Source organism: Paenibacillus crassostreae, assembly GCF_001857945.1.
Taxonomy (GTDB): Bacteria; Bacillota; Bacilli; order Paenibacillales; family Paenibacillaceae; genus Paenibacillus_AQ; species Paenibacillus_AQ crassostreae.
The window spans coordinates 3633308-4094680 of record NZ_CP017770.1; the positions used below are offsets into that span (position 1 = coordinate 3633308).

Annotated in this window: 420 protein-coding genes, 9 tRNA genes, 3 rRNA genes, 1 other RNA gene, 4 pseudogenes, 2 riboswitches and 1 other annotated feature (2 of these 440 only partly in view); of the genes and pseudogenes, 311 read left to right on the forward strand and 126 right to left on the reverse strand. The window is 39.5% G+C overall.

Features of this window, described 5'->3' with window-relative positions; all coding sequences use genetic code 11:
• The 11 genes from LPB68_RS16770 to LPB68_RS16820 form a co-directional block, all read left to right on the forward strand.
• On the forward strand, positions 1-339 hold the 3' portion of the coding sequence (locus LPB68_RS16770) for a DinB family protein (RefSeq protein WP_068661125.1). 165 nt of this gene lie to the left of the window's left edge; the window shows 339 of its 504 coding nt (coding positions 166-504); its start codon lies off the left edge, out of view; its stop codon occupies positions 337-339.
• A 135-nt stretch (positions 340-474) separates the two neighbouring features.
• Complete coding sequence (locus tag LPB68_RS16775; protein ID WP_068661126.1) at positions 475-1572, forward strand: PRK06851 family protein; 1098 nt, start codon at positions 475-477, stop codon at positions 1570-1572.
• Between the two features lie 198 nt (positions 1573-1770).
• Positions 1771-3009, forward strand: coding sequence for a cation:proton antiporter (locus LPB68_RS16780; RefSeq protein ID WP_068661127.1), 1239 nt, complete (start codon positions 1771-1773; stop codon positions 3007-3009).
• Positions 3006-3494 carry a cation:proton antiporter regulatory subunit gene (locus LPB68_RS16785; protein ID WP_068661128.1) on the forward strand — a complete coding sequence of 163 codons (489 nt, stop codon included), beginning with the start codon at positions 3006-3008 and terminating at the stop codon, positions 3492-3494. The genes LPB68_RS16780 and LPB68_RS16785 overlap by 4 nt, the downstream gene beginning before the upstream one ends.
• 156 nt (positions 3495-3650) lie before the next feature.
• The gene (locus LPB68_RS16790) at positions 3651-4664 is read left to right on the forward strand and encodes a substrate-binding domain-containing protein (RefSeq protein WP_068661129.1); all 1014 of its coding nucleotides are present in this window, start codon (positions 3651-3653) and stop codon (positions 4662-4664) included.
• Positions 4639-6489, forward strand: coding sequence for a cache domain-containing sensor histidine kinase (locus LPB68_RS16795; RefSeq protein ID WP_232510314.1), 1851 nt, complete (start codon positions 4639-4641; stop codon positions 6487-6489). The genes LPB68_RS16790 and LPB68_RS16795 overlap by 26 nt, the downstream gene beginning before the upstream one ends.
• Positions 6490-6535: 46 nt before the next feature.
• On the forward strand, positions 6536-7753 hold the full coding sequence (locus tag LPB68_RS16800; RefSeq protein WP_068661131.1) for a response regulator transcription factor: 1218 nt from the start codon (positions 6536-6538) through the stop codon (positions 7751-7753).
• Positions 7754-7969: 216 nt separating this feature from the next.
• Positions 7970-9058 (forward strand): multiple monosaccharide ABC transporter substrate-binding protein, encoded by a 1089-nt coding sequence (chvE, locus tag LPB68_RS16805; RefSeq protein WP_068661132.1) that lies wholly within the window; start codon positions 7970-7972, stop codon positions 9056-9058.
• Between the two features lie 131 nt (positions 9059-9189).
• Positions 9190-10719, forward strand: a complete 1530-nt coding sequence (mmsA, locus tag LPB68_RS16810) for a multiple monosaccharide ABC transporter ATP-binding protein (protein WP_198402184.1) — start codon at positions 9190-9192, stop codon at positions 10717-10719.
• 6 nt (positions 10720-10725) lie between these two features.
• Entirely contained in the window at positions 10726-11889 is a 1164-nt protein-coding gene (gene mmsB / locus LPB68_RS16815) for a multiple monosaccharide ABC transporter permease (protein WP_068661133.1), read from the forward strand.
• A gap of 509 nt (positions 11890-12398) precedes the next feature.
• A complete protein-coding gene (locus tag LPB68_RS16820; protein ID WP_068661134.1) occupies positions 12399-15038 on the forward strand; it encodes a cation-translocating P-type ATPase in 2640 nt (879 codons plus the stop codon).
• Positions 15039-15142: 104 nt separating this feature from the next.
• On the opposite strand, the gene LPB68_RS16825 is transcribed toward LPB68_RS16820, so the two are convergent.
• From LPB68_RS16825 to LPB68_RS16835, 3 genes are all read right to left on the reverse strand, one after another.
• Positions 15143-16837: a type 2 periplasmic-binding domain-containing protein gene (locus LPB68_RS16825; protein WP_068661135.1), complete on the reverse strand. Its 1695-nt coding sequence runs from the start codon at positions 16835-16837 to the stop codon at positions 15143-15145.
• Between the two features lie 107 nt (positions 16838-16944).
• Positions 16945-18552 (reverse strand): response regulator transcription factor, encoded by a 1608-nt coding sequence (locus LPB68_RS16830; protein ID WP_068661136.1) that lies wholly within the window; start codon positions 18550-18552, stop codon positions 16945-16947.
• The gene (locus tag LPB68_RS16835) at positions 18527-20368 is read right to left on the reverse strand and encodes a sensor histidine kinase (protein ID WP_068661137.1); all 1842 of its coding nucleotides are present in this window, start codon (positions 20366-20368) and stop codon (positions 18527-18529) included. The genes LPB68_RS16830 and LPB68_RS16835 overlap by 26 nt, the downstream gene beginning before the upstream one ends.
• 141 nt (positions 20369-20509) lie before the next feature.
• On the opposite strand from LPB68_RS16835, the gene LPB68_RS16840 reads away from it, so the two are divergent.
• From LPB68_RS16840 to LPB68_RS16855, 4 genes are read left to right on the forward strand one after another with little or no spacing between them, the layout of a single operon-like run.
• Complete coding sequence (locus LPB68_RS16840; RefSeq protein ID WP_068661138.1) at positions 20510-21460, forward strand: ABC transporter permease; 951 nt, start codon at positions 20510-20512, stop codon at positions 21458-21460.
• Positions 21461-21476: 16 nt separating this feature from the next.
• Positions 21477-22349: a carbohydrate ABC transporter permease gene (locus tag LPB68_RS16845; RefSeq protein ID WP_068661139.1), complete on the forward strand. Its 873-nt coding sequence runs from the start codon at positions 21477-21479 to the stop codon at positions 22347-22349.
• 49 nt (positions 22350-22398) lie between these two features.
• Positions 22399-24543 carry a beta-glucosidase BglX gene (bglX, locus tag LPB68_RS16850; RefSeq protein ID WP_068661140.1) on the forward strand — a complete coding sequence of 715 codons (2145 nt, stop codon included), beginning with the start codon at positions 22399-22401 and terminating at the stop codon, positions 24541-24543.
• A gap of 53 nt (positions 24544-24596) precedes the next feature.
• Entirely contained in the window at positions 24597-27944 is a 3348-nt protein-coding gene (locus tag LPB68_RS16855; RefSeq protein ID WP_068661141.1) for a GH36-type glycosyl hydrolase domain-containing protein, read from the forward strand.
• A gap of 46 nt (positions 27945-27990) precedes the next feature.
• Here the strand turns inward: LPB68_RS16855 and LPB68_RS16860 are convergent, their stop codons facing one another.
• Both LPB68_RS16860 and LPB68_RS16865 read right to left on the reverse strand, forming a co-directional pair.
• Positions 27991-28314, reverse strand: coding sequence for a hypothetical protein (locus tag LPB68_RS16860; protein WP_068661142.1), 324 nt, complete (start codon positions 28312-28314; stop codon positions 27991-27993).
• Between the two features lie 315 nt (positions 28315-28629).
• The gene (locus LPB68_RS16865; RefSeq protein WP_068661143.1) at positions 28630-29067 is read right to left on the reverse strand and encodes a universal stress protein; all 438 of its coding nucleotides are present in this window, start codon (positions 29065-29067) and stop codon (positions 28630-28632) included.
• 247 nt (positions 29068-29314) lie between these two features.
• Here LPB68_RS16865 and LPB68_RS16870 point away from each other — a divergent pair, with 247 nt between their 5' ends.
• The 12 genes from LPB68_RS16870 to LPB68_RS16925 all read left to right on the forward strand — a co-directional run bounded on the left by LPB68_RS16870 (position 29315) and on the right by LPB68_RS16925 (position 46172).
• On the forward strand, positions 29315-29731 hold the full coding sequence (locus LPB68_RS16870; protein ID WP_068661144.1) for a peptidase inhibitor family I36 protein: 417 nt from the start codon (positions 29315-29317) through the stop codon (positions 29729-29731).
• Positions 29732-29890: 159 nt separating this feature from the next.
• Entirely contained in the window at positions 29891-31048 is a 1158-nt protein-coding gene (locus tag LPB68_RS16875; protein ID WP_068661145.1) for a hypothetical protein, read from the forward strand.
• A gap of 115 nt (positions 31049-31163) precedes the next feature.
• The gene (locus LPB68_RS16880; protein ID WP_068661146.1) at positions 31164-32267 is read left to right on the forward strand and encodes an FAD:protein FMN transferase; all 1104 of its coding nucleotides are present in this window, start codon (positions 31164-31166) and stop codon (positions 32265-32267) included.
• Positions 32268-32441: 174 nt separating this feature from the next.
• On the forward strand, positions 32442-32879 hold the full coding sequence (locus LPB68_RS16885; protein WP_082865843.1) for a HEAT repeat domain-containing protein: 438 nt from the start codon (positions 32442-32444) through the stop codon (positions 32877-32879).
• 148 nt (positions 32880-33027) lie between these two features.
• Positions 33028-34908, forward strand: coding sequence for a molecular chaperone HtpG (gene htpG / locus LPB68_RS16890; RefSeq protein WP_068661147.1), 1881 nt, complete (start codon positions 33028-33030; stop codon positions 34906-34908).
• 123 nt (positions 34909-35031) lie between these two features.
• The gene (locus tag LPB68_RS16895) at positions 35032-35730 is read left to right on the forward strand and encodes a pseudouridine synthase (protein ID WP_068661148.1); all 699 of its coding nucleotides are present in this window, start codon (positions 35032-35034) and stop codon (positions 35728-35730) included.
• A gap of 230 nt (positions 35731-35960) precedes the next feature.
• Positions 35961-43058, forward strand: coding sequence for a pullulanase (locus LPB68_RS22395; RefSeq protein ID WP_082865840.1), 7098 nt, complete (start codon positions 35961-35963; stop codon positions 43056-43058).
• Positions 43059-43175: 117 nt separating this feature from the next.
• The gene (locus LPB68_RS16905; RefSeq protein WP_082865841.1) at positions 43176-43445 is read left to right on the forward strand and encodes a NifU N-terminal domain-containing protein; all 270 of its coding nucleotides are present in this window, start codon (positions 43176-43178) and stop codon (positions 43443-43445) included.
• A 181-nt stretch (positions 43446-43626) separates the two neighbouring features.
• Complete coding sequence (locus tag LPB68_RS23465) at positions 43627-43830, forward strand: DUF3934 family protein (protein WP_232510315.1); 204 nt, start codon at positions 43627-43629, stop codon at positions 43828-43830.
• A gap of 333 nt (positions 43831-44163) precedes the next feature.
• Complete coding sequence (locus LPB68_RS16915; RefSeq protein ID WP_082865850.1) at positions 44164-44994, forward strand: FUSC family protein; 831 nt, start codon at positions 44164-44166, stop codon at positions 44992-44994.
• A gap of 71 nt (positions 44995-45065) precedes the next feature.
• The gene (locus LPB68_RS16920) at positions 45066-45728 is read left to right on the forward strand and encodes a spore coat protein (protein ID WP_232510316.1); all 663 of its coding nucleotides are present in this window, start codon (positions 45066-45068) and stop codon (positions 45726-45728) included.
• Positions 45729-45791: 63 nt separating this feature from the next.
• Positions 45792-46172 (forward strand): hypothetical protein, encoded by a 381-nt coding sequence (locus LPB68_RS16925; RefSeq protein ID WP_068661154.1) that lies wholly within the window; start codon positions 45792-45794, stop codon positions 46170-46172.
• A gap of 101 nt (positions 46173-46273) precedes the next feature.
• On the opposite strand, the gene LPB68_RS16930 is transcribed toward LPB68_RS16925, so the two are convergent.
• The 6 genes from LPB68_RS16930 to LPB68_RS16955 are packed head-to-tail and all read right to left on the reverse strand — an operon-like array spanning position 46274 to position 52582.
• Positions 46274-47056, reverse strand: coding sequence for a Cof-type HAD-IIB family hydrolase (locus LPB68_RS16930; protein WP_068661155.1), 783 nt, complete (start codon positions 47054-47056; stop codon positions 46274-46276).
• Positions 47057-47074: 18 nt separating this feature from the next.
• Positions 47075-48127 (reverse strand): ABC transporter ATP-binding protein, encoded by a 1053-nt coding sequence (locus LPB68_RS16935; RefSeq protein WP_068661156.1) that lies wholly within the window; start codon positions 48125-48127, stop codon positions 47075-47077.
• A complete protein-coding gene (locus LPB68_RS16940) occupies positions 48117-49874 on the reverse strand; it encodes an ABC transporter permease (RefSeq protein ID WP_082865844.1) in 1758 nt (585 codons plus the stop codon). Before LPB68_RS16940 ends, LPB68_RS16935 begins: the two co-directional genes overlap by 11 nt.
• An 18-nt stretch (positions 49875-49892) precedes the next feature.
• Positions 49893-50939 carry an ABC transporter substrate-binding protein gene (locus tag LPB68_RS16945; protein WP_068661157.1) on the reverse strand — a complete coding sequence of 349 codons (1047 nt, stop codon included), beginning with the start codon at positions 50937-50939 and terminating at the stop codon, positions 49893-49895.
• Positions 50940-50961: 22 nt separating this feature from the next.
• On the reverse strand, positions 50962-51822 hold the full coding sequence (locus LPB68_RS16950; RefSeq protein ID WP_068661158.1) for a Cof-type HAD-IIB family hydrolase: 861 nt from the start codon (positions 51820-51822) through the stop codon (positions 50962-50964).
• 25 nt (positions 51823-51847) lie between these two features.
• Positions 51848-52582 carry an MBL fold metallo-hydrolase gene (locus LPB68_RS16955; RefSeq protein ID WP_068661159.1) on the reverse strand — a complete coding sequence of 245 codons (735 nt, stop codon included), beginning with the start codon at positions 52580-52582 and terminating at the stop codon, positions 51848-51850.
• Positions 52583-52811: 229 nt separating this feature from the next.
• On the opposite strand from LPB68_RS16955, the gene LPB68_RS16960 reads away from it, so the two are divergent.
• The 3 genes from LPB68_RS16960 (at position 52812) to LPB68_RS16970 (ending at position 55401) form a co-directional block, all read left to right on the forward strand.
• A complete protein-coding gene (locus LPB68_RS16960) occupies positions 52812-53759 on the forward strand; it encodes a sugar-binding transcriptional regulator (protein WP_068661160.1) in 948 nt (315 codons plus the stop codon).
• Positions 53760-53871: 112 nt separating this feature from the next.
• Positions 53872-54384 carry a hypothetical protein gene (locus LPB68_RS16965; RefSeq protein WP_068661161.1) on the forward strand — a complete coding sequence of 171 codons (513 nt, stop codon included), beginning with the start codon at positions 53872-53874 and terminating at the stop codon, positions 54382-54384.
• 96 nt (positions 54385-54480) lie between these two features.
• The gene (locus LPB68_RS16970; RefSeq protein ID WP_068661162.1) at positions 54481-55401 is read left to right on the forward strand and encodes an aldo/keto reductase; all 921 of its coding nucleotides are present in this window, start codon (positions 54481-54483) and stop codon (positions 55399-55401) included.
• Positions 55402-55504: 103 nt separating this feature from the next.
• On the opposite strand, the gene LPB68_RS16975 is transcribed toward LPB68_RS16970, so the two are convergent.
• Positions 55505-56770, reverse strand: coding sequence for an MFS transporter (locus LPB68_RS16975; protein WP_068661163.1), 1266 nt, complete (start codon positions 56768-56770; stop codon positions 55505-55507).
• Positions 56771-57094: 324 nt separating this feature from the next.
• On the opposite strand from LPB68_RS16975, the gene thrC reads away from it, so the two are divergent.
• The gene (thrC, locus tag LPB68_RS16980) at positions 57095-58489 is read left to right on the forward strand and encodes a threonine synthase (RefSeq protein WP_068661164.1); all 1395 of its coding nucleotides are present in this window, start codon (positions 57095-57097) and stop codon (positions 58487-58489) included.
• Between the two features lie 84 nt (positions 58490-58573).
• On the opposite strand, the gene LPB68_RS16985 is transcribed toward thrC, so the two are convergent.
• The gene (locus LPB68_RS16985) at positions 58574-59392 is read right to left on the reverse strand and encodes a class I SAM-dependent methyltransferase (protein ID WP_068661165.1); all 819 of its coding nucleotides are present in this window, start codon (positions 59390-59392) and stop codon (positions 58574-58576) included.
• Positions 59393-59714: 322 nt separating this feature from the next.
• On the opposite strand from LPB68_RS16985, the gene LPB68_RS16990 reads away from it, so the two are divergent.
• From LPB68_RS16990 to LPB68_RS17010, 5 genes are all read left to right on the forward strand, one after another.
• Positions 59715-59942 carry a heavy-metal-associated domain-containing protein gene (locus LPB68_RS16990; protein ID WP_068661166.1) on the forward strand — a complete coding sequence of 76 codons (228 nt, stop codon included), beginning with the start codon at positions 59715-59717 and terminating at the stop codon, positions 59940-59942.
• Positions 59943-60097: 155 nt separating this feature from the next.
• Positions 60098-61996 carry a heavy metal translocating P-type ATPase gene (locus tag LPB68_RS16995; RefSeq protein ID WP_068661167.1) on the forward strand — a complete coding sequence of 633 codons (1899 nt, stop codon included), beginning with the start codon at positions 60098-60100 and terminating at the stop codon, positions 61994-61996.
• 96 nt (positions 61997-62092) lie between these two features.
• Positions 62093-62944 carry an AraC family transcriptional regulator gene (locus tag LPB68_RS17000; protein WP_068661168.1) on the forward strand — a complete coding sequence of 284 codons (852 nt, stop codon included), beginning with the start codon at positions 62093-62095 and terminating at the stop codon, positions 62942-62944.
• A gap of 109 nt (positions 62945-63053) precedes the next feature.
• Complete coding sequence (locus LPB68_RS17005) at positions 63054-64010, forward strand: aldo/keto reductase (RefSeq protein WP_418303842.1); 957 nt, start codon at positions 63054-63056, stop codon at positions 64008-64010.
• A 138-nt stretch (positions 64011-64148) separates the two neighbouring features.
• The gene (locus LPB68_RS17010; RefSeq protein ID WP_068661170.1) at positions 64149-65162 is read left to right on the forward strand and encodes an asparaginase; all 1014 of its coding nucleotides are present in this window, start codon (positions 64149-64151) and stop codon (positions 65160-65162) included.
• 108 nt (positions 65163-65270) lie between these two features.
• Here the strand turns inward: LPB68_RS17010 and LPB68_RS17015 are convergent, their stop codons facing one another.
• Positions 65271-66104 carry an AraC family transcriptional regulator gene (locus LPB68_RS17015; protein WP_068661171.1) on the reverse strand — a complete coding sequence of 278 codons (834 nt, stop codon included), beginning with the start codon at positions 66102-66104 and terminating at the stop codon, positions 65271-65273.
• A gap of 158 nt (positions 66105-66262) precedes the next feature.
• On the opposite strand from LPB68_RS17015, the gene LPB68_RS17020 reads away from it, so the two are divergent.
• The 4 genes from LPB68_RS17020 to LPB68_RS17035 are packed head-to-tail and all read left to right on the forward strand — an operon-like array spanning position 66263 to position 70366.
• Positions 66263-67426, forward strand: a complete 1164-nt coding sequence (locus LPB68_RS17020; RefSeq protein ID WP_082865846.1) for a Gfo/Idh/MocA family protein — start codon at positions 66263-66265, stop codon at positions 67424-67426.
• 24 nt (positions 67427-67450) lie between these two features.
• Positions 67451-68212, forward strand: coding sequence for a sugar phosphate isomerase/epimerase family protein (locus tag LPB68_RS17025; RefSeq protein WP_068661172.1), 762 nt, complete (start codon positions 67451-67453; stop codon positions 68210-68212).
• Positions 68213-68233: 21 nt separating this feature from the next.
• Positions 68234-69325, forward strand: coding sequence for a Gfo/Idh/MocA family protein (locus LPB68_RS17030; RefSeq protein WP_068661173.1), 1092 nt, complete (start codon positions 68234-68236; stop codon positions 69323-69325).
• 27 nt (positions 69326-69352) lie between these two features.
• Positions 69353-70366, forward strand: a complete 1014-nt coding sequence (locus LPB68_RS17035; RefSeq protein ID WP_068661174.1) for a Gfo/Idh/MocA family protein — start codon at positions 69353-69355, stop codon at positions 70364-70366.
• A 235-nt stretch (positions 70367-70601) separates the two neighbouring features.
• On the opposite strand, the gene LPB68_RS17040 is transcribed toward LPB68_RS17035, so the two are convergent.
• Both LPB68_RS17040 and LPB68_RS17045 read right to left on the reverse strand, forming a co-directional pair.
• Positions 70602-71069 (reverse strand): hypothetical protein, encoded by a 468-nt coding sequence (locus LPB68_RS17040; RefSeq protein WP_068661175.1) that lies wholly within the window; start codon positions 71067-71069, stop codon positions 70602-70604.
• Positions 71070-71112: 43 nt separating this feature from the next.
• A complete protein-coding gene (locus tag LPB68_RS17045) occupies positions 71113-71871 on the reverse strand; it encodes an SGNH/GDSL hydrolase family protein (protein WP_068661176.1) in 759 nt (252 codons plus the stop codon).
• A 111-nt stretch (positions 71872-71982) separates the two neighbouring features.
• Between LPB68_RS17045 and LPB68_RS22880 the strand changes: the two genes are divergently transcribed.
• The 7 genes from LPB68_RS22880 (at position 71983) to LPB68_RS17075 (ending at position 78416) form a co-directional block, all read left to right on the forward strand.
• Positions 71983-72153: a hypothetical protein gene (locus tag LPB68_RS22880; protein ID WP_162274317.1), complete on the forward strand. Its 171-nt coding sequence runs from the start codon at positions 71983-71985 to the stop codon at positions 72151-72153.
• 445 nt (positions 72154-72598) lie between these two features.
• The gene (locus tag LPB68_RS17050; protein WP_068661177.1) at positions 72599-73375 is read left to right on the forward strand and encodes a C40 family peptidase; all 777 of its coding nucleotides are present in this window, start codon (positions 72599-72601) and stop codon (positions 73373-73375) included.
• 360 nt (positions 73376-73735) lie between these two features.
• Complete coding sequence (desA, locus tag LPB68_RS17055; protein WP_068661178.1) at positions 73736-74791, forward strand: Delta(5) desaturase DesA; 1056 nt, start codon at positions 73736-73738, stop codon at positions 74789-74791.
• Positions 74792-74864: 73 nt separating this feature from the next.
• Positions 74865-76007: a sensor histidine kinase gene (locus LPB68_RS17060; RefSeq protein WP_068661179.1), complete on the forward strand. Its 1143-nt coding sequence runs from the start codon at positions 74865-74867 to the stop codon at positions 76005-76007.
• Entirely contained in the window at positions 76004-76609 is a 606-nt protein-coding gene (locus tag LPB68_RS17065; protein ID WP_068661180.1) for a response regulator transcription factor, read from the forward strand. The genes LPB68_RS17060 and LPB68_RS17065 overlap by 4 nt, the downstream gene beginning before the upstream one ends.
• 293 nt (positions 76610-76902) lie before the next feature.
• Entirely contained in the window at positions 76903-77889 is a 987-nt protein-coding gene (locus LPB68_RS17070) for a Gfo/Idh/MocA family protein (RefSeq protein ID WP_068661181.1), read from the forward strand.
• Entirely contained in the window at positions 77889-78416 is a 528-nt protein-coding gene (locus LPB68_RS17075) for a hypothetical protein (protein ID WP_332455215.1), read from the forward strand. Before LPB68_RS17070 ends, LPB68_RS17075 begins: the two co-directional genes overlap by 1 nt.
• A gap of 80 nt (positions 78417-78496) precedes the next feature.
• Here LPB68_RS17075 and LPB68_RS17080 read toward each other — a convergent pair whose 3' ends face one another.
• Together LPB68_RS17080 and mscL are read right to left on the reverse strand one after the other, a co-directional pair.
• Entirely contained in the window at positions 78497-78880 is a 384-nt protein-coding gene (locus LPB68_RS17080; RefSeq protein ID WP_068661182.1) for a hypothetical protein, read from the reverse strand.
• Positions 78881-79013: 133 nt separating this feature from the next.
• Positions 79014-79409 carry a large conductance mechanosensitive channel protein MscL gene (mscL, locus tag LPB68_RS17085; RefSeq protein WP_068661183.1) on the reverse strand — a complete coding sequence of 132 codons (396 nt, stop codon included), beginning with the start codon at positions 79407-79409 and terminating at the stop codon, positions 79014-79016.
• A 204-nt stretch (positions 79410-79613) separates the two neighbouring features.
• Between mscL and LPB68_RS17090 the strand changes: the two genes are divergently transcribed.
• The 4 genes from LPB68_RS17090 (at position 79614) to LPB68_RS17105 (ending at position 83029) form a co-directional block, all read left to right on the forward strand.
• On the forward strand, positions 79614-80654 hold the full coding sequence (locus LPB68_RS17090; RefSeq protein WP_068661184.1) for an NAD(P)/FAD-dependent oxidoreductase: 1041 nt from the start codon (positions 79614-79616) through the stop codon (positions 80652-80654).
• 51 nt (positions 80655-80705) lie between these two features.
• Complete coding sequence (locus LPB68_RS17095; protein WP_068661185.1) at positions 80706-81467, forward strand: methionine ABC transporter ATP-binding protein; 762 nt, start codon at positions 80706-80708, stop codon at positions 81465-81467.
• Positions 81460-82122 (forward strand): methionine ABC transporter permease, encoded by a 663-nt coding sequence (locus tag LPB68_RS17100; RefSeq protein WP_068661186.1) that lies wholly within the window; start codon positions 81460-81462, stop codon positions 82120-82122. Before LPB68_RS17095 ends, LPB68_RS17100 begins: the two co-directional genes overlap by 8 nt.
• A 70-nt stretch (positions 82123-82192) precedes the next feature.
• Positions 82193-83029: a MetQ/NlpA family ABC transporter substrate-binding protein gene (locus LPB68_RS17105; protein WP_068661187.1), complete on the forward strand. Its 837-nt coding sequence runs from the start codon at positions 82193-82195 to the stop codon at positions 83027-83029.
• A gap of 110 nt (positions 83030-83139) precedes the next feature.
• Here the strand turns inward: LPB68_RS17105 and katA are convergent, their stop codons facing one another.
• Both katA and LPB68_RS17115 read right to left on the reverse strand, forming a co-directional pair.
• Positions 83140-84594 carry a catalase KatA gene (gene katA / locus LPB68_RS17110; RefSeq protein ID WP_068661188.1) on the reverse strand — a complete coding sequence of 485 codons (1455 nt, stop codon included), beginning with the start codon at positions 84592-84594 and terminating at the stop codon, positions 83140-83142.
• Between the two features lie 341 nt (positions 84595-84935).
• Positions 84936-85793 carry a helix-turn-helix transcriptional regulator gene (locus tag LPB68_RS17115; RefSeq protein ID WP_068661189.1) on the reverse strand — a complete coding sequence of 286 codons (858 nt, stop codon included), beginning with the start codon at positions 85791-85793 and terminating at the stop codon, positions 84936-84938.
• A gap of 126 nt (positions 85794-85919) precedes the next feature.
• On the opposite strand from LPB68_RS17115, the gene LPB68_RS17120 reads away from it, so the two are divergent.
• From LPB68_RS17120 to LPB68_RS17175, 12 genes are all read left to right on the forward strand, one after another.
• Positions 85920-87209, forward strand: a complete 1290-nt coding sequence (locus tag LPB68_RS17120; RefSeq protein WP_068661190.1) for a Gfo/Idh/MocA family oxidoreductase — start codon at positions 85920-85922, stop codon at positions 87207-87209.
• Positions 87210-87534: 325 nt separating this feature from the next.
• On the forward strand, positions 87535-88686 hold the full coding sequence (gene tnpB / locus LPB68_RS17125; protein ID WP_068661191.1) for an IS200/IS605 family element RNA-guided endonuclease TnpB: 1152 nt from the start codon (positions 87535-87537) through the stop codon (positions 88684-88686).
• 136 nt (positions 88687-88822) lie between these two features.
• Positions 88823-89821, forward strand: a complete 999-nt coding sequence (locus LPB68_RS17130; RefSeq protein WP_068661192.1) for a Gfo/Idh/MocA family protein — start codon at positions 88823-88825, stop codon at positions 89819-89821.
• 238 nt (positions 89822-90059) lie between these two features.
• The gene (locus LPB68_RS17135; protein WP_068661193.1) at positions 90060-90737 is read left to right on the forward strand and encodes a helix-turn-helix transcriptional regulator; all 678 of its coding nucleotides are present in this window, start codon (positions 90060-90062) and stop codon (positions 90735-90737) included.
• Between the two features lie 15 nt (positions 90738-90752).
• On the forward strand, positions 90753-91925 hold the full coding sequence (locus LPB68_RS17140; RefSeq protein WP_068661194.1) for a MalY/PatB family protein: 1173 nt from the start codon (positions 90753-90755) through the stop codon (positions 91923-91925).
• 45 nt (positions 91926-91970) lie between these two features.
• Entirely contained in the window at positions 91971-93485 is a 1515-nt protein-coding gene (gene nhaC, locus LPB68_RS17145; protein ID WP_068661195.1) for a Na+/H+ antiporter NhaC, read from the forward strand.
• A gap of 51 nt (positions 93486-93536) precedes the next feature.
• On the forward strand, positions 93537-93923 hold the full coding sequence (locus LPB68_RS17150; protein ID WP_068661196.1) for a RidA family protein: 387 nt from the start codon (positions 93537-93539) through the stop codon (positions 93921-93923).
• A gap of 325 nt (positions 93924-94248) precedes the next feature.
• Positions 94249-96030, forward strand: coding sequence for a cache domain-containing sensor histidine kinase (locus LPB68_RS17155; protein ID WP_068661197.1), 1782 nt, complete (start codon positions 94249-94251; stop codon positions 96028-96030).
• Complete coding sequence (locus LPB68_RS17160; RefSeq protein WP_068661198.1) at positions 95999-96796, forward strand: response regulator transcription factor; 798 nt, start codon at positions 95999-96001, stop codon at positions 96794-96796. The genes LPB68_RS17155 and LPB68_RS17160 overlap by 32 nt, the downstream gene beginning before the upstream one ends.
• A 121-nt stretch (positions 96797-96917) precedes the next feature.
• Positions 96918-98273, forward strand: coding sequence for an extracellular solute-binding protein (locus LPB68_RS17165; protein ID WP_068661199.1), 1356 nt, complete (start codon positions 96918-96920; stop codon positions 98271-98273).
• A gap of 50 nt (positions 98274-98323) precedes the next feature.
• Positions 98324-99205, forward strand: coding sequence for a carbohydrate ABC transporter permease (locus tag LPB68_RS17170; protein WP_068661200.1), 882 nt, complete (start codon positions 98324-98326; stop codon positions 99203-99205).
• 16 nt (positions 99206-99221) lie between these two features.
• Positions 99222-100106 carry a carbohydrate ABC transporter permease gene (locus tag LPB68_RS17175; protein WP_082865847.1) on the forward strand — a complete coding sequence of 295 codons (885 nt, stop codon included), beginning with the start codon at positions 99222-99224 and terminating at the stop codon, positions 100104-100106.
• Between the two features lie 87 nt (positions 100107-100193).
• Here the strand turns inward: LPB68_RS17175 and LPB68_RS17180 are convergent, their stop codons facing one another.
• On the reverse strand, positions 100194-100889 hold the full coding sequence (locus LPB68_RS17180; RefSeq protein WP_068661201.1) for a hypothetical protein: 696 nt from the start codon (positions 100887-100889) through the stop codon (positions 100194-100196).
• Positions 100890-101123: 234 nt separating this feature from the next.
• Positions 101124-101345: a binding site (T-box leader), on the forward strand.
• A gap of 106 nt (positions 101346-101451) precedes the next feature.
• On the opposite strand from LPB68_RS17180, the gene tyrS reads away from it, so the two are divergent.
• From tyrS to LPB68_RS17215, 7 genes are all read left to right on the forward strand, one after another.
• Positions 101452-102714 carry a tyrosine--tRNA ligase gene (tyrS, locus tag LPB68_RS17185; protein WP_068661246.1) on the forward strand — a complete coding sequence of 421 codons (1263 nt, stop codon included), beginning with the start codon at positions 101452-101454 and terminating at the stop codon, positions 102712-102714.
• A 317-nt stretch (positions 102715-103031) separates the two neighbouring features.
• A complete protein-coding gene (locus LPB68_RS23180) occupies positions 103032-103244 on the forward strand; it encodes a hypothetical protein (RefSeq protein WP_068661202.1) in 213 nt (70 codons plus the stop codon).
• A gap of 328 nt (positions 103245-103572) precedes the next feature.
• Positions 103573-103986 carry a hypothetical protein gene (locus LPB68_RS17195; protein ID WP_232510317.1) on the forward strand — a complete coding sequence of 138 codons (414 nt, stop codon included), beginning with the start codon at positions 103573-103575 and terminating at the stop codon, positions 103984-103986.
• Complete coding sequence (locus LPB68_RS17200; protein WP_068661204.1) at positions 103979-104197, forward strand: type II toxin-antitoxin system HicA family toxin; 219 nt, start codon at positions 103979-103981, stop codon at positions 104195-104197. The genes LPB68_RS17195 and LPB68_RS17200 overlap by 8 nt, the downstream gene beginning before the upstream one ends.
• Before the next feature lie 83 nt (positions 104198-104280).
• Positions 104281-104877, forward strand: a complete 597-nt coding sequence (locus LPB68_RS17205) for a TetR/AcrR family transcriptional regulator (RefSeq protein ID WP_068661205.1) — start codon at positions 104281-104283, stop codon at positions 104875-104877.
• A 57-nt stretch (positions 104878-104934) separates the two neighbouring features.
• On the forward strand, positions 104935-105819 hold the full coding sequence (locus tag LPB68_RS17210; protein WP_068661206.1) for an alpha/beta fold hydrolase: 885 nt from the start codon (positions 104935-104937) through the stop codon (positions 105817-105819).
• 323 nt (positions 105820-106142) lie between these two features.
• A complete protein-coding gene (locus LPB68_RS17215; RefSeq protein WP_068661207.1) occupies positions 106143-107024 on the forward strand; it encodes an Abi family protein in 882 nt (293 codons plus the stop codon).
• Positions 107025-107140: 116 nt separating this feature from the next.
• Here LPB68_RS17215 and LPB68_RS17220 read toward each other — a convergent pair whose 3' ends face one another.
• A complete protein-coding gene (locus LPB68_RS17220; protein ID WP_068661208.1) occupies positions 107141-107815 on the reverse strand; it encodes a YukJ family protein in 675 nt (224 codons plus the stop codon).
• A 176-nt stretch (positions 107816-107991) separates the two neighbouring features.
• Between LPB68_RS17220 and LPB68_RS17225 the strand changes: the two genes are divergently transcribed.
• Positions 107992-109005, forward strand: a complete 1014-nt coding sequence (locus tag LPB68_RS17225) for a S66 family peptidase (protein ID WP_068661209.1) — start codon at positions 107992-107994, stop codon at positions 109003-109005.
• A gap of 398 nt (positions 109006-109403) precedes the next feature.
• On the opposite strand, the gene LPB68_RS17230 is transcribed toward LPB68_RS17225, so the two are convergent.
• Together LPB68_RS17230 and LPB68_RS17235 are read right to left on the reverse strand one after the other, a co-directional pair.
• Positions 109404-109697, reverse strand: coding sequence for a hypothetical protein (locus LPB68_RS17230; RefSeq protein ID WP_068661210.1), 294 nt, complete (start codon positions 109695-109697; stop codon positions 109404-109406).
• Between the two features lie 62 nt (positions 109698-109759).
• Entirely contained in the window at positions 109760-109942 is a 183-nt protein-coding gene (locus tag LPB68_RS17235) for a hypothetical protein (protein WP_068661211.1), read from the reverse strand.
• Positions 109943-111415: 1473 nt separating this feature from the next.
• Here LPB68_RS17235 and LPB68_RS17240 point away from each other — a divergent pair.
• The 4 genes and pseudogenes from LPB68_RS17240 (at position 111416) to LPB68_RS17255 (ending at position 116588) form a co-directional block, all read left to right on the forward strand.
• On the forward strand, positions 111416-112525 hold the full coding sequence (locus tag LPB68_RS17240; RefSeq protein ID WP_068661212.1) for a DNA cytosine methyltransferase: 1110 nt from the start codon (positions 111416-111418) through the stop codon (positions 112523-112525).
• 10 nt (positions 112526-112535) lie between these two features.
• A complete protein-coding gene (locus LPB68_RS17245) occupies positions 112536-113588 on the forward strand; it encodes a restriction endonuclease PLD domain-containing protein (RefSeq protein WP_068661213.1) in 1053 nt (350 codons plus the stop codon).
• On the forward strand, positions 113588-115471 hold the full coding sequence (locus LPB68_RS17250; protein ID WP_068661214.1) for a Z1 domain-containing protein: 1884 nt from the start codon (positions 113588-113590) through the stop codon (positions 115469-115471). Before LPB68_RS17245 ends, LPB68_RS17250 begins: the two co-directional genes overlap by 1 nt.
• Positions 115472-115862: 391 nt before the next feature.
• A pseudogene (locus LPB68_RS17255) lies at positions 115863-116588 on the forward strand (response regulator transcription factor).
• Positions 116589-117052: 464 nt separating this feature from the next.
• Here the strand turns inward: LPB68_RS17255 and istB are convergent.
• Positions 117053-117736 (reverse strand): annotated as a pseudogene (gene istB, locus LPB68_RS17260) (IS21-like element helper ATPase IstB).
• A gap of 509 nt (positions 117737-118245) precedes the next feature.
• On the opposite strand from istB, the gene LPB68_RS22405 reads away from it, so the two are divergent.
• From LPB68_RS22405 to LPB68_RS17290, 6 genes are all read left to right on the forward strand, one after another.
• A complete protein-coding gene (locus LPB68_RS22405) occupies positions 118246-119424 on the forward strand; it encodes a GmrSD restriction endonuclease domain-containing protein (RefSeq protein WP_082865848.1) in 1179 nt (392 codons plus the stop codon).
• A gap of 211 nt (positions 119425-119635) precedes the next feature.
• Positions 119636-119923: a hypothetical protein gene (locus LPB68_RS17270; protein WP_068661215.1), complete on the forward strand. Its 288-nt coding sequence runs from the start codon at positions 119636-119638 to the stop codon at positions 119921-119923.
• Between the two features lie 322 nt (positions 119924-120245).
• Entirely contained in the window at positions 120246-121988 is a 1743-nt protein-coding gene (locus tag LPB68_RS17275) for an ABC-F family ATP-binding cassette domain-containing protein (RefSeq protein ID WP_068661216.1), read from the forward strand.
• A gap of 296 nt (positions 121989-122284) precedes the next feature.
• Entirely contained in the window at positions 122285-123304 is a 1020-nt protein-coding gene (locus LPB68_RS17280; protein WP_068661217.1) for a virulence RhuM family protein, read from the forward strand.
• A gap of 132 nt (positions 123305-123436) precedes the next feature.
• The gene (locus LPB68_RS17285) at positions 123437-123769 is read left to right on the forward strand and encodes a nucleoside triphosphate pyrophosphohydrolase (RefSeq protein WP_068661218.1); all 333 of its coding nucleotides are present in this window, start codon (positions 123437-123439) and stop codon (positions 123767-123769) included.
• Positions 123766-124371, forward strand: coding sequence for a YdcF family protein (locus LPB68_RS17290; RefSeq protein ID WP_068661219.1), 606 nt, complete (start codon positions 123766-123768; stop codon positions 124369-124371). The genes LPB68_RS17285 and LPB68_RS17290 overlap by 4 nt, the downstream gene beginning before the upstream one ends.
• 197 nt (positions 124372-124568) lie before the next feature.
• On the opposite strand, the gene LPB68_RS17295 is transcribed toward LPB68_RS17290, so the two are convergent.
• The 3 genes from LPB68_RS17295 to LPB68_RS17305 all read right to left on the reverse strand — a co-directional run bounded on the left by LPB68_RS17295 (position 124569) and on the right by LPB68_RS17305 (position 126594).
• Positions 124569-125054, reverse strand: coding sequence for a spore coat protein (locus LPB68_RS17295; RefSeq protein WP_068661248.1), 486 nt, complete (start codon positions 125052-125054; stop codon positions 124569-124571).
• Positions 125055-125165: 111 nt separating this feature from the next.
• Complete coding sequence (locus LPB68_RS17300; RefSeq protein ID WP_068661220.1) at positions 125166-126020, reverse strand: manganese catalase family protein; 855 nt, start codon at positions 126018-126020, stop codon at positions 125166-125168.
• A gap of 67 nt (positions 126021-126087) precedes the next feature.
• Positions 126088-126594: a DUF3231 family protein gene (locus LPB68_RS17305; protein WP_068661221.1), complete on the reverse strand. Its 507-nt coding sequence runs from the start codon at positions 126592-126594 to the stop codon at positions 126088-126090.
• A 152-nt stretch (positions 126595-126746) separates the two neighbouring features.
• Between LPB68_RS17305 and LPB68_RS17310 the strand changes: the two genes are divergently transcribed.
• The 10 genes from LPB68_RS17310 (at position 126747) to LPB68_RS17355 (ending at position 140608) form a co-directional block, all read left to right on the forward strand.
• Entirely contained in the window at positions 126747-127442 is a 696-nt protein-coding gene (locus tag LPB68_RS17310) for a response regulator transcription factor (RefSeq protein ID WP_068661222.1), read from the forward strand.
• A complete protein-coding gene (locus tag LPB68_RS17315; RefSeq protein ID WP_068661223.1) occupies positions 127439-128824 on the forward strand; it encodes a sensor histidine kinase in 1386 nt (461 codons plus the stop codon). The genes LPB68_RS17310 and LPB68_RS17315 overlap by 4 nt, the downstream gene beginning before the upstream one ends.
• A 40-nt stretch (positions 128825-128864) precedes the next feature.
• Positions 128865-129647, forward strand: coding sequence for a PepSY domain-containing protein (locus LPB68_RS17320; protein WP_068661224.1), 783 nt, complete (start codon positions 128865-128867; stop codon positions 129645-129647).
• Between the two features lie 132 nt (positions 129648-129779).
• A complete protein-coding gene (locus LPB68_RS17325; protein ID WP_068661225.1) occupies positions 129780-130391 on the forward strand; it encodes a PepSY domain-containing protein in 612 nt (203 codons plus the stop codon).
• Between the two features lie 254 nt (positions 130392-130645).
• Positions 130646-131929, forward strand: coding sequence for a DEAD/DEAH box helicase (locus LPB68_RS17330; RefSeq protein WP_068661226.1), 1284 nt, complete (start codon positions 130646-130648; stop codon positions 131927-131929).
• A 279-nt stretch (positions 131930-132208) separates the two neighbouring features.
• The gene (locus tag LPB68_RS17335) at positions 132209-133609 is read left to right on the forward strand and encodes an ABC transporter substrate-binding protein (RefSeq protein WP_068661227.1); all 1401 of its coding nucleotides are present in this window, start codon (positions 132209-132211) and stop codon (positions 133607-133609) included.
• A 161-nt stretch (positions 133610-133770) separates the two neighbouring features.
• The gene (locus tag LPB68_RS17340) at positions 133771-134613 is read left to right on the forward strand and encodes a carbohydrate ABC transporter permease (RefSeq protein ID WP_068661249.1); all 843 of its coding nucleotides are present in this window, start codon (positions 133771-133773) and stop codon (positions 134611-134613) included.
• Positions 134613-135452 carry a carbohydrate ABC transporter permease gene (locus LPB68_RS17345; RefSeq protein ID WP_068661228.1) on the forward strand — a complete coding sequence of 280 codons (840 nt, stop codon included), beginning with the start codon at positions 134613-134615 and terminating at the stop codon, positions 135450-135452. The genes LPB68_RS17340 and LPB68_RS17345 overlap by 1 nt, the downstream gene beginning before the upstream one ends.
• A gap of 180 nt (positions 135453-135632) precedes the next feature.
• A complete protein-coding gene (locus tag LPB68_RS17350; protein WP_068661229.1) occupies positions 135633-136661 on the forward strand; it encodes a LacI family DNA-binding transcriptional regulator in 1029 nt (342 codons plus the stop codon).
• 191 nt (positions 136662-136852) lie between these two features.
• Complete coding sequence (locus tag LPB68_RS17355; RefSeq protein WP_068661230.1) at positions 136853-140608, forward strand: alpha-L-arabinofuranosidase C-terminal domain-containing protein; 3756 nt, start codon at positions 136853-136855, stop codon at positions 140606-140608.
• Between the two features lie 56 nt (positions 140609-140664).
• Here the strand turns inward: LPB68_RS17355 and LPB68_RS17360 are convergent, their stop codons facing one another.
• From LPB68_RS17360 to LPB68_RS17370, 3 genes are read right to left on the reverse strand one after another with little or no spacing between them, the layout of a single operon-like run.
• On the reverse strand, positions 140665-141660 hold the full coding sequence (locus tag LPB68_RS17360; RefSeq protein WP_068661231.1) for a sugar ABC transporter substrate-binding protein: 996 nt from the start codon (positions 141658-141660) through the stop codon (positions 140665-140667).
• Position 141661: 1 nt separating this feature from the next.
• Positions 141662-143284 (reverse strand): response regulator, encoded by a 1623-nt coding sequence (locus LPB68_RS17365; RefSeq protein WP_068661232.1) that lies wholly within the window; start codon positions 143282-143284, stop codon positions 141662-141664.
• A complete protein-coding gene (locus LPB68_RS17370) occupies positions 143281-145107 on the reverse strand; it encodes a cache domain-containing sensor histidine kinase (protein WP_232510318.1) in 1827 nt (608 codons plus the stop codon). The genes LPB68_RS17365 and LPB68_RS17370 overlap by 4 nt, the downstream gene beginning before the upstream one ends.
• A gap of 264 nt (positions 145108-145371) precedes the next feature.
• Between LPB68_RS17370 and LPB68_RS17375 the strand changes: the two genes are divergently transcribed.
• The 7 genes from LPB68_RS17375 to hflX all read left to right on the forward strand — a co-directional run bounded on the left by LPB68_RS17375 (position 145372) and on the right by hflX (position 153506).
• Positions 145372-146412: an ABC transporter substrate-binding protein gene (locus tag LPB68_RS17375; protein WP_068661233.1), complete on the forward strand. Its 1041-nt coding sequence runs from the start codon at positions 145372-145374 to the stop codon at positions 146410-146412.
• Positions 146413-146506: 94 nt separating this feature from the next.
• Entirely contained in the window at positions 146507-148033 is a 1527-nt protein-coding gene (locus LPB68_RS17380) for a sugar ABC transporter ATP-binding protein (protein ID WP_068661234.1), read from the forward strand.
• On the forward strand, positions 148026-149063 hold the full coding sequence (locus LPB68_RS17385) for an ABC transporter permease (protein WP_068661235.1): 1038 nt from the start codon (positions 148026-148028) through the stop codon (positions 149061-149063). Before LPB68_RS17380 ends, LPB68_RS17385 begins: the two co-directional genes overlap by 8 nt.
• Positions 149056-150021, forward strand: coding sequence for a galactofuranose ABC transporter, permease protein YjfF (gene yjfF / locus LPB68_RS17390; RefSeq protein WP_068661236.1), 966 nt, complete (start codon positions 149056-149058; stop codon positions 150019-150021). Before LPB68_RS17385 ends, yjfF begins: the two co-directional genes overlap by 8 nt.
• 78 nt (positions 150022-150099) lie before the next feature.
• A complete protein-coding gene (locus LPB68_RS17395; protein ID WP_232510319.1) occupies positions 150100-151179 on the forward strand; it encodes an ABC transporter substrate-binding protein in 1080 nt (359 codons plus the stop codon).
• Positions 151180-151313: 134 nt separating this feature from the next.
• Positions 151314-151796, forward strand: coding sequence for a hypothetical protein (locus LPB68_RS17400; protein WP_162274318.1), 483 nt, complete (start codon positions 151314-151316; stop codon positions 151794-151796).
• 450 nt (positions 151797-152246) lie between these two features.
• Complete coding sequence (gene hflX, locus LPB68_RS17405; protein WP_068661238.1) at positions 152247-153506, forward strand: GTPase HflX; 1260 nt, start codon at positions 152247-152249, stop codon at positions 153504-153506.
• Between the two features lie 88 nt (positions 153507-153594).
• Here the strand turns inward: hflX and LPB68_RS17410 are convergent, their stop codons facing one another.
• Positions 153595-154590 (reverse strand): S-layer homology domain-containing protein, encoded by a 996-nt coding sequence (locus LPB68_RS17410; protein WP_068661239.1) that lies wholly within the window; start codon positions 154588-154590, stop codon positions 153595-153597.
• A gap of 676 nt (positions 154591-155266) precedes the next feature.
• Here LPB68_RS17410 and LPB68_RS17415 point away from each other — a divergent pair.
• From LPB68_RS17415 to LPB68_RS17470, 12 genes are all read left to right on the forward strand, one after another.
• Positions 155267-156822: ribosomal RNA gene (locus LPB68_RS17415) — 16S ribosomal RNA — on the forward strand.
• 461 nt (positions 156823-157283) lie between these two features.
• Positions 157284-160212 (forward strand): 23S ribosomal RNA (locus LPB68_RS17420).
• 255 nt (positions 160213-160467) lie between these two features.
• Positions 160468-160584 (forward strand): 5S ribosomal RNA (gene rrf / locus LPB68_RS17425).
• Together the 16S, 23S and 5S rRNA genes with 8 tRNA genes alongside form the textbook arrangement of a ribosomal RNA operon.
• Before the next feature lie 65 nt (positions 160585-160649).
• Positions 160650-160725: transfer RNA gene (locus LPB68_RS17430), tRNA-Asn, on the forward strand.
• A gap of 4 nt (positions 160726-160729) precedes the next feature.
• Positions 160730-160804, forward strand: a tRNA-Glu gene (locus tag LPB68_RS17435).
• Positions 160805-160822: 18 nt separating this feature from the next.
• Positions 160823-160899 (forward strand) — tRNA-Met (locus tag LPB68_RS17440).
• Positions 160900-160912: 13 nt separating this feature from the next.
• Positions 160913-160990 (forward strand) — tRNA-Asp (locus tag LPB68_RS17445).
• A gap of 14 nt (positions 160991-161004) precedes the next feature.
• A tRNA-Lys gene (locus LPB68_RS17450) sits at positions 161005-161080 on the forward strand.
• A gap of 14 nt (positions 161081-161094) precedes the next feature.
• Positions 161095-161179, forward strand: a tRNA-Leu gene (locus LPB68_RS17455).
• A gap of 39 nt (positions 161180-161218) precedes the next feature.
• Positions 161219-161292 (forward strand) — tRNA-Pro (locus tag LPB68_RS17460).
• A 14-nt stretch (positions 161293-161306) separates the two neighbouring features.
• Positions 161307-161377: transfer RNA gene (locus LPB68_RS17465), tRNA-Gly, on the forward strand.
• A gap of 207 nt (positions 161378-161584) precedes the next feature.
• Positions 161585-162577, forward strand: coding sequence for a Gfo/Idh/MocA family protein (locus LPB68_RS17470; protein ID WP_082865644.1), 993 nt, complete (start codon positions 161585-161587; stop codon positions 162575-162577).
• A gap of 24 nt (positions 162578-162601) precedes the next feature.
• On the opposite strand, the gene thiE is transcribed toward LPB68_RS17470, so the two are convergent.
• The 11 genes from thiE to qoxA all read right to left on the reverse strand — a co-directional run bounded on the left by thiE (position 162602) and on the right by qoxA (position 172083).
• On the reverse strand, positions 162602-163279 hold the full coding sequence (gene thiE / locus LPB68_RS17475; RefSeq protein ID WP_068656571.1) for a thiamine phosphate synthase: 678 nt from the start codon (positions 163277-163279) through the stop codon (positions 162602-162604).
• Complete coding sequence (thiD, locus tag LPB68_RS17480) at positions 163257-164093, reverse strand: bifunctional hydroxymethylpyrimidine kinase/phosphomethylpyrimidine kinase (protein ID WP_068656570.1); 837 nt, start codon at positions 164091-164093, stop codon at positions 163257-163259. Before thiD (LPB68_RS17480) ends, thiE begins: the two co-directional genes overlap by 23 nt.
• 58 nt (positions 164094-164151) lie before the next feature.
• The gene (thiM, locus tag LPB68_RS17485; protein ID WP_068656568.1) at positions 164152-164943 is read right to left on the reverse strand and encodes a hydroxyethylthiazole kinase; all 792 of its coding nucleotides are present in this window, start codon (positions 164941-164943) and stop codon (positions 164152-164154) included.
• A gap of 24 nt (positions 164944-164967) precedes the next feature.
• The gene (locus LPB68_RS17490) at positions 164968-165993 is read right to left on the reverse strand and encodes an ABC transporter substrate-binding protein (RefSeq protein WP_232510178.1); all 1026 of its coding nucleotides are present in this window, start codon (positions 165991-165993) and stop codon (positions 164968-164970) included.
• Positions 165990-166766: an ABC transporter permease gene (locus LPB68_RS17495; protein ID WP_068656565.1), complete on the reverse strand. Its 777-nt coding sequence runs from the start codon at positions 166764-166766 to the stop codon at positions 165990-165992. Before LPB68_RS17495 ends, LPB68_RS17490 begins: the two co-directional genes overlap by 4 nt.
• On the reverse strand, positions 166747-167592 hold the full coding sequence (locus LPB68_RS17500) for an ABC transporter ATP-binding protein (RefSeq protein ID WP_232510177.1): 846 nt from the start codon (positions 167590-167592) through the stop codon (positions 166747-166749). Before LPB68_RS17500 ends, LPB68_RS17495 begins: the two co-directional genes overlap by 20 nt.
• Positions 167593-167615: 23 nt before the next feature.
• Positions 167616-167719: riboswitch (TPP riboswitch) on the reverse strand.
• A gap of 79 nt (positions 167720-167798) precedes the next feature.
• The gene (locus tag LPB68_RS17505) at positions 167799-168035 is read right to left on the reverse strand and encodes a DUF6953 family protein (protein WP_068656564.1); all 237 of its coding nucleotides are present in this window, start codon (positions 168033-168035) and stop codon (positions 167799-167801) included.
• Positions 168036-168149: 114 nt separating this feature from the next.
• Positions 168150-168440: a cytochrome aa3 quinol oxidase subunit IV gene (gene qoxD / locus LPB68_RS17510; RefSeq protein ID WP_068656562.1), complete on the reverse strand. Its 291-nt coding sequence runs from the start codon at positions 168438-168440 to the stop codon at positions 168150-168152.
• A 1-nt stretch (position 168441) separates the two neighbouring features.
• Positions 168442-169038, reverse strand: coding sequence for a cytochrome aa3 quinol oxidase subunit III (gene qoxC / locus LPB68_RS17515; RefSeq protein ID WP_068656560.1), 597 nt, complete (start codon positions 169036-169038; stop codon positions 168442-168444).
• Positions 169035-170978, reverse strand: coding sequence for a cytochrome aa3 quinol oxidase subunit I (qoxB, locus tag LPB68_RS17520; protein ID WP_068656558.1), 1944 nt, complete (start codon positions 170976-170978; stop codon positions 169035-169037). The genes qoxC and qoxB overlap by 4 nt, the downstream gene beginning before the upstream one ends.
• 67 nt (positions 170979-171045) lie before the next feature.
• Positions 171046-172083: a cytochrome aa3 quinol oxidase subunit II gene (gene qoxA / locus LPB68_RS17525; RefSeq protein WP_068656556.1), complete on the reverse strand. Its 1038-nt coding sequence runs from the start codon at positions 172081-172083 to the stop codon at positions 171046-171048.
• A 399-nt stretch (positions 172084-172482) separates the two neighbouring features.
• On the opposite strand from qoxA, the gene LPB68_RS17530 reads away from it, so the two are divergent.
• The 8 genes from LPB68_RS17530 to LPB68_RS17560 all read left to right on the forward strand — a co-directional run bounded on the left by LPB68_RS17530 (position 172483) and on the right by LPB68_RS17560 (position 181796).
• Positions 172483-174225 carry an ABC transporter ATP-binding protein gene (locus LPB68_RS17530; RefSeq protein ID WP_068656554.1) on the forward strand — a complete coding sequence of 581 codons (1743 nt, stop codon included), beginning with the start codon at positions 172483-172485 and terminating at the stop codon, positions 174223-174225.
• Positions 174206-176029, forward strand: a complete 1824-nt coding sequence (locus tag LPB68_RS17535) for an ABC transporter ATP-binding protein (RefSeq protein ID WP_068656552.1) — start codon at positions 174206-174208, stop codon at positions 176027-176029. The genes LPB68_RS17530 and LPB68_RS17535 overlap by 20 nt, the downstream gene beginning before the upstream one ends.
• 141 nt (positions 176030-176170) lie before the next feature.
• Positions 176171-176338 (forward strand): sporulation histidine kinase inhibitor Sda, encoded by a 168-nt coding sequence (gene sda, locus LPB68_RS22410; protein ID WP_082865627.1) that lies wholly within the window; start codon positions 176171-176173, stop codon positions 176336-176338.
• A 204-nt stretch (positions 176339-176542) separates the two neighbouring features.
• Positions 176543-177316 carry an amino acid ABC transporter substrate-binding protein gene (locus LPB68_RS17540; RefSeq protein ID WP_068656550.1) on the forward strand — a complete coding sequence of 258 codons (774 nt, stop codon included), beginning with the start codon at positions 176543-176545 and terminating at the stop codon, positions 177314-177316.
• 93 nt (positions 177317-177409) lie between these two features.
• Entirely contained in the window at positions 177410-178069 is a 660-nt protein-coding gene (locus tag LPB68_RS17545; protein WP_068656548.1) for an amino acid ABC transporter permease, read from the forward strand.
• Positions 178070-178084: 15 nt separating this feature from the next.
• Positions 178085-178840, forward strand: coding sequence for an amino acid ABC transporter ATP-binding protein (locus tag LPB68_RS17550; protein ID WP_068656546.1), 756 nt, complete (start codon positions 178085-178087; stop codon positions 178838-178840).
• Between the two features lie 137 nt (positions 178841-178977).
• Entirely contained in the window at positions 178978-181080 is a 2103-nt protein-coding gene (locus LPB68_RS17555; protein ID WP_332455167.1) for a glycoside hydrolase family 36 protein, read from the forward strand.
• Positions 181081-181115: 35 nt separating this feature from the next.
• Positions 181116-181796 (forward strand): HAD family hydrolase, encoded by a 681-nt coding sequence (locus LPB68_RS17560; RefSeq protein WP_068656544.1) that lies wholly within the window; start codon positions 181116-181118, stop codon positions 181794-181796.
• Positions 181797-181867: 71 nt separating this feature from the next.
• Here LPB68_RS17560 and LPB68_RS17565 read toward each other — a convergent pair whose 3' ends face one another.
• From LPB68_RS17565 to LPB68_RS17575, 3 genes are read right to left on the reverse strand one after another with little or no spacing between them, the layout of a single operon-like run.
• A complete protein-coding gene (locus LPB68_RS17565) occupies positions 181868-183604 on the reverse strand; it encodes a CotH kinase family protein (protein ID WP_068656542.1) in 1737 nt (578 codons plus the stop codon).
• 21 nt (positions 183605-183625) lie between these two features.
• A complete protein-coding gene (locus tag LPB68_RS17570) occupies positions 183626-184327 on the reverse strand; it encodes a DUF4956 domain-containing protein (RefSeq protein ID WP_068656540.1) in 702 nt (233 codons plus the stop codon).
• 2 nt (positions 184328-184329) lie between these two features.
• A complete protein-coding gene (locus LPB68_RS17575) occupies positions 184330-185037 on the reverse strand; it encodes a polyphosphate polymerase domain-containing protein (RefSeq protein ID WP_068656538.1) in 708 nt (235 codons plus the stop codon).
• A 224-nt stretch (positions 185038-185261) separates the two neighbouring features.
• Here LPB68_RS17575 and LPB68_RS17580 point away from each other — a divergent pair, with 224 nt between their 5' ends.
• From LPB68_RS17580 to LPB68_RS17605, 6 genes are all read left to right on the forward strand, one after another.
• Complete coding sequence (locus tag LPB68_RS17580; RefSeq protein WP_068656536.1) at positions 185262-186494, forward strand: purple acid phosphatase family protein; 1233 nt, start codon at positions 185262-185264, stop codon at positions 186492-186494.
• Between the two features lie 52 nt (positions 186495-186546).
• Positions 186547-187626: a Gfo/Idh/MocA family protein gene (locus tag LPB68_RS17585; RefSeq protein WP_068656534.1), complete on the forward strand. Its 1080-nt coding sequence runs from the start codon at positions 186547-186549 to the stop codon at positions 187624-187626.
• 170 nt (positions 187627-187796) lie between these two features.
• On the forward strand, positions 187797-188399 hold the full coding sequence (locus LPB68_RS17590; RefSeq protein WP_068656532.1) for a DUF2087 domain-containing protein: 603 nt from the start codon (positions 187797-187799) through the stop codon (positions 188397-188399).
• Positions 188400-188447: 48 nt separating this feature from the next.
• Complete coding sequence (locus LPB68_RS17595; RefSeq protein WP_068656529.1) at positions 188448-188906, forward strand: cupin domain-containing protein; 459 nt, start codon at positions 188448-188450, stop codon at positions 188904-188906.
• A gap of 197 nt (positions 188907-189103) precedes the next feature.
• Entirely contained in the window at positions 189104-189589 is a 486-nt protein-coding gene (locus LPB68_RS17600; RefSeq protein WP_068656527.1) for a hypothetical protein, read from the forward strand.
• A 65-nt stretch (positions 189590-189654) separates the two neighbouring features.
• The gene (locus tag LPB68_RS17605; protein WP_232510176.1) at positions 189655-190380 is read left to right on the forward strand and encodes an HAD family hydrolase; all 726 of its coding nucleotides are present in this window, start codon (positions 189655-189657) and stop codon (positions 190378-190380) included.
• Here the strand turns inward: LPB68_RS17605 and LPB68_RS17610 are convergent.
• Complete coding sequence (locus LPB68_RS17610; protein ID WP_068656525.1) at positions 190347-190580, reverse strand: hypothetical protein; 234 nt, start codon at positions 190578-190580, stop codon at positions 190347-190349. The genes LPB68_RS17605 and LPB68_RS17610 overlap by 34 nt on opposite strands.
• 155 nt (positions 190581-190735) lie before the next feature.
• Here LPB68_RS17610 and LPB68_RS17615 point away from each other — a divergent pair, with 155 nt between their 5' ends.
• Both LPB68_RS17615 and LPB68_RS17620 read left to right on the forward strand, forming a co-directional pair.
• Positions 190736-191800, forward strand: a complete 1065-nt coding sequence (locus tag LPB68_RS17615; RefSeq protein WP_068656523.1) for a FecCD family ABC transporter permease — start codon at positions 190736-190738, stop codon at positions 191798-191800.
• The gene (locus LPB68_RS17620; RefSeq protein ID WP_068656522.1) at positions 191797-192831 is read left to right on the forward strand and encodes a FecCD family ABC transporter permease; all 1035 of its coding nucleotides are present in this window, start codon (positions 191797-191799) and stop codon (positions 192829-192831) included. The genes LPB68_RS17615 and LPB68_RS17620 overlap by 4 nt, the downstream gene beginning before the upstream one ends.
• A 199-nt stretch (positions 192832-193030) precedes the next feature.
• Here the strand turns inward: LPB68_RS17620 and LPB68_RS17625 are convergent, their stop codons facing one another.
• From LPB68_RS17625 to LPB68_RS17635, 3 genes are all read right to left on the reverse strand, one after another.
• Positions 193031-194047 (reverse strand): ABC transporter substrate-binding protein, encoded by a 1017-nt coding sequence (locus LPB68_RS17625; RefSeq protein ID WP_068656520.1) that lies wholly within the window; start codon positions 194045-194047, stop codon positions 193031-193033.
• A gap of 109 nt (positions 194048-194156) precedes the next feature.
• On the reverse strand, positions 194157-194582 hold the full coding sequence (locus LPB68_RS17630) for a threonine/serine exporter family protein (protein WP_068656518.1): 426 nt from the start codon (positions 194580-194582) through the stop codon (positions 194157-194159).
• Positions 194583-194603: 21 nt separating this feature from the next.
• Positions 194604-195362: a threonine/serine exporter family protein gene (locus LPB68_RS17635; RefSeq protein ID WP_257786616.1), complete on the reverse strand. Its 759-nt coding sequence runs from the start codon at positions 195360-195362 to the stop codon at positions 194604-194606.
• Between the two features lie 198 nt (positions 195363-195560).
• Here LPB68_RS17635 and LPB68_RS17645 point away from each other — a divergent pair, with 198 nt between their 5' ends.
• From LPB68_RS17645 to LPB68_RS17655, 3 genes are read left to right on the forward strand one after another with little or no spacing between them, the layout of a single operon-like run.
• Positions 195561-195974, forward strand: a complete 414-nt coding sequence (locus LPB68_RS17645; RefSeq protein ID WP_068656514.1) for a GntR family transcriptional regulator — start codon at positions 195561-195563, stop codon at positions 195972-195974.
• Entirely contained in the window at positions 195967-196665 is a 699-nt protein-coding gene (locus tag LPB68_RS17650; protein WP_068656512.1) for an ABC transporter ATP-binding protein, read from the forward strand. The genes LPB68_RS17645 and LPB68_RS17650 overlap by 8 nt, the downstream gene beginning before the upstream one ends.
• On the forward strand, positions 196662-197381 hold the full coding sequence (locus tag LPB68_RS17655) for a hypothetical protein (RefSeq protein WP_068656510.1): 720 nt from the start codon (positions 196662-196664) through the stop codon (positions 197379-197381). The genes LPB68_RS17650 and LPB68_RS17655 overlap by 4 nt, the downstream gene beginning before the upstream one ends.
• A gap of 78 nt (positions 197382-197459) precedes the next feature.
• Here LPB68_RS17655 and LPB68_RS17660 read toward each other — a convergent pair whose 3' ends face one another.
• On the reverse strand, positions 197460-199247 hold the full coding sequence (locus tag LPB68_RS17660) for a methyl-accepting chemotaxis protein (protein WP_068656506.1): 1788 nt from the start codon (positions 199245-199247) through the stop codon (positions 197460-197462).
• 158 nt (positions 199248-199405) lie between these two features.
• Between LPB68_RS17660 and LPB68_RS17665 the strand changes: the two genes are divergently transcribed.
• The 4 genes from LPB68_RS17665 to LPB68_RS17680 all read left to right on the forward strand — a co-directional run bounded on the left by LPB68_RS17665 (position 199406) and on the right by LPB68_RS17680 (position 203622).
• Complete coding sequence (locus tag LPB68_RS17665; RefSeq protein ID WP_068656504.1) at positions 199406-200575, forward strand: glucose-1-phosphate adenylyltransferase; 1170 nt, start codon at positions 199406-199408, stop codon at positions 200573-200575.
• A complete protein-coding gene (glgD, locus tag LPB68_RS17670) occupies positions 200572-201675 on the forward strand; it encodes a glucose-1-phosphate adenylyltransferase subunit GlgD (RefSeq protein WP_068656502.1) in 1104 nt (367 codons plus the stop codon). The genes LPB68_RS17665 and glgD overlap by 4 nt, the downstream gene beginning before the upstream one ends.
• Before the next feature lie 123 nt (positions 201676-201798).
• Positions 201799-202776, forward strand: a complete 978-nt coding sequence (locus tag LPB68_RS17675) for an aldo/keto reductase (RefSeq protein ID WP_068656719.1) — start codon at positions 201799-201801, stop codon at positions 202774-202776.
• Positions 202777-202971: 195 nt separating this feature from the next.
• The gene (locus LPB68_RS17680) at positions 202972-203622 is read left to right on the forward strand and encodes a nitroreductase family protein (protein WP_068656500.1); all 651 of its coding nucleotides are present in this window, start codon (positions 202972-202974) and stop codon (positions 203620-203622) included.
• 81 nt (positions 203623-203703) lie between these two features.
• Here LPB68_RS17680 and yhbH read toward each other — a convergent pair whose 3' ends face one another.
• The 3 genes from yhbH to LPB68_RS17695 all read right to left on the reverse strand — a co-directional run bounded on the left by yhbH (position 203704) and on the right by LPB68_RS17695 (position 206370).
• Positions 203704-204858 carry a sporulation protein YhbH gene (gene yhbH, locus LPB68_RS17685; RefSeq protein WP_068656498.1) on the reverse strand — a complete coding sequence of 385 codons (1155 nt, stop codon included), beginning with the start codon at positions 204856-204858 and terminating at the stop codon, positions 203704-203706.
• A 203-nt stretch (positions 204859-205061) separates the two neighbouring features.
• Positions 205062-205910 (reverse strand): DegV family protein, encoded by an 849-nt coding sequence (locus LPB68_RS17690; protein ID WP_068656496.1) that lies wholly within the window; start codon positions 205908-205910, stop codon positions 205062-205064.
• A 25-nt stretch (positions 205911-205935) separates the two neighbouring features.
• Complete coding sequence (locus LPB68_RS17695; protein WP_198402125.1) at positions 205936-206370, reverse strand: hypothetical protein; 435 nt, start codon at positions 206368-206370, stop codon at positions 205936-205938.
• 174 nt (positions 206371-206544) lie between these two features.
• Between LPB68_RS17695 and LPB68_RS17700 the strand changes: the two genes are divergently transcribed.
• Complete coding sequence (locus tag LPB68_RS17700) at positions 206545-206931, forward strand: DUF423 domain-containing protein (RefSeq protein ID WP_068656494.1); 387 nt, start codon at positions 206545-206547, stop codon at positions 206929-206931.
• Positions 206932-206994: 63 nt separating this feature from the next.
• Here LPB68_RS17700 and LPB68_RS17705 read toward each other — a convergent pair whose 3' ends face one another.
• Positions 206995-207555: a hypothetical protein gene (locus LPB68_RS17705; protein WP_068656492.1), complete on the reverse strand. Its 561-nt coding sequence runs from the start codon at positions 207553-207555 to the stop codon at positions 206995-206997.
• Positions 207556-207755: 200 nt separating this feature from the next.
• On the opposite strand from LPB68_RS17705, the gene LPB68_RS17710 reads away from it, so the two are divergent.
• The 7 genes from LPB68_RS17710 to sufB all read left to right on the forward strand — a co-directional run bounded on the left by LPB68_RS17710 (position 207756) and on the right by sufB (position 214292).
• Positions 207756-208058 carry a YunC family protein gene (locus tag LPB68_RS17710; protein WP_068656490.1) on the forward strand — a complete coding sequence of 101 codons (303 nt, stop codon included), beginning with the start codon at positions 207756-207758 and terminating at the stop codon, positions 208056-208058.
• Between the two features lie 279 nt (positions 208059-208337).
• Positions 208338-208802 (forward strand): Dps family protein, encoded by a 465-nt coding sequence (locus LPB68_RS17715; RefSeq protein WP_068656488.1) that lies wholly within the window; start codon positions 208338-208340, stop codon positions 208800-208802.
• A gap of 319 nt (positions 208803-209121) precedes the next feature.
• The gene (sufC, locus tag LPB68_RS17720; RefSeq protein ID WP_068656486.1) at positions 209122-209904 is read left to right on the forward strand and encodes a Fe-S cluster assembly ATPase SufC; all 783 of its coding nucleotides are present in this window, start codon (positions 209122-209124) and stop codon (positions 209902-209904) included.
• Between the two features lie 24 nt (positions 209905-209928).
• Positions 209929-211236, forward strand: a complete 1308-nt coding sequence (gene sufD, locus LPB68_RS17725; RefSeq protein WP_068656484.1) for a Fe-S cluster assembly protein SufD — start codon at positions 209929-209931, stop codon at positions 211234-211236.
• The gene (locus LPB68_RS17730; RefSeq protein WP_068656482.1) at positions 211233-212453 is read left to right on the forward strand and encodes a cysteine desulfurase; all 1221 of its coding nucleotides are present in this window, start codon (positions 211233-211235) and stop codon (positions 212451-212453) included. Before sufD ends, LPB68_RS17730 begins: the two co-directional genes overlap by 4 nt.
• A complete protein-coding gene (gene sufU, locus LPB68_RS17735; protein WP_068656480.1) occupies positions 212443-212877 on the forward strand; it encodes a Fe-S cluster assembly sulfur transfer protein SufU in 435 nt (144 codons plus the stop codon). Before LPB68_RS17730 ends, sufU begins: the two co-directional genes overlap by 11 nt.
• 17 nt (positions 212878-212894) lie before the next feature.
• A complete protein-coding gene (gene sufB, locus LPB68_RS17740; RefSeq protein WP_068656479.1) occupies positions 212895-214292 on the forward strand; it encodes a Fe-S cluster assembly protein SufB in 1398 nt (465 codons plus the stop codon).
• Positions 214293-214935: 643 nt separating this feature from the next.
• On the opposite strand, the gene LPB68_RS17745 is transcribed toward sufB, so the two are convergent.
• Both LPB68_RS17745 and LPB68_RS17750 read right to left on the reverse strand, forming a co-directional pair.
• The gene (locus tag LPB68_RS17745) at positions 214936-215481 is read right to left on the reverse strand and encodes a DUF7010 family protein (RefSeq protein WP_068656477.1); all 546 of its coding nucleotides are present in this window, start codon (positions 215479-215481) and stop codon (positions 214936-214938) included.
• Positions 215482-216058: 577 nt separating this feature from the next.
• Positions 216059-217093: an HD-GYP domain-containing protein gene (locus LPB68_RS17750; protein WP_068656475.1), complete on the reverse strand. Its 1035-nt coding sequence runs from the start codon at positions 217091-217093 to the stop codon at positions 216059-216061.
• 174 nt (positions 217094-217267) lie between these two features.
• Between LPB68_RS17750 and LPB68_RS17755 the strand changes: the two genes are divergently transcribed.
• The 8 genes from LPB68_RS17755 to LPB68_RS17790 all read left to right on the forward strand — a co-directional run bounded on the left by LPB68_RS17755 (position 217268) and on the right by LPB68_RS17790 (position 224698).
• The gene (locus LPB68_RS17755) at positions 217268-218707 is read left to right on the forward strand and encodes a bifunctional metallophosphatase/5'-nucleotidase (protein ID WP_068656473.1); all 1440 of its coding nucleotides are present in this window, start codon (positions 217268-217270) and stop codon (positions 218705-218707) included.
• 54 nt (positions 218708-218761) lie between these two features.
• Positions 218762-219595, forward strand: coding sequence for an undecaprenyl-diphosphate phosphatase (locus tag LPB68_RS17760; RefSeq protein WP_068656471.1), 834 nt, complete (start codon positions 218762-218764; stop codon positions 219593-219595).
• Positions 219596-219683: 88 nt separating this feature from the next.
• Positions 219684-220799 (forward strand): HD-GYP domain-containing protein, encoded by a 1116-nt coding sequence (locus LPB68_RS17765; RefSeq protein ID WP_068656469.1) that lies wholly within the window; start codon positions 219684-219686, stop codon positions 220797-220799.
• A gap of 190 nt (positions 220800-220989) precedes the next feature.
• Complete coding sequence (yfkAB, locus tag LPB68_RS17770; protein ID WP_068656467.1) at positions 220990-222126, forward strand: radical SAM/CxCxxxxC motif protein YfkAB; 1137 nt, start codon at positions 220990-220992, stop codon at positions 222124-222126.
• Between the two features lie 16 nt (positions 222127-222142).
• Positions 222143-223468, forward strand: a complete 1326-nt coding sequence (locus LPB68_RS17775; RefSeq protein WP_068656465.1) for a hemolysin family protein — start codon at positions 222143-222145, stop codon at positions 223466-223468.
• Between the two features lie 147 nt (positions 223469-223615).
• Positions 223616-223837, forward strand: a complete 222-nt coding sequence (locus LPB68_RS17780; protein ID WP_068656463.1) for a spore coat associated protein CotJA — start codon at positions 223616-223618, stop codon at positions 223835-223837.
• Entirely contained in the window at positions 223837-224103 is a 267-nt protein-coding gene (locus LPB68_RS17785) for a spore coat protein CotJB (protein WP_068656461.1), read from the forward strand. The genes LPB68_RS17780 and LPB68_RS17785 overlap by 1 nt, the downstream gene beginning before the upstream one ends.
• Positions 224104-224128: 25 nt before the next feature.
• Entirely contained in the window at positions 224129-224698 is a 570-nt protein-coding gene (locus tag LPB68_RS17790) for a manganese catalase family protein (protein ID WP_068656459.1), read from the forward strand.
• Between the two features lie 241 nt (positions 224699-224939).
• Here LPB68_RS17790 and LPB68_RS17795 read toward each other — a convergent pair whose 3' ends face one another.
• From LPB68_RS17795 to LPB68_RS17815, 5 genes are read right to left on the reverse strand one after another with little or no spacing between them, the layout of a single operon-like run.
• Complete coding sequence (locus LPB68_RS17795) at positions 224940-226070, reverse strand: YheC/YheD family endospore coat-associated protein (RefSeq protein WP_068656457.1); 1131 nt, start codon at positions 226068-226070, stop codon at positions 224940-224942.
• Positions 226071-226084: 14 nt separating this feature from the next.
• Positions 226085-227155, reverse strand: coding sequence for a YheC/YheD family endospore coat-associated protein (locus tag LPB68_RS17800; RefSeq protein WP_198402131.1), 1071 nt, complete (start codon positions 227153-227155; stop codon positions 226085-226087).
• A gap of 47 nt (positions 227156-227202) precedes the next feature.
• Complete coding sequence (locus tag LPB68_RS17805) at positions 227203-228579, reverse strand: YheC/YheD family endospore coat-associated protein (protein WP_068656453.1); 1377 nt, start codon at positions 228577-228579, stop codon at positions 227203-227205.
• Positions 228576-229691, reverse strand: a complete 1116-nt coding sequence (locus LPB68_RS17810) for a YheC/YheD family endospore coat-associated protein (RefSeq protein ID WP_068656451.1) — start codon at positions 229689-229691, stop codon at positions 228576-228578. The genes LPB68_RS17805 and LPB68_RS17810 overlap by 4 nt, the downstream gene beginning before the upstream one ends.
• A gap of 13 nt (positions 229692-229704) precedes the next feature.
• Positions 229705-231072, reverse strand: a complete 1368-nt coding sequence (locus LPB68_RS17815; RefSeq protein WP_068656449.1) for a YheC/YheD family endospore coat-associated protein — start codon at positions 231070-231072, stop codon at positions 229705-229707.
• Positions 231073-231218: 146 nt separating this feature from the next.
• Here LPB68_RS17815 and LPB68_RS17820 point away from each other — a divergent pair, with 146 nt between their 5' ends.
• From LPB68_RS17820 to LPB68_RS17830, 3 genes are all read left to right on the forward strand, one after another.
• Complete coding sequence (locus LPB68_RS17820) at positions 231219-231566, forward strand: YlbF family regulator (RefSeq protein ID WP_068656447.1); 348 nt, start codon at positions 231219-231221, stop codon at positions 231564-231566.
• A 100-nt stretch (positions 231567-231666) separates the two neighbouring features.
• Positions 231667-231951, forward strand: coding sequence for a hypothetical protein (locus LPB68_RS17825; protein ID WP_068656445.1), 285 nt, complete (start codon positions 231667-231669; stop codon positions 231949-231951).
• 195 nt (positions 231952-232146) lie between these two features.
• Positions 232147-233481 (forward strand): DRTGG domain-containing protein, encoded by a 1335-nt coding sequence (locus tag LPB68_RS17830; RefSeq protein ID WP_068656443.1) that lies wholly within the window; start codon positions 232147-232149, stop codon positions 233479-233481.
• 1 nt (position 233482) lies between these two features.
• Here the strand turns inward: LPB68_RS17830 and LPB68_RS17835 are convergent, their stop codons facing one another.
• Genes LPB68_RS17835 through LPB68_RS17845 form a run of 3 tightly spaced genes read right to left on the reverse strand, consistent with a single transcriptional unit; the run spans position 233483 to position 234654 of the window.
• Positions 233483-233785, reverse strand: a complete 303-nt coding sequence (locus tag LPB68_RS17835) for a YtpI family protein (protein ID WP_068656441.1) — start codon at positions 233783-233785, stop codon at positions 233483-233485.
• 60 nt (positions 233786-233845) lie between these two features.
• On the reverse strand, positions 233846-234325 hold the full coding sequence (locus LPB68_RS17840; protein WP_068656439.1) for a sporulation membrane protein YtrI: 480 nt from the start codon (positions 234323-234325) through the stop codon (positions 233846-233848).
• 2 nt (positions 234326-234327) lie between these two features.
• Positions 234328-234654, reverse strand: a complete 327-nt coding sequence (locus tag LPB68_RS17845; RefSeq protein ID WP_068656437.1) for a YtrH family sporulation protein — start codon at positions 234652-234654, stop codon at positions 234328-234330.
• 170 nt (positions 234655-234824) lie between these two features.
• Between LPB68_RS17845 and LPB68_RS17850 the strand changes: the two genes are divergently transcribed.
• The 21 genes from LPB68_RS17850 to LPB68_RS17950 all read left to right on the forward strand — a co-directional run bounded on the left by LPB68_RS17850 (position 234825) and on the right by LPB68_RS17950 (position 259509).
• Positions 234825-238445, forward strand: coding sequence for a DNA polymerase III subunit alpha (locus LPB68_RS17850; RefSeq protein WP_068656435.1), 3621 nt, complete (start codon positions 234825-234827; stop codon positions 238443-238445).
• Between the two features lie 108 nt (positions 238446-238553).
• A complete protein-coding gene (locus tag LPB68_RS17855; RefSeq protein WP_068656433.1) occupies positions 238554-238742 on the forward strand; it encodes a glutamate decarboxylase in 189 nt (62 codons plus the stop codon).
• 82 nt (positions 238743-238824) lie between these two features.
• Positions 238825-239715, forward strand: a complete 891-nt coding sequence (gene accD, locus LPB68_RS17860; protein WP_068656431.1) for an acetyl-CoA carboxylase, carboxyltransferase subunit beta — start codon at positions 238825-238827, stop codon at positions 239713-239715.
• Positions 239716-240720: an acetyl-CoA carboxylase carboxyltransferase subunit alpha gene (locus LPB68_RS17865; RefSeq protein ID WP_068656428.1), complete on the forward strand. Its 1005-nt coding sequence runs from the start codon at positions 239716-239718 to the stop codon at positions 240718-240720.
• Positions 240721-240815: 95 nt separating this feature from the next.
• Entirely contained in the window at positions 240816-242240 is a 1425-nt protein-coding gene (gene pyk / locus LPB68_RS17870; protein WP_068656426.1) for a pyruvate kinase, read from the forward strand.
• 173 nt (positions 242241-242413) lie between these two features.
• Positions 242414-242806 carry an FxsA family protein gene (locus LPB68_RS17875; protein WP_068656422.1) on the forward strand — a complete coding sequence of 131 codons (393 nt, stop codon included), beginning with the start codon at positions 242414-242416 and terminating at the stop codon, positions 242804-242806.
• Positions 242807-243083: 277 nt separating this feature from the next.
• Entirely contained in the window at positions 243084-244199 is a 1116-nt protein-coding gene (locus LPB68_RS17880) for a citrate/2-methylcitrate synthase (protein WP_068656420.1), read from the forward strand.
• Positions 244200-244457: 258 nt separating this feature from the next.
• A complete protein-coding gene (gene icd, locus LPB68_RS17885; RefSeq protein WP_068656418.1) occupies positions 244458-245753 on the forward strand; it encodes an NADP-dependent isocitrate dehydrogenase in 1296 nt (431 codons plus the stop codon).
• A 21-nt stretch (positions 245754-245774) separates the two neighbouring features.
• Positions 245775-246716 (forward strand): malate dehydrogenase, encoded by a 942-nt coding sequence (gene mdh, locus LPB68_RS17890; protein ID WP_068656416.1) that lies wholly within the window; start codon positions 245775-245777, stop codon positions 246714-246716.
• A 170-nt stretch (positions 246717-246886) separates the two neighbouring features.
• Entirely contained in the window at positions 246887-247306 is a 420-nt protein-coding gene (locus LPB68_RS17895) for a hypothetical protein (RefSeq protein WP_068656715.1), read from the forward strand.
• Between the two features lie 149 nt (positions 247307-247455).
• Positions 247456-248325 (forward strand): SDR family oxidoreductase, encoded by an 870-nt coding sequence (locus LPB68_RS17900; protein ID WP_068656414.1) that lies wholly within the window; start codon positions 247456-247458, stop codon positions 248323-248325.
• Positions 248326-248575: 250 nt separating this feature from the next.
• Positions 248576-249580 (forward strand): bile acid:sodium symporter family protein, encoded by a 1005-nt coding sequence (locus LPB68_RS17905; RefSeq protein ID WP_068656412.1) that lies wholly within the window; start codon positions 248576-248578, stop codon positions 249578-249580.
• Positions 249581-249612: 32 nt separating this feature from the next.
• Positions 249613-251409: a two-component system histidine kinase PnpS gene (gene pnpS / locus LPB68_RS17910; RefSeq protein ID WP_068656410.1), complete on the forward strand. Its 1797-nt coding sequence runs from the start codon at positions 249613-249615 to the stop codon at positions 251407-251409.
• Positions 251410-251503: 94 nt separating this feature from the next.
• Positions 251504-252238 carry a response regulator transcription factor gene (locus LPB68_RS17915; RefSeq protein ID WP_068656409.1) on the forward strand — a complete coding sequence of 245 codons (735 nt, stop codon included), beginning with the start codon at positions 251504-251506 and terminating at the stop codon, positions 252236-252238.
• Positions 252239-252448: 210 nt separating this feature from the next.
• Positions 252449-253204, forward strand: a complete 756-nt coding sequence (gene pstB, locus LPB68_RS17920) for a phosphate ABC transporter ATP-binding protein PstB (protein ID WP_068656407.1) — start codon at positions 252449-252451, stop codon at positions 253202-253204.
• 33 nt (positions 253205-253237) lie between these two features.
• On the forward strand, positions 253238-253897 hold the full coding sequence (gene phoU / locus LPB68_RS17925; RefSeq protein ID WP_068656405.1) for a phosphate signaling complex protein PhoU: 660 nt from the start codon (positions 253238-253240) through the stop codon (positions 253895-253897).
• Between the two features lie 103 nt (positions 253898-254000).
• Entirely contained in the window at positions 254001-256661 is a 2661-nt protein-coding gene (gene polA, locus LPB68_RS17930; RefSeq protein WP_068656403.1) for a DNA polymerase I, read from the forward strand.
• A gap of 50 nt (positions 256662-256711) precedes the next feature.
• Entirely contained in the window at positions 256712-257539 is an 828-nt protein-coding gene (gene mutM, locus LPB68_RS17935) for a DNA-formamidopyrimidine glycosylase (protein ID WP_068656401.1), read from the forward strand.
• A gap of 121 nt (positions 257540-257660) precedes the next feature.
• Positions 257661-258344: a sporulation membrane protein YtaF gene (gene ytaF, locus LPB68_RS17940; protein WP_198402124.1), complete on the forward strand. Its 684-nt coding sequence runs from the start codon at positions 257661-257663 to the stop codon at positions 258342-258344.
• Positions 258345-258352: 8 nt separating this feature from the next.
• Positions 258353-258949, forward strand: a complete 597-nt coding sequence (coaE, locus tag LPB68_RS17945) for a dephospho-CoA kinase (protein WP_068656399.1) — start codon at positions 258353-258355, stop codon at positions 258947-258949.
• On the forward strand, positions 258946-259509 hold the full coding sequence (locus tag LPB68_RS17950) for a lytic transglycosylase domain-containing protein (protein WP_068656397.1): 564 nt from the start codon (positions 258946-258948) through the stop codon (positions 259507-259509). The genes coaE and LPB68_RS17950 overlap by 4 nt, the downstream gene beginning before the upstream one ends.
• Before the next feature lie 72 nt (positions 259510-259581).
• Here the strand turns inward: LPB68_RS17950 and LPB68_RS17955 are convergent, their stop codons facing one another.
• The gene (locus LPB68_RS17955) at positions 259582-259797 is read right to left on the reverse strand and encodes an alpha/beta-type small acid-soluble spore protein (protein ID WP_068656395.1); all 216 of its coding nucleotides are present in this window, start codon (positions 259795-259797) and stop codon (positions 259582-259584) included.
• 137 nt (positions 259798-259934) lie between these two features.
• On the opposite strand from LPB68_RS17955, the gene nrdR reads away from it, so the two are divergent.
• From nrdR to LPB68_RS17990, 7 genes are all read left to right on the forward strand, one after another.
• On the forward strand, positions 259935-260402 hold the full coding sequence (gene nrdR, locus LPB68_RS17960; protein WP_068656392.1) for a transcriptional regulator NrdR: 468 nt from the start codon (positions 259935-259937) through the stop codon (positions 260400-260402).
• Positions 260403-260466: 64 nt separating this feature from the next.
• Positions 260467-260542, forward strand: a tRNA-Ala gene (locus LPB68_RS17965).
• 296 nt (positions 260543-260838) lie between these two features.
• Positions 260839-263637 (forward strand): winged helix-turn-helix domain-containing protein, encoded by a 2799-nt coding sequence (locus LPB68_RS17970; RefSeq protein ID WP_068656390.1) that lies wholly within the window; start codon positions 260839-260841, stop codon positions 263635-263637.
• A gap of 178 nt (positions 263638-263815) precedes the next feature.
• Positions 263816-263944: a hypothetical protein gene (locus LPB68_RS23680; protein WP_257786617.1), complete on the forward strand. Its 129-nt coding sequence runs from the start codon at positions 263816-263818 to the stop codon at positions 263942-263944.
• A 365-nt stretch (positions 263945-264309) separates the two neighbouring features.
• On the forward strand, positions 264310-265140 hold the full coding sequence (locus LPB68_RS17980) for an SDR family oxidoreductase (protein WP_068656710.1): 831 nt from the start codon (positions 264310-264312) through the stop codon (positions 265138-265140).
• 238 nt (positions 265141-265378) lie between these two features.
• On the forward strand, positions 265379-265573 hold the full coding sequence (locus tag LPB68_RS17985) for a hypothetical protein (protein ID WP_068656386.1): 195 nt from the start codon (positions 265379-265381) through the stop codon (positions 265571-265573).
• A gap of 62 nt (positions 265574-265635) precedes the next feature.
• Complete coding sequence (locus LPB68_RS17990) at positions 265636-266562, forward strand: NAD(P)-dependent alcohol dehydrogenase (RefSeq protein ID WP_068656384.1); 927 nt, start codon at positions 265636-265638, stop codon at positions 266560-266562.
• 369 nt (positions 266563-266931) lie between these two features.
• On the opposite strand, the gene LPB68_RS17995 is transcribed toward LPB68_RS17990, so the two are convergent.
• A complete protein-coding gene (locus tag LPB68_RS17995) occupies positions 266932-267333 on the reverse strand; it encodes a VOC family protein (protein ID WP_068656382.1) in 402 nt (133 codons plus the stop codon).
• A 104-nt stretch (positions 267334-267437) separates the two neighbouring features.
• Positions 267438-268232, reverse strand: coding sequence for an AraC family transcriptional regulator (locus tag LPB68_RS18000; RefSeq protein WP_068656380.1), 795 nt, complete (start codon positions 268230-268232; stop codon positions 267438-267440).
• A gap of 115 nt (positions 268233-268347) precedes the next feature.
• Here LPB68_RS18000 and LPB68_RS18005 point away from each other — a divergent pair, with 115 nt between their 5' ends.
• The 6 genes and pseudogenes from LPB68_RS18005 (at position 268348) to tnpC (ending at position 272739) form a co-directional block, all read left to right on the forward strand.
• A complete protein-coding gene (locus tag LPB68_RS18005) occupies positions 268348-268800 on the forward strand; it encodes an SRPBCC domain-containing protein (protein WP_068656378.1) in 453 nt (150 codons plus the stop codon).
• Positions 268801-268974: 174 nt separating this feature from the next.
• A pseudogene (locus LPB68_RS23950) lies at positions 268975-269157 on the forward strand (AraC family transcriptional regulator); the annotation flags it as partial.
• Between the two features lie 81 nt (positions 269158-269238).
• A complete protein-coding gene (locus LPB68_RS18010) occupies positions 269239-270363 on the forward strand; it encodes a phosphatidylglycerol lysyltransferase domain-containing protein (RefSeq protein WP_068656376.1) in 1125 nt (374 codons plus the stop codon).
• A gap of 88 nt (positions 270364-270451) precedes the next feature.
• Entirely contained in the window at positions 270452-270784 is a 333-nt protein-coding gene (gene tnpA / locus LPB68_RS18015) for an IS66 family insertion sequence element accessory protein TnpA (protein WP_068656373.1), read from the forward strand.
• Entirely contained in the window at positions 270778-271131 is a 354-nt protein-coding gene (tnpB, locus tag LPB68_RS18020) for an IS66 family insertion sequence element accessory protein TnpB (protein ID WP_071193213.1), read from the forward strand. The genes tnpA and tnpB (LPB68_RS18020) overlap by 7 nt, the downstream gene beginning before the upstream one ends.
• A 48-nt stretch (positions 271132-271179) precedes the next feature.
• Positions 271180-272739, forward strand: a complete 1560-nt coding sequence (tnpC, locus tag LPB68_RS18025) for an IS66 family transposase (RefSeq protein WP_068656371.1) — start codon at positions 271180-271182, stop codon at positions 272737-272739.
• A gap of 291 nt (positions 272740-273030) precedes the next feature.
• On the opposite strand, the gene LPB68_RS18030 is transcribed toward tnpC, so the two are convergent.
• Positions 273031-273294 (reverse strand): hypothetical protein, encoded by a 264-nt coding sequence (locus LPB68_RS18030; RefSeq protein ID WP_068656369.1) that lies wholly within the window; start codon positions 273292-273294, stop codon positions 273031-273033.
• Between the two features lie 31 nt (positions 273295-273325).
• Entirely contained in the window at positions 273326-274063 is a 738-nt protein-coding gene (locus LPB68_RS18035; protein ID WP_068656367.1) for a helix-turn-helix domain-containing protein, read from the reverse strand.
• Positions 274064-274148: 85 nt separating this feature from the next.
• On the opposite strand from LPB68_RS18035, the gene LPB68_RS23685 reads away from it, so the two are divergent.
• The 3 genes from LPB68_RS23685 (at position 274149) to LPB68_RS23905 (ending at position 275565) form a co-directional block, all read left to right on the forward strand.
• The gene (locus LPB68_RS23685) at positions 274149-274283 is read left to right on the forward strand and encodes a hypothetical protein (RefSeq protein ID WP_257786618.1); all 135 of its coding nucleotides are present in this window, start codon (positions 274149-274151) and stop codon (positions 274281-274283) included.
• A gap of 228 nt (positions 274284-274511) precedes the next feature.
• The gene (locus tag LPB68_RS18040) at positions 274512-274940 is read left to right on the forward strand and encodes a VOC family protein (protein ID WP_068656365.1); all 429 of its coding nucleotides are present in this window, start codon (positions 274512-274514) and stop codon (positions 274938-274940) included.
• A 235-nt stretch (positions 274941-275175) separates the two neighbouring features.
• Positions 275176-275565, forward strand: a complete 390-nt coding sequence (locus tag LPB68_RS23905; RefSeq protein WP_068656363.1) for a GtrA family protein — start codon at positions 275176-275178, stop codon at positions 275563-275565.
• A 10-nt stretch (positions 275566-275575) separates the two neighbouring features.
• On the opposite strand, the gene LPB68_RS18050 is transcribed toward LPB68_RS23905, so the two are convergent.
• The 3 genes from LPB68_RS18050 to LPB68_RS18060 all read right to left on the reverse strand — a co-directional run bounded on the left by LPB68_RS18050 (position 275576) and on the right by LPB68_RS18060 (position 277440).
• Positions 275576-276151: a dihydrofolate reductase family protein gene (locus LPB68_RS18050; protein WP_068656361.1), complete on the reverse strand. Its 576-nt coding sequence runs from the start codon at positions 276149-276151 to the stop codon at positions 275576-275578.
• A gap of 96 nt (positions 276152-276247) precedes the next feature.
• Positions 276248-276664: a VOC family protein gene (locus tag LPB68_RS18055; protein ID WP_068656359.1), complete on the reverse strand. Its 417-nt coding sequence runs from the start codon at positions 276662-276664 to the stop codon at positions 276248-276250.
• A 173-nt stretch (positions 276665-276837) separates the two neighbouring features.
• Positions 276838-277440, reverse strand: coding sequence for a TetR/AcrR family transcriptional regulator (locus tag LPB68_RS18060; RefSeq protein WP_068656357.1), 603 nt, complete (start codon positions 277438-277440; stop codon positions 276838-276840).
• 358 nt (positions 277441-277798) lie between these two features.
• Between LPB68_RS18060 and LPB68_RS18065 the strand changes: the two genes are divergently transcribed.
• The 12 genes from LPB68_RS18065 (at position 277799) to LPB68_RS23185 (ending at position 288139) form a co-directional block, all read left to right on the forward strand.
• On the forward strand, positions 277799-278449 hold the full coding sequence (locus LPB68_RS18065; protein WP_068656355.1) for a FusB/FusC family EF-G-binding protein: 651 nt from the start codon (positions 277799-277801) through the stop codon (positions 278447-278449).
• A gap of 259 nt (positions 278450-278708) precedes the next feature.
• Positions 278709-279368 (forward strand): YitT family protein, encoded by a 660-nt coding sequence (locus LPB68_RS18070; protein ID WP_232510175.1) that lies wholly within the window; start codon positions 278709-278711, stop codon positions 279366-279368.
• 182 nt (positions 279369-279550) lie between these two features.
• Positions 279551-280849: an MFS transporter gene (locus tag LPB68_RS18075; RefSeq protein WP_068656353.1), complete on the forward strand. Its 1299-nt coding sequence runs from the start codon at positions 279551-279553 to the stop codon at positions 280847-280849.
• Between the two features lie 116 nt (positions 280850-280965).
• Positions 280966-281832: a phosphosulfolactate synthase gene (gene comA, locus LPB68_RS18080; RefSeq protein ID WP_068656351.1), complete on the forward strand. Its 867-nt coding sequence runs from the start codon at positions 280966-280968 to the stop codon at positions 281830-281832.
• A 43-nt stretch (positions 281833-281875) separates the two neighbouring features.
• Complete coding sequence (locus LPB68_RS18085) at positions 281876-282463, forward strand: histidine phosphatase family protein (RefSeq protein ID WP_068656349.1); 588 nt, start codon at positions 281876-281878, stop codon at positions 282461-282463.
• Positions 282464-282767: 304 nt separating this feature from the next.
• Positions 282768-283883, forward strand: coding sequence for a glucosaminidase domain-containing protein (locus LPB68_RS18090; protein WP_157756163.1), 1116 nt, complete (start codon positions 282768-282770; stop codon positions 283881-283883).
• Positions 283884-284017: 134 nt separating this feature from the next.
• Entirely contained in the window at positions 284018-285052 is a 1035-nt protein-coding gene (locus LPB68_RS18095; RefSeq protein ID WP_068656344.1) for a FecCD family ABC transporter permease, read from the forward strand.
• Between the two features lie 31 nt (positions 285053-285083).
• Positions 285084-286100, forward strand: a complete 1017-nt coding sequence (locus LPB68_RS18100; RefSeq protein ID WP_082865621.1) for an ABC transporter substrate-binding protein — start codon at positions 285084-285086, stop codon at positions 286098-286100.
• A 33-nt stretch (positions 286101-286133) separates the two neighbouring features.
• Positions 286134-286934 (forward strand): ABC transporter ATP-binding protein, encoded by an 801-nt coding sequence (locus tag LPB68_RS18105; RefSeq protein WP_068656342.1) that lies wholly within the window; start codon positions 286134-286136, stop codon positions 286932-286934.
• 554 nt (positions 286935-287488) lie between these two features.
• Entirely contained in the window at positions 287489-287638 is a 150-nt protein-coding gene (locus tag LPB68_RS23910) for an alpha/beta hydrolase-fold protein (RefSeq protein ID WP_418303843.1), read from the forward strand.
• An 86-nt stretch (positions 287639-287724) separates the two neighbouring features.
• Positions 287725-287883: a hypothetical protein gene (locus LPB68_RS22890; RefSeq protein WP_157756162.1), complete on the forward strand. Its 159-nt coding sequence runs from the start codon at positions 287725-287727 to the stop codon at positions 287881-287883.
• Between the two features lie 109 nt (positions 287884-287992).
• Positions 287993-288139, forward strand: coding sequence for a hypothetical protein (locus tag LPB68_RS23185; protein WP_198402123.1), 147 nt, complete (start codon positions 287993-287995; stop codon positions 288137-288139).
• A gap of 154 nt (positions 288140-288293) precedes the next feature.
• Here LPB68_RS23185 and LPB68_RS18115 read toward each other — a convergent pair whose 3' ends face one another.
• Both LPB68_RS18115 and LPB68_RS18120 read right to left on the reverse strand, forming a co-directional pair.
• Entirely contained in the window at positions 288294-288851 is a 558-nt protein-coding gene (locus LPB68_RS18115; RefSeq protein ID WP_068656338.1) for a PadR family transcriptional regulator, read from the reverse strand.
• A gap of 23 nt (positions 288852-288874) precedes the next feature.
• Entirely contained in the window at positions 288875-289795 is a 921-nt protein-coding gene (locus LPB68_RS18120; protein ID WP_068656336.1) for an NAD-dependent epimerase/dehydratase family protein, read from the reverse strand.
• A gap of 101 nt (positions 289796-289896) precedes the next feature.
• Here LPB68_RS18120 and LPB68_RS23915 point away from each other — a divergent pair, with 101 nt between their 5' ends.
• From LPB68_RS23915 to LPB68_RS18135, 4 genes are all read left to right on the forward strand, one after another.
• Positions 289897-290028, forward strand: coding sequence for a 2TM domain-containing protein (locus tag LPB68_RS23915; RefSeq protein WP_269766260.1), 132 nt, complete (start codon positions 289897-289899; stop codon positions 290026-290028).
• Between the two features lie 165 nt (positions 290029-290193).
• Positions 290194-291201 (forward strand): LLM class flavin-dependent oxidoreductase, encoded by a 1008-nt coding sequence (locus LPB68_RS18125; RefSeq protein WP_068656334.1) that lies wholly within the window; start codon positions 290194-290196, stop codon positions 291199-291201.
• Between the two features lie 27 nt (positions 291202-291228).
• Positions 291229-292134, forward strand: a complete 906-nt coding sequence (locus tag LPB68_RS18130) for a LysR family transcriptional regulator (RefSeq protein WP_068656332.1) — start codon at positions 291229-291231, stop codon at positions 292132-292134.
• Positions 292135-292323: 189 nt separating this feature from the next.
• Positions 292324-295128, forward strand: a complete 2805-nt coding sequence (locus tag LPB68_RS18135; protein WP_068656704.1) for a glycoside hydrolase family 2 protein — start codon at positions 292324-292326, stop codon at positions 295126-295128.
• Positions 295129-295293: 165 nt separating this feature from the next.
• Here LPB68_RS18135 and LPB68_RS18140 read toward each other — a convergent pair whose 3' ends face one another.
• The 3 genes from LPB68_RS18140 to LPB68_RS18150 are packed head-to-tail and all read right to left on the reverse strand — an operon-like array spanning position 295294 to position 297914.
• Positions 295294-296199, reverse strand: coding sequence for a GDP-mannose 4,6-dehydratase (locus tag LPB68_RS18140; protein WP_068656330.1), 906 nt, complete (start codon positions 296197-296199; stop codon positions 295294-295296).
• Positions 296196-296693 (reverse strand): hypothetical protein, encoded by a 498-nt coding sequence (locus LPB68_RS18145; protein WP_068656328.1) that lies wholly within the window; start codon positions 296691-296693, stop codon positions 296196-296198. Before LPB68_RS18145 ends, LPB68_RS18140 begins: the two co-directional genes overlap by 4 nt.
• Positions 296694-296699: 6 nt before the next feature.
• Positions 296700-297914, reverse strand: coding sequence for a glycosyltransferase family 4 protein (locus LPB68_RS18150; protein ID WP_068656326.1), 1215 nt, complete (start codon positions 297912-297914; stop codon positions 296700-296702).
• A gap of 258 nt (positions 297915-298172) precedes the next feature.
• On the opposite strand from LPB68_RS18150, the gene LPB68_RS18155 reads away from it, so the two are divergent.
• The 3 genes from LPB68_RS18155 (at position 298173) to LPB68_RS18165 (ending at position 302229) form a co-directional block, all read left to right on the forward strand.
• Positions 298173-298796, forward strand: coding sequence for a DUF1796 family putative cysteine peptidase (locus LPB68_RS18155; RefSeq protein WP_068656325.1), 624 nt, complete (start codon positions 298173-298175; stop codon positions 298794-298796).
• A gap of 22 nt (positions 298797-298818) precedes the next feature.
• The gene (locus tag LPB68_RS18160; RefSeq protein ID WP_068656323.1) at positions 298819-299805 is read left to right on the forward strand and encodes an SDR family NAD(P)-dependent oxidoreductase; all 987 of its coding nucleotides are present in this window, start codon (positions 298819-298821) and stop codon (positions 299803-299805) included.
• Between the two features lie 186 nt (positions 299806-299991).
• The gene (locus LPB68_RS18165; RefSeq protein WP_068656322.1) at positions 299992-302229 is read left to right on the forward strand and encodes an AraC family transcriptional regulator; all 2238 of its coding nucleotides are present in this window, start codon (positions 299992-299994) and stop codon (positions 302227-302229) included.
• 95 nt (positions 302230-302324) lie between these two features.
• Here LPB68_RS18165 and LPB68_RS18170 read toward each other — a convergent pair whose 3' ends face one another.
• Positions 302325-303209 carry a carbohydrate ABC transporter permease gene (locus tag LPB68_RS18170; protein WP_068656320.1) on the reverse strand — a complete coding sequence of 295 codons (885 nt, stop codon included), beginning with the start codon at positions 303207-303209 and terminating at the stop codon, positions 302325-302327.
• A gap of 293 nt (positions 303210-303502) precedes the next feature.
• On the opposite strand from LPB68_RS18170, the gene LPB68_RS18175 reads away from it, so the two are divergent.
• From LPB68_RS18175 to LPB68_RS18205, 7 genes are all read left to right on the forward strand, one after another.
• Positions 303503-304471, forward strand: a complete 969-nt coding sequence (locus LPB68_RS18175; protein WP_068656318.1) for an ABC transporter permease — start codon at positions 303503-303505, stop codon at positions 304469-304471.
• Between the two features lie 110 nt (positions 304472-304581).
• Positions 304582-306138: an extracellular solute-binding protein gene (locus LPB68_RS18180; protein ID WP_068656317.1), complete on the forward strand. Its 1557-nt coding sequence runs from the start codon at positions 304582-304584 to the stop codon at positions 306136-306138.
• Positions 306139-306235: 97 nt separating this feature from the next.
• Entirely contained in the window at positions 306236-307372 is a 1137-nt protein-coding gene (locus LPB68_RS18185) for a glycoside hydrolase family 88/105 protein (protein WP_068656315.1), read from the forward strand.
• Between the two features lie 7 nt (positions 307373-307379).
• The gene (locus LPB68_RS18190; protein ID WP_068656313.1) at positions 307380-308753 is read left to right on the forward strand and encodes a glycoside hydrolase family 28 protein; all 1374 of its coding nucleotides are present in this window, start codon (positions 307380-307382) and stop codon (positions 308751-308753) included.
• Positions 308750-309649: a dienelactone hydrolase family protein gene (locus tag LPB68_RS18195; RefSeq protein WP_082865619.1), complete on the forward strand. Its 900-nt coding sequence runs from the start codon at positions 308750-308752 to the stop codon at positions 309647-309649. The genes LPB68_RS18190 and LPB68_RS18195 overlap by 4 nt, the downstream gene beginning before the upstream one ends.
• 24 nt (positions 309650-309673) lie before the next feature.
• Positions 309674-310654 carry a pectinesterase family protein gene (locus LPB68_RS18200; protein WP_068656311.1) on the forward strand — a complete coding sequence of 327 codons (981 nt, stop codon included), beginning with the start codon at positions 309674-309676 and terminating at the stop codon, positions 310652-310654.
• A 2-nt stretch (positions 310655-310656) separates the two neighbouring features.
• The gene (locus LPB68_RS18205; protein ID WP_068656702.1) at positions 310657-312219 is read left to right on the forward strand and encodes a glycoside hydrolase family 43 protein; all 1563 of its coding nucleotides are present in this window, start codon (positions 310657-310659) and stop codon (positions 312217-312219) included.
• 73 nt (positions 312220-312292) lie between these two features.
• On the opposite strand, the gene LPB68_RS18210 is transcribed toward LPB68_RS18205, so the two are convergent.
• The 3 genes from LPB68_RS18210 to LPB68_RS18220 form a co-directional block, all read right to left on the reverse strand.
• Positions 312293-313240, reverse strand: a complete 948-nt coding sequence (locus tag LPB68_RS18210) for a cation diffusion facilitator family transporter (RefSeq protein ID WP_068656310.1) — start codon at positions 313238-313240, stop codon at positions 312293-312295.
• A 2-nt stretch (positions 313241-313242) separates the two neighbouring features.
• Positions 313243-313557, reverse strand: a complete 315-nt coding sequence (locus tag LPB68_RS18215) for an ArsR/SmtB family transcription factor (protein ID WP_068656308.1) — start codon at positions 313555-313557, stop codon at positions 313243-313245.
• 877 nt (positions 313558-314434) lie between these two features.
• The gene (locus LPB68_RS18220; RefSeq protein WP_068656307.1) at positions 314435-315013 is read right to left on the reverse strand and encodes an LURP-one-related family protein; all 579 of its coding nucleotides are present in this window, start codon (positions 315011-315013) and stop codon (positions 314435-314437) included.
• 179 nt (positions 315014-315192) lie between these two features.
• On the opposite strand from LPB68_RS18220, the gene LPB68_RS18225 reads away from it, so the two are divergent.
• The 3 genes from LPB68_RS18225 (at position 315193) to cysI (ending at position 320815) form a co-directional block, all read left to right on the forward strand.
• Positions 315193-316986, forward strand: coding sequence for a methyl-accepting chemotaxis protein (locus LPB68_RS18225; RefSeq protein ID WP_068656306.1), 1794 nt, complete (start codon positions 315193-315195; stop codon positions 316984-316986).
• Between the two features lie 220 nt (positions 316987-317206).
• The gene (locus LPB68_RS18230) at positions 317207-319054 is read left to right on the forward strand and encodes an assimilatory sulfite reductase (NADPH) flavoprotein subunit (protein WP_068656305.1); all 1848 of its coding nucleotides are present in this window, start codon (positions 317207-317209) and stop codon (positions 319052-319054) included.
• Between the two features lie 36 nt (positions 319055-319090).
• A complete protein-coding gene (gene cysI / locus LPB68_RS18235) occupies positions 319091-320815 on the forward strand; it encodes an assimilatory sulfite reductase (NADPH) hemoprotein subunit (RefSeq protein ID WP_068656303.1) in 1725 nt (574 codons plus the stop codon).
• 161 nt (positions 320816-320976) lie between these two features.
• Here the strand turns inward: cysI and LPB68_RS18240 are convergent, their stop codons facing one another.
• Positions 320977-321813: a patatin-like phospholipase family protein gene (locus LPB68_RS18240; protein WP_068656302.1), complete on the reverse strand. Its 837-nt coding sequence runs from the start codon at positions 321811-321813 to the stop codon at positions 320977-320979.
• A gap of 351 nt (positions 321814-322164) precedes the next feature.
• Here LPB68_RS18240 and LPB68_RS18245 point away from each other — a divergent pair, with 351 nt between their 5' ends.
• Positions 322165-323364, forward strand: a complete 1200-nt coding sequence (locus LPB68_RS18245; protein WP_068656301.1) for a saccharopine dehydrogenase family protein — start codon at positions 322165-322167, stop codon at positions 323362-323364.
• Between the two features lie 16 nt (positions 323365-323380).
• Positions 323381-324520 carry a carboxynorspermidine decarboxylase gene (gene nspC / locus LPB68_RS18250; RefSeq protein ID WP_068656700.1) on the forward strand — a complete coding sequence of 380 codons (1140 nt, stop codon included), beginning with the start codon at positions 323381-323383 and terminating at the stop codon, positions 324518-324520.
• Between the two features lie 105 nt (positions 324521-324625).
• On the opposite strand, the gene LPB68_RS18255 is transcribed toward nspC, so the two are convergent.
• Positions 324626-325507 carry a LysR family transcriptional regulator gene (locus LPB68_RS18255; RefSeq protein WP_068656300.1) on the reverse strand — a complete coding sequence of 294 codons (882 nt, stop codon included), beginning with the start codon at positions 325505-325507 and terminating at the stop codon, positions 324626-324628.
• 218 nt (positions 325508-325725) lie between these two features.
• On the opposite strand from LPB68_RS18255, the gene LPB68_RS18260 reads away from it, so the two are divergent.
• The 7 genes from LPB68_RS18260 to LPB68_RS18290 all read left to right on the forward strand — a co-directional run bounded on the left by LPB68_RS18260 (position 325726) and on the right by LPB68_RS18290 (position 333190).
• On the forward strand, positions 325726-326682 hold the full coding sequence (locus tag LPB68_RS18260) for a phosphate ABC transporter substrate-binding protein (RefSeq protein ID WP_068656298.1): 957 nt from the start codon (positions 325726-325728) through the stop codon (positions 326680-326682).
• Between the two features lie 85 nt (positions 326683-326767).
• A complete protein-coding gene (gene pstC / locus LPB68_RS18265; protein ID WP_068656297.1) occupies positions 326768-327673 on the forward strand; it encodes a phosphate ABC transporter permease subunit PstC in 906 nt (301 codons plus the stop codon).
• A complete protein-coding gene (pstA, locus tag LPB68_RS18270) occupies positions 327670-328566 on the forward strand; it encodes a phosphate ABC transporter permease PstA (protein WP_068656296.1) in 897 nt (298 codons plus the stop codon). Before pstC ends, pstA begins: the two co-directional genes overlap by 4 nt.
• Before the next feature lie 12 nt (positions 328567-328578).
• On the forward strand, positions 328579-329334 hold the full coding sequence (pstB, locus tag LPB68_RS18275) for a phosphate ABC transporter ATP-binding protein PstB (RefSeq protein WP_068656294.1): 756 nt from the start codon (positions 328579-328581) through the stop codon (positions 329332-329334).
• A gap of 172 nt (positions 329335-329506) precedes the next feature.
• On the forward strand, positions 329507-330598 hold the full coding sequence (locus LPB68_RS18280) for a GntR family transcriptional regulator (protein ID WP_068656293.1): 1092 nt from the start codon (positions 329507-329509) through the stop codon (positions 330596-330598).
• A 215-nt stretch (positions 330599-330813) separates the two neighbouring features.
• Entirely contained in the window at positions 330814-331515 is a 702-nt protein-coding gene (gene araD / locus LPB68_RS18285) for an L-ribulose-5-phosphate 4-epimerase (protein WP_068656292.1), read from the forward strand.
• 1 nt (position 331516) lies between these two features.
• Positions 331517-333190: a ribulokinase gene (locus LPB68_RS18290; RefSeq protein ID WP_068656291.1), complete on the forward strand. Its 1674-nt coding sequence runs from the start codon at positions 331517-331519 to the stop codon at positions 333188-333190.
• Between the two features lie 93 nt (positions 333191-333283).
• On the opposite strand, the gene LPB68_RS18295 is transcribed toward LPB68_RS18290, so the two are convergent.
• Positions 333284-333892 carry a helix-turn-helix domain-containing protein gene (locus tag LPB68_RS18295; RefSeq protein ID WP_068656289.1) on the reverse strand — a complete coding sequence of 203 codons (609 nt, stop codon included), beginning with the start codon at positions 333890-333892 and terminating at the stop codon, positions 333284-333286.
• Between the two features lie 227 nt (positions 333893-334119).
• On the opposite strand from LPB68_RS18295, the gene LPB68_RS18300 reads away from it, so the two are divergent.
• The 11 genes from LPB68_RS18300 (at position 334120) to LPB68_RS18350 (ending at position 340677) form a co-directional block, all read left to right on the forward strand.
• A complete protein-coding gene (locus LPB68_RS18300; RefSeq protein WP_068656288.1) occupies positions 334120-334548 on the forward strand; it encodes a phage holin family protein in 429 nt (142 codons plus the stop codon).
• An 81-nt stretch (positions 334549-334629) separates the two neighbouring features.
• The gene (locus LPB68_RS18305; RefSeq protein WP_068656287.1) at positions 334630-334917 is read left to right on the forward strand and encodes a Dabb family protein; all 288 of its coding nucleotides are present in this window, start codon (positions 334630-334632) and stop codon (positions 334915-334917) included.
• A gap of 39 nt (positions 334918-334956) precedes the next feature.
• The gene (locus tag LPB68_RS18310; RefSeq protein ID WP_068656285.1) at positions 334957-335385 is read left to right on the forward strand and encodes a DUF86 domain-containing protein; all 429 of its coding nucleotides are present in this window, start codon (positions 334957-334959) and stop codon (positions 335383-335385) included.
• A gap of 21 nt (positions 335386-335406) precedes the next feature.
• On the forward strand, positions 335407-336339 hold the full coding sequence (locus tag LPB68_RS18315) for a DUF4261 domain-containing protein (protein WP_068656284.1): 933 nt from the start codon (positions 335407-335409) through the stop codon (positions 336337-336339).
• Positions 336340-336492: 153 nt separating this feature from the next.
• Positions 336493-336846: a YtxH domain-containing protein gene (locus tag LPB68_RS18320; RefSeq protein ID WP_232510173.1), complete on the forward strand. Its 354-nt coding sequence runs from the start codon at positions 336493-336495 to the stop codon at positions 336844-336846.
• A gap of 238 nt (positions 336847-337084) precedes the next feature.
• On the forward strand, positions 337085-337897 hold the full coding sequence (racE, locus tag LPB68_RS18325; RefSeq protein WP_068656698.1) for a glutamate racemase: 813 nt from the start codon (positions 337085-337087) through the stop codon (positions 337895-337897).
• 105 nt (positions 337898-338002) lie between these two features.
• On the forward strand, positions 338003-339199 hold the full coding sequence (locus LPB68_RS18330; protein ID WP_068656281.1) for a M14 family metallopeptidase: 1197 nt from the start codon (positions 338003-338005) through the stop codon (positions 339197-339199).
• Between the two features lie 150 nt (positions 339200-339349).
• A complete protein-coding gene (locus LPB68_RS18335) occupies positions 339350-339592 on the forward strand; it encodes a hypothetical protein (RefSeq protein ID WP_068656280.1) in 243 nt (80 codons plus the stop codon).
• A 154-nt stretch (positions 339593-339746) separates the two neighbouring features.
• The gene (locus LPB68_RS18340) at positions 339747-340049 is read left to right on the forward strand and encodes a HesB/IscA family protein (RefSeq protein ID WP_068656279.1); all 303 of its coding nucleotides are present in this window, start codon (positions 339747-339749) and stop codon (positions 340047-340049) included.
• A 31-nt stretch (positions 340050-340080) separates the two neighbouring features.
• Positions 340081-340302, forward strand: a complete 222-nt coding sequence (locus LPB68_RS18345) for a YuzB family protein (protein WP_068656278.1) — start codon at positions 340081-340083, stop codon at positions 340300-340302.
• 108 nt (positions 340303-340410) lie between these two features.
• Positions 340411-340677, forward strand: a complete 267-nt coding sequence (locus LPB68_RS18350) for a hypothetical protein (RefSeq protein ID WP_068656276.1) — start codon at positions 340411-340413, stop codon at positions 340675-340677.
• A gap of 70 nt (positions 340678-340747) precedes the next feature.
• Here LPB68_RS18350 and LPB68_RS18355 read toward each other — a convergent pair whose 3' ends face one another.
• The gene (locus LPB68_RS18355) at positions 340748-342631 is read right to left on the reverse strand and encodes an LTA synthase family protein (protein ID WP_082865642.1); all 1884 of its coding nucleotides are present in this window, start codon (positions 342629-342631) and stop codon (positions 340748-340750) included.
• A 205-nt stretch (positions 342632-342836) separates the two neighbouring features.
• Complete coding sequence (locus LPB68_RS18360) at positions 342837-343994, reverse strand: THUMP domain-containing class I SAM-dependent RNA methyltransferase (protein WP_068656273.1); 1158 nt, start codon at positions 343992-343994, stop codon at positions 342837-342839.
• Positions 343995-344190: 196 nt separating this feature from the next.
• Between LPB68_RS18360 and LPB68_RS18365 the strand changes: the two genes are divergently transcribed.
• Positions 344191-344823: an O-methyltransferase gene (locus LPB68_RS18365; RefSeq protein WP_068656271.1), complete on the forward strand. Its 633-nt coding sequence runs from the start codon at positions 344191-344193 to the stop codon at positions 344821-344823.
• 9 nt (positions 344824-344832) lie between these two features.
• Here LPB68_RS18365 and LPB68_RS18370 read toward each other — a convergent pair whose 3' ends face one another.
• The gene (locus LPB68_RS18370) at positions 344833-346038 is read right to left on the reverse strand and encodes an MFS transporter (protein WP_068656270.1); all 1206 of its coding nucleotides are present in this window, start codon (positions 346036-346038) and stop codon (positions 344833-344835) included.
• Between the two features lie 204 nt (positions 346039-346242).
• Between LPB68_RS18370 and hemE the strand changes: the two genes are divergently transcribed.
• The 7 genes from hemE to LPB68_RS18405 all read left to right on the forward strand — a co-directional run bounded on the left by hemE (position 346243) and on the right by LPB68_RS18405 (position 354036).
• A complete protein-coding gene (gene hemE, locus LPB68_RS18375; RefSeq protein ID WP_068656269.1) occupies positions 346243-347283 on the forward strand; it encodes a uroporphyrinogen decarboxylase in 1041 nt (346 codons plus the stop codon).
• A gap of 44 nt (positions 347284-347327) precedes the next feature.
• Positions 347328-348272, forward strand: coding sequence for a ferrochelatase (gene hemH / locus LPB68_RS18380; RefSeq protein ID WP_068656268.1), 945 nt, complete (start codon positions 347328-347330; stop codon positions 348270-348272).
• Positions 348273-348454: 182 nt separating this feature from the next.
• Positions 348455-349765: a CapA family protein gene (locus tag LPB68_RS18385; RefSeq protein WP_068656266.1), complete on the forward strand. Its 1311-nt coding sequence runs from the start codon at positions 348455-348457 to the stop codon at positions 349763-349765.
• A gap of 30 nt (positions 349766-349795) precedes the next feature.
• Positions 349796-350566, forward strand: coding sequence for a glycerophosphodiester phosphodiesterase (locus LPB68_RS18390; RefSeq protein WP_068656265.1), 771 nt, complete (start codon positions 349796-349798; stop codon positions 350564-350566).
• Positions 350567-350573: 7 nt separating this feature from the next.
• A complete protein-coding gene (locus tag LPB68_RS18395; protein WP_068656264.1) occupies positions 350574-351197 on the forward strand; it encodes a fumarylacetoacetate hydrolase family protein in 624 nt (207 codons plus the stop codon).
• 3 nt (positions 351198-351200) lie between these two features.
• Positions 351201-352016 (forward strand): DUF92 domain-containing protein, encoded by an 816-nt coding sequence (locus LPB68_RS18400; RefSeq protein WP_068656262.1) that lies wholly within the window; start codon positions 351201-351203, stop codon positions 352014-352016.
• Between the two features lie 73 nt (positions 352017-352089).
• Entirely contained in the window at positions 352090-354036 is a 1947-nt protein-coding gene (locus LPB68_RS18405) for an ABC-F family ATP-binding cassette domain-containing protein (protein ID WP_068656261.1), read from the forward strand.
• Between the two features lie 69 nt (positions 354037-354105).
• Here LPB68_RS18405 and LPB68_RS18410 read toward each other — a convergent pair whose 3' ends face one another.
• The 5 genes from LPB68_RS18410 to LPB68_RS18430 all read right to left on the reverse strand — a co-directional run bounded on the left by LPB68_RS18410 (position 354106) and on the right by LPB68_RS18430 (position 357970).
• Complete coding sequence (locus tag LPB68_RS18410; RefSeq protein ID WP_068656696.1) at positions 354106-355140, reverse strand: M42 family metallopeptidase; 1035 nt, start codon at positions 355138-355140, stop codon at positions 354106-354108.
• The gene (locus LPB68_RS18415; protein ID WP_082865618.1) at positions 355121-355465 is read right to left on the reverse strand and encodes a LapA family protein; all 345 of its coding nucleotides are present in this window, start codon (positions 355463-355465) and stop codon (positions 355121-355123) included. The genes LPB68_RS18410 and LPB68_RS18415 overlap by 20 nt, the downstream gene beginning before the upstream one ends.
• An 86-nt stretch (positions 355466-355551) precedes the next feature.
• Positions 355552-357342, reverse strand: a complete 1791-nt coding sequence (gene pepF / locus LPB68_RS18420; RefSeq protein ID WP_068656260.1) for an oligoendopeptidase F — start codon at positions 357340-357342, stop codon at positions 355552-355554.
• 202 nt (positions 357343-357544) lie between these two features.
• Positions 357545-357730, reverse strand: coding sequence for a hypothetical protein (locus LPB68_RS18425; protein WP_068656258.1), 186 nt, complete (start codon positions 357728-357730; stop codon positions 357545-357547).
• Between the two features lie 6 nt (positions 357731-357736).
• The gene (locus tag LPB68_RS18430) at positions 357737-357970 is read right to left on the reverse strand and encodes a hypothetical protein (protein WP_068656257.1); all 234 of its coding nucleotides are present in this window, start codon (positions 357968-357970) and stop codon (positions 357737-357739) included.
• 291 nt (positions 357971-358261) lie between these two features.
• On the opposite strand from LPB68_RS18430, the gene LPB68_RS18435 reads away from it, so the two are divergent.
• Positions 358262-358462: a cold-shock protein gene (locus tag LPB68_RS18435; RefSeq protein WP_068656256.1), complete on the forward strand. Its 201-nt coding sequence runs from the start codon at positions 358262-358264 to the stop codon at positions 358460-358462.
• 175 nt (positions 358463-358637) lie between these two features.
• Complete coding sequence (locus tag LPB68_RS18440) at positions 358638-359381, forward strand: YebC/PmpR family DNA-binding transcriptional regulator (RefSeq protein ID WP_068656254.1); 744 nt, start codon at positions 358638-358640, stop codon at positions 359379-359381.
• A gap of 87 nt (positions 359382-359468) precedes the next feature.
• Here the strand turns inward: LPB68_RS18440 and LPB68_RS18445 are convergent, their stop codons facing one another.
• Positions 359469-360788 (reverse strand): multi antimicrobial extrusion protein MatE, encoded by a 1320-nt coding sequence (locus LPB68_RS18445; protein ID WP_068656253.1) that lies wholly within the window; start codon positions 360786-360788, stop codon positions 359469-359471.
• Positions 360789-361009: 221 nt separating this feature from the next.
• On the opposite strand from LPB68_RS18445, the gene LPB68_RS18450 reads away from it, so the two are divergent.
• Together LPB68_RS18450 and pfkA are read left to right on the forward strand one after the other, a co-directional pair.
• On the forward strand, positions 361010-362095 hold the full coding sequence (locus tag LPB68_RS18450; protein WP_418303808.1) for a tetraprenyl-beta-curcumene synthase family protein: 1086 nt from the start codon (positions 361010-361012) through the stop codon (positions 362093-362095).
• 135 nt (positions 362096-362230) lie between these two features.
• A complete protein-coding gene (gene pfkA, locus LPB68_RS18455) occupies positions 362231-363202 on the forward strand; it encodes a 6-phosphofructokinase (RefSeq protein ID WP_068656248.1) in 972 nt (323 codons plus the stop codon).
• 589 nt (positions 363203-363791) lie between these two features.
• Here the strand turns inward: pfkA and LPB68_RS22425 are convergent.
• From LPB68_RS22425 to LPB68_RS18485, 7 genes are all read right to left on the reverse strand, one after another.
• On the reverse strand, positions 363792-364277 hold the full coding sequence (locus tag LPB68_RS22425; protein WP_082865615.1) for a DUF5643 domain-containing protein: 486 nt from the start codon (positions 364275-364277) through the stop codon (positions 363792-363794).
• Between the two features lie 7 nt (positions 364278-364284).
• Positions 364285-364932, reverse strand: coding sequence for a DUF4179 domain-containing protein (locus LPB68_RS22430; RefSeq protein ID WP_082865614.1), 648 nt, complete (start codon positions 364930-364932; stop codon positions 364285-364287).
• Positions 364904-365473: an RNA polymerase sigma factor gene (locus LPB68_RS18465; RefSeq protein WP_068656246.1), complete on the reverse strand. Its 570-nt coding sequence runs from the start codon at positions 365471-365473 to the stop codon at positions 364904-364906. The genes LPB68_RS22430 and LPB68_RS18465 overlap by 29 nt, the downstream gene beginning before the upstream one ends.
• Before the next feature lie 174 nt (positions 365474-365647).
• Positions 365648-367006, reverse strand: coding sequence for an MATE family efflux transporter (locus tag LPB68_RS18470; RefSeq protein ID WP_068656244.1), 1359 nt, complete (start codon positions 367004-367006; stop codon positions 365648-365650).
• Positions 367003-368196, reverse strand: coding sequence for a putative glycoside hydrolase (locus LPB68_RS18475; RefSeq protein ID WP_068656242.1), 1194 nt, complete (start codon positions 368194-368196; stop codon positions 367003-367005). Before LPB68_RS18475 ends, LPB68_RS18470 begins: the two co-directional genes overlap by 4 nt.
• A 218-nt stretch (positions 368197-368414) precedes the next feature.
• A complete protein-coding gene (locus tag LPB68_RS18480; RefSeq protein WP_068656240.1) occupies positions 368415-368609 on the reverse strand; it encodes a hypothetical protein in 195 nt (64 codons plus the stop codon).
• 176 nt (positions 368610-368785) lie between these two features.
• Positions 368786-369607 carry a YitT family protein gene (locus LPB68_RS18485; RefSeq protein WP_068656238.1) on the reverse strand — a complete coding sequence of 274 codons (822 nt, stop codon included), beginning with the start codon at positions 369605-369607 and terminating at the stop codon, positions 368786-368788.
• A 344-nt stretch (positions 369608-369951) separates the two neighbouring features.
• On the opposite strand from LPB68_RS18485, the gene cshA reads away from it, so the two are divergent.
• Entirely contained in the window at positions 369952-371559 is a 1608-nt protein-coding gene (gene cshA, locus LPB68_RS18490; RefSeq protein ID WP_068656236.1) for a degradosome RNA helicase CshA, read from the forward strand.
• Positions 371560-371655: 96 nt separating this feature from the next.
• Here the strand turns inward: cshA and LPB68_RS23475 are convergent, their stop codons facing one another.
• Positions 371656-371754 (reverse strand): YjcZ family sporulation protein, encoded by a 99-nt coding sequence (locus LPB68_RS23475; protein WP_232510170.1) that lies wholly within the window; start codon positions 371752-371754, stop codon positions 371656-371658.
• Between the two features lie 168 nt (positions 371755-371922).
• Between LPB68_RS23475 and LPB68_RS18495 the strand changes: the two genes are divergently transcribed.
• The 3 genes from LPB68_RS18495 to LPB68_RS18505 all read left to right on the forward strand — a co-directional run bounded on the left by LPB68_RS18495 (position 371923) and on the right by LPB68_RS18505 (position 373603).
• Positions 371923-372681 (forward strand): YesL family protein, encoded by a 759-nt coding sequence (locus tag LPB68_RS18495; RefSeq protein WP_068656234.1) that lies wholly within the window; start codon positions 371923-371925, stop codon positions 372679-372681.
• Positions 372682-372732: 51 nt separating this feature from the next.
• A non-coding RNA gene (gene ssrS / locus LPB68_RS18500) (6S RNA) lies at positions 372733-372923 on the forward strand.
• A gap of 287 nt (positions 372924-373210) precedes the next feature.
• A complete protein-coding gene (locus tag LPB68_RS18505) occupies positions 373211-373603 on the forward strand; it encodes a DUF1499 domain-containing protein (RefSeq protein WP_068656232.1) in 393 nt (130 codons plus the stop codon).
• A gap of 112 nt (positions 373604-373715) precedes the next feature.
• Here the strand turns inward: LPB68_RS18505 and tpx are convergent, their stop codons facing one another.
• The gene (gene tpx / locus LPB68_RS18510) at positions 373716-374234 is read right to left on the reverse strand and encodes a thiol peroxidase (protein ID WP_068656230.1); all 519 of its coding nucleotides are present in this window, start codon (positions 374232-374234) and stop codon (positions 373716-373718) included.
• A 118-nt stretch (positions 374235-374352) separates the two neighbouring features.
• Between tpx and LPB68_RS18515 the strand changes: the two genes are divergently transcribed.
• Together LPB68_RS18515 and LPB68_RS18520 are read left to right on the forward strand one after the other, a co-directional pair.
• On the forward strand, positions 374353-374958 hold the full coding sequence (locus LPB68_RS18515) for a rhomboid family intramembrane serine protease (RefSeq protein WP_068656228.1): 606 nt from the start codon (positions 374353-374355) through the stop codon (positions 374956-374958).
• Between the two features lie 42 nt (positions 374959-375000).
• Positions 375001-375906: a glutamate biosynthesis transcriptional regulator GltC gene (locus LPB68_RS18520; protein ID WP_068656226.1), complete on the forward strand. Its 906-nt coding sequence runs from the start codon at positions 375001-375003 to the stop codon at positions 375904-375906.
• Positions 375907-375999: 93 nt separating this feature from the next.
• Here the strand turns inward: LPB68_RS18520 and LPB68_RS18525 are convergent, their stop codons facing one another.
• Both LPB68_RS18525 and LPB68_RS18530 read right to left on the reverse strand, forming a co-directional pair.
• Positions 376000-376680: a zinc metallopeptidase gene (locus tag LPB68_RS18525; RefSeq protein WP_068656224.1), complete on the reverse strand. Its 681-nt coding sequence runs from the start codon at positions 376678-376680 to the stop codon at positions 376000-376002.
• A 49-nt stretch (positions 376681-376729) separates the two neighbouring features.
• Complete coding sequence (locus LPB68_RS18530; RefSeq protein WP_068656694.1) at positions 376730-377161, reverse strand: MerR family transcriptional regulator; 432 nt, start codon at positions 377159-377161, stop codon at positions 376730-376732.
• A gap of 237 nt (positions 377162-377398) precedes the next feature.
• Here LPB68_RS18530 and LPB68_RS18535 point away from each other — a divergent pair, with 237 nt between their 5' ends.
• The 4 genes from LPB68_RS18535 to LPB68_RS18550 all read left to right on the forward strand — a co-directional run bounded on the left by LPB68_RS18535 (position 377399) and on the right by LPB68_RS18550 (position 381573).
• The gene (locus LPB68_RS18535; RefSeq protein ID WP_068656222.1) at positions 377399-378805 is read left to right on the forward strand and encodes an ammonium transporter; all 1407 of its coding nucleotides are present in this window, start codon (positions 377399-377401) and stop codon (positions 378803-378805) included.
• Positions 378806-378868: 63 nt separating this feature from the next.
• Positions 378869-379948: a DUF294 nucleotidyltransferase-like domain-containing protein gene (locus tag LPB68_RS18540; RefSeq protein WP_068656221.1), complete on the forward strand. Its 1080-nt coding sequence runs from the start codon at positions 378869-378871 to the stop codon at positions 379946-379948.
• Positions 379945-380682 (forward strand): exonuclease domain-containing protein, encoded by a 738-nt coding sequence (locus tag LPB68_RS18545; protein WP_068656219.1) that lies wholly within the window; start codon positions 379945-379947, stop codon positions 380680-380682. The genes LPB68_RS18540 and LPB68_RS18545 overlap by 4 nt, the downstream gene beginning before the upstream one ends.
• Positions 380683-381021: 339 nt before the next feature.
• Positions 381022-381573 carry a TlpA family protein disulfide reductase gene (locus LPB68_RS18550; RefSeq protein WP_068656217.1) on the forward strand — a complete coding sequence of 184 codons (552 nt, stop codon included), beginning with the start codon at positions 381022-381024 and terminating at the stop codon, positions 381571-381573.
• A 58-nt stretch (positions 381574-381631) separates the two neighbouring features.
• Here LPB68_RS18550 and cimA read toward each other — a convergent pair whose 3' ends face one another.
• Positions 381632-383251 (reverse strand): citramalate synthase, encoded by a 1620-nt coding sequence (cimA, locus tag LPB68_RS18555; protein ID WP_068656215.1) that lies wholly within the window; start codon positions 383249-383251, stop codon positions 381632-381634.
• A 167-nt stretch (positions 383252-383418) separates the two neighbouring features.
• Between cimA and LPB68_RS18560 the strand changes: the two genes are divergently transcribed.
• The 3 genes from LPB68_RS18560 (at position 383419) to LPB68_RS18570 (ending at position 386634) form a co-directional block, all read left to right on the forward strand.
• The gene (locus tag LPB68_RS18560; RefSeq protein WP_068656213.1) at positions 383419-384699 is read left to right on the forward strand and encodes a DNA polymerase IV; all 1281 of its coding nucleotides are present in this window, start codon (positions 383419-383421) and stop codon (positions 384697-384699) included.
• Positions 384700-384835: 136 nt separating this feature from the next.
• Positions 384836-385078, forward strand: a complete 243-nt coding sequence (locus tag LPB68_RS18565; protein WP_068656212.1) for a ferredoxin — start codon at positions 384836-384838, stop codon at positions 385076-385078.
• Between the two features lie 128 nt (positions 385079-385206).
• Entirely contained in the window at positions 385207-386634 is a 1428-nt protein-coding gene (locus LPB68_RS18570; RefSeq protein ID WP_232510169.1) for a L,D-transpeptidase, read from the forward strand.
• On the opposite strand, the gene LPB68_RS23690 is transcribed toward LPB68_RS18570, so the two are convergent.
• On the reverse strand, positions 386631-386765 hold the full coding sequence (locus tag LPB68_RS23690) for a hypothetical protein (protein ID WP_257786619.1): 135 nt from the start codon (positions 386763-386765) through the stop codon (positions 386631-386633). The two genes, LPB68_RS18570 and LPB68_RS23690, sit on opposite strands and share 4 nt — an antisense overlap.
• Before the next feature lie 188 nt (positions 386766-386953).
• On the opposite strand from LPB68_RS23690, the gene LPB68_RS18575 reads away from it, so the two are divergent.
• From LPB68_RS18575 to LPB68_RS18595, 5 genes are all read left to right on the forward strand, one after another.
• A complete protein-coding gene (locus tag LPB68_RS18575; RefSeq protein ID WP_068656692.1) occupies positions 386954-388048 on the forward strand; it encodes a quinone-dependent dihydroorotate dehydrogenase in 1095 nt (364 codons plus the stop codon).
• Between the two features lie 34 nt (positions 388049-388082).
• Positions 388083-388895 carry a GTP diphosphokinase gene (yjbM, locus tag LPB68_RS18580; protein ID WP_068656690.1) on the forward strand — a complete coding sequence of 271 codons (813 nt, stop codon included), beginning with the start codon at positions 388083-388085 and terminating at the stop codon, positions 388893-388895.
• Positions 388885-389346, forward strand: coding sequence for a DUF309 domain-containing protein (locus tag LPB68_RS18585; RefSeq protein ID WP_068656208.1), 462 nt, complete (start codon positions 388885-388887; stop codon positions 389344-389346). Before yjbM ends, LPB68_RS18585 begins: the two co-directional genes overlap by 11 nt.
• A gap of 117 nt (positions 389347-389463) precedes the next feature.
• Positions 389464-390216 carry a pseudouridine synthase gene (locus LPB68_RS18590; RefSeq protein ID WP_068656206.1) on the forward strand — a complete coding sequence of 251 codons (753 nt, stop codon included), beginning with the start codon at positions 389464-389466 and terminating at the stop codon, positions 390214-390216.
• 32 nt (positions 390217-390248) lie between these two features.
• Positions 390249-391049, forward strand: a complete 801-nt coding sequence (locus LPB68_RS18595) for a Cof-type HAD-IIB family hydrolase (RefSeq protein ID WP_068656204.1) — start codon at positions 390249-390251, stop codon at positions 391047-391049.
• A gap of 34 nt (positions 391050-391083) precedes the next feature.
• Here the strand turns inward: LPB68_RS18595 and LPB68_RS18600 are convergent, their stop codons facing one another.
• Positions 391084-392247 (reverse strand): sensor domain-containing diguanylate cyclase, encoded by a 1164-nt coding sequence (locus LPB68_RS18600; protein WP_068656203.1) that lies wholly within the window; start codon positions 392245-392247, stop codon positions 391084-391086.
• A 119-nt stretch (positions 392248-392366) separates the two neighbouring features.
• Here LPB68_RS18600 and LPB68_RS18605 point away from each other — a divergent pair, with 119 nt between their 5' ends.
• From LPB68_RS18605 to LPB68_RS18615, 3 genes are read left to right on the forward strand one after another with little or no spacing between them, the layout of a single operon-like run.
• Positions 392367-393509, forward strand: coding sequence for a glycosyltransferase family 4 protein (locus LPB68_RS18605; RefSeq protein ID WP_068656201.1), 1143 nt, complete (start codon positions 392367-392369; stop codon positions 393507-393509).
• Positions 393506-394813, forward strand: coding sequence for a metallophosphoesterase family protein (locus LPB68_RS18610; protein ID WP_068656199.1), 1308 nt, complete (start codon positions 393506-393508; stop codon positions 394811-394813). The genes LPB68_RS18605 and LPB68_RS18610 overlap by 4 nt, the downstream gene beginning before the upstream one ends.
• Positions 394810-398001, forward strand: a complete 3192-nt coding sequence (locus LPB68_RS18615) for an AAA family ATPase (protein ID WP_068656197.1) — start codon at positions 394810-394812, stop codon at positions 397999-398001. Before LPB68_RS18610 ends, LPB68_RS18615 begins: the two co-directional genes overlap by 4 nt.
• On the opposite strand, the gene LPB68_RS18620 is transcribed toward LPB68_RS18615, so the two are convergent.
• Positions 397976-399004: a YkvI family membrane protein gene (locus tag LPB68_RS18620; protein WP_068656195.1), complete on the reverse strand. Its 1029-nt coding sequence runs from the start codon at positions 399002-399004 to the stop codon at positions 397976-397978. The two genes, LPB68_RS18615 and LPB68_RS18620, sit on opposite strands and share 26 nt — an antisense overlap.
• 147 nt (positions 399005-399151) lie before the next feature.
• Here LPB68_RS18620 and LPB68_RS18625 point away from each other — a divergent pair, with 147 nt between their 5' ends.
• The 8 genes from LPB68_RS18625 (at position 399152) to LPB68_RS18660 (ending at position 406677) form a co-directional block, all read left to right on the forward strand.
• Positions 399152-399724, forward strand: a complete 573-nt coding sequence (locus tag LPB68_RS18625) for a xanthine phosphoribosyltransferase (RefSeq protein ID WP_068656193.1) — start codon at positions 399152-399154, stop codon at positions 399722-399724.
• 93 nt (positions 399725-399817) lie between these two features.
• Positions 399818-400135, forward strand: coding sequence for a hypothetical protein (locus LPB68_RS18630; protein WP_068656191.1), 318 nt, complete (start codon positions 399818-399820; stop codon positions 400133-400135).
• Positions 400136-400247: 112 nt separating this feature from the next.
• Positions 400248-400463 carry a hypothetical protein gene (locus tag LPB68_RS18635; RefSeq protein ID WP_068656189.1) on the forward strand — a complete coding sequence of 72 codons (216 nt, stop codon included), beginning with the start codon at positions 400248-400250 and terminating at the stop codon, positions 400461-400463.
• 286 nt (positions 400464-400749) lie between these two features.
• On the forward strand, positions 400750-400986 hold the full coding sequence (locus LPB68_RS18640) for a hypothetical protein (protein WP_068656187.1): 237 nt from the start codon (positions 400750-400752) through the stop codon (positions 400984-400986).
• A 221-nt stretch (positions 400987-401207) separates the two neighbouring features.
• A complete protein-coding gene (locus tag LPB68_RS18645; RefSeq protein ID WP_068656185.1) occupies positions 401208-401921 on the forward strand; it encodes a response regulator transcription factor in 714 nt (237 codons plus the stop codon).
• Between the two features lie 38 nt (positions 401922-401959).
• A complete protein-coding gene (locus LPB68_RS18650) occupies positions 401960-403384 on the forward strand; it encodes a sensor histidine kinase (RefSeq protein ID WP_162274320.1) in 1425 nt (474 codons plus the stop codon).
• 74 nt (positions 403385-403458) lie between these two features.
• On the forward strand, positions 403459-404247 hold the full coding sequence (locus LPB68_RS18655; protein WP_068656688.1) for an ABC transporter ATP-binding protein: 789 nt from the start codon (positions 403459-403461) through the stop codon (positions 404245-404247).
• A 6-nt stretch (positions 404248-404253) separates the two neighbouring features.
• Complete coding sequence (locus LPB68_RS18660) at positions 404254-406677, forward strand: ABC transporter permease (protein ID WP_068656181.1); 2424 nt, start codon at positions 404254-404256, stop codon at positions 406675-406677.
• Between the two features lie 21 nt (positions 406678-406698).
• On the opposite strand, the gene LPB68_RS18665 is transcribed toward LPB68_RS18660, so the two are convergent.
• On the reverse strand, positions 406699-407406 hold the full coding sequence (locus LPB68_RS18665) for an N-acetylmuramoyl-L-alanine amidase (RefSeq protein WP_068656179.1): 708 nt from the start codon (positions 407404-407406) through the stop codon (positions 406699-406701).
• Positions 407407-407618: 212 nt separating this feature from the next.
• Between LPB68_RS18665 and hflK the strand changes: the two genes are divergently transcribed.
• From hflK to LPB68_RS18680, 3 genes are all read left to right on the forward strand, one after another.
• A complete protein-coding gene (hflK, locus tag LPB68_RS18670; protein WP_082865641.1) occupies positions 407619-408668 on the forward strand; it encodes an FtsH protease activity modulator HflK in 1050 nt (349 codons plus the stop codon).
• A complete protein-coding gene (hflC, locus tag LPB68_RS18675; RefSeq protein ID WP_068656177.1) occupies positions 408665-409531 on the forward strand; it encodes a protease modulator HflC in 867 nt (288 codons plus the stop codon). The genes hflK and hflC overlap by 4 nt, the downstream gene beginning before the upstream one ends.
• Before the next feature lie 123 nt (positions 409532-409654).
• A complete protein-coding gene (locus LPB68_RS18680; RefSeq protein WP_068656175.1) occupies positions 409655-409873 on the forward strand; it encodes a YqzE family protein in 219 nt (72 codons plus the stop codon).
• Positions 409874-409955: 82 nt separating this feature from the next.
• Here the strand turns inward: LPB68_RS18680 and LPB68_RS18685 are convergent, their stop codons facing one another.
• The 3 genes from LPB68_RS18685 to LPB68_RS18695 all read right to left on the reverse strand — a co-directional run bounded on the left by LPB68_RS18685 (position 409956) and on the right by LPB68_RS18695 (position 413950).
• A complete protein-coding gene (locus LPB68_RS18685) occupies positions 409956-410987 on the reverse strand; it encodes a hypothetical protein (protein ID WP_068656173.1) in 1032 nt (343 codons plus the stop codon).
• A gap of 271 nt (positions 410988-411258) precedes the next feature.
• Entirely contained in the window at positions 411259-412200 is a 942-nt protein-coding gene (locus LPB68_RS18690; RefSeq protein WP_068656171.1) for a YqhG family protein, read from the reverse strand.
• A gap of 1 nt (position 412201) precedes the next feature.
• A complete protein-coding gene (locus LPB68_RS18695; protein WP_068656169.1) occupies positions 412202-413950 on the reverse strand; it encodes a DEAD/DEAH box helicase in 1749 nt (582 codons plus the stop codon).
• A gap of 376 nt (positions 413951-414326) precedes the next feature.
• Between LPB68_RS18695 and LPB68_RS18700 the strand changes: the two genes are divergently transcribed.
• The 5 genes from LPB68_RS18700 (at position 414327) to LPB68_RS18720 (ending at position 419204) form a co-directional block, all read left to right on the forward strand.
• Positions 414327-416966, forward strand: a complete 2640-nt coding sequence (locus LPB68_RS18700) for an adenosylcobalamin-dependent ribonucleoside-diphosphate reductase (protein WP_068656167.1) — start codon at positions 414327-414329, stop codon at positions 416964-416966.
• Positions 416967-417172: 206 nt separating this feature from the next.
• Positions 417173-417625, forward strand: a complete 453-nt coding sequence (locus LPB68_RS18705) for a MarR family winged helix-turn-helix transcriptional regulator (RefSeq protein ID WP_068656165.1) — start codon at positions 417173-417175, stop codon at positions 417623-417625.
• A 24-nt stretch (positions 417626-417649) separates the two neighbouring features.
• Positions 417650-418168 carry a spermidine/spermine N(1)-acetyltransferase gene (gene paiA, locus LPB68_RS18710; RefSeq protein ID WP_068656163.1) on the forward strand — a complete coding sequence of 173 codons (519 nt, stop codon included), beginning with the start codon at positions 417650-417652 and terminating at the stop codon, positions 418166-418168.
• 182 nt (positions 418169-418350) lie between these two features.
• Positions 418351-418450, forward strand: a riboswitch (guanidine-I (ykkC/yxkD leader).
• 100 nt (positions 418451-418550) lie between these two features.
• Positions 418551-418886 (forward strand): DMT family transporter, encoded by a 336-nt coding sequence (locus tag LPB68_RS18715; RefSeq protein WP_068656161.1) that lies wholly within the window; start codon positions 418551-418553, stop codon positions 418884-418886.
• Positions 418887-418889: 3 nt separating this feature from the next.
• Complete coding sequence (locus LPB68_RS18720; RefSeq protein WP_068656159.1) at positions 418890-419204, forward strand: DMT family transporter; 315 nt, start codon at positions 418890-418892, stop codon at positions 419202-419204.
• A gap of 197 nt (positions 419205-419401) precedes the next feature.
• On the opposite strand, the gene LPB68_RS18725 is transcribed toward LPB68_RS18720, so the two are convergent.
• Together LPB68_RS18725 and LPB68_RS18730 are read right to left on the reverse strand one after the other, a co-directional pair.
• Entirely contained in the window at positions 419402-420682 is a 1281-nt protein-coding gene (locus tag LPB68_RS18725) for a glycoside hydrolase family 27 protein (protein ID WP_068656157.1), read from the reverse strand.
• A 108-nt stretch (positions 420683-420790) separates the two neighbouring features.
• Complete coding sequence (locus tag LPB68_RS18730; protein WP_068656155.1) at positions 420791-421672, reverse strand: helix-turn-helix domain-containing protein; 882 nt, start codon at positions 421670-421672, stop codon at positions 420791-420793.
• Between the two features lie 156 nt (positions 421673-421828).
• On the opposite strand from LPB68_RS18730, the gene LPB68_RS18735 reads away from it, so the two are divergent.
• From LPB68_RS18735 to LPB68_RS18745, 3 genes are all read left to right on the forward strand, one after another.
• Complete coding sequence (locus LPB68_RS18735; RefSeq protein ID WP_068656153.1) at positions 421829-422899, forward strand: SGNH/GDSL hydrolase family protein; 1071 nt, start codon at positions 421829-421831, stop codon at positions 422897-422899.
• Between the two features lie 385 nt (positions 422900-423284).
• Positions 423285-424853, forward strand: coding sequence for a class I adenylate-forming enzyme family protein (locus tag LPB68_RS18740; RefSeq protein ID WP_068656151.1), 1569 nt, complete (start codon positions 423285-423287; stop codon positions 424851-424853).
• A gap of 508 nt (positions 424854-425361) precedes the next feature.
• Positions 425362-426213, forward strand: coding sequence for a phosphotransferase enzyme family protein (locus LPB68_RS18745; protein WP_082865613.1), 852 nt, complete (start codon positions 425362-425364; stop codon positions 426211-426213).
• Between the two features lie 319 nt (positions 426214-426532).
• Here the strand turns inward: LPB68_RS18745 and LPB68_RS18750 are convergent, their stop codons facing one another.
• Positions 426533-426979, reverse strand: coding sequence for a transposase (locus LPB68_RS18750; protein ID WP_082865612.1), 447 nt, complete (start codon positions 426977-426979; stop codon positions 426533-426535).
• 652 nt (positions 426980-427631) lie between these two features.
• Here LPB68_RS18750 and LPB68_RS18760 point away from each other — a divergent pair.
• From LPB68_RS18760 to LPB68_RS18785, 6 genes are all read left to right on the forward strand, one after another.
• Positions 427632-429059, forward strand: coding sequence for a family 43 glycosylhydrolase (locus tag LPB68_RS18760; RefSeq protein ID WP_198402119.1), 1428 nt, complete (start codon positions 427632-427634; stop codon positions 429057-429059).
• Positions 429060-429113: 54 nt separating this feature from the next.
• Positions 429114-431366: a glycoside hydrolase family 95 protein gene (locus tag LPB68_RS18765; RefSeq protein WP_068656145.1), complete on the forward strand. Its 2253-nt coding sequence runs from the start codon at positions 429114-429116 to the stop codon at positions 431364-431366.
• A gap of 81 nt (positions 431367-431447) precedes the next feature.
• The gene (locus LPB68_RS18770) at positions 431448-432872 is read left to right on the forward strand and encodes a glycoside hydrolase family 43 protein (RefSeq protein WP_068656143.1); all 1425 of its coding nucleotides are present in this window, start codon (positions 431448-431450) and stop codon (positions 432870-432872) included.
• Between the two features lie 27 nt (positions 432873-432899).
• Positions 432900-434414, forward strand: coding sequence for a glycoside hydrolase family 43 protein (locus LPB68_RS18775; RefSeq protein WP_068656141.1), 1515 nt, complete (start codon positions 432900-432902; stop codon positions 434412-434414).
• Between the two features lie 494 nt (positions 434415-434908).
• A complete protein-coding gene (locus LPB68_RS18780; RefSeq protein WP_068656139.1) occupies positions 434909-436441 on the forward strand; it encodes a carboxylesterase/lipase family protein in 1533 nt (510 codons plus the stop codon).
• Positions 436442-436458: 17 nt separating this feature from the next.
• A complete protein-coding gene (locus LPB68_RS18785) occupies positions 436459-436992 on the forward strand; it encodes an alpha/beta hydrolase (RefSeq protein ID WP_237087897.1) in 534 nt (177 codons plus the stop codon).
• A 396-nt stretch (positions 436993-437388) separates the two neighbouring features.
• Here LPB68_RS18785 and LPB68_RS18790 read toward each other — a convergent pair whose 3' ends face one another.
• The 3 genes from LPB68_RS18790 to LPB68_RS18800 all read right to left on the reverse strand — a co-directional run bounded on the left by LPB68_RS18790 (position 437389) and on the right by LPB68_RS18800 (position 441076).
• Positions 437389-439122: an extracellular solute-binding protein gene (locus tag LPB68_RS18790; protein WP_157756161.1), complete on the reverse strand. Its 1734-nt coding sequence runs from the start codon at positions 439120-439122 to the stop codon at positions 437389-437391.
• Between the two features lie 74 nt (positions 439123-439196).
• Positions 439197-440165: a carbohydrate ABC transporter permease gene (locus LPB68_RS18795; RefSeq protein ID WP_068656135.1), complete on the reverse strand. Its 969-nt coding sequence runs from the start codon at positions 440163-440165 to the stop codon at positions 439197-439199.
• Positions 440162-441076: an ABC transporter permease subunit gene (locus LPB68_RS18800; protein ID WP_068656133.1), complete on the reverse strand. Its 915-nt coding sequence runs from the start codon at positions 441074-441076 to the stop codon at positions 440162-440164. The genes LPB68_RS18795 and LPB68_RS18800 overlap by 4 nt, the downstream gene beginning before the upstream one ends.
• A 466-nt stretch (positions 441077-441542) precedes the next feature.
• On the opposite strand from LPB68_RS18800, the gene LPB68_RS18805 reads away from it, so the two are divergent.
• Positions 441543-442715 (forward strand): glycoside hydrolase family 27 protein, encoded by a 1173-nt coding sequence (locus tag LPB68_RS18805; protein ID WP_082865611.1) that lies wholly within the window; start codon positions 441543-441545, stop codon positions 442713-442715.
• Between the two features lie 200 nt (positions 442716-442915).
• On the opposite strand, the gene LPB68_RS18815 is transcribed toward LPB68_RS18805, so the two are convergent.
• Complete coding sequence (locus tag LPB68_RS18815) at positions 442916-443722, reverse strand: helix-turn-helix domain-containing protein (RefSeq protein WP_068656127.1); 807 nt, start codon at positions 443720-443722, stop codon at positions 442916-442918.
• 93 nt (positions 443723-443815) lie between these two features.
• On the reverse strand, positions 443816-444580 hold the full coding sequence (locus LPB68_RS18820; protein WP_068656125.1) for a helix-turn-helix transcriptional regulator: 765 nt from the start codon (positions 444578-444580) through the stop codon (positions 443816-443818).
• 221 nt (positions 444581-444801) lie between these two features.
• Between LPB68_RS18820 and LPB68_RS18825 the strand changes: the two genes are divergently transcribed.
• The 5 genes from LPB68_RS18825 to LPB68_RS18845 all read left to right on the forward strand — a co-directional run bounded on the left by LPB68_RS18825 (position 444802) and on the right by LPB68_RS18845 (position 448874).
• Entirely contained in the window at positions 444802-445941 is a 1140-nt protein-coding gene (locus LPB68_RS18825) for a 5-methyltetrahydropteroyltriglutamate--homocysteine S-methyltransferase (protein ID WP_068656123.1), read from the forward strand.
• A 380-nt stretch (positions 445942-446321) separates the two neighbouring features.
• On the forward strand, positions 446322-447050 hold the full coding sequence (locus LPB68_RS18830) for a hypothetical protein (protein ID WP_157756160.1): 729 nt from the start codon (positions 446322-446324) through the stop codon (positions 447048-447050).
• A gap of 2 nt (positions 447051-447052) precedes the next feature.
• Entirely contained in the window at positions 447053-447430 is a 378-nt protein-coding gene (locus tag LPB68_RS18835; protein ID WP_068656119.1) for a GntR family transcriptional regulator, read from the forward strand.
• A gap of 1 nt (position 447431) precedes the next feature.
• Positions 447432-448121 (forward strand): ABC transporter ATP-binding protein, encoded by a 690-nt coding sequence (locus LPB68_RS18840; RefSeq protein ID WP_068656117.1) that lies wholly within the window; start codon positions 447432-447434, stop codon positions 448119-448121.
• Positions 448122-448169: 48 nt separating this feature from the next.
• Positions 448170-448874 carry a DUF4386 domain-containing protein gene (locus tag LPB68_RS18845; RefSeq protein WP_068656115.1) on the forward strand — a complete coding sequence of 235 codons (705 nt, stop codon included), beginning with the start codon at positions 448170-448172 and terminating at the stop codon, positions 448872-448874.
• A gap of 631 nt (positions 448875-449505) precedes the next feature.
• Here the strand turns inward: LPB68_RS18845 and LPB68_RS18855 are convergent.
• Both LPB68_RS18855 and LPB68_RS18860 read right to left on the reverse strand, forming a co-directional pair.
• Positions 449506-449952 carry a signal peptidase II gene (locus LPB68_RS18855; protein ID WP_068656111.1) on the reverse strand — a complete coding sequence of 149 codons (447 nt, stop codon included), beginning with the start codon at positions 449950-449952 and terminating at the stop codon, positions 449506-449508.
• A gap of 42 nt (positions 449953-449994) precedes the next feature.
• Positions 449995-450750: a GTP cyclohydrolase II gene (locus tag LPB68_RS18860; RefSeq protein WP_068656108.1), complete on the reverse strand. Its 756-nt coding sequence runs from the start codon at positions 450748-450750 to the stop codon at positions 449995-449997.
• Positions 450751-450953: 203 nt separating this feature from the next.
• On the opposite strand from LPB68_RS18860, the gene LPB68_RS18865 reads away from it, so the two are divergent.
• On the forward strand, positions 450954-451664 hold the full coding sequence (locus tag LPB68_RS18865; RefSeq protein ID WP_068656107.1) for a hypothetical protein: 711 nt from the start codon (positions 450954-450956) through the stop codon (positions 451662-451664).
• Between the two features lie 70 nt (positions 451665-451734).
• Here the strand turns inward: LPB68_RS18865 and thiD (LPB68_RS18870) are convergent, their stop codons facing one another.
• Complete coding sequence (gene thiD, locus LPB68_RS18870; protein ID WP_068656105.1) at positions 451735-452547, reverse strand: bifunctional hydroxymethylpyrimidine kinase/phosphomethylpyrimidine kinase; 813 nt, start codon at positions 452545-452547, stop codon at positions 451735-451737.
• A gap of 179 nt (positions 452548-452726) precedes the next feature.
• Between thiD (LPB68_RS18870) and LPB68_RS18875 the strand changes: the two genes are divergently transcribed.
• The 6 genes from LPB68_RS18875 (at position 452727) to LPB68_RS18900 (ending at position 457904) form a co-directional block, all read left to right on the forward strand.
• A complete protein-coding gene (locus LPB68_RS18875; protein ID WP_068656103.1) occupies positions 452727-453131 on the forward strand; it encodes a CidA/LrgA family protein in 405 nt (134 codons plus the stop codon).
• The gene (locus tag LPB68_RS18880; protein ID WP_068656101.1) at positions 453131-453820 is read left to right on the forward strand and encodes an LrgB family protein; all 690 of its coding nucleotides are present in this window, start codon (positions 453131-453133) and stop codon (positions 453818-453820) included. Before LPB68_RS18875 ends, LPB68_RS18880 begins: the two co-directional genes overlap by 1 nt.
• A 31-nt stretch (positions 453821-453851) precedes the next feature.
• Positions 453852-454646: a Nif3-like dinuclear metal center hexameric protein gene (locus LPB68_RS18885; protein ID WP_068656099.1), complete on the forward strand. Its 795-nt coding sequence runs from the start codon at positions 453852-453854 to the stop codon at positions 454644-454646.
• Positions 454647-454839: 193 nt separating this feature from the next.
• Entirely contained in the window at positions 454840-456438 is a 1599-nt protein-coding gene (locus tag LPB68_RS18890; RefSeq protein ID WP_068656682.1) for a catalase, read from the forward strand.
• Positions 456439-456612: 174 nt separating this feature from the next.
• Positions 456613-457644: a TIR domain-containing protein gene (locus tag LPB68_RS18895; RefSeq protein WP_068656097.1), complete on the forward strand. Its 1032-nt coding sequence runs from the start codon at positions 456613-456615 to the stop codon at positions 457642-457644.
• Positions 457641-457904 carry a hypothetical protein gene (locus LPB68_RS18900; protein WP_068656095.1) on the forward strand — a complete coding sequence of 88 codons (264 nt, stop codon included), beginning with the start codon at positions 457641-457643 and terminating at the stop codon, positions 457902-457904. Before LPB68_RS18895 ends, LPB68_RS18900 begins: the two co-directional genes overlap by 4 nt.
• Positions 457905-457991: 87 nt before the next feature.
• Here the strand turns inward: LPB68_RS18900 and LPB68_RS18905 are convergent, their stop codons facing one another.
• On the reverse strand, positions 457992-458885 hold the full coding sequence (locus LPB68_RS18905; RefSeq protein WP_068656093.1) for an ATP-dependent DNA ligase: 894 nt from the start codon (positions 458883-458885) through the stop codon (positions 457992-457994).
• Positions 458882-459675, reverse strand: a pseudogene (locus tag LPB68_RS22435) (Ku protein). Before LPB68_RS22435 ends, LPB68_RS18905 begins: the two are co-directional and overlap by 4 nt.
• 222 nt (positions 459676-459897) lie before the next feature.
• Between LPB68_RS22435 and LPB68_RS18920 the strand changes: the two are divergent.
• Together LPB68_RS18920 and LPB68_RS18925 are read left to right on the forward strand one after the other, a co-directional pair.
• Positions 459898-461151, forward strand: a complete 1254-nt coding sequence (locus LPB68_RS18920; protein WP_068656087.1) for a DEAD/DEAH box helicase — start codon at positions 459898-459900, stop codon at positions 461149-461151.
• A 95-nt stretch (positions 461152-461246) separates the two neighbouring features.
• Positions 461247-461373, forward strand: the 5' end (the start) of a protein-coding gene (locus tag LPB68_RS18925) for an SGNH/GDSL hydrolase family protein (protein ID WP_068656085.1). Its footprint extends 500 nt past the window's final position; the window shows 127 of its 627 coding nt (coding positions 1-127); its start codon is at positions 461247-461249; the stop codon falls past the right edge of the window.

A 461373-nucleotide genomic window follows, 5' to 3' on the forward strand; every position in this document is an offset into this window, starting at 1 on the left:
ATGATAGGACGAACAGGACTTAAGTTTGAGGCTATTGCCGAGGAAGCACAAGTTCCGCAAGTAGCTCGTGAAATGGCAGAAGCATATCGTACTTCTAGTGCTGCGATCGTAGCGGCAATCCGTGCTCAGTGGACCGATGCAACACTTAATGAAGAGGTAGATATGTATGGTGAGATGTGGACCATTGCAAACACCCTTGATATTGTGATCAAGCATCAGACACACCACCGTGGACAAATGACGGTACTTATGCGCCAAGCTGGGCTAACGGTTCCGGGTGTATATGGTCCTTCGAGAGATGATTGGGCTACATATGGTGAACAACCTCCAGAATTATAAAGTGCAAAGATTCAGAACAAAGAGAACGGATGAATAAGCAGGATGTCTGCTGTTCATCTTTTTTTTGAATGCACATTCTGGGCTAGTAAATAATACGATGTAAGAGAGGTATTAGCTGAGAAGGGCGTGGTGACGATGGTTGGGACGATCAAAGATTTCTATGCTGGTGGTAATACGGCACATGGTTTCGTGAGTTTGATGGAATCATCATTACAAGGTTTAGATCGTATTTATATCCTGTTAGGGCCTTCAGATACGGTAAAGTCTGATTTGATTCAGAGTATGGCTAAGGTTATGACATCGTTCGGATATGAGTGTTGGCGTATTCATAGTGCTGCGGATAATGAGTCTCTGGATAGCGTAGTTATTCCTCTTTTGAAAATCGGGATGATCGTGGGGAAAGATGATTACATCAATAATCTGGTACTGACAGAAGGCACCTTGCAGTATATCGATTTGGGAGATGCTTGTGACCTAACTTTCTTAAATCAACAACAGGAAACAATAACAAGATTGAATGATCAGATGGAACAAATCTATCAACAAGCATATGCTGGATTCGCAGAAGCACTTCGTATTCATGATGAATGGGAAGCACTATATATCGCACATATGAATTTTCAAGAAGCTAATGAGTTGACGAATGAATATGTGGATACACTTTATGGTGATAGAAGACTCCAGAAGGAAAGCCGAGTAGATCATCGCTTCTTGGGTGCTGCCACTCACACAGGTGCAGTGGATTATGTGCCTAACCTGACCCAAGGATTGAAGAGGTATCTCATGAAAGGGCGACCAGGATCTGGTAAATCTACGATGCTCAAGAAGATAGCTGCTGCAGGGATTGAGAGAGGTTTCGATATTGAAATCTATCATTGTGGTTTCGATTCCAACAGTCTGGATATGGTCATCGCAAGGGATTTAGGTTTTGCCATATTCGATAGTACAGCACCACATGAATACTTCCCGGATCGGGCCACCGATGTAGTCGTGGATATGTATACACGTTGTATAGATCCTGGAACGGATGAAGTCCATGCGGAAGTTATTGGTGTAATCAAGGAGAGATATAGCACTCAAATGCAACAATCGATTCAATATCTAACCCAAGCCAAAGCGATTCAAGATGAATTAGAAGAAATCTATACACATTCTTTAGACTGTTCTATCATTGATCGTATAAAGGATGAGATTCAACATGAGATCACTGATATAGCAGCATTGGCGAAATGAGGAGAAATACGATACGAACAAACTCAAAGTAGGTGTCAGCAATATGACATTCTGAAATAAGTCACCTTACTAAAGGGACTAATTATCGGATTGTCTTTTTTTGGTTCAGTATTTCCATTAATAAACTTGGTTACCAATGCTCGATCATGTATAATGTAAGATTAGTTTCAACATAAATAGGGAGGGAGAACACATTGTATGGATCATATGATTTTTGAGGTTGGAACCGCTTTATTATTAATAGCAATTGCTTCTTTATTGGCTGGAAAATTAAAGATATCCATTATACCATTTTTAATTATACTTGGAATGGTAGTCGGACCACATGCGCCATCAATTGGTATACTCGATTTCACATTTATTGAGAGTGAGGAGATTATTTCATTCCTAGGACGTATAGGAGTTTTGTTTCTTCTATTCTACATAGGATTGGAATTCTCCGTTTCGAAACTGGTCAAGTCCGGCCGTAATATTGTATTTGGAGGAACAATATACGTTGTATTGAATTTCGTGATTGGATTAGTCTATGGTTTATTGGTAGACTTCCCGTTGTATGAAACCCTGATCATTGCAGGTATGCTATCTGTGTCGTCAACTGCAATTGTAGCGAAAGTATTGGTTGATCTTAGACGCACAGGTAATTCAGAAACAGAGTTAATATTAGGAATGGTTTTATTCGATGATCTTTTTCTTGCTGTGTTCCTATCAGTTATGTCAGGGCTACTTCTTGGAGGAGCAACATCCATTGGAGGAATTCTCCTATCTGTTGGGATCTCTATGGGCTATATGCTCTTGTTCTTTATTATTGCAAAAGTAGGGACTCCTCTATTAAATAAGCTGTTAAATATTACTTCAAATGAAATCTTTATTATCGTCGTATTTTCTTTGTTGTTCTTCATTGCAGGTTTTTCAGAAAAGCTGCATGTAGCGGAAGCAATTGGCGCGTTATTATTCGGCCTTGCTTTATCTGAAACGAAACATAGTAAAAGAATAGAGCAACTTGTTATTCCATTTCGGGATTTCTTCGGAGCTGTTTTCTTTTTCAGTTTTGGATTGAGTATTGATCCATTAACCTTAGGTGATGCTGCATGGATGGCTATCGGTGCCGTTGTACTGACCATCATAGCTAACGTGGTATCAGGAATGATAGCAGGCCGGAAGGCGGGATTGTCCCATAAGGCTTCTACGAATATCGGGCTTACCGTTATGGCACGTGGGGAGTTTACCATTATTGTTGCTAATTTAGGTATAACAGCTGGACTAATGCCGTTATTGAAGCCGTTTTCTGCACTTTATGTACTAATCTTGGCTATTCTAGGGCCACTGTTGGCAAAAGAATCTAAGCATATTTATAGTGGTTTAAATAAAATTTTCAAATGGAGCAAACCAAAAGAAAAGGCAAAAAAACTAGGATATACGGAGGATGTTGAAAAATGAGTATTATTAAAGAAACGGATCTACCGGGAATCGGCAGGAAATTTCAGGTTGAAACGAGTTCAGGTGATAAAATTGTGATTGTTATTCATGATGATGGTAGAAGAGAATTATATCACTTCGAAGATAATGATCCGGAGGAAAGCATCTCACAAGTAACCTTAGAAGATGAGGAAGCAAGACAGATTGCGGCTATTATTGGTGGAATGAGCTATAAGCCAAAAGCTTTAGAAACGGTTGAAATATCCCTTGAAGAGTTAATTATTGAATGGTGCAAAGTGGAACCACACTTCAAGTGTGTAAATAAAACTATCGCTGAAATGGGAGTGCGTCAAAGGTCAGGTGCTACGATCCTTGCCACGGTTCAGAAGAATAAACAAAGTGTCAACCCAGGACCGAATGATGTATTACTTGCTGATATGACCCTTGTCATGGCTGGAGAAAGAAAGCATATTAAGTTACTTAAAGAGCTCTTGTTAAATGGATAGTATAATCTTAAAGGCAGGAGAGGCTTTACGGAGGAGACTTCTGTGAAGCCTCTTTGTTCCTATTTTCCACTAAGAAGATGTTTATTTTGTAAAAGTAAAAGGGTATGATGAGCATGGGTTTAGTTCATCTTATTCATGATTGAAAGGGGTTACATGATGAAAAAACTGTGGCTTGTGTATGTCCTGCTAATCGGAATCTTCATCGTATATGTGTTGAATTATAAGCTACAGGCCCAATCAACTGAACCGTGGGATACGACAGGACTGCGTGGAAATATAGAGGATACCTATGTTATGGTGACATTCCAGAGTGGCATTGACTATTGGAAAAGTGTACTTAAAGGCTTCGAGGACGGGGCGGAAGAATTGAATGTATCGGTGGAATATCATGGCTCTACCCAGCATGATGCCAATGAACAAATGACGGTACTTGAACAGGTGATCGCCAAGAAGCCGGCGGGAATTGCCATCTCAGCGGTGAACTCCAAGCTGCTTACCGCTACGATCAACAAGGCTGTTGAAAGCGGTATACCGGTTGTGTTATTTGATTCAGGTGCCCCTGACAGCAAAGCCTATTCCTTCCTTGGAACGGATAATTACAATGCTGGAATAGAGGCGGCGCGTACCATGGCTGAGCTTACGGATGCCAAGGGAGCTGTCGCGATTGTGACAACACTCGATCAGCATAATCATCAGGAGCGCACAGATGGCTTCCGTGACACGATTACAAGTGAATATCCTCAGATGACTGTCGTTGCTCTTGAGGATGGACGAGGAGATCAAGTGTACTCTAGACAGGCAGCAGAATGGGTATTATCTCAATACCCTGATCTCGCAGGTATCTTCGCTACTGAATCGAATGGGGGAATTGGGGTCGCTGAAGCGGTAGAAGCATATAAGGGAAAGGGTTCATCACCGCGTATCATCAGTTTTGATACGGATAAGGGTACTCTTGATCTGGTGAAAGAAGGAACGATCTCTGCTACCATGGCTCAAGGCACTTGGAATATGGGATATTGGTCGCTGATGGAATTGTTTCAACTACATCGTGGTCTTGCCGATGAACCTTCAGCCTATTCCCATAACGAACTCTTGCCAGTCCCGGATAAGGTAGATACCGGCATCGATGTGGTTACCAGGGCTAATGTGGATCAATATTATGCTCAATAATCTACCGATTCGTTATAAGCTTATTGTGCACTTTCTACTCATTAGCATCCTGCCATCCATCGGATTAGGTCTCTTAATCGGTTGGAGTGTAGATCGAATTGTCGAGAAACAGAGTAACGAGAATACCATGCAACTGATCGGTAAAGTCAATGTGGCTCTGGAGAATGAATTTGAGAATTTACAGAAGACTTCGTACCTCATTTCGTTTGATCCAGGTGTGCAGAGATTCTTGGATGGTCATAAGAAGCAAGAGCGTTCAGGGGATAATGAGATAAATAATGGTGAATCTGCCGAATATAATATCAGCAAGTTTCTTCAGGGCTTTACGACGCTAAGCTCTGAAATTGCAGGGATTATGATTGTGAATAGCGAAGGGGATTTCATCAGTAACGAGATGTATACCCGTGCAGGCACTAGCCTAACTGATGAAGCATGGTATAAGGAAGCGGTTATGAATAAGGGGATTTTCAAAATCATTGGTTCACCATATGCGCGAACCGTGTTATCACATGCGGATTACAGGGAGAATGAAGTGGTGTCTGCTGTAAGGGCCATCATTGATCCTGAGACTCAAGTCGTACAAGGTGTCGTGCTCGTGGATTTGAAACTTCGTGTAATTGCGGAGACAGCCAGAGATGTTACGCTTGGTAAAACAGGTTATCTGACGGTCGTGGATGATCGTGGGAATATTATTTATGCACCGTCACATCCGTTAATAAATAATATTCCGATGGAGCTGTTCCAGGATACTTCAGGTATGATCTCTGAGATAGTAGATGATCGGGAATTACAACTGATTTATAGGACATCGCCATTTACTGGGTGGACTACAATGGGTGTCTTTCCAATGGATGAATCCGCATATGGTATCAGGGAAATAACGTTTAATGTGGTTACCTTTGTATTTGTGGTCTGTATGTTGGGGATGACAGCCTCCTTTTATTTAGCATATTCGATATCCCGTCCGATTGGTCAACTCGCGTCTTTTATGAGCAAGGCGGAATCCGGCGATTTAACGATCCGCTATTGGGGGGAGCGTTCTGATGAAATAGGGATGCTAGGACGAAGCTTTAATAAGATGCTGGCACAAATTGCTCGCTTACTCTCTTTGACAGAATTGCAGGAACGACAGAAGAGGGAAGCGGAACTAAGAAGTTTACAAGCTCATATTAAACCGCATTTTCTGTATAATACCTTGGATACGATACATTGGATGGCTCGTAGCAAAGGAGCTGAGGATATAGCGGAGGTTGTACAGTCACTTTCTAGGTTATTCCGTCTGGGGCTTAGCAAGGGAAGTGATATTGTTCCGTTGGCTGATGAGTTGGAGCATATTATTAGTTACTTGAAAATCCAGCAGGTTCGATATAGTAGTAAGCTTGCCTATAGCATTGATGCAGACCCACAGTTGCAAGAACTGTTTGTATTGAAGTTACTGCTACAGCCGATTGTGGAGAATGCGATTTACCACGGGATTAAGGAGCGTAGAGGCCCAGGTCATATTACTATTGAAGTCGCAGAACGAACAGGCAATCTATACTTAATCGTAAAGGACAACGGAGCGGGTATCCCACCGGAAAGACTCTCCATGATAAGACGTAAATTAGAGAGTGTGGGGGGAGAATCTGATGCTAGTATAACTGAACATCACTTACTTGGTGGTGAAGGTAGTGGGTATGGGATTCTGAATGTCCAGGCACGAATTCGACTTACTTATGGCCAAGAATATGGTCTTCAAGTGGATAGTGAATTAGGAGTAGGAACGACGGTCACTGTACGACACCCTATTGTTCGCGATAGTTATAACACGCGTAAGAGAACATAATGTTATGGTTGTGCAATAAGAGTCATGTACTTGGAGGTCACACGATATGGGATTCTGGAAGGTTATGATTGCAGATGATGAAGCTATTATCCGTGAAGGCATTAAGCGATCCGTAGACTGGGGAGAATTAGGGCTAACGGTCGTGACAGAAGCGGAGGATGGGGAAGAAGCGCTTGAGAATGCGATACAGCACGGTATCCATATTGCTCTCGTAGATCTGAATATGCCGATTATGCATGGGATCGAGTTGATGAAGAGACTTAGAGAGCAGTTGCCTGACTGTAAAATTGTAGTCGTTACGGGCCACGATGAATTTACGTATGCACAGGAATCGATCAGACTGCAGGTGAATGATTATATTCTGAAGCCTGCTGATCCGTTGCAGTTAACGCAGATTATGCGGGGGCTACGGGATGAACTTGAGGAAGAACGCCAGAAGAGTCTACATCTGAAGCAAGCCTCTAAGCAAATTCTGAAGAACTTCCCGTTACTACGCGAACGTTTCTGTCAGGAATGGCTAGATGGGAACCTGAGTCAACAGGAGATTATGGAACAGCTGCCTTTTTTACAATTACCTCAAGTGCGTCCTGAACTGTTAGGAATTATTCGCTGGAGAACGGAAGTACAGAATTCAGGGATGAAGGAGAATGAACGGCAGTTGTTCTTGTTCGCCATTGAGAATATTACACTGGAGTTATTAAGCGATTATCCCAAGGCTATGTTCCGTGATTCAACGGGTCTAATTGTAATTCTGCTATGGGACGGAGCTTCAGAAGCGATGTTGGCACGGGTGGAGCAGGAGGTGCGTACACACCTGAAAATTGCTATTGAAGTCGGTATTGAAGCTGTAGATGGGGGGATTACGGAATTATCCACCATTTACCGTAGATGCAGAGTTAACTTGTCCAGAGAGGCACCTCTATCACCGATCGTTCGCAGAGCCAAACAATATATGTTAGAGCATTATGGTGAGTACGGTTTGAATCTTGAGTCCATGGCAGGGATGTTGAAGACGTCCTCAGTCTATCTCAGCAGGCTATTCAAACAAGAGGTAGGATCATCCTTTGGTACTTATCTGACACAGATCCGAATTCGCAAAGCAGCTCAACTGCTGAATTCTACGGATATGAGCATTAATGAGGTTGCAGAGCGTTCTGGTTATGAGACTCAGCATTATTTCAGTACTGCTTTTAAAAAGCAAACGGGAGTATCACCGCTCCAATTCCGCAAAGGAGTGCTTCCAGAGGAAGATTCATCTATTTAGATAGAAAGAACTATAGCAACATGTCTATAGTTCTTTCTATCGGATAGAATCTTCTTTTTTTTGCCCTTTTTGAAAGCGTTAACAAAGGTTTGTTTTTTATAAAAATAGTAGTTTTAGTGTAAATACGATATCCTTCTTATCTTGCTATACTCAACTTGTCAGATGGAGCAAATGCTTCGTAAAGACAACAATATAGTTGTAGGGGGTAATGCAGGAATGAAGAAATATTCGTGGATGATGTTACTGATGGCATTCGTACTCATTATATCTGCTTGTGGTAATGGAAATGGTTCAAGTGGTAGTACCAATGGTGCTAACGGAAAAGTTGGGATTGCCATGCCGACCAAATCTTCGGAGCGTTGGGTAAATGATGGCAACAACATGGTGAAAGAGTTCGAAGCTCTGGGGTACGGTACGGACTTGCAGTACGCTGAGGATGTTATTGAGAATCAGGTAGCACAAATTGAGAACATGATCACCAAAGGTGTGAATGCTATTGTAATCGCTTCCATCGATGGCGAATCATTAACGGATGTGTTACAAAAAGCGCATGATGCGAACGTGAAAATTATCGCCTATGACCGTTTAATCAAAAAAAGTGAACATGTAGATTACTATGCAACTTTTGATAACTTCAAGGTAGGAGTACTTCAGGGCTCATACATTGAGGAAAAGCTTGGACTGAAGGATGGCAAAGGGCCCTTCAACATTGAACTATTCGGTGGTTCCCCAGATGATAACAATGCTTATTTCTTCTTCGATGGAGCTATGTCTATACTGCAGCCATACATCGAATCTGGCAAGCTTGTGGTACGTAGTAATCAGACTACAATGGCTCAAGTAGCTACCCTTCGTTGGGATGGAGCGGCAGCGCAAGCACGTATGGATAACCTACTGAGTGCGAATTACGCATCCGATAATTTAGACGCAGTTCTTTCTCCATACGACGGAATTAGTATCGGAGTACTTTCCTCACTGAAAGGAATTGGTTACGGTTCAGGAGATAAGAAGCTTCCTATAGTAACTGGACAAGATGCTGAGTTGGCTTCCGTGAAATCTATCCTTGCCGGAGAACAGACACAGACAGTATTTAAAGATACACGGGAATTGGCTAAAAAAGCAGTACAAATGACCGAGAGTGTGCTTAAGGGTACAGAAGCGGAAGTAAATGATACGACAACTTATGATAATGGTGTGAAAATCGTCCCTGCCTACCTATTGGAGCCAGTTACGGTTGATGCAGCAAATGTAGAAAAGGTACTCGTAGAAGGCGGTTACTATACGAATGAGCAACTAGCTGAGTAATTGGCCAAAAGCAATGATCTGGTAGATTACAATTCATCAGATTGATAAAAAGATGTGAATGGGGTAGCGGCTTGTAAAGGCCGCTTGCCGATTCCGTTATTACAGTCACAAGGAAAGCTGGGTGAGAAGCATTGACGGACTATATTTTGGAGATGAAGGGAATAACCAAAACGTTTCCCGGCGTCAAAGCGCTCGGAGATGTTAACTTAAAGATAAAAGAAGGCGAAATTCACGCTCTATGTGGTGAGAACGGCGCTGGGAAGTCTACGCTGATGAAAGTCCTCAGTGGGGTGTATCCATATGGAACCTATGAAGGGGAGATTTCATATAAAGGTCAGGTCTGTCAGTTCAAGGATATTAAAGATAGTGAAGACCTTGGGATCGTTATCATTCACCAGGAACTTGCACTGATTCCGTATTTGTCGATTTCGGAGAACATCTTCCTGGGCAACGAGCAAGCCAAGCGCGGTGTCATCAACTGGAACGAAACGACGGTCAAGACAGTAAAGCTATTACAAACCGTTGGCCTTAAGGAATCGCCGTTTACTCAGGTATCGACGATAGGTGTTGGTAAGCAGCAATTGGTAGAGATCGCGAAGGCACTCTCCAAAGAAGTGAAGCTACTTATCCTTGATGAACCGACTGCGGCGCTTAATGAGGATGATAGTGAGAACCTACTGGATCTTATTGTAGAGCTCAAGAAACAAGGGATCTCGTCCATTATCATTTCGCATAAATTGAACGAAATCGAGAAGATAGCGGATTCAGTAACTATACTACGTGATGGTCTGACGATACAGACATTGGATATGAAACAGGACAAGGTTACGGAGGATGTCATTATCAAGGGGATGGTTGGTCGGGATCTAACTCATCGTTACCCAGTGCGTACTCCACAGATCGGCGAGACCATCTTTGAAGTCCGTAACTGGGAAGTGTACCACCCGACGCAGCAGGACCGCAAAATGCTTGATAATATACATTTGCATATTCGACGGGGTGAAGTAGTCGGTATTGCTGGTCTGATGGGTGCAGGCCGAACAGAACTTGCCATGAGTGTATTTGGCAGATCATATGGTAAACGTATTAGTGGTCAGACATTTATGCACGGCAAAGAAGTTCATTTAACGGATATTAACAAGGCGATGGAGAACGGTTTAGCTTATGTTACAGAGGATCGGAAGCATTATGGACTCATTCTGATTGATGATATTAAACGCAACATTTCTTTGAGTAATTTGCAGAAGATTTCTAAATTTGGAGTTATTAACGAGAACGAAGAGGTGCTGGTCGCTGAGGAATACCGTAAGAAATTGAACATCAAGAGTCCAAGTATTCTGCAAAAAACAGTTAATCTCAGCGGTGGTAATCAACAGAAGGTAGTACTAAGTAAATGGATTTATACGCAACCGGATATTCTTATTCTAGATGAACCTACGCGCGGTATTGATGTAGGGGCTAAATATGAAATTTACTCTATCATCAATCAATTGGCGGCTGAAGGTAAGGGCGTACTGGTGATCTCCTCCGAACTACCGGAAATTATCGGAATGTGTGATCGGATATACATTATGAATGAAGGCCGTATTAGTGGAGAAGTGGAACGGCAAGACGCGACGCAGGAGACATTAATGAAATACATGACACGAAGCAGGGGGTAATACCATATGGGAGCCATAAGTGAATTGTTTAAAAAGAATATCCGCCAATACGGCATGATTATTGCACTTATCTTAATATCTATCTTATTTCAGATTCTTACAGATGGCATCTTACTTAAACCACTAAACGTAACGAACCTGATTCTCCAGAATAGCTACATTCTGGTACTTGCCATCGGGATGGTATTAGTTATTATAACGGGACATATTGATCTATCTGTCGGATCCGTGGCTGCCTTTATCGGTGCATTGTCAGCGATTATGATGGTCAATTGGGAGATGAATCCAGTCCTTGCAGTTATCCTATCTTTGTTGATGGGTGCGCTTGTTGGTGCTTGGCAGGGCTTCTGGGTAGCCTATATCAAAATACCTGCTTTTATCGTAACACTGGCCGGAATGTTGTTATTCCGTGGCTTGACGATGATTGTGCTGAATGGGCAGTCAATTGCCCCTTTTCCGAAATCATTTCAAAAAATAAGCTCTGGGTTTATTCCTGATTTGTTCAGTGGAAGTTCGCTACACATTCTTACGATGGTTGTTGGAGTTATCTTATCTGCACTTCTCGTATATCAGGAGTTCAGAATCCGTAAAACACAAGCAAAATACGGTTTTGAGCAAACTTCCCTCGGTGTATCTGTTGCGAAGACAGCAGCACTTGTTATTGTGATTAACTTATTCACCTTCGTGCTTGCTCAATATAGTGGAATACCAAACATCCTTATTATTCTGCTAGTATTGATCGCGATTTATTCTTTCGTCATGAAGCGGATGACCATGGGGCGCCATATTTATGCCATAGGTGGTAATGAGAAGGCAGCCAGCCTGTCCGGTGTAAAAACGAAGCGTGTTACGTTCTGGGTGTTCGTTAATATGGGTGTAATGGCAGCATTATCTGGACTATTATTCGCTGCCAGATTGAATTCCGCAACACCAAGAGCGGGGTTGAACTTTGAGCTGGATGCGATCGCTGCCTGCTTTATCGGTGGAGCTTCAGCAACAGGAGGTATCGGTACCGTCATCGGTGCGATCATCGGCGGTCTTGTTATGGGTGTTATGAATAATGGGATGTCTCTGATTGGATTAGGTGTGGACTGGCAACAAGGGATTAAAGGCCTCGTTCTATTGCTCGCAGTAGGATTGGATATTTACAATAAATCAAAAACATCATAATTGAATTTAGGTAAGAGTTGAAATGAACATATATGAATGAAAATTGACTTGGCCTGTGAATCTGTATGTTCCATAATGGAACTGCAGGTCACAGGCCGGGACTTTTTTGATTCTGTACGAACATCAAGGGACTATTGGAGCTAAACGATTGGTCAAGCTGGTGGTTCTTCATGCTATGAACAATTGGTGATACCTAGATTAGTTTGTTAATGGCTTTGAATACAATTCATTGTATTCGGGGCTTTTTTTTCAAATATAAGAAAGTATAAGTTTCACTTCATACTCTATATCTTATATTTCGGCAGAGACGGTTAGGCGTCCTTTAAAAGGACGGCCTAGCCGTTTCAGCTTGTGAAGTGATGAGTATGGATTTCGTGGATAAAGTGTCAAGCATTGGAGAGAATATTATCGTTTAATGTTTATTGATATGGGGTATGTGGTAATTAACATGAATATCCATATTGAGTATGATCTTGAAATGTAAAAAATAAATATAAGAGGTGTTAATCATGTGGTTCTCAAAGTCACAAGCAGAAGTATTACAAGAACTTCAAGTCAATGCTACTAATGGATTAACGACAGAGGAAGCTAAAGCTAGACTTGAACAATATGGAGCTAATCGACTAAAGGGAAAACCTAAGAAGAGTACGATCGCTCTTTTCTTTGCACAATTAAAGGATATGCTTATCTATGTTCTTCTGGGTGCTGGCGTAGTGACGCTTATCATTGGGGAATACGTGGATGCTATCATCATATTTGCCGTCGTTGTACTAAATGCGGTCATCGGTGTTATTCAAGAAAATAAGGCAGAGAAAGCGATTGAAGCATTACAGAAGATGACGACACCGAGGGCCCTTGTTAGACGTGATGGCGAAGTAAAGGAGATTCAATCTGAACTGATTGTACCCGGGGATATCGTGATCCTTGATGCAGGTAGATTTATCTCCGCTGATTTACGTTTATTAGAGAGCGCCAACCTGCAAATTGAGGAATCTGCATTAACAGGTGAATCAGTTCCTACAGACAAACAAGCTGACGATATTCATCCTGACCCCCAAACGCCAATTGGAGACAAATCTAACATGGCATTTATGTCCACGCTGGTTACCTATGGTAGAGGTGAAGGTGTTGCAGTAGCAACAGCTATGGAAACGGAAATGGGCAAAATAGCCAAAATTCTTGATGATGATAATAAAGAGTTAACTCCATTACAGAAGAAATTAGAGGAACTCGGGAAGACTCTAGGATTCATTGCAATTGGAATCTGTGTGCTTATCTTTATTATTGCTCTAATTCAAAAGAGAGATCTATTCGAAATGTTCTTAACTGCAATAAGTTTAGCGGTTGCGGCTATTCCAGAAGGACTACCAGCGATTGTAGCGATTGTGTTGGCGTTGGGTGTGACCAGAATGTCGAAGATCAATGCCATTGTTAAGAAGCTACCGGCCGTCGAAACGCTAGGCTCTGTCAATATTATATGTTCAGATAAAACAGGTACACTTACACAGAATAAAATGACTGTGGTAAAACATTTCACAGAACCTAATGAAAGCTTAGATAAGGATAAAGCTCCTGTTGAACTTATTAAGGCGCTTGTCTTATGCTCAGACGCCACTTTTGAAAACGGTGAAGGGACTGGCGATCCTACAGAAGTTGCATTAGTTGCATTTGGTGATAAGAATAATTTGAATAAACGATCACTAGATATGGAGTTCAAAAGAGTTGCTGAGAAACCATTTGATTCCGATCGAAAATTAATGTCAACATTAAACAAAATGGAAAATGGATATCGAGTACACACGAAGGGGGCATTAGACCAACTATTACAAATTTCAACCTTGGCCTATGTGGATGGAAAGGTAGTTCCTTTAACAGAGGAAATGAAGTTACAGTATCTTAAGGCTGCCGAAAATATGTCGGATGAGGCTTTAAGAGTACTTGGTGCCGCTTATAAAGATACGGATCATATTATTAGTGCTGATGAGATGGAACGTGATCTTACGGTAATTGGATTTGTTGGGATGATTGACCCACCAAGACTTGAAGTGAAAGACTCTATACGAGAAGCTAAGTTAGCTGGAATTACTTCAGTGATGATTACGGGCGACCACAAGAACACAGCAGTAGCCATCGCGAAGCAGCTAGGAATTGCAGAATCCATCGAGCAAAGTATGACAGGAACAGAAATTGATCAATTATCAGATGAAGAATTCTCACGAAGAATTAGCAACTATAGAGTTTTTGCCCGTGTCTCGCCTGAGCACAAGGTGAAAATCATTAAAGCTTTTAAGGCGAAAGGAAATATTGTCTCGATGACGGGTGATGGTGTGAATGATGCTCCATCTTTGAAATTCGCAGATATCGGTGTGGCTATGGGGATTACCGGGACAGATGTATCTAAGGGTGCAAGTGACATGATCTTAACAGATGATAATTTCTCAACCATCGTCCATGCGATTAGAGAAGGTCGAAACATCTATTTGAACATTAGTAAATCTGTTATTTTCCTATTATCTTGTAATCTCGGGGAGGTTGTTGCGATATTGGCATCCATACTCTTCTTTTGGCCGATACCACTTCTACCAACCCAGATTCTGTGGATTAACCTGGTGACAGATACTTTACCAGCTATTGCACTTGGTGTTGATCCAGGTGATAAAGATGTCATGAAGAAGAAGCCTCGTGATCCTAAAGAAAGTTTCTTCGCAAAAGGTGCGGGGCTCCGTGCTGTAATCGGTGGATTATTGATCGGGATCTTAACTTTAGTAGCGTTTTATTTGGGATTACATGAATTTGGTTATAGCTTAAATTCAGAGAATATCCCTGAAGATGCAATGATGAATGCACGGACGATGGCGTTCGTTGTATTGGCTTCGTCACAGTTGTTCTACTCATTATCGATGAGAAGTGCAACGAAGTCTATATTTCAAGTGGGATTTTTTACAAACAAATATTTAATTGGTTCTATAGTGACAGGATTAGTTCTACAGTTTGTTGTGATCACAATACCATTCCTAGCTTCAGCATTTAAAGTGCACAATCTCTCACTTGTGGATTGGGGATTGGTTATCGTATTAGGATTAATTCCCCTAATCATCAATGAGATTATTAAAATATTCATTCGAAGCACTAAAACTGGTGATGCTTGAATGCAGGACATTTAGATGATCAGAAAGAGGGACACTTTGCAAAAGTGTCCCTCTTTCAAATTCATCATAGGCTAAGATGAATCTATTAGTTCTTGAAGCTGTTTCTATTGTGATACAGATTTGAACCAATCATTAACTTCCTGCGTGATTTGCTCACCGCCATTGGACTTCCAGTTGGCTACAAATTCGTCAAATGAATCAACCGGCAGTTGCCCGTAAATGATTTTATTAAATGTTTCCATTTCGGATTGACGCAATAAGTTCCATTTCGATATCATCGTAGGTGTCGCCGCACCCGTGAAATAGTTTTGCTTGCGGATGTCTAATTGCGACATAACGACTTTGGCAGAATACCAGTTTTCAGGTTTCCGGAACTCAGCTTGTAGCTTTTCGTAAGGCGTTTCCGGTGCTATACCGTCTGCAAGTTTAACCAGTGTTTCCATATAAAGACTAGGTATTCGAGCTGGACCGGTTAAGAAAGGGAACTCATTGGAGAATTCTTTGATTTTGTCTTTATTGCTGGTCGGTTGTCCATCCACGATATCCCAATCGTACCCTTTGGCAAAGCCATACTCGTATTCACTGCCAACAGCTGGATTCGCCAGATTGTCTAACAGATAATTATAGTATAGGAATATTGCTTCTGGATGTTCGGCATCTTTATTAATCATCATACTACTGTTAACGCCAGAATTTTGCCATTTTGTTCCTATATCTCCATCTGGACCTGCGGGTATTGGATAGGCTTTATATTTCGATCCTGGAACGTTTTTCAATAAATCTGAAGCTGGCCAATCCGGTACCCAGTTTGCTCCTGGTAGAACACCAGCTTCTCCACGTGTCCAGATTTCAGCTGCCTTGCCTTCGTCCCACAATGCAGAGTCTGCATGAATGTATCCTTTTTCCATCCATTCACTCAGTTTCGCTAATGCTAATTTAGCACCTGGATTAGTGGAACCGTATTCAAGATTGCCATCAGCATCCTTGTTCCATTGCTCCTGAATCGTGCCGTATGCTCCGAACAACCAATCGAGAGATCCCATCCATGTGTTCGTTGCACCTTTCAATGAGATTGCAAGCGGATAAACTTTGTCAGGTGCTAATCCATCTGGGTTCTCATTTTTAAATTTATCCATGACGATTTCTAATTCGGCTATCGTTGTAGGTGCTTGAAGATTCAACTTTTCCATCCAATCTTCTCGTAACCATAGGACAGGATCGTCATTGTCTGTATACTCGAGGATCGGCATGTTGTATTTCTTACCGTCTCTCGTGAAGGGGTACCACAATTCTGGGTTCTTTGCTGCATGGTCTTTGAGTGTTTGGTTGGCATACTTTTCAAATAGCTCATCGATGGCTAAAAACTGGCCCGAATCGATCAATTGATTGGTCATTACAGGGTCAGTTGATACAGGTACGAAATCAGGTAGCTTCTCACCAGATGTAATAGCGAGTTGAAGATTCTGATTTTTTTGACTATCACTAGCCGGGTACCAGGTATCTTTATGTTTCATACCTAAGGTTTCCAACATCCAACGATCATGAACATTATCTTCTTTGGTATCGCCTTGAACGTATTTCTTCGGCATTAATATCGTGCTGAACTCAATTGGTGGATCATATTTACCTGTTTCGAACGCGATCTCACCAGCACTTTTTTCAGTAGTACTAACTGTATTGTTGTTGGTTGAAACGGCATTATTTGCTGTTTCATTCTGACCAGAGTTTCCACCACAAGCCGTGATCACCATAAGTGCTATAATCGTGAGCAGCAACCATGGTTTTTTGAATTTACCCATTTTTGATCTCCCCTTAATAATAAAATCTCTACATGAGTTACTTTACCAATGAACTAGGGAGTGGATCTATATGATTTTTTTAGTTTACATAGGATTTTGTCATGTTATTAATTGCTATCTCTATACTCTTGAGGCGTTACGGCAAACTGACGTTTAAATACTTTGATAAAGTAAGCTGAATCCAAATATCCGATTTCTTTGCCAACTTCATATATCCTTTTGTCTGTTGTTTTTAGTAAATGACAGGCGCGCTCCATTCTAAGACGGAACACGTAGTCGCTTATTCCTTCACCAGTTTCAATTTTGTAAATTTTGGATAAATGCGTCGGATGCAGATTAGCATGGGTAGCCAGTGCTCTTAACGAAACATCATCATGCAGGTTTTTCTCAGCAAACTCTTGAGTCTTCTTCACATATAGAGAACGTATGTCTTTAACATCATTCGATGTCTCTTCTTTCAGCTTACTAAGCACCTCCAAGGACCACTTTCGAAGCTTACTGATAGAAGAGAAGGTCTCTCCGTTTTGCAGATGTTCCATATCCGATCCCAGTAACTTGGCAAGCGCGTGTCCGTTTCGATGTGCTAGATGTGTGAAAGAAGAAGCAATTACAAATCCAGCCTCCATACAATGCTCCCAAGAATCATCCCATTTTCCATCCAGTTCCGCACATACTGTCAATATCTTATCTTCCACTGCATCCCAGCGGGCAGCCTCTAACAAGCTACTTAAGGAAGGCGGCATATAAAGAGAGTCCAAAGGTCCTGGTGAATTATTCTCTTCTAAGGCGCCAACCCGCATAATGAATTCTCGCTCGTCACCTACAATTTGCCGGAAATAGGCTGAAGCCTGCCGGTAACGATCTGGTAGCTGCTCTGGAAACTGAAACCACTCTGTTATTACAATGGACAGAGACCCTTTTAGAAACTGTTTCACTTTATACTGCAGTTGCAAGGAGAGTTTTTCCAAAATAGTTTCTTTGCCTATGTCAGCAACATGTTCTTTTAACTGAAGCATGAACACAAGATACCCATGCTCCTCTTTGACACCCCAGACTTCCGTGAATTCACCAATAATCTCTTCGGCCATATTGATGATTGCATATTCCATCAACAGCTGCCCATTGTTATTATATTGTCCGAATTCTTCCTCCATTCGGACGAGTAGCAAAGCACAATCCCCTTTAACGAAAGGTAATCCATAATTGTCGAGTTTGCGGATCCATTCCTTAGCTGGCATTTGATGGCCTCTCAATGCGTCAAGGAGTAATTGGCCACGCAAAAGCGGTAGGTTTTCCCGAAGAGTATATTGGGTTCGCTCAAGTGAACTAATAGTTTCCCATTCTGTATTTATTTGATGTATCGCTGCTTTAACCGCCCCAAACAATTCGTCATCCGTCGGTGGCTTAAGTAGATAGTCAACTGCATGATGTTGAATCGCTTTTTTGGCGAACTCGAAATCGGAATGACCGGATAAAAGAATGCATTTGATTTTTTTATCGCGTATCCGTATACGCTCAATCAGTTCCATCCCTGTCATCTGAGGCATAAGAATATCTGAGATTACAATATCGATAGGATATGTATCTATGATTTGTAGCGCTTCTTCTGCGGAATAAGCTTTGTGTACATATTGAATGCCGAGCGTGTGCCAAGGTTTGTGTGTGGATAGGTTGTCTACCCAGTGAGCTTCATCGTCTACTATGATCATCTGCATGTTGTGTGTCTCCTTTGTTGGTTGGATAATAGTGTTGTTCTTCTTCAGATGATACCTCCCAAATGATCTCTGTCCGAAATCCCCCGAGTGGCGATTTCTTGAAGTTTAGATAAGAGTTATTTCCGAATTGGTGAATGATCCGTTGACTCGTATTCCAGAGGCCACAACCCATTTCTTCCTGTAATGGGTCTCTCATTTTCCTTGTCAGTACCTCATACTCCTCTGGATTCAACCCGGGTCCGTCGTCATCAATATATACCCTACAGAAGCCATTGGACATTTCACCGCTAATCCGAATTTCACCCGCTGTGTAAGATTTTCCTATACCATGAATGACTGCATTTTCCACAATGGGCTGTAGCATCAAGCGTGGTATAGGCAGGGTCAGCATTTTCTCGGAAATATCGATGTGATAATCGATTCTGCCGTTACGAAGTTTTTGGATATCCAAATAGTTGATGAGTAATCGAATTTCCTCGTCTATTGTAGCCGTTTCTCGTTCCATTCGAGTCGTATAACGATAGTATGAGCTTAAATTATATGCCATTGAAACGACCGCTTCCTCATCCTTCATCTGGGCCATATTAATAATATACCCAAGGCAGTTATAGAGAAAATGCGGATTGATCTGAGCCTGCAACTGCTTCAGCGTTGCTTCACGGGCACGAATCTTTTCATTAAGTACGTTCTCAATTAAGTCTTGAATTTGGCGTGACATATTATTAAAGCGATGAAACAGAAACGAAAACTCACTACGTTCATTTGAATGGAGCCGTACTGAATAGTCTCCTCGCTGTACGCGCCGTAGACCGTTAACCAGCTCTCGGATGGGGCGTTGAACGTTTCGGTATAGCAAAACCGATGCAGAAATTCCAACAACAAAAAGTAAGAACATACATAAGTAGAATAAATTACGAGTAAATGATATCGGCCCCAATAATTCATCGAGCGGAACAACATCAACTAGATGCCAACCCAAATGAGGGGATTTAATAGAATTCACTAAATAATCCTTCCCCTCCAATTCAACTACCTGTTGCGTCGTATCCTTCAGTGATTGTCCATCCAAATAAGTTATCAATTCACTCGATAGCTGCTTGTCCGCGCTTCGATTCAGGATCGGTGTATTCCCATTATGGTAAAAAAGCGGATCTCCTTGTCCACCGGCCTTATATGTATCTAGCATATTTTGAATATTCTTATAACTGAAGCTGGCTTCAATCACTAGGTTACTCCCTGTAAGCATACCTTGCTGAGTTACAGAATCGGAGTAGAACCAATAAAAGGATTCTAGTTCTTCAGGGTAATCGCTTTCGCCATTACCGTATGTCCATTTTCCACTCATATTTCTATTTAGATAATCCTCATCATAGGTTTTGGGTGTGTCGTAATTAGAAATGATATCTTTGTTTTGTTGAGAATGTACAGCGTATCCAGCCGGCCATATATCAATTACTCCCGATTGAAGTACCATCTTTTCCTGAATCACAAATCTTGTCTGCATCCGACTATAATTATCATCCCAAATGTTTAATCCGTTGAATTTCTGAACATTGGGATCTTTCGAGAAGGTGATGGTAAAATCCATCATTTGATTAATCCGTGAATCAATTTGACTGGATAAAAAAGCAATTTGTTTTGTGCTAGATGTCTTTAGCTCTTTACTCACAACATTGAACGAAACGTCGTTTGAAAACGTATACACAATAATGATTGGAATAAACAATATTATGATCAAGATATTCATTTTCGAGAAAAGACTAAATTTAGTATGAACCTTATCTTTAACAAATGTAATAACTTTTCCAAATCCCATATTGTCTCCTCCAGACGAATCCCCTAATAAAACCATATCAATCCTAACATTGTTATATAGTCAGCTCTTTGAATTACTTGATACTATATATATCAGAGATTCTGATTACACACAAAATATTTTTTTGAACGGGAGAGAGCTATGGAAGTAAATACTGTACAGCAGGTAAATCTGAAATCTACCAAGCATATAAAAAGAAAACGCAGCTATAAGCAACCATGGATACTACATTTCATGGTGTTACCAGCGGCTATTTTGGTTTTTATTTTCTCTTATATTCCAATGTCTGGAATTATTATGGCGTTTCAAGATTATAAGCCTGCCTTGGGAATAAGCGATTCACCGTGGGTCGGTCTGAAACATTTTCGATACATGTTGGAGAATGAGTATTTCTTGCAAATTACGTGGAATACGCTTTTCTTTGCTTGTTCCAAGATGGTAATGAACTTAATCATTCCGTTTCTTTTCGCATTATTATTGAATGAGGTAAGGAACATGGGGCTTAAAAGATCCATCCAAACGCTCGTTTATCTACCCCATTTTCTTTCATGGGTCACTCTATCAGGAATCTTGATTGATATTCTCGCCCAGACGGGTCTCATCAACCAATTCCTTACAAGTACTTTCGGTATTAAGCCAATTTTCTTTTTAGGCGATGGTTTTTGGTTCCGATTTACCATCATCTTTAGTGATGTTTGGAAGGAATTTGGATTTAATACGATCATCTTCTTAGCGGCACTCTCGGGTATTAATCCATCGTTATACGAAGCTGCAGAGGTAGATGGAGCTAACCGTTGGAAACAAACGATGCATATTACCATACCTTCAATTATCCCAATCGCTATCGTTATAGCAACTTTAGCATTAGGTAATGTATTGAACGCGAACTTTGATCAGGTGTTTAACTTATATAGTCCCTTGATTTATCAACAAGGAGATATTATTGATACATTCGTGTACAGAGAAGGTCTTCTTAGTGGACAATTCAGCTTTGCTACGGCAGTCAATCTATTCAAATCTGTGATTGGCTTAATCTTAATCGTTGTATCTTATCGTCTTGCCTATAAATTTGCTGGCTATCGGATCTTCTAGAAAGGATGACAACCTAATGTACCATAAAACAATACCTTATCGAATATTCAGCATTTTCAACAATATGTTCTTGGCTGCTGTTGCCATTCTCTGCTTGTTACCCCTATATCACTTATTGATGGTGTCCTTGAGTGCATCCGCTCCTGCCAATGCTGGATTGGTTACATTTTGGCCGATTGGCTTTACATTGGAAGCTTATACAAAGACGTTTAGTAACGTCAATTTCTTGTCATCCTTATGGGTATCTGTACAACGAACAATTATCGGGACAGCACTTGCTCTGATTGTTAACACCCTCGCTGCATATGCTCTTTCCAAAGAAACCCGTGTCTTTCGTGCACGCAATATCTATCTTTGGTATTTCGTTGTTACCATGCTATTCAGTGGTGGCCTGATTCCAGGTTATATCCTTATTCTAAAGCTTGGACTTATGAATTCCTTATGGGCGCTTATCCTACCCGGAATGGTTGCGGTCTTTAACATCATACTGCTTCTGAATTTCTTCCGTACTGTCCCTAAAGATCTCGAGGAAGCTGCCTTTATCGATGGCGCTGGCCAATTTCGAACGTTCTTTAGTATTTATTTACCAGTCTCATTGCCGGTCATTGCTACGATCTCCTTATTCATGATGGTCGGACATTGGAACTCGTATTTTGACGGTATGATTTATATTAGAGATGCTGAAAGGCTCCCACTTGCGACTTTCATGCAAACGATTATCGTTCAGGCAGATATGACAAAATTGGATCCACAAGCAGTAGCAAACCTATCTCAACGTACGATTCGAGCTTCACAGATTTTTATAAGTGCCTTACCTATACTGCTGGTCTATCCTTTTCTACAACGTTTTTTTGTGACTGGGATTGTTGTTGGCGCTGTAAAAGAATGATATTCAAAAGTAAACATGCCAATCTAAGTCTTACAGGAGGAAATGCATAATGGATAACCAACATTTGTCAGCATTATTAGAACAGATGACACTGGAAGAAAAAATAGCACAAATGCTGCAATTGGTCGTGTCTTATTTCGTAGGATCGGAAGAAGATGGACGGATTACAGGACCGATGGAGTCGCTCGGGATTACAGAGGAAACAGTGAATCAAGTCGGTTCTATATTGGGGCTTGGCGGAGCGGCAAAAGTGATTCAAGTGCAACAAACACATCTGAAGAATGACAGATTAGGTATTCCCATGATCTTCATGGCGGATATCATACATGGCTATAAAACCATTTTCCCCATACCCCTAGCTATAGGCTGCTCCTGGGACCAGGAACTAGCAGAACAAAGTGCTGCTATTGCTGCCAAGGAATCCGCAGTATCTGGGTTACATGTAACGTTTGCACCTATGGTTGATCTTGTACGAGATGCACGTTGGGGACGTGTGATGGAATCAACGGGGGAAGACCCGTATTTGAATAGTTTATTTGCTCGAGCATTTGTTCGGGGATTTCAAGGGGAAGATTTAACGAATGATGTCAGCCGAGTGGCAGCTTGTGTGAAGCATTTTGCAGCTTACGGTGCTGGTGAAGGTGGACGTGAGTATAATACGGTCGATCTTTCGGAGCGACAGTTGAGAGAATATTACTTACCAGCCTATAAGGCTGCCTTGGATGAGGGCTGTGAGTTAGTAATGACATCATTTAATACAGTTCATGGCTCTCCAGCTACAGGAAATCGGGCTCTGATGCGGGATTTATTGCGAACAGAATGGGGGTTCGACGGGGTACTTATCTCTGACTGGGGAGCCGTGATTGAGCTCATTGCTCATGGGGTTGCAGAAGATGAAGCGGAAGCAGCCTACTTAGCCGTCCAAGCAGGCGTTGATATTGAGATGATGACCTCGTGTTATGTTAAGCATCTACCGGAACTCGTAAGAAAAGGTAAGATAAATGAATCTTTGATTGATGAAGCTGTACTTCGTATATTGAATTTAAAGAACAATTTGGGGCTATTCGAGAATCCGTTTCGTGGAGCCGATCCAGAAGCAGAACGAGAGATCGTATACTGTGATGAACATAGAGCTGTTTCACGTGAACTTGCCTCCAATTCATGTGTTCTTCCACTTCAACCAGAGCAACGTATTGCTTTAATTGGTCCATTCGCGCACAGCAAAGATATCCTCGGCCCATGGTCTTGGATGGGAGCTGAAGAAGATATTACGCCTCTGGATACGGCAATTCAAGCTATAATTCCGCCTGCCAATATGCTAATTGCTGAGGGTTCAGATATTGATACGATCACTGAGAAACAATGGCAAGAAGCAATAGAGATCGCTCGTAAATCGGATGTGATTGTTCTTGCTCTGGGTGAGAGCTCACACATGAGCGGTGAAGGAGGAAGTCGTGCGGACATTGCTTTGCCAGAAGCACAACTTCAATTGATTACTCACTTGCGCACTTTGGATAAGCCTATGGTAGCTATTCTTTTTAACGGACGTCCGCTAGATCTTCATGGTGTCCATGATCAAGTAGATGCTGTTCTGGAAGCTTGGTTTCCGGGAAGTGAGGGAGCTTGCGCCATTACAGATATTCTATATGGTGAAGTCAACCCATCCGGACGGCTATCCATGTCGTTCCCATATGCTGTAGGACAGGTACCCGTATATTATAACCATTACAATACAGGTCGTCCGAAAAAAGAGTCCGAACCAGATAATCGCTATGCATCCAAATATCTAGATATTCCGAATGAACCTCTATTCCCATTTGGGTATGGCTTAAGCTACACGGAATTTAAATACGGTGAAATGATGCTCTCAGAGGAGGTAATCACGTCAGATTGCTCACTACAGATCACAACGACTATTACGAATACTGGGAAAAGAGAAGGGGAAGAAGTCGTACAACTTTATATTCGTGACATCTCAGGAGAGGTAGTTAGACCTATGAAAGAGTTAAAATCTTTCTCAAAAGTCCTTTTACAGCCTGGAGAGTCTAAGAAAGTTAGCTTTACAGTGACTGAAGAGCAACTTAGGTATCATCATTCCGATTTGAGTTACAGTAGTGATGCTGGTGAATTTGCCGTGTTTATAGGATCGAATAGTCGAGATGTGGTCGAGCGTAGATTTCGTCTTTTAAAGTAATGAAAAACAGCATGTGATTAATGAACCTCATAATGAGTAGGAGTGAGAAGACAATGGTATCCAAGAATGACGACTTGCTTACTTTGGAAGTGGGAAGTCTAACGTTTAGATTTCTATCGAGTGGAGATTTGTATCAAGCTACATATGGCGGATTGATGATTAATCAATGGCTGTCCAATTCAATCGATGGATCACTTAATAATATATATTTACGACTACATGATGATGAGTTGGGAATTCAAGCCTATCCCTTGCTCGGAGTCAACTCTCAGAGTCGTGTTCGTAAGTTAGATGATCGACTTGTATTTGAAGGTGAAGTAGCAGAGATTCGTTATCAAGTGATGTTCACACCGACGGATAAGGGCATATGGTTCTGGGATGTTAAAATCGAGGGGAATCATAACCAAATAGATTTGATATATGGACAAGATATCGGAATCGCTAATGAAGGGGCTGTCCGCAGTAACGAGGCATATTTATCGCAATATATCGATCATACAGTATTTGATGACGAGCGTAATGGATACGTTGTATGTTGCAGACAGAATCAGCCGCAAAGTGGAGTATTCCCCTATATCCAGCAGGGGTCTTTAACTAGAGCTACCTCCTTTTCAACAGACGGATTTCAATTCTACGGATTGTCATATAAAGAAACGAATGTACCCGAATGTTTAACACAAGATACACTGGCAAATGAAATCTATCAGTATGAATTTGCGTATACAGCATTACAATCGGAATGCATTCAGCTAGATGGAGAAGCTAGATTCGTATTCTACGGAATATGTAAGGAAGACCATCCTACCGCGATATCGACGCTAGAGTATAGCGAAGAAGTAGCACAGGCTCGAAAGGCCGTTGAGAAATTAAATTTTGATGGAGGAGAACTCCTGAATCTGGTATCTCTTCTACCTTCTATAGGAGTTCCATTGCATACGGAAGTGTTGAATGAAGCGGAATTAAATCGTTTATTCCCTAACCGTCATCAAGAGGAAGTGGAAGGAAATGACTTACTTGCTTTTTTCACAGATGGTTATGAACATGTTGTACTAAAGGAAAAAGAGCTAAGAGTGGAACGTCCTCACGGACATATTCTAATGAGTGGTGACAATGTAAGTCTGAAGAATCCTGTGATGACGACAACCTCTTATATGTACGGTATTTTTAATTCACAAGTTGTGGTAGGTAATACCAATTTCAATAAGATGACGACAAATGCAAGAAATGCGCTTAATGTGCCCAAAACATCGGGTCAGCGGATCTATGTAGAGATCGATGAAGCTTATCGACTATTAACGATGCCATCCGTATTCGAAATGGGTTTCAATTACGTACGTTGGTATTATAAAACGAAAGATGATCTACTCATCATCACCAACTTTACGACAGTAGATACCCCAGAGGTGCGTTTGAATGTACGTTCAGAACAGGGTAAATCATATCGTTTCTTAGTGAGTAACCAAATTACGATGAATGTGAATGAATATGAAGTTCCTTATCACATACGTGATCATGGTGAATATCTATCCTTTCATGCAGACCCTGCATCGCTAAGTGCTGACATCTATCCAGCACTAGAGTATCGCATTCATTTGACAGGAAGTAGCATGAAGGTTTCTGATGAGCGTAAGTTTGTAAGTCATATCGCCCGAGGTGATGCTTCATTAACTGTGTTGGAGCTAGATGTGAGTAGCGAGTGGACAATGACTTTTCAAGGACTACTGAATGGTGGAGAAATGCCTTTAGTCGAGCGTAAAGCTGAAGAAGAAATAGAGCGTTATCGGGAATTTTTCCGTTCTGTGATGAATGGATTTCATTTATCAACAGGGACTGGCGATGAAAATGAACTATTTAAGGTGAATGGATTGGCTTGGTGGTACACACATAATATGCTTGTCCATTACTCCGTACCGCATGGTCTAGAACAATACGGTGGAGCAGCATGGGGAACACGGGATGTCTGCCAAGGACCTGTTGAATATTTCATGGCGACTCATAAATATGATCAAGTGCGTGCCACGTTATTAACTATTTTTTCTCATCAGTACGAAGATGATGGTAACTGGCCACAATGGTTTATGTTCGACAAATATACGAAGGTTCAACAGGAAGAGAGCCATGGCGACATCATTGTATGGCCGCTTAAGGTACTAGGTGATTATCTGAATGTTACTCGTGATTACAGCATATTGGAAGAACATGTTCCCTATACAAGCAAACATAGCTTTGATATCACAACGGAGACAGCGACAATATTAGAACATGCTTACAAGGAAATCGATTATATCAAGAATCATTTCCTACATGGTACGCACTTATCTTCGTATGGAGATGGTGATTGGGACGATACTCTTCAACCCGCTAATGCTCAATTGAAGCAGTATATGGTCAGTAGTTGGACTGTAGCTCTTACCTATCAGACGTTGAATCAATTTGCTCAAGTGATGGAGGTTGTTGATCCAGTTTCAGCGGTAAGCTTACAAGGGCTGGCTGATGGAATCCAAAAGGATTTCAACCACTACATGCTGCAAACAGAAGTTATTCCCGGTTTCTTGTATATGGAGAGTCCTGAGCAGGTGAAATTGATGGTCCATCCAAGTGATACGGAGACGGGTATTCAATATCGATTGTTACCGATGACACGCAGTATGATCAGTGAACTATTGTCACCTGAGCAAGCGGCAACACATTATGATATCATTCGTGAACAATTCGTTTGCCCCGATGGTGTGCGATTAATGAACCGTCCTGCACAATATGTTGGGGGAGTAAGCACACACTTTAAACGTGCTGAGCAAGCTGCAAACTTCGGACGTGAGATTGGACTGCAATATGTACATGCTCATATTCGTTATGTGGAGGCTATGGCTAAACTCGGCAAAGAAGATGATGTGTGGAGTGGGCTTGCGCGAATCAACCCTATTGGTATTAAAGATGTTATTCCCAATGCAGAATTACGTCAAAGTAACGCGTACTTCAGTAGCTCTGACGGCAAATTCAATACTCGTTATGAAGCACAAGAGAGATTTGATGAATTGCGTAGTGGCAAAGTGCCGGTGAAAGGTGGATGGAAAATATATTCTAGTGGACCGGGAATCTATATGAACCAATTGATCTCAAATGCATTAGGTATCCGCCAAGAGGCAGGCGACTTGATTATTGATCCGGTGTTACCGCAAACGTTGGACGGTCTACGTTTCGATTTCGAGTATGCGGGAGCACAAGTGAAATTTGTGTATCATTTAATTAGTGGTGACGTTCATCGTGTCAGCGTAAATGGTCAAGATATTACGACGGAGACCACAATGAATCGTTACCGAGTTGGTGGATTACGGATCGCGCGGAAAGAGTTCGATCGTGTACGTTCAGAAAAATTGAACATTGTGGAAATCTTCATGTAAAGAGGGGAAGGAATCCCCTTTTACTTACATCCTAAGTGAGCTTATTTCAATCGTATTCATTATTCTCGACTTCCGACTGTTGATCTTTGGGAAGTTGTTGAATGAGCTTAGCCTTTTTATTAGCCAACTGTGTTGATAAAACAGTTTGTAAGGATTGGATTTGTTTGATATCTTCGTTCAATTTATTTATTCGACTCATTTTACTGCTTAAATCGTGGGCGGATGTACTCAATTTCATATCTCTTTGTAATTGATTTATTTTTGAAAGTGCTTTTTCTTCTTTTTTCTTTTCATTAATGATTGTGTTGTGGACTTCAGCTATTTCTTTATTTAAGTTACTTACAACAGTTTTAGTGAAACTAATTGGCATCTGGATAGCTCCTAATAGTAGTATTGATTATCATTATTCTACTATAAATAAATGTGATTCACCAATTCCTAATGATCTCCCCTTATGGCAGCGAATGTTCTAGTTCATTTATTATGAACTTAGACATGGATGAATGGGGTGAATGAGAAATTTATATATCAAATTATCATGCAAGGGATAAATTAATAGATTAGAAGAAATTGAAATGCACCCCTAGAATGATCCAGGGAGTGCATTTTTTTGAAATATTTTAAAGTGTAAGTTTCACTTGATACTCTATTTCTTATATTTCTCTGCTTGTGGTTTTATTTATATTTAGTTAGCTTGGCTAGGAACAACCATCACGGGACAATTCGCCCGATAAAGGACACCTTGACTTACACTTCCGAGCACACTTCCAACGAAGACACTATGTCCACGTGAGCCCATGACGATACAACGGATATTACGCGTGTTAGCTTCTTTACAAATTTCATCTCGTGCATACCCGATGAGTAATACTGATTCGTAAGGAACGTTAGAATCAGTAAGAATCCGTTCACCTGATTCGACTGCTTCTTTATATTGTATATACTGATATTCTTTCATATCTGATTCATTGAAGAAGAGTGTGGTATGTGGGGATGTGAAGCTAGGTTGCACATTGATTAATATAATCGATTCCTTATATTTATCTGCCATGTCAATTGCAACCCGTAAAGCTTCTTGTGCACCTTCAGAGCCATCAAATGGAACAATAATATTCTGTCTCATATCCATTACCTCCCTGATTCGTTGTTGAAAGATATATGATTTATTGTTCTTTATATGTCTAGTATATCATTTTTGGCAATAAATATAAAGCGCTTACAATAATGTGCTATGGTAGCTTCGAATAATAAAGTGAAATCTCTTAATTTTATTTTATAAGTTTTTTTTTTGATATGAACCCATAAATAGATAGAAACACAATCACTCCTTGAAGATTTTCATATGATGATCTCATAAAGGAGGTGGTAATATGAAAAAAGTGATACCCACTCAGTCGTCACGCTTACCGTTCCTAACCATATGGAGTGATGCAGATTTTTCTGGAAGAAGACTACGCTTTAGACGTAATTTAGGTGTTCGTAGTTTAGACGTTTTTAATTTTAATGATGTCTTATCTAGTTTTAGGTTTGAGGGTAGAAGTAGTAGCACATTGGTATTATTTGAAGATATTAATTATCAAGGGAACCGTCGTATCTTTAGAGGAACTATCGATGTGAGCTTTATCAGTAACTTTAATGACACTACTTCTTCTTTTATTATTTCTCGTAGTCGTTTATCTACTAGTGATATCAATCGAATTCAACGTCGCGGTAGTGCCCCCAATGACTTCGCAGAAGTTCTTGGCAACGGTACAACAAGAGTACGTAAACCAGTAGTTAAGAAGTAAGAAATAAATTCATTACCGAAGAGACGGTTGCCGCCCATTGAACATGGATGGTAGCCGGATCTTTTTTTAATTTTATTTTGTGACTATTTTCACATAGTATTCAGGAAAAATGTGTAATAATACAGACTTACAGAACATTATTAATCAGGGGGATTTAATATGAAGAAAATGTTTATTAGCCTATTAGCAGCAGGAATGGTTATTTCGATGTTTGCGGGATGCTCCTCAAACAATTCGGATAATGAAGCAACGAATACTACAACTCCGGAAGCAACTCCAACAGAGGCTGTAGCTACGGATAATGAAGCAACTGACACTGCAACAGCAGAAATAGGAATTACTAAAATGGGTCTAGGTCATATAACTTCTATTGCGAGCTCAAGTGATATGAGCAAAGATGCGGATGGTAAAATGGTTCCAGCAAAAGGTCAAGTAGATACTGTTATGGTAGCAGCAGCATTTGATAAAGATGGAAAAGTTGTAAAAGTAACCATTGATAATGCACAAGTGAAAGTCAACTTTAAGGAAGATCTGCAAGTTGATGGTGATTTAACCGCTGAGAATAAGACAAAGGTTGAACTCGCAGATGAATACGGCATGATTAAAGCTTCTTCCATTCAGAAGGAATGGTACCAACAAGCGGATGCACTAGGACAATGGATGGTTGGTAAATCAATCGATGAAATTAAAGGAATGAAAACCAAAAAAGTAGATGAATCTCACCCTTCAGTACCAGATATTGCTGAACTTACATCTTCTGTAACAATCACTGTACAAGATTATGTTGGTGCTCTAGAAGAAGCATACAACAATGCCATTGAAGTTGCAGCAGGTGCTGAGAAACTTGGTCTTGGACATAACATCTCCATTGCTAGTTCCAAGGGGTTAGGAACAAAGGATGGTGCTGAAGTACTTCCAGTGGCACAAGTGGATACAGTTATGATTGCAACAACGTTTGACAAAGATGGTAAAGTAGTTGGAACGGTAATTGATAATGCTCAGACGAAAGTGAACTTTGACAACACAGGTAAAGTTACCTCTGATTTAAATGAACAACCAAAAACGAAGGTTGAACTTGGTGATGAGTATGGTATGATCAAGGCTTCATCGATTCAAAAAGAATGGTATCAACAAGCAGAAGCATTAGCGGAATGGATGGCAGGTAAGTCAGTAGATGAGATCAAAGGTATGAAGACTAAAGCTGTGAATGAGTCGCATCCTTCAGTTCCAGATGTTGCTGAATTAACAGCTTCCGTAACCATTACAGTACAAGATTATATCGCTGCATTGGAAGAATCTTCTGTTAACGCGAAATAATATATATTAATGTATTTGAATAGTAACAATCGAACTCTCCCTTTATAAAGGGAGAGTTTTGTCACAATAGGGTATTATTTAATTAGTTAAGTTTTTATGGAATGAAGGGGATCACATGTATAGATGGAGTAAGGTTGTAGCAATCGTAGTAACGTTGTCTCTTCTCTTGTTAGGTTGTCAATCTGGAGGGAATAATACTGCTATCCATTATGAAAAGTATAGTGGCAGTTTCTATGATAGTTTTAATACGCTAACGCAGTTCGTTGCTTATACTAAGAGCGAAGAAGAATTTCAACAATACTATGATCAAGCGCATGAACGTTTCATAGAGTTGCACCAATTCTATGATATTTATAATGATTATGAGGGTATAAATAATATAAAGACAATTAATGATCATGCAGGAATTGAACCTGTCAAAGTAGATAGAGCCATTATTGATCTAATTCTGTTCTCGAAGAAATGGGCTGAGCAAATTGGTTCAGATACGAATATCGCTATGGGTTCCGTTCTTCAGATTTGGCATGATTATCGTGAAGCGGGTATCGATGATCCAATGAATGCGATGTTACCTCCGATAGAAAAACTCATGATGGCGGCAGAACATATAGATCTTGATCAAGTCATCGTAGATACTGATAATAATACTGTGTATTTGGCTGATCAACAGATGAGTCTTAATGTTGGAGCCGTTGCCAAGGGATATGCTACAGAAATTGTAGCCAATGAATTAATGGCTGAGGGATTATTATCTGGGATGATCAGTGCTGGCGGTAATGTTCGTGCTATCCACAAACCTCTTGATAATGTCCGTGAGCGATGGGGAGTAGGATTACAGAATCCGGATAAGTTTATCGCAGTGGAAGAAGATAATCTATTGGATACCATTTTTGTTGATAATGCTTCTGTCGTTAGTAGTGGGGATTATCAAAGATATTACGTTGTGGATGGGGAGACTGTCCATCATTTGATCGACCCCAAGACGTTGATGCCCGGACAATATTATCGCGCTGTAACGATTGTGACGGAAGATTCAGGCGTAGCAGATTTCTTGTCGACAGCTACATTTCTCTTGCCATTTGAGGAGAGTAAGGCACTCATAGAAAGTCTAGAAGATGTAGAAGCGGTCTGGGTGATGCCAGACGGAACAGTTAAAGCGACCGATGGAATGGAAAAGATAATGAAAAGTCATGGTGCCACAGGAGCTAAATCAGAATAAATGATGGATGGATTTGTTTAGAGTATAAAGTATAGCGCAATAATAGCAACAGATGAGGTATAATGGAGAGTAGTGGAAATTGTTGATTGGAATATATCTTCGAATACCAACAAGATTGAGAATAGAAGGGAATTGGATCGTTTGAATAATGAAGAATTGAATAATGAAGAGGTAATGGAGTTAGGCCCCAATATGGAGCAATTAAAGAAAGCTGTCCATCGTACATCTGATTGGAGAGAACGTTTAAATGCCGTTGAAGAATTAGGTAAGTTGGGTGACAAACAATCCATCGATATCCTTACACGTGTTATGGCTAACGATTCTGTGTATAAAGTACAAGAAGCTGCTTTCCATAAACTCAAGGAATTGGGTGAAGACGTACAATTACCAGCCAAGGATTCTGGTGAATTGTATAGGGGTATAACAAAGGTTTTATTAAGAATTAAGAAGAGTCTACCGGAAGGTCATACTTATGAAGACTTCAAAGAGAAGTTGAAAAAGATGAGAGTTGATTTGTACGACACATTTGAAGGTGACAAAGGTGCAGAGTTTGATTCGTGGCTAGAAAATACATGGGCATCCCTATCCGTTAGAACATCTCCAAAAAAATAATAGATGTTTTCTGATCGACGTCTAGCATTAACAACTTGACAACAAATTTTACTATATGTAAAAATAGGAATTAGCACTCTAGTCGCTCAAGTGCTAATTTTTTTATTTAACGACTATATCATTTTTTGAATTGAAGGGAGAACTAATCGTGATCAAAAAAGAGTTTAGAGCAGAATCTAAAAGAATGATGGAAATGATGATTAACTCCATCTATACGCACAAAGAGATTTTTCTAAGAGAACTTATTTCAAACGCTAGTGATGCCATTGATAAAATATACTACAAAGCACTAACTGATAATGACATGGTATTTAACCAAGAGGACTATTACATCAAGGTTACAACAGATATGGCGAACCGGACATTAACTATTACCGATACAGGGATTGGTATGTCGAAAGAGGAGCTAGAGAATAACTTGGGAGTGATTGCTAAGAGTGGATCATTAGCTTTCAAGAAAGAGAACGAAGCGAAAGATGGACACAATATCATTGGTCAATTCGGAGTTGGCTTCTATGCTGCATTCATGGTGGCGGATGTTGTAACTGTCATCAGTAAAGCTCTAGGGAGCAATGAGGCGTTCAAATGGGAATCTCATGGTGCCGATGGGTATACAATTGAGTCATGTGATAAGAATTCTGTAGGAACTGAGATTATTCTGAAAATCAAAGAGAATACAGAAGATGATCAATATGATGAATACTTAGAAGAATACCGCTTAAGAGGGATTATTAAGAAATATTCTGATTTCATTCGCTTCCCGATCAAGATGGATGTGAAAGAGCAACGTCCAAAAGAAGGCGTAGAGAATGAATTCGAGGAAGTTCTTGAAGAACAGACCGTTAATAGCATGGTTCCAATCTGGCGTAAGAATAAGAACGAATTGTCTACAGAAGATTACAATAACTTCTATGCTGAGAAACGTTATGGCTTTGATAAACCACTTAAACATATCCATATTAGTGCCGATGGCGCTGTAGTCTATAATGCGATTCTATTCATTCCTGAGAATACACCATTTGATTATTACACCAAAGAATATGAAAAGGGCTTAGAGCTTTATTCTAATGGTGTATTGATTATGGAGAAATGTTCTGATCTACTCCCTGATTACTTTGGCTTTGTCAAAGGAATGGTCGATTCTGAGGATTTATCGTTGAACATCTCAAGAGAGCTATTACAACATGATCGTCAATTAACATTGATTGCGAAAAATATTAAGAATAAAATCAAAAGTCAATTGTTGAGCCTATTGAAGGATGAAAGAGAGAATTACGAGCAATTCTTTACAGCATTTGGTAGACAGTTGAAATTTGGAGTCTATAATGATTACGGAATGAATAAAGATACTTTGCAGGATTTGCTCATGTTCACTTCCTCCAAAGAGAAGAAACTAGTTACCTTGGATGAATATGTATCAAGAATGCCTGAAGATCAGAAGTTTATTTATTATGCTTCAGGTGAATCTATTGATCGAATTGAGAAGTTACCGCAAATCGAGTTAGTATCAGATAAAGGATATGAGGTTCTATACTTTACTGACGATATCGATGAATTTGCGATTAAGATGATCATGAGCTATAAAGAGAAAGAATTTAAATCCGTATCAAGTGGTGATTTAGGAATTGAGACGGATGCTGAAGACAAACCAACCGAAGAGGAAGAGAGCGATAACAAGGAACTCTTTGAAGCTATGGCGGGTATTCTAAATAATAAAGTAAAGAATGTTAAAGCATCGAAGAGATTGAAGACCCACCCTGTGTGTCTATCTACTGAGGGCGAATTAACGATTGAAATGGAAAAGATATTGAAAGCAATGCCTAATGGACAAGATGTGAAGGCAGATAAAGTTCTAGAAATCAACGTCAATCATGAAGTGTATCAATCATTAAAAGATGCTTATGCTAATGACAAAGATAAATTGAGCTTGTATACGAACCTATTGTACAATCAAGCTTTGCTAATTGAAGGATTAACAATTACAGATCCTGTTGAATTTACCAATGATATTTGCAAAATAATGATTTAAGACAATTCATAGTTGATTAAGACTGAATAACCCGTGTCTGGTATAATCCAGTACGGGTTATTTATGTCTTATGTTTCTGCTAGAATTAAGATAATAATCATTGTATACGAAAGTGAGAGTTATATGAGAATTAATAAATTTATAAGCGAGACGGGTTACTGTTCAAGACGTGCGACCAATCGTTTAATTACAGACGGAAGGATTACAATCAATGGTGTTATTTGTGAACCAGGAGACGAGGTTGCTCCAGGGGATACCGTACTTATCGATGGAGAGTCCATCCCTAGTAAGGAAGATCCTGTCTATATTGTGCTCAATAAGCCAGTAGGGATCACTTGTACTGCAGCATCACATGTATCCGGAAATATCATTGAATTCGTAAATCATCCTTCGCGCATTTTCGCTATAGGTAGATTGGATAAAGCATCAGAGGGATTAATTATACTCACGAACGATGGGGATATTGTCAATAAAATGATGCGTTCTGAGAATGGTCATGAGAAGGAATATGTGGTAACTGTAGATAAGATTATAGCAGAGGAGTTCTTACATCAAATGTCTAATGGTGTAGATATACTTGGTGTGACAACAAAACGATGTGCAATGCTTAAGCTCAATGACTATGAGTTTCGCATTATCCTAACCCAAGGCCTCAATTTACAAATTCGCAGAATGTGTAAAGCTCTTGGCTATAGAGTCCTAAAGCTTGAACGAATTAGAATTATGAACATTACGATAGATGGTCTAGAACAAGGGCAGTGGAGAGATCTTACAGATGAGGAACTTCGACTATTATACATCCAATTAAACGTAATAAAGTAAATAATTATAAATAAATGAATTGACGCTTAGATGAAAGCATTATACTATATACATGCAAACGTTTCCACAAGTGTGTATGGTTACCATTTTCGAGAATTACAAAAAATCTGCACCAAGTACGGACTATCATAAATGTAGTGCTTTCATTAACATAAGAATAAAAGGGGGGAATCTGTCTTTTTGTGCAATCGTTTGCAGAATTGTGAATAATAATAGGGAGTGTTGCTCAAATGAAGTTATTGATTACATGGAAGAAAATGTTGTCCATCTTCATGATTCTTGTTCTTGTTATTTCAAGTATCGGATTAATACCTTCACAAGCTATTGCATCTACTCCAAGTGAAGTTGTCATAGTTAGTGATTTACAGACCGACATTGGCGATGCTGACAATGGGTCTCCTGCTGACGCAAGTGCCATGTACGAGGACGATTATGACAATGTGAATTCAGTTACCAAGGTTGTTTATGCGGTTGACAATGTTGATGTTGTACCAGCTGGACATCTTAGAGTCCATTACAACAAAGTCGACGGGAATTATACAGATCTTGGATTATGGTTATGGGGAGATGTCGCTTTAGAATCGAGTGGCTGGTCATCCGGAGCAACACCATTCCCTTCTGGTCAGTTAGATAGCTATGGTGCTTATGTTGATGTTGAATTAAAAAGCCTAGCAAAAAGTATTGGTGCGATCGTGGTTAATCGGATAGATGGGACAAAAGATGGTGGCGATAAGAATATAACGATTACGACACCAGAGATGAATGAAATATGGCTCAAAGAAGGATCAGATCAAGTGACTCCTTATGAACCGGTTAATATTCCTGTCAATACAGTGCGGATACATTATCAAAGAGCAGACAATAACTACAGTTCTTATGGTATTTGGAATTGGGAAGATGTAGCTACACCTTCGGATGGTTGGTCAACAGGTGCTACTCCATTTCCAGCTGGGCAGATAGATAAATTTGGTGCATATGTTGATATCCCACTTACAGATCATGCGAAGAAAATTGGTTTCTTTGTAGTGAATCGCACCTTAGGTGATGATAAAGAGGCGGACAGAAGTTTTAATCTATTGGATAAATACAATCAGTTGTGGATCAAGCAAGGAGATAGTAACGTATACGTTTCTCCATTTGGAGAAGTACCTGTCGGATTGTTATCCGCAGAAATACTATCGGATAGTAAAATACAAATTGGATTTACAATGACCGAAGGTTTAGACGAGGCTACATTAAAGAATGGGTTAAGCATTACAGACAAGAATGGTGACAACGTAACGGTCAATAGTGTTCAAATCACGAGTCCAACAGCGGTTGAAGTCATTACAACACCATTTCTATTGGAGAATGCTCCATTAAGTATCACCTACATGGGGAGAACTGTAAGCGCTAACACAGGCTGGAGAATGATCGATGAGATGTATCATTATGAAGGTGATGATCTTGGAGCAACTTATGAAGCTGGAAGTGCTATATTGAAGCTCTGGGCTCCCAAGGCAAGTTCTGTAGTTGCGAACGTATATGATAAAGATGATTCTACGAAACGCTTAGGTAATATTCAATTAACCCAAGAAGACAAGGGTGTGTGGTCTACAGTCATTGACCCAGTTGATCTGGTGGGTACCAGTGTGACCGATCTGAAAGGATACTTTTATCAATATGAAGTAACCAATAACGGTGTGACCAAACAAGTGCTTGATCCTTACGCCAAATCTATGGCCGCCTTCAAAGCGAATACGAAGGGTGAAGTAGGTCCTGATGGAGATGCTGTAGGCAAAGCTGCGATTGTAGACTTGAATGGATCAGACCCTGAAGGTTTTGATTTTGCTAATATTGATGGCTATGAACAAAGAGAAGATGCAATCATATGGGAAATCCATGTTAGAGACTTCACATCGGATCCCTCTATTGAGGAAGATTTGAATAGCGCAACATGGGGGTCTTTTGATGCCTTCAAAAGTAAGCTTGACTACATTCAATCCCTAGGTGTTACTCATGTTCAATTACTTCCAGTCATGGCTTGGTATTACGGTGATGAGACAGTGATGGACTTAAGAGAACTTGAATATTCAGCTCAATATAATGAATACAACTGGGGTTATGACCCACATAACTATTTCTCGCCAGATGGCGCATACTCTGAGAATCCCGCAGATCCTGAGCTTAGAATTAAAGAATTAAAAGCGATGATTGATGCCATTCATGATGCCGGAATGGGTGTCGTCCTTGATGTTGTATACACACATATGGCTAAAGCCGATTTCCTGGATGATATCGTTCCTGACTACTATGCGTTCCAAGATGCGAATGGAAATAACATTGGTGGGTTCGGGAACAATCTAGCCACTAGTCATAAGATGTCTGAGAAACTAATGGTAGATTCCGTAAAATACTGGTTTGATGAATATAAAATAGATGGTATGCGTTGGGATATGATGGGTGACGCAACCTATGATGCCGTTCAGAATGCCTATGATGCAGCGTCGACAATTAACCCCAATGCTTTGTTTATTGGTGAAGGCTGGAGAACATTCGGAGGTGCAGCATCAGATCCCTCATTAGCAGGTAAAGGTGCAGATCAGGATTGGATGGATAAAACAGATAGCGTCGGAGTATTCTCTGATGAGATTCGGAATGAATTGAAATCTGGCTATGGTTCCGAAGGTGAACCAAGATTTATCACCGGTGGGGCACGAGATATTAATAGTATCTTCAGTAACATCAAGGCACAGCCAAGCAATACTGCTCAAGATGACCCGGGCGATATAGTTCAATATATTGAGGCACATGATAACCTTCCATTATATGATGTCATAGCGCAATCCATTAAGAAGGACCCTTCCATTTCAAAGAACGATTTGGAAATTCATAAGCGAATAAGACTTGGAAATATGTTGGTCCTTACATCCCAAGGTACGGCCTTCCTCCATGCAGGTCAGGAATATGGTCGAACCAAACAATGGCAGGGAGCAGGATTACCAGAGCAGAAATTTCATGAACTAGAAGACGAGACTGGTCAGTCGTTCGGATACTTTATCCATGATTCCTATGATTCCTCCGATGCGATCAATATGTTTGATTGGGAGAAAGCAACAGATGCAATTCAATATCCCGAGAATCATGTAACGAAAGAGTATACTGCGGGATTAATTGAGCTAAGAAAATATACAGATGCATTTAGATTAGGTGAAAAGTCATTAGTAGACTCGAATATTACTTTAATCTCAGCACCTGAGATCAAATCTAGCGATCTTGTAATTGCTTATAAGAATAAGGCAACGGATGGAAGCGGTCATTATTATGTCTTTGTGAATGCAGATCACACGGCAAGAACGCTCACGCTCTCAGAAGATTTATCAGCAGGAATGGTTGTGGTAGATGATGATGAAGCAGGAATAGTTGAGGTTCAAACGAGATCAGGATTTTCACTAACGAGTAACTCGATCACGTTAGAACCTTTATCAGCAGTCATTATCAAAAAAGATGCTACAGCAGCGCAGTTTGAATCCCTCGAAGTGGATCAAGCGAACTATTCTTTAGCGGTTGGGACTACACATCAGACAGCGATATATGCGAAGTATGATGATGGTAGCCAAAGAACGGTAACGAATCAGACTACTTACGTTTCAAGTGATAATCAGGTGGCTACTGTAACTGCGAGAGGTCTCGTGAAAGGAGTAGCGCCAGGTACTGCAACGATTACAGCGACTTATGGTGGTATTACGGTCAGCATAACTGTTACCGTGACAACGGAATCTGTTAACGACAAGCGTTATGTTCAATTCAATTATATTCGCCCAGATCAGGATTACAGTGATTGGAACCTTTGGGTATGGAACACTGGTGTTAAGAATGATCAGATCGATTTCGAGAAAATAGAGAATGGTGTAGCAACGGTGATGATTGAAGTCGCGCCGCAAACTACGAGTGTTGGGTTTGTTCTCCGCAAAGGAACAGACTGGAACACCGCTAAACAGGATATTCCAGATGATCGCATTATTTCCGTATCACCTGGAGAATCATTCACCAAAGTAAAAGTCATCAGCATGGTTAAAGAACTTGATGTCCTACCTAGCATTACAGGACCAATTCTATATGACGGTAATATTACGTTTATGTATAGAGACGATATTCTTTTCAAGAATGGTCAGCTGGATGCCATTACTGATGTGAAGGTTAAAGTTAATGGAGCTGAATATCCAATGACTTATGATCCAGCTAAGGAATGGTTCACTTATACGTTGACCAATGTGGACAGTGGTTCTTATGAGTATACGTTCTTGATAACGAAGGATGGAACAACGACCGAGATCACGGATCCACATCATACTACAAATGGGAAATCGACTGTGGAGTATTCTATCCCTGTGGTGACGATTCAATCATCGGTTAAACCTTTAGTGATTGTTTCTAATAAGAATGCAGTACTGACACTTCAAGTCTCATCAGAACAATCGATAATTTACAAGGAAGCCTATATGGATCTTACGTCATTGGGTGGCCCTGCGAAAGTTAAGTTTGATACGGAACTCATGGCTCAGACGATTGCAGTAAATGATTCAATTGCGCCAGGATCTAAAAATATTCCGCTCACACTGGTGGATCAATTCGGTAATAAACATACACATATTGCGATTGTAGAAGTTACGAAGAGAACGGATCCAATAGGTGAACTTGATTTCGATTGGGACGAAGCACGCATTTATTTTGTGCTGACGGATCGTTTCCAAGATGGTGATACAACAAATAATGTCGATGTTGATACAAATCACCTTGAAGCTTACCACGGAGGTGACTTTAGAGGTCTGATCGACAAGCTTGATTACTTGGAGCAATTGGGGATCAACACACTGTGGATTACGCCAATCGTTGACAATATAGATTTCAATAAGGGTGTAGATTTTAACAGTAAACAATATGGTTATCATGGTTATTGGGCTAAAGATTTCACAAAAATTGATGAACATCTGGGAGATCTAGAGACCTTCAAAGAATTAATCGATACAGCTCATGATAAGGGCATTAAGATCATGGTTGACGTTGTTCTAAATCATACTGGATACGGGTTAAAAGCCGATGACACCAGACCTGGAATTACTCAGGAAGACAAAGACCGATTCAGTAATATGTTGAGAACAGATGGAATCTCTGCAGATGAAGATCCGATTAAAGGGGAATTAGCCCAACTTCCAGATTTAATGACAGAGGATGCAGCTGTTCGCCAACAAGTGATTGATTGGCAAGTAGGTTGGTTGGATCGTACTAGAACGAAACGTGGGGATACGATTGATTATTTCCGTGTAGATACAGTGAAACATGTTGAAGACACGACATGGAAAGCGTTCAGAAATGCGTTGACTACGATTGACCCGGATTTCAAATTAATTGGTGAATACTTCGGTGCGACTGTTGATAGTGATGGAGGTTCGCTCCAAAGCGGTCAAATGGACAGTCTTCTTGATTTCAGTTTCAATGATCGAGCTAGAGAATTCGTGAATGGAAATATCGAATCAGTTGAAGCATATCTAGCTGCTCGTGATGCACAACTGGATAACACAAAAACGATGGGGCAATTTCTAAGTAGTCATGATGAAGATGGATTTCTATCCGATTTTGTGGGTGGGGATAAAGGCAAGCTGCAAATCGCAGCAACGCTACAGATTACATCCAAAGGACAGCCCGTTATTTATTATGGAGAAGAATTGGGACGCTCAGGAAAGAATGCAAGAGATATGAGTAAAGGAGAATTTAGCGAGAATCGTGCCGATATGCCATGGGATCAGTTGGAAACGGAAAAAGCTCTGCATGACCATTATAAGAAATTGTTGAATATCCGTGCGAAGTATTCCAAACTATACTCCAAAGGAACACGGTCGTCTCTTGTAGCTTCGGATGAAGAGGGATATATGGCATTCAACAAAAATGTGGTTAATGAAAATATCGTTACAGTCATTAATACGAAGGTAGATAAGAAGAGTGTTACCATTAGCGTTCCGTTCAAGGCTAAGAGTCAAGTGAAGGACGAGTACAGTGGTACGGTATATACTGTAACGAATGATAATATGGTGAGTTTTAATCTTCCTGGTATAAATGAGGGAGGAACTGTTATTCTTGCGGCTATTTCATTGGTTGATCCTCCCGTAAATCCACCGGTAGATCCTAACACATCGGTAGGTACTTCGATAAATAATGGAGATGTAACTAGTAATACAATCACTCAGAGAATCGTTAATGAAGAATCGCTGAAGAATGGTAAAGAGAAAGTAATCATTGACCTTGGAGTAAAGGAAAATGGTGTTCTACTTCCGATAAAAGCAGCAGATATGATGGGATTCAAGTCGATTGAAATCAAAAAAGGAGATATTGTAATTGTGCTTCCTTCATTGTTACTAAAAGCATTACAGCAATCGATCCCTTCCGAGAAATCTGAGGGTGCTCTCATATCCTTTACGATGGATGAGATGCTACAAGCTTCTGCGGAAGCCCTTTTACAGAAATCGGGTAACTCAACCAATACGAAGCTAAAATTGGCAAGTAAAGTGTATGAATTCAAGTTGTCAGTTAAAACAAAGGATGGAAAAGAAGTTAAGATAGACAAATTCCTAACACCAATAAAGATAGGATTTAATGTTAATCATTCTGTTGATGAGAAACTGTTGGGTGCATATTTTATTACGGAGAATGGAGAATTGGAATACGTTGGTGGCAATTTAGAAAACGGCAAGTTCCAAGCGGATATCTATCATTTCAGCAAGTATGCCGTATTAGAATTCAACAAATCATTTATTGATTTGGAAGGGCATTGGGCTCAAAATGCAGTTAAAGAATTAGCGGCAAAGCATGTCATAGAAGGGATAACCGATAGTGAGTTTGATCCTGAGCAGAGATTAACTCGTGCCCAGTTCGCGACTATGCTTGTGCGCGCTTTGAATTTAGAGTCTGAAGGTGATGCAACGACCTTTAAGGATATCGATAGTAACGCTTGGTATGCTACTGAGGTAGCCATTGCGTACCAACATGGTCTGGTAAAGGGGAAGAATGATCTTACCTTCGCACCTCAAGAACGTATCACACGAGAAGAGATGGCTGTAATGATACTTCGAGCCTATTCATTGAGTAAAGGGACTATTAATCTTCAGGAGGATTCAACCTCTGAGTTTATCGATGAACAACAGATTAGTTCATGGGCTATTGGAGAAGTTAAAGCAGCTACTTCATTAGGATTAATGCAGGGACAAAGCAAGAACATGTTTATGCCTACAATAGATTCAAGCCGAGCAGAAAGTGCACAAGTCATTGTAAATCTACTTAATATCATTCGGTAAAATATGATCAAGAACTTTCCTATTTTCCTTTTGAGATGGGAAGGTTCTTGAATTATTTAGAGAGGGTTAGTAAGGTTAGTCACAACATGATACAATGTCATATAAAGGAGTGATAACATGGCAATTCAAATTCATATTCAAGATACACCCAATCCGAATTCAATTAAGATCAACACAAACGAGACGATCTTTGAAGGTCCTAGAAGTACATCTTTGAAAAAGGGTGATGTAACAGATCATCCCTTGGCTAGCGCATTACTGGCAATTGAAGGCATAGACAATATATTTGGTATTAAAGATTTTGTAACCGTTAGTAAGCTACCGGATGCAGAATGGGAAGACATCCGCCCTCAAGTGGAAGAAGCATTTAAAGTTGTATATGGTTGAAACTAATCTTCATGCGAGAAGGTAAAATTGGACCCGTCTACACATCAGTGTAGGAAACGGGTCTTTCTCGATTTATATATCAAAATGTGCATTTAAATGAAATTGCCGTGAGATTAAAAAGATAATTTCAGGTAGAAGATGGTATAATACTTCAGAGTAACAGAGACATTGGAGTGATGATATGGCTAAAGCTAAGGGTGGTACTGGTAGAGGAACAGGAAGTAAGGGCTGGACTCGCTGGAACAAGACTGATAAAACAAAAATAGTGAAGAAGAACTACGGAGCTATCCGTGCTGCAGCGAAAGAAGCGGAAAACGCCAAATTGAATAATCGTAAAAAGGTCGATAACGAAGCTGAAAAGGTGAATAAAAAAGACCTTTCTTAAAATTACTAATGTTTAAGGTGAAAAGCCCCTTGAGGAATTAATTTTCCTCAAGGGGCTTTTTTAAAATATAAGAAAGTATAAGTTTTACGCTATACTTTATATCTTATATTTCTCGCTTAAACACTTACCGTCCTTATAAGGACGGTAAGTGTTTATACTTGTCTGGGGTATGTGCTCGAAATAATCACGGAAGATATGAGCCCAGTCAACTACTGGGAAGATAAGAGATGATCGAGAGATACATATGTACTTGTGAATCAATTGGCTAAGAAGTATAATGGCATCTCTTCTAGAATGAAAATGTGAGGTGATTATGTGCTGCAAGGGATAGGAATGCGAAATATAAAAACAGCTATAGCCATACTGGTGTGTTTAATTATTGCAAATTTATTAAAATTAGAATATCCATTTTATGTAACGATAGCTACGGTGATCTCCATGGAAAATTCAGTTACCAATTCGTTCACAGCAGGTAAGAATAGAATTATGGGTACATTACTAGGTGCAGGAATCGGTTTGTTCTTCGCCACACTTGACCCTGAGAATGTGTTGTTGTGTGCGCTTGGTATTATACTCGTGATTTACGGATGTAATCTACTGAAATGGAATAAATCCATTTCGATTGCTAGCATTGTATTTCTTGCTATTATGTTAAATTTAGATGGAGACACTCCATTATATTATAGTCTAAATCGTATCATCGACACATTGATTGGAGTAGGTGTTGCCATTGTGGTTAATTACTTTGTGTTTCCACCTAAACATGAAGTAAATATCCATCATGCACGGAAATTATTATCCAAGGAGACTGTCAGTATCATGGAGAGATTAGTCTCTAATGAGGACTTGGATCTGAAGAAATTAAAGGCTTATTTGAAGAAATTAGAGAAATATCTAGATATATCGAAAGAGGAATTTCACTTGGGAAATGATGGTGATGATTCAGAAGAAAAGATCACGGAGGAGTACCAATCCTATAAGCTGATCTATGAGCATTTAAAAATGATTAGAAGATTAGATGAAGAGCTCATACATAATTCGGATGATTCTCAATTTATTATTTATAATTATCATATTAATCGGATTCAGAATGAATTGGAGAAGCTAGGATTAACTCTTCCATATGGAATGGATATGAAAATGAAGATCGGATTATTTCCATGAATAAAAATGCCTCGAAACACTCAACATAAGTTAGGTTGCGCAGTATCTAAATCAATTGAGGAGGTTTTTTAATGCAAAATCAGAATCTAGGTCAACAGAATCAAATGGGGAATCAACCGATAGGTATGCAAAATCAGCAAATGAATCAAAACCAAAATCAGAATATGAATCGGGGAGGCCATGAACTTCTAGATATGCACGAATTATTATCATGTACAATCGGCATTCTAGACCAAATGGTGATGTTTAAACCTATGGTTCAAGATCAAGAGTTCCTATCTATCATGGATCGTCAATACAACTTCATCAGTTCTCAGTACAACCTAACGGTAGAATGCTTTACAACTGGCAGTAAACCTAGTCAGGACACCTCTAAATATATGATGAAAGAATCAGCGAACCAAATCAAATATGGTCTTACATCAAGTCAGCCTGATAAACCGATTCAATCTAGTAACCAAATGAAGGAAGCACAGATTAGCGGACTTTTAGTAGGTGCCCTTAAATCTGCTGCTACTCATATGACAATGACAGCGAATGAAGTGACCAATCCTGTACTACGTCGAGTAGTGGCTTCACAAGTTGAGAATTACATCGAAATGGCTTATGAAGTGTTCTTGTATCAGAACAAGCATGGTTATTATCAGGTTGCACAATTGGATAATAGTGATGGACAACAGATGTTGCATGCTTATGCTCCAACTACAGGACAACCGCAAATACCTATTCAATAAGAAGCATATTTTCACATGATGATTAGTGGGTAATTTTATAGTGATTCAATGAACAAGTAGACCTTGGAGATAACCACGGGTCTACTTGTTCTATTTGGTATAACTGTGGGGAAAAAAATTAAAGTTATTCTATCCCTAACAATTAAGGTGAAAATGGAATATAGTGGGGATGTTGAAGCAGAAGCAACCGAATATCTTAACCAGATGGGTTCGCTATCCCCTATTGAAATGAGTTGTGGAAAATTGTTATCCCTGAATAATGAAGACATCTTTAAATTACATCTTCGTGATTTGCAAAATGAAGCAGAACGATTTAGAATCGCACAACAAATGATGACTAGCCAAAGAAAGGTTTCGAGATTAAATCGTAACTCTCAACAATCTATTAGAGAAAAAGGATCAATCTTCAAACAAATTTTCAATGTTGGGAGACGAATGTTCTAACGGTGAAAATTCTAGTTCCGATAACAGCGAGAACTAAATAGAAGGCATCTCTTCACATGCGAAGGTATGCCTTATTTCTGTTTAATAATGATATGTTTAATCTAGAGAATCAGTCCCATCATCCTTAGACCATTAGCAATTCCATCTTGATCCACATCGGTTGTCACAAATTGGGCTAGCCGCTTTAATGATACTGGTGAATTACCCATGGCAACACTATTACCAACATATCGAAACATTTCTATATCGTTTAGATTATCTCCAAAAGCGTATACTTCATCAGGTGAAAAGCCCAATTTGGCAATTAATTGTGCAATACCAATTGCTTTTGAACCTCCTGCAGGAAGAACATCCATAGCGTATGGATGCCAACGAACAAATTCAAGACCTTTAAAATGATTGCGGTAGTTTAACTCTTCGTCTTCTGTACAAAATAGCATGGCTTGATAGATCTTACGATTGATATGGAACTGCGGATCATATTTAGGATGTTCATGTTGTAATACAGCGATACATGTCTCGATACGTGAATGATAAAGAATGTTACTGCGCATTGATTCTTGATTCAGATAAACTAAAGGATGATGGTTGCCTATTGCAAATTGTGAAAAAGAACTGAGTAATTCGCTCTCAATTGGATTATGATATATTAATTCTCCCTTTAATATGACGTATTGACCATTAAATCCAACGTATGAATCAATTTGAAGCTCTTCCGCCAGATCATCAATCATAAAAGGGGAGCGCCCTGAAGCTATCGCAATCTCGTGTCCATCTCGTTGTAAAGCTTTAATTGCATTTTTGGTGGATGAGGGAAGTCTCTGGTGTTGATCTAATAGAGTTCCATCAACATCGAAGAAGATCATACGCCGTGTATTTATCATGAATGGACCCTCAAATTCTTAAGCATAATGATAGTTCGGAACTGGCATATTAATAGAAACTTTATCATTTAACTTAAAAGGTAAAGGAGAGATAACTTCCCACTGCTGTCCGGTAGATAGAACATCATAATAGAATTCCTTACCTTGAAACTGCACATTCACGATTTCACCGGAGAGACCATTAACTTGTGCAGGTGAGAGTTGGAATTGATCAGGTCTAACTGGGTAAAGCCCATTGGATTTGAAATAACCTGCTACTTCATTTCCCGGCCATTGTAGAACCGATTCTGCACCATCGGGGATGAAATGCTCATGGTCCCAGCGCCCTTGAATAAGATTAGCTTTGGACACAAATTTTGCAACAAATTCTGTTTGTGGATTCAAGTAGATTTCTTGGGGAGTTCCTACTTGTTCGATCTGACCGTCATTCATCACTACAATTCGATCAGCCATAGCTAAGGCCTCACCTTGATCATGCGTGACATATACGATTGCAGAGCCCGTCTGCCGATGAACGGATTGGATTTCACGCCGCATATCCATGCGTAGCATTGCATCGAGACTGCTTAGAGGTTCATCCATTAGTAGGAGGGAAGGTTCCGATGCAATTGCACGAGCGATCGCAACACGTTGTTTCTGTCCCCCAGATAATTCATGAGGCATCCGTTGAGAAAGGTGGGCTAAGCCTACTAGTTCAAGAACTTCTAAGATCCTTGACTCTTCGTTCTCACGGATCGATTGAGGAGTCTCTTTGTGATTGCGGATTGGAAAGCTCACATGCTCGGAAACATTCATATGCGGCCAGAGTGCGAAGCTTTGGAATACCATTCCAATGCGTCTCTTTTCAGGAGGAATGCTGGATTTAGATGTTGCAACAATAGAACCATTCATAACAATCTCTCCAGAGGAAGGGTGCTCGAATCCTGCGAGCATGCGAAGTAAAGTGGTTTTTCCACATCCAGACGGCCCTAAGATAGCTATGAATTCTCCATCTGCGATACTTAGATTAATCGATTTCAACGCCGAATAATTTCCGAATGTCTTACTGATATCTTTTAATTCAATACTCATGATTTACTCCTTTGCGTGATAATAATTTTTGTATAAGTTGCAATAGACCTGTCCCAACAACGATAAGAAACACAATTAAACTAGATAATGCAGTCGAATAAAGAGTATCTCCAGCTTGTTCAAAGCTGAATATGGTAACACCAATGGTCTGTGAGCGTGAAGAGTATAACAGAGCGGAAACTGTTAACTCAGTCAGAGCTGTTAGAAAAACAAGAATCGCTCCACTTAGGAGTCCTGGTAGTAGTAAGGGTAATAGAATAGAAACCCATTTTCGCCATGGACTGGCCCCAGAGATTCTAGCCGCTTCATCCATGGAAGTATCGACCTGCATAAATGCTGTAACACCAGCCCTAATCTGTAAGATTAGGAAGCGGCAGACGTAAGCTATGAATAACATGCTAGTCGTTCCATAGATACCGGGATTCCATCCTGGTATAGGTTCCATCCAGACTAGAATCATGGACAATGCAAATACGATACCCGGAAGTGTGTAAGGTATTGAAATAGCTAGCTCCGCAAATTGAATCAGTTTTGATGGTTTGCGTACACGAATATACGCGAACAATGAACCAACAATCAAACAGATGATAAGTGTACTCAATGCAAGCATGAGGCTATTTTGAATGGATTGCCAAATCTTTGGATTGTTGAAAAGGATATATTTATAGTTCTCCAAGGTCACATTATTCATGCTTAAAGGTCGGCCATAGGCTTTTTTTAATGAGAGTGAAATCATTGAGAATAAAGGAACGATCGTAATGAATATAAGGCTGGACCACAGGAGCGGATTTATCCATAACCGATGTTTCCCTAAATCATAACGCGGCTGACTATCCAGCCGTGCCGTATCATCTGTCTTACTTTTTCGGACAGAGAGCCATTGAAGCATTGTCCCTGCGACGGCGATCAGGCCTAATAGGACAGAGAGGGAGGCACCACGTGCAAAAGCAGAGGGACCAAAACCAATAATTTCCTCATAAATGAGCGTACTGAGCACACTAATATTTACAGGGGTGCCCAAGAAAGCGGGAATACCAAAGTTATCAAGTGATGCCAGGAACACGAGCAATCCTCCTGCTGTAATTCCTGGTAGTGCAAGTGGAAGAATAATTTGTGTAAAGTTTTTGATCCGACCAGCACCACTAGCTTTCGCTGCCCATTCTAAGTCTCGAGGGATTCTTTTTAGTACATTGACCGTAAATAAATAGACAAGTGGAAAATGGTGAATACCCATGACGAAAATGATTCCGCCCATACTATACATACTCCATGGCTTAGCCTCCGAATGGAAGAGTTGTAGAAATGAAGCTATGAGTCCTTGAGTACCCATAAAGGAAGACCAAGATAAGGTAAGTACATAAGATGGAAGTACAAAAGATAATAGGATAAGTAGATGTAGCAGTTTTTTATGCTTGATATTCGTATATGCCATAATCCAAGCTGCTATAATGCCCATGATTAAAGACAATACCGTTGATGCGATAACGATGATAAATGTATTCTCTAAGGTCTTCCAAAAGCGAACCTGCTGTAATAATTCTATATAGTGACTAAAACTAAAACCTGTCTCCACTTTAATGCTCAAATAGAGCAGTTTACCAATAGGGAGAACGAAGAAAAAAAGTATAAGGATAATACCAAGAAGCTTAGCTGTTTTTCTGGTTAAAAAAGAAAAAGGAAGGAGGCTAGATTTTAGTCTACCCTTATCCAATGTTTGTTGTTTATCATCTGTAGTTATGACATCCATAAGTAATCGCTCCGCTCATTAGTTTCCAAATAACTCAGTAAATTGTTTTTTGTCGGCTTCGCGTTCGTTCGTTAATATGGCAATATCTCCAGACAATAGGGTGAGGTCAGATATACCTTTCAATCCTTCAGGTGGTGCAACTCCTTCACGGACCGGAGTGTATCCAATTTCAGCGGCAAGCTTCTGTCCATCTTCTGATAGGACGAAATCAACAAATGCTTTTGCAGCATCGATGTTATCCGTGTTCTCAATAATACCGATAGGTTCCGTGATAATTGGAACGCCTTCTTCAGGATAGCTTAGATCAATAGGTGATCCTTTCGCTTTCTCACGTGCAACCATATAATCGACCACGATGCCATAGTTCTTCTCACCACTAGCTACAGATTTGAGTACTGCACCATTTCCTTTGATGACTGACATGTTGTTTACTTTTAATTTCTCTATGAACTCCCAACCGAAACCATCAGTGCGTGAGAATACACCGATGTTATAGGCTGCTGCACCAGAATAAAGCGGGCTTGGCATGATTGCAGCATCTTTAGCTTCTTCTGTGGTCAAGATTTGCCAAGAAGTTGGTAATGTAGATACTTTATCTGTATTCGCTGCGATAATAGTGGCAATGACCTTTGTTCCTGTATACATTCCATCGGAATCCATTAGTTCATCAGCTATTTGCTCTCTCTCTGGAGATTTGTAGGCAGCCAGAAGATTTTGGCTCTTCAGACTTTCGAATGTAACGGCATCAGCGAGTAGAAGTACATCTGCTTGAACTTGCCCCGCTTGTTTCTCTGCTTGAAGTTTTGCTGTTACCTCTTCAGTACCGGATCTGAAAGTCTCAACAGATACATCTGGATATTTCTTATTAAAGGCTTGTACTAATTTAGTAGCATCTTCTTCAGGTTGAGAAGTATAGAAGGAAAGTTGGCCAGATATAGAAGTCGATGATGAATTCACAGCCTCTTCGACTTTATCCGTCTGCTTAGATGCTTGATTCCCTGAGCTACAACCAGTAAAGATCAACATAGATACCAATACAGCAAGAACTGAATTTTTCCTCAACATATTCGATTGCTCCTCTAATAAATTAATTTGGATTTATTAACTTAAGTACTGCTTCTGCTACACCATCATCTTGATTACTACTCGTAATACGGTTTGAAATTTGCTTCACATGTTCTTCAGCGTTACCCATGGCTATTCCCAGTCCAGCCCATTTCAACATTTCAACATCATTATCATAATCGCCGATCGCAGCAACTTTAACGCTGGGGATCTGATGCTTAAGGCATAAATGCTCTAGTGCTGATCGTTTGCTAACACCGAAGGCATTCACGTCAAAGCGATGGCTCCCCGTTCTTGTTATCATAAACAGATTCCATGACTGAAGTTCTGCAATCAGCATGTCAAGAAGATCGGTATGATCGCATAAGATCGTTGCTTTATAAATAGGCTCTGTACGTTTTTGCAGAAATTCTCTCAAGTCATCAACAGGTTCTACTTGAATGTAGTTGATCTGATCTTGATAATTCTCAACTGTCAGAGGCTTGTCAGGAATAACTACAACATTAGCTAACGGCCATTTCGAGTTGACATGGTTCAATTCACTGACATAGAGAACGTTATAGCCATACAGTTGTATGTAAGCACCATGGCTTTCTATAAGCTCAGTTAATGAAATGGTATGTTGTGCTGATAGAGGTGTACTTGATATTAGTTCACCTGTATCTTCATTGACAATAACAGAGCCATTAAGTGCAATTAGTGGAAAATTCATTTCAGTTGCCCTAGCATGTAGCCATACTGAGGCAGGAAAACGACCTGATGCAATGGTTAGTCGTCTACCGCTATTTCTCCATGCGGTTAAGGCGTGATGGACATTGGGAGTTATCCGTTTGTCTGAATTAAGCAATGTACCATCCATGTCTAGCGCTAATAATTCGTACATTAATTGTTCTTCCCTCTCCATTCGATTATAAAGTATACATTTGGGCCGTATTGGGAAGTTCAACGGGACCCCCGAATGCAATACTTGCTGATCTCTGCATAAATTCTAAATCACCATCCCCTGGTAAATGGACCAAGATCAACTTTTTAACATTAGCTTTGCTAGCAATACTTCCAGCTTGACTCGCATTCATATGTCCTATGCCGGTCGTATGCATGCTTCCTTCACAGATTGTCGCTTCACATAGAAAGATATCTGCATCTTTAGCTAAATCTACTAGTGATTCGCAATAGGATGTATCTCCAGAATAGACGAGTACCTTTCCTTTATATGTTATCCTGATCGCATAACATGGAATGGTGTGTAATACAGGGACAAACTCAACTTGTGCACCAGCGATCAGGACCGTTAGATTAGGCTCTATAACGGTAATAGTTGAATGATCTCCGTATAACATATCAAGCATATTGGCTGGCTCTGCTGGTGCGTACAAGGGGAGAGTTTTATTCATTCTTCCGGTACGAATTGCGCCTGTTACAGCGTACTGGAGAATGCCCATATCTGCTGTATGATCATGATGTAGATGAGAGAGAATCACAGCATCAAGCTTTTCAACATGGGTATGTAGGACTAACTTACTCATGACACCACTGCCACAATCGAGAAGTATTTGCCCCTCACCCGTGTCTACTAAATATCCTGCAGTTGCTCCGCCTGCTGAAGGATAACCTCCCCAGTAACCTAAAATTTTGACTTCCATGGTTTCACCTCTAACATGCGTTGTTTCTTTCGTTTACAATTGTTCCGGTACAAAACAATTGTAAACGGGTTTTGTTTTTCTACGATTAAGTTAGTGTTAGATTTATGTAAATTATTGTTTCGAAGCTTCTGACAACTTGACGATTGTGTTTGAGAAAAATTATAGTAAGGTTCATGTTAGAGTAAATGAGTTGAGTTTTTTCAAAAAATGAACAAGAAGGCGGACCGATATGCTAAATACTGATGATAAAAAAATGATCATCAAGATATGTAAACTTTATTACTATGAATCATGGACACAGGAAAAGATTGCAGAGAAATTTAATGTGTCGCGTCCTTTTATTTCTAAAATGATTCAGAAAGCACGCGAGGTAGGTATTGTTGAGATTCTCGTTCACGATGACTCCCACCAAACATATGAACTTGAGAAAGGTATTGAACAGATGTTTAACCTGAAACAGGTATTAGTTGTACCTACGAGGGATTTAAATAATGAATTGGTGACAAGTGCTGTAGGTAAAGCAGCAGCACAATTTGTTCAGAAGTTAATTAAGGACGGCGATCGAATCGGAGTGTCATGGGGTAATACACTATATCATATGGTTAGAGAGTTCCCGCTAGAGAAAAAAGGAAATGTAAAGGTAGTTCCGCTTGTGGGGGGAACAGGTAATGAACGTACCGAAATACATTCCAATCAAATTGCATATGAAATGGCCAAGAAACTTGGTGGGAAATGTGAATCTCTATATGCACCATCCATTGTAGAAACGGAACAGCTAAAAGAGCAAATTGTACGTCTTCCTAATATAGCATCCGTTCTAGCAGAAGGAGAAAAGGTTGATCTAGCAATTGTGGGGATTGGGAATCCGTATTCGATGTCCACGATGGAGCGATTTGGATATTTGACCGAAGAGGTATTGGATGAGTTGAAAGAATTGGATGTAGTAGCAGATATCAATTCTCGCTTTATTAATAGGGAAGGACATATGGTTAGTCATTCTATTAATAATAAAGTTATCGGTATTGGACTAGAAAGTCTAAAACAAACCAATAATGTTGTTGGTCTTGCTTTTGGATTGCATAAAATTGATTGTATAAAGGCTACTCTAAAAGGTGGATATATCCAAATGCTTGTTACAGATGAGGCAACAGCGAATAAAGTAATTAACGATCGTTAAGATCATTGTTAGGATGAAATAATCTGCTTGTGTAGGGTATGATATAATCACATCACGAGAAAATTCCATTTACATTTGAAATACATAACCTATAAAAGGACGCGGAGGACACATGTTATCATTTGAACAGAAACTGCAGATATTAGAATCTTTTCCTGAATTACAACGAAAGAATGTATCGCTAGGACGTGTGAATTTTCTTTACGAAGAGAGCCAAAGTGAGAAAAAAACAATTGCTCTTCATTTTCATCCTAACGGTAATGGGTTCATCTATACAGGTCTTACACTGGATTATGATATGGATGAGAAAGGGTTCGTGAATATTCGTGAATTTACAGCTGAGCAATTAAAGTTAATCGTGGAGGACTCCATTCGTACACTATCAACCAACGATGAGAGGAACCCATCTACTGTAAATAGTGATAGCGTGAATCCTAGCAACGGCGATTATTACTTCCATGAGGCTGAAGAGTGGAAGAATGATGACGAGGAGATTCTCTCTCTCAAACGGGACGATGATCTGTGGTACATCTTCACTGGAATGAATATTGAAATGGTGTTTGGAACGCAACAAGAGGCAGAGGCGTACTTGCGTGATGAGGGGTTCACCTGTGCAATGGATTAACATGTCAATGACTATTGGAGTTTACTAATGTATATTGCTCCTAATCATATGTAGGAGTAGTATGAAGGTTATACCAATAATATACGAGGTGACAACATGAAATATAGACGTTTAGGAAAAACTGATTTAAGAGTTTCGGTAGTAGGTATAGGAACATGGCAGTTTGGTGGAGATTGGGGTAAAGACTTCACGCAATCTGAAGTGGATGACATTCTGAATTGTGGTAAAGACGTAGGTATTAACTTGATTGATACAGCGGAGTGTTATGGACCTCATCATATGTCAGAGACTTTTATAGGTGATTATTTATCGCGGCATTCACGTCAAGAATGGGTCATCGCATCGAAATTTGGACATCATTGGGAAGATCAATGGGAGAACGCATGGAATGTAGATCAAGTTCGACGACAATTGGATGAGTCATTGAAAGCGCTACAGACGGATTATTTGGATTTGTATCAATTCCATTCTGGTTCGGATGAAGTATTCAATAATGATGATCTATGGACATTGCTAGATAAACAAGTACAAGCCGGAAAAATCCGTAATCTAGGTATTTCTATTGGAAGTAATGACAACATATATCAAACAGCAAAAGCGACAGAGTTGAACGCTAAAGCGATTCAAGTCGTATACAATCGGTTGGATCAGAAGCCGGAGGAGCAAGTGTTTCCTTCGTGTCTAGAACATGACCTTGGTGTACTTGCCAGAGTCCCACTTGCCAGTGGATATTTGAGTGGAAAGTATAAGCCCGGTGCCGTATTTGACGATAATGTTAGACAAGGGCATCAACGTGGCGAGATTGATGCGAAGTTGCGTCTTGTTCAAGAGATTGCACAGACTGAAGTTCCCGAAGGTGTTGATATGGCAAGTTGGGCATTAGCATGGTGCTTGAAGCATCCGGCTGTCAGTTGTGTTATTCCAGGCTGTAAGAGTGTGGAACAGGTGAAAGCTAACGCACATGCTGCATCACTTGAGATGGTACAAGAGAATCATCGGAGTGCTTGGAGGAACTAAGGATAAGGGTAAACCATGATTTATTAGTTAGAATTACATTTGTAATATAGAAAGAAGCCAATTCCTTCTTAGGAATTGGCTTCTTCAATTGCTTTAATTGTGATTATATTGTGTGGCTCTCTGTGTCTAAGGATGGCTTAGCTTTAAGTTTAAAGATTGGTACTAAGATTAAGGCACCTACCAGCATGACGATGCCTGATACACTGTATATTTCAATGAGTGAAAAATGTGCCTTGAGATATCCAGCCAAGGACATCATGATGACCATCATTCCCATAAACATGGGACTAAGCACACCATTTACACGACCAACATAGGATTGCTCTGTCCACTGTAGGATTAAGGTATTGATACCGATTTGAATACATGGCATGGTCAGTCCATTCAGGAACTGTAGTGCTAGAGTCAAAGGGATACTTGTAGACAATCCCATGCCAGCGATACATAAGGCACTAATACTCATACCAAATGCCAGCAGAACTTGTGGAGGAACTTTTTTGGCAAGAGTCATAATGACAGCACCACCGATTAGCATAGCAGCACCATTAACCATAAGGAGAAACTGTAGAAATTCCTTTGGTTGACCTAGTCGCTCTGTGACCACGAACAGACCCAAAGTCTGGATAATTCCTACGGAAAATCCGGCTATGGCAAATGCTAAAGCGAGTACCTTTAATACTGGGCTTTTCCATACATAGCGAAAACCATCGGCTAGTTCTTTTCTTAAATTTAATTTAATCTCTTCGTGGATCTTAGCCTTCTCTTCATCGGGAGGAAGACGAAAGAGAACGACAGCGGATAATAGGAAAGCAACCCCCATAACCGCTATGGAAATATGAATACCAAATTGATGGTATGAGAATATGCCCAGTGCGGGTCCCATGATCATAAATATGGCTACAAGGGATTGGAACAAGGCCATTCCTTGCTGAAGTTGATCTGGATGGACATGCTGCTTAAATAGCTTCATGACAGATGGCTGAGAGAACTGTGACAAGATAGCTGAGATGAATGTAGCAAAGTAGACGGTTTCCCACGAACCATATAGCAATGTTAAGAGGACAAAAAGCACCGACACAGAGGAGAGGAAATCACACCATATCATTGTTCTTTTAGGGCGCCACCGATCTGCAAAAGCTCCCCCTATAAAGGAAAAGACAAAGATAGGTGCGAATTCAACTACCGAAATAAGTGAAATAGCCATGGGATCATTATTCGTTTGATCAGTGACAAACATGAGAATGGCAAAATTTCTAACCCATATTCCGATTTGCAGAAATAAATTTGAGACAAGTATCGTTTGGTAGAATCGATTCTTGAATAAATTACTACCCATAGGTGATACTTGTGTCGCCTGTACATTTGACATTAATACACACTCCTAATTCTTTGTTTATGTATTATCTTTATCATTCACTATAATACAACAAATAATATGCTCGATGGATATTAATTGGTAAAAAATAAATATTGCATCCATAAATTAGGTATGTCTAATCGTCCAATTTGTGGCGAAGGTTGTTTTGTGAAGATGACATAGAGTCCCTCCGGTAATTAATTTATGTTATATTTACTGATGATTGTTATTTATCAAAATAAAGGATTGGCTAGATCTGCAAGTGAAGGTATTATAGATATAACTAAAGTAGAGGTATAGCCTTTAACTATTCTATATTATTAACGGAGGATTTGTATGAAATATATAAGTACAAGAGGTCAGGTCGAAGCTCAAGGTTTTATTGATACCGTGCTCATGGGGTTGGCAGACGATGGAGGATTAATGATTCCAGCAGAGATTCCTCATATCACACCAGAGACTTTGAAAGAATGGAGCAAACTAAGCTATAAAGAGTTATTCCTGCAAATCTTTGCTCTCTACACGAATCAAGAAATTCCTGATGAAGATCTTAAGAACATGGTGGATAAGAGTTATGCAAGCTTCCGTGATTCTGAAATAACACCTGTTAATAAAATAGATGATTCACTTTATATTCTTGAGCTATTCCACGGACCAACATTTGCTTTTAAAGATGTAGCTCTACAATTCATGGGTGAATTCTACTCATATGTATCTAAGAAACAGAATAAAATTATTCATATTCTTGGAGCGACATCGGGAGATACGGGTGCTGCAGCAATCCAAGGTGTTCGTGGTAAAGAAGGAATCAAAATTTGTATTCTGCATCCTCATAATAAGGTGAGTAAGGTGCAAGAATTGCAAATGACAACGGTTGACGATCAGAATGTATTGAATCTTTCCGTCAAAGGAAATTTCGATGATTGTCAGAAAATCATTAAAGATCAATTCGCGGATTTGGAGTTTAAAAGTAAACATAATCTTCGTGCGATAAACTCAATCAATTTCCTACGGATCTTGGCACAGACCGTGTATTATTTCTACGCGTATTTCCAAATCGAGCAAGGAGATCAACCGAAGAAAGTTAATATTAGTGTTCCCTCAGGTAACTTTGGTAACATATTCTCAGGTTTCTTAGCGAAGAAGATGGGCTTACCCATTCACAAACTTATTATTGCAACGAATGAGAATAATATTTTGGAGCGGTTTGTAAAGACAGGTGAATATAAGCCTGGTGACTTCAAGAGTACACATAGTCCATCGATGGACATTCAAGTCGCGAGCAACTTTGAGAGATATCTTTATTATTTCTTGGATCAGGATGCGGCGAAAGTGTCAGCTATCATGAAGAAGTTCCAGGATGATGGCAAGATTGTATTCAACGCTGAGGATTTAGTACGCGTACAAGCTGATTTCGTAGCATATGGTGCGAGTAACGAACAATGCTTAGAATTAATTAGTAAGTATAAGGATAATTCAGACTATTTATTGGATCCACATACGGCTTGTGGTATTGCTGCGTATGAAGCATATAACGGTGAAGAAGAGATTTGTATTTCGTTCGCAACGGCACATCCTGCTAAGTTCAATGAAGCGATTGAGCAATGTGACATTAAGCAGGAATTCCCTGCTGAGATCAAGAATTTATTCTCCAAATCACAGCATCAATTAGTTATTGATCATAATAAAGAAGACATTGTTCGTGAGCTTGAAGCATTTTACGAGAAATAAGTGTGACCAAAGAATAGTATACAAAGAAAGGCAGATCGAGGTAGTTAACCTTGATCTGCTTTTTTTTCGCGATAAATTAGAAGGTTACACAATCCCAATTCTCATGCGATAACTGAATAAAATGTTACGAGATTCCCCGGCAAAGGTCAGTGATACATCGTCTCGAAACTGTGCTATTTCGCTATGGAGCTCAACTGCACCTAATTTAAGAGCTGTTTGTAGCCCACCCTGACTTAGTGCAAGATTCACATAACGTTCCGCATTGAGAGACTCCCAATGGTGAAAGACAATTTCTTTAGCGAAGCGAAATAAACCGGAATCTTGGATGTTCTGTAAATGTCTATCTTTGTTCCATTTATGTGGTTGTTGTTCGCGTGGTGCAAGTTGTGATGCTAATGCATCCGCAGAGGAAATGAGCTGTTGATATCTTTCTTCAATAGTCCAGTCGAAGGCAGGTGGCCAATCACAATCATAAGCAGCGAAGATACCTCCGGGACGTAGGACACGGGCGAATTCACATAATGTACTATGCGGCTCCATCCAGTGAAAGGATTGGGAACAGGTTAAGATGTCTACACTATGTGCTGGTAATCCCAGATCATGAGATAATCGATTCTCGAATTGTAGAATAGATGGTTTACCAATGACCTCCCATTTAGACAATGCCACCTGACGCATATCATCACTAGGTTCGAATCCAATAATCCGGTTGGCGTGATTAAGCCAAATAAATGAGGACAGACCTGTTCCACATCCAACATCTACAACAGTATGAGGAACGCTGCGTAAATAGGTTGTGAGAATATCAACAATCTCTGGAGGTGCACTAGGACGATTCTGGTCGTACAGTGTACCGAAGCCAGCGAAACGCGCTACATTGTTATTACGTATCTCTTCAATCAATGAATTTCACGCTCCTAAATTAATGAATAGTTGGATGTTAATAAACTCTGATGATGTGCTTTATCCAGTATAACGTATCTTGTTTTAAAAGAATGATCTTCATCAAGGTTTTAGAAAAACCATCTTGCTGCTAATTACACGCTCTTAATTTATGACTGGGATAGCTTACTTACTTTACTCCGATAGGAGTATTAGCGTAGGAATCCTGCGAATTTATTCGTGGGAGGTTCAAGAATATAATTTTCAGAAATTGATAAATATCAATTATTTATTAAGCACTACTATATATACTAAAGATACCAACAATAAGGGGGAAAAAATAATGAGTAAAGCCGTATATCAATTGGAACCATTAACATGTCCATCTTGCATCAAAAAAATAGAAACAACCTTAGATAAAATAGCAGGTATTGAAACGGCTAAGGTCATGTTTAATTCCAGTAAAGTAAAGGCAGAATTTGATGATTCTAAAATAGAAGCTAGCATGATAGAAGCAACCATAAAAAACTTAGGTTACCCTGTCTTATCTACTAAAGTATCTTCAGACTAATCAAATCAGCAAAATCAAAAGATTTTAGCATAAGGTTGCTAAAGTCTTTTTTTTTATAAAATAATAATCTATCAAAACTTGATCTTTATCAAGTTGTTATCACAATGAAAAGAATATAGTTATTTATAAGGAAAAACAAATTGAGGTGGATAGAAATGATTGCATACATCAGAAAACATAAAAATCACATTACTGCTTTATCAGGAATTTTAATCGCTATCGGCTTTATCTTTGGCTTAGCAGAAAAAGGGACTCTGAAAGATGTTGTCTTAATTATCGCAACGATTATTGCTAGCATCCCTATTTTTATTAAAGCAATACAAGCTTTACGAATGAAGGCTTTCAGTATCGAATTGCTAGTAAGTATAGCTGTTCTTGGGGCATTGTTCATTGGAGAGTATACTGAATCATCAATCGTAACATTCTTATTCTTATTCGGAGATTATTTGGAAGTAAGAACTTTGGAAAAAACGCGTTCTTCTTTAAGAGATTTAGTTGATATGGCTCCTCAAGAGGCAATAATTCTACGAGCAAATGGTAATACAGAAACGATGCCTGTTGAGGAAGTAGAAGAAGGGGATCGTATTATTATTCATCCCGGCGGAAAGATTCCAGTCGATGGTGAAATTGTCTTAGGCAAAGCATCTATTAATGAAGCAGCCATCACCGGTGAATCAGTACCTGCTGCAAAATCCGTGAGAGATAAAGTCTTCAGTGGAACCATTCTGGATAATGGATATATCGAGATCATTGCGGAAAGAGTAGGAGATGATACCACTTTTGCAAAAATAATTGAACTCGTGGAAGAAGCACAAGAGTCTAAGTCGAAAGCTGAGAAATTTTTAGACAAATTTGCCAATATCTATACTCCTGCCGTTGTGATTTTATCCATTATCGTGTATGTAGTAACAAGAGAATTACATTTGGCTATTACGTTTTTGGTTATCGCTTGTCCTGGTGCTTTGGTTATTGGAGCTCCTGTATCAAACGTTGCCGGAATCGGGAATGGAGCAAAGAACGGAGTATTAATCAAAGGCGGAGAAATTATGGATAAATTCTCTAAAGTTGATACACTAGTCTTTGATAAAACCGGAACATTGACAAAAGGGAAACCCGAAGTAACGGATATCCATATCTTTAAGAATATCGATTCACAAGTACTATTAGAACTTGTTGCTAAAGCAGAAACTATTTCAGAACACCATTTGGGCCAAACCATAGTCAAAGAAGCAGAAAACAGTGGAATCAATTTATCAATGCTGGAAATTAGAGACGGTGAAGCTATTAAAGGCCATGGTATAAAAGCTGTTGTGAATAATCAAAAGATTGTTGCAGGGAACCGTAAATTAATGCTTGTAGAAAAGATTGTACTTCCAGAGAGTGTTACCAATTATGCAATTAGTCGTGAAAAAGCTGGAAATTCGGCTATCTTTATTGCCGTGGATGATGAGATTAAGGGCATCATTTCTATCGCCGATCAAATACGAGACGATGCTAAAATAGCATTAGCTCAAATGAGGAAAAATGGTATTAAGAAAATAGTGATGTTGACTGGAGATAATAAATATACTGCTGAAGCTGTAGCAACTGAATTAGGATTGGATGAATTTCACGCTGAATTATTACCAGAAAACAAAGTGGAACATGTGAAAAGATTGAAGGGATTAGGCCATACGGTTGCGATGGCAGGTGATGGAATCAATGATGCACCAGCGATTGCGACTGCTGATATTGGATTGGCGATGGGTAAAGGTGGAACAGATATATCGATGGAAACTGCTGATGTTGTCTTGATGGCAGATAAACTAATGCAATTCTCTCATGCTTATTCATTATCTAAGGTAACAACCAGAAATATGAAACAAAATATTTATATCGCAGTTGCTGTGGTGGCTTTTCTCTTAATTGGCGTGTTAATGGGCAATGTGCATTTAGCTTCAGGAATGTTTATTCATGAAGCAAGTGTGTTGATTGTTATCCTAAATGCTATGCGCTTGATTCGATTCAACCACAAAAACATGAATTCTAGCAATATCGAAGAATTGAATCAGTAATTCGAACATGGTAGACTTCTTGAAGACAATACCTCAGATTGCATAGTAATAAATGGATATCTATTAGTAATATGAGAAGAGGGGAAATAATAAATTATGGCGATATTTCAATATAATCCATTTCGCCCACGGGAATCTTCTCCACTACTTCATCTTTTGTTCTGGGGAAAAGAAGATTGTGTTCCGGGACATGCTGTTGGGCCGGGAGTGCGAGATGTATACAAAATACATTTTATCCACAAGGGGCAAGGAATAGTCCGTGTCGCTGACCAAACGTTTAAGCTTGTTGCAGGTCAAGGGTTCTTAATCTGCCCGGATGTGGTGTATTTCTATGAGGCGGATCAAGAAGATCCTTGGACTTATTCATGGATTGGATTTCAAGGAACTGAGGTTCCTGAGCTTCTTGGCCGAACTTTTCTTGCACCGAATAATCCTGTATTTGCGATGGACTCAAAAATTATGCCTGTTATGTACGATCATTTATCGAGTGCAGCTACGATTGCAAGTGGAGCTCTAGATTTGCGATTAAAGGCAATCTTTTTTGAATTTCTTGCTGCTTGGGTCGAGTCGAATAGAATTAATTCACTACCAGTTATGATTTCTAGTAGACAAGAAGAGTATGTTCATCAAATGCTAGATTTTCTACATAATCACTATAGTGAGGATATATCTCTTGAACATCATGCAGAGAATTTAGGCTTGGACCGTAAATATTTAAGTGTAATTTTCAAAAAGGCACTTGATGTGCCACCAAGACAATACTTGCTTCATTTCCGAATGAACAAGGCGTGTGAATTTCTTCAAACAGGTAAATTTACAGTCGGTGAGGTAGCTAGATCAGTTGGATATCAAGATCCATTACTATTCTCAAGAATGTTCAAGCGGGTTATTGGAATGTCTCCAAAACAATATCAAAGGAACAATCACAAATCAGACATTAGTCCATAATTATCATCCTTCTTGCAATGGGTTAATCTCGAATTAATGCATATAATAAATTGATAATGTAGAAGGAGTGATTCATTTGGTATATAGTGCTGATGATAAGAGATATGAAATGATGACATATCGAAGAAGTGGGAAGAGTGGACTTAAACTTCCAGCGATTTCGCTTGGATTATGGCATAATTTCGGTGGAATAGATAAGTATGAGAATGGAAGAGCCATGGTGCGCAGAGCATTCGACTTAGGAATAACACATTTCGACCTGGCTAATAATTATGGTCCACCCGCTGGATCTGCAGAGGAGACTTTCGGTAGAATCTTAAGAGATGATTTCAGAACTTATCGTGATGAGATGATCATCTCGACCAAAGCTGGTTATTACATGTGGCCTGGTCCTTATGGTGAATGGGGATCGAAGAAAAGCCTTGTTGCAAGCCTTGATCAGAGCTTAACCAGATTAGGGCTCGACTACGTCGACATCTATTACCATCATAGACCAGATCAAGATACCCCTCTTGAAGAGACCATGTCTGCGCTAGATTTAATTGTTCGTCAAGGTAAGGCACTCTATGTGGGGCTATCGAATTATTCACCAGAGATGACATTAGAAGCTTCACGTATTCTGAAGGATCTTGGAACACCTTGTTTGATTCATCAACCACAATATTCTATGTTTGCTCGTGGACCAGAACATGGTTTACTTGATGTATTGGAAGAGGAAGGAATCGGGTCTATAGCTTTCTCACCGTTAAATAAAGGGATTCTTACTGACCGTTATTTAAATGGAATTGCACCTGATTCAAGAGCTGCTGGACCAAGTGTATTCATGAATCCGAGTGAATTGACAGATGAAGTATTGAATAAAGTGGCCAAGTTAAACGAAATGGCGAAAGAACGTGGTCAGAAGTTATCCCAGATGGCATTAGCATGGACACTTCGCGGTGGCAAGGTGACTTCTGCGCTAATTGGAGCAAGTAAGGTTAGCCAAATTGAGGATGCCGTGGGAACTATTAATAATTTGTCCTTCACGGATGAAGAGTTAGCACGAATCGAAAGCATATTGGCATAATAACAATGGAGTTTGAGGAACACCGCTAAGTAAGAGACAAGCGGTGTTCCTTTTTCTATGTATATGCTTATGATAAAATAAGTGGATGGTTCAGAATAAGAGAGAAACGCATAAGAAGTATAAAAGGAGCAGATAGATATGTCCGAAGCAATTCAAGTTATTAGAGGTCATTATGTTGAGAGTACCCATCATATTCATATAGCCGTTGTAGATTATACAGGGAAATTATTGTATTCATATGGAGATCCAACGAGATTAACCTTTGCCCGTTCGGCAATGAAACCATTTCAAGCGGTGCCGATCATAGAGACGGGAACAGCGAGAGCATTTGAATACAATGCATCTGAGATTGCACTTAGTTGCGCTTCACATAGTGGGGAACCGATTCATAGAGAAACGGTATTAAACATACTGAGTCGAGCTAAATTAGATGAAAGTGATTTACAATGTGGCACTCATGTTCCTAAGGATAAAGCTAGCTATATAGAGCTACTTAAAGCGGGTAAAGAGCTGACTCCAGTCTATAGTAATTGCTCCGGTAAACATTCAAGCATGTTAGCAACAGCAGTACATCTGCATGAAGATATTCATACGTATCCGGATATTAATCATCCCGTTCAACAACGCATTCTCGATGTCATCGCGGAAGTATGCAATGTACCTAGAGAACAAATTGGACTTAGTGTAGATGGTTGTGGTCTGCCGGTACATCAAATTCCACTCTACAATGTAGCACTAGGATTCGCTCGTTTAGCTCATCCAGAGGGAACCGTTTCGGCCGCAAGAGAAGAAGCACTAGAAACTATACGCGATGCTATGATGGCACATCCTGTGATGGTAAGTGGACACAAACGCTTCGACACGGATGTTATGAGTGCTTATAAAGGGAATATTGTATCCAAAATGGGTGCTGAAGGTGTGCAATGTATAGGGATTATCGATCGCGGTATCGGTATTGCTATCAAGACTGAAGATGGAACTGATCGAGCATCAGGTGTTGCAGCTATGGATGTGTTAAGACAGCTTGGAGTTACTGATGAATCAAGTACTGAATTATTGAAAGATTATATTCAAGCACCCGTCTTGAATGCAAGGAAAGTAAAGATTGGTGTTGTGCAGGCTAATTTTGTATTGAATCCGGCTACGAAGTAGTATCTATATCATCAGAACCCACCCTGGAAGTTGTAATCAAGGGTGGGTTTTTTCATGGGGTATTGGAGGGTATTGAAATATAATTACGATTTGAGTAAGAAAGCATTGTTACTTCGTGCTATTACGATATGCAGAAGGGGAGAGTCCCATAGTCTTCTTAAAACTTTTTGAGAAATGGGCTAATTCCATACCTACTTGCTCCGCAATCTCTGAAATGCCGAAATCCGAGTAAGATAACTGTCTCTTAGCGTGCTCCATACGTTTCAACTGCACATAATGCATAGGAGTCACCCCCATGAATTTCTTGAAATATGGAATGAAATAATTGGGATGCAAGTGGGCAAGCTCAGCTAATTCTTCAATTTCCATGGGCTTACTCAGCCATTGATCGATATAATGGAGTACTTTGGTTAACTTCCCTTGATCCCTGGTATGTATAAAATCATTCATGAAGTCTGAATTGCTATTCTCGCTGGATTCAAGACAAATAGCAATTAGATTGAGCAAGATGGCCTGATTGCGCATGATTGATAAGATATCATCCTTTTGAAAATGATCAATCATTTGTGTAAATATATCCCGTACTGAATCAGGGTTGGGCACATTGCAGATGTACAATTGGTTAGCAGAATGGAATAAAGGCCACTCCCCAATATCGGCATCAAAATGGCAGAAATAGCGTGTATATGGATCATTTATTGACGTTTCTGTAGTTTGTATACTTCCAGCAGGCATGATCATTAACTGACCTGGCTTCGGAAAATAAGCAACACCATTTATGATAACTTTACCCTCACCCTTGTCTATAAAATACAACCGATTAAATGTCGGAGTCTCCAGCATGCGATTCCATCCGGAATATCCTTTCTTAAGTTGGGCATGGGTTACCTTTATAGTAAGGTTATGTAACAATCTACCGGTAAGGTTGCCTGGATTGTTCATGATCTACTCCTTCCCGATCTTCGTATATTTATTATAACGCTTTCATTTACCGAAAACATCTTATTTATATACAAAAACATCTTAGTTTCTTTCATGTTCAATTCTTTAATTCTAGTATATCCTCTTAACATAACCTTAGGATTGGGAAGTGATTAGAGTTGAGTATAGTTCGTTATGGAATTATTGGAATAGGAAATATGGGTAGTGAACATGCTTTAAGCCTACTGAATCATATTAAGGGTGCTGAGCTTACAGCAGTATGTGATACAAATGCAGAACGAATGAAATGGGCTGAACAACATTTGCCGGAAAGTGTAAAGTATTATGATACGGCAATAGAATTATTTGAGTCACGCTCAATAGATGCGGTACTAATCTGTACCCCGCATTATGATCACCCTACACTTGCAATTAAAGCCTTTGAATATGGTTATCACGTGCTGGTGGAGAAGCCTGCTGGTGCATATACCAAGTCTGTTCAACAGATGAATGATGCCGCTATGAAGAGTGATCGCAAATTCGGAATTATGTATAATCAACGAACGAATCCGTTATATCAGAAACTGAAAGATCTGATTCAATCAGGTGAGCTTGGGGAGATTCGTCGCACGAATTGGATTATTACCAACTGGTACCGATCGCAGAGTTACTACAACTCCGGTGGCTGGCGTGCTACTTGGGCAGGTGAAGGCGGTGGGGTACTGCTTAATCAAGATCCTCATCAACTGGATTTATGGCAATGGACAACGGGGATGATGCCTAAGCGGATTAGAGCATTTTGTCATTTCGGTAAATATCGGAATATTGAGGTAGAGGATGATGTAACCGCTTATGTGGAATATGAGAACGGTGCTACCGGGCTTTTTATCACCACAACAGGTGAAGCACCGGGAACCAATCGCTTTGAAATCAATGGCGATCAAGGGAAAATCGTAGTGGAAGACGGCAAGCTAACCTTTTGGCGTTTGCGAACACCTGAGCCTCAATTCAATGCAGAGTATAAGGGGGGATTTGGCAGTCCGGAGTGCTGGAAGTGCGAGATTCCGGTTGCAGAAGGGCAAGGGGAACAGCACCAGGGAATCTTGCGGAACTTTACGAATGCCATTCTACATGATGAGGAATTGCTTGCTCCGGGTGAGGAAGGCATTCATGGACTAACTCTTTCTAATGCGATGTATTTGTCCGCTTGGACCGACAATTGGGTGGAGCTCCCGATGGATTCCGATTTGTTCTATAAGAAGCTTATGGAAAAAGTCGAGAACTCAACCTTTCTAAAAGAAACGACAGCATCCAAAACATTTGATGTTAAGGGAACTTATTAAAAACATCCTGAAAGGAATGATCCTATGAAGCGATCAACGATTGCAGCTCAAATGTACACACTTCGTGAATTTACCCAAACTGCGGAGGATTTGAGATCGACTTTTCAAAAAGTATCCACTATGGGATATGAGGCCATTCAGATATCAGCAATCGGACCGATTGATCCGAAGCTTGTCAAAGAATATGCAGATGAAGCAGGGCTGACAATTTGTGCGACTCACGTGTCCTGGGATAGGTTAGTAAATGATCTGGAAGCATTGGCCGCGGAGCATAAACTGTGGAACTGCAAGTACATTGGCCTTGGAGGATTACCAGAGGAATTCCGCACCGGGCAAGAAAGCTACCGTAAGTTCGCAAAGCTGATATCTGGAATCGCGCTAACGTTAAAAAATCAACATGGACTGCAATTTGTTTATCATAATCACGATTTTGAATTTGAACGCTATGACGGAGTTTCAGGGATGGAAGTGCTACTCGCAGAGACCGATCCAGCCGTTGGCTTTGAACTGGACTTATATTGGGTTCAAGCAGGTGGTGCCAGTCCAGTGGATTGGATTCGCAAGGTTGAAGGCAGAATGCAGGTTGTGCATCTAAAGGATATGGTAGTTGTGGATAGGAAACAGGTTTTCGCTGAAATTGGAGAAGGAAACATGAATTATGGCAAGATCATTAATACCTGTAGGGACACGGATGTTGAATGGTATGTAGTCGAACAAGATGTGTGTCGTCGTGATCCTTTTGAAAGCTTGGAGATAAGTCTCAACTATCTGCTCAAGAGATTATAGAAATAAATTAGGAGGATTCTGATGAATCGAAAAAATGGCATGACCTATGCGCCGACTCATGAAGCTAAACCAGTAGTGATGCCGGGCGATTTCATTTTTGCTGCAATAGCACTTGATCACGGTCATATCTATGGGATGTGTAATGGACTGGTTGAAGCTGGTGCAGAGCTCAAGTGGGTATACGATCCGGATGAACAGAAGGTTAGAAATTTTAAAGACAAATATCCGGGAGTCAGAGTAGCTAAATCCATAGATGAAGTGCTAGAAGACCCTGAGGTTCGATTAGTTGCAGCAGCAGCGGTTCCCTCTGAAAGAGGTCCCATAGGAATTAAAGTAATGACTCATGGAAAAGATTATTTTACGGATAAAGCGCCTTTTACAACACTAGAACAGCTTGAAGCTGCTAGAGCTGTGGTAGCAGCGACCCATCAAAAGTACATGGTTTATTACAGTGAGAGACTACATGTTGAGAGCGCTATATATGCTGGACAGTTGATCCAACAAGGGGTTATTGGTCGGGTGCTTCAGGTTATTGGATTAGGACCACATCGATTGAATGCTACTAGTCGACCGGAATGGTTTTTCCAGAGAGAGAACTATGGTGGCATACTATGCGACATCGGCAGCCATCAGATTGAGCAGTTCCTGTATTATGCAGGTTGTCAGGATGCATCCGTTGTTCATAGTAAGGTAGCTAATTATAATCACCCGACTTATCCCGAATTAGAAGACTTTGGTGATGCATCTCTTGTGGGAGATAATGGGGCTACCCAATATTTCAGAGTAGATTGGTTTACGCCTGCTGGGCTGGGAACCTGGGGTGATGGTCGTACGATGATTATGGGAACTGAAGGGTACATTGAACTGCGCAAATACAGTGATATTGGACGATCGAATACACCGGATCACGTGTACTGGGTGAACGGGGAAGGGGAGCATTACGAACACGTGGCTGGGAAGATTGGATTTCCTTTCTTTGGTGAGCTGATCCTCGATTGTTTGAATCGAACAGAATTAGCAATGACGCAAGCCCATGTCTTCAAAGCTGCAGAGCTATGCCTGAAGGCTCAAGCTCAAGCTACCCATCTAACCCAAGAGACACACAGATCGTAAAAAAATGATGAAAGGAGAGAAGAATCGATGAATGAACTTGGAGTGGCCATTATTGGCTGCGGAGCCATTTCCCCTCTCCATGCTAAAACAATAACAGGTATAAAAGGTGTTAGTCTGCTCACGGTTGTGGACATAGATTCTGATAAAGCTTCACATGCGGGAAAAGAGTTTGACTGCCACGCCATCAATGATTATAGAGAAATTCTAAATGATGACCGAATTGATGTTGTGCATCTCTGTACACCCCATGATCTTCATGCAGAAATGGCTATTGAATTATTACGTGCAGGGAAACATGTTCTAACTGAGAAGCCTATTGCTGTGGATCTTCCTTCAGCCAAGCGAATGCATGAAGCTGCGCAGGATAGTAAGAGACAGCTTGGTGTAGTGTTCCAGAACCGTTATAACGAAGCTTCCATTCAGATCAAAAAGATCATAGATTCAGGGATGTTTGGGAAGTTGCTCTGCATGAAGGGAATCGTAACCTGGTATCGGAGTGAAGACTACTATAGAGATAGTACTTGGAGAGGGCGCTGGTCTACGGAGGGTGGCGGTCTTCTGATTAACCAGACTATCCATACCTTAGACCTGCTTCAATGGTTTGGTGGAGAAATCGCCTCAGTGAAAGGTAATATTACCACAGATGTGCTAGATGGAGTCATTGAGGTGGAGGATACCGCTCATGCGAATATCCAATTCGCTAATCATGTTACTGGGCTTTTTTATGGAACGAATACTTATCTTCATAATTCTCCGGTGGAAATGGAGCTAGTATTCGATGAGGGAACACTCAACCTCCGCAGAGATCGTTTGTATCTTTGGAAGGATGGGAAGGAAACCCTGCTATGCGAGCCACAATTCAGCGCTTCGGAAGGCAAATCTTATTGGGGCACCGGTCATAAGAGGCTTATTGAGGACTTCTATGAGCATGTTCTTAGTGGACACAAGTTTTGGTTGGATGGTGCTGAAGGGATAAAGGCGCTGGAGCTGGTGGCAGAGATTTATAGTTCATCGCGGAGATCTCACGTATTGCATCTATGACAAGTATGATCGTGGCACCACTCCCACTGTTAAATATATTCCTGATTGGAGTGTTTTTTGCGGAGGGAAGTATTCTTACTACATTCATTATTTTGATTCTTTGCTTTGTTGCCATAAGAAGGAATAAGTCTGAAACTGTTAGTATGAGGTTCTAATTACAAAAAGATTCCCAAGCCAACCTTCCGACTTGGGAATCTTTCAATATATTTTGTAATCTATAGACCTGTTTCATGAATTATTCATGCGACGATTGTCGTATTACACGACCTCTTGTCGGGATCGTTGATGGAAGCTTCTGCTTATGCGAATCCAGTACAGGTACATCGAAGTCAACTCCGTACTCAGATTCAATCCTTCGCTTCAGGTCGGACTCATCACGATGTGAAGACAGTTGACGGGCTTCTAATCGAAGTAGAAATTCTTTTCTAACCTTGAATGCATGTAGAATACATATGATCCAACCAAAGATAAAAATGGAAAATCCAACATTAGATTGCCAGCTATTTTGCTCGAAAGAGGTTAAACCGATCACTCCCCCAAAACAAGCTACTGTATATACTAAGCCCCAAAGTGCAAAAGGTTTACTCTTCACTCTCATGGCAATATAGAAAAAGGCGGACCAGTTTAAAAAGATAATTAAAGTAAGCAGGATCCACCAGGATTGAACTAATTTCCACAAGTTACTTTTGCGATCTGGTACCATTACTATGTAACCTCCGTTTAGATATTCGTTGAACGAACATTTTTTATCCTTGGTAACCTATTTCAATGTCATCTCGCAGTAAATGGAAGTCATTATTTCTGATGAATTCTAATACTTTATCTGAGATGATACGATGTCCTTCTTTGTTCGGATGGATACCATCTATGCATATGAATTTAGTGAAATCAGGATATTCAAGAAAGGCACCTCTTACATCAATTATTCGTGTTTTGGTACTCTCTGCTACCTTAACGATCGTTGAGTTATAGCGTTCTTGCCACCAATAGATTTTGGTGACACTACCTAACCATTTCAGAATATTAGATGCTGCCACTGGATTGTTCTGACTAACCCATTTGAAATAATTATCTGCATTTAATGGTGGGAGGTTCATCAAGATTGGTGTAATTTGTTGGCTTTTAAGATAGTAGATTGATTCTCTAAGCATGCTTTCAAATACATTGAAATCCGTCTTCGGACTGTGTTCAGCATCCGGATTCTGAGCTATTTCATTCCAATTGAAGTCACAATCATTTCCACCATACTCGATCAGTACAAAATCAGGTTTGTCCTTTTGAATGTCTTTTGTTAGATTTCCAAGTCCTTTAATAAGTGTATTTCCAAATCTAGCTGTATTTCGAACAACGCCTTTTAATTTCCCTTGCATGAGGGAAACATAATTGTCTTCTAGAAGAACATATTTACTACGCGATTCATCATATATGACACCCTTCGAAATAGAGTCTCCTGTAATCATATATTTAGTAGATGGTATAGATAAGTTATCATTTTCCTTATTCATGGGTTCACCTCAACAATTCCAAAGGGTTTCAATTCCTTTTTTTAAGTTTAATATAAGAAATAAGTAAATGCAAAGGGCTTATTACGAACGAATTATGAATGGAATTTATATTTGTATAAACCTAAGATGACAGTAAAAAGTGAAAATGCAAAAATTCAAGGCGGAACTTTTGTAGGCGATGTTTATGTTGAAGGAAATGTATATTTTGCTAGTGAAGAATATAAATCCACATTTGATGTATCTAATGAAGATGTAGTAACTGGAGTTACGGAAGTTAAATAAATCTTAAATACTCGAATAGAGAAAAGGTCTTAGGGATGAAGTGCTTCCCTAAGGCCTTTTTTGAATATAAAAAATAAAAGTTTGAGAGGATCGTTCATGAGAATAGCCCTAAATCATCAATAGTAATTAATGGAAAATGTGAGCAAAGTTGATTTTATTATTCAGGCCTAAATACCTACTCTAAATAAAGTCTGATTTGTCTATCACAAATCAGTGATATGAGCTATAAAACGTAAGGTTACAATGTTGTAACCTTATTGTTACAATAATATCACTATATTAGTAATTGCCATTTTTACCCTGAAATAAGAAAATGCGCTAGGACATAGTGCCTGGTCTATGAAAAATAAATTATGACTATGGACCGATTATCGGGCAAGAGAAAGAAATTTACAATAAAGGACAAGCATACAGAAACAAACACATCTTAGGAGGTAATTACAACATGAAGATTCGCAAAAAAGTATTAACTGCATCACTTACCGCAGTCATGCTACTTGGTAGCTTGTCTACAACTGCTTTAATTAAACAAGTTGAAGCGGCTACATCTACATCGGAAATCATTTGGGGCGTAAATATGAGAAAGGCACCATCTACTTCTTCAAGCGTGATCCGTATGCTCAAAAAAGGTGAGGATATTGTTGTTCTTGGCCAATCTGGATCCTATTGGCTTAAGGTTAAGGATACTAACGGTAAAATTGGATATGTTTCATCTTCGTCTAAATATACTAAAGCAATTTCGAACAATAACTCGGGAGATTCCAGTAACAATAATTCAACAAGTAGTAATGTTGAAAAAGTCATAGCTGCTGGTATGGATTATTTAGGAACCCCTTACGAGTACGGTTCAAGTCGTTCTAACACCAAAACGTTTGATTGTTCTGATTTCATACGTCAAATTTTTAAAGATGCTTTTGGAATAACTTTACCGGCGGATTCACGAGCTCAAGGAGAATATGTGAAGGATAAGGGAAATGCGAAGAAGGATTGGACGCAACTGAAACGTGGCGATCTTATGTATTTCATGTCCTATAAAGGAACTAAGGCATCTGCCTATTCTAATGTAAATAAATCAAAGGCTAAAATCACACATACCGGAATCTATTTAGGTAATGGCAAAATACTCCACACGTATTCTAAGGAATCAGGTGGTGTGACTACTAGTAAAATTGATGGTACACATTGGGAGAAAAGATTTTTATACGGTGGAAGTGCACTATAACAAAATACCAATCAGAAGATTTCAAGTGGGTAGACCAAGGCAATTCATGGTCTACCCTTTTTTTCTAAATATATAAGAAACTATAAACTCCTTGAAAAAGAACGGTATAGCCGTTTCTGCTTGATAGAATTCATATACATCAATCAATTAAAGAATGAATTAAACGTTACCGTTGGGAGAATATTAGGATGTAGTCAAATAATAATGTGGAATAAATTTACTGGAGTATGACAAATGTCATACTCCAGACTTGACGTTTATGCCTACAACGATGATGTTGAATCCCATATACTAAGGGAGTAAAGTACGCTGATGTTAATATTGAATGTGATCAGCGACAAATTTGAGGAGGAACTTGCAATGTCTGAAGCCAAACAAGTTAGTTTGAGGAAAAAAGTCGCCCCCTATGAAAAAACTGAAATGAAGTCGAGTGTAAGACAACTTATAAATACATTAGGACCACTAGTAGTAATGTGGTATGCAGCATATCTGAGTCTTTCCGTTTCTTATTGGCTGACCATCATATTGGCGATTGTCACTTCTGGATTTGTGATTAGGACCTTTATTATTTTCCATGATTGTACGCATCAATCATTCTTCAAAAATAAATTAGCCAATAAAATCGTTGGAACGATTACGGGAATCGTCGCGTTGGTTCCTTACGAACAGTGGAAATACAGTCATTCCATGCATCATGCAACGAGTAGTAATCTAGATAAACGTGGTACAGGAGATATGTGGCTACTTACCGTTGATGAATATGCAGAAGCTTCTAAGTTGAACCGCTTGGCTTATCGTTTCTATCGCAACCCGTTAGTTATGTTTGGGATTGGTCCGATAGCTGTATTCTTGTTCCAATATCGATTTAACCGCAAAGGAGCAAAACGTAAGGAGCGTATTAATACCTATGTTGTGAATATTTCTATTGTATCCATCTATGCATTGTTGATATGGGCTATAGGATGGCAAGCATTTGTTTTGGTGCAAGGTCCAGTATTCTTTGTATCAGGATGTCTTGGAATATGGTTGTTCTATGTACAGCATCAGTTTGAGGATTCCTACTTTGAGAATGAAGATGAGTGGGATTATGTAAAAGCAGCGGTAGATGGAAGTTCGTATTATAAACTTCCTAAGGTACTTCAATGGTTCACAGGTAATATTGGTTTCCACCATGTTCACCATTTGAATCCTAAAGTGCCGAACTACCATTTAGAAGAAGCTCACAATGCAACACCCCCTTTACAGAAGGCTACAACAATTACAATTAAAGCGAGTCTTAAATCGTTAAGTTTCCGTCTGTGGGATGAGGAGAATAAAGTATTTATCAGCTTCAGTGATATGAAGCGTCGTCTTCGTGAAGCTAACTCTAAAAGTAACAATACAAAAGCGATCCGACCTAGTGTACAAGAAAAATAATTATATTTGCTAACTAAAATTATGATAGAATACAATCAAATTCAAGTGGAATAGAAGAAGAGGGTGGACGACCATGCAGAAATGGTACCATAGTTTTCATAAGAGTACTGGACTAAGTCCTTATGTATGGGTCGTCTTATGTATCCTCCCTTTTTATTTCATATTTCGTTCCTCTTCACCAATCCAGATCACATCTGGTATTATTATGACCTTTGTTTTTTTAGGATGTTATGTGCTGTCTTTTGTTACAAAGGGTTGGCCAATCTATATATGGACGAGTCTTCAAATTATCATATCATTAAGCATGACCTTACTTTTTGGTTATGTTTATTTTGCTATTTTTTTAGCGCTATTCATTGGTAATATTCAGAGTAAGGCGGGATTTATTACGTTATATTGCATTCATCTAGTGACTACTTTTGTTAGCGTCAATTACGGATTTGTCTCCCAAGGATCCCTATTTATTTCACAATTCCCTTTTATACTTATGAGTCTGATAGGTGTCATTCTGCTTCCTGTGAACACGTATAATAGGAATAAGAATGATAAGTTGCAAGGTCAACTAGAGGATGCAAATAAGAAGATTTCTGAACTTGTTAAGTTGGAAGAACGGCAAAGAATTGCTCGCGATTTACATGATACTTTGGGGCAGAAGTTATCTCTTATTGGATTGAAGAGTGATCTTGCAAGTAAATTAATGTCCAAGGACATCTCAAAAGCCCAAGCAGAAATAAACGATGTTCGTCAAACAGCAAGAAGTGCATTAAAGGAAGTACGAGAAATGGTAACGGAAATGCGAGGAACAAGAGTAGAAGATGAGATATTCAGAGTGAGTCAAATACTAAAAGCGGCAGATATTGAATGTGTAGTCGAAGGCGATCCTTTATTAAAAAACACTTCTCTACTTATAGAAAATGTACTTAGTATGTGTCTTAAGGAAGCTGTTACGAATGTGATTAAACATAGTGAAGCGACTACTTGTACAATTTCTATAGAATCCACACGAACTGGATTAGTAATCAAGGTGAAAGATAATGGAATTGGTATGGACAATGAGAATAGTCGAGTGAGAGGTAATGGACTCCGTGGTATGATGGAAAGATTAGAATTCGTGAATGGATCACTAGAAATCGTATCGAAGGCGAAGGAGGGAACTTTGCTCATTATTACCGTTCCGAATGTGGTCAAGAACCCTAAAGAGGAGGGTAGTATATGATTCGAATAGTTATTGCTGAGGATCAAAGAATGTTGTTGGGAGCTCTTGCTGCTCTACTTGATTTGGAAGATGATATGACTGTTGTCGGAAGAGCTAGTAATGGTGAGGAAGCGATTGAGTTGGTACATCTTCATAAACCAGATATTTGTATCATGGATATAGAGATGCCTGCGAAGAGTGGTCTTGATGCAGCCGAGGAGCTGAAGAATCTCAACTGTAAAGTCATGATATTAACAACATTCGCCCGTCCGGGATACTTCGAACGTGCATTAAAAGCTGGTGTTCGTAGTTATATGTTAAAAGATAGTCCAAGCGAGGAGCTAGCTAGTTGTATTCGCAGTGTCATGGCTGGTCGTCGAATCTATGCGCCAGAGCTAGTAGATGACGCGTATAGTCAACAGAGCCAGAGCCAACTTACAGAACGGGAAAAGGAAGTTCTCCAACTGATCTCAGATGGTAAGAACACAAAGGAAATTGCAGGACAATTGTTTATAACTACGGGAACAGTACGAAATTATATTTCAGGTATACTTGAAAAACTTGGTGTTAGCAACCGCGTTGAAGCAGTTACTCGATTTAAGGAAAAGGGCTGGTTTAAATAAATACTCTGTACAAGCAATTCGGGCTATGACCGCATAGTATATAATGAATAGTAGTACAAAAAGGAACCCACAGCTACGGGCTGTGGGTTCGAAATTTATATATATATACTAAAAGGGGTAACTTCATTGTACCTTGGTTACATTAATGCCAGATGAAAATTAGATTGCAGTATGATTACAAATGATCGAAAGTTATGTTACCAGATAAAAAGGCTTAAAAATGTGGACATGAATTAATGAGAATGAGAGAATGATATTAATTAAATCACATCGAATAGAAATGAGGTCACTTTATGATACGATTCGGTATAGTCGGTACCAACTGGATTACAGAACGTTTCATTCAAGCAGCGATTGAGACGGAGCAATTTGTACTAACAGCGGTGTACTCCCGAACAGAAGAAAAGGGAAATAACTTCGCTAAAAAATTTAATCAACCTAAAGTATTTACTGATTTAGAGGATATGGTATCGAGTAATCAGTGTGATGCTGTGTACATAGCGAGTCCGAACTCTTTTCATGCGGAGCAAGCAATCATATGTATGGATCATGGGATCCATGTTCTATGTGAGAAACCCTTAGCTTCTAATACGACTGAATTGAAGGAAATGATTGCTGCAGCGAAGAAGAACAATGTTATTTTAATGGAAGCATTAAAGTCAACATTGATGCCGAACTTCAGTATAATGAAAGATAATTTATATAAAATAGGTCGGATACGGCGATACTTTGCGAGTTACTGTCAATATTCTTCACGCTTTGATGCTTTTAAACAAGGCAATGTTCTGAATGCATTCAACCCACAATTCTCTAATGGATCATTAATGGATTTAGGGATCTATTGTCTTTATCCTTTGGTGACATTGTTTGGGAAGCCAGATTCTGTAAAGGCCGTAGGCGTTCTTTTATCTTCAGGAATTGATGGTGAAGGAAGTATGGTTATGAATTACAAAGATATGGATGCTATTGTTATGCATTCTAAAATCACGGATTCTTATTTGCCTGCTGAAATTCAGGGAGAGAATGGAACGATGATTATTGATAAGATTAGTGCACCTTATGATGTGAAAATTCATTATAGAGATGGTACCATTGAGGATCTCACCAGACCGCAGGTTCATGAACCTATGTTCTATGAAATTCAAGAGTTTATTGGGTTGATTCAGAATGGGCAGCGTGAAAGTTCCATTAATTCAATAGACATTTCTCTAGCTGTCGCAGAAGTCATGGAAGAAGCTAGACGTCAGATCGGTCTGAAGTTTCCAGCGGATATCGTCTAATGATTTCCGATCCTACAGTTTACGAGAACTTAAAAGTAGCAATCGAGAATCACTTATATGACTTAGATAATCTTGAGGGCACAATTCTGATAACTCATCGAAGAGATCGTATGGAAATGTCTGTAATGGGTAGGGAGTTTGCACTTCAATGTGTTCTTCCGGAGCATCGAGATATCACGGCAGAAATTTCATTAGAAGCATTACTTCAAGATCTAGCCGCAGAGATTCTAGAATTACCAGGTGAAAAACCAGCATGCACTTTGCGGTTAAGATTCTATATGCAAATCCAGAATGTGGAGATAGAATGTAGAGCGATTAATGAGATTCTCAAGCAAATATGGAAATCTGAGATCGAAGCGTCGCAAACCTTAAGTTATAAATATGGTCAAGAACAACCCTTTCATATGAACATCATTGAAGTCATTTTCGGGAGGAAGATAAATGAAGAACAAATGGAAGATATCCCTGAGTTAATTGATCATATGATTCAGACGCTTCAAGAACTTAAACAACTTCAATTAGCCTAGTGTTGCTACTAGCAAGTTATAAATCTGGAATCGCGTTTATGCGATTCCAGATTTCCCGTAGCTACATTGGATAGAATCGGTTAGTTCTTGATAACAAGAATATCGCTAGGTGGAGTACATGTACGTTGGATTTGACGGATTTGTTGATCGGATAGTCTACAACGAACTAAAATAAAGGATGAGGCGACATTGTTGAAGTTATGATTTGCTAAGTTGCCAATATTCTGATTCCCACGAAATACGCGCATGTTACCTTGGAAGTTATTGCGAGAGAATAAGACCAACGTAACTTCATGTGGATTTACGATATTTCTAAGCCTGAAGCTAGTAAGCTCATTATTGAATTGAAATGCTCCTAGATTTCGAACAGCTACTTCTCCATGTCTAAATTGGATTCGTCTCCCTGTATAATTAGCTCCAGAGAACAGAGTGAGTCTAAGAGGGTTTCTAGAATAGGTACGCATTGCTATCACTCCTTTTATGAGATGATAACAATATATGAGAGTCTATCTAGATTGGCGTAGACTATTGTGACTAGATATTACAAAGAGAGATCCTATAATAGGATCCCCACTTTGATGATTTATAATAAATTATTTATTTGTCTAAGCCCCGTTGTTGTTTCAACAAGTCACGGATCTCCGTAAGTAAAATTTCCTCTTTTGTTGGTTCTGGGACGACAGTAGGTTGGATTTCCTCTTTGCGTTTAAATTTGCTTAATAATCTAATGAACATAAAAATAGAGAAGGCAATAATAACGAAGTCGATGACTGTTTGAATGAAAACGCCATATTTCAGAACGGCGTCACCTAAAGTATATTGCAATCCTGAAAAATTCAACCCTCCAAGGAGTAACCCGATCAAAGGCATGAGTAGATCATTAACCAAAGATGTGACGATTTTTCCAAAAGCAGCTCCGATGATAACTGCAATGGCTAGATCCATTACATTTCCTTTCAGTGCGAATGCTTTAAATTCTTTTAGCACAATCATGTCACTTCCTTCATTGTTATAATTTTCATGATGAATTATATCAGAAAGATGAGAAGTGAAGCAATGCAACGATACGGTCACACGAGAAATCATATTTGTCCATTGCCAAATGGTAGATAATTCATTTACAATATAATAATGATAATGAGAATCAATGTCACATGAATGAAATACATAAAATTAGGATTTATGTGGAGGTTAATGGTGAGTAATCAACTTGAATTATACGATGTGACGATTATTGGTGGAGGTCCCGCAGGTATGTACACAGCTTTTTATAGTGGTATGAGGGATTTGAAGACGAAGTTGATCGAGGCAAAGGATGAACTTGGTGGTAGAATGCTCATATATCCTGAGAAAATGATCTGGGATGTAGGGGGAGTTCCTCCGACCCGATGTCATAATCTGGTGGGCCAGCTCAAAGAGCAAGCCCAGACATTTGATCCAACGATTGTACTTGGACAACAAATTACGAATCAAGAACGTCAAGAAGATGGAACGTACATTCTGACATCAGCAACCGGAGAGAAACATTGGACACGTACGGTTATTCTGGCGATAGGCTATGGTATACTGCAAATGGCGAAGCTTGAAATTGAAGGTGCAGATCGGTATGAGATAACAAATCTTCATTATACTGTTCAAGAATTAGAACCTTTTCGAGGCAAGAATGTGTTAATATCAGGGGGTGGCGATTCTGCAGTAGATTGGGCTAATGAATTAGAGACAGTCGCAGCTAGTGTAACTATCGTTCACCGCCGAGATAAATTTGGTGGTCATGAGAATAATATTAGACGTATGAAGGCTTCATCTGTTGTTGTGCGCGTGCCGTACGTTGTCGATCAACTGCATAGTATCAATGGAGATACGATTGATCAGGTTACCATAAGCAATATGGAAACAGGTGCAACGGAGTTAATTGAGGTTGATGCTCTGATCGTTAATCATGGATTGAAGAGTGATTTCGGTCCCCTTAGAGATTGGGGGCTAGAAATGGGCGAGTGGTGGACGAATGTGTCTGAGAAGTTAGAAACTAACCTTCCAGGTATATTTGGTGCTGGTGACTTTGTAGATTATAAGAGTAAGGTTCGATTGATTGCTGGAACATTCACTGATGCGGTTCTTGCGCTAAATAGCGCTAAGCTGTTTATTGATCCAACTGCTGAGAAAGTCGCTTATGTATCATCCCATAATGATAGGTTTAAGGAAAAGAATAAGGCTTTAGGCGTAAGTGAGGATCATTAGATTACATAATCTGATTAGCGGAATAGTTCCCTACAGAAGGAGGGGATCTTAATGATTTCATTACATCAAGTGAGCAAGACCTTTATTAATGCCAATCGGAAATTCCAAGCGGTCGATTCCGTATCACTACATATTGAATCTGGGGATATCTATGGTATTATCGGTAGCAGTGGGGCAGGGAAATCTTCACTCTTAAGGATGATCAATTTATTAGAAAGACCAGATGCAGGAACCGTCGTTGTGAACGATAAAGATCTAATGTTATTGACAGATCGGCAACTTAGAGAAGAAAGAAGAACGATGGGAATGATATTCCAGTCTTTCAATCTAGTACATAACCGTACGGTTAGTGGTAACGTTGCTATGCCACTCGAGATGATTGGAATACCAAGGAAAGAAAGGGCGGAAAGAGTCTCGGAATATTTAGATTTTGTTGGATTACTGGATAAGTCGGATCAATATCCTTCGATGTTAAGTGGAGGACAACAACAACGCGTGGCAATTGCTAGAGCTCTAGTGAATAGCCCCAAGGTACTATTATGCGACGAACCAACATCTTCATTAGATCCACACACAACATCAGATATCCTAAGTATTCTGAAGCATATCAACCAGAGTTTTGGGGTTACCATCGTGATCGTCACACATGAGATGGATGTTATTACAACTCTATGCAACAAGGTATCGATGATGTCAGAGGGGAAATTGCTCCAGACATTACAGACAGAGCAAGGAAATACAATTTCGTCCGATGAAATTTCTAGAGTGAATAATGGTCAGACATGGGGCAAGTTGGGGGTTAATCATGATTGATTACATCATGCAGTATCAATCTGAAATATGGCAAGCGATCGGTGAGACATTCGTCATGGTTGCCATATCTATCGTTGCAGCAATTCTTGTGGGACTTCCTGTAGGGACTGTATTGTTCTTGTGTAGAAAGGGACAGCTGTATGAGAATCGCGTCGTATTTGGTACGTTGAATATAGTTGTCAACGTTGTCAGATCCTTTCCTTTTCTACTACTAGTTGTATTCTTGATTCCATTTACTCGCTTCGTAGTTGGAACAGCTCTCGGTACACTTGCGGCATCCATTCCCTTAGCTGTCATGGCGATTGCTTATTATTCGAGATTGGTTGAACAATCCCTGTTAGAGGTTCCAAGAGGTGTGATTGAAGCAGCTACATCGATGGGAGCATCAACCATTCAATTGATCACTAAATTTCTATATGTGGAAGCACGCTCAGGCCTTATGTTAGGGATGACTACGTCTACCATCAGTTTTATTTCCTACTCGACAGTGATGGGCATCGTAGGTGGCGGTGGGATTGGAGATTTCGCAATTCGTTACGGATACCAAAGATTTGAGACAGAACTTATGGTTGTTACGATTATAATTATGATCATTCTGGTGCAGACCATTCAATATACAGGTAGCTTAATTTCGCGTATGTTGGATAAAAGGTAGCGGACCACGAATGAAATCTAAATTATAATTTGAAAATGATAATAAAGAGAGAGTTATGGAGGGTTTTATGATGAAGAGAAATAGAAAGATAATGTTATTAGGGATAGTTATATTTATGCTGGTTGTAGCTGGATGTGGCAATAATAGTACGAACCAGGCTGAAGGAAATGATAGTATACAAGAAGAGGTTACATTAAAAGTAGCAACGTTGATTCCTCCAATGACAGAGGTATTGGAACTTGTGAAGCCGCAATTGAAGGAAGATGGGATTAATCTCGAGATCGTCGTACTATCAGATAATGTTCAACCGAACAATGCCTTGGCTAACAAGGAAGTTGATGCTAACTTCTTTCAACATGTTCCCTATATGGAGGAATACAACAAGAGTAATGGCACAGAATTGGTAGAAGTGCAGCCGATCTATAACGCCATTTATGGAGCTTATTCCAAGACATATAAGAATATTGAAGATGTTCCTGAGGGTGCAACTATATCCATTGCCAATGATCCTACGAATATTGGTCGTTCACTAGTTATGTTAGAGAAACATGGTTTGATCAAGTTAAAAGAAGGGGTAGGTATTCAGGCAACACAAGCTGATATCATCGAGAATGAGAAGAATTTCAAATTCGAAGAAGTAGACCTATTGATGCTGGCTCGTACACTTGATGATGTAGATCTAGTTCTTATGACTCCTGCCTATGCTAAGCCACTAGGGTTGACACCTAAGAAGGATGCCTTGATTACGGAAGATGGTGATTCCGACTTCGTGATTACTTTAGTAGCTCGTAAAGACAATGCAGATTCAGAACCTATCAAGAAGTTAGCCGAGAGAATGGCAAGTTCAGAAGTGAAACAATTTTTCAAAGATAACTATGGTGAAATTGCAGTACCTGCATTTGAATAATCATTGTAACGGTCATCATAGTAGATGATAATTCAATAAAATAAAGTGGCAGTTCATTCGTAGTGAAATCTACGTTTGAACTGCCGCTTTTGCTTATATGATGAAACATATTATGCCTGTGTTACAGATAATCCGAGTCCATCAGCAATCTGTTGTCCGAATTCAGGATCAGCTTTATAGAAATGGCCGATTTGACGAAGTTTAATCTCTTCCTTATCAACAGGAGTCATAGCACCGACGATATTACTTACAAGACGTGTACGTTCTTCTGCACTCAATAGACGGTATAAATCACCTGCTTGAGTATAATGATCATCACTATCATAAGTTACACTATCAGCCATACCAGATACTTCGAATTGCACGGGTTTGTCTTGAGGCGATTCCGTAGCTCCACCATAGCTATTAGGCTCATAGTATACGGAACTTCCACCATTATTAGTAGGTTGCATCTGACCGTCACGTTGATGAGTGTTTACTTTAGCGTGTGGGCAGTTGATAGGCAACGCATTATGGTTTGCTCCCACACGATAGCGATGAGCATCTCCGTATCCGAATAGACGCCCTTGAAGCATTTTGTCTGGAGAAGCTTCAATACCAGGTACAAATGAACCAGGAGAGAATGTAACTTGCTCAACTTCAGCGAAGTAGTTCTCTGGGTTTCGATCTAGCACCATATTACCAACTTCGATCAGTGGATAATCCTTCTGAGACCATACTTTGGTAACATCGAATGGATCGAACCGATAAGTATCAGCATCTTCTATTGGCATAATCTGAACGAAAAGCTTCCATACGGGGAAATCACCTTTATCAATAGCGTTGAATAGATCCTCTGTATGATAATCAGGATTCTCACCTGCAAGCTTGGCAGCAAGATCTACATCAAGGTTTTTAATTCCTTGCTGTGTTTTGAAGTGATATTTCACCCAAACAGCTTGACCTTCAGCGTTAACCCATTTAAATGTATGACTACCAAATCCGTGCATATGTCTTAGTGTTGCTGGAATACCACGATCTGACATCAGAATAGTCACTTGATGCAATGATTCAGGTGATAATGACCAGAAATCCCATACTGCATTAGGATTTTTCAAATGTGTTTGTGGATGACGTTTCTGTGTATGAATGAAATCAGGAAATTTAATTGCATCACGAATGAAGAATACAGGCGTGTTGTTACCAACCATGTCATAGTTGCCTTCTTCTGTATAGAACTTCAGAGCAAATCCACGAGGGTCACGCACAGTGTCAGCAGATCCAAGTTCACCAGCAACAGTAGAGAAACGAGTAAACATAGGTGTACGTTTACCTACTTCACTTAAGAAAGAAGCTTTAGTATATTGTGATACGTCATTAGTAACTTCGAAATAACCGTGTGCACCCGCACCTTTAGCATGTACTACGCGTTCTGGAACACGTTCACGATTGAAATGGGCCAATTTCTCTAAAAGATGGACATCTTGAATTAATACAGGTCCACGTGGTCCTGCTGTCATTGAGTTCTGGTTGTCTCCAACAGGAGCACCCCAGCTTGTTGTTAGTTTGTTGTTTTCATTAGTCATATAAAGTACCACCTCTTAAGAAATTTGATTATATCCTTATAATATCAGTTATCAGAATATAATCAATACTTTTTTATAATAATTCTAATTAGTATCTAAAATAAGGTATATTTCGGCAGAGACGGATACCGTCCTTTAAAGGACGGCGTAACCGTTTCAGCTTATGACAACAACTTGTTGCTCCTACATTTATCTATATGGCAACTTACTCAAACTATTCTAGTTAAAGGATCAGGGATCTTATTTCAAAATATAAGAAAGTATAAGTTTCACTTCTTACTTTATATCCTTATATTTCGGCAGAGACGGATACCGCCCTTTAAAAGGACGGTGTAGCCGTTTCAGCTTGACCGATGCTGTTTGCGATAATCTCGTGGAGACATGTGAGATGTTTTTTTAAATGTTTTGCCGAAATGGGAGAAATTCTCGAATCCGGATTGCCAAGCAATCTCAGAGATCGAGAGTTGTGACTCTCTTAAGAGTCTTTGAGCTTCTTTAATTCGAGTCAGACTTAAATAACTACTAAATGTAAATCCAGTTGATTCTTTGAAAAGATGACTTAAATAAAATGGACTAATATAGAAGTGGTTAGCAACGTCTGTTAATGTGATTGAATCCGCTAGGTGATCATTGAGATAACGAGTGATTTCCGCTATTTTGCGATGAATAGGTGTAGATTCTTCATGTGAATGAAGCATGTTATGTTGTTGTTGACGATGAGCGTGCAGTAGTAACTCAACAATTCGATGACGAAAGAGGAGCGAGCTACTTGGTTGCAGCGTTAACAACTCATTCTTGATTGAATTCATTGATTCCGTTAAGTAGATACTCTCATGTGGTGGAAGGCGAAGGATTGGAACATCCCATGTAAAGGGTTCTTCAAGTAAAGATAACCATTCAGGATAGAATTGTTCAAGCAAGTTTTTGCCTAAATAGATTACGATTCGCTCATGATCTGGAATGCCTACATCAGATGTTTTATGCACGGCATTACAGTCGATAAACACAAGGTCACCAGCTACAATATGATAGCTTCGATCTTTAATGAAATAGGAGCGTTCACCAGAACATAAGTAATATATTTCATAATGATTATGGATATGATCATGGTGCATATTGAAATGTCCAATTCTGCGATCATATTCAAGATCAATCCGGTGAAAGGGATCATGATACTGTAAATGGTAAGGTTGATTCATAAGGTTCACCTCTGAATTTGAATTATAGCAAGAAATGCGTGATTTAAATAGTAATAGACATATTATGCGGTGAATATAGTTGTTATTTGCGGTATTCTTGTTGTAATAAGCAGAGGAGGAGTTTATATGAGTCAGAAGAAACGGTATGTACTAGTAGGCACAGGCGGAAGAGCTGAATTTTTCTATGGTGCATTAACAGAGAAGTATCGAGATACCTCGGAGTTGGTGGCTTTTTGTGATATGAATCAGACTCGAATGAACTATGCGAACCAACTATTGCGAGAAAAGTATAACTATCCAGAGATTAGCACATATACAGCAGATCAATTTGATCTGATGATTCAGACGGAGAAACCAGATGTCGTAATCGTAACAAGTATAGATCGGACACATCATACTTATATTATTCGTGCTATGGAGCTTGGTTGCGATGTTGTGACGGAGAAGCCGATGACTGTGGATGAAGAGAAGTGTCAAGAAATTCTAGATACCGTTAAAGGGACGGGTAGGAATGTACGTGTTACTTTCAATTATCGCTATGCTCCACATCATACCAAGTTACGTGAGCTGATTATGGATGATGTCATTGGGCAAGTGAATTCTGTACACTTCGAATGGTTATTAAATACGGAACATGGTGCAGATTATTTCCGCCGCTGGCATCGAGACAAGCGCAATAGCGGGGGATTGCTAGTTCATAAATCAACACATCATTTTGATCTTGTGAATTTTTGGATAGGTTCTCAACCTGAGATCGTGTTTGCGTTTGGAGATTTGATGTTCTACGGTAAAGAGAATGCTGAGAAACGCGGAGTAACGGAGTTCTATGAACGAGCTACCGGAAATACGATTGCGAAGGAAGATCCGTTTGCTCTACATCTAGACGACAATGAACATCTAAAAGCCATGTATTTAGATGCCGAGCATGAGGATGGTTATCGCCGAGATCAGAGTGTGTTTGGTGATGGAATTAACATTGAAGATACAATGGGCGTAATGGTCAGATATAAGAGTAAAGCGATTCTAACTTATTCGCTTGTAGCTTATCAGCCTTGGGAAGGCTATCGAATTGTCTTTAATGGTAGCAAAGGACGAATAGAAGCGAATGTCGTGGAACAGTCGTATGTTAACTCTGGCGGGGATAAAGCGATGGAAGGTGCGTTAAAAGGAAAGTCTATTCAAGTATTTCCAATGTTTGACGAGCCATATGAAGTTCAAGTTGATGAAGCAGAAGGCGGACATGGAGGTGGAGATCCTGTATTGTTGAATGACATATTCGGTCATCCACAAGAAGATAAATATAATCGTGCTGCGAATCATATCGACGGAGCAAGATCGATATTAACTGGGATCGCAGCGAATCAAGCGATACGTACGGGGCTCCCGGTTCGAGTAGATAGCTTAGTTCAATTTTAGATATTATCGTAGCGATATCTTACACTAATATTTTTGGGTTTTTCAGAGACTTCCTGCGATGGAGGTCTCTTTTTCATACATGACTTCATTAGCCGACACATGTTATGTCGAATATATAGGCGAATTAGCCATTCAAAGCGATTAGTATATGGTAATAATTTAACATATGTTACAATATACGTGTTCAAATTGAACCTACGAGGTGTCATATGTCTGAGATAGAACATGGACGAGGGTATGTGTTCAAGGAGTTTCCGCAGTTCAAAAGTAAGCTTTGGGACGGTCATTGATGGAATACAATAAAATCAGAAAGTGAGGTGAAGCTATGTTAGTCAAAAAAGCCTACAAGTTCCGAATCTATCCTACCAAAGCACAAGAAATGATGATCGCTAAAACGATAGGATGCTCCAGATTTGTATTTAACTACTTCCTAAATAAGTGGAATGAATTATATAAAGAAACAGGTAAAGGTATGACATATGCTTCATGCTCCTCTGAACTCACGAGTCTAAAAAAAGAGATAGATTGGCTAAAGGAACCAGATAAGTTCTCTTTGCAAAATGCTTTAAGAAACTTAGATGATTCTTACAAGCGATTCTTTAAGAAGCAGAATGATGCTCCACGCTTTAAAAGCAAAAAGAATCCAATTCAATCCTATCAAACGAATTTTACTAACGGAAATATAACGGTTGTAGAGAATAAAATCAAGCTACCAAAACTGGGACTTGTGAAATTTTCCAAATCGAGAGAAGTTGTAGGACGCATTCTAAATGCAACGATTAGACGCCATCCTTCTGGCAAATTCTTTGTATCTATTCTAGTAGAAACAAATGTAGATCTACTTCCAAAGACAAACAAAAGGGTAGGAATAGATGTTGGGCTTAAGGACTTTGCTATTCTGTCTGATTGGAAAGTATTTGGTAATCCAAAATTCTTTCGTACACTAGAATATAAGATGGTAAAGGAACAGCGTATTCTTTCTAGAAGACAACAGCTGGCATTGAAACAAAAGCGTCCTCTGGTTGAAGCAAAGAACTACCAAAAACAAAAGTTGAAAGTTGCTCGGATTCACGAAAAAATAGCTAATGCTAGAGCAGACTACTTACATAAGATCTCTACTGAAATCATCAAAAACCACGATGTGATCGGTATTGAAAATTTGTCAATAAGTAATATGCTTAAAAACGGTAATCTTGCCAAGGCAATCAGCGAAGTGTCATGGTCACAATTCAGAAGCATGCTTGAATACAAAGCAAAATGGTACGAAAAACAGGTTGTAGTTGTGGGTAAGAACTTTGCTAGTAGTCTGCTATGTTCAAGTTGCGGATATAAAAACAAAGACGTTAAGAGTCTTGCATTACGTGAATGGGATTGTCCGGAATGCGGAAGCCATCATGACAGAGATATTAACGCAAGCTTAAATCTTAGAAATGAAGCGATAAGACTTCTAACCGTAGGAATTACGGGGATAGCCTAATCAATTAGAAGCCATTAGGTATCTGTACTTAGGAATCTCGTCACTTTTGTGATGAGTAGTTCAAAGAATGTATTCGTTACAGTTCGATTCATACTTTTATTACATATATACGTCATTACACTACAGGAGGTATACAATGGTACAAGCGAATGATAGAAAGATTAAATGGGGTATTCTAGGCACAGGATGGATTGCAGGGCAGTTCGCCAAAGATTTGGTTCATGCTAAGAATGGTGAAATTTACGCAGTAGGATCACGCTCGAATGAGAATGCTCAACGTTTCGCGGATCAACATCATATTCCACAGGTGTATGGAAGTTATGAAGCCTTGGTGAATGATCCCGATGTAGATGCAATCTATGTGGCAACACCACATCCTTTTCATAAAGATAATGTACTGACTTGTTTACAAGCAGGTAAAGCTGTCTTATGTGAGAAACCTTTTACGGTGAATAGCAATGAATTAGAAGAAATCGTAAGTTATGCGAAGGAACATAAATTGTTCTTAATGGAGGGGATGTGGACTCGCTTCCTACCACCCATTATTAAGGTTAAAGAGTGGTTGGAGGCAGGGCGGATTGGTGATGTGCGCCAGGTGAAGGCAGACTTTGGATTCCGTATGGGTTGGGAGCCTGAAAGTAGACTTCTTAATCCAAGCCTTGGTGGGGGAGCATTGCTAGATGTAGGGATTTATCCGATTTCATTTGCTTCTATGATATTCGGATCTCAGCCTAAGGCTATCTCTAGTGTAGCGCATATTGGTGAGACCGGAGTAGATGAAGAATTCACAATTGTACTATCCTATGAATCTGACCAGACTGCGGTATTGAGTGGGGCAATCCGACTTGAACTCAATAACGAAGCATATATTCGCGGGACGGAAGGTTATATTCATATTCCCTCGTTCTTTAATGCTCAAACAGTCTCGCTCCACGTAGGTGGGGAAGAAGTGGAGAAGTTCACGGATGATCGCCAATGTGAAGGATATACATTTGAAGCTGAAGAAGTAGGCAGATGTCTACTAGAAGGGCTAACAGAAAGTCCGGTTATGACATTGGATGAATCTATTAACATTATGAAGATTCTTGATCAAGTTCGGGGACAATGGGGATTAAGATATCCATTTGAAGGGTGATTTTTAGCAAATAGAGCTTGCTGTGCTTGTGATTCATTTACGAGTGCTAGCAGGCTTTTTTACTATATAAGAAATTAGTGAATAAGTGATAATGCTTTATCGAAATAATAATTTATTATAATTAATACTTGCGAACGCTTTCTTATGATGATAATATGTTATTAAGATAATAAATTATCATAAATATTATAAAATAACAGATAATACTTAGTTAAGAATCTGGAGGTGTAGCGAGGAAATGAGTGAATTACAACTTTTGGAAAAATATTATCCAATAGCTTCTTTTATTGCATCGATTGTCGGGCCTAAATGTGAAGTTGTTATACATGATATTAGTAATCCAGAACGATCTATAGTTCATATTGAGAACGGTCATATAAGTGGAAGGAAAGTAGGAGATGGCGCGACGGATCTAGTGTTAAAGATTCTTAAGGGCGGGGCACACCATGAGCAACAGTTCATAGCAAATTACAAAGGTAAAGGTGCACTTGGTCAGACATTTCGCTCATCTACTTATTTCATCAAAGATGAAAGCGGTATTTTGGTAGGTATGATGTGTTTGAATATCGATGTCACTCATCTAGATACTGCTGCACAATGGATTCAGGATTTACTAGAAGGTGGAGGGGCATTTCCTTCAGTTCCGAAAGCGTCATCTGAACCGGCTGATGAGAAGCCAGTATCTGAATACTTGCAAGGCAATATGGATGATTTATTGGAGCATATGATTGAGAAAGTGATATCTCGATCTACAGTTTCACCTGATCGATTATCTGCTCAAGAGAAGATGGAATTGATTAAAGAATTCAATGATGAAGGAGTCTTTTTATTAAAAGGCGGTGTGGTTCAGGTCGCGAAGGCGTGTAATATGTCCGAACCAACGGTCTATCGATATTTGCAAAAGGTTAAAGACTAGCAGGGAGGAACAATCATGAACACTAATTTTGATGAAGTCATCAATCGATTCGGAACTAATTGTGCTAAATGGGATGGATTAGTTTCAGAGTATGGGCAAGAGGTCATACCGTTGTCCGTAGCAGATATGGATCTACGTGCTCCACAAGCCATCGTTAATGAGACTGTTCGAATGGCTCAACATGGCATATACGGATACACAGAGTTATATCCTCCATATTATGAAGCTGTACAGAGATGGATGAAGCGTGCATATAAGTGGGATATTCCTCAAGATTGGATCGTATTTAGTCCACGCATAGTGCAAGCGGTTTCTATTATTCTGCAAAAGTTCACGGAGATCGGTGATCTAGTGCTTATGCATTCACCAGCTTATCAACCGATTGCTAAGTCCATTACGGAGAATGGTCGTGAACTTGTTGAGAGCCCATTGATCTATCGCAATGGTCGCTATGAAATGAATTTCGAAGATATGGAGCTTTCCATGCAAAAGGGTGTGAAGATTCTCCTGTTAGTCTCGCCACATAATCCAACAGGACGTGTATGGACGGGTACTGATTTAACACGAATCGCTGAATTATGTATGAAATATGATGTTCTGATTGTATCGGATGACGTACATGCTGATTTCATCCGACCTGGTCATGAGCATACTGTGATAGCGAAGCTCTCGGAAGAAATCGCACAACGGAGCATTATATGTACCTCTCCGAGTAAGACATTTAACCTGGCTAGCTTGGAAATCTCTAATATTATTATTCCCAATGAGAAACTGCGTGCGATATTTAAGAATGGTCTAATCGAAGCGGGAATACACAATCCGACATTCTTTGCCGTTCCCATCTGTGAAACCGCTTATACAGAATGCGATGGATGGTTGGAAGAACTGAAATTGTATATTGAAGAGAATATTGATTACGTTAAAGAATTCTTTACGGAGCACTTCCCAGATCTGAAGATTGTAGAATCAGAAGGAACCTACTTACTGTGGGTGGATTGTACATCATTTGATCAAAAAGATGAGAGATTGAAACGATGGTTACTAGATGAATCTAAAGTTAGTGTTAGCATGGGTACATCTTTTGGTCAGCAAGGTGAAGGATTTATTCGCTTAAATGTTGCGACATCGCGAGTAACTTTAGAAGAAGCATTACAACGTATGGCAGCAACGTATCATAGTGTTAAATAAAGAAGCAGCATTGCGTCCAGACAATACTATACCGAGGTGAACATTATGGGAAAGCAACAGGACAAGCAACAGGACAAGCAACTGAAACAATTTAAGGAGAAGGTTATTAAAGCACCAACGCTATTTCAAGCATTATTACCCGTAATTGCAATGATCGTATTTCTAAGCTTAGGATATGTATTGTTCGAACTTCCTCCAGAACCGTTGATCATTCTTTCTGCTATTGTCGCAGGGATTATCGCGATTATGTTAGGACACTCCTATAATGATATTATGGGATCAATTTCAGACAAGATTGCAAAAACAATGCCCGCAATTCTCATCTTGATCACAGTCGGATTTATGATTGGAGCTTGGATGGTTGGGGGTACAATCCCAATGATGATTTATTATGGATTACAAATTATTAACCCTCAGTTTCTTATTATAACAGCGTTTTTAGTTACTGCGATTGTGTCGATCTGTACAGGTACGTCATGGGGATCTGCCGGAACGATTGGTGTTGCATTCATGGGTGTTGCAGCAGGTATGGATGCTAATATGGCTGCTGTAGCCGGTGCAGTTGTTGCAGGTGCTTATTTTGGAGATAAACTATCCCCGTTGTCAGATACAACGAATATTGCCTCTTTAGCAACAGGTGTTAATTTGTATGAACACATCGGTCATTTGCTATATACGACTATTCCATCCTTTATTGTTGCAGGTATTGTATATGTTATAACTGGATTAAATAGTAGTAGTGCTGGTGAAATACCGGAAAAAGTGGGTACGATTCTGAGTACATTAGATTCAGTCTTTAGTTGGAATTGGTTGCTGATTCTACCAGTCTTAATCGTATTGTACGGCTCTCTAACGAAGAAGCCTACAGTTCCTGTAATGTTAATTTCATCTTTTGTGGCTATGGCCAATGGACTTATTTTTCAAGATTTCACGCTTAATAACGTAGTTACGGCAACTGTAAGTGGGTTTAATCTTTCAATGGTGAATGCGGCTGGATTTGATCTCGCTACTATTATTCCAGATATTCCCCGTTTGCTAGAACGTGGGGGTATGAATTCCATGATGGGAACATTATTGATCTGTTTCAGTGCAATTACGTTTGCAGGAACGATTTCTGTAACGAAATCATTAGATCTCATTATTAATAAGTTGATGAGATTGGTTCATTCTACAGGTTCGATGATCTTAACTACGATTGTCATTGGATTATCTATGATTGGTATTACAAGTAATGGTCAGATCTCCATTCTTATGCCTGGTGAAATGTTACGTGAAGCATATATTCGTAGAGGTCTACATCCAAAGAATCTATCGAGAACTATCGAAGACTCTGCAACTATTATTGAGCCGATCTTACCTTGGACAGCAGCCGGAGCTTACATGGCTGGAACACTAGGTGTGGCAACACTAGATTACTTACCTTGGGCAGTTCTTTGTTGGACAGGTATTATATTCGCAACGATTTGGGGCTTCACTGGATTCGGGATTGCTAAGCTAACACCAGAACAACAACAAGAAATGTTGAAAGAGTTCGATACTGAACCGAAACCTGCACAATAATCAACATCTAAATTAAGATTAGATAATATATATCATATGGAGGGTACTACTATGAGTACAAAGAAAGAAGTTATTCAGACCAATGAAGCACCGCAGGCAATTGGACCTTATTCACAAGCTGTAAAAGTCGGGGATTTACTCTTTACTTCAGGACAATTAGGGATCGATCCTAGTACGGGATTATTTCCAGCAAGTGTTGAGGATCAAACCAAGCAATCACTAAATAATGTGAAAGCAATCATCGAAGCAGCAGGTGGAAACATGAATCAAGTGGTAAAGTCGACTGTTTTCCTACAAGATATGAACGATTTTCAAGTCGTAAATGAAATATATAGTGGATACTTCGCTGAGCCTTATCCGGCGCGTAGTGCCGTACAAGTGGCTCGTTTACCGAAAGATGGGTTGGTAGAAATAGAAGTAATCGTTCAGTTGGCATAACATATTAATGTTTTTGAAAAGGTAAGGACAATCCGTTATCGTTATAGTAGCGCTCGTTGTCTTCCTGTGACTACTCGAAGTGAATTTTATTAAAGGAATGGATGTCATTAGAGATCCAGGTTTTATATATAATCATGGAATAATTTTTTTGTTTACCTCCCATTCATGAATTTGAATGAGGAGGTATTTTTATTCAATATTAAAGTTGGAATGGAATAATAGAATGACAATCAACCTATGGCGGTGGTATTGTAATGTAGTGAAATAGTAAGCGGTAACATTTTGTGGAAAGATAGTAATAATGTAGACTTTGGGGATGAGAAGGATGATGAGGCTAAGAGAATTATATACACTTCGGAATCAGATATTTATAGGTTTCTTTGTGGTTATGCTCATTATTATTAGTGTAGCAGGTGTATTTATTTACGATAGAGTATCTACTCTCCTTAAAAATAATACAGAGAAGCATATCCAACAAACAGCTGTTCAAGCTACAGGAAGATTGGATGCAATCATCTCACAAATTGATAGTATGACTCTGCAAGTAGCAACCAATACAAACGTTCAGCAACTGTTGATGAAAGAATTAGATGGACAACCTGGAACCTTTAATGAACGCCAATCCTTATTGGAAATTGCGGGAAGTTATCAGGCTTATACTAACAATGTAGAGTCATTGGAATTATACACTTCAGATAACAAGCTATTGTTCCCTATGGGTGACAGTACGCTCACTAGTCGTGTGGATAAATGCTATATTGAGGAGGCCAATCGGCAGAAGGGAAGACTTGTCTGGATTGGAATTGATACTAATGATCCTAATTATATTCTAGCGATAAGGCAAATAAGCATGTTAGACAGGTGGTTCATGCGTGGTGGATATATTCTTGTACGAATCCAGCGAAGTTCTTTTGAACTAAATGAATCAACGGTAAACAATGAAGCAGGGGAATCCATTCTGTTGGTGGATGAGCATGGGAGATTGGTAAATTCAATTGAACGATCAGATACGGTTCTAGAACCTTTCTTAGATAGCGAGAATCAGACAGTCACGTTTGAGGGACAAGATTACGTAATGGTCAAGCAACATTCGGACAAGACCAATTGGACTCTAATTATTCTAACACCCGTCCAATATATCACTAAGGGTATTTCTGTACTACGGACTGCTCTTTATGCATCGGGTGGTATTGGGGCGTTATTATTCCTGATCATGTCTTTTTCCTTATCTACACTAATTACTCGCCCTATTATCCAACTGATCAAAGCGATGCGGAAATCTCGATTTGGTGTATTAACACCAAACCTTGAAACGGTACATACGATCGAACTAAGCGAGTTGAACAATACGTACAATCAGATGGTTAATCATATGAATCAGTTAATCCGTGTCGTGTATGAGAAAGAAATGTTGCAGAGTCGTACGGAATTAAAAGCACTACAAGCGCAGATAAATCCACATTTTCTATTCAATACACTTGAGGCATTTAATTGGTCGCTTGAGGAGAAAGGGGAGGAAGAATTAGCTAGTCTAGTTGTAGCTATGTCCAAATTGTTTCGTTATACCATCAGTAGCCCCAATCAAGACGAATGGGTAACCATTGGTGTTGAATTGGAGCAGGTTAAACGTTATTTACAACTTATGCAGATGAGACTTGGTGAGCGCTTAAGTTGGAGTATAGATATTTCGCCGAGTTGCAACTCTGTCGCAATTCCCAAATTATTGATTCAGCCTCTAGTAGAGAACGCAATCCTTCATGGCGTAGAGAGCAAGATTAAACCAGGGAAAATTATTGTAAGTGTATTACCATCTGATAGAGAGGGTTGGACAACGGTAACTGTGAGCGATGATGGTCCGGGTATGAACGAAGAACTGCTACGGCAATTATCTAAAGCCTTAGAAGCTGGATCATCTATCTCTTCGAAAGGATCAGGTATCGGACTTGTCAATGTGCAACAACGCCTGAAGCTTTATTATGGAAGCGAAATTGAAAAGGTAGAAGGGTTACGCTTAAGTAGTCGTATATCAGCGGGAACGATTGTTGAATTTGAAATACCCAATGAACTAGGGGGACATGATAGTGACAAAATCAATTCTGATTGTTGACGATGAACCTCGAACACGTAAGGGAATTAAGAATACTTTAGAGAATTGCTCTATCGAGCATCCTTATCATGTGGAGACGGCAAGTAATGGTATTGAGGCTATGGAATGGCTTCAGCATCATGTAGTTCATTTACTAATAACAGATGTACAGATGCCAGAATTCAGTGGCCTGGATCTTATTCAATCATTGTATGATAAGCCAAATAAACCTATGATTATCGTGATTTCTGGTCATGCAGAATTTAAATACGCACAGAAGGCACTTCAACTCGGGGCTATCAATTATTTGCTGAAGCCAATAGATAAAGAGGAACTTCTTAATGTTGTACAGCATGCATTACAAATGGAAGAGGATATTAGGCGACAAGAGAATATTGCGAAGCTCGTTGACAAGAAGCTGTGGCAGTTAAGTGATTCGAATGAACAGCAAAGTACACCAGTCCGTGAGGTTGTGGCGTATGTAGAAGGACATCTACACGAATCGATTACGCTTAGTGGGCTTGCATTGATGTTTCATTTGAATGCTAGCTATTTGAGCGTGCTCTTTAAGGAGCAGGTAGGGATGACATTTAGTGAATATCTATCACGAAGCAGGATTCAACGTGCTAAGGTTCTACTGGCACAGACCCGAATGCCAATTGGTGAAATAGCTGAGAAGGTAGGGTACCAGACCGATAAGTATTTCATTAAGGTATTTAAGTCATTGGAATTCATTAGTCCTAGTAAATATAGACAACAGATAGTGGATAAAGATGAGATAGAATAGAACCAATAATAGTGGAGTTTTTCCTAATGAGTGTGATCTTATAGATACTCAATACCCGTGCTAGAATACATATGAGAGCGGTTACAATGATCGTTCGACAACTTTAAAAGGGGTTGAAGTGATGTCTAGAAAGAAAGTTACTTCTGGTTTAATGCTTGTGTTTACTTTATTGCTTATATTGTCGGGATGTGGCGGAGCAACAGGTAATAATAATGCTAATGCTAAGACAGACAATGGATCCAAGGATGTTGCTGAAGTTACTGAAGTTGAAGAAAAAGTTACTTTGAATCTAATGCACTTATGGCCTGAGGGAAGTTCCGCACAACAGAATAAGCTAGTCAATGAGATTGTAGAACAATATCAGGCTGAGCATACGAATGTAACCATCAAACAAGAAATTCTGGAGAATGAGCAATATAAGAACAAGTTAAAAGTGCTATCAGCATCTAATGAACTACCTGATGTTGGAATAACATGGGCTGCAGGATTTATGGAACCTTATGTAAAAGGAGGATTATTCGCTGAACTAGATGATATTCTTTCTGGAGATCTACTTAAGGATAAATTTGTGGCAGGGACTACGGAAGCCTTTTCAGTAGATAACAAGACATATGCATTACCTATTGAATTAAATATCTCACCGATTTACTATAACAAAGCCATTTTTGCTGAATATAGTTTAGAAGTTCCAACAACATACGATGAATTTAAACAAGTCGTGAAAACACTATCAGATAATGGTGTAGCTCCGATTGCATTAGGGAACAAGGATCGCTGGACAGGATCATTATGGTATATGTATTTGGCAGATCGTATCGCCGGAAATGAGACCCTTAAGAAAGCTATTGATGGTTCAGGTTCCTTCGATGACCCAGGCCTAATTCAAGCAGCTACTGAAGTTCAATCTTTAGTAGATTTGAACGCATTTAATAAAGGTTTTAATGGACTTTCCAATGAAGAAGGAAAATCTGAGTTCATGAATAGCAATGCAGCAATGTATCTTATGGGAACATGGGAACTTCCGAACTATACAACCAATCCTGATATCCCACAAGAATTTAAAGATAACATCGGATTCTTTAAGTTCCCAACGGTTGAAGCTGGTAAGGGAAATATCAATAGCTGGGTAGGTGGCCCTGGTGTAGGTCTATTCGTAGCCGAACAATCTAAAGTGAAAGAAGAAGCAAAAGCATTTGTTGAATACTTTGTATCGAAATGGGGAGAACAGGCTGTGACTGCTGCAGGAGTTATTCCGGCAACAAAGGTGGACACAACACAAGGATCTCTACCACAGTTATATACCGAGTTACTTAATGAATTGAATAGTGCAAGTAGCATTACATTGTTTGCTGATGTTCAAATGAAACCGAATGCTGCACAAGAGCATTTAAATATGATTCAAGCTCTATTCGGAAAAGTTGTTAATGCTGAAGAATTTACTAAGAAACATATAGAAGCCATCGAAAAAGGAAACTAGTATAGATAACCATACATCGAGATAAACAGGGAGGGAGAGGAGACAACCGGATGGAAAAGGTTATGTCTAACAAAGGAATTATTGCACTATACATCCTACCTTCATTGCTACTAATATTAGGACTCATATATATTCCAATCATATTAACGGGATATTATGGGCTGAACCAGTGGGATGGCATAGGGGCAATGACTTTTATCGGTCTAGAAAACTATACTGCTCTTCTGAAAGATTCAACTTTTTGGCAGAGTGCTTATCATTCATTACTACTTGCAGTATTTTCAGTCATTAGTTTATTGGTTTATCTACTTATTGCTATTGTATTATCTGGGAAAATAAAAGGTGCAAATCTACTACGGAAGATATATTTAATTCCTATGTTACTATCTTCCGTAGCCATTGCTCAATTGTGGTTAAAAATATACCATCCGACAAATGGTGTACTGAATACTTTTCTAATGTCGCTAGGAATCGAGGATCCACCTTTATGGTTGGCTGATCCTAAGATCGTAATGGTAGCCCTTTTTGTACCCATTTTGTGGCAGTATGCTGGATTCTATATTCTCATCTATTATGCGGCATTAAAGAATATTCCTGAATCATTAGTGGAAGCTGCGAGAATTGATGGAGCTAATGCTTGGCAAATAGCCTATCTAATTAAACTACCTTTAATTACAGAAGTCATAAAAGTAACAATTGTCTTAGCTGTTGTTGGATCTTTGAAATATTTTGATCTAATATACGTGATGACAGATGGTGGTCCTAACGGATCAAGTGAAGTAATGGCATCTTATATGTATCATAAAGCCTTCCGAAGCTTCGACTTTGGTTATGGCAGTGCGATAGGATTCTTCCTATTACTCATTTGCCTGGTTGTGACGTACCTGATTCGTAAGGCAACTGCCTCTAAAGACACGATTCAATACTCATAAGAGAGGAGGACCCTTGATGAAGACGAACACGATGACATCTCCCCAAGTGCCCGTCACTGGACTGGGACGGAAGACATTGAGTAAAGCGGGTTATAGCGTATTGTATGTTTTTCTTATTATGGTAGCCATTCTGCAGATACTTCCATTAATCTGGCTATTTATATTCTCGTTAAAGAATAACCAAGAAGTTTTTAATATGGCTCCATTCGCGATACCTGCACATCCGCATTGGGAGAATTATGTGAATGCATGGACTAAAGGAAATATCGGTAGCTACTTCCTTAATAGTGTGTGGGTAACAGCTGTTGCCCTAGCATTTACGGTTGTGCTAGCTAGCATGGTTACATTCGCTATGACTCGTATGAAATGGAAAGCGAGCTCATTCGTTCTAGGCCTGTTCATGGTCGGAATGATGATTCCTGTCCATTCTACCTTGATTCCCTTGTTTAGTATTTTTCAAAAAGTAAATTTAATTGATAATCCTATATCCATAATTCTAGCGTATGTTGCGTTTAATATGCCGATCACGATCATGATTCTACTCGGCTTTTACTATGCACTACCTAAAGAGGTAGAGGAAGCAGCGGTGATGGACGGAGCTACAGTGAATCGAATATTCTTCCGAATCATATTGCCTATGACTTCGTCCGTTATTGCCACTACAGGGATTATTAACATGATTTACAACTGGAATGAATTTATATTCGTTAATACATTTATTAGTTCGGAGAAATATAAGACGCTGACCGTCGGTGTGCAGAACTTCATCGGACAATATTCAACGAATTGGGGGGCTATTGGTGCAACTCTAGTCATTAGTATCCTACCTATTCTGTTAGCCTTCCTCCTTATGAGTGATCGCATTGTCGAGGGAATTGCCGCTGGATCAGTGAAAGGTTAAATGGTTTGTTGATTACAGCTAAATAAATGTTAAGGGGCAGTCTCAGAAGTCATGTGAATGACTTTGGACTGCCCCTTTGTTTATACATTATGCTTTGTAATCGGGATTATGCTGTGTGTATCCACCGTCAGGATCATCTACTAGTGTATTCCCATCACCGTCTCTGAAATAACCGTCAACGTAAGTCCCATCGGCACGCTCATAACCCTCTACGTAATGTGCTTCTACATCATGCATATTAGGATTCTCGATAGTGGCAGATTCAGTAGAGTCAATCGTCTCCGTTGAGTCTATCGTATGGACTTCGGTGTTGGCATCGGCAACCTCTCCACTATCTATACCGTCTGCACCATCTATGACATCCAGTACACCTACAGCCAAGGTAGCTACTGCCGCTACTTTTATTAACCCTTTGGCACCGTCTTTAACTTTTTCATAATCCTCTTGTTTGAAACCCTCTACCAGTTCCTTACCATTGGCATAGGTATATTTTACAGAACTCACAATCCCCTTGGCAGTTGTAGAAACAGCACCACCAATATCTTTCATTCCATTGCTAGACTGTTCTTCGTTACTTGTAATCAGACCTGCTGCTGTATCATATACGCCACCAGCCAAGTCACCTGCAGTTGTTCCAGCAATAATGGTAGCTTTCTCCACACTATCGCCTACCTCTTTGATGAATGGACTACCGGTAATCTCTCCAACCACACGTACACTACCACCAATCACTTTACCTGTAACTTCACCTGCGAATTGACCAAGTCCTTTTAGAAAACTCATATGTACAACTCCTTCCGGATGTATAGTTCGAATGTACTAGATTAGATTTATTGTACGATAAGATCAATGAGAATGACAACAAAATAGTAACTTTCATTTAGGAATCAATTTCATAATCGCCTATGCAGCTTTAATAAGGAGTATATACTGATCGGCTTGGTACATGATATACCAAGTCATATTGTGAATTGACATCTGACTTTTCATTCTCTATACTGGGTTTAATCTAATATACGGTATACGTTGAAGGAATTAGTAGCAGGCTGTCACTGTTCATCAGAAAGCTGGGGGTTGATGTGACCTAGCACAAACAGTTTTGTGAATTACACTCTGGAGTATCTTAGGTAACACTAAGCGGACTAGCCAACGATAATCTGGCTATGAGTGGTATGAATAGTTGCTCTAACACTATTTATGCAATTTGGGTGGTAACACGGTTAATCAATCGTCCCTATGTCTAATGTAGACATAGGGACGATTTTTGCATATATGGCGTTATTGTACGTATGAGAGATGAATTAAGTTGTAATATATAAAAGGAGCTGAATGAAGGATGAGTATTATGAATATTATTGATGAATTGGAATGGCGCGGTGCGATTAATCAACAGACGGATGCAGAGGGATTACTTGAATTAGTTAGTGAGAAGAAAATTTCTCTGTACTGTGGTGTAGATCCAACCGGTGACAGTATGCATATTGGACACCTAATTCCATTCATGATATTGAAGCGATTCCAAGAATTCGGCCATTTTCCGGTTATCTTAATTGGTGGGGCGACAGGAACGATTGGTGATCCAAGTGGACGTTCATCGGAACGTCAATTACAGACATTAGAGCAAGTACAACATAATGTGGACGCGTTAACAGCGCAAATGAAGAAGCTATTTGTTACCGATGGTGATGCTCAACTGAAAATGGTGAACAATTATGATTGGACGCATACGATCAATATTATCGACTTCTTACGTGACTACGGGAAGAATTTCAGTATCAATGCCATGTTGTCAAAAGATGTTGTATCTAGCCGTCTAGATAGTGGGATTTCCTTTACTGAATTCACATATCAAATTTTGCAGTCCATCGATTACCTTCATCTATATAAAGAAGAAGGAGTGCAATTACAGATTGGTGGATCGGATCAATGGGGGAATATCACTAGTGGTCTTGACTTGATTCGTAAAAAAGAAGGTTCTGACGCGAAGGCCTTCGGATTAACGATTCCATTAATGTTGAAGTCTGATGGTACGAAATTTGGTAAATCTGCAGGTGGGGCAATCTGGTTAGATCCAGCCCAAACTTCTCCTTATGAGTTCTACCAATTCTGGCTGAATTCAGATGATCGGGACGTAATTAAATACTTGAAATACTTCACATTCTTATCGAAAGAAGAGATTCAAGAACTTGAGAATAAAGTGGAGACAGATCCTGGTAAACGTGAAGCACAACGGGTTCTTGCTGAAGAGATGACCAAATTCGTCCATGACGAAGAAGCATTAGTTCAAGCCATTAAAATCTCACAAGCGTTATTTAGTGGGGATATCAAATCATTAACAGCGAATGAGATTGAGCAAGGATTCAAAGAAATGCCTACGTTCGAAGCAACCAAAGAATCTAAGAACATTGTGGACTGGCTAGTAGATCTAGGAATCGAACCATCTAAGCGCCAAGCCCGAGAAGATATCAATAATGGAGCGATTTCCATGAATGGTGAAAAAGTAGAGGACGTCAACACGGAAGTAACCGTAGACAAATCATTTGATGGCCGATTTATTATTATTCGTAAAGGGAAGAAGAAATACAGCCTGATTAGATTAGTGGATTAAGCAGACTTTCGTTATAACACATAACAGATTGAGAATGATCTTGTTTGAGAGCATACTATAAATAATGTTGAGAAATAAACCGAATGATTTGTAAGTGGAATCCTCGGTTTATTTTGTGTTGTATGATTTTTCGTGGCATTCATCAAGAATTTTCAAAGATATCATTGGAAGAACACCTTTTGATTATATACGTGCTTTTTCAAAAAAGTTTGGCTTATCGCCAAAAAAATATAGTCAAAACACGCCGCCCATTCAACTTTTTATGCCTGAAAGAGTTTTCGATACCTACCGAGCTTTTCATAAGGGAGAGATGAAAGTTGCCCCCATGTAAGATGATGATTTTCCAAGGTGAACCGTATAACGACGATGACTTTAAGGATGAAATCGGAGAAGTTTGGAGGCACATTGAGAAATTCGATCCTACGATTTATGGATATCACTGGGCACCTGAAGTAGCACCGAGATTTCAACTTGCTCCGATGGGGTATCGAGGATACATTGAAGCGCGGTCTGTTGTTGGAGTGAATTAACTCGTGTGATGTAAGTATTCTACGTGTAAGTGAAAACTTGTTATTTTAACGATAGTGGAAAATGTGATATATCAGTTAGCTAGACATCAATATGAATACTCATGGGTTGAATAACCCGAGGATCCGTGACAGTTACATGGGAGTCTCGGGTTTTTATGTATAGTAAGCTGGCTTCCTCGGTTTTATGTAATAACTTATGAATTTCGTATGGTAATGAATAGTCATCTATTTCATGGGTAAGAATATAATATTAAATAAAAGTACGTTATGTGCACTATGTACATTATGTGCATTTGGTGCTAGGATTGGAGGTGAGGAGGGAATGCTTATGCAATCGGTTTTGAATGCAACAGAAGTTCGAGCTAATTTTGGTGGTTTTATTGATAATGTGGTTCGAGAGAAGCCTCAATTTGTGAAACGCAACCGTGATGTTATAACTAGTTTTTCGCTGCAACAAATGAAACTATTAATGGAAGTCTACGAGATTACTTTTGAATTTGAAGAACAGAATGGGATTTTTACAGGTTCCATTGAACAAGTTGAAGATATTGTTAGTGAGGCATCATCACTCGAAGAACTTCGTAATGATTTAGCTAAGCAACTCGTAGATTACGCAGGAGAATTTTATGATTCTTATCGTGAGTATATTGCTGCCCCCAACCGCAAAGCTCATGCCCCGTATATTCTTCGGGTACTGCTTTATAATGATGTGAGTGAGGTCGCGGAGTTACTACATGGCTAGTTGGAAGGATCTTAGAAGATACTTAAAGAATGATGGCTGGACATTTGTTCGTAGTGGCGTTGATGATATCTACACGAAGACACTACCGAACGGTGATATTTTGCGCAGTAGATGCTCGAAGGGGACGGGCGAGATTTCACCAGCGTTATTCAGTAGAATATTAAAACAACAATTGAGGACGGATAAGGAAACCTTCAATTCAAAAATCTAATGGATTCATTGACAAATGCATACACTAGTTTTAAAATAACATTGTTACATAACAATGTTATTTTATATTTTAAGGAGAAAACAATGGCACCCAAAGAGAAAATATCAAAAGTGCAAATTATTGAAGTTGCTTTTCTGATGACAAGAGAAATAGGGTTTGAGCAGATCACAACAAGGAAATTGGCTGAAAGGTTAGGATGTTCTACCCAACCGATCTTTCGGGTGTATGCGAACATGGAAGAGTTGAAGAAGGATGTCCATGTAGCGACAATTCAGTTTTTTGAGTCTTATTTGAAAGATCACATGCGGGAGAATACGCCGATATTTTTAAATATGGGCTTGGCCTATGTGGGATTAGCACAGCATGAGAAGAATCTTTTTAAAATGCTTACGATGTCAGATAACTTTGAGACTAGTAGTTTATTGAATCTATTCTCCAATGAGAATCAGATGTATGTGATTGAAGGTGTTGCAGAAGAACAGAAACGAAGTAAAGATAACGTTGCCAAGGTACATAACTTGAGTGAAGACAAAGTACAGGAAATCTTGATGATGACATGGATGTTTACACACGGCATTGCATCGATGGTAGCGAGTAATCAAGTGTCGTACTCAGAAGAAGAGTTAAGGAAGATCATTATAAAGGCATATAAGTCATTTGCCTCTTATGATGAGGAATAGCGAGGATATCCAAAAAGATGCAGACGTACTGTCCGCGTACAAGGGAGGTCTTGAGAAATGAAAGTATTTAAGAGTGAGAAGGCAAAAACGAAGGTACTGGAAACATATGATAAGCTGTTAGAGATGTGGGACGTCGAAGTACATGAAAGAGATATTGAAACTACCTATGGAAGTACACATATCATAGAATGCGGAAGTACGCATAAGCCACCCTTGGTGTTATTTCATGGCGTTGGTGACAATTCTGCACTTATGTGGTTATATAATGCCAAAGCACTTGCACAGCAATTTCACATCTATGCGGTAGATACGATGGGTGGTCCAGGGAAAAGTTGCCCTAATACAAACTATAATAAGACATTCAATCAAACACAATGGATCGATGAATTGTTAGATGCTTTAGATCTATCCAAAGTCTATATAGCAGGGGTATCGAATGGGGGATATTTGGTACAACGCTTTTGCATGGAAAGGCCAGAGCGGGTCATCAAAGCAATCTGTATGGCCAGTTCCATCTTTGATGCTACGAGTGGAAATCCGCTGAAAACCATGATGAAGGTGTTCATCCCTGAAGCCATCTTTCCAACGGAGAAGAATGTACACAAGCTTATATTAAAACTTACTGGAAAGAATAGTGCCGTATTTACAGAGGTAAATCTGGTGATGGAGCATTACATGTGGCTTCTGAAAGGGTTCAGCCCTAGGTCAATGGCGTATCATAAGATTGAATCTTTTAGCGATGATCAAATTGGAATACTCAGAGGGAAATGTCTCTTTATCTGTGGGGAAGCAGATCCTATGGGTGATGTGAAACAAACGAAGGAGAAATTCGAAAAATACGGTGTTGAGTACCGCATGTTCGTCGATGTAGGTCATGGAATTAACCATGAAATTTCATCAGAAATTAACCAGGTCATGTTGGATTATATGAGGAATGAATAATAGAAGAGCAGACATGGAGTCACTGCAGAGAAAATCGAAGCTGTTATATGTTTCGGATAATTACTATGATGATGGTAGACATGAATTTGCATAAAAAATTACTCTAGACTTGCTGTGTTTGCGTGTGATCACAGAATTTTGTAGGATGGCCATGTTCATCTGTACACCAGATAAGAAGGCCAAGAATACAGCACTTCCCATGAAACCAGGCTGAAATGTTTGACGGAATAATACATGTTGAGTACAATGAGAGTAACAGATCCCACCACGCCTCTTCACAATGCGTACCAAGGTGGGCCTTTTTTTTATTTAGGGGGAATTAAATGGATCACCAGACTTCTCCAGTAACAAAAGCGCCTGCTACATTCCAAGAGCAACTACAAATTATGAAAAATCGGGGTCTCATTATTGAAGATGAGGATTTCGCAATTCGAACGTTACAACGAATTAATTATTACCGTTTAAGTGCCTATGGATTAAGTCTTAAGAGAAATGATCAGTTTTTTCAAGGTGTAACCTTTTCGGAAATTCATGCATTATATGAGTTTGATCATCAGTTTCGCTACTTAATTATGGATATGACCGAACAGGTGGAGATTGCATTTCGTACTCATATTTCATACCATATTGCGCATACATACGGTATGTTGGGGCATTTAGAACCAGTGAATTTTGATAACGAAGTGTATCATTCGCATTTTGTTGTTGAATTAGACAAGGAAATTAGACGGTCACAGGAGATTTTCATCAAACATCATTTTGAAAAGTATGGTGGACAAATACCTATTTGGGTAGCCATTGAAGTTCTTTCATTCGGGGCACTTTCGAAGTTGTTTTCAAATATGAAAAGTGAAGATAAAAATCACATTGCTAAAACAAATTACCAGGCCCCATCAGTCTACCTTGAAAGCTGGCTTAAATGTTTGTCATATATACGCAATATATGTGCTCACTATGGCAGAATATATAATCGACCACTCACAAGTAGGCCAAGATTAAATCATCAATCTAAGAAGCTTGGTATTCAACAAAACAAGATATTTGCTGATATCTACGTTCTCAGACAACTGATCCCTGACAAGGATAAATGGAATAGTTTTGTGATACGATTGGAAGCATTGATAGCTCAATACATAGAAGTCATAGAACTAGAACGAATTGGCTTTCCTGAAGCTTGGGAAGCTATTTTAATGAAGCGGAACTAATGAGTGCATCCTCTGATGGGGGAGGCTTTTTCATGCGTATAAATATTGGCTGACAATTTTCGGATTGCGAATGCTGGAAAGCAGAAAGTATCTGATGCACATATTTCTCGATATGATTAGACTTGCCGCATTTGCGTATGACCACAGAATTCTGTAGGATGGCCCTTCTCATCTGTACACCATGATTGTGATAAGAATGCTAAGAAAATACCAACCCAATGGTCTTTGAATTGGATAAGCAATCCACCGTCTTGATAAGATGCGTTATCCCCCTTCCAACGGCCTTTATTCCCTTGGTTCATATGAACGTTGTGCAACCCATTTCCTGGTTGGAACCGAAATATGTGATCGCGATTCTTCTCAGGACCCCATCTTGAACCGTATACATATAGAAGGGCATCTTCATTAATCGCTTTCTGAATATAATGTTCCATAAGATCATTAAGGTCATTATTCGGCCCAGTAATATGATGTGATAATGGTTTCATGCTCGAAGGATCGAACAATGAGCTGCGGATATAATCCAATGCAATGTCGCGATTGTTGTGATTAATAGGTGTAAACCCTAATTTAATATTAGGTAATATTGAAATAGCAGATGCATTGAAATCTTCATCGACTAAATACAGCACTTCAGATTGTTCTGATCTCGACATGACGTTCACTGAAATTCTGTAGTGTGTGCCCTGATCGTCAACAACTTCAATTTGGAAGTGGGGATCACGATCATCACGTTCCTCTTTGTAAGCCGTAACCTTACATTTCAATACACCAAATCTTTGAACTGGCATGCTTACAGCACCTCTCCTAATTAGTATATCTGGTATTTCTATTATAAACAGTTATCGTCATTAGAAAAAAGATTAAACATAAAGTAAGCTTGATAAGCGAAGAATATGCGAATTTATTCTCACATAGAGATCACTATGAATAGAGGAACATGATAAGGATTGGGAGGACGACTTATATGATTAGATATCCGTTCTTAGAAGAAGGAGCTACAATAGGTGTAACAGCACCCTCGTCAGGAGTACAAGAGGAATTACATGATTGGCTTAAACTTTCATGTAGTCGTATGAAGATGAAGGGATTCAATGTTATTTGTGGAGAAACGGTGTGGACTCAAGTTAAAGCAAAGTCAGCGCAAGCCCAATTACGTGCTACTGAATTGAATGACATGATTCGTGATGATAACATCGATCTGATCATTCCTCCTTGGGGTGGAGAATTATTAATTGAGATTCTTGAATACATTGATTTTGAAAATTTAAAGTGTAAGTGGATATTGGGTTATTCAGATATAAGTGTATTGTTGTTAGCGATCACCCTAAAAACAGGGATAGCAACTGCGCATGGAACGAACTTGCTTGATTTAAGAGGAGAATATACAGATGAGACCACAGCTATGTGGCAAACTGTCTTGTCAACGAACAGCGGTGAATCAATCCTCCAGCATTCCTCGCTAAACTATCAAAAGGAATGGAACGCTGCCCCTTCACCATCTGTCTTTCATTTAACAGAACAAACATGTTGGAAAGTGATAACAAATACAAATGTGAAAATACAAGGCCGTTTACTTGGTGGATGTATTGATGTGATAAGACATTTGATTGGTACCCCGTTTGGTGATTTGCAATATTTTCAACATCATTATATAAATAATGAACCTATCTTGTGGTATTTAGAGAATTGTGAGCTCAACACAGCAGATTTACGCAGGTCATTAGTTCAATTGAAATTAGCAGGATGGTTTGATCATTGTACAGGTCTTATGTTTGGTAGAAGCGATGCGAATCGACCTATCGATAACTATACAGTAGAGGATGTTTATAAAGAACTTTCTGAGGAATTACAGATCCCGATAATCTTCGATATTGATTGTGGTCATGTTCCACCTCAAATGACCTTCATAAATGGGGCGTATGCTGAAGTAGAAGTAGAAGACGGCAAAGGGACTGTGAAGCAGTATTTTAAACCATAACTACTTTATTCTCTACCTGACAAGGAGTAGTACCGATATGATTATCAGCAGGTTGAGATAATTCTAGTTAGATAACCTTATCAAAAAACATTACTTGAATAGACCGAGGACTCATTACAGTTACGCGGGGTCTCGGTTTTTCTTTGATGACGAAATAACCATTGAATCTCCCGTGTATATGTAAGGAAAGACACTTGAAATCAAAGAGTGTAAATTTAGGGAATATGTCAATCGACTAGCATTTAGGGATGAATTATCTAGGGTGTAAAGACTAAAGGTGGAGTTACCCAGATGATGGTGGTGATGGTTAATTGAGACTTTTCGCAGAAGGGGAAGTGTGACGTAAAGACCACTCATGAATAAGGTCATGAGTGGTCTTTACGTCAATTATGAATTTTCTATGTATAGTAAGCTCGATGCCTGGGAGAAGTATAATAAATATTATGAATCTTCTCGAGTTGTGATTCCATGGATTTAATATTATTAACAAGCTTTTGATCAATAGTCATAAAGCTAATGCCGTACAAATGTGCTAATGATATATTTGCCACATCAGCAGCTCCTAATTTGTTTGTTATTTCTAATTGTTTTAAAACACTATCTTTATCCCCATCTAAAATATTCAGTGTTCCCTGACTAACGAGATAGTGTATCTGTGTCGTAAAACGCATCATACTTATTGTAATAGGCATAAAGTACGCCTGTATCAATCAAGATACTTTCTGTATTTTCGAACCCATTGAAATTAGAATGATTAAAGGCAACGGTTCTCATACTTCCACCATTCCTTAACTTTATTCATATCGATTTTGGAAGTGGCGCTTCCCATATGATCTTTTAGTAAGGCTTTTTTTTCTTTTGTTAAGCCTGAATATTTTGATAAGTCTAGTTTCTTTATGGCTGCTTGCACATCTTTCTCCTCCTCATTCTTAGACATTTTACATGCACCTCCAAGTAATAGTTATGCCCATTACGTTGTGTTTAAAACTAATGAACTAGCTCCAAGATCACGGTTAGGGTGCGACTACGTTATTGTTATAATATAACATGTGATGAATGAGAAAAGGTGACCTTTTATATTTTGAAACTTTGTTCATAAAGGTTAACCACTCCATCTGTCGAATCATGAATAATAGACCTATCACCCTACTCCATCGCGAAAGAGGTAACGTCATGAAACAAGGACTATGAGCAAATCATTAATAATATAACGTCGCAGCAGTTATCTGCTCTTGACCCCGAAATATATGAGATTGGCAGAGAATCGCTAGATGCGGAAGAAGCAGAATGAGTTGGTGTTTTATGTGAATGAAATGCTAGGATAACTTGGCAGTATATTTTGAATCAAATTCAGATACCTATATATTCCTTATAATGTAGTGAAGTTAAGAGTGGCTTAGTCTATTCAACGTATAAGCACCAGATTGAAGTATTCCTAGTTCGCCATCCTTATCAAATATATTGGCTTGAATAAACCGAGTGAATCGCTTCAGTTGCATAGGTTCTTTGGTTTTTCAATGAAGTCATTATTTAGGCACTTCATCTATGGCATTAGTGATATTTGGACGATATGTAGATCTGGTATGTTGAGCATTTTCTTGATATACTATATCTACATGTGCTCATTCCTTTGTGTGATGATTCGTAGGACTCACAACACTACAGGGTTAGCATTTTTTTTGTTTCACCATACAGGTTGCTCGTATTTAGAATTACAGCTTACCCTTAAACGGGCATCTTCTTTATAACTCTTACAATGGAATTGCACTGTATTTGTTAAATATGAGGATAAACATGTGGATGATCGACTAAGTAGACTTATTCTAAGGAGAATAAAGTTTAATCTATAATCTTGATCGTATAAGTATATCAAGCTAGTATTAATAAAACATAGTTTTGATTTAGAGGTAAACTTAGCTCAAAGTGAAGCGTATCTAAAGAATATTGCCAGTATAGAGTGATACTCTAATGGAATACAAACAATTGTTCTTATAAGATACAAGTGCTATCATGAATGCAGCTAGATATCACTTAGGTTTCAAGGTATTTAGAAGGTATTGAATTTGTGTTAGTAGTAAAGGGTGAGTCCCCTCAGTATAAGAATCTTTGCTTGATACTTTCGGACAAGGTAACATAGTATTAGTTAACATGTGAGAGTTTGCTAAGTGAGTTGAATATCAAATAATAGAATAAAGAATCAATAATTTAAATGTACCTAAATTTAATTGCGTTATTTCGATTTCGAATGTATTACGATATTTTGTATTAAATTATATATTCAGATGAACTTTGCGAACCATTTGATTGTAAACTAAATAAGACATTAAATCATGGTGAATTTTAATATCGTCTGAATATAGGCTATTAAAGTTTGTGCAATTATTCATGATATTTGAAAGAGGTAGACAGAATGAATAAGGATATTAGTAAGGACTACATTCCAAAGGTAGTATCTATATTTTCAGGGTGTGGTGGTTTAGATTTAGGTTTTCATTTAGAGGGTTATGAGACAGTGTGGGCTAATGATTTTTCGGAATGGGCAGTTAAATCATTTCGTGAAAAGTTTGGTGACGTTATTGTTCATGGCGATATTACTCAAATTAATCCCTATACAGATAAATCAATTCCTGATCCCGATTTAATTTTAGGTGGCTTTCCATGTCAAGATTTTTCGGTGATATGGAAACAACCTGGCTTAAACGGTAAAAGAGGTGGACTTTATAGGCACTTCTTAGAGTTTGTGGACTCGAAAAAGCCAAAGGCATTCATAGCAGAAAACGTAAAGGGATTATTAACTGCAAATAAAAAACAGGCAATAGAAACAATAATGAAAGACTTTGAAAGTATTGCTCCGGGTTATGTTGTGAAAGTACACTTGTACAATTTTGCAGAATACGGTGTTCCACAATTTAGGGAACGAGTTCTCATTGTAGGAGTTAGAGTAGACACAGGATATAACTTTATTCATCCGAAACCTACACATGGTCCAAACACTCAAAAGCCCTATGTAACAGCAGGTGAGGCCCTAAAAGGTGTTGAAGAGGTTCCGTTAAACAATGAGCATATAAATAGTGCGGAAAAAACACGAAGAATGTTGGATCTTATTTCAGAGGGTGGAAATTTCACGGATATTCCTAAAGATCACCCGTTGTATGTAAAGGGAATGATAAGTCATGTATATAGAAGAATTAAACTTGATGAGCCTGCTAAAACAATAATCGCTGCGGGTGGTGGAGGAACATGGGGTTATCATTATCCTGAGCCAAGAGCACTTACAAATCGTGAACGTGCAAGGCTTCAATCTTTCCCTGATAACTTTGAATTTATAGGAAGTGTTGCAGAAGCCCGTAGACAAATAGGAAATGCAGTTCCTCCAGAAGGAGTTAGATCTGTCGCAAGAAGATTAAAACCGCTTTTCACAGGAGAATATGAAAGAATAGATCTGTATGCAACATTAGATCAATTGTCTAAAATGACAATAAAAGAAAGGCTCGATTTAGCCACTGAAGAAATGATATAGGAGTGAATATATGGAACTTTTACTTTCTAATTTCCCCCCATTAAGAACTAAGGCAGCTACATTTAGCGAGATGTTTTATTCGTTGCTACCTAAAACTACTAGATTAGATATAGCGGTAGGGTATATAACGGCAGATTCACTAATTGAACTTAAGAAAGCTATTGAGTTTAATAATATTAGTCAAATGAACCTGACTATTGGTATGCATTATTTGGAGAAATTCACTGAATTAGAATATCAATCTGCAATAGATTTAAATGACTATTTAATCTCAAATAAGTTGGGTCAGGTAAGATTAGTAACATCGTTTAGATATCATGGCAAGCTTTACTCTTATCAAGACGATGCAGGTGCTTTCGTCGGAATTATTGGATCAAACAATTTGAGTGGTATTATCGAAAATAATGTAAGGGTCTATGAAGCATCAGTTTTAATTGATGATAGAACATATGCTTCTCAAATACAGGATTTTATACAAGAACTAAATAGAACATCTACGGTATGCATTGAGGAATTAGATATACAGGAATTTAATGTACAGAATACATTGCTTGAAAATCATGAATATGTTGAACAATTAAATGGACTTAAGTTAGAGAAACACTTATCGGAACTTACTGATATTTCGTTTGATATACCTATAAAAAGTGATGAAGCTCCTCAAAGCAATTTGAACGTGTTTTTTGGAAAGGGAAGAGAAGGGAAAAATGGATTAGTTAAACCACGCCATTGGTATGAAGTAGAACTTATTGTTCCTAAAATGGTAACTTCTCAACCCTTTTATCCCCAGAGTAAAACAGATGAAGCAATATTTGATGTAATTACTGACGATGGATGGAAGTTTAAATGTAAAGTTAGTGGAGATTACAGTAAAAATTTACGTTCAGAAAACGATTTGAAAATTATGGGGAAATGGTTGAAGGGTCGCCTTGAAAATAAGGGTGTATTACGTGTAGGTCAATTAGTCACAAAAGACACTCTTAAAAAATACGGGAGAGATACATTTACATTAACAAAAACCCAGACGCCCAATTTGTGGTTTTTAGATTTTGGGGTGAAATAATGAGTTATTTAGAGGATTACTTAGAGAAGATAGTTGAGAAAGGCAATCCTGGTCTTGCTGGGTCAGTTAAAAAGACGACTGATGATGTAATACCTCAATATATTAGAAATTTTTCATATAAAGAGCATGTTGTCAGCTTATTAATGGGGAATGTACAAAGTGGAAAAACGAGCCACATGTTTGGGCTAATTAACGCAGCTGCAGATGAGGGATTTGGTATTTTTGTGTTACTTACAACAGACAATATTTTGTTACAACAGCAAACGTTATCTCGTGCAGAAAAGGACTTTTCTGATTTTTGCATATGTGGAGAAAATGATTATCTGAGGTTCGCAGATAATGCTATGCGCAAGCCTGTTTTGATTATTCTAAAGAAAAATTGGCGTATACTTAAACAATGGAAAAATAATTTTTCTTCTACAAACTTTTGTAAAGGTAATCCTTTATTTATTGTTGATGATGAGGCAGATGCTGCCAGTTTAAACACAATGGTTAATAAAGATAAAAAAAGTACAATAAATAAAATCTTGGAGGAAATTAAAAATACATCTTCAAGTAGCATATATATGCAGGTTACGGGGACTCCCCAGTCCATATTTCTTCAAACTGTACAAAGTGGATGGAATCCTTATTTTATCTATTATTTTGATCCGGGGCAAGGTTATTTAGGGGGAGATTTCTTTTTTAATCAAGAAGACTCACCATACATAAAATTCACTGATAATAATGAAGCGCAGGAAATATTGGTTGATGATGAGTTTCCTGAAAATGGACTGAAGACAGCGCTTATTATTCATTTAATTACATCAGCACATATATTTATAAGTGCTGGTAAAGTAAGTAACTTCATGATACATCCAAGTGTTAAAACATCACAGCATGGGAAATTTGCAGAAAAAGTAGGGGAATATCTAAATGAGATTATGCTATCTATTGATGAAGATTGTATGCTTGACGTTATTCGTAAAGCATACAACAATATCAAAGAAAGCAAACCTACAATAGCTCCCTTTGAAGATATATACGTTTTTATTAGAGATTCATTAGAAAATGATGATATTAATGTGTTAGTAATTAATTCTGTTTCATCATATGAAGATAATGTACAATATGAGTCTGGAATTAATGTTATTATCGGCGGAAATAGTTTGGGGAGAGGAGTTACATTCCCACAATTACAAACAATTTACTATTGTCGCGTAGCAAAAAATCCGCAAGCAGATACTATGTGGCAACATTCAAGAATGTTTGGGTATGATAGAGATGTTGATTTGATGCGTGTGTTTATGCCTCCTAAATTATATAAACTATTTTCTGATATTAACACGACTAATAATTCTCTTATTGCTCAAATCAAAAGATTCGATGAAACTAAAGATATTAAAGTATGCTATCCGAAAGGTGTCCAGCCAACACGGAAAAATGTACTTGATAATAGGGCAATTAGTATTTTAAGTGGTGGTGTTAATTACTTTCCATATTATCCAACTAACACAAATATAGTGGCTCTGGATGAAATGCTGGCTCCATTCAAGGATGAATGCTACACAGTGAACCTGAAATTTATTGTGAATTTATTGAAATTAATTGGATCTGAAGCAGATGATTGGGATACTAATAATTTCATTGGTTTTGTCAATACGTTTATATTAGAGAACTCTTTAGAACAAGGTAAATTAATTGTACGTCGCGAAAGAGATATTACTAAAGGAACAGGAACACTTTTATCACCAAATGACAGGAGATTAGGTGCAGAATTTAGCGATAAGGTAGTTATAACCATGTATAAAGTAACTGGCACAAAAGGTTGGAATAACGAAAAACTATGGATTCCAAATATCAAGTTGCCTGAAGATATTGTATACTATAATGTAAATTCTTAAAAATGTTGTTAAGGGGATCGTGCTGGGATAACATCAACTTCAAGAACTACATACGGAGAGGCTTACGTATGCTGTATTAGTTGTATTAGGATGCTTGTCCTATCGTTTTCATGCGGAAATAGGACTGATTATCACTTGTTCCACACTTTGTTAAAGTATCTCCTTTGATCTGTATCTTACGCAGAATGAAGGAGATACTTTTTTTAAATAAGTATTAATAATTGACTCTATCTATCAATAAGATGAAGATTAAATTTATTTGTTATGAATAGAGACCAGGAAATAATAGTTGATTATAAATGTGCAATTCTGTATGTTCCATTGTCTTCACCAAGCCATCTTGTAGTAGGTATTAATCTAGCAATAGATTTGGAAAGGGGGAAGCAGTTATATAGATGCTCCAATTAGAATTTTGATAGTTGAAGATGAAGAAAGAATAAGGCATTTATTAAGAATGTACTTAGAAAAGGAAGAGTATGTAATTGATGAAGCTTCGGATGGACAATCAGCATTAGAGATCGCTTTAGAAAATGAGTATGGGCTAATTCTACTTGATATTATGCTTCCTAAAATTGATGGATTAGAGGTCTGTAATCAAATTAGAAAGTTTAATCTGACACCAATTATTTTGCTGACCGCAAAAGGAGAAGAAGTAAATCGTCTAAATGGATTTGAATCAGGTGCGGATGATTATGTAGTTAAACCATTTAGTCCTAGAGAGGTAATACAATGCGTTTAGGTTATATTAAAACGGTCTTCTGTTATAGAATATTTGAATAAGGGAAATGAGGTTAATAATAAATTAGTCTTTTCATACTTAACTATAAATGATGATGCTCATAACGTTACTGCGAATAAGCAAGAAGTTGTACTTACCCCCAAAGAATATGAATTACTTAAATTCTTAGCCCAATCTCAAGATAAGGTGTTTTCTAGGGAAACTCTACTCAAGGACGTTTGGCACTATGAGTTCTTTGGAGATGTTTGTACTGTAGACACACACGTAAAAAGACTGCGGGAAAAACTAAGTTTTGCTTCAGCAGAATCCTCCTCAATGATAATCACTATTGGTGTAGGTTATAAATTTGAAGATAAATTTATAAGCGACAACATTTAAAATTCAAGTACGAAAAGACTCCTTAAATATAGGAGTCTTTTCGTATAATTATTCAACATCATATGGGGTTCCGAAGGTAGAAGACATCTAACGGAATTATGGAATGGTAGGGTTCTTGTCATTTTTGTAGTTGATTGTCATAGGATTGTGTGACGTCACTTTAATGAAATGAAAAAAATCAAGTACGTAGTGACCTTCTAAAGGATATGAAGAGATGGGTGACTAACCTCGGACTAGCCACCCACCTTTTCAAATTTATTACATTCCGAACGTTCTGTCATCCTTGCGTTTTTTCAACAAGAGTATTTCGTGTCAACAAAAACTTAATAATCCCCAAAGTAGCAGTTAAAATTTCCCTAGATAAAGTTGTTTTATGATTCTTTACTTTTCAATAATTCAGGCTTGAAGAATTCTGCCTTTTTTCTTTTCTTTTATCCCGTAGCTCTCTCCCTTGATGATTATGGTTACGGAATGATGGAGAGACGGTCTAAGGTCGCGGTAGCAAGTACTGCATCACCAAATATTTCACCCCAAGAGCCAAAAAAGTTATTTGAGGTGACAATAATGGAGCTTTTCTCATATCGCAGAAATAATTGAAAGGAAAAATGAGCAGCAGCATCGTCCATCTTTCGGTAACCAATCTCATCATTGATGAGCAGATCTACTTTGAGAAACATACGCACTTTTTGATTCATCCTATTCGGTTAATGTGCCTGCTGCAAGGTCTGAACGAGATCATGGGCTGTAATGAAGTATAACGAATACCGCAGGGCAATCGCTTCTAATGCTAGAGCGACGACGAGGTGAGTTTTACCTACGCCTGGTAGACCAAGAAAGACGAGATTTTCTTGGTGCTCGACAAACCTCATTGTAGCTAAATTCTTAATACGTTGTTCATCAATTGATGGATGAAATGAGAAGTCGAACTCGGCCAATGTCTTTTGGTACGTTAGCCTTGCTAGCTTGGTTCTCGTCTGCAAATTGCAATAGTGCTTAGCTTCTAATTCCTCTTGCAATAGCTTGTCTAAAAACGCGAGATAGGATATATTTTCTTTACCTGTCTCTTCTGCATGCTGATGGAGAATTTTAGTTATTCTTCCCCATCCAAGCTGCTGAAAAGCTTCATGAAGACGTTCGGTGAGGATCATTGTACGGTCACTACCTCATCCATTAATGCTTCATAAACAGCTAATGAACGAAGCATCCTAGTCGTTGGTCCAGAGAAACATGTGATTGGAATCTGAAGGGAAAGTTATGGCTCAATCCCGAGAAAACAGTGGTTAACGAAACTAATAAGAAAGAAACCAACTAACTACATAAGTTCTATGGAATCGCGACAACTATCTTGACAACTACCGAAGCTTGGAGAACCTACAATTGAGTAGGTTCTCCAAGCTTATTTTATTTCAATACCATTATTGAGTGATTTTTACCAGTAATTTAATTATGATGCATTAATTATTATAGAAAATATATGAATAACGATAGAGTTTATAATATGTAAAAATCCGAAAACATGTAGCAGCCACTTGATAATATCGTTATTTCATGTGTTTTTTCATAAATTATATGTAGCAGCTTCAAAAAGCAGCTTGATTATTTAACTACAATGGTATATATTTCTATCAACAACAATAAACGAATAAGAGGAGATAATATGAAAATAAGTGGGAAAATCGAAAAAGCTACTAGTTTTAATCCAACAAAGAAAACACATCAAATGGATATTGCAACAATGTGTGATAAAATTAGAGGAATCAAAATCACTTTACCATTGTATCAAAGAGATTTAAGTTGGACTCTACAAAAGGCAATTGATTTATTCAATTTTCAGTTGTTTGGAAAAGCACCTGTAGCTCCTATTTCGATTAATGAAATTAGTAATTCTTCAGAAGAAGATGTTCCACAGATTTCTTTTCTAACTAGAGAACTTATTGCATATTCTGAAATAAAAGGAGATCATCAATCTGTTGTAGATGGACAACAACGTTTGACAACAAATTTTAAGGCATATATTAATCATGATAGTTTTAGAAACATTGTATTAGACTTTTCGCGAGGAACATTTAGACTTGTTGAAGGTGGGCTCTTGAAATCTCAAATACCAGTTGGTATTTTATTAAACGAAAAAGAAGAAGTTTTGATGGACTATCTTAAACAAAAAGGCTCATTAGCTGATTTGTTCGCTATTGCACTTCGTGTTCGAACAAAAATTCGTAGTTATAACTACACAATAAATATTGCAGAAAATTTAAAAGAGGATGAGCAAATAGAATGGTTTGAGGTATTAAACAATGCAGGGAGTAGAGTTACTATACTCCAAATGAGTTTTTCGAAATTAAAAATTCATAATTTAGATATTTATTTAGACTACACAGAACCTTTTAAACAAAAGGTAAATGAATATGGATATGACGAACTATTTTCTCCATTTACTACAAATGTATCCTACCCAATAGCTGCACTAAATCCAGCATATGAAGTTATCGAAAAACATGGAATACACAATACCAACTATGCGCCCATTCCTTCTGATACAAAAGAAGTTGTACTGACAAAGATAGATGTTAAAGACTTCAAAAAAATAATAGATTTAACCTTGGATTCATTAGAGAGAGCGTTAAATTTTGTTGATAAGAACGAATTGCGAGAATATATTACTCGAATGGACTATATTCTATATCTAACAGGATTCTTCTCATTTCAACAAGCTCATGAAACTACGAATGAATTAGAAGTGTTACTAGTATCTTGGGTGAAAACTGTAAATTTTACAAATCAATCAAATAGTTCTCGTCGTGAGGTTTTCTCAAGCCTATTAGATTTGACTAGTTAAGATACATTAATGGTAGCAGTGGATTAATATTCTGCTACAATAATTTCTTTTAATATATAGAAGATTGATTTCCTAAGGGGTTTTCTTCTCTTATGAGTAGAAGTTTTATAATTTATAGCTTCGCTCATATTATCTGCAATTTCGAAATTTACATTAGGATATAAATGAGAATAAGTAATTTAGTGTAGTTTTTATAACGAAGATCTACAAAATGATCGTATTGCTCTATATGTTGGAACGTGGTAAGACACATTGGACAGAACCGGTGACACCTAATGAGATGGCTAGATTCTTCCATACCTATCTTATGGAGAAAGAATATCGCAGATTGATAGATTTCGCTGAAAAGGATCACAGAAAGCTGTGGGACTGGAACGATGTGGCCGAAGCTAAAATTATACAGCTTTTTGACAATATGCCCATGACGAAATGGAGCTGGACGAAGGGGAGTATGACATATTTTAAAGAGGGGGATATTCTCGCTGGACTTAGATATTGAGGATGCGGAAGAGCGGACAGTGTTGCACCGCTGGAGTAGAGAGATTTGTCTGTATCGGTTGTATTTACATTTTGAGAGAAGAGAAAAGATATAAATTGGTTGAAGTCACAGTAATTGAGACTAAGAATTAATTATAATGGGGAGATTAAAGGCAAGCTTCTTCATTTGTGCGATCACCCCCCAACTTTTATCATATTGTTCTAAGTTGTATTTTTCCATGTCACGAACAACTTTAATCTGAAATGATTGTAGTTAGATGTAAACAGTGTTATTCTACAACTTCAGTACATCTAATAATTTAGTTAGAAAGAAAGGTAACACTATGATAACAGTTGATAACTTATCCTTCTCATTTCCGCAAAAAGAACTATATAGAAACATTACATTTACGCTTGAAGAGGCACAACATTGTGCGTTTATAGGAACAAGTGGCAGTGGGAAAAGTACACTGATCGATATATTGATGGATCCAGAAAGATATCTGTACGAAGGTAAGTTAGAGATAGACCCAACGTGCAGAATCGGGTATGTAAGTCAGTTCTTAGAACTAGATAGAAGTAAAGAAACAACCGTATTCGAATATATCGGTGAAGAATTTATTAAGATACAGAATGAAATAAATGTGATATTAACGGAGATGGAGACATCAACGGATATTGAAGCATTATTAGAAAAGTATCAACTCGCTTTAGATGCATTTGATGCAATGGATGGGAATGATTTTGAGAGCAACATTCATAAGCAACTAAACCTAGCCAACCTCATGAAGCTAAGAGACGTTAGGGTATCCGACCTGAGTGGCGGGGAATTCAAGCTGATTCAAGTCATCAAGGAAATGCTGAATAGTCCAGACTTAATGATCATGGATGAACCCGATGTATTTTTAGATTTCGAGAACCTCAATGCGTTGAAGAATCTGATTAATGCTCACAAAGGAATGCTACTCGTTGTTACGCACAACAGATATTTATTGAATCATTGTTTCAACAAAATTCTACACCTTGAGAACATGGAGCTCCAAGAGTTTGACGGGCGATATATTGAGTATAACTTCTCATTACTTGAGACGAAGATTGAGTTACAAGAACTCACCATCGCTGAGGCTGAAGAAATTGAGCGCAACGAGATCATCATCGATAATCTTAGAACGGTCGCAACCTATAATTCAGAAGCATCTAGAGGGAGAGCGCTCAAAGCTAGAGTTAGATTTCAAGAAAGATTGGAAGCACGTAGACTTAAAGCGCCATTCGTAGATATTAAGCAACCGAATATTAGCCTAGATATGGATCATGAACTGGAAGAAGACACCACGGTTATCAATGTCAGTAATTATGGTGTTGCCTTTGATGAGTTGCTGTTAGAAAATGTGAACTTTGAGATCAAATCTACGGATAAAGTAGCTCTGATCGGTCCAAACGGTACCGGGAAAACGACGTTACTCCGAGATATCTTTAAGAATAATCATGAATCCATTGAAATACATGCTGATGCGAAAGTATCTTATTTATCTCAGCTGCAAGGCGAAGTTCTAAAGGATTCGAATACCATCCTAGAAGAATTCATCGATGCTGGGTTCGAAACGTATGATGAGGCTAGATCCTATCTTGCACACTATGGTTTTGAAGGCGAAATCGTTAATCAGAAGATTGAATCTTTGTCTGGTGGAGAAAAAAATATCCTTCAATTAGCTAAAGTTTCTGCTAGTAAAGCCAATGTATTACTTCTGGATGAACCGACAAGTCATTTAGACACCTACACCCAAATCGCACTAGAGAAAGCCATTCAAGAATACAAAGGCACGATTCTCATGATTTCGCATGACTTCTATTCTGTTGTCAATGGGATGGATTATGTTCTAATCATTGACGATAAGACGATTAGAAAAATGACTATAAAAAAATTCAAAAAGATGATTTATGCGCATCATTTTGACAGAGACTATCTAGAAACGGAACAAAACAAAAAAGCAATTGAAACGAAAATAGAATTGGCTTTAAAAGATAATAATTTTGAACTTGCAAAAGGTTTGCTTGATGAGCTAGAAGGGCTGATTAAGTTGCTGTAAATCATAACCCTCTGATTTAAATGATTATAAGAATCAATTTATAATACTGAAAATTAGGACTATTCCAAACTCGTCTGTTGCCAGATGGGTATTTTTTTATCTTTACAGATTGATCACTGGGGAGATATAACAGGGGATATAAGGAAGGTGAGTATGACACACATACTTTTGGAGTACATTGTTTATGATGTAGAATTATTTAATCTTTATAAGAATAATTGTTTCGTTCACTAGTAATAGTTGTTATAATAGTTTAAGAACGTATGTTTGTCTTTCTGTGAGAAGGAGGAAGAATTTTGAGTAAAGATATTGAATTTTTAAAAATAAGAAATAGTACTGCAGAGTTTTTGATGTTTACAGCAGATGAAGGTTCTGACTCCATTGAAGTTATGGTTGAAGATGGGAATGTATGGTTGACGCATGATATGATTGCAACACTCTATGATAAAGGCCGCTCTACTGTTGCTGAACACTTGAAAAATATATTTTCCGATGGTGAATTAGATGAAAAATCAACTTGTCGGAAATTCCGACAAGTTGCAAACAATGAAAAAGTATATAATACAAAATTCTATAATTTAGAGGCAGTTATTGCTGTTGGATTTAGAACCAATTCGGAAAGAGCCATTGTATTTAGAGGTTGGGCAAGTTCTATTTTGAAAAACTTTTCTATTCGTGGGTACGTTTTAGACAAAGAAAGGTTAAAAAATGGGACTTTTTTAAATGAAGAATATTTTGACCACTTACTTGAAGATATAAGAGAAATTAGGGCTAGTGAGAGAAAGTTTTACCAGAAAATCACCGATATTTATGCTACTGCGATGGATTATTCAGTTGAGGTGGCGACAACAAAGTTATTTTTTAAAACTGTGCAAAATAAGCTACACTTTGCTATCCATGGAAAAACTGCAGCAAAATTAATTATGGATAGAGCAAATGCTGAGAAAGAACATATGGGGCTTACTACATGGAAAAATGCTCCGCAGGGGAAAATCAATAGAAGTGATGTATCTATTGCTAAAAACTATCTGACATTAGATGAATTTGATGGTCTTAATCGAATTGTCTCCATGTATCTTGACTATGCTGAAAACCAAGCCAAGCGTAAAATTCCAATGACAATGAAGGATTGGGCGGATAGACTAAATGCTTTTTTGCAGTTTAACGAATATGAACTGCTAAATGATGCAGGTAAGGTTACTGCTGAGATAGCTAAAACCTTTGCTGAAAGTGAGTTTGAGAAATACCGCATTGTGCAGGATAGATTATTTCAGTCAGATTTCGATAAATTTGCTAAAGGATTCTTAGGAGAATGAGCATAACCCCATATACAACTAAATCCAACTGAGTAGATTGTAAAATCAAATCAGTTGGATTTTAATAATGGTTTGGACAAGCGCTCATCTACCTAAACCTTATTAGTCATAAATTTGGAAAGGAATGTTTCCATGCCTACATACAATAAATTAGTAAGAGATCGTATTCCATTCATTATTAGCTCCCAAGGAAAAGAGTGCAGAACTCGCATTCTGGATACTGAAGAATATACAGAAGAATTGAAAGTGAAGCTTAACGAAGAAGTTGAGGAGTATACCAAGGCGGATAATGATCAAGAAGCTTTGGAAGAGCTAGCAGATATGCAAGAAGTAATAAGGGCATTGGCTGAAGCTCATGGATCTAACTGGGTACAACTTGAGAATATTCGCGTAGATAAGGCGGAAGCACGGGGCGGGTTCAAGGAAAGAGTCTATCTAATCGATGTCGATGATGATCTAGAATGACAAAAAAAGTGTTAGGTAAATTAGCTTTAGTTATGATCTTCCTTATTCTTGTTCTTATAAGTTACTCAGCATATCGTATTTGGTCTTTCGGTGATAAAGTTGAATTCGTTAAGTCTGATGCGGCCATTGTACTCGGTGCGGCGGCTTGGGATGGTGAACCATCTCCTGTTTTAAGTGAAAGGATAAATCACGCGATTTCTCTTTATGAGAATGGCTATGTAGATACAATCATATTTACAGGTGGCAAAGGCGATAACGATCAAGTTGCTGAATCAGAGGTAGCGCGAGATTATGCTATTAGTAATCAAGTGGATGCAGAAGATATACTTATTGAAACTCAATCAACAATCACAGAAGAGAATCTCAAATACGCTTATGAGATAGCCTCCAAACATAACTTGAAGACATTCACGATAGTAAGTGACCCATTGCATATGAAGCGTGCAACTTTAATGGCAAACAATATGGGGATGAAGACATACTCATCACCGACACAAAGTTCAGCATATCAGACATTGAACAGTAAAATCCCTTTTTTACTTCGGGAGGTATTCCTTTATATTGGTTATATTGGTTATATTGTTAGTTTGCCATTTCGGTAGACTTTTGTTGTAACATGACCGGGGGAGTAATCATGAAGCTGGAATTCTATTATTCCTGACGATCCTTCTCAATTGCCTTCAATGGCCAGACATGTACATCGATTCTTTTGCAATAATGCACATACACTGGTTCTGATACTTAAATAACTAAGCCCCCGATCCACAACCATGATCGAGGGCTTAGTTTAAGTACTTTTTTACAAAGAAATCGCCTTATTGGCCATAGCAACATCGTTGGATAACAGCTTAGGGAGATCATAAGATGGGTATAACCCACGTTCAAGCATGAAGTAATAGATCTTTCCGTGTAGCTGGATGGCAGCGTTTAATTGCTTTTGGAACGTATCTCTAAGTGCTGGTGTTGCAGTTTCTGTAATGGCTATGGCATAGCTGCGAACGGAGGTCTTCGCGAATCCTAACAGCTGTCCAGCATAGAATGCGGTCAAATCTACACCTGTGGTACCACCACGTGTTCCTTGGGGAGCCATCGGAAAGTATTGCAGCAGTTCTTTTAAATTCTTCTCAACACCCTTAATGGCTTCCATGTAGAGTGCGTGAAGCTGAGGATCTTTGATGTCGTTTACTACCATTTTAAAATGTATCAGCTGATTACTCTGGTAGGCTGTCAATTCGTGCATTTCTAGTGTTTCGTGCCATGCCAGATGTTGTTGCTGAGATTTCATATCTTTACTATTCAATCCTAATCCCTCCTAAACGGTATACGTTAGCCTATGCGGGTAGATGCCTAGGGGTGTTGGATTATTAAAAGATCATCTGGTTGTTCTATGCACGGGTTACGCGTTAAGATCATACAAACCAGGACTATGCTCATTTGGTAGTTCTGGCATAGTTGGTACTGGGAATCCCTCAGGTGGGGGAGTAACCTCCAAGGTTCCCTTGTTACGACTCGGAGATTCTCCTTGGACGATTTCACCGATTCTCGTATCATCTAATCTAAAGTTGAATTGCGCGTTATGATAACCCAGATCAACAAACTTCCGACACTCCGGATATTTATTAATATCATAGTTGGGAATAGGGAATATTTTGCCCCAATTCACGCCCAGTGTTTCTAATGCCTTGGCAAATACATTCTGATGAGCGTTATCACGAACGATTAGAAAAGCTAATGTTTCGCGAAACGTTTGATTGGAACTCATTTCGTAAATCCGTGTCTTTTGCAATACGCCAGTAGATTCAAGTACGACATTATCTAGCAGGTCACTGATTAGATTACCATGATTATAGACATAGTTACCCATCCAAGGATTACCAGCAGCATCTACAGGTAAAGAAGACTGTGCCCCCACAATATAATGATGCGGATTGGCATGCTTAACCGCTTCGTCCAAGGGTGCACCGTCAACACCAGCATTCCCGGCTTGATCATAACCTGAGTCATTAAGTAATTGATTGATCGTATGCTGCACAAGTTCAACATGGGCAATCTCTTCCAAGAATACGCCTCGCAGCAAATCGCGGAATTGTGTTTCCTTCCCTCGAAAATTATTACTTTGGAAAAAATATTGCATCATCGTACGCATTTCACCGAAATGCCCGCCAAGTATCTCTTGTAACACTTTAGCTGCTGCAGGATCTGGTTTATCCACAGTAATAAGATTTATTAAACTTTCTTTATAGAAATACATCGAAAGCCTCCTCTAAATATTAGAATCATCAAGCCCACTCGATGAGCGGGCTTTATTGGAGATGGAGTTATTCTGGTTTCTTCACGAGTAGTGGAGGAGGAATAAGCCATCCTTTTTCTTTGTTCATTTGAAGTATTCTAGCTCCTAATGCGGCTTTCGTGAGATGGTATTTGGCGAATAAAGCACCAACATCCACTCGAATACACTGTCCCATCGCTTGGCTACATGCAACTAGTCCGATAGAAGTATCCGCTGCAATTTTAGCCGCTATTTCTGGATCAGCGAACCTTGCTCCTACAGGAATATCTTCGAGTTTCACTTGAGGGCGATCAGGCATAATTGGGGCGGATGCAATACCATTATCTGTGAGCAATTTATCCAATTCTTTGATCTCCTGCTTGGCTTGATCCATAAGATCTTTTAATATTTCCTTTAAATCTTTGTCTCCTGCATGATAGACATAAGCTTGGTAACAAGATATAGCACCTTTTGCAGCTGTAGAAGCAGACCATATGCTAAATATCTCACCGTAATGCAAGGGCTCATCTTTTGGATTACCATTCAAAATTCCCATTTATACACGTCCTTTTTCCTGATTTTCATTATTATCTGCTATATTATGTATAAGGATAAAGAGGAATATGCATCTCACACCAAATTCAAACTTGGTTGATAGGGGATTCATATTTTTTTAATAATAAATAGATTAGATCGGAGGACGTAACATTGAGCGAATACATATTAATCGTGGAAGATGAAGACAAAATCGCTAGAGTCCTGGAAATAGAGTTGGAATCGGAAGGATATCGCGTAGCGAAGGCGGGAAATGGGTTAGATGCGTTGGAAATCTATCGAGCAGGTGGGATTGATCTGATTCTGCTAGATGTGATGCTTCCCGGGATGAGTGGAATTGAATTATTAAGAAAAATAAGAATGAACGATTCTCAAATCTCTATTTTATTGCTAACAGCGCGAGGTTCGATTGAAGATAAAGTCTCAGGTCTGGATCTAGGGGCTAACGATTATATAACGAAACCATTTGTGATTGAAGAACTACTCGCTCGTGTACGAGCTGCCTTGAGATTACGAACTCACCAGATGGAGCTAGTGGCTACAGATGAGTGGTTGAGTGTGGGTAATTTACAGTTGAACGAGAGTACGAGGGAAGTCCTACGAGGGGATGATACGATTGATCTTACTCGACGTGAATTCGATCTGTTAATGTACTTAATGAAGAACAAGCGCCAGGTGTTGGATCGGGAACAGATATTGTCAGCAGTATGGGGTTATGATTATTTCGGGGATACGAATGTGATAGATGTCTATATACGTTATGTGCGCAAAAAAATTCATCATCCGAACGAGCCAGAGTTTATTCATACGGTGCGTGGTGTCGGTTATGTTCTGAAGGAAAGTCCATGAGATTACGTAGCAAAATCCATTTATATTCGTCTGTGTTATTTGCCGTATTATTAATTCTTATGAATCTAGCCACGTATTATACGTTCAGTCAATTGTCTATGAATAACCAGTTGCATCGAGCAGAAGCACAGACACTACAAATTGCCAACGCGATGAGGCAGGTAGCGGGAGAGATTCCAACACAAGATTTATTGCGTGGTTATGTCCCGATTAATGGGATGATTCAGATGTTAGGACCTGATGGGACGAGTCTCGCTCCTGTTACTTCGGTGTCCCAACAACATCTTAGTCAACTGCCGGGTGTATACGACACGAATAAGAAGGTGCAAGTGTTTGATGATCTAGACCAAAGATATGTGATGGTATCCATACCTGTCATTTGGTCGGATGGTGTCGTGATGAATATCCAAGTGACGGAAAGTATCCAATCGACGATGGACACCCTTCGTGTTCTACGCTTGGTTCTGATCGTCGTGACATGTGTTGCTCTCATTCCTGTGTTAGTCTCCATTCGTCTATTAAGCGCTGTTATTATGAAGCCGATTAGTGCCATGACGTTAACTATGAAGGAAATCCGCCGTAGCGGGCGGTTCAATCGCTTGCAGCTTCAGGGACAATCCAAAGACGAGTTGATGGAAATGAGTATGACTTTTAACGATATGATCGAACTGCTTGAGAATAATTATAAGAAACAAGAACAATTTGTAGCTAATGCCTCGCATGAACTTAAGACACCGTTGACGATTATTGAAAGTTATGCCAATCTTTTGCGAAGAAGAGGGTTAGATCGTCCAGAGATATTCACTGAATCCATTGAAGCCATTCATTCCGAAGCTATGAGAATGAAGGATATGACAGAACAGCTCTTATTGCTTGCAAAGCATAAGGAACAATGGAATATTAGGTTGGATAATGTGAACCTGACAGAATTAACGATAGGCTCTGCTAAAGCATTTCGCAACGCTTATGGTAAAGAGATTCGCGTGAATGGGCAGCCGGAAGTGTTTGGATATAGTGATGAGAGTAAATTGAAGCAATTGTTGTTTATTTTTCTAGATAATGCTCAGAAGTATAGTGATGACGATATTGTAGTTGAGGTTGGCGCATTATCGGATGACCGCTTTATCCGAATTATAGACCGTGGTATAGGGATAGCGAAAGATAAGTTACCGTATGTGTTTGATCGATTCTATCGTGTGGATGAGGCGAGAACGAGACAAGCTGGAGGTGCAGGGCTTGGGCTATCACTTGCCGTTGAGATCGCAGAAGCGATCGGAGTACGTATTGAACTCGATAGTGTAGAAGGTGAAGGTACGACCGCTGAGCTATGGATCCCGGAGGGAAATGTTATTATGCGAGATTCTCACCGTATTCTAATTTAGAGGATATATATTTAAGACAAATAACTGGAGGTGATTCGGTATGAACAACAAGATCGTACGTCTATCGATCATAGTACTTATTATTCTGGGAATTACAACAGTTGGAATAGTGTGGAAATCATGGGCTAGCTCAGCAGTTCTGCTGTCCGAAGAGGAAGCCATCCAAATTGTTTTAGCCCAGTATCCAGGTGAGGTTATCCATAGTTCACTTAAGAATGATGAGTATGTCATCCAGAATCGATTAGTGAAAGGCCTTTACGAGTTGAGATTAAATGCATCTGAAGGGACCATCACATCGATTGTAAGATTGGAAGCTGTTGTTCCTGATGTATTAACACCAGAGAAACAAGATTCCGAAGATCAAGATCAGGTCTCACCAGATAAGATATTGCCAGATCATGAGTCTTCAGTTGAGACGCCCGTTCAAGAGCCTGATGCTGATATAACTGTACCAACTAAAAAACCTACCTCGGACGTCGGTGAAAAGTCTACAGCGTTAGTAAGCCGTGATCAAGCCGCTGTTCTTGCACTAAAGCATGTGTCTGGCACTGTTCAGAGCATTGAAATAAGAGGTACGGATAGTAATAGTTATTATCTTGTGAAGATGAATACTAAGAATCATCGTGAAGCAGTGGTCCAGGTGAATGGCATCTCAGGAGCGATTATGTCTGTGACTTGGGATGATAAAGACGATAGAAAAGGTAAAAATGATAGAGATTCTATTAATGATACACATAATCAAGATCATAGAAAAGTGGATGTTCAGGATAATAGAGGCGGTAAGAATGTGAATGATCAGAAGGAAGTTATTGATAAAAAATAGTATTGCATGATGTTGCTTGTTGCTCCGCTCAATGTTTTCTCATCAAATTCTAATCTAGTTATCTCTTTCCTCTCATTTGGTGCATGTATATTGAGAATATCAAATCAAGCAACTTATGAGGAGGAACATGAAATGAAGATGAAACAAAAATTAGGTATAAGTGCATTAGTAGTTGCTCTATCCGTAGGAGGAGTGTTTGGCGTGGGGAGTGTTCAAGCTTCGAACTTAAAACCAAGTAACACCACTCAGAAAGTTAGCAAGGTCAATGAAATTAATAGATTAGCGAATGCTAAGGTGCATGTTGACGCTAAGAAGGTAAAGAAAGAAGCGAAAGTAGTTACTATCGGAGCTCGTAAGGCAAGTGTTATCGCAGCGACATACCTTAATGGTAAAGCGACCGAGGTTAGACTTGATAGCGATGACGAAACACTTCTCTATGAAGTAAATGTGAAGACAACTAATGGAATATATATTGTTAAGGTTGATGCGTTGACTGGGAAGGTTCTATCTGTCGAGAAAGATTTGAAGATTGGAGCTGAAAGAGCAAGTGTTATCGCAGCGACATACCTTAATGGTGAAGTGATGAAGGTTAAACTTGATCGTGAAAATGATGTACTTGTCTATGAAGTGAAGGTAAAGATAGATAAAGGCGTATCTTGGGTTAAGGTTGATGCGTTGACTGGTAAAGTTCTATCTGTTGTGAAAGATCAAGGTAATCATAAAGGTCATCATGCTCACAATTAATAAAAATAATTAATTCAAATATTGTAATCACGGTTTATGTAGTCACAATAACTAATCTCAAGAACCAGTACTCATGATATTGAGTGCTGGTTCTTTTGTTAACCTTATATTTATGTTATGCTAATGGTTTATGACGTGAAGGAACGGATTGTGGAGACGTTACAATAATCGTTACAAGCACATAATGTGTGCATGATGTAGTTATAATAATGTATGTATTTATCATTATAAATATTGAACAAATAGGAGAACCAATGACATTTAATGAATTGAATATTATTCCAGATATACTGAAAGCTTTGAATAAAGCGAATTATACGGCACCAACACCAATCCAAGAAGCAGCGATCCCAGCAGTATTAGAAGGTAGGGATTTCCTAGGTTGTGCACAGACGGGAACAGGAAAGACAGCTGCCTTCTCAGTACCGATGATCCAATTATTAAGCGAAGAAAAGAGTAATCCCAATGCGAGGCGACGTATTCGTTCATTAATTCTAACTCCAACAAGAGAACTGGCTTTACAGATTTCAGATAATATCAAGACCTATAGCCAGTTTACAGATGTGAGTTGTACAGCCATTGTGGGTGGCGTATCTCAGAAAGTTCAGGAGCGGGCGCTAAATAGTGGTACAGATATTATTATTGCTACTCCAGGTAGACTCATTGATCTTATTGATCAAAAGCGCATTAATTTACAGCATGTTAAAATTCTAGTGTTAGATGAAGCTGACAGAATGTTGGATATGGGCTTTATACATGATGTGAAGCGAATTCTTGCCAAGATGCCTAGCAAAAAACAGACATTATTCTTCTCGGCAACAATGCCACCAGAAATATCCAAAATGGTTAAATCGCTACTTGTTAATCCGGTAAAAGTGGAAATTACACCGGTATCTTCAACTGTGGATCGAATTAAACAGTCTGTGTATTTATTAGCTACAGGAAATAAACAAAAGCAACTAAACCATCTGTTAGAAGATAAATCGATTGTGACAGCATTGGTATTCACCCGTACCAAACGAGGTGCTGATCGCGTTGTACGTGATTTGACGAAAGTGAATATTTCGGCAGAAGCAATACATGGTAATAAGTCTCAGGTAGACCGACAGAAGGCATTACGCAATTTCAAGAATGGTGTGACCCGAGTGTTAGTGGCGACAGATATTGCAGCAAGAGGTATTGATATTGAAGAACTGTCACATGTGATCAACTTCAATCTTCCGAATATTCCAGAGACCTATGTGCATCGAATTGGCCGTACTGGTAGGGCAGGATTGAGTGGGACAGCTATTTCCTTCTGTGAAGTGGATGAATTGCCGTATCTGAAGGATATTGAAAAATTAATCGGGAAGAGTGTTCCCGAAGTGAAAGATCATGCCTATCCAATGGCGAAGGGTCAACGCCTTGATAAAATGGATAATACCTCCAAAGGATCGACAGCTGTACAACCGAAAGCTGTGAAATCCAAGACAAATCCACCGCGTAAGCCTAAGACGGAATGGTTTAAGAAAGAAAGAAGAAGTACAACAAGTAGATAAATTTATTCATGCAGGCAGCTCATCCTTTATCAGGACAAGCTGTCTTTTTTGTGATTATGAATAGAGAGGTTTGGAATATGGAATAATGGTTAATAAATTCTAGAAAATATATTGCAAAGATTTAGCCTATATGATAATCTATAAACATCAATTGGAAACGTTACCGATAACGCTACCGATGGAAATGAAGAAAGCGTTACCAAGAAATTTTCTGAAAATACTTTGGGGCGTATCGTATTAAAGAGTAGTGAAAATTTACAGAAAAGAAGGGGAATAACAATGAGTAAATTTAAGAAAATATTGGGACTTGTCCTAGTAGCAACAATGGCTATCAGTCTTCTAGCTGCTTGTGGTAATAACGCAGCCAACGATACTGGAGCAAATAATAATGCAGATACAACCAAAACTGCAACAGGCGATGGTGGAGAAATTTATTTCTTGAACTTCAAACCAGAAATTGCAGAAACATATGAGAAAATTGCTAAGGACTACGAAGCAGAAACAGGCGTTAAGGTTAAAGTTGTAACTGCTGCTGCAGGTACTTATGAAACAACTTTGAAATCTGAAATCGCTAAGTCAGATGCTCCAACGATTTTCCAAATGAACGGACCTGTAGGTTATGAGTCTTGGAAAGACTACACATTGGATTTGAAAGATACTAAACTTTACAGCTACTTGACAGATCCAAGTCTAGCAGTAACTAGTGGTGAAGGCGTATACGGTATTCCTTATGTTGTAGAAGGTTTTGGTATCATCTATAATGACGCAATTATGCAGAAATACTTCGCATTAGCAGATAAAGCAGTATCGATTTCTTCAGTAGCTGAAATTAATAATTTTGCTACATTACAATCCGTAGTAGAAGATATGACTGCTAAGGCAGATCAACTAGGTATTAAAGGTGTATTCTCATCTACTTCTTTAGCTGCTGGTGAGCAATGGAGATGGCAAACACATTTAGCTAACATTCCATTCTTCTATGAGTTCCAAGAAAATACTGCATTTGATAACACAATCCTAGCTGGATTAGCTACTGATGAGTTGTCATTCAAATACGCAGATAACTTTAAAAACATCTTTGATCTTTACATCAATAATTCGGTAACTAAAGGAACTCTCCTAGGTAGTAAAACAGTAACAGATTCTATGGCTGAATTTGCACTTGGTCAATCAGCTATGGTTCAGAATGGTAACTGGGCTTGGGGACAAATTAGTGATGTTGATGGTAACGTAGTAGAAGCTGATAACATTAAATTCTTACCAATCTATGCCGGTATTGCTGGTGAAGAGAAACAAGGATTGGCTGTAGGTACAGAGAATTACTTCGCAATCAACAGTAAAGTATCTGCTGAGAAGCAACAAGCTTCAATCGCTTTCTTAGAATGGTTATTCTCAAGTGAAAAGGGTAAAGCTTATGTAACGAACGATCTAGGATTTATTGCTCCATTCAACACATTTACTGATGCTGAGAAACCAGCTGATCCACTAGCTAAAGAAGTATTAGCTTGGATGGAAAAAGATGGAGTACAATCTATGGCTTGGACATTCGCAGCATTCCCAAGTGAAGAATTCAAGAATTACTTCGGTGATGCATTACTTGAATATGCACAAGGTAAGAAAACATGGGATGAAGTATCAACGATTGTTGTAGATTCTTGGAAATCCGAAAAAACTAAATAATATATAAATAAATATGATTGATGAATGTGTTACAACATCAATCATTATGGATCAAAAGTTATGCCACTGTGTATCTTGAGATGCACAGTGGCATAATCTCATAGGAGAGATTTTTGGGTATGATCACGATTACAATACTCAGAAAAGGAGAGGAAGACTATATGGAAAAGTCGATGAAAAAATATTTTGGACTGTTTGCTTTACCTACGCTATTGGCTTTCGGTTTAGCATTTGTTATCCCATTTCTGCTAGGTATATATTTGTCTTTAACAGAATTTACGACAGTAACGGATGCCAAATGGGTTGGTCTAAGTAACTATGTTAAGGCATTCTCTAATCAAGAATTTCTAAATGCACTTGGATTTACAGTAGCTTTCACAGTCGTATCCGTAATTACGATTAACGTGTTTGCCTTCATCATTGCCATGTTATTAACTCGAGGAAAGAAAGGTACAAATCTTTTTAGAACTGTATTCTTCATGCCTAACTTAATTGGTGGTATCGTACTAGGTTATATTTGGCAGCTTATTCTTAATGGTATATTGATTAATTTTGACGTGACATTAACTTTTAGTGCAGAGTATGGCTTTTGGGGTTTAATTATTCTTATGAACTGGCAACTCATAGGGTATATGATGATTATCTATATTGCAGGTATTCAGAATGTTCCTAAAGATGTTGTCGAAGCTGCGAAAATTGATGGAGCGAGTCGCTTTCAAGTACTACGTAACGTGACGATTCCATTAGTTATGCCTTCAATAACGATATGTTTGTTCTTAACTTTATCTAACTCGTTCAAGCTATTTGATCAGAACTTAGCTTTAACAGCGGGTGCTCCATCCAAAGAAACTGCAATGATGGCATTAGATATTTATAATACTTTCTATAGTAAAACGGGTATGGAAGGTGTAGGTCAAGCTAAAGCGGTTGTATTCTTTGTTCTAGTCGCTTTGATCGCATTAATCCAACTTGTCCTTACTAGAAGAAAGGAGGTTGAGAATTAATGGAAACCCAAACTTCGAAATTTAAGGATAATATTATTTTTATTATTTTGATAATATTAGCCGTTGCCTTTTTAGCACCAATACTTGTCGTAATTATGAACTCCTTCAAAGGGAAATTCTATATTAGTGATACTCCATTTCTCTTCCCTAATAATACTACTTTCGTGGGATTGGAAAACTATATTAGTGGCTTAGATAAGACGGGATTCATTAATGCTTTCGGTATGTCATTATTTATTACGGTAGGTTCAGTTGCTGTTATTGTCTTATTTACTTCGATGACAGCATGGTATATCACCAGAGTGAAGTCGAAATTCACTAATTCTTTGTACTATGTATTTACCTTTTCTATGATCGTACCCTTTCAAATGGTTATGTTCACACTGACAAAGGTCGCAAATGTTACGCATTTGGATAATCCATTAGGAATTATCTTGATCTACCTTGGTTTTGGATCAGGGCTATCTGTGTTCTTGTTTAGTGGATTTGTTAAATCAATACCTCTAGAGGTAGAAGAAGCAGTCATGATGGATGGAGGTAGTCCAGTACAGACGTTCTTCCGAGTGGTATTGCCAATCCTTAAACCAACCGCAATTACAGTATCGATCCTAAATGTGATGTGGGTATGGAACGACTATTTGTTACCATACTTAATTATTGGTACGGAGTATAAAACCATTCCAATTGCTATCCAGTATCTAAAAGGTGGATACGGATCAATTGATATGGGGGCCATGATGGCAATGTTAGTATTGGCTATCATTCCTATAATAATATTCTACTTATCCTGTCAGAAATATATTATTGAAGGTGTAGTAGCAGGAGCTGTGAAGGGTTAATCTTTTTACAGATAGCATTTATTATCAAAATGAGTGGGGATTGTTTCTTGGTGACTTCGACATCCTGAGAAATACCTCACTCTTCTTTTTTAAATAGGTTCATTGTTTTAAGTCGCTTTAATTGATATATTAATGATATTATAGGCCATTAGTAAAATTATGGTGTGAGGAAGAGCGGATATGAAGAGGATTACAATTACCGATGTTGCAAAGATGTGTGGTGTAGGTGTAACCACTGTATCAAGAGCCATAAATAATCATCCTGATATTAATGAAGAGACGAAGTCAATGATTATGCAAGTCATCAAGGACAATCATTATATACCGAACAATAGTGCAAGAAATCTTAAACGTGCCGATTCAAAGACAATCGCTGTATTGATAAAAGGGATCACTAACCCTTTCTTTAATCAAATGATCAAAGTTTTTGAAGAAGAAATTCAACGAAAGAAATATTCATTTTTCTTACAACGTGTAGATGAGAATCAAGATGAAATTGATGTCGCAATTGAACTTGAGAAAGAGAAGCGATTAAAGGGGATAGTATTTCTTGGAGGATATTTCTCACATTCTAAAGAAAAATTAACTCAATTATCTGTACCTTTCGTATTGAGTACAATTGGAATGGCAACAGAATTCACACCAAGTGATTATTCTTCTGTGTCCGTGGATGACCTCAAAGAAAGCTATAAAATAGTAGATTACCTATGTAATCAAGGTCATAAGAAGATCGCGATCATTGCGGCACCCATGGATGATGTGAGTATTGGGAAATTAAGATATGATGGATACAAGAAAGCACTAGAAGATCATGGGATTGATTTGGATCTACAATTGGTACGTATCATGAAGGATGATATTGAAAGTTATACAATGGAGAATGGATATGTGGTTACCAAAGAATTACTAGCATCGAAAGAAGATTGTACTGCAATTTACGCGATTTCTGATAGTCTAGCTATTGGTGCCTGTAAAGCTATATTTGAGACAGGAAAAAAAGTGCCGGAGGACTATTCAGTAGCTGGCTTTGATGGACTCGATATAGGATTCTATTATAATCCTTCGATAACTACGATGAGACAGCCCGTGAAGGAAATTGCTGAAGAGACAATTAAGGTTCTCTTCGATCTTATCAACAAAAAGATATCACATACACATAAAATTTTCCCAGCAGAATTGGTCGTTAGAGATTCAACGAAATCATTATAATAATTTTAACAAACACTAATCCACGATACGATATTAACGTGGATTTTTTTGTTGTAAAAGAAGGATTGATCCATAAGATTATATTGTTAACTAATATACTAATATATTAGTATATATATTAATTTAATATTAAATATGGTATTATGTTCGTGACAAAAGATAATCAAAATAAAGATGACAGGTGATCCTATATGAAACGTGACAACACTTATAAGTTGAATGACAGTTTAATTGCACATTATAAGTTTGATAACTCTGAGCAAGTCGGACAAGACTATTCAGGGAAAGGAAAGGACGGAATTGCATCGGGGACAACGTTGCCTTCTATTCAAATCGTGGATGGTAGATCAGCTGTCACTCTTTCGGGTGGTAGAAATGGTAGTTCTTATGTGAAGCTACCGCCAGATCTTATGAAAGATGTTGGTGATCATACGGGGCTAACGATTTCAACGTGGGTTTATTTGGGTAAAGGCTCAAATGTGTGGGAGAGAATCTTTGATTTCGGTAAAGGATCAATAGGGCCTTATTTGTTCATGACACGGAATATGCGTGGTACTTGCTTTGCAGGAGAAGATTTAACCGTTGACCCAGGGAAGTCTTTTGCCGTGGGTGAGTGGATGCATGTTGCAATGTCTGTTATTGGCACAGAAGGTGGTACCTTAAGCAGTGCCGGATCCATGGTGTATGTGAACGGAGAAGTGGTTGCTGATGGAATGATCAGTCAGACATCTAGCGGTAACTATGCTAAATTACGGTCATGGTTTGCTACGTTTGTAGACAACTCCAATTACAATAATAATTTCATCGGTATGTCTCAGCATACAGCGGATGATGATTTCTGCGGTTCCCTTTCAGATTTCCGCATCTATGGAGCAGGATTATCACAGGATGAAGTCATCGAGGTGATGTGCGAATCGCTGACGGACGAAGAAATTGTAAACCTAGCGAAAGATAAATACTTAAATTTCCCAACTTCGATTATTACCGAAGATATTGAACTGCCTTCCTCTCTCATGAGCGGGAAAGTAAACGTATCTTGGAAATCAAGTGATATCACAGCGATTTCGAATGATGGAGTCGTTAACCCCCATATTCAAGCAGCTAAGGCTGGAACGATTACATCCATTTTATCGAAAGGTGCAAGTACGATCGAGAAAAGCTTTGCTGTATCTGTGCTTCCTAAGGAATTGCCACCATATACGTTAACGATTGATGGAAGTAAGAAAGTACTGGATGTAAGTGAAATATTATATGGCTTATTCTATGAGGACATCAACAATGCTGCTGATGGTGGGATTTACGCAGAGTTAGTACAGAATCGTTCTTTTGAATCTTTTGCATTCGACAGTTATTCGCATGTATGCGGTGAGCACGGGTTATCAACAGGAAGAAATCACATCCCATTACATGCTTGGTCAGGTGATACGGATCAAATGACCGTGAAAGACTCGGGAGGGTTAAATGATTTCTTCGGTATCGAAGATAAAGATGTAAATTCTCATTATGTGACAGTTGCGGACAAGGCTACTATTACGAATAAAGGCTTTGCAGATACCAATCAGAATTGTGCCATGTTCATTCAAGAAGGCGCTAAATATGACTTCACGATTTGGGCGAAGGCAGAAACAGCTGGAATCATTACTTTGCAATTGTTGAATTCAGAAGGTAAGACAATCAGTGACAAGGCAATTATTGAAGTTGACGGAGGAAATACATGGAAGAAATATGGTGTTGATTCGAAGATTACTTTGACAGGATTAACAACCGTAATGGGACAGCTTGCTTTAACTTTTGATGGGGAAATTTCGATCGATATGGTCTCGTTAATGCCCGAGGATGTCTGGGGTGCTGGTAAAGAAGATCAATCTGAAACAGCTCATTCTAATTTCATAAGTAATCCAAACTATAGATTGAGAAAAGATCTAGTGAAATCACTAGTTGATCTACATCCGACTTTCTTGCGTTTCCCAGGAGGATGTATTTCGGAGGGTTCACATATTTGGGAGAATGTTTATGATTGGAAAGAGTCTGTTGGAGATATCGAACTACGCAAAGAGAACTTCAACGTATGGGGCTATATGATGACGATGGGTCTTGGTTATATGGAATACTTCCAATTAGCCGAAGATCTGAACGCAACACCACTTCCTGTCATGGCATGTGGCGTGCTGTGTCAGGCTCGTTCCGATTACGCTAATCCAGCCGGTGGTGCGTTAAGAGATTACTATGTTAAGAACTTTACTGATCTCATTGATTTTGCAATCAGTATTGATTTCGAGAATAATGAGTGGGCGCGTTTACGGAAATTGATGGGTCATGAAAAACCGTTTGATTTGCATTACTTAGGAGTCGGTAACGAGAACTGGGGTACAGAGTTTTTCGCCAACTTTGAGTATTTCAAAGCTGTCATTGATGAATATATGGATAACCATTATCCAGGTTATGAATTGCACATTATTTCAACCGTAGGTGCGCAAGCGGATGATGATGCCTATCAACAGGGATGGAAGTTCTTGAGCGGTAATTTAGAAGGATCTGCTTCTGTGAGCTTTACGGATGGTCATTCACGGATCGAAGAAACAATTACTTGGTACAATAAGCAGAAGAATTATATGGATACCATTGCTGATGAGCATTATTACAGATCTAACGAGTATTTATTAAGTAATGTGGATCGATATAACTACTATTATAGAGCTTATGATCAAGACGGTAACTTGAACGAAGCAGAGACTTCGAAGGTATTTGTCGGTGAATATGCTTCAACCGATAAGAATACGTTGGCAGGGGCAATCGCTGAGGCTGCGATCATGACCGGATTTGAGAATAATACGGATGTGGTTCGATTGGTTGCAACAGCACCATTGTTCAATAAAGTATTAACGGATGGCACATATCGCTGGACACCAGATTGTATATGGTTCGATGACGAGACAGTATGGTTTACACCGAACTATTACGTCCAACAGCTCTATGCACAGTATCTCGGAACTCAAGTATTAGGAACATCTTTTACAACATATCGAAACGGTGAACCTACAAAGCTTATTCCACATGGAGGAATAGAAATTGCTACGGGGAACGCAGATATTATAGTGAAACGTGTGAAAGTAACGTCTAATACAGATGGTAGTGTACTTTTTGACCAAAATTTCAAGGAAGAGATTAGTTCTGCTTGGAAGGTTATCCCAGGGTCGAATGGCTATTCAATAGATCGGGAGAATGGTCTTTCATTAATGGCGCAAAGTAGTGGCTTGAATGGGCTATATTTGTTGAATGATGAGTGGACCAACTACAAGGTTGAGGTTGTAGCTCAAAGAATATCTGGTGTAGATGGTTTCTATGTAGGTGCGGGGTTGACGGATATTTCCTCGGTGAATAAAGATATTATCGAATATGCTATTGGTTACAACGGTAATGCGACGGGTGTAAAGGTGTATAAGCAGGGAATCGAAGCCTATACATTAGGTGATTATTCTTCGAGTACAGCCGCAGGTAATTTACGAGCTAGCTGTTATGAGGAGCTTGCCGATCACACTGATTATACGATTACCGTTAATTATGGAGGTGCCAAGGGGAATCAACTGATCTGCTCTTATACGAACGGTATAGTCACAAGTAAGATCCTGGATTATAAGCTAGAAGCTTATAACCAAGATATATATAACTCAGTTACAAGAGATGATCAACATGTGTATGTGAAGCTTGTTAATGCGGATAGCGTTGATAAGGTAACGAAGATTGATCTTGAAGGTCTTCAAGTTGCTAGCACAGGTAAAAAGATTGTATTAACCGCTGATTCTTCACTTGTTCACATTCCAAATGTAAATAAAAAGAATGATGAGCAAGTCAAACCAGTGGAGACAGAAATTCAAGTGGAAATTGATAGTACAACGGTAACCTTAGCTGCTCACTCCGTGAATATCCTTGTTCTAGACATTACTTGATCCTATATAGAATAGTATCTCTCTAACCAAGGACGCCGTAAGGCGTCCTTCTTGTGCTACATTTTATCGATCTGCAACTCGTCGCGATTGATTTCTGTTATACCTGTGTTATCGAATACTGGAATAGACTCTCCTACAGATGCCTGTAACAGGCGTTCTACAATGAGCTTGCCCCATTCCTGTTCATTTTGGGACAGAGAGGATGTAATCTGCCCATTGTGAATGGCTTCTTGAATGCTTGTTGACTTGCCAAAAGTGAAGGCGTATCGATCCAGACCTTTGGCTTTCCAGACGAAGACGGAAGAGGAAGCGGAGATGAAATCTAAGCCAACAAAAGCATCGAAATGAGGATGTTCATCAATCATGAATTCCAAATCAGATGTTGCGCGAGCAGAGTTGCCCTCGTTGTAGCGAACATCCAGCACTTGAATGTCTGTATATTTATTAATGTAATGGAGTAATCCCTCTAATCGTTCGCTTAAGCTGTTCATTTCAGGCATTCCCGTTTCAACCAAGATCATTCCTTTGTTTTTCAAAAGAGAGCCGATCATCATCCCCATCTTCTCACCAGAATGATAGTTATCCGAACCGATGAATGCTAGCCGTTTACTTTCAGGTGAATCGGATTCGAAGCAGATGACAGGAATTCCTGATTCTACGGCTTTATTAATCATAGGAATTAAGGCAATGGAATCGATGGGATCAAGCGCAATCCCATCTACCTGTTGGCGGATCAGCGTATCCATCATCCGGATTTGTTGCTCTAGACTGGTCTCGTCTGGTGCTTTAACAATTAAACGAACGCCATTGGCATTCGCAGTCTTTTCTGCAATCTGTGTAATCATACCGTAATACGAATGAGCCATAGGATATATGATGCCGAATTGTTTAGTAGTTATCATCGTATTCGTGGTTGGATTCTCAAGATTCGTTGCTACTGATGATGGACTATTCGGATCGGTAGATCTTTCTTTTGAATTAATCACAAATAGAAGTGAGCATAACACTAAAAAGCATAAGATCGTTGTAATTATAGTCGTTGTTTTTAGCATATTATGCTCCTTCAGTTCCAGAAGATTGGATCGAGATTGAATCACTTCGTCGGAATTCCTTGGTTGTCATTCCCGTTGATTTCTTGAATAGATTAGAGAAGTAATGAGCGTCATTATAACCTACCTGATAAGCAATTTCATAGGACTTGGCATGTGTGGATTTCAAGAGTTCCATTGCTCTACGAATTCGAATATGTGTTACATACTCAATAAATGTCTGACCCGTCTCTTGGCTAAATACCTTACTTAAATGACTTGGGCTAACGCTGACATATTCAGCTGCATCTATAAGGGATAATTGATTGTTATGATAATGGCAACGAATATACTCTTTCACTTGTTCTAACATCTCGGTATACTTATCAGTTGATTCTTTACGCTTCAACCAGTATTGTTGTGCAAGATTGATTAAGAAAGCGAAGGCTTTCCCCCAGGAATCGACGGTTTCAATTTGCTTCTGTAATTTTCCTAGGGTTGCGGCTGCTTCCTCTGAATTCTGAAATGTCTCCTTAGTACTTTGGAATACTTTAAAGATGAGATCATTCAGAATATAATAACCATATAAAGGTACATGCCAATTCAGTCTCTTCAAATCTGAAGCAAACTGTTCGACAAATGGTGTAACATGGGTTGAAGAACCGAATTTAAGATAGGAAATGAATTCATTATGATCTAAAGAGATTGTCTGATCTAGAGATTCCCCAATCATGGGATACAGACCATTCTGCCCCTGTTTGGTCAGAAGTCGACGCCAATGTTTGTCTTCTTCCGCTTCCAGGTAGGAGTCATGAATGCCAAGTAATCGATGTTGAATCGTTCCGATTCCGATGGAAAGTTCGATTGGAATGGCTAGATTGTCTTGATCCTCATGTTGTTCTTGTAAGCTATCGATCGCAAGCTGAAGCTGTTCCGTTGTGTTTCCTTTCAGAATCCAAATCTTTTCCGTACGTTTTTGCTTAAAGGTAAGTAATTCAACTTGCTTCTGTAAGCTAAATTCTAACTCGGTCTCTTTCTGTAAGATGTGTGATGTATCTATGGATAGGTCATTATCGTGACAGCGAAATTCAGTAATGATGACGCAATAATATTTAGCTACGAGTGTAAGAGATAGTAAGTTAGCAGAATGAATAGCTTCGGAGGTTGTCATATAACCATTACATAGGTCGGCCAGAAGCATTTCTTGCGTACGTATCTTCTGAGTGGCAAGCATTTGAGTTAAGTTCTTAATCCTTTCCTTCTCCTCACGTTCGGCATCAATCTTCTGACTGATTCGATGTAGCTGTTGTATAATATCAGCGGCACTAACAGGCTTAATACAATATTCATCGACACCAATGCGGAGCGCAGATTGTGCATATTGAAATTCATCATGCCCACTTAGAATCATAATTTTTATGTCGGGCATCCGTTTACGAATGATCGAGCTAAGCTCTAAACCATTCATGAATGGCATTTTAATATCCGTGATCAGGATGTCAGGCATCCACTGCTCAATAAGGGGGAGTGCAACTTCCCCATCCGAAGCATCTCCACAGTATTCGAAGCCTTCTTGCTCCCAATGGATACAATCTCGTATATTTTCTCTGAACAAAATCTCATCATCTACTAGCATAACTCTCTTCATGTGCTATCCCTCCGTTCGATCGGAATGCGTAATGATACGCGCGTCCCTTGAAGCTCCACACTTTCGATGGTTACTCCGTAGTGCTGTCCATAATATAATCGAACCCTCTGATGTACATTATAGAGACCGAACCCTATGGTTATGTCATCTTCGATGAGTTCCTGAGATGATGAAACATCTAATCTTGTTTGAATCTGTTTCATACGCTCAGAAGTGATCCCAATTCCATCATCTTCAACAATCAACGTAAAGATCCCTTTCTGTTCTTCACGTGCACTGATTCGGATAAGTCCTTTTCTTCTTTTATTCTTAATTCCGTGATAGAGTGCATTCTCCACAATAGGTTGAAGTGACATCTTGAGAATAGGTATATCTAGTAAAGCGGGTTCAACCTGAATATCGTATTGGAGAATATCTCGATAGCGCATTTGTTGAATAATCAAATAACTTTGGACATGCTCTAGCTCGTCTCTTAAAGGAATCCAATCACGACCCTTGCTTAGACTGATGCGAAAAAAACGTGACAATGCTTGAACCAACTGTATAACTTGAGCATTCTTGTTGGCTTCAGCCATCCAGACGATGGAATCGAGCGTATTGTATAGGAAGTGGGGATTAATCTGAGCTTGCAACGTTCGTAGCTCGGCTTTTTGGATTTGATCTTGTTCTTGAATGCTCTTCTCTAGTAACATCTTGATTTGTTCAAGCATGGTATTGAAGCTTTTACCTAGATCAGCAATTTCATCTTGGCCAGTAGTCTTCACCTTGGCTTCAAGGAATCCGGAGGCAGCTTGGCGCATTTGTTTCTTCAACAATTGAACAGGCCGAATCAACCATCTAGTCATAAAGAAATATAAAGTAATTGTAAAAAGAATACTTAACGCAACGCTGACGATGATTACTTGTCTGATCTCATTCGCTTCCTGAACAATCTCCTGTAACGGTGCAGAGCCAACGATAATCCATCCCGTCTCTGCTGAAGTTGTATATGCAATGAATTGTGGTTTCCCTTTAGAAGACTCTACAAAGCTTCCCCGCTTTTGAATGAACTGATGTTGCAGGTCTAGCGGTTGCCCTTGAATGGCTTGAGACGCATCATTGATCTGTGAGGGAACGAAGATAGCTTTACCTCGCTCATCGATGACGTGGAAGAATCCAGTTTGTCCAATCGTGGTATGGTCGACAAATTGTTCGACGATCGAATCATCCAGATCAATGACAATGAACCCGATAACTTCATGAGTAATCTGCTGTTTGACTGCTGCCATAATGGAAATGACATTAGGCTGTTGGTATTGAAATCCATCCAATCTGTCAAGAGGCTCAGCATCGGACGGAGTGATGTTAAGCACCTGATCAGGGTGGTTAAGTAACTCTGTGAAATGTGGGTTGCGAAGTGGATTAACATCAAGTTGGAATACACCAATCTTTTCACTAATACCTTTCCCGTATAAATTAACCATGGATATGTTCAGAACACTCTCGTATTTATAGGTCTCCCTGTAGAGGTCGAAGGTAGTTAATATTTCCTTGGCATCCTCATAGGTCTCGGTTTGCGAATAGAGGAAATGGTGAACGGTTGGATTATTACTTAATTCTAACAACTCTCTTACATCTTGAAATAGAATGTCGATATCTCGACCAAGTTGATCAGCGATCATTAATGTTGCTGTTTTACTGTGGCTACTGACGGTATTGAACGATTTCTGGTATGATACGGAGCCAACTGCTATCAAGGGAATGGATGTTAGAATGACGAATAAGGTCAGCAGTTTCGCACGTAGACTTGAAGTAATCCATTGTAATAGTCTCATAGGGGCCATGTAACCCTTCTATACATAATGTAAACGATTTCAACATTCAAAAACCATCATATCAAATAAATGACTCATTTTCTATGGATATCCAATACTGATCAAAAAAGCACAACTTTTAAATAAAATATTACACAAATGAAAAGGAGAGATAGGAAAATAAACAAAAAAACAAAGAGAATGCCTAAGGATCTCCGTATATTGAATGCATGGAAGCGCTTTATAATAAACACACGCCAATCATTGGTGATGACAAGGGGAGGTATGAATGTAATGAGAAAAGCGTATAAATCAGGGGCGTTTACCGTATTGATGTCATTGATGTTGTTGGTAGCTGCTTGTGGTGGTAATAACGGGGCTGCAACAAACGATAAAGCAAATGAACCGGCTAAGACAACAACAACAACTACGACGGATAGCGGAACAACGACAGACAAGAAGATTGTATTTGGTTTCTCACAAGTAGGTGCTGAAAGTGGGTGGCGTACAGCGAATACGACCTCCATTCAAGAATCAGCTAAAGAAGCGGGATTTGATCTGAAGTTCTCCGATGCACAGCAAAAACAAGAGAATCAAATCAAAGCAATTCGCTCATTTATTCAACAAAAAGTAGATGTGATTGGTTTCTCACCAGTGGTTGAGTCCGGTTGGGATACTGTATTAAAAGAAGCCAAAGATGCAGGGATTCCCGTTATTCTAACAGATCGATCTGTCGATTCTACGGATACTTCACTTTATGTGACATTCTTAGGATCTGATTTCGTGCTCGAAGGTGAGAAGGCGGGTGAATGGCTTGTAGATCAATACAAAGATACTACGGAACAAGTGAATATTGTTGAGTTGCAAGGGACAACGGGTTCAGCACCGGCAATTGATCGCAAAGAAGGCTTTGAGAAGATAATCAAAGATCACGATAATCTGAAGATCATCGCTTCTCAGACTGGCGACTTTACTCGGGCTAAAGGGAAAGAAGTCATGCAAGCATTCTTGAAATCGAATAAAGATATTGACGTACTCTATGCTCATAACGATGACATGGCTCTTGGGGCAATCCAAGCCATTGAAGCTGCCGGTCTGAAACCAGGTGAAGATATTAAAATTATTACGGTCGACGGAATTAAAGATGGATTTCAAGCAGCAAGTGAAGGCAAAATTAATTTCATCGTAGAATGTAACCCCTTGTTCGGTCCGCAGTTAATGGACACGATTAAAGATGTTCTTGCTGGCAAAGAGGTTCCAAAACGGACAGTAACGGAAGAGGGCACATTTACGATAGAACAAGCAAAAGAGGCACTTCCTAACCGTAAATACTAATGATTATAAATAGTTAACTGGGTTGGCCACTTCGTCTAATCAAAGATCTCATCGGACGAAGTGGTCTTATACAGCGTGGAAAGGAGATAAGGACATGGATCAGCAACAACCTATCTTACAAATGACGGATATCCACAAACAATTTCCTGGTGTTAAGGCATTATCTAGCATAGACTTTCGCTTATTCTCTGGAGAAATTCATGCCTTAATGGGGGAGAATGGAGCGGGAAAGTCAACTCTAATTAAGGTATTAACTGGAGTATATGCTCATGACCAAGGCACAGTGGATTTAGAGGGGAAGTCGATTGCAATTCAAAGCCCACATCATGCAGTGGAAATCGGAATCAGTACCGTATATCAAGAAGTTAATTTATGTCCGAATTTATCTGTTGCAGAGAATATCTTTATCGGACGAGAGCCTCGACGCTACGGTCGAATCCTATGGAAAGAGATTAATCGAAGAGCTTCTCAATTACTCCAAGAACGATTACAGCTTCACATTGATGTAAGCAAGCCATTGCATAGTTTTTCTGTAGCCATCCAACAGCTAGTTGCGATCGCACGAGCCTTGGATGTATCTGCTAAGGTTCTTATTCTAGATGAGCCGACATCAAGCTTAGATCAGAGCGAAGTGAAACAACTATTCCAAATCATGAAGCAATTAAAGAACGAAGGGTTGGCCATCTTATTCGTTACTCATTTCTTAGATCAGGTATATGAAATGTCAGATCGCATAACCATTCTCCGTAACGGAGAGTTTGTTGGGGAATATTTAGCACAAGATCTCCCCCGAATAGAATTAGTGTCGAAGATGATTGGGAAGGAATTGCATATGCTTGATGACCTACCAAAGACGACAGAAGGAAGAGAAGGAATGGAAGAAGTGTTGATTGAGGCATCTGGACTTGGAAGAAAAGGGGCGATTGAGCCTTTCACTTTACGAATCGGTAAGGGGGAAGTTGTTGGCCTTGCAGGACTTCTGGGTTCAGGAAGAACAGAACTTGCACGTCTCTTGTTCGGTGCTGATCGTGCTGATCAAGGTGTACTTAAGTTTAGTGATAGCGGAGAATCTGTCCATTCACCTAAACAAGCTATAGATCTAGGAATCGCCTTTTGTTCTGAGAATCGAAAGGCGGAAGGAATCATTGAGAATTTAACCATTCGAGAGAATATTATTCTTGCTCTCCAAGCCAATCGTGGGCTGTTCCATACGATTCCTCGTAAGAGGCAAGAAGAGATAGCAGACCAATATATCCAGATATTGAACATCAATCCATCCAATCCTGAGCATCTAGTCAAGAACTTAAGTGGGGGTAATCAACAAAAGGTTATTCTGGCACGTTGGTTATTAATGCAGCCTAAGTTACTTATTCTAGATGAACCAACGCGAGGAATTGATGTGGGAACAAAAGCTGAAATACAGAAATTGGTCATCTCCTTATCACGCGAGCAAAAGATGTCTTTCTTATTCATTTCCTCTGAATTAGAAGAAGTTGTTCGCGTCAGTGATTGCATCGCAATTCTTCGTGATCACCAAATGGTACAAGAAATGAAAGGCGATGAAATAAGCCAACAGCTTATTTTACAGGCTATCGCGGGAGGTCAATCAACGAATGGCTAAGTTAACGAAGCATCACTTATTTTGGCCAGTCACTATGCTAGTGGCACTCTTATTGTTCAATTTGTGTTATTCGCCTGATTTCTTCTCTATTCAGATCCGCAATGGCCATCTCTATGGAAGCTTGATTGATATATTAAACTTTGGAGCACCCTTGATTGTAGTAGCTATTGGTATGACTCTGGTGATTGCCACCAAGGGAGTAGATCTCTCTGTCGGTTCCGTTGTGGCGATTACCGGAGCATTAGCTTGTCTGACACTCAATAAGAGCAGTGACCAGAATGGATATACTGTGGTACTGCTAGCTATCATTATGTCACTAGTATTGGCATTGATTCTGGGGTTATGGAATGGATTATTGGTATCACTCGGAGGAATTCAACCGATTATTGCAACGCTAATTCTAATGGTAGCTGGACGAGGTATAGCCCAACTTATCACAAGTGGTCAGATCATAACCGTTACAAGTCCACGTTTCAACTATGTTGGCGCTGGGTCTCTCGCGGGATTGCCCTTCTCTGTCTTTATTGTGATGGCAATCTTTATCATTGCGGTAATCTTAACTCGTAAATCAGCACTTGGGCTATTTATTGAGTCTGTCGGTACTAACTCCGAAGCAAGCCGTCTTGCTGGAATTAGATCGAAGACGATTCTGATCTCGGTATATGCATTCTGTGGACTATGTGCAGGGGTTGCAGGTCTAATTCTAAGTTCCAATGTTTCTAGTGCTGATGGTAACAATGCTGGATTATGGATTGAACTTGATGCGATTCTAGCTGTTGTTATTGGAGGAACCTCGATGAATGGCGGTCGATTTTATTTATCTGGAACGTTGGTGGGTGCTCTTATTATTCAGACATTAACAACGACGATTTATATGATTGGGGTTCCTCCGGAAATTACATTAGTCGTCAAGGCCTTTGTTGTCTTAATCGTATGTTTGATCCAATCTGAATCATTCCGGAAATCCCTATTCGAACGACGGAAATCCCATAAGAACTTGGGGAAGACGGAGGTATCACGACATGTTTAAAAAACAGTATCTTCCTATCATGGTCACGATCGCTTTATTTATGTTGATGTTTGCTGCAGGGGCTTTCCGTTATACTGGATTCTTTTCACTACAGGTCCTCTTGAATTTGTTAATCGATAACGCTTTTCTCTTGATTGTAGCCATTGGTATGACCTTCGTCATCATATCTGGTGGCATCGATCTATCTGTTGGCTCCATGATAGCTCTTACTACGATGATTTCTGCAAGTCTTGTGCAGAATTTAGGTTGGTCACCCTTTATTGTGATTCCGCTCGTATTGATGATAGGGGCAACATTTGGTTGCGCGATGGGGGCGATTATTCATTATTTCGATATTCAGCCATTTATTGTAACGTTAGCAGGCATGTTCTTAGCACGGGGTCTCTGTTACGTGATCAGTATTAATACAATTACGATTAACAATGCTTTCTATACTAGCATGGCGCAGACGAAGATTCATCTGCCTGGAGGGAACTTCATCTCTATCAGTGTAGTGATTGCACTGATTGCCATTGTACTCGCAATTTATATAGCGCATTATACTCGATTTGGACGTAATGTGTACGCTATGGGTGGAAGTGAACAATCTGCTATATTGATGGGTCTCTCAGTAGCGCGCACCAAAATTCTTGTCTATACACTAAGTGGGTTCTGTTCGGCATTGTCCGGGGTTGTATTTACATTCTATATGCTATCTGGTTATGGGTTACATGCGAATGGTCTCGAATTAGATGCCATCGCAGCGGTCGTAATTGGCGGAACCTTACTTACTGGGGGTGTTGGTTATCTAGTAGGAACGTTCTTTGGTGTCATGACCCAAGGGGTGATACAAACGATTATTAGCTTCGAAGGAACTTTAAGTTCTTGGTGGACCAAGATAGTGATTGGACTCCTCCTGTTCAGCTTCATTGTATTTCAAAGACTTCTTACTTCAAGACGCACTTCAGGTCGCGGATAGGTTATTTCTGTGGTGAGCACTTCCAATTTAGAGCGGGATATGGCAGACTCTCAGGTAGGAGGGAGGGAATACAATACAATGATGAAACGAATGTTATTCATGATTGGGTTGGTTGTATTAGTAAGTTGTATGATCATCGGTTGTGAGCCAATTCCTCTAATGAATTCATCCAGTAGCTCAAGTAACTCACCACAACCAGAAACCACAGGGATGTACCTTCAAGGTGAAGAACCCGTTGGTATCGTTGATTCCAATATTGAATCAATTCAATCCACTAGGCAGATTACCTTAGGTTATTCTCAATTAGGTTCGGAAAGTGATTGGCGTAGAGCCAATACGGCGTCTGTGATTGAATCAGCGAAGGAAGCTGGGATTACATTACTATTCGAGAATGCGGAACAATCGCAGGAGAAGCAATTTGAAGCGATACGTTCTTTTATCCAACAAAAAGTGGATGTTATAGCGATCTCGCCAGTTGTACAATCCGGATGGGAGCCTATCCTCCTTGAAGTGAAACAAGCAGGAATACCTGTGATCATCTCTGACCGATCGGTTAATGTGAGTGATTCATCATTGTACGTGACATTTATTGGTTCTGATTTCTACGATGAAGGACGCAAGGCGGGTAAGTATTTGTTGGACAAAATGAAAGATAAACCCGGACCCATCGGCATTGTGGAACTTCAGGGTACCATAGATTCATCACCGACGGTTGATCGAAAGAATGGTTTTCGAGAGATCATTGCTTCTCGCTCTGATTTGAAGATACTGAAGAGTAGACCTGCTAACTTTACTCTCGAGGAAGGCAAGCGTGTCATGGAATCATTCCTAGAAGAACAAAATAATGATATCGATGTCTTATTCTCACATAATGATGATATGGCATTAGGTGCCATTGAAGCTATTGAGCAAGTAGGATTACGTCCTGGTATAGATATCGTTATTATATCGGTAGATGGTACACGTAAATCTTTTGAAATGATGGTCGAAGGCAAAATCAATGCTGTTGTTGAATGTAATCCACTCTTAGGAATGAATCTAATGCAAGCTGTGAAAGAAATTATGGGTGGTAAAAACTTACCGAAGCGAATCGTCCTACCTGAGAGTATCTATACACAAGCGGTTGCGGAACGAGAAGTGAATAATAGGAAATATTAGTTAACGAATCCTCGGCCCATATTTGGGACTGGAGGATTTTTTTAGGTGTTTAAAACTCAATCTGCAACTTAAACTATTTACATAACGTATAAACATCATAAAAAAAAGAGAAAAGAGTGGAAGGGGTAGATGGTTTGAGGAAAGTGGCTCTTGCAAGCATGATTATTTGGTTGTTGTTGTTGGTTCTAGTTGGTTGTAGTAATAATCTGGAGGAGTATTCAGGGAAAGTGGAAGCGGAAGAAACACTACGTACATATACGAATGCCATTGCTAATCAAGATGCTGCGGTGATATATGAATTATATGGTGGTAGCTACGAGTGGCTGGAGAGTTTCTTGAGAGGGTTCCTACCTGAAATAGATCTCGAAGATAATAAGGAAATTATTGATAATTATATTAAGCAAGGAATTATGCCTAGAATATCTCTTAACGAAATTTTAGAACAAAAAGAAGTAAATGAAGATGAATATGTTTTTGTAGTTAATTTTATAAATGAAGATGGAACACCTTTTATAACGAGAGAAGCTGATACGATAAAAGATAAAGAATTTACCTACACCATTAAAAGAATTGACGGAAAGTTTAAAGTTATGGAGCTTCCTCCGTATCAACCCTAGCATAATGATTTTAAACTGCGCATATTGTTGATTTGTTATAACTATAGGTTTGTGAGCGATGTATTTTTGTGTTATTATGGAAGTAACTTTAATGATCGGAGGGTTCTCGAAGAGATGAATGATAAATTCCGTTTTCTATCTTTGTGCCACTAATTGAATAGTGCAAAGACTCTGCCTCTTGTGCAGGGTGAACGGGATTAGTCTGTTTATTTCTAGAGAACTCCATTTATTGCGAATACTCGCATGCATAATGAAGGAGGGCGACCCGCCCTCTTTTTGTTTGTCTTTATAGTATTAATGAAGGTTAAGTGGACCCAACAATTTATGGTTTGACTTGTATCCTAATGTAAATGGATGTTTTTTGGCAAAGATAGTTATATCCCACGTTCGCTTAAACCACAAGAGATGAGTCTGAGGTTTTTCATCATGAACATTAATGGAGGTATACCTATGGAAGAATTACAACAAAAAGCGATTATCGTTGGGGTTAATGTGAATCACCAGGAGGATTTTGAATACTCTATGGAAGAATTGGGTAATTTGGCTGTGGCTTGTCACGTTGAGGTCGTGGGACAGATCACTCAGAATTTAGAGAAAGTGAATAAATCTCATTATATTGGAAAAGGGAAAGTGCAGGACGTCCTGGCTATATATGAAGAATTAGAGGCGAACGTGGTTATTTTTAACGATGAATTGTCTCCTTCTCAAATACGTAATCTCGAAGCAGACTTACAATGTAAGGTGATCGATCGAACTATTCTAATCCTTGATATATTTGAGAAGCGGGCAAAGACTAGAGAAGCTCAACTTCAAGTAGAAGTGGCCCAGTTGCAATACATGCTCCCTAGATTAATTGGTTTACGTGAATCATTGGGTCGGCAAGGTGGCGGGGTTGGTACAAAGAATAAAGGTGTTGGGGAAACTAAGCTTGAACTTGATCGTCGTAGAATTGAAGATAAAATCAGTGCTTTAAATAAAGAATTGGAAACACTAGTATCACATCGCCAAACTCAGCGTAAGCAACGTCAACGAAATGAACTACCGGTCGTATCGCTTGTTGGTTATACGAATGCAGGGAAGTCAACGATAATGAACGCTTTGGTAGAGTTATTCAATTCTTCCGGCAATAAGATGGTATTTGAAAAAGATATGCTATTCGCGACGCTTGAAACCTCTGTGCGAAATATACAACTTGAAGATAAAAAGTCTTTCTTATTAACTGACACGGTTGGTTTTGTAAGTAAACTTCCTCATCATCTCATCAAAGCATTTCGTTCAACGCTAGAAGAAGTGGCTGAAGCAGACCTACTTATTCATGTGGTTGATTATTCAAATGCTAACTATGAGAAGTTGAAACGTATTACAGAAACAACATTGCAAGAAATCGGAATAACAAACATTGATACCATCTATGCATACAATAAATGTGATATGGTTGATTGTGAAATTCCAGTAATAAAAGATGATAGTATTTACCTTGCAGCGAAGCCTAGAATAGGGATAGAGGAATTGATTGCTCTGATTCGTGCACATGTGTTCAAGGATTATATCAACTGTGTGATGTCGATTCCGTTTGAGCAAGGCCAAGTCGTATCTTATTTAAATAAGTGTGCTCATGTGATTTCTACTGAATACGATGAGGTTGGAACGAGATTGACGCTTGAATGTAGAGCAATGGATGCTGAGAAGTATCAAGAATTTATAATTTAAGACGAGTACAGAATAAGTTTAAAAAGTTCTAAACAAACAAAGCTCCCAAGAATTCACTTGGAAGCTTTGTTTTATATTGAGCATAGACTTATTTCGCGATGAGATCCCCAGGATTTTCTACAGGAAGCATTAGAGAGAAAGGATCATCCGATTCAACTGAAGAAGCTTCGTATTTAGCAACAGCTTTATAGTTTGATGGTAAATAAGTTACAACTGTAGATTTAGATATGACTTGTATATTGATTTGGTCAGGATCAGGACTATTCACGGTAAAATATACAGTTGCTGTTAATCCTGGCCCGAATTCAATCCGTTTGATGGAAGCGGAATACCCTGGGTTCGGAAGACCAGCGACGGTGAGTGATACCTTATTAACATCCTCAGCTATCTTTTCGGTGGAAATACTAGTTTCGTAAGATGCTTGGGGAATATCCATTTCTAACTGTGGGATGATTTTTTTCGCGAATTCCAAAGCATCATATATAAGAATAGCGGCTTCGGAGCGGGTAATATCGTCATTCGGTCGGAATTTACCGTTCTCAGGCAGAGTGAGAATTCTCGTATTCAGGAGCGTCTGTAAGCTATTGGAAACATCCTGAGGAAGTTTTTCTGCATCAGTGATCGTGAAGTACATCTTGGTTACCGGAAAATTCCCTTTTGTAAAAAGAGATTGCGTTACTAAATGGGCAAATTGTGCACGTGTGATTGGTTCATTAGGGTTCACTGTCTTATCTACGGAAAGACCATTGTGATGAGCAATCAGGAAGGCTTTGGTATACCAAGTTCCATCAACTACGTTGTCGAAGTATTCACTTGCTTTCGCTGATGTATTGTCCATGGTTAAGTCAAAGGCATTAACTAAGAACTGAAGTCCTTGGGCATATGTTACTTTAGACTTAGGAGCAAATAGATCATCACTAATACCACTAATTACGTTTGAAGATTTAAGCGCGTTGATCTTGACCTCTGCTGGATCTCCTGACAGATCCGAGAAAGCTAACGCAGAAGAACCAAATGATAGCGATGCGACTAACACACTACATAGGATAGCTGTTTTTGTAACATTGATTTTTTGTTTGTTCATTCTTATTCACCTCTGCATATATAGATGGATAAATTGTGTAAAATGTTGCAGTGGCATAATAATCTTTACGCGAATCAATTTCATAATCACCTATGCAGTTTAAATGAGGACTATATATTTACATTTAAATAGATTTGCGTAATTATGAAATTGATTCTCTGGTGAACTATAATGCAAGAGTGGATAAATTCTATGTCAGAGTGTTATTTTAGTATGTACAATTATTTGTGGGTATATGGTGTCGATAATAAGAAGATGTATAATATATCAATATCCCAAATTGGAAAAATTTATATCTTGCATAGATAGAGAATTGCGTGGTATATTATACATCCAGTCGACGAGGTTATGAATATGTTTGATAAAAACGTAAAATAAAAAACCTTGCATTATCGAATGGGACATGATATTATATAGAAGTTGTCGCCGAGAGTAACTGACGACAAACGACGAAAGAAATTGATCTTTGAAAACTGAACAACGAGTGAGTGGTTTTCACGAAAGTGAGAACAAAACAAATGAGAAATCATTTGATAGAGAAAGAAATTTCTCGTCAGTTTGTTTCAAAATGAGCGAATCGCTCTTTTCATAGTTCGTTCCAAATCGCTGCAAAGCTAATTTGAAACGAACTCCTGATGAATTTCAAATCACTGCAAAGTTGATCTGGAATTTATCCTATATGGAGAGTTTGATCCTGGCTCAGGACGAACGCTGGCGGCGTGCCTAATACATGCAAGTCGAGCGGAGTGATTTGAAAGCTTGCTTTCAAATCACTTAGCGGCGGACGGGTGAGTAACACGTAGGTAACCTGCCTGTAAGACTGGGATAACTACCGGAAACGGTAGCTAATACCGGATAACTTGTTTCCTCTCCTGGGGAGACACTGAAAGGCGGAGCAATCTGCCACTTACAGATGGGCCTGCGGCGCATTAGCTAGTTGGTGAGGTAACGGCTCACCAAGGCGACGATGCGTAGCCGACCTGAGAGGGTGAACGGCCACACTGGGACTGAGACACGGCCCAGACTCCTACGGGAGGCAGCAGTAGGGAATCTTCCGCAATGGACGAAAGTCTGACGGAGCAACGCCGCGTGAGTGATGAAGGTTTTCGGATCGTAAAGCTCTGTTGCCAGGGAAGAACGCTTGGGAGAGTAACTGCTCTCAAGGTGACGGTACCTGAGAAGAAAGCCCCGGCTAACTACGTGCCAGCAGCCGCGGTAATACGTAGGGGGCAAGCGTTGTCCGGAATTATTGGGCGTAAAGCGCGCGCAGGCGGTCATTTAAGTTTGGTGTTTAATTCCAGGGCTCAACCCTGGGTCGCACTGAAAACTGGGTGACTTGAGTACAGAAGAGGAGAGTGGAATTCCACGTGTAGCGGTGAAATGCGTAGATATGTGGAGGAACACCAGTGGCGAAGGCGACTCTCTGGGCTGTAACTGACGCTGAGGCGCGAAAGCGTGGGGAGCAAACAGGATTAGATACCCTGGTAGTCCACGCCGTAAACGATGAGTGCTAGGTGTTAGGGGTTTCGATACCCTTGGTGCCGAAGTTAACACATTAAGCACTCCGCCTGGGGAGTACGGTCGCAAGACTGAAACTCAAAGGAATTGACGGGGACCCGCACAAGCAGTGGAGTATGTGGTTTAATTCGAAGCAACGCGAAGAACCTTACCAGGTCTTGACATCCCTCTGAATCCACTAGAGATAGTGGCGGCCTTCGGGACAGAGGAGACAGGTGGTGCATGGTTGTCGTCAGCTCGTGTCGTGAGATGTTGGGTTAAGTCCCGCAACGAGCGCAACCCTTATGCTTAGTTGCCAGCACATTATGGTGGGCACTCTAAGCAGACTGCCGGTGACAAACCGGAGGAAGGTGGGGATGACGTCAAATCATCATGCCCCTTATGACCTGGGCTACACACGTACTACAATGGCCAGTACAACGGGCTGCGAAACCGCGAGGTGGAGCCAATCCCAACAAAGCTGGTCTCAGTTCGGATTGTAGGCTGCAACCCGCCTACATGAAGTCGGAATTGCTAGTAATCGCGGATCAGCATGCCGCGGTGAATACGTTCCCGGGTCTTGTACACACCGCCCGTCACACCACGAGAGTTTACAACACCCGAAGTCGGTGGGGTAACCCGCAAGGGAGCCAGCCGCCGAAGGTGGGGTAGATGATTGGGGTGAAGTCGTAACAAGGTAGCCGTATCGGAAGGTGCGGCTGGATCACCTCCTTTCTATGGAGAATCGTTTCCTGCAATGGAAACATTCAAAGCGTCCGATGTAAGTCGGCGTATATAGACTTTGTAATACAAAGTCGACACTCACTCGTGTTCAGTTTTGAAAGAGCAATCTTTCAAAGTAATATCTTTTCCAATACTTACTGGGTGACTGGTGAGGAAAGAAATGATATGATATTCTTCCGCTGAACAAGCGGTAGGAACTTGATCCTTGAAAACTAGATAACGAACGAATTTGCAAGTTGAAACATTCTTTTATATTTACGTTTTGTTACTTGTTAACAAAACAAAGTGTAAAAGTAGCAGCGAAGTATTCGATTTATCGAGTACCAGCTAAGTTGATATGCGAGTGATTTGAGGCTGGAGATCCTTTGGGAGCTTATTTCTACTAATGAATGGTTTATCCAATCAGGAAATAAGTGTACAAGAGAGCACCAGACGCAAAACAGGAGCATAATGGTTAAGCTACTAAGAGCACACGGAGGATGCCTAGGCGCTAGGAGTCGATGAAGGACGTGGCGAACAACGAAACTGCCTCGGGGAGCTGTAAGCAAGCTTTGATCCGGGGGTGTCCGAATGGGGAAACCCGGCTGTGGTAATACGCAGTCACTCCCACCTGAATACATAGGGTGGGTAGAGACAGACCAGGGGAACTGAAACATCTAAGTACCCTGAGGAAGAGAAAACAATAGTGATTCCGTCAGTAGCGGCGAGCGAACGCGGATTAGCCCAAACCAAGGAGCTTGCTCCTTGGGGTTGTGGGACGTCTCACATGGAGTTACAAAGGAATATATTAAGCGAAGAGGTCTGGAAAGGCCCGGCATAGAAGGTAAAAGCCCTGTAGCTGAAAATGTGTTCTCTCCGAGACGTATCCCGAGTAGTGCGGGGCACGTGAAACCCCGTATGAATCCAGCAGGACCATCTGCTAAGGCTAAATACTCCCTAGCGACCGATAGTGAAACAGTACCGTGAGGGAAAGGTGAAAAGCACCCCGGAAGGGGAGTGAAATAGAACCTGAAACCGTGTGCTTACAAAAAGTCAGAGCCCGATCTATGGGTGATGGCGTGCCTTTTGTAGAATGAACCGGCGAGTTACGTTCCCGTGCAAGGTTAAGGTGAGAAGCCGGAGCCGCAGCGAAAGCGAGTCTGAATAGGGCGAATTATAGTACGTGGACGTAGACCCGAAACCGAGTGATCTACCCCTGTCCAGGGTGAAGGTGCGGTAACACGCACTGGAGGCCCGAACCCACGCATGTTGAAAAATGCGGGGATGAGGTGGGGGTAGCGGAGAAATTCCAATCGAACTCGGAGATAGCTGGTTCTCCCCGAAATAGCTTTAGGGCTAGCCTCGGATGAAGAGTCGTGGAGGTAGAGCACTGATTGGGTGCGGGGCCCGCAAGGGTTACCAAGCTCAGTCAAACTCCGAATGCCATGTACTTATATCCGGGAGTCAGACAGTGAGTGCTAAGATCCATTGTCGAAAGGGAAACAGCCCAGACCATCAGCTAAGGTCCCCAAGTGTGTGTTGAGTGGAAAAGGATGTGGAGTTGCACAGACAACCAGGATGTTGGCTTAGAAGCAGCCACCATTGAAAGAGTGCGTAATAGCTCACTGGTCGAGTGACTCTGCGCCGAAAATGTAACGGGGCTAAACACACCACCGAAGCTATGGCTAGATGCAATGCATCTGGGGTAGGGGAGCGTTGTATAGGGGTTGAAGGTGTACCGTGAGGAGCGCTGGACACTATACAAGTGAGAATGCCGGTATAAGTAACGAAAAGATCAGTGAGAATCTGATCCGCCGAAAGCCCAAGGTTTCCTGAGGAAGGCTCGTCCTCTCAGGGTAAGTCGGGACCTAACGCGAGGCCGAAAGGCGTAGTGGATGGACAACAGGTTGAAATTCCTGTACCACCGTAATCCGTTATGAGTAATGGGGTGACGCAGCAGGGTAGTGACGCGGACTGATGGAATAGTCCGTCTAAGCAGTGAGGCTTGTGTGTAGGCAAATCCGCACACTAATAGGCTGGGCTGTGATGGGGAGCGAAAATTATAGTAGCGAAGGTCATGATCTCACACTGCCAAGAAAAGCCTCTAACCAGGAGAAGGTGCCCGTACCGCAAACCGACACAGGTAGGCGAGAAGAGAATTCTAAGGCGCGCGGAAGAACTCTCGTTAAGGAACTCGGCAAAATGACCCCGTAACTTCGGGAGAAGGGGTGCCCCGGTAGTGTGAATAGCACGAGGGGGCCGCAGTGAAAAGGCCCAAGCGACTGTTTAGCAAAAACACAGGTCTGTGCGAAGCCGTAAGGCGAAGTATACGGGCTGACGCCTGCCCGGTGCTGGAAGGTTAAGGGGAGTGGTTAGGGGAAACCCGAAGCTATGAACCGAAGCCCCAGTAAACGGCGGCCGTAACTATAACGGTCCTAAGGTAGCGAAATTCCTTGTCAGGTAAATTCTGACCCGCACGAATGGCGTAACGATTTGGGCGCTGTCTCAACGAGAGATCCGGTGAAATTTTAATACCTGTGAAGATGCAGGTTACCCGCGACAAGACGGAAAGACCCCATGGAGCTTTACTGCAGCTTGATATTGAATTTGGGTACGATTTGTACAGGATAGGTGGGAGCCTGAGAAATAGGAGCGCAAGCTTCTATGGAGGCGCCGTTGGGATACCACCCTGATCGTATCTAGGTTCTAACCTAGGACCGTAAACCGGTTCGGGGACAGTGTCAGGTGGGCAGTTTGACTGGGGCGGTCGCCTCCTAAAGAGTAACGGAGGCGCCCCAAGGTTCCCTCAGAATGGTTGGAAATCATTCGAAGAGTGCAAAGGCAGAAGGGAGCTTGACTGCGAGACCTACAAGTCGAGCAGGGACGAAAGTCGGGCTTAGTGATCCGGTGGTACCGCATGGAAGGGCCATCGCTCAACGGATAAAAGCTACCCTGGGGATAACAGGCTTATCTCCCCCAAGAGTCCACATCGACGGGGAGGTTTGGCACCTCGATGTCGGCTCATCGCATCCTGGGGCTGAAGTAGGTCCCAAGGGTTGGGCTGTTCGCCCATTAAAGCGGTACGCGAGCTGGGTTCAGAACGTCGTGAGACAGTTCGGTCCCTATCTGTCGTGGGCGCAGGAAATTTGAGAGGAGCTGTCCTTAGTACGAGAGGACCGGGATGGACGCACCTCTGGTGTACCAGTTGTTCCGCCAGGAGCATAGCTGGGTAGCTACGTGCGGACGGGATAAGCGCTGAAAGCATCTAAGCGTGAAGCCCCCCTCAAGATGAGATTTCCCAATTAGTAAGACCCCTTGAAGACTACGAGGTAGATAGGTTGGAGGTGGAAGTGCAGTAATGCACGGAGCTGACCAATACTAATCGGTCGAGGGCTTATCCTAAAAGTTTTCCGTAGGAAAACTAACTTCGGAAGCGTTACGCTTTGCATCGAAGGAAGAACTACGGAGACAAGTGTTTCAATGCAGATTCGTTCGTATCTAGTTTTCAGGTGATCAAACATCTGATAGCTGCAGGTCCTTTCTAAGGGCTGATATTTTCTCGCAGCGAAGAACTGATTTTAAGTTGCATGCCCTTTATAAGGGTGGATATTTTGCTGAAGTGAATTCACTGAAGTAAATGGCAACGCATAAATCCTGTTTGGTGGCGATAGCGGAGGGGTTCCACACGTACCCATCCCGAACACGACCGTTAAGCCCTCCAGCGCCGATGGTACTTGGACCGCAGGGTCCTGGGAGAGTAGGACGTCGCCAAGCAATAATGTTGTAAGACATAATTTACGTACATAGTCATGTGAAGAATGTTGAACAAACCATTATATTCCCTGATAGCTCAGTTGGTAGAGCACTCGACTGTTAATCGAGTTGTCACAGGTTCGAGTCCTGTTCGGGGAGCCATAACGGCCCGTTGGTCAAGTGGTTAAGACACCTCCCTTTCACGGAGGTAACAGGGGTTCGAGTCCCCTACGGGTCACCATTTTATACTTTTTAATGACGCGGGGTGGAGCAGCCCGGTAGCTCGTCGGGCTCATAACCCGAAGGCCGCAGGTTCAAATCCTGCCCCCGCAACCAATTATATCTATGAGGAACCGTGGTGTAGTTGGCCTAACATGCCTGCCTGTCACGCAGGAGATCGCGGGTTCGAATCCCGTCGGTTCCGCCATTATTACTTCTTATGGGACATTAGCTCAGCTGGTAGAGCACCTGACTCTTAATCAGGGTGTCGAAGGTTCGAACCCTTCATGTCCCACCATATTTATTAATTGTGCGCGTGTGGCGGAATTGGCAGACGCACTAGACTTAGGATCTAGCGTTTCACGACGTGGGGGTTCAAGTCCCTCCACGCGCACCATAGTTTTTATTGAAATAGCTTGACACTATTTCACTACATCGGGACGTAGCTCAGCTTGGTAGAGTACCTGGTTTGGGACCAGGGGGTCGCATGTTCAAATCGTGTCGTCCCGATATTTTATTGTTTTGCGGGTGTAGTTCAATGGTAGAACTTCAGCCTTCCAAGCTGATAGCGTGGGTTCGATTCCCATCACCCGCTTAAGGGTAATTAGATAATAAACAAAAAGAGCTACGGATTTCCGTAGCTCTTTTTGTTTAACTAAATAATCACTTGATCATTTATTCAGTATCTTATCTTTCAATTAAATATTTATTTCTTCAATTTTGAATAAAAAGGTTGTACATTATTATGAACATGTCATTATATATAGTGATGGACTGAATTGAAAGGTATGTGATGCCCGTGATTAGATTTGGTATTATCGGAACCAACTGGATAACAGAACGTTTCATTCAAGCTGGAATGGAATCAGATCAATTTGAAATTGGTGCAGTTTATTCGCGAACCGAAGAGCAAGGGAGAACGTTTGCTTCTAAATTTGACATACCATTGGTGTTCACCGATTTAGAGGAAATGGTCGCGAATGATCTGCTGGATGCGGTGTATATTGCAAGTCCTAATTCATTACATGCTCAACAAGCCATTTGTTGTATGAACTATGGGAAACATGTCTTATGTGAGAAGCCCATATCTTCTAATGTTAGGGAATTACGTATGATGATTGAGACAGCGCAGACTAAAGATGTTCTTTTGATGGAAGCAATGAAATCTACATTAATGCCAAGTTTTACAATTATGAAGAATAACTTATACAAAATAGGTCGAGTCCGTCGTTACTTCGCAAGTTTTTGTCGTTATTCTTCAAGCTATGATGAATTACAGCAGGGAGCAATCCCCAATACCTTTAATCCTACATACTCTAGTGGTTCCCTAATGGATCTTGGTGTCTACTGTATCTATCCACTCGTGAGTTTATTTGGCAAGCCGAATACCATTGAATCTATAAGTGTATTGTTATCTTCGGGTACGGATGGGGAAGGTAGTATGGTATTGGGATATAACAAAATGGATGCTATAATTTCACATTCGAAAATCACCGATTCTTACTTGCCTGCCGAGATTCAAGGAGAGAATGGAACGATGATTATTGATAGGATCAGTTCGCCACAAAATGTTAAAATCCACTACAGAGATGGAACGATAGAGGATCTGACAATTCCACCCGTTCATAACCCAATGTATTATGAAATTCAAGAATTTATAGACTTATTGGAATGTGGCAAACGTAAGAGTTCAATTAATTCATTCACAAATTCGTTAATGGTAGCAGAAATTATGGATGAAGCTAGACGACAGGGTGGAATACATTATCCAGCAGATATGATAAAAAAGTGTTGAGGCTAAGTTATTCCTACTCGTTGATCAATCAATAACATTGAGTTGATTCATCTCAATTTCACGAATGAATTGGGTTGTTACATCACGTACTGAATCTGCCTGAGCAATGGCTGATATGACAGATACCCCATCTACGCCTGCGTGGAGTATGCAGGCAGCCTTATCCAATGTGATTCCACCAATACCTACTAGAGGAATCAAAATTCCTTGTGCACGGAGCTGCTCTATGAGACGTGTTCCCTGAGATTCCTTCGCATCATCTTTGGACTTTGTTGGGTATATAGGGCCTACACCCAGATAGTTGGCTCCATCCTGTATTGCTTGTTGAGCTTCTTCTAACGTGTGAGCAGACACACCAATGATCGCGTGAGGTCCTAATCTTTTACGGAGGGAACTTACCGGTTCATCGTCTTGGCCGACATGGATCCCGTCTGCACCTATAGCAATAGCTAGGTCAATATCGTCGTTCACGATAAAGGGGATTCTGTGAGCTTGGCATAACGTTTGAAGTTGTTTAGCTAACTCAAACTTAGCTTGACCTATTAAAGCGGTAGGACCCTTCTCACGGAATTGAAATATGGTGATTCCTCCTGCAATCGCTTCTGATAATACGTGCAATGGATTCGCCTTACAGTTGATACTCCCCATGATGAAATATAGTTTGAGAGCATGACGGATGTTATCTGAATGAATGGCTGGCATGAACTTCACCTCGCTGTCTTCTCTGATAGGCAAAATGATTCGTAGGACCGTGTCCCGCCCCGATACCTAATTGATCTTCAATAGCTGCTTGGATGAAATGTTTGGCAGTTTGTACAGCTTCAAGCACTGAGGTTCCTTTTGCTAATTCTGCTGTAATAGCTGCTGAGTAGGTACAACCTGTGCCATGGGTATGTTTTGTCTTAATTCTTGTATTCTCCATATATACGTAACTCTGTCCATCATACAAGAGATCTACCACTTGATCTGTAGTGTCATCATGTCCACCTTTAACAACGACATAACGACTACCCATTTGATGGATGATTTTCGCTGCTTCTTCCCGATTACCTAAGGTAAGAATAGACATACCCGTTAAAATCTCAGCTTCGGGTAAATTGGGTGTAGTTATTAGAGCTAAAGGAAGCAAATATCGAATGACGGATTGGATAGCTTCTTGTTGCAAAAGAGGTGATCCTCCCTTAGCAATCATGACAGGATCGATGATTAAGTTGTGCCATTGATGTTGCTCTACTTTTTCTGCTACGATTTGAATAATCTCCGTACTAAATAACATTCCTGTCTTTACTGCGTCCGGCTCTAAATCACTGCCGATCGATTCTAATTGCTTCATGAGAGCTTCAGAACTCATTGGGAAAACAGCTTGAACTCCTAATGTATTCTGTGCTGTCACTGCTGTAATTGCAGACATTCCATACACATTCAGTTCTTGAAATGTTTTTAGATCAGCTTGAATTCCAGCGCCACCACCACTATCTGAACCAGCTATTGTCAATGCTTTATATATGCTGACCATAGGTATCCTCCATGTAGTTCAATTTGTAGTTCCCTCTATAAGTCAGGTAAGAGGTCTATTATAGTTTTTGGATAAGAGTTCTTTGCTGGTAAAGCTCCGGTGTCACCAATGCCAATTGATTTAAGAATTCAATTTGAAAGCTACCAGGACCTTTGGCTTCTACCATCTCGTTAGCTATTTCTGCAACCACGCCATAAAAGGACACAGCTTCGGTTACAGCTTCTATCGAATGTTGTTCGCTAACAGCTAGAAAGGCAGCAATCACAGAACCAAGCAAACATCCTGAACCTGTTATTGTGGTCAAAATAGGGTGACCATTACTAGCGAGATAAGTGGTCTGACCGTCCGTGATAACATCATCAGCTCCCGTTACCACAACGATGCACCCTAGTTGATGAGCTGCCTTTTGTGCTAGTTGTACGATGTTCCCTTCACCAGATCCGGCATCTACACCTTTAATGGACCAGCTTTCACCAATAACATGAGCTACTTCCGCAACATTCCCACGCAGTACAGTAAGCTTTATCTTTTTAGCGACTTTCTGTGCTATAGCTGTACGATAGGATGTGGCACCAGCACCGACAGGATCAAAAACAATAGGTACGTTATGCTTATTGGCCGATGTACCCGCCATAAGAATAGAGTCTACGATATTGTTATTGAGAGTTCCCATGTTAAGCAAGAGAGCATTAGCGAGTTTGGCTACATCGGAAACTTCCTCGTGTGCATCTGCCATAAACGGTGAGGCACCTAAAGCGAGTAGCCCATTGGCTGTATAGTTGGTAACGACATTATTAGTAATATTGTGTATAAGTGGATTGGTTTCACGAACTTTTTGTAGAAATGACATGTGTAAATTCCTCCTTAATATGAATCATAAATTGATAAAGGCATCTTTCGCTTTTACAGTGTCAGGTAATAACTTGTTCTTAATGAGCCACTGATTAACCGTCTCCCATGATTCTGGTGCTTGATATCCGAAAGTCTGTTCCTCAGCATCCATCAGTGGTAATAGAATCTGTAGACTCTTAGTTTCAATGTCTTTGTCTAAGGGAGATGTCTGGTCTTCATGTTCAAAAAGAATAGTTAAAGCTTCTTCAGGATGTTGTTGAACGAATTGTTGTCCATCTGCTATGGCTGTTATAAACTTAGCGAGCAATTCTTTTTTATCTCTTAGGTTCTGATCGCTAGTAACGAGTACGAGTTCATAATAATCTGGTACACCATAATCTGTAGGGTCCAGTGCGATCACAGGATGATCTTGTTTCGTGAGTATTAATTGTTCATGATTAATGAATCCACCCATAATGGCATCTACATTAGAAGTTGCTATAGCTGGAATGAGATCATAACCGACATCAACCATTTTTACATTATCAGGATCACCGCCATCATGCTTAATCATGGTATGTACCATAGCTTCATACAATGGGATGGAAGAATAGCCTACGGTTAGACCCGTTAGGTCTTTAGGTGATTGGATTGTTCCATGAGCAGGTACCATGAGATGATTTAATGGATGTCTAACTATCGCAGCTATTGATGTAACCGGAATTCCCTCACCGCGAGCCATAAGTATTTGTGGTTGATAGCTAAGGGCTAGATCGACTTTTTCAGCAGCTACTAACTTCAAAGAGTCATTGGTCTCAGCAGGCATTTGTATGTCGACTTCTAATCCTTGTTCCGCGAAATATCCATTTTCCTGCGCTACGTAGATTAAAGAATGAACAGCATTCGGATACCAATCGAGCATGATGCTGATCTTTTTAAGAGTGCTTTCTGGTGATGTAGCGGGCTGTTCAGTTGCTTGATTAGAGTTAGATATATTACTACAACCAGACAGTGTTAACAGGACCAATACTAGTAATGTGGGAATGATCTTTTTCATATGCAATGTCATTTGGGAAGACCTCTTTTCTTTAGAAACTTGTTCTCTATGATTACAATCATCAAAAATAAGATTATGCCTAGTAAAGAGAGTATGATTATGGACGCGAACATTTCATCAGTATGCAAGTTGCTTGACATTCTTCGGCTATAGTAACCTAAGCCCTTCGTGCCCCCTAGCCATTCTCCAATCGTAGCTCCAACGACACAATATACGATGGATAATTTCAATCCGGAGAAGAAGGAAGGTAAGGCAATAGGTATTTCAATTGTACGGAAAATATCCCAACGATTCGCATTCATCGTCATCAGTAACTCTGTATACTCAACATCCCCCTTCTTGAGACCGTCATAAGTACTCACGACTATGGGGAAGAATGCTGTTAGAAATACTACAGCTACCTTACTCCAAAGGGTATAACCAAACCACATAATGAAGATTGGAGAGAGTGCAATTAAAGGAACGGTTTGGCTAATAATCATGAAAGGATAGAGTATTTTCTCAAGTGGACGTGAAATATGCATCCCTGCAGCAAGTAGAACTCCGAGACTAACGGATAGCATAAAACCTACGGCAATTTCCTCTAAAGTAGCGATTAAATGTCTTCCAATTAAGAGATATCTGTTCTCATATAACGCAAGTGCAATGGATGTGGGGGCAGGAATAATGAAGGAATGTACCCAATCAAGACGAACTACTGATTCCCAAGTAATGATGAGCAGTAGTACAAGTAGTAGAAACCATCCATAATCGTGTACCCAGCGTTTAGAAAGTGGTCTTCTCATGTAATTGTCGCTCCAAATCCCGTCTCAATTGTATAAATTGAGGGTTATAGTTCATTTCATAATGTCTAGGTCTAGGCAAATCGACAATGATCTCTTCTACACCCTGAGTACTATCTTTGGCCATAATATAGATTCGATCACTTAATAGAATGGCTTCTTCTAGATCATGCGTGATGAAGAGAACTGTTTTTTTCAGATCCTCCCATATCTCCAATAGCCAGCGATGCATCTCTCTCTTTGTCATGGCGTCAAGTGAGCCAAAGGGTTCATCCAATAACAACAGGTCTTGCCCTGTTAGAAGTGTTCTTAGAAGAGCAACACGTTGTCGCATGCCACCAGATAATTCATTGGGATAGGATTGTTCATGATTATCAAGTCCAAACTGTTTTAAAGCTACTTGGATTTTTGTAATAAAGTCCTTTTTATCACCACGGTTAGGTTGCTGATTAAGTTCCCAAGGTAGTAGGCAATTGTCTAGAACGGTTCTCCAGGGTAACAGTAGATCCTTTTGAGGCATGTAGGCTGCTTTTCCTAACCGATATTGTACCTTTTCACCATGTATTCGTATGTCTCCGCTAAGAGGCGCCAGGAGTCCGGCAATAAGCTTGAGGAGAGTACTCTTACCCGAACCGCTAATTCCAATTAGTGATACGAACTCCCCTGCACGTACATCCATAGATAATCCTTGAATCAAAGGTGTACTACATGTTTGAGTAAAAGAGAAATTTAAATCATGTAATGAGAAAATCGCTATCAACTCCTCACTTTCTGTAAACAAATAAGACCCAACCATTCCGTAAGGGAATAATTGGGCCGAAAATTCCATTCAAGCAATAACTGCGTGAGCGAAAGGATTCCGTTCCACTTCCCTCCGCTGGTATAATCCAGATCAGGTTCCAAGGGTCCGGAACTTCAAGTTCCATCTCAGTCGTTAGACTCCCCTAGTGAAATACAAAGGTCTTATTAAATTTATAATGCATCTAATATAACATAACTTACAAAAATATGTATAATATTTTTTTATTCGAAGGGTTAAGTCCAATACCAGTAGAAGCTGTCTCGATCCCAAGCAGCTCTTCCACCATGTAATTTCTTAAAAGCCTTTTTAACATCCTTTGCAATGGATGAATTACCATGTTCATTAACGTATATATACTGTTCACCGAAATGTTCTGAAATATGAGTAACTGCTTCGGTTTGTAGTAATTTGCCAGAGGACTTTACTTCGTTATACATCCACTCGGCAATTTGATCTGCTGACCATTCCATGTTGATCACTCCTTGTACATTGATATTACCTCAGTAGATAAGCGAGTACAATAAAAAATGCAGCTTAGCCTAAAAAGTAGGTTAGCTGCATTTTTTATTATTGTAACATTCTTATTAACTATACCAGCCCCAGATGAAGATGAATAAGGAACCGAAAATGGTGACTAGACCCACGAATAATGCATAGGCAATATTAATGTAAAGTTCCTTCTTGGTACTAGCTAATTCATTAATATGCATAAATACAAATAGCTGTAGTGAGGCCTGAATAATGGCCGTTACCGTTAGAATTCCAATTTTAGAAGCAATGGGAATGTCGAGCAGGACGGTTAAGGCAACAGCAGAAAGGACGAGGGATGAAAGATAGCCGATTACATGGCGAATTGGAAATAACTGTCTTATCATGTCACATCAGTCCTTTCAAGTAAACGAAGCTAAAGATAAAGATCCAAACGACGTCTAGGAAATGCCAGTAAAGAGAGAATATAAAGGACTTGTTAGTAGTAGCTAACGTTAAGCCCTGTCTCTTGACTTGAATTAATATTGCTATTCCCCACAACAGACCAAATCCTACGTGAGCACCATGCGTTCCTAATAACACGAATAATGCGGATACGAATGCGCTAGTCGATAAAGTGGCACCTTCATGTACATAGGTAAAGAATTCTGAAATTTCTATACCTAGGAAACCTAGACCCATGATTAATGTCAGAATCATAAAGACCATCATCGGTTTCTTCAAACCAAGTCGCATACTGTGTATCGCAAGACCTATGGTAAAGCTACTTGTAAGGAGCAAGAACGTCTCGACCAATACGCCTGAGAGTTCGAATATTTCAGGACCACTGGGACCTGCTGCAAATCGATTAACCAATACTAAATAGACAGTAAATAGGGTGGCGAATAGAGCAATTTCAGCACCTAAAAATATCCAAAATCCGAATATTTTGTTGCTGTTTTCTTCTGATCCGTACTCAAGCGGTTTAGTAGCATCTATGTTCATAGTGTTTCACCCCGCAATTTCTTTTCTGTCTCCATAATTTCTTTAACGGAAACGGTTATCCCATGATCGCGATCGAAGGACATCGTTGCCATAACGATAATGATTCCAATTCCTGCTATGATGGCTGGAATAAACCAACTAAACACCATTGCGAATCCAAAGGCGAAGAAAATTGCCCCAAGAATAATAGGTTTCCCAGTATTACTTGGTAGATGGATCGGTTTGATTTCTTCATCAAAAATGGAAATATTGTCATGCTTAGCAGCCCATAATGCATCTCTCGTTTTCACATTCGGAGTGACAGCGAAATTGTATGCAGGAATCGGACTGCTTGTTGCCCATTCCAACGTACGTGCATCCCATGGATCTCCATTCGTTTCACGAGGGCTGTAACGAATACTATAATAAATATTATATACAAGGATAGCGAATCCAATGGCAAGCCCTAAAGCACCAACAAATGATAACATGTTGAGCGGACCGAAGCCTGTTTCTTCCGAGTACGTGTACATCCGGCGAGTCATCCCTTTTAGACCAAGGAAGAACAGTGGGAAGAATGTCACGTTGAAGGAAATAGCGATCCACCAGAATGCGTGTTTTCCAAGACGATCGTTCAGCTTGAAGCCGAATACTTTCGGGAACCAATAATGGAAGCCCGCAATAACGGCAAAGACTGTACCTGGTATTAGAACGTAGTGGAAATGGGCTACCAAGAACATTGTATTATGGTATTGGTAATCGGCACTGGCCATTGCTAGCATGACACCAGTCACACCACCGATGGTAAAGATCGGAATAAATGCTAATGAATATAGCATTGGTGTTGTAAAGCTGATCTTTCCTTTTCGCATGGTGAATAACCAGTTAAAGATTTTGACTCCTGTAGGAACTGATATTGCCATAGTTGTTATGGAGAAGAATCCATTAACCATAGCTCCTTGACCCATCGTATAGAAGTGATGCGCCCATACTAAGAAGGACAAGAGTGAGATAATGACCATACTCCATACCATGGATGAATATCCGTATAAGTTCTTCTTCGAGAATGTTGAGATAATCTCACTGTATATCCCGAATGCAGGAAGAATAACGATATATACTTCAGGATGTCCCCATACCCAGAAAAGGTTGGCCCATAACATATCCATCCCACCATTGGCCATGGTGAAGAATTGGGAGCCAAATATTCGGTCAAACATCATCAGAGCAAGTGCTATCGTTAATACGGGGAAAGCAAAAGTAATAATGACGCTAGTAATGAGAGAAGACCATGTAAACATCGGCATACGCATAAGCTTCATACCAGGTGCACGCATCTTCAGGATCGTAACAATAAAGTTAATCCCTGTTAATAATGTACCGATACCAGAAATCTGTAATGCAAGAGAATAATAGTTATTCCCTACCGTAGGGCTAAATTCTATACTGGCTAATGGGAAATAAGCTGTCCAACCTGCGTCGGGTGAACCTCCGATAACAAACGAAAGGTTCAATAACATAGCCCCAAAGAAGAATAACCAGAAGCTAATGGCATTCAAACGGGGGAATGCTACATCTCTTGCACCAATCTGTAGTGGAACAACGACGTTCATTATACCAATGATAAAAGGCATAGCCATAAATAAAATCATGACCAAACCATGAGTCGTAAAGACTTCATTGTAGTGCTGTGAGTCTAGAAAAGTATTTTCTGGAACAGCGGTCTGAAACCGCATCATGATGGCATCTACACCACCACGGAACAACATGATCAGAGCGGATAAAATGTACATGACTCCGATGCGCTTGTGGTCAACGGTAGTTAGCCATTCACGCCAAAGGTAACCCCACTTCTTGAAGTAGGTTAGTCCAACGATAATCGCAATGGTAGCGAGAACTATGCTTGCCATCGCGCCATAAATCATCGGTTCACCTGTTACGAAAAATTCGTCCCATTTCATTAGGATTTGACTCCTTTCAGTGTGTGTTTATAACATATTTGTTGGACTTTAGTTGTAGATTATCTGTCTAATGTCCTTCATGGTTGGTATGATCTGTGTGTTCGATATCACCGCTACTGTCCTCAGCTGGAGATTGAGGTAATGGTTCATTTGGATCAACATTGGGTACGGAATCGAACTCAGTTTCTTCGGGACTAGTAGGAGGTGTTGGATGCTCTTCCTTGTTCTCCTGATGTTCAACATTTCCATTCTCCATGTCGGTGTGATACATATGATCCGCATGATCTCCAGGGGCAGGGCTAAATGATAAATGGTTTGTAGAGAAAGATTCGCGTCCTACGTGAGCTGTAGCTAAAAGACTTGTGAATTTTTCCTCATCTAATGCTGGAGCAGTTGTTTTGACTTCATCAACCCATTCAGTAAATTGTTCTGAAGACATAGCTAGTGTTTCGAATTCCATGTGTGCAGAACCCTCACCACTGAAATTCGTATTTCTACCTAAGTAAGAGCCTGGTACATCTGCAACCAAATTCAACTTATTAATCATGTCACTCATCGCATATTTTTGACCAGCTAACTGAGGAACCCAGAAGCTTGTAATAGGCCCAAATGAGTACAAGCGTAATTCGATAGGTCGATGAGTTGGGATGTTTAGGTAATTGACCGTTTCAATCCCCTCTTCAGGATAGCTGAAATGCCATTTCCAATTGGAGGATGCTGCATAGATAACTAATGGTTTTTGATTTTCATAACCTTTTGGAACATTCTCGACGGATATTGTTGATTTCACGGTTACTACCGAGAGTACAGTTACAATGATAATCGGAATAGTGATCCATATTACTTCAAGCCATTTATTACCTTCCTCATGTGGTGGTATATAGTCATCTTTCGAATTCTTAGCTCTATATTTCGACAGAATCACAATAAATAGGACATAGACAACGAGCAATATCCCAATCATTACTGCAATAGAGAAAAGAATCGTACTGGATAACGTTCTGGCAGCAGGTCCCTTTGGATCAAATACCGCTATTGAACTACAACCAGACAAAAGTAAGACAAGGCTCGAGAATAGTACAAATAATAACCCTCTTTTTTTCATGATAAACTCCTTCCTTATGAGCTACTAATCACTAATTTTCTTAATGCGCTAAAGACTATTGTAGAAATACTAACATTATATTGCAAAAGGAATATAGTCCTTTAATTGCCAGTTTATTGCTTAATAATGTCTAAATATCATACAAATTGTGATTAAATTGTTACAACACAACAATGATATGACTTTAATCACTGTCATTACGCCATTTGTGTAGAGTTCATATAATGTTCATTTGTTGCGAAAGTTACTCAATTCGTCACAATTTTGTAGGCTCGTCGGATACGAGGGTATAGCGAATAGAATTCCCAAACAGTGCTGTAGATATTTGTTATAATTAGAGCCAATCTAGATCAGACTTTTCTTCACTAAAAGTTGGATCCATAAGTTGGAGGTACAATAATGCTTACGTGTATTTCTTTTTTGAAAAAATATAAAGTTGCGACTTATGCTTCTATCGTCATGATGTTAATTGAACTTATGGTTGAATTGATGCAACCTTTCATCATATCCAAAATGATCGATGATGGAATTAGACAAGGAGAACTCCGGGTTGTATTGATGTGGGGAGGAATCTTAGTTGTAATGGCGTTATTAGCTTTAACCAGCGGATTGTTAAGTTCTTTTTTCGCTTCCCACGTAAGTCAAAGCTTTGCATTTGATCTGAGGGAAAAGGTATATGCACAGATACAATCTTATAGTCTAGCAGTATTTGATCGATTTGCTTCATCTTCTTTGATTACAAGATTGACCAATGATGTGACACAGCTTCAAAATACCATATTTATGGGTCTTAGAATTATGATGCGTGCCCCATTACTTGTTGTTGGAAGTGTTATCATGGCATTCGTTGTATATCCAAAGCTAGCGGTGCTGTTAATTTTGACTGTTCCAATATTGCTGATTTTCTTATTCTGGGTAATGAAAAAAGCAGGTAGGCTATTTAGGAATGTCCAAATGAGCCTTGATGCTGTAAATAGTGTTATTCAAGAAAATTTGATTGGTATGAGATTGATTAGAGTATTTGGACGAATGAGACATGAAGTTATTCGCTTTTCAAACACAAGCAAAGAATTAATGGAGCGCACCATTTCGGTTTTGCGATTAACGGAACTTACAATGCCTTTTATTTTACTAATTATGAATGCTGGAATAATAGCGGTTTTGTGGTTTGGACAGATCGAGATTGATACGGGAGATGCAACAATTGGAGAGGTCGTTGCTGTGGTAAATTATTCGATGCGTACAACAGGGGCTTTATCTGTGTTCTCAATGATTGTTGTTAATTTTTCAAGAGCGCGAGCATCAGCTCAACGGATTGCCGAGGTTATTGAAACAAAGAGTGATCTCTTGGATGTAGTTGATGGTAAAGACAATAAGCATGCCTTATTGGGGAATATTAAGTTTGATTCAGTATCGTTTCGGTATCCTGGGTCAAAATCTCCTATACTTCAGAACATTTCGTTTGAGGCAAACGAGGGAAATACGATTGCAATCATGGGGATGACAGGATCCGGAAAATCATCATTGCTAGGACTTATACTTAGACTTTATGAACAGGACGAAGGAAGGATTATAATCGATGGTAAGGACTTACATACAATTGAAATAGAACATCTACGGGGCGAAATTGGTTATGTTCCACAAGAAGTGATGCTCTTCGCAGGTACAATACATGACAATATAGCTTGGGGGAAATTAAATGCCTCTCGTGAAGAAATTAGAGACGCAGCAAAATTAGCTCAGATACATGATAGCATCATAGAACTTCCATTGGGGTACGATACGATGTTAGGGCAGAAAGGGATAAATCTATCAGGAGGACAGAAACAGCGTCTGACCATTGCACGGGCTTTGGTTAGACAACCAAAGATATTATTGCTTGATGATAGTACTAGTGCATTAGATGTTCGAACAGAGGCTGCACTTCTGGAAGATTTGAAGAAGGTGTCGTGTACAACATTTATCATTACTCAGAAGGTAAGAGCTGCTATTGGAGCGGATCTTATACTCTTGTTAGATGATGGGCATTTAATTGCACAAGGAAGTCACGACGAATTACTTACAGTCAGTGATCTTTATCAGGATATCTATGCATCACAAATTGGAGAGGAGGGCATATCTCATGTGGAAAGAGTTAAGTGAACCCTTTGGTTATCCTCGACCACTGACAGATCGAACACTCCTTGGGGATAAACATCTTCATTCAAAAAAACGAAATATACCGAAAGCAAAAGATATCTCTGGTACGCTAAAGAGATTATGGAATTACCTTTCTCAGCGTAAAACAAGGATTATCATGGTTCTTGCTATGGTATTCATTAGTTCTACTCTAACTTTATTGGGACCTTATATGATTGGTGTCGCCATCGATACATTTATTGAGAGTCCTGTAGACCGAACATGGGTGTATTTTCTTATCGCATTGGGTGTAGTCTATTTGCTACACTCAACAACGCTCTGGTTACAAAATATTTGGATGATAAAAATTGCCCAGGAAACCGTATTTCGTATGAGAGTGGATTTATTTCAACATTTACATAGGCTATCTATTCCATTCTTTGGGAAACGCCAACAGGGCGAATTGATGAGTAGATTAACAAATGATATTGATAATGTTAGCTCAACGCTGAATAGTTCTGTTATTCAAATTTTCTCGAGTGTATTAACATTAGTTGGAACAGTGGTAATTATGTTATCTCTTAGCCCATTATTGACATTGCTTACTTTCATCGTTGTTCCATTAATGGTGTTAGGGATGCGTGCGATTACTCGGCGAACGGGTCCCTTATTCAGAGAACAGCAGCGTAACTTAGGTGAATTGAATGGATTTATTGAAGAGACGCTTTCTGGTCAACGTATCATTAAGTCCTTCTCTCAAGAACAAAGAGTTATGAATCAATTGAGGGTACACAATGAGAAGATAAGACAATCTGGGTTCTGGTCACAGAGTATATCTGGATTTATTCCGAAACTGATGAATACACTGAATAATTTAAGCTTCGCCCTAATTGCTGGAGTGGGTGGAATTCTTGTGATTCGAGGGGAAATCTCGATTGGTGTGATTATCATATTCATTGAGTATGCTAGACAATTCACTAGACCACTCAATGATTTGGCCAATCAATGGAATACGATGTTGTCAGCCATAGCAGGGGCAGAGCGTGTATTTGAGATTCTTGATGAGGAAGAAGAAACAAATGATGAGACTAATTCAACCACATTAGAACAGGTAAAAGGTGATGTTCAATTCACTAACGTTTCCTTTGCATATGACCAAGGGAATGAAACATTAAAAAATGTGAGTTTCTCTGCGCAGCAAGGAGAGATGATCGCGTTGGTTGGACCGACGGGAGCGGGGAAAACATCATTAATCCAGTTACTTGCGAGATTCTATGATCCCAACCATGGGGAAATCACCATTGATGGACATGATATTAGTACAATTCGACGAGAGAGTTTACGATCTCACATGGCATTTGTATTACAGGATTCTTTTCTATTTGAAGGGACTATTCGCGATAATATTCGTTATGGAAAGCTTACTGCAAGTGATAATGAGGTTGTAGAAGCGGCAAAGCTTGCTAATGCACACTACTTTATTGAACGTATGGATGGTGGTTATGATAAGATTCTTATGCCTGAAGGGGCAGGAATTAGTCAGGGGCAGAAACAACTCATATCTATTGCTCGAGCTATCCTCGCAGATCCTTCGATTCTAGTCTTAGATGAGGCAACTAGTAGTATTGATACAGTAACAGAGATAAAGATACAAGAAGGACTTCATCGATTGATGGAAGGGCGAACAAGCTTTGTCATTGCACATCGATTAAACACCATTCGTAAAGCGGATCAGATATTAGTATTAAAGAATGGACGATTAATAGAATGGGGAACGCATGAAACGTTGATCGAGACGGGTGGATTTTACAAAAGTCTCAATATATAAAAACAAAAAAAACATACACATTATGCTAGTAATGTAAAGATAAATTCAACAGAGGAATAACGGGAGACATTTTGATTCGAACATGGTAACCTTTCACAAGTCTATTAAATATTCATTACAACAAATCCTGTGGAGGGTAGCATGAGTCATATCTTCTCGTCATCACATCCGTCAGTTATAGAAATGATTAATGATGAAGAATTATTAAACATATATCAACTAGCGAAAGAAGCAAGTACTTCAGATGATTTCATTGAAATTCTTGAGGAAGTTATGGAAAAAAGGAATCTAATCCATTTCTATAAATGAGGTCACAGTACACCTCTTAATAGTTCCATACAAATAACCACCTACATAAGGTGGTTATTTAGCGTTATAACTCTTCACATATCCGTTACAAATTTATAATGTTTTCTCTCGAAATAGGGACTTTATTATGGTATTATAATAGTCTGATAACGTATTAATGAACTAAAGCGAAAAGACAGAGGCTATTATTACGGGGGGAAACACATGAAGAAGATATCAATAGTTGCCATCTTACTAGGAATGGTTATGATGGTTGTGGCTGGGTGTTCGGGTTCGAATAATAAAGATGGCAATACAGTGGTCATTGGGATTGATGATAAGTTTGCACCAATGGGCTTCAGAGATGATAATAATGAGCTTGTTGGGTTCGATATCGATTATGCTAAGGCAACGATTGAGAAGATGGGTAAAGAGGTTTCATTTCAACCTATTGATTGGTCTTCAAAAGAATCCGAGCTTAACAGTGGTCGAATTGACCTGATTTGGAATGGTTATACAATTACAGATGAACGAAAAGGAAAAGTGCTGTTCAGTAAGCCATACCTAGAGAATAGTCAGGTAGCGGTTGTCCTAGCAACGTCTGAATATAGTGTGCTTAATGATTTAGCTGATAAGAATCTTGGACTTCAATCTCTCTCATCAGCAGCTGATGCATTAAATGCCAATCCTGTGAAAGATATTATTAAAGGTGTAACTGAATACTCAGATAATGTTATGGCACTTAGTGACCTGAAATCAGGTCGTACAGATGCGGTAATCATTGATGAGGTAGTAGCAAATTATTACATGGCTTTGGAAGAAGGAAGCTTCAAATTGTTAAATGAATCCCTCGCACCTGAACAATACGGAATTGGTGTCAAACAAGGGAATGAGGAATTATTGAATGATTTGCAAGCTGCATTAGATGAATTGAACATAGACGGAACGGCTTCAGAGATTTCAGTTAAGTGGTTTGGAGAAGATAAGGTACTGAAATAAGTGACCTATTAAACCATAGGATTAACAATAATATGTAGAAAACCGGAGAGTAATAATGATTCCGGTTTTCTTTACTTAGGAGACGACTATGAAATGAGCTTGGATTATTTAATAAGTATTACGAAACCCATGCTGGAAGGAGCTCAGACAACCCTTGTTCTCTTCGTGCTATCCATCATTCTGTCTATACCCCTAGGATTTATGATTACACTAATGGCTAGGAGCCGTTTAATACCGATCGTATGGATAGCGAATACTTATGTATATGTCGTGAGGGGCACTCCCTTACTGTTACAATTGCTATTCTTTTGTTTTGGCCTTCCCACCCTTCCTATCATTGGGGAATATCTAGTATTCGATCGATTCGTAGCAGCCAGCCTTGCATTTGTATTGAATTATGCGGCTTATTTCGCAGAAATATTTAGAGGTGGACTTCTCTCAATTGATAAGGGACAGCATGAGGCTGCACAAGTACTCGGCTTAAGTAAATGGCAGACCATGAGAAAAGTGATTATACCTCAGATGATTCGTGTAGCGCTACCAGCTATAGCGAATGAATCTATTACCTTAGTGAAAGATACAGCGCTCCTATATGCTGTTGCAGTACCAGAATTACTACATTACGCGAAGACTGCAGTGAATAGAGATTTTACCATCATGCCTTTTTTTGTAGCGGGTGTGATCTATCTAATCATGACATTAGTGCTAACACTCTTCTTTAAGGCGATAGAGAAACGATATAAATTTGAATAAAAGGAATGTCGAGATATGACAAGTATGATAGAAGTATTGAATTTGAAAAAGTCATTTGGTAGCCTGGATGTCCTAGAAAAGGTTAGCTTTTCAGTTAATCTAGGAGAAGTAGTAGCTGTTATTGGCCCATCTGGATCAGGGAAGAGTACGATGTTACGAAGTTTAGTCCATCTTGAAGAGATTACTGGTGGTAGTATCCGTATAGAAGGTGAGTCACTTGTTGAGGACGGGGAATATCCAAGTGCTGCGAGAATCAGAGTTATCACATCAGGTATGGGGATGGTATTCCAGAATTTTAATCTATTTCCTCATTTAACTGTTCAGGATAATCTAGAACTAGCTCCAAAAGCTCTAAAAAAGATTAATCTTGCTGAAATTCGTCTTAGGAGTACGGAATTATTGAAGAAGGTAGGCCTTTCTGACAAGGCTGATGTCTATCCGGCCAATCTTTCGGGAGGTCAAAAGCAAAGGGTGGCCATAGCCAGAGCTTTGATGATGAATCCTAAGATCCTTTTGTTTGATGAACCGACATCAGCATTAGACCCAGAACTAACGGGTGAGGTGTTACGTGTTATTCAACAACTTGCAGAAGAAAAAATGACGATGATTATTGTGACTCATGAAATGAATTTCGCCAGAGATGTGGCAGATCGGGTGATCTTTATGGATAAAGGTGAGATCGCTGAAATGGGTACGCCTGAACAAATTTTTGAGAATCCTCAACTAGAGCGCACCAAGTCATTTCTTAATCATATTAGTAGTAATAATTAGGATAGTGTACTACTATCAAATGATATAAATAGGGAAAGCCATTTTCTGAATGGCTTTCCCTATTTTGCTTGGAAGGTTGCTTGAAGGTATGATATGTTCAGATAAGAATAAGAATATATCCATCAAGAGGAGTGTGTATGATGACTCAGTATATTGAGATTACAGAGAATGGATTACATCTTGTTGTTTCTATCGAAGATGATTTGGATGTGTTATTACTACATCTTGGAGTAAAGCCATTTCAATTGGAAAGTGTGCAAGAACACCAAAGAAAAGGATTCAGACTTCTAGAAATTCAATGTTCTGGAGAGGATCGTGATGAATACCATGGAAGAAGTCATCGTGCATCATATCCTGGATTGAGAATGAAGTACAAGACACATCAGGACTATCGGAATGGGCTGGGTAGAAAGATTGAAATTACTCTGATTGATCATATGACTCAACTTGTAGCTATTTCACATATGCAGTTCTACAATGAAATATCCCTTATTCGTAGCTGGACTGTTCTCGAGAATCAAGGGGACAAGGAATTAAATGTTGAATATGTGTCATCTTTCACATTAACAGGGCTAGCGAAGGAAGGACAAATGGATCGTGATGAAAAGATCGAATGTTGGATTCCGCATAATGGATGGCAAAGCGAATTACAATGGCGTAAATATACATTGCCGGAACTGGGATTATCACATGTAACAGATCGTTCTTCCAAGCGGATCTCATGTAGTAATACAGGTTCGTGGTCGGCCAGTGAACATATACCGATGGGGTATTTGGAGAATAAAGAAGAGAAGACTAACTACTTCTGGCAAATAGAACATAATGGTTCATGGCATTGGGAGATTATTGATCAGTATGATCACTTAAGTATTCTAATTAGTGGGCCAACAGAGCATGATAATCACTGGATGAAGACATTGCACCCGAATGAACAGTTCCAATCTGTCCCTATAGCTTTTGGATCATCTTCAGGGGGATTCGAGAAGGCGATTGGGCAATTAACGGCATATCGTAGAGTTATACGTCGCCCTAATACGGATAATCGTGAATTGAAGGTTATTTTTAACGATTACATGAACTGCCTTTGGGGAAATCCAACGACGGAGAAACTGATACCTTTGATTGATGCGGCAGCTGAAGTAGGATGTGAATATTTCTGTATCGATTGTGGTTGGTATTCGGAAGGGCAATGGTGGGATGGAGTAGGGGAGTGGCTACCTTCATCCGTACGATTCCCAGAAGGAATTAAATTTGTACTCGACTATATACGAAGCAAGGGTATGACCCCAGGATTGTGGTTAGAGATTGAGGTAATAGGGATTAATAGTCCCAAGCTTAAGGATACAAATGATGACTGGTTCTTTATGCGACATGGGAAACTTGTGAAGGATCGCAGTCGGTATCATCTTGATTTCCGAAATGACCAAGTTATATCGCATGCAAATGAAGTGATTGATAGATTAGTGGAAGAGTACGGGGTAGGTTATATTAAGATGGATTATAATATCAATGCAGGCATAGGGACGGAAAAAAATGCAGATAGCTTTGGTGATGGGTTACTTCAGCATAATCGTGCTTATCTTCGTTGGCTTGATGAAATATTTAATAAATATCCTGAACTTGTGATTGAAAACTGCTCCAGTGGGGGTATGCGAATAGATTATGCGATGCTTAGTCGCCATAGTATACAATCTACAAGTGATCAGGAGAACTATGTGAAGTATGCAGCAATAGCGGCAAGTTCGCCGTCCGCATTGACACCTGAGCAATCTGCAATCTGGTCCTACCCTTTGACTGAAGGTGATGACGAAGAAGTTATCTTTAATATGGTCAATGCGATGCTGCTTCGTGTGCATCAAAGTGGACATCTTGCTGAGTTGAGTGCTAATCGCAAACAACTGGTGAAAGAAGCGCTTGATTATTATAAATCAATGAGACACGACATTGCCAATGGACTCCCTTTCTGGCCATTAGGATTACCGACTCAACAGGATCCGTGGATAAGTTATGGTATACACCATGAAGAAAGGCATTATTTAGCTGTTTGGAGACTCGAGAATTCGAATGAGACTCAATTGATTCCACTACCTGTATTAGCTGGCAAAGAAGTGTCGGTTAAATGTGTCTACCCACAGCAGAATCAACCTACATGGACATGGGATCAGGAATCGGGTGAATTAACAGTTGGATTTTCTAATCCTGTAACCGCGCGGTTGTTTGAAATTATAGAAAAAATCTAAATTTATTATAAAATTATTTATACTGGAGGAATACAATGATAAAGGCGTTGATTTTTGATCTGGATGGAACGATTATTGATACAGAAACAGCTTGGTTTGTTTCCTTTCGTCAGGCATACGAAAAATATGGAGTCAATTTGACTTTAGATTTGTACTCCCAATGTATCGGAACAAATCTAAATAACTTTGATCCTTATGAATATTTAATCACAGAGATGAAGCTTCCAATTGATCGGAAACAATTCCGACAATCGATAAAGTTACGATACTCTCAGTTAATGGAGAAAGAGAAAGTCCGTCTTGGTATCTTAGAATATCTTGAAGCTGCTAGAACTTCCGGAATTAAAATAGGTCTCGCTTCAAGTTCTTCGCGAGAATGGGTGGATAAATATTTAGATCAATTAGGAATTCGCCATTATTTCGAGTGTATTCGAACATCGGATGATGTGGAGAATGTGAAACCTGATCCTGAGTTGTATTTGCAGACATTGGAATGTCTGGGTGTTAAGGCTGAAGAGGCAATTGCAATTGAAGATTCACCGAACGGATCCCTTGCGGCAGCGGCTGCTGGGATGCATTGTATTGTCACACCGAATGAAATAACGAAATCACTTGAATTTGACCCAGCTTTTTATAGAGTGGATAACCTTATTGATATTGATTTTGGGATATTAATAAGCGAGTTGTTTACTAAGAAAACAGATTTGAAAGCTTAATATTAAGTTCAATTATAGTGATTGAGATAGCAATAATAATCCCTTCCGAAATCGGAAGGGATTATTTACTATTAGAGTTTTTTACGTTTATAGAAGGTAATGAACATACCGGATAAGAGCATGATAACTAGTGCAATTCCCGCAGTGATCGCCTCTTTTACACTTCCTTGCGGTTGATTGCTCCGCTCGCCAAATCCCCCAAATCCGCCACCCATTCCTTCTGGACGCTCACCGCCCATACCGCCTCCAGGGAATCCACCAGCTTCGAAATAAGCTGGCATATCTTCGGGAATATCGGCTGGGAAGCCTTGTTCACCTTGAGAAGGCGTGTTTCCATCGGCAGGAGCAGAAGGAGCACCTTGAGTAGGTATACTAGATGCGCCCTGAGTATCTAGTGCTGTCGGTGAGGTCTGTTCATTAACGCCAGCCATAGCTGGTATATCAAATTCACCTCGACCCTCACCCATCCCTCGATTCCTGCCACCACCCATGCCCATTCCGCCACCGCTACCTGACCCGTCACCGGAGGATGCTATGGTTCCAGCAAGTTGTTGATCAATAGAACTCACTTGGGTGTCGTTAATAGTTACGAGTTCCGTTACAGAGTTCTGATACTCATCGAATGTATTGAAGGCAGTTGGGTCTTTCTCAACGTAGGTCGAAATCATGGTGGAAAGTTCTTCAACTCGTTCGCTAAATGTGGAGGATAATAGATATCCTTCAGTCGCTTGTTGAAGAATGTCGTGATACATTTCTTTGTACTCATCTACAGCAAGAAGTTTGGCAACTAGAGGTCGATCTACTAAGTTACCTTGAGTGGGTTCATCGATCAGAAGACTCGAAGATCCCATAGATCCCATTCCGCCAAATGCCATATTATAGTCCCAAGGGAGAATGGAGAAAACACCATCATCTTCATATAAATAGTAGTTATGCTTATTTCCTCCGAGATAGCTATCGCTGTTATTCGTTAAGACATTCAGCGCAATGAATTTCAGTGCTTCTTCAACATCTAAGTATTTTTCATAGTCACTTCCGTTATTCAACTCATTTATCATATCAACAAGAATATCATCGTTAGATAATTCGGATTTCTGAAGAAGTCCGGAATAGGATTCAATATTATCATCAATCCAGGCGAGGTCATTCCCTGAGCCACTCATGTCGGCTTTGTATAATGCTCCATAAGAATTTCCGAAGTTTGATTGAAGATACTGATCATCAATTTGTTGAACAGCTAAGTAGAATCCCCATAGTTCATCATTAATATAAATGTTTACAAATGAATATCCCGGCGTGGGAAGTCCCATTTCTTCTGCAAGCTCATAAGCTAGATATTCTCGCATATAGCTCGCATCACTATAACTGTTGTTAAGATTTATTTTACTGATTCCAAAGAACGTCTGGGAAGATATATATTCATCAAAAGATAGCTTAAAGCTATATCGTTCCGAATCTTCCATGCTAACTACACTTCGTAAACTGAGATTCCCCTTCGTGCGTATACCGACATTATCTAGCTGCACCCCATTATAATTCACAGATGCAGTCATCATTTCTTCTGCTGATGCATTGTCTAACATACTTTGAAAGTCTTCTTCATCAATGGTTATCTTGACGTCAATGACTTCATCTTTAGGAAATACGTTGGTAGCTATATTTTCATCATCCGCTGAGGTCTTAGTGGTACTCGCGACCTCGGAATCTTCTATGCCTTTTGTAGACTCATTCGCTGTACATCCTACCAAAGCTATAATGGTGAAGATGGAACAGGTGCATAGAAGAAGCTTCAATGATTTTGCTTTCATCTTATTAACACCATCCCATCCTTATGATACATAGTCGCCGCTATAGCTTATAAGTATGGCATTTTTAACTCCAGTTATGCCATTTAGTTTGTTAACAAAGCTTCCTTCTTTGTCGTCTAAGCGAATTTCTAATGTTAATTCAATGTTGCCGTTTGTTACTGTTTTTTGTTTCACGTTAAACCGTTTAACAGTTGAATTGAGTTCTTTATGAATCGCAAGTTCACTGGTATCATCATCACAGTTCACGACAAGTAAATAAGGGGTTTCAATGGATGATCTTTTGATAAATAGGAACATGATCAAACCGACAATAACTGAACCGATCACTGCGAGAGTGAAAAATCCTGCACCACATATGATACCAACAGCCGCAGACCAGAACAAGAAGATCAGATCAGTAGGATCTTTAATAGGTGTTCTAAAGCGAACAATGGAGAGTGCTCCGACCATACCGAGAGATAGTACTAAATTAGAATTAATTGCGATAATGATCATTGAAGTAACCATGGTCATCCCGATGAGGGATACATTAAAGCTTTTAGAATATAGAACTCCACTAAATACACGCTTGTACAGAAGAAAGATGAAGAATCCGATTATAAATGAAACAACCATCGTGATCAATATTTTGGAGAGACTGATATCAGATACAAAATTATCAATCACCGTATTCTTTATTATATCTGTAAAATTAGTTGTTTCATTAGCAGTTGTTGCACTCATAATTAATAATCCTCCCAGGAATTGGTCTTTAGATATTTACGACATATAACATATTTTGAAGCAGATTGTTTGTTTAGACCTTCAATTTGTAAGGCGATTCTAATATATTCCGGAATGTACTCATCATATTTAACTTCTAGAATAATAAGATTGTTGTCGATAGCACTTACACAATGCAGGTTCTTATCGAACATGTTCACAGAATGAAGACCGGTTCGAAGTTCTTTATCAAAGGTAATTCTGACATTCCCATTAGCGCATACATAGGGTTCTCGAACATAATCGACAATGACCCTTGGACGTAGTAAATTAACTTTCATTTCATTACATAATTCCTTTAGTAAAGGCTTGTCTGAGTCACATAACACTTCGTAATTACCGGCTATTAGTTCATCGGCAACTTCTCTAGTTAGGGGTTCTTTATCTTTAGCGATATAATCTCTGAATTTAATCTTTTTCTCGAAATGAATGATCTTATCGTCTTTATTATAAATTCGGATTCGGTACTTGGAACGGTCACGAACTCCCCCTAATTTCTCATGCAGAGCTTTATTGTTAATATCATCGAAGTACAGGCTTCGAATAGAATATTCTCCATTAGATCCAACATGCTCATCTTGCTGTACGAGGTTTTTTAATCTTTGACGGATAATATGGTATTGATGCTGATTAATGAAATATTTAAGTTCATTACGGTACTTTAGATTCATTTATAAATCACACCTCTTTTCTTCGTTGCCATGAAAAAAAGTATAATGCATAAACCTGATTTTTCTCTGAGTGTAAACTGAATGTTAACTGAATATTTTACATAGAATTTACAAATAGGGATGAATGATTTCGTTGTAATTGACTTTGTTAGTCTTGGAACGGTATCGTAATAAACAACAAGGGAATCAATATATGAATAATTTCAGGTATTGGGAGGCGTGAGATGAGATTGCAAAAAGAAGTAATCTGGCTACTCTTAATAGGTCTATTAATATTAACTATTGTTATTGGTCTGGAATGGATGAAGGCGGATCAAAGGAAAAAGCCAAAGTCACTGGTGATGACGTTCATAGACGATGCTAAGACAAGTCGAGCATTTACGTGGTATACGGATAACTCTAATGTTTCATCTGTACTACAGATAGTTAAAGGATCTGAATTGAAATTTGATAAAGAGCTTGTTACAACAATTACTGGAATTACATCTACTATAGCAAGCAGTCAGCAGGTTCAAGGGGTTCATAAAGCGAAAGTCAGTAATCTTGAGCCAGGAACAACATATTCCTATCGCGTTGGTAGCGGGGGGGATAAAGATTGGAGCAAGCCTGCAATATTTACGACGGAAGCTAGATCATTGAATGAATTTACATTCATTAATGTTACGGATTCACAGGGCATTACAGAAGAGGATTTTATACTTTGGGGCAAAACGTTGAATAAAGCATTTGAGATTTTTCCAACAGCTCAATTTATCATACATAATGGTGATATGACTGAAGAATCTGATGATGATAAAGCGTGGGATCATTTCTTTAGTGAAGCTGAGCCATGGGTATCGCAAGTGCCATTAATGCCTGTTACGGGGAATCATGATGAGGTAGATGGCGTAGCAGATCATTTCACTTCTCATTTCAATTTACCGAATAATGGTGCAGAGAACTCAATCGAAGGAACATCCTACTCTTTTGACTATGGATCAGCACATTTTGTTATCTTAAATACCGAATCAAATATTAAAGAACAGACAACGTGGTTAGAAGAGGATCTAGCAGCTACGGAGTTACCGTGGAAGATTGTAGCCATGCATAGAGGAGCATACGGAGGTAATATGAACAAAAAAGTAGGTGATTGGGTATCCATATTCGATCAATATAAGGTGGATCTTGTGTTACAAGGTCATAATCATGAGTATTCACGTTCATATCCTTTGCGAGATGGAGAAATTGTAGGTGATGGTGATAACATGATTAACGATCATGAAGGAACGGTGTATGTCGTTACGAATACTGCAGGACAAAAGTTCAACGAGCAGAAGGGTAATCAATTTTATCATCAGGTCCATTTTCAGAATGAAAAGCAAATGTTTGCAGGAGTTCAAATTAAAGGCGACTCCTTAACTTTTCAGGCATATGATAAGGATGGAGAAAAGTTGGACGAGTTTGTAATACATCATTGAATGCATAAAGATATCTTTATCTATTCCTATGATTGGTGAAGGAGGCAAACAAATGGATAAAATTGTGTTCGGAATCATTGGCGGGGGTTGGAGAGCGGAGTTCTATCTCCGTATTGCAAAGGAACTACCAGAACAATTTGAAGTGAGTCGTATTTTTGTTCGTGATGAGAAGAAGGCGCGAGCTATGGAACGACAATGGAATGTGCGCACAGTTAGTCATTTAGATGAATTTGTGAATCAGATGGACTATGCATTTGTAGTGTTGTCGGTGATATGGGAAGCTAATCCAGAATTGATCATTCAATTGAGCAACCTTGATATACCCATTTTAGCTGAAACACCACCTGCCCCAGATGTTGATGGTTTAATTCGGCTATATAAGTCTGTCCCGAGAAATGCAAAGATTGAAATTGCGGAGCAATATTTATTCCAACCGATGCATGCTGCTCGGATAGCTTTGTCACGATCGGGTAAGCTTGGTGATATTTCGCAGGTACAAATCTCTGCTGCACACGGATATCATGGAATAAGTCTGATTCGAAATTACCTTGGAATCGGATATGAAGATGCAAGGATCACGGGTCAAAAGTTTGTATCACCCATCATCCAAGGTCCTGATCGTCAGGGAATACCCCGTTATGAAGAACGGAAGGATTCAATTCAGCAACTCCTGACATTACAATTCGCTGATAAACTTGCTGTATTCGATTTCACAGGAGATCAGTATTTTTCTTGGATTCGGAAGAACCGCGTATTAGTTAGAGGTGATCGAGGAGAGATTATGAATCAGGAAGTAAGCTACTTAGAGGATTATAAGACTCCAGTATTTCATGAACTTCGCAGAGTGGACACAGGACATAATGGGAATCTAGAAGGTTACTATCATAGAGGAATTCAGTTAGGTGGAGAATGGCTCTATCAGAATCAGTTTATTCCAGGTAGATTATCTGATGATGAAATTGCTATTGCAACCTGTCTTTATAAAATGGGTCTATATGTAGCTGATAAAGGGAACTCATTTTATAGTTTAGCTGAAGCATCACAAGATCAGTATCTATCGATATTAATGAAGGAAGCTGTAGAGACAGGGCAGATAGTAAACTCTGTTGGCCAGCCGTGGTCTTCGGGGTAATGAGTACGTTTGGTAATATGGATGAATTTAAAAGATAGATTGAAATAGCCGGAAGATTATTATTCTTCAGGCTATTTGGCTTGACAAGTATGAAGAAGTTGAATAGTATCTAATTTAATAACAATCTAATTAGATAATTGTTAAATCAGATAAGGGAGAGGTATTCAACCATGCAACTTGATAAGTTAGTCAACTATCATAAAGCTTTGGCAGATCCAACAAGAATAAAGATTCTGATCATACTCGCTGAAGGTGAATGTAATGGCCAAATATTAGCTGAGAAGCTATGTGTTACACCTGCCACCATAACTCATCATGCTAATAAATTGCGTGAAGCTAGTCTAATTAATGAGCGAAGAGACAAGAATACGATTTATTTCACTTTAAATGAATATTTTATTCACAATAATGCAACGGCAATTCTTGATGTAATCTATCGTAATGTAGCGAAAGAAGGAGCGTGGGACGATATGGATGATACTCATAAGAAACTACAAGACTCTGTTGTAAGAAACTTTATAACACCTGAAGGGAAATTGAAGCAGATACCAGCTCAATTGAAGAAGAAGCTGATTATTCTGGAGCATTTAGTTAGTCAGCTAGAGAGCGGTAGGAAGTACACGGAGCAGGAAATCAATCAGTTCATCAAACTATTTCACGAGGATTTCGCCACTATTCGTAGAGAATTTATTATGCATCAATTCATGTATAGGGAAAATGAGATTTACGAGTTGAATCCTCGGGAGTTATGGGCAAGATGGGATATCTTGTAGTAAGATGTAGAGAATGAACTAGATAAATAACAAAGGAGAGAATTCTAAATGACAAAACATCTATCACCATTGGTAAAGTTATTGAATCTAGAACCACATATTGAAGGTGGCTGGTTCAAAGAAATATGGAAGGCTTCATATGAAATTCCGAAGACTGTATTAGGTCCACAATATTCGGGTGCCCGGGCGGCAGCAAGTTCTACTTACTTCCTACTCCATCCAGGTGAAGTATCTGCTTGGCATGTCGTGTTGTCTGATGAATTATGGTTATATCATTCTGGTGGTCCTATTGAACTGTCTTTGGGTGGTACAGGTGAGCATCCAGAAGATGGTGAGAAGATTATTCTAGGTATGGATATTGAGAATGGACAAGTACCACAAGCATTAGTTCCAGCTAATGTGTGGCAAACATCGAAAACTGTGAGTGACGAGCCTACATTTGTTACTTGTGTTGTTGCACCCGCTTTTCATTATGATGATTTCAAACTTGTTGATTCTTCTAAATAATCATTACCTGCGATTTCTGTTTAATTAGTAGAGCCCGCAGATATTTCGAGCGGGTTTTTGCTTATTCAACATTTATCATTCTATTTCCCAGGCAATCTTGTATATAGTAAGTAACATAGTCTACCATTAAATGATTGTGTTAGAATACGGTGAGATATCCAATAGGAACTCCATATCAGTTAAGGGAGAGATTGTGATTGGAATTATATTTTAAAGATAACTTCTTCAGTTCAGGTGAATCAGATATTATGAATACCGCAGGAGAAGTGATAGGTAGAATTGATTTGAAATCGGCGTTTAGTTCTTCCCTTGATGTATATGTTTCTTCTGGACAACTCGCATGTACAGGGAAGTTTCGGATGTTATTAAATAAATGGGTTATTGCTGATCGAAGAGATATACAGTTAGGTGTATTAAGTAGACGAATGAGTTTCCTTAAAAAAAAGTATGAGTACGAAACGGATAACCGGGGAATCTTTGAAATCACATCACCTGCATTTTCAAAAGAATATATAATTCAAAAAAGTAATGGTGAGAACGTTGCTTCTTTCTCTAGAATAAACAATTGGTTACAATCAGGTGCCTTTCGTTTGTGTAATGACGCCAAGGAATTAGATAGTTATGAATTAGTTGCCGTAGTGATGGGAGTACACGAAATTCAGAAGAGAGACAAACATAATTAATCTAGAATGAAGATGAATTATTATTAATGCAACTGTTGGGTAAGAAAGCAGGGAGGGACGTTATTTTGGGACAAGTTAATTCAACGATTGGTGTATTCTTTGATGTAGATGACACACTCTATGATCATTTAGATCCACTTCGATTTGCACTACAGCATGTACTTCTTCTAGCGGAAGAGTTCCCTTATGAATCAGCTTATCACAGGGTTAGATATTACAGTGATCTGTTAACGGAACAGAATAGAAATGTAAATGCTGTGGATGGCGTGGCAATTCTGGAGGAGATGCGAAGTAAGCGGTATATTCTCGCTCTTGAAGAATTTGGTATAAGCCTTACTAAGGAACAAGCAGTGGAAGTTCAGTCACAATATCTAGCGAGACAGTTTAAGATTAAGCCCTATGATGGAGCAATTGTATTACTTAAACAGTTACAAGTTCAGGGTGTTACAGTCGGGCTAATTACGAACGGTCCACTAGAACATCAAATGAGAAAGATTAAGTCATTATGTCTGGATGATGTGATTCTTGATAATCATATATTCGTTTCGGGTGGGGTTGGTTTAGACAAGCCTGATCCACGATTATTTGCTTATGTAAATGAGATGACAGAAACGACGGCAGAACATAGTTATTATATCGGAGATACATGGCGTAATGATGTTGTAGGAGCAATGAATGCAGGATGGAACATGTTGTGGTTCAATCCTAGGAATGCTCAACCAGAATCTAATCATACACCTCATTATATTGTTAAGAATTACGAAGAAATCAGCAGGATTTTATTAAAGTGAGTATATAAAAAGGAATCGTTGCTGTCTAAGCCCGGATTCCTTTTGTGCTTCTTATGAAGATGTGAGACTTTCTGTTTCAGTGTGGGCATTGTTCGAACAATCGGATTAACACCCATCCAAGAACCTCGCATGAGTTCAGGATTCAATTTACCTTGCTTTTCTAGCTTTTGCCGGATCTTTTTAGCTTTACTTGTAGACATGGATATGTCCCTCCTTAGAAATAGCTTCACTGCTATCATACGTTATATTCATTGATATTTAAAGATAGACACTCATTTAAGCAACTGATAAACTAGTTAATGATAATTGTTATCAGTTATAAGTACATTAGGAAATAAATAGAAGAGGGTAGCTCATGTTGAAAAAATTAAAAAGTGAGAAAGAAAGTGAAACGGAGAGATTGATTAGTCAGCCTATTTACAGACGTCCTAGAATGGCAATATTCGTGCTCATTATAGGAATGCTGGTATTAATTGTAGGATTGATGTTGTCTATATCAGTAGGCGCGGTTAACATTCCGCTACGTACGGTATGGGATGCAATCTTTCATTACAATTCAAACATAACAGAACATGGGATCATTCAAGAAATACGTGTGCCAAGAGCATTAGCGGATATCTTAGTTGGAGCAGGATTTGCAGTGGCAGGTGCTATTATGCAAGGCATGACCAGAAATCCAATGGCTGATTCTGGAATTCTAGGCATTAATGCAGGGGCGATATTTATGGTAGCCATCTCTTTTGCCTTCTTTCCAGGGTTATCATATAACTGGATGATGCTATTATCTTTTATTGGAGCAGCAATAAGTTTGATTTTAGTCTATGGTATCGGAGCACTTTCACGTAAAGGTATGACTCCTATTCGACTTGTACTTGCAGGATCTGCGATCAGTGCCTTATTCACAGCTCTTAGTGAAGGGGTAGCCATTTATACAAATTTGAGTCAGGATATTGCTTTTTGGTTCGCTGGTGGAACAGCAGGAGCGAAATGGAACCAATTAGAAATAATAACACCATGGATCTTACTTGGGTTGATCTGCGCACTACTTTTGTCGCGCTCCATCACGATTCTTAGTCTTGGAGATGAAATAGCCAAAGGATTAGGTCAACGAATGACTATAGTGAGGGTGCTTGGAGCACTGATAGTTCTGATTCTAGCTGGCGTCTCAGTTTCGATTGCGGGACCCATTTCCTTTGTAGGTCTTGTTATTCCACATATCGCAAGGCTTCTTGTAGGCGTGGATTACCGTTGGATCATACCTTGTTCAGCCATACTAGGAGGAATTCTTCTAACCGTTGCTGATATTGGTGCTAGAATGATTAATGCGCCCTTTGAGTCACCTATTGGGGCGTTGATCGCGATACTCGGTGTTCCATTCTTTCTTTATGTGGCGCGTAAAGAGGGGAGGAATCTTTCATGAAGTTGAACAAGTTGAACCGACCGGAGAAAGTAAAAAAGAAGAGCTACAAAATTACATTAATATTGATATTCGCATTTCTAATCTTCATTACATTTATTATTAGTATGAACACTGGCGTATCTACTCTAACACCTATGGAAGTGCTTAATACAATTTTAGGCCAAGGAACAGATTTCCAAAATCTTATATTGTTTGAATTCAGACTTCCACGAATTATTATCTCCATTCTAGTAGGTGCGGGGCTTGCTGTGTCAGGCTGTATCCTACAAGGGGTAACTCGTAATCCATTAGCTGATCCAGGTTTGCTAGGAATTACAATTGGTGCTGGATTAGCAGTAGTACTGTTTGTTTCATTCTTCCCAAGTAATACGCCTGCACCGACGTTATTGTTGCCATTTCTGGCGTTACTAGGAGCTAGTCTCACAGGTATGGTTATATATTTATTAGCTTATAGTAAACAAGATGGTCTCATCCCAATTCGACTCATTCTTGTTGGAATTGCCGTATCTGCTGGTTTGGGTGCGATATTAACGGTGCTTTCGCTTCGTCTGAATCATAATGATTATGATATGATTGCAGTATGGCTAGTAGGAAGGATATGGGGAAGTAGCTGGGATTTCGTTCTAGCTTTGATTCCATGGTTAGTCATACTGCTTCCATATGCATTCTATAAGGCACGTATCTTAGATGCATTTGGATTTGGTGATAAAGTTGCTACAGGTTTTGGAATATCAGTAGAGAAAGAACGTATGAAGCTTCTAGGAATAGCCATCGCATTAGCAGCGTCTTGTGTTTCTGTTAGTGGGGGGATTGCCTTCGTAGGATTGATAGGCCCTCATTTAGCGCGAAGATTGATAGGTCCACAACATAAGTATTTATTACCTGCCTCAGCATTGATAGGTGCTCTAATGCTCATTCTAGCGGATACTTTAGGGAGAGCTATATTGCAGCCTACAGAGATACCAGCTGGTATTGTAGTGGCTTTGATAGGTGCACCTTATTTTCTTTATATGTTAGCAAGAGAAGTATAACGAAGTTAGAATAGATTAGAAAAGGGAGTGTCCCAAGCCGTATTCATGGCTTGAGGACACTCCCTAATTTATTATTATATTTGAATCAATTTCATAATCGCTTATGCAGCTTAAATAAGGACTATAGATTGATCAGAATGACTCATTCTGTCAATCTATAGTTACATTTTAATAAGTTTGCGTAATTATGAAATTGATTCTATTTAACAAGATTAGCGATTACATCGTCCATTACTTGTACACCAGCGATATATCCAGTATATAACCAGCTACTTGTCGATTCTAGTTCATATACATTGCCTGCTTTGACAGCAGCTAGATTACTCCAAATAGTACTCTTAGTCGTATCATCATCTTGACCCTTATCACTGTTAAGAATAAATATATGATCAGCATCTAGTGTTGCTAATTTCTCAAGTGAGATAGGATTCCATGTTGCTTTGGCATCTTGAGGAATCTCAGCAACTAAGTTCGGAGGAGTCATACCAAGGTCGCTATATAGTACAGCGCCACTAGATAATGTCTCATCAACTAGGTAGAATTGTTTACCTGTTAACCATAGAATGGCTGCTGATTGTTCTTGAATGGCTTCCGTAAGTTTTACTTTTGTATCAGCAACTTTTTGATCATAATCTTGAAGTGCTTTCTCAGCAACATCAGATTTACCTACGATTTCAGCAATGGTAGTCAGTGCCGTTCTCCAATCCGAATTGACTTCAGAACCTAATACATAAGTAGGTGCAATTTTGGAATATTGTTCATAAAGGCCGTTCTCTACTTGAGATTCTGCTCCAATGATAATGAGATCAGGAGTGAAGCTTGCAACTGCTTCGGGCGGTAGATCATAACTGATTGTAGGGATATCCTTCAGACCAGTGGAAAGGTAATCTTGTATACCATTGGCAACTGACCATTGTGCTACTGGAGCTATTCCAAGCGTTACAAGATAGTCTTCCAGATATGAACCGATAATTCGTTCAGGATTGGCCGGGATAACAACGGAATGTCCCATGCTATCGATTACGGTTTTCTCTGCGGGTGCCGCTACTTCAGTACTAGTTGTTGAATTGTCTGCTGTTGGAGTTTCTGTAGTTTTGTTTGCATTGTTCACAGCCGCATTGTTGTTACCACAACCACTTAGTAATAACGCAACAACCATGATACTGACCAATATAAATCCCAATTTTTTCTTAACCAATAGATTTCTTGTATACATATCGTTCCCCCATCATCATTTGTTGGCAAATTGCCGTATCTAGTATCTGTATAAATATTCATCCATTCAATTATGATAATGATTCTCATTGTCAAAGTCAATAGAAATCTTAGTTATTATTTTTATTACGAAGAGTCTGGTTCAATACTTCAGATAATACAAGACCTAGAGCAATGGCTCCGGATAGTAAAAGAGCTTGCACACCTAAATGGATGGCTGTGTTGTAATCATTCTGAGCAAATCTACGCATGGAATCATAAGCGAGACCACCAGGAACTAACGGAATAATTCCCGCTACACTAAAAATAATAACCGGCATTTTATAAAGTTTGGCAAAAAACTGGCTAATCACACCGATTAACAGGGTAGCAAGTAATGTAGCAACTATGTTGTTAACATGTTCTAACAACATAACATAGGTAATCCATCCTAGCATGCCAACAAGACCACATTGGACCAACGCACGACGAGGAGAGTTGAAGAGAATGGCAAAGCCAGCTGTAGCTATAAAACTCGTAATTAATTGTGCAATCATGATATGTTGTCCTCTTTCAATTTATAAAATGATGAAAACAATTGCAACACCTGCCCCAATCGCAAAAGCTGTCAGAAACGCCTCAACGCCTCGTGATACCCCTGATACAAGATGTCCGGCCATCAAATCACGAACTGCGTTTGTGATCAGTAGACCTGGAACTAATGGCATGACGGAACCGATGATAATGATATCTACTGACTGACCTAACCCAACAGAAGTCAGAATAAACGAAACGATACCAATGCAAAAGGATGCAATCAGCTCGGCGAAAAATTTAACTTTTACTAAACGATGGAAATATATAAAGAATAAATATCCTAATCCACCACTAATCATAGCAGGAATGAAATCCTGCCAAGAGCCTTTAAACATGATTGCAAAACAAGCACTAGCTATAGAAGCTGCGGTAATCTGCAAACGGATTGAGTAGTCAGAGCCCTCTTTGTCGATTTTATGTAGTGATTTTACTGCATCTATAATAGAAAGTTCCCCATTACATAACTGTCTTGAGATGGCATTTACAGCATCCACTTTCCGAAGATTGGTCGTCCGTTCCATGATCCGGTTCAGCTTAGCTGAATCTCCACCATCTGGTTGAAAAATAATCCCTGTTGGCATCACAAAACTATGTGACTCTGGAAGTCCGAAGGCAGTTGCTATCCGGGTCATAGTATCTTCTACTCGATAAGTTTCTGCACCACTCTCTAACATGATTTTCCCTGCTAATAAACAGACTTCAACCACTTTTTGAATGGGCTGTTCGATAGGTGTCTCCAAGATGATCTTCTCCCTCGCCGTACTAGTCAATATCCCTTATCGTAGGATTACTACAAATAAAGAGGCATTATATCATGATTATTATAAGCGAAAATGTTTGAAGGTAACAATGATGAATAAAAAAGGGCTTTACAACAATACAATCACAGTGTACTATTTAACTATAACAGTAATACGAAGGAAGGAGAATTACCAATTGTGAGTATTGAATTCGATAATAATCTACCGATCTATTTACAAATCATGAATTACATCAAGAGACAGATCGTAACAGGGACTCTGAAGGCTGGGGATAAAGTATTATCCGTCCGTGAACTAGCAGCTGAATTACAGATAAATCCCAATACGATTCAGCGTACCTTTCAGGAATTAGAGCGTGAAGAGATTGTTGAGACGAGACGTGGTCTCGGAAGATATGTGACAAGTGAGGAAGTGAAAATTATGGCGATAAAAAAAGAAATGGCAGGCGAACTTTTGAATCAATTTATCTATGGTATGCAAGAACTAGGATTTGCAGAGCAAGACATTGTATCTATTGTATCTGAGGCAGTGAAAGTCGCACCGTCTTCATCTAATCAAGGTAAACAGAAAGGAGCGAGCGAAGTTGAGTAATCTATTACAAATAAATAACGTGACTAAATCTTATGGTTCTAAGCGAGCATTAGACGATGTCACGCTTGAAATTGCACCAGGGAAGATTGTAGGTCTTCTTGGGAGTAATGGAAGCGGGAAGAGTACACTGATGAAAATGGTCTCAGGGTTGCTACAACCAACTAAAGGAACAGTATCAGTTACGGGGATACCCGTTGGACTTAATACTAAAAGTCTAGTGGCGTTCATGCCTGATCGACCTTTAACGGAATCGTGGATGAAAGTTCGAGATGCTATAGCTTATTTTCAAGATTTCTATCAAGATTTCGACATTGCCAAAGCACGAGAGATGCTGAAATTCATGAACTTGAATGAAAATGATCGCGTTAGTATATTGTCGAAAGGAATGAATGAACGATTACAACTCACGTTAACACTCTCACGGGATGCACGTCTATATTTACTAGATGAGCCTATTGGTGGAGTTGACCCCGTTGCACGTGGCAAAATTTTAGATGCGATTGTGGAATTTTACAATGAGAATAGTAGTCTTATTATCTCTACTCACCTTGTACGTGATATTGAGCGAATCTTTGATGAAGTGGTCTTTATTCGTGAAGGAGAGATTGTTATGAAAGAAGAAGTAGAGAATATACGGATTAAATATGGAAAAAGCGTCGATGACATGTTTAAAGAGGTGTATGCAGAATGATGAAATTGTTGAAGTATGACTTCAAGCGAAATGCTGCTTTGATCCTAGGTGTTACAGTAGTACTTATATTAGCCCAACTATCCATGTTGCTCTTTATGAATGATGTAGAAAGACGAATGGGACTTGGTATATTTGCTTATATTATCGCTGGGGTAATTTTGTTTATTACACCAATCCGTACATTTAAATATAATCTCCAATCCTATCATCGAAAATTATTGCCTGTGCATACGTTAAAGACTATCTTTTCGCCTATTATAATGGGAACGTTAAGTTTAGTAGTCTTATGCTTCATAGTAGTTATTCATGCATTTATCTATCTCTATGCACAAGATGGCTTACAGATCGTTTGGGATCAGATAAGTAAGTATCCTAGTGATATTATATTATCGCTCTTAAGTATGCTATGGATAATCTTAAGTCTCTTCATTACGATCTTCTTAGCTATAACGATTGCTGCTAGCATCCGTATAAAAGGTAGCTTTTGGATTGGGATTGTATGTTTCTTCCTAATCGTGAATGCTATATCCTGGATTAATACAAAATTATTTGATGGCTATGAAGTTGGATTATTCGGAATCTTTGCATCTGATACTTCTTCTAACTCAGTATATTATTCAGGTGAGTTTATAGGTTCGATGGTCTTTGAACTACTATGTTCTGTAGTCTTTGTTTACATTATGATGAAGCTTATTGATCGGAAAGTAGAAGTGTAGCATGTTAATAACAAAAATCCTCGCATGTGAGTTATTACCACATGTGAGGATTTTTGTTTTGCAGGGCAAAGCTTATAGTTATACGGTGAAATTAACGGTACTTTCACTTAAATTTGTCGATGCGTTCTTTAATGTTTGAGTTAGACCATATAATTGATCTGATATTTCGTTCTGATTTTGAGAAATGTTATCTACAAGCTGCATACGCGTATTTACATCAGAAGATGAGTTCGATAATGTTTCCACGGAAGTAACAATATTAGTCATACTTGTAGCAATTTCACTGATGGCTACTGAAATTTCACTAACTTGACCAACAAGAATGGAACTCTGTGAATCCAATTGTTGGAATGTTACACTGGACTCTTCGGAAATTGACTTCGTTTCCTGAATGACATCTGAGAAGTTTGCAAGACTATGACCACATGAGGTCATATTGGATTTAATAAGAATAATGTCTTTATTTATTTCCTCAGAGAGAGATTTGGTATTGTCCGATAGCTTACGAATTTCCTCAGCTACAACAGCAAATCCTCTCCCGTGCTCTCCAGCCCGTGCTGCTTCAATAGAAGCATTCAAGGATAATAGATTAGTTTGGGTATTCATATCTTGTATACCGGTAAGCGTGCGCTCGATATGATTATATCGTTCAGACATCGTATCAAATACTTGCATTAATTGTTCAAACTCTGATCCTGTTTGAACTACTAATTGGACGACCTTATTCATTTGCGTCATACCTTCTAGTGAAGAATGATTCATTATTTTCATATTATCATTAATATATTCACTAGAGGCAGCGATTTGTTGAGTACTTGCAGATACTTGTTCTGTTACTGCAGAAATGGATGTAGTCTCATCCAGTTGTGCTAATAATACGGGTGCACTATTATCAATTTCTTTCTTTACATCCATAGACGCTTCCTTGTTATCTTGAGCAATGCTTTCCATCCGCTCCGAGATGTCCAAGACATTCTTACTAACATCAATTGTAGTTTGAATGCTATTCCGAAGGTTAGTTCCCATGATTGAGAGTTTCTGATCGATCATGCCGAACTCATCACCACGATTTAAATTAACATCATATGTGAAATCGCCGATTTGATAGGAATCGATTCGCTTCATGATGCCTGACAAACCTTTTCGAATTTTTGTAATAAAGTTCATAATCATCAGAAAAGGTAATACCACTAGAAGTATACTGCTCATATAGATTGCAACGTTAGCTGAGGAAGTATTCTTAGCTAGACTCTCTTGGTTTTCTTGTACAACGGTTTGGAATTTATCATTCAACATTGATTTACTCTCAGATAATACAGATGTGTAGGTATCCAATAATTCTTGTTTTAACATGCTTTTCTGCATGTCCGTTAGGTCAGTAGTGATCTGTGGATGTACCTCTACGACTGTAGAATAAACATTATTCAATATTTTGATATAGTTCACGAATGGAGCCTTTGTTAAATTTAAGTGCTCGTCAAAAGCAGTAAACTGTACTGTCAAATTTTCCATATCGGCAGGAAGGGAAGCGATATCTGAACTTAAAGTTTCAAGAAATTCAGTATTGTTGGTCTCAAGTATATCGATCATCCATAATAAATCACGCTGCATTTTATCAGCAACTTTAACGTAGTTCGTTTCTTGTTCGGTCGCATAATTTGAAGATTTGATTCCTTGTGCAACGCCCCGATTACCCAAAATAATGATGATTCCAGCAGCAACACTTACAAAAGTGATCACTACTAACATCGATATTAATTGCACAGTAATGGTCCGGTTTTTACGGGCATTCAAAATGTTCTTGAAGCTATTCATCATACTACTTGCAGATAGGTTTTTAAACCAATTCTTAAGTTGTCTTTGCATAATGTACTCTCCCTTTTTATATGTATATATAATGTTTATCGGATTAATTGTTTAAAATTTGAACCTTAATCTCACTTTCGGGTGAAGCTAAAGTCATATTCATGTCCACATTCTCATATATTTCATTACGGATCTTTTCTGCGAAGGAGACTCATGTGATGATGAAAAAGGAATGTATAGCTATGTTATTAGCTGGTGGAGAAGGAAAACGTCTTGGGAAATTAACAAAAAAATTAGCTAAACCTGCTGTATTCTTTGGTGGTAAGTATCGTATTATTGATTTCGCACTTAGCAATTGTACGAATTCAGGGATAGATACTGTTGGGGTGTTAACGCAGTATCGCCCTCAAGAATTGAATCGCTATATTGGCATAGGTAAACCTTGGGATCTTGATCGTAAAGAAGGTGGCGTCTCCATCCTACCTCCATATATTAAGAGGAAGGGTGGCGATTGGTACAAGGGAACAGCGGATGCAATCTATCAGAATATAGATTATATAGAACAATATAATCCAGAGTATGTTCTTGTGTTATCAGGTGATCATATTTACAAAATGGATTACGAGCGAATGTTACATTTTCACAAAGAGCAAAAATCAGATGCTACTATTGCAGTCATTGGCGTTGAATGGAAAGATGTGAGTCGCTTCGGGATTCTAAGTGTGGATGACAACAACAAAGTGACTCAATTTCGAGAGAAACCACTAGATAGTACGAGCAATCTTGCCTCTATGGGTGTCTATATTTATACATGGAAAATTCTGAAACATTATTTGGAGAATGATGCTGCTCAGACAATATCATCTCATGATTTTGGCAAAGATATCATTCCAATGATGTTGGAGGATGGTGTGAAATTGACGGCATACCCTTTTGAAGGGTACTGGAAAGATGTTGGAACGATTGAGAGCCTCTGGGAAGCCAACATGGACTTGTTGGATGATGATACTTCTTTGAAATTAGATGATCGCAAATGGCGTATTTATTCGTTGAATCCGAATCAACCTCCACAATATATCGCAGCTTCAGCTAATGTTAACAATTCACTTGTGAATGAGGGGTGTATTGTGTTCGGGGAAGTAAACCATTCTATCTTGTTCTATGGAGTAGAAGTCGGCATGGGTAGTGTTATTAACGATTCAGTAATAATGCCAAATGCAATAATTGGCGAGAATGTTACGATCCACAAAGCCATAGTGGGAGAAGGAACCATTATAGGTGATCTTAGTGTTGTAGGATCTCCTGATAGTGACAAGGTTACATTAGTAGGAAATTATGAATCCCTTACTTCAGAGTTTCTGTCAGTGAAGGAGCAATTAGGAATATGAAAAATGTGATGGGCATTATTAACTTAGTCAATGAGCCAGATCAATTAGAACAACTCACGAATCATCGCAACATCGCGTCTGTTCCTTTTGCAGGACGATATCGACTCATCGATTTCGTTCTCTCTAGCATGGTTAATTCCGGAATTACTAACGTAGGTATATTCACACATACGAAGTATCGCTCATTAATGGATCATTTAGGGTCAGGGAAAGAATGGGATTTAGATCGAAAAAGGTCAGGATTATTTATTTTACCTCCTATGAAAGAAGGGTGGATTTCACCCATGGGAGATTTACATGCAATACACGCACATAGAGATTATTTACATCGAAGTAGTGAAGAATATGTACTTCTATCTCGAAGCTACATGGTATGCAATATCGATTTCAACGGATTGCAGGAATTTCATAATCGAAATCAGGCTGACATTACTGTCGTTTATAAGGAAATGAGCGATCTCGACTCTATCTCTATGCAGATTGGAATGGATGAGAATAGTAGAGTGAGATCTATATGGGAGCCGAATGCAGTACCACATGGTAATAAAGTATCTATGGAAATGTATTTTCTCAAAAAAAGTCTATTAATAGATATTATAGAAACCTCGTTGGCTGAAGGGCACTATAACCTCATGAAAGATGCAATTCGTGCTAATATTAGTCGCCTAAATATCTTCGGATATGCTTACCAAGGGTATTTAGGAATTATCAATACAATCAATAGTTACTATAAACATAGCATGAATCTTCTTAATCCGAGTGTATGGAAAGACTTATTCTTTAAGCCAGGTCTTATCTATACGAAGATTAAAGATGAACCCTCCACGCGATATATAAATAATGGACATACAAGTAACTCTTTGGTTGCTAATGGATGTGTTATTGAAGGTATTGTTGAGAACTCTATTCTCTTTCGTGGCGTGAGAATTCGTAAAGGTGCAACGGTTCGAAACAGCATTGTTATGCAGAACGGTGTGATCCACGAGAATAGTTCCATAGTAAGTGTCATAATTGATAAAGATGTAATCATTAAAGAGGCGAGAACACTTGTAGGACATGAAAAGGCTCCGTATATCGTTGTAAAGAGAAAGATCATCTGATCGGATTTGTGATTATATAAAATAGCCTCCAACAGCGGATTCATTTAGTTGTTGGAGGCTTTATATTTCATGTTTATTTGGTATACTATGGATGATATGAACGATGGAATAGGAGGATTAATAATGAAAATTATGCCTTTAGAACAACGAGGGATTTCCACAAGTCGAATCATCCTTGGCTGTATGCCATTTGGGGGAGGTTGGAATAAGGAACCTATTACCCAAGATCATATTAAGGAAGCCGAGAAAGCAGTTGATGCTGCACTTTCTATTGGTGTTACAATGTTTGATCATGCTGATATATATACTATGGGCAAAGCAGAAGAAACCTTTGGGAGAATTCTCAAGAACAGACCGGATCTTCGAGAGCAAATTGTTATTCAATCGAAATGTGGTATTCGACTTAAGGATGATATTTCGCCAGAACGCTTTGATTTCTCTAAAGAACATATTTTAAAAACGGTTGAAGGGTCATTAAAGAGGTTGGGTGTTGATTATTTGGATGTATTACTTCTACATCGACCAGATCCGTTAATGGAGCCGGAAGAGGTAGCTGAAGCTTTAGGTAAGTTAAAAGCAAGTGGTAAAGTACGTTATTTCGGTGTATCTAATATGAGTGTCGCACAAATAAAATTTCTACAGCAAGCGATGCCTGATCAAATAGCTGTGAATCAAATTGAAATGAGCTTGGCCCGACTTGATTGGGTCGATCAAAGTGTTTATGTGAATCAGAAAGCGGGAGTATCCACAAATTTCTCTGAAGGATTAATGGAATATAGTCAAATGGAGAAGATTCAACTACAAGCTTGGGGGCCTCTTGCACAAGGTAAGTTCTCTGGGAAATCTTTAGAGAATGAACCAGAACGATTTCGGAATACTGCTAATTTGGTTGGAGAAATGGCTAAAGATAAGGAAACAACAGTTGAGTCCATTGTACTTGGTTGGTTAATGAAACATCCGGCTAGGATTCAGCCCGTTATTGGTACAGTAAATGAAGAACGAATAAAGGCATGTGATGATGCAGAGCGACAATCACAACTTATGACTCGAGAAGAATGGTACAAGTTGTATCATAGTGCTCGAGAGAATCAAGCGAAATGACATTACTTTAGGAGCCATGAACGATACGTTCGTGGCTTTTTTATGTAATCAATCATGAACAATAGAGTTGACATCGTATACTGTACATTATATAGTAACAGTTATAAAACGCGGTTTTCTAATGTGCTAAATATGCTTAGAAATGACATGATGAACAATCATAGAAAATTAGAGATGAACTAGGGAGGAATCATAATGACGAATACGGATTTGAAAGTCGAGAAGGATTTCCATACAATCATTAATGAAAGACATTCAGTTAGAAAATATGATCCAGCATGGAAGATGTCGGAAGAGGAGATTAATAACATTTTATCAGATGCTATACTGGCACCATCCTCTTCAAATCTTCAGCCTTGGCGATTCATTGTTATCCAGGACCAAAATACTAAGGAAAAGCTTCTGCCGATTGCAAATAATCAACAACAGGTTGTTGAGGCTTCCGCTGTGATCGCAGTTCTAGGGGATATAGAAGCTTATGAGAATGTGGAGAAAATTTACGATCTTGCAGTAGAAGACGGTATAATGACATCCGAGATCAGAGATATGATGGTTAAGAATACTAGGAATTACTATCCAAATGCGGGTAAGGAGAAACTAAAGGAGATTGCCTTGGTCGATGGTGGATTGATCTCGATGCAACTTATGCTCGCTGCAAAAGCTAGAGGATACGACACGGTACCCATGGGTGGTTATAATGCAGAACAATTCAAACAATTATTCGATGTTTCGGATCGGTATGTAACGGTTATGCTTATTGCATTGGGTAAATCAATAGCGGAGGCGCGCCCAACGGTTCGCTTGCCACTTGAAGATGTAACATTCTGGAATGAATTTAAAAATTAAAGTTGAGTTATAAATAAAAGAATAGGATAAATGGGATAGACCTCGATTGAAGTATGCCTTCCGAGTTCTATCCCATTTATTTCATACAATCTCACGTTTATGGAAAAACCTCTTCAATGCTTGATATACCTCACCCTTCTCTTTAATTACATAATACATGAATTGATCACTTTTTATATTCTTATAGGCAGACATCAAGGTGCTGCTTCGATTGTATTGATTCACTTCCCCATAACCAAACATATTACTTATCTCGAGTATTTCTCCAATTAATTTGACACACCGTTCATTATCGGAAGATAAGTTATCACCGTCTGAGAAATGGAAAGGGTAAATATTAAATTTTGAAGGAGGATATCTCTGATCGATGATCTCAAGTGCTTTCTGATAGGCAGATGAACAGATGGTTCCTCCACTTTCCCCACGTGTGAAAAATTCATTCTCAGTTACTTCCTTTGCCTCTGTATGATGTGCGATAAATACAATTTCTACCTTCTCATATTGCTTACGCAAGAAACGATTCATCCAGAAAAAGAAACTTCGTGCACAATATTTCTCAAATGACCCCATGGAACCGGAAGTATCCATCATGGCGATGATGACAGCGTTAGATTCTGGTACCACGATATCATCCCATGTTTTGTACCTCAAATCATCAGGGTTAATGCCGTGAATGCCGGGTTCTCCTGCCGTTGCATTTCTTCGCAGATTCTCAAGGATAGTTCTTTTCTTATCAAGGTTGGACATCATGCCTTTTTTACGGACATCGGTGAAGACGATTTTGTGCGATTCTACCTGTTCCTTGTCTTTTTCTTGTAAATGCGGAAGTTCCATCTCCTCAAAGAGCATGTTCTCAACCTCTTCAATGCTAATCTCAGTATCAACAGTGTCTTGCCCCGGCTGATCACCGGCCTTGTCACCTTTACCAGGCTTCGGTACAGGATCGCGACCGAGAATGTCTCCAACTTGGCTCTCACCATCTCCCTGCCCAACATGTTTCTGCTTCTGATAATTATAAATAAAGCGATACTCATCCAGACTCCGGATTGGAATCTTGATGATCTGCTTACCGTCAGACATGATGATATTCTCTTCGGTAATGAGATCGGGTAAGTTTTGTTTAATGACATCTCGCACTTTTTGTTGATGACGGACTTGATCTTGGTAACCTTTTCGATGAAGTGACCAATCTTCACGGGATACAACAAATGAATAGGGTTGACGTGATATTGACATTTGGAGCACCTCCAACAGGAATATGCTGCAAGTATTATTAGTTATCGAATCAATTTCATAATCGCCTATGCAGCTTATAATTATGAAATTGATTCATCAAGTAAAGTATATTCACTAAAAGGGGTGATATGTGAGAGGGAATAAAAAAGGCGACTTCCTGATCCGTAACGGAACAATGAAGTCGCTGTATGAAACACATTCTATTATGGTTTTTTAGAATACATAATGCCGATGGTTTGCGGTCCACAATGGCTGCAAATAACACAACCTGCAGTAGATAGAGCAACCGTTGCTTGGGTGTGCTTCTGCAGATTCTCCTGTAAATTAAGAGCATCTTTCTCTGCCAGAGAGTGAACAACAAAAATAATGTCTTGATCCATTAGATCTTTTTTATTGATAGCATTTTGTAATAACATATCCAAAGCTTTTTCACGCTTCCCACGAACTCGGTAGGCTGGTGTCATTTTACCATCAGCAACTTTGATGATAGGGCGAATTTTTAACATGCTGCCAATGAGGTTTTGCATGCCTGAGCAACGTCCACCCTTGTATAGATATTCAAGGGTATCTACTACAAACTCTGCTTCAATTTCTGGCCTTACAGTATGCAGAAGTGTGATTATTTCATCCAAACTACGGCCTGCTTCAGCAGCGTGTACTGCCTTCATTACAAGTAACCCAATGGCAGAAGATAGGTTCAATGAATCGAATACAGCGATCTGTTGGGAAGGGAAGTCTTCGGCTGCTATAACTGCATTCTGATATGTTGAAGATAACTCCGAAGAAAGGCTGATGAATAGAATCTGTTCACCTTGTTCTATGTAAGGAGCAAATGCTTTAATAAAATCACTTGGTGATGGTGCAGCAGTTTTGGGAAGAAATCCATAATCAGATACCTTGTTGTACAAATCAACTGGTGTAATATCTAAGCCATCTTTCAAAGATTGATCTCCAAAAACGACATATAGCGGTACGATTCCAATCTTATGTTGTTCAATCCAAGCGATAGGTAGGTCACTAGTACTATCTGTAAATATTTTTATAGTTGGCATGCCTTTCTCCCTTGTTCTAAATGATTTAGGTTGTAGCATTTACAACTGCATAAATAAAAAATGATGTTAAGCATAAAACGATGACTCCATTAATAATTAAGCCTAATATGGCGAATATTTTCTTTCTATTTTTTAATACAACGCCAATAATGCTAAGAATAACTCCAATGATATTTAATATTATGAATAATATCACGAGTAGTCCAACACTTCCAATGATTTGAATGAGTTCTTCGCTTGGAGAGCTCAGACTTTCAGGACTCAAATGGGGGGCGATTATCGCACCTATTAATGCGACCGAAGCGATATAGCCTAATAAGCTGAGCATACTTAAGACAAAGGATGCGATTCCGGGCCCAGAATGTTTGATGTTCATCGGTGATGCAGGTTCTGATGTCATGGAGTTGATGTATGAACTTTCTTCAGCTGTTGGTTGCTGTATTTCATTGGAATCCATCATGATCTCTCCTTAATAAGAAATATATACTATTAATACTCTTCCATAACTGTTTACAAAAATCAAGGAAAGAAATACTTGAATCATAAAAATTGAAAAGTGGTAAAGGTGTAGGGCATACGTTATCATTACAAATAAGGTATAGAATGAGCATGATTTTAAAGGAGATGGACTAAATTGCAGCGTAGCTTTGGTAAGTGGGGAACGATTTTGATGGCACTGTCTGTTGGAATCGGTGCTTTTGGAGCACATTTATTAGAACCGATCATCGGTGATGATGCCATCGGCGTATATGAAACAGGGGTTCACTACCATATGATTCATGGACTAGCCCTTCTGTTGGTTGCTTTAGCGGTTGGACAAATAGGAGAATCTAGAAAGCTATATTGGGCAGGTTATTTATTTATAACAGGGATTATATTGTTCTCTGGAAGTTTATATGTTCTAAGTATAAGTGGTATAAAAGTGTTAGGAGCGATCACACCTCTAGGTGGAGTTGCTTTCATTGCTGGATGGATTTGTTTCTTATTAACCATATTGGATTCTAAGAAAAAGACAAGATAAAGGGGTTGTCCCTAGTCATTTCTATGACTTATGGGACACCCCTTTATTTGACTCAATGTAGCCTTATACAGTAAAGGAATCAATTTCATTCAAGCTGAATGAATAGACTTGTTTCTCATCCACATGATAAACATTTATAAGTTGCCGTTCTTCATCGAAATTTAATATACGGCATGGAATGTTGAAATGATGTCCTAGACGATTCGCAGTCATACGGACGAGTCTATTGTCTTTAATACATGATCTGATCCAACTTCTGGGATCCTCTATTGGATCTGTACTCGAAACAGAATTCTTAGTGTTAGAGATAGGTTGTTGATTATTAGATTTCAATTCGTTAGTGGGGACAGAGGACTTCCCAAGGTTGTTAACTTTATTATATTTCTGTAAAAGGGTATTCGCTAATTTTCTTTGAGTATTAGGTAGGTCTTTTTTAGCGGCTAGAAGAGTATTTATTATTCCTCCGAGCTCTATTCCAGTATTAATTCGATAATCGATAACGTGATCATTTTGGTTAATCATTTCAATTAATAATTGAAGTGCAATAGCATTAGACTGATTGTTGATCAAGAGGTCGATGTTGAATAAATAACCATTGTCATTGTTGTCTTGTGTGTTATTCATATATCCCCCAAGCTTATCTTTCAAATCTTATTTTTCAATATAAACTATACCATTAAACTGGAAAAAAACATAGTCATATTGTCGTAGGACTAAAGTTTGTTTTTACGATAAATGGCGGATTTTACCACCTGTACCCACACTTTCCACAAGAGGGTTGAATACACATAATGTTGAGCCAGATGTGAGGGAGGTGTCATGCAATGATTAACATAGTTCCGATTATCATTGGCAGTATATCCTTAATTGGAGTAGAAGTGAAACTTCCATTAACCACACTACTGACTATAAATACATCTAAGGGGTATATAATGTGTGGTGCTCTGGATATTGGATTATTGAATGAGAAACTCGCAGATCGTAAGATTATTGCTGGAAGAGCGGTAGGGGTAAGAACATTACAAGATTTGCTGGATGCACCTTTAGAATCCGTTACGTTCGAGGCAGAGAAATTAGGAATCATTCCAGGCATGTTAGGCAAAGAAGCATTAATTAAAATGATATAATTGATTATTATTAGCTGCTCCAAATGAGGTGTTTTTATATTCCTGGGGCAGCTTATTTTTAATGAAATAGAGTTAAGGTTATTTAAGATTTAGCAATAAAGTAATTATGAATAATGCTAATTGGCTAGGGGAATATTAAATTTACGATATGATGAATAAAGTCATACTTTGTTCACTACTCATGAAGAAAATGGCATATAGATGTTTCAAATGGTATGAATTAAGGTTAAAATATATAAGAGAATATTCCAGAAAATAATAGAGAAAGAAGGAATTAATATGACAAAAGCAACATCAGCAAAATCACAAAAAACGACTATTGAACAAGTTTTAAATCAACAGGTCGCTAACTTAAATGTATTATATGTAAAGGTACATAACTATCATTGGTATGTTCGAGGTGAGAAATTCTTCACATTACATGCTAAATTCGAAGAAATCTACAACGATATTACTTTGAAAATGGATGAAGTGGCAGAACGTTTGTTGACTATTAAGGGTAGCCCAGTTGCAACAATGAAGGAATTCTTGGAGATTACTACGATCCAAGAAGCTAAGGGTAATGAGGATGCAGGCAAAATGGTGCAGAATCTGATTGAAGACTTGGCTACTGTATCAGAAGAAGTATTAGAAGGAATTCAATTGGCGGAACAAGCTACTGATCATGTAACAGCAGATATCTTGACTGGTATCAAAGGCGACTTTGAGAAACATATGTGGATGCTTCGTTCTTTATTAGGATAATTCCGATGAAGTAGTGCCTATATAAGTTATTAATTATTGTTTTGAATTTTGGGCTTGGCTGATTTAATTGGCTGAGCCCATTTTTCTTACCAACTGTTTGTCTGTTTTGCAATGAAAAATGTCGTAAAGTAGACGTATAAATCAGACAAAAAATGTTTTTTTAAAAGAAATAACTGAGAATCATTGAGAATCAAATTGATTTAGTTTAGAATAAGTATAAAGAACAAAACCTATTCTTGAAATTGGAGGGTAACTTCCATTTCAAATGTAGTTTCAAATCAATATCACCAAAAATAGAAAAGCGGAGGGAATAACAAATATGGCAACAAATTTCGTCATTGAAGGACTTAAAGCATCAATCGAAGGTAAGGAAATACTGAAGGGGATTAACCTAGAAATGAAAGGTGGAGAAATCCACGCAATCATGGGACCAAATGGTACAGGGAAGAGTACATTAGCTTCTGCTCTAATGGGACATCCTAAATATGAAGTAACCGATGGGAAAGTATCTTTGAATGGTGAAGATGTACTTGATATGGCTGTTGATGAACGCGCACGCGCAGGTCTATTCCTAGCAATGCAATATCCAAGTGAAATTAGTGGTGTGACTAACTCGGATTTCCTACGCAGTGCTATAAACGCACGTCGTGAAGAAGGAAGCGAGATTTCATTGATTAGATTCATTCGTCAAATGGAAGCAAAGATGAAAGAACTTGATATGAATCCTGAATTTCTTCACCGTTATTTAAATGAAGGATTCTCGGGTGGAGAAAAGAAACGTAATGAAATTCTACAAATGATGATGTTGGATCCAAAATTGATTATCCTTGATGAGATCGACTCCGGATTGGATATCGATGCACTTAAAATTGTAGCTAGTGGTGTTAATGCAATGAGAAGCGAAGACCGTGGATTCTTAATCATTACTCACTATCAACGCCTCTTGAACTATATCAATCCTGATTTCGTTCACGTTATGATGCAAGGAAGAATCGTGAAATCTGGAGGCCCAGAATTATCAGAACGTTTGGAAGCTGAAGGTTATGATTGGGTAAAAGAAGAGTTAGGCATTGAAGATGAAACTGTTGGTCAAGAACAGTAAATATAACGGGAGGAGGACAATGAAATGACAACACAAACCATTCTTCCGGTTGATACCGAAAGTATACAAAATATTTCAAAGCGTAATAATGAACCAAGTTGGTTAACTGAATTGCGTATAAATGCATTGAAATTAGCTAGCCAACTAGAACTTCCTCGTCTAGAAAAGACAAGAATTGATCGTTGGAATACGCAAGCCTATGGAACGTATCAAGATTACGATGTGATTGAATCATTAGAGAAGCTTCCAGCCTCGGTTCAAGATTTAATTAAAGATCAAGAAGTAGAAGGTAACCTTATCGTTCAACATAATTCTGGCGTAGTATACACTAAACTTTCTTCGGAATTAGCAGCTCAAGGTGTAATTTTCAAGGATCTTCATACTGCAGCTAGAGAGAATGAAGAATTAGTGAAGAGTTACTTGCATAAAGCTATTGAAGTAGATGAAAATTTGATCACTTCATTACATGCTGCACTTTGGAACGGTGGAGTTTTCTTATATGTACCTAAGAATGTTGAAATCACTATTCCTCTACAGGCTATTTATTTGACCGATAAAGGACAGGCAACATTTGCACCACATATATTAATTATTGCAGATACGAATAGTACTGTAACTTACGTTGATAATTATGTATCAGGTGAGCTTGATGGTGAAGTGCTCCATAATGGTTCTGTTGAAATTTTTGTAAAAGCTGGAGCAAAAGTTCGTTATGCTACCGTGCATCAAATGTCTAGCGAAGTGACCGATTTGAGTTATCGTCGTGCGATTGTAGAGAATGACGGTGTGATTGAGTGGATCGTTGGTGAAATGAATGCTGGGAATACGATGAGTGATACGAATTCTATTCTCAAAGGAAATGGATCATCTTCTGATTCTAAGGTTATTGCTGTTGGGTCCGGATCGCAGAAGCTTAATTATACGACTCGTGCACAACATTTTGGCAAGAACACACCTAGCCAAATGATTACACGTGCGGTATTACGTGAACAATCTACAGCCATAATCAATGGTATTACCAAAATTGAACATGGTGCTTCCAAAGCAGACGGACAGCAGACGGAAAAAGTGTTAATGCTTAGTCCGAAAGCACGTGGGGACGCTAATCCAATTCTTCTTATCGATGAAGATGATGTAACTGCGGGTCACGCTGCCTCTGTAGGACAAGTGAATGCAGAACAAGTCTATTATCTAATGTCCCGTGGTATTACCCGCACGGAAGCAGAAGCTTTGATTATTTATGGATTCTTGGCACCTGTGGTATCGCAGATACCACTTAAAGGATTGCAGACACAACTTCAATCACTTGTTGAAAGGAAGCTTGGACGATGATCCGCGATATACGTGAGCAATTTCCTATTTTGCAGCAGGAGATCAATGGTCATCCATTAGTATATTTGGATAGCGCAGCTACTTCTCAGAAGCCGCGCGTAGTTATTGATGCACTTCAGCATTATTATGAATGGGATAATTCGAACGTTCATCGTGGAGTTCATACTCTGGGTAGTCGTGCTACAGATGCCTATGAAGGTGCACGTGAGAAAGTTGCACGCTTCATTAATGCTAAAAGTACACAAGAGATTATATTTACAAGAGGAACAACAACGTCTTTAAATTTGGTTGCTGCTTCTTATGCTCGTGCAATATGTCGTGAGGGCGACGAGATAGTAATTACACCTATGGAACATCACAGTAATCTGATACCGTGGCAACAAGTTGCAAAAGCAACCGGTGCAACGCTCAAGTATATTACATTACAACCTGATGGATCGGTAGATCTAGCAGAGGTAGAAAAGACAGTAACAGCACAGACGAAAATTGTCTCTATAGCTCACGTGTCTAATGTCATGGGGGTTGTGAATCCTGTGAAACAAATAGCAGAGATTGCTCATCGTCATGGTGCGATTATGGTAGTGGATGGAGCGCAAAGTACACCACACATGAAAGTGAATGTTCAAGATTTAGATAGTGATTTCTATGCGTTCTCTTCCCACAAAATGTGTGGTCCAACCGGCATTGGAGTTCTTTATGGCAAAAAGGCACTGCTTGAGGCGATGGATCCGGTTGAATTTGGGGGAGAAATGATTGATGAGGTAGGCCTCTATGATTCAACATGGAAGGAACTCCCTTGGAAGTTCGAAGGTGGAACACCGATTATTGCTGGTGCTGTTGGATTGGGTGCTGCTATAGATTTTCTTAGTGAGATTGGATTAGATCATATCGAGCGTCATGAGAAAGAAATAGCTGCATACGCTATGAATCGCTTATCGGAGCTTGAAGGAGTAACACTTTATGGACCTCTCAAGAGGGAAGTAGGGCTTATAACCTTTAACTTAGGAGAAGTTCATCCTCATGATGTAGCTACTGTATTGGATGCGAGCGGAATAGCCGTTCGAGCGGGACATCATTGCTGCCAACCGCTGATGCGTTGGTTGAAAGTAAATTCTACAGTTCGTGCAAGCTTCTACTTGTACAATACGGAAGATGATATTGATCGTCTTGTTAGTGCCTTAATTCAGACAAAGGAGTATTTCGGCCATGCAACTTGATGACTTATACCGCCAGGTAATTATGGATCATTATAAAAACCCTCGTAATAAAGGAAAGTTTGAAGAGGGAGCTATAACAGTGGATTTAAACAATCCTACATGTGGCGATAAGATTTCACTGCAACTAAAGGTCAATAATGGAGTCGTTGAAGATGCTAGATATACGGGTGATGGATGTTCCATCAGTATGTCTTCTGCCTCAATGATGACAGCTGCAGTGAAAGGTAAAACCCTTGAACAAGCTAAGGATATGATTGCCCGTTTCTCGGAACTAATGTTGGGTAAAGATGTTCGATTTGATGATTACGAAGATATCGAAGCCTTATCTGGAGTGAATAAGTTCCCAGCACGGATTAAATGTGCAACACTCTCTTGGAATGCACTACGGAAAGTGATTGATGAGGAACAGTTCAATAAATTATGATAGGGAGATGAAATAATATGGCTAAGAAATCACCAGAATTAGAAGAATATAAATATGGGTTTCGCGATGAACATGAGTCTATTTTTAAGACAGGAAAAGGATTAACTCGTGAAGTTGTAATGGAAATATCTCGTATCAAGAACGAACCACAATGGATGCTTGATTTCCGTCTGAAGGCATTAGAAACATTCGAGAAAATGCCTATGCCTAATTTCGGTGGGAATATGGATGATTTGGATTTCAATGAAATTCAATATTTCGTAAGAGCTTCCGACAAACAAGGGAAAACATGGGAGGAAGTTCCTTCCGAAATCAAAGAAACTTTCGATAAACTTGGGATCCCTGAAGCTGAGCAGAAATTCCTAGCTGGAGTATCTGCCCAGTATGAATCAGAAGTAGTGTACCATAGCATGCAGAAGGACCTTGAAGATCAAGGCGTTATATTCATGGATATGGATACGGCACTTAGAGAACACCCAGAAATTGTTAAGGAATATATTAGTACTGTTATCCCTACAGCAGATAACAAGTTCTCTGCTTTGAACAGTGCTGTATGGTCCGGAGGAAGCTTCATCTATGTACCTAAGGGCGTCAAATGTGAGATGCCACTACAAGCATACTTCCGTATTAACTCTGAGAATATGGGACAATTCGAACGTACGTTGATTATCGCTGATGAAGATAGCCATGTACACTACGTAGAAGGCTGTACAGCTCCGGTATACAGTACGAATTCTCTACACAGTGCGGTAGTTGAGATCATCTGTAAGAAGAATGCGCGAGTGCGTTATACAACTATTCAGAACTGGGCACCAAATATTTATAACTTAGTAACCAAACGTGCTGTTGCTGAAGAAAATGCAACAATGGAATGGGTAGATGGGAATATTGGATCTAAGTTGACCATGAAATATCCATCTGTGGTTCTTAAAGGCCGTGGAGCAAAAGGAATGGTGCTATCCATTGCCATTGCAGGTAAAGGTCAACATCAGGATGCAGGGGCGAAAATGATTCACTTAGCGCCAGATACGACATCTACGATTGTATCTAAGTCCATTAGTAAACATGGTGGTAAGGTAACTTATCGTGGCTTGGCTTCCTTCGGACGTCAAGCAGAAGGGGCTAAGTCTAATATCAAGTGTGATACATTGATCCTAGATAACGAATCCACTTCGGATACAATTCCATACAATGAGATCATGAATGACAACATTACGCTGGAGCATGAAGCTACGGTATCTAAGGTATCAGAAGATCAACTCTTCTATCTAATGAGCCGTGGTCTTACAGATGCGGAAGCAACTCAAATGATCGTCATGGGATTTATTGAGCCATTCACGAAGGAACTTCCAATGGAATATGCCGTAGAAATGAATCGTCTCATCAAGTTCGAGATGGAAGGTTCTATCGGGTAATTAGCTAAAAATGTTTGTGTAACAACGTTTGTGAGCAGTTTGAATAGTGAGGAAAAATGTTCGTGCCGAATTCGTGCCGATTCAGATATTTCTCTTAAATGTAGGAGGCGAACTTTAAAAGTTCGCCTTTTTCTTTTTTTCGTAATATCTAAGTAAGTGCCAGTGGTTGTTGCGATTTGTTTATGTCCCAATCGTTGAGATACGAATAATAAGCTCGCCCCAGATTCGAGTAAAAGTACAGCGTGTGTTTACCTGAATCCATGTGTACCTGTATATTCCACTTCAGACCTTTCGCAATAGTCTTGAATCAAATCACGAACCGTAGAAGATGTTAGATAGTTTCCTAGATAATTCCGAAAAATAATCCCATCATTATTTTTATGGAAGCTTACCTCTCTAAAGTCAGAAATCGCACAATACCAGACAACTAAAAGCAGGAGAGGGTACTCTTCGTATTCATCCAGATGGTTTTCTATCTACATATGTAATTGAAGATCCTGGGGGTGTGGAAAGAGGGTTCGCTTGGATGTCAAGAAGACATAGGAAAAATCATACAGGTGTCAAAGGGTAAGTGAGTAGTAAACACAAACTATGTAGTAGAAATCTCTTCTTTTATATAAAAAAATCACCTAATAAAAGGTGATTAAACATGACTAGCTTTAAGTTCTCTAAGAATTAAAAGAACACCAATACCATACACAATAGATATTGCTAAAGGTACAAGAGTGAATGCTTGATCAACAAGGAATCCACCTAAGATTAAGGAGGAAATACAGGTACCTAAAGTAACAAATAAATAAGCTTTGCTTTTATAAATCCACATGTAAGGCAGAAAATGAGAGCCTGCAAGTAAACCGATGGTGAAGGGAAGGTATTCAGGTATATTCATATACACAATTATAAATACTGGTATATAAAAAGCTTGGGGAGCTGCAACTATTCCTCCTAAAGTACCTACAGGGTTGCCGGTAGTGAGTAAATTAACACCAAGAATTTTACTAATTAGAATTCCAATAGGAAAAATGGCACCTAAGCCAAATATCCAAATTAAACGCACAGCTTCTATTGGAAAAACTAAGGGCATAAGGGTGAAAATTAAAAAGACAATTACGCCAGACAGCAAAATTGGGAACCCTTTTCTTGCTTCAAATATGATTTCTTTTTGTAATTCCTCAAGTGTTCTACTCATAAATGCACTCCTCAATAAGTCTAGTAGTCTAATTACAATAACATAGCAAAATTTCACTCAATTTACCATGACAAATTAGAATCAAAACCAGAATTTAATGAACAATACGAAGATATAGCGTAACACTTTAGGTGTGAAAAAGATTTGTGCTGGAAGATTAAATTTCTATAAGGAGAAATGACGGTGATCGAGCAGATGGAATGGATTTACAGATAGATCACTGGATCGGTATAGGTTGGTCGTACTTTTTTACCAAAAAGAGTGATTTTTTTTGTTGATTTCGGTTGAAAGTTGAAGAAATATGCATAAATTAGCGCAGAGGACGGAACGATTTCGTAAAAAGCAATAGTGGTCGCCTAAAAGCTTTCCAAGGGAAAGCTACTTCGAAAGCATACACTGTCTCCGAATTCCAACCGTTGAGCGGTTCCAATCCTGAAATTTGGAGACCACAGCGATTGGAGAAACGTACCGTTCGCGGAGCGTCCCCTCAGAACACCTAACCTTCTCCTACAAAAAACAAAGGGGCGCCCCTAGCCATTTTCATGACTTATGGGACAGCCCCTTCTTGTAGAAATGATTAAACGAGAATTCTCTCGATTGATAAATGGCTTTCAATGGATAGATCAATGAATATATCGTCGATCTGAACTAGAGGTCGAAAAAAATCAATATTATTATTCATGATGATCTTGCCGGATTTACCATTCGATAAGACGACATTTTTTCCGATGAAATTAGGAGTCATATGTCTAATTAAAGCTTGTGTAGGTTTGGGATTTAATTTACCGAAGCTAAGATCATAGATCTCTTTAAGGACGGTTAATAATGCTTGTTTAGACTGATATACTCGATGCGTAGTCATTGCGCTAAAAACATCAGCAACAGCTGTAATTTGTGAGAATGGATGTACATTGTGTTTATTAACTCGTAGTGGATACCCAGTTCCATCATCACGTTCATGATGCTGCAGAGCAACTAGAGCAGATACTTCATCCAATGATGAATCACGAATAATTTCATACCCATAAGTAGTATGAAGTTTTACAATTTCAAACTCTTCTGGAGTTAGTTTACCCGGCTTATTTAATATATCAGACGGAATCCTACATTTGCCGATATCATGTAAATATCCTGCTTTACCTGCTAAATAGGATTCCTTCTTAGAATAGCCAAGCCAAGTTGCTATGTAATAGGATAACATTCCTACTTGCATGGAGTGGTGGTATGTATAATCATCATCCTGTTCAAGTACTAGTAATAAAGAAACAATATCTTTTTGTTCAACTAATTGATCAACTAAGGGATGCATAATGTCCTCAACGACAGTATCGTTTACTTTCCCTGTACTCAGAGCTTCTAAATATATATTCTCAAATCCATCAATCGCTTGCGCTAGATGAGGTTTGACCTTGGATAAGGATTCTTCTTTTTTGGACGGTTGAACTTCAATGGGTAGTTCAACCTCTACAAATTCAACGTGATGCTTCAGTAATTTACTAATTTCTTCTGGCCCTAATTTTGTGTTTTTCTGTAGAACATGTAAACCATGAGCACTAAAAGTATCCGCTTGCAGAATATCTCCGGGTTTGAGATCTGTTACATGTACTCTCAAGTGAAGTCTCCTCTCATAGAATGGTATAATATAGTAATCATAACAAGAAAAAAATGGATTTACAATAAATAATAGATAGCCTGTATTTGTAATTGAACATACCACAAAAATGTAGTAAATGGTATGATAATGACTGGTTATTATAGATATTATAGAGGAAGTGGAATTCACAACATGCCATCAATGGATAAGGATAGGCTAACAATACTACATACCAATGATATTCACAGTCACTTTGAAATGGTAAGTTCTATAGCTGCACTTGTCGGCAGAGAAAGAGAACTTGCTACAGATGGTGCTCTACTTCTGTTAGATATTGGTGATCATATGGATCGGATGGCTGTAGAAACGGAAGGTAGTGCTGGAAGAGCCAATGTGGATATTATAAATTTAACAAATTATGATGCGATAACGATTGGGAATAATGAGGGTCTTACTTTTACACCAGATATGTTAGAGATAGCTTGCAGTGGTTTGCTATGTCCTGTCGTCTGTAGTAATATACGTGAAATTCAAAGTGGACGTAGTCCGATCTGGATGAAGGAACACATTATTATTACGAAAGGTAATATAAAGATTGGGATTATAGGAGCAACGGCGCCATATCACGAGTTCTATAGATTGTTGGGTTGGGAAGCATTAGATCCGGAGATAGCATTAAAAGAGCAATTAACTCTATTGAGACCCCAAGTTGATATAATCATAGTTCTGTCACATCTAGGTCTTCCTGCTGATCAGAAACTAGCTTCTAGATTAACAGGGATAGATCTTATTCTAGGCGGGCATACACATCACTTACTTGAGAAGCCTTTGCAGATAGGGAATACAACCATTTGTGGTGCTGGTAAATTCGGTCAACATGTTGGTAAAGTGATTATGGAACGACACCCAGACGGAACGTTCCGAGTGGTTCAAGGTGAATGTATTCTCGTTGATCCGAAGCAAAAGGATATAAACATCACCAATGCAACAGAGGTTCACAGAAAACAAGCAGTGAATGCTTTACAACGCGTAATTACAGTGATAAATGGTGATGTAATGTTGAATGAAGGAGATCAGGAATCTCCATTTGGTAATCTCTTAGCCCAATCATTACATCAATTTACGAAGAGTGAGTTATCATTGGTTAATACAGGACAACTGTTGGGAAGTCTACCAGCGGGTGAAATAACGGCTGGAATACTGCATCAATTATGTCCTTCTCCTATAAATTCATGCGTACTGAAATTAAAAGGAAGTGATATTCGTTATACGTTAGAACAAAGTCTTCTGTCTGAATATAAAGAAAAGATGATTAAAGGATATGGATTTCGAGGAAATGTGTTGGGAAGTATTGCAATAGATGGTGGAACGGTTCTCTATGATGAATTTGAAATTCCTTTTCAGAAGATTAAGAGTATCATTATAAACGGTATCCCCCTATGTGATGATCAGGAATATCTAGTTGGGACTATTGATATGTTTATTTTTGGTGGAGGTTATGAGAGAATTGCTAAGGGCAGAGATCGAAGGTTTATTCTTCCAGAATTCCTTAGGGATCTATTAAGCATTGAACTTCAACGACCAAGTAGTCTTAGAGAATGTCATGAAGTAAGATGGAATAAGATACGTTAAAGTAATAAAACATAAGTGTAGTTATTATTTGGTAATAAAATAAAGGAGGAAAAAATGGATATTATCACAGCTATAATTTTAGGAATCGTGGAGGGGATTACGGAATTCATTCCAGTTTCTTCAACAGGACACATGATCTTAACATCGAAATTAATGGGGCACAACGACCAATCTGATGTAATGAAAACATTTGAAATTGTAATTCAATTGGGAGCCATCCTTGCTATAGCAATTGTATACTGGAAACGGTTATTGAACTTGCTAGGATTTGATCGTAAGAAGACTACTTCAATTCAGGGGATGCAACAGTCAAGTAAGAAATTAGATTTAATTCATGTTATTTTAGGGATAGCCCCAGCTCTAATTGTTGCTTTTTTTGCAAGAGATTTTATCAAGAGCTTATTTAGTGCAAATACTGTGGTGTGGTCGTTAGTGGTAGGTGGGTTATTTATGATCTTCGCTGAATGGTTCAACAAAACCAAGGTGACTATAACGTCACATGAGTTGGATGACATCACTTATAAGCAAGCATTTCTGATAGGTATATACCAGATTATATCAGTACTGTGGCCAGGGTTCTCTCGTTCAGGTTCCACGATTTCTGGTGGGATGTTGAGCGGTGTTAGTTATAAAGCATCAGCTGATTTTTCATTTTTGATAGCTATTCCAATAATGTGTGCTGCTGCCGGTTATGAATTACTTGATTCCTACCGATATTTTAATAGTGAGACTATTGGTGTCTTTATTGTTGGATTTTTAGTATCTTTTGTTGTTGCATATTTTGTAGTACTGGCTTTTATGAAACTTATACAGCGAATTAGCCTTACACATTTTGCTATATATCGATTTATATTAGCAGCAGTATTTTGGATATTTATATTGAATTAATCCAATGGGTAAGACATATTCTCCTTGAATGGATTTATTAAATACGACGCAGACAGATCAGAACCATTCTTCAGGTAGGAGGATACGCATGCGGTTAGTACCTGTTTCATTGCTTAAAGATGGGATGAAAATTGGTAAGAAAATTTATAGTATTGATGGCTTAACGCTATTAGCTGAAGGCGTAGAGTTAACGAGTGATCTGATACGTAGATTGAAGCAAATTGATATTGGTTACGTATATATTCAAGATAAACGGACTGAGGATATTACGATTCCTGAGGTTCTACACGAAGAAACACACCGTAAGGCGATGCAAGTGATTCGTACCAATTTTCAAAAAATATCTCAATCTACGAATCCTATTCGATCTATCGCTGGTTACAGTCATTTAGGAAGAGATTTCTCAGCAGTAATGGAATCTATTCTAGATGATCTGAGTGAACAAGAATTACCGATGATTATGCTCATGGATATGAATAAAATAGATCATTTTTTATATAAGCATTCATTGAATGTGTGTGTGTATACGTTAATTCTTGGCGCTGCTAGTGGGATGACCCGTGATCAGTTAAAGGTACTTGGCGTAGGGTCGTTGCTACATGATATTGGAAAAACTCAGATTCCTGTTAAGATATTAATGAAACCTGGTAAGTTGGACGATGAAGAATATAACCTAATGAAATCACATACGGAAATTGGTTACAAAATATTGAAAGAAGAATCAGATATTCCATTACTTGCTGCACACTGTGCATTACAACATCATGAACGTTTAAATGGAACAGGTTATCCACGGGGACTGAAAGGTACTGAAATTCATCAATTCGCACAAATTTTAGGATTAGCAGATTCGTTTGATGCTATGACATCACACCGGGTATATAAACCTGCAATGCTGCCCCATCAAGCAATGGATGTTTTGTATGCGGGCTCTGGCGTGCTGTTTGATCAACAAAAACTTGAAGTATTCCGTGACAATGTAGCTATTTATCCGCAAGGCATGAGTGTAAGGCTTAGTACAGGTGAAGCTGGAGTTGTATGTAAGGTAGACTCAAGTATGCCACATCGTCCAGTAGTTCGTATTTTGACTAGTGAATCAGGGGAAGAATTAAAGTCTCCTTATGATATTGATCTGACTCGTGTGCTTTCTACAGTAGTTACACATGTTGAGGGAATGGAATCTTTAAATTTAATAGTAGGGTAATGAAATTGAAGGTTAGACCAATGAAACTGCGATAACGATATAGACCATTTGGAAAGTGGGAGATTATATTAACCGCTACGGATGGGTATCGTTTTACGTGGTTTCTTTGTAATGAGAATTCTCTTCGTGATATTATAATAACTAAATTGATTTTAAATTGATTCTAATAAAGAAAATTAAGGTGGTAAATATGATTATTGAAAATGTCGATCGCTTAAACTCACAACAAATATCGCCTAGTTATGATCCTTGGGAACCTATAAATTCTCTAAGAAAATATGGTCAACATGTTCTGACAAGTGTGGAGATGACAGTTACTCATCTATGTAATATGCGTTGTGAACATTGTGCCGTAGGCGATATGCTTGTTATGAAAGAGACGGATTCCCTCTCATTGGATCTTATGTTAAGAAGATTAGATGAGGTTGAGCATTTAGAAACGATTAGTATGACTGGAGGAGAACCTCTATTTCGCAAACAAACTGTGGATGAGATCATCGTCCCTCTTTTGAAATATGCACAAGAACGTGGAATCAAAACTCAGATTAATTCTAACCTCACTATGGGTATGGATCGTTATGAGCAACTCTTGCCTTATCTTGATGTGATGCATATGTCTTTTAACTACTTGAATGGTGATGACTTCCATGAAGTTGGGTTTGCCAATACCGCACATCCTGTAAGTAAAGAGGCAGCATATCGTCTTTATGATACGATGATTGAGAATACGCGCAAACTAAGTGATGCAGGCATGTATATATCAGCGGAATCTATGATAAATTATCGAACACATACCAAATTAGATAAGATACACCAATTGATTGTAGATATGGGTTGTCAGCGACATGAAGTTCATCCTATGTATGCATCAAACTTCGCTTCTAGCCTACCTGTATTATCTTTAGATGATATGCGTAAGGCTATACATCTGTTACTTGATTCACGTGATGAGAATGTATGGATGTTGTTCGGAACGCTTCCGTTCTATGCTTGCAGTTTTGCTGATGAGGATTTGAAACTTCTCCGTCGTTTACAAGAATCCAAGAATATTACTGTTCGAAATGATCCTGATGGTCGAAATCGTGTGAATGTGAATTTATTTACTGGGGATGTTTATGTTACTGATTTTGCAGACATCCCTCCTTTTGGGAATATTAAGAACCAAGCGCTTGATGATGTTTTTAGCAAATGGTTGAATGGTCATCCTTTGAATCAAAAAGTGAATTGTTACTGTGATGCAGTAGGTTGCTGTGGTCCTAACCTGCTAGTGGCTGATATGTATTATAAAGATGTGAACTTCAAGCTTAGAACAGCAAACAGTTTATAGAAAAGAGGGGTTCTTAGTGCATACTGAGTTTGCAGTCGGGGAACTTACACTGAATTTAACTCTAGTATTACTACTTGTTTTATTAAATGGTGTATTCGTGGCGGCTGAGTTCTCATTAGTGAAAATACGCCAAACACGAATTACCCAATTAGTTAGTGAAGGAAATAAATTAGCCGGATTTGCTCTGAAAGTGAATAACAAACTGGATTCGTACTTATCAGCGACACAGTTTGGGATCACCTTGACTTCTCTAGGACTTGGTTGGTTGGGAGAACCGGCAATTTCAGAGTTGCTTGTGGAACCAATCATGTTCAAATTAGGTGTTACTGATCCAACTTTAATCACGACAGTGGGTGTCGTAACAGGATTTAGTATCATCACTTTCTTACATATCGTATTGGGTGAACTGGCTCCGAAGTCGATTGCAATTCAGCGAACGGAAGGAACAGCACTTACTCTTTCGGCACCATTAATTTTCTTCTATAAAGTATTCTTCCCTTTTATTTGGGTATTGAATGCTTCTGCTAACACTCTTCTGCGATGGGTAGGAATTCATCCTGTTAGCGAAGCGGAAGGAGCACATTCAGAAGAAGAAATTCGAATCTTGATGAATCAGAGTGCTCGGAGTGGTGTGATTGATCAAGATGAAATGAAGCTGATGGATAATATCTTTGAATTCTCTGACCTACTGGCTCGCGAGGTAATGTTGCCACGCACAGATATGGTCTGCTTATATGCGAATCTCTCGATTGAAGAGAACATTAAGATCATTAGTGAGACCAGGCACTCAAGATATCCTGTTGCCATGGAAGACAAAGATCAGATTATAGGTTTTATTCATATTACGGATTTTTTGCTTGCAGATAAGGAGCAACAAGAAGATCTTTCATCCATGCTTCGCCCTATCTTGAATGTACCTGAGTCGATGGAGATTAGTCATGTACTTCGCTTGATGCAGAAGAAACACTCTCAATTAACCCTTGTTGTAGATGAGTACGGTGGAACTGCTGGAATACTTACTGCTGAAGAGATTCTAGAGGAAATCGTTGGTGAATTATATGATGAGTTCGAGCATGAACGAGAAAGCATAGAAATCAATGGTGATGTTATTTCCGTGGAAGGCAGGATGTTGATAGAGGCTGTACATGATCTGACAGGTGTAATGATTGAGGATGAAGAAGTGGATACCATTGGTGGTTGGCTGTTCAAAGAGCTAGAAGGGAGCCCGATTAAGGGTAAAAAAATTCAGGTTGGCAATTTCATCTTTCAAGTTGAGGAATCAACACGATTACGTATTACGCGGGTCATGATCATGCGAGTGAATAAAGAGGATGTTAATTGAATGAAAACTCCTTGTGGTTGAAGCGGAATCTTCGGCCAAGCCAAGGAGTTTTTTGTTGTATTTTAGTTCATTTTCTGGGCTAACGTCATATGCTATTGGTGAGGAGAGTATTGCAATTCAATATGATTCCAAAGGAGGAGATCTTTGTTGAACTCACAAATACGAAGTTATACACCGTTTGTTGGGCCGTTTGATCCTTGTCCACCATTGCTCTGTAAAACGTATGTGGTCCCACCTAATCAATTTATTTGCTTTCAACCAAGCGATTGGCCACAGTTTAGCCTTCCAGAGGCTTTAAGACGTGGAACGCTTTGGCCAGCTCTATATAGTCCATATACTGCCAGACAATCACAAGGAGGTAGTGCTTAATGGGAGGTACACCATGTGATCAACAGTTTTATGAATGGCTTGAAGAGCTGCAAATTGTTGATTTCGCTCTTGTAGAACTGAATTTATTTCTCGATACACATCCAGAAGATCTAAATAGTATTAAACAGTATAATCAGCTTAGCCAGGAAAGGACTCGTCTAGCCAAACAGTTTCAAGAAGTATATGGACCCCTTATGAATTTCGGTCATGCTTATTCAAAATTCCCGTGGGAATGGTCACAAGCCCCTTGGCCTTGGCAAGTATAGATTCTTATGGAGGTGATGTTGATTTATGTGGGTTTATGAAAAGAAACTCCAATATCCAGTAAGAGTGAGTAAATGTGATCCTCAAATGGCCAGATATTTATCTGAACAATACGGTGGTGCTGATGGTGAATTGGCAGCTGCACTACGCTACTTGAACCAACGATATACGATACCTGATAAAGTCATAGGACTCCTTACAGATATTGGAACAGAAGAATTTGCACATTTAGAGATGATTGCAACGATGATCTACAAGTTAACTAAAGATGCCACGGTTGAACAACTGAAAGCTGTCGGTCTCGGCCCTCATTATGCCGCCCATGATAGTGCTTTGTTCTACGAGAATGCTAGTGGAGTACCATTTACTGCAGCATATATTCAAGCGAAGGGTGACCCCTTAGCTGACCTTTACGAGGACATTGCTGCTGAAGAGAAGGCTCGGGCTACATACCAGTGGCTAATTGATCTAACCGACGATGTTGATCTTCAAGATAGCTTGAAGTTCTTACGTGAGCGTGAGATCGTGCATTCATTGCGCTTTCAGGAAGCCGTAGAAATGATCAAGGACGATCGTCAGGAACAGAAGGTGTTTTGATGGTAAGTGGTAAGTGCTTTATCTTAGGGAATACCTAAAGATGAAGCACTTATTTTTTGTTTTATCAAAGATATAAATAAACTATTTTAATAAGGCATCATTCGCATAAACTGATTGTGTGAATGATGCCTGAAAACCAAAATATTGGATTAAGCTCGAAGTGGTGAAGAGAACGGAATTGTCCTGTAGAGGTGATCGTAAGGACAATCCGTTATCGTAGCGGCTACATGATTCATCTAAGTTAGGAGGAGGATTCCTCCTTCACCTCGGATTTTGGTGGAGTTACCTTTTTTCGATACAACCAAAGTGCATACTCTAAGGGATTGACAATGGCCCTCCGGTAGGCATCTCTTTGTCCGCTTCTTGCGAACACTTCTCTGGCTGGTTTTGGGTTGACCTCTAGGAGGTAGACTTCACCTTTTTTAGTAACAGCTAAATCGAGAGCTAACTCACATAATGCTCCATAGGTTTGTTCTAGGTATGCTGCTATTTCTAGTCCAAGTTCCTCTGATTTTTTCTGGACTTGTTCCTGAATTTTTTTGTTAGTTATCCATTGAGGAAGTAGGATCTCCATGGGAACGGCTTTACCACCTCCATGGAGATTAGAGGTAACACTTCGCATAGCACCTACTCTTCCTACTATCCCTGTTAACCGCCAATGACCTTCTCGATTTTTCTGTACTAACATGCGATAATCATGCACACGCCCATTGGGGAGTCTAACGGGAATACCTTCTTGAACGATATAACGATTTATATTCCAACTTGTTAGCATAGCTCCTAAACGAGTGGCGTGTATCCTTTGAGGCGTAATGATTTTGCGTTGTTGATTTCGTCCCTGAATGTAATATTGCTGGGTACTATTCTTCAAATGTTCAATGCGCAGAATTCCACGTCCACCTGTTCCATTTATCGGTTTTAGGTAAATAACAGGTTTGCGCTTTAGCATATACTGAACATCGGATAAGCTATTGACTAGCTTGGTTTCTGGTAAATGTGGCCGAAAATTATCCTTTTTGGAAAGAACCTCGTGAATTGTCCATTTATTCCGGAGTGGGCGATTAAGGAATAGATGGTGTGCATAGTTTTTTCGAAATGCGAGAAGCTGTGTGAAACGTGGGCCATTTTGAATTCGACAACGATCGTAAATCATATCTGGAAAATCACGTAACATCCGTGACCATTTCTTGCTCTTTGGATCATACTCCATAGCTAATATCTTCTTATTGTTAACATCCATAGGGGTGAATACGAAGACGTCAAGCCCTAGTTTTTTTCCTTCGGTAATCATATTCTGATATATCGGCTTTTCTTCTAGTTGCTTATGCTCATTGAGATAAAGTGTCAGAATACCTAAGACGGGATTTGCCATATCGATTCACCTCCTCAGTTATACTTGTTGTGCTGTGCAAGATATTGGCTATATTCAAATATCCGTTCTAATGACCTCTTACGAATGTGAGGCTCATCAAATTTCATAGGGCGGGCATTGGCTTCAAAGAACCATATTTTACCGAACTGATCAAGTCCAAGATCCATGGACATTTCGCCAAGCTTGTTTCCAGATGCTCTTTCGATCTGACGAGCAATGATCAGTGCAGTTGTTTTTATTTGATTCATGATGAAGCTAGACATATCTGATCCAAAAAGAGCGGATATTAATCTCGTTGGTCTTTCGATGCTACCACCACGCGGCACATGTGTTGTAATACTTTTTAATCCAGCCATTCTAGCACCTACCCCCGTAACCCCCCACTGCCCCTTGCCTGTCTTTTGAACCATAATACGGAGGTCGAAGGGGCGATTATCCACCGTTGCAAGTTGAATTCCTTGTTGAACAATATACGGTGACGTACCTATCTCTTTCTTGAGGCGGATCCAAAGTCTTCTTAGGCTAGGTGATTTGTAAGTGATGCTTGATCTGTCATTTTGGATTTTTAACCGATAAGGTAAGGATTTATCTTTTTGGAATTTCAGCATCATAATACCTTTACCCGCTTTTCCACTTTCTGGCTTAAGGTAGACATATGGATGCTTATCCAGTATTTTTGATAATGACAATTCATTAACTAGACGTTTTGTCATGGGTACAAGGTAATCTGTGGAGTTAGAAATTCTGAGCCATTCGAATAAATCCCATTTATTGAAGAAGTGTGGATTATAGAAATGAGTATTAGGATGTGTTAAGTAGCTATTTATTTTTCTTTGGACCCAAGGCTTCGCCTCGTCTTCACGTAAGGGAATACGATTATAAATAACTTGCGGTGGAGGGAAGTTATGCACCTCCCAATCCTCATTGTTAGAACTAAGTGTATAACCTTTAACTGTAGGAGAATTCAATTTCAAATCGCGAACAGTGACCACATAGATAGGGTAATCCAGTTCTTTACCAGTGCGAACGATATCCACAAAGTTAGCATGATTGCCTCGGAAACCTTTTGCGGAATCAGCTGGCATGGTCAATATTGCAATAACTGGTTTAGTATCATTGAAACTCTGGCCGTTCACTGGCTGATCCTCCTGCGAAACTTACTGAGATACAGACAATGCTCCATGATGTGCTCCACCGAGGCAATTCCTTCATTCTTTAATGATGGATGATTAAATATGGATCTCCCTGGCTTAGCATTTGCTTCAAACATCCAAATCTTCTCATCTTGATCAATGCCAAGGTCGAACCCAAGCTCACCTAGTAAGTGCTGGTGATGTAATTCAATAACTTCCGCAAGAGAGATAGCTACTTGTTTCGCTTGTTTCAGTACTTCGTCAGAACGTGCGCCGAAACTACGGCTTAACGCCTGCTCCGGAGTGAGTAGTGAACCCCCGTTCTTCAAATGTGTAGTCACACTTCCACGACCTGATTTTTTAGCTCCAATTCCTACAACAACCCACTGATTATTGCCATTTTTGTGCATATGAAAACGAAAATCAATCGGGCAATTATCAATCTCGATAAGACGAATCCCTTGCTGAATGACATATCCCCGTAAAAGACGACCATGTTTAGCGTCTAACATCCGCATAAGACTATTGAAATTGTTGAAGCGAAGTAAAACATTCTCAGCGTTCTTACGATAACGAACGAAATAGCCACGTTTAGGTAAATAAGTCATCCGATAGATCCCTTTACCAAGGCTTCCACTTGATGGTTTATAGTAGACGAATTGATGACGCTCTAACATATCCTTTAATCTTTCTGTGGTTGGATTCATATGAGATTCAGGTACATAACGATTGACGTTTGGATCTTGATCGAGAAGATTATAGATATCTGATTTGTTAAAGAAACTCCAGTTGAAAAAAGGAATTCGTTTGCGACTTAATCGATCTCTTAATTGGTTAATAGAAACAGAAGTTTCAGCCTTACGACTGGGTAGTCTATTGTAGACTACATCTGGAAGAGGAACGATTTTTCGTGTGAACACGCCATTGTCATTGAGGAAATATCCTCGAACGGTTTCATCCTGCCAATTAATATCTTTCGGTGTGAAGGCAAAAGTGTAGGCTTTCTTATTTCCTTCCCTAAGCAATTGTTTGATAAACCCAGTTCTAGAGCTAAAGGGCTTGTTGATTGAGTTCGCAGGGCCATCCGACAGAATACCAATCAAGGGACCAAGCTGAAATTCGTTCTGTTGAAGATTACGAAGAAATACACCACCGGCTTTTGGAACATGAATTTTATTTTGAACTGCGGAACCTATATAAAGGTGATTTCCGCTCTTTTTAATCGGTCGAACACGTGCAGGTACAACTTCATTCCCTAAACGAAGTTGTATGTTTTTCTTTCCCGTCATTTTGAGGTTTTTCATCAGCGCATTTGAAATATAGACGACTTTCTCGGGCTGCTGCGTAAAATGAATATTGCAAAAAGTCAAACTCATGAATTTACCCTCCTAAGTTGTCGAAGCAATAAATAACGAGCGTAGTGAAGTGGATTCTCATTGGCTAGATTTGAAATTGTCGGGTCCCCGATGAGATTAAAGGAGGTACGACCTGGTCTAGAATTCACTTCAAGAAGCCAAACGTTTCCTTCTGTATCGACACCGTAATCGATGCCAAGCTCACCTAATCGACCGAAATGGCTCTCAAGGATTGGTGAGATATCCCTCGACAGTGTATGAAGAACAGTCATGATATGTTCAGCAGTCGCTGTTCCGTATTCACGAGTCAAGTATGGTAAGACTGAGACAGCTGTGCCGCCCCCATGTAGATTGGATGTAGCACTGCCGAACTGACCTTGCCGTACTACCATTCCTGTGAGAACCCAGCGTCCTTTACCATTCTTCTGCATAAGTACACGTATATCAAAAGGATGGCCATTTTTACTAGTTAGAGGTAAATAAGGTTGAATGATGTATGGCCGATGATGAATAAATTGATGAACCCATTGTAGTGCTTTGGATTCAGAATTGAAGGTTTGCATAAACTCTTTATTATGATGATTTCTTCCGTTAATAAAAAATTTATTTTCGGTTGGAAACCGCTGAATATGGAGTGTTGATTTCCCTTGTGATCCTGCGTGTGGCTTTAAAAATACCTGTCCATGATGTGTTATTAATTCTTTGTTTAGCGATTCTGAATCCGAATAAGAAGAAGTAGGTGGAAGATACGGAATGAGATTGGGATACTTTATCAAGTGGTTATATACTTTCCATTTCCCTGGTAATCCACGGGACCATAAGATGGGTTGTTTCTGTAGTGAAGTGGTATCAAGTAATCTGATTAGGGATCTATAATCGCTTCCAAGTGTACATAAGCAACGATCATAGATCAGATCTGGAATAGGCATAATCGACTTTTTCCATTCATCTTGACAAATTGTATAGCCAGTTACATGTCGATGGATTGGCTGAGGATGGAATACGATAATAGAAATGCCATACTTGCTACTTACTTGATTTAAGCGACGGTAATAATGTTGTTCTGAGAAAGGCGGGTTTCCTAATTTACGATTGCAAAGGATACCAAGTGAACCGATATACGGATGAATCAATATGAACCACCCCTTAAAAACCAGACAGATAACAACAATAGTGTATGAGTTGTTTGACGGATGGTCGTATTTTATTTTCGTTAAGGGCCGTGTTGTCATTCTTGGATGGCTTTGAATTTACTTCGAGTAACCAGATACGCCCAGATTTATCCATAGCAAGGTCAATACCCAATTCACCAAAATGAGCAGGGATCGCGTTATCTAAACCTTTGGCAATCTGCAAGGCGGCAAGTCTTAGATTGACGTTAGCGGCTTTCTTGGAGACTATAGGCATACTAGTTTTCATTACGGCTTCATTGACAGGGCTAAGGCTCCCACCTCGTGCGAGATTAGAAACGAAGTGATTTCCTCCAGCTATTCGGGCGACAATAGATGTAACACTCCATTGTCCTGTATTGTTCTTTTGCACAAGAGCACGAAAATCTACAGGGTGGTTCTTATGATTGATCAGAGAAAGCCCTTGTTGAATTTGATAACGTGTACTTTTCATCTTTCCTGAAATATTATCGAATAACTTCGGAAGTGTGGAATATATTTTCTTTTGTGGTCCACTCATTGTTGTCGTTAGAGTTTGAAAAGTGCCGTCTGGTTGCTTAGAAATTCGGATAATCCCCTTTCCTAGACTACCTCTAACAGGTTTGAGGAACACGACTGGATAATGATTACACATCTTCTTCAGAATGTTATATCCATTCAATAAGTGTGATTCAGGTAGAAAACGATGAAGCTGTGATTCTTTCCTTAATTCTTCAAACACTTCGGTTTTGTCGAGAAATCGTTCATTGAAAAAGTGACCGCCGTACAAGGATTTTACTTCCTTCATAAAATGCTGTACGCTTGGATTATTCTCCAATTTTCGCGAAGTCAGACGGTTGTTTACGACATCTGCGATCGGCATTTGAGTCAAGCGCCAGCCTTCATCATATGTCCAGCCTTGGATACTGTTAGAATTAGCTGTGATATGTTGTGGAGTGAAGAAGTAAACATATGCTCCTTGCTTTTGGCAAGCATCAACTAATTCATGACAAAACAGAGAAATAGAACCAAATGGATTGTCAGGCTTATTAGGATGATCACGACTGATCATGACGCCAATTAGAGGACCTAATGATAGCCTCCGGCTTGCTGCATGGTATTTGATTCTTAATACGGCTCGAGATGACAATCCCATTTGCCTAGATAACACAGTACTGATTCGCAGGCCGCTATGCTTAGGAACGGAGATAATGGTAATCTCCTGTTTAAAGGAGCCAAACACTAATTGCAGAGGGCGATCTGTGGGTATTTTCCACTTTTTAATTAATCTTTCACCCAACATGATTGCGTTTGCCTGCACTATGCCTGGTTTGAATAGTTGGACCGATATCTTTTTTGTGGACATCGTGAGTCTCCTTCCAACAACAACTTGATGTCTTAAGTCTTTTTGGACTGTGCATATTGCATGTAATTCATCATATGAGGACATATATCCCTTGGTGATTGACCATTTATACGAATTGGAGAGTAATTTAAAAGGAGGAACAAATAATGAATATTTATGACAAAGCCCATGATTTAGCGAAAGCACTTAAGGATAGTCAAGAGGTCCAAGAGATCAACGCTGCTATGAATCTGGTTAACCAGGATCCAGAAGGTAAACAAAAGCTTGAAGATTTCCGCAAACGCCAAATGGAGCTTCAACAACAGATGATGACTGGTGAAATGCCAGCACCTGAAGAAATGGAGAAAATGGAGAAGGATTTTGAAGTTCTTAGCCTAAACTTGAATATCCGCCGTTTATTTGAAGCAGAACGTAAACTAAGCGTGATTATTGAAGACGTGAATAAGATTATTACTGACAGCCTACAGGATTTATATGGTGGATCACAGATGTAGATTTTCCTTTTGTTGAATCTCTTATTTTGTTCTCATATTTCTATAGTTACCTTCATAGACTAGATATATAGATTTAGAAATGAAGGAGTTGCTTGGCTATATGAAAAAGAGGAAAAAGATCATGCATGTCTTGTATTTGTTACTTGCTCTAGTGATGCTCTTGTATGCCCTACCTATGATTTCATTGGATAGTGGAAACACATGGATCACAATATTCGGCGTGTGCTGGGTGCTATTTGCTTTACTAGTTATAGCAGCGCATTTGCATGTTATTCTCGGAGTTGATGAAGAGAAGAAAAAAGCACTCGAACGAATCAGACAAGCTAAATATCAACAATGGCAATCAAAGTGGTCTGAAGAGATGGAAAGAGGCAAAAACGTATAGGTTTACAGCGCTTGTTCATCTGACTAGAACAACAAATAACCCTATGATTCTTTCAATGAATCATAGGGTTATTTCTATATAGAGTAGACCACTGAAACATTGTTAAAGAAGAGACCTAAAGCTATTTTTTCTTTTTAAATATTATTGATATAATAGGTACAGTGTAGTACAGATTAGAGTGTGGAGGTGTAACAGTTGGAGAATCGAGAAGATACAATCACGAAACATGAGCAGTTGCTCCAATATATTGAGAGATTAAAGGTAGGATCTAAGATCTCAGTGCGTAAGTTGGCTAAAGAAATGAATGTAAGTGAGGGAACAGCATACCGTGCTGTGAAGGAAGCTGAAAATCTCGGAATTGTTATTACCAAGGAACGAATGGGTACGATTCGAGTTGAGAAGAAGCCACGTAATATATCAGAACAGTTGACCTTTTCCGATGTTGTGGAAATTGTTGAAGGTCATGTTTTAGGTGGAGCAGATGGTCTTCATAAGAATCTCCATAAGTATGTTATTGGCGCAATGAAGGTTGATGCAATGGTACGTTATATAGATGCAGGGAGTCTTCTTATTGTTGGGAACCGTGATGATGCGCATTCACTAGCTTTGGAGCAAGGAGCGGGAGTACTTATCACTGGTGGGTTTGGAATAAGTAGTGAAGTTAAGGAGTTAGCAGACGAATTGAATTTACCTATATTTTCCTCACGTCATGATACCTTTACCGTTGCTTCGATGATCAATCGGGCTATTTTTGATAGAATTATTAAGAAAAAAATCATGATCGTGGAAGATATTGTAGCGAATAAGCCAAAATTAAATGCTCTTAAAATATCAAACACCGTCGAGGAATGTAAAACGTTCGCAAAGTCAGTAGGTGAAGAGAGATATGCGGTCGCTGATGAGTGGAATCGTGTTGTTGGTATTGTGAATTTAAAAGATATTGAAGGTCTTACGGAAGGACAATCCATTGAGAAGGTACTCATTCGTAACCCTATTACTACGAATCTGCAGACATCACTTGCTTCCGCAGCTCAACTAATGATGTGGGAAGGTATTGACTTCTTGCCAGTTGTGGATCGCAATCGTAAGCTGATTTCAACCATTAGACGTAAGGAAGTTCTACAAGCGATGAGGGATGCACAGCAGCACGCTCAGCTTGGGGAGACATTTGATCAATTGATCTGGAATGGAATCGCTGAGGAGCGTAATCAGGATGGACGATTATTTTTTCACGGATTCATTACTCCACAAATGGCAACAGACCTGGGTACGATCTCTGAAGCTATATTAACTGCAGTGATGACCCAAGCTGCTTTTAAGTCGACAAAAGATATATCCGGTAATGATTATGTGTTGGATCACATGTCGACCTATTTCTTAAGACCTGTTCAAATTGAAGATCAGATTATTATTGTACCTAAGTTGTTAGAGATGAGTCGAAGAACATGTAAAATAGAGATTGAATTAATCCATGATGACATTCTATCCTGCAAAGCTGTGATGACGCTCCAATCGATTGATCATGGTTGATCTAGGAGTTGGATTTTTGATAGGTATAATGTTTGCGATTGCGTAGACCTGCGAATATATTGAAAGCGCCTAAGACTAAGAAAAGTGCCTCAACGATAATCGATGGTGTAGAGCCGTGGAATATGAACATAAAGGTAATAGCGATCATTATGAGCATAATGCCCATGAATATATTCGTAATTGAACCATAGAGTCCACGATCGATAGGATTGTTAGAGCGATGTGAACGTATGCTGTAGTAGGCAGCTGAAATACAGGTTATGACTAATAGTATTAATAGGATATATTTGATGATCGTAAGCATGATAATGGTCCACTCCTTAATCAATAACAAATTTGTTTGTATTGTACCATGAATGAGTAACTATCGCACAGGAATACTAATACTTATCCATATTTGTAAGACACTTTCAGCGACGAGCATGGTTTTGATTTGAATAGAATAATCTTTGTCTCGAACGGTATAAGTTTTACTATTGAGTAATGCACGAGTTAATTTACTATCTGTATCGATCTCATATACACTTCTACCTCTCAACACCTCAACATCTCTTCCGACCTTACGCAATATTTCTTTTATAATTAGAGAATCTAGTGGAGGGTCCTGTTGCTCAGCGCGTATTTTAATTTCTTTGATGACCGTTTGTTGGGTACTATATTTCTTCAGTGTTTTGTTATCCTCTTCAATTTGTTTCAACTGTATAAGTAAGTCTTGGTTTTCTAACAAAAGGTGGTTGTAACTGGCATGGAATATAGCATTGTATAGAATACAACCGATGATCATTCCGAGTACGAGAAAAGCTGTTAATTGTGAACGTAAACGTATAGTGTGAGGGATTCTCATAGTTATCTCCTACTACCGCATACCCATTTAACTAATTCACTACCCGTATGAGCACCTAAAAATGCAAAGGCGAGAAAGAGAATTTGTTTGATTGCAGGTGATAAATTTCCATCAATGAAGTTGCTTTCGATGACTCGCATAGGGTCGATGGTCCCACCTACAGCTGCTGCAAGTGCCCAAATCTTTATTCGATCAGCGATATCGAGCATCGTTTGTGTAGGTGGTTGAAGGGAAATGACGGCTCCCATACCTCCAACTAATGCACCTCCGAGTACAATGCCGAAGGCGATGAAGAAATCTAGAATTGCTTTTGATAAAAAAGTACTCATTTAACGATCCCCCTCCTAGGCAATAATTCTTATCATGCTTGTCCTTCCATTTATCCCACTAACGAAACTTCTAACTATTATCCATTCTATGGGCGTTCCCTAAGGTAATATGATAAAATAAGTGAAAGACTTATTTAAAATATTGAACTTGCGGTGAAAGGAGGGTGGACATGACTTCATTTGTGCATCTACATGTTCATAGTGAATATAGCCTCCTAGACGGAGCCGCACGTATTACGGATCTCGTGCAACAAGCTGATGAATTCGGAATGAAGTCATTAGCCTTAACTGACCACGGGGTTATGTACGGTGCAGTACCGTTTTATAAGGCATGTAAAAGCAAAGGTATCAAGCCCATTATCGGTTGTGAAGTTTATTTCACTGCGGGATCTCGTAAGGAGAAAGGTAGTAGAAAAGATCAACCAACCTATCATTTAATTCTGTTAGCAAAAAATAAAACAGGCTACCAAAATCTGATGAAATTATGTTCAATCGGACATTTGGAAGGCTTTCATTATAAACCCCGGATCGATGAAGAAGTGCTTCGGACATATAGTGAAGGAATTATATGCCTTAGTGCATGTTTAGGTGGAGAGGTTCCTCAATATATATTGCAGGGTCGGTATGATGATGCCCGCATGGCAGCTCTTCGTTACAAGGAAATATTCGGTGACGATTTCTATTTAGAGTTACAAGATAATGGATTTACTGATCAAAAGAGGGTTAACCCTCAGCTGATCGAACTCAGCAAAGAGACGGGAATTCCCTTAGTAGCAACGAACGATATTCATTATCTTCACCGTGAAGATGCCGAAGTTCAGGATGTTCTGATCTGTATCGGAACAGGGAAAACAGTGGATGATGAACAACGGCTACGAATTCCAACTGATCAGTTATATTTCAAAAGTGGGGAGGAAATGGCCCGCTTATTTCCATATGTTAAAGAAGCGCTTGAGAATACGAATATAATCGCTGATAAATGTTTGCTTGAACTTGAATTTGATCGTTCTATATTGCCACAGTACAACCCCATTCCTGATGGAATGACATCTGAACAATATTTATATACATTATGTTCAGAAGGTCTAGTAGCTCGATATGAGAGTACGGATAGATGGAACGATGTAGAGGGTAGACGAGAAATTGAAGAAAGACTCTCCTATGAGCTTGGTGTCATTGGGAGTATGGGATTTGCTGATTATTTTCTTATTGTGTGGGATTTCATCGCGTTCTCTCACAAGAATGGGATATCAACTGGTCCTGGCCGTGGATCTTCCGCTGGAAGTATAGTAGCGTATGTGTTGCAAATTACGAATGTGGACCCAATGAAGTATCACTTACTCTTTGAGAGGTTCTTGAATCCTGAGCGTGTGACCATGCCCGATATTGACATCGATTTCAATGATGAGCGTCGTGATGAAGTTATTGATTATGTAGTTAATAAGTATGGTCATGAGCATGTAGCACAGATTATCACCTTTGGTACACTGGCTGCTCGAGCTGCTGTAAGAGACGTGGGTAGGGCGTTGAATATTCCCTTTGGGGAGGTTGACCGTGCAGCTAAGCTTATTCCTAACCAACTTGGCATTCATATAGATCATGCGATAGAAGTGAGTGAAGATCTTAAGAAGTTGTACGATGCTGGTGGTAAGACTCGAGATATGTTAGACATGGCAATGAAGGTGGAGGGAATGCCAAGACATTCCTCAACACATGCCGCGGGTGTCATCATATCACGTGATCCTTTGACAGATGTTGTTCCTTTGCAAGAAGGGAGTGAGAAGACAGCACTAACGCAGTACTCGATGGAGAATCTTGAGAGTATTGGTTTGTTGAAAATGGATTTTCTTGGACTCAGAACTCTCTCTATAATTGAACGAACGATGAAATGGATTAAGGAAATGACGGGAATTACACCTAATTTCGATCATATACCCGATGATGATTTGAAGACGTATGAGATGTTGGGACATGGTGAAACAACGGGTGTTTTTCAGTTGGAATCCGCAGGGATGAGACGTGTTCTGAAAGATTTAAAACCTTCAAGTTTTGAAGATATTATTTCTGTACTTGCTCTTTATCGTCCGGGCCCAATGGAGTTTATTCCAAAATATATTCAAGCGAAACATGGATTGTTGCAGGTCGAATACCCACATAAAGACTTACAGCCTATCTTGCAAGATACGTATGGCATCATCGTTTATCAAGAACAGATCATGAAGATTGCCTCAGCAATGGCAGGATTCTCACTGGGTGAGGCAGATTTATTACGCCGTGCTGTATCGAAGAAGAAGCGAGAAGTATTGGATCGCGAGCGAGATCATTTTGTAGAAGGAAGTCTGAAACAGGGGTACACCGAAGAAGAAGCTAACCGGGTCTATGATATGATCGTAAGGTTCGCTGACTATGGATTTCCACGAGCACATGCGGCTGCTTATGGCGTATTAGCATTCCAGACAGCGTACTTAAAAGCGCATTATCCGAATCAATTCATGTCTTCGATGTTAACAGCTGTCATGGGCAACCATCGTAAAGTAGCTGAGTATGTGCTAGAATGCCGACGAATGGGCATTGGCATACTCTCACCTGATGTGAATGAAAGTGGTGTATTGTTTACGCCAGTACATTTAGCAGTAGGAGATAACAAGGATGAAATCGCAAGTTCTGGTAATATACGCTTTGGCTTAGGAGCGGTAAAGAATGTAGGAACTCAAGCAGTTGAGAATATTATTCAGATCAGACAAGACAAACCGTTCGAGAGTCTTCTCGATTTCTGCAGACGGATTGATCTTAAGGTGTGTAACAAAAGAGTTATAGAATCACTTATTCAAGCTGGTGCATTTGATTCTTTACCAGGGCATAGAGCACAACAGCTAGCCATGCTAGACGAAACGGTAGATGCAGCGTTGAAATGGCGCAAAGAGCGTGATGATCTACAAATTCAAATGTTTGATTTCGTAGAGAGTGCGAACTGGGATATTTCCTATCCAGACATATCTCCGTTTACTGTAGGTCAACAACTAGAGTTAGAGCGTGAATTGATGGGATTGTATCTCTCAGGACATCCACTTGATGACTATGATGATCTGTTACTTCAGATTACTGGTGTGGATCGCTTAATGGATCTTGGGGAACGTTCAGATGATGCACGCGTTGTTGTTGTAGGTATGGTTGTATCGATAAAAACAATCATGACAAAGCAGGGGAAGGCCATGGCATTCATGGAATGTGAAGACCAGATTGAGCGCTGTGAAGTTGTCTTATTTCCCGAAGTGTGGAAACGTAGTTCCACATGGATCGAAAAAGGGGCGCTACTTGGATTAAGAGCGAGAGTACAACAACAAGATGAAGGATTCAAGCTTCTGGCGGAGGAAGTTATACCCTTGGATAGCAATGGGTTAGAACAGTTGGTGAAGAGAAATAGTATTGTTCAACCAAGTAGTGAAAAGTTTCCTGGACGGGCTAAATCACAAGCAAGCAATAAAGAACCAACTTCAGGACCACTTAAACAGGAATCTCTCAGTAATCCCAAGGTTAACAAGGATAACTTGAAATCTACGGCCGAACAACGTGTATTTATAAAAATAAGTCCACAAGCGGAGAATGGACAATTATTGGTCCGTTTGAAAGAATTGTTACAGATGCATCGTGGTCCAATGGCAACCATCCTTTTTTATGAAAAGAGCCAGAAGTTACTTGCACTCAGTGATCAATATCGGATTCAACCATCACAAAAGTTATTCGAAGAGTTGGAGAGTATGTTAGGAAGCGGGACAGTGCGAGTGAAGTGAAACAATAACCATTTATATCCATTGAGTGTATTGCGGTTAAAAAGATAAATATGGTATCATGGGTTCATTATAAGTACTCAATACTTGAGTGTGGGAGGCTATACGAAAGTGTGGACGGTTATTTATATTGCACCCACTGCATCCATTGCAGAAATGATTCAAGCCAAATTAACAGAAGAAGGTTTTTTGGTGCGTGCCCGTCCGATAAATTTGTCCAAGCAACAATTTGAAATTCAAGTACCTTCTGGGGAGCTTGAAGAGGTCCAGGAAGTTTTGAACACTATTTTGCATTCTTAAATTGTATACAATATTTTATGAATAATAATAGAAGTTTAACGGAAAGATCGGCCAACAAATAAACGGCTGAAGAGGTGTAGTTGTGTTTAAAGATATATTTCAGAAAAAAAGAAAATACGCGACCATTCCTTCAGAACGGATAGGGCGAGACAATAGCTCTGACGCGGAGCGTCCAAAGCGGGAAATTCCTGAAGGACTTATGCTCAAATGTACGAAGTGTGGGAACATTCAGTACAGTAAAGAACTGGAGAAAAATCTGAAGGTTTGTGCGTCATGTGGACATCATATGCGTCTGAATGCAATGGAAAGAATCCAGATGACCCTTGACGACGAAGGGTTTGAGGAATTCGACAGCAACATGATTTCTGTAGATCCGCTGAATTTCCCTGGTTATGCAACGAAATTAGAACAACAAGCAATGAAATCAGGTTTGCGAGAAGCTGTAATTACCGGACAAGGTACACTTGCTGGTAATCCGGTGGTCGTTGCTGTAATGAGTTTTGACTTTTTTAGTGGAAGCATGGGATCGGTTGTTGGGGAAAAAATAACACGAGCTATAGAGACTGCAATGGAACGACGGCTACCTCTCATCATTTTCTCAACTTCAGGTGGGGCTAGAATGCAGGAGAGTATTCTTAGCTTGATGCAAATGGCGAAGACAAGTGCTGCACTCGCTCGTTTTAATGAAGATGGTGGTCTGTATATTTCAGTCATTACCGATCCAACTACAGGTGGTGTTTCTGCTAGTTTTGCGACGCTTGGAGATATTAATATAGCTGAGCCAGGTGCGGTATTTGGATTCGCTGGGAGAATTGTTATTGAGCAGACCATTCGGCAGAAGCTTCCAGATGATTTCCAAACAGCCGAATATAACATGGCACATGGACAATTAGATTTAGTTATTCACCGTAAGGAATTACGCGGGATGCTTGCTAAGCTCATTGAATTTCATACGGTAAAGGAGGGAGTTTAAATGGCTGGAGAATTACCTTTTGAACTGCCTCTTGTAGAGATGCGCAAAAAGATTGATGAATTAAAAGTGTTTGGTCAAGAAAAGGGCATTGATTTCACGGATGAGGTTATTAGACTTGAGGAAAGATATAAGAAGTTAGAAGAGGAAATCTATTCTAACATAACTGCACCACAAAAAATGCATCTTGCAAGACATCAACAACGTCCAACATCGTTAGACTTAATTGAACGTATTTTTACTGACTTCGTTGAATTGCACGGAGATCGTTTATTTGGTGATGATCTTGCTGTTGTTGGGGGAATAGCTAATTTGAATGGCGTCCCAGTAACGGTATTGGGTCAGCAACGAGGCAAAGACACTAAAGATAATATTGCAAGATTCTTTGGGAGTGCACATCCTGAAGGATTTAGAAAAGCACTAAGGCTTATGAAGCAAGCTGAGAAGTTTAGACGCCCGATTATTACATTTATTGATACCAAAGGTGCTTATCCTGGAAATACTGCTGAAGAGAGAGGTCAATCTGAAGCTATAGCTCGGAATCTTAGAGAGATGTCAGTGTTGGGTGTTCCGGTGATATGTGTAATTATTGGAGAAGGTGGTAGTGGTGGAGCGCTTGGTATGGCTGTGGGTAATCGCGTCTTAATGTTAGAACATGCCATTTATTCTGTTATTTCTCCTAATGGCGCAGCGTCTATATTATGGAAGGATGCGACTCGAGCGGATCAAGCGGCTGAAGCAATGAAGATTACTGCCCAAGATTTATTGGATTTCGAAGTCATCGAAGAAATTATTCCTGAACCTCAAGGTGGAGCTCAGAAAGATTATGAGTTAACAGCACAATACATTAAAGATAGTCTATGTCGACAATTGAATGAATTATCTTTCATGGATGTGAATGAGCTAAAAGAAGATCGATATTTAAAATTTAGAAAGCTGGGACAATTCACCTTTGAATCGACAAATGTACCAGAAAATGTTGGTGTAACAGAAAATCCAAATAATTAATATGATGAATTTCCTATACAAATCGTTCGCAATGTAGTAAATTAAGTAGTTGAATGGATGATAAAGAGAGATCTTTAAAAAACGGAGGAAACATAATGCGTAAAACTAAAATTGTATGTACAATCGGACCAGCAAGTGAATCGTTAGAAAATATTAAGAAGCTTATTGAAGCAGGTATGAATGTTGCCCGCTTAAATTTTTCTCATGGTGATTTTGATGAGCACGGAAATCGAATCAATGTTATTCGTCAAGCTTCTAAAGAGCTAGGAAAGACGGTAGCAATCCTGTTGGATACCAAAGGCCCAGAAATTCGCACAGGGAAACTTGCTGTTGAACCAATTGAGCTTGTACAGGATGAATATATTACATTAACTACTGAAGAAATTTTGGGAGATAAAGATCGTATTTCAATTACATATGCCGACCTTCCTGGTGATGTAGAAGTGGGATCATCTATTTTGATAGATGATGGTTTGATTGGTTTGACAGTTGTTGAAGTTAAAGGAACAGAAATTAAGTGCCGTATCATTAATGGTGGTACGATCAAGAGTAAAAAAGGCGTTAACGTTCCTGGAGTTCGTATTTCACTTCCTGGTATCACAGAAAAAGACGCTGCTGATATCGTATTTGGTATTGGACAAGATATCGATTTTATTGCAGCATCATTTGTACGTAAAGCAAGCGATGTTCTTGAGATTCGTGAATTGCTAAATCAACATAAGGCTGGACATATCAACATTATTTCCAAGATTGAAAACCAAGAAGGCGTCGATAATTTGGATGAAATTCTTGCAGTATCTGACGGTTTAATGGTTGCACGTGGAGATCTTGGAACAGAAATTCCTGCTGAAGATGTACCATTGGTACAAAAGAGCATGATTGCAAAAGCAAATCGTGCAGGTAAACCGGTAATCACAGCTACACAAATGTTGGATTCTATGCAACGTAATCCACGCCCGACACGTGCTGAAGCAAGTGACGTAGCTAATGCAATTTTTGATGGAACAGATGCAATTATGTTGTCTGGAGAAACTGCTGCAGGGAAATATCCTGTAGAATCAGTTCTTACAATGGCACGTATTGCTGAGAAAGCAGAATCAGCATTGAACTACCGTGATCTATTTGTTAAACAAAGTACATTCCAAGAAACAACAATCACTGAAGCGATTAGCCAAGCTGTTTCAATTACAGCATTGGATTTACATGCAAAAGCGATCATATCTTCAACTGAGACAGGTCACACTGCTCGTGTAGTAGCTAAATACCGTCCAGAGGCTCCAATTGTTGCTGTAACAACAGAAGACCGTACAATGCGTCGTCTTGCTCTTACATGGGGAGTAACTCCTGTTAAAGGACAATTGGCTACTACAACAGATGAAATGTTTGATTATGCAGTTCAAGGTGGTTTGAATTCTGGTATTGTTAAAGATGGAGATATTGTTGTTATTACAGCAGGGGTTCCATTGGGTCGTTCAGGTTCAACCAATTTAATTAAGGTAAGTGTTGTAAATAAAGGTTAATTCATGTAAATGATTTGAACTGAATTTAGATATATAGACAACGGCCTAATTTTATTAGGTCGTTTTTTCATGATTTCAAGTATTTAGATCAGTTCTACTAAACTGGATATTACTTTGTGAATATATTATGCTTTATAAGCAACGTATGAACGAGTTACTTAGGAGGGGCCGAAATGTGGAAATGGGTATGGGGAGTAATCATTTTAGTTGCAATACTTGAGATTTATTTGTTCGATTTGGTAGCAGGGAACTTTGGAGGGGCTAAAGCATTACTCCTAACATTATTCACTTCAGCCATTGGATATGTAATGATGAGATTTGAAGGGAAGAAAGTATTAGAAGATGCTCGAATCCGGATGAATAATGGGCAGATTCCTGGAAGGACATTGATTGATGGGTTATGCATCTTTATAGGTGGGTTCCTTTTGGTCATACCTGGGTTTTTCTTGGATTTCGTAGGTTTCACTATGGTATTCCCATTAACACGTCCAGTTTATCGTATTTTCATATTACGATGGTTGAAGAATAAAATGAAAAATGGAAATGTAAAAGTATACAGAAATTAAAATATGTATAGTAAATACGCTTTGCTATTGCATAATGATGGTTTTTAATTAACTATTCATGTATCCCAAAATAAAGCAATAAAAATTTGGTTATAAATACGATAAAACAATTTGATGTAACAAAAACTTTAGATGTTGTTCACATATCAGACAATATCCAGTATGATAATAAAAGGTTCATTTCTCAGAATAGTATTTTAGTTTTTTAAAATGTAAATGTTTTCATTTTTTTAGTTAGCTACTTTTAAAATATGTTTTTTCAAAGGAGAGACGTACGATGACAGCTACCAAAGGACTTGAAGGCATTGTTGCAGCAACTTCTTCCATCAGTTCTATTGTGGATGGTGTTCTTACATATCGTGGCATTGATATCGATGAATTAGCGATGCATGCCAGTTTTGAAGAAGTAGCGTATTTATTATGGTTTGGTAAGTTACCTAATGCTGAAGAGTTGAACGGTCTGAGAGTAGACTTTGATACTTTTGCGCCAATCCCTCAATTATTAATTGAACAAATGAAATTATTTCCTAAAAATGTGAATACTATGGCTGCACTACGTTCTGCTGTATCTGCTCTTGCTGTGTATGATGAAGACGCGGATGATATGAGTCATTCAGCAAATGTGAAAAAGGCAATTAAATTACAAGCACAATTGCCTACAATCGTAGCGGCACTTTCGCGTATCCGTGAAGGTAAAGAACCTATTCTACCTCTGAAAGGTGTAACCATAGCAGAGAATTTTCTGTATATGTTAAGAGGTGAGCAACCAGATGAAATATCTATCAAAGCGTTAGATCAGGCACTCGTACTTCATGCTGATCATGAATTAAACGCATCTACATTCGCAGCTCGTGTTACTGTAGCTACACTTTCAGATATGTATTCAGGAGTTACTTCAGCGATTGGTGCCTTAAAAGGCCCTTTACATGGAGGAGCAAATGAAGCCGTCATGAGAATGTTAGAGGAAATCGGTGACATTGATCATGTCGAAGGATATATTCAAGAAAAGCTAAACAATCGTGAGAAAATTATGGGGTTTGGCCATCGAGTATATAAGAATGGTGACCCTCGTGCGAAATACTTACAGAAGATGTCACGTGAACTTGGAGAAATGAAAAATAATAGTGAATTATACAACATGTCTGTGAAAATTGAAGAGATGATCACTGGACAAAAAGGCTTAAAACCGAACGTCGATTTCTATTCCGCTTCGGTTTATACACAACTTGGTATTGAGGGTGAATTATTCACACCTATTTTTGCAATTAGTCGAACTTCTGGTTGGACAGCACATATTCTTGAACAATGGGTGGATAATCGTATTATACGACCGCGCGCAGAATACGTAGGGTTGCATGAACAAAAGTACATTCAATTGGAACTACGTGCATAATTACATATCACTTGATCAGTTATGAAGTAACGCTAAAAAACTAAGTTTATGCTTCCGATGTAAGTTTTTTTACGAAGTATAATCTATGATGTAATGCTATAAAAAACTAAGTTTATGCTTCCGATGTAAGTTTTTTTACGAAGTATAATCTATGATGTAATGCTACAAAAAACTAAGTTTATGCTTCCGATGTAAGTTTTTTTACGAAGTATAATCTATGATGTAATGCTACAAAAAACTTTTAGGAGGATACAATACATGTTTAAACTTGAAAAATACGCATTACCAACCGAGGGTGACAAGATTGAGATTCAAGATGGCGTTCTAAACGTTCCTAACTTTCCAATTATTCCGTTTATTGAAGGGGATGGAACAGGACGCGATATCTGGAAAGCATCTAAACGTGTACTTGATGCTGCAGTAGATAAGGCTTATGGTGGTTCTAAGAAAATCGCATGGTATGAAGTATTTGCAGGAGAAAAAGCTTTTAATGAGTATGGAGAATGGTTGCCTAATGATACACTTGAAGCTATTCGTGAATACATTGTAGCGATAAAAGGACCTTTGACTACACCGATTGGTGGAGGAATTCGTTCATTGAACGTCGCATTACGTCAAGAACTAGATCTGTATGTATGTTTACGTCCAGTTCGCTATTTCAAAGGGGTTCCTTCTCCGGTTAAACGTCCTGAACTTGTAGATATGGTTATTTTCCGTGAGAACACAGAAGATATCTATGCAGGAATTGAATATCAAGAAGGTTCAGACGAGGTGAAGAAATTGATCAAATTCCTACAAGATGAAATGGGAGTGAATAAAATTCGTTTCCCTGAGACATCAGGAATTGGTATCAAACCTGTATCTGAGGAAGGCTCCAAACGTTTAGTTCGGGCAGCAGTTGAATATGCGATTGAACACGGACGTAAGAGTGTAACGATTGTTCATAAAGGTAATATCATGAAGTTCACTGAAGGTGCATTTAAGAACTGGGGATATGAAGTAGCTGAACAAGAATTCGGTGATAAAGTATTCACTTGGGCTCAATACGATATTATTAAGGAAAAAGATGGTGAAGATGCAGCGAATGCAGCGCAGAAGGCTGCGGAAGCTGAAGGTAAGATCATCGTTAAGGACGCTATTGCGGATATCGCTTTACAACAGGTTTTAACACGTCCAACTGATTTTGATGTCATTGCGACACTTAACTTGAATGGTGATTATTTATCAGATGCATTAGCAGCACAAATTGGAGGGATTGGTATTGCTCCAGGAGCAAACATCAACTATGTAACAGGACATGCTATTTTTGAAGCTACTCATGGTACAGCTCCGAAATATGCAGATAAAGATCTTGTTAATCCAGGTTCGGTTATTCTATCTGGTGTTATGTTACTAGAACATTTGGGATGGAAAGAAGCAGCAGATCTTATTTATAAAGGGATGGAGACATCGATTAACCATAAAATTGTTACTTATGATTTCGCTCGTCAAATGGACGGTGCAACCGAAGTTAAATGTTCGGAGTTTGCAAACGAAGTTATTAAAAATATGTAATTTATGGAGGATCAACAATTCATGGGATTAAGACGTAATAAAATAGCTATAGTAGGTGCTGGATTTACAGGAGCATCTACTGCACTCATGTTAGCGCAGAAGGAACTTGGTGATGTGGTACTTATTGATATTCCACAACTAGAGAATCCGACTAAAGGTAAAGCGCTTGATATGATGGAAGCTAGTCCTGTGCAAGGGTTCGATAGTCAAATTACTGGTACTTCTAACTATAAAGATGCTGCTGATGCTGATGTTGTGATCATTACCGCGGGTATTGCTCGTAAACCTGGAATGAGTCGTGATGATCTTGTGAACACAAATGCTGGGATCGTGAAGTCGGTCTGTGAGAATATAAAGGCCTATGCTCCTAATGCGATTGTTATTATTCTTAGTAATCCTGTCGATGCTATGACTTATGTTGCTTACAAGTCACTTGGATTCCCTAAGAATCGGGTCATAGGCCAATCGGGTGTACTTGATACAGCTCGTTATTGTACGTTCATCGCACAAGAATTAAATGTATCAGTAGAGGATGTACGTGGATTCGTAATGGGTGGTCATGGCGATGACATGGTACCACTTGTGAGATATTCTAGTGTTGGCGGGATTCCTATCGATACATTGATCAGCCCAGAGCGAATTCAAGAAATCGTTCAGCGCACACGTATGGGTGGTGGTGAAATCGTCAATCTACTTGGAAATGGAAGTGCGTATTATGCACCTGCAGCCTCTTTGGTACAAATGACTGAAGCTATTTTGAAAGATAAGAAACGGATTGTTCCTGTTATTGCGCTGCTTGAAGGAGAGTATGGATATGATCATCTATTTATGGGTGTTCCAACAATCTTAGGCGGGAATGGGATTGAACGGATTTTTGATTTGGATTTAACTGCTGAAGAGAAGATTGCCTTAGATAAGTCAGCCGAGTCTGTCCGAAATGTTATATCTATAGTAAGTATTTGATACTAAAGGTAATCAACGAGGATTAGGAACTGATAGTTGTGTCGAAGTTATGAAGAAAGAAACCTTATTGCTTTATCACAGCAAGAGGTTTCTTTCATTTCTATGTTATATTAAGTATAATTAATATGACAAAGATCACATTTAAAATCAAGGAGGTTATTTCATTGGGTATGATTATGTATTTTGTACATATTTTAGGTGCGCTATCGGTTGGATTCTATCTACTACTACCTTTCGTAGTGGCAAAAATGACTACATTATCACTGGCGGCAAAAGAAGGAAGTACTGTTGCAATTCGTAGTTTTAATGTTATTGCTCAAATCGGCTTATTAATCCAGTTCATTACAGGTGGTTATTTAATGAGTCAGGGTGATTATTCTGTAGCTTGGATGGTTATCGTGATTGTACTTGTCCTTGCTTTGTTTGCAGTAAGTGGAATGATGAGCAAACCATTAAAACTTGCTATTGCTAGCATTAAACAAAATAAGGATATCTCAGCTGAACTTAGTAAATTACGCATGATGAGTTCTTTGCTTGCGGTTTGTATGCTAGTGATGATTTTCTTTATGGTATATAATCAGATCATTTAATGGTAAGTATGGAGAGTACTCTGTTTTTCTAACAGGGTATTCTTTTTTTTTTTTGAAAAACCGTTTCTGCTTGGTATCTGTACATAAAAGAATAGTTAATCCCGATTATGCCATCCTAAGAAGGAATAATTAAGTATGGAGGATGAAGGATGACGAATAAACAACAAGACATCAATACATTACCCCCACAACACCAGAATCAGCAACCTGGTGTGGAAAGTGCAATGAGGCCCCTTCCTGAATTCGAATCATCTAGCTATAAATCTGCTGGGAAATTGACAGGGAAGATTGCGATCATTACAGGGGGAGACAGTGGGATTGGAAAGGCAATAGCTGTTACTTTTGCAAAAGAAGGTGCTGATGTAGCCATTTTGTATTTGAATGAACATGGTGATGCTAAGGATACTAGAAGACAAGTGGAACAAGAAGGGCGTAAATGTCTATTGATAGCGGGGGATATTGGTGATGAACTATGGTGTAAGGATGCAGTTAAACAAACTATTCAGGAATACGGAAAATTGGATATTCTAGTGAATAATGCAGCTGAACAACATCCACAACAGAATATTGAGGATATTACGAGTGAACAATTGGAGCGAACGTTTCGAACCAATATATTTAGCATGTTTTACATGACAAAAGCGGCTGTCGCACATCTAAAAAAGGGAAGTACGATTATTAATACCGCTTCAATAACCGCATATAAAGGAAATCCAATGCTTATCGATTATTCTTCGACTAAAGGAGCGATTGTAAGTTTTACTCGTTCGCTTGCTATGAATCTTGTAGAGAAGGGAATTCGTGTTAATGGTGTAGCGCCAGGTCCAATCTGGACTCCGCTCATTCCCTCTACCTTTGATGCGAATCAAGTAAGTCAGTTCGGTGCTTCACAACCGATGAAAAGGCCAGGACAACCCGATGAGGTAGCACCTGCATATGTGTATCTAGCTTCAGATGATTCATCTTATGTAAGTGGACAAGTTATTCATGTCAATGGTGGAGAAGTGGTTAACGGTTAAGTCAATGATATAGGCCCTTACCCGAATCAACGGTGTGAGGGTCTTTTCAAAATATAAGAAAGTATAAATTTTACGCTATACTTTCTTATATTTCTCGCTTAAACACTTACCGTCCTTATAAGGACGCCGAAGGCGTTTATGCTTGTTGAAATAACTTCTTTCGGATTATTCTTCATATGGTATTATTATACCAATAGAAAATTAGTAAGTGATGAAGAATGATAAACAGGGTTAGAGAGGTGCTATCTAGATGAGAAAGTGGAGTGAGATTTTTACACAATGGTATGAAAAATATATGTTTCTAATTATTCCTGGTTCGCTATTCTTAGGATTCTTGCTTAGTAGCTCGTTGTTACCCTTTGTTTCTTGGTCGCCCTATCTCTTCGGTTATGTGACACTGGTAATGGCATTAGGATGTGGATTGGGTCATTTGAAATGGGTTATGAAGCGGCCAGCCCCTATCGTACTAGTGTTGATATTAAGTCATCTTGTTGCACCGATTTTGGCTTACGGACTTGGGTGGGCACTGTTTGGAGCTTACTCTGATTATACCGTTGGACTTGTATTATTTACGATTATTCCTTTTGGGGTCTCATCTGTTTTGTGGGTTGGAATGTCGTATGGAAATGTAGCATTGATGCTTGCATTGGTTGTTTTGGATTCTGCACTTAGTCCATTTGTAGTTCCTATGCTCATTGAGGTTTTTTTTGGAACGCAGGTAGCATTTGATAGTGTGAGTCTTATGAAAGACCTATCAGTTATTGTTGTACTCCCAACTGTGATTGGTGTGACATTATATGAGATTTCGAAAGGTAAGATTAAAAAGTTCACTTCACCAATAGCGGTGCCCTTATCTAAAGTGGGGTTTACTTTAGTTGTTATGCTGAATGCTGCTGCCATCGCACCACATCTCTATCAATTGAAGAATGATATGATGATTGTTATTCCTGCGGTGATCATTATTGTGTTAGTGGGTTATATCCTTGGGTACTATGGCGTTAATCTTTTGCGAAATTCCGGCAGAGAATTAAAGGCCACACTGTCGTATGCGGCGGGAATGCGTAATATATCGCTTGGGTTAGTATTAGCTATGAGCTATTTTTCACCTCGAGCCTCCGTGCCAGTGGTCTTAGGCATTATGGTACAACAACCTATAGCTACACTATTTCACGCTTTCCTTAATAGACGGTTGCCTGTTGAAGAAGTAGAAACGATAGATATACACGGTAACCAAGAGCAAATCAAAGTAGGATAAACAAATATTATTACTTTAAAGGAGTATTTTAAATGAAGTCCTTTCGCTCGAAATTGTCAATGATATTAATGCTTATGGTGGGGCTTACGATGATCGTAGCAGGCTTTTCTATGGCGAAGGTATTCAAGGAATCACATATCGCCATTCTAGAAGAGAATATGGCCCGGGAAATAAAACTAATTAGTAATACAATGGACTTTCGTTCAACTGAGGATGAAGATTCTTTGATGTATTACTCGCAAGAAGCTAGGGATATAGGAGCCCTAATAGAGTCGCGTGTGACTTTTATTAATCATACTGGAGATGTAATTGGGGATTCAGAGAAAGATCCGTTAATCATGGATAACCATAACGATAGAGAAGAAATTGTATCTGCTAGGGATAATGGGATTGGAAGAGTTATAAGATACAGTAACTCACTCGAGCAAAATATGTTATATGTAGCCACACCTATAAAAGTGGGAAATGACTTTGATGGATTTATTCGATTGTCTGTTAGTCTATCGTCTATTGAAGAGGGTCTTCATCAAGGTTGGAAGCTCATGATCATATTCTTATTTATTCTATTTCTAGTAGCTGCAATTGTTAGTTTTCGTATGGCTGCGAATATGACTTCGCCGTTAGAACAGATAATTAAGGTTGCTAGACGTATCTCACATCAGGATTATGATGCTCGATTGCAAATTGAACGAAATGATGAAGTTGGGCAATTGGGGAGAGCCATAAATGCGATGGCAGATAGTTTACAGAATCAACTGAAAACAATTCGCGATAATGAAGATTTAATTCAGAGTGTACAAGATAATATGACTAGTGGAATTCTATTAATTGATGCCAAAGGCAATATTGCCGTGATTAATCGAGCGGCTGAAGAAATGCTTAAAGTTAAGGCTGGACAGGTTACAGGTAAACCCTATTATGAGATGAAAGAGCATTATGAATTAATGAAGCTTTTAAAGGAAGGATTAGCACTACGAAAGACGATTCATGAAGAGAGAAATTTATATTATCCTGTGGATATAATGATGCGTGTAGATGGTATCCCAATGTTCGAGGAGGAAGGTTCCTATAAAGGAATGTTATTCTTACTGCAGAATATAACGGCAATCCGAAGATTGGAGAATATGAGAAGTGAATTTGTTACCAATGTCTCACATGAGTTGAAAACACCGATCGCAGCAGTTAGAGGATTCGCTGAAACATTACTTGGAGGTGGGGTGACTGATGAGAAGACAGCGCGTTCTTTTCTTCAGATTATCTATGATGAGAGTGAAAGATTGAATAGACTTATTAGTGATATTCTAGATCTCTCAAAAATTGAACAGAAAAATATTGCTATGGATTGTTCACCTGTTCATATATCATCGTTCTTTGAATCGATGTTCGAGACTATGAGCTTTGTAGCAGAAAAGAAGAAAATTAGTCTTCAATCTGATGTTCCCGCAGAGTTATTTATTGAGGCGGATGAGGATAAGTTAAAACAAATATTTATGAATCTCCTATCCAATGCTGTTAATTATACGCAAGAGGGAGGTAAGGTGAAAGTAACAGTTAGGCATTTGGAAGATGATGAAGGTCGTGAAAGAATACAATTTACTGTCTCTGACACGGGATTAGGAATACCTAAAAAGGACTTGCCAAGAATATTCGAACGGTTCTATAGAGTGGACAAAGCTCGTTCAAGATTCTCAGGTGGAACGGGATTGGGTCTTTCTATTGTAAAACATTTAGTTGATTTACATCGTGGTACAGTGACGGTTGAAAGTGAATGGAATATCGGTTCAGCTTTTACAATTGAATTACCGATGCTTCAAGATGATTCACATTAAATGATTCTATGCATTTTACACCCTGTTAACATTTCAATGGTATGATAATAAAAAATCTTTTTATATAATGAGATATATGAAATGGGGGTCCCACATGCCACAACGATTATTGGTCATTGAAGATGAGCCGACGTTGGCCCGACTATTATCCTATAATTTAACGCAAGAAGGATATGATGTAACAGTGGAGGATCATGGAACAGCAGGATATGAACGAGCATCTGGAGAATCTTTTGATCTAATACTACTGGACCTCATGCTTCCAGGAATGAATGGAATCGATATACTAAGTAAACTACGGGCTCAGGGGATTGTGACACCTATTATCATTCTAACCGCTAAGAATGCTGAAGAAGAAGTTGTTCAAGGTCTCAAATCGGGTGCGGATGATTACATTACAAAACCTTTTGGAGTATCTGAATTGTTGGCAAGAGTTAGTGCTGTTATGAGACGTGTGTCAGGTAAGAATGAAGAAATTATTCCAACAACACAAAGTTCAGCATCAACGATATCACTAGGTCAATTGGAGATATTCCCAGAGAAATATGAAGTAACCTTAGGCGGAATTAGTATTAATTTACGTCCCAAAGAGTTCGAAGTGTTATTGTATCTTGCTCGTAAACCTGGAGTTGTGCTTACCAGAGATGACCTAATGAATGAGGTATGGGGATTTGATTATATAGGTGGGCAACGAACGGTAGATGTGCATGTGAGTTCACTACGCAAAAAGTTAGAACTTGACCCTGATTCAGTACACATTGATTCAATTCGTGGTGTAGGGTATAAATTAGTTGTGAATAAGAAGAAAAGCACGCCTCATTTAATCTGAAATGAGGGCCCTTCCTTCTTTTGACAATAGAAGAACAGTATATTATTAATTTTAATAGTAAAGGCTAGCTTGGGAATATAATGTGATAACTCAGGTATTAGTCTGATTATTAGAATTTACATGGAGTTTACAATTGTGAGGCACTGTGTTTACATAAAAAAGGTATGATATTAGGGTATTCCACGTAGAGATAAGGAGACAGTATATTAAATGGAAGATATTATCCATATTAAGCAATTGAATTTATTCTATGAAGACTTCCATGCTCTAAAAAATGTTGATCTTACGATTCCAGAGAAGATGATTACAGCATTTATTGGACCTTCTGGTTGTGGTAAATCCACATTATTACGTACATTAAACCGCATGAATGATATGATCTCAGGAACTCGAATTGAAGGTTCTGTTCAAATTAATGGCAAAGAAATATACGGTGAAGATGTTGAGGTCGAATCCCTGCGTAAGCAAATAGGCATGGTGTTCCAGCAACCTAATCCATTTCCAAAATCAATATATGATAATATTGCTTATGGTCCTCGTCTGCATGGCGTAACTCAAAAAGCAGAACTTGATCAAATTGTAGAACAAAGTTTGCACCAAGCAGCACTCTGGGATGAAGTGAAAGATTATTTAAAACGCTCTGCACTTAGCCTTTCTGGAGGACAACAACAACGGTTATGTATTGCTCGAGCACTGGCAGTACAACCAGATATTTTGTTAATGGATGAAGCGACATCAGCCTTGGATCCAATCTCGACACTCAAGATTGAAGAGTTAATTCAGGAATTGAAGGAAAGTTATACTATAGTCATGGTTACTCATAATATGCATCAAGCAGCACGCGTATCTGGGCAGACGGTATTTTTTCTAAATGGGGAAGTCGTGGAGTCGAATGAAACCAATATTCTGTTCACTAATCCGCATGATTCACGAACAGAAGATTATATTTCTGGTAGATTCGGTTAAGAATAGGGGTTACTGATAGGAGGATAAGGACAGATGATTCGGAGAATAGGATTAGATCAGGACTTAGAAGAATTACGTACATTGTTAAAAAAAATGGGTGAACATGTGATTGATGCTCTAGATGGAGCGATTTCAGCATTGCATACTCAGAATGTAGAAAAAGCACAGAATATCGTTAAAAATGATATATTACTCAATGCAATGGAAGATCAGATTATGGATATTGGGTCGCGCTTAATTGTTACACAGCAACCTGTGGCCAAAGATCTACGTCGTATTATCGTTGCTTTCAAAATATCTAGTGACTTGGAACGTATGGGAGATCTTGCATTGGATATTGCGAAAGTAGCACTCCGTATTCAAGGTCAAACTTTAATTAAACCACTTGTTGATATTCCCAATATGTCGGAAATCGTTAAAGTTATGATCACGGAAGCTATTACTTCATATCTTGATGAGAATACAGATCTAGCCTTAAAAATGGCTCAGGATGATGATGAAGTTGATCATTTATATGGACAGATGATTACTGAATTATATGAATTTATATCAAATCAACCTGAATCTACTCCTCAAGTGATGTTACTAACGTTAGTAGGCCGCTACATTGAACGGATCGCTGACCACGCAACAAATATTGGGGAAAGTGTTATTTACCTGGTAACAGGAACGAGACCCGATCTGAATCAATAATAAATAATCTTGAAGCACCGACAATATTGTCGGTGCTTTTTTCTCGAAAACGGGTTCATATGGTATTATGAGAAAAGAAAGTTGTATAAAGGGATGGTGTATTATGGATAAGCTAATTCTTATAGATGGCAATAGTATTATTTACCGTGCTTTTTTTGCAATGCCGCCACTTACGAACACTAAAGGTTGGCATACGAATGCAGTATATGGATTTACGAATATGTTATTGCGGATCATTGAGGATCATAAGCCAACACATATGATGGTTGCCTTTGATGCGGGTAAAATTACATTCCGACATGAAAGTTACAAAGAATATAAAGGTGGACGTAACAAAACTCCACATGAATTGTCTGAACAGTTTCCTTTGTTAAAGGAGTTATTACAGGGATTAGGAATTGCACAGTATGAATTGAGCGGATATGAAGCTGATGATATCATTGGTACCATTTCGAAAGAAGCTGAGCAAGCTGGTCAGGAAGTATTAGTGATATCAGGGGATAAGGATATGTTCCAATTGGCTTCGGAACATGTTGAGATTGGATTGACTCGAAAAGGTGTTACTGAGATTGAAATATACAATCCAGAGCAAATTCATGAAAGATATGGGCTTAAACCTCATCAGATTACAGACTTGAAAGGACTCATGGGCGATACATCGGATAATATTCCTGGTGTCCCAGGTGTGGGTGAGAAAACTGCTCTTAAGCTTCTGCATCAATTTGGCTCAGTAGAAGATGTTCTAGCCAATATACATGAGTTAAAGGGGAAAATGAAGGAAAAGATTGAGACTCATGCGGATGATGCGGTGCTAAGTAAGAAACTGGCAACGATATATCGTGAAGTCGTATTGGACAAGACATTGGATGAGATGGTGTTCAATGGTTTTAATCCAGATACTTCGGGTCCAGCGTTAGCCAAATTAGAATTTAAGTCTATGCTTGAGCGTCTATCTTTATCTGGTGAAGCAGGACTAGAAGATGGTATTGCTAAACAACCTACTCTGAATGTAGAAGTAACAGTAATTAATGAAGATAATATAAAAGAATTTATTTCACGTCTTCCACAAGTCAAAGTATTACACGTGGAGACTTATGGAGAAAACCCACACCGCGCAGAAATTATTGGTGTTGTGTTCTCATCGGAAGAACATCATGATTATGTCCCATTTGATCTATTCAAAACAGATCATGCCGCACCTATTCTGAACTGGTTGCAAGATCCTGCGTATCCGAAGCGCGGGTATGACTTACACCGGATGGATCTCGCACTGCATTGGCATGAGATTCCTTTCGCAGGAGTTACATTTGATGTTCAACTTGCGGCGTATTTGCTCGATCCAACCGAATCTAATCAGACAATAAGTGCACTTGCTGCAAAATATGGTTTATCCTCATTAGTTGTTGAAGAAGATATATTTGGTAAAGGTGCGAAATATAAGGTGCCTGAGATCGAAGTATTGAGTAACCATTTAGCACGTAAGTCAGCTACAGTTCTCAGTATCATTCCGAAGCAAGAAGAAGAATTAGAGAAGAATGAAATGAAGTCTTTATTCCATGATCTGGAGATGCCATTATCACGTATTCTTGCAGATATGGAGAAGCAGGGGATCGAAGTTTATACGAAGGATTTGCAAGAACTTGGTAAGGAGTTTGAGAGTCAGATTCACCAACTTGAGGAAGACATATATCGTATTGCAGATGGGAAATTTAACATCAACTCTCCAAAACAATTAGGTGAGATTCTGTTCGTGAAACTAGGTCTGCCTGTTGTCAAAAAGACGAAAACTGGATTCTCAACTGACGCTGAGGTGCTTGAAAAATTAGCCCCTTATCACGAGATCGTACAACATATCCTGCAATATCGCACGCTTGCGAAATTACAATCAACATATGTCGAAGGGTTACTTAAGGAGATTTCTCCGAAGACTGGAAAAGTGCATACGTATTATCGGCAGACGATTGCAGCCACAGGTCGATTAAGTAGCCAATTTCCAAATCTGCAGAATATTCCGATTCGTCTTGAAGAAGGCCGTAAAATCCGTAAAGTATTTGTTCCTTCTGAATCTGGCTGGTCCATCTTGGCTGCCGATTATTCACAAATAGAATTACGTGTATTGGCGCATATCTCTAATGATGAACGATTAATTGAAGCATTTCTTCAAGATATGGACATTCATACAAAAACAGCTATGGATGTATTCGGAGTAAAACCGGAAGAGGTGGACTCTAATATGCGTCGTTCTGCTAAGGCAGTAAACTTCGGAATTGTATACGGAATCAGTGATTATGGATTATCGCAGAATCTTAATATTACTCGGAAAGAAGCTTCACAATTTATTGAGCAATACTTTGCAATATTCCAAGGTGTTAAACAATATATGAGTGATATCGTGAAGGAAGCGAAAGAGAATGGTTATGTCACGACGCTCTTGGGAAGAAGAAGGTATCTACCAGAAATTAATGCAAGTAATTTTAATCTTCGATCATTCGCAGAACGAATGGCTATGAATACACCTATTCAAGGTACCGCAGCAGATATCATTAAACTTGCTATGGTACATATGGATAAGGCACTTTCAGACAAACAATTAAAGAGTCGTATGCTTCTTCAAGTACATGATGAATTAGTTTTTGAGGTTCCCGAGGATGAGCTTGAGCTGATGAAAGTACTTGTTCCCGAGATCATGTCTAAAGCCCTTCAACTGGTTGTGCCGCTTAATGCAGAAGTGAGTTTTGGTAGCAACTGGTATGAAGCTAAATAGTACCCAAATCGGTTACAATTCCGTTATAATGGGATAGAGGTGAGAACATAATGCCGGAATTGCCAGAAGTTGAGACCGTCAAAAATACGTTAAATTTATTGATTAAAGATAAAATAATTGATCATGTAAGTGTTCATTTGGCGCGAATTATCCAGCGCCCTGATGATATAGAAGAATTTAGTTTTTTGCTCGCTGGACATACCATTCAAGGTGTAGAACGTCGCGGGAAATTTCTGCGTATTCTGTTGGATGGTCTTGTACTTGTATCCCATTTGCGGATGGAAGGAAGATATGGGCTTTTCTCAAGTCAGGACCCTGTAGAGAAGCATACACATGTTATTTTTCATTTCAATGATGGAACAGAACTTCGATATAAAGATGTTCGGCAATTTGGGACGATGCATTTGTTTGGAGCAGGAGAGGAATTAATAAATCTCCCTTTGTCCAAGCTAGGGATAGAGCCATTAGATGAGTCTTTTACCAAAGAGAAATTAAAGATGATATTAAACGGAAAGAAGACAAAAATTAAATCTGTTCTTCTGAACCAGGTATATATTGTTGGGATTGGGAATATCTATGTGGATGAATCTTTATTTAAGGCAGGGATCCATCCTGAACTAAATGCTGGTTCTTTAGAGGACAAGCAAATTGAGAAATTGCATCATGCCATAGTTAATACGTTGTCAGAGTCCATTGAAGCGGGAGGATCCTCCATCAAATCTTATGTGAATGGACAAGGGGAGATGGGGATGTTTCAACAACAGCTACAAGTATATGGCCGGCAAGGAAAACCCTGTGTGAAATGTAGCGCCCTGATTGAGAAAACAGTCGTAGGTGGAAGAGGAACTCATTTTTGTCCGAAGTGTCAAGAGATATAGAAGTAAAAGAATGTGCACCCCTCGATTCTTACTCCATATAATAACGGAGGATATATCGACCGTAGTGGATGAGTTCAGATTGGATGATCTGATGATCCATTCGAGATTGGGAGGGAACAGGGTGCTTAGTCACATTCTTGCACTGATGTTGCTGTCTTTTGCAGTAAGTTTGGATAGTTTTGGAGTGGGGATTACATATGGATTAAGAAAATTGAAAATCCCCTTGTTATCGATCATGATTATTTCCACTCTTTCAGGTGTAGTTATTTACATTTCAATGCAGCTTGGAGTTCTGTTAGCCAACTTAATTTCTCCAATTGTAGCTTCTGTTGTAGGGGCAATGATTCTTATTGTAATGGGATTATGGTCTTTGATGCAGATGATTGTGCAAAAAGAAAAGGATCCATTGGTGGAGTCTGGGAATGTTAAGAGGATCGAGGAAATGCTTCCTCTTCCCGTGGAACGTAAGGTATTCTCATTTGAAATTCGTAAAATGGGATTAGTTATACAAATATTACGTACGCCTTCTTCAGCAGATGTAGATGAATCAGGTAGTATCTCGGGGTATGAGGCAATGTGGTTAGGAATTGCATTATCTTTAGATGCCTTAGGTGCAGGACTAGGTGCAGCTTTACTTGGGTTCCCTCCTTGGTCTACATCGTTAGTTATAGCTTTATTTAGCGGTAGTTTTCTAGTAGTGGGTATGAATACAGGATTTCGATTCGCGACAAAATCTTGGACGCGTCATATGGCGGCAATACCCGCGTTATTGTTAATAGTCATGGGAATAATGAAGCTGTTATGAGGTGAATTATGAATATAGGATTAACTGGAGGTATTGCAACGGGAAAGAGTACGGTATCCTCTCTTCTAATAAAGAAGGGGGCTTTACTCGTTGATGCGGATACCATTGCCCGGGAGGTTATGCTTCCGGGTCAACCTGTTCTTGCAGCAGTATCTGAATTTTTTGGACAAGCTATACTGCAAGCTGATGGTACTTTAGACCGCAAGAAACTTGGGAATATTGTTTTTAATGATAAAAAGGCTCTTCAAGCATTAAATGAAATGAGTCATCCCGAAATTCGTAAACAGATAAAAGAGCGTATGAATGAGCTAGAGAAATTGAATCCTAATGTGCTAGTTGTGGTGGATATTCCCCTATTGATAGAATCCGGATACCAATCAATGTTCGAACAAGTGATGGTGGTGTTTGTGCCACGGGATATTCAGAAACAACGGTTGATATTAAGAGATTCTTTAACAGACGAAGAGGCTGAAGCGCGTCTCCATGCACAAATGGATATTGAGGAGAAGAAGAAGCAAGCAGATATCACCATTGATAACAGTAATAGCTTAGAAGAAACGAAGCAACAATTGGATCGATTCTGGCTTAAGTTAGGCTTATTATGAGGATCTTTCATAAAAAAAGACTGCTCTTGCTTCTATTTATCACATTTGTGTCGTTGTTATTTTTTAATAGTAATTGGATGTCATGGTTCTATCCTATACACTATAAAGAAGAGATCAGAATGCAAGCAGAAGAATATCATGTTGATCCTTATCTCATAGCATCTATTATACGAGTGGAGACAAATTTCAAGGTAGGCAAGGAATCGAAAAGTGGGGCACTTGGCATAATGCAGCTAATGCCAGATACAGCAAAATGGGCGATGGAAAAGGCTAAACTTCCTGAAGTCGATATGGAAAATATTAAACATGAGACTCTTAATAATATTGGAATTGGGACATGGTATCTTTCTTGGTTATCGAAACAATTCTCTGGCAATCAAATTGCAGTTATTGCAGCTTATAATGCTGGACCTGGTAATGTAAAAACTTGGATTGAAGAAAAGGTATGGGATGGCAAATACGAAAGTACGAAAGATATCCCATTTGGAGAAACAAGACATTATGTACAACGAGTGGTCTACTATTACAATCAATATACAGATGTTTACGACGAATTCTAATTAACTTATTTGAAATGAAAGAAGTGTAAGACCTGATACCATCAGGCCTAACACTTCTTAATCTAGATCATATTAGCTAAATTGACCAGCTAGTTGTTGTTCAGCAATGGTTACCAATCGTTTCGTGATATATCCCCCGATTGAACCGTTCTCATATGAAGTCATATTTCCTTGATATCCATCTTGAGGAATACTAATACCAAGTTCTTGGGCAATCTCAAATTTCAATTGTTCAAGGGCACCATTAGCTCTAGTTACAACTAAATTATTTGAATTGTTTGTACTCATGTTGTTCACCTCCTCTTTGTTGGTAAAAGTATTATGTGCCATAATGGTAATATTCATAACTAATTCACGATATAAAAATAAAGGAAAAAAAGATAAAAAATGTTTAGATCTCTCATGAAAAGGAAGTGTTAACGAAAATGAAATGTCCTTATTGCGATTATGCGGGAACGAAGGTATTGGATTCACGTCCAGCAAATGAGAATAAATCGATACGCCGTAGGCGTGAATGTGAACAATGTAGTCGGAGATTTACAACGTTTGAAATGATTGAAGAAGCACCATTGATTGTTATAAAGAAGAATGGTAACCGGGAAGAATTTAATCGTGATAAAATTATGCGTGGATTGATTCGGGCGTGTGAGAAACGTCCAGTATCTGTAGAGCAGTTCGATATGATCGTATCTGAAGTTGAGAAGGCACTTCGAGACACCGCAGTACCTGAAGTCGATAGCCAGCAGATTGGTGAACTTGTCATGGAAGAGCTATATCAAGTAGATGAGGTAGCCTATGTAAGGTTCGCTTCTGTTTATCGTCAATTCAAAGATATCAATATGTTCATGAAGGAATTAAAGACCCTTCTATCAAAAAGCACATCAGATGAATAAGATAATATTGCGATTGACACCAACATTAATATTTGGTAAATTACTCAATATTAATGTTGTCAATGGGGCCTTAGCTCAGCTGGGAGAGCGCATCGCTGGCAGCGATGAGGTCAGGGGTTCGATCCCCCTAGGCTCCACCAAACATACAACAAATAACCACGCCAATTGCGGCGTGGTTTTCTTGTTGTATGGGTGGACAGCCAAGGGGGGAGAGCCCCTAAGGGTTCGTCCGTGCGGAGGTAGTGGAAGGAATCGCATCTCTGATTCAGCATCAACGAACGAGCACGGTGTCTAAATCTGCCTCTAAGATCGTCATCTGCGAATCGTCTTCGTCAGCAAGAATAGAGGTCTAACAAATGTGGTGTGAGCAATGTTTAATTCCTCTGAGCTGGACTCTTTGTTGACGGTGGAGGACTGTGAACATTATAATTTATCTATGACTATTCCAATTATATCCACTAAACTATATATCCCCCCAACTCGGACTAGAGTTGTGCTCCGCCCCCGCTTGATCGAGCGGCTGAACGAGGGTTTGCACAGCAAACTGACCCTCGTCTCTGCCTCTGCCGGCTTTGGTAAAACAACGCTGGTCAGCGAATGGCTCGCCGGTTGTGAACTGCCGGCCGCCTGGCTGTCGCTGGACGAAGGGGATAACGACCAAACACGTTTTCTGACTTACCTCATTGCTGCGTTACAGACAATTGCAGCGAATATTGGAGAAGGTGTGTTTGCTGTGCTCCAATCTCCTCAGCCACCGGCAACCGAAACAATTCTGACGGTCTTGCTCAATGAAATCTCCACCATCCCGCATAATTTCGTCCTCGTCCTTGACGACTACCACGTTATAGATGCTAAAACAATTGATCATGCACTCACCTTTCTGCTCGAGCACCTGCCGCCACAGATGCACCTGGTTATCATTACCCGCGAGGATCCGAATTTGTCCCTGGCCCGGTTACGTGTCCGGGGTCAATTAACCGAGCTGCGTGTCGCAGACTTGTGTTTCACCTCCTTCGAAGCCACAGCATTTCTCAACCAGGTGATGGACCTAAACCTTTCACCGGAAGACATCACTATCTTGGAAACCCAGACCGAAGGCTGGATTGCAGGCCTGCAATTAGCCGCACTTTCCATGCAGGGACATAAAGATGCTACCAGATTCATCCAATCTTTCACGGGTAGCCACCATTTCGTGCTGGACTATCTGGTGGAGGAAGTCCTGCAACAGCAATCCGAAAGCGTTCAGGCATTTTTGTTGCACACATCAATCCTTGATCGCCTGTGCGGTCCCCTTTGTGATGCCGTTCTCTTTGACTCATCTGCTTCAGGGCAAGAAATCCTTACATATCTCGAACGGGCCAACCTGTTCATCGTCCCACTGGACAATGATCGGCGTTGGTTCCGCTATCACCATCTCTTTGCTGATTTGCTGCGGCAGCGAGTGAACCAGAGCATCGCCTCGTCCACTGGAAATGAGGGGAAGGGAGTGTTAGCCGAATTACATAAACGTGCCAGTGTATGGTTTGAAGAAAATGGTCTAGAGATAGAAGCATTTCACCATGCTGTTGCTGCCAATGATGTTGAGCGGGCCTCGCGGCTGGTTGAAGGAGAGGGGATACCCCTGCACATTCGAGGTGGGGTGACCCCTGTACTGAACTGGCTGAAGTCGCTGCCGTCGGTGGTACTGGATGCCAGGCCATCGTTATGGGTGATGTACGCCTCGGCATTAGTGATTGCCGGCCAACCAACCGGCATCGAACAGAAATTTCAAGCTGCGGAAGCAGCCCTGCAAGGCGCCAAGCTAGATGACAAGACCAATGACCTTGTAGGACTTATTGCCTCAGGACGGGCCACGTTGGCTCTGTTAGTAATTACCGGCCAACCGGCCGCCGGCGAAGAACAGATACTTCAAGCTACCGAAGCAGCCCTGCAAGGCACGGATCCAGACGACAAGACCAACGAGCTTGTAGGACTTATTGCCCCTATACGGGCCACGTTGGCTATCAGTCAGTATCAGGTGGAAACGATCATAGCCCAGTCGCTCCGTGCTCTAGAATATCTGCACCCCGATAACCTGCCAGTCCGTACTGCAGCTACTTGGATGCTGGGGCATGCCTACCAGCTCAAGGGAGATCGTGCTGCAGCCATGCAGACCTATACCGATGCTATTTCTATCAGTCAAAAGATTGAGCATAACATTATCACCATAGCGGCTACAATTGGCCTTGGGAACGTACAAGAAGGAGAAAATCAGCTCTATTTGGCCGCCCAAACCTATCGCCGTGTCCTGCAACTAGCAGGTGATCCGCCACAGCCAGTTGCTTGCGAAGCACATCTTGGATTAGCCCGTATATTCTACGAATGGAATGATATGAAATCTGCGGAACAGCACGCACAAGAGAGTCTCCAACTAGCGAAGCAGATAGAAAATACGGATAGATTCGTTTCATGTGAGGTGTTTCTCGCCCGTCTGAAATTTGCTCACGGAGATATGACCGGCGCAGCCGCTATTATAGCTAAGGCTGATCATTTCGTGCGCCAACATAACTATGTTTATCAGATGCCTGAGATTGCTGCAGTGCAAGTGCTCACGTTGCTTCATCAAGGCAATCTAGCAGCCGCGGCTCATCTTGCTCAGACACACGAATTTCCCATTAGTCAGGCACGGGTAGACCTTGCCCGAGGAGACACATCCGAAGCATTGGCAGTTCTGGGACCATTACAAGTGCAGATGGAGGCAAGAGACTGGAAAGATGAACAGCTCAAGGTAATGGTTCTACAGGCTGTTGCTCTATATATGCATGGAGAAAAGGACAAGGCGTTGCAAATGCTGGCTGCCGCGCTGGTGCAGGCAGAGAAAGGCGGCTTCATCCGTATCTTTGTCGATGAAGGTACTTTGATGGCTGAGCTTTTGTCCGAAGCTGCTAGTCATGGGATTATGCCAGGTTATATAGGCAAGCTGCTGGCTGTGTTTGTTGCTGAGAAGCGGAAGAGTGAAGACAAGTCTTATCAGAGCCCAACCCCACCTGCCCAGCCCCTTATCGAGCCATTGAGTGAGCGCGAGTTAAATATTCTAAAACTCATTTCCCAAGGACTCTCGAATCATGAGATTAGCGAGCGGCTTTTCCTCGCCTTGAGTACGGTTAAAGGGCACAATCGAATTATCTTTGACAAATTGGAGGTCCAGAGACGCACGGAAGCAGTTGCACGTGCCCGAGAGTTGGGCCTATTGTAGCTTTAAGTTTAGAACCTTTACCCTCTCAATAATCCCACAACAATACCCCTAAAAAACTAATTCCTAAACCAATACCTTTAAAAATACTTTAGTATCTATTCGTCAATACCGTATTTTCGATACACTCCTTGTAGCAAGTGACACAGAAAGTAATGACCGGCCACAAAGAAGGAGGATTATGTCAAAAGAAATCAAATTAAAAACTGAACCAAGTGAACCAATGACCTATCAAATCATGATCAAAGGCCATCTGGGACCAGGCTTGACTTACTGGTTCGAAGAAAAAGTGAAAGGAGTAATAAAATGAGTACAAACAAAAAAACGGAAAGAGTTATAGAGGATGTGCAGTGCGCTAACTTCATTTCCGCCACATTGTTTTTTGTTCTTAATCTCATGGGATTGCCTGGATCCCCTTCTGCTTACGAAATATTCCTAATCATAGTTATGCTTGTTTTTAATATATTAATTTTTGGCTATGCATGGAGATGGTCTAAACAGAAAGGAAGGGTACACTCATGAAAGCAATTGTATGCACAAAATATGGATTACCCGATGTTCTTCAGCTGAGAGAAGTAGCAAAACCAACTGGCCCACCGTTATGTTGATAAAGGGCACTAAAGGGAAATCTCGTCATTACTGTGAGGAAGAAGAGATAAGGATATGACAATTTCTATGAATAAACGATTTTGTTTGGTTACTGGAGCGACTTCAGGATTAGGTGAGGCAACGGCTAGAGGGCTTGCAGCGCTAGGGGCTCATGTGATTTTGGCTTGCCGTGATGTGAAGAAAGGACTTGTGATTGCTGACTCTATTAAGATGACAACGGGGAATAGGAATATTGATATATTGCAGGTAGACTTAGCATCATTAGCTTCAATCCGATGTGCTGCCCAAGAGTTTAGAGAGAAATATGATAAATTGCATGTACTGGTAAATTGTGCCGCGGTCATACACTCGGAGCGAATCCTCACTGGGGATGGGTTTGAATCGATGATGGCTGTAAATCATCTGGCACCATTCTTGTTAACCCATTTATTGTTGGATGTGCTCAAGAATAGTGCTCCTTCTCGCATCATTAATTACACCTCCGCCGTGCAGGAAGAGCTTGATTTTGATGACCTGATGAGCAGCAACAATTTCAGTCGCAAAATGTACGGACGTACCAAAATGGCCAATGTTCTGTTTACCTATGAGCTTTCGCATCGCCTGGAAGGAAGCGGGGTAACGGTCAATTGCCTGCATCCGGGTGTTGTTCGTACTCGATTAGGTAGAGACATGACGGGTATGCTCAAGCTTGTTATCACATTGATGCTGCCATTCTTTCTATCAGCGGCCAAAGGTGCGGAAACCGCGGTTTATCTGGCATCCTCAGCTGAAGTAGAGGGAGTGACAGGGAAGTATTATACGAAGAAGAAAGCCGTTGCTTCATCCCAAGCATCCTATGATGAAGCAGTTATGCGCAGGCTTTGGGAAGCCAGTGAAAAATTGGTTAATATAAACTAACCGAATGAAAGTAAAGAGCCGCAGCTATATATTCCAGCTGAGGCTTTTTAGTATGAAGTTAGAAAGGTAAAGACGCACGGAAACAGTTGCATGTACCCGAGAGTTCAATACCTAAATCGATACCTTTAAAAATACTTTAGTATCTATTAGTCAATACCGAATTTTAGATACACTTCTTGTATTAAGTAAGTGGTACAGACAATAATAACCGGCCACAAAGGAGCAGGATAATGAACCCATGGTTTATCAAATCAGGATCAAAGGACATCTGGGACCTGGGTGGACAGACTGGTTCGAAGGCCTGACCATCACGCTTGAAGAAAACGGTGATACCCTTTTAACCGGTCCCGTGGTCGATCAGGCTGCATTGTATGGATTGCTAAGAAAGGTGCGTGATTTAGGAATGCCATTGCTTTCGGTCATTCGCGTTTAACTCTCGCAGCTAACAGCAACTTATTAAAAACTAGTATTCATTAAAGAAGGTAGGGGACACACATGAAAGCAATTGTATGCACAAAATACGGATCACCGGATGTTCTTCAACTGAGTGAAGTAGCAAAACCAATTCCCAAGGACAATGAAGTGCTGGTGCGGGTACATGCGACAACCGTAACATCAGGGGATTGTAGATGTCGAAGTTTCAACAGCCCTATCTTGATGTGGATCCCCATGCGAATATTTTTAGGCCTCAGAAAACCAAGACAGCCTATACTGGGGGTGGAGTTAGCCGGAGAAATTGAAGCAATAGGCAAAGATGTGAAACGATTTATGAAAGGTGATCAGGTTTATGGATTAACTGGGATGCGTTTTGGTGCTCATGCCGAGTACACCTGTATGCCTGAAGATGGAGTAGTGGCACTAAAACCGTCGAATGTTACCTATGAGGAAGCAGCTGCAGTTCCTTTTGGTGGAACTACAGCATTGCATTTTCTAAAAAAGGGAAATATTCAGATCGGACAGAAAGTTCTTATTTATGGAGCTTCTGGTGCTGTAGGGACTTCCGCGGTACAGCTTGCTAAGTACTTTGGGGCAGAAGTTACCGGGGTATGCAGTACCTCGAATTTAGAATTGGTGAGATCTCTGGGAGCTGATAAGCTAATAGATTACACAAAAGACGATTTCATGAGAAGAGGAGAGCAGTATGATATCATCTTTGATGCAGTTGGGAAAACCTCCAAATCTAATTGCAAGAAAGCCCTAACGCCGAACGGGACATACGTGTCAGTTGAAGGGCATGGGATGGCAAAGGTACGTAAGGGAGATTTAATTCTCCTCAAAGAGCTTATTGAGACGGGTAAGATGACATCGGTCATAGATAGACGCTATAAGTTAGAACAAATTTCCGAAGCTCATCGATATGTGGAAAAAGGGCACAAAAAGGGGAATGTAGTCATCATGGTGGAACATGCTAACAAAATCTAATAGAGCGCTGCACTTATGGTTGGAGTTATTTAGACTAGTATCAAATTTTTGTGGTAGTGAAACCGGTAATGGCGGGAGAGCGCATCGCTGGCAGCGATGAGGCCGGGGGTTCGATCCCCCTAGGCTCCATACAAAAGAAACGTCACCACATAATGTGGTGATGTTTTTTGTATGGAATGACTGTGCGTAGGGAGACGTGGTCCCCGTTAAGTAATCGGAATAAGTATCGAATAAACAATTCAACCATATCATCCGGGCGTGGCTTTCTGTTATTGGTGGCTAGCCGAGATGACCCCAAAGGGTTCACCCGCGTTATTGGTGCCAAGAAAGCACCAACTAATGAGAAAGGTGATTAATTCTACTGCAAATTTACACAAGATTCATCGCAAAAATGGAATGAATATTTCCCTCGGGATCACCGAAGAAGCCAGTAGTATGACCCCAAGACTTGATTTGTGGCCTTGTAACATCAATGGCTCCCTTCGAAACGAATTCATCGTACAAGGCATATACTTGATCCGGCGAATCACATTGGAAATTAAGCTCGACGGCTTGTCCTTTGCGGCTTTCCCTGAAAGAAGAATATCCGTTGGTATTCTCTGCCATTAGCAATTTAGAGCAAATGGCCAATCTCACTCCTGAATTGCTGAATTCTACGTAATGCTCCTCTTCTACAACAATAGTAAATCCCAAGACTTCCTGGTAAAACCGAGCCAATCGAGCAACATTATCAGCTAGCAGTGTAAGTCCTTCCAGTTTTACTATCTTCATTGTTTACCTCGCCTTCATCTTGAGTTTAGCATATTACAAATGGGTGTAATATTTTAACATTTTAGGAGAACAATTCTAATAACCAATTAATAACTAGTGAGTGATCATCTCGATAGATTTGCATAATCCTTCGGTGATTTTCCTATTACTTCCTTGAAATCCTTGCTGAAATGAGCCTGATCGAAATAACCGAGTTCCAAAGCTAAATGGGCGATATCAGCTCCTTTTTCGATCGCTTCGCTAGCCTCGTGCATTCGATAACGCTTTATGACCCACTTTGGACTGACGCCAATGTATTGTTTGAACAAGCGCTGCAAGGTGCGATGAGAAATATGAAAATCTTTCACAATAATCTCGACTCTTATAATGCTGCGGTCTTCAATCATTCGATCGATGATCCTGTTCAATAGGTCTACATTTTGATCGGGTTGGGGAAGATTCTGAGTTAATAATGTTTCGAGACCTACAAGTATATTATCCAAACTCGCATGGGCAAAAATTTCGTTTTCAGCTGTTTTTGCATCAAAAGGAAAGAATTCGGAAATGCTCGCTGTACGATTCGTTAAGGCAGTCATCGGAATCCCTCTATAACAATGAAAGGCACCGGGCCGATACAATACGCCAACGATCCGCCCTTCCCCTTGAAGAATGTACGTTGATTTTTTGCTTTCGATCCCGTTGATTCGAGAAAGTCCACGTTGGAATATGATGTTGACACCCGGGTGCTGTAAGACTTCCTGACGATGCGGGGACTTGCCGGTCAAGTTCCAATCGACTATCCAATAGTGTTGGATAAAAAAACGCAAGTGTTCCGAAGGCTTATGACGTGAAATGGAAAAGTTCCTGTTTGCCGCTTTCATCTGAAGGATACCTTTATTAGGATTCATATTATCATTCATTCGTTACACCGCCTTAAGTGAAAATGTCGTGTTTTTACAAGAAAAGTGAATAACGGATTTGTTAATTTATAACTGAGATGAGTTTGTCACAACTAATATACAGGAGGATGAAGAAATGAAAAAACTGGAATACGCTTTCTATATTGGGGCTGAGCCGAAAGAGGTCTGGGATGTATTATTCGATCCTAAGCTATCAATTCGCGCATTTATGGGTGGAGTAATCCGATCAAGCTTGAAAGTGGGCGATTCGATTGAGTTTGTTGGTCCTGGAAAAGATGGAGATGAAATAGTTTTTATTTATGGTCAGTTGTTAGAGTATGTGCCGCATAAAGTATTGAGCTACACAGATCACCCGGGACCTACACACCATGTTCGACACGCGGAGTTGGAAAGCAGAGTGACCCTGACGTTAGACAAGGTTGGAAAATGCACCAGATTGCATCTCATTAATGATCAATGGACTGATAACCATCCGCTCTACGAGAGTGCGGATCAATATTGGTGGATGATCCTTAGTCATATTAAAACAATTGTGGAAACCGGGAAATTTCTCGATTTTGGCTATTAATATGTGGGAATAATAGGAATAATGCAATGTTAGCATATTTCTGGTTGTGAAGCCAAACGACTTCGTTGAAAATCGAATGGTTCTTGCTTCAAAATGAAACACGCTCCGATCAACTGCTCCAATCAAGCATGCAATACATGTATGCTAGTCAAGGAATGAGAAAAGCTAAGTTATGCTGAAAGGGATGTAAGAAGAAACTTTCAAAAGGAATTGGGAGTTAGTCCGAAAGAACTGTTAGACATCCTTCAATTTCAATACCTATTACGAGAACTATATAACGGTTTTCAGTCCCGATACACGGATATAGCTTTAAAATACGGATACTATGATCAATCAAACAATGGTAGAAATAGTTAATATTTGATATCTATGAACAGTGTCTCCTATATGCTATTATCAAATCTAAGAAATTTGTCGATTCATCAGGAGGAAATACCTATGGTTTTTATGAAAAATCTCATTCCCTACTCTCAAAAACGGCGCACAAACAGAGGTTTATCTGAAAATCAGCTGCAAGTTCATTATGATGAATTGCTATCTTTATTTAAAGAAAAAGGTGGCAATCACGTATCTCATCTTATTTTTTTGCAAGATAAAAAACAATTTTGGACAAAAGATCAGAATGTATTAATTATGTATAAGCAAATATTTGATAAATTAGTCGTACTCGGAGATCCCATTGGTGAAGAATCACATTTTCAATTGGCAATTACTGAATTTAATGAATTTTGTAAATCAAAAAAGTTAAAACCTATTTTTTATCAAGTAAGTCCAAGATATATGCACTCTTATCATGATACTGGTTTTAGGTTTATAAAATTAGGGGAGGAGGCCATTATAAAGCTTACTCATTTTTCTCTTGAAGGAAAAAAGGGAGCAAACCTACGTAATAGAATGAATAAGTTTTTCCGTAACGGTTTTACATTTTGTGTTGTAGATCCTCCTCATACTGATCAACTGCTTGCAAAAATCAAAGAAGTATCGGATTCTTGGTTAGGAAGCCAGAAAGAGAAAGGATTCTCGGTAGTTTCATTTTGTAATGATTACGTCTCGCGTTTTTCGATTGCCCTTATACATAATGCAGAAGGGAAAATTATTGCGTTTGCTACATTAGCTACGGATTATAAACAGACACTAATCATTGATCTTATGAGAAAGAACGAAGATAACCCTCATGGGACAATGGATGTATTGTTTTTACAAATCTTTGAATGGGCAAAATATAATAATTTTCAACAATGTAGTTTAGGGATTGCCCCTTTATCGAATGTTGGAAATTATAAACATTCCTTTATTAGTGAAAAAATTATTCGTTTAGTATATCTCTATGGAAATGACAAGTATAATTTTAAAGGTTTAAAAGAGTTTAAAGGTAAATTTGCAACAGAATGGGAACCGAAATATTTAGCCTATAAAAAATCATTTTTTCCTATTATATTTATCCAATTAGTTTTTTTGATAAATCGTAAACAACAACCCCAACAAAAACCAATAATTAGAAAGAATCGTATGTTTGTAAAAAAGATTTTGAGTAAAAAAGAGTTTTTTACGAAAGATTGGTAGGAAAGTAAGCGTCAAACCCAGCACACCTTCAAGAACCCAAATATACATGAGACAATGGAGGCATCCCAAATAAATTGGAGGTTGCCTTATGACAACAAAAGAACAACGTCGCAAGGATTGGTCATCTCGTATCGAGGATTATCGAGCGAGTAATCTTTCAATGGCAGCTTGGTGCGATGCTCACCAAGTAACCAAAGAGCAGTTGAAGTACTGGCTCCGCAAACTAAAAGTAGTTCATTCAGATGCTGATGGCCCTGTCACTCCTAGCTGGGTTCCGCTAAAGGTTTCCGATCCAATCCAATCTATTACCCATGAATCTTCACTTGTCGTTCGTATCGGTTCAGTCCAAATTGAGATCCGTCCTGGCTTTGACCAACGGTTGCTTAAAGAAGTTGTGCAGTCACTGGAAGAGCCATGTTAACATTATCCAGCGTCCATCATGTCTATCTTGCCACAGGATCAACAGATCTGCGGAAGTCTATTGACGGATTAGCCGCAATCGTGCAGGAAGGCTTTGGACTCAATCCCTTTTCTTCATGCTTGTTTGTTTTCTGCAACCGCGAATGTAACAAGATCAAGATTTTACACTGGGAGCACAACGGTTTTTGGCTGTTTTACCGCAGACTTGAACGAGGCACGTTTCAGTGGCCGAACGAAAGCGTCGGTACCGCAACCATTACCTCCCGCGAGCTTCGCTGGCTGCTGGATGGACTTTCGCTTAGTCAGCGTCAGGCACATCCAATAGTTACGGCTGATTCTGTCGTATAACTCAAATGTTCGCTGTATCGCCATACCTTGCGGCAGGGATGATGCGACATTTTCCGAACAACAATCGAAAAACTGAATCAGCGAATTGCTAAGCAGGAACAGCAAATTTCTGAGCTTACTGCTTTACTCAGGTGGTATGAGGAGCAGAACCGTCTTGCGAAACAAAAACGTTTTGGTGCATCCAGTGAGAAGACGAACCCGGACCAATTGGAACTGAATTTGTTCAACGAAGCCGAGGTGCTTGCGACACCTGAAGGACAAGAGCCACAGATGGAGCAGGTGACCTACGAGCGCCGGAAGACGACCGGTAGGCGTGAAGTAGATTTTGATCGGTTACCGATTGAAACGGTGACTTATGAACTCAATGAGTTGGATCAGACCTGTTCGTGCTGTGGCGGTTCGCTCCATGAAATGAGCACCGAGACGCGCAGCGAGATCGCCATTGTGCCGCCTCAAGTCAAGGTCATCCGCCACGTGAGGCAGGTTTATTCCTGCCGATCATGCGAGCGCAATGACATTCATACACCTATCATCACGGCACAAATGCCAAAGCCTGTCTACCCGGGGAGCCTAGCTTCGCCGTCAATTCTGGCGCATGTGATGTGCCAGAAATATGTGGAAAGCTTACCGCTTTATCGGCAAGAACAGCACTTTGCTCGTCTAGGCTTCACATTGTCCCGGCAAACGATGGCGAATTGGATGATCTACGGAGCGGAGAAGTGGCTGACGCCAGTGGTTAGCGCCATGAAAGAATACTTGCTGAAGAAAGATATCTTACATGCTGATGAGACCACGTTACAAGTGCTGCACGAGCCAGGCAAATCGGCCGAATCGAAATCCTATCTTTGGTTATATCGCAGCGGACGCGTAGAAGACCCAGCTGTTGTGTTCGATTACCAGAGAACCCGAGGAGGCGAGCATCCGCGAAACTTTTTGGCTGGATTCAAAGGCTATCTGCATGTCGACGGTTACCCAGGATATCACAAAGTGGCCGATGTGACACTTGTCGCCTGCTGGGCACATGCACGGCGTAAATATGACGAGGCTTTAAAGGCGGCGCCGCCAGAGGCAAGGAACAATCCGGAAACGGTAGCGAAGCAAGGCCTGAAGTTCTGTAATGAACTCTTTGCCATTGAAGATCTGAAGGAAGCATCGCCAGAGGAACGCTATACCGCACGGCAGGAAAGAAGTCTTCCTGTGATCGAAGCTTACCAAAATTGGCTGAAGCAACAGCGGTCACGAACGTTACCTAAGAGTTTGACAGGACAAGCAATCGCCTACAGCTTAAATCAATGGGAAAAGCTGGCGGCATACCTTGCTGACGGACGACTCGAGATCGACAACAACAGAAGCGAACGGTCGATTAAACCTTTTGTAATAGGCCGGAAAAATTGGCTCTTTGCTAACACCCCGCGAGGCGCAAAGGCCAGTGCTAACATTTACAGCGTTGTCGAAACTGCAAAGGAAAATGGACTCAAGCCATTCGACTACTTGAAGTTTCTCTTTGAACAGCTACCTCAGCTAACAGGTCAGCTCGATCCGCAGGCGCTAGAGCCATTCATGCCATGGTCAGCCTCGCTGCCAGCGCATTGCCGGCTAAAGTCTTAAACAGCAGATATTTCTCTCTCTCTCTCTCTCTCTCCTAAAATGGGGGCTGTTTGAGCTTCAATTCAAAGGAGAAATTAATTTTTCGCTTTCGAACACGCCGCAAGTAGATCCTATACATAAACAGGGGTCGGCAGATGGCAAGAACACCGTATAAAAGGGAGGAGACGCATGCGTCTCCCTCTGATTTTTACCGATTGAAACAGGATTTTGTTTTTGACCTTGCGAGCTGCTCACCGCCTTACGTTGCTGTTTGCCTACACTTATCGTTGTGAAAACGCCTGAGCATTATCTTCACTGATCAAACAAAGAAACAGTAGGGTTAGGTACAAGCATTTTTGCAGATGAAGATAATTTAAGTGTAGTTTGACTCCTTGAAGTCGCATTATCAAATATACTAATCCATTCATTGTTTACACTCATTATTTTCTTTATGATTTCATCAGGATAATCTGTTTGATTTTGATGCTGTTGGAAGTACAAACTAATATCCTGAGCAATTTTACTGGATAAGTTATTCCTTTCATCATCATGCTTCTTATCAATTGTGTTATCCATCTGATTCAATTCCGCATACGAGGAAAGGAATCTAAAACCTTTCCTCTAAGCGTTTTAAAGCCTTTTCGTAAGCCAGCACTCGCTCCTTCTCTTCCCAATCAAGCCTTTTCAGAATTCGTTCCCAATAAATATTCCCAGAGTCCGCATAGGATTTTGCAGTTTCTCTCCACAGGAAAGCCTCAGCTTCTTCAAGTACGATATAGTATCTGCTCTGTATTTTGAAATGGGGCATGCCATCTTCTTTAATTAAGCTATATATAGTCGCAGGGCTTGTCCGAAAGTGCTTTGATGCCTCTTTAATCGTAAGAATGGTTCTTCCGTAATACCTCTCCCTCTCTCCCTTAGTCAATTGATTTATCTCGTCTGAGAAATTCGCTAGTTCTTCCTTAAAGATCTTTCTGATTATCTCCTCGATCATCTCAGGCTCCCCCTTTGACTTTTCAAAATTTCTAATTTCCTCTTGTACTACTTTTACATCCCACTCTTTTTCCGGATCCTTCCACCTGTTTGCGCGGAACATAACGATGGTCTCTTCAATTTCATTGTAATCAAAAATAATTCTCGCCCTTACTTTCCTGTGTGGCATTGCCCTTGTATAGGTCAGCTGTCGTAATGTATAAACTCCTATGCCCGTTCTATCCGCAACCTCACTTATTGTCATGTATTGTTTTAAGGTAAGACTATGTCGTGTCTTAATTTCTATTAAAGTTTGAACTAGTTCATCTCTAAGGAGTCGCTGAAGATGGTGTTCAAAAATAAAGTCGTCCATCAAGCTTAATCCACCTCGTTTATTCTCAATTTGTTGTATAATAGATTACACGCATGATTCCTATTGAAGTAGGTGTTTTCCCAATATGGAGAGACAAGAAATCAAAGACACGTTAGAATCACTATATAATGATTATTATGACGGATTATATTCAGAGGAACAATTAAAGGCAGAATTAAAGACCCTCTATCTCGGTAGTACAATTAGTGCAGACGAATAGTCAGAGTTAATCCTAGACGCCCAGTGGAAAAACGCTAGTGAAAAGGATTATTTAGATAAGAAGATACAGATAGCCGAAGAATCTGATAGGGGTGGAGATGTGTTCTTTTGTATAGCCTCTCGGCATTCGCCGATGCTTGGGCTTGTATTGATTATTTTATTTTATTGATACAATATTAATTGGCATCATTTTTAAATAATCTAATTAAAAATCTAAGGAGTGAAACGAATGTCAGTTGATGTTAATCTTAGTTTTAATGGGAATACTCGTGAAGCCGTTGAGTTTTACGCAGAGGTTTTTGGGATAGAAAAAACCCATTTTATGACCTTTGGAGAAACCCCCTCTCATCCAGACTATCCGCTTCCTGAAGAAGCCAAAAATTTAGTTATGCTCTCAAGACTTAATATTGAAGGAAGCAATGTAATGTTCTCTGATGTTTATCCAGGTTCGCCATTTATTGCCGGAAATAATATAAGCCTTTCCTTAGTTAATGCTGACATGGATGGAATTAAAGCTGCATTCGATAAACTTAAAGTAGGCGGCACTGTAGTCATGGAGCTTCAAGAAACCTTTTGGTCCAAATTATACGGTGGCTTAATAGATAAATTCGGGATTACTTGGCAGTTTAGTTACGATGATGGTTCCAAGAACATGTAATTTTAAATATACACGGAACAAATATTAAAGGATATAGAACTTTTCTTAGTTAAGAAAAGACTCTATATCCTTTATGATTGTTGAAACAGACATATATATTTAAGCTTCAACTTAGCTCAATTGAAATTAATTCATACAGAGCGTTCACATTACATCCAATTGTGTCGGCGATAGATATTGCGATTTTACACATTCGTAGGAAACAATTATCGTGATAAAGAGAGGGTAGTATGAAATGCTGTTACAGAGAGAGTTAGTCATACGGTTTCTAAAATATAGTGTCGTCGGTTGTATTAGTATTGGTATATATTTCCTTTTTGTTTTTATTTTTATAGAAAGATACCAATGGGATCCTGTAGCTGGATCTGCAGCTGCTTTTATCTTTATGACGCTAGTGTCGTTTTTTATAAACGTTCGTTATACGTATGGAAGTAGTTTTACCCATCAGAGATTCTTTCGTTTTTTAGTGGTGTCGCTAGTTGGATTCTCATTGAATTTCTTCCTAATGTTTCTCATCGTTCACATTCTTTCTTTTCATTACTTAATGGGTGAGTTGGTAACAATTTTGATAATTCCGATAGTCAACTTTCTATTAAATAATTATTGGACTTTTCAAGCAGAATAAATAAGGTAGCTTATTTAATCACTTCGTAACATAACCGTAGAGATCCGCTTGTCTCGTAGTGCTGTGTTCGCAGGAGCTTTAAATCTTTTCTACTTGAGATGTTTTTCAGATACCTATGGCCACTTCCAAGGATAATAGGGTGAACGATCATACTAAATTCATCAACCAAGCTAGCATTTAGCAGGCTTTGTACCAGATCGGCACTTGCCGGGATAACGATATCGCCATTAAACTCCTTTTTAAGCTCGACCAATTTCGCCTCCACATCGCCGGATAGAAGCGTGATCGTATCTTTGTAATCACCCCACTTCACATCACACTCACGATTGCGAGTTGCCACATACTTGTGGGTCTTGTTCATGGCATCAGCCCAATCTCCCTCTTGAAAGGGCCAGTAGGTGGAGAATCCTTCATACGTGACTCGACCCATTAAGAGTGCTTCAGCCTGCTGAAACATAATCAGATTATTCATGGTCGCATCTATGACACCTGGCATTGCCCAGCTAACCATATTATCTTCATCACCCTTCGGTCCTGTAAAAATACCATCCAAAGTGCAGCTTACTGACGCTATTACTTTTCCCATTTTATCAATCCTCGCTTTATTCTAGGGCTGACCCAAAAGTCATTATTTATGATTTTTGGGTCAGCCCTTCTTTTCCTCATTGTAGTAAGAAATGAATTACGCTTGGTGTGTTTCTGGATCTTCCATATGAAAGACTTCCCATATGTGTCCGTTAATATCTTGGAAGCTCCAACTGTACATATAACCTAAATCCTGTTGGTCATTCGACGGAGTTCCACCAGCAGCAAGGGCCTTATTTACAATCTCATCCACCTGTGCACGGCTGTCAACAGCTAGGGCGATGAGCATTTCTGTGTATTTTGTTGCATCGACCAGTTCCTTCTTGGTGAACGATTGAAAAAACGGTTCCACGAGCATCATGGCATAAGTACTATCGTTGATAACCATGCTAGTGGCATTATCGTCTGTGAATTGCATATTGAACTCGAAGCCAACTTTCGTGAAGAAATCCATCGTTTTTTTCAAATCCTTAACGGGCAAATTAATAAATGTTTTGCTTGGTTGGAATGCCATTCTGAATCACCTCGTAGATTATTATAACTTTACAAATATAAAGTAAAATTATTAACTTAAGAATAAAATTTAATTTAACTAATGTCAAGTAGTATTTGACTTAAAATATATTAAGTTTAAAAAAAGACCGAGTGTGGAGTACACTCGGTCTTCGGTCTAGATAGCTATCGATTTCACTCGGCTGAATTGCGAAATATTTTTTCGCTGATCTGTGTAAGAAAAGCCATCCATTGTTCTTGAAATTGTTTGTCGGTAGGATCCATCCCAGTTATCATATTTGTTGCATCAGCGAAGACCAGCGGATAGGTGGTTAAGCTGGTAATTGCTAGAGTCAGCAAGGCAGGATCTAAGTCTTCGGGAACAAGTCCAATTTCTTGTTTAGCTTTTAAATCTTCGACGTAGGATTGAAGGACTTGCTTTCTAATGGTTTCTCTTTGAGGATTTTTGGGTTGGTCTTCAAGCGCTTCCCATGCCGTAAACTTTTGGAAATCCATCCGATATTCAATATTTACCCTTAAACGGTGCTCTGCTAGGAGGGCAGGATTTGTTGGAGTTTGCAAAGTAATTGGCTGATGTTGGCTATATAAGTTATCCATCACTGCTTCGAAAATATCATCTTTTCCCTTGAAATAATGATACAACAATTGCTTTTTGACATTCGCTCTTGTAGCGATTGATTCAATTCGAGTAGCAGAGAACCCTTTTGAGAAAAATTCTTCTCTTGCTGCATCAAGTATCTTTTTACGCGTACGTTCCGCGTTTCGAATCTCACCCAATTTTTCATCTCCATTACGTTGTTCTGTAATGAAACTATATAAGTTAATTTACTATGAGTCAAGTTAGGGGAACGTTCTTAGTGATTACTGAGAGTTGAGGTTAGTGATTTTAATGTTTTTTGAATGTTGCGAAAAAAGGAAAGGTTATTTTATACTAAACGTAGAAAGGGGGCGATAGGATGGCAAATCACATTGCCAGAGTAAGTATCTACTCATGCGAAGCCTAATAATAGGGCGATACTTTGTATGGGGAGAACAGTTGTTGTTAACATGGTCGCCCAAGAGAGCATATATCGTTTCTAATACTGGGCTTTGCAACTTATTTTCTTGTCAACAAAAAATAAGGAGCTGTTTAGTAATGGTTAACCCATTCATTAGAAACAATCAATATAACTTAATCAAGAAGCAGGTTGGTCTGTTGCAACATGCTTGTAACACCGTTTCTGATCCGAAAGTGATCGAAGCGGTTAGATATAGTGCACAATCCAAAATTATTGATGCGTTACCGGGTATAACAGAGTTTCAAAAACAAATGTTAGAGAACATTTCGACGTTAAATACGTCTGGAGAATTTCATCAATATTTGCGTTCATTGGAACCTTATATGGAGGAATTTAAACAGGTATCAGAAAAGCAGATTATTAAACTATTTCCTAAAATAAAAAAAATGAAGGTTCCCGATTTAACCGAAATCGATTACCGGTATATGACCTACCTTGGCTGGAACGATATCGCATTGAATAAATTGTTTCTCGTTTATTATCTTAACGGGAAGCTCGTTGGTGTAGAAGGCAAGTGTACCCCTGCGAATAAGAAAGGCTTTTGCCTTTTTTGTAAAAGATATGAAGAGGTGGCATTTTTATCAGTGATTACGAAATCGAAACCGGCTAACGCTACTCCTGATTACTATAAGGCAATTGGTAACTATGTGTGTGTGAACAGTGAAACCTGCAATAAGAACATCACAGATGTTTCCGCATTGGAGAAATTCATTCATAATAGTTGGTGAGGAAGCATGAATCATAATGGGTTCAAGTAATTTTCTCAATCGTGTGAACATCAATTATTAAATATCTAATATCAGATTTTGAAAATCCCCCACAATTGGCCGGCACCCTCTCCGAAAGGAGAGGATACACGGATAAAAATGGGGGATTTTTTGTGATCAAGGAAATGAAGGGTCAGTGGTATTCCACTCTTATGGTAAGCATACATTAGAAGGAAAAGCCGGACGGGCTGCCATGCCATACCAATAAGGATGATACCTAGTGAAAAGAAATAGAGAATACATATTTAGTGGATTATTTCTGCGTCGATTGCTGATGAGAAGTATCTTCATTTTCGCAGGATCTGTCATCCAGGGGTTTGCCATGGGTGTATTTCTGTTCCCTCATTCCATCCCTTCGGGAGGTGGGGCAGGTATAGCGGTATTACTGAATTATTTATTCCATATTCCAATAAGTATTGGTTTATGGCTTTCAAATTTTGTATTTCTAATCTCTTCTGTTCATTATCTCGGGAAGGTCAGTGCCATCGGGACAATCATAACGATAACTATTACCTCCGTTTCAGTGAATGTCTTTGATGTATATTTGACTTCACCATTTACGAATTTATGGATTGATCTCTTGATGGGCTCTATGGTACTTGGCTGTGGTGTTTCCATACTTTTAAGACAAGGTGTTTCAAATGGCGGAATCGGGTTTGCTGCATTAGCGATTGCGAAATATAAGAATGTTGACCCTGCAAAGGTTTTATTTTGGCTGAATGGTGGAATCATTATTATTGCTGCATATGTTATTGATTGGTTTATAATTATTCAGGCCATTATTTGTCAGGGGATTTCAACGAGAATTGTTAGTAGGTTATATAATACTTCTTTCGGGGAAAATCAAACTTTCACAATAGCGTGGCGTAAGAAGAAATGATCACATCACTATAAAAGTGAGATGTTTGCATACTTTAACTTCAAACAGAGCATCATAATTTATGTGAATAAAGTGACTTAATTCTTACAACAGTGAAGAGATGTTCCATGTTTTGGAATGTCTCTTTTCGTTCTGTCCATATTACAAACACCGAAATCACCAGCAAGAGGAGCCTATAACTGATGGAGAAAACAAAATCGCGGAAGTTAAATATTACATTCAATAGTGATATAACCATATCAGATTCGACAGAAATAAAAGAAAAGGATTCAAAGAAAGGAAATGATTCTAAAGGACGGATTTGGGAATATATTGCGATCTCGACGATCCCTATCGTACTTGTATTTGGTAATTCGATGTTGGTGCCAGTACTCCCTGAAATACAGAGAGAGCTTGAAATAAGCAAATTTCAAAGTAGCTTGATTATATCTATTTTCTCATTAGCTGCTGGGATCTTTATTCCGGTTATCGGTTATTTATCCGACCGTTTCGGCCGAAAAGTTATTATTATTCCAGCATTAATTATTTATGGGGGAGCAGGGATACTTGCTGGCTTCGGGGCAGTATGGGATTCTTATGTCGTTATTATTATTGCCAGGGCGATACAGGGAATGTCTGCAGCAGGTACAGCGCCGATTGCCATGGCATTAGTAGGTGATTTATATAAAGGTGGTACAGAAAGTAAAGCATTAGGATTAATCGAAGCTTCTAATGGGGTTGGAAAGGTTCTTAGTCCAATTATTGGCTCATTGCTTGCTCTAATCGTATGGTATGCATCCTTTTTCGCCTTTCCTATCTTTTGTGCGCTGTCATTATTGGCCGTGATTTTTTTAATTAAAGAACCGAAACACAATCAAAAGCAAGAATTAAAGGCGTATATTCACAAGCTTCGTCAAGTTTTCAGTGAAAAAGGTAAATGGCTAATCACTTCGTTTTTTGCTGGTTCGTTGGGACTTTTTATTTTGTTTGGTGTACTTTTTTACTTGTCTAATATCCTTGAAGAGAAACCGTACAACATACAAGGGGTACGAAAAGGCTTAATATTAGCAATACCATTGCTCGGCATGGCTATCACATCTTATACGACAGGTAGTCTGATTAAGAAAAAAGGAACTTTGATGCGCGTGCTTATGAATGTAGGATTAATAGCTATGACCGTCGCCCTTGGTGCTACGATATTTTCTTTTAAGAATATTTATGTATTTATTGGATTGTTAACGATCAGTAGTATCGGAACGGGATTGCTCCTTCCATGCTTAAATACGATTATCACAGGAGCCGTACAGAAAAGTGAACGCGGTATGATCACATCTTTGTATAATAGTTTACGGTTTCTAGGTGTAGCAGTAGGACCACCACTATTCGGTTGGATGATGGATAAATCTGATCGTCTAGTCTTTATCACGGTATCTGCATTATCTTTTATCACGCTAGGATTAGTGTTCTTTATGATTAAACCTCCAGCTAAATTGTCGGAATAATGGGGCAAATGGGTATCAGATTGTTAAGGGCTTATAGGCACATGCAAATGAAAAACGCATAGGATATCTTATCAATTGAAGTTGCAAAATTTATAAAGGAATTGAGGAGATCTCAGATGAAAGGTTCCCGATGTACAGCCTGGCCCCAAGAGTTATCTGACCCCAGTGGACTTCGTAAAGAGTCTACAACTATAACCGACAATGGTAATGTACTACAAGTCACTGACCGTGGTCACACAATGGTCATTGATAAAGGGTTAGGTAGAAACTCATTTATCGATTTAATAGAAACAGCATCACACTATATTGATTGTGTGAAATTAGGATTTGGTACGGCCCCACTTTATAATGATGAACTGCTGACTTTTAAGATTAATTTAGCCAAAAAACACGGTATTATCGTTATTCCAGGCGGGACCCTGTTGGAGGCAGCTGTGCAGCAAAATGTAGTACCAGAATTCTTCAATACGATATGTAATCTTGGTTTTAATGGAATTGAAGTATCCGATGGTACGATTGAGCTATCCCGCTGGAAACGTACAGAGCTAATTCAGGAAGGAAGAAATCGTGATCTTCAGGTGTATACAGAGTATGGTAAGAAATTATCAGGATCAATTATTGATGCTGAACTTCTTGCACGAACTCTTGAAATTGATCTGAATGCAGGAGCAAAATTAATAACAGTTGAGGCTCGTGAATCGGGTGTTGGTGTTGGTATTTTTGATGATAAAGGCGAATGTAGAGTGGATATTCTCGACGCTATACTCCAATTTATCCCTGACACAAAACAACTGATGTGGGAAGCACCACTTAAACATCAACAGGTCATGTTTTTGCGCAAATTCGGGTCTGACGTAAACTTGGGGAACATTCCAACAAGTGAAATTCTTGCTCTTGAAACGATGAGACGTGGTTTACGTCAAGATACATTTGAATTTGGAGTGAAGGCTAGTCAGGACAAGGAATTTGTATATATGATATAATTCTATATTTTCATAGGTAATCACTTAAAACAGAGGTGTCTAGATGACTAGGATCGGTATTATCCGTCACGGAAGAACATCATGGAACAATGCAGGTAGAGCACAAGGGAATACAGACATTCCACTGGATGATGAAGGAATATCTATGGCATATAAATTGGCAGATCGCTTGAGCCAAGAGAATTGGGATGCCGTCTATTCAAGTAATCTATTAAGGGCAAAGCAAACAGCGGAGATCATCAGTAAGAAGCTTAAAGATATACCTGTTCAATGGGATGTAAGATTACGTGAGGTGGGAAGAGGACAGATAGAAGGTACGACTGAGTCAGAGAGAATAAAAAAGTGGGGAGATAACTGGAGGAAGCTTAATTTAGGAATTGAAAGTACAGATCAAGTCACCACCAGAGGGATTTCACTATTGGAAGAGATTATTACGCAATCAACAGCTACTAATATACTAATTGTAACTCATGGATTGTTCACTAGACATATTCTCAAGATATTAGTTCCTAACATAAACATGGATGAACATATAAAAAACACCTCTTTAACTACTCTTTTAAAAACAAGTAGAGGGTGGAATTGCGAAATGTATAACTGCACTAAACATTTAGAAGTAAAAGAAATATAACAATAAGACAAGGAGAATCAGCTTTTGACCATGGTTAGATACTCCAAAAGTAGGTCAAGGATAACATCCTGACCTACTTTTTTTGTTCATAGTTAGCCTGTCATTTATTTAACCGATTTAATGATTTTGTAATACACGGAACTGGTGTTGAATCGTTTACATCCTCTAATACAAATGTTTCTTCTAAAAGTTGCAGCTGATAGTTCGAGTCTGAATAGTGCGTAAGCAGGATATTTCATTATGCATATGGAATCTATTTACATAGATTATATCATCAGAAATCAAGTACAGGAAGGTCTTAAGCATGCAGGAGAAGGTTATGTCTAGTGAGGAAATAATAAGGCTGAAGCATTACATAGATATAAAGCACCATAACTTTGATCGACAGCAGCGGGCATCTGTATTGGCTAATGCGGTGCATCGGATTATCGATAGCCGTCTTCCTTCAGTTCCTGATGTATTAAAAAGGGAGATTCGCTCTAAGTTGCTTATGAATAAAAGGGAACTTCTCAGCATTGATGTGGATGACGTGTTACAACAATGCATGTCACTTGATTTGAGCAGGGAGGATATATTATTCCCCCTTGCTGCATGGGTATGTAGCAAAACTGCGAATTCTACACTAGAAGAGGAAGTACGCCAAATTATTCTGGGGTGGTCTATGGAGGACAAACCCCTAGTCGGATTTCAAGCGTTGGAAAGTAAATTGAGTTCAATAGATTGTATCCCGTGTATGGAGCTAGCAGCTACCCATGAATCAGTTGTATCTACACCAAGAAAAGGATGGCTGAATAGAAAGAGATATATAGCTGGTGCTACTGTTTTTGCGGCAGCTATTTTAATGACAATTACTTTAGTGACAATTACTTTAGTGAATCAGCAGCCAGCAGCACTAGCTCCAACTATAAATACAACTAATTTATCGCAACCTGTCGTTTCTGAAATAGAGAAATCGGATTCATTTGGAATTCCGAAGGAGTTCCGATATGTTTCTGTGGATACGAAACGTTTACAGAATTATTTATTAGAAAAAAATTCAATTTTAGCTGAGGAACCCTTTATTTCTGCTATAATCTCAGCCGGTAAACAATACGATATTCACCCACTATTGCTCTTTGCTATCACTGGACAGGAGCAAGGGTTTGTTTCGAAAAACCATAAAGATGTTGAGAAAATTGCGAATAATCCATTTAATGTATTCGGCAGTTGGGAGCTCTACAATACAACAATTAAATCTTCGGCAGAGATTGCAGCCAAGACAGTAGCTAATATTAGTAGCCGCCGCCCAGAAGGTAGACATCCTGTACAGTGGCTGAATGAAACTTATGCAGAAGATCCAAATTGGTGGATGGGGGTTACATGGTTCTTTAATAAGCTACAACAAGACGTGCAAGATGATACATTTGAGTGGTCTGAATAATATATTTAAATATGTAAAAAAGCTGACATAATCAATAAATATCTCTACATATGTGACGATAGTCATTACTCACATTAAATAATTATGCTATTTTTGATAGTGATAATCATTATCAATTATGTAGGAGGAGTTAAATGAATGGAAACATTAAAGAAGTAAGTTTACAAAATCAGTTTGAAGATCATAGAAGGATAAAACGAATAATTATTTTTTTCACAAGTATTGTATTGGTAGTACTTTCTTTCTATTATGGGATGTCGACGGGCGCTATCTCCTTATCTATGCAAGAAATATGGGATGGATTAACGGTAAGTGAGTCCTCCATGACGCATCAGATTGTTTGGAATTTACGGCTACCGCGAGTTCTTACGGGTTTTCTCGTAGGGATGTGCATGGCCATTTCGGGTGCATTATTACAAGGAGTGACAAGAAACCCGCTTGCAGATCCTGGCATTATTGGAGTCTCTGCCGGAGCGGGATTAGTCGCTATTATTGTGATGATCATTTTTCCGCAACATGTATCCTTTCTACCTGTTGGTGCATTCTTAGGAGCCCTATTGGCCGCAACCATCGTTTATTTACTCGCATGGAATAAAGGAGCCTCTCCGATGAGACTCATATTAGCCGGTATTGCGGTGAATACATTGCTGGGAGCGATCACTTCTGGGGTCATGATTATATACAGCGATAGCGTACAAAGTGTGCTTCCTTGGCTAATGGGAGGATTAAGTGATCGAAGTTGGCCACACTTTTGGATTATACTTCCTTATGCGGTGATCGGTATTACACTTTCCTTATTTGCAGCAAAGCCTGCAAATATCCTGCTTCTTGGAGATGATACGGCGAAGCTTCTTGGCCATCGTGTAGAAAGAAGTCGGTTGCTACTCATCATCTTAAGTACGTTCCTTGCGGGAGCTGCGGTAAGTGTATCAGGCTTGATTGGGTTCGTTGGATTGATCGTCCCACATATTGTTCGGTTGCTTATCGGCGATAATTACTACTATTTGCTCCCAATTTCCGCTTTAACCGGAGGGTGGCTTCTAGTATTTGCTGATACAGCTGCTCGTAGCTGGTTTGACCCAATTGAATTGCCTGTGGGGATTCTACTAGCTGCCATCGGTGGTCCTTTCTTCCTATTACTTCTACGTAGAGGGAAAATTTTAAATTAATTTATTTATGAATAAAGAGGAGAATTATTGAATGATGAATCAAAAACATATGGTTAATCTTAAATGGGTATTATCTCTTGTTTTAATTGCTAGTTTACTGGTGTTATCTGCTTGCGGAAACAATAAGGTGGATACCGTACAAGAAACTTCCTCCAACCAGGTAATGGAAACGGCTACTGCTGAAACAACCTCTGATACTAGTGAACAAGCAATCGAGGTAACGGATCTGGCAGGTAATGTCGTCAAATTAGATAAAGTGCCAGAACGAGTGATCGCGCTTAGTGCCGGGGATATGGAGATTGTCTATGCACTTGGCGGAACAGTTGTGGGACGTACAACTGTATCGGACACGGTTAACCCACCGGAAGCTGAAGACGTTCCTGAACTAGGTAATATGATGAATTTGAGTCTAGAGAAAATTGCTAGCCTGAACCCAGATCTAATTATCGCCCATCAGCAGTTAAATGCTAAAAGTGTTCCTGCACTTAAGGAAATGGGCGTTAACGTCTTGCTGACGGGAGCTAGCACCTTGGATGATATTTATAAGACTATTGATATTATCGGCACTGTTATGCAGAAGAATAGCGAAGCAGATACATTAATCAAGAAAATCGAAGATAAAGTGAAATCTGTGAATAAGAGTGAGAATCCCGTACGTGCATTGATCGTCTTTGGAGTATCAGGCAACTGGATGGTAGCCTTGCCTAACTCGTTATCGGGTAACCTGCTGGAGGTGGCTGGTGGTGTCAATATTGCGAAAGATTATCCACAGTTGGAGAAATACTCCCAATATGCCCAATTGAATACGGAACGAATTCTGGAAGCGAATCCGGATGCAATCTTCTTAATATCGCCTGGTCCTGCTAAAGTGGCTATGGATAGCTTTACTAAGGAAATGGAGAATAATCCGGCTTGGCAATCGATTGACGCGGTTAAGAATGGTCATTTTGTATTATTGCCGAATAGCCTGTTCGGATCCAATCCAGGGCCGCGGGTAGTTGAATCCATTGATTTCTTCATAGAGGAATTAGAGAAAGTAAAGCAGTAATGACATTAGATAGAACAGACAAGGAGGGATCAGATGTCAAATTCATACTTGATAGATGATGTTAAATATAAACAATCTGGTTCCTTTTCGCTTGGAAGTCTTTCGTTTTATATCCCGAAACAACAAATAACAAGCATCATCGGACCGAATGGTTCGGGCAAGTCGACGACGCTACGACTAATGGCAAATCTACTTAAACCAGATAACGGCTGCGTATTCATCGAAGGTAAGGAAATAAGTCAGATCGGTCACAAGCAACTTGCAAGAAAGATGACTATGCTATCGCAAATTCAGAATGTACAGATGGATATCGTTGTGCGAGACCTTGTATCACATGGTCGGCTACCACATTGCAAATGGCATGAGCGGCTTGGTCTGCAAGATCAGAAATTGATTGATTGGGCGTTATCTGTTACCAGTCTGACACATCTGCAATTTCGTTCGTTGCAAACCCTCTCTGGTGGGGAAAGGCAACGAGCGTGGATTGCAATGGCGATCGTCCAATCGCCTGAAATCCTACTTTTGGACGAACCGACAACCTATTTAGATATTTCGCATCAATTGGAGTTGATGAATCTCGTTGAATATCTAAATAGTGAACTTCATATGACGATAGTGATGGTATTGCATGATCTGAATCAAGCTGCAAAGTATAGTGATCGGCTAGTTGTCATGAAAGAGGGGAAGATATTTAGAGAAGGTAGTCCGGGGGAAGTATTCGATACTGCGTTGTTCAAGGATGTATTCTCGATCGAAGCGAAAATTTTTAAAGAAAATGGTGTTCCTTATTTCATACCTTTAGGCTTAGCTAGGAATCAACAGGCTGCTCAATAAAGTGGATTATCGTGTATAAACACACATAAACATGCCATTATGGTATGTTTTTTTACTTTTCCTAGAAGACTCTTAGGAGGTATGCATACTAACATGAAGACTTATTCGAGGATATATTGTTCGAGATTGAAGAGAATGTTCGGAAGGAGATTACCGTTCCAATTGTTCTTGTAGATGGCCACATCCAGCATTAGTAGACAACTTCGCTCCTTTCAGTGGAGAAGGGGATGCGTACTTGAATGAATTAGAAAATGAAATAATCCCATTTATTCAAACTCATTATCGGATATGACATCCTATGCACAAAACTGAAGTCACCATCTAAGCAAATTACTTTCGAGAGTGATCCAGAAGGGATTCATGATGATCCCTATTTTAAGATGTTTCACCAACAGCAGCAGTAGAAGTTACTACTACTGATCAAACGATTACATATCTTGGAGAAAGCTACACACTACCAGCACAAGTGAACAATATCGTAGCAGCAAGTCTGGAATCCATGGAAGATGCAGCTAGGAGCAGAAAACTTCCTCGCCTTTATTGAAAAGGAGTTAATGCCGTATATTGAGGAGCAGTATCCTATCGATAATACAAAGAGGTGTTTATTCGGTCACACATTGAGTGGATATTTCACACTATGGGTAAAGTTTACTAGGCCGGAGTTGTTCCAAGCTTACCTTAGTGCCAGTCCATCCGTATGGTGAAACAATCAGGAAATACTGATGTATGCCGAAAAATATGCTATAAATACAACGGATTATAAATCACTGTAGGAGGAGAAGAAGGTTATATGGTTGAGGATGCTGAGAAGCTGAAGCAGGTACTACACAAATATCATTACCCTGTAAATGTGTATGTAGCACCCAAAGAAAATCATGCCTCAGTGGTTCCAACCATTATGAGCAGAATGTTTCGGTTTGGTTGTTCTCAACTTCAAGTGTCCATATAATAAGACTCTGTCGAAATTTCTAATATGAACTACATGAATAGATCAATTACATTGCTGTAATAATATGATCATGCTCATAAAGACAAACGATGCTAGGAGGAGTAATGAAATGAGTCCAATAAAGCCTGATAAAAATCTGATTAACACGGTCAAGGATCTCGAATCGACACCTGTAACAAGTCAACAAGCACAACAGTTTCAACAAAAGAAAAACGACCGGCGCAAAGAAATGCTACATGATGCCAACGAGGACTAGAGAAACTTTAGAAATAAAAAGGCGTAACCAATGATGGTTACGTCTTTCTCAAAATATAATAAAGTAAAGGTTTCACTTGAATCAATTTCATAATCGCCGATGCAGCTAAATCGGGTTGCGTAATTATGAAATTGATTCTTGATATTCGATTTAGTTAGCTTTTTAATTCTTCGATACTTTCCTCACACCATTGAATCAATGCCTTCACTTGTATTTTGCCGTAATTGGTAGTCAATAGCCAATACTTTAAATTATTATCCTGAGAGTGACAATTACGAAGTGATTCTTCTAAGGTAATAAACACTTGTAGCTTTTCCTGCATCGTATTCTTAAACTCATCAATATGGCGGATGTTGATTTCAAGTGGGACATTATGTCCGAAGAATAAACGTAGTAAGAGCACGTTCTTCTCACTGAAGGTATGTTCCATTGGCTTGCTCAACCATGCAGTTAAAGTTTGCGTTCCTTGTTCTGTTAGGGTGTATACTTTACGATCAGGTTTCCCCTCTTGAGTCTCCACTTGCATCGTAACATCATTTTTTGCTAACAACTTACTTAGTTGTGGATAAATCTGTCCGTAATTCTCATTCCAAAAGTAGCTAGTGCTACGCTCCATTTGTTTCTTTATGTCATACCCTGTTTGAGGGCCCAATGTCAAAATACCCAATATGGCATACATGCTGCTATTTTCTTTTCCTTCTCGACGTGTCAATTTAATTCTGCCTCCAAATTCTGTTATTCCTTGCCACGATACCATGCAACTGTAGATTGAATCGCTTCTGAATGAGGTGTCACCTGCATTTCAAAGGCTCGATCAAATTTACCATGGTCCACTTTGAAAGGTTGATTCATCATGTACATAATTTCCTTGAATTCTCGCATCATCGGCACAAACCATCCCATAACGATCAACAAGAATCCGTTCGCGATTCGAACCTTCGGTTTCTGGCCAACTTCCTTATAAATTAAGTTAATTAACTGACGAGTGCTAATGGTTTCAGCTGCAGGCATATGCCATACTTGGCCTAGAGATTCTTCATTTTCGGATAATATTACTAACGCTCGTGCGAAATCATCGATAAAAATATGGGTATGAGGCTGGTCAATATCTCCAATTACTTCTGCAGGCTTTCCTGCGAGTGCAGCGTTAAATACACGCTCACCTAACATTGCTGATTGCACATGAGGACCATAGAAGTCTGAACCACGACCAATAGCTGCTTGAATCCTACCTTCTTTATGAGCTTGTAATACCATTTCGCTAAGGGTAGATCGAATTTTTGTTTTTGCACCTACTGGTTTTTCTTGAAGATTCTCATGAAGGTCGCCATGAGGTGGTCCGTAAGCATAAAGATTATCAGCATAAATCAACTTTGCACCAGAAGATGCTGCACCTTCAATAATTCCATGTTGAATTCTCGGTAGATCGGTTTCCCATTGACTGTACGGAAGCCCTGTACAATTATATATGACCTTAGCTTTACGGCATACAACTTTGCAAAAGTCTTCATCCGACGCATCACCATGTACTAGCTTTACACCAGTAGGTAATTGTGGTTTAGATCCTCGATTAACCATAATCACCTTTTCTCCATTGCGCAATAACTGTCTCATGACCGCTAGACCTAATGCACCCGTACCAAAAATAATTTGCATATTAGATAGCCTCCTTTATATTATGTTAATATATATTATTATAATATATATTAACAATAAAATATAGAAGTGATGAATTTATTTTTCACCCGCGACAGCATCTGGTTTATTTATACTTTAGTTGGATGGGGCATCGTATAGCAGCACATGGATTCTCTGTTTTAGGTAATGGATTCTTGTTCGGCGATGATTGGGAACAACGAAAGATTGACGAGTATATGAATAAAAAATAAGGAACAACTTTATGTGAGAATCTAATCGTCATCAATTGGTTTTCATCAGATTTAAGTGTTATAATTTAGTTTGATTTAGATTATTAAATAGTACCAGTAAGCCCTTTTGATGAAGGGCTATTTTTTTTCAATACTCACACCACAGATAAGGAGAAGTGTTTATATATGATAAAGTTAGGTGTACTTGACCAAGTATATGTTAATGAGGGACAAACAGCGACGGAGGCACTTCAGCATTCAACACGCTTGGCGGTGGCAACGGAGGAACTTGGGTATAATCGGTTCTGGGTGTCTGAGCATCACTCTATGCCTGCACTGGCTTTCTCAAGTCCTGAGGTACTAGTTGCTCATTTAGCGGCAGCGACGAATAGGATTCGTGTCGGATCAGGAGGAATTATGCTCCCGCATTATAGTGCCTATAAAGTTGCTGAGAATTTCCGTCTACTAGAGGCGCTTCACCCAGGTAGAATCGATCTAGGATTGGGAAGAGCACCAGGTGGTATGCCGCTTGCTACAAGAGCCTTACAACAGGATAAGTACGTTGATGTGAATAAATATCCTCAGCAAGTGCTTGATATTATCGGTTATTTGAATAATTCAATGCCTGCAGGTCATCCGTTCGAGAAATTATTAGCGGCTCCATCTATTTCGAGTGCTCCAGAGATTTGGCTATTAGGTTCTAGTGGAGAGAGTGCGAGAATTGCAGCGAGTTTAGGGACATCTTATGCCTTCGCGGAGTTCTTCGGTACACCTGGAGGAGAAATGGCAACACAACATTACAATGAACATTTCGAGTCAAATCATGTGCTTGAGGATCATCCACGCTCTATGATTGCAACACTTGCGATCTGCGCAGAAACGGAAGAAGAAGCAGATCAATTAGCCAAGAGTAATGATCTATTGTTTCTAGGTATTAGAACAGGTCTTGAAATTCCGTATCTCCCTTCCGTAGAGACAGCAAATAATTATCCATATACGGATGCGGATCTTCTACATATTCAGCAAATTCGCCAACGTAGAGTAATCGGTACACCTGCTCAAGTGAAAAAGCAGTTGCTACAAATGAGCAAAGATTTCAATGTTAGTGAGATTCTCTTGAATAGTCCGATCCATGATGAGAAAGCAAGAATTCACTCTTATGAACTTATTGCATCTGAATTTGGAATGAACTAGGACATTAAATAGAGAGGACTAATTCTATTGACTTTACAACAATTGAAATATGCCATTGAAATTGCTAATCGAGGTTCAATGAATGAAGCTGCGAAGCGATTATTTATATCCCAGCCCAGTCTTTCTAATGCGATTAGAGATCTAGAAGAAGAGCTGCGGATTACAATCTTTGAACGAACCAATAAAGGAATTACATTATCCAAGGAGGGGGTGGAGTTTCTCAGCTATGCTCGTCAAGTGATTGAGCAGGCAGATTTATTAGAGAGCCGGTATTTAGACGCCAAACCCTCTCCGCAACATTTTTCAGTTTCAACCCATCATTATGCTTTTGCAGTGAATGCATTTGTGAATTTGGTTAATGAATATGGTCAAAATGAATACGAATTGGCACTACGTGAGACCAAAACCTACGAGATCATTCAAGATGTCAAAACTCTGCGAAGCGAGATTGGGATACTATATCTTAATGAATTTAATGATAAGGTCATTAGTAAACTGCTAAAAGATGCAAATTTACAATTTAATAGTTTATTTATGGCGAAACCTCATATTTTTATTAGTAGTAAAAATCCTTTAGCTAAGCAATCTATGGTTACGATCGATCAACTTCAAAAGTATCCATATTTGTCATTTGAGCAGGGGGAGTATAATTCCTTTCATTTCTCTGAGGAAATTCTCAGCACATTATCGCATCCGAAGAGTATACGTGTAAATGATCGGGCGACGCTTTTTAATTTGTTAATTGGTTTGAATGGATACACGATCTCAACAGGGGTACTTAGTGCTGATCTGAATGGAAATGAAATCATTCCTGTTCAATTGGATTGTGATGAAATGATTAATGTTGGATGGATATCTCATAGAAATGTTGCACTCTCCAAGCTTGCAGCAGTCTATATTGAAGCACTTCATGTAACGATCGGAGACTATTGATCTGACTATAGCTTGAGCTAAATACTGCTGATTGTGGATCATTTTTATTATATTAGAGTGCACTTTTATTATATTGATTAGGACTGCAATGCAACCTATAATGATGGTTGATATCGTTAGAAGCTATTAGATATAGTGCGTATTTCAATGATTACATATGATAAAAAAAAGATGAAGGATGGTGGATACATGTATTCAAAGATTGATTTGAGTGGAAGTTGGAACCTACAACTAGACGAAGAGAAGCAAGGGTTAAAGCTACCTTTTAATGATGTAATAGCATTGCCCGGGACAACCTCTCACGCTAAAAAAGGTAAAAAGAATCAACAAATCGAGATTGGATGTTTAACAGACGAATATTTATTTGAAGGATATGCCTGGTTTTCAAGAGAAATTGAGATTTCAGATGATCTATCTGGCAAGGTCTTTTATCTACATTTAGAAAGAACACGAATGACAACGGTGTGGATTGATGATCAAAAAGTGGGTGTGCAAAACAGTCTGAATACACCTCATCATTACGATGTCTCAAACTATTTATCCAGTGGCAAGCATCAGATTACCATTCTTGTAGATAACACAAATTATCCAACTAGAGGTGGCCATTTAACATCCCAAGATACCCAGACCAATTGGAATGGCATTACTGGGAAGATTGAACTGCAAGTCTTTAATCAAGCCTATTTAAGTGATGTTCAAGTCTACCCGAATGCACAAGAGAGAACAGTAATGATCAAATCCAAGGTTATTGGTGCGAGCAATGGTAATCTATCCGTTTCAGCAATGAGTTTTAATAGTGGAAATGAACATATTGTAGAAGAAAAGAGCTTTTCATTTACAGCTAATGAAGTTACGATCATTTATCAATTAGGCGAAAACGCTTTACTATGGTCTGAATATGAACCGAATTTATATAAATTGAAAGTTAATCTGGGAATTAACGGTATGACCATGGATACGAATGAGGTTACATTTGGCTTACGAGACTTTAAGACAGAGGGACTTAAGTTCACAATAAATGGTCGTAAAACCTTTCTGCGAGGAAAACATGATGGATTGATTTTCCCGCTTACTGGTTTTGCACCAACGACTGTTGAGGAATGGCTAGACGTCTTGAATACCGCGAAGTCTTATGGAATTAATCATTATCGCTTTCACACGTGTTGTCCTCCAGAGGCTGCGTTTATTGCTGCTGATCTGGTTGGTATATATATGCAACCTGAATTGCCATTTTGGGGAACTTTTACCGGTGTTGAAGATCCACAGCATAATCAAGCCGAACAATCTTACATCATTAATGAGGGATTTTCGATTCTAAGTAGCTTTGGAAATCATCCATCATTTGTCATGATGTCGCTTGGTAATGAACTATGGGGCGATAAGACTCGATTAGATGAAGTTCTTAAAAATTATAAAGAATTTGATAACCGCCATCTCTACGCACAAGGCTCAAACAATTTCCAATTTACGCCACAAATTGTGGAACATGATGATTTCTACAGTGGAGTAAGATTTACAAGAGATCGTTTGATCAGAGGCTCTTATGCTATGTGTGATGCTCCTTTGGGTCATGTTCAAACCGATAAACCGAGCACGATGAAAGACTTTGATGACAATATTGTACCAACTATGTTGCAAGCTGACGATCAATCTATAGCTAATGCTGGAACTGCAATAGAAATTCAATTTGGCACAGGAACAAAGACCGTGGAGGCCGCTGACTCTCAGGATCAACTGATTCCAGAAATTCCCGTTGTCTCTCATGAGATTGGTCAGTATCAAACCTACCCAGATTTTAATGAAATTGAAAAATATACTGGCTCAATAAAAGCGAAGAACTTTGAAGTCTTTAAGCAACGTCTTGAAGATAAGGGATTAGGTCATTTGGCACAAAAATACTTCGAGTGTTCAGGAGAGCTTGCCGTTGCTTGCTACAAGGAAGAATTAGAGTCTGCTTTCCGTTCGAGAAAACTTGCTGGGTTTCAACTATTAGACTTGCAAGATTTCAGTGGACAAGGAACAGCACTTGTTGGAGTATTAGATGCTTTTATGGAGCCAAAAGGAATCGTCACAGAAGAGAGATGGCGTAGCTTCTGTTCTGATGCCGTGCTGATGGCTAGGTTTGAAAAGGTTAATTATGTGGCAGAAGAAAGTTTTCATGCACATGTTGAATTATGCTATTACAGAAATATTCCACTGCAAAATTGTAAATTAGTATGGGCAATTAAAGATGGCAATACATCTTATCTTCACGGAGAAACTCAGGTTTCAAGTACTGGTGACGATAATTATATCGATATCTGTGATATTGATGTAAGAATGCCTAATGTAACTGGAATGAGAAAACTAACGTTATCTCTTCATATTGAGGGTACGGATATTGCGAATAGCTATGACCTGTGGGTATATCCAAACGAAGTATTGGTTGATACAACAGGGTTGAATATCGTGGATAGCTTATCTGAACAAGCCATTGCGTTACTGGAAACTGGGGAGAATGTTGTGCTCTTTCCTAAGCTGAATAGCTTAAGCAAATCTATTGAAGGCTTTTATAGTAGTGATTTCTGGTGTTACCCGATGTTCAGAACGATCTCTGAAAGTATGAATAAGGAAGTACCTGTGGGTACGCTGGGTTTACTTATAGATAATACGCATCCAGTCTTCAAGCACTTCCCAAGTGAGGAGTATTCAACCTATCCGTGGTGGAGTATCGTGTCTAATTCACGTTCAATTATTCTAGATGGAACACCAAAGGGATTTAGCCCGATTGTGCAGACTATAGATAACTTTGAGCGTAATCACAAGCTAGGATTAATGTTTGAATGTAATGTTCTAAAAGGTAAGTTACTACTTTGCGCTTGCGATTTCGATAAGATTATTGATGAGCCTGAAGGTAAACAATTGTTGGCTAGTATTATAAACTATGTTAATTCTGAGGAATTTGAACCAAATACGGAGATGAACATCGCTGAGCTTAAGGAAATATTAGCTTGATGATAGCATTGATCAAAGAAATCGCTGACGAAGTCTGGCAGTAGTCGGTTGAATAATAATATCAAATGATCCACTATACAAAAGAACGCATCCTATACTAGGGTGCGTTCTTTTGTATAGCGGAAATCATAAATGTAACTTGGGGATGGTAACAAGGATGAGTTGTTATTTAAAGTGATAAGTTTCTATTAATCCATTAATCATGTCTACTTCCGATTGCCATTGTAACTCACGGTTAGCTTTACTACAATCGAGGCAACTATGACGAATATCTCCTTCTCTAGCCATCGTATAAGTAGTATTGATATCGGAACCGTGTATCTGTTTCAACATATGGACCAAGTTATTGATGGTAATACTGCGACCTGTGCTGATATGAATGGTCTCTTGGGTTCCATACTTTATCGCAGCAATATTGGCTTTCACGACATCCTTTACAAATACAAAATCACGCGTTTGTTCACCATCTCCTTGAATTTGTAAGGGTAGTCCTTCCTTAATTCTTTGTATGAAGACTGAAATGACTCCGCCTTCTCCTTTAGGCATTTGCCTTGGACCATATACGTTACCGTAGCGAAGAATCGTAAATGGCATCCCATGCAGCATGGAAAAAATACGTATATACGCTTCGGCTGTCCACTTGGACAAACCATAGTAGGAGATAGGAATCGCTGGATCCTTTTCAGTGATTAGAGAATTCTGCAAGTCCCCGTAGACGGCGGATGTGGAGGAAAAAATGACTCTTTTAACGGAAGCAGCTTGACAGGCATTAAGCAAATTTACCGTTCCCGTGATGTTGACGTCAGCATCAAAGCAAGGGTCGTTTATGGAACGCTGCACGTCCGCCTGAGCTGCCATGTGGAATACTACATCGGGCTTTTCCCTTACAATGATTTCTTTACTTTCTTGGCTACGAATGTCTTCCTGATGAAAAATAGCTTGTGGATGGACATAGGATAAATGTCCGGAGTATAAGTTATCTATGATATGCACATCAAAACCAATACTCAAAAGGTGATCTACAAGATGCGAGCCAATAAACCCTGCTCCACCCGTTACAATAGCTTTCATGATTTCTTTTTCCTTTTTATTTTCTTCACGTTATCTTTAGATATGGAATTATTAGGACGAAAACCATTAAACAATTTTGATGTGATTAGTGCCCATTCCTTATCGTCAAATATATGACCAGGTTGGGATAAGAGTGTGGTGGATTGAGGGTTATTGTTGTTATTGGGTATCGTCTTCAAGAATTCGTCTGATGCTAGATCAGGAATAACATAATGATTAGGCAAGGAATCACTGATTCGTGACCAAACTGAGGCGTCTACATAAGTTCCATACGTGGGTAACGGGTTAGAAAATAAGATATTGTAATACTCACCGTTCATCTTTTGCAGAACATCGAGTGATGCTTGATCTGGAAGGGTATAATTTTTCGGTAGTCTGCCCACGGCAGGAGCCCAGACTCTTTTATCAACAAATACTTTAAGGGTCTTTAGTGGCGACAGAAACAGGAATTGATATTCATTACCATCAATCTCGTAAGTAGGTAAATTCTTCATGGTATATTACCCCTGTCTTCTTTTTTGGATAGCGGTCTGATACAGATTAAGCAACTGTTCCGACATAGCATTCATCGGCCATTGCTTCATTGCCCATTGCTGGGCGGCTATACCGAGTTCCGTCCGATAGGCATCTTCTTTTAGTAACCTCTTCAAACTTTTCGCTAATGCATCACTATCCCCTACTGGAGTTAGGAGTCCAGTAACCTCGTGTTCAACCATCTCAGGTAAACCTCCAGCATTGCTGACAATGGCTGCTTTTCCAGCTATTTGTGCTTCGATTAATGAAATGGATTGATTTTCGATCAGGCTTGGTAGTACGAAAATATCAGACTGGTGTAACAGTGCAGGGATATCGTTTCTAATTCCTAGAAATATGACATGCTTCTGTAGACCAAGGTCATTCGATTGTTTCATAAGATTCGTTTTTTCTTCCCCTTCACCGACAATCCAACAAACCCAGTCATCACGTTTTTTCTTTAATTTACTAAGAGCGGTTAAAAGAAAATGAATTCCTTTCAATTGTACTAACCGCCCAGTAAAGATAATGACCTTCTTGTCAGAAGGGCGGGCTAAGTCACTTCCCATATGCATCCGGTTGATAAAGGTATCTACATCAAAACCATATGGAAACACTTCTAGTTGTTCAGCGGGCACCTTATATTCATTCGTCAGAATATCATACAGCCATCGGTTGGCAACATGTGTAACCTCAGCAGATGTGGATCCTGTATATTCAATCGCATCATAATAAGCCTGAGCTACAAAATCTGTTGGGTGATTGATTTTTCTTATTTCATGCGCTACGCAACCGTGCAGTGTGGCTACTAAAGCAGTGTTGGGATGACGAATTCGAGCAATAGCAGTAGTAGATATGACATCTTGTGTATGAATCACATCATAGTCATTTACATTGAAGTAAGCGGCAGCTAATTCATACATATACCTTTGAAATTCCGCATAATTGACAAGGGGATTAGCATGGAGAATAGGATAAGTTGTTAAATTTAACTTGGCCTTTAGTAATGGAAGCAGTTTATCCTTTGAAAGTCTTCGATTTTGATTCTGCATATAAATAAATGAGTTTGTAGCGTCGTCCCCATTTCCGAGAATATCGACTTCATGACCCATGGATTCCAGCTTAGCTTTAAGCTGCACCATAAAAGGCCATACCCCTCCAACATGTGGAATGGGCCAGTATGTTGCAAGCAGTATTTTCACCGTTCATCGCTCCTCTTTCCTATAAACTTAAATTTATTAGTAGAAACGAGCCAATTTTATAATTACGCAAACCGATTATTAAATTGATTCGAGACTACAGCATATTGAAAAATAGAGAATAAGTTCGGGCAAAATGATAGGCAATTAAATCTTTAATTATAAATGTATGACAGTACTATGGCTTGCGTCCAAGCATTTAGATAGAAGAGTGAATTCAATAGAGTAGAACCCTTAGTAAATGAAAGGCGCTGAGAGACTATGAGACTTGCGGAGTTAGAAGGGAAATATGATAGTATTTTCAGTTTGGGAGACCTTTGTCTTGCTTCTATTCAGCTTGAGAAAAACAACTTAAGACTATTTTCGGGTGTGCTAGATTGGGTGGGGTCACCGCAATTACCTGAAGTGAGTCGGCTATTGATGAATCGATTTACAGGCTTCATGGAACTAGAGAACTTGAGGGTGGTTGGAGATGCAGGCGCAGATATGCTCCTAGTGTCGGATGAATATTATCATATTTTTTCCAACCATGATTTTAGCAAAGTGCTGAATCCTAACAACAACTTATTTGATTATCCTAATGTAAAACAAAAATTTGATCGACGTATTCAGCGCTTTCTAGAAAAGATGGAAAATAGTGAACGAATTCTTTTTGTCAGAACAGAAGGTAACCTTCAGGAAGTATATGATCTTCAGATGGTTTTAGCAGGATTAGTAAAGCATGATTTCCGGATTCTTGTCATTAATCATGCTCCTGTAGATGGTATTGTGGAATTAAATTGGCCGATAGAAAAAGTATGTGCTGTTCAATTTCCCGACGGAGAAAAATGGGCAGGTAACGATGAACTATGGAAAACGATGCTTAAAGGGATTCACCATTTATAAAAGATAGGGGATGAGGAGAGATATGTTAACGCAATCTACTATTCTGGTCACTGGTGGAACAGGTTCAATAGGCTACGAACTGATTACACAGTTACTTGCGTATAATCCGAAAAAAGTAGTCGTATATACAAGGAATGAATCTGCACAAGTTACGATGAAACAGACCTTTAACGATAATAGATTGTCTTTTTGTATCGGGGATATCCGCGATAAGGAAGCGTTATTCAAAGCTTTCGTAGGTATCGATTACGTATTCCATCTAGCTGCGCTCAAGCATGTTCCAATCTGTGAGGAACAACCTATCGAAGCTCTAAAAACGAATGTGGGTGGTACACAAAATGTGATTGACGCTGCCTTGCATCATGGCGTGAAAAAAGTTATTAACATGTCGACTGATAAGGCTGCAGATCCGAGTAATTTTTACGGTACGACAAAAGCCATTGGGGAAAAGATGATGATTTTGTCGAATAATTTGAATACGAATACCAAAATGATTTGCGTAAGGGGAGGGAATATTCTAGGTACAAGTGGAAGTGTGCTCCACTTATTTATGAAGCAAATTAGAGAGAACAATCAAGTGGGAATTACGGATAAGCGGATGGTTCGATTCTTCATGACGTTACAAGAAGTGACTGCACTTCTGATCAAAGCCGCTATTGATGGTATAGGTGGTGAAGTTTTTATTATGGCCATGCCCGCGTGCAGAATCATTGATCTAGCTGAGGTATTGATCGAGATGTCCGGTAAGAAGAATACAGGAATAGTAGAGCATGGCATCAGACCAGGTGAGAAACTGAACGAACTGCTTATATCTGAATACGAAAGTCAAAATGCGGTACAATATAACGAACAATTAATTGTTATACTTCCAACTAATGAAAATCTCAAGTTGCAAGAGCATTACTCCAGTTTTCCACCGCTTACGAACAAAACCTATTCTTCTAATGATGTATTGATGAGCAAGGATGAAATTAAGACTATGTTGATTAAGAGTGGGTTTATCTCTTGAATTTATTCATGCAATGTCGACTATATATTTACCGAACAACAAAAACAGCACGAACCGATCGAGTATTGAGTCGTGCTGTTTAGCACTTTTTTTATTATTAACTCTATAAATATTTCAAAAGGTTGGAATGAATTTATGAAAGCGCTATAATTAAATTATGCAGTAATGAATTAAAGGAGTTGCATAATGAAAAAAGGTAGAATATTTTATACAATTTTCATTCCTATTTTAGTTCTGGGAGCAGGCCTTGTCATTAGTTTTGGTAGTTATATCTATATCAGTACAACAAGTTCAGTTATTGAAAGAGTTGCAAATACCAAGCAAAGTTACATAGCGCAAACGAAAAATAATCTAGAAAATAAGATCCAAAGTATTGAATATGCTTTTAATACTTATAGCACCACCAGCTCATTTAGCAAAGTGGTGGAGAATCCTATAACGGAAAGGGATTTTGAGGAGTATCGAGATGTTAACTCTCAACTTAATTATATTGCTACGATGGGAATGGAAGAAACAAATTACTCGCTGATTAGTCTTGAACAGAATTGGCAAATATCTAACGGAAGATTATCCTATTTGTCAGAAAGTGATCGGGAAGATTTATATAAGACTTATATTGACAATCAGGATCAAAGTTTGTTTTGGATCAAGACAGATAATGGTATTCGCTTTGTAAATACGTTGCCAGTTTTCTCTAAAGATAAGCAAGCTATTGCATTATCAGATATTTCCTTGCAAACATTAAAGCGTACGATCCAAACAGATGAACAAATGGCAGTTTTTATTCTAGATAAAAAAGGCGAATTGATGTACCGAACGGAATCCAGTGAAGATTTATCTAACGAGCAGCTCAAGCAAATCTCAAAGGAGATTAGTACACAACAAGATAGGGGCGTATTGACGCTAGATATTGCGAATAAATCGATACAAGTCATTTATACAAAATCTACTTATAATAATTGGAATTATATAACTTTACTGAATGAAGATGAAATATCGAAAGCGTTAAAAACGACGAAATTTGGGATCGCTACAATGGTGTTTATATTAACCTTACTGATTATCGTAGTAGCATATGTGATTTCTGTTTATTTTACGAGGCCGTTTCAACGAATTAAACACAGTCTTCCTAATGACGCAGAGATCAATACACAAAATGAAATTGATTGGATTATCTACTCTATTGATTCCATTTTAACTGAGAAGGAAAGCCTCCAAAAATTGATGCGTTCTGAAATGCCACAACTTGAAACACAATTGATTCTGAATCTATTTCGAAACCGTGTCACTGAGGAGGAGTTAGCACAAAAATTATCTCGATTCGGTTATCAAGTGGCGAAGAATCAAAGATATGTCACCATGTTAATTCAATTAGATAATTTAGGTGGACGAGAGGCATCCGATCGGGACATCATGTTACTAGCGATTAACAAAATAGTAGAGGAAGTTGTTCCAAAACAGCAAAGATTGCTTCCAGTTATTCTAAATGACCATACCCAAGCCACCATCTTGATGTTTAAAGGCATGAACGAACAAGAGATTGATAAGCTAGTGTTGGATTTTGCCACAACATTGATGAGGAAAGTGAAAGAATACTTGCAATTATCCATTAGCGTGGGTATTAGTAAATCGTATGAGAATTTATTCGAGAGTAAGGAAGCCTGTGAAATGAGTAAGCAAGCTTTACACCATCGTTTGAATCTGGGAAAAGAATCTATCATATTCTATGAAGAGATTTCAATGACAGTTTCAGGTCCAGTGCTTCTTCATTACCCTGTGGAAATAGAATCAAAACTATTTGATGCGATTCGATTAGGTGAAGAAGAACAAGTATGTTCTATATTGCATTTATTATTGATTGAATTGATGAAGAAAAACAAAAACTCAATGAACTTAGAAGTAATGCTAGTACGATTCGTTAACAATTTGATTCAATTTGCGCAGCTTTCAGGAATAGAAATACCATTGACACAAGATAACCACGCATTGTATCACCGATTGTTAGATATTCGTAATCCAGAAGAGATTGAGCGCATGTTGGTAGAAGAAGTTATACTTCCAATGGTGTGGAGTATGAAGGAGCGAACGAGCGAACAATTCCGTAGCGTTTCAGAGAAAATTGCTGGAATTGTACGTTCGGAGTATGATCAAGAGTTATCGTTAGAATTAATTGGGGATCGTCTTCATTACAACCCTAGTTATTTAAGCAATATCTTTAAAAAGGAATATGGTACGACATTTAGTGAGTACTTGATGAACTACCGACTGGAAATGGCGAAAAAATGGTTGATTGAAACTGATCTAACGATTAAAGATATTGCAGAACGATTACAATACCATAATTCGCAAAACTTTATTCGTTCTTTTAGAAAGAAAGAGCATATTACTCCAGGAGCTTATCGAAAGTCCAACGAAGTTATTTGAATGAGGAAGTATGCTAAATAGATTGTACACAGAATAAGGGACTGTCACGAGTCAGTTTTATGACTCGGATGACAGTCCCTTATTCATGGAATAGATTAACCTTTTACTGCACCTAATAATGCCCCTTTTGTAAAGTGCTTTTGCACAAATGGATAAGCAATTAGCATTGGAATGGTTGCAACTACAATAACAGCCATCTTAACCGTTTGTGCAGGTGGAATCACATCAACTGAAGTCCCTTCTGCCTGCATACCGCTAGAGACGATAACGATTTGGCGAAGCAAGACTTGAATCGGCCATTTGTTAGAGTCATTGATATAAAGAATGGCATTCATGTACGTATTCCAATAAGTTACTGCATAGAAAAGAGAAATGGTCGCAATGGATGGTAAGGCTAACGGTACCATAATTTTAAGGAATACGCCCAGATCGGTACTTCCGTCGATCTTAGCCGACTCTTCCAAACTATCAGGTAAAGCCTGAAAAAAGTTACGCATAATAATCATGTTAAATGCGTTAAGTGAGACTGGCAGAATTAATGACCAATAGGAATCGATTAATCCTAAGCTCTTTACTACTAGGAAGGTAGGAATCATCCCTCCACTAAACAACATAGAGAATACGACTATGAAATTAATGAAGTTTCTACCATAGAGATATCTTCTTGATAATCCGTAGGCCATAAGTGAAGTAAGGATCATGCTGACGATAGTCCCTACTACAGTTACACCGATAGAAACACCTAGTCCATTAAATATGGTTGGAGTTGAAAGAATATACCGATAAGCATCTAATGAGAAGGTTGTAGGAAATAAGATGAATCGTTTTGCAACAACTTCTTGAGTTGAAGCAAAAGAACTGGCAATCACATTAATGAATGGCAAGAGACAGGCAAGAGAAATAAGAATTAATAAAGTATTGTTTACAATTGAAAAAATAAGATTGCTACTTGATTTTCCTTTTTGTGATGGTAGTGCCACATGATAACCTCCTAAGTATTATTTCTAGTAATCGCTTACATTTAAATTTTACCAAGGGTGAATGATTCCGTATATAATCAAATCTTTTGGTGTTCTTATTTATGAGAAGAATAGGTAAATAAGACGGGATACTCATTAGATATGATGTAATCATTAAGTGAGGTGGATATGTCAAGAGTGTATTGTTTACGCTGTTTTATATAGCTGATCATTTAATGATTATATACGTAATAAAGGGAATTACGTATTATGAAAGCGTTATCAGTAATGCTTCTAAGGAGGATCGGTAGCTAATGAAAGTTTCAATTATGACACCAAGGAATAACGTAGATTTAAAAATCGAAAAGAAGAAAAGAAGAAAAGAAAACCTTGCTAGTGTGAAAAGAAATAAGATGCTATACTTCATGATTTTACCAGGATTTTTATTCTTTATTCTATTTAAGTATTTACCTATGGCAGGCTTGATGATCTCATTTCAAGATTATCAGCCGTTCTTAGGGATAGCAGGTAGTGAATGGGTCGGATTCAAACATTTTATTCGCTTGTTTACAGAACCAACCTTTTTCATGTTGTTAAGGAATACATTGATTCTATTTGCGATGAATATTATTTTATTCTTTCCATTACCCATTATTCTGGCGTTAATGCTGAATGAAGTAAGGCATCGTTATTTTAAAAATGTCATTCAAACCATCATCTATATTCCGCATTTTATGTCATGGGTGATCATTGTTTCCATCACATATATGTTTCTGAATATAGATGGTGGAGTTTTAAACGAAATGATTGCTAGTCTAGGAGGAGAGAAGATTAGCTTCTTAACTTCTACTGAATGGTTGCGGACCGTCTACATTGGACAAATCATTTGGAAGGAACTCGGCTGGTCAACAATCATATTTCTAGCTGCTATTACTGTGGTAGATACGCAACTCTATGAAGCTGTAGAAATGGATGGTGCAGGACGTTTAAGAAAGATGTGGCATGTTACTTTGCCGGCAATTCGACCTGTTATCATTACGTTGTTAATTTTAAAGATCGGCAGTACGTTAGACCTTGGATTCGAACATATGTATTTGTTACTTAATTCATTAAACCGCGAAGTTGCTGAAATATTTGATACTTATATTTATACGGCTGGTTTAAAAAATGGGCAATTAAGTTTTAGTACAACAGTAGGGTTATTTAAAGGTGTAGTTGGCTTAATCTTAGTCATGGGTTCGAATAAATTAGCGAAAAAGTTAGGGGAAGATGGGGTTTATTAATCTTAGGCTTTTATTCTGGAATTCTTACTTTTTCCGGAGTGAGTATTATGACTTATTGCGGTAAAAGAGGAAGATATAGTTTACTAAATATAAGAAATGGGGTAATAAAGATGAATCAAACGGCCAAAAAGCTAGTAGCCTTAATGCTCTGCAGCGGACTTTTGCTCACAGCTTGTGGTGGAGGCAATAACAGTGGGAATACTAGTAACAATGCTAACTCTGGTAAGAATGCTAACTCTGGTAAGAATGCTGAAGCCTATGATGAAAATGCAAAAGCAACTATTTCATGGTTAAATATTTTGCATACGGCTTCGCCGCCAACAGATACTGTACTGGATCAGATTGAAGAGAAGACCAACAGCGAAATTAAGTTCTCATGGATTCCAGATGCATCTAAGGAGGAACGTCTCAATACAGCTTTGGCTTCAAATTCACTATCAGATATTGTAACATTAACGATACTCGATAATTCAGCAGTACGTAATGCATTGAAATCTGGGATGTTCTGGGAGGTAGAAAGTTATTTAGATGATTATCCCAACTTGGCCGCTATTTCTCAAGACACTCGCACTTCCGCTTCTATTGGTGGTAAATTATATGGGGTACCTTTCCAAAAGGATCTTGCGCGGAATGGTGTTGTGATTCGAAAAGATTGGCTAGATAAACTAGGATTAGCAATTCCTAAAACAACAGATGAATTGATGGCGGCAGCGAAAGCATTTACCGAGCAAGACCCTGATGGTAATGGTAAAAATGATACAACAGGATTTATGGATCGAAGTGACTTGATCTATGGTGCCTTTAAGACATTGGGTTCGTATTTTGGAACACCAACCAATTGGAGTGTAAACGACGAGGGTATCATGACACCAGAGTTTGACACCGAAGAATATATCTCAACGATGAATTTTATGAAGGAATTATATGATAACGGTTACATTAATAAGGATTTCCCAGTTACTGCAAAAACAGATCAACAACAAAACTTTGCTCAAGGTAAAGCTGGAATTTATGTAGGAGCCTTGTTTGATAGTAAGAACTTGAAGAACTTAGCGAAAGGTATTCAAGACAATATGGAATTGGTCATGGTTAATAATATAACAGCTACAGGAAATGAAAGTGATCGAGCCATTTGGTCTGCGACCAATGGAGTCGGTGGTTTGCTGGCTTTTCCTAAATCGGAAGTGAAAGATGAAGCTGAACTGAAACGAATTCTTAAATTTGTGAATGACTTGATGTCGGATGAAATTCATGGATTGATGACTTATGGTATTGAAGGAGTCCATTATACAGTTGGCGAAGATAATGCCGTAACCATTAAAGACCAACCATTGTGGCAACAAGAAGTTCAACCATTTGCTTCATCGCGTCCTAAAGAAACGGGTTACAAACTTCATGATTCCGATCCATTAAAAGTGGAAGCAGAGAAACTAATTGCTGAGAATGCAAAATATGCGCTCTTGAATCCAGCTCATTCATTAGAATCTGAAACGAATACGACACAGGGATCAGAATTACAAAAAATAATAACAGATGCTACTTATAAATACATTCTTGGTGAGTATCAATTGGATGAGTTTAAATCTGCCGTGGAAAGTTGGAAGAAGCAAGGTGGAAGTAACATCATAAAAGAATACGAATCCGCTTACAAAGAAATTAACCAATAAACCAAAAAGATAATAACCAATTAGGTCCTACCAAAGTGATTTGGTATGGACCGTATTTTTTAAAATATAGATAAGTATAGATTGGAGACTTCTAATTATGAAAAACACGCATTGGACAATGAAAACAGCCGATTCTATTATGCAACGTACCCCTAAACTATACGAAGATAAAGGCAAGAATGGTAGTTGGTCTTATGACTATGGTGTGATACTAAAAGGATTCGAATTGCTGTTCAAGCAAACGGGAGACCATAAATATTTACAGTTCATTCAAGACAATATGGGCTACTTTATTCAAGAAGATGGAAATATTCGCGGCTATCGTCTTGATGAATATAATATCGACCATATAAATAATGGGAAATTATTATTTCTTCTATATAAAGAAACGAAGCAACATAAATATAAAGCAGCAGCGACCTTATTAAGAGAACAATTGAAGACACATCCTCGTACCTCTGAAGGTGCGTTTTGGCATAAGAAAATCTATCCCTATCAAATTTGGCTAGACGGTCTTTATATGGGAGCACCTTTCTATTTGGAATATTTATTGACCTTCGAAGAAGGAAAAGGGATTGATGATGTCACGCAACAATTTATTTTGTGTGAGAAACATACGAAAGATTCCGAGACAGGGCTGTTATTTCACGCTTGGGATGAAAAGCGAGTTCAACCTTGGTGTGATCCTGAAACCGGGCTTTCTCTCAACTTCTGGGGTCGTTCTCTGGGATGGTATCTCATGGCATTAGTAGATGTACTAGAAATATTACCAAGGGAGCATGCAGATTATACTGAGCTAGTGAGAATTCTAAATGATACGCTATTGGCTGTGAAGGAATATCAAGATGTCAGTACGGGGGTCTGGTATCAAGTTGTAAATTTAGGTGAGCGTAAAGGGAATTACTTAGAGGCTTCAGCTTCAAGTATGATCGTCTACGCGATGGCTAAAGGGATTCGATTAGGTGTTCTAGAAGATAGTTGGTATAAAGTTCTAGATCCAGCATTTCAAGGACTTATTACAGAATTTGTACTTGAAACCAAAGAGGGAAGGGTCAATTTGAATAAAAATTGCCAAGTTGCCGGTCTAGGAGGAGCTGATAGACGTGATGGTACCTACGCGTACTATATTAGTGAACCAATTATCACGAATGATCAAAAAGGTCTAGGCGCTTTTTTGCAAGCGTGCGGCGAATACGAACAACTAAGATCATTAGAAGGTCAAAGTACAATTTGAAGGGTGGATGAACATGTATAATATCGTAGATTATGGTGCAATCAAGGATAGTGAAGTACCTGCGACAAGCGCTATTCGTAACGCAATTGAAGCTGCGAGCGCTGCCGGTGGAGGAACAGTTCATGTTCCGGCAGGTACATATCTAACAGGGGCTATCTTTTTGAACAGTAATATCGAGTTGAATTTAAGTCCTGGTGCGATCCTATCATTCAGCACGAATCCTGAGGATTACCCAGTGGTGGAATCCAGATGGGAAGGTGTGAAACGAGAAGTTCATGCATCATGTGTTTACGGAAGGGATTTAGTGAATATATCAATTACTGGAAGTGGCACTTTAGAAGGAAATGGGCAACCTTGGTGGGATAAACATCGACATACACCAGATGATTTACATTATCCTAGACCGAAATTGATAAGTTTTGACAGTTGTGAACGTGTAACCATTAAAGATGTAACCGTAATCAATTCTCCCAGTTGGACCGTGAATCCGATTGGTTGTTCCAATGTGACGATTGATAATATTTCCATTCTTAATCCAGCAGATTCCCCGAATACGGATGGTATTAATCCAGAGTCGTGTACCAATGTCCGGATTAGCAATTGTAATATTGATGTAGGTGATGATTGCATTGCCATAAAAGCAGGAACGGAAGATACCAAAGAACGAGTTGCTTGTGAAAATATTACGATTACCAATTGTACGATGATTCACGGTCATGGTGGGGTGGTATTGGGAAGTGAAATGAGTGGGGACATACGTAATGTTACCATTAGCAACTGTATCTTTAAACAAACGGATCGAGGTATTCGACTGAAATCAAGACGGGGCCGTGGTGGAATCATCGAAGACATTCGCATTAGCAACATAGTGATGGAAGATGTGATATGTCCATTTATCCTTAACCTATATTATTTTTGTGGACCACGTGGTAAAGAGAAATATGTATGGGATAAGAATCCTTATCCGGTAACGATTGAGACTCCTTATTTTAGACGGATTCATTTCGCCAATATTACCGCACGTAATGTTCATGCGGCAGCGGGTTTCTTATATGGACTTGCGGAGCAATATGTTTCGGAAATTTCATTTACTAACATTGATATATCGATAGCGAAGAATGCCATAGCAGGTCGACCTGCTATGATGTCTGGAATAGAAGACATGAAGGGGCGCGGATTCTATTTAGGAAATGTACGAGATATTCTATTTGAACATGTCACCATTGAGAATCATGAAGGTCCTGCTTTTTATGTTGAGAATGGAGAATCTGTTGAAGTTATTCGTTGTCAGTCGAAGAACACGCGCAAACCCGAGAAGTTGTTAGAACAAGTGATTGTGTCTCCAAAGAACGATGATCATGCTGAGCTAGGCGGTGAATGATGGAACACGAATTCGATCCACTGCAACAATTATTAGGCGATCTACCTATAGATAAGCCTATCTCAGTTGAAGTGTTAAAAATAGAGGAACAAGCGGGATACCGATTAGAATCTTTACTGCTGGATCTTAATGGAATGGAGCAAGTCCCTGCCTATGTTGCAACACCACTAACTGGAAGCGGTCCATTTCCTTTGGTAGTCTTCAACCATTCACATGGGGGGGATTATACGAATGGGCGAAATGAATTTATCCGTAGCAGTTCTTATTTGCAACAGCCATCCTTCGCTAAGATCCTTACGGATATGGGGTACGCTGCTTGTTGCATTGATATGTGGGGCTTCAATGAGCGAGGTGGTAAAACAGAAAGCGAACTAGTGAAGGAAATGCTTTGGCAGGGAAAAGTACTATGGGGAATGATGATTTACGATAATCGACGTTTGTTAGATTATATGTGTCAGCGTGCCGATATCGACGAATTACGAATCGCAACGATCGGTATGTCTATGGGTGGTTTGATGGCATGGTGGTCGGCTGCACTAGATGAACGAATTGCAGTCACGATCGACATTTGCGGACAAGTAGATGCTCATACCTTAATTGCGAAGAGAGGATTGGATCATCATGGATTCTATTCTTATGTTCCTGGCTTGTTGAAACATTACACAACACTCGAGATTCAACAACGAATTGTTCCCCGTCCGCGAATGAGTCTCGTTGGCAGAAATGATCGGCTCTGTCCTATTGAAGGAGTGGAACATTTGGCTAACGGTCTATACGAAGCTTACCAAGCTGCAGGGAAGCCTGAACATTGGAAGCCTGTTGTTGCTAGCGGAGGGCATATGGAGACTTTAGAAATGCGGACCGCATGGGAACGATTTCTAGCGATACACTTGTAAACCAATGGAAGGGAGCAGATATCAATGATGGTCATTGTAGGTAAAGAGTCCTTTTGTGATTATCATACGATTCAAGAGTCAATTGATTCGCTAGAGCTACAATCTTCAATGGAACCTGCAACGCTGATTATTCTATCGGGTGTCTACGAAGAAGTGGTGACTATATATCGATCACATCTTACCATCATTGGCCTTGGGCAAGTGGAGATTCGGATGAATCGATATGCTAAAGAGCGAGATGAAACAGGTGAGGAGATCGGAACTTTCGCGACGCCCACGTTATTCTTGGGAGGCAAGAACCTTATCTTGGAGAATCTCTTGATTGCTAATACGGCCGGACAAGGAAAAGACATCGGTCAAGCAGTCGCAGTATACGCTCATTGTGATGAAACGGTGTTTAGAAACTGCACTTTTAAAGGATATCAAGACACCTTATTTACAGGTCCATTGCCACCGGCACCCAAAGAGCGCCTTGAATTTGGTGGGGTTCCTATTAAGGAACAACATGACCACTATCGCCAGCTTTATCAGAATTGCTATATTGAGGGAACCGTGGATTTTATTTTTGGTGGAGCAACGGCTTATTTTGAACGATGTGAAATTCACAGTTTGCGACATGATGACAATGGAACAGGCTATATTACAGCAGCATCAACTCCTGAGGGACAAAGACATGGTTATGTATTCAAGAATTGTTTCTTAACTGCAGCATCTGAAATTACACCTGTATTTCTAGGGCGCCCATGGCGAGAGTTTGCCAAAACCGTATTCATGGATTGTCACTTGGGTACACATATTCATCCACTTGGCTGGGACAATTGGAGTACTCCTGCTAATGAGGAGACGGTTAGCTATCAGGAATATGGTGTAAAGGAAGCTGATATATTAAGGTCGCAGCGTGTTTCGTGGGCAGATTGTTTCGAAACAGAGGTAGTAGATGTAAGTAAAGAGAACGTTTTTGATGGTAGCGATTTCTGGAAACGAGAAGGGTGTGGGAACTTATGAATATGATTAAAAATCCGATATTACGTGGCTTTAATCCTGATCCGTGTATGTTACGAGTTAAAGATACTTATTACATAGCGGTGTCATCGTTTGAATGGCTACCAGGAGTAAGGGTTTATGAATCGAAGGATTTGGTCAATTGGGAGCATCGTACAGATATTCTAGCCCATCAAGTCGATCTAAGAGGAAACGCAAAAAATTGCAGTATTTGGGCGCCACAATTGAGTTACCACGATAATCTTTTTTATTTAATATATACAGATGTTAAAAGTACGAAACGCCCGTTTAAAGATACTCATAATTATCTTATTACTGCACCGAGTATTGAAGGACCATGGTCGGCACCGATCTATATTAATAGTAGTGGGTTTGACCCGTCATTATTTCATGATGATGATGGACATAAGTGGTTACTGAATGCACTATGGGACTATCGGATTGTCGAGGGTAATAAATCTAGTGGTATTGTTATGCAAGAATATGATCATAAGCTGCAACAATTAATTGGTGATCCTATTAAACTTTTTGATTGTACACCATTAAAGAAAACAGAAGCACCTCATATTTACAAACAAAATGGCTATTACTACCTTATTACAGCAGAAGGAGGAACGGGTACAGGACATGCGGTAACTGTGGCGCGTTCTAGGCAGTTGTTAGGACCTTATGAAGTGGATCCGCTTAATCCAATGCTAACTTCGCGAGATCAACCCGAGCTACCACTGCAATGTGCCGGGCACGGCAGTCTCGTGGAAACACCAGAAGGCGAATGGTATATGGCGCATCTATGCACGCGTCCGATCGATGGCCAGTATGCTATATTAGGACGTGAGACAGCCTTACAGCAGGTATACTGGAATGATGAAGGATGGTTACGATTAACCGCAGGGGGGAATTCACCACAATTAGAAGTTCCAGTTCCGAAAGGAATTTCTGTGGAAGTACAAGATCGATTGTATATATTTGAAGATACTTTTGAGGGTCCACAATTAAAGAAAACATGGAATTCGTTACGAATATTGGCGGATGATAGCTGGTGTTCCTTTACAGAGCGTCCTGGTTATCTTCGATTGAAGGCTGGAGAATCCATTCAAAGCCTATTCCAGCACCATATCCTTGCTATTCGACAATGTGATAAACATTTTCGAGCCGAAACGGCTCTAGAGTATGAATCTAAGAGTTACTTGCAAATGGCAGGATTATTGTTGTATCTGAACGACGAGAATTACCTTTATGTATATATTAGCCACGAAGAGGGACAAGGTAAGGTATTAAGGATGATGAGATGTGTGGAAAATACATTTGCATTAACCACTGAATTAATTGTACTTCGTGATGATCTTCCGATTTATTTAGCAGTAGAGGTAAATGAAACACAAGGACAATTCTTTTACCATACTGGAGAAAGATCCGCATGGGAGCCCCTTTTTGAAATGCAAAATATCAGTTTCTTATCAGGTGGATTCACTGGGAATTTTGTTGGAATTGCTGCTCATGACATGCAACAATTCCAAGGTAGCCATGCTGATTTCTCGCACTTTCGTTATGAAGGCAAAGATAATTAATTACTGAAAAAAATAAAGCCGAATGATCTTCTAAGAAGAACTCATTCGGCTTTTTGTCAGTAGTCTTTACCATTTATACTTTTAATTCCTGATGTTTAATATCAGCTGTTTCAATTTGGATCGTTGTATGATCTATCTTAAAAGTTTCCTTTAATACATTAATCGCTTGTTGCAAAATAATTTGACCATCTTGATTGTCCTCAATTAGAACATGACAACTGAATGCGTCTAATCCAGATGTGATACTCCATATATGAAGGTCATGGACATTGATGACCCCATGAATCGACTCTAGAGCTGTTTTTACTTCCTCCTGATGAATAGTTACAGGCGTACCCTCCATTAGAATATGAATGGAATGCTTAATGATCCCCCAAGCACTCTTTAAGATGAGTAAAGCTACGAATACAGAAATAATGGGATCGGCCACGTACCAACCAAATGATAGCATTAATATTCCAGCTACAATGGCACCAATAGAACCAAGCGCATCACCAAGGATATGAAGGTATGCACTTCTTAAATTGATATTGTTTTTCACGTCACCTTTTCGCATTAATGACCAAGCACTGATTAGATTAGCCAATAATCCAATAGCAGCAATGATCATCATTGAGCCACTTGCAATAGAAGGGGGGTCAGCAAAACGCCCAGAGGCTTCCCAAACTATAAATCCTGCGATTACGAACAATGAAACTCCGTTAAATAAAGCTGCTAATATTTCAAATCGATAATAACCATAGGTTTTATGGGGAGAAGCTGATTTCGAAGCAAACCATATGGCGATTAAACTTAACAATAAAGAGCTAGCATCACTCAGCATATGTCCTGAATCGGATAATAACGCTAAACTATTCGTAATTAATCCACCAAAGAACTCCAGAAACATGATCCCAGTAGTTATCAGTAAAGCAATAACTAACCCCTTTTTATTCCCTTCTCGCATTTCTTCAAAATGATTATGACTACGAGTGTGATCGTGATGTGCGTGACTATGATCGTGTCCATGGTGATGGCTCATATTTATACCTCCTGACAATGGATATGAGATAAAACTTGATTTAATATGGTAATGACATGTTCATCATCGTAAGTGTAATAGAAGGTGTTACCTTCACGTCTATACTTAACGAGTCGTAGGTTTCTTAAAAAACTTAGTTGGTGGGAAACAGCGGATTGTGTCATTTCTAATACTTCAGTAATGTGGTTTACCGAACATTCTTCTTGTGAAAGTAAATATAATATTTTGATCCTAGTTGGATCTGCTAATACTTTGAAAATGCGAGAAGCTTCATCTACTGTTTTCTCAGATAAGAAAGAATGCTCTTGTTGTTGCATAATACTTACACCTCCTTGTATATGAACATATACTCATATAGATCATAAGATGGTTACTACTATTTGTCAATACAACGGAAAGAGCCATCTGACATAGTCTTCGAACTGTTGTTAGTGCGACCGCTACGATAACGGATTGTCCTTACGATCGCTGTTACCCTCGGATTTCTTGATTGTATAAACTCTATAGCGGTTGAAATCCGAGTGTAAAGCATATGCTTTCGAAGTAGCTTTCCTATGGAAAGCTTGTAGGCGAAAGCTACCGCTTCTACAGGACAATTCCGTTCTCTTCGCTACTTCGAACTTAATACATGATTTTGTTTTCTTGAATCATTCAAATGAATCGTATGTATAAAAAATATTCATCAAATCTATGTTCGAATCAGATACAGATATTGTAGAGTAATTATTGTAGCTTGATATAATGGGAAAATAAAAAGTGAGCTATTGAGGATACCATGAGTACCTTTAATACTTCTATTAACTTTGATAACTTACTTGTCTTCATTTGATCTAATAATGTGTGTCCCTCTGAACGGTGCCTAATACTTTGAAGGGGCGATGCTTACACTTATTGATATCAAAGGAATAGGTATCTACAAGATTTGTTCCTATATTTTGATATTTTTATTATACGAAAAACAGACATCATTTTCACAAATGAATTGTGAAAGTGATGTCTGAAACCCCTTCGTAGTAGCGAAGAGAACGGAATTGTCCTGTAGAAACGGAGTGGTCGCCTTTACCCTTGGATTTCAACCCTTATAGGGGTTATACAATCAAGAAATTCAAGGGTAACAGCGATCGTAAGGACAATCCGTTATCGTAGCGGCACGCTTACGATTTCCTTTTTCTATCTATAAATAAAACAGTCACTTTATTGTTGTGATCCTTCGACTGCTCCAAGTAACACACTAGCGGCAATACCTAATCTGCGATCAAGCAATTTATTACGATCCATGGAGAAATCCAAATCGATTTTTTGGATGAAAGGATTAAACTGTTGTTTGAATGTGAAAACATTATGCTGTCCTATGGTTCCATTGAAGGTCTGTGGCACAAGATTGACCAGAACTCTTCGAACAAGTGCAAGTAACATATTATCCTCTGCAATTAGCCCGACTTCCCTATCTTGATTATCGAGTATAATCCACTCATCCTTCAATATCGACTTCATTCCTTTTCTTCTAAAACTACCAATAGACTCGTTACTTTTGGAGTCGACAACATCGTATGTAGCAGAGAAATCAATTCTTGATCGTGCCTTTATGACAAGAATTTCGTTCGTCATATCTTCAGAACTAAAGATCCGAATATCCTCCTTCAATTTGAAGGCTTTTTGTTTAACGTAGAAAGCGAGATTACCTTGAGCATCATAAATATGAAAAGCATCACCGAGCACCTTGAAAAATTTCTTGCGAATCAAGTAGTTGGAATGATTAAATCGATCAGACATATTAATATCCTCCTTATTATGTAAGTGTTCCTATTATCTCATAATTCTTGAAAAGAGAAACCAGTTTACATTATGTTAACATACTTGAACATTTCTATTAATAAAAAACTCATATAATCTAGATGCTAGTAAAAAAGACCTATATTATGATGGTTAGAGAAAATGGAGGATGAAACTAGATGAGACTATTGAGGGGCTTGAAATTTCACTTATCTATGAGATGGAAATTGATATTCAGTTTCACTGCAGTTGCGGTGATATTTCTGGGGGTAGCATCTTTTCAGAACTATACCATTAATTTGGTACACTCTTCGATGGAGAATCAAAAAGTAGAGATGGAGAAAAGAATAAATGTGGTCCAAATATCCCAATTATTGCAAGAAATGAGTGGACTGGTGACAACTCTTACACAGACTAAAGATCTCAAGTATGTGAATGTTTACAAAGAAACACTACATAAACTTAATACAGAAGTAACTAGAGTGTTTTTTGAAGAAAATTCAACAGCATTCAGAGATTTGCAACTTTTACAAAATCAGATTATAGAATACAGAGAAGAAATCGAAGAATTAATCAGTACAATTGAAAATCAAGGCGCAGACCCCTATACATCTCTTGAGATCATTAATAGCATATATACAAACGTTCTTTCTATAAACCAAGCAATGAACAATACAACGGACCAATTGTATATAGCGGCGGAGGAGAATGCCCAAAAGGCTGAGTTGTATTCTCTAAAATTGCTAGAAGATACATCTTCAATTTCAATGTATGCGGCTATCGTGGTCATCCTATTCACAATTGTAATAGCTATACTCATTATTCGCTCTTTTATGACCCCTGTTAATAGAATCCAATCGGCTCTAAGCCAAATAGCAGAGGGTGATCTGAGGTATCTGATCAACTCACCCCAGCAGGATGAATTAGGTCAACTCAGTCATCATTTCGATCATATGGTACGGAGGGTTAGGGGAATGCTTGAGCAGACACAGTCTGTCGCATCATCTCTAGCAATGAATGCCCACTCTTTTCAACAACATTCCACTATTACAGCACATACGAATCAGGCAATTGTTAAGACCATTCAAGAAATATCAGTTGGAGCGGCCCAGCAAGCAGAACAATCAGAGCAAAGTGCTAGTTTAATTCATGAATTGGAGCAGGGAATAAATGAAATAACGGAATTCACCAAAGTTATGGTATCAACTAGTGATCTAGCAAATCGCAATACACGAAAAGGAGTAGCCGTTGTTACAGAATTACAGAAGGGTTCTGAACAATCGCGTAATTCGATAGAAAAGGTATATGTTGCTTTACTTCAATTAATGGAACAATCTCAACAAATTACTAGAATCACGAATTCGATAACAGAAATATCTAATCAGACTAATTTGCTCTCATTAAATGCAGCTATCGAGGCAGCACAAGCAGGGATATATGGAAAGGGTTTTGCTGTTATTGCTGATGAGGTAAGAAAATTGTCAGTACAAACAAAGGAATCATCTGTACATATCGGAACAATTATTAATGATTTGCAAACAGGCATGATGGAATTTCAGAAATATATGCTTGAAACAAAAGAGAGCCTTGATGAACAAGAACATAAAGTCGAAGAAACTTTATCATCGTTTAAAAGCATTGATGAGTCTATTGATGATATCAGTAAGCAGATCGAACAAATTCATCAGAAAGTTGATTTAACTAGAACGAATAATTTTAGACTTTCTGAGTCTATTCACTGTGTTGCATCGATCGCTGAAGAAACAGCTGCAGGAGTGCAGGAGGTTAATGCTTCCAACATGCAACAGGATAATGCTATTAGCAACATCGCTGAGCAAGCTATGAGTATCAATGAAATATCGCAGAGATTATTTCAAGAGATCAAGGTGTTCAAGATCAATGTAGTTGAAGTAGATGAATTAAATGAAATTCAAGAAATGTCCAATGATCATGGTCATACGGAATCACTATAAGAAATCCTTATGGTTCTATTGTGATACTGTTATTGGACTTCAAGGATGAGCTAAATCTATAATTAGGTATAAGGTCTTATTTGACATTATCATTTGATAGATTACGTTTTTACATTGATCGTATTCTCATTTTGTGATAGGTTAGTAACATAAATTTAATAATTCATATGAGTATACTGAGAATTAAAACTGATTGTATTTCTTTGTGAGGTGGATAACGTTGCAACTACAAGTAATGAATAGCCCTTTTAATCAAGAGCAGGTAGAACTCCTTAATCGACTTTTGCCAACGCTAACGGAAACACAACAAAACTGGCTGAGCGGCTATATTACAGCTCTGCAAAGTATAGCATCACCATCATCAGTTGACATTAATTTACAAACAACTACACAAGTAACTGAGGTTGTTGTAAACAATCCAGTTTCTATTTCTCGAGATGTTACGATACTCTTTGGTTCCCAGACAGGTAATTGCCAAAGACTAGCAGGAAGTCTGTCTCGTAGACTAGAAGAGCAAGGATTCAAAGTTAATCTATCATCAATGAATAACTTTAAACCTAATAACCTAAAGCAGGTTCAGAATTTGTTGATTCTTGTGAGTACTCATGGAGAAGGAGACGCACCGGATAACGCATTACCTTTTTACGAATTTTTGCATAGTAAAAGAGCACCACAATTGAAGGATCTGCGATACTCTGTACTAGCTTTAGGAGATAGCTCGTATGAGTTTTTCTGTAAAACGGGTAAAGATTTCGACATCCGTTTAGAAGAATTAGGCGGAAATCGAATTTTTCATCGTGTGGATTGTGACGTGGATTATGATGAATCAGCTGCTGAGTGGTTCGACAATGTATCATCTAAATTGATTGAACCCTCAGGATCTTCTGTAGTCGCAGAATTAGTCACAGGATTTAGCAACGGGACGTCAACTGAGCAGTCTGCATATTCAAGAACTTCACCATTTAAGGCTGAAGTTCTTGAGAATATTAATCTTAACGCTCGTGGATCAGAACGTGAGACACGTCATCTTGAATTATCCCTCGAAGGATCCCAATTGCAGTACGAACCAGGCGACTGTGTGGGAATATATCCTGAGAACAACTCTAACTTAGTGGATACATTGATAGAGACCATGGGTTGGAAATCTGATGAACTAGTTCAGATCAATAAGAAGGGTGAAGAGCGTCCTCTTCGTGAAGCATTACTAAATCAATTTGAGATTACGGTCCTGACAAAACCATTAATAGAAAAAGCGGCAGATTTGACGTCTAACAAGGGATTAAGTGATCTTTTGGTAGAAGGACATGAGCAAGAGCTTAGAACTTACTTGAATGAAAAGGATTTATTAGATTTAGTTCAGGATTTCTCTCCTTGGAATGCGAGTACACAGGAATTCGTATCGATCCTTCGAAAGATGCCTCCACGTCTGTATTCGATTGCGAGTAGTTCCAAGGCGAATCCGGATGAAGTTCATCTTACCATCCGCACAGTCCGTTATGAGGTTAATGGCCGCGAGCGGTACGGTGTTTGCTCCACGCAGTGTGCAGAACGTTTAGAATCTGGTGATGCATTGCCGATATATATTCATCAGAATCCCAATTTCAAACTTCCTGCGAATTCAGAGACGCCGATTATCATGATTGGACCAGGGACAGGCGTAGCACCTTTCCGTGCATTTATTGAAGAACGAGCAGAGACAAATGCTTCAGGTAAGAACTGGTTATTCTATGGAGATCAGCACTTCCTCACAGACTTTCTGTATCAACTAGATTTCCAACGTTGGGTTAAGGAAGGTGTTCTTACACGGATGGATGTTGCATTCTCTCGAGATACGGACCAGAAGGTATATGTACAACACCGTATGCTTGAAAAAGGCCGAGAGCTATATCAGTGGTTGGAAGATGGTGCGTCCGTATATATTTGTGGTGATGAGAAACACATGGCACATGATGTTCACAACGCCTTGATTAAGATTATTGAAGAAGTAGGTGGCAAGAGTAACGAGCAAGCATTAGCTTATCTTGCTGACTTGCAACAGCAGAACCGCTACCAACGTGACGTATATTGAGACTTAACAGCGAAAGTGAAAGGAGATAGAGAATTAATGACTCAGAATAAAACGGTTGTATTACAGGATGGTCCACCAAGTGATGTAGAAGATATTAAGATAAGAAGTCTTTATTTACGTGGTGAACTTGAAGAGGCCCTTAAAGATGGAATTACTGGATCGATGTCTGAGGATGAGAATCGATTAATGAAATTCCATGGCAGCTACATGCAGGATAATAGAGATGTACGGAATGAACGGTATCGCCAGAAGCTAGAACCTGCTTATCAATTCATGGTGCGGATACGTGCTCCAGGAGGGGTTCTAACATCAGCTCAATGGTTAGAAATGGATCGTCTTGCTCGTGAGTATACTACAGGATCTTTACGTCTGACTACGCGGCAGACTATCCAATTTCATGGAATTTTGAAGTGGAATTTAAAGAAGAGTATACGCACCATAAACGACACATTGCTAACTACGCTAGCCGCTTGTGGTGATGTGAATCGTAATATCATGTGTAATCCGAATCCTTATCAGTCGGAGGTTCATGCGGAAGTGTATGAATGGGCCAATAAGCTATGTAATCACCTTGCTCCACGTACCAATGCCTATCATGAGATTTGGCTTGATGGTGAAAAGGTAGTGGATACCGATAAGAGTGAGCAAGAAGTTGAACCAATTTACGGTAAGTTATACCTGCCACGTAAGTTTAAAATCGGTGTAACGGTACCACCAACTAATGATGTGGATGTTTTCTCCCAAGATCTTGGCCTAATTGCTATTTATGAAGAGGGACAACTCAAAGGATTTAATGTAGCTGTTGGTGGGGGTATGGGGATGACTTATGGAGATACACAGACGTACCCACAACTGGCGAAGGTAATCGGATTCTGCACACCACAACAGGTGGTCGATTTAGCAGAGAAAACGATCATGATCCAACGTGATTATGGCAATCGCTCAGTTCGTAAATATGCTCGATTCAAATACACAATCGATAGATATGGAATAGAATGGTTTATTAACGAACTTCAAGATAGACTTGGATGGAAACTTGAAGAAGCGCGTCCTTACGAATTTAAACATAATGGTGATCGTTATGGATGGGTCAAAGGAACGAACGGGAAATGGTTTCTAACTCTATTTATTGCTAGTGGTCGGATTGAAGATCAAGAGAACAATCCTTTGATGACGGGCTTACGGGAAATTGCTAAGATTCATACGGGAGACTTCCGAATTACTCCGAATCAGAATGTCGTTATTGGCAACATAACGAACCAGAAGAAGCAAAAAATTGAGGCTTTGATCAAGGAGTATGGACTTACAGATGGTTCACATTATACTGCATTACGGAGAAGTTCTATTTCTTGCGTAGCCCTTCCGACTTGTGGCTTGGCTATGGCTGAGTCTGAACGTTATCTACCTACTCTTCTTGATAAGATAGAGCCTATCCTAGCAGAAGTAGGATTAGCTGAAGAGGAAATTACTATTCGTATGACAGGTTGCCCTAATGGTTGCGCTCGACCAGCACTAGGAGAGATTGCGTTCATGGGCAAAGGTCCTGGTAAATACAATTTGTATTTAGGGGCCGGTTTTGCGGGAGAACGATTGAACAAATTATATCGTGAAAATATCGGAGAAGAAGAGATTCTATCTATTTTAAATCCGATGATTCACCAATTTGCGAAGGAACGTCAGGTAGACGAACATTTCGGAGATTTTGTTATAAGAGCTGGTCATATCCAAGCTGTCAAATCCGGAACGGATTTTCATGCTTAATTAACTATTGAAATGAAGCAATTAAGAAATGAAAACTTAGCATAAAAAGGGGTTTACACTAAAGGTCTGAATTTAGACACTCAGTGTAAACCCTTTTTTTTGTATAATTTACTGGATTAGCATATATGATCTAAGTTAATATCTTGAGGCTTCGATAATTCTCATTGGAAAAGCTGATGGATACCTTTCATGTTGTTCATAGCTAAGTCATAACCATGTTGGCATGAATATCTAAGCTTGTTGATGTCCTTTTCAAAGCTGTTAAGAGCTTGACCTGGACGGATAATGATCGCTTTTCCATCTTGCTCTAATTGCTCACAGAATTGTACAGTTTCATTATATTTCTCATGTCTAGTTAGTAATACTTCTTCAAGCTGAGGGAATTTATTCCTAAATAGTTTGCCGATCATCGCATTTTGTTTGCTGAATTTCTTCACATAACCTTTGGGTTGTGTTAGAACAATAAGATGTTGATCATTGCCGTCGGCAATTGCCTTACGAATAGGAATTGGATCAGCTAATCCCCCGTCATAATATTTATTCCCATTCAACTCAATAGCAGGGAAATATAAAGGAATTGCGCAGGTTGCACGAAGCATGGTCCACTTCTCGTCAACATCCATTCCATTTATATATTCAGGTAATCCAGTGTGGGCATTCGTGACACCAACCAATAATTGCCCGTTGTAATTTTGGAATGCTTCTATATCAAAGGGAAGTAACTTACTAGGAATCTCTCCGAATACAAAATCTAATCCGAATAAGCTACGAGATCGTAGGAAATTACGGTATCCAATATAACGTGGATCGTGGCGATACTGTTCCATAATGATTAGATTTCTTCGCTTTTGTTTAGATATATAGGAGAACCCGTTGCTGATTCCTGCGGACACACCAATGCAATACGGGAACATTAAATCCTGATCTAGGAGTGCATCCATGACACCAGAACTGAATATCGGTCTGAGTGTACCTCCCTCTAGAATTAAGCTTGGCATGTACTATGATCACCTCTTAAGTTGATTTTTATTTTATGTAAGGATATATCCGATCTTATCCATATTTTATCGTTGTAAAAGAGTATTATCAATAATGCATATTTTGATGAATGATTGGAATCATATTGTTATCAAAATAAAATATACACATAAATCTTATATGTTTAACTTTATCGAATTAAAATGATGGGATATGAAGAATTATCATGGATTATTGAGGATTTATAAAAAAACTATGGGGTAATCCTGAAAAATGATAGTTTTTTGACGTTTTTATTGATTATTTGTAGTATCTTTTGTATAATCGTCCTTGTTTGATTTTTGCATATGAATTTTAGGAGGTTATCAATTTTGGGAAAAGCTTTAATTATTGGCGCTGGTGGCGTTGCAAGTGTTGTAGTTCATAAATGCTGCCAGAACCCGGATGTTTTTGAAGAGATTTGCATTGCAAGTAGGACTGTTTCGAAATGCGAAGATCTAAAAAATAAATTGGCCGGAGGCCGTACAATTATTCATACGGCTCAGCTGGATGCTGATAATACTGATGAGGTCATTGAGTTGATTAAAAGTTTTGGGCCGGATGTTGTTATTAATGTGGCTCTCCCTTATCAGGACTTGACCATTATGGATGCGTGCCTTGCAACTGGTGTACATTATGTAGACACCGCAAACTATGAGCCATTGGATACACCTAAATTTGAATACAAGTGGCAGTGGGCTTATAAAGAGAAATTTGAAAAGGCTGGTATTACAGCTTTGCTTGGAAGTGGATTTGACCCTGGTGTGACTGGTGTTTTCACTGCATATGCACAAAAACATTATTTCGATGAAATTCACACTATTGATATTGTGGATGCAAATGCTGGAGATCATGGGTATGCTTTTGCAACCAATTTCAACCCTGAAATCAATATTCGTGAAATTACTGCTAAAGGCCGTTATTTCGAGAATGGTGAATGGATTGAAACGGAGCCTCTTTCTGAGAAGAAGGTTTATGACCTACCAGAAATCGGTCCGAAAGATATCTATCTCCTATATCATGAAGAATTAGAATCGTTAGCTGTTAACATTAAAGGAGTCAAGAAGATCAGATTCTGGATGACGTTCTCACAGAATTATCTTAATCATTTAAATGTGCTTCAGAATGTGGGGATGACCTCCATCGAGCCTATCATATATGAAGGTAAAGAGATTGTTCCACTTCAATTTTTAAAGGCAATACTACCGGATCCTGCATCACTAGGACCTAGAACCAAAGGAAAAACCAATATTGGCTGTATTATTCAAGGAACTAAAGACGGAAAGCCAAAAACCTATTACGTATATAATGTTTGTGTACATGAAGAATGTTATGCAGAGGTTGGTTCCCAAGCTATTTCATATACAACAGGGGTTCCTGCTATGATAGGGGCTATGCTTATTATTAAAGGGATCTGGAAGAAGCCTGGTGTATATAATGTAGAAGAATTCGACCCTGATCCATTTATGGAAGCTCTAAATAAACATGGACTGCCGTGGCAAGAAGATTTCTCGCCAACGCTTCTTGATTGAGGGATATATTATGGGAATAGACATTGATATTAGTTCGATCCCGTCTCCCTGTTATATTGTGGATGAAAGATTGCTACTAAAGAATCTTGAAATCCTAAATTCTGTACAAGAACGTACAGGTGCTAAAATTCTTCTTGCCCTAAAGGGATTCTCGATGTTTTCTGTCTTCCCATTAGTTGGAAAGTACTTAAAAGGTGTAACATCGAGCTCATTATTCGAAGCTAGACTTGGATTCGAAGAAATGGGTAAAGAAGTACATGCCTATGCGCCTGCATATATTGATAGAGAATTTGATGAGTTATTAGGTTATGTTGACCATCTTGTCTTTAATTCCTTTGATCAATGGAATAAATATAAGGACAAGGTAAAGAGTGTTCACTCGAAGACCATTGAATGTGGTATTCGAGTGAATCCAGAATACTCGGAAATTGAGACTCCATTATATGATCCTTGCTATAATCATTCAAGACTAGGAGTAACGCTGTCCAATTTCAGACCAGAGGAACTCGCAGGTTTGGATGGAATCCATTTCCATACCTTGTGTGAACAGAACTCAGATACACTTGAGCGCACGCTTAAAGTGGTGGAAGAGAAATTTGGAGAGTATATCAAAGGTATGAAATGGCTTAATCTTGGTGGAGGGCATCATATTACGAGACCTGATTATGACATTGAAAAACTTGTTAGTACGATCCTGTATCTAAAAGATAAATACGATGTTGATGTGTATCTAGAACCAGGTGAAGCAATCGCTTTAAATACAGGTTATCTGGTGGCTACTGTCCTTGATATTGTAGATAATGGTATGAATATTGCGATTCTTGACACTTCAGCTGAATGTCATATGCCTGATGTACTAGCAATGCCGTATAGACCAAACATTATTGATGCAGGTGTATCTGGTGAATATGCTCATACCTATAGATTAGGTGGAATGACCTGTCTTGCTGGAGATGTAATAGGAGACTATTCCTTCAAAGAACCATTGAAGCCTGGTGATCAACTTGTATTCTGTGATATGGGGCATTACACAATGGTTAAGAATCATATGTTTAATGGGGTAAACTTACCTTCTATTGCAACATATAATGACACAGATGGAATCAAGATTATTAGACAATTTGGTTATGAAGACTACAGTTCGCGCTTATCCTAAATCATTTGAAGTGCGTTAAATAAAGTAAAGCCGTTAAATACTTGGATCTCAAGTATTTAACGGCTTTTTCAAATGATACTCTATTTCTTATATTTCTGTTTCTTCTTAAAAGGTATAATTTCTAGAGAATTCCACAAACTCATTACGTAGAGATAAATGAGTTGGATCTTGTTGAAAAGCTATGACAGGTCTTATATTAGGAATAACATGTCCTGGAATTGGAAGAGACTTAAGAAGTCCTTGTTCAAGGTCGAGTTGGATACTTCGTTTCGGGAAGAAGGAGATATGATCCCCGGATTGCACGGTCAACTTGATGGCTTCCATTGAATCCAACTGAATACGCTCCCAGAGATGAATGCTGTTATTACTAGACCATTGTTGTGTAAACTCGTTAATAAAGGAGCCTTCAGCATGTTGAATGAAGAATTCCATGGCTATGTGTTGAGGGTCGATATGTTCAAAATCTGCAAATCGATGTTGGGGCCCAAAAATGACTACTAATTCATCATCGAGTAATGGATTGATAACTATGGCATCGTCAGAGGATTGTTGATGGTCGGTAGAATGAAATATGGCAATATCAATATCATGATCACTTAATAAAGATTTAATTGTTTGAGTTGGCTTATTAATAATACGAAGTTGAACACCCGTATGATGTTTGGTGAAGGAACTAATTAATAGAGGTAAAGGGAAGATGCTGGTACCTTGATCCGCACCAATACATAGCGTACCTTTTTCCAATACTGAATAATCTCGAACAACTTTTTTGGCTTCAGCAGCAAGTCCAGTTATTTTTAAGGCGTAAGGATAAAGAGCCTGACCTGCTTCGGTTAAGATCATACGTCCTCTCTTAGATTCAAATAAGACAGCACCCATTTCCTCTTCTAAACTTTTCATATGGAATGTCACAGAAGGTTGTTTCATATTTAGTTCTTTTGCAACATCCGTTACTTTTTTATATTTATCAATATATACAAGGATCATCAGTTTTAAAATATTGATGTATCTCACCACCTAATTCGATTGTAATACAACTATTATAGATAAAATCTATAGAAATATAAAGTTTATATTATAATATTTGTTTTTAAATTTACATAATAACGATTTTGAAAAAATGTTCGAGAATTATAATAAGTTTGTGAGTTACAGAAAACGACTCAACATGGTGAATTCAGATATATTAGGAGGAGAGATAAAAGATGAGATTAAGAAAACCATTTCTATTATTGGGGTCATTTGCACTAGTCATTGCACTAGCAGCATGTGGAACAAACAACGCTACAAACAACGGTGCTAACCAAGGGGCAGCAAATACTACAGAGACAGAGACAGAAACAAAAACAGAAGCTTTAACAGGTTCTATCCTAGCAGTTGGATCAACAGCATTACAACCATTAGTTGAACAAGTAGGACAGAAATTTATGGCTGAAGAAGAATATTCCAAAATAGCAGTTCAAGTTCAAGGTGGCGGTAGCGGTACAGGTCTTACACAAGTATCTGGAGGACAAGCGGACATAGGTAACTCCGACGTATTTGCTGAAGAGAAGTTAAAAGATGCAGATGCTGATAAAGCTAAAGAATTGGTTGATCATCAAGTAGCAGTCGTTGCGATGGCTACTGTAGCTAATAAAGAAATTGGTGTAGATAACTTAACGAAGCAACAACTTATAGATATCTTCTCTGGTAAGATTACGAACTGGAGCGAAATTGGCGGAGCTGATCAAAAAATTGTTATTGTAAACCGTCCAAGTAGTTCAGGAACACGCAGTACTTTTGAAAAATATGCAATGGGTACGAAAGTTGATGATATTGAAGGTTCAATTCTAGAAGAATCATCAGGTAACGTTAGAAAAATCGTATCAGAAACTCCAGGTGCGATTGGATACCTTGCATTATCTTATCTAGACGATTCAATTAAAACCGTTCAATATGAAGGTGTTGAAGCGACAGTAGAGAATGTTACAGCAGGAACTTACCCAGTATGGGCTTATGAACATATGTATACAAAGGGTGAACCTAATGAAGTTGTAAAAGCATTCCTAGACTACATGGTTTCAGATGAAGTTCAAAAAGCTGATGTTGTTGAACTTGGTTATATCCCAGCATCTGATATGAAAGTATCGCGTGATGTGGATGGAAACATTACAAATAAATAATTTAAAAATGAATATACACTGGTTTATATTACCAAAGAGGCGGATTTATCTGCCTCTATTTTCACTTTAAGAAAGTAGGACAGCTATGAAAGCGAAAAATCCATCTCCTATTCGAATGAAAAGGCATCACATGGAAGATTCGATTGGACGTATTTACACGACGTTCTGCGTATCTTTGCTTGTTATTATCATTGTATCCATGATCTACTTCGTAGCATCTAAAGGTCTTTCGACCTTTATCAAAGATGGTTTAAATGTTGGTGATTTCTTGTTTGGAACAAAATGGAGCCCAGGTTCGGATAATCCACTTTATGGTGCCCTTCCCTTTATTGTTGGCTCCTTCTCAACTTCAATTTTGGCAGCATTAATTGCAAGTCCATTAAGTATTTGTGCTTCGTTATTCATGACAGAAATTGTTCCAGGTTGGGGAAAAAGAATACTACAGCCTGTCATCGAATTGCTTGCAGGTATTCCATCTGTTGTATATGGCTTTGTTGGGTTATCTGTTATCGTTCCACTCTTTCGTGATATATTTCCAGGGCAGGGGATTGGGATTGCTGCAGGTTCATTAGTGCTCTCAATTATGATTCTGCCTACCATTACAAGTATTACAACAGATGCACTCAGTACTCTTCCTAAAGGATTGAAGGAGTCTTCCTTTGCACTAGGAGCTACACGCTGGCAGACTATTTCTAGAGTGGTTATACCAACCGTCTTGCCATCCATCCTTACTGGGATCGTACTTGGTATGGCACGTGCGTTTGGTGAAGCATTAGCTGTACAGATGGTTATTGGGAATGCTCCTCATATACCTAATTCATTGTTTCAATCAGCGTCCACACTTACAAGTGTAATTACGTTGAATATGGGAAATACCATCGGTGGATCTATCGAAAATAATGCTCTTTGGAGTATGGCTCTAGCTCTTATGATCATGACATTTATCTTCGTAATTGTTGTTAGACTTCTTGAAAGGAGAAATCGGATTTGAAACCCAAAACAGTTGATAAAATTGCTACTGGCGTAATTGTCACATTCTCCTTAATCATTGTTGCTGTATTACTCGGGTTGTTGGGATATATCCTATTTAGAGGATTTAGTCATATTAGTTGGTCATTCTTAACATCTATTCCACAGACCATTAGAGTAGGTGGGGGGATTGGACCACAATTATTTAACTCACTCTTCTTATTGGTACTCACATTGATTATTACGATTCCATTAGGTCTGGGTGCAGGGATTTACATGGCGGAATACGCTAAGCCTGGTAAAATTACAGGTACGATTCGCCTTGTAGTAGAAGTGCTCTCATCCTTTCCATCGATCGTAGTAGGATTGTTCGGTTTGTTACTGGTTGTAAATACTTTTGGATTTGGTTTCTCACTCTTCTCAGGTGCGTTAGTACTGACCATTTTCAACTTACCACTTATAGTACGTGTTACGGAGCAAGCTTTCAGAGGTGTTGCTAAGGAGCAGAAAGAAGCTGGACTTGCACTTGGGTTGTCCAAGTGGAAGATTATTACATCGATCCTATTTCCCGTGGCATTACCGAGTCTCGTGACGGGAATTGTACTTGCAGCGGGTAGAGTATTCGGAGAGGCAGCTGCACTTCTATTTACAGCAGGGATGTCCACGCCAAGACTTGATTTCACGGATTGGAATCCCTTTAGTCCTATGTCACCGATTAATCCATTCCGTCCTGCCGAAACATTAGCTGTTCATATCTGGAAAATAAATAATGAGGGTCTAGCACCAGATGCAGCAGAGATTGCTGCTGGAGCTTCAGCAGTGCTCGTTATCCTTGTATTAGTATTCAATTTACTTGCTAGATGGCTGGGTAGAGTATTATATCGCTACTTTACAGCATCTAAAGTTACGGAATAGGGGTACACATATATGCAAACATCCTTTCGAACAGAGAAACTCAGTGTCTTTTATGGGACATACGAAGCGGTAAAAAAAATTGATATGAATTTTCCTGAACAAAGTGTAACCGCATTGATCGGTCCTTCCGGATGCGGGAAATCTACATTTCTACGTTCCTTAAACCGCATGAATGATGAGATTGTTGGTTCTAGGATTGAAGGTGAAATCTGGATTAATGGCAAAGATATTAATTCACCAGGAACCGATGTCATTGAATTAAGACAAAACATCGGGATGGTATGGCAGAAACCAAATCCTTTCTACAAATCAATTTATGAGAATATTGCTTTTGGTCCGAAATACCACGGAATCAAGAATAAGAAGAAATTAGATGAAATTGTTGAAAGTAGTTTAAGAAAGGCAGCATTATGGGATGAAGTTAAGGATCGCTTGAAGCAATCTGCGCTATCTTTATCTGGAGGCCAGCAACAACGGCTATGTATAGCACGTGCGCTTTCTGTTAATCCTCGTATTCTATTGTTGGATGAACCGGCATCAGCACTTGATCCTGTATCTACGGCAAAAGTAGAAGAACTTATCGTTGAACTAAAGAAGGATCTCAGCATTGTAATTGTTACACACAATATGCAGCAGGCTGCAAGAATATCTGATTATACTGCATATTTCTATCTAGGCACTTTGATGGAATATGATACGACAGATACGATCTTCACCAACCCAACTAATCCGAAGACTCAGGATTATATCACCGGCCGGTTTGGCTGAAGTAAACATGTAATTCTAAGAGACGAAGCCCTTTCATGTGGATTCGTCTCTATTTGCGTTCGGTAATTTCGATTCATAAGTTAGATGGATGAAACGGCAAGTTGTACGTACAAATAAATTATATGATATAATACCTACATCTTGAACCAAATAATAGTCTAACGGAGGAGCCATGACCGCAAAATATAGAATTGTAAAGCAAGAAATCTTATCATGGATCCATTCATCCAAGTTACTACCAGAAAGTCAGCTCCCATCTGAGAATGAAATATCTGAACAGTATCAGGTTAGTCGACAAACGGTACGTCAAGCGATTGGTGAACTCGTTCAAGAGGGTTGGTTATTTCGTATTCAAGGAAAAGGGACATTTGTTACGCAACCCAGCATGAAAGTAACGAACAATACACAGACCATTGGTGTAGTTACAACCTACATTTCAGATTATATTTTCCCCTTAATTGTACAGGGGATTGAAAGTGAACTGCGAAGTCATGGATATCACCTATTGTTAACAAGTACAGATAATGATAGAGATAAGGAACGAGAATGTCTGGAGATGATGTTGGATCAATCACTTAGCGGGATTATTATGGAGCCTACGAAGAGTGGTGAACGCAATCCTAATCTGAGTTATTTTCTTACGATGGAGAATCGTCAAATACCTTATATTATGGTAAATGCACGTTATGAGGAAATGGATTCTCCTTGTCTAAGAGTGGATGATGAGAGGGGAGGTTTTCTGGCTGCGGAGCATCTGATCTCGTTAGGTCATCGGCAATTAACGGGGTTCTTTAAAACAGATGACATGCAGGGAATTCGTCGTATGAAGGGGTTTATATCAGCTCACCATAAATACAATATTCCATTATCATCAAACTCAGTATTTACATATATTACTGAGGAGAAGAAAGACAAACCGCAAGAGTATGCTGCTAAGATGTTAAAGTTACCCATTGGCGAACGACCTACAGGTTGGGTTACATATAATGATCAACTAGCAGTTCAATTATTAGATACCGTTCGTTCGAATGGTTGTTCTGTTCCTAAAGATTTATCGATTGTCGGCTTTGATGATTCTTTCCTCTCAACAGCGACTGAAGTGAAGCTTACAACGATTAGTCATCCCAAGAGGGAGTTGGGAATTAAGGCAGCACAATGGATGATTTCGATGATTGAGGGGAAAATGGAAAGGTTCGAAGGTGGAGAGAATATTTTAAAACCGGAACTTATTATTCGCGAATCGACGTCTAAAGTGATGTTGTAGTAGTAACTAACATTGAAATGAAATCTAAAGTCTTTTCCTCTAACGGAATTGACTTTTTTTGTTGTTAAAAATAGTTGGATAAGTTGTACGTACAAGTGTATAATGAATTTATATAAAACTGTTATGTTTGGATAAATTCATTTATTATAACATAATAGTTTACGCTTTCATTCAATATTTTAATGAGAATAGACGAGAAGGGAGCATTTCATAACATGTTAGAACAACTGAAAGAAGAAGTGTTAGAAGCCAATCTTGCGCTTCCTAAATATGGGCTAGTTACGTTTACCTGGGGTAATGTTAGTGGTATTGATCGTGAGCAAGGTTTAGTTGTGATCAAACCTAGTGGTGTGCCCTATGAAGAACTTAAAGCAGATCAATTAGTTGTTGTAAATTTGAAAGGTGAAATTATAGAAGGAGATCTAAGACCTTCTTCAGATACCCCAACACATCTTGCACTATATCGAAACTTCACAGAGATCGGTGGTGTTGTACATACCCATTCATCTTGGGCTACAAGTTGGGCTCAAGCAGGACGTGGTATTCCGGCACTAGGGACCACACATGGTGATTATTTCTATGGAACCATCCCATGTACTAGAAAAATGACAGAATCAGAAATTGCTGGTGAATATGAATTAGAGACAGGTCACGTCATTATTGAAACTTTTAGAGATATGAATCCTATGGATGTCCCTGGCGTATTAGTGAATTTACACGCTCCTTTCTGTTGGGGTAAGAATGCACATGACGCGGTTCACAATGCAGTAGTAACAGAAGAAGTAGCAAAGATTGCCTATCGTTCATTTGTGCTGAATCCTGACCTAGGACCGATGGATCAGGCACTGTTAGATAAGCACTTTTTCCGTAAACATGGCGCGAATGCATACTATGGTCAGAAGAAGGGGGAGCATTAAGATGAGTATTAAATATGCGGTAGGAGTAGATTATGGGACAGAGTCAGGAAGAGCGGTATTGGTTAATCTTTCGAATGGTGATGAGGTCGCAACGCATGTCACACCTTACCGTCATGGAGTAATCGATGAGAATCTTCCAGGGAACGGGTTGAAGTTAAGCATGGATTGGGCCCTTGAGCATCCAGCAGATTACATCGAGGTTCTGACTAATTCTGTTCCAGCAGTTATGAAGGAAGCTGGAATCTCAGCAGCGGATGTTATTGGGATTGGAATAGACTTCACAGCTTGTACGATGCTTCCTATAGATGAGAAGGGTACACCGCTTTGTTTAAAAGATGACTATAAAGATAATCCACATAGTTGGGTGAAGTTATGGAAGCATCATGCGGCACAAGATGAGGCTAATCGCCTTAACGTTATCGCTGCTGAAAGAGGAGAAAAATTCCTCCCACGATATGGTGGTAAGATATCCTCCGAGTGGATGATTGCGAAAGCATGGCAAATATTGAATGAAGCACCCGAGATTTATGATGCGGCTGATCAATTTGTAGAAGCTACCGACTGGGTGATTATGCAAATGTGCGGAAGTCTTAAACGAAATCAATGTACGGCTGGATACAAATCTATTCACCACAAGCGTGATGGGTACCCAAGTAAAGATTTCTTTAAAGCATTAGATCCTCGTTTGGAGAATATTGCAGATACGAAGTTACGTGGTGAAGTATATCCACTGGGTACTAAAGCGGGTGGATTAACTCCGGGAATGGCAGAGAAAATGGGTCTATTGGCTGGAATTGCAGTTGCCGTAGGTAATGTAGATGCTCATGCTGCAGTTCCAGCGGTAGGTGTAGTTACGCCAGGTAAGCTTGTTATGTCTATGGGTACATCGATTTGTCATTTATTATTGGGTGATGAAGAACGCGAAGTTGAAGGTATGTGTGGTGCTGTAGAAGATGGTATTATACCTGGTTACTTCGGTTATGAGGCAGGTCAATCGGCTGTTGGAGACATCTTTGCATGGTTCGTAGATGAAGCTGTCCCTGGTACAGTCAAAGACCAAGCGAAACAAGAAGGAATCTCTGTTCATGAATGGCTCGAGAAGAAAGCAGCAGCTTACCGACCAGGTCAGACGGGACTATTAGCCCTTGATTGGTGGAATGGGAATCGTTCAGTATTGGTTGATACGGACCTTACTGGGTTAATTGTGGGTTATACGTTACTCACCAAGCCAGAAGAAGTATATCGTACATTACTTGAAGCAACAGCTTTTGGAACTCGTACCATTGTGGATGCATTCCATAATAATGGGGTTCCAGTTGAGGTGCTATATGCATGTGGTGGATTGCCACAAAAGAATAAATTACTTATGCAAATTTATGCGGATGTTACCGGTCGGGAAATCAAAGTGTCCGCTTCCACTCAGACACCTGCCCTAGGTGCAGCAATGTTTGCCGCTGTAGCTGCTGGTAAAGAAAACGGTGGGTATGACAATATCGTCGATGCTGCACAATACATGGCGCGTATTCGTGAAGAAAGCTTCACACCTATTCCTGAGAACAAGGCAGTGTATGACGTATTATATCAAGAATATAGTAAGCTTCATGATTACTTCGGTCGTGGTGAGAATAATGTGATGAAGAAACTGAAATCCTTGAAGGAACAAGCAGACGTATAATTGATTCATGGAGAATAAAAAAGCTAGGGTGACTGAACTAAGTTCAGTCATCCTAGCTTTATTGTTGTCATACCGTATAGATAGTCCCAAGATTTATGCATGACTAAGATCATCATTAGTCTCCTGTATCATGCAATCAGCGAATAGAATGGACATAGGGATTCGGAAAAAGTCTTCTGCCTTTTCTTGGAATGTTTTGGATGGTAGTGTACCCTGATGTAACCATTTACGGAATGTTCCCGGATGAACATTGATCCACTTACTCACATCACTGACGGATAGATCATGAACCATACAGAGTCCCGTAAGAATATGGTTACTAATAGGGGAGCGAGTTATCGTTCTTCGCATAAATTTTGAATGTGCTGGTTGGCAAATGATCGGACTTTTTTCGAGGAGTTCTTCATTAAATAGAATATGTCGCGGATACCCTAAATACTGACAGACGCTATCCATATTCTTCTTACTAGGAATTCGTCCTTCATATACCCAAGCGCTGACACTTCGAGAAGATACAGAGAGATCTTCAGCCAATTTAGATAATTTGATGTCTCTTGTCATGAGAATTGCGAGCAGAACACGATTGCGTATTTGACAACGAGTGGGTTTGCGGAAACGTTTGACACGAACACCTTTTCCTAGATACTTACGGTTGATCAGAGCCCAGGCCTGAATCGAATGTTTTTCTGGTTGAGTAGGCATAATTCCTCCGATGATTTTTATGAATTTCACTCTAGATGATGGAATCCCCTACCAAGCGTAGTGCGTTAAGGTAAACCATCATATGAAGAAGTTACAATAGTAACACTAACCATCCCTATTTCAAAATCTAGCTAATCTATTAATCTATGAGAATGATGATATTGACCATTTCATCCAACAGTTCTCAACATATGATAGTTTATGTGAAGTCGAAGGAAGGAGTGGGTATGGTGAACATATATATAGTACAAGGTATGACTGGTATTATTGGAACTATTCTTACGTTTTCTTTTGGTAGTTGGAATCAATTGCTTAATATATTTCTTGTTGTGATCATAATTGATTATATCACAGGTGTACTAGCAGCAATCAAGAATAAATCAGGTCTCAATAGCAAGATTGGTTTTTGGGGATTGACGCGTAAGGCGTTGATGTTCCTAGTTATTATATTAGCACATCAATTGGATCTTTTAATGAATAATGGGTTTGGAGCAGTGAAAAGTGGTGTCATTTATTTTTATATGGTAAATGAACTCATATCCATTACTGAGAATTATGGACGGTTAGGATTACCTCTACCTGAACAAATTACAAGAATCATTGCTGCCTTGAAGAATAAGGAAAAACATAACAATGATCTAAATAAGAAACCATAAATGACAAGTTTCTTTAACAAAGTCATAGGGTATGTTATATTTTTGATGAACCATATTTTTTAAGATGATAAGGAGTATTCCATGATTAAACATATTGTATTCTTCAAATTAAAAGATAGTTCTCCTGAAAGTATTAATAGAACAGCAGATGTTCTGAGAAATATGGAGGGTAAGATTCCACAGCTTAAATCCATAGAAGTTGGTATTGATGTGATTCGTTCTGAACGTTCATATGATATTTCATTGATTACAGAAGTTGAATCACTTAAAGACCTTCAGGCTTATCAAGTTCATCCTGTTCATCAGTTAGTTATTCAGCATATGAATGAATTCAAGGAAAGCTCAATAGCTGTAGATTACGAGGTATAAATCGAATTTTCGACTAACATATTGTATGGGGGTCAAGCCGTGTATTATGTCAATAGAGAACAGATCGACAGACGATTACAAGCCATTCCTGAGATCGTAGAGGTTCTTCAAATCGTAGTGGATAAATGGGATAAGGGTCTTAGCTTGAGTTTTGCTCAGGAACGAGCTTTACATTTAGCAATCGAAACTGTAACCGATGTTGGTAGTTTTCTTATCGATGGTTTCATCATGCGAGATGCTAGTAGTTACGAGGATATCCTTGAAATTACACATAAAGAGAATGTTTTTAATAATACAATTTATAATTGCTTAATTGAATTAGTGAAACTTCGTAGACCTCTGGTTCAGGACTATTATGAATGGGATCGTTCTTCTCTTCATCCATTAACCAAGGTCCTTCCAACGATCTTGAATGACTTTGTCACTTCGGTAAAAGATTATCTTGATCGAGAATTAGGAACTTCATGATATAAAAGGAGAGTATGTAGAATGACTTCTGATGTAAAAAACAATAGTGTTGATCAACAATTAGAGAATGATAGTGATTCTTCGGGCTTTGCCCCGATCTATATAGTAGAATTTTTGTATGATCAATTACCTGTGCTTTCTGTAGAAAAACTTCGTGCAACCTTGGAAAAATATACAGGGATCGTAAAAATCTCTGAAGCAGGTAATGAATTACCATCTCCTTTTGTACAAGAGATAGCTGACTCTGAAGATGAGAACTCTCATCCTTTAGTCTTCTTTCACATGGACCATAAAGTTTCATTTGAAGATGTTGAGGTTCCTGCTCAGAGTTGTATATATGAACCACGGAAGATTCAAGATTTCACTCGCTTCGATGTTGCCTTACAACAAAGTTTTCACTGGCAAAATGTTCGGCAGACTGTAGAGAAATGTCAGTACAGTATTCGTATCCATGATTTGTTTACGGCTGGACTTCCGTATAAGCAGCGGTTTGAACTTATTTTAGGATTAGTTCAGGCAATTGAAGAAACAGCACCATGTAAGGCGATGTATTGGCATGGTAGTGAGAAGTTGGTTCACCCCACTACGTATCTGGAAGCTGTTGATTTAGGAGAAAAACTATATGGGGCAGTCAATCTTCGCCTCTATAGTACTGGTAAAGAAAAGGTCATGATTATGGATACACTTGGATTATCATCCTTGGGTATTCCTGATATCCAATGTCATTTCTACGGTATGGATCCTAGTGAGGTAGCTCGTGACTTACTCGTTATCTCTAAATATTTATACGACCAAGGTGATATTATCCATGATGGCGAATCCATTGGAACATCGGCAGATAAAGCTTATTTATGTGAGCATCAGCATGCTTTAGTGGTTCCAGAACGTTATGTACTTGATCTTAATCCAGGGGCAAAGCATGCAGCAAGTCAGTTTAACAACAACAATGAATAAATAGTTAATAAACTAGGTTGTCCCGTGTATCAAGACAAGCATCCTCTGATTATAATGCATTAAGAAATAGGCATTCGCCCGATTATGGTGGGTTGATGGGTGCATTAATACTTTATTAGACACTTGTGTCTAAGCTTAAAGAAGGAGAGATGGATGATGAAGGACAATGATAAAAGTTTCTTATGGGGTGCGTTGGTAGGTAGTTTATTAGGGTCTGTTACTGCGTTATTGCTGGCACCAAAGCCTGGTTCAGAATTGCGTAAAGACATCGTAGACACAACCCGTCAGGTGAGTAACAAGACGCAGGAATTGGTGCATGTTGCTAGTGAGCAAGGTTCTAATATTTACGGTATTGTTAAGACGAAAGCTAGTGGTATTGCTCAGGACATTCAAACTTGGCGTTGCGCTAAACAAGATGTAGTGGAAGAGAAAGCTAGTATTTCATCATTACCGGATAATTCAGATACAGATGCTTTTGACCTATTTGTGGATGATGAATTGAACTAAGAACAATTGAAGAGTAGGCCTTATCCTGATTCCATAGGATGTAAGGCCTTTTTTTCTGTGAAGACGTATTATTATGTATAGTGCTTGTAGGACAGATTGATTTGAATTAAAATTTAGGTACGTTATCGTTTCCATTATCATATGGTAGCAAAGTGAATCAATTTCATAAAGAGTAAATGAATCTTAAGAAATTGATTCCTAGGAAACAGAAATTGAGACAGAAGGAAGCGGTGTGTTCGTGAAGCGTGCAATAGCAATATTAGACTCTGGCGTGGGGGGACTAACTGTTGCGAAAGAAGTGATGAGACAGCTCCCTCGTGAGAAAATTATATATTTTGGTGATACAGCCCGTACACCATACGGACCGAGATCATCTGAACAAGTTAGAATGTTTACTGAACAAATCGTAGATTTTCTCATACAGTTTGAGCCCAAAATGATCGTTATTGCTTGTAATACAGCAACGGCAGCTGCATTAACCTATATCTCAGAAAAGGTTGATATCCCAGTCATAGGGGTAATACATCCAGGTGCCCGTGCAGCCATTAGTGCAACAAAGACGGGACATGTCGGAGTGATTGGAACAGTGGGTACCATTGGTAGTGGTGCTTACACAGCTGCATTACAAGAACTCTCACCGTATGTTAATGTGACGAGTGAAGCTTGTCCATTGCTAGTACCACTTGTTGAGCAGGGGTTATTCCGTTCAGAGGAGACGTTTCAAATTGTTGAGCAATCATTAGAGTCAATTCGTAATACATCCATTGATTGTTTGATACTTGGATGTACCCATTATCCTTTTTTAATAGATACAATTCAAGAGGTCATGGGGAATGAGGTCAAGTTGATTAGCTCAGCGGATGAAACAGCTAGAGAAATCAGCACGATATTATATGATAAAGGCCAGTTAGCTAAGAGTGATGAATCTCCGATTCATCAGTTCTTCTGTAGTGGAGATGGAGAAATCTTCAAGAAGATTGCCAATCAATGGCTAGGTGAACAGATCAAGCGGACGCCAGTCGTATGGCAGGTTTCAACATTCAAAGACTAATTGATGAATTATATAGCATGAAGTACAACTTTCAAAGCATACAATCTAACCACCCAACTTTGTGGTATGTGTCTAAACATGGAGTCAGTGGAAAGGAATGATTGTATGCAACAATATATTGTTCGAAAGGGAGATACGCTCCATCGTATCGCTGCTAATAAGGGTCTAATGATCGAGAACATTGTATTCGCTAATCCGTGGTCAGCAGATCAATCGTATCTAATACCTGGGCAAGTACTGTTCCTTCCCTCATCCCCTCGACGTAGATACGAGATACAATTAGGCGATTCGCTAGAGATCGTTGCGGAACAATTCTCCATTCAAACACAAGCACTAGAAGATATGAACCCTGGTATATCTCAGAGCGTATTTCCAGTTGGACGTATACTTGTACTTCCCTCATCAGAAGCGAATTGTATCGTTGAGCCACAGGGTGAATACGGATATAACGAGTTAATGCAAGATATAGAAGAACTCTTAATGAAATATTCCTTTATCAAAACGCAAGAAATAGGAAAAAGTGTCATGGGTAAATCCCTCAGCATGTTGAGAATAGGGAAAGGACCCAGACAAATACATGTGAATGCTTCTATTCATGCTAATGAGTGGATTACCACCTTATCATTGATGAAATTTGTTGAACAATATGCAGAAGCTTACCATAGTAAGGAACTATGGAATGGATATGATCCGCAAACATGGTTTAAGGATTGTACCTTGTGGTTGTTGCCTATGGCTAATCCGGATGGTGTGGAATTGGTTCAAGAAGGTGTTACACATGATCATGTTTATGCAGAGCAATTATTGGTTTATAATAACCAACGTAAAGATTTCAAACATTGGAAAGCTAATATTCGTGGGGTGGATCTAGGTGATCAGTTTCCAGCTCATTGGATAGAGGAAGGGAAGCGCAGGGGCATCATATCACCATCTCCTCGAGATTATGGAGGAACCCATCCGCTTAGTGAACCTGAAGCTCAAGCATTAGCTACTTTCACATTAGAAATACCACTGGATTACGTGATTTCTTTACACAGTCAAGGCCAAGAAATTTATTGGAATTACCGTGATTACGAACCAGAAGAGAGTCAAATGATTAGTCAACGATTAGCCCAAGTTAGTGGATACCGGTCTGTTAAATTGCAAGGCAGCGACGCTGGTTATAAAGATTGGTTTATTCAGCATTTCAAACGACCAGGATTTACAGTTGAAGTTGGCCAAGGAGTTAATCCTTTGCCTATACATCATTTCCGAAATATAAGTTTTGAAGTTGGGATGATTCTCGGTGAATTAATGAATTAATGAATTAATGATTTGATCTAGAAATAATGAAACATTTCCGAAAAAAATCGTATGATATACTAGAAGGGGTCGATCGCATAGTAAGGATGCCATTTTTCCTAGCGGGTGCTCCTTCTTTTATAGGTTGTAGAATGGAGGTTGATGAGTAACTTGAAGCTTAGGAGATTATTATCGTACAAACATTGGATAACCGTGTTGGGAAATTTACGTCGATATGTGTTCTCCCCTCAGGTTGCACTGGTGGACAAGCTAATGTTTCTAATCCCTGTGATTGTGTATTGGGTATTTCCTCTTGATCTAATACCAGGTCTGCCTATTGATGATATTGGTGTGACTGTGATTCTTATGAAGTGGTTCACCTCACGAATACAACGCAAGTACCCAAATGTCTAGCAGCATAATTGCTTTAGTCAGTATTTGGAGGACTGAGAGTGATCTCATTCACTTTAAATAAGGACAAGTCATGAAGTGGCTTGCGCAATAGATTATGTTTCTTTACAATAAATAGTTGGGCAAGTAATTACATCTATACTAGGAGATGTTGCATATGAATTGTAAAATAACCCGTAATGCGGCAAAAGTATTATTAAAAGAATTAAGCAAAGAAGAAAATAAAGATTTGAAACTTCGTGTGTTAATTACACATGCTCATGGTGATCATGCACATTATGGTATGGATGTAGATACAGCAACGGAGAAGGATGAAGTGGTTTCGACGGATAAGGGAATTGATGTGATTCTAGATTCAAGCGAACCATTATTAGATGGCGTTAAGATAGACTATTTATATTTCCCTGAAGAAGGGTTTGTTATAACAAATCCAGCTAAGGGTAATCACGGAGATCATTAAAGTTAGAATAGATAAAGAAGGTTGAATATTAATGGCAAACGATATACGTGTATGTGAGAAATGTAAGCATACGAAACTCAAAAGTATTATTCCCAAACTCCAAAAGATGGCACCTGATGCTGAAATCAAAGTTGGATGCAAATCATATTGTGGTCCTTGCGGCAAAAGAGCGTTCGTATACATTAATGGTCGGTATGTGAGTGCACCAACGGAAGAAGAAGTGCTTGCTAAAGTAACCCCATTCATAAAGTAATCTTTTGGCAAAAGATAAATAAGCCCTTCGTGAATAGTTCCTTCCCTTAGAAACCAAGCTAATGATGGTGAATGGTAAGGAACTATGTAGCGAAGGGAGACTATTTCAATGTCTAAACGTCATTTTTCAAGTATGCAAAGTAACTCACCGATTTCCCAAGCCAATAACTCGGTGGATAGGCTCCATCAGTCCATCTCACAGGCGATAAGTCACCCTTCAGAGCAATTAGTGGAACAGGTGGAGAATTCCTTGGATCATGCAGAGCAGGCGGTTGAGGCAGCTCAAGGGAGTGAGAATACTCTAGCAATACAACGCACAAATGAACTGCTAGCTGATGAGATCGATCGCTTAAAAGAGATTAATGTTACAGATTAATTTGAATAACAGATAAATAGATGTATAACAAGAAATACCCATTATGGACTACCATAGTGGGTATTTCTTGTTAGTCATTGTCTAACTTACTTATCAAATTATATTGAATCACTTGATCCGAAATGTTGAGTTCAAGTGCAGCTTGATCAAACATAACTCGGCAGTTAGTGATCTCAGTAGTATCTCTTGTGTTGAGATCATAGCAGTTACCATTCTCATATACACCATCAGGGGAAGGGATATAGACTAGCTTACTGTTTATGACAGCACCTGAGCGTAGTATAACCTGACGTTCATGCTCTGCGAATAGGTTATTGCCTAACATATGGTATGAATCTGTTGGAATTCCAAGCAGATGGAGAAGTGAGGGTGATAAATCAATTTGTCCAGCAGGGTCTGTATATTCACCCACTTGACTATTATCAGGCAAATGGATGAGAAGTGGAACTTGATTCATGATTTGTTTCATATCAAGATCGCTTATGTTTTTGCCCAGAAATTGTTCATAATAGAACTTATCTTTGATGGAATTATCATGATCCCCGTATAGAACAAGAATTGTATTGTCCCAGATACCCTGTGCCTTCATTTGTTGAACAAATTGACCAAGCGCTTCGTCTACGTAATGTATAGCATGCAGGTAATTCCCGAATATATTATCGCTAAATTCACCGACATTTAATTGTTGTGTATCTTTTGGCATGGTATATGGATAGTGGCTAGTTAACGTAATTAGGAATGAGTAGAATGGCTGATCGAGAGAATTCATCTTATCAAGTGATTGTTTGAAGAATGATTTGTCACCAAGTGACCATCCCAAAGGCTCATCATTTTTGTAATCATTTTTACTGTAAAAGTGATCATATGACATATTGTTATACATGATGGTTCGATTCCAAAAGCTACTCTCATAGGCATGAAAAGCGTTCGTTGAATAACCATGTTTCTTCATGATGGAAGGTAACATATCGTATTTATGTTCAGGATAACGAATAAATGCAGAGCCTGATGGCAATGCGTGTAGTGAACTATGTGAGATGAAGTCTGCATCAGATGTTCTCCCTTGTCCTGTCTGTTGATAGTAGTTGTTAAAATACATACTCTCTTTCATCAGTTTGTTGAAATGGGGAGTGATCTCTTCACCGTTAATGCTCTTACCGATGACGAAATTCATCATAGCTTCCATTTGGATAACAATAACATTGTTATTCTTATACATGCCAAAAGTGTTATTCTGTATCGTTCGTTGAGCACTTTTTTGTGTAAATAGATCCTTAACAGCATTCATTTTCTCTTGTGAAAGTGTTGGCTCTGGACCTAGATGTTCTTGTGCATAACGATATATATCATACCCATGAAATCCGATTAATCCTGTGACATTATAGATAGACATATTCCACCAATTACCTGCGAATAACCCCAATGCCCAAGTTTCACTGTATTGTTTAATCGGTGAAAACGTAAGGACATAACCAATAGCTAAAGTAATCGTACCCGCTATGAAACGACGGACAATGTTGTTATTTCTAGAACGGATTGGTGGTGTTTGATGGAGATAAAGTGATGATTCTTTCTTATGTCGCAGAATCCAGCGTGTGATTGCGTAAAGGATAAAGAGAATCCAATCAATGAAGAATGAGAGATCCTTCCACAATATTAAAGAATGAATACTCTCGCCTAAAGAACTAACTTGACCCGTCTGGAGAAGTACTGGAACCGTTATGAAGTCTCCGAAATATCGATAATATACCAAATCGGAATATATGATGAAGGTTAAGATGATGTTCAATAGTATTAATGAAACAACATAGCCACGACGAGGGAGCCATAATGTCCAGAATGATACTAACATTAAAGATCCTAAGGCGATAACATAGTCAAGTGGGTCTAATTGTATATTTGGAAGGTTGATCAGGTTATCTATAAGAGTTAATTTCATTAATAAGATCAGCATAAATAGGGCATAGCTGCTAATACGGAATAGAGCATTTGGAATTTTTACTTGGAGATACACGGATTGAATTCCCCTTTTTTAATTAACAGAATGTAAACGACAAACTTTTAATATCATAACATTAGTCAGGATCAACATAAAATGTTGATGTTAAACATAGGTACAGCCCGTCCAAAGTACGGACGAGCTGCTGTTGGAACTAAGCTTAATCACTGTGTGGCGTACTATGTCCACGTGGTGGAAGTGGGCCAAGATATTGATAGTACTGGCACTCAATCGTTCCGTTGTATAACTTCCGACGTTTATCAGCTTTTTTGTTGAAGATTTGCTCGAAACGTTTGGTTGAACTAATCGCAAAAAATGACCAAGTCGGTAGGCTTACTGTCATTCTTTTTAACTCACGAATAAGTTGTTCTACCTCCGTTATTTCACTTAAACGCTCCCCATAAGGCGGGTTAGTTATGATACATCCATATTCCCCTTGAGGTCTAGCTTTCGTGAGGGGGAGAACCTCCAATTTAATATCTTTGGCGAACCCAGCACTATTCACTGCCGCTTGAGCTACTTCGATCGCTGCGGGATCAATATCACTTCCGGCAATTTGTAATGGAATATCATCACGAACCGCATCAAATGCCTCTTCTCTAGCTTGTGACCACAACGCATCAGGAATGATGGGCCATCCTTCTGAATTAAATGTACGTCGTAGTCCAGGAGCGATATTCCAACCGATCATAGCTGCCTCAACTAAGAGAGTACCTGAACCACAACATGGATCATAAAAAGGTCTAGTTGGGTTCCAACGGCTTAGTTGGATAAGGGCTGCAGCCATAGTCTCCTTCAATGGTGCTTCAGTTACGAGTTTTCGATATCCGCGTTTATGAAGTCCAGATCCTGTTGTATCAAGAGTAATTAAGGCGGTATCATTCAACATAATTACCTCAATTACATAACGTGGTCCATCTTCTGGGAACCATTCGGTATGATATGTCTGATTTAACTTATCTACGATCGCCTTTTTGACAATACTTTGGCAAGCAGGTACACTGCTTAGTTGTGACTTGTGTGAACGTCCTTCAACTGGGAATTCACCATTCTGCGGAATAACGTCCTGCCATGGTAATGCTTTAGTGCCTTCGAACAATTCATCAAAGGTCATGGCGGTAAATTCACCCATTTTGATTAGAATACGGTCAGAGGTTCGCAACCATAAATTACAACGACATATATCGATTAAATCTCCACTGAAGGTGACACGCCCATTCTCGACTGTCATATCATGGTAACCAAGTTCTTTCAATTCACGAGCGACTATGGACTCTAAGCCCATCGGTGCAGTAGCAATAAGTTGTAAGTGAGCCATTTAACCAATTCAACTCCATCCGGCCATCCTAGCTACCCTGTGGGCATCGTCAGGAGACCTCTAATATAACGCTGCCTTGCCGGTTTTCGACAAAACACATACAATAATAACAATAGTAACCTATACCGATGTAATCAAACATCAATTATAAAACAAATAGGCAAATATGGAAAGTTAGTTTGAGGAGGAATAGAAATTGATTCACACCCCTGATGAATATGTTAACCAAATATATAAAGAAGATGAGCATTTAGAGCATGTGAAAGAAAGCATTAAGGAATTAGGAATGCCGGAAGTATCCGTAGCTCCCGCTTACGGACGACTTCTAACGATTCTTGTTCAGACTTCTCGAGTGCAAAATGCATTGGAAATAGGAGCTTTGGGAGGTTATAGCGGTATTTGTATAGCGAGAGGACTCCCCGTGAACGGACAATTGCTTTCCTTGGAATTAAAAGAAGAGTATGCCAATCTTGCAAAGGAAAATCTGGAGGCTGCAGGATTTGGCAGCTTCGTAAATTACAAGATTGGACCCGCACTCGATAGTCTTGAGAAATTGAAAAAAGAAGATCGAAAGTTTGATTTCTTTTTTATCGATGCAGATAAAGAAAATTACCCGATGTATTTAGAGTACGCTATTATGATGGCTAATCCTGGTGCTCTGATCGTTGGTGATAACTGCTTCTTACGCGGAAGAACGTTGAACACAGATAAGAATGGCCCGGGAGTACAGGGAATGCGTCGTTTTAATGAGCAAGTCGCTTCGGACGATCGACTAATTAGTACTTTACTTCCAGATTACGACGGACTGTCGATCTCATGGGTGAAGTGAAGCGTTGATTCAATTGGCTTGCTGCCTATTACCATAGAGTTTCATTCTTACCCATATCACGTTCAATAACAGTAAACCACCTGAAACGATAAACAATCCTTCGATGCCGATAAAACCAGACAATACCCCACCGATAATAGCACCCAGCATATTACCTAGGGCGAGCGTACTGCTATTAAAGCCGAAGGATCGACTTTCCATACCATCGGGTGTGTAAGAACGTATCAAAGCATTTACACTTGGCAATAACCCTCCCATAAAGATTCCCATTAGGAACCGGACTATAATTAGTTGCCATACGGTATGCACAAATGCCTGGGGAATGATGGTAAGGGCAGTCCCAATTAATGAGTAAGTTAAAATACGATGTGAACCGAATTTGTCGCTGACTTTGCCGAGAATAGGTGAGGAGATCATATTAGAAATTCCAGTTACGGCTACAACTAATCCTGCCCAGAAAGCTATATTTACTGATGAGGCATGCAGATCTTGTACATATAATGGTAATAAGGACATCGGGCTTACCATTGCAAACTGTAATAGGAAAGTCACAGCAAATAGTGCAAGTAATTGAGGGATATGAGCTAGTTCTTTGAACCCCTGAATAACAGACACTTGTGGGATATGAGAAGCCTCATCACGATCGAAGGATTCTTTAACTAAGAATAGAGCAAGGAAAGAAGCGATTAGAATTAATGTGCCTGTAATGTAGAAGATAGGACGGAAGCCTACTAAGTCGGCTAGAACACCACCGATAAGAGGGCCAAGTATGGTACCTGCTACTTGACCAGATTGCATAATTCCCATCGCATAACCCATGCGTGCTTTTGGTGTTGTACCTGATACAAGTGAGATCGCGGCAGGGTTAAACCCAGATATGGTTCCGTTTAATAATCGCAGAAATAATAATTCCCAAGGAGTTCTTGCAAATCCCATTAGAACTATGACAATGGCCATCCCGAAACCAGATCGCAACAACATAATTTTGCGACCATATCTATCTGCAAGTTTCCCCCATAATGGTTGAAATATGAATGAAGTCATAAAATTAGCAGCGAAAATAAGACCAGTCCATATGCCTATTTCATGTTCACCAACGACTCCTAAATCTTGTGCTAAATATAAAGCCAAAAATGGCGTAATCATTGTAATTCCAGCGTTGACTAGAAATTGTCCAAACCATAAAACGATTAAATTAATTTTCCAGGTGTTCAAGTGTAATACACTCCTTATCTTAGCTGTAACATAAAAAAAGGAAACTTATAGGATGTTAACTATACCATAAACAGAATCAAAAACGAGATATTGGATAACAATGTCATAGGATTGTCATGACATCTTATTCTGTGAGAGTTGTTACTAACTTTTAAAAAGTGCATAATAAAAGATAGAGAAATATATTAAAATGGGGGCCAATTAATGACCTACAATGATGCATTTATAAGAGCTTGTTATAAGCAGAAAGTTGACCAGGTGCCTGTCTGGTATATGAGACAAGCTGGTCGAACGGATCCAGATTACCTTAAAATTAAGGAGAAATATAGTCTTCTTGAAATTAGTCGTCAACCGGAACTTGCGGCACAAATTACGTTAATGCCTGTCCAAAAGCTTGGTGTCGATGCGGCTATTCTTTACTCTGATATTATGAATCCCGTAGCTTCACTCGGAGTTGACTTCGATATTGTTAAGAACATCGGACCGGTAATTCATAATCCGATTCGAAATGCAGCGGACATTGAACGTCTTCGTCCCATTGATGTGGAAAAAGATCTGAATCATATTATAGAGACGATTCGAATTCTTGATAAAGAATTGAGTGTGCCTTTAATTACTTTTGCGGGTGCACCTTTTACGATCGCAAGTTATTTAATTGAAGGGCGACCATCCAAAAGTTATATTCTTACCAAAACATTGATGTATAGCGAACCAAAGCATTGGTATAATCTGATGGACAAGCTTGGTGATATGGTAATAACGTATGCGAAAGCTCATATTGCTAATGGTGGTAAAGCATTTCAATTGTTTGATAGTTGGGTTGGAGCATTAGCTCCGAAGGATTTCGAGAAGTTTGTTCTTCCAACGATTACTCGTATCTTTACCGAACTAGCCGATTTGAATGTACCCAAAATTTATTTTCCAGGAGTAAGTTCAGGAGAACTCTTACCTTCGCTGAAGAATATTCAGTCTGATGTTGTAGGTCTGGATTGGAGAGTCTCAATCTCGGAAGGTCGACGGAGAACGGGTGGACGGTTCGCCATGCAAGGTAATCTGGACCCATATATATTAACCGCACCTATGGAAGTCATTAAACAATATGCTAAAGATATTATTGATGAAGGAATACAGGAGCCTGGATATATATTTAACCTAGGACACGGATTATATCCTGAAGCATCTATTGAGAAAATTCGTGAATTAACCGAGTTTGTTCATGAATATTCTGCTGATCAACTGAAATAGTAAAGATGTTAAGAAGGGCAATAAAGATATTAGGAGATGAGTTCGTGAAGTCAAAAGTAGGCGTATTGGTTATGTCATACGGAACACCAGAGAGTTTAGAAGGAATTGAAGAATATTATACAGATATACGTAGAGGAAATCCCCCTACTCCTGAACAACTGCAGGATTTAGTTAGCCGTTATGAAGCAATCGTTGGTGGTGTATTTCCACTCCGTGAGAATACCAATCAACAGGTAAGAGAACTCCAAACGATGTTGAATGCAAGTACAGACCATTCCGATGTTGAGTATGTATGTTACCAAGGACTTAAACATGTTGCACCTTTTATTGAAGATGGTGTAGAAGAAATGGCTAAGGATGGAATTAAACATGCTGTTGGGATCGTATTGGCACCACATTATTCCGTGATGAGTATAGGGAGTTATATTAAACGTGCCCAAGCGAAAGCTTCGGACTTAGGTATAGAAATGACCTTTGTGAAGAATTACCATCTTCATCCTCAATTCATTGAAGCACTTAGCCGACGTGTTAGTGCCAAGCTAGATTTATTCGAGCAAGCTGGAGCTAAGCGAGATGAGGTTAGAGTATTGTTTAGTGCACATAGTCTTCCGAAACGAATCATTGAGATGGGAGATCCTTATCCAGAGCAATTATTAGAAACTTCTAATGCTGTTGCTGAAAGGACAGGCGTGAAGTCATGGCAATTCTCGTGGCAAAGTGCTGGTCGGACAGCTGAACCTTGGCTTGGACCTGACATTTTGGATACACTTGATGAACTTAGTAAAGATAACGTTAAGTATATCCTTGTAGCGCCTGTAGGCTTCGTATCAGATCATTTGGAAGTGCTATATGATTTAGATATAGAAGCACAAGCGATCTCGAAGAACCTTGATATTAGGTTAATGAGAATAGATTCTCTAAATAGCGATCCTCTTTATATTGAGACTCTACGTGATGAAGTCGTGGCTTCCTTCAAGCAAGGGAAATAATTTTTGGGACTGTATTTTTAATTGATAAAGGCTACTATCTATTTGATTCCGAATGGATAGTAGTTTTTATTTTTAGTGGCCTCATCTTATACTGGGTTCTATTTATCGGAACCTGATATAATAGAGATATCTAAGAACATGCAGATTTATAAATTCTAAATCTATGTAAGAAGGAGTAAAGAATGGACTTATCACGTTCTAATAGAAAGAGAACTTCTAGAAAGAAAAAAAAGTTACTCGGTAGATCTTGGTGGATACTCAATTTTTCTCTACTAACTATGATTATCCTATTATTGTCTTATTACTGGGTAACTGAAGAGAATAAGGCAAATTCATTTGTCTATACACCTACTGACACGACAACGATATCGCAATCAGATGATATAGAAGAGGGCAACAAATTGACTGATGGTACTTCATCGAATTTAATTGATGAACAAGATAGTGAAGATGAGAGAGTATTAGATTCCGCTGCAACAGAAGTATCCGTCGAACCTGAAATTCATATTGAAGAGGATGAGTCTATAGTTGTCAATTCAGACTCAGTTCTCACCTTTAATTTTGCTGGAGATATGATGTTTGCTGGAAAAGTGGAAGATAAACTGAAAATGAAAGGGTATGATTTTCCTTTCAAATATGTTAGTAAACTTTTTCAACAAGATGATCTAACGATTGCTAATTTAGAATCGCCAGTTACTACAGCGGGGATCGAAGCTAGCGATAAACAATATGTATTCAAATCCTCACCTAAAGCACTCGTTGCGCTAAAAGAGGCTGGGATGGATGGGGTAGGACTTGCTAATAATCACATTTTAGATCAAGGTGTTTCAGGACTGCTGGATACGCTAAAGTATTTAGAGAAAAGTAAGCTTCAGTACGCGGGCGCTGGCAAGGATGCTGATGAAGCATATGCTCCTACATATTTCACACGACAGGGGGTAAAGGTTGCGCTTATCGCAGTAAGTCGTGTAGTTCCAAAGTCAGATTGGCATGCTGGAAAAGGAAACCCAGGAGTAGCTACGGTATACGATCCAACCCTAGCTATTAAATCGATTGCATCGGCTCGAATGGAGGCGGATATCGTCATTGTGATGGCGCATTGGGGAGAAGAACGTGCGTTAAACCCGATAGGGAACCAGAGCGAATTGGCTCATCAATTCGTCGACGCTGGGGCAGATCTGGTCATTGGCTCGCACCCTCATGTTCTCCAAGGACTTGAACAGTATAAAGGCAAATGGATCGCATATAGTACTGGTAACTTCATCTTTACTAAATCACTCACTGAAACCACTTGGAAGACAGCTATATTCTCTACGACATGTACTCCAGAGGGGGAATGTAGAATTAAGCTTATACCTTTTCACGCAGAATTAGGTCAGCCCGTACCGATGTCTGAAGAAGAGGGCCAACAGCTATTCAAAGATATTGAGGAATTATCCATTGGTGGTGTGAGAATAAATAAAGAGGGTACGGTCTTTATGCCTAAATCATGATTGAGTAAGCTCTAGGGAGGTTATGGATTTTTGAATAATTTATGTGTAGCGCATAGAGGCTTCTCATACAAATCTCCTGAGAATACCATAGCTGCGATAAATATGGCGATTGCTGAGCCTTATGTTCAATGGATAGAGATAGATACACAGCTTTCTTCAGATGGAATACCTGTTGTTATCCATGATTTCAGCTTAGATCGAACAACGAATGGTACAGGGCTGGTGAAGGATCATACCTGGGAACAACTTCAGAGTTTGGATGCTGGACGGTGGAAGGGTGTAGCCTTTATAGGTGAGAAGATTCCCTCCCTTGATGAAGTCTTAAAGCTTAGTCGTGGACGTATTCGTCTAAATATTGAGCTCAAAACAAAAGGTGATATGTACATCGGATTAGAGAAAGCTGTATTGGAGCGTATTTCCTATTATCATATGGAGAATGAAGTGGTGTTGACCTCTTTTGATGAGAATGCATTAAGAAGAGTAAAGGATTATAATGTTAAGATCAACACAGGACTAATTATTAATAATCGACCGATTGATTTAATGAAGCGACTTAAAGATTTGAAGTGTTCCTTTCTGTCGATTAAAGCTTCTTATCTAAATTCAGCATTAACTTCAACACTTATCTCACAAGGGATAACAGTGATGGCGTGGACCGTAGATAATGCCTCAGGAATGAAACGTCTATCATCTATGAATTCTGGTATTATGATTTGTACTAATCGTCCAGATGTGTGGGCAGCCACTTTATTAAACAATAAACCTTATTTTTGGCAAAAAATATTTCATAAAAAGGAATGATACACCCATGGATTTAATGATTCGTAATGTCTATTGTGTAGGCCGTAACTATAGACTACATGCAGCAGAGCTTGGAAATGATATACCGAAAAAACCAATGATATTCATGAAACCCTCTCATGCGGTAATTCCACTGGATAATAGCGTAATTTCATTACCCAAGGATCAAGGTGAAGTGCATTATGAAGGAGAATTAGTTATCCTTATCGATCAAGACTATGAACCGGGGATGACTGTGGATAGCTTAGTGAAGTTCATGGCTTTAGGCATTGATTTTACATTACGCGATGTGCAACAGGTTATTAAAGAGAAGGGGCATCCATGGACAGCAGCCAAAGGATTCAAATCGTCAGCACCTCTGACGGCATTTATTCCTTTTCCAGGGATAGGAGATTTAGCAACATTGGATTTCACAGTGAATAAAAATAAAATCGAGGTGCAACGGGGGAACGCTAACGATATGATCTTCTCTCTACAAAAAATTGTTGAGTATATTGGAACTCATTATGGTTTAGGTAAAGGTGATATCATCTTCACTGGGACGCCAGCTGGAGTTGGACCTGTATCCGCAGGTGACGAGTTCGAACTCTTATGGGGGGATACTCAGCTGGGAAGCTGTGTTATTCAATAACAAATGTTATGGATTATAGGTTTTTTGTGCGCTTTCGTCGTGTCTGTTGCAGCGTATATTAAGAAATCACTCACCATATCAGGAGCACTTGCAGCTACAATCATGGGAATGGTTTACTTTGCAGCCGGAAATCTATTCTGGTTCGGAATACTACTTGTATTCTTTGTTTCTTCTTCGCTACTATCTAAGTTTCGTCAAAGCCATAAGGCTGAGTTGGAGAAATCGTATGCAAAGACTGGACGACGTGATGCGGGACAAGTCCTTGCGAACGGTGGATTTGGAATGTTTCTATGTATACTGAATGCTATATGGCCTCATCCTGCATGGGCTTATCTATTTATTGGTATTATGGGAACCGTCACAGCTGATACTTGGGCAACAGAGATCGGTAGTTTAAGCAAGAGACCTCCGCGCTCAATCCTGAATGGTAAGGTCCAATCTATTGGTACATCAGGTGGAGTATCTCTGCTAGGAAGTGGTGCTGCAGCCGTAGGTGGAGTTATGATCGGTGGGTTTGCGGGGATTTTTGCAGCGATAACTGCATCGGATTTTCAATTGCAATCATTAGTAGTATGGGTGATCTTAGGGTTTGTCTCTGGATTAGTTGGAGCTTTTACAGATTCTATATTAGGAGCTACCGTACAAGTCATGTATGTGTGCCCTGTTTGTGATAAAGAGGTTGAAGTGTTGAGTCATTGTGAGCAGACAACGAAACAATGTCGTGGTTGGATTTGGATGACCAATGACGCTGTAAATATGTGGAGTTCGATTGTTGGTGCGGTAGTTGCCGTTATGATTGGCTTGGGATTAGGATTATAAATGAGACATTATTCATGGTACAATAAGAATTGTTATCATTCAAAATAAGAAACGTTAGTAGGGAAAATGTGAAATGAATATATTAACTGTTGAACATATAAGTAAAAGTTATGGAGAAAAGGTATTATTTAAAGACGCATCATTCGGTATGGAGGATCAGGACAAGATTGGTATTGTCGGTGTGAATGGAACAGGGAAGTCAACCTTTTTGCGTATCATTGCTGGGTTGGAGAAGGCTGATGAAGGTCAGATTTCGATCGGAAATGCTGTTAGAATTAGAACTTTGTCACAGAATCCTGATTTTGATCCAGAGATGACTGTTCTACAGCAAGTATTTCAAGGAAATGATCCGCAAATGAAAGTCGTACGGGATTACACAGAAACAATGGATCTACTCGAACTTGATCCTCTAGATGAAAAGGCAATGGAACGTCTCTTGGATCTCAATCAAGAAATGGATGCTCTACAAGCTTGGCAGCTTGAAAGTGAAGCTAAGACTATTTTGAATAAGCTAGGATTAACACAGTTTGATGACTTGATGGGAACGCTGTCTGGAGGACAACGCAAACGTGTTGCCTTGGCTAGCGCACTGATTCAACCTTGCGAATTGTTAATTCTAGATGAACCTACGAACCATATCGATACGGATTCTGTGGCGTGGCTAGAGTCATTCTTACAGAAACGCCGTGGTGCATTACTTATGATTACGCATGATCGGTATTTCCTTGATCGTGTAGCTAATGTGATGTTGGAGCTTGATTATGGGCGATTGTTCCGTTATGAGGCGAATTATTCAAGATTTCTTGAGTTGAAAGAAGAGCGTGAAGAAAGAGAAGCATCTTCTGAACATAAAAGACAGAACCTTCTACGCACGGAGCTTGCTTGGATGCGTCGAGGAGCCAAAGCAAGATCAACCAAACAAAAGGCGCGAATTGATCGTTATGAGGAATTGAAGGATCAACAAGGAGTTCAGCGTGCTGGATCCATGGATATGTCAGTAGCTTCAAGCCGTTTGGGGCGGAAAATATTAGAGATAGATCATTTACACAAAGTAAATAATGATATGGTTCTCATCAAGGATTTCAGTTATATTGCTGTTCCAGAAGATCGTGTAGGGATTGTAGGACCTAATGGTACTGGGAAGTCTACGCTACTCAATCTTATTGCCGGAAGACTGCAGCCAGATGGTGGAGAACTTAGCTTAGGTTCTACCGTGAAGATTGGTTACTTTACCCAAGAACATCAAGAAATGAATGAGAATCAACGTGTCATTGAATATATTAAGGAAGAAGCAGAAGTCATCCGCACGGCAGATGGTAGTACCATTACGGCAGGACAAATGTTGGAACGGTTTTTGTTCCCACCTACGCTCCAATGGACACCCATTTCTAAATTATCTGGTGGAGAGAAGCGCCGTCTTTATCTTTTAAGAGTGCTGATGGGATCACCCAACGTTCTATTACTTGATGAACCAACGAATGATCTAGATATTCAGACACTCGCTGTTCTGGAACAATATTTAGATGAATTCCCTGGGGTCGTCATTGCAGTATCTCATGATCGGTACTTCTTAGATCGTACGGTTGAAAAGATTGTGGCTTTTGAAGGGGAAGGAAACCTCAGAGTTCATGTCGGTTCTTATAGTGAATATGAGGAATGGATGAATAAGAATGTCTCCAAAGTCCATGAACGTCAACATGAGGAACCATTAGCTAAACCTACTAGCACTCCGATCGTTGAGTCAAAGGGTGGAAACAATTCCATTCCGTCTCGGGAGAAGCTGAAGTTCAGTTTCAAAGAACAACGCGAATATGAACAGATTGATAATCTAATTGAGACTGCTGAAGAGAAGATTGTCCAAATAAACATTAAGATGGAACAGTCCTTTAGTGATTCAGCTACATTACAGGAGCTCATGCATAAGCAACAGGAAGCTCAACAAGAGCTAGAACACTTAATGGAGCGATGGACCTATTTAAATGAATTAGCCGAGAGAATAGAAGAAAGTAATAAAATATAAAGTTATTATCAAAAAGGCACAGTGCAAATAATACGCACTGTGCCTTTTCATTAACTAAACAACCAAAACTTACTGTAAGTAGGCCGCAAGTAACTTAGTCGTATTGATAATCGCTTGTTTATGTGTACGCTCCATCGCATGAGAAGCATGTACACCTGGACCGATGAGTGCAGCACGAATATTGTTTCCTGCCTTGAGCGCTGCAGAAGCATCGGAACCATAATAGGGATAAATATCAACAGCATAGGGAATGTTCTCTGCTTCAGCTAATTCAATAAGTCGGCTAGTCATATCGTAGTCATAAGGTCCTGAAGAGTCTTTGGCACAAATGGATACATCGGTTTCCTTACAACTAAGGTCATCACCGATACAACCCATATCAACCGCAATCATTTCCTCGATATCGTCAGGGATGGAGGAAGCTCCATGTCCAACCTCTTCATAATTAGAAATTAGTATCTTTACGGTTGTACGTGGTTTCCAGTTCTCACGCTTCATAGATTCAACTAAACCGAATAGAGCTGCAACACTAGCTTTATCATCAAGATGTCGGGATTTAATATATCCACTGTCTGTAACGACGGCTCTAGGGTCGAATGATATGAAGTCACCAACGGAGATACCTAATTTCTTCACGTCTTCTTTCGATTCAACGAGTGCGTCAATACGAACTTCCATATGTTCTTCTTGGCGTTTGAAATCACGGGCATCGCTGTAGACATGCACTGAAGGATGAGAACTTAGAATAGTTCCAGTGTATGTCTTACCACCTCGTGTATGTATGGTACAATATTCGTTCTCAATAGCCTGTAACATAAATCCTCCGACCAAGGTAAGTCGCAGGGATCCATCGGGCTTGATAGCTCGAACCATCGCTCCTAAAGTATCAACGTGCCCACTTAAACCGATTGTACGGCTGTTATCTAGTCCTTGGATAGTTAAGATGGCGCCACCCTTGTGATTCCATGTTAGAGGTATCTCTAGAGCTTTAGCTTCTTCTTCGATCCATTTCATCACTTGTGTCGTGTATCCGCTTGGACTTGGTGTGTTAAGTAATTTTTGAAGAAAGTCTATGATATAGTCTTCATTTGGATGGATTGATATCGACATTGGTGACTGCCTCCTCATGTTCTTCTGTGATGGGTGATGCGAGAGATGTTGGGGCTGAATAATTTGTTTCAGTCATGACTTTATTAAGCTCATTCGTTAATCGTTTAACCTCGCGTTGTAGCTTATATTGTCTATAAATTCCAAAGGAACCTACTATAAGTCCTCCGATAAGTACACATCCTAGTATTAGAAGAATGAGAGGAATGCTTACTTCGCTGAAATAAAAATTAACTTGTACAGGATCCACATTAATAACGGCGAATAAAGCAGTTATTAGAGCAAAAATTAATCCAGCAATTAATGACCATTGTATCTTCATATAATAACCTCCTTTATTGACAGTATAAAATCCCTTGACCTAATGGACAAGGGATTATTTTAGCTGTTTCTGCATATATACGAATATTATTTTGTTAATTGCTCCATTTGTGTTATTAATTCTCCAAACACACTCATCGCTTCACGGATCGGTTGTGGCGAAGACATATCTACACCAGCTTTACTTAGAATATTGATGGAGTAGTCACTTCCTCCACTCTTGAGGAATCCGAGGTAACGATCCACCGCAGGTTGACCTTCTTCCAAGATCTGTTTAGAGAAACTAGTCGCTGCAGAGAATCCTGTAGCATACTTGTATACATAGAAACTGTTATAGAAATGGGGAATACGTGCCCATTCCATACCAATATCTTTATCCACTGCCATATCTGGACCATGATATTTGAGATTCAGATCATAGTAGATATCCGATAATGCCTGCGGAGTGAGGGATTCACCCTTTTCAGCATGCTCATGAATGAGTTTTTCAAATTCTGCAAACATGGTCTGTCTGAATACAGTTGTACGGAATTGGTCTGCATAGTAAGTAAGAAGGTACATTTTCTCTTTAGGATCCGTCGATTTCTTTAATAAATAATCCATCAACAGTGCTTCATTGGTTGTGGATGCTACTTCTGCTAGGAAGATTGTGTATTGTGCATCACGATATTTCAAAGCATTATCAGAATAATAGGAGTGTAACGCGTGACCCATTTCATGAGCTAACGTAAACATACTATTGAGATTATCTTTGTGATTCAAGAGAACGTATGGGTGAGTACCATAAGCACCCCAGCTATATGCTCCTGTTCGTTTACCTTCATTCTCATAGACATCAATCCATCCGGTATCATAACCCTCTTGTAATGCTGCTAGATAATCATCACCAAGTGGCTTTAGACCTTCTTTTATAGTTTCCTTAGCTTCTTTATAGGTAATGTCCATTTTGTATTCATCTACAAGTGGTGCAAAGAGATCATACATATGCAATTCATCGACCCCAAGCAGGTTCTTACGAAGCTTCATGTAGCGATGTAGTAATGGTAAGCTTTCATGAATCGTATCAATTAGATTACTGTATACTTCCTTCGGAATATTGTCGCCGTAAAGGGACATCTCAAGTACAGAAGGGTATTTACGTACTGTTGAGTAGAAAATATTCTTATTAACATTAGCGCTTAACGTAGCCGCAATCGTATTTTTTTGTTTAGCATAAGTCTCATAAACTGCTTTGAAAGCGCGACTACGAACTTCACGATTAGGGTTCTCTAAGAATTGAATGTAACTTCCATGAGTTAGTTCTACTTCTTTACCATTCTCATCTTTAATCCTAGGAAATTTCATATCGGCATTATTGATCATACCGAAGATTGTTTGTGGGGCTTGTGATAAGTTGCCCACCTGGGCTAACAATGCTTCTTCCGTCTTCGTAAGAACGTGAGCTTTTTCCCGCTTCATTTCTTGTAGGGTGAATTTATAATCAGATAATACTGGGTCTGATATGAAGGCGTCTAGTTGATCATCTGGTAGAGACAAGATCTCTGGTGTCACAAAAGATAATGCTTCATTGGCATCGACACTTAATTTTTTTGCCTTTTGAGTTAATGCTTGATATGTAGGGTTTGTTGTATCCTCGTCGTGATGCATATGAGCGTATACGTAAAGGCGTTCAACGTGATTGGAAATATCATCTTCAAGTGCGAAGCAATCTTTTACAGATTGAACTGTATTTAACTTTCCTTGAAATCCAGCTGCTGTGGAAATTTTCTTCTGAACTTCGGCATATGCTTGATCCCAATCAGACTGAGAGGCATACAAATCCTGTAGGTTCCATTGATTTTCTTTAGAACCTTCTGAGCGTTTCAATAATTGATCCATGGGAATCCTCCTTACGTGGTTTGAGAATAAAGGTTGGGTTCCTGCAGAAGCTGTAATGGATGGAGCAGAGGGTAGAACCAATATACTTAGGGTCAGTATGAGCGATACAGTCTTGGTTAAGTTCACCAGAGTTGTACCTCCTTTATATGTGCAATCAACCCATAGTATATCCAGTTCTACGAAGTATATTACTGTTCTCTGATCAAATTGAGGAACCCATATTAAGAAAGCTGAATACGATTAAGAAAAAGGCAATAAGAATCATTACAATGGCGGTAAGAGCCATCCAACGTTTTAAGGAGGGTGGAATGGAATTCTTACCCACGATTAAGGCGCCACCAAGTATAAATGCACAGATGATAAAAATAAGCGTACTACTAGGATCCATTGTTCATTAAACTCCTTTGAAGGCAGCCATTATTTCGCGCCATTCGTCTTCTTTATCTTGGTACTCTTCTTTCGGGAATCGATTGTTGGCCCAATGCATTAATGCTGGTCGACTGAGAAAGGTTTGTGTTTCTTCTCCCCATTGATCGGAGATTTCGCGTAACACAAGATATTTCCCTTGAACCTCGATTGTCATCATATTCCATTTGTCTTTTTTGTATATTTCATGTTTTTTAATCATAGTCACATTTCTCCGTTTGCTCTTTTGATAAAATGATAACGCAGACGCAGTAATAAAAGCAAATAAAAACGGAGAAAAGCATCACGATTGCATTTTTATTATTGGAATGTATGTAATCTATTCATATCATTGGCCTATATGGCGCTATTTTAAGTGAATGCTTCCGATGCTAGTTTTTTCGAAGTTATTCAAGATGTATATGCTCAAAAACTTTTAGCCTATGCTTTCGAAGTAGTTTTTTCGATGTTACTCAAGTTGTATATGCTCAAAAACTTTTAGGAGGTTGTTCAATTGAAAGGAACAGTTAAATGGTTTAATGCAGAAAAGGGATATGGATTCATTCAAGTGGAAGCAGGAGATGATGTGTTTGTTCACTTTTCTGCCATACAAGGTGAAGGCTACAAGACGTTGGATGAAGGTCAAACCGTAGAATTTGAGATCACAGAAGGAAATCGTGGACCACAAGCATCTAACGTATTAAAACTAGGTTAATCAATAAAATTTCAGATGTTTTTATGTGTTTCATATATAAAGAATGCACAGTTCTCAGATAGAGTCCTGTGCTTTTTTATCGTTAGATCCCATCATACAAGACTTTGACCGATTGAACATAGGAATGATACACTAGTACAGATGAAATAATCAATTTTATAGGGAGCGCTCCATTATGAAGTTTAAGTTATTTAAAGATCGCAAGGGGAAGGCAGATCAGGCTCGCAACAATAAATTTGTAAAGCTTGCTCGTGAAATTTATGTACAAGCTCGCACAGGCGGACCTAACCCAGAAGCGAATTTCGGTTTGAAGACAGCTATTAATAATGCACGTCAAATTAGTATGCCTGTTGATAACATAGAACGTGCTATTAAGAAAGCTACCGGCAATGGGGAAAATGTAGATTATGACGAGATTTATTATGAAGGCTACGGACCAGGTGGGGTAGCTATCATGGTGAAATGTCTAACAGATAATCGCAATCGTACAGCAGCGGACGTAAGATCTATATTTAATAAACGTAGCGGTAACATGGGCGAGTCCGGTTGTGTTTCTTATATGTTCGATCAGAAGGGTATGCTTGTTATCGATCGTGAAAAGTTTGAGGATTTAGATGAAGATACATTGATGCTTCAAGCCATCGAAGCTGGTGCTGAAGATGTCATCACAAGTGATGAGACTTTTGAAGTGTTAACTCATCCCCATGAATTTGAAACGATTAAAGGAATATTAGAAGCAGATGGTTTAGAATTTACCAGCTCTGAAGTTAGATGGATTCCACAGAATACGATTGATGTAGAGGGCGAGAATGCAGAGAAGTTACTGCGCATGATGGATGCCTTTGAAGATAATGATGACGTACAAGATGTCTATACGAACTTCGAGATCAGTGAAGACGAAGTAGAACGTATTGGCTAAATCATATTTAAATCATAAAAATGCACTGTATCTTGGAAATAACCAGGATGCAGTGCATTTTGTTGTGAAGATGACTTAATAATTCTATTATGCATGTTGTCTCTGATTCAGCGAAGGTTCTCTACTAGTTCGACGTATAACAATCCAAATAATGATCGCTTCCGCTAGTAAACCAAAGGATTGGGAGAGCGCTCCAACCATCCCGTTCCATCCAGGAAAGATGAAAGTTAGAATGAACAAGACAATTATGGTGCATACTGCATTTGCAGTTTGAGAACGGAACATCGTCTTGGTCTGACCACGAAGCAGAATTAATCCATTGCCATAATCAAGCCAAGGCATAACTAGTGTATAAAGCGCGAAGCAGCGTAATGTAAGCAAACTTTCTGTAAGCAGGTTTCCTTTGACATTCATCATATGTTCAAGTGCCCAAGGGCCAAGTGGTGTATACGCCACACTAACAAGCAATGAGAATGGGATAAAACCAATGGCGAGTGCGAATTTTTTGACTAACTGTGCATCAATATTATAGAAGTTCAGAACAATCTGATGCATGTAAGTGAAGAAGCTTATCATTAATTGCATCAAGCTACTTGCAACGGCAAAAGCTGAGATAGCCAAAAAGATTCCAGTTGTTCTACCAAGCATGACATTAATTACGGGGCCAATAAACATGGCGACAAAGGAAGAAAGTAATAAGGGCTTATAGAACTGAAATACATGACCTTTAGTCTCAATAATATGCTCGTCTTGTTTCTTAGGCATAGTTCTAACGATATTACGCCCTTCCCAATAACTCACAGCAGATTCTACCATCATCCCCACTAAGAAAATGATTGCACCTACACGTCCGCTTGTAATATTGTCAGATATAACGTAGTACAGTGACAGGAAATACATACTGGCGAGTCGAATAGCCATGCCAATAGTTAACCATTTTGTCCGATTATGACTAATGATGACACCCTGATATATATTACGAATCACCGAGAAAATGCTAACAAACATTAAAATCTGGTATACGTCAATAACTGATGATAATAGGCTTGCATCAACTCCGAACAAATACTTGAAGATCCCATGACCAACGGGTGTGTATACGATTAGGAAACCAATCAGCATAACGAAAGCTAGAAATACTTTGGTTACATAACTTAGGGCTTGAAATGATATACGATCTTTCACTAGAGCTGAGCAGGTCTGTCTTAATAAGGTGGAAGGTCGTTCAGTAATGGTCAGAAGACTACCAGCGATCGCGTAACTAGCAATTACTGTTTCAGGATCTGCTGCTCTGGCTAATGTACCATTAATGATGACGTGTGATATGGTGACAAGAGAAGCTGAAATGCCTAAAGGTATAAAAAAAATGAAGAGTCTTTTCCAAGAAAGTGGTTCATCTATAGACATCGGATTAAATCTCCTTAATGATGTTAAGGTTATAAAGTACCGATAGTATATCATATGAAGTTAAGTTCAGGTGTGATTAGTTAGATTTTCGACAAAATTCTAAATTTAATTTCTGAAAAATTCAGAAAAGTGACTTAGTTTATTTGTACAAAAGGATAGTACATATTATAATAATGATGATTTGATTTAATTATGTAGATACGCATATGGAGGCACCGTCATTGAGTAATCATGAGCAACGCCTAAATCAAGTTCCTCGTAATCCACTAAGTTTAATGGGCCGGGTATATAAACATATTTTACCGGAAGTACGTGCAGAACTGAGTGGTTGGCGAAAATTGGCAGCTGAAATACCTGATCCAGAACTAAGGATGCAAGCACTTGCTAGTATCAATACGAAACAGTTTCATTGTCAGGGTGGTGCTGTATATGCAGCGATCCATCAACCGGAACGAAGTGTATTAATTAGGCTAATCGTTTCTTATCAGACGATCAGTGATTACCTTGATAATTTATGTGATCGAAGTACTTCCATGGATCCAGCGGATTTCAAATTACTCCATCAATCTATGTTGGATGCAATTGATCCACGGGCAGAGCAACAGAATTATTATGCATTGCACCAGGAAGTGGATGATGGCGGTTATCTTTATAAATTAGTCGAAACTTGTCAGAGTTGTATTGTAATGCTTCCTGCATACAGTGTAGTACAACCTTACATAAGTGATCTAGCTTGCCTGTATACAGATTTACAGGTATACAAGCATATTGATCCAGAGAGAAGAGAAGTTGAACTTCTGAACTGGTGGTCAAAGCAGAAGCATCGAGCGCCACAATTAGAATGGCAAGAATTTGCTGCTGCTACCGGATCTACATTAGCTATATTTATGTTGTTTCTTGCTGCATCGAATGTTGGTTTATCCGATAATGATGCAGCATCAATTCATAAAGCTTATTTTCCACATCTTTGCTGTTTACACATCTTGCTTGATTATTTGATTGATCAGGAAGAAGATCGATTAGGCGGAGACCTGAATTTTTGCAACTATTATAGTGATTCTGAAACCATGTTGCGAAGAATCATTATGATTGCAGATTCTGCAAGGAATGATGTTAAATTAATTCCTGCAACTCCTTTTCATCGAATGATCATCGAAGGACTATTAGCCATCTATTTATCTGATCCCAAAGTTAGTGTACAACAAGAAGTGGTTTCCGCATCAAAGCGATTGATGAAAGGAAGCCCCCTAAGCCGGATCTTCTTCTTCATGAATAGTCAATGGATTCGTAAATATTTATACAAGTGAACTTAGATCATGCTTCCGATGTAGTTTATTCGAAGTAATGCAGGAAGTAATGCTCATAAACTTAGATCATGCTTCCGATGTAGTTTATTCGAAGTAATGCAGGAAGTAATGCTCATAAACTTTTAGGAGGAAAAAATCATGTCAGTCAAAAAAATTGCAGTATTAACAAGTGGTGGAGATTCACAAGGTATGAATGCAGCAGTACGTGCAGTGGTTCGTAGTGGTCTTTATCATGGATTAGAGGTGTATGGTATTCAAAGAGGATACCAAGGACTTTTAAATGACGATATATTCTCAATGGATCTACGCAGTGTTGGTGATATTATTCAACGCGGAGGAACTGTTCTGCAATCAGCTAGATGTAAAGAATTTATGACTCCAGAAGGTCAACAAAAAGGTGCAGATATTTTACGTAAGCATGGAATTGATGGTTTGGTAGTCATCGGTGGAGATGGTTCATACCATGGTGCCAATAAATTGAGTAAGCTAGGCATTAATACCATGGCATTACCTGGTACGATTGACAATGATATTTCATTTACGGATTTCACGATAGGATTTGATACATCCGTAAGTATTGTCGTGGATGCGATTAATAAACTAAGAGACACAATGTCATCTCATGAACGTTCATCGATTGTAGAAGTTATGGGCAGACACTGTGGTGATATCGCATTGTATGCTGGATTGGCATCTGGGGCTGAGACCATTCTTGTCCCTGAGGTTCCTTTCGATATGGATGAAATTGCAACTCGAATGGAGCAGAACTTCGCTCATGGCAAACGTCATAGTATTGTAGTTGTTGCTGAAGGCGCGGGTAAGGGTGAAGACGTGGCTAAACAACTAGTTGAGCGTTGTTCGACATTAGAACCTCGCGTAACTGTCTTAGGTCATATTCAACGCGGAGGTACCCCAACGCCTGCAGACCGTAACTTGGCAAGTCGTTTAGGTGATTTTGCGGTACGTATGCTAATTAAAGGTGAATCCGATAAAGCTTGTGGGATCATTAAAAATGAGCTTGTTCTTACAGATATAGATAAGGTTGTTAACAGTAAGAAAGATTTCAATATGGAGTTGTATGAATTGGCAGCACGTCTTTCTCAATAAACACTAATAATGAACTTTGACCCGTAAGATGGAAACTTTAAAAAAAGTCGCCACTTGCGGGAAGATCACTGAAAAAGTCCAGAAACAGTTGTTAGTGTGACCGCTACGATAACGGATTTTCCTTACGATCGCTGTTGCCCTCAGATTTCTTGATTGTATACCCACTATAGCGGATGAAATCCGAGGGCAAAGGCGAACGCTACCGCTTCTTCAGGACAATTCCGTTCTCTTCGCTACTTCGAACTTAATACGTGATTCCGGTTTTCAGGCATCATTCACACGATCTATTTGTGCGATTGATGCCTGTTTTCGTATAATAAACTTATCAAATCCAGGCAGGTATTCGTGATGATCGATGAAGAATGACTTTTTAAAAAAGCTAGAGGCGCTCGAAAAGCAGAAGATGCGGAGGAAACGTTAAAACCTAAACTATGTATTTGAGTCATTCTGTTTGTTTTAATAGATTAAGAAAGAGAAGGCGCACCAATTTTCAAGTGGATGCCTTCTCATTTTATTTTTTAATATTACTTGTTAATTGCTTTGTTAGTGTATAGATGATTTTTATTGCTTCTTGCATATAATTGTCCCTTTATTTAGGGGTCACAGGTATGGTTATCTCTAACTCGGGAATATACTCTACTTTTATATGTCCATCTGCGCCCATCTCGAATTCAGTAGTGTTATCTTTATAAACATGATGATATGGTTTTAAAGTTATTGATTTAGGAATGGATGCAAAAGGTTCGAATCGAGTATCCATGATTAAAACATTGCCATTCGTTGCACTAGATCCCTGACCGCCAGTTATATGCACTTGTTCTCCTTGCTCATTAAATAAATGGTAGCCAATCGAATTTCGAGGTTCCAACGATGAAATCTTCATATTCTTGGGCACTTCTAACCGAGTAGTTAGATTAGTTGTAATTGGTGTAAGTTCAATTTTTTCAAGCTTTAAATTTATGTTCTCATATTTACGACTTATGGAAGGGGTAAGAACTACATTGTTCTTGGTGTTCATTTCTACTGGAATATTCAATTTAAATGGATCTTGAATTCCCGAGACTTCTAAATCCAAAGAGATTTCAAATTTTTGTGGGAAGGCTTCCCCCCCCTTGATTTCTCAGATCTGAAAATTCCAAGATCATTGCATTTGCATCCGGACTCGGTTTCAAAGCAACACCTGTGAGATTACCTCCCCCTGTAGTCGAATAGGATTTAAAAGACTGCCCTTTAATGGAGACAACTGCGCCATTAATTGATTCTATTAAACTTTTCTCAAACAAATCTTTATCTGAAACTTTACGTTTGATTCCGATCGATACACGAGTACCATCGAACGCTACAACCGTTGCCTGTACTGTCAAACCATTATGAGTATCGCTTGCATTAGGATCGGTAAAAAGCCCTTTTTCATCTGCAGCTTTCAAACCAAGATCACCAGCCAATTGAAATATACTATCCATCCCTGGAATCTGTTTAATGGAAGCTGCCAACGTCGGTGAAATAAACCCAGTAGCTGTTACAACAGTGAAAATACTAATAGCTGCCGCAATAACTACCAGTGCCCTACGCCAACCCTTTCGCTGATGAGTAACTCTTATAGTATTCATAGTATTTTTATCATAACGTTCCATGATACGATCAGTTAAATTAACTTCAACTGGTGTTTCTAAAATTAACTTTTTTAGCTTTATGATTTCATTAACTTCCAAATCGGTATGATTCTTCATGTTTTTTTCCTCCTAGTTTTTTTTCGTGAATTAATTTTTTGTGAATACGTTCATATTTTTTTCGGAGAGTGGCTGGTTTAAGCCCCATAATGAAAGCCATCTCATCGTAACTGTACTCTTCAAGAGATCGTAAGAGTAAGATTTGCCTTTCTTCTAAATTGAGCTTGTCTAAACACTCATCAATAAACTCCGAATATGTATGTTCCTGTTCTTGTTGTTTGTTCACCTGATACTTTTTTAATGATTCATATTCTTTGTTTCTCTTCTTAATTAGATCAGTACAGTGATTTTTAGCAATTTTGTATAGCCATGAAGAGAGTGAATTAGTATAAGTAAAACTGTTAATATGATCTAGTGCTTTGATAAAAATATCTTGAGTAGCATCCTCAGCCTCTTCTTGATTCTTCAATAGATAATAACAGTACAAATATATTTTCCTTTGAAAACGGTGTATAACCACAGAATAAGATTGCTTATCTCCTTGCTTAATATTGTCTAATATCAACTTCATATCCAAATCATTCTGCTGTAAATTATTCATACGAAACCTCCTTCACATACATATATAACTAAAAAACTTTAACTTTTGTGACAAAGACAATCCTTGTTCAAAAAAATAGCGCCTATGTCGGTGGAACGACATAGGCGCGATAACATACCTTCCTAGGTATATCAAGAGATCCGGCAAGCAAACAAATAAAAATGTGCTACTGAATTAATCGCTTGTTACTAATGCGAATTTTCGCTGAATACTCATTAGACGTCTAAGTAGTAGAATCGCTCCAATAGCTAAGCCGGTAATTAGACCAATCCAATAACCATCAGGTCCAAGGTTCGTATAATTAGCTAGGATAAATCCTACAGGGAGTCCAATAATCCAATAAGCCAACAATGCAATAAGAAAAGCTGGTGTTACATCTTTGTATCCTCGTAATGCACCTTGTGTTGGTGTTGCGATCGCATCGGATATTTGAAAGAATATCGCATAGACTAAGAAATGCTGGATAAGATCGATAATATGAGCTTCGTCCGAATAAAGAGACGCAATTGGTTTACTAGCGAATATAAGAATAATAGCCGTCAATAGAGATAAGGCTACTGCGAAGCTAATACCAATAATAGCATATTGCTTGGCATCCTTATTGCGGTTAGCTCCTTTTTCATAACCAATTAATATCGTAAGGCTCATACAAATACTTAATGGAATCATATATAACGTAGTAGCAAAATTTAAAGCAGCTTGATGCGCTGCAATCGTAGCAGTACTGAATTGTGACATTAATAGGGTTACCGCGGCGAATACAGCTGTTTCAAAGAAAATAGAAAAGCCGATAGGAACGCCAATATTTAGAAGCTCTTTCCAAGATCTAAAAGAAATGAAATGTAATTTTCGAAAAATACCTAACTTGGCAAATGGGTGTTTACGGTGAACAAACCATAATGCAATGATAAAGATACACCAGTATGTAATTCCAGAGGCAACACCAGCACCCGCGCCACCCATTTGAGGAAATCCATATTTACCAAATATCAATGCATAATTTAGTGTGACATTAATTGGCAAGGAGATTAGCGTGATGATCATTGAAATTCGTGTTTCTCCGAGTGCGTCGATTAAACAACGTAGCACCGTATAACCGAATAATGGGATAATTCCGATAGAAATACCTAATAGGTATTGAAAGCTGACATGACGAACATTATCAGCTAAATTCATTCCTTCTAATATGGGCGGCACAACAAATGATCCGATAAGTAAGACTAATAGTGCAAGAATAAATGATAGCCAAAGTGCTTGTATGACATGGTAAGCAATATTGTTTCGCTGGTTATTGCCAACTAGATGTGAAACTATAGGAGTAAGTCCTAATAGAATCCCAGTAAGACCTACCTGAATGGGAACCCAAAGGCTAGATCCAATAGCAACTCCAGCGAGGTCAATAGAACTGAACTTACCAGACATGTTAGTATCAAAAAAGGTAATTGCTGATAACGTTATCTGTGTAATTAAGATGGGAAGTAATATAACTAGCAATTGTTTGAATTTGTCTGCAATGGTTGTTGTAGGTTTCATTTATAGATAACATCTTTACTATAACGATTATTTGCATTCCATAATAGATATTCGTGAACTCCCATATCTTTCAGCGCTCGAATCTGTTCTTCCACTTCAGTTTTATCATACTTCGTGTAATGTCCGCTTCCAAGCCAGCTGGCTGTGAAATCTTGAATCCAAGGTCGTATGATTGGTTTTTGATCTCCAAGTGGCTCTAGCTTTTTGTGAGTGTCCACCATAGAACCTTTGATGACGTTATAGGGTTCTTTATCTGGATTTGTTGCTCCGTACCAACCTGTAGAGTAATGACTTGGATACACCATAGGAGCAATTACATCTACATTTTCGGAAATCTTCACGAAATCCTGGCCAATACCCTCAGCCGTAGGAACAGAAGCTGCATATCCAAAAATATCAACTGATACACGTATACCTAGTGGTGTGAGCTCTTGACGAGCGTACTCTACGAAATCAGAAACGATATCTGAACGAGTCTTTTCATTTTTTGTATACGTCAAATAGTCTGCGCGTTTCTCAAAACCTTCGGGAAAACGAACGTAGTCAAATTGAATTTCTTTAAAACCAAGTGCTGCCGCTTCTTTAGCAAGCTCGATATTATAATCCCACACTTCTTGACTATAGGGATTCACAAACCCATCACCATTGCCATTCTTCCACAGTGTTCCATCTCCTTTTAGGAATGATAGTTTCGGCTGTTTCTCAGCGAGAATGGTATCTTTGAAGACTACGATACGAGCAATAGGGTACACTTCATGCTTCTGAAGTCGCTCCATCAATAGTTGAATATCTCCGATAAATGGTTTAGGTTCGCCCAACTTCTGTAAAGTCGGGTTATTCGTTTTATATGTAATATACCCAGCATCATCTTTAATATCTATCACCATCGCATTAAGCTCAGTTGAATCGATAAGTTCAAGTAGTTCAGTCATACGTGAACCACCGGCACTATAGGCTGTGACATAAATTCCTTTAACGATAGGAGCGTCTAGTTGTGGATCAACCTTAATCGAAGAGTTCGCACCATCTTGTGGCGTCTTTTCCAGTGTAATGTTTGTGTTGATTGGTTGTGACTCAGTGATAATAGAATAAATAGATGATGTCAGATTGTTAACCGTCTTATGATGATCTGTGTGAATATCTGTTGTACTGCCTACGACCATTAACAATAATGCCCAAATGATGTTCATTTTCTCTCTCTCCTTATATGTTCTCTATTTATAATTATATAGAACACTAGAAAGTTAGAAAGAACAGGATTGTAACATATTTGTGTATTTCTTAATAAAAAAATATATAATATCCTCTACTGCCTATAACTTCCACCTAAAATATGGATGTAATTAAAATGCCACCTTATTCCCTTTAAAAAAGAGAATAAGGTGGCATCGGAATCTGCGTATCTTGATTAATGAAGTTGTGCTGAATTCTGGTGTTCACAGATGCTGAATTGGATGATCTCCATAGCATCATTTGGTTCTAGGAAATGAAATCCATCACGTAGCATAATGAGTAAATTGAGCTCATTTTGTTTTAAGAACGGCATCATGTCTGGATACCAACGCATTACAATGTCGGACAATTTTACCGATTCCATTTCCATATCTATCACCCTTCCTCCTTCGAATTCTTTACCACTACAATTTCTTGAGTAATGAATCGGAAAAGTCTTTAGTGCCTAAGCATGAAGAGTGAGGCAGAAACCTTTGGTGAAAAATTGGAACCGTACAAACTAAATATATCATAATTATAACGAGATGACACTTCTATTCCTAAAAATCACCTTCTGCGGAAGGAACCCATTACACCAACGGTTTCCACAATATTAACAAATGCATTGGGATCAGCTTTTTTTATAATGCTTCTCAGCTCTGCTAACTCGTATCGCGTAGTTACAGTCATTAACATATCGCGGGACACATGGGAAAAAGCACCTTCAGTTTTAATTAAGGTTACACCACGTGGGATCACAAGCAATTTGGAAAGAAGTTCCTCAGTGTGATTGGTAATAATATAGACAGTTACTTTGACATGGCTAATATGAATCAGATCCAGCACCTTACCGGTAATGTACATCGATGCCATAGAAGCTAAGGCGATATTCCAATTGTCATTGAAATAACCTGCAGCAAGAATAACTAAAGCATTCATACCCACGAGAACATTCCCTACAGGGAAATCATATGTACGTGTGACAAGTGAACCGATAATGTCAAAGCCACCAGTGGATCCACCTACACGAAATGATAATCCACTACCAATTCCTATTAACACACCGCCGAATACACTAGCTAGTAGCATATCGGTCACGACTAAATTAACGGGTATAACAGCGATGAACCATGTGGTTGCAGCGACGGAAAGAATGCTTAATCCAATAAACCTTTTCCCTAATTTAAACCATCCAATCATTAATATAGGAATGTTAACGAACAAGTACAGAATGCTAACATCCCAATTGCTGAAATAACTAATGAGAAGGGATAACCCAGAAACTCCACCACTTAGCAGCTGATGAGGAATCAGGAATAGGTTAAAACCACATGCAATTGTGATTGCACCAAGGATGATAACTAATATGTTCCAAAATTTTTTCAACAAAATGAACCCACCTTTGATGTTATGTTAAAGTAAATATTTATTTAAACTTCTGCTATTGTAGTAGTAATACCAAATCGTTGTGTGATATAATATATTGGATGTTCTTGAGTAGGGTTGTACAATAGTATTATTTTCGATTATTTCGGTAAAATAATAACCCATTAGTCATTTGACTGGTTATATCCCGATTAGCGCTATGAACTTACTTTTAGTTCATGCAATATTTTGTGGCATGTATGGCTACCCTATAAATGTATGCCGCTACTTAAGAATACAGAGATGAATGTGGAATGTCCACTTTGAACACAGTGGAATGTCCACTATATAAAAGGAGTATGAATTATTTGAAAACATTTGCAGAATTTGGTTTAGAGCCAAAGATTCTTCAGGCCATTACGGAACTAGGATTTGAAGAATCCACACCAATCCAGGATCAAGCGATTCCTATCGCTATGACAGGAAGAGATTTAATTGGTCAAGCACAAACAGGTACAGGTAAAACCGCAGCATTTGGTATACCTTTGATCTCCAAGATTGCTAAAGAAGAAGAGAAAATTATGGCTTTAATCATGACGCCAACTCGTGAGCTTGCCATCCAAGTATCTGAAGAAATTGGTAAGTTATCTCGCTTTAAGGGAATTCGTTCATTGGCGATTTACGGTGGACAAGACATTAGCAGACAAATTCGTTCCCTTAAAAATAAGCCGCAGGTCATTATTGGTACACCTGGTCGTCTATTGGATCATATCAATCGTAAAACAATTCGCTTGAGTGATGTTCAAACGGTTGTATTGGATGAAGCTGATGAAATGCTAGATATGGGCTTTATGGAAGATATTCAATCTATCCTGAAGCTTGTTCCAGTAGAACGCCAAACGATGCTTTTCTCCGCGACAATGCCAGCTAACATTCAGAAACTTGCACAACAATTTCTGAACAATCCTGAACATGTATCGGTTATTCCTAAGCATGTCAGCGCTCCTCTAATTGCTCAAGCTTACATTGAAGTTCCTGAACGTCAAAAGTTTGAAGCACTTAGCCGTCTTATCGACATGGAGTCCCCTGAACTAGCAATTGTATTCGGTCGTACGAAACGTCGTGTAGACGAATTGTCAGAAGCATTGCAAAAACGTGGATATTCAGCAGACGGACTACATGGCGATTTATCGCAGAACCAACGTGATGCAGTTATGCGTAAATTCCGTGATGGCAGTATTGATGTGTTGGTTGCAACAGACGTTGCAGCACGCGGGCTGGATGTATCTGGCGTAACGCATGTAATCAACTTCGATCTACCTCAAGATCCGGAAAGTTATGTTCACCGTATCGGCCGTACAGGTCGTGCAGGTAAAGAAGGTACCGCTTGGTCATTCGTAACTCCACGTGAAATGGATCATTTCCACTTTATCGAACGTGTTACACGTCACCGTATTGCTCGTAAACCACTTCCGACGATGGCTGAGGCTATTGAAGGTAAACAACGCGTTACAGCTGAAAGATTGCTTGAAACGGTTGAGAATGGTGATCTGAACGAATACAAAGGGATTGCAATTCAATTGTTGGATCAATATGATTCAGTTCAATTGTTAACTGCAGCTATGAAGTTACTAACAGGTGAGAAAAAGGATACTGAAATTCAGTTGACACCAGAAGATCCAATGCGTGCGAAACGTCGTAAACCGGATATCCGTAGTGGTCGTAAGCCATCAGGAAGTTATGGCTCACGTAGTGCTAGTACTTCAGGTTCAGGTGGTTCAGGTGGTTCAGGTGGAAGCAGTAACTATCGTCGTGATCGTGACAGTAGTGGTGGCGGAAGCCGTGGTGGATATGCTGGTAAGAGTAACTACAAAGATGGTGGAGCTGGTCGTGATTCTTCAGCGCGTAGTAGTAAACCACGTCCAAGTAGCAGCACTAGCCGTCCAGCAAAACGTCCAGATAGCTCTTTCGAATAATTGTGAAATATCGATTATGTATATAATGAGGAGGCGAAGTGTAAATACACTTCGCCTTTTTTGTAACTTAATATAAACTATTTTTACTGCAGTACATTAGAGAATGAATGCACGTGTAATGATAACCAACAATATGAATAGAACCAAGATAGCTCCTGTAGAAGTAAAAGCACCATATCCCATAGGTACAGACATTGAAATACCTCCTTTAGTATTAATCACTTGGTTTACGGTATATTCTATGTGATTATTTCAAGCTTGTTTAGACACCTACCTATACTTCGCAAATTAGGCACTGGTATTGTAAGTATGAAATACGGTATATTAATATATACAAGCATCTTTTTAGAGGAGGAGTATTTTTTGGAATTTAAAGGCGCAATGGGAGGCATATACAGAATTACGGAATGGATTACACGAATTGCATATACGAATATATTGTGGCTCGTCACTTCTATACCATTTCTATTTGTATTATTGCTGAAATTTATGTTGTATCAAGTTGAGGCGACTAGTAACGATCATGTGGTATTAAATTGGGGATTGGGTATATTGGCACCGTTTACATTATTTCCAGCTATTTCGGCTTTATTTGCAGTCGTACGTAAATGGGTCATGGGAGATTCAGAAGTTCCTATCTTTCGAACATTCTTTACTGGATACAAAGAAAATTATAAGCAAAGTATGATTGGCGGTATTTTTTATACATTGCTATTTGTAGTGATGTGGGTAGATTTTAAAGTGTACATGAACTTTAATAACTTGCAGCTAGTTGGCGGAGTTATGCTATTGTTGCTCATCATTTTATTTGTATCAATGTTTAATTTCTTCTCAATGGTTGTTCATTATCACATGGGTATATTTACGATTATAAAAAATGCAATTCTTTTAACAGTCATAAGACCATTCCGTATGATTGCAACTGTGTTAGGTAGTGGGATGCTGTTGTACGTAGCTACACTTTATCCTGTATTGATTTTCTTCTTTATTGTTTCTTTAATAGCGTTATGGTCCTTCTTTAACTTCTATGGATCCTTCCTCAAGATGCAGGAGCAAGCAGAGCGCTTAAGATTAATAGAAGAAGAGAAACAAGCGGTGGAATTAGAAGAAAATGGAGTGTGAAAACGGCTTCATTTGAGTTTACTTTTTTAAACATTGGGATTATAATAAGAACACATCCTGCGATGTTCGCCTCGATTGATCGTTATTTTGAACCAATGATGATGTCTAGGGAGATTAATAAGAAGAGTGGCTGGAACGCCCTGTCTATATGACATGGGGACTTCAAAAGCAATTCTGAAATCACCCACCTGCTACTGCAGGTTCAGAAGGCAATTTGATCGGACGGCATAAGCGGGATTCTTATTTTTCCAATAAGTAAGATTTTTAAAGTATTTGAATGTCGAACATTCTACGACATTCAAATACTTTTTTATTTATATCAGAGAATCAATTTCATAATCGCCTATGCAACTCAAATAAGGACTATATATTGATTAGAATTATTCGTTCTGTCAATATATAGTTGCATTTAAATAGGCTTGCGTAATTATGAAATTGATTCGAGAAACTATGATTGTACCTCTTTTGTTCTTAAGCGTTCAATGTTAAACTAGTAAGTATTGATGGATTACATAAAGGGGGAAAGGTCTTGTCGTTAAAGAGAGTTCTAATGGGGGTCATAAGGAGTCAAGAAGGAACGAGTGACCGAGCGAAAGATCCTAAAATGAAAACGCGCTATTACAATTTATCGAAAGACAAGGCATGGGAAGAAATTACGTCCACGCTTAAGAAAATACCTGGTTACAAAGTATTACATGAAGTACACTCGGTTGGAGAGATTATTCTAGAGAAAAGGACTGCTATGGGCCGTACGGTTGATATTACAGTTTCTGTACTTGCGGTTACTCCAGTTCGTAGTGCAGTGGATATATATTCGGCATCCAGAGGATCATTAGGTGATTTAGGAGCTAACTACCGATATATTATTCATTTGTTTACTTCACTAGACAAGAAATTAGCTAAATATAAAGTTATCGAATAGAAATTCCATCAATAGGCATTTTTATATTATTAAAAATAGCGGGAGAAAGATGATCTCTTTCTCCCGCTATTTAAAATATAGAAAAGATAAGTTTAACTTTGTTAGTTATAAATTACAGAAGCGCTTTAACTGCTTCTAATGCATCTTCGTAATTTGGATGTTCTGTCATCTCTTGTAGATACTGAACATAAGTAATTTTATTGTTCTTATCTAAGACGAATATTGAACGCATGTCTAAACGTAATTCTTTGATTAATACACCGTAAGCTTCACCGAATGAAGCTGTTTTATGGTCAGACAGTGTCACCACACGTTCAACACCTGATGCACCGCACCAACGTGCCTGAGCGAATGGAAGATCCATACTGATTGTAAGAATGACTACGTTGTCACCTAGTTGGTCTGCTGCTTCGTTGAAACGGCGAGTTTGCGCGTCACATACTCCTGTATCAAGTGATGGAACAACACTGATTAATTTAATTTTATCAGCATAATCTTTCAGTGATACTTCATCGGTTAAGGTTTTGCTAACCGTGAAATCTGGAGCTGAATCACCTATTTTTAATTCTAGACCGATCAATGTAATCGGTGTTCCATGAATTGTAGCTACACCTGTGCGTTCTTGAGACATTGTGATATTCCTCCTTGATAAAGATATTTAGTAGTGAACTACCAATGTTATTATAATCTACTTAAGATAATATTTCCAATATTTAAGATATCTAAGTAAACAGAAAAGGAAGAATGTAATGATATTTATTCGATATGAGGATTGGAGAAGTTATTTAAAATACTATCCAGTCACGACTTTGCTGATTATTGCTAACATCATTATGTTCCTGGTCTTGTCTTTTAATGGTGGTTCCACCAATACAATGACATTAATTCGATTTGGAGCATTACTCAACGAAGGAGAAGGATGGAGATATATTTCTTCCATGTTCCTTCATCATGGATTTGAACATTTATTATTTAATTGTTTTGCTTTATTGGTATTTGCACCTCCTCTAGAACGTCTATTGGGATGGTGGAGATACGTGATCTTGTATGTATTGAGTGGGATTATCGGAAATGTGTTGACCGTGGCATATTATAATCGTGTTGGCGAGTTGTTATTATCTGTTGGTGCTTCAGGTGCGATCTATGGGGTTTATGGAGCCTTTCTGTATATAGCGATTTTCCAACGGAGAATAATAGATGACTCTTCAAGGAAAACATTATATGCCATGTTGATTTTTGGAATTGTATTCTCCTTCATTTCTCCGAATGTCAATTGGTTAGGCCACTTTGGTGGGTTAATTGGTGGATTCTTTGTCTATGGGCTCCTGATTAGACTTACTAGAAAGAGAAGATAAATTTAGATTATGAACACATTCTAGATTGGAGCGATAACCGGAGTGGAACTTAGACAGTTGCAATATTTCATGAAAGTTGCACAGAAAGAGCATGTTACCCAAGCGGCAGAAGAACTACATGTTGCTCAGTCCGCTGTGAGCAGGCAAATTCATCAACTAGAGCAAGAACTTGGTGTTGATTTGTTCATACAAAAGGGGAGAAATCTCCAATTAACACCTGTAGGACACTTATTCTGTAAAAGGGTAGAGAGTCTTATGAAAGAGTTAGATCAGGCTGTAGCTGAGGTTCACGAATTTCTTAATCCAGAACATGGAGAGATCCGTATCGCTTTTCCTCATAGTTTAGGTATACATTTGATCCCTACTGTCGTATCAGAATTTAAAAAGGAATATCCTAATGTGAAATTCAGGTTTAAACAAGGGATGTTCCCATCACTAATACGTGACGTTATTTCGTCTGAAGTTGATCTCGCTTTTATATCGCCATTTCCGGAGAAACATGACCAAGTTAAAGGTGATATTGTTCTGACTGAAGAGTTATTCGCCATTCTACCGCCTAATCATACTTTGGCTGAAGAGGAATCTATTCATTTAAATCAATTGAAAGATGATAAATTTATTCTGTTTAGTGAAGGTTACTCATTACGTCCTATTGTATGGCAAGCATGTAGTGAAGCTGGATTCTCGCCTGAGATTGCTTTTGAAGGTGAAGAAACGGATACGATACGTGGTTTAGTAGCGGCTGGAATGGGTGTTAGTTTATTACCTGAGATGGCTTTTTTTCAAAGTAATCCACTTCAACCTTCGCGCGTTAGAATATCTGAACCTAAAGTTACACGTACAATTGGCTTAATTCATAGATCAGATGATAAACTTCCATTGGTTGCCCAGGCATTTCGCAATTTTTTACTTCAATATTTCGATCTTCATCGTGGAGATTGTGAATAAAATACAGATAATGATTGATGATAAAAAAGCAAGTCAAGGTAATTACCTTGACTTGCTTTTTTTTAGTTATTGTGTTGATGATATCCCATTTTGTTAGTCGCGATTACTTGTGAAGATCATGATATATCGAATCAATTCGAGAAGTGATATTACAGCAGCAGCAACATATGTGAGTGCAGCGGCATTTAATACTTTTGCAACACCACGTTCTTCATTGTTAGAAATAAAACCTTGTTCAATCATAATAGTCCGAGCGCGATTACTAGCATTGAACTCAACTGGTAATGTTACAAGTTGGAATGCTACTGCTGCGGAGAAGAAGATGATTCCTAGACCAATAAGGTTGGTGAAAGAGAATATGAATCCTGCAATCAATAAGAAAGGTGCTATGTTAGAAGCAAAATTCACGACTGGAAACATTCGATGGCGTAGTACTAACATTGGGTAGCTTTCTTTATGTTGGATGGCATGACCTATTTCATGACAAGCCACAGATACAGCAGAGATTGAATTTTCATAATATACAGGTTCGGATAAACGGACAACCTTATGAATAGGGTCGTAATGGTCGGTTAGGGAACCTTTAACAGGTTCAATTGGAATATCTTGTAGACCGTTTGCATCTAGCATACGACGCGCAGCTTCATATCCAGTTATTCCATTAGAGTTCTGTACTTTAGCCCATTTATTAAAAGTACCTTTAACACGAAATTGAGCCCATAAAGAGAATAAAAACGCAATGATGATAAGTACAAACATGGAATTAGAATTCATTAACGTACCTCCTATGAAATAATATTACCTTAAAACAAATTTAGTGATGTTATAACAAGGGTCCTTGATCAAGAAGGAGCTTTAAAGCTTCTATGCAGGCTGCACTTTGTGGCAACAATTGCGAAATCATTCGTTTTGCTTGCACGGGTTTCAATTGCTCGAGTAGGGGACTTAGATCTCTTACTTCTTTCTCTAACTGAAGCATATGAAGTTCTAAGTTGGTCAACTTGTCTGAAACTTGTGTTTCTTCTATGATCATATTCCATTTGTTTAACTTCTCTTTAATTTCCTCTAAAGTATATTTCTCTTTCTTTAACTCATTAATACGCATCAGCCGTTCAGAGGTTTCATAACTATATAGGCGATAATTTTTCTGAGTTCGGCTTTCTGGAGTAATCAATCCCAATTTGGTATAGTAATCGATTGTTCTTTCACTTATACCAACCACCTTTGCTAATTCTCCAATACGGTATAAATGGATGTCTCTGATATGAATCACCTCGCAATTACTTATTCAAATATTTTACCTGATATTGAACCATACAGTCAAACGTTTGACACAGTTACTTAATTGAATGTTAGATAATATAACATAAAGTTTGTGTTATTATGATTTTTTTCAAAAAATCCCTTGTCAAATATGTTGAAGTTTGCTTATAATGACATTATGAATCGGAGTCAATGTTATATAATATGACACAAGAGGGAGCTGGGCGGTATGAAAAAGAGATGGCTAGGTGTTTTGTTGGGAATGTCAGCATTGTTAGCTTTTCCAATGAGTGCTTTTGCAGATGATGGTGCAACTAATTTGGAACTACAGGCTGGAATTAATTCAGTATTCGTTTATCTAGCTGTAATCCTAGTATTCTTCATGCAAGCTGGATTTGTTCTTTTGGAAGCAGGATCGGTTCGTATGAAGAATGCCGGTCACGTTGCTGGGAAAACAGTATTGACTTTAGGGATTTCAATCGTAGTTTTCTGGGCTGTTGGATTTGGTCTAGGATTTGGTAACGGGAATGGAATTATTGGTCAAACGGGTTTCTTCTTAAGTGGTGATGAGATGGCAGGATCATTTGATTCTTTATCAGGCTCCGATGTGCCACTGACGGTGAAGTTCTTATTCCAATTATCGTTTGCAGCTATTTCATTAGCTATTGCAGCAGGTGGTATGGCTGAACGTGCTAAACTGAGTGTTTACATTATATTCGGAGCATTGTTTATGATTGTAATTTACCCCGTTGTTGCTCACTGGGTATGGGGCGGTGGTTGGCTTGCTCAACTAGGTATGCAAGATTATGCGGGTTCGACAGTAGTTCACTTAACAGGTGCAACAGCAGCGTTAGTAGCGACATTCTTATTAAAACCTCGTTTAGGTAAATATAATAAAGATGGTAAGCCGAATGTTATACCAGGTCACAACCAGGTATACACTGTACTGGGTGTCATTATTCTCTTGATCGGATGGTTTGGATTTAATCCAGGGAGTACTTTATCAGGGGTTGATGGTTTCTTCGGATATGTATCATTAACAACGAACATTGCAGCAGCTGCAGGAGCAATCGCAGCACTTGCAATCTCCTGGATGGTATTTGGTAAAGGAGATATTCCGAGCATGCTGAATGGTGTGCTTGCTGCGTTGGTTGCTATAACTGGTTCTTGTGCTTTTGTTGAACCATGGGCTGCACTTGTTATAGGTGCTGTTGCTGGTACAATTGCTTTCTTAGCGGGACAATGGTTAGAACGTGCAGGATTAGATGATCCAATCTATGCCGTATCTGTACACGGTATTGCAGGTGTATGGGGTGCGGTGTCAACTGGGCTATTCGCTACACCGGAACTAGTAGAGAAGACGGGAGTGGGCCAAGCGGGATTATTCTATGGTGGTGGTTTACATCAATTGGGAGTTCAAGTTCTAGGTGTCGTTGGTTCCTTCGCTTTTGTTCTAGTAATATCATTCATTATTCTTGGAGCGATGAAAGCTATTATGGGACTTCGTGTTACGGAAGAAGAAGAAATGATGGGATTAGATATTAGTGAACACGGTACTTATGGATATCCAGAGCAAATGAAATTGCTAACGGATGCTGAAGCAAAATCCGGGTCTAGGACTCCTCCTATAAACTAAATGGATCTATATCCTGATATAAAAGATGGTTCCCATAATGCTCGAATGGGAGGGGCGAAAGGTATGGAACCGGTGAGTACAAAGGAATTCAATTTGGACTTATCAGTAATAAAAGATGCTATTTCGTGGGAGATATTAAGACAAAGACGTATTGAATTTCAGAACGATTTTCAGCAACTAAGGGCAACTCTTCCTATCTCCGAGTGGATGGATTTAGTGAACCAAATGCATGATTTAATTACTACACGAGCCTTGGAACTCTGTGAACAAGATATGGTTGAGGCCGGCTATGGTCAGCCTCCCGTTTCATATTCTTTTATCGTATTTGGAAGTGCAGGACGCATGGAATCGACGATGTGGAGTGATCAAGATAACGGTCTTATCATCAGTGATGAACTCCATAATAACAAAGATGAATTTTTTGAGAAATTTGCTATTGCTCTATGCGATAAACTTGCCTATTTAGGTTATGAGAAATGTTTAGGTAAAGTGATGTGTTCAGAATCCATGTGGCGTAAGACACTCCAGGATTGGAAGAAGACATTAATGGAATGGCGGAGTGATTTAAGCTGGGAGCCTGTTCGTTATTTGATCATAGCTTCTGATGTAAGACATGTTGCGGGAGATTCTAGATTAACGGTTGAATTTAAAGAGATGCTACATCAAGGTTTTCAAGAAGTTCCTGAGTTGCAATACGCTATATTGCGAAATACGGTTAGACACAAGGCAACATTAAATTTATTAGGGCAAGTTGTGACTGAACGATTTGGTGAGCATGCAGGCGGGTTCGATATCAAATATGGTGTCTATATTCCATTAGTGAATTTTGTGAGATTTATGTCTTTGCAGCTTGGTGTTAAAGAAACATCGACATATAGAAGGTTAGATAAGCTGATATCTTTAGATTCTGGGAATATTCTGCTTGAGAATTGCCAAAAAGCTTTCGATACAGCTATTTACATGAGGGTAAGTACGCCTTATGAGGAATTAGATGGGTTATTTATTAGCAGCAACTATATGTCAGAAGAAGAACTTACGAGTAAACCGCTAATGCATGAACTTCGTGAAAGCTTAGGTGTTGTTAGAAGAATACACAGGGCATTACAGCGAATGTTGCGTTTTGCGGAAAGGAGAAAGGCATGAAAGAGCCGGTAAGGGGAAACAACGGGTTTTGGAGCAATTTTCGGCAGGGTGGAATGCCGTCTGCAATAGCCTCCGTGATGGGAGCCCCTACCGCTCAACATATGGCATTTATTCGTGCACTTATGAAAGAACAACGGCGTCCTGAAGTTCTGTTCATACCATTAACAAAGCTTGAGACGGTTGTGTTCGACCTTGAGACAACAGGGTTCTCTTGTCAGCATGGGGATGAAATTTTATCCTTCGGTGCTGTAAGAATGGTAGGGGATGAGATTATTGAGGGAGAAACGTTCTATTCATTAGTGAACTGCCGAAAGCCAGTTCCACAACATATTACAAAATTAACAGGGATCACTCAGGAGATGGCAGATGCTGCTCCTACGCTTATGAATGGTTTGCATGACTTTATGTCTTTTGTTGGGGGAAGGGTGCTAATTGCTCATGCTAGCGCTCACGACAAGGCATTCTTGAATGCAGCCTTATGGAAGACGTCAAAGACACATCTTAGTCATCGTGTTATTGATACAATGATGATTGCACGCTGGCTCGATCCTGCAATCGGTAATTACGATCTTGATGGACTATTATTCGATCGTAATATACCTATCATTGGTAGGCATCATGCCTTAGAGGATGCGTTAATGACTGCTGAGTTGTGGAAATCCTATCTTGTTGATATTTCTAAGAGAAGGGTTGAGACGTTAGGTGACCTTTATGCTTACTTGAGTCGATCATAATAAATTACATTCATTAGAAAAGGGGGCAGCGGGTTGTCGTTACGTTACGAATGGTAGGCTCGCCCTTCATTCGTATGGCTACCCGCTGTAGTAGTATCCCACAGGCTTGTTCTAAATAATGAAGATGTTATGCGCTGTAGTTTCACGAGAGGACAGTTGCATGTAGTCACATTTCTTCATTCATGATGAACGGCTTGGTAGTTCCTATTTACCCCGCTCTCTTCTTTTGGCTTCTACGTTTACGTAGAAGTCCTTTTTTTTTTATTATTCAATTGTAAGTTATTTAATAAAGAGGGTAGAATAGTACATAATGACGTAAAGAAAAGGAATCGAAACATCATGAAGAAAAAAATAACGATATGGATTGGGATATTGATACTCGTTACTTTAGCTATTTTTCAGAATTCAGATGCTGGAGTACAAACTGTTTTTAAGATGGATAAGCCACTCCCGACAGAGTCTGGACCTGAAGCAGGATTACTAGCACCAGCCTTCTCAACAACAGGATTGGATGGTAATTTATACAATGTAGGTGGAGAACAAGAGAAAGCAATTATAGTGAATTTCTGGGCTTCGTGGTGTGATCCCTGTAAGATAGAGGCTCCAGATTTAGTTAGAATAGCTGATACTTACCAGAATGAACTTTCTATTTATGGTGTGAATGTAACCAAGTTCGACAATAAGAAGAATGCTATGAAATTTGTCGAGAACTACCATTTGACGTTCCCAGTCATGCTAGACATAGATGGAACCATATTTGATCAGTATAGAGGAGCTGCTTTTCCAACGAATGTATTGATCGACAAGCAAGGTGTTATACGGGAAATTATTCTCGGAGCGATTTCTGCGGAGGAATTGGAGAAGAAAGTGAAAAAGTTAATAAAATCATAGTGGTATACAATAAAACCTCGGTGCCCTTTATGGACATCGAGGTTTTTGACTGTGATCTCTAATGATTAACAAGACCATGCTGACTTTCAATATTTGAATGTTTATCATTCTGATTAATCTGACCAAGAAGTGCATAACGTATACTATCAACTAATGCTTCCCAACTAGCTTCAATCACATTTCCTGATACTCCAACTGTATTCCATGTATTGCTTACATTTTTAGATTCAATAAGAACGCGTACTTTAGCAGCAGTAGCATCTTTCTCATCAAGAACACGGACCTTATAATCAGACAAATGCATTTCTTGTAGCGATGGAAAGGATTGAACAAGAGCTTTTCGTAAAGCGTTATCGAGTGCGTTGACAGGTCCATTTCCTTCAGCCGCCGTATATACGCTCTGACCATCAATGTTTACTTTGACAAATGCTTCAGACACTACAGGTTGACCTGCGCTTTTCTCAACAAGCATTTTGAAAGATTCGAAGGTGAAAAGTTCGGAAATTTGTCCGTTAGCTTCACGAAGTAAGAGCTCCAATGAAGCGTCTGCAGCTTCAAATTGATATCCTTGATGTTCTAAGTCTTTTATCTTATCAATCACCTTACTGGAATTTTCGTTGCTAGGATCAAATTCTAGACCCATTTCCTTGGCTTTAGACAATATATTACTCTGACCAGCTAATTCAGAAACGAGGATCCGTTGTTTATTCCCAATTAATTCTGGTGAGATATGTTCGTACGTACGAGAATCTCTAAGGATGGCAGAGACGTGAATGCCTCCTTTATGAGCGAATGCCGCACCACCAACATATGGCTGGTTCACAGGCATGTGTACGTTAGCGATTTCACTTATAAAACGAGCAGTATTGGATAGTTGTTTCAATGAATCTGCTTGAATGCAGTCATATCCCATTTTTAGTTGTAAGGTTGGAATAATCGAGCAAAGATTTGCATTTCCGCAACGTTCTCCATATCCATTTATCGTTCCTTGAATTTGTCTCGCACCCGCTTGGATAGCACTTAGCGAGTTAGCCACAGCAAGTTCGCAGTCATTATGGGTATGAATACTGAGGTTCGCCTGTGGTAAGTTAGAAACAACTGTGGACACGATATCATAAACTTCATGTGGAAGTGTTCCACCGTTCGTATCGCACATGGTGATCCAGTCTGCTCCAGCTTCTGCTGCTTTTGTGATAACAGAAAGTGCATATTCTGGATTATTCTTATAACCATCGAAGAAATGCTCGGCATCGAAGATAACCTCAAGCCCGTTCTGTTTTAAATATAATATAGAGTCGTAAATCATGGCTAAATTCTCTTCCAATGTTGTCTGAAGTGCCGTATGCACATGGAAATCCCATGACTTACCTACTAAGGTTGCAGCTTGTGCGCCTGATTCCAGAATGCACTGTAGATTGCGGTCTTGTGACGCTTCCGTATTTTTACGTCGTGTACTTCCGAATGCCGTGATTTTTGCACGTAGTCCCAATTCTTGAACTCTTTTGAAAAATTCAATATCTTTGCTATTGCTTCCTGGAATGCCACCTTCAATATAATGAACACCGAGATCATCAAGTTTTTTGGCAATTTTTAATTTATCATCCGCAGATAAACTGACTCCCTCTCCTTGGGTGCCATCTCGTAGGGTTGTATCGAATATAGAAATAGATGCAGACATGGTAGCCCTCCTTGGGAAGTCTGTATTAACATTTTTATAGTTCATTATTATAGCACTTCTACACTGGAATGTAACAAAGAAATACATATTTTTAATAAAAAGCAGATCTTAGTTTCAGGGTATGCTAAGATTATTGTTATTTATATGAAAGAATAAGGGGAATTAATGTGAGGGAAATCGATGAATATTATCCAGCCCATGGCAGGGTTATACTTCATGTCGATATGAATGCATTCTACTGCTCAGTACATGAAGCGGAAGATCCTGATCAATACCGTGGTAAACCAACTGCTGTAGCGGGTAGTGTGGAGCTTCGTAAGGGAATTATTGTGACTTGTTCCTATGCTGCAAGACGAATAGGAATATCAACCGGAATGTCAGTACATCAGGCGCTCAAGAAGTGTCCACACTTAATCGTTATATCTCCGGATTTCAATTTATATCGCCGCTATTCTAATGCTTTTATGAAGATAGCTTATGAATATACACCTTGTATGGAAGCCACCTCGATCGACGAGTGTTACTTAGATATTACAGGATCTAAGCAATTTGGTACACCACAAGAGATTGCCTCAATCATTCAGAAGAGAGTTTATGAAGAACTCCATCTTCCATGCTCTATAGGGATTGCACCAAATAAGCTACTTGCGAAGATGGCTTCAGATATGAAAAAACCTAATGGTTTAACGATACTTCGTATTCGTGATGTTCCAAAGGTTTTGTGGGATAAGCCCTGTGGTGAATTATTCGGTATTGGTGGAAGAACGGCAGACAAATTACGTAAACTTAACATCCATACGATTGGGCAATTAGCCAAGACTGATGAGAATTTATTGATGCAGAACTTTGGTGTGCTCGGGAGTTGGATGAAAAGGGCAGCTAATGGTATTGATCATTCTCCAGTGTTGGAAGAGCAAGAACAGAGTAAATCGATTGGCCATACAACGACACTTCCTATGGATATATGCTTGAAAGAGGACATTCATCGTGTACTTCTTAACCTAAGTGATCAGGTAGCACGTAGGCTTCGACGGAAGCAGTTGGTTGCGGGAGCCGTACAAATTACAATTCGTACACCCGATATGAAGACGATTACTCGGACACATACACTGGATTCATCAACAGATATTACTGAAGATATTTATGAGGAAGCTTGTTCATTATATAGAGAACACTGGAGTTGGGATAAGCCAGTTCGCTTGTTAGGTGTAACACTCCAACATCTAATATCAAAAGAAGATTCTGCGATTCAATTGGATCTTTTTGATTATGAGAAGCAACCCAAGAAAGAATCTTTAACGAAGGCGATGGATTTGATGCGTAATAAGTATGGTGAGAATGCGATTTTGACTGCGGGGATGTTAGGTAATGATCCCTCAACATTAATTAGAAACCACAAAATAAGAGGAACATCATTACAGATGGATTTTAGAGAAAAAGGTGAATAATCTTTGTCATAAGGTTGATTCCAATTGGTAATTATATTTGAAATGAATTGAAAATTCATTTTTAATAGTTTAATATTATGAATGATGATTCTTGGAATAGGACTGTAATGAATGGATATACAGGAGGAAGAGAAAAATGGCTAAATATACATGGGTTGAAAAAGATACATGCATAGCATGTGGTGCGTGTGGTGCAACAGCACCAGATATTTATGATTATGATGATGAAGGACTAGCTGAAGTGATCTATGGTGAAGATGGTAATCATGGTGTAACTGTGATTCCTGAAGATTTATATGATGATCTAGATGACGCATGCGATGGTTGCCCAACAGATTCAATCAAGATCGCTGATGAACCGTTTAATAAAGAAGGTTAATATAACTTTCAGATTAGACTGAAATCATAATATAGACATTTCTCATGAAATTGTAATTCGTGAGAGATGTCTATTTTTTTATCCGTTCTGCCGATATAAATATTATCAAGTCATCATTTTGGAGGTGTATGGTGAAAAACTCGATATTCCTCAAAAAATATGTAGAGCAGCATCCAGAGAATAAGATGGGATGGTATTTACTCGGTAAGGAATATGAAAAGAACGGTGAGGAAGGTAAAGCTAATTATTGTTTTAATCAATCTAGTGACGTATATGAAGCTTTCGAACATAGTAGGGTGCCAGATGATGTATGGAAAGAATACCAAGATAGATTATTTCATCAGTCACGCAATAGAGAACGACGTACATATAAAATACGATTGTTGTTATTAACATTGATGTTCTTATTTCTAATCTTAGCACCACTGGAAGCTCCTGGAGTTACGGTTGCATCCATTCCTGCTGAGAAACAGACCTTAACCAATGATACGGAGAAGAATCAGGCTGACAATGTGACTGAAGTCAAAGTGAAAGATACCGCTTCTATCAACATTCCTACATTTACAGCTCAACATCGTGGTTCATCTCAAGAAACAGCCCGAAATCTAGCATTATTGTTGGATTATTCGAGCGCATTACCGATTAAGATGGCTGTTCTGGGTATGGAGCGTAAAGATAAATGGTTGATATGGAAACAAAATATGCCCCTTACATACACACTAGATAAAATGGCGAATGCACAAATAGTTTTTCAATCCTATGATCCCATGGCTTGTGATTGCACACCACCTGATGCTACAGATCTTAAGGCATCTGCATTAGAATGGGTTAAGAAACAAGAGCAATTGGTGGCATTATCAGGCGCAATACGTTTCTTTGTGCAAGAAAATGGGCGACTCCCAGCAAGGTTAGAAGAACTATCACAGCCATTTCCAAATAATGTGATATCAGGATCGACGGAAGTGATGGAGCAATATTTTGATACAATTAAAGCAAGGTATACTTCATCAACAACACTTGCTGGGAACACAGTTACACTACCTAACAAGGAAGACAGCGGATCGACTACTAATGACAATACCAGTTCTAACGTAGGCGATGATGTTTTTTTTGAACAGCCTCTCGAGATTATTGTTGATAAAGCGAACCATCGATTAGCGGTAGTTAGTGGAAACATCTTGTTGCGAAATTATGAGGTAGGACTAGGGGGTGGCAAGACTCCAGAGGAGGACTTCGTGATCTCTGAAAAAGTTGTTAATCCCAACGGAAGTTCTAATGGTGAATTTGGAAGTCGAGGAATGCAACTATCTACTAGCAATTATGCTATTCACGGAACGGATGAGCCCAATAGCATTGGTCTTGACGAGTCGAATGGATGTATACGTATGACGCAAGAGGATGTAGAAGAGTTATTTGATCTAGTTCCTATGGGGACGAAGGTATCAATAGTCAAAGGGGTCCTACCTGATGAGTTGCTTGTTCCAACGGAACGATATAAATCTCGGCATAGACAGGATCAGACGAACCCCCTTAAAACTTACCATTGGCTGAATTAAATGTTAAGAATGAGTAACACGGTCAAAGCTATAATGACTAGAAATATGCTGATTCCAACCCACAATAGTGCTTTTTTATTGACTTCTTGCTTCGTGTGGTGAATTGCTGGCGGTTTGCGTTTGGTTGTCATATAGATGAACCCTCTTTCCATGAGTATCACTAACTATTCTAATTGTAATGGCTTTTTTGATAAATAGCTATAACTTGGTTATTGATAGAATGGAGAGGATTGATGGGCTGAATCCACTTTCTTTTTGAACTGTAAAAGGCTAAACTATAAGTATAGAGAATACTGTGGATGGAGATGAAGATAAACCTGTGTTATATAGAAATGTGGTAAAACCAATATTTTTTAAATTAGATCCAGAGAAGGCGCATCATCTAGTTATTGGAGGATTACATACTGCTGGCTCCATCCCGGGTGCATCTCATGTATTACGTAGCATATGGGGTGTGAAGGAGTCTTCAGATCTAACCGTTGACTTGTTCGGATTACATTTCCATACACCTGTGGGTCTTGCTGCAGGATTAGATAAGAATGCAGTAGCCGTAAAGGGTTTCTCATCTATAGGATTTGGATTTATGGAAGTAGGAACTGTGACACCGAAGGGACAACCCGGGAATGATCAGCCTCGTCTTTTTAGACTTCCTTCAGATGAAGCACTTGTGAATCGGATGGGGTTTAATAATGATGGAACAGAAGCTATGGCTCGGAGATTTTCCAACCATCCAAAACGACAAATTCCAGTTGCTATTAACATTGGAAAGAATAAAGTAACCCCGAATGAAGAGGCCTATAAAGACTATCAGGAATGTATTCGTTTACTATATCCTCATGGTGATTTTTTCGTCGTGAACATCAGTTCACCGAATACACCAGACTTACGTAATCTGCAATATGGAAGTGAATTATCTTCTCTACTTGCCCATATCATGGATGAAATGAAGGAACAAGCACGTAAACATAACACTAATAAACATATATTGGTCAAAATCGCTCCCGATGTGAGTGATGCTGAACTTGAATCGATGGTTGATGTCCTTCAGTCAAGTGGAGTATCAGGTGTCATTGCGACGAATACAACTTTGTCTCGCGAAGGCTTGAATCATTCCAATGCTAAGGAAAGTGGAGGACTGAGTGGTAAACCATTAACGCAACGATCTACAGATATCATATCTAGAATATATAAACAGAGTCATGGTCAATTACCGATCATTGGTTCTGGTGGGATTTTTACTGGTAAGGACGCTTATGAGAAGATTCGAGCAGGTGCAAGCCTGGTTGAAATATATACAGCACTTATTTACGAAGGGCCAGATGTGAATCGTAAGATCCACGCAGAGTTGAGGAAGTGCCTACGACAAGATGGATTCCGTCATATATCAGAAGCGGTAGGTGCTGATCATCACTGAGGGTGAAAGACTGGAGGTTAAATTATACATGGGAATGGATAATAGAGATTGGGGAATGTTCTTGCTCCCATATGAACAAACGGTTGAGGAATTAAAGGTTAAATTCAAAACGATGCGTGCTGAATTAAAGAAACGTGAAGAATATGCGCCCATTGAATTTGTTACAGGTCGGGTCAAGAAAATATCGAGTATTCTCAATAAAGCTAAACGGTTAGATGTGCCGATGGATAAGCTGGAGACGGGGATCGAGGATATTGCTGGAATTCGAATCATGTGTCAATTCGTAGAGGATATTCGACGGGTAGCGGAATACATTCGTAACCGTAAAGATCTGAAAGTAGTGTATGAGAAGGATTATATTACGAATTATAAAGAAAGTGGATATCGGAGTTTCCATATGATTGTGGAATATCCGGTGCAAACCGCTCTTGGACAAATAGTAGTTCTTGCCGAAATCCAAATACGTACATTAGCTATGAACTTCTGGGCGACGATTGAACATTCACTAAGTTATAAATACCCTGAAAGCTTACCAGATAATATTCGCAAGCGTTTGAAGAAGGCAGGGGAAGCGGCATCCACTTTGGATAATGAGATGTCGAGTATTCGTGAAGATATTTTGGAGGCTCAGAAACAGTTTGAAGATGACTCCAATGTAACTACACGAGTGCTCTCCTTGATTCATCAATTGTACTTTTATCATTTGGTGAATGAAGCGATAACGTTCCAAGAGCGATTTAATGATATTTGGCAAAGACAGGAAATGGATGAGATGAAGTTGCTTCTGGATGAGGTGAAACGACTTATCGCTTTGACAAAAAAAGGTGAGAATACGGATGAAATATGAGGAACTCTACGTTGCCTATCTCATCTATTTCAATCGAGATCAAGATTATTTCGAATGTCATGAAGTATTAGAAGAGCTATGGCTTCGTAACAATCACGATCCTTTATATAAGGGATTGTTACAGGTTGCTGTCGGACTCTATCATTTCCGCAATCACAATCTTATTGGTGGTCGAAAGATGTTGCACAGCGCAGCAGATCAATTGGAGCAATATCCATCACTTTCATTGGGAATTGATCTAGGATTGCTAGTACCACAAGTTCGTCAATATGCTAAGCAAATAGAGCGATATGATGAACAACCGTTTTCTTACTATGATCTGTCCATTGTTATTACTGATTCAGAACTTCAACAAGAAGTTGACATGGCGCAAGCAACACTTAAGCCTAATATTCCGCAACGGCGTGGACCACAACGTCCGGATAGCAATAAGATACATGTTAGCGAATGAAGACGAATAGGTGTAGGATTCAAGATAGTCTTCTCTATGAGGCAACCCACTGTTATGACATAAGTGGGTTGCTTCAAACATATTAAGGATGAGCATAGTGAGTGGAGGAAGATAGATATGAGTGGTGGAGTACGCAAGACCCAAAGAATTGATAAAATTCTAGCACATCTTGGTCATGGATCTAGAAGTGAAATTAAGAGAATGGTCAAACAACGATGTATTACAGTAAATGGCATAGTGCTGAAAGATAGCGGATTACATGTCGATCCATTCAACGATCATATCGAAGTGAATGGAGAGCGGATTGTCTATAAGGAATTTATTTATCTGATGTTGCATAAGCCTCAAGGTGTTGTATCTGCTACGGAAGATAAGCGTGAAGCAACGGTACTGGATCTGTTAGACACTGAGGATGTCGTGTTTGAGCCCTTCCCTGTGGGAAGATTGGATAAAGACACAGAAGGATTACTCCTTTTAACGAATGATGGGAAGTTTGCACATAATCTGTTGTCACCGCGTAAACATGTTCCAAAGACATATGAAGCAAGGGTAGATGGGGATGTTGGCGAGGAAGATATTGCTAAATTTGCGGCAGGAGTCACCTTGGATGATGGGTATGAGACATTGCCTGGTGAACTACATGTGCTTAGTCAAGAACAAGATGGAGATACAATCATATCTATAATTTCTTTAACGATACATGAAGGCAAATTTCATCAAGTGAAGCGAATGTTTGAAGCAGTAGGTAAGAAAGTAATATATCTCAAGCGTGTTCAAATGGGACAGGTAATATTGGATCCCAATCTTGAAATTGGAACATATCGCGAATTGACTTCAGAGGAATTATCCTTGTTAGGCAAGGAAGAATAATAGATAAAGAGATAGAAAGGGATGGATGGATAATGAAATACAAACTGATTGCACTAGATGTAGATGGTACGCTATTGAATGATGACCACGAGATAAGTCAACAGACGAAGGAGACTATAAAAGCAGTGGCTGAGACAGGTGCAGAGATTATCCTTTGTACAGGTCGGGGGCCGTTAAATTCGATTCCTTTCATGGAGGAGATGGGCTTGAGCGGATATGTGATCAGCCATAATGGGGCAGCAACCGCTAAGGTAGATACAAAGGAGATCGTCCATCATTTCGCTATGGAACCTATATCGTTAACACCCTTCATGCAATATTGTCGTGAAAAAGGTATTCACTTTGATATCAATACTCCATATGACATGTATGTTGATAGTGTGGATGGCCTGGAGCCAGTCGTACGCAATATGTATGAGAATTACTTAACGTTACCATTTAATTTGCCCGAATGGAGTTCCATTAAAGAACCTATTGTTAAATTCACCATGTTTGGTGAATCTAAAGTAATCGATGAGGTCTATAAAGATTTAAGTCAGTGGGAATTAGAACTTAATATGCTCCGTAGTGGTGATTATTTCATTGATCTCATGAATAATGAAGCTTCAAAAGGAAACGCATTGAAGCAGCTTGCGATGAAACGTGGTATTCAACAGGAAGAAGTACTAGCCATTGGGAATTACTTCAATGACATCACGATGCTGACATATGCAGGTAAAGGTATCGCAATGGATAATTCCCCTATTGAAGTAAAGGCGGCAGCAGATGAAGTAACGCTTTCTAATAATGAGGGTGGGGTGCATGCTGCACTCCTGAAACATTGTCTTTCTTAAAAAATAGGTAGATGTTAAAAAGAAGCATCGCGGATTATAGTTCCGCTGATGCTTCTTTTTGTCTTGTCGTTTCTTTTCTCGAAGAGGGTAAATGAAAGGGAGAGACCTTGTTTTTCCCCGTTGTTTTGGAACGATACATAGCTTGATCTGCTTGAGACACGAGTTCATCGACTGATACATTCTTTCTAAGACTGCTGTGACCTACACTGATGGTAACAATACTCTCTTGTTCAACACGTGATCGTATGTTCTCAGCGATGATATTTACTTTCGCTCGTTTATCAACTAATGCAGCTACCAACTCTTCTCCACCATACCGCCCAGATAATCCTACGCCAGATACTTCTTCATCAATGATGTCCGCAACTTGTTTCAATACTTGGTCTGCCCTTGCATGTCCTTGGGTATCATTAAGTTTCTTAAAGTTGTCGATATCACAAAAAATAACAGAAACCTTCAATCCTTGATCTACATAACGTTTAACTTGTTTCATAAAAAATCGGCGGTTATAAAGATTGGTCAATCCATCAGTAATGGAGGAACGATAAATAGATTGCATTTGCTCAACAATTCTTTGGAATAGAATAATAAAGATAACCGTGTAATAGAGAAGTGGAAGTAATAAGTGAATCGTATTTAATGTGGCATTGATATGATCTGCGTAGAGAAAGATGATTGAGAGAATAACCCCAATCAGACTGATAACCGAACCTATAATATATTTGATTGGCTGACCAATACGTGGCGTGATTAAGCAGAGCCCTACAATAATTACGATTCCTTGGTATATGTTCAGATAGAATAGTTGTCCCGAAGTTATATTGAGCGGTGTATAGTTTGTTAGAAACAACGGTACTAGGAATAATAGCAACATAAATCCAAGAAGTGCATATCCACGTTTAGTTATTTTTTTGTACAATAGATATACTGAAGTATTTAACAATAGAAAAGAGAATACCTGTAGTCGCGTTGACCAAAGGGTGGAGCTAGATAGGGTATTCCCCTTACTCAGGTAATGGATGTTCATTCCTTCGTATGCGATAATAAAGAGGAAGGCAAACACCATATAAAGATAAGCTTTCTTGCGTTGTCTGCTATACATAATGAGGCACATGACCGTCATAATGAGTACAATGTAAAGACTACATGCGTAAGCGATCCCTGGAATGATCGGCGAAGATCCTGGGACTAATGGCATCTATATTCCTCATTCCTTCAATGAAATTTATGTCCAAATATTAAAACGTATGTTCTTAATATATCATAATTTCTTAAATTCTGAATAGAGAATGACATAATAGAAAGAAGGAATACTCAATGAAGTTATTACAAGCACTTTTCTTCCCACCTGAACAACCAGGTGGTGTATCATCTATGGTCCCTTATATGCAGGAGCGATTCAGTTCATCTCGTTGGGAGATGGAAATATTCTGGTTACCCAAGAGATTGAGAAATAAAGGTCGCGAAGAAGTGGTATTCGATACATTCGACTGGACACTCTATAAAGATAGTGAAATTGTACAAAAGTATATTCAGACCTATCGGGATTATCTATGGTGGGTTCGCATGCGTGTTAAGAAACCATATGAGCTTATTCATGCCCATCATCCGATCGCTGGGCTTGCGCTGAAGCAATTATTCCCGGATACGCCATTGATTCAAACCATCCATTCTAGCTATGAACGAGAGCTTATCCTTAATGGGAAGATTCAAGAGAATGGGCCAGAACATCAATTCTTGGTCTCTCTCTATCACGAGTTAGAACAAAAAAGTGATCGATTAATTACAGTATCTCAATCTTTTGCTGAATATATGTCGTCTTATGTTGATCATCCTGATCACATTCATGTCATCCCGAACGGATTTGATGAGAAACGCTTTAAGCCTATTCCCCACGAGAATGAGATTGCGCAACTTGTAACCGTATGTCGTCTTGTTCCGGCCAAAGGGCTAGACATTCTACTTAAAGCCTGTGCTGAACTTAAATCACGTGGTTATGATTATGTACTTCATATCATCGGTGATGGACCTTATCGTAAAGAACTAGAAGAGTTAGCGCGTCAACTAGGTGTATACAATGAGACGATATTCTATGGATATACACTTCATCCAGAAGAATTTATTCCTTTTTTTGATATATTCGTATTACCGTCTAGAGCGGAGTCTTTCGGATCTGTATTTGCTGAGGCAGCACTGAGTTGTCTTGCCCTTATAGGGAGTGATGTTGGGGGAATTCCAGAACAAATTGATGATGGTGTGAATGGATTGCTAGTACCTGTTGAAGATTATATTGCACTTAGTGAGGCTTTGGAGAAGGTTATAAGTGATCCATCCTATCGGTATGAATTGTCTCGATCAGCATGGGAGAAAGCTAAAAGTGAATATTCACTTACTCATGTCGTTAATCTGCTTAAGAAAATGTATCTAGAATTCGATACCAGCATGAGGGATGTTAAATGAATCCTTTTCGGTTCATCCACGTCGCTGATTTACATCTGGATAGTAAGTTTATTGGCATGAAGGGATTGTCAGATCACATTCGTCAACATTTAAGAGAATCGACATTTAATGCGTTACGTCAATTAATAGAAATTGCGATTGTTGAAAAAGTGGACTTCATTGTCGTTAGTGGTGATGTTTATGATGCAGCAGATAGTTCCTTGAGAGCTCATTTAGCCATACAAGCAGCTTTTGAGGAACTGGGTAGGCATGGTATTCATATTTATGTTATCCATGGAAACCACGACCCTCTAGATGGTCCTAGGTTACAAATCAGAAATGATGACCATGTGCATGTATTTGGACCTGAAGTAGAAAGTGTGATTGCTAGACGACGTCTTGATCAACAGGAGGTCGCAGTTGTGAGTGGGATTTCTTATCCTACTTCAAAAGTGACTGAGAATATGGCTTTGAAATTTCATCGAGATGAAAAGTTATCGCTGTTCCATATTGGGATACTTCATGCCAATGTGGATGGCGATCTTATTCATGAGACGTATTCACCTTGTACTCGTAAAGAGTTGGAAGCCTCGGGGTATGATTATTGGGCACTAGGACATATACATATGCGGCGTGTGATTCAGGAGTATCCTCACATCGTGTACGCTGGAAATATCCAAGGTAGAAGTGTGAAAGAAATCGGTCCTAAGGGATGTTATGTCGTGGACGTATCTGAAGTTGCTTCTGTGCAACTGACCTTTCATGAGTTGGACCAAGTTCGCTGGTTGATAGAGAAAATATCAATAGATGGTATTCATGATATTGATGAATGGCGGATGCGGGTCGAAGAGCAGGTAGAGAGTATCCGTAGTCAGCTTCCAGATCGTATGAGTATCGTACGATGGATTATTACGGGTCGGAGTTCTATTCATCGTGAACTTGAAAGTGGCCATATCGCAGAAGAATTAGAACAAGAATTGAGACGTAGAGAAATCGTTAGAGCAGAAAAGGATCAATTCGGAGGATTGGTCTGGAGCGAAAGCATGTCACTTCAATCGGGAATTGAGATTGATCGTGCTGAGCTAATTCTTGAAGATCATTTTCTAGGCGAATTACTACGGCTAGCAGATAAAATAGAGGCAGATACTGATCTGTCTAAGGAACTGCTAGATAAAGCACTGTCTCCTCTCATGAATAATCGAGAAATCAGATTACTCGTTAATGAGTCTACCGCGGAGGAAAAACAGGAATGGTTAGAACGTGCGGGTGAGCTTGGTGCCGTGTTACTCCTTAACGAAATTGGTGAGGGAGGTAGGAGTGTATGAGAATTGAAAGACTTCAGATTCATGGATTTGGTCACTTGAGAGAATTAGATATTACGCTAAATTCAGGTACAACGATATTCATGGGTCCAAATGAAGCGGGGAAAAGTACGATTCAGCAATTTGTACGCTCAATGTTCTTTGGCATCCCTAGTCGGACCTATCCTACGGAAAGATATGAACCTTTGACGGGCGGAGTTCATGGTGGAGTACTTACTGTGATCGATGCTGAGGGCATGAAATGGAGTATCTCTAGGTTCGCAGCGTCTGGTGAAGGAGGAAGTGGGTCCGGCAACCGAACAGAGAAACTTTCAATCGTTAGAAGTGATGCTTCGGGGCAAGTTCAGAAGGTAACACAGCAAGAAATGGAACGTGAGCTTCTAGGTGGGTTGTCGCGAGAGATGTTCAATCAATTATTTGCCATATCTCTAAGTGAGCTTCAGGAAATACGTTCACTGCAATCCGATGAAATGAATAGTTATTTATTTCATGCAGGTATAGGTGGGGGAACAGAGATTATCCAGGCAGAGCGTAAGCTTAACCAAGAAATGGAGAAGCTTTACAAGCCGAAAGGTAGAGTACAAGAAATATCTAAATTATTGCAAAGTATGGAACAGTTAGGAAAGGAAATTACTGAAAGTAAATCATTTCTTCGAAGATATAATGATAATGTATCATCATGTGCTGAAACATTAGAGAACCTTTCTAGTCAGGAGCAGACTCGACGAGTGTCTACTGACCGTCTACTTTTGTTAAGAAAAGCACAGGATATTAGACCTACGTGGCTTAATTGGAAGGAAGCTAAGCAGGAAGAGTGTTCTTTAGACGTTGTTACGTCATTTCCTGAAGGTGGAATTCGGAGATGGGAATCTCTACAAGTTGAAGCTGATGCTATCTCGTTACGTAGATCACAATGCCTTAGGAATCAAGCAGATTTACAAGCGGTGTTGGATGATTTAATTACAGATACGAGGCTTGGAGAGCAGGGTTCTTTGATTGAACGATTGTACACTCGGAGGGATTCGTATGAGGGGAAGAAAAGTGATCTGCTTGAGGTTTCTGCCGAAGCAACAGCGCTAGATTTACGGGTTATTCGTATCGTTCGTCAAATCGATTCACGTTGGACAAAGAAAGAACTTCAGAATTTCTCAACATCGGTTGGAGAACGGGATATTGTTCGGCGGTATGTTGTAGGGTTCGCTAATTATGATCGTAGAATTGAAAGTTTGGCACTGGAGACGCAACAGATTCGTCAGCATATGGATGCTGCTGAAGATGATTGCCGTAGAGCTCAAATAGGTTATAAGGACGAATTGGATAATGGTCGACAACGCTTTGGAATGATGGTATCTCATAATCCAGAAGAAGTTATGATGTTGTGGAATGATCTACAGAGTGCATTAGAACGGTGGCGTGAGAATCGTTTTTCAAGGTATTCAGTTATTGGACAAGTCGAGATGGATAGGGCTACCAAGAAAAAGAAGAAGAGAATAACGCGTGGATTGTTATGGGGTAGTGTTGCCTTAACGCTTGTCCTTCCTTATCTATTATGGCGTATGGGATTCGTGATACCAGCAATTGTAACGGGTTCGACCTTGTTGATTATAGATGTTATTCTCTATTGGAATGGAGTCATAAAGTACTCTCCACAACGTAGTAAAGCTGCTGACTCTAGTAAACGGGAAGATGAAAGTCAAGATCTAGAAGTGATTACTAAGCTAATGGTTAGTCTTATTTCCGATCCCTTCTCAACAACTAAAAGTGATGGTTCAATAAGCTCTATAGATGCTGGAGAGTTAGAATCAAGTGTTCGTGAATTACGAAAACTGATGGATCAGTGGCAGTTATGGCAACAAAAGTTGGACAAATTGAGAACAGAATTACACATGTTTACAAGCCAGGTTGATGGTTTGGCTCGTGATTTAACCAGAGTCAGAGAGAACATGACGAAAGAAGAAGGGATATTTGAAGAACTGGAGCTAAAGTGGGAGAATTGGTTACAACAACGAGAACTGGATCCTCATCTATCGCCAGAAGCAGTACTAGATATGTTCTTATTGGCAGAGCAAGGGTTGGAAAGTATCGAACAATTGGATAAACTCCAACGAAAAAAGATTCAATTAGAACAAGATTGTCAAGAATATGAAAAAGAATGCATGAGTTTGACTGTGGATGGCTTAAGACCTGTAGACTTATCCCCTACTGCATGGATTGAGTTGAAGAAGAAGGAATGGGATGAGTATCAGGAAAAGATGCATCAGCGTAGTTTGCTACTTGCTAGATTAGAGTCAGTGGAAGAAGAGATAAAGATTGTTTCAGACGAATGGCAACGTATCTCAGTCCTGAGGCAGGAGCTACTCACACTGAGTGGAGCAGATAGTGGAGAAGGCTTCTTACATCGTGGGGCGATTAATAAACGAAGAGAGGAATTGCTAGCTCTTATTAGACAATGGGAGATCACGATGTTTAGTGGATCTGATGATCGTCGTAGAGAAGCCATACTGGATATATTATCAACTCATGATGAGACGGAATTAGAACTAGCAAGTACTCAGAGCGAGAAGGAATTGAACGAGATCGAGGCTCACTTTAATGAGTTGCAACAAAAGCACGGAAGGTTGCTACAAGAGCAAGATCAGCTAGAATTATTATGTCTTCATGATACAGCCGTGCAGAAGCTGGAAGAGCAAAAAGCAGAGTTAAAGCAAATGACAGCGAATTATGCTGTGATGTCTATCTGTTCAGAGCTGATCACTAGAACTCGACGTATTTATGAAGAAGAGAAACAGCCACAAGTATTGAAATTGGCTTCAATTTATTTCGCACGCTTAACGAATGGTGCTTATTCACGTATCGTTATGAAAATGGGAGCAAAGGTGCTGCTAGCTGAACATCGCGAACGTGGTCTAATTGAAAGTGTAAAGCTTAGTCGTGGAACGGCAGAACAAATGTACTTAGCCATGCGACTCGCGTTAGCAGGTACGATGAATTCGCAAATATCGATCCCACTTCTTTTTGACGATATTCTTGTTAACTTTGATCAGGAGAGAATGATATCTGCCTTAACTTTATTGCAGGAAGTATCCCCCACACGCCAGATTATTATGATGACTTGTCATCCCTATGTAGTTCAACATATTCGGGATATTATGCCAACAGCTCATATTATTTCTTTATCAACATCAATTTAACAATCCAGAATAAACTAAGGAATCCGAAGAGTGGGTACAAAACGGACAACAAGTAACTGAAACCAAGTTGGCTGAATAAAAAGCAAGCTAACATGATGGCAATAGAAATTAATCGTGGAGAGACTTTAAAACGTTGCTGTATTTGTAAAGTAATCCCGTAGACATCTGCAACAAAAGTGGTGAAGATCTCTAGAAATATAAGTAGCACATATATCAATTGAACGACGATCCCTAATTGAAATGCAATGCTTCCCATCGGAATCTCAAACTGTGTTATACCTGGCATCTGTGCAGACATGGCGAAATGAGCAGCCATTAGCATAAATCCGACACCTAGACCACCGATGATTCCTCCCCATTTAATGGCTGTAATACTCTCAGTATGGCTCCCCAAGGGGACAAGCACAGCTTGGGCCATAACGAGATTGAAGGCAGTGTATAGTATCGGGGATATCCAGGCCATGGATAAATTAGCGTCAGTGGTTAAAGTTAGAAAATGATCTGCGTTAGGCATTTGCCATGTTCTCGAGATGATAAGCAATGAAATGCTTAACATCATGGGAACAACGATACTATTCATGTATAGTATCGAATGTATTCCTTTGTTAAGTAAGAAATAGGAACCCACAAGCGTGATAATTAGTCCCGTCTGGTAATGAAGATTAAGATGTTGTACAAAGACGGAACCAGCACCTGCCAACATGATGCTATTTACTCCGATCAGGATAAAAAGCATGATGGTACTAATATGACGACCTGATTGTTGCCCAAATAAATACGTGTTCAAGTCCTCATATGACCTGGCATGAATTCTACGAGAAATGATCATCATCTTTGTGCCTAGCCATATAAAAAGTATGGTTGAGAGAAGAATAGTTAGTGTTGCCCACTTTCCATATTGTGTAAAGAACTGGAGGATTTCTTGTCCAGTGGCAAATCCGGCACCAACAACGGTACCTATGTAAGTAAATGCAATTTGCATAATCCGGATTGCGTTTTTCATCTTAATCCCCCCTTGCGTTACTTCGCATTAGTACAAGGTATGTTGAATATGGGAAGGACATGACTGTAACATGTCCAAATTCACTTGATGTTTGAACTAGATATATGGTACTTTAACGACAAAGGATTGGTATGGGAGGGTAACATAATGGAATTATTAAAAAAGAGAATTATTGAAGAAGGTATCGTTTTATCTGATAAAGTGTTGAAGTTGGATGGATTATTGAATCATCAGGTAGATCCACAATTAACAATGGAAATGGGACGCGAATTTGCAGCAAGATTTCGTGAATCAGGTGTCACACGGGTAGTTACAGTTGAATCATCCGGTATTGCTGTTGCATTTGCCACTGCATACGAACTAGGGGTACCGCTTGTATTCGCTCGCCGCAAAAAAACACTACTAGCTGATCCAGATGCATACTGTGAACGTGTTCCTTCTTTTACAAAAGGGATTGTGACAGATATTATGTTATCTCGAGAGTATATGAAGAGTGAAGATCGAGTATTATTTATCGATGATATTATTGCTAATGGGGATGCCGCGAAAGGTCTGATTAAGATCATAGCACGGTCAGGAGCGGAGTTAGTAGGATTAGGCGTTGTGATTGAGAAGGCATTCCAATCAGGAGCACAAACGATTCGTGAGCAAGGCATCAGAATAGAATCACTTGTAAAGATTGGATCGTTAACGGATGGAAAGATTAAATTCGTAGAATAATTAGGTAGCGTAGGCCCAATTTCTAACAATGGCTTTTAAGTATTATAGTAATCGCTTATAATAGTAGTTGTAAGGAAGAGAGGAGGCAACACAATGGGGAAAGAACCGGTAACAGAGCAATTTTTTATTGGCAAGTTAGCTACTGCAAAAGATCATTTTGAGCGTGCACTCGATTGTAAACACACAGAATTTGATGATCTATATCCCTATATGCTTGAACACCCTCAATTTTTTTGGTACAAACGCTACGTCGCATGGTCTGAATTATTGACCATTGTGAACTTATGTGAGGAACTTTCATTCTCATGGAAGGAAGTATTTACACCTCAACAAGTGGATTACTTAAATAGTCGAGTGATGTCTGCTACGGTGTTAGACTTCTGGTCCGAGAAAGAACATGCGCAGCGATAATTCTAACGATAATAGGTTATCATCTGAATATAAACAGTTTCATGATATGGCCTAAATTTAACGATTTAGGTCTTTTTTTAAAATATATAGAAGTATAAGGTGGCTTCAAGAAATGATTAGTGATGAACAATTGAATGCTTTTCGTGTAAGTGGAGAAAAAGTTCGCGTCGTTCGTGATTCTATACAGAGCAATGATATTAGAGGGATTGTTGTTGCATGGGATGCCAATCAGGTATTGATTAGACGACCTAATCGCAATGTGGTCAAGCTGGATCGTAATTACATATACCAATTAGCAAGAGAGCCACGTCTTGATCCATTGGAATAGATATAGGGCATGCGTTAGATTCAGGTTCTAGTGTCAGCAATGAGGTGGAGGTTCGAGTCCTCTTGGCCGCATTATACGAAAAAACAACCCCATTTCCATGATATTTAAATCATGAATATGAGGTTGTTTTTTTAAAATATAAGAAAGTAAGTATAAGTTTCACTTGATACTCTATTTCTTATATTTCCGCAGATACGGATTTCACCCTTGAAAAGGACGGTATTGCCGTTTCTCCTTGTGGGTAATGGATGATATAATATGACTACGATTGTAAGGAGGAGTACATATGTCTAGGGTTTATTCACGTACCGTTATTGAGAATGTAAAGCTTCAATTATTGAATCGATTGGGATTAAAGCAAGTATTTTATAAGGAACAAATAGGCGACGACTTAATTTACGAAGCAGTTGGTTTTGATAAAGGATCTGAACATCGGTTTCGTATTAGAACAAAAACAGGAACGATTGATGAATTTATTTCTGGAAAGTGGATGAAAGTAAATAAATTTAAGATCAATTTGTGAATCAGCATATATCTATTTGTTTATTTGGATCAATTTTATATTTAGCGTAAAATGATACGATATTGTTGAAGATCTGCTTGAATATAGGGCAAAGGATGCCTGAACCTTCCAGGTCTTTTTTTGTTTGTTTAGGATAGACCAAACTACCTATAAATGGTAAGTTGTAATGGACTATGAATTGAATTGAAATTAACTAATTACTTAAGATCAGGAGAGTAGATATGAATCAACATCGCAAGATTCTTATTATCGAAGATGAACAAGATATAGCACGTATTATTAAGGACTATTTAATCAAGAACGGATATGAAGCTACTATTGCAAACAATGGTCAAGATGCATTACATGTCATTGATATATTGAATCCAGAGTTCATCATTCTAGATATTATGTTGCCTGATATAGACGGGGTTGAACTCTGTCGACAAATTCGCGAGAAGAATAATGTTCCCATTCTTATCTTAAGTGCACGAGGTAGTGACACAGATAAAGTTCTTGGACTTGGTTTTGGTGCAGATGATTATATGACAAAGCCATTTTCATTAAGTGAATTATTAGCAAGAATTAAATCTAACCTACGAAGAGTGGATAGCATGTTAAACATGGTGGTAAAACAAGCAGATAATGAGGATATTCTTCATATTGGAAAGATAACGATTGATAAACAAGGATATAAAGTGACGAAAGAAGAGAAAGATATTTCACTTTCTGCGAAAGAACTTGAACTACTATTTTTTCTATCCAAGCATAAGAACCAAGTGTTCTCTAAAAGTCAGTTGTTGGATGCTGTATGGGGATACAGTACTTATGGTGATGAGAGTACGATCACCGTGTATATTCGAAGAATACGAGAGAAGTTGGAAGATGATCCGTCGAATCCCCTGTATATTAAGACAGTCTGGGGGATTGGATACAAATTTAGCTTCGATGAATGACAAGTAAATGAAGTGTAAGATAGGAGAGCCTTATGTATTTGAGTGATTGGATTAAAAAATGGTATAAAATCGGTATTGTTTGTCTTCTCATCATATTGGGGTGTGGGGCAGGGTTGCTCTGGGACAATTACAAAAGTGAGAGAGAAGTTGATTCTCATATTGTCATTAATCAGGTACGACTCAAAGTAAGTGATATGATGCTGTACCTAGAGCGATATAATCAAGAGATTGATGATGACCCCGAGATACAAGACACTCTACAGACCATGTCTGAAGAACACGAAGTAAGCTTATTATACGCGAAATTGGATGGTCGTATTATATTCAATTCCTCATCCAACAACACGATCCGACAGGTAGATCTTACAACGGCGCTTCATTATGATTTATATCATGCGAGGGTAGAAAAGGATACCTATAACATTGCGTTTCCTGTCGTTGATGAAGTTACCCACGTTCAAGTAGGAAATGCTATATTCGCCATACCTGCAAGAACTATCTTTATTGAGAGAACCCACGCTTTACCACTTTCCCTGTTTATTATAATGACTTCCATGTTACTCATCTTTTGTTGTCTGATCTTCCTTCTTAGGAAAAAAATCAAAAGAGATATCATTCATCCTATCCAGCATTTAAAAGATTACTCCGAAGCTATTCTGAGGGGGGATTATGGGCAAAAAGCCTCATACAAAACGATGGATGAGATGGGTGAGGTCTATACTGTGTTTGATCAAATGAGACTGGAAATTATGTATCTTAGCTTACGGAGAGATGAACAAGAGCAAGCACAAAAGGAACTAATCTCGAATATTTCCCACGAAATAAAGACACCGCTAACAACGTTAAAGGCTTACATAGAAGCCATACGTGAGGGGGTCTGTTCGGATATGCCAGCGGTAATGGAGTATGTTGAAGTCATGCATAATAATACAGAGAAAATGACAAGATTGACGGAGGATCTATTACTACATGCCTTAAAAGAATTAGGGCAGATCTCAGTAACACTCTCGGAACAGTATAGTAGGGACATGTTAATAGCGATTCTACAACCGATCGCTCACTACGTTCGTACAACAGGGGTTACTTTTATAGAACCACAAGACATTCCCAATGTACTGATTCATGCGGATGCTAATCGATTGGAACAGGTTATTTCTAATCTCATTACCAATGCGTTGAAACATACGAAGGCGGGTGATTCCATTATTATGAATATAACTCTTGAGCGGGGACAATTAAAAATAACGATAGCAGATACCGGGGAAGGAATACTTCCTCAGGATATGCCTTTTGTTTTTGATCGTTATTTTAAAGGGAAATTGAATTCCAATCTTAGATATGAGGGTTCTGGTCTAGGACTATCCATTTGTAAACATATTATTGAGGCGCATCAGGGATCTATTTCGTTCAAAAGTGTACAAGGCCAAGGAACAATATTTCATTGTTTGATCCCGTTAGGTTAGATAATGGCTTGGCTGTAATATTTCATTAATATTTAGATAAGGGTTTATATATAAGTGCCCCTTACAATGTGATTATGAGCTTATTTGAGGAGGGTTTACACTTAGTGAAAAAAACGATTATTCAAGCAAGGAATCTTTGCAAAACCTATTCCACGGGTAGCGAACAATTTCATGCTATTAGAAATCTGGATCTTGAGATATATGCTGGGGATTTCACAGTTATTATGGGGAATTCAGGTTCAGGTAAATCCACACTACTATACCTTCTAAGTGGACTTGATTCCGTAACGGTTGGTGAGGTTTACTTTCGAGGACAACGAATTGACAGCTACAACGAGAAGCTAATGGCAGAGTTTAGGGCGAATAGAATCGGATATATTTATCAAAGTATTAATCTGGTACCTGATCTTACTCTATATGAGAATATTGCATTACCCGGGTACATTGCCGGGCAGCCGAAGAAGCAAGTGAAGAGAACAGTTCTCTCACTGATGAAGGACATGGAAATTGATGGGCAGCAGCATCGTTTACCTTCCCAGACCTCTGGTGGACAACAACAAAGGGCAGCAATAGCCAGAGCGTTGATCAATGCACCAGATGTTATATTTGCGGATGAGCCGACAGGAAGCTTGAATTATGATCAAGGTGTAGCTGTCCTGGATATTTTAACGGATATGAATCGTAAAGGGCAGTCCGTGGTTATGGTAACCCATGATATTCAAGCGGCTTGTAGAGCTGATCGTCTCATATTGATAAAAGATGGGAAAATAGCAGATATTCTAGAGTTTGATAAATTTAAACATTTCCATACCCAACAAGATAGAGAAGCGATCATATTCTCTTACGTTACAGGAAAGGAGTAGACGCTAATGAATGCAGTTTACTCTCTTTGCCTAGCGAATATAAGAAAGAAAAAGTTACATAATGGGTTAATTGCCTTACTCATACTCTTATCAACATTATTACTTGCTACATCGGTTACTGTTATTTTAAATACAACAAATTTATTTACTGATATGCACAATAAAACACATGGTCCTCATGAGATGTTGTCCTTAGGAGACGAACTACACGACCCGCAAAAAGTACATCAATGGTGGAATGAACAAGCAGAGGTTACAATAACAGAATTGATCCCATTTAGAACATTAGCCGGAATCAAGAATCAAGAGCAAAAGCATTCTGCAAAACTTTCAAGTCTAACTTTATATATGATGGATACGCCAACGCGTCCTTATGCAGTGGATGAGCTGATATTTGCACAAGGGAATGAGGGGTTAGTGCCAGAGAAGGGGACGATATGGATTCCCTCTGCCATTGCCTATTTATATGAAATATCAGTAGGAGATACACTTGGATTTACTACAGGTGAAGAGAAGTTTGAATTGAAAGTATCCGCTATTATTGTGGATATTCCTTATGGAGGACCCTTCCCCTCAGGTGCACGAATATGGATGAACCATCAGGATTACACTGAACAACTTCAGGCCATGCAGGGAAAAGATCAGTACATGATAGGACTTAGATTCGATGATTACAGTCAGAGTTCAAGCTATTGGGAACAATTTGAGCAAGACATGGGCACTCCTTATCTTGAATCAAAAATGAATTTTGGGGAAATGACTGCCTTTTATCTTATTATGAATAAAATCATTGGATTTATTATGGTTTTTCTAGGTGTCGTGATGATGCTTGTGGCTTTATTTACGATTGGATTTACGATTTCAGATGATATTTTATCTAATTATAAAACGATTGGAGTAATCAAAGCACTAGGGTTATCCTCAAGAAGAATGATTGGCATTTATATATCACAATATGCATTGCTGGCAATGATTTCGATTATTCCCGGATTAATAGTTAGTCATTGGATATCGAAAGTAATCGTAGAAAGTACATTATCGTCTTTGAAGACAGGAACCAGTCAAACTAGTCTGGAAGGGGATCTAATAGCCGTTGTTGTTGGTATATTTGTATTTATTCTCGTCATAATGTGTGTGTTGTTCTATTCCAACAAAGCGCGAATTGTAAAGCCAATGCAAGCGATACGATATGGCATGTCTGAAAGTGACAATAGCACAATGACTAAACGATTCATGGGTAAAGAAAATCATGGAATTTCTTTTGAAAGAACACCACTTCTTCTCGTTATTGGGATAAGAAATATATTGAAGAATAGGAAGGCTTCCCTTCTGATGATACTTCTAGCCATCATTATGTCAGCTGTACTTGTGCTTGGGTTCGTTCTATTATATAGCATCAGCTCCATAAAGCAGACATCTCCATTATGGGGATATGATTCATCAGACATTGCATTAAATGTAGTTAACAAATCAGTTTTCTCCCGGGCAGAGGTTGATCAAGAGTTATTGTCGGACCCGAGAATTAAAAATATCGGTTGGATGGGGTATATTAATGGAATTCTCTCCTCAGAAAAGAGCCTAAACTCTGATCGATCATCTGCGCAACCTATTAATCTTAATCTATTTGTGATGGAAGGAAGTTATGATGAGACGGGATACACTACATTAAGAGGAATGAATCCCCGAAATAAAAATGAAATTGCGATAGGAATTAAGGTAGCTGAACATTTGGATAAAGAGGTCGGGGATGTTGTTGAAGCTTATATCGAAGGGTATAAACACAAGCTTGTGATTACTGGGATCTACCAATCCATTGCTAATCAGTCTATTTCAGCAAGAGTTACAGTGGATGTAGTGAGAGTGAATCATCTTGATTATAATAATTTCGAGTTGGCCTTTATTAATTTGCAAGATCATCGAGATTCTGATCGTCTAATAAATGAAATGAATGTGAAATATAAGGACTCCGCATCAGCTGTATCGATGGATACATTATTAGATGCCACATTTAAACAAGCTGTTGCCTCTTTAATTCTGCCCATGACGATCATGGGACTATTATTCACTGGGGTCACCATGATCATCATATACAGTATTAGTCGTATTAACATTAGAAAAGAAAGCAAAACTTACGGTATATATAAATCCATAGGACTGACCTCAACTAAAATTAGATGGTCAGTAACGTTAGGGATTGTATTTCTTTCTACGATCGGATCTGCAGTAGGCATATTTATAGGAGTGTATTTTCTACCGATGATTCTTGGTAGTATACTCTCTGATTACGGTATTGCTAAATTACCTTTAATTCTGCATTGGGGAGGGATCATTGGTTTGGCTTGTGTGACTGTTATATCAGCAGGGATTGGATCTTGGGCTTCCTCAAGAGTTGTGGCTAGAACATCTCCACAGATCCTGGTGGTTGATTAATAACGCTAGGAAGATTTTCACCTAAGATACCGTCAAATAACTGATGATGCCTGCCACAATGGCTTCTGCTATGGCTAGTTGTTTGCGTGAGTTACAGAGCATGGCCCGATCTTCAGCGTTGCTTAGAAACCCCATCTCTACAATAACAGCGGGATCTTGTACATAATTGAGAATATAATAAGGTCTACCGTATACAGGTTGCTGATGAGTGTCATACAGTGGATTCATCTGCTGTTGAATGATATTGGCTAGAAGAAAACTACGCCCCTCGTTCTGGTGTAATACTAATGGTCCTCTTTTATTGGATCGTTGTCCCCAATTCACATGCAGGCTGACAACGATTTGGGTGGGAATGGAGCGACTAAGTTCTTTACGTTGAGCTAAATCACGAAGATGGCGAGATGAATTGTTCAACCAGTGATTGTCATCGCTAAGGGCGTAATCTCCAGAACGATTTAAGATTGCGTCATATCCTTTGCTTCGCAGAAGCATAAATACCTTTTTGGCAATAATGAGATTAAGATCCTTTTCAACGATATTTTGAAATGTTGTCCCTCCATCAATCCCACCATGACCTGCATCAATGAGTATGATTTCTTGGGGGAAAGCTTGATGAACTGGATCTCCCGAGACAGCGTAGGAGTTGTCTGAAATGGATATGGAACTAATCAGTATTATAGATGCAACAATAACGGATAATAAACATTTTTTAGGTGATATATTAATCATCGATTAGGAGTGCCTCCCTTATTGATGTATGGCCAAGTCTCTGAATGTTATAATGTACAAATTTCGGAATAAAATTCAGAGGGTATATGGATATGTATTTCGTGGAAGATCAAAATTTATTTTTGTAAAAGTGGTAACCTTTTCCTTGCATTCACGTAGTACCTCCTATAGCGAAACATTTGTTTAGAAGGGGAGAGATGTCATTGAGTTTCATGAATGAAGATCAGAATGGAAGTCAGAGTAACAAGGGTGGACCGAAGATGCCTGATTTTAAGCCAGGGACAGTGAAAAAGTGGGTTATAGGCATTGCAGTTGCAATTATAGTTATATTCATAGGGTCAACGTCTTTTTATACGGTTCAGGAGCAAGAGCGTGCTGCTGTGCTCACATTTGGTAAGTATACGAATGAGACCTCAGCAGGGTTGCATTTCAAATGGCCGTATCCCATTCAACAAGTAATAATGGTTCCTGCCGAGCTAACACAAAGGATTCATATAGGATACCGTCTGCAAGGGGATGAATCTATTCCTGTTGATGAAGAAGCGATGATGATTACAGGGGATGAGAATATTGTATCGGCTGACGCCGTTGTTCAATGGAAAATAAGTAATATTCGCGATTATTTATTCAATATTGATGATCCAGAGCAATTTCTGCGTAATGCCGCAAGTTCTTCGATCCGTGCCGTTATTGGTTCAGAGAAATTAGATTATGCGATTACAGATGGTAAGACGGTCATTCAAGATAAGGTAAGAGTGAAACTGTTGGAGCTACAGACCAAATATAATACTGGCATCCAAATTATAGATATTAAATTCCAAGATATTGAACCACCTAGCGGTCAAGTTGCCGAGGCATTCCGTGAAGTAACGAATGCACGTGAAGAGAAGAATACCAAAATTAACAATGCAGTGAAATATGAGAATGATCTAATTCCGAAGGCGCGAGGCGAGGCGCAAGCCTTTCTTGAGAACGCTGAGGGTGAGAAGAAGTCACGGATATTGAATGCACAAGGCGACGTGGCTCAATTTAATGCGATATATACGGAGTATAAGAATAATCCTAATGTCACAGAAAGTCGGTTAATTCTTGAGACATTAGAGAAAATATTGCCTAACGCCCAGATTTTCATAACAAATACTAACAGTGATACCGTAAATTACTTACCACTAAATGAGCTATTGCGTAGCGGTTCGAATGATTCAACGACTTCAACCCAGACACCTGCTACAACAGCACCAGAAGGAGGCGCTGTACAATGAACAAGAACAAATGGATAGCACTTATATCAGTTGTACTTATTGTGATTCTAGCATCGGGTTCGATGTATATTGTTAAGGAAGGTGAGTACAAGGTTGTTCTCAGATTCGGTGAAGCGATGAGAGCTGTGCCAGAACCAGGATTAAAGCTAAAAATTCCGTTTATTGAGAATGTTTCGACACTCCCTAAATACCAGATGACATATGATAGTTCGCCTACCACGATACTAACCAAAGATCAAAAACCTATTGTTGTAGATAATTACACCGTATGGCGTATTACGAACGCATCACAATTTCTTAGAACTGTCCAATCTGTGAGCGGTGGTGTTCAGCGAATTGATGAAGCGGTATATAACTCTGTTCGTCGTAAATTATCAGAAGTGAATTATGAGAATATTATCAGTGAGAACACGGAACGTGGTAATATCAACGATGAGATTACGAAGGATGTTATTGATGCTTTAACAAGAGACAACTATGGAATAGAAGTCATTGATGTACGGATCAAGCGTACTGATTTGCCTGAGGAGAATAAACAAAGCGTGTACAATCGGATGATCTCTGACCGTCAATCGATTGCTGCTCGTTATTTGTCTGAAGGTGATGAGGAATCACGTAAGATCACCTCGAAAGCGGATCGTACATCGACAGAGCTCCTTGCTCAAGCAGAAGCCGATGCTAAGAAGATTATTGCAGAGGGTGAAGGAGAAGCAGCAAGAATCTATAATACAGCTTATAGTAAGGATCCACAATTCTATAGCTTCTATCGGACACTTGAGAGTTATGTGACGACACTTCAGAATGAACCCGTCATCATGTTACCTATAGATTCACCTTATGCCAGTATCTTGCTAGGTAAGTAATCAAATTGAAACGCGTTCTTCCGTTATTTCGGAGAGGACGCGTTTATTTTTCATGTCAATTGTACAAGCTAGATATAGAACTCTAACTGATCCAAAATTAACAATGAGTAGGGGGCAATTGTTATGGGCGATGAGTTGAAATTAGTGAAATATATTACTGAGCAAGTTGTAACTTACATGGAGACTCCGAAAGATGAGCGTCGAACATCCGTGAGAGAGCCCTGGGCTACGAAATGGTTCGGCATGATTCCACTCAGTTTAACATTGTGGAGAAGAAATAGACTCACCTCACCAGTAGAGCCCACACAAGAATCGGTGGAATTTACAGAAATTATAGAATAGTAAAGAAGATATCGAAAAAGGACACACCTTCAGCCAATACACTTGGCTTAGATGTGCCCTTTTTCGATATGGAATGATTCACTCATTGTTGTTTTGGAAAAGCGCGGAATTCACCTTTATCCCTTAATATGGAGAGAGGAAGATAACGTTGTCCAGTTAGGCCTGTCCCAGCATAAATAGTCAATTGCGAAGGGTTCTTCTTAGCAGAAGTCCATTGCTGAAATCCTGATATGGCAAAAGGTCCTCCAATATCATCATTACGATTAGGTGATGTAAAGATTAAGTTGTTATTTTTCTCGAGATAATTGACGACATCAAGATCTGTCTTTAATGATAATCGAGGTTCAATAATCCAATTCATATTGAGCAAGGGATCTGTTTCTCCATGGAAGGAGATAGCCAAGCTAGATGTGTAAGTTGGCTCCTTACTAGAGAACTGAACTGCATTAAATTTAGTGTCCAGATTCAAATCCTGGAAGTGGGCATTATCCCAAGGAAGGATGTCCAACGTAAGTGCGTTAAGATAGATGGACTCTTGCCCTCCAAGTGTGATTTTCCAAATAGGAAGAAGGGGAGTATAAAGCGGTTCCACTTTACTAGGATATGCTATTTCAGATGATAATGAGATAAGGTCAGACTGCTCTAATGTCTGAAACAGAGCAGATAAATGATAAGGAACACTGGATTGGTCCCCATATTCGCTGAGTATATATTCATTAGAATGATTATCTTTAGCTGTAAAGATAAGATAACCAAGTTCTTGTTGATCCGTGGATAAAGTAACTAACCAGCTATGTGTACCCGGTCCTAATGGGAAATAAGCAAGCTGAGACTTCTCCCATGAAGTAAATGAAGGTTGAGCTGATAGTTGCTTAACAGTTGATTCAGCAATGGACTGCAAGGAAGCAGGAGCAGGTGGTGTTTTTTGACCTATTGCCAGAGCCCATTCCTTAGGGTCATTAGGAGGTTGTTTTGATATTCTATCCATCACAATGGATTCTTTCGTTGATGATATCGTGTTAGTAGCAGCTGCAATAGTTGGAGTGGCTGATAGCAACAATTGTATACTGATCAGAACGAACATGAACTTGGAGGCTGAACTAGAATAGTTCATACAATCCACCTTTCTATATAGAAGATCTTCAAATATTTATAAAAATATAAGAAAGTATAATTTTTACGCTATACTTTATATCTTATATTTCTCGCTTAAACACTTACCGTCCTTATAAGGACGCCGAAGGCGTTTATGCTTGTATGCATTTATTGGTAACATATTACAGTATAACGGACAAACATTAAAAAGGGTGTTATAACCTGTCCGTGGTTGAAGGAATGAGGGGGTCTAATTTTGCCCTCTTTTAGCGATGATGGTCATACTATCTCTATTGAGCCGGTCTTAGATGAAATAGACCGCAAGTTATGGCGGATAACTTCACTTTGGGCGCGTACTGCCATGTCATTTCGCTTCTTCTGGCCTCATATTGCTCACGAATATGGTTATTCTTCTCTTCATCTGGATCATTCATCATATGTTCGTAATAAGTATCTATAATTGAGAGCTCTTCCTTTAACCGATCTTGTGCTTGATCTGCCCATTCATAGTCGAGTTCTTTGAGCATTGAAATTAGATTGGATTGCAGGCGTTCCGCAGCTATTGTTAATGACATCTCTGCAGGATTAATGTGGACATTCTCAGGGAGTCTTGGACTTAAATTTATACCTGCTAATTGTTGTCGGAAATCTGTCGTTATGATGCCGCTTACCAAAGAGATCCCCATGAAATAGAGTTGTTCCTTCTTCACATCACAGGTCATTTCGACTTTGAAACAGACTGCTAACCAGGGTTCATAGGCAGCTGAGAATAATGCTCGTCGTTGTAAACTTCCCGGTTGTTCAAATAAATAGACTGATGAACCTTCTCGTCTGGCAGCCTCCCAAATTTGCAGAAGTCTTTGACTGCCATAAGTAACATCTTCACGTTGTATGCGCCCTGGGCCCATACGTGGCAGTGTAGGTGTCACTCCGAAAAAGCGAGTAAGAATACTCTCTTGTGGGAGTCCATTACTATTACTGATAGGAGATGGTATAACGTCAGGTACAGAGTAATGATCTGGATCAAATACGAATGTATAGGACAAAGTCTCTGGATTGACGCCCGTCCGTTCAACGAACCCCCAATAATAGGGGCGATTCGTTAACTGTTTATCTGCTTGAGGCGAAAGCTTCACCGTAACATGATAAGGCGATTTCTCAATGACTTGACAATCGGTCGCCTCCAAATAAGTCATCATATGCTGTTGCACTTGATCAGGAGACATACTCATATTAGGCTTCTTCCTCTCTTACGATAATTAAACTCTCATCTTCAACTTGTCTTTTAACTTCATCCAAACTGTGCCCTAGAGAACTTATTTTTTGTTTTATTTCATCATCTGATTGGGATTCCAACACAATTTTATATAAACTTTTCTCTAAGGATTCTTTCTTCTCAAATCGTTCAAGAATGACATCGAGTCCACCAATGACCATCTCAAACATATTAATCTTTTCATGTAACAGGTTTAGAATATGTTCCTCAATCGTTCCCATCGTCGATAAATTATATATTTTCACATCATTCTGCTGGCCTAACCGATGGATTCTGCCAATTCGCTGCTCTACACGCATAGGGTTCCATGGTAGATCAAAGTTAATCATATGATGACAAAATTGTAGATTGATGCCTTCTCCCCCTGCTTCAGTAGCGATCATGACTTGAGCTCGACCACGGAATAAATCCATCATCCAATCTTTCTTACCACGATTCATTCCTCCGCGATAAGGCACACAACTAATTCCATGCGATTGGAAATATTGTAATAGGTATTCTTGTGTCGCACGATATTCTGTAAATACGATCACTTTTTCATTCATATCACGGATGAGTTCTATCGTTTTTTCTGCCTTGGTATTGGACTTGATTTCCTTAATCATATAGACGAGATCCCATACTTTAGCGCGTAAAGGAGAGTCCTCTGGCATTTTTTTAGATAGATTAATTAATGTAATGAATACAGCATCACGACTACTGCACACTTCACGTTGAAGGGTCACTAAAGAGAGCATACTGCTTAGATTACCACCAGCTTCTTGAAATTGATCTTTCACATAAGAAGTTACACCATCGTATAACGCTTGTTCATCTGGAGATAGTTGTAGATTCACATTGCGAACCACTCTTTTGGTGAAAATGGTAGGACCCTCGCCACGACGATTGCGTATCATAACTTTGGATAATTCATCCTTTAACAGATCTTCATTCTTGGCTATACGTTTATCCACGACATAATTAGAAGAGAACTCTCCTTGTTTACCAAGTTGTCCTGGTTTCAGTAGCGTGATCAGATTAAAGAGCTCACTAAGATCATTCTGGACAGGTGTTGCTGTGAGTAGTAGACAATATTTTTTTCTAAGCTTCTGAATGAATTGATAGTTCGATGTTTTTTTATTCTTGAGTTTATGTGCCTCATCAATAATGAGCATGTCGTATTCTTGATCCAATAAAAGTTCCTTGTGAGGATCTCTCTTGGCAGTATCCATTGATGCTACAACAATATCTGAGCCCCAGGAGTAGGCTTTCTTCTGAGCAACGGCGGGAATGCCAAATTTACTATTCAACTCGCGCACCCATTGTAGAACCAAGGATGCTGGAACGAGAATGAGTACTTTGGAGACTAGGCCACGAATGATATATTCTTTAAGAATGAGTCCAGCCTCAATGGTCTTGCCTAAACCTACTTCATCTGCTAAAATAGCTCTCCCAGACATGTTAAATAGTACTTTATGTGCTGTGTCGATTTGATGCGGAAGTGGCGTAAGTCCCTGAATATACTTGAGACATTGCAATTCGTCAAAACTTGTGACCAAGCGGGATTCCTCTCCTTGTACAGCCAATTGGAACAATCGCCAATCCCCCCAAGGACCTCCTTTGTCCATACGATTCTCTAAATCTTCAAGCCAGCTCTTATCAATGATTAGAGGGACAGGCATATCTTGTGCAGTGGTTATATGAGAGTGAATGGTTGGCGTATCCATGATTGCCCTCCCTTTAGTAGTAGTAATGGATTTCACTGTAAGGTGTAGTATGCACGAAAGTAATAAAGTTCATAACTATTGTTTTAATTCAAATAATATTTATAAAGCACATCATAGGAACGCTCATGCCTTTTGCTATATCGATTTGCGTGATTTTTCAAAGATATTTTCAAAAAAAAAGGTGAAAAAACGAGAATCATTGAGATAAATGGAGGTTGTCCAATATGGAAGAGCTTTCTTGGCTTAAATTTCAGGAATATAGTATAGAGTTACAATATGTAGTGTAGTATAATGATCTGAGCACAATATATTGGTATATATTGATATAGGTTTTTGAGATGGTATACATGGGATTATTAATTAGGAGGTTGTTTTTTTGAGTAATTTACAGCAAACACGCCGATTAGAAGGCTTAAGTGAGAAGATATTTCTGGATAGATATGCATGGAAAGATGCAGACAGCAACCATGCCAAAGTAGGAGATGTAGTGCTTGTTCTAACAAAGGATGATCCGAAATTTCCTACTAAGGAAGTGGGGGAAATTATTAATCGCGAAGGTAGAATTGCAACGGTGAAAACACGTAGTGGTGAAATCGTCACAACCGATGTTGAGAAGCTTACATTAAATATTGAGAAGACTCCTGAAGAGATGTGGGATCGTTTGGCGAAAGCGATGTCTTCTGCTGAGGAATCACCAGAACTTCAAGCCGAATGGCAAGAGAAATTCCGTTATCTATTGGATGATTGGAAGCTTGTTCCAGGTGGACGGATTGCTGCAGGCGCGGGCGCGAGTGATGAACTCACATTGTTTAACTGCTATGTAATTCCTTCACCTAAAGATAGTCGTGGCGGAATCATGACCACACTTTCGGAGATGACAGAAATTATGGCACGTGGTGGTGGTGTTGGAATAAATCTATCATCTCTTCGCCCACGTAGATCTATTGTCAAAGGAGTAAATGGTTCATCCAGTGGAGCTGTATCATGGGGTGGGTTATTCAGCTATACTACAGGTCTGATTGAACAAGGTGGCAGCCGACGTGGAGCGCTTATGTTGATGATCAACGATTGGCATCCCGATGTATTAGACTTCATTACCGTGAAGCAAACGATGGGACAAGTGACTAATGCGAACCTTTCCGTATGTGTAAGTAATGGATTCATGAAAGCTGTCAAAGAAGATTCAGATTGGGAATTAGTGTTTCCAGACACAAGTGAACCTGACTACACTGAAGTGTGGGATGGCGATTTAGATAAATGGAAAAAGTCCGGACGGAAGGTCATTCCATATCGTACGGTAAAAGCACGTGAAATTTGGAATACGATCATTGAAGCAGCTTGGAAGTCTGCTGAACCTGGTGTCGTGTTCATGGAACATTATAATGATATGTCGAACAGCTGGTATTTCAACCCGATCATTTGTACAAACCCGTGTGGGGAACAAGGGTTACCAGCTTGGGGAGTATGTAACCTATCGGCGATTAATTTATCGAAGTTCTATGATGAAGAGAAACATGATGTGAACTGGGATGAACTAGCAATAACAACTCGCTATTCAGTACGTTTCTTAGACAACGTTATTAACACAACGCCGTATCATTTCGAAGAGAATGAGAAGAATCAAAAGAATGAACGTCGTGTAGGTCTAGGTACGATGGGTCTAGCTGAGCTTATGATTAAATTGAACATTCGATATGGTAGCCCGGAATCGCTAGAATTCCTTGATAAAATATATGGTTTTATGGCTCGTGAAGCTTATCTATCATCAGCAGATATTGCCGCGGAAAAAGGTTCGTTCACAGCATTCGATACTGAAAAATACTTGCAAAGTGGATTCATGCGCAATATGACGGAAGAATTCCCTGAAGTGGGCGAAGCTATTAGAGAAAAGGGAATGCGCAATGTAACTGTCATTACTCAGGCACCAACAGGTACTACAGGTACAATGGTTGGGACTTCTACAGGAATTGAACCTTATTTCGCTTTCAAATATTATCGTCAAAGCCGTCTAGGTTATGATGAGCAGTTCGTACCGATTGCTAAAGAATGGCTGGAAGCACATCCGGGTCAAGAATTGCCAGAATATTACGTTACTTCGATGGATCTATCCGCAAAAGATCATATTCGTGTACAAGCTGCGATCCAACGTTGGGTAGATAGCTCCATTTCTAAGACAGCTAACTGTCCATCTGACTTCACCGTTGAAGAGACAGCAGAACTTTATGAGTTGGCATTCGATCTGGGTTGTAAAGGTGTGACCATGTATCGTGATGGTAGTCGTGACACTCAGGTATTGAATACAGGTAAGAAGGAATCAGAAGAGGTAGAGGCGCAAGTTGAGGAAGCGGAACAGCAAATAGCAGATCAGTTTGCAGGTGAAGAAGCAGCACTAGAACCACTAGTTCTAAGTGAGACGCTTCCTACTGAAGAAGTTGAAAAAACTCAAGGGAATAAAGTTGTGGATAAACAGTATAAGAGTCGTCCTCAAGTCCTTCGTGGTGCAACGTATAAAGTGAATACACCATTTGGTATGGCGTATATTACAATCAATGATCTCGATGGAATCCCTAGTGAAATCTTCCTAAATGTAGGGAAGGCAGGATCCGATGTATTTGCAATGGCAGAGGCTTTAGGCCGCGTATGTTCCCTATTCCTTCGTTATGGTGATCATGGATACAAGGTGGAACTCCTCATTAAACATCTAAAAGGTATTGGTGGTTCAGGTGCGATTGGTTTTGGTCCTAATCGTGTCGAATCTATAGCAGATGCTGTGGCGAAAGCACTGGAGTCTCATGTGCAGAGTGGTGTAGGAGGAGGACATGAGCATGATCCAGCACCCGTAGCTGCAACGTTGGAAATGGAATCGAGTGTGGATCAAGGAACAGGCGATGGGGGTCATAGTCACAATGTATCCGTAACATCACGTGACCTGTGCCCAAGTTGTGGTTCGGCTACATTGATTAACATTGAAGGTTGTAAGACTTGCAGTACTTGTGGGTATAGTAAGTGCTCGTAGGTTAAGATTACTGATATAAAGAGCCGTTATTAAAAAATACATAAAGGACCTTGCTGGTGTTAGTGCTAGCAAGGTCTTTTATGTTGTTAGAGTAATGGACAGTTAAGTATTGAAAAGCCTGCAAGAATTATTGTTGTAAATACAACAATAATAATATACTATAATTTTACGACGTTTAAAAATACAATATTAGTGGAGTTGCAATTATGAAGGAAATTCTACGTGAGGTTGGGATGATTGCTAGGGCATTGGATTCTATAAGTAATATAGAATTTAAAAAATATGATCTTACAAAAGGACAGTACTTGTACCTCGTACGAATATGTGAAAATTCAGGAATTATTCAAGAGAAGTTAGCTGAAATGATAAAGATAGACCGAACAACAGCTGCTCGTGCTATAAAGAAACTGGAAATTAATGGATTTATTGAAAAGTATGATGATCAATATAACCAGAAAATTAAAAAACTATTTCCTACAGAGAAAGGGATGACTGTTTACCCTTTTATAAAAAGGGAAAACGATTATTCCAATATGGTCGCACTATCTGGATTCTCCGAAAGTGAAGTAGAAACGATTTTTAACCTGCTGCAACGGATCAGGGGAAATGTGGAAAAAGACTGGGAGTTTGTAAAAAAGGGAAACAGGAGAAATTATTGATTTAGAAAAAGGAGGACAGATAAAATGACTATAAATATAAAAAAGTGCACATTTGAAGATCTAGGATTACTTCAAGAAATTAGTGTTGAAACATTTAATGAGACGTTTAAGATTCAAAATTCACCTAAAAATATGAAAGCCTACTTGGAAAAAGCATTTAACTTAAAACAATTAGAAAAAGAATTATCAAATATATCTTCGGAATTCTATTTTATTTATTCTAATGAGGAAATTGCCGGGTATTTAAAGCTAAACACCTATGAAGTTCAAACTGAAATGATGGGTAATGATTCGCTTGAAATCGAGAGGATTTATATAAGGAAAAAACTTCATAAACAGGGGCTTGGTAAATATCTAATAAATAAAGCTATAGAAATAGCGATAGTACGGAATAAAGAGAAGATCTGGCTGGGGGTTTGGGAAAAAAATGAGAGTGCAATTACCTTTTATAAAAAAATAGACTTTGTTCAAACAGGAGCCCACTCTTTCTATATGGGTGATGAAGAACAAACAGATTTTATAATGACCAAAACACTCATATAACATTTTCTCTTAAATGATATTCAGATAACGGCGAACATTATTTCAGCGATCCATGAAGTAGTTTCCCGACGCGGTAGTTGTACCTTCAATTTTTTATGAATTAGGTTTATGGTCACTGGGTGTTCTGCAACAGGAGTTGAAAATTTTTAAAAAATGTGTATAATTTTTATGAGAATTGAATAATAAATGTTTTCTAGGGTTCCGCGATATCTATATCGGCTGGTCCGAGAGAAAACTCACAACCTATAGGTTGTGTCACGGAGGGATAAAAGCCTGGGAGATAAACTGTTGAGAAACAGTTTGTTTCTCAGGCTTTTTTATATTTTTGCTACATTTAATAAATACTACATGTAGCGTAATTCTGTAGAGGAGTGTGGAAAAAATGAACAAAACGTGGTTGTCTGTCATTATTGCAGCGGTATTTGAGGTGGGATGGGTCATTGGATTGAAACATGCCAGTGGGATTCTAGAATGGGGAGCTACAGTGATCGCCATCATTATAAGTTTTACTTTGATGATTAGGGCTTCTCGATTCCTGCCTGTGGGAACTGTATACGCCGTTTTCGTTGGATTAGGTACAACTGGTACTGTTTTTGCCGAAATTATTCTATTTGGTTCTCCTATCCAAATTGAAAAAATGACGCTCGTTGCAGTGCTACTACTGGGTGTCATTGGTCTAAAAATATTAAGCAAAGAGAAAAAAAAGGAGGAGGCATAATTCATGGATTGGGTATTTCTAATTTTAGCGGGGATATTTGAAATGTTCGGAGTCCTTATGATTAATAAGTTGAACAAAGACCGTAACTTGGTCTCATTCCTATTGTTAGTTGCAGGATTCGGCTTAAGCTTTTTGTTCTTGTCCTTTGCAATGGCAACTCTGCCGATGGGGACAGCATACGCCGTATGGACAGGAATAGGTGCATCGGGAGGAGCTATTCTCGGTATGATTTTTTATGGTGAACCAAGAAATGTCCTGAGAATTGTGTTTATTGCCATGGTGCTTGGATCTGCAGTAGGCTTGAAGTTAGTAAGCTAACTAGACAATATTAAAGTAGAGGAACGGCAAAACTTTTTTTTGGTTTCCGTTTCTCATAAATTTTATGAATAAGAAATGGATGTCAACACTAAACTAGATTCAGATTTGTTGTTCTTCAAATTAGTAGTTTTAATTATTCATCACAAATAAAAAGGGATCTGTCTTATTACAACAGATCTCTTTTTATTGTTGTACTTTTAGAAGAACCGATAGAGGCGTACACCGTGTGGTGGTACAGTGGCCTGCAGCGATCCTGCTTTTAATTCGGCTGGCGCTCCGCTCCACAGTTCTGTGCCTCCGGTAATGCCGGTCAGGCCGATTTGCTCAATGGCTAGATCCAGCAGTAACGGGTTCTCGCCAACGTTGAATACGGCAGCATAGCGGGTGCCATCGGAGTGTTCGGCTGTCCAGACGATGAGGTCTCCCTGGCAGAGGGCTTCCCTGGCTCCGTGGCTCTCCCGGTGCATGCGCAGAACCTCGCGGTTGGTAAGCAACGAAAGTGTCCAGTCATCGTTGTCCCGCAGTTCACCACCAAAAATAAGCGGCGAGCGGAAGATGCTCCAGAGCGACATCATCGTCAGCTGCTCATCACGAGTGAACCGGGTCCAGCGGTCCGCTCCGCCGCCATCCACCGAGCGGATGCCGAGGTGACCGAGGGGCAGCATGTCGCAGTCCGGCCAGCAGCCGGCATGGGGCACGCCTTGCCATTTCCGGCAGCGGTCGAACATATCTAGTAGCAGCGGCCACAGATCCCAGAAGTCGTCCGTAACCCGCCACATGTTGGCATGTTCGGTAAAGAACTCTGCGTATTCCACCGGAGCGGGACCAGGAGAAAGGCTCAGCACCATGGGCCGGCCACAGCGCTCGATCGCCTTGGAGATCAGGGTTATCTCCGGCTGATGGGTGTCGTACAGCCTGGAAGCAGCGATGTCGTCTACCTTCACCAGGTCGACACCCCACTCTGCATACAATTTAAAAAGAGAATCGTAGTAGGACTGAGCCCCTTCCTTAGACGCATCTACGCCGTACATATCCGTGTTCCATGGACAGATGGAGTTCGTATGCGCAATATCGCGTGCTGTCACGGCTGTACCTATGATAGGGGTAGCGGCGTGAGCGGCTTGCCGCGGAATGCCTCGCATAATATGAATGCCGAATTGCAGTCCAAGACTATGGACATAATCGGCTAATGGCTTGAAGCCACGACCGCCGGCTGCGGAAGGAAACCGGTTCTCGGCAGGCATAAGCCGGGAATATTCATCCATCACCAGCGGAACGAATGGACGGTATTGTGAAGAATTCGCAAAGGGCTCGTACCATTGAATATCGACGGTAATGTAGCTCCAGCCGAAGCCTTTGAGATGTGCTGCCATGTATTCAGCATTGCCGCGGATTTCGTCTTCTGCTACGGCCGCACCGTAGCAATCCCAACTGTTCCAGCCAAGCGGCGGAGTTGGTGCTATAAGCTTATGATTCATTGTAATGCTCCTTTATTGATTAATTATTGCTCTTGCCATGTTCATCATAATAAAGGAGATTAGCAATATCTATAGTAATCTTAACGGAGTGATAGCACAATATTGCGGTTAATCGAAAAACAACTTGCGGTAGGCAAGGCTTTCGTCCCCGCTGCGGAAGTCTCCCGGTGTAAGCCCGGTCAAGCTGCGGAAAGCTTTAATAAAATAACTTCCGCTGGAGTAGCCAATCCGCTCGGCAATAGCTTCAATGCTAAGGCTGGTTCCCCGTAGCAGTTCCATGGCCTTCTCAATGCGCACGCGTGTCAAATAAGCGCCGGGTGTTAGGCCCGTACTAGCTGAAAACCGGCGGATCAGGTGGTATTTGGACAGGGAGACATGCTCAGAAAGCTGATCGATACTGATCATCCGAGAAAAGTTGTGCTCTATAAATTCGGCGGCACGCCTTACGTTCTCTGACCATTTTTCCCTGTCCCGTAGAGTTGTGACCTGCTTTCTGGCCAGTTCCGTCACGAACTGATAGACACAAGACGACGCGATCAGCGGATCTGAGATTCTGCCTGCTCCCGCATCGACCACAATCATCCGCGACAGCCGGACTGGCGCACAGTCTGCGGGCAAATGGGGGACTTCCCCCGCTTCACGTAGGAATTTTCGCCAATGGGGCAGAATCAGGTTGGGTCGGAACAGTAGGAACAGGAATTCCCAAGGTTCTTTTGATTCTGGGTGGTAGTAATAGCGGTGGGGTCCGGGAATTTCAGCAAGAAAAGCCTGTCCGGCAGTGACTCGGTGAGTCCGGTTCTCCGACTCAAACACACCTTCACCAGATATGGTGTATTGGAACAACAGAAGAGGCCCATCGTTCCGCTCCAGCCCATCCCAGAGGTAAGAGGGATCGGTGATAGAATCATAACCAGCCGCAAATAATACGCACAGCTGCAGCTCCTTATCTTCAGCGAACCGAAAGCCGTAGGTGCCTCTCGGAATGTCCATGGGTGTCCTCCTTGTATTATGTGAAGATGCTTCAACATATATCTTATCATACAACTTATTAGACGAGATGATACGAGCAGAATTGATAGACTTATTGAAAACAGAAAGTACCTTTGTTATTCTAACTGATATACAAGCTGCGAAGGAAGGTTCATTATGTCCCTAAAAACTCAAGTATTTAAAGCAACGGATAAACATGTGAAAAGCATCGGGCGGACCCACTATTACAACGATGTGCTGTGGCTGGCTCTCTCAGGCGGTGGTATAGAATTTTCATTCTATGGGACGAAAGCGGAGATCACAATAAAGGGAGATTCCATTGCAACAACGGGTGATAATCTGACCCGGATTGGCATTAATGTAAATGGAAAACGGATTATTGACGATCAAGTGGATAAATCGTTGAAATCGTATACTGTATTTGAAAGTGATACTGCGCAGAACGTCACCATAAGGCTCATAAAACTCTCAGAGGCGGCGATGTCAACGGTTGGGATTCAAGAGATTGCTGTCGATGCTGCAGATGGCATTATGCCAACCCCGCCAAAATTACATACAATTGAATTCATCGGTGATTCCATTACTTGCGGTTATGGAGTCGATGATGAGCATGAACTGCATTCTTTCTCCACAGCTACAGAAGATGTTACGAAAACCTATGCTTACCTAACAGCGCAGCAGCTCAATGCTGACTATAGCATGGTTTCGTACAGCGGATATGGCATCATTACAGGCTACACGGAAAATGACCACAAGCTTACCACGCATCTTCTTCCGAATTACTATGACAAAGTGGGTAAGTCTGACGGGAAATTTGACGACACTCTGCTGCCCCAAGACCTACCATGGGATTTCAATAAGTTTGTGCCCGGTCTGATCGTCATTAATCTTGGAACGAACGACGATTCATACACTAAAGAGGATACCGGCAAGCAGATGGAATATACTCAGAAATATGTTGAATTTCTGAAAATGGTCAGACGCAACAATCCCCATACTCCAATTCTGTGTACTCTGGGTATCATGGGGGATAGGCTGTATCCTTTTGTTAAGCAAGCAATAAAGCACTATACACATGAAACAGGCGATAGCAGTATTACCTCAATGAAGTTTGATGTGCAGCTGGCAGCTGACGGATACGCAGCCGACTTTCACCCGTCCCAGGTCACTCATAGCAAAGCGGCGAAAAAACTGACTGCTCATATCAAGGAATTTTTGAAGTGGTGATTTAGCGATGGAGAGCGGATATCTGGAGTGGTTTTCAAAAATATACCTGTGCTTTCCATTAGACGTTAGAATACATGCGGTAATGTTATCCTTATGAATATCCCAGCCATAGTAGCAGTATTGACGGATTCTAACCATTTTCATCATCTGTGGTGTGGCGCTTGCGCTGCATGCATGGCTAACGGGTAACGATAGTTAAATAATACACTTTGATGAGCAGGCGCTAAGGTAGCCTGCTTTTCTCATTGAGGTAACGGGAGATTAGTTCAGTGATTTATTAGGTGATCTAATAAAGGTAATTCAAAAGTGTTATACCTATTATTTCCAACAATATGGTACACTCTCAATAATACTAGTTTTCATACCGAATTAAGGGGGTAATGATTTGTTTCTATTCGAACGGTTACCATTAGCAGCAAGTTTGTTTTCTGATGCACCAGCACTTTTACGAAATGGGCAGACTATTACTTATGGGGAGCTTCATCGTCTCGCTGAAAAGCTCGGAATTGCCCTCTATGTTGAGGGTCTCCGGCCAGGAGATCGACTTGCTATTCTCGGGGATCCTGATCCCCAGATGGTTGTTGCGCTCTATGCTGCGGTTGGGATTGGTGTTATACCAACTGCTATTTCACCGTTGCTAAGCCCTGCAGAAATTGCAGCTATTCTTGATGACGCTGAACCGAACTTCCTAATCCATGACAATCGCCACGCCGAAACCGCTTACTCTGCTGTAAAACTTCTCTCGAGCTCTCCGACACTGTATAACACTGAAGAAGGTTCGAGTTCTAATTCGTTAAGATCTCTTTTGCAAAAGGATTTTGCATCACTACCAATTGGCATGTATGACCGTAAAATTGATGATATAGCCGTACTTATTTATACAGGAGGAACGACAGGCAGACCGAAGGGTGTAATGCATTCACATCGTGGAATGGCAGCTTGGAATCATTTTACTCCTTCCGCTGGGTTCGGATATGATATTGGTCGTCGAGTGCTAGTTCTTAACCTATCGCACCTAGTTGGGCAATTTCAACTGTGGGCGACCATGGCAGCTGGGGGATGTCTGGTTTTTCTCGACGAATATCCGGCTAACGTTCAGCGTATAGTTGAGGCTGTGGAACGCGAACAGATTACGCACCTCAGCACAGTCGGACAAATGCTTCGTGACCTGACCAGAGAGGTTTCCGCTACTGGTAGAGATTTGCAAAGCCTCAAGATAATTGGTTGTGGTGGCTCCGTCATCTCACCGGCTACTCTAGAGAGTGCGATTGCACAGTTCCCAGGAGCGTTGATCGTCAACAACTATTCTCAAGCGGAATGTGGGATGGCGATCAGTCGAATGCTACCCATACATCATGTAGATGATCCGATTCGTCTGCGATCTGTAGGTCGTCCAGCCGACCTATCCGCTCAGGGAGAACATGCCTTTCAGGTTCGAGTTATCACCGCTGAGGGACGGGAAGCAGTAGAAAATGAGCCTGGTGAAATCGTTGTTCGCGGTGCTCAAACGATGTTAGGGTATTGGCGCCAACCAGAGACTTCTTGTGAAACAATAACGAGCGAAGGGTGGATTCGAACAGGCGACGGGGGTTGTCTGGATGCTGACGGTTATCTATATGTATTAGACCGTCTGAAGGATATGGTCATCGTAGGTGGTTCTAACGTGTTCTGTCCTGAAGTGGAACAAGTGATCTTGGCCAATGAACAGGTAGCGGAAGTGGCTGTTATTGGACTTCCACTACCCATCGAAGGAGAAGAACTCGTGGCTTGTATAGTTCTGCGAGACGACGGTAGCTTAGAACTGGAACAGTTGTGGTCGTTTTGTGAACCTAGCCTTGCACGGTATAAATGGCCGACTAAGATATTTATGCTCGCTACTCTCCCTAGAACTGCCGTGGATAAGGTTGATAAAAAAAGTCTGCGCATGCAATTATCATTATTCGCTAAGAGTTAAACACATAGACTTAGAGTAATATTTCCATAATCATTGGAAGAACTCATTATTTTGAATATGAAATTAGTTAAAATTATATAAGCAGTTTAGTAAAAGATCAGCAAACATCATAAAATCACTTTATAAGCAATGATTATTTATTTATAGATACTATTCAACTATACGAACGGGCAGGATAATGTAACGCTTCATCAATGGTTTACATTGAATGGAGAAACAATAGCTGACTAAATACGTCACGAGACTGCGCATAATTTCTGTGTTCTGATAAGTCTCAATAATTTACCGCGAAGGCAGGATTCTTGTTTGTTACATGATAAGAGAACGTTAAAAAGGGGATTTATTATGAACAACAACTTTCCAATCGATAGCGATATAAATCGGAGTCTTACATTGAAGAAAACGAAACAAGCGGCGCTTAACGCTTTGCATGAATATGAGGTTGACTAGAGCTCCATTCACTTTATCCAAGTATCTGAGCATGTTACCTTCCGCATAGAGAGCGGTGATGGAGAGAAGTTCTTGCTCCGCATTCCCAATGAGCAAGTCGCGAGAGGAAACCGTATCCGAACTGGAATGGTTGGCGACTCTCAGGTCTAAGGATCTTGTCGTGCCTGAAGCCGTGCTGAACCGGGAAGGGGCTTTCGTCACAGATACTTCTACAGGCGGCGGGCAACGATATTATGCGACCTTGTTGAGATGGATCGAGGGTGAGCACTTGGATAAAAGGGTGCTTAAGGTTGAGAGCATCCGAAAAATGGGTACACTGATGACGCAACTTCACGAGGCAAGCTCCGATTTTTGTCCATACAAAGGTTTTACGCGCTCTTCTTGGGGTAGAGAGAGCTTTCAACGGGACTGGGAGCATTTGCAGAGTCATTACCGGCATTTCATTTCAGATGAAGCCTTTGAGTTATACACCACGGCTGCAGCTAAAGTGGCAAGTCATCTCGAAAGGTTGGAACCAGATGGAAGTAATTATGGAATGATTCATGCAGACTTACACAATGGCAATGTCGTTTTTCGCAACGACGAACCGTATGCCATCGATTCTGGTAGGTGTGGTTTTGGCTATCATCTCTATGACATGGCCCAGTCTATCATGGGGTTACTTCCTCCCCAGAGAGAGCTTTTCATAAAGGGGTATGAGCAGATCAGAAAAATGGACGAGAACTTCATCCCGAAATTGGAGTGCTTCTTCATCATGTCGATCATCGAGGCATACAGCTTCCATGCTGAGATTGCGCTCGAGACTGAAGGTCTGATCGAAGAGCAACCCTATGCACAAGCGATATTGAGAGCCTACATGAATGGGGTGCCGTTCATGTTTCAGCCACTTGATGAGATCATCTTAAGCTAGTCATTCATGGACCTATTAATTTAAAATACTTTCTTAGAGGAATGAAAGATACATATAATTGTAGAAACTGTATCATTTAAATATATCTTTAGAGTTTATCGTTCAGATAGAAGATATAAATCAGGATATCTTTTCAAGATTAGTATATGAGCACTCAAACCGAACCTAAAAAGCTAACTGTTACACCATTTAGATATGATATCGTTGGTAGCTTCCTTCGACCCCACGCGTTGAAAGATGCTAGATAAAATTCAAGAGCGGCGAAATTACCGCCGAGCAATTGAAGGAAGTAGATACATCCCACGCAATAATTCTTCTACTATATAGATACCTTTAGCCGGCCCGAGCATCCATGTAATATCCCACATCCAAACTTGATTTGGACCCGTTTCACAATGTGTAGAGATTGGTTTAGAACTGGATTTACTTCTTCCGCGACACTGCCATTGGCTTGCATACAAGCATTACGCCAAGCTTGGATTTGTTCAACAGACAGACCTTTACTGCGGCAGTATCCTGCTAGTTCAATTTCACTAAGCGTTGCAGTCTCAACAACAATGGAAAACTTGTCCTGTGTGCTCCAACGTTCTGATTCTGTCTCTCCACCAGGAACAGCCATTCCTTTTGATTTAGCATTCTTCTTCCAATTGTATAATGTAGCTTCTGTAAGTCCCGTTTCCCTTGCTATTGTTTGAACCGATTCATTCTTCGGCGGCATCATTCTTGTAACTATTGAGTATTTAAATTCTTCGTTAAACCTTGCCATAGATTTACTCCTCCGCTAGAACTTCTATTCTAACTCTATTAATTATAGAGGTCTATGACAACTAGCCTAACACAGGGGGGAGCCAGCAAGCTGAAGAAGTTTAGACAGTTGTCGTAATATCGGCGGACCCCGGTGCGCAGCGGTGTATCCCAGAACAGCTTGACGAAATGCGGCTACTTCCCAGAAATCGTTGTCCTGTTCATCCGTCTGCAGGGTAAATAATTCATTGAAATGCGGAAGATCGTAGAAGGGATCACTGAAAGGAGTTTCAGGATGAATTTGATCAGCTTGGTCACCGGGTCCCACATCGGATTACATCTTCCGACATTCCGTTCTCCCGGAAAAGGTTTCAGTATTCTCCCGTATAAAAGGAGCCTTTATTAAAGAAATTCTTAACAATCCTCGAATGGATATAATTTTGCCAAAGTATAACATAACTAGAAGTGTAGAAATTAAAGCGTTTACTTTGAAATTTATAGGTGTTTCGGACCAGGTTCTTCCGCACCGTAATTCATTCGCGGAAAATCACCTATGATCTAAGAATAGATCAATGTTAAGTGGTTATATGTCATGGACTTCGGTAGGCCGCTTCACTATACTGTAAGGGACAAACCGTGAAGCAAAAATTAATCATGACAAAGGTGAAAATTCGATGATAAAAAAACAAGGATTAAATCCATATCTCCCGTCTTGGGAATATATCCCTGACGGTGAACCATATGTTTTCGAAGGAAGAGTTTATGTGTATGGCTCACATGACCGTTTTAACGGACATGCTTTTTGCTTGAATGACTATGCCTGCTGGTCTGCGCCGGAGGACAATCTGGGAGATTGGCGTTATGAGGGTGTAATCTATGAGACTACGGATGATCCGCTTAATCGTGATGGAAGCATGTGTCTTTATGCTCCTGATGTCACCGTTGGACCGGATGGGCGGTACTATCTCTACTATGTGCTAGACAAGGTTCCCGTAGTATCGGTGGCTGTCTGCGACAAGCCGGGTGGTAAGTATGAGTTCTACGGATATGTAAAATATGGCGATGGAACACGCTTGGGGGAAAGAGAAGGTGACGAGCCGCAGTTTGACCCAGGTGTGATGACTGAAGGTGAGAACACCTATCTTTACACCGGATTCTGTTCCTTCGGGGATAAATCTAGACACGGCGCAATGGCAACGGTGCTTGGACCGGATATGCTCACGATTATCGAAGAGCCTGTATTTGTTGCACCGAGTAAGCCTTACAGCGAGGGGAGTGGCTTCGAAGGATATGAGTTCTTCGAGGCCCCTTCCATCCGTAAAAAGGGAGATACCTATTACCTTATCTATTCCTCGATTTCCATGCATGAACTGTGCTATGCGACCAGCCAGCATCCGACCAGAGACTTCACCTATCAAGGAGTCATTGTAAGCAATTGCGATCTTCACATTGATACGTACAAGCCGGCGGACCAACCGATGTATTATGGCGGCAATAACCATGGCAGCATTGTTGAAATTAATGGTGAATGGTACATCTTTTATCATAGGCACACCAATGGAACGGCATTCTGCCGGCAGGGATGTATCGAGCGAATCGAATTCCGCGAGGATGGCACTATTCCCCAGGTGGAGATTACCTCCTGCGGTTCGAACGGAGGACCACTGGAGGGCCGGGGAGAATATCCGGCATACCTGGCCTGCCATTTGTTCTGCAAAGATCAGGAAATGTATACGGGAGGCTTTGGCCCTACCGGAGCATGGATGGACAGCCGGTTTCCGAAGATTACCCAGGGCGGCAGGGATGGCGACGAGGAAATTGGCTATATCGCTAATATGACGGATTCGGCTACCGCCGGTTTTAAATATTTCGCATGCGAGGGAATCACCAAAGTCAAAATCAAGGTGCACGGATATTGTCAGGGTGAGTTTGAAGTCAAAACATCATGGGATGGACCGGTACTCGGACGGATACCGGTAGGCTTTACGAATATCTGGAAGGAATACTCTACTGATCTGGCTTTACTAGACGGTGTACAAGCTCTGTATTTTACGTATACCGGTAATGGTGGTGCCAATCTGGCTTCATTTACTCTGGAATAACATACGGCATATTTTGATGTAAGAGATAGTAGAAGATTAAAGGAGTATACCATTATGATAAACACGGGATACAGGCAGCGATTGTGGTACAACCAACCTGCGGAAGAGTGGAACGAGGCTTTGCCGATAGGAAACGGGCGGCTCGGTGCCATGATTTTTGGAGGTACGGCCGAAGAGAAACTGCAGCTAAATGAGGATTCCGTGTGGTACGGCGGTCCGCGTGACCGCAATAATGAGGATGCTCTGCCTCATTTACCCGAAATTCGTAAGCTGATTATAGAGGGAAGGCTTAGGGAGGCAGAAGAACTGGCAGCGATGTCGATGGCGGGACTGCCTGAAGCGCAGCGGCATTATTTGCCACTGGGCGAATTACTGCTATCCTTTGGCGACCATGAGCAGTCTGCTGAAGACTATAGGAGAGAGCTGGATTTGGAGCAAGGTGTTTCCCGAATTAAGTACCGAATCGGGGATGTGAGTTATAGCCGCGAAATGTTTGCTAGCTATCCGGATCAGGCCATTGTCATACGAATTTCCACCGACAATAAGGATGGAATATCCTTAAAGGCGAGGTTTACCCGCAATAACTGGCGATATCTGGAGAAAACAAAAAAATGGTTGAATAACGGTCTGATTATGAACGGTGATTGCGGAGGCAAAGGGGGCAGCACCTTTGCCGCTGTCTTGAAGGCAGTCACAGAAGATGGTCTCTGCCGAACCGTCGGCGAGTATTTGCTTGTGGATGGGGCAAGCTCAGTTACGCTGCTGCTTGCTGCAGGAACCTCGTTCCGCCATTCCGATCCGGACCTCTACGCCAAAAGACGGCTGGAAGAACTGAGCCAGGTTCCTTATGAAGAGCTGCTGGCTCGGCATACCGCAGATTACCGTGGGCTGTATGGACGGGTTAAGCTGATGCTACCAGAGAATCCAAACCAGAGTGGACTGCCGACTGACGAGCGGCTGAAACGGTTTCAAAAGGGGGAGGAGGATAATGGTCTGATTGTGACCTATTTCCAGTATGGCCGTTATCTGCTGATTTCTTCCAGCCGTCAAGGCTCCTTGCCCGCAAATTTGCAGGGTATCTGGAATGATAGCTTTACTCCGGCATGGGACAGTAAGTTCACGATTAATATCAATGCGCAAATGAATTATTGGCCTGTAGAAATCTGCAACCTGGCTGAATGCCATGAGCCTTTGTTTGATCTGGTTGAGCGGATGAAGGAACCGGGGAGGGTCACGGCCAGGGTCATGTACGGTTGTCGGGGATTCACGGCGCATCACAATACGGATATCTGGGCAGACACGGCGCCGCAGGATACCTACTTGCCAGCTTCCTTTTGGCCGTTGGGTGCCGCCTGGCTGTGCCTGCATTTATGGGAGCATTATCGGTTCAGTCAGGACCGTTATTTCCTGGCAAAGGCGTATGAGACGATGAAGGAGGCGGCACAGTTCCTGCTTGATTATTTAATAGAAGATGCGGAAGGCCGACTGATTACCTGCCCTTCCGTCTCTCCAGAGAATACCTACAAGTTACCTAACGGTGAGTCTGGAGTGCTCTGTGTTGGGGCTTCGATGGATTTTCAAATTATAGAAGCGCTGTTTGGTGCCTGCATCCGCAGTACTGAGATTATCGGCGTGGACGAGGCGTTTCGCGAAGAACTAGCTGCCGCTCTGGAGCGTCTTCCCAAACCACAAATTGGAAAGTATGGCCAGATACAAGAATGGATGGAGGATTATGAAGAGCTGGAGCCGGGACATCGCCACATCTCTCATCTTTTTGCGCTTTATCCCGGCGACGCTTTCAGCTTGGAGCATACACCGGAATTGGCTGAAGCTGCGCGTAGAACACTGGAACGAAGGCTTGCGAACGGCGGTGGTCACACCGGCTGGAGCCGGGCCTGGATTATTAACTTTTGGGCCAGATTGAAGGATCAGGACAAGGCCTATGCCAATGTCCGATCTCTTTTACAGCATTCAACGCTGCCTAACCTGTTTGACAACCACCCTCCGTTTCAGATTGACGGTAACTTTGGAGGAACGGCGGGGATTGCCGAGATGCTGCTGCAAAGCCACGCCGAAGGAATCAAGCTGTTACCAGCATTGCCGCAAAGCTGGGGCGAGGGAAGCGTCAAGGGGCTGCGGGCAAGGGGAGGATATACCCTCGATTTTGCCTGGGAAGAGGGGCTTGTTACTGAAGCGGTTGTGACTTGTACAGTTTCTGGCCCTTGTCGCTTAGATGCTCCCGGCCTTGTCCCCGTTTCGTTCACAGGACAAGCCGGGTGCTCCTATACATTTACACCAAAGGGATAAATATGATCCGAACACTTAGACTGTTCAATAGAACCCTTGGCCTAATGAAGTTCAAAAATTTAAAAAAATGGAGGAAATCAAATGACATTTCAATTGAATCAAGCAATCGGAAAGGTTCCATCTAATGGTAATCCCGTGGTTGCGAATAGATATGGGGCCGACCCGTATGCCCTGATATTCGGAGACCGAGTCTATCTGTACATGACCAATGACGCGCTGGAGTACGACGGGAACGGCGTGGTAAAGGAAAACACTTACAGCAGTATCAATAAAATTGCGGTAATTTCCTCCAGTGATTTGGTCAACTGGACCGATCATGGCGAGATTGCGGTTGCAGGACCGGACGGGGCGGCTAAGTGGGCTACCCAATCATGGGCGCCTGCAGCGGTCCATAAGGTGATCGACGGCAAGGATACATTCTTTCTGTATTTCGCCAATAATGCAAGCGGCATTGGCGTTCTGTCGAGTGACAGCCCGGTGGGACCATGGGTTGACCCTATCGGTGAGGCACTCATTTTGCGTTCAACTCCGGGAGTTGAGGACGTCACTTGGCTTTTTGACCCGGCGGTTCTGGTTGATGATGACGGCAAGGGTTACATCTATTTCGGAGGCGGAGTTCCGGAGGAAGAATACGCGGAACCAGGTACAGCACGGGTGATGAAGCTTGGAGATGACATGACCAGCGTAGTGGGTACTGCTGAGGTTATTCCTGCCCCGTTCATGTTCGAGGATGCCGGCATACATAAGCGGGAAGGAGTCTACTATTATACCTACTGTTCGAATTTCTATGATGGGGAACGTCCGGAGGGTAGTCCTCCTGCTGGAGAGATTGCATATATGACGAGCGACAAACCGATGGGTCCCTGGACATATCATGAGACGATATTAAAGAATCCGGGATATTTTTTCGGAGTGTCAGGCAATAACCATCATGCGATTTTTGAATTTCATGATGTATGGTACATCGCCTATCACGCACAAACCTTGTCCAAAGCACAGGGAATTGCGAACGGCTACCGTTCGACACACCTCAACCGTCTTATCCATAACGAGGATGGTTCCATTCAAAATATTGAAGCGGACTATAAAGGTGTGCAGCAAATCAAATTCTTAAGCCCTTATCAACGTATACAAGCGGAAACGATAGGGTGGAGTGCAGGCGTAAATACGGAAACTGGCGCAGCCTTGGGAGAAAGAAGAGTATCAGGAATTGACAATGGTGACTGGATTGGGTTATCAGGGGTAGATTTCAATAAAGGTGCCGTGGCATTTAGTGCTTCTGTCATAAGCTTAGAGGGCGGCGGGACCATTGAACTGCATCTGGACGATCCGGCAGGTCTATTAATTGGCGAACTGCTGGTTCCCGCTGCGAATGGGACGGAAAAACAGATGGAGTTAAAGACGGAGGTTAGCGGAGCAGAAGGGACACGTGACCTGTATCTAGTGTTTACGGGTAAGACTAGGTCTGAATTGTTTAAGCTTGTCTCATGGCAGTTTATGGAGTAGAGGAATTTATCCTAAGGGGGAAATACAGTGAATACCGCTACAATAACCAATCCTATCATGTGGGCAGATATTCCAGATGTTGACGTAATTCGGGTTGGTCCTATATTCTACATGGTCAGTACGAGTATGCATTCTATGCCGGGCTGCCCGATTATGAAATCGGTTAACTTGAAAGATTGGGAACTTGTGAATTATGTATATGATACCTTTGAGGATAACGATGCCCACCGGTTGCTGGACAGTAAAGGTATTTACGGAAAGGGTTCTTGGGCGGCATCCCTCCGCTACAAGGACGGGGTATTCTATGTTTGCTTTTCCTCTAATGACATGGACCGTTTATATATCTACCGCACAGAGGATATTGAACATGGAGTATGGGAGCGTTCGGTGATCCCGGGGCTTCACCATGATCCTGGTTTATTATTGGATGACGATAACCGCAATTATATGATTTACGGTAACGGTGATATTCGTATTAAGGAGCTGACGGAAGATCTTACGGCTGTGAAGCCCGATGGAACTGATCAACTGTTGCTCGAAGGCGAACGGACAGACATAGGTCTGCGCATCGAGGGCTGTCATGCCTACAAGCTGTACGGTTATTACTATTTGTTCTTTATTGAATGGCCGAGAACCGGAAATAAGCGCAGACGTCAGATATGCTATCGTTCGCGCGAGCTTCTGGGCCCCTATGAACGGAAAATTATTCTGGACGATGATCTGGGCTATCATAATAACGGTGTAGCGCAAGGCGGTCTTGTTGATAGCCCGTCTCAGGATTGGTATGCTGTACTGTTTCAGGATCATGATGCTGTCGGGCGGATTCCCTGCGTGCTTCCTGTAAGGTGGGAGAATGATTGGCCAGTCATCGGAGATAACGGTTCGTCACCTCAAATTTTTGAGACAAAGCTTCCTGTTGCGGAGCCGAAGCCGCTTGTAATCAGTGATGAGTTCGATTATGAGACCAATCAGCTGGCTCTGAACTGGCAGTGGAATCATAATCCGGATAATAGTCTATGGTCTGTCACAGAGCGGCCGGGATATCTGCGGCTCCGTACCGGTCAACCCGCAGACAGCATCCTATTGGCGCGAAATACACTGACGCAACGTACGGAAGGGCCGTCTTGCAGCGCGGAGACATTGCTAGAACTCTCAGGAATGCAGCCCGGCGAACGTGCAGGAATGGTGGCGCTGCAGAATGAGTATGGCATTGTAGGAATCTCAGCGGGGGAGCCAGGACAGTTCAGCATTAATATGTGTGTGAACGGCGGTGACGGCTGGGAGGAGACGGTGGAGAGTGTTGTGTTCACCGGTGAATACATTTATTTTAAAATTGAATTCAATTTTGAGGATAGCCTGGATCAGGCAAGGTTCTTCTATTCGGAAGACGGAACAGCCTGGAAGCCGATCGGCCGGACGCTGCATATGAAATATACGCTGGATCATTTTATGGGGTACAGAATTGGACTATTCAATTATGCGACCGATCATTCGGGCGGTTATGCTGATTTCAATTATTTCCATTATATTAGGCAAAATTAAATCAAGGCTTGCGATATGTACAGTGCAAGATTATGTGACAATTTTACAACACAAAGGGCGGCCCTAACGTGGCCGCTCTTTGTGTTGTGATACAAAATACTTGTCCCTATTAATATCTGTTTAGATTCGTTGTTGAAACAGCTGATGGCAATAGTTGGAGGCCGAAGCGAAAAGGGAGTACGCAGATGGAGTGAGCACCAGAAGTTATGCATTCAGGCCACCGGGTATCCTTCTTCTTTCTTCGGATAGATCAATTAATGGTCAGTAAATATCATTGTCTGAATCTCAGGATTTCTCTATAATTTATATTGTAAATAAGGAGATTTGGGCAAAATCCCGTAGGGTGTCACTGAGATATGAATTTATTATTATTAGAAATTATCAATAAAGAAGGGTGGTAATTTATTCATAATACAACAATAAGTAAATAAGAAATTTCATTGTTTTTGAGTAAATAAAAAAGAAAGCGCTTTTATTGAGGGAGGAGTAAAGGGATGTTAAGAGTAGTGCATGTTGAAAATGGTATGGTCCAAGGACTGCCGGCGGCTGATCCTCGTATTACCAGCTTCAAGGGAATTCCGTTTGCCGCCCCACCTGTGGGGGAGAATCGCTGGCGTGCTCCCCAGCCTGTGCAAGATTGGGAAGGGGAATTGAAAGCATATGATTTTGCCCCTATTTCGTTGCAGGCCCCGACCGTCATAGATGTGAATAATATTTATACCCGCGAATGGTCGGTTGATCCGGATCTTCCGATGGATGAGGACTGCCTTTACCTGAATGTCTGGACACCGGCCGTCAGCACCGATGAGAAGCTTCCCGTTTTTGTATGGTATTTTGGCGGGGGACTTCAGGTCGGCCATACAGCCGAAATGGAGTTTGACGGTGAACGCATTGCTCGCCGGGGGATTGTCGTAGTAACCGTGAATTACCGCTTGAACGCGTTTGGTTTTCTGAGCCATCCTGAAATTACTGCGGAATCGCCTGATGCTCCCGCGAATTTCGGACATTTGGACCAGCAGGCGGGTACTCAGTGGGTGAAACGCAATATCGCTGCTTTTGGCGGAGATCCTGACCAAATCACGATAGGAGGACAGTCTGCAGGTGGCGGAAGTGTGCTGAGCCAGCTGACTTCGCCGCAGAATGATGAGTTGTTTCAACGGGCCGTCATTATGAGCGGGATCTTTAACCCCTTGTACCCGAACAGTCCGGTCCCTCCGCACAACCGGACCCTTAAAGAGGCCGAAGAGGAGGGAGCAGCATTCTTTGAATATTTAGGAGTGTCGACTTTGAAAGAGGCACGTAAGTTGGACGCAGTATATCTCCGCGATAAAATGCTAGAATACGGGAAATTCTGGGGAACAGTCATGGATCAGTTGTATTGTACGGGCAATCCGTATAACCTTTTTCTGAAGGGACAGTACCATAAGGTACCGGTCATGCTGGGAAATACCTCGTCTGAATTTTTTAGTGTTCCTGACGCCAGCAGTGTGGATGAATTCAAGGCAAATGCTGTTGAATTGTTCGGCGCGGAAGCGGAAAAGTACCTTAATCTATGCACCGTTGATTCAGGAAATCTGGAGGAAATGATCCAGAAAGCTTCCGTGAATAACATTGAATATGCATCCCGTGTTGTCGTTAAGGCAAACAGCGATTCCGGCAGCCGCGTCCCGATGTATTATTACAGTTTTGATGCTGATATTCCGGGCTGGGATAATCCTGGAACCTTTCATTCGGTGGATCTGTGGTTTCATTTCGAGACACTGGCCAAATGCTGGCGGCCTTTTGTAGGCAAGCATTATGATCTAGCTCGCCAAATGTGCAATTATCTTGCCTATTTCATTGGCACGGGCAATCCGAACGGCAAAGATTCTACCGGTGAGGAGTTGCCTCTCTGGGAACCATGTACGCAGGAAGCGCCTTACGGCATGGTTTTTGCAGACAAGGCAGAATTTGTGGAGGAGCCGCCGGGTGAGGTTATGCAATTTCTGGTCGAGCAATATTTCGAGCGGCAGTCTATTCATAGATAAGAGAGGAATGAGCTTCAATGAACGAGAGTCAGCAGAATTATAAGATGCAAATGGTACCGTCTGGATATGACAAGGAAAGGGAAGACATTGTCCAGGGGGAGATCCATACCATAGAGTATCCCTCCACGACACTAGGCAATTCCCGGAAGGCAAGAGTATATACGCCGCCAGGTTATTCCGATAGGCAGGAATACAGCGTTTTGTATCTGCTGCACGGGATTGGCGGAGATGAGAATGAGTGGTACACTCACGGCAAGCCCCAGATCATTCTGGATAATCTGTATGCTGATCAAATGCTGAAGCCCATGATCGTCGTTCTTCCCAACGGCCGAGCGATGTTGAACGACCGGGCAGAAGGAGACATTTTTGCTCCGGACAAGGTGCAGGCGTTCGAAACATTTGAGTCGGATTTGTTCCATGATCTTATCCCCTATATCGAAGCGAATTATTCGGTCCGGACAGACCGAATGCACCGCGCCATTGCCGGATTATCCATGGGCGGAGGACAGTCCCTGAATATCGGTCTGAACAATCTGGACCGCTTCGCTTGAATTGGGGCATTTTCCCCGGCTCCCAATACGAAGTTACCCGAGTTGTTAGTCCCGGAACCACAGAAGACCACAGAAATGCTGAGTCTGCTCTGGCTATCGTGCGGTGATCTGGACAGTCTCAAGAATGTCAGCGACCGGACGTATGCCTATTTGACGCAGCATTCCGTACCACATATCTGGGTAGAGGAAAACGGCGATCATGATTGGCCGGTCTGGAAGAACGGCTTATATCAGTTCTCCAAGCTCATCTTTTAGCTGACTGCTCCAAGGTTACTCGCTGCATGCAGCCTTATAAGACAAAAAAGGGACGTTCCACACAGACCTGATCAGGCTGTTTGGAACGTCCCTTATCTTTGATTAAATCACGATATTGCAATCGCTTGTTGTAACCATGATTTATTTGCTCGCGACTGCATCAGCACGCAGTTTAACGATTTTTTGAGCTCTTTCCGTATCCACGGCAATGACATCATCCCAACCGAGACCGACCACATCAGTCTTCAGCTTTGTCCAGAGCTGATCGAACTCTGATTGATTCTTAGCGAATATCATTTTCCATGAGGTATTCTTAACATAATCTGAGATCTGGCTTCGTTTATTCTTAATGTCCGACGAATCCGACCCGAGACTTGTATTGATATTTGGCACGATATCGATCATATTGTTGTTCTGATAGTACTCTGTCGGGGTGCTTGCATTATAAGTATTCTGCCATTCCGTAGTTAGAGCTGTCTTATTCGCCTCGATGGTTGAGCTCCAATAATTGTTGTTGTAAAATTCACCTGTTTCCGGATCTACTACAAAATCGCTCATAATCATAGTGTTGATCTTGCTCTGCCCGTCTTGATATCCTCCGCCTCCGTACTGTTCAGGAACGGGGGTATTTTCTTGGAAAGCGATTTGACCTACTTCAGTCAGCTTAAACTTGCCGTTTGCCGTTTTTTCATAATTGAAGCCTTCAAATCCATTGGTATAGTAGCGAAGACCTTCAGGAGAGGCCAGCCAATCCATGAATTCAATGATTCTTTCAGGATTTTTCGCTTTTGAACCAACAGCAAATACTCTTCCGTTTCCGAAGTAGGCATCGCTATTCTGGATAATGTGAGTATCGGCGATCGGAATGGCAACATTCCCATCACCTTTAGTGCCTCTTTCAATGGTGTTATAGAAGCCTCTTTGCCAGGAATACCATAAGAGAAGAACCTGTTTATTGGTCAGCTTTTCAGAGACTTTATTCCAATCCTGGGATGGTGAGTCAGGGTCAACCAACCCCATCTGATTGGCGTCATAATAGAATTGGAGGATTTTCTTATACATACTGTTGTCGTCAACGAGCGGAACGATATCGCCTTTTGCATTCAACTGAATGGTCGAGGTTCCATCAGGTTGTTCATAGCCGTACCAGTTGCTCAACCAACGAACGTTCTCCATACTTCCATTGTCCCAGTCCTTCCAAAGGGTGATCGGAACGATCGCCTTTCCGTCCGGTGTCTTGGGATATTTCTCCTGCATCTGCTTCAGTACATTCAGCAGATCAGTCAGATTGTTCAGCTTGGGAGATCCGATTCCCTTGTAATAATCCCAAGGCATAATCGGACTGGAGTAAGGGATTTCTTCCGAGAATGTCGTTGGGGAAGTGTCCGATACAAAAGTCGGCAAGGCATAAATTTTACCTTCAGGATTTATACTTTCGAACGCAGCATTAAAGGGCTTAAAGTGATTGTCCACGTATTTGGACAGGTGTTCTGTATTCTTGATCTTATCCGTGATATCCATAATCATACCCGCTGGAATTAATTCCTCCAGCTGACTGTTGTCAATAATTAGGAGGTCACCCAAATCTCCCGATGCCGACCTTGTCTTGTATATCTGATCGCCCGCAACCTGCGGAGACAGAATATTTAGGGTGATGTTGAACTTATCCTTAATTAGCTTTCCGTACCATCCGGTCTGCTCTCCCTGGTAATTTGCTGCGTTATTGAACACGGTAATGGTCAGCGGTTTGCTGTGATCGATTCCTGCTCCAGGATCAGCTGACTCGGTTGATGTACCTGCTGCATTGTTGGAATTGCCGCTGCATCCGCTTAATACCATCGTTCCCAGAAGAAGAGTGGTGCCAAAGAGCAACATAGATTTTCTCGCCAGCTTACTGTATTTATTCATTTACAGCCCCCCAAATGATTAATTTATCATAACCGTGCAAATTAACCTTTCACTGCACCAATCATAATTCCTTTTACAAAAAATCTTTGAAAAGTCGGATAAACAAGCAAAATAGGTGCGACAACGATAATCGTAACTGTCATACGAATGGATGTGGTGGTTTGCTTGGTGGATAGACTGGCCATGGCGGTTGATCCGGCATTTTGCAGATTGACCATGGTGGATAAGGAGCTGGCTTGATTGATGTAGTTATAAAGAATAAACTGCAAACTGTACAATTTGCTGTCTGTAACCAGCAGCAGCGTATCCTGAAAGGAGTTCCACTGGTTCACCGCCGAGAATATGGCGACTGTAGCTAGTATCGGTTTGCTGATGGGCAAGATAATCTTGAAAAAGGTAGTTAGAGTCCCGGCACCGTCAATGCTAGCCGCCTGCTGCAATTCCTTCGGCGTGGATTCCACAAACGTTTTTACAAGAATGATGAAAAATGGAGCAACGATGGAGGGCAGGATGTATGCCAGGAAATTGTTGGTCAGATGCAAGGATCTCATGGTTAAATACCAAGGGATAATTCCGGCATTAAAAAACATCGTAATAATGGTAAACCGGTACCAGAATTTTTTCCCCCACATATCCTCCTGGGCAAACATGAATCCCAAAAAGGCAGAGGCCCCGACTGTCAAAAGTGTGCCTATTACCGTTCTCCCCAAAGAAATAACAAATGCATTCCATAACCCCGGGATCTTAAATACGTCAATATAATTCTGGAAGTGGATCCCCTTGGGCCAAAACACAATTGCACCTTTGGCACTGAGGTCGTTGGCGCTTATGGTATTGATAATGATCGAGTAAAAAGGATATACACAAATAAATGCAAAGAGAGAAAATAGGACATAGATCGTAACCGAAATTATTTTGTCGGTTGTACTCATCTGCATTTTGATTTTTTTGGAGACGCGGCTGTTATTTTTTTTGGCATTTGACGCTAGTTCTGTTTGGTTGTCACTCATACAATGCCCTCTCCTCTTAACAATTTGGATAGCCCGTTTACGGAAAAGAGAAGCACAACACTTATAAGGCTTTTCAGCATACTGATCGCGACGGAAACGGAATAACTACCGCCCCCCATGGCGAGGTTGTACACATATAGATCCAACACCTGTATGGTGTCTTTGTTGAATGCATTCTGGAAAACGAAATATTGCTCCAATCCATTGTTTAGGAATCCGGCAATTTGAAGCATCAATAGCACAAAATAAGTCGGCAGCATACTTGGCAAAACCACATGCCGGATGACCTGCATTCTTGTTGCACCGTCTACATAAGCTGCTTCATATAGGGATTCATCAATGCTCATAATCGCCGCTATATACAAAATGGCCGACCAACCCAATGACTTCCATGTCTCCCATATCCACATCGTAATCCAGACATGGTCCGATTTCTGAAGAAGGAGTACAGGAGTCTCGATAAGCCCCATCTGGTTCAAAAAGCCGTTGAAGATACCTTCACTTGAGAACATGGAAAATGCCAGTGAATATACCAATACCCAACTGATAAAGTTTGGAAGAGTGGTTACAGTCTGAATAAATTTACGAAAACGCACAGCTTTGATCTCCGTCAAGAAGATTGCAAAAACCATAGGAAGCCAAGAGAAAAGTAAACTCATTCCGCTTATGCCGAACGTGTTCTTGATTACCTGAAGCAGTTGATCGACCTTCACCTGGTTTTCTACTAAGGAACGAAACCATTTGAAACCAACAAATGGCGCTTGTGACAGCGGAATCGGCGGCATGTAGTCAAAGAACGCATAAACCCATCCATAGAGTGGGTAGTATGCAAAGACAGCAAGTAAAGCCATAAAGGGCGAAATATAAAGAAATTTTTTGATAGAATTGCTTCTTATGCTTTGACTACGCATCGTGTCACTCCTTTTTGTGAAATCAAAGCTTTCAAACGACCAACTTCGAGGTTCTCCCCCTTTCATAAACTAGACATACTTCAATTTGAAGATGGCTCCTGATGAACATCGAATACTTTAACCCCTTTAATTGACAACGCTTACACACTACGAAACTATAATAAATTATCAGTTCCTTTCAAACAATGACCTATCCTCACTAGTTATTGATCTATTGTTAGATGTAACTCAAAAAAGTTAAAATTTATATATTTTAATATCTAATTTATATTTTTGACAATCTCTGAGCGAAAATTTCGAAGGACGCGCTGTCCAGTGAAGGAGCTTTCTTTCTTCAGGAGAAAAGCAACATAAGTCGATGTGAAAGCAACGTCAAGCTATAGATCCAAAGAGTCGTGTATGGTTAAATACATAAAGATATTGCTTCTGCTCTTCTTACACCTAATCTTTAAGGATACGCGAAAGGATGATAATTGATATGTACGAACAACAACTCGGCTTGAAGCCGCCCATGGGATGGAACTCATGGAACACTTTTACTTGGGACATTAATGAGCAACTTATTCGGGAAGCTGCTGATACTATTGTCGCAGGGGGTTACAAGGATGCAGGGTATGAATATATCGTTATTGACGACTGCTGGAGCTTGAAAGATAGGGACGATGATGGCAAATTAGTCGCCGATCCTATTAAATTCCCAAATGGAATGAAGGCGCTTGCAGATTATATTCATTCGAAGGGGCTGAAATTTGGGATGTACTCTTGTGTAGGAACACATACATGCGCAGGGTATCCGGGGAGTTTTGAACATGAATTTCAGGATGCGGAATTACTGGCAGAATGGGGCGTAGATTTTCTTAAATATGATTATTGTTTTAAACCGAGACATATTTCAGGGGAACTGCTGTACAAACGCATGAGTTTAGCGCTTAAAAACTGTGGAAGAGATATTTTGTTTTCAGCATGTAATTGGGGCGAAGATAATGTATATCAATGGATTCGTGAGTCCGGGGCGCATATGTATCGCTCTACGGGAGATATTCAAGATAGCTGGGATTCCATCAAGAGTCTAACCTTGTCACAGCTTGATAAAGCGAGCTTTACAGGATCATACTGCCACAATGATATGGATATGCTTGTGGTGGGCATGTACGGAGGCAGCAACAGCGACTTTATCGGAAGTCAAATTGGCGGTTGCAATGATGTGGAGTACAAGACCCATTTTTCTTTATGGAGCATGATGGGATCTCCGCTTATGATCGGCAGCGACATCCGCAAAGCAAACCAGCCCACCAGGGATATTCTGATGAACCGGGATCTGATTGCCATCAATCAGGATGTGGAAGGCCGTGGTGCTTATCGTATCAAGCCGGAACCGCAGTGGTTTCATGCTGATGATGTGTTTATGTTGGTAAAAGTGTTAACTGACGGAGACGTTGCTATAGGCTTCTTCAATCTGAGCGATGGTCAAAGGGAAATGTCGCTGCAATTCTGGGATATCGGACTTCCCTATGCTTCCGGAAAATCGCTGTCGTTGTATGACTGCTGGGAGCATAAAGAAATCGGCGTATTCAGAGAAAGATACGCGCCTGTAGTTCCGGCTCATGATTGTCTAATTGTGCGGGCTAAACTGGTGTAAAGAAGAGCGTGAACATGAATAGAACATGCAAAAAATGCGGAGTACCCCTTATGACGGATGATGTGGCGATTTACCTCAAGCTTGTAACACGAAATGCTCAAGAATTCCTATGTATAGACTGTCTTGGCGAGCAATTGAAATGCGGACGCGAGCCCATTGAGCAATTGATTAAATACTTTCGTGAATCCGGGAAATGTGTGCTATTTCGCTAAAGCACTGTAAGCTTTTCTATATTGCGACGGAGTATACGAAGTTACTTTTTTGAATATCTTTGAAAAATACAACGGGTCCTGATAGCCGACGGAATAAGCCAATGACTTGATAGATAACTGAGAATTTGCTAATAATTCGCAGGCACGTTGAATCCTGAAAACGGTCAGATAGCCGGAAATGGATATCCCGTTTTCTTCCTTGAATAACCGAAACAAGTAGCTACGCTCAATCTTCACAAATCCCACTACATCCAGTACAGATAATGAAGATTTCCAAAAGTTGCTTTCAATGTATTCCCTTGCTGATAATACGTAGTCTTTTTTGAGAAAAGCTTGTTCACTAGGGTAGTACTCCATGTAATATGACAATAAAAGATGTAGTCCTGCATCAGAACGTTCTCGTTCAAAAGGCTCTATTCCAGCGGCCTTGATGATATGGAATAATGGTTTGAAATCTTGTGGAGATGCCTCCACGACCGGATGATCAGGCGCAATATTAATCATCGATACTAGACGTGAGGCCTCCGCTCCGTTAAATTCAATCCAATAATACTCCCACGGGTCCTGCGGATCAGGATAATAATACACTTCCGTATGCGGAAAAATAATGAAGCTTTCGCCTGTTTTCAGAGAGAAAGTAGTATGACATGTCTTCAAATATCCCTTTCCGCTTACAATATAGTGAACGGCATAAACGTCGCGGACACCCGGTCCCCATTGGTGTGAATTAGGAGGTTTATAACCGTTCCCTTTAAGAATTGAACGCTCACTGAAACTGTAACTCATTGAATTCATAGTCAGCTCCTGTATCCTTTGCATCAAGTTTTATGTTTGCTCGCATCGCCTAATTCTACGACATAATCAGTGCTACAAAATTATAATTCGGTATTAACCTTTTGCATACTTCTGAAAATTTCTGGGTGTTTGCCCAGTTATTTGTTTGAATTGCCTACAGAAGTGTTCCACATTTTGATATCCGCACTGGGAAGCCACTTCAGCAATGCTTTGAGCGTTGTGAATTAAGTATTCTTTTGCCATACGAATTCGGCTGTTGATAACGTCATCCATGCAGGAGATTCCAAACGTTTTTTTGTAGATGTTCTGGAGATAGCCTGGACTGATTTGAAGAAAATCCGCCATTTTTGAAACTGTCCAATAATCGTCCGGGTTGGTTTGAATAGCCGTGCGCAGTTTCAGTAATTTGTAGTATTGAGGTGTAATATCATCTTGGAAGTAGGATTCCCATAGTTTGTTGAACAGTGTCCGGAGCAAATAATCGATGGAAGATTTTTTGTAATCCCGGTTAAAATTATGCTCGATGACAAGCAATTCAAACAGCTTGTGGCAGTATTCTGGGTCACCCAGGGCAAAGGGAACCCCGAGTGGAAGTGGAGATTCCGTAATATAAGGTTCATTGGATTCGAAACGGATCCAGTCATTGATGAAATGATCGGTGCAAGCACGATAATAGACTTTCTGCGATGGACTATAGAGGATTGCGCTGTGAGCAGGATATTCCTTGAGCCCGCCATTTACCCAGAATTGCGCTGGGGTCTTGGTGATTACAAGTAGCCAGTGATAGCCCACGGGGACATCAATAACAAAATTGCTCGCGTGCGTAGTATTACTCTCAATATAGTGAATATGGGCCATCTTTTCCCCTCCTAGCGGTCATATCTATATTATATCATAGCGAGGATAATAGAATTGAATACAGCGAAAGTAGAGCCGTACACCCAAAAGCAACTGTTTCAGCATTCAAAAGCTTAGCTATAGCTAATAACTATAACCTGTCATAGCTTATTGGTAGATCGGTATAGCCAATCGGGCATGCTATACTAATTTTATAAATTATTTTACGAGGAGATTAGTATATGAGCACCCAAACCGAACCTAAAAAGCGAATTGTTACACCATTTAGATATGATATCGTTGGTAGCTTCCTACGCCCCCTCGCGTTGAAAGATGCTAGATTAAAATTTAAGAGCGGTGAAATTACCGCTGAGCAACTGAAAGAAGTAGAGAACGACGAAATCGTTAAACTCGTGCAGAAACAAAAAGAGGTTGGTCTTCAAGCTGTAACAGACGGCGAATTCCGCCGCTCTTGGTGGCATCTTGACTTCTTCTGGGGATTTGACGGTGTAGAACGGACAATTATTGATCAAGGCTATCAATTTACCGGCGCGGAATCCAGACCCGAAACAACTCAATTGACAGGCAAAATAAGTTACAGCAGCCATCCTTTTGTTGCAGATTATGCATTTTTAAAAGAAGTTGCAGGTGAGGACGTCATTGCGCGTCAATCGATTCCAGCGGCCGCGCAATTCTTGTTCGAACTGGACCGGACAGAAAATAAGGAAAGCACAAAGATCATATACCCGAATCGGGCTGAGCTTGTTTCGGATATTGCCAAAGCTTATAAATCGTCGATACTTGCTTTCTATGCAGCGGGCTGCCGCAGCATCCAAATCGACGATTGTACGTGGGGAGCGCTTTGCGACGAACAGTTTATAGCAATTATGAAGCAGATCGGCGTGAATGTAGAAGAATATGCGAAAGAATTTGCGAAATTGAACGAGGAAGTAGTATCCGGTCTGCCGGATGATCTCGTTGTAACCACACATGTATGCCGAGGCAATTATGTTTCGACTTATGCTGGAGTAGGCGGAGGTTATGAGCCTATCGTGCAAACGCTTCTGGGTATCAATAACTACTCCGGCTACTATCTGGAGTTTGATACCGAACGGGCAGGCGATTTCAAGCCACTGCGCTTCCTGAAAGACAATCAGCAGGTCGTGCTTGGCCTATTTTCCTCCAAATTTGGCGAGCTTGAAAGCAAGGAAGATATTCTGAATCGTATCGAGGAAGCAAAGCAGTACGTCGATTTAAACCGGATTTGCCTGAGCCCGCAATGCGGCTTCGCTTCCACGGAAGAAGGCAACCACCTGACAGAGGAGCAGCAATGGCGCAAGATTGCGTATATAAAAGAAATTGCTGACGAGATCTGGAATTAATAATAAGTCAAAAGTAGAAAAAAGATCCTTTAGCCGCCCGGATGATCATCCGTATGGCTAAAGGGCTTTTTTGATAAAAAGGATTTACATGTAAATATTAACAACACAAAAAAACATGTTACTATATTACCGACAGATAGTCGGTCTTTAGTGAAAGAGAATATTATGGACGCGCTGATTGAGGAATATAATTTATTAAGTAACTTGTTTGGCATGAGTCCGGTACTGTACCGGGCTCATGCCTTTTAATTTTGCCTTAATTCGCCAATCAAATTGAGATTATGAGTAGATTTAATCTATTGACATGAATTAATGATCTAGTGTACTATAACATTAATACAATTTATATGGCTTATTTTAACAAGAAAGGAGAGATCTACTTGATGGCTTGGGCGGCTTTATTCAAAAAAGATTTTCGATTAACAAGAACTATTTTTTTAGTAGGACTAGTAATAAATTTTCTAGTACTCTTATTATCGCTGTATTTAGTCATGAGAATGGGTGATTCCTTTTTTATTTTTGCACCCTTACTAATCATTATTTTATTCCATATTTTTTATTTTCCAATCATGTTGTTTATCAGTCTGAAAACAGAAGCCAATCAGATGCATCTGTTTCTGCATAATCCACAATCTGCTACGACCTTACTCCTAAGTAAAGTATTGAATGGGCTCATTATGATGGTTGTATCTTTAGTCGTTCTATATATGATGGCGAGTTTGTTGATCATTCCCAGGTTCAACCTCATTGAACAATATTGGACTGATACTTGGATATCAGGTTTGTTAATATTTGTTCATATTATGATTGTCTCAATGCAGATTGGAGTTTTGGTGTTATTTCTCTGGTCTTTATACCACTCGATAAAACATAGAATCGGACGTTGGAGTTGGTTAGCACTTCTTGGGGCAGTCATTATCAAATTTAGAATAGATGCCTATTTCGTTTCATTTAATCTAACGCAATGGGGAGACTTGAGGATGAGTTTTCCGACTTTTCAAATAGAGCCTATACAAGTATATGTAGGTGAATATCTGTACCACTTCATGTGTTTCATTGGATTATTTTACTTGAGCGTATGGCTCGTTGATAGGAAGGTTGAGAAGTAACAATGGATGAATTTAATACATCAAAACCAATTTATCTACAATTAGCGGATCGGGTCAAACGGATGATTGTTAGCAATGAGTTGAAATCAGGTCAGAAACTTCCTTCAGTCCGCGACATGGGGGTCACATACAGTGTCAATCCAAACACAATTCAACGTACGTATAGTGAATTGGAGCGGGAGGGGATTCTTGAAACGAGAAGAGGCCAAGGAACATACGTTACGGAACAAGAAGAACGATTGGTTCGACTACGTGATATTTTACGAAAAGAGCAGATTCAAACGTTCGCCCAGATCATGCGGGAAATGGGATACAGCTCACAAGAAATCATCACAGGGTTACAAGATTACTTAAATAAATTGGAGAAAGGAGAAGAATGAAATGATTCAATTAACTAACGTTACTAAAAAATTTGTCCAACAGACAGCAGTTAAGAATATATCACTCACACTTCCCATAGGTAAAATATTTGGCATTGTCGGTGAGAACGGGAGCGGGAAGTCTACACTATTGAAGCTTATTGCCGGATTAACTCTACCGACGAGTGGGTCTGTAACTGTTAATGGAATGACTGCTAATCGAAAAATTAGCAAGATCGTTTCTTATTTGTCGGAGCAAGATTCTTTCTATTCCATATTCACAGTAAGAGAAGCAATGGGTTTCCAGGCATCACAATTTCCTGATTTTAATATAGCTAAGGCCGAAGCAATCATGAAGTTTATGCAACTAGATCCGAATAAGAAAATTAAAGATCTTTCCAAAGGAAATCGTGGTCGATTAAAAATCGTATTCTCCCTGGCCAGAGAATCTCCATACATTTTAATGGATGAACCGTTGTCTGGACTTGATCCTATGGTACGAAAATCCATTGTGAAAGGAATGATTTCTTTTGTTGACCTGGAATCCCAGACATTAATAATGACGAGCCATGAAATTACGGAAATTGAATCGATTCTAGACAGCTTCATAGCAATCAAAGATGGATCGCTGATTACAATGTCTGATGTGGCAGAATTACATGAATCAGAGGGACTTGGAATTAAGGATTGGATGGAAAAAACGTATGTTTGAGCAAAGAAATGGTTTGATTAAATCTATTCATAAAAAAGGAGATTAAAAATGAATTTTTCAAACAAAGTTGCTGCGAAAATTGTGGGAGTACTGTTTTTACTTGCAGCCGTTACGGCGGTAATAGGTCTTCTATTATACGATCCTATCCTAAACGGCCCTGATTACCTGATTAAAGGTTCCGAACATGCCAACCAGATCATATTAGGAGCATTGATGGAGTTATTTCTTGTCGTCTCAGCAATTGGTACTGCAACTACAATGTTCCCAATCTTAAGAAAATATAATGAGACTATTGCTCTATGGCATGTGTGCTTCAGGTTTCTTGAAGCGATTGTCATTACTGTGGGTATAATCAGCGTACTGTCCCTATTGACCCTAAGCAGGGAATTTGTAGCAGCAGGAGCCCCGGATACCATCTCTTTTCAAGCTTCAGGTATAATATTAAAAGCAATACATGACTGGACCTTTATGCTTGGGCCTCTGTTCTTGTTAGGTATTAATACAATAATGTACAGCTATATATTTTATAAAACCAAGCTCGTACCCAGATTTATTTCCATCTTGGGGATGACAGGTGCAACGCTCGTTTTTATTTCAGCCTTGTTAGTAATGTTCGGTGTATTTCAACAAGTTTCTACTTGGGGTGGTATTTTTGCGATCGCAGTAGCAGCTAATGAAATGATTCTAGCGGTGTGGCTCATCTTTAAAGGATTTAATGAATCTGTGCTTACTTCCGATTTTCAATCTGTTTAGGTTCCACAAATAAAAAGCACCTTCAAGGTGCTTTTTAAGCTCTGAAACGGTAACCGGCAAGCATGAACACACGTAGTGAAGATAAATGTATATGAATACAACGTTGCCTAGGCAATTAACCTATTTACAACATCACGCGCACTTTAAATTCTTGTTTGCAGGTGGGACATTTAACGGTATGCTTTCCTGATTTTCGCGGTAAACGAAGTACGGTTTTACAATGTGGACATCTGCGAAACCGATGTGTTTTCATTTCTTTGATTCTGCGTATATTCAACGACCCTTTGGCTTTAATAGGGTTCCAAATCCTCATAAACTTTTCGTTTTCCATACGCCTTTTGTAAATATTACGAGACAATGTTCTGAAAATCATCCAAATCAGAATAACCCAAACTAGGAAATTAAGAAAACTAGAGCCGATGATAGTATTGAAGATAGTCACAATAAAAAATGCTACAAATGAGGCATAATACAGTTGATCTATTCCATATCTTCCATACATAAAACTTGTCAATTTTTCTTTGAAATTTCTCATATCACATTTAAATCTCCTAAACTCGATTTTTAATTGCTGCCTTCTGTATCAAATCGTTATATTCAGGTGTCACCCATAAAACAGCGTCTGCTACTTTTACTTGTGCTTTGAAGTCATCAACCACCAGCTAACTGCTCCATAAATAATAAGAAGTAACACACCCATCTCAATAGCGTGGTCGGCGATGTTAAGAACTCCCTTGGTGCGAATGATAAAGTCTGTCACTTGCCCAAACAAAAGCCGATCAATGCCATTTCCAATGGCTCCTCCGACAAGGAATCCGAAGCTACTATCGATGAGGGCACCCTTCATTTCACCAGTTCTCCGAATATAAAAAACACCTATCACGAATAAAACAGCCACAACGCCGAAAATCACTCCATAGCCTTGAAATAAACCTCCGGCCATCCCACTATTTTCGATATGTGTGAGTTGCAACCCCCACAATGTAAAGTCTTCATCAATGGCAATATAAGTGCGAATTAAATATTTAGAAAGTTGGTCAGATATAACAACGAGAATTGCAATGATATAAAATAAAATAGTTAACCCTTCTTTCTTGACGAAGCTAGCAAGTTTACGTAGTCAATCATTTGGGCAGATCCCATCCTCCTCCAAATGTCCAGAACGTTGAATCTTAGTATTCAAATAGTTCTCATTAAATTCTGATTTGTCGCCCCATATAGATTCTCTTCCAGATAGGACCAACCCGGCATTCTTCATTGCTGCTAGCTTTTTAGGGTTATTTGTCATGAGCGTAACAGGTTTTGTTCGTAGAATTTTTAGAACGTTGATTGCATCCCCGTAATTTCTGGAATCATCGACAAATCCAAGGCTCTCGTTCGCTTCTACTGTATCGTAGCCATTCTCTTGAAGCACATATGCCATCGCCTTACTGAATAACCCGATGCCACGTCCTTCATGATTCGCCAAATAAAACAACGCACCCGTCCCATGATCTAGAATGTTCTTCATCGATTGCTTTAACTGATAGCCACAATCGCATCTTTTGCTACCAAATATGTCGCCAGTATGGCAAATGGAATGCATACGAATAAGTGCATCATCCGCGTTTGCAAAATCTCCATATACGAGAACACTCGACTGTTGGAATTCTGCCAAATTCGCAGATGATAGCTGATCAATGATTTCCTGGTAATTTTCCGTCAAATGGCAGCCACTGAGCCAACAATACCATTGAAAAATAACTGTCTCTCCGTATAGATTTACAGGGAGTCGGATGGGACCAACAAGATATATCGCTCCTTCGTCAGTCTTAATCAATTGAATTTTATCTTGTAAAACGTCTAGTACTTTGGGTTCAAGTTTGGAGTGTGTCATAACATCATTCCTTTTTTGTGAGATTCTGTTTAGTGTAGGTAGCCTCCAAATATGATAGCTACCAAGCTCATATATATTAATATTGGGCTCATACATATATAATAATACTTAGGGCTTCTAATAGGAAATTAAGGACTATTAAATGCTGAGATGATTGAATATTCGATCATATTTTTCATTGATAGTAATGAGGAGGTATCACATTGAAAAGGAGATGGAGGACGTTCATCGGACTGTTCTTCATGATGATTCTGCTAACTGGTTGTGCTAAAGGGGCAGCGCATATAACGGTTAACATGAACGGAAGTATCGATCTAAGCATGAATTTACAATTAGATGACCGGGTACAAGGACTTGTAGGTGAGCAATTGGATCACTTGCTTGAGACTTCATTGAGTGACTTAGGGATTATGGTTGAGAAAATCCAATCAGGTGATAATACCGAGTATCAGTTGTTGAAATCTTATGCCTCGTTTCAAGAGATGGCAGAGATGCAGAGTGACTTTGATTTTAAGGGGATAAAGATAGATAGGTCTGAGACCGACCATCTTTTATATACAACTTATGATATTGTTGCTCAACTTGATCATGACGTTTATGATTCATACCTAATGCAAAATATAGGTGCTTTAGAGCTACCTGAACAGCTTACTCGATTTTTTCTTCGTCAGTTTTCTTTTGACTTTGGGATTACGCTACCACTCGATTTATTTGGAGACAATAATGCAAGTGTAGAAGAGGGGAAGGCTCTTACTTGGCGTATTGCTCTAGATGATCCTAAACCAATCGAGCTTGTGATTAATGTTCCTAAGATAAAAAATATTAGTATTCTGATCGTTTCAATCATACTTATACTAATATTGGTCATTTTGTATTTTATTATTAGGAGAAGGAAATTAAATAAGAAGATATAATGAAATGGCAGTCCAAAGGGTAATAATCACCTTCAGGACTGCCATTATTGAGTATTAGTTATGAAATTCCTTAGTGTTCTAAACGGTATCCACCATGGAAGACTGGCCCTACATATTCATTAAACTCAAAACCATTTCGAATCGCAGCTAAGACGAAATCTTTAGCTTTAGCAACCGCCTTATCGACTGATAGACCATTTGCAAGACCACCTGCTATCGCTGCAGCGAAAGTGCAGCCGGCTCCATGATTGGTTGCAGGCTCAATTTTGTCCGCTGTAAAGACAGTATATTCAGTGCCATTATAGTAGACATCTATAGCTTGTTCACCATCTAATGCTTTGCCGCCTTTGACAACGACATGACGAGCACCGAGATTATGAATGAGACGAGCAGCTTCCTTCATATCGTCGATCGATGAGAGTTTACCAAGACCTGATAGCACGCCAGCTTCAAATAGATTAGGTGTTACTACTGTTGCCAATGGAAGCAATAAATCGCGGATGGCTTGAGCACTCTCGGGATTTAAGACTTCGTCTTCCCCTTTACATACCATGACAGGATCGATGACGACATTACTTTGGTTATTATTCTTAATCGCTTGCTCAACTACGTGCACAATCTCCACACTACCCAGCATACCCGTTTTCATAGCATCAACCGGTCCACCTGCGAACACGGTCTTCAACTGTTCAGCGACAAGTGTTGCTTCGATCGGATATACACTGTGATGCCATCCGTTATCAGGATCCATCGTTACAATGGTAGTTAAAGCGCTGAATCCATATGTGCCATATTCTTCAAAAGTTTTCAAGTCCGCTTGAAGACCTGCTCCACCACTGGAGTCACTTCCGGCAATAGTTAATGTTTTAATGATCTTTGACAATTCAAACGTCCCCTTCTTCTATATCTAGATTATTTAAAATGTGAATTGAATTGATTATAACAAAAATCCATGAAAGTTCCATAAACAGATTGAAAAAAACATGAAAATTCTGTTAGTATGTTAGAGTTCGGTCTAATTGTAAACAACAAGGTCAATTCATGAAGGGAACTTCTACTATAATGAAATTCATACGAATTATTGCTCAGGTCGTACTGTTATATCTATTTTATTTAGCAGGAGAGTTTGTTCAAAAGCTTCTTGATCTTCCCATACCGGGAAGTATTGTAGGAATGCTACTGCTCTTCGTTCTGCTATTGTTCAAGACAGTCCCAGTAAGTTGGATTGAGGATGGATCGAGTACCATCATCTTATATCTTCCGTTATTCTTTATTCCGTCCACTGTAGGGATTGTGAATCACTTAAATATATTTAGTGGCAGAGGATTGGTAATGATCCTTATTCTTGTGGTTAGTTCAGCAATAACGATTGGTGCGGCAGCCCATACCAGTCAATGGTTAGCACGTAGGAAGCATACTGGACAAGGGGAAATAAGCGGGCATAAAGAAAGGAGAACTGAAAATTAATGATCTTAACTGCAGTGGCAATTGTTCTGATCACGGTATGTATTTATATTGTCATGTCCTTAATATATAGTCGTTTTCATACTCCTTTACTCATGCCTGCACTTACAGCTTCTCTTGCTGTTGTGCTCTTGATATTGTTTTTACATATTCCTTATGATACGTATATGATTGGTGGCCAATGGATTAACCAATTGTTAGGACCCGCCGTAGTTTCCTTAGCTTATCCATTATATAAACAGCGGTATGTGCTACGTCATAATTTACTGGCGATCCTTGGCGGGACAATTATTGGACTTTTTGTAGGGATGTTCAGTGGAATATTGATGGCTATAAGTTTAGGATTTCCTAAATTATATATTCTCTCCGTTTTACCTAAATCAATTACGACAGCGGTGGCGATTGAAATATCAAGTAATCTGGGAGGGGATCCATCCTTAACCTCTGTATTTGTAATGGTCGCAGGATTTACAGGAGCTATCGCTGGACCTTTAATCATAAAGTTATTCCGTATAAAAGGTGAGGTTGGAATCGGGATTGGGCTAGGTACAGCCTCCCACGCACTAGGTACAGCGAAGGCGCTTGAATATGGCGAGAAGTCGGTCTCGATGAGTTCTGTTGCAATGAGTGTGTCTGCAATTGCAGGGTCCATAGTTGCGCCGGTAGTTGTGTGGTTGTTGTATTCCTTATAAGTATATATTGAAGTGGGAGGTTCAAAAGGATATGAGTACTACAATATCTGATATCTTACAAGCTTTGAAGGAACCAGTGGATCGTATAGAGGCTGGTGTGGATGTTCTATGTTACGGAGATCCGAATGACATCGTGACAGGTATTGCAACGGCATTTGTTGCGAGTCATGATGTGATCGTAAGAGCGAAATCCTTAGGTGTTAATCTGCTCATTACACATGAAGGTTTATTCTATAGTCACTTTGGAAATAAGCAACTATCAGCAGAGGATCCAGTGGTTCGGGAGAAACAAAAGTTTATTGAAGAAAGCGGGATGGCTATTTTCCGATATCATGATCATATTCATAAGTATCAACCAGATGGTATTATGACGGGATTACTACAGGAATTGGAATGGAATGGTAATGTGGAGAAGCATACTTCTTTCGTTACCATTCTGAATTTTGATAACATGACCGTTCATGAAGTAGCGAATCATCTGAAGAATAAATTGAATATTCAGCAGGTTCGTGTTGTTGGAGATACCTCAATGCCATGTAGACGTGTAGGGTTATTGGTTGGGTATAGAGGAGGTGGTGAACAGGTCATTCCATTGTATGAAAGGGAGAATCTCGATTTAATCATATATGGAGAGGGTCCTGAATGGGAAACACCTGAGTATGTACGAGATGCTGTTTTTCAAAAAAGAAAAAAAGCACTTATAGTATTGGGTCATGCAGAGAGCGAATGGCCTGGTATGAAATATCTGGTGAACTGGATCCAAAGTGAATTTCCGAGTATACCTGTTCATTTTATCTCCGAAAAGCCGGTATTTCAAATCCTTTAGCTTGTAATACGAAACTATACATAACTAAATTGTTAAATATTGCATATCCCTGGAAAATGATGAGCATAATAATGGATACATTTAAAGGAGGGTATGCGGAGTGAGTGACAAAGGAACAAGCGGAAGTAGTAAGTGGGAAAAAAAAGCTCTGGAAAAGTCAGTTCAAGGAGTGGGAAGCCCAACAGATCCACGAATGGCTCAAGGTGAAGATAAAATGACATTGACTAATCGTCAGGGACATCCCGTTGATAATAACCAGAGTATGCGGACGGTTGGTAGACGGGGTCCCACAACGATGGAAAATTACGACTTTATCGAGAAGATCACTCATTTTGATCGGGAAAGAATTCCCGAAAGGGTTGTTCACGCACGTGGTGCAGGGGCTCATGGGTTCTTCGAGACATACGGGACGGTTGGCGACGAGCCTATCACGAAGTATACACGAGCCAAACTTTTTCAACAGAAAGGAACGCAGACGCCTGTTTTTGTTCGATTTTCAACTGTCACTCATGGCAATCACTCTCCAGAGACATTACGAGATCCGAGAGGTTTTGCAGTTAAGTTTTATACAGAGGATGGTAATTGGGATCTAGTTGGCAACAATTTGAAAGTGTTCTTTATAAGAGATGCAATCAAATTTCCAGATCTCATACATGCCTTTAAACCTGATCCAGTTACGAATATCCAGGATGGAGTACGTATTTTTGATTTCATTATGAATACACCCGAAGCATTAATGATGATTACATTCTTGTTCTCACCTTGGGGAATTCCAGCTAATTATAGGCAAATGCAAGGCTCGGGAGTAAATACTTATAAATGGGTGAATGAGCAGGGAGAAGCGGTTATAGTGAAATACCATTGGGAACCTAAACAAGGGATCAAGAACTTGACGCAACAAGAAGCAGAGGATATCCAAGGTAAGAATTTCAATCATGCTACGCAAGATTTATATGAGGCTATCGAATCCGGTGAATTTCCAGAATGGGAATTTTGTGTCCAGATCATGAGTGATGATGATCATCCAGAACTTGATTTCGATCCTCTGGATGATACGAAGCTGTGGCCTACGGATAAATTTCCGTTTCTTCCTGTCGGACGTATGGTTCTGAACCGGAACCCAATCGATTATTTTGCTGAAGTGGAACAAGTAGCTTTCGGTACCGGAGTGCTTGTGGATGGGCTTGATTTCTCGGATGACAAAATGCTTCAAGGGCGTACACTATCGTATTCGGACACTCAGAGATATCGGGTAGGGCCTAATTACTTACAATTGCCTATTAATGCTCCCAAAAAGCATGTAGCTACGAACCAACGTGGTGGTCAAATGGATTATCGTGTAGACATTGCGCCAGGACAGAATCCACATATCAATTACGAACCTTCAACCCTAGGTGGGTTGCATGAGGCAACGAAGATAGGTAAAGAGTACACACCTCACGTGGAGGGTGAATTAGTTCGGCAAGTCATTGATCGTACGAATAACTTCAAATATGCAGGTGAGCAATATCGGAAGTTCGAAGATTGGGAACGTGACGATCTCATTACCAATCTAGTGAATACACTGAAACCTGCTCTCCAACATATTCAACAAGGAATGACGGATTTGTTCACCAAGTGTGATCCGGATTATGGTCGTAGAGTAGGTGAAGGGTTAGGGATAGGGATAAAAAATGGGATACAGTCAAATAAATCGGATACCGAATTTGGTGGTCGACCTATAGGAACTAGCCATACCGATGAGGGTGTGCAAGATGCAGAAAATAAAGGACATTCAGCTGATCCTTATTAAAATAAGAAAATAAATGTAAAAGATAAATAGAGCCTGTCTACTAGAGATTTCTGGGTGGCAGGTTCTATTTTATTCGGAAAAGAACATCTTAAAATAGAAACTTCACTAAAATATGGTAATAATGTATAATGGGTGATATTGTGAATTTTTATTATTTCCTCATAAAAGGAGAACATGCCGTTGTCTACCATTACTATGAAACCTAATTTATTCATTGGATCAGCGAGGGAATCAATAAGATATGCTAGCGCGATACAATCTCAAATCGGAAGATCGGTTCAGGTTACGCCTTGGTTTGCAGGGGCATTTAGTGCCAATGAGTATACGATGGAATCATTAGAACGTATTCTAGATCAAAGTGATTATGGAATATTTGTATTTTCACCAGATGATGTTGCACTAATTCGAGGAAAACATGTGTTTATTACAAGGGATAATACAATCTTTGAAATGGGTCTGTTTTGGGGAAAACTAAGAAGGAATCGTGTGTTTTGCATTGTTCCACAAGAAGTATCCCAAAGAGATGATCTTGTTATGGGCGTCAATGTTGCTCAATTTCATTTACTTTCAGATCTTGCAGGTTTAACAATTTTGGAATATGAGTGTCGTAATGATCGTAATTATGAAGCAGCGGTTACTGCGGCTTGCATAAAGATTCTGGATATTATTGAACGAGAGAAACATTTTATCGATCCGATGCTCCTTCTTAAGAAGAAAGAGGAAGAACTACAACAAAAGCAGAGTATTCTTCACTTCTTTTGGGAGTTCAATCGTAATGTGACAGTTCCAGAAGATCAGAAATATCATGCATTAAGTGAAGCAGTACGTAACTCATTCATCTCACCAGTGAATTGTCGTGTAACTGGTGCAGCCTTTTGGCAGAAAAGTGGAAGCGAGGGTATCCGACAAGTTGGCGGGAATGTTGGAAGGGGGAAATTTTATCCATTTAATGTTAATGAATTGGATCAAATGTCACAAACGATTTATGTGATCGACGTATATAATAGTGGTAAGTGGACGTTCTTCAAACGAAAGGAAGTTGCGGACGTATATGTGCTATGTTATCCTTTAGGTAGGGAGCATGTCCTATCTGTTCACATATCAGGTGTTGAAATGATACCTGAAGGTAATCTAGAGGATATAGTCTCATATAATGATGAACTACTTCGTACCATAAGGCATTTAGTTGGAGGGGAAACCAAATGAATAACAACGACAACGTTAGGCAATCTCGGCATAATTTACCCGCCAAAGGACCTTGGGTAGCGAAGGATGAGACAACAATTATTAGAAGTACATCTATACCTAGAGGAAGATCAGTATCTAGAGCAAATCGTATGAGTGTTAAAACTCCTAAGTCACAAGGGAAAATATTATTTGTCGGGCCATCAATAGAAGGAAGCGATAAAGAGTATATAAAAGTTCTTAGTGGAACGGTTAATGATCACAAACCTTCATTCGCATAATTAAATATATTGTTAAAATTTAACAAAACTCTAATACAAGAACAAGGTGGATGTTAGTAACAACCATCTTGTTTTTTTGTTCGTCCATTAATTATCATCGTGATCTCCGAATCCAATTAATTTAGGCTGGCGAAGTAGACCAGAGTCTGTAAATTCTAGGGCTGTTACTTTACATGGGAAATGCACACTTAACCATACGATTTTAGATTTTTTCATGCCTTGCGATAGTGAAGGAAAAGGGCATTCTCCAGGATGGTCTTGCATAAAACTTTGTAGTACTTTTTTTGTTGCGTTATCCAATCCGGATACATGTCCTATGTACCGATCTTCGTATTTCAATACAAGACTAGATATTTGCCCATTTCTTAATTTAATTCCGACCACATCTCCTACGAGACGAACCTCTTTCCTCTTTTTGAACCAATCTTTGTGTTTTTTACCTTCGGTATATGGACTGTCTAAGCGTTTCGATATAATCCCTTCCCATTCACGTTCATTAAGCCAATCCCATAATGCTTGTCCATCTTCAAATAGATCCGTTACGAATAGACGTGGATCTTTCGTTGGAAATTTTGCTAATAGTCGACGATATCGCTCATGAAACGGTAGGTTACGTACATCGACGTAATTATCGTATAGTATATCGAACATAACAAAAATAAGCGATTCATCGTAAGTGCGTTTCCGCACCCCTAGACGTACTCGTTGAAAATTGGGTCTAGTTCCATCAAAGTAAGCTATCTCACCATCAAGTACACACGGTCCAATCTTTAATGGTTCTAACAAGGTTACAATTTCAGGAAAGGTAACGTTTCGTGGTTCTAGGCGTCGCGAGAAAAGTTCTACTGCACCGTTACCATCTAATCGAACTAACGTTCGAACTCCGTCCCATTTGATTTGATATCCCCATTCAGATCCTGTTGGTATATTGGGAGAAGTAATGGGGGCCATGGGTATAGAGGGAAGTGACATGTGATTCATGATACGTTATCCTTAGGCTTTTTACGTGTAGATGTTCTTTTTCTCTTGGGTGACGATATGCCTGATGGGTTTTTAGTCGCATCAAGACTTGCTTGTAAAGCGGCCATAAGGTCTATTACATTGCTTCGGGCAGAAGCGGGTGCAGCTACAATATCCTCTATGCTCTCACCAGCAATCTTCTGCTCAATTAATTCAATTAATTGAATCCGGTAATCATCTGTGTATTTTGTTGGGTCAAATGTTTCTTTTAGCTGTTCTATAAGCATTTTGGCCATAGAAAGCTCTTTATCATTAACCGTTGTTTGTTCTGGTAAATTGGGGACTTGGGATATATTGCGAATTTCATCAGGGAAGAACATCGTCTCTAGACAAAGACAATTACCCACGACTCGTATCGCTGCTAGACTGCTTTTATTTCGAATGGATATTTTTGCAATGCCAATTTTTCCAGTTTGATTAATGGCCTCTACTAAAAGGCTATAAGCACTAGAACCAGCCATATAACAAAATCAAGTATTTTTATTGTTTTAGCGGATTCTGTCTTGATATGCTCAAGCTCATCTTCTTTGACGATAACGAATTTATCTTTTTCATATTCAAAGCCTTTCACGATATCTACTGATGCAATTTCCTTATCGCAATGTTGACATTTCTTAGCATATGAAATCGGCATTCCACATTCTTTGTGTAAACTACGGAAATGAATATCCTTATCCTCTGTAGCAGAGTGCATTTTTACGGGTACATGAACGAGTCCGAAGCTGATTGCGCCTTTCCAAACAGTATGCATATAGATCGCCCACCTTCTTATTTTCGATTAAGGTGCACTAAAGAATCGTTTTTAATACAGGAACTTCACAAGGACATAAGTAATAGAGGTAGAGCAAATATCTTATTGATACATACACGATAGAACTGTTATACTAAAAGGTTTGATGAGTTGATTTAATAATATAAGGTTATATGATAATATCCACTTAAAAATATATAGGTTAAAGATAAAGGAGATTTTATGACATTTACAGATTTAGGGATGATACCATCCATTATAAAAGCGCTAGAAGAAGAGAACTACTCAACCCCAACACCGATTCAAGAGCAAGCGATTCCATCAGTTTTAGCGGGAAGAGATTTATTAGGATGTGCTCAGACCGGAACAGGAAAAACAGCAGCTTTTGCACTCCCAATAATACAACGACTAAGCGAACAACAAGGTGCGGGGAATGTTCCACACCGTATTCGTTCTTTAATCCTAACTCCGACTAGGGAGCTTGCACTTCAAATTCATGAGAATATTGAAGCATATGCTCGTTATACCCGTTTACGGTGTTGTGCTATATTTGGTGGGGTTTCACAAAAGGTGCAGGAGAGATCTTTACAACAGGGAGTCGATATTCTTGTAGCTACACCAGGGCGACTTATAGATTTAATGAATCAAAAATGTATTGATTTACAGCATGTCCAAATATTCGTACTAGATGAGGCAGATCGGATGTTAGATATGGGGTTTATTCATGATGTGAAGAAAATAATCGCCAAAATTCCATTAAAGAAACAGACATTATTGTTCTCAGCAACCATGCCTCCAGAAATATCCAAGATGGTGAAGTCACTTTTAGTTGATCCAGTGAAAGTGGAGATCACACCTGTGTCCTCAACTGCTAACCGTATAGAACAGTCCGTTTACTTTGTAGATAAAGGAAACAAACAAAAGTTATTAACTTATCTTTTAGAAAATAAATCAATCACTTCCGCTCTTGTGTTCACTCGGACAAAGCATGGTGCGAACCGTGTAGTACGAGAGTTAGTTAAAGGTGATATTCAAGCTCAAGCCATCCATGGTGATAAGTCACAAACGGCTCGTCAACTTGCTTTAAGTAATTTCAAAGAGGGTACAACTAGAGTACTTGTTGCAACGGATATCGCCGCAAGAGGGATTGATATTGATGAATTGTCCCATGTCATTAACTTCAACCTACCTAATATTCCAGAAACGTATGTACATCGGATTGGTCGTACAGGTAGAGCGGGAATGAGTGGGATCGCGATCTCATTCTGTGAGTTTGAAGAGAAGTCTTACTTCAGTGATATAGAGAAATTGATTGGAAAGCGTATTCCAGTAGTTAAGGATCATCCGTATCCAATGTTGATTACAACAGAACCGATTAAACCGGTAGTTTCAAAAAATAAGCAACCAAGTAAAACATTTAATAAACAAAATTCTAAATCTGGCTCAAGTCAATATAGAGGGAAATTCTCAACATAATCTCGTTTGCGATAACTTTAACAGACAAGTTTTTTGGTGTAGAGTAAAGTAGATGATTTTATTGAATGAATATTCGTAAAGGGGTTGGAATGTGTATGTTGTCGATCGGAAATAATGAAACTGTTCTATTTATAGGGGATAGTGTAACAGATTGTGGGAGAGACTATTCTAATGACAGTAGCCTAGGTTCTGGATATGCTTTTCTTGTAGCGGCAGAATTAG

What these genes read in the sequence shown, in the direction of transcription:
- LPB68_RS16775 (WP_068661126.1), top strand. Translation starts at nt 475, where the DNA reads ATGGTTGGGACGATCAAAGATTTCTATGCTGGTGGTAATACGGCACAT.
- LPB68_RS16780 (WP_068661127.1), top strand. Translation starts at nt 1,771, where the DNA reads ATGGATCATATGATTTTTGAGGTTGGAACCGCTTTATTATTAATAGCA.
- LPB68_RS16785 (WP_068661128.1), top strand. Translation starts at nt 3,006, where the DNA reads ATGAGTATTATTAAAGAAACGGATCTACCGGGAATCGGCAGGAAATTT.
- LPB68_RS16790 (WP_068661129.1), top strand. Translation starts at nt 3,651, where the DNA reads ATGAAAAAACTGTGGCTTGTGTATGTCCTGCTAATCGGAATCTTCATC.
- LPB68_RS16795 (WP_232510314.1), top strand. Translation starts at nt 4,639, where the DNA reads ATGTGGATCAATATTATGCTCAATAATCTACCGATTCGTTATAAGCTT.
- LPB68_RS16800 (WP_068661131.1), top strand. Translation starts at nt 6,536, where the DNA reads ATGGGATTCTGGAAGGTTATGATTGCAGATGATGAAGCTATTATCCGT.
- chvE (WP_068661132.1), top strand. Translation starts at nt 7,970, where the DNA reads ATGAAGAAATATTCGTGGATGATGTTACTGATGGCATTCGTACTCATT.
- mmsB (WP_068661133.1), top strand. Translation starts at nt 10,726, where the DNA reads ATGGGAGCCATAAGTGAATTGTTTAAAAAGAATATCCGCCAATACGGC.
- LPB68_RS16820 (WP_068661134.1), top strand. Translation starts at nt 12,399, where the DNA reads ATGTGGTTCTCAAAGTCACAAGCAGAAGTATTACAAGAACTTCAAGTC.
- LPB68_RS16825 (WP_068661135.1), bottom strand. Translation starts at nt 16,837, where the DNA reads ATGGGTAAATTCAAAAAACCATGGTTGCTGCTCACGATTATAGCACTT.
- LPB68_RS16830 (WP_068661136.1), bottom strand. Translation starts at nt 18,552, where the DNA reads ATGCAGATGATCATAGTAGACGATGAAGCTCACTGGGTAGACAACCTA.
- LPB68_RS16835 (WP_068661137.1), bottom strand. Translation starts at nt 20,368, where the DNA reads ATGGGATTTGGAAAAGTTATTACATTTGTTAAAGATAAGGTTCATACT.
- LPB68_RS16840 (WP_068661138.1), top strand. Translation starts at nt 20,510, where the DNA reads ATGGAAGTAAATACTGTACAGCAGGTAAATCTGAAATCTACCAAGCAT.
- LPB68_RS16845 (WP_068661139.1), top strand. Translation starts at nt 21,477, where the DNA reads ATGTACCATAAAACAATACCTTATCGAATATTCAGCATTTTCAACAAT.
- bglX (WP_068661140.1), top strand. Translation starts at nt 22,399, where the DNA reads ATGGATAACCAACATTTGTCAGCATTATTAGAACAGATGACACTGGAA.
- LPB68_RS16855 (WP_068661141.1), top strand. Translation starts at nt 24,597, where the DNA reads ATGGTATCCAAGAATGACGACTTGCTTACTTTGGAAGTGGGAAGTCTA.
- LPB68_RS16860 (WP_068661142.1), bottom strand. Translation starts at nt 28,314, where the DNA reads ATGCCAATTAGTTTCACTAAAACTGTTGTAAGTAACTTAAATAAAGAA.
- LPB68_RS16865 (WP_068661143.1), bottom strand. Translation starts at nt 29,067, where the DNA reads ATGAGACAGAATATTATTGTTCCATTTGATGGCTCTGAAGGTGCACAA.
- LPB68_RS16870 (WP_068661144.1), top strand. Translation starts at nt 29,315, where the DNA reads ATGAAAAAAGTGATACCCACTCAGTCGTCACGCTTACCGTTCCTAACC.
- LPB68_RS16875 (WP_068661145.1), top strand. Translation starts at nt 29,891, where the DNA reads ATGAAGAAAATGTTTATTAGCCTATTAGCAGCAGGAATGGTTATTTCG.
- LPB68_RS16880 (WP_068661146.1), top strand. Translation starts at nt 31,164, where the DNA reads ATGTATAGATGGAGTAAGGTTGTAGCAATCGTAGTAACGTTGTCTCTT.
- LPB68_RS16885 (WP_082865843.1), top strand. Translation starts at nt 32,442, where the DNA reads ATGGAGTTAGGCCCCAATATGGAGCAATTAAAGAAAGCTGTCCATCGT.
- LPB68_RS16895 (WP_068661148.1), top strand. Translation starts at nt 35,032, where the DNA reads ATGAGAATTAATAAATTTATAAGCGAGACGGGTTACTGTTCAAGACGT.
- LPB68_RS22395 (WP_082865840.1), top strand. Translation starts at nt 35,961, where the DNA reads ATGAAGTTATTGATTACATGGAAGAAAATGTTGTCCATCTTCATGATT.
- LPB68_RS16905 (WP_082865841.1), top strand. Translation starts at nt 43,176, where the DNA reads ATGGCAATTCAAATTCATATTCAAGATACACCCAATCCGAATTCAATT.
- LPB68_RS23465 (WP_232510315.1), top strand. Translation starts at nt 43,627, where the DNA reads ATGGCTAAAGCTAAGGGTGGTACTGGTAGAGGAACAGGAAGTAAGGGC.
- LPB68_RS16915 (WP_082865850.1), top strand. Translation starts at nt 44,164, where the DNA reads ATGCGAAATATAAAAACAGCTATAGCCATACTGGTGTGTTTAATTATT.
- LPB68_RS16920 (WP_232510316.1), top strand. Translation starts at nt 45,066, where the DNA reads ATGCAAAATCAGAATCTAGGTCAACAGAATCAAATGGGGAATCAACCG.
- LPB68_RS16930 (WP_068661155.1), bottom strand. Translation starts at nt 47,056, where the DNA reads ATGATAAATACACGGCGTATGATCTTCTTCGATGTTGATGGAACTCTA.
- LPB68_RS16935 (WP_068661156.1), bottom strand. Translation starts at nt 48,127, where the DNA reads ATGAGTATTGAATTAAAAGATATCAGTAAGACATTCGGAAATTATTCG.
- LPB68_RS16940 (WP_082865844.1), bottom strand. Translation starts at nt 49,874, where the DNA reads ATGGATGTCATAACTACAGATGATAAACAACAAACATTGGATAAGGGT.
- LPB68_RS16945 (WP_068661157.1), bottom strand. Translation starts at nt 50,939, where the DNA reads ATGTTGAGGAAAAATTCAGTTCTTGCTGTATTGGTATCTATGTTGATC.
- LPB68_RS16950 (WP_068661158.1), bottom strand. Translation starts at nt 51,822, where the DNA reads ATGTACGAATTATTAGCGCTAGACATGGATGGTACATTGCTTAATTCA.
- LPB68_RS16955 (WP_068661159.1), bottom strand. Translation starts at nt 52,582, where the DNA reads ATGGAAGTCAAAATTTTAGGTTACTGGGGAGGTTATCCTTCAGCAGGC.
- LPB68_RS16960 (WP_068661160.1), top strand. Translation starts at nt 52,812, where the DNA reads ATGCTAAATACTGATGATAAAAAAATGATCATCAAGATATGTAAACTT.
- LPB68_RS16965 (WP_068661161.1), top strand. Translation starts at nt 53,872, where the DNA reads ATGTTATCATTTGAACAGAAACTGCAGATATTAGAATCTTTTCCTGAA.
- LPB68_RS16970 (WP_068661162.1), top strand. Translation starts at nt 54,481, where the DNA reads ATGAAATATAGACGTTTAGGAAAAACTGATTTAAGAGTTTCGGTAGTA.
- LPB68_RS16975 (WP_068661163.1), bottom strand. Translation starts at nt 56,770, where the DNA reads ATGTCAAATGTACAGGCGACACAAGTATCACCTATGGGTAGTAATTTA.
- thrC (WP_068661164.1), top strand. Translation starts at nt 57,095, where the DNA reads ATGAAATATATAAGTACAAGAGGTCAGGTCGAAGCTCAAGGTTTTATT.
- LPB68_RS16990 (WP_068661166.1), top strand. Translation starts at nt 59,715, where the DNA reads ATGAGTAAAGCCGTATATCAATTGGAACCATTAACATGTCCATCTTGC.
- LPB68_RS16995 (WP_068661167.1), top strand. Translation starts at nt 60,098, where the DNA reads ATGATTGCATACATCAGAAAACATAAAAATCACATTACTGCTTTATCA.
- LPB68_RS17000 (WP_068661168.1), top strand. Translation starts at nt 62,093, where the DNA reads ATGGCGATATTTCAATATAATCCATTTCGCCCACGGGAATCTTCTCCA.
- LPB68_RS17005 (WP_418303842.1), top strand. Translation starts at nt 63,054, where the DNA reads ATGATGACATATCGAAGAAGTGGGAAGAGTGGACTTAAACTTCCAGCG.
- LPB68_RS17010 (WP_068661170.1), top strand. Translation starts at nt 64,149, where the DNA reads ATGTCCGAAGCAATTCAAGTTATTAGAGGTCATTATGTTGAGAGTACC.
- LPB68_RS17015 (WP_068661171.1), bottom strand. Translation starts at nt 66,104, where the DNA reads ATGAACAATCCAGGCAACCTTACCGGTAGATTGTTACATAACCTTACT.
- LPB68_RS17025 (WP_068661172.1), top strand. Translation starts at nt 67,451, where the DNA reads ATGAAGCGATCAACGATTGCAGCTCAAATGTACACACTTCGTGAATTT.
- LPB68_RS17030 (WP_068661173.1), top strand. Translation starts at nt 68,234, where the DNA reads ATGAATCGAAAAAATGGCATGACCTATGCGCCGACTCATGAAGCTAAA.
- LPB68_RS17035 (WP_068661174.1), top strand. Translation starts at nt 69,353, where the DNA reads ATGAATGAACTTGGAGTGGCCATTATTGGCTGCGGAGCCATTTCCCCT.
- LPB68_RS17040 (WP_068661175.1), bottom strand. Translation starts at nt 71,069, where the DNA reads ATGGTACCAGATCGCAAAAGTAACTTGTGGAAATTAGTTCAATCCTGG.
- LPB68_RS17045 (WP_068661176.1), bottom strand. Translation starts at nt 71,871, where the DNA reads ATGAATAAGGAAAATGATAACTTATCTATACCATCTACTAAATATATG.
- LPB68_RS17050 (WP_068661177.1), top strand. Translation starts at nt 72,599, where the DNA reads ATGAAGATTCGCAAAAAAGTATTAACTGCATCACTTACCGCAGTCATG.
- desA (WP_068661178.1), top strand. Translation starts at nt 73,736, where the DNA reads ATGTCTGAAGCCAAACAAGTTAGTTTGAGGAAAAAAGTCGCCCCCTAT.
- LPB68_RS17060 (WP_068661179.1), top strand. Translation starts at nt 74,865, where the DNA reads ATGCAGAAATGGTACCATAGTTTTCATAAGAGTACTGGACTAAGTCCT.
- LPB68_RS17065 (WP_068661180.1), top strand. Translation starts at nt 76,004, where the DNA reads ATGATTCGAATAGTTATTGCTGAGGATCAAAGAATGTTGTTGGGAGCT.
- LPB68_RS17070 (WP_068661181.1), top strand. Translation starts at nt 76,903, where the DNA reads ATGATACGATTCGGTATAGTCGGTACCAACTGGATTACAGAACGTTTC.
- LPB68_RS17075 (WP_332455215.1), top strand. Translation starts at nt 77,889, where the DNA reads ATGATTTCCGATCCTACAGTTTACGAGAACTTAAAAGTAGCAATCGAG.
- LPB68_RS17080 (WP_068661182.1), bottom strand. Translation starts at nt 78,880, where the DNA reads ATGCGTACCTATTCTAGAAACCCTCTTAGACTCACTCTGTTCTCTGGA.
- mscL (WP_068661183.1), bottom strand. Translation starts at nt 79,409, where the DNA reads ATGATTGTGCTAAAAGAATTTAAAGCATTCGCACTGAAAGGAAATGTA.
- LPB68_RS17095 (WP_068661185.1), top strand. Translation starts at nt 80,706, where the DNA reads ATGATTTCATTACATCAAGTGAGCAAGACCTTTATTAATGCCAATCGG.
- LPB68_RS17100 (WP_068661186.1), top strand. Translation starts at nt 81,460, where the DNA reads ATGATTGATTACATCATGCAGTATCAATCTGAAATATGGCAAGCGATC.
- LPB68_RS17105 (WP_068661187.1), top strand. Translation starts at nt 82,193, where the DNA reads ATGAAGAGAAATAGAAAGATAATGTTATTAGGGATAGTTATATTTATG.
- katA (WP_068661188.1), bottom strand. Translation starts at nt 84,594, where the DNA reads ATGACTAATGAAAACAACAAACTAACAACAAGCTGGGGTGCTCCTGTT.
- LPB68_RS17115 (WP_068661189.1), bottom strand. Translation starts at nt 85,793, where the DNA reads ATGAATCAACCTTACCATTTACAGTATCATGATCCCTTTCACCGGATT.
- LPB68_RS17120 (WP_068661190.1), top strand. Translation starts at nt 85,920, where the DNA reads ATGAGTCAGAAGAAACGGTATGTACTAGTAGGCACAGGCGGAAGAGCT.
- tnpB (WP_068661191.1), top strand. Translation starts at nt 87,535, where the DNA reads ATGTTAGTCAAAAAAGCCTACAAGTTCCGAATCTATCCTACCAAAGCA.
- LPB68_RS17130 (WP_068661192.1), top strand. Translation starts at nt 88,823, where the DNA reads ATGGTACAAGCGAATGATAGAAAGATTAAATGGGGTATTCTAGGCACA.
- LPB68_RS17135 (WP_068661193.1), top strand. Translation starts at nt 90,060, where the DNA reads ATGAGTGAATTACAACTTTTGGAAAAATATTATCCAATAGCTTCTTTT.
- LPB68_RS17140 (WP_068661194.1), top strand. Translation starts at nt 90,753, where the DNA reads ATGAACACTAATTTTGATGAAGTCATCAATCGATTCGGAACTAATTGT.
- nhaC (WP_068661195.1), top strand. Translation starts at nt 91,971, where the DNA reads ATGGGAAAGCAACAGGACAAGCAACAGGACAAGCAACTGAAACAATTT.
- LPB68_RS17150 (WP_068661196.1), top strand. Translation starts at nt 93,537, where the DNA reads ATGAGTACAAAGAAAGAAGTTATTCAGACCAATGAAGCACCGCAGGCA.
- LPB68_RS17155 (WP_068661197.1), top strand. Translation starts at nt 94,249, where the DNA reads ATGATGAGGCTAAGAGAATTATATACACTTCGGAATCAGATATTTATA.
- LPB68_RS17160 (WP_068661198.1), top strand. Translation starts at nt 95,999, where the DNA reads ATGATAGTGACAAAATCAATTCTGATTGTTGACGATGAACCTCGAACA.
- LPB68_RS17165 (WP_068661199.1), top strand. Translation starts at nt 96,918, where the DNA reads ATGTCTAGAAAGAAAGTTACTTCTGGTTTAATGCTTGTGTTTACTTTA.
- LPB68_RS17170 (WP_068661200.1), top strand. Translation starts at nt 98,324, where the DNA reads ATGGAAAAGGTTATGTCTAACAAAGGAATTATTGCACTATACATCCTA.
- LPB68_RS17175 (WP_082865847.1), top strand. Translation starts at nt 99,222, where the DNA reads ATGAAGACGAACACGATGACATCTCCCCAAGTGCCCGTCACTGGACTG.
- LPB68_RS17180 (WP_068661201.1), bottom strand. Translation starts at nt 100,889, where the DNA reads ATGAGTTTTCTAAAAGGACTTGGTCAATTCGCAGGTGAAGTTACAGGT.
- tyrS (WP_068661246.1), top strand. Translation starts at nt 101,452, where the DNA reads ATGAATATTATTGATGAATTGGAATGGCGCGGTGCGATTAATCAACAG.
- LPB68_RS17195 (WP_232510317.1), top strand. Translation starts at nt 103,573, where the DNA reads ATGCAATCGGTTTTGAATGCAACAGAAGTTCGAGCTAATTTTGGTGGT.
- LPB68_RS17200 (WP_068661204.1), top strand. Translation starts at nt 103,979, where the DNA reads ATGGCTAGTTGGAAGGATCTTAGAAGATACTTAAAGAATGATGGCTGG.
- LPB68_RS17205 (WP_068661205.1), top strand. Translation starts at nt 104,281, where the DNA reads ATGGCACCCAAAGAGAAAATATCAAAAGTGCAAATTATTGAAGTTGCT.
- LPB68_RS17210 (WP_068661206.1), top strand. Translation starts at nt 104,935, where the DNA reads ATGAAAGTATTTAAGAGTGAGAAGGCAAAAACGAAGGTACTGGAAACA.
- LPB68_RS17215 (WP_068661207.1), top strand. Translation starts at nt 106,143, where the DNA reads ATGGATCACCAGACTTCTCCAGTAACAAAAGCGCCTGCTACATTCCAA.
- LPB68_RS17220 (WP_068661208.1), bottom strand. Translation starts at nt 107,815, where the DNA reads ATGCCAGTTCAAAGATTTGGTGTATTGAAATGTAAGGTTACGGCTTAC.
- LPB68_RS17225 (WP_068661209.1), top strand. Translation starts at nt 107,992, where the DNA reads ATGATTAGATATCCGTTCTTAGAAGAAGGAGCTACAATAGGTGTAACA.
- LPB68_RS17230 (WP_068661210.1), bottom strand. Translation starts at nt 109,697, where the DNA reads ATGCCTATTACAATAAGTATGATGCGTTTTACGACACAGATACACTAT.
- LPB68_RS17235 (WP_068661211.1), bottom strand. Translation starts at nt 109,942, where the DNA reads ATGTCTAAGAATGAGGAGGAGAAAGATGTGCAAGCAGCCATAAAGAAA.
- LPB68_RS17240 (WP_068661212.1), top strand. Translation starts at nt 111,416, where the DNA reads ATGAATAAGGATATTAGTAAGGACTACATTCCAAAGGTAGTATCTATA.
- LPB68_RS17245 (WP_068661213.1), top strand. Translation starts at nt 112,536, where the DNA reads ATGGAACTTTTACTTTCTAATTTCCCCCCATTAAGAACTAAGGCAGCT.
- LPB68_RS17250 (WP_068661214.1), top strand. Translation starts at nt 113,588, where the DNA reads ATGAGTTATTTAGAGGATTACTTAGAGAAGATAGTTGAGAAAGGCAAT.
- LPB68_RS22405 (WP_082865848.1), top strand. Translation starts at nt 118,246, where the DNA reads ATGAAAATAAGTGGGAAAATCGAAAAAGCTACTAGTTTTAATCCAACA.
- LPB68_RS17270 (WP_068661215.1), top strand. Translation starts at nt 119,636, where the DNA reads ATGATCGTATTGCTCTATATGTTGGAACGTGGTAAGACACATTGGACA.
- LPB68_RS17275 (WP_068661216.1), top strand. Translation starts at nt 120,246, where the DNA reads ATGATAACAGTTGATAACTTATCCTTCTCATTTCCGCAAAAAGAACTA.
- LPB68_RS17285 (WP_068661218.1), top strand. Translation starts at nt 123,437, where the DNA reads ATGCCTACATACAATAAATTAGTAAGAGATCGTATTCCATTCATTATT.
- LPB68_RS17290 (WP_068661219.1), top strand. Translation starts at nt 123,766, where the DNA reads ATGACAAAAAAAGTGTTAGGTAAATTAGCTTTAGTTATGATCTTCCTT.
- LPB68_RS17295 (WP_068661248.1), bottom strand. Translation starts at nt 125,054, where the DNA reads ATGAAATCTCAGCAACAACATCTGGCATGGCACGAAACACTAGAAATG.
- LPB68_RS17300 (WP_068661220.1), bottom strand. Translation starts at nt 126,020, where the DNA reads ATGTATTTCTATAAAGAAAGTTTAATAAATCTTATTACTGTGGATAAA.
- LPB68_RS17305 (WP_068661221.1), bottom strand. Translation starts at nt 126,594, where the DNA reads ATGGGAATTTTGAATGGTAATCCAAAAGATGAGCCCTTGCATTACGGT.
- LPB68_RS17315 (WP_068661223.1), top strand. Translation starts at nt 127,439, where the DNA reads ATGAGATTACGTAGCAAAATCCATTTATATTCGTCTGTGTTATTTGCC.
- LPB68_RS17320 (WP_068661224.1), top strand. Translation starts at nt 128,865, where the DNA reads ATGAACAACAAGATCGTACGTCTATCGATCATAGTACTTATTATTCTG.
- LPB68_RS17325 (WP_068661225.1), top strand. Translation starts at nt 129,780, where the DNA reads ATGAAGATGAAACAAAAATTAGGTATAAGTGCATTAGTAGTTGCTCTA.
- LPB68_RS17330 (WP_068661226.1), top strand. Translation starts at nt 130,646, where the DNA reads ATGACATTTAATGAATTGAATATTATTCCAGATATACTGAAAGCTTTG.
- LPB68_RS17335 (WP_068661227.1), top strand. Translation starts at nt 132,209, where the DNA reads ATGAGTAAATTTAAGAAAATATTGGGACTTGTCCTAGTAGCAACAATG.
- LPB68_RS17340 (WP_068661249.1), top strand. Translation starts at nt 133,771, where the DNA reads ATGGAAAAGTCGATGAAAAAATATTTTGGACTGTTTGCTTTACCTACG.
- LPB68_RS17345 (WP_068661228.1), top strand. Translation starts at nt 134,613, where the DNA reads ATGGAAACCCAAACTTCGAAATTTAAGGATAATATTATTTTTATTATT.
- LPB68_RS17350 (WP_068661229.1), top strand. Translation starts at nt 135,633, where the DNA reads ATGAAGAGGATTACAATTACCGATGTTGCAAAGATGTGTGGTGTAGGT.
- LPB68_RS17355 (WP_068661230.1), top strand. Translation starts at nt 136,853, where the DNA reads ATGAAACGTGACAACACTTATAAGTTGAATGACAGTTTAATTGCACAT.
- LPB68_RS17360 (WP_068661231.1), bottom strand. Translation starts at nt 141,660, where the DNA reads ATGCTAAAAACAACGACTATAATTACAACGATCTTATGCTTTTTAGTG.
- LPB68_RS17365 (WP_068661232.1), bottom strand. Translation starts at nt 143,284, where the DNA reads ATGAAGAGAGTTATGCTAGTAGATGATGAGATTTTGTTCAGAGAAAAT.
- LPB68_RS17370 (WP_232510318.1), bottom strand. Translation starts at nt 145,107, where the DNA reads ATGGCCCCTATGAGACTATTACAATGGATTACTTCAAGTCTACGTGCG.
- LPB68_RS17375 (WP_068661233.1), top strand. Translation starts at nt 145,372, where the DNA reads ATGAGAAAAGCGTATAAATCAGGGGCGTTTACCGTATTGATGTCATTG.
- LPB68_RS17380 (WP_068661234.1), top strand. Translation starts at nt 146,507, where the DNA reads ATGGATCAGCAACAACCTATCTTACAAATGACGGATATCCACAAACAA.
- LPB68_RS17385 (WP_068661235.1), top strand. Translation starts at nt 148,026, where the DNA reads ATGGCTAAGTTAACGAAGCATCACTTATTTTGGCCAGTCACTATGCTA.
- yjfF (WP_068661236.1), top strand. Translation starts at nt 149,056, where the DNA reads ATGTTTAAAAAACAGTATCTTCCTATCATGGTCACGATCGCTTTATTT.
- LPB68_RS17395 (WP_232510319.1), top strand. Translation starts at nt 150,100, where the DNA reads ATGATGAAACGAATGTTATTCATGATTGGGTTGGTTGTATTAGTAAGT.
- hflX (WP_068661238.1), top strand. Translation starts at nt 152,247, where the DNA reads ATGGAAGAATTACAACAAAAAGCGATTATCGTTGGGGTTAATGTGAAT.
- LPB68_RS17410 (WP_068661239.1), bottom strand. Translation starts at nt 154,590, where the DNA reads ATGAACAAACAAAAAATCAATGTTACAAAAACAGCTATCCTATGTAGT.
- thiE (WP_068656571.1), bottom strand. Translation starts at nt 163,279, where the DNA reads ATGCCAGCCATTCATTCAGATAACATCCGTCATGCTCTCAAACTATAT.
- thiD (WP_068656570.1), bottom strand. Translation starts at nt 164,093, where the DNA reads ATGGTCAGCATATATAAAGCATTGACAATAGCTGGTTCAGATAGTGGT.
- thiM (WP_068656568.1), bottom strand. Translation starts at nt 164,943, where the DNA reads ATGTCATTTCTACAAAAAGTTCGTGAAACCAATCCACTTATACACAAT.
- LPB68_RS17490 (WP_232510178.1), bottom strand. Translation starts at nt 165,993, where the DNA reads ATGACATTGCATATGAAAAAGATCATTCCCACATTACTAGTATTGGTC.
- LPB68_RS17495 (WP_068656565.1), bottom strand. Translation starts at nt 166,766, where the DNA reads ATGAGAAGACCACTTTCTAAACGCTGGGTACACGATTATGGATGGTTT.
- LPB68_RS17500 (WP_232510177.1), bottom strand. Translation starts at nt 167,592, where the DNA reads ATGGAATTTTCGGCCCAATTATTCCCTTACGGAATGGTTGGGTCTTAT.
- LPB68_RS17505 (WP_068656564.1), bottom strand. Translation starts at nt 168,035, where the DNA reads ATGGAATGGTCAGCAGATCAAATTGCCGAGTGGATGTATAACGAAGTA.
- qoxD (WP_068656562.1), bottom strand. Translation starts at nt 168,440, where the DNA reads ATGATAAGACAGTTATTTCCAATTCGCCATGTAATCGGCTATCTTTCA.
- qoxC (WP_068656560.1), bottom strand. Translation starts at nt 169,038, where the DNA reads ATGAACATAGATGCTACTAAACCGCTTGAGTACGGATCAGAAGAAAAC.
- qoxB (WP_068656558.1), bottom strand. Translation starts at nt 170,978, where the DNA reads ATGAAATGGGACGAATTTTTCGTAACAGGTGAACCGATGATTTATGGC.
- qoxA (WP_068656556.1), bottom strand. Translation starts at nt 172,083, where the DNA reads ATGAAAAAAAGAGGGTTATTATTTGTACTATTCTCGAGCCTTGTCTTA.
- LPB68_RS17530 (WP_068656554.1), top strand. Translation starts at nt 172,483, where the DNA reads ATGCTTACGTGTATTTCTTTTTTGAAAAAATATAAAGTTGCGACTTAT.
- LPB68_RS17535 (WP_068656552.1), top strand. Translation starts at nt 174,206, where the DNA reads ATGTGGAAAGAGTTAAGTGAACCCTTTGGTTATCCTCGACCACTGACA.
- sda (WP_082865627.1), top strand. Translation starts at nt 176,171, where the DNA reads ATGAGTCATATCTTCTCGTCATCACATCCGTCAGTTATAGAAATGATT.
- LPB68_RS17540 (WP_068656550.1), top strand. Translation starts at nt 176,543, where the DNA reads ATGAAGAAGATATCAATAGTTGCCATCTTACTAGGAATGGTTATGATG.
- LPB68_RS17545 (WP_068656548.1), top strand. Translation starts at nt 177,410, where the DNA reads ATGAGCTTGGATTATTTAATAAGTATTACGAAACCCATGCTGGAAGGA.
- LPB68_RS17550 (WP_068656546.1), top strand. Translation starts at nt 178,085, where the DNA reads ATGACAAGTATGATAGAAGTATTGAATTTGAAAAAGTCATTTGGTAGC.
- LPB68_RS17555 (WP_332455167.1), top strand. Translation starts at nt 178,978, where the DNA reads ATGATGACTCAGTATATTGAGATTACAGAGAATGGATTACATCTTGTT.
- LPB68_RS17560 (WP_068656544.1), top strand. Translation starts at nt 181,116, where the DNA reads ATGATAAAGGCGTTGATTTTTGATCTGGATGGAACGATTATTGATACA.
- LPB68_RS17565 (WP_068656542.1), bottom strand. Translation starts at nt 183,604, where the DNA reads ATGAAAGCAAAATCATTGAAGCTTCTTCTATGCACCTGTTCCATCTTC.
- LPB68_RS17570 (WP_068656540.1), bottom strand. Translation starts at nt 184,327, where the DNA reads ATGAGTGCAACAACTGCTAATGAAACAACTAATTTTACAGATATAATA.
- LPB68_RS17575 (WP_068656538.1), bottom strand. Translation starts at nt 185,037, where the DNA reads ATGAATCTAAAGTACCGTAATGAACTTAAATATTTCATTAATCAGCAT.
- LPB68_RS17580 (WP_068656536.1), top strand. Translation starts at nt 185,262, where the DNA reads ATGAGATTGCAAAAAGAAGTAATCTGGCTACTCTTAATAGGTCTATTA.
- LPB68_RS17585 (WP_068656534.1), top strand. Translation starts at nt 186,547, where the DNA reads ATGGATAAAATTGTGTTCGGAATCATTGGCGGGGGTTGGAGAGCGGAG.
- LPB68_RS17590 (WP_068656532.1), top strand. Translation starts at nt 187,797, where the DNA reads ATGCAACTTGATAAGTTAGTCAACTATCATAAAGCTTTGGCAGATCCA.
- LPB68_RS17595 (WP_068656529.1), top strand. Translation starts at nt 188,448, where the DNA reads ATGACAAAACATCTATCACCATTGGTAAAGTTATTGAATCTAGAACCA.
- LPB68_RS17610 (WP_068656525.1), bottom strand. Translation starts at nt 190,580, where the DNA reads ATGTCTACAAGTAAAGCTAAAAAGATCCGGCAAAAGCTAGAAAAGCAA.
- LPB68_RS17615 (WP_068656523.1), top strand. Translation starts at nt 190,736, where the DNA reads ATGTTGAAAAAATTAAAAAGTGAGAAAGAAAGTGAAACGGAGAGATTG.
- LPB68_RS17620 (WP_068656522.1), top strand. Translation starts at nt 191,797, where the DNA reads ATGAAGTTGAACAAGTTGAACCGACCGGAGAAAGTAAAAAAGAAGAGC.
- LPB68_RS17625 (WP_068656520.1), bottom strand. Translation starts at nt 194,047, where the DNA reads ATGTATACAAGAAATCTATTGGTTAAGAAAAAATTGGGATTTATATTG.
- LPB68_RS17630 (WP_068656518.1), bottom strand. Translation starts at nt 194,582, where the DNA reads ATGATTGCACAATTAATTACGAGTTTTATAGCTACAGCTGGCTTTGCC.
- LPB68_RS17655 (WP_068656510.1), top strand. Translation starts at nt 196,662, where the DNA reads ATGATGAAATTGTTGAAGTATGACTTCAAGCGAAATGCTGCTTTGATC.
- LPB68_RS17660 (WP_068656506.1), bottom strand. Translation starts at nt 199,247, where the DNA reads ATGCAAAGACAACTTAAGAATTGGTTTAAAAACCTATCTGCAAGTAGT.
- LPB68_RS17665 (WP_068656504.1), top strand. Translation starts at nt 199,406, where the DNA reads ATGATGAAAAAGGAATGTATAGCTATGTTATTAGCTGGTGGAGAAGGA.
- glgD (WP_068656502.1), top strand. Translation starts at nt 200,572, where the DNA reads ATGAAAAATGTGATGGGCATTATTAACTTAGTCAATGAGCCAGATCAA.
- LPB68_RS17675 (WP_068656719.1), top strand. Translation starts at nt 201,799, where the DNA reads ATGAAAATTATGCCTTTAGAACAACGAGGGATTTCCACAAGTCGAATC.
- LPB68_RS17680 (WP_068656500.1), top strand. Translation starts at nt 202,972, where the DNA reads ATGACGAATACGGATTTGAAAGTCGAGAAGGATTTCCATACAATCATT.
- yhbH (WP_068656498.1), bottom strand. Translation starts at nt 204,858, where the DNA reads ATGTCAATATCACGTCAACCCTATTCATTTGTTGTATCCCGTGAAGAT.
- LPB68_RS17690 (WP_068656496.1), bottom strand. Translation starts at nt 205,910, where the DNA reads ATGCCAACTATAAAAATATTTACAGATAGTACTAGTGACCTACCTATC.
- LPB68_RS17695 (WP_198402125.1), bottom strand. Translation starts at nt 206,370, where the DNA reads ATGATGGATTCCAATGAAATACAGCAACCAACAGCTGAAGAAAGTTCA.
- LPB68_RS17705 (WP_068656492.1), bottom strand. Translation starts at nt 207,555, where the DNA reads ATGAATAACACACAAGACAACAATGACAATGGTTATTTATTCAACATC.
- LPB68_RS17710 (WP_068656490.1), top strand. Translation starts at nt 207,756, where the DNA reads ATGATTAACATAGTTCCGATTATCATTGGCAGTATATCCTTAATTGGA.
- LPB68_RS17715 (WP_068656488.1), top strand. Translation starts at nt 208,338, where the DNA reads ATGACAAAAGCAACATCAGCAAAATCACAAAAAACGACTATTGAACAA.
- sufC (WP_068656486.1), top strand. Translation starts at nt 209,122, where the DNA reads ATGGCAACAAATTTCGTCATTGAAGGACTTAAAGCATCAATCGAAGGT.
- sufD (WP_068656484.1), top strand. Translation starts at nt 209,929, where the DNA reads ATGACAACACAAACCATTCTTCCGGTTGATACCGAAAGTATACAAAAT.
- LPB68_RS17730 (WP_068656482.1), top strand. Translation starts at nt 211,233, where the DNA reads ATGATCCGCGATATACGTGAGCAATTTCCTATTTTGCAGCAGGAGATC.
- sufU (WP_068656480.1), top strand. Translation starts at nt 212,443, where the DNA reads ATGCAACTTGATGACTTATACCGCCAGGTAATTATGGATCATTATAAA.
- sufB (WP_068656479.1), top strand. Translation starts at nt 212,895, where the DNA reads ATGGCTAAGAAATCACCAGAATTAGAAGAATATAAATATGGGTTTCGC.
- LPB68_RS17745 (WP_068656477.1), bottom strand. Translation starts at nt 215,481, where the DNA reads ATGAGTAGAACACTTGAGGAATTACAAAAAGAAATCATATTTGAAGCA.
- LPB68_RS17755 (WP_068656473.1), top strand. Translation starts at nt 217,268, where the DNA reads ATGCCATCAATGGATAAGGATAGGCTAACAATACTACATACCAATGAT.
- LPB68_RS17760 (WP_068656471.1), top strand. Translation starts at nt 218,762, where the DNA reads ATGGATATTATCACAGCTATAATTTTAGGAATCGTGGAGGGGATTACG.
- LPB68_RS17765 (WP_068656469.1), top strand. Translation starts at nt 219,684, where the DNA reads ATGCGGTTAGTACCTGTTTCATTGCTTAAAGATGGGATGAAAATTGGT.
- yfkAB (WP_068656467.1), top strand. Translation starts at nt 220,990, where the DNA reads ATGATTATTGAAAATGTCGATCGCTTAAACTCACAACAAATATCGCCT.
- LPB68_RS17785 (WP_068656461.1), top strand. Translation starts at nt 223,837, where the DNA reads ATGGGAGGTACACCATGTGATCAACAGTTTTATGAATGGCTTGAAGAG.
- LPB68_RS17790 (WP_068656459.1), top strand. Translation starts at nt 224,129, where the DNA reads ATGTGGGTTTATGAAAAGAAACTCCAATATCCAGTAAGAGTGAGTAAA.
- LPB68_RS17795 (WP_068656457.1), bottom strand. Translation starts at nt 226,070, where the DNA reads ATGGCAAATCCCGTCTTAGGTATTCTGACACTTTATCTCAATGAGCAT.
- LPB68_RS17800 (WP_198402131.1), bottom strand. Translation starts at nt 227,155, where the DNA reads ATGCCAGCTGATTCCGCAAAAGGTTTCCGAGGCAATCATGCTAACTTT.
- LPB68_RS17805 (WP_068656453.1), bottom strand. Translation starts at nt 228,579, where the DNA reads ATGAGTTTGACTTTTTGCAATATTCATTTTACGCAGCAGCCCGAGAAA.
- LPB68_RS17815 (WP_068656449.1), bottom strand. Translation starts at nt 231,072, where the DNA reads ATGTCCACAAAAAAGATATCGGTCCAACTATTCAAACCAGGCATAGTG.
- LPB68_RS17820 (WP_068656447.1), top strand. Translation starts at nt 231,219, where the DNA reads ATGAATATTTATGACAAAGCCCATGATTTAGCGAAAGCACTTAAGGAT.
- LPB68_RS17825 (WP_068656445.1), top strand. Translation starts at nt 231,667, where the DNA reads ATGAAAAAGAGGAAAAAGATCATGCATGTCTTGTATTTGTTACTTGCT.
- LPB68_RS17835 (WP_068656441.1), bottom strand. Translation starts at nt 233,785, where the DNA reads ATGCTTACGATCATCAAATATATCCTATTAATACTATTAGTCATAACC.
- LPB68_RS17840 (WP_068656439.1), bottom strand. Translation starts at nt 234,325, where the DNA reads ATGAGAATCCCTCACACTATACGTTTACGTTCACAATTAACAGCTTTT.
- LPB68_RS17845 (WP_068656437.1), bottom strand. Translation starts at nt 234,654, where the DNA reads ATGAGTACTTTTTTATCAAAAGCAATTCTAGATTTCTTCATCGCCTTC.
- LPB68_RS17850 (WP_068656435.1), top strand. Translation starts at nt 234,825, where the DNA reads ATGACTTCATTTGTGCATCTACATGTTCATAGTGAATATAGCCTCCTA.
- LPB68_RS17865 (WP_068656428.1), top strand. Translation starts at nt 239,716, where the DNA reads ATGGCTGGAGAATTACCTTTTGAACTGCCTCTTGTAGAGATGCGCAAA.
- pyk (WP_068656426.1), top strand. Translation starts at nt 240,816, where the DNA reads ATGCGTAAAACTAAAATTGTATGTACAATCGGACCAGCAAGTGAATCG.
- LPB68_RS17875 (WP_068656422.1), top strand. Translation starts at nt 242,414, where the DNA reads ATGTGGAAATGGGTATGGGGAGTAATCATTTTAGTTGCAATACTTGAG.
- LPB68_RS17880 (WP_068656420.1), top strand. Translation starts at nt 243,084, where the DNA reads ATGACAGCTACCAAAGGACTTGAAGGCATTGTTGCAGCAACTTCTTCC.
- icd (WP_068656418.1), top strand. Translation starts at nt 244,458, where the DNA reads ATGTTTAAACTTGAAAAATACGCATTACCAACCGAGGGTGACAAGATT.
- mdh (WP_068656416.1), top strand. Translation starts at nt 245,775, where the DNA reads ATGGGATTAAGACGTAATAAAATAGCTATAGTAGGTGCTGGATTTACA.
- LPB68_RS17895 (WP_068656715.1), top strand. Translation starts at nt 246,887, where the DNA reads ATGATTATGTATTTTGTACATATTTTAGGTGCGCTATCGGTTGGATTC.
- LPB68_RS17900 (WP_068656414.1), top strand. Translation starts at nt 247,456, where the DNA reads ATGACGAATAAACAACAAGACATCAATACATTACCCCCACAACACCAG.
- LPB68_RS17905 (WP_068656412.1), top strand. Translation starts at nt 248,576, where the DNA reads ATGAGAAAGTGGAGTGAGATTTTTACACAATGGTATGAAAAATATATG.
- pnpS (WP_068656410.1), top strand. Translation starts at nt 249,613, where the DNA reads ATGAAGTCCTTTCGCTCGAAATTGTCAATGATATTAATGCTTATGGTG.
- LPB68_RS17915 (WP_068656409.1), top strand. Translation starts at nt 251,504, where the DNA reads ATGCCACAACGATTATTGGTCATTGAAGATGAGCCGACGTTGGCCCGA.
- pstB (WP_068656407.1), top strand. Translation starts at nt 252,449, where the DNA reads ATGGAAGATATTATCCATATTAAGCAATTGAATTTATTCTATGAAGAC.
- phoU (WP_068656405.1), top strand. Translation starts at nt 253,238, where the DNA reads ATGATTCGGAGAATAGGATTAGATCAGGACTTAGAAGAATTACGTACA.
- polA (WP_068656403.1), top strand. Translation starts at nt 254,001, where the DNA reads ATGGATAAGCTAATTCTTATAGATGGCAATAGTATTATTTACCGTGCT.
- mutM (WP_068656401.1), top strand. Translation starts at nt 256,712, where the DNA reads ATGCCGGAATTGCCAGAAGTTGAGACCGTCAAAAATACGTTAAATTTA.
- coaE (WP_068656399.1), top strand. Translation starts at nt 258,353, where the DNA reads ATGAATATAGGATTAACTGGAGGTATTGCAACGGGAAAGAGTACGGTA.
- LPB68_RS17950 (WP_068656397.1), top strand. Translation starts at nt 258,946, where the DNA reads ATGAGGATCTTTCATAAAAAAAGACTGCTCTTGCTTCTATTTATCACA.
- LPB68_RS17955 (WP_068656395.1), bottom strand. Translation starts at nt 259,797, where the DNA reads ATGAGTACAAACAATTCAAATAATTTAGTTGTAACTAGAGCTAATGGT.
- nrdR (WP_068656392.1), top strand. Translation starts at nt 259,935, where the DNA reads ATGAAATGTCCTTATTGCGATTATGCGGGAACGAAGGTATTGGATTCA.
- LPB68_RS17970 (WP_068656390.1), top strand. Translation starts at nt 260,839, where the DNA reads ATGACTATTCCAATTATATCCACTAAACTATATATCCCCCCAACTCGG.
- LPB68_RS23680 (WP_257786617.1), top strand. Translation starts at nt 263,816, where the DNA reads ATGTCAAAAGAAATCAAATTAAAAACTGAACCAAGTGAACCAATGACC.
- LPB68_RS17980 (WP_068656710.1), top strand. Translation starts at nt 264,310, where the DNA reads ATGAATAAACGATTTTGTTTGGTTACTGGAGCGACTTCAGGATTAGGT.
- LPB68_RS17985 (WP_068656386.1), top strand. Translation starts at nt 265,379, where the DNA reads ATGGTTTATCAAATCAGGATCAAAGGACATCTGGGACCTGGGTGGACA.
- LPB68_RS17990 (WP_068656384.1), top strand. Translation starts at nt 265,636, where the DNA reads ATGAAAGCAATTGTATGCACAAAATACGGATCACCGGATGTTCTTCAA.
- LPB68_RS17995 (WP_068656382.1), bottom strand. Translation starts at nt 267,333, where the DNA reads ATGAAGATAGTAAAACTGGAAGGACTTACACTGCTAGCTGATAATGTT.
- LPB68_RS18000 (WP_068656380.1), bottom strand. Translation starts at nt 268,232, where the DNA reads ATGAATGATAATATGAATCCTAATAAAGGTATCCTTCAGATGAAAGCG.
- LPB68_RS18005 (WP_068656378.1), top strand. Translation starts at nt 268,348, where the DNA reads ATGAAAAAACTGGAATACGCTTTCTATATTGGGGCTGAGCCGAAAGAG.
- LPB68_RS18010 (WP_068656376.1), top strand. Translation starts at nt 269,239, where the DNA reads ATGGTTTTTATGAAAAATCTCATTCCCTACTCTCAAAAACGGCGCACA.
- tnpA (WP_068656373.1), top strand. Translation starts at nt 270,452, where the DNA reads ATGACAACAAAAGAACAACGTCGCAAGGATTGGTCATCTCGTATCGAG.
- tnpB (WP_071193213.1), top strand. Translation starts at nt 270,778, where the DNA reads ATGTTAACATTATCCAGCGTCCATCATGTCTATCTTGCCACAGGATCA.
- LPB68_RS18030 (WP_068656369.1), bottom strand. Translation starts at nt 273,294, where the DNA reads ATGGATAACACAATTGATAAGAAGCATGATGATGAAAGGAATAACTTA.
- LPB68_RS18035 (WP_068656367.1), bottom strand. Translation starts at nt 274,063, where the DNA reads ATGGACGACTTTATTTTTGAACACCATCTTCAGCGACTCCTTAGAGAT.
- LPB68_RS23685 (WP_257786618.1), top strand. Translation starts at nt 274,149, where the DNA reads ATGGAGAGACAAGAAATCAAAGACACGTTAGAATCACTATATAATGAT.
- LPB68_RS18040 (WP_068656365.1), top strand. Translation starts at nt 274,512, where the DNA reads ATGTCAGTTGATGTTAATCTTAGTTTTAATGGGAATACTCGTGAAGCC.
- LPB68_RS23905 (WP_068656363.1), top strand. Translation starts at nt 275,176, where the DNA reads ATGCTGTTACAGAGAGAGTTAGTCATACGGTTTCTAAAATATAGTGTC.
- LPB68_RS18050 (WP_068656361.1), bottom strand. Translation starts at nt 276,151, where the DNA reads ATGGGAAAAGTAATAGCGTCAGTAAGCTGCACTTTGGATGGTATTTTT.
- LPB68_RS18055 (WP_068656359.1), bottom strand. Translation starts at nt 276,664, where the DNA reads ATGGCATTCCAACCAAGCAAAACATTTATTAATTTGCCCGTTAAGGAT.
- LPB68_RS18065 (WP_068656355.1), top strand. Translation starts at nt 277,799, where the DNA reads ATGGTTAACCCATTCATTAGAAACAATCAATATAACTTAATCAAGAAG.
- LPB68_RS18075 (WP_068656353.1), top strand. Translation starts at nt 279,551, where the DNA reads ATGGAGAAAACAAAATCGCGGAAGTTAAATATTACATTCAATAGTGAT.
- comA (WP_068656351.1), top strand. Translation starts at nt 280,966, where the DNA reads ATGAAAGGTTCCCGATGTACAGCCTGGCCCCAAGAGTTATCTGACCCC.
- LPB68_RS18085 (WP_068656349.1), top strand. Translation starts at nt 281,876, where the DNA reads ATGACTAGGATCGGTATTATCCGTCACGGAAGAACATCATGGAACAAT.
- LPB68_RS18090 (WP_157756163.1), top strand. Translation starts at nt 282,768, where the DNA reads ATGCAGGAGAAGGTTATGTCTAGTGAGGAAATAATAAGGCTGAAGCAT.
- LPB68_RS18095 (WP_068656344.1), top strand. Translation starts at nt 284,018, where the DNA reads ATGAATGGAAACATTAAAGAAGTAAGTTTACAAAATCAGTTTGAAGAT.
- LPB68_RS18100 (WP_082865621.1), top strand. Translation starts at nt 285,084, where the DNA reads ATGATGAATCAAAAACATATGGTTAATCTTAAATGGGTATTATCTCTT.
- LPB68_RS18105 (WP_068656342.1), top strand. Translation starts at nt 286,134, where the DNA reads ATGTCAAATTCATACTTGATAGATGATGTTAAATATAAACAATCTGGT.
- LPB68_RS23910 (WP_418303843.1), top strand. Translation starts at nt 287,489, where the DNA reads ATGCCGTATATTGAGGAGCAGTATCCTATCGATAATACAAAGAGGTGT.
- LPB68_RS22890 (WP_157756162.1), top strand. Translation starts at nt 287,725, where the DNA reads ATGGTTGAGGATGCTGAGAAGCTGAAGCAGGTACTACACAAATATCAT.
- LPB68_RS23185 (WP_198402123.1), top strand. Translation starts at nt 287,993, where the DNA reads ATGAGTCCAATAAAGCCTGATAAAAATCTGATTAACACGGTCAAGGAT.
- LPB68_RS18120 (WP_068656336.1), bottom strand. Translation starts at nt 289,795, where the DNA reads ATGCAAATTATTTTTGGTACGGGTGCATTAGGTCTAGCGGTCATGAGA.
- LPB68_RS18125 (WP_068656334.1), top strand. Translation starts at nt 290,194, where the DNA reads ATGATAAAGTTAGGTGTACTTGACCAAGTATATGTTAATGAGGGACAA.
- LPB68_RS18135 (WP_068656704.1), top strand. Translation starts at nt 292,324, where the DNA reads ATGTATTCAAAGATTGATTTGAGTGGAAGTTGGAACCTACAACTAGAC.
- LPB68_RS18140 (WP_068656330.1), bottom strand. Translation starts at nt 296,199, where the DNA reads ATGAAAGCTATTGTAACGGGTGGAGCAGGGTTTATTGGCTCGCATCTT.
- LPB68_RS18145 (WP_068656328.1), bottom strand. Translation starts at nt 296,693, where the DNA reads ATGAAGAATTTACCTACTTACGAGATTGATGGTAATGAATATCAATTC.
- LPB68_RS18155 (WP_068656325.1), top strand. Translation starts at nt 298,173, where the DNA reads ATGAGACTTGCGGAGTTAGAAGGGAAATATGATAGTATTTTCAGTTTG.
- LPB68_RS18160 (WP_068656323.1), top strand. Translation starts at nt 298,819, where the DNA reads ATGTTAACGCAATCTACTATTCTGGTCACTGGTGGAACAGGTTCAATA.
- LPB68_RS18165 (WP_068656322.1), top strand. Translation starts at nt 299,992, where the DNA reads ATGAAAAAAGGTAGAATATTTTATACAATTTTCATTCCTATTTTAGTT.
- LPB68_RS18175 (WP_068656318.1), top strand. Translation starts at nt 303,503, where the DNA reads ATGAAAGTTTCAATTATGACACCAAGGAATAACGTAGATTTAAAAATC.
- LPB68_RS18180 (WP_068656317.1), top strand. Translation starts at nt 304,582, where the DNA reads ATGAATCAAACGGCCAAAAAGCTAGTAGCCTTAATGCTCTGCAGCGGA.
- LPB68_RS18185 (WP_068656315.1), top strand. Translation starts at nt 306,236, where the DNA reads ATGAAAAACACGCATTGGACAATGAAAACAGCCGATTCTATTATGCAA.
- LPB68_RS18190 (WP_068656313.1), top strand. Translation starts at nt 307,380, where the DNA reads ATGAACATGTATAATATCGTAGATTATGGTGCAATCAAGGATAGTGAA.
- LPB68_RS18195 (WP_082865619.1), top strand. Translation starts at nt 308,750, where the DNA reads ATGATGGAACACGAATTCGATCCACTGCAACAATTATTAGGCGATCTA.
- LPB68_RS18200 (WP_068656311.1), top strand. Translation starts at nt 309,674, where the DNA reads ATGATGGTCATTGTAGGTAAAGAGTCCTTTTGTGATTATCATACGATT.
- LPB68_RS18205 (WP_068656702.1), top strand. Translation starts at nt 310,657, where the DNA reads ATGATTAAAAATCCGATATTACGTGGCTTTAATCCTGATCCGTGTATG.
- LPB68_RS18210 (WP_068656310.1), bottom strand. Translation starts at nt 313,240, where the DNA reads ATGAGCCATCACCATGGACACGATCATAGTCACGCACATCACGATCAC.
- LPB68_RS18215 (WP_068656308.1), bottom strand. Translation starts at nt 313,557, where the DNA reads ATGCAACAACAAGAGCATTCTTTCTTATCTGAGAAAACAGTAGATGAA.
- LPB68_RS18220 (WP_068656307.1), bottom strand. Translation starts at nt 315,013, where the DNA reads ATGTCTGATCGATTTAATCATTCCAACTACTTGATTCGCAAGAAATTT.
- LPB68_RS18225 (WP_068656306.1), top strand. Translation starts at nt 315,193, where the DNA reads ATGAGACTATTGAGGGGCTTGAAATTTCACTTATCTATGAGATGGAAA.
- cysI (WP_068656303.1), top strand. Translation starts at nt 319,091, where the DNA reads ATGACTCAGAATAAAACGGTTGTATTACAGGATGGTCCACCAAGTGAT.
- LPB68_RS18240 (WP_068656302.1), bottom strand. Translation starts at nt 321,813, where the DNA reads ATGCCAAGCTTAATTCTAGAGGGAGGTACACTCAGACCGATATTCAGT.
- LPB68_RS18255 (WP_068656300.1), bottom strand. Translation starts at nt 325,507, where the DNA reads ATGATCCTTGTATATATTGATAAATATAAAAAAGTAACGGATGTTGCA.
- LPB68_RS18260 (WP_068656298.1), top strand. Translation starts at nt 325,726, where the DNA reads ATGAGATTAAGAAAACCATTTCTATTATTGGGGTCATTTGCACTAGTC.
- pstC (WP_068656297.1), top strand. Translation starts at nt 326,768, where the DNA reads ATGAAAGCGAAAAATCCATCTCCTATTCGAATGAAAAGGCATCACATG.
- pstB (WP_068656294.1), top strand. Translation starts at nt 328,579, where the DNA reads ATGCAAACATCCTTTCGAACAGAGAAACTCAGTGTCTTTTATGGGACA.
- LPB68_RS18280 (WP_068656293.1), top strand. Translation starts at nt 329,507, where the DNA reads ATGACCGCAAAATATAGAATTGTAAAGCAAGAAATCTTATCATGGATC.
- araD (WP_068656292.1), top strand. Translation starts at nt 330,814, where the DNA reads ATGTTAGAACAACTGAAAGAAGAAGTGTTAGAAGCCAATCTTGCGCTT.
- LPB68_RS18290 (WP_068656291.1), top strand. Translation starts at nt 331,517, where the DNA reads ATGAGTATTAAATATGCGGTAGGAGTAGATTATGGGACAGAGTCAGGA.
- LPB68_RS18295 (WP_068656289.1), bottom strand. Translation starts at nt 333,892, where the DNA reads ATGCCTACTCAACCAGAAAAACATTCGATTCAGGCCTGGGCTCTGATC.
- LPB68_RS18300 (WP_068656288.1), top strand. Translation starts at nt 334,120, where the DNA reads ATGGTGAACATATATATAGTACAAGGTATGACTGGTATTATTGGAACT.
- LPB68_RS18305 (WP_068656287.1), top strand. Translation starts at nt 334,630, where the DNA reads ATGATTAAACATATTGTATTCTTCAAATTAAAAGATAGTTCTCCTGAA.
- LPB68_RS18315 (WP_068656284.1), top strand. Translation starts at nt 335,407, where the DNA reads ATGACTTCTGATGTAAAAAACAATAGTGTTGATCAACAATTAGAGAAT.
- LPB68_RS18320 (WP_232510173.1), top strand. Translation starts at nt 336,493, where the DNA reads ATGATGAAGGACAATGATAAAAGTTTCTTATGGGGTGCGTTGGTAGGT.
- LPB68_RS18330 (WP_068656281.1), top strand. Translation starts at nt 338,003, where the DNA reads ATGCAACAATATATTGTTCGAAAGGGAGATACGCTCCATCGTATCGCT.
- LPB68_RS18340 (WP_068656279.1), top strand. Translation starts at nt 339,747, where the DNA reads ATGAATTGTAAAATAACCCGTAATGCGGCAAAAGTATTATTAAAAGAA.
- LPB68_RS18345 (WP_068656278.1), top strand. Translation starts at nt 340,081, where the DNA reads ATGGCAAACGATATACGTGTATGTGAGAAATGTAAGCATACGAAACTC.
- LPB68_RS18350 (WP_068656276.1), top strand. Translation starts at nt 340,411, where the DNA reads ATGTCTAAACGTCATTTTTCAAGTATGCAAAGTAACTCACCGATTTCC.
- LPB68_RS18355 (WP_082865642.1), bottom strand. Translation starts at nt 342,631, where the DNA reads ATGCTGATCTTATTAATGAAATTAACTCTTATAGATAACCTGATCAAC.
- LPB68_RS18360 (WP_068656273.1), bottom strand. Translation starts at nt 343,994, where the DNA reads ATGGCTCACTTACAACTTATTGCTACTGCACCGATGGGCTTAGAGTCC.
- hemE (WP_068656269.1), top strand. Translation starts at nt 346,243, where the DNA reads ATGACCTACAATGATGCATTTATAAGAGCTTGTTATAAGCAGAAAGTT.
- LPB68_RS18385 (WP_068656266.1), top strand. Translation starts at nt 348,455, where the DNA reads ATGGACTTATCACGTTCTAATAGAAAGAGAACTTCTAGAAAGAAAAAA.
- LPB68_RS18395 (WP_068656264.1), top strand. Translation starts at nt 350,574, where the DNA reads ATGGATTTAATGATTCGTAATGTCTATTGTGTAGGCCGTAACTATAGA.
- LPB68_RS18400 (WP_068656262.1), top strand. Translation starts at nt 351,201, where the DNA reads ATGTTATGGATTATAGGTTTTTTGTGCGCTTTCGTCGTGTCTGTTGCA.
- LPB68_RS18405 (WP_068656261.1), top strand. Translation starts at nt 352,090, where the DNA reads ATGAATATATTAACTGTTGAACATATAAGTAAAAGTTATGGAGAAAAG.
- LPB68_RS18415 (WP_082865618.1), bottom strand. Translation starts at nt 355,465, where the DNA reads ATGAAGATACAATGGTCATTAATTGCTGGATTAATTTTTGCTCTAATA.
- pepF (WP_068656260.1), bottom strand. Translation starts at nt 357,342, where the DNA reads ATGGATCAATTATTGAAACGCTCAGAAGGTTCTAAAGAAAATCAATGG.
- LPB68_RS18425 (WP_068656258.1), bottom strand. Translation starts at nt 357,730, where the DNA reads ATGGATCCTAGTAGTACGCTTATTTTTATCATCTGTGCATTTATACTT.
- LPB68_RS18430 (WP_068656257.1), bottom strand. Translation starts at nt 357,970, where the DNA reads ATGATTAAAAAACATGAAATATACAAAAAAGACAAATGGAATATGATG.
- LPB68_RS18440 (WP_068656254.1), top strand. Translation starts at nt 358,638, where the DNA reads ATGAAGTTTAAGTTATTTAAAGATCGCAAGGGGAAGGCAGATCAGGCT.
- LPB68_RS18445 (WP_068656253.1), bottom strand. Translation starts at nt 360,788, where the DNA reads ATGTCTATAGATGAACCACTTTCTTGGAAAAGACTCTTCATTTTTTTT.
- LPB68_RS22430 (WP_082865614.1), bottom strand. Translation starts at nt 364,932, where the DNA reads ATGAAGAATCATACCGATTTGGAAGTTAATGAAATCATAAAGCTAAAA.
- LPB68_RS18465 (WP_068656246.1), bottom strand. Translation starts at nt 365,473, where the DNA reads ATGAATAATTTACAGCAGAATGATTTGGATATGAAGTTGATATTAGAC.
- LPB68_RS18470 (WP_068656244.1), bottom strand. Translation starts at nt 367,006, where the DNA reads ATGAAACCTACAACAACCATTGCAGACAAATTCAAACAATTGCTAGTT.
- LPB68_RS18475 (WP_068656242.1), bottom strand. Translation starts at nt 368,196, where the DNA reads ATGAACATCATTTGGGCATTATTGTTAATGGTCGTAGGCAGTACAACA.
- LPB68_RS18480 (WP_068656240.1), bottom strand. Translation starts at nt 368,609, where the DNA reads ATGGAAATGGAATCGGTAAAATTGTCCGACATTGTAATGCGTTGGTAT.
- LPB68_RS23475 (WP_232510170.1), bottom strand. Translation starts at nt 371,754, where the DNA reads ATGTCTGTACCTATGGGATATGGTGCTTTTACTTCTACAGGAGCTATC.
- tpx (WP_068656230.1), bottom strand. Translation starts at nt 374,234, where the DNA reads ATGTCTCAAGAACGCACAGGTGTAGCTACAATTCATGGAACACCGATT.
- LPB68_RS18515 (WP_068656228.1), top strand. Translation starts at nt 374,353, where the DNA reads ATGATATTTATTCGATATGAGGATTGGAGAAGTTATTTAAAATACTAT.
- LPB68_RS18525 (WP_068656224.1), bottom strand. Translation starts at nt 376,680, where the DNA reads ATGAATTCTAATTCCATGTTTGTACTTATCATCATTGCGTTTTTATTC.
- LPB68_RS18535 (WP_068656222.1), top strand. Translation starts at nt 377,399, where the DNA reads ATGAAAAAGAGATGGCTAGGTGTTTTGTTGGGAATGTCAGCATTGTTA.
- LPB68_RS18540 (WP_068656221.1), top strand. Translation starts at nt 378,869, where the DNA reads ATGGAACCGGTGAGTACAAAGGAATTCAATTTGGACTTATCAGTAATA.
- LPB68_RS18545 (WP_068656219.1), top strand. Translation starts at nt 379,945, where the DNA reads ATGAAAGAGCCGGTAAGGGGAAACAACGGGTTTTGGAGCAATTTTCGG.
- LPB68_RS18550 (WP_068656217.1), top strand. Translation starts at nt 381,022, where the DNA reads ATGAAGAAAAAAATAACGATATGGATTGGGATATTGATACTCGTTACT.
- cimA (WP_068656215.1), bottom strand. Translation starts at nt 383,251, where the DNA reads ATGTCTGCATCTATTTCTATATTCGATACAACCCTACGAGATGGCACC.
- LPB68_RS18565 (WP_068656212.1), top strand. Translation starts at nt 384,836, where the DNA reads ATGGCTAAATATACATGGGTTGAAAAAGATACATGCATAGCATGTGGT.
- LPB68_RS18570 (WP_232510169.1), top strand. Translation starts at nt 385,207, where the DNA reads ATGGTGAAAAACTCGATATTCCTCAAAAAATATGTAGAGCAGCATCCA.
- LPB68_RS23690 (WP_257786619.1), bottom strand. Translation starts at nt 386,765, where the DNA reads ATGACAACCAAACGCAAACCGCCAGCAATTCACCACACGAAGCAAGAA.
- yjbM (WP_068656690.1), top strand. Translation starts at nt 388,083, where the DNA reads ATGGATAATAGAGATTGGGGAATGTTCTTGCTCCCATATGAACAAACG.
- LPB68_RS18585 (WP_068656208.1), top strand. Translation starts at nt 388,885, where the DNA reads ATGAAATATGAGGAACTCTACGTTGCCTATCTCATCTATTTCAATCGA.
- LPB68_RS18590 (WP_068656206.1), top strand. Translation starts at nt 389,464, where the DNA reads ATGAGTGGTGGAGTACGCAAGACCCAAAGAATTGATAAAATTCTAGCA.
- LPB68_RS18595 (WP_068656204.1), top strand. Translation starts at nt 390,249, where the DNA reads ATGAAATACAAACTGATTGCACTAGATGTAGATGGTACGCTATTGAAT.
- LPB68_RS18600 (WP_068656203.1), bottom strand. Translation starts at nt 392,247, where the DNA reads ATGCCATTAGTCCCAGGATCTTCGCCGATCATTCCAGGGATCGCTTAC.
- LPB68_RS18605 (WP_068656201.1), top strand. Translation starts at nt 392,367, where the DNA reads ATGAAGTTATTACAAGCACTTTTCTTCCCACCTGAACAACCAGGTGGT.
- LPB68_RS18610 (WP_068656199.1), top strand. Translation starts at nt 393,506, where the DNA reads ATGAATCCTTTTCGGTTCATCCACGTCGCTGATTTACATCTGGATAGT.
- LPB68_RS18615 (WP_068656197.1), top strand. Translation starts at nt 394,810, where the DNA reads ATGAGAATTGAAAGACTTCAGATTCATGGATTTGGTCACTTGAGAGAA.
- LPB68_RS18620 (WP_068656195.1), bottom strand. Translation starts at nt 399,004, where the DNA reads ATGAAAAACGCAATCCGGATTATGCAAATTGCATTTACTTACATAGGT.
- LPB68_RS18625 (WP_068656193.1), top strand. Translation starts at nt 399,152, where the DNA reads ATGGAATTATTAAAAAAGAGAATTATTGAAGAAGGTATCGTTTTATCT.
- LPB68_RS18630 (WP_068656191.1), top strand. Translation starts at nt 399,818, where the DNA reads ATGGGGAAAGAACCGGTAACAGAGCAATTTTTTATTGGCAAGTTAGCT.
- LPB68_RS18635 (WP_068656189.1), top strand. Translation starts at nt 400,248, where the DNA reads ATGATTAGTGATGAACAATTGAATGCTTTTCGTGTAAGTGGAGAAAAA.
- LPB68_RS18640 (WP_068656187.1), top strand. Translation starts at nt 400,750, where the DNA reads ATGTCTAGGGTTTATTCACGTACCGTTATTGAGAATGTAAAGCTTCAA.
- LPB68_RS18645 (WP_068656185.1), top strand. Translation starts at nt 401,208, where the DNA reads ATGAATCAACATCGCAAGATTCTTATTATCGAAGATGAACAAGATATA.
- LPB68_RS18655 (WP_068656688.1), top strand. Translation starts at nt 403,459, where the DNA reads ATGAGCTTATTTGAGGAGGGTTTACACTTAGTGAAAAAAACGATTATT.
- LPB68_RS18660 (WP_068656181.1), top strand. Translation starts at nt 404,254, where the DNA reads ATGAATGCAGTTTACTCTCTTTGCCTAGCGAATATAAGAAAGAAAAAG.
- LPB68_RS18665 (WP_068656179.1), bottom strand. Translation starts at nt 407,406, where the DNA reads ATGATTAATATATCACCTAAAAAATGTTTATTATCCGTTATTGTTGCA.
- hflK (WP_082865641.1), top strand. Translation starts at nt 407,619, where the DNA reads ATGAATGAAGATCAGAATGGAAGTCAGAGTAACAAGGGTGGACCGAAG.
- hflC (WP_068656177.1), top strand. Translation starts at nt 408,665, where the DNA reads ATGAACAAGAACAAATGGATAGCACTTATATCAGTTGTACTTATTGTG.
- LPB68_RS18680 (WP_068656175.1), top strand. Translation starts at nt 409,655, where the DNA reads ATGGGCGATGAGTTGAAATTAGTGAAATATATTACTGAGCAAGTTGTA.
- LPB68_RS18685 (WP_068656173.1), bottom strand. Translation starts at nt 410,987, where the DNA reads ATGAACTATTCTAGTTCAGCCTCCAAGTTCATGTTCGTTCTGATCAGT.
- LPB68_RS18690 (WP_068656171.1), bottom strand. Translation starts at nt 412,200, where the DNA reads ATGAGTATGTCTCCTGATCAAGTGCAACAGCATATGATGACTTATTTG.
- LPB68_RS18695 (WP_068656169.1), bottom strand. Translation starts at nt 413,950, where the DNA reads ATGGATACGCCAACCATTCACTCTCATATAACCACTGCACAAGATATG.
- LPB68_RS18705 (WP_068656165.1), top strand. Translation starts at nt 417,173, where the DNA reads ATGAAGGAAATTCTACGTGAGGTTGGGATGATTGCTAGGGCATTGGAT.
- paiA (WP_068656163.1), top strand. Translation starts at nt 417,650, where the DNA reads ATGACTATAAATATAAAAAAGTGCACATTTGAAGATCTAGGATTACTT.
- LPB68_RS18715 (WP_068656161.1), top strand. Translation starts at nt 418,551, where the DNA reads ATGAACAAAACGTGGTTGTCTGTCATTATTGCAGCGGTATTTGAGGTG.
- LPB68_RS18720 (WP_068656159.1), top strand. Translation starts at nt 418,890, where the DNA reads ATGGATTGGGTATTTCTAATTTTAGCGGGGATATTTGAAATGTTCGGA.
- LPB68_RS18725 (WP_068656157.1), bottom strand. Translation starts at nt 420,682, where the DNA reads ATGAATCATAAGCTTATAGCACCAACTCCGCCGCTTGGCTGGAACAGT.
- LPB68_RS18730 (WP_068656155.1), bottom strand. Translation starts at nt 421,672, where the DNA reads ATGGACATTCCGAGAGGCACCTACGGCTTTCGGTTCGCTGAAGATAAG.
- LPB68_RS18735 (WP_068656153.1), top strand. Translation starts at nt 421,829, where the DNA reads ATGTCCCTAAAAACTCAAGTATTTAAAGCAACGGATAAACATGTGAAA.
- LPB68_RS18745 (WP_082865613.1), top strand. Translation starts at nt 425,362, where the DNA reads ATGGAGAGAAGTTCTTGCTCCGCATTCCCAATGAGCAAGTCGCGAGAG.
- LPB68_RS18750 (WP_082865612.1), bottom strand. Translation starts at nt 426,979, where the DNA reads ATGGCAAGGTTTAACGAAGAATTTAAATACTCAATAGTTACAAGAATG.
- LPB68_RS18760 (WP_198402119.1), top strand. Translation starts at nt 427,632, where the DNA reads ATGATAAAAAAACAAGGATTAAATCCATATCTCCCGTCTTGGGAATAT.
- LPB68_RS18765 (WP_068656145.1), top strand. Translation starts at nt 429,114, where the DNA reads ATGATAAACACGGGATACAGGCAGCGATTGTGGTACAACCAACCTGCG.
- LPB68_RS18770 (WP_068656143.1), top strand. Translation starts at nt 431,448, where the DNA reads ATGACATTTCAATTGAATCAAGCAATCGGAAAGGTTCCATCTAATGGT.
- LPB68_RS18780 (WP_068656139.1), top strand. Translation starts at nt 434,909, where the DNA reads ATGTTAAGAGTAGTGCATGTTGAAAATGGTATGGTCCAAGGACTGCCG.
- LPB68_RS18785 (WP_237087897.1), top strand. Translation starts at nt 436,459, where the DNA reads ATGAACGAGAGTCAGCAGAATTATAAGATGCAAATGGTACCGTCTGGA.
- LPB68_RS18790 (WP_157756161.1), bottom strand. Translation starts at nt 439,122, where the DNA reads ATGTTGCTCTTTGGCACCACTCTTCTTCTGGGAACGATGGTATTAAGC.
- LPB68_RS18795 (WP_068656135.1), bottom strand. Translation starts at nt 440,165, where the DNA reads ATGAGTGACAACCAAACAGAACTAGCGTCAAATGCCAAAAAAAATAAC.
- LPB68_RS18800 (WP_068656133.1), bottom strand. Translation starts at nt 441,076, where the DNA reads ATGCGTAGTCAAAGCATAAGAAGCAATTCTATCAAAAAATTTCTTTAT.
- LPB68_RS18805 (WP_082865611.1), top strand. Translation starts at nt 441,543, where the DNA reads ATGATAATTGATATGTACGAACAACAACTCGGCTTGAAGCCGCCCATG.
- LPB68_RS18815 (WP_068656127.1), bottom strand. Translation starts at nt 443,722, where the DNA reads ATGAATTCAATGAGTTACAGTTTCAGTGAGCGTTCAATTCTTAAAGGG.
- LPB68_RS18820 (WP_068656125.1), bottom strand. Translation starts at nt 444,580, where the DNA reads ATGGCCCATATTCACTATATTGAGAGTAATACTACGCACGCGAGCAAT.
- LPB68_RS18825 (WP_068656123.1), top strand. Translation starts at nt 444,802, where the DNA reads ATGAGCACCCAAACCGAACCTAAAAAGCGAATTGTTACACCATTTAGA.
- LPB68_RS18835 (WP_068656119.1), top strand. Translation starts at nt 447,053, where the DNA reads ATGGATGAATTTAATACATCAAAACCAATTTATCTACAATTAGCGGAT.
- LPB68_RS18840 (WP_068656117.1), top strand. Translation starts at nt 447,432, where the DNA reads ATGATTCAATTAACTAACGTTACTAAAAAATTTGTCCAACAGACAGCA.
- LPB68_RS18845 (WP_068656115.1), top strand. Translation starts at nt 448,170, where the DNA reads ATGAATTTTTCAAACAAAGTTGCTGCGAAAATTGTGGGAGTACTGTTT.
- LPB68_RS18860 (WP_068656108.1), bottom strand. Translation starts at nt 450,750, where the DNA reads ATGACACACTCCAAACTTGAACCCAAAGTACTAGACGTTTTACAAGAT.
- LPB68_RS18875 (WP_068656103.1), top strand. Translation starts at nt 452,727, where the DNA reads ATGAAATTCATACGAATTATTGCTCAGGTCGTACTGTTATATCTATTT.
- LPB68_RS18880 (WP_068656101.1), top strand. Translation starts at nt 453,131, where the DNA reads ATGATCTTAACTGCAGTGGCAATTGTTCTGATCACGGTATGTATTTAT.
- LPB68_RS18885 (WP_068656099.1), top strand. Translation starts at nt 453,852, where the DNA reads ATGAGTACTACAATATCTGATATCTTACAAGCTTTGAAGGAACCAGTG.
- LPB68_RS18890 (WP_068656682.1), top strand. Translation starts at nt 454,840, where the DNA reads ATGGCTCAAGGTGAAGATAAAATGACATTGACTAATCGTCAGGGACAT.
- LPB68_RS18895 (WP_068656097.1), top strand. Translation starts at nt 456,613, where the DNA reads ATGCCGTTGTCTACCATTACTATGAAACCTAATTTATTCATTGGATCA.
- LPB68_RS18900 (WP_068656095.1), top strand. Translation starts at nt 457,641, where the DNA reads ATGAATAACAACGACAACGTTAGGCAATCTCGGCATAATTTACCCGCC.
- LPB68_RS18905 (WP_068656093.1), bottom strand. Translation starts at nt 458,885, where the DNA reads ATGAATCACATGTCACTTCCCTCTATACCCATGGCCCCCATTACTTCT.
- LPB68_RS18920 (WP_068656087.1), top strand. Translation starts at nt 459,898, where the DNA reads ATGACATTTACAGATTTAGGGATGATACCATCCATTATAAAAGCGCTA.